Below are 350202 nucleotides of genomic sequence, written 5' to 3'. Positions count from 1 at the left end.
TATATGGTAATTATTTTATTAGTAACATTTTTTACTCTGCTTGATATTTATTCCAAACTTTTTAAATGATATAAATAATCCCACTACTTAATCCATTTCCAGTTTAAACGTAATTAAGAAACCATTTTCTTTGGATTCATCTCCCAAGAATTTTAACTTCTTGCCTCAATGGTTAAAAATGACTAATTGTACCTTCTCTTTTCTGGAATGGAATCTCAATTTTGTTGTCGGATTAAATGGATTTGGATAGTTATTTTGACAATGTAAAACCCTCAGCAATATTTGTTGAGTTTACACACTTACAATCATATTATACTTAAAAATATTTTGAGATATATTACTCCATTCTCCATTAGTCCAATTATTATATCTTTATTTATAAGATTGCCATTATTATCATACTCATAATTTATTTTGGAATTGTACTCCCAATTATTATTCCTCCAACCTTGTTCAATTTTCACTCGCTAAACTTCCATTTGGATTAAATTCATAGATATTTTGATTTCCATTAGATTAAAAATATCATCCCAATATTGAAATTTTTGAAAAACAAGATTCCCTTCCATATCATAATCAAATGAAAACTTCGAGTCTTTAATCCAAACTTCATTTTGTTTAACTTGACTATTTTCCTTCAATTAACAAATTAAAATCATTGTAATTATAAAAATGCTTTCTTAGAGTGTCCCATTCTGTATTCTTCCCATAATAGTTGAATGTACTCATTTTTTTCCGTCATCATAAATGAAATTATAACTTTCAAAATTTTCCCAATTATTATCTCCCCAGTGTTGTACTAATCTTTGCGTTAGATTATTATCTTTATCAAAGTTGTACTCTGTACGCTCTGTATTTATCAACACATTACTCAAAAATTGTTGCGATATTCTCTCAATTATATTATCTGATCATCAAATTGATATATTATTTTTCCTTCCGATAAGTACTATCATTATAATCCCAATATTTATAAATTTCTTCTTTGATTCTATTAATTTGATGATAAATATAATATATGACATTTGAAGTGTCACAATCAATAAAAGAATCTATAATAAAAAAGTTAATTAGGTGTGAAGAATTGTTGTAATTGTATAATTCTTGTTTATTTTCAATCCAATTTGTTCCATCCCTACCATATTTTCGCCAAGTAGGATACCAGATGCCAAAATAAATAAAAAGAGCTGTTTCTATTTTTCACCCACATTTTTTTTCCTATAACATCGTTGCCAATAACCCGCAGCTCCAAAGAGCAATGCCAATTAAGCAACGCAAAGATTTATATTTAGCCGTGCTTAACTTTCAAAGAAAGCGCGGCGGAACTAAACTTAAATTATTCAGAACCATTTTAACAGAATTAAGAACATACTTTCAAAGACAATATTTACTATTTAATCCAACATAGTTCTGCTGCGGGTTGATTGGCTAGTTAGATTAAGCCAGTATTAATGTATAAGCTCTCAACCTCAGCCATAACCGTTAACCAGAACTGTATGGTTACATCTGGGACAAAAACATTTAACTTCTTCTTCAAAATCATGAAGTAAGTTTTCAGTATTCTCAATTAGTTTTTTCAGTTCATCTTTAATGCAGTTCATAATTATTCTTATTGCATCACTTTTTTGATTTGAAGAAAATATTCCACCGTATCTTATCTTTCTAAAACCTTCCGGCAATATATGCAGCACGTATCTTCTGATAAATTCAATATCTGTTATTTTTATAACTTTTCTTTTTGCTATCCCTTTTTCATCTTCTTCATTATAGTCGTTATACACAAAACTTACTTTACCTTCATTATAACTTTTTATTCTGCCATTCGATATTGCTACTTTGTGTGAATATCTTGAAATGTACTCCAATGTTCTTTCACTGTTCGGCAATGGTGCCTTTGTATAAATCACCCAACTCTTCTTGCTAAGTTCAAATAAATATTTATTAAAATCTTTTTCTTTCTCTATTGGTTCTAACTTTCCTGGAAAGTTTAGTTTGCCTTCATTATACTTCTCTTTCAGCAATTCAATAAATTTGCCCATCATTACCTTGGACATTGCAAGTACCGGGAAAATAAACTTCCTCTGATATGGCAGTTTTTTATATGTGTTACCCTTTATTCCTCCAGCCATTACGATAAAATGTAAATGCGGATGATAATCTAATTTTTGTCCCCAAGTATGTAATAGTCCAATATATCCAAGCTTTCCACCAAAATATTTTTCATCTTGTGAGAACTTATTTAGTACATAAAATGAACTCTTAAAGAATATATCATACAATATTTTTTGATTACATATTGCTAAGTTATTTAACTCGGATGGTAATGTGAATACTATATGATAATATGGCAATGGCAAATGATTGCGCAAAAGATTTATAAGCCATTTTATTTTTTTATTATTGTTACATCTATTGCAATGTCTATCTCTGCATGGCTGGGGTTTATACTCATCATAATCACATTTTTCATTTGAACAAACAAAATGCATTTGCTTACTGTTTTCTGAAAAACAGTTTATTATTTTATTTATAACTTTTTTTTGTTTGTAGGATAGTTTATGGTCAATTAAATACTTATTTAAACTTCCAGAGAGTATGTCTGAAACTTTTATCATAGTATTTTTTTAATGATTTTATTTACTGCCAGCTTTGCTGGCTTAATTTAACTATAACTTATACTGAATTAGTTAATTAATTTTGCATAATATTTTTCTTTACTTTGCATAATATTGTTTATTTGTAAATAATTATATAATTTAAATTTATAAATGTCAATTGTAATATTATTCGTTATCGCGCTAAAACATAAATTTTTTACTATCTAATATTCTTGCCACTTTAAACTACCGGAATAATATTATGCACCATTGGGAAAATATTATGCTAAATAATTAGGGAATAATATTATGCATAAAAAAAGTAAACTTTTGGATGAAATCGCCGAAAAAATGACTGTTCTGCATTATAGCGTTAGAACTAAACAAGCTTATATAAAATGGATTAAAGATTTTATCATTTATAATAATAAAACTCACCCAATAGATTTATCTGCCGAAAATGTGCGTAATTATTTAAACTATCTTGCAAATCAACGGCACGTTTCAGCGCCAACGCAAAATCAAGCTTTGCAGTCAATTCTATTCCTTTACCGCCAAATTGTTAAAAAAGATATCGGTTGGATCAAGAATGTTGATCGCGCTAAACAAACAAAACATTTACCCGTTGTTTTTACTAAAGGTGAAATTGAATCTATTTTAAATAATCTTACAGGTATATATAGACTTATTGCCGAACTGCTTTATGGTTCCGGATTAAGACTTTCCGAAGGTTTATCCCTTCGTTTACTTGATATTGATATAGGTTACAAGCAATTGGTAATCCGTAATGGAAAAGGCGCTAAGGATAGAATTACACTTTTACCGGAATCCATTATTCAAAAAATTAATGAGCAAACAGCTTTTGTTGAAAACTTACATAATCAAGATTTGGCTAAAGGTTTTGGATTAACAACTCTGCCCTTTGCCCTGGATGTTAAATATCCTAATGCCTCGCGTGAATTAAAATGGCAGTATCTTTTTCCTTCCAATGATTTTACAAAAGACATAAAATCAGGCTATATCTACAGACGTCATATTCATGCTTCTACTTTTCAACGGATGTTTAAATCTGCCCTCGTTAAATCTAAAATTGCAAAGTTGGGCGGACCACATTCCCTTCGGCATAGCTTTGCGACTCATCTCCTTTTGGCTGGTTATGATATTAGAACCGTTCAGGAACTGCTTGGACATTCTTCAGTTAAAACTACCATGATTTATACGCACGTTTTGAATAAAGGCGGAATGGGTGTTAAAAGTCCTTTGGATCTTTAGTAAATGTTTTTTATAATTTTTTATTTATTCAGTTTCGAATTTTATATTTAAATTACTTAGTTTCATTCCTTATTTGATTTTAATTTTGAATTATGCGTTCCAAGTAAAATGAAATATATTCACATTATTCAAATATTTTTAATGTTGTTTTTGCAATCAATTATTCTTGAAAAGCACTTAAAGATAAATCAATTTCATATAGAGCTCTATTGGCATCCCAAGTGCCAATAATAAATTTATTTCCTTCCATATTAATGTCAGCTTCACCGTACATATGATCTGCTAAATTTAACTCATCGAATCGCATATAATAAATTTGTTTCTTGCTAAGTGAATAAAATGCCAATTTACCGTCAAAGTAAATAAGATCACTGTTTTTAATAATGCGGAATGGAGCAGCCAAAGGAATATCGCTGTACTGGGTTTCAATGCTATTTGTTTTAAGATTATAAATTATCAATTTATGCTTGCCTGAATCATCTTTTTCAAGTATTGCCAATTTATCATTTTGATCAGGAATTACACAAATATAATTTCCTTTACTATATATGTTCTTTACTTCTTTTGTCTCAATATTGTAAGAAGTAATTCCGCTGTTACCATCAGATGTATTTCTTAATATTCCATAAATATTTTTGCTATCAAGACTCCACGTTAATTTACCAACAGGATATTGCACCAAATCAATCGGAACATCAATTGAAGTTGTATCTTTTGCGGCTATATCTGTATAACAAAAATCATGACTAACTCCATTATCAAATAACAACTTTGATCCGTCAAAACTTGGTATAGTTACGTGCATTTCCGAAAATTTATCTAAGTTTAAATCACACAAATAACAATTTATTTCATAGGTATCTATGTTTATTAATTGGGCTTGATGTGTTGTTCCATGTGTAACCGAAATCATTTTTCCATTATAAATATTTGGCTCAAAAAACGGTCTGCCATCCTTTAATATTATTTTAGGTTGCGAAACCCATACTTTAATCGAACTCGATAAAGTTGAATTATCCGTAAAAACAATCGTAGACTTAACTTCATTTAATCCAAGATTTTTCAATTTTGTTTTTAGAGTATCGTCTGATATTTGTACCGTATCAACAACATTATCTCCATTTAGGTCAAATCTAATTTCTTTAAGATGATTTGCGTTCGGCTCAATTTTTACATAAAATTCGAAAAATGTATTATTGCTTCCAATATTTGGATATGTACTTAAACTTACTTTTACATTTGTTAAATCAACTTCTTCCGGAGCTGTAGGTTGATCTTTGCCGCATGAAGTAAATATTAATATTATGACTAATAATACAATAATATAATTTGCTAATTTTTTTAATAACATTATATGATCCTTAAAACAATAGTTATTTAATTAACACATACATTTATAAATATTGGTTAACATAAGTACAAGTTAATTTTTGAGTACTGTTTATGTCTCAAGACTTTTTTTAGAACTTTGTAAAGGCATACTTCCCTAAGAAATGCAATCAATTAGATTGAAGAATTATGCCATATTCTTTCATCAGGAAATTAAGAGATTCTTTTATTGTTGCGGTAATCTATATGAATAAAGAAAAGTGAGTTAAGCTATTTTTGCTATGGTTTAATTTAATTTGCATTAAATAAGATATCAAATATGATTTATAAAATTTACAGCTTCGCTTAGTCAGTCACACATACAATTATTATTTATTTCAACTTAAATAATAAATAAAATATAATAGATAAATATCGTTTTGTAAACATAATTATTTCAGGATTGTAAGTATTTATACTTACAAATCAGATATATTTTTACTTTTTTTTAAAAAAATATTTAATTCGTACTGATTTTAATTGAATTTATTAAATTAAAATGATGCCGCAATGTCAAATTATTCGACCAATTTTGCTCTAATAAAACTTATAAATTTCAATTATATTTCGGCTAATTCCATTTCCATTTGAGCGGAGTTTTTATAAGGTATGCACTTCTTTAAATTTTGTTCGGATTCATCTTTCAAATATTTTACAGCTTCTTCCATATTTAATATAACCGGCATTCTGTGGTGAATTTCTTTCATAAATTCGTTAGGCTCAGTTGTAATAAGTGAAATATACTTTTTCCCTTCTTTATCTTTATTGAATAACCCCGGGACAAAAAACATTTCTTCATTTTTCAAAAATATTCTATACGGAACTTTTTTTGTTTTTATTTTCTTCCATTCATAAAATGCCGTCATTGGAACAATACATCGGTTCCTATCAAACAGCATTTTCCAGAACGGTTTTTCTTTAATTGTTTCTATGCGCGAGTTAAAAATTAAAGGAGAACTTTCCGCGAATTTAATTCCCCAAGAATTTGTTTCCGCGATCAATTTTTCTAATTCACTTTGAACGTTAATTATAATATTTGTAGGCGCAATGTTCTCTTTTTTAATTTTGCTTAAATCTGAACTTAAAATAAAGTTTACGTTAAATTCCGCAAACTTTTCCTGCATCCAGTCTTCTCTTATATTATTCTCAAATCTGCCGCACATTAGTTTCGTCTTTCTTTAATTTATTTTTCTAAATTGTTTATCCAATCAATTACGCGATCTGTCCATGTTGATAAATAACCTTTTCCAATTGCCAACGAAAAGCCGTGTCCGCCGTAAGGATAAATATGTATTTCAGATTTTACGTTGTTATCGCAAAGCGCTTTGTAAAAAACCAAACTATTTTCAACCGGAACACTTTTATCATCTTGTGAATGTATTAAAATTGTCGGCGGCGTATTTTTTGTAACATGAAGTTCATTGGAAAAATTCTTTAATAATTCTTGGGATGGGTTTTCGCCAAGTAAATATTTAGCTGAACCTGAATGTGAAAATTTTTCTATGAATGAAATTACAGGATACATTAAAATCATAAAATCCGGTCTTGAGCTTAATCTTTCAATTGGATCCGAAGACACGGAATCTCCAAGATCATAATGAGTTCCTGCTATTGAAGCTAAATGTCCTCCCGCTGAAAATCCCATAATGCCTACTCTGTTCGGATCAATGTTCCATTCCTGCGCGTGAGCTCTCGTAAATTTTACTGCGCGGTTTGCGTCTAACAAAGGAGATTTATAAGGAACTATGTTGCTCTTTGCGCCGGGAAGTCTGTATTTTAACACAACAGCCGCAATTCCTTTTGAATTGAAAAATTTTGCTATATCGCTTCCTTCCCAATCATACGCTAAAATTCTATATCCGCCTCCTGGACAAATAACAACGGCGTCTTTTGTAGCGTTTGCCTTTGATGGAAGATAAACTTCAATTTCGGGTGTTTGTACTAAACTGATAACTTTAATATTCCCGTTCTCTACTACTTCCTTTTCGTCGGTTTTTTGATAATTGGGAATATCTTTTTCCCAAAGATTAAATTTGAATTCCTGCGCAAATAAAGTCACAGCGGAAAACATAAATAGTATTGCCAAGTTTGATAATTTCATATTTGTATTCACTCATAAAAATTACTGTAAATTTTTAATTATTTTGCTTCTTCAAATAAACGAATGCTGCCGAATAATCCGTAATCCAACATTTGATATTCACTTCCTGAAGGATATTTATCCATACCGCGCCAATGCCACGGACTAACCAAACCAGGAACGGGATTTTTATGATGCGGTCCAAGTAAATTTTTCAAACTTCCTATTATTTTAACATTAACTTTATTTTTACCTTCATTTATAAATTTGGAAACATCCAAAGGTTCTGAATCAAGGAAAATTATTCCGGCATCTTTATCGTTTACGCTAACCGAAGCAACTGTTCCTTTCCAATCTTCAATTTTAACGCAATATTTTTTTGCTTTATTATTAACGTTAAATTCTTTTTCATAATTAACATCCCAAGAATAAAATGGCATACCCTGGTTTTTCCAGCTTTCCAATTTTAAAACAGAATTCGGCTTTTTGATTTTCCAGCCTTTTTCATTTGGCTCTACTGAAAAATCACCTAATAAATAAATCGGCTCAATCTCCGCGTGGATTTTCATTGGATAACATTTCAAATCAATTTTATTTAATCCTATTTTTACAAATCGTCCGATTTTATAAACTCCAAAATCTTTATCAAGCCACCATTCGTTTTTTTCATTTTCAATTTTATTATTGTTGATGAACAATTCCCAATTTTCAGGTCTTTCAACTACGGCGGTTAAGTTCTCAAAATTAAAATCATCTTCAATAGTAAAATTATATGAAGCCGTAAATCCTGTTTCATTTCCAAAATTTCTTCTGTCTAAAATTGAAGTTTTATATTGTACTGAAGTATTCCATGGATTACCTTCCTTAAATCCGTGAGCTTTAAAAACATTCGCGGCGGTATTATAAACATTCAGGTCTTTATATTCATTTTCTCCGACTTGTAGATCACAAAAGTCAATATTTAAAACGTTTTGCTTTTCAGAGGTAATTTTAATTTCCGGGCTTGAATTAACTTCGGTCATTTTATCCATTTCAATTTTATCAAATTGAGGAAATTCATTTATTTCTGAATCGGAAATATAAAATAAAGCGCTTCCGGCGGGTTCAATTTCAACATTAAATTTTATTTTATCGTTTAATTTCGTTTCACTGTAATCGAATATTTCTCCGTTGAACAAGTTCATCAATTTTGCGTCTTTGCCTTTAATTGTAATTTCACAATTTGATCTGTCATCCAAACTTGAATTTACCAAAAACAATATCTGCCCGTCAGTCAATAATCTTCTGTGATGATAAATATTGCCGCCATTTATTTTAATATCCAAATCATTATTATTAAAATAATTTTTAATTATTTCATCACTCAAGTTTTTAAATTGATAAATATTTTTTTTCTTCGCGCTGAACAAAGAGCTTACTTCTTTATTCAATTCTCCGTTTACCAATTTAGGATTGGCAAATGTAATTACTTTACCGCCGGATAAAATATATTCTTTCAATAATTTTACGGTGCTTAAATTTAAGTTTTCAGTAAAAGGGGAAATTACAACAGTTGAGTATTCCCTTTCTCCGACAATAAATTTTTTGTCTTTTACCGATCCGAGATTTTTAATTATATCTTCAGAGCCGAGATCATACTCAGTTTGATTTTTTTCCAAAGCGGTAACAAATTTTTGGAATGTTAATCCAAGTGTATCGATCTTTTTATTTTTTGACGCGCTGATGTAGGAATCATAAAGCCACGCTGAAGTTGTCGGTTCTATTATTAAAATATCATTTCTTTGTTCGCCTGCTGATATTACAAATGACAATCTTTTGTAATAATCATTAAGATTTTTATAATATTTGAAATAAGGAGTATGATACGAAAATGAAGGAGGATAATCATATTTTCTGGCTCCGGTTAAAGTATAATGAATAAGATGCTGATTCATAAAATTTACTCCCAGCGCGAATTCCCAATCACCTAATCTTTTTAAATCTTTAAATGTCACTTCCCAACCGCCGCCGCCGTATGTTTCGGAAAGTGTTCTTCTTCTTCCCAATTGATTTGCGACGCTTGCCAATTCCTTAACCGAACGGATGTTGCCGAACTGCGCTCTGTTTGATACTTCATCAAACTGATTAAACAGCATATCAATTGCGGGCATTTGATGATAAGCGTACATCGCCATATTATCGCCGCCGAGTTTCATACTTGGCCATCCGTGTTCCCAGTAATGACCGGTAAATATTAAATTATTTTCTTCACAAAATTTATTCTGCGGTATTGACCATCTATCAATAAATAACTGAAGTAATGTTTGTGTATAATTATGCCTTACTTTTTTCCAATCACCCGTTTCTTTGTAAAGTAATGGTAAATAATCTCTCAAATCATAGTTCCACATTTTTTGAAATAATCAAACAAATCCGGAGTCCATTTAATTCCGCCGTGAGTATTTATTTCAGGTTCGTCTGTAAATACGCCTTTAATAGATTTTCCAAATTCATCACCCGCGATTTTTTTGTAACCTGTCATCGTAATATCAATAAATTTTTCGGTTACTCCTTTATATAAAAGATCAACATAAGACCAACCGCCGAACCACCCGGATTTTTCAAAATAATCTTTTTTAAATAAAATGTACTCTCCGTTTTTTCCAACTTTATCTTTGGCTTCTTCTGTAATGTTTTTATATCCTTTTTTCGTTTTTTCATATAAAAGGAAATAATCTTTATAATTAAGAGGAATTGTGTTTGTGTCAACGGGACTTAATGCCTGACCGTTATTATATGATTCCGGCATTTGCGCGGGAACGTGTCCGCCGGCAAATCCGCTTGGATATGAATTTTCGTCATATATCCAAATATTTAAGTTTAGCTCTTTAGCTTTTTGCAGTGTAAAATTAAAAAGATCAAACCATTCGTCAGATATATATTCGGTAATCAATCCGGGGCGCGGATGAATAAAAACTCCGCCGTAACCAACCGCTTTAAAATCTTTGAGATCATTTTCAATTCTTTCCTTTGACATTTTTCCATTCCAGACGTAGAATGGAACTGTTCCATAATCCTGACTCGGTGATTTGAAATCTTTTAATATTTCTTTAAATGAAGTCTTTTCGCTGCCGTTTAATTTTTTTGATTCACCTGAATTGCCCATTAAAATAAACGCAATCAGTAATATTACGGAATATGTTATACCAAATTTTTGTGCAGTTTTAACGATTTGAATTTTCACTTTGATCCCGCAGTTAATTGAAAGAATTTATAATTTAGATACGTTAAACGAATTTCAATTATTATAAAAATAATAATTTTTTAGTTAATGAAAACTGCCTCTTTTGTCTATAAACCTCAGTCACTGTATAATCAACATTTAAATTTATTTCATCATTTTCTGATAATTAAATTATGTTCTTGATCATAAACTTCTTTAACATTTATCTTTTTTCTTAGTGAATTTACCAAGTAAATTTCATCGGCATTTTTTAATTCATGTAACGTAATATTTTTTTCAACACAGATTTTATTTTGAATTAGGTATTCTCTAAAACATCCGTTCAATATTTTCTTATCTAAGGGCGGAGTAAATAATTTTTCCTCTAATTTTACAACAATGTTTGTAAATGTGCCTTCAAGCAGTTCATTATTTTTATTTATAAAAATAACTTCATCATATCCGTTATTTTTTTGCTTTAACAGTTGCGCGTCCCAAGGTCTAAACGTAGTTTTGTTATATAAAAATTTATTTTCAGAACACATTCTTTTTTTACTAAGAATGACTTTAACATTAGATTTTAATTTCTCAACTATTTGATATTCGGTCTTAATTAAGCCCCATTTGTTAAGCGTCAATCTAACTTTATATGATTTGTCTTTGTTAAAAACGGATTTAAGTTTTTCCAATTCACTAAATATTATTGTTTCGTCAAAATTAAAAATTAAATTTTGTGCCGATTTTTTTAATCTGGCAATATGATAATCCAACAAAAAGTATTTTCCGTTTTCAAATAAAATTGTTTCCAGAAGTTCAAAATATTTTGTCTGCTTTATAAACTTTCCCTTTAGAAGAACTTCTTTGTATTCATTATCGGGATTACTATCCCAAACAATCCCGCTGCCTAAACCAAGTAAGCCGGAATTATTTTTTTTATTAACAACAATAGTTCTAATTGGAATATTGAAAACAGCATTTTTATTTGAGAATATTCCGATTGAACCTGTATATATATTTCTAGGTGATTTTTCCAAATCAGAAATAATTTGCATAGATCGGATTTTCGGCGCGCCGGTTATTGAGCCGCTTGGGAAAAGGTTCTTAATAATTTCGCTAAGTTTATTTTCCTTTAATTTTCCGCTTATTGTTGAAGTCAATTGATAAAGTGTTTCATACTTTTCTAAATCGTACAATTTTTCAACTTTAACGGAATTTACTTTTGATATTTTTCCAATATCATTTCTAAGTAGATCGACGATCATAACATTTTCAGCTAAATTTTTTTCGTCAGATAAAATTTGTTTTTCTGATTTTTCATCATTCTGCGGATCGCCGTTTCGCTTCATTGTTCCCTTCATGGGTTTGCTGATTATGGTTTTATAATCAGTTTCAAAAAATAATTCGGGCGAAAAAGAAATAACAAACTCATTTTCCGAATTTATAAATGCCGAGTATTTTGCGGATTGGTTAAATATCCCCTGAAGAAAAATTGAAATCGGTTTACGCGCTAATTCAAATGAGGCACTGGTTGTAAAATTGATTTGATAAGTATCGCCTTTTGATATGAGTTTTTTTATTTTATTTATTTTTTTTACGTAATCATCCTTTTCAATATTGATTTTAAAATTCTTAATATTTTTTAATCCCAAAAATTTATCAACTTTATCATAATGTATTTCATCGGAATTTAAAATTTGAACTTCTTTCCTTTCATAAAAGTAAAAGGTTATTTCCGCGTTGTTGTTTTTTTTGCTAATTACTTTTGGCTGAAAATGATAGCCGGACTCATAAGGAATTTTTGCAAATCCCATTATTTTATTTTTCAGAATGTAATCGACACTATTTAATGTTTCTAATATTTCTTTTTTACCGCTTGCTTTTAATATTTGTATCGGTTTTTTAAATAGATATGACTTTTCGTTTTTAAAAATATTTGGCGTGTAAAAAAATGCCGAGTTTTCATTGTTCTGAACATAATTTAATATATCTAATATTTGCATTGGTCAGCTTTTTACTTTATGAATTTAGACAAAGTGAATGAAAATTAAATTAATTGTAATATTTCATTAGATTTATTGCTTGAGATAAATATCCCATTCCAAATAAATTTAAGTGATTGAAAACGTGATATAGCTTATAAATATTTTCACGGTATTTCCAATTTTCGGCAAGTGGAAATTCATCGTTATACGCGGCATAAAAGTCATGATCAAATCCGCCGAATAATTTTGTCATCGCAAGATCAGCTTCACGGTTACCGTAATAAACCGCCGGATCAATTAAGCACGGATTTCCGCATTCGTCTGAAATATAATTTCCGCTCCATAAATCACCGTGCAATAGCGCGGGAACACCTTCACTTCCTTCCAAAATTTTATTTATATTCTTCTCAATTTTTGAGAACTCATTTCTTAATTCTGAATTCGCGTATCCGTTCTTTTCCGCGAGATTGAATTGAAACAGTAAACGGTTTTCGAAATAAAATTCTGTCCAATTTTCACATTGGTGTGTATTTTTCTGCGGTGTTGATCCACAGAAATTATCTTCGTAAAAACCAAATTTATCTGATTCGTATTTATGCATTCTCGCAAACTGAATTCCAAACATTTGACTAAAATTTTTAGTCTTGGATTTCTGCTCAATGAATTCTAGAATCAAAAATTCATCATTTACAAAAATAATTTTAGGAACTCTTATAGTTTTAGAATTTCCTATTTCCTTCAATCCATTTGCTTCGGTTTTATTTACTTTTGGATTTGAATATTGTTTTACAAAATACTTTGTTCCATTTTCGGTTGTAACAATTTGAGCATCGGCAATACATCCGCCGCCGGCAAAATTTTTAGATATAATTTTACCGTTTAATATTTCTTCTAACTTATCCGGCATTTTCCGTTTCTTTGCTTTTTCTTGTAAGTCCGTGGTCAATTATAATTTTCTCCAACAATCCGGCGCATGAAACTTCTAATATATCCAGAACCAATTCAAAACCTTCTGGACCGCTGTAATATGGATCGGGAACTTCATTATATTTTTTCTCAGCGGCAAAATCCGTCATTTTAAATATTTTATTTGAATAACTTTTCTCACGGTCGAACGACTGCAGATCCCTTAAATTATTGTTATCCATCGCAATTATATAATCAAATTTTTCAAAATCAATTTCTCTGAATTTTCTGGCTACGCTTGTTAATCTGTAACCGCGTTTTATCGCGTGGCGTTTCATTCTTGCGTCAGCTTGCTCCCCTTCGTGATACGCTATTGTTCCGGCGGAATCGCATTCAATTTCATTTTCAAGTCCCGCTTTTTTAACAAATTTATTCATTACTGCTTCTCCGCTTGGAGATCTGCAAATATTTCCCATACATACAAAAATTACTTTTATCATAAATTTTTCTATATTCCCTTCAGTTATTATATTTTTGTTAATAAAAATATCAAATATTGAAAAACTTTGTTCAACTAAATTTAAGAGACAAATGGCAAAAGAATATCATCCGCAAATGCATACGGCAGAACATATTTTAAATCAAACAATGGTTAGAATGTTCAACAAAGGCAGATCTTTTTCGGCTCACTTGGAAAAGAAAAAATCAAAATGCGATTATCATTTTGAAAGAGATCTAACAGAAACTGAAGTTATTGAATTGGAAAAAAAAGTAAATGATATAATAAGTCAAAATTTAAACGTTACCGAAGAAATAATAGATTTTGAAATCGCGCAAAAGTTATACAATCTTCAAAAGCTGCCCGAGGGTGTTACGGAAAATGTTAGAATAATAAAAGTCGGAGAGTACGATGCTTGTCCATGTATTGGTCAGCACGTGGCAAACACAAATGAAATCGGAAGATTTAAAGTTATTTCAACCGGATTTGAAAACGGAATTTTAAGGTTAAGATTCAAATTAGAACAAACAAATTAAAGGAAGTTTATGAATATCAAAATAAATATATGCCTGCTTTTAGTACTTGTTACATCATTAACTTTTTCACAAACAAATACTGAAGTTAAATATGACAGCGTAAAAGCGCAAAAATACGGCGCTGACGAATATGGAATGAAAAAATACGTGATGGCATTTTTGAAACGAGGACCTAATAAAGACATTGATTCTACAAAAAGAGCCGAACTTATGAACGCGCATCTAACAAATATATTTCGTTTAGCAGATGAAGGTAAATTGGTTTTGGCAGGACCATTTTTAAATGATGGCGAACTTCGAGGAATTTATATTTTTGACGTGGAAAATTTGGATGAAGCAAAGAAATTGACTGAAACCGATCCTGCAATTCAGCAAGAAACATTATCAATGGAATTAATTCCTTGGTACGGAACCGCGGCGTTAATGGAAGTTAACGAATTAAGTAAAACTCTTGTAAAAAAATCAATACTTGGAAACTAAAAGATGCAAAATCTTAAAAAAATAATAATATTAATTGTTTTTTCTCTTTATTTAATTTCATGTTCATCCTCAAAAGAATTTTCAGAATATGAAAATGTTGAAGGTGTTTTAATTGAAGACGGAATAGCGAGCTGGTACGGAAGCGATTTTCACGGAAAATCAACCGCAAGCGGTGAAACTTACAATAAAAATGAAATGACTGCCGCGCACAGAACGTTGCCTTTTAACAGCATTGTTCGCGTAATAAATAAAGAAAACAATAAATCTGTAATTGTAAGGATAAACGACCGCGGTCCTTACATGAAAGACCGAATTATTGATCTTTCCCAAAAGGCCGCTCAAAATATTGATATGATAAGCGCCGGCTCTGCGCAAGTTGAGTTAAGACTTTTAAGCAAAACAACCTCATCAAATATGCCAAGAGATATTAAAGTTCCGCATTATTCTGTTCAGGTCGGTTCATTTAAAAATAAGAATGACGCAATTAATGTCAGTTCAGGAATAATTGATTCAAGAGTTGTAGGTGTAATGGTTAACGGGGAAAAATATTACCGTATTTATGTTGGGTTATTTACGGATAAGAACGAAGCCGCCGAACTTATGAATGAATTAAAATCAAAAGGGATTGATGGCTTTGTTAAACAAATTGAAAATTAATTTTGATGCGTAAATATTAAAAACCCACAAATTTTATAACTTTTTGAGGGCTTAAATAAATTCATTTAAATAAATAATTTCTTTATATGGGCGTTTGAATTATAGCTTAATAAAATTTTCTTATTATCTATTTAACTTTTAATTCGCCTGATTTAATTTTCTCATAATTATCAACAAATTCAGATTTTGAAGCATAGCATGAATGAGGTCCGCCGTCGGTTGAACAATGTCCGCCTCCGCAGCATCCCGCGTTTTCTCTCTTTTTATATTTACTGAAATGAAGACCTATTGCAAAAATTAAAATTGCGGCGCTGAAAAATCCTATCATTACAAAAAGCTGAGTCATTTAATTACCCTTTTTAATAAATTCCTCAAATTGAGGAGTTTGTTTTTCAATAAATTTATCTTTCTCTCTTACAATCATAAAGACTGGAAGTTTATATTTCAATGCAAATTCATATCCTGCGTCTGGACCCATAACATCAATTGTTGTGGCATAAGCGTCTGCTTCCTCGCAATCCTTGTCAATTACAGTTACGCTTGCTAACTTATGCGTTATCGGCTTTCCGGTTTTCGGTTCAATTGTATGGGAATATCTGACACCGTCTTTTTCAAAATAATTATAATAATCGCCCGAAGTCGCAATTGAATGATCGGAGATTTCTAGAATTTTTTGCAGTCCTTCCGAAGATGGAGATGAAATTCCGATATGCCATAATTCATTATTTACGTTTTTGCCTTTTGTTCTAACTTCGCCGCCTATTTCAACCATGTAATCTTTAATTCCCAAACTTTCTATAAAAAGAGAAACTTTATCTACGCCGAAACCTTTTGCTATTGCTGAAAGATCACAGTAAACATTCGGATTGATTTTTCTTATTCGTTTACCGGAATAATCCAATTCTATTTTATCAATACCAACATACTTTAATGTTTCATCTATCAGTTTTTGATCCGGAATTTCATCGTCTTTTTTAATTGGACCAAAACCCCAAAGATTAACTAATGGACCTACTGTAATATCAAAACTTCCGCCGCTTTCTTCGGAAATTCGTTTTGATGTATTAAGAACATGTGCCAAATCTTCAGTGAGATTTATCCAATCATTGGATTTCGTTGAGTTTAATACTGAAAGTTCCGAAGTTGGAATGTATGTCGACATTTTATTATTTACATCGACTAAAACGCTGTCTATTCTTTTACCAAGATTAAAAATCTTTTTGGAATCTTCGTTATCAAGAACCTTGATTGAATAAGAAGTTCCCATCGTAGTTCCCTCAAAAGAAAATTCAAATCTTTTTTGTTGGGAACTACAACTCGAAAGAAAAACTGTTAGAAGTAATAATTTTAATACAATGGAATCAATATTAAAGATTCTTATTCCATTTCCAATTTTCATAATAATCCCAATCGGCCATTTTATTCAGTTCTTCCAAATCTCTGGATTTTTCTATCAAATTTGCTCTGGTTAAATCTCCTGCTGAAAGCAAACCAATAAATTGACCTTCTTTTTCAATCAGCAAATGTCTTAACCTCATACCCAAACATTTATCCATAAGCTGATAAAGTGAATCATTGTAAGATGAAAAAACCAAATTTGTCGACATTACATCTTTAATTTTTGTCGTTTTTGAGTAAAATCCTTCGGTGATAACATTTTTCATTAAATCTCGTTCAGTCCAAATACCTTTTATTTCTCCGCCATCTTGCACTAAAATTGCACCGATTTTATTTTCTATCATTACGTGCAGTGCGTCCGCAACTGTTGAATCGATATTAACTGAGATTAATTTTCCACCTTTATTTTCTAGTATATCAGCGGCAGTAATCATAATTTTACTCCTTTCTAATTAAATGCTAAAATTAAAGTTTCGGGTTTATTTAATTAATCTAAATGTTAAAGGATATCTGTATGCTTTACCGTCATAAGAATTTATTGAGGCAATAATAACAAATACCAAAATGAAAATTCCCAACGCGATTAAGATTGGAATACCGATTAAAATAAATATTAAAATAATTGAAATAAACGCGTATATAGTTACACTAATTTGAAAATTTAAAGCTTCTTTTCCTTGATCGTTAATAAACGCCGATTCGTCTTTTTTCAGAATCCAAATTAAAAGAGGAGCAATAATATTTCCGAATGGAATAATAAAACCTACAACTGCGCTTAAATGCGCGAGCATTGCCCACATTCTTTCATCTTTAGTGTAACCAGAATTTTGCTGAACATTATTATTTTCAGTACCTAAATTATCCATAAAACCCCCGTTTATTTATAAATGATGTTTAATTCGAAAAATTCCAAACAAAAACTTTTTTAAGATTTTATGTCAATCCGTGTAATTTAATAAATATTTTTAAATTTCACTATAATTAGATTTCTTTAGCTTGAACAATTATCAAGCAAAGATTATACTCTTTTACAAAAGAGCTTTATTCAGAGATAAATTTACAATTCTCCGTTCTTATAATATTCTGTATTTTTTGGAGGAGATTGAATATTAAAATGATTTCTTAAAATAAAAAAACCGGATCGGTAATTTGGAAATACCTATTCCGGTTTATTATAATTTTGAGTAGATTTTTAATTATCCGCCAAAATCATCTAACATAATATTTTCTCTTTCAACGCCAAGGTTTTCAAGCATTTGAATTACGGCATTGTTCATCATTGGCGGACCGCACATGTAAAATTCACAGTCTTCCGGAGCTTTATGATTTTTAAGGTAATTATCATATAGAACTTGATGAATAAATCCCGTATAACCTTTCCAATTATCTTCAGGTAAAGGCTCAGATAAAGCCAAATGCCATTTAAAGTTAGGATGCTCTTGGGCAAGTTTGTCAAATTCTTCATTATAAAAAGCTTCTCGCATACTTCTTGCGCCATACCAGAAAGATACTTTTCTATTTGTATTTATTCTCTTTAACTGATCGAAAATATGCGAACGCATCGGAGCCATTCCGGCACCGCCGCCAATAAATACCATTTCTGCATCTGTTTCTTTTGCGAAAAATTCACCGTAAGGACCAGAAATTGTTACGTGATCACCGGGTTTTAAGTTAAAAATAAAAGACGACATTTTTCCGGGCGGAACGTCGGGCATTCTCGGTGGAGGTGAAGCAATTCTAACGTTAAGCATAATTATGCCTTTTTCATCGGGATAATTAGCCATCGAATAAGCTCTCATAACAGATTCATCAACTTTGGAAACAAATTTCCACATATTGAATTTATCCCAATCTCCTCTGTATTCATCTTCAATTTTAAAATCAGAGTATTTTACAACGTGAGATGGAGCTTCAATTTGAATATAACCGCCGGCTCTAAAATCTACGCTTTCCCCATCTGGTAATTTCAGCTTCAATTCCTTAATGAAAGTTGCCACATTATAGTTAGAAATAACGGTACAATCCCATTTCTTAATTTCAAAAACTTCGTCCGGAACAAGAATTTTCAAATTATTTTTAACTGGAACTTGGCATGATAATCTGTAATGATCTCTAATCTGCTTTCTATTTAATTTTGAAGTTTCGGTTGGAAGTACGTCGCCGCCTCCATCCAATACTCTGCACTTACATTCGCCGCAAGTTCCGCCGCCTCCGCATGCAGAAGGAAGAAAAATGTGGTTTGAAGCAAGAACATTCAATAATTTTCCACCAATGGGAACCGTAATAGAATGTTCCTTGCTGTCGTTAATATTTATATTTACCGAACCGCTGGCAACTAATTTCGATTTGGCAAATAAAATAATAACAACTAAAAGTAATACAATAAGCGTAAACATTACTACGCCTAATATTATCAAGTTTATTCCGCTCATCTAAAAAACCTCTATAATTGAATTCCAGAAAACAACATGAATGCAATAGCCATCAATCCGGCAGTTAAAAACGTAATTCCCAAACCTCTTAATCCCTTTGGTACATTGCTGTATTTCATTTTTTCTCTAATTCCGGCTAAAGCAATAATTGCTAAAGCCCAACCGGTTCCTGATCCAACTCCATACACAACGCTTTCTGTAAAATTGTAATTTCTTTCAACCATAAAAAGAGAACCCGCCAAAATAACACAGTTTACTGTAATTAAGGGTAAGAAAATTCCCAATGAATTATATAATTTTGGAACATATTTATCTAAAGTCATTTCAAGAATTTGAACTATTGCTGCAATAACTCCAATGTACGTAATTAGTCCAAGAAAGGTCAAATCAACATTTTCCAAACCAGCCCAGCTTAAAGCGCCTTCTTTTAATACATGCTGATAAAGAAAATTGTTAGCAGGAACGGTTATTGCCTGAACTCCAATTACCGCAATTCCTAAGCCGACCGCGGTTTCAACTTTTTTAGATACGGCAAGAAATGTACACATACCCAAGAAAAAAGCTAAAGCCATATTTTCAATAAAAACTGATTTTATAAATAAACTCAAATAATGTTCAAACATATAAATTAACCCTCCTCAACTTGATCCGGCTTCCAAGTTCTAACAGCCCAAATTATTAATCCGATTAAGAAAAATGCGCTTGGAGACAGTAAAAATAAACCGTTTGGTATATACCATCCGCCATCTGTGTTAAGTGAAAAAATTGTAAATCCTAAAAGTTTTCCAGATCCAACCAATTCTCTAATTGTTCCTACAGTTAATAAAATAAAAGAATAACCCATACCGTTTCCTATTCCATCTAAGAAACTGGCTACAGGAGGATTTTGAAGAGCATAAGCTTCTGCTCTTCCCATCAAAATGCAATTGGTTATTATAAGCCCAACATATACTGAAAGCTGTTTACTTACATCAAAAGCGTAAGCTTTAATCAGCTGATCTGCAACAATTACAAGAGAGGCAATAATTGTCATTTCAACAATAATTCTAATACTGCTTGGGATAAAATTTCTGATTAAGCTTATGGCATAATTTGAGAATGCTGTAACCAAAGTAACGGATAAAGCCATTACAATTGCGGTTTCAAGTTTTGACGTAACAGCCAAAGCCGAACAAATTCCAAGAACCTGCAACGTAATTGGATTATTCTTAAAAATAGGATCTAATAAAATTTCTTTATATTTATTCATTTTAAATATCCTTCCTTATATTTCCCAAGAATTTAGCATAGCCGTCCTCACCCATCCAATATTTTATCAAATTGCCAACTCCGCGCGTTGTTAACGTTGCTCCGGAAAGTCCGTCGATTTGTTTGTTCTTATTTGGATCGTTTGGATCAACTTTCCCCTTCAGCACAGTTAAAACTTCGTTGCCTTTTTCATCAAACATTTCTTTACCTTTCCAGCTGGCTTTCCAGTTTTGATTATCAACTTCACCACCCAAACCCGGTGTTTCGCCATGCTCGTAAAAGGTAATTCCTTCGACCGTTCTTAAATCTTTATTAAGAGCTATAAAACCATACATTGTTGACCATAAACCTTTACCGAATATTGGGAATATGTATTTTTCAATTTGTTTATCGGAATTTAAAACTTCATAGCTTAGCATATATTTTGGTCTTTTCTTTATATTACCCAAATCTTCCTCGGGCAAAATATCTTTACCGTAATTTTTGCTTTCGCTTAAAGATTTTATATTGAATGATTCTGGATTTAAATCAGCTGTATATTTTGATTTGTCCAATACTGAGCCGTTTTCTAAATCAACTATAACAGGCACAATTTTTTCCTTAAAAATTTCTTCAGCATTATTTATGTTAAAAGTTAAATTTCCGGCTTGAAGAATATTCTTTATTTTATCTAACTTTTTATTCTGCCTTTGAACAGAATCCAATGCAACTGTTGCAGAAGAAACAAAAACTGAGCAAACTAAACAAACTCCTAACGCAACTGAAATTGTTTTTTTTGTACTATCGGATGACATTTCTTGCAATCCTCCTCTTTATATTTGCATTGATAAATATTTTATCAATGGTTGGAGCCAACATATTTGAAAATAATATTGAAAGCATCATTCCTTCCGGGAATGCGGGATTCACTACTCTAACCATAACCACTAATATGCCAATCAAAAGTCCATAGACAATTTTACCGTTTTCAGTCATTGCCGAGCTAACAGGATCCGTAGCCATGAATACAGTACCAAATGCAAAACCTCCCACAACAAAATGCCAATAAGGAGAAACACTGAACATTGGATTTGTCGAACTTCCAATCAAATTAAATATAGATGACATTATAACCATGCCCAAAACAACGTTAAGCATAATTCTCCAAGAACCAATTCCGGTTGATATTAAAACAACCGCGCCAATTAAACAAGCTAATGTTGAAGTTTCTCCCATCGAACCTGGAATCAAACCAATAAAAGAATTCCACCAGCTTGCGGTAACGTGCAATGCAGGATCTTTCAATTGTGCTAATGGTGTTGCTTGGCTTATTCCATCAACGGCAATCCAAACTTTATCTCCTGAAATTTGAGCCGGATAAGCAAAGAATAAAAACGCTCTTGCGACCAAAGCGGGATTTAGTACATTCATACCAACGCCGCCGAAAACCTCTTTGCCAATTACAACTCCAAATGAAATTCCAACAGCAACCTGCCAATATGGAATATCAGGAGGAAGAATTAATGGAAACAATAAACTCGTTACTAAAAATCCTTCCGCAATTTCGTGTTTTCTAACTGAAGCAAAAATCGCTTCCCAAGTTCCGCCAACCGCCAAAGTAATTATATAAACCGGGAAAAAATATAACGCGCCGTGAATAATATTTGCAAAAATACTGTGCGGGTTAAATCCAATTCCAAGTGCGCTTAGTACAAACTGCTGCCAGTTCGTCATCTCAAAATTGCTGAGTTTTGAAATTGCAAGATTTGCCTGATAACCAGTATTATATAAAGCCATCATTACTGCCGGAATCAAAGCAAATACAACAGTTACCATCATTCTTTTTAAGTCAAGCGCGTCTCTTACATGAGAACCTTGTTTGGTTCTTGCCAATGGAGTGAACAGAAAAGTATCGCCTGCTTCATATAGAGGGAAAAGTTTTTCAAGCTTTCCGCCTTTATGAAAATACTTTTCAGAACTGTCTAAAATTTTTCTAAGAAATTTCACTATCCTTCCTTATCTATTAAATTTAAATTCCTTCTTAAGTTTTGTGAATGGTCAATTTTCGATGGACAAACAAATGTACAAAGCGACAAATCTTCTTCGTCCAATTCCAAACAACCCAATTTTTCAGAATCTTCAATATCGTCCACAGCCAATGATCTTAGCAAAAATGTAGCCAAAATATCAAGCGGCATAACTTTTTCATAGCTTCCGCTTGGAACAATTGCTCTTTCACCGCCGTTAAGCGAAGTTGAAAAATTATATTTTAAATGCTTACTTAAACTTGTAAATAAAACGTTTTTAACAGAAAACTGTTTAACGGCAGGATTCATCCAGCCTAAAAATGTTCTATTATTCAATTCTTCAATTACGCTAATCTGTTGATGATATCGACCCAAATAATTTTCTTCTTTTGTCGCTTCTCTGCCTGAAAATACGGAACCTGAAATTTTTCTATTTTCATTTTGATTCAATTCATTTTCACACAGTTCAGAAATTGACGCTCCAACGCGAGTTTTAATATATCTTGGATTTTTAACCGAAGGACCAGCCAAAGTAACAATTCTTTCAGTATCAATTTTTCCCGTAGTGAAAAGATTGCCAATAGCAACAACATCCTGAGCGTTTATATGCCAAACTTTTTTATTTCTGCTAACCGGATCTAAAAAATGTATATGCGTTCCAACCAATCCCTTTGGATGAAGTCCGGAAAATTCCTGTTCAACTAAATTCGGAAGCTGAATTGCAGGAATTTCACTTTTTTCTTCTTTACAGAGAAATAATTTTCCATCTGTTAATTTGCTTAAAATTCTTAATCCGTTTTTAAATGAATTTTCTTTTCCCTTTAGTATATAAGATATGTCAGGTCCTAGCGGATTGGAATCAATAGCTGTAACAAATATTGAGTGAGGAGTAATTTCCGGATTGGCGATTTTGCTCATCGGGCGCTCGCGTAAAGAAATCCACAATCCCGAATTTAGTAAATTTTCCTTTACTTCTTCTCTTGTTAAAGATGGAATTTGAGTTTCAGAATAGTTTTTGAAAACTATTTCATCAGTTCCTTCAATTTCTATAACCAATGATTGAAATACTCTTTTTTCACCTCTGTTAATTTCCAAAACCGTTCCGGAAGCCGGAGAAGTAAATTTTACAACAGTATTTTTTTTATCCGAAAACAGTACTTGACCTTGTTTCACTTTTTCGCCGACGGCAACTGCAAATGTCGGTTTCAATCCAACAAAATCATTCCCTATAATTCCAACTTTGCTAACTTTCTTGGTTGAATCGATAAAATTATTGGGTTCGCCATTTATAGGCAGATTTAATCCCTTTTTTATCTTTATAACACCCATAGTGCTTTTCTCTTAAAATTTATTGAAAGATTTGAAATGGTACGCAGATAACAAATTATTCTGTCATATTTAATTTTAATATGTTCGTTAAATTAAGACATAGTGAACTAATTTACAAACGAATTTTAATAATAATATATGCCGTAAAGCAGCTGATTGGAAAAAAACTTTCAATTATATAAATTTAGAATAATTATAAATGAGAATAATATGAGTGAGCTTGAAAAATATTTCTCGCTGTTTCGTAAAAAAATAGTTGGAATTGACCAAACATTTCAATCAGCATACGGAAATAAAAAAATTATTTATGCTGATTGGATTGCAAGCGGCAGATTGTATCAAGACATTGAAAATAGGATTGTAAATAATTTCGGAAATTTTGTTGGTAATACTCATTCTGAATCAAGTATTACCGGAACACTTATGACGCATGCTTATCATCATGCCCAATCGATAATTAAAAAACACGTTAATGCCAGTAGCAATGATGTGATTATCTCGGCAGGTTTTGGAATGACTTCTGTTGTTAATAAACTGCAAAGGTTACTTGGTTTAAGAATTTCTGAGAAATTTAGAGAATGTGTAAAACTTAATGAAGAAGAACGACCAGTTGTTTTTATTACTCATATGGAACATCATTCCAATCAAACTTCTTGGCTTGAAACAATTGCCGATGTAAAAATAATTGAACCAGATAAAGACGGAATGGTAAATTTTCAAAATTTGGAATTGTTATTAAAAAAGTACCACTACAAAAAAACAAAAATAGGTGCTTTTACCGCGGCTTCAAATGTTACTGGAATAAGAACCGATTACCATAAACTCGCGAAAATAATGCATCAAAATGACGGATTATGTTTTGTTGATTTTGCAGCGTCCGCGCCTTATGTAGAAATAAATATGCATCCTAAAGATCCCTTGGAAAAACTCGACGCAATTTATTTTTCGCCGCATAAATTTTTAGGAGGACCAGGTTCTTCCGGAGTAATGATTTTCGATAAAAAATTATATAATACAAAAGTTCCCGATCACCCTGGCGGCGGAACCGTAGATTGGACAAACCCATGGGGCGAGCATAAATATATAAATGATATTGAAACGCGTGAAGACGGCGGAACTCCTGGATTTCTGCAAACAATCAAAACCGCGCTTTGTATTGAACTTAAAGAAAAAATGGGCGTGAAGAATATTTTAAAACGAGAAGAAGAACTTTTAGAAATCGTTTTTAGTGAAATTAAAAATATTCCGCAGATCCATATCCTAGCATCCGAAGTGCAATATAGACTCGGTGTAATGTCTTTTTACATCGAAGACATCCATTATAATTTAGTTGTTAAAATTTTAAATGATAGATTCGGAATTCAAGTGAGAGGCGGATGTTCTTGCGCCGGAACGTACGGTCATTATCTGCTCCATGTTGATCCGACGCGCTCGCACAGAATTACGGAAAAAATCACGCAAGGAGATTTATCGGAAAAACCCGGCTGGGTAAGACTTTCACTTCATCCAACAATGACCGATGAAGAATTATACATTATAATTGACGCAATTAAACAAATAATAGCAAATATTGATATTTGGAAAGAAGACTATAATTATAATGCTTCGACAAATGAATTTGTGAATAAAAATGAAATTGAACAAAAAATTATTGTGAATAAATGGTTTGATTTAGATTAAAGAGATACGAAATTTGAGATTATATTTTCCGCAATTATAGGATTTTGTTCAAAATTCAATTCAAGTGAATAATAATTTTTATGTTCGCAAGTTAAAGTATAAACCTTATTTTCAAATTTAATTATAGACTTGCTGAATTCACATTCACCCATTTGCCTGTTTTTATTAAACTTTATTTCGGTATTATTTAAAGATAAACTTAACAATTCCGATCCGGATTTTACCAAAACTTTTCCCGTTTCAAACTCCGGTAAATCTGTTTCATTCATTGCATTGGAATTAACTTTTACCTCAAAAAATCCTAAACCGCATTTATACTTATCTAAAATTTCACTGCACATTAAACTGAAACCGTCATTTATTCCCAAAATAGGTTTTTTCAGCATTCTCAAATAACTGAACAAATTCATCATCTGCATTCTTTTATAAGCTGAGCTGAAATTATGCGGATGAGGCAGAATTATTTTCTCTGCAATAGTAATTTGCTTTTCCAGCAAAGAATAATTAAACGGAACATTCTTTTTTTCCAGAATTTCGTTTATATATTGTGTTTCTGAATTATTATATCCTAAAATTGTAACCATTTTACTTATATAATTTATAATTTATTTGCAAATTAATAAATTTTGCAATAATTTAATATAAATTTATTTATCTAATATGGAGATAGAAATGAGCGACCCAAAAATACCTGCAACTGTTGGCGAATACAAGGGAAATGCAATAATTTCTTTGCCGGTTTCCGGAAGCACTAAATATCCATTTACTTTCGGATTGAATAAAGCAAAGGCAATTCTTGAATATTTGGACGACATTAAAAAATTTGTTGAAGATAATGATAAAAAAGAAGAAGTAGAGAACGCTTAATTTTCAATTTCAACAAGAGTAATTTTAAAAGTTAGATTTTCACCAGCTAAAGGATGGTTTCCGTCTAATTCTATTATATTATCAGAAATATTTGTAATTCTTACAATTCTGATTTCTCCATCTTCGTATGGAATTTTATATTGTTTATTTAATTTTAATTCTAAATCTTTTGGAAATTTTTCCCGCTCAACATTAACAACCAATTCTTTTACTTTTGGTCCGTACGCGTTATCGCTGTTAATATTAATTATTTTCTCATGACCAATCTGCATACCAATTACAGCTTCATCAAAACCTTGAATAACTTGACCGGAACCGACTTTGAATCTCAATGGTTTTTTATTTTCTGAAGAATCAAAAATACTTCCATCTTCAAGACTTCCGGTATAATGCACTTTTACCGTATCGCCTTTTTTAACAAATTTTTCCAAAAGCTATTCCAAATATTTTTTCTAAAATATGAATTTTATTTTTAAGGCTCAAATCACAATTGAAAAAAGAATATAATTTATTTTACCTAGAATAAACTGCAGTTATAAAAAAATATTTCAAAAATTATTGACACAATAAAACTACAAACAAAAATTCATTAAATTCCAAAAATTGCTTTTAATTATTGTCGAAAAAAAAATCAATCATGATAATAATTTTAGTTTTCTATAAAATCTCCAAACAAACAAAACAGCCGCCGCGGTTAATCCCAAGGATAATCCGATCCAAATCCCGATAATGTCGTAATTTAATATAAACGCAAAAAAATAACCGGAAGGCAAACCTATTACCCAGTAAGAAACCAGCGTAATTATCATTGGTATTTTTACGTCGGCAATTCCTTTCAAAACGCCCATTCCGACAGCCTGAACACCGTCCGAAAGCTGAAAAAAAGCTGCAATAATTATTAGAGTTGAAGCCGCAGCAATAACTTTTTGATCGTTAATATAATATGTTGGAAGAATATTATGAAATAAGATAAATATTAATCCGGATAAACCCATAAAACTCATGCCCAATAATATTGCGGTAAATCCTGCTTTTTTTAAGTTTATATAATTTTTTCTTCCTAAAGCATTCCCTACTCTTATTGTTGCGGCAGCAGAAATTCCCAGAACAACCATATAAGAAATTGTTGCTAAATTAATTGCAATTTGATGAGCCGCTAAAGAAACACTTCCAAGCCAGCCGATAATTACCGCCGCAAAAGCAAACGCGCCGACTTCAAAAGCGTACATAATTCCACTTGGAAAACCAATACTTAGTATTTTTTTTATAATGGAAAAATCAAATGCTCGAAATTTTAGATTTGGTTCATATTCTTTATAAATCGGTTTCTTTAATACAAAAAACATCATTGCAATTGCCATAAATGTTCTTGTACTTAACGTGGCATATCCTGCACCATTTAACCCTAACGTCGGGAAACCTAAATTCCCGTATATTAAAACCCAGTTGCCGAAAAAATTTACAAAGTTTGAAATTATTGCGATATACATCGGCGGTTTTGTATGCGAAAGTCCCTCAACAAATTGACGGTAAGTCTGAAAGATCATAACAAGAACCGTTAAAATTACGGAAAAGATAATATTTACTATTAAAGAATGTCGTAAAATTCTGCCGCAAAAGGCATTATTGTTTTCACCTTTTGCAATCGCGACGAGAACTGTAATTGCATGGCTCATTCCAATACCCAAAACCATGACAAAAAAAAATAATCCGTTTGCCAAAGCCGCGGCGGCTAATGGCTCGGCTCCTAATCTGCCAACCATAAAACTATCAACAACGCCAAGCATTACGTGTCCCAATTGACCAATTGAAACCGGAATTGCTAATTTTATTGTATCAATTAAATGATATTTTATGCTGTTCTTACCTAAATTATTTTCTTTGAAAATTTTCATTCTATTTAAATTAACCGTAACTTTCCGTTCAAAATTTTTTAAAACGATCTAATATTATAAGGATTAAAAATGAAAAAAATCTTAATTTTTCCATTGTTATTGTTTTTTTCTATAACAGCATGCAGTCAAACAGAAAATTCTAAACCAAACATGAAAAATTTGACCGACTCAGTAAGCTACAGCATTGGATTTGATATCGGCTCGAATTTACAAAAGCAGGAAATTACAATAGAACCTGATATTTTTCTTGCCGGAATAAAAGATGGAATTGCTGATACATGCAAATTAACAGATGCTGAACTGCAAGCAGTTATGCAGAAATTCCAAACAGAAATGATTTTAAAACAACAAAAAAAGAGCAAGGAATTAGCAGAAAAAAATAAAGCCGAAGCGGATGCTTTTTTTGCTCAAAATAAAACGAAAGAAGGTGTTACCACCCTTCCTAATGGTTTGCAATATAAAGTTCTAAAAAGCGGAACAGGCGTCACTCCAAAATTAAGCAGCAAAGTTAAAGTTCATTACGCTGGCAGATTATTGGATGGAAGTGAATTTGACAGCTCTTACAAACGCGGCGCTCCTTATGAAACCAATTTGACAAATGTTATTAAAGGATGGACTGAGATCTTACAGCTTATGAAAGTCGGTGATAAATGGGAAGTTTATATTCCTGCTGATTTAGCTTACGGCGAAAGAGGAAGCGGTCCGGTCATTGGTCCAAATGCAGCTTTGATTTTTGAAATGGAATTAATGGAAATTGCAAATTGAATTGAATAAAATTTTAAAAATTCTTGGTCCGGTAATATTTATTGCCGGACTTTATTATTTTTTTCATACTTCGGAAATAAAACAACCGGATGGAATTTTAGCTCCAAACTCACCCACTCAAAATAAAACAAACGAATCAAAAACTTGGTTTTACAATCACTATAAATTTTTTGCCGTTGCCGAATTTGAAATTACGTGCAAAGTACTAAGTATCAAACAATACAGTACTGATAAGATGAGCGGATTTTGTCCTATTGATATCGCCGTCGGATGGGTAAAAATGTCGGACCAATTTGTTGTTGATCAACTTGAAATTAAGCAGCAGCATCGCTGGTATGTATGGCGAACAAAAAATTTTCCAATTCCAAGAAAAGAGATTGAAATAAGCAGTTCCAATATTCATATTATTCCAGCCAATGAAAATATAACTGACCAAATTGAAGAATTTGTAGTAGGCAATATTGTAAGACTTAAAGGATATCTTGTTAATGTAAAAGATAAAGATTCAAATTTTATTTGGAAAAGTTCAACTTCAAGGTACGACACAGGAAACGGCGCTTGCGAAATTCTTTGGGTTGAAGAAGCAGAAAAAGTTAAATAATTTTTTGTTCAAACTCTTTTTTTTAATATATTCTAACCAATAGCAAACTAATTTCGCAATCTTTAAATAGGAATTTAAAATGAAAAACAATTTAAGTTTTTGTTTAACAATTTTTGCCGTGTTATTTTTTAAAATTAGTATACATTCTCAAAATGATGAATTTGTTAGAATAGACAGCATTTTGGTACCGGAAATTGAAAATTGCGGATTTGGTGAAATAATAGCTGGAGTTGATTTTGATAATGATTCAAAGTTGGAAATTTATGCTGTAAATAATATGAATGATTTCGGCGGTAATGAATTAATTCCAAGAATTTACAAATATGAGCACGACGGAACACAATGGCAATTGGTCTGGGATGAATACAGCCGCGATATAGTTCAGCAGAACAGCTGGGCGCCTATTACATACGGCGATTGGGATAAAGACGGGAAAAAAGAAATAATTTGGGCACCGGCAAATAATTTTACAGAAAATAATTATAACCCGGTTAGAATTATGGTTTGGGAAGCAAACGGGAATGATAAACTTGGTAAGCTAAATTTTGGATTTGAAACACCAAGCGCAAAATGGACAATTACAGATCAGGAAAGTTTTGAAGTAAGACCATTTAGATTTTTCCTTAATGATATCGATGATGATGGAAAAGAAGAATTAATTTTTGCGGACCGCGAAGTGAATTATAGATTCGGAATAGTTTCGGTTTCAAATATTCCGGATAATGGAAACGGCAGCGAAGTTTGGGAAATGGAATTTTCCGGTTTGGGTAGTACTTTAGCTGAAAGCGCAATTTACGATATTGCAAGAATTGGGAAAACTATTTATTTATTTCACTCCGATGGAAGCGTTACTCCCGTAAAATATGAAAACGGATCATACTCAATATTGCAGAATGTAAAAAATGTAATTCCAGGCGGATCTTGGAAATCTTCAAACACCGTTGATTTAAACCAAGACGGAAAAGAAGAAATTGTTATTGGCGGATGGCAATTAGATAGCACAAATATTCAAAATAAAGTTTTGCTTATTGAAGAAAATGAATCAAGCGAATTAGAAACTCACATAATAGCGAACTTTGCAAAATTAATTTCTACGGAAGGAAGGATTAACGGCGGTCATGATGCATTTGGTGATTTAGATAACGACGGAAAATTAGATTTTATTTTCGGAACTCGTGCAACAAATCCGAGTGTGGCAATTTTAAGAATGGAATATCAAGGCGGAGAAATTACAGATTCCAATAATTATCATATTTCCGTAATAGATTCTCTTTATCCATCGGTCAATCCCGGTAGATATGATATTGTATCATTGGCAAACATAGATTCTGATCCTGAATTAGAAGTACTTTATACAAACGGCGCAACGTGTGAAAGATTCCCGATTGTGATTTTAGATCTTAAAAAAGAAAGTGTTTCTGTAAAAAATAATTTTATTAAAGATGAATTTTATTTAGAACAAAATTATCCCAATCCTTTTAATCCATCGACCAATATTTCATTTTATTTGCCTAAAGCGGGAATTGTGGATCTAAGAATATATAATTCCTTGGGTGAGGAATGCGGCGTAATTTTAAATAGAATAAATTTGCAAAATGGTTTACACAATTATAATTTTGATTCATCAAATTTAACAAGCGGAGTTTATGTTTACACAATTAAAACCGACTTTGGAATGTTATCAAAAAAAATGATGGTACTAAAATAAAACTAAATAGAATGAAAAAATGTCAAATCACTTTGATCTTATTGTAATCGGAAGCGGTCCCGGCGGCGAAGGCGCTGCGATGAAAGCAACAAAAGAAGGTAAGAAAGTCGCTATGTGCGATAAGTTCTTTAATATAGGCGGAAACTGCACTCACAAAGGCACAATACCAAGTAAAGCTTTACGTCATACAAGTCAAATAATTTCTGATACAGAATCTCTCAAAGATATTTCTTATCAGACAATTTTAAAATCAACAGAAAAAATTGTAAACCAGCAATATCAGCTTAGAAAAAGTTTTTATGAGAGAAATAGAGTAGAAATTTTAGACGGTACTGCTGAGTTTGTTGACGAACATAATATTTTGGTAATTAATGAATCCGGTTCAAAGAAAAAATATTCTGCGGATTACTTTGTTATCGCAACAGGATCTCGTCCATATCACCCGCCGGATGTTGATTTTAATCATCCCAGAATTTTAGATAGCGATTCAATATTAAATATTGAAGATAATCCTAGAAGCATAACTATTTACGGCGCCGGCGTTGTGGGCTGTGAATACGCATCGATATTCAGAGGCTTGATGATCAAAGTTAATTTGATAAATAATAGAAGTCAATTATTAACATTTTTGGATGACGAAATAATCGACGCTTTAGCCTATCATTTAAGGGAAAACGGAGTATTGATTCGGAATAACGAAGAATATGAAAAAGTTGAAGCCGACGACGAAGGAGTTACAGTTTATCTTAAATCAAATAAGCAGATTAGAACTGATTACTTATTATGGGCTCAAGGCAGAACCGGCAATTCGGATACGTTACGTTTGGAAAATATTGGTATTAAAGGAAATGTCCGCGGTTCAATTGAAGTTAACGAAAATTTTCAAACCGCACATCCTCATATATATGCTGTTGGCGATGTAATTGGATATCCAAGTTTGGCAAGCGCAGCTTACGATCAAGGCAGATTTGCGGCGACACATTTGGTAAAAGGTTTTTGCGAACATAAACTAATAGAATTTATCCCAACAGGAATTTATACAATTCCTGAAATCAGTTCAGTTGGACTTACAGAAAAGGAATTGACAGAAAAGAAAATACCGTATGAAGTTGGGCATTCATTATTTAAACATTTAGCGCGGGCACAAATAACCGGCAGAACCACCGGAATGTTAAAACTTTTATTTCATAGAGAAACTTTGGAAATTCTCGGCGTTCATTGTTTCGGTTATGGAGCCGCGGAGATAATTCATATTGGTCAAGCTATTTTAACTCAAGAAGGAAAAGCAAATACTCTAATGTATTTTATAAATACTACTTTCAATTACCCTACTATGGCAGAGGCATATAGAGTTGCGGCATTAAACGGCATAAATAGAATTAAAAAATGATTTATTAAAATGAACAAAGAAGAAAAATATTACAAAAAGCTTAGATCAAATATTTCAATTTGGCTTGATGAAAAAGCAAACTTAAATCATAAGTGGCGTGAATTTATAATGCTTGTTCCGGATATATTTTATTTAATGATAAAATTAATTCAAGACCCGGAAGTTCCGCAAAATAAAAAATTAAAATTAGTATCCGCGGTAGCTTATTTTATTTCACCAATTGATTTAATGCCTGAAATTTTCTTGGGACCGATCGGTTACTTAGATGATATTGCGATTGCCGCTTTTATCTTAAACGAAATGATTAATTCCATTGATCCGCAAATTGTAAAAAAACATTGGGCTGGGGATGTTGATATTTTGATAGTTATTAAGAAAATTTTAATAAATGTTGATAATTTAATTGGGAAAGGTATTTGGGATAAACTTAAAGGAAAATTTAATTAATTGTTGGTATTTTAATAGTAAAAGTTGTTCCAACGTTTGGCGTACTTTTAACAGTCAAATCGCCGTTCATAAGTTCTACAAATTTTTTAGAAACTGATAAACCCAAACCAATTCCTTGGTAAATTCTATTCATTCCTTCACTTACTTGTCGAAAAGCTTCAAAAATTAATGAAAGTTTATCCTCGGCAATTCCGATTCCGGTATCTTCAAAATCTATTATATAGAATTTTTTTTCACTATCCATGTCCAATGTAATTGTAATACTTCCCTTTTCCGTAAATTTAATCGCATTATTAAGCAGATTATTTGAAACTTTTGTGAACATTTTTCTATCGATTGAGCATTTTGCAAAATCCAATTTATTATTATAATTCAAAATCAAACCCTTATCTTCAGTAATAGGTTTGTACACATTATAGGTTTCTTTAAGAAAATCGCAAAGATTTTCTTCCTTCAATTCAACTTTTAACCTTTCAGAAGCGACATCCGATTGATCCAACAACAAATTCAACGCTTCGGTTAATCTATTACTGCTTTTAAGTATAATTTCAGCCATTTCTTTGAGATCAGGATCTTTAATTTCTTCATAAAGAATTCCCGCATAACCCAAAATTACGGTGATTGGCGTGCGCAGTTCATGACTCATATTATCCAAAAATATGGTTTTCAGACGCTTTGCTTCTTCCAAAATAAGCAATTTTTCTAACGAATCGTCATTATTTATATCTTTATTTTCAATCAACTTATGGCTCTTAAGTAGAATTTTATTTCTTATTATCGAAATATTATATATTCATTTAACACTATTTTTAATTTTGTTTATTAATATAATACAATTAAATTTATACATAGCAAATCTTTAGAATTTATCATTTCAGTTATTATTAAATAATTTTAGGGAAATATGAAAAAAATTGTAATTTTTATTTTATTGGCAAGTTTTTTCGGCTGCTGCAAGTTTGTAATGGAACCTGTGGATTTTGCCTGGCCAGTTGAAAGTGTTCTTGATATTTCTGACGATGGAAATGTAAGCGACGCAAGATTTTCATTTACCGCTAATGTTAAAGGGCTATTTTTAGAAGAAAAAGAAGATGCAAAATCCTATAAAAAAGAATCCGTTAGAATAATACGTGATACAAAAGGTTTTTATTATATGGTTGCCGCCGGATTTAAAAATGTTTATGTATTTAATGTTGTTGACGGAACTTTTGAGTTAGAAAACAAAATAAAGGTTTCTGATTTCGGACTAGATCTTCCCGCATTTAATCAGCGGGCACCGTTTATTGAACTTCTTGAAGGCGAGAAGCATCTTGCATTTTTAACTTCTGACGGAATAAAAGGAGAATAAAATTGGCTAAATATTTAGCTTTTTTCGTATTTGTTTTATTTTTGAGTTCAAATGTTTTCACGCAATCCGATTTTAGAATTACTCAAGAATTTAAAAGCAGACAAAGATCATTTGAAATTGCGATTGAATACGCTAAAACCCCCGACGAATTAGATCAAATTGAGAAAGAAATTGAAGAATTTAAGAGTGAATTCAAAGGAAATAAAGAACTTCTAAATCGAGCTTTATATCCAAGTAATTTTGACGCATCTTTCAAAACTCTTGAAAGCAAAATAGATTATTCGAGAAAGAAAGTTGATGAAATATCAAACTTAAATACTCAAGTAACAACTTTGCAAACGAATTTTGAACAAGTTTCCGATGAACTCGCAAAATTGACCGAAGAAATTAATGCTCTGCGAAACACAAATGTTAAATTGATGTCCGAACTTCGATCAATGAAATCAGGCTTCGGGAAAACAAAAGCAAAAATAGATTCTCTGAATAAAGTTATTTTCGGTCTTCGTCAAGGTATTGCTCAAAGAGATACTCTGATCAAAGAGATTATGGATAATATTTTTATGTCGGCGGAGCATAAATTAGAATCATTAGACGACGCTGAATTGAAAGGAATAAAAACAAAACTAAAAAGTACAGGTTTGATTGACAATATAAGCAACTTGGTTTCAGATAATATTGACTTTCTAAATGCGAGTGTACTTACGTCAGACGATTTAAATGTTTTAAAAAATGAATATGGGCAATTCCAAGATAGATGGCAGCACTTTGGTCCAAAATTGTTCAGTATTTATTCCGCTGATCCTGAAAATAAAGATAAATTGGCACAGATAGACACTCAAATAGTTAATTGGAATAAATCAATAGACAAAGCCGTTTTCAGAGCCATTCACGAAGAATTTAAAACGAACAATATCAATATGCCTTTCTTTTCCAACGGGAAAGAATTTGAGTCTACAATTATTGCTTACATTGAAAGAAAAATAGACAACGCGAATAAACTTGGCGTAAATGATGATAATGAATTTATTTTCTTTTCGGAAAATGTTTGGAATGATATAATAAAAACAAAATGGGCAACCATTTTACTAAATAATAATTTGGTTAGTAAAGAGCAACTAAATAATATTGATAAGAAAATTGATGAATGGAAACACTCTCTCGGCGGTTCAAAATCAATTTTTATTTATGGCATTATTGTTTTATTAGCATTAATAATATTGGTAACTGTTTATATAATTTATAAAAAGAATAAAAAATTAGATGAGATAAATCAGTTAAATGAGATTAAAGTTGAGATTCCGAAAAAGAATAATGATGAAAAATCCGTACAGGATGTTTACGATGATTTAGCTGATAATTTTGAAGACGATATTGACGACGAAAATAATTTGGATAAAAAATAATATTTAAATATTGTGGTCACATTAGGTTGTGACCACAACTAACTAGTACAAACGCAAAATTTATGACTGATAAACAATCTTTCTGATTGTGTCGAATTGCAGGTAAGGATATTCTTCGCGCAAAGAATCAATTGCCGCGCTTGCTTTAACTTTCAAAACTCTCATATCCTTGAATCTTTTTTTTATGATATAATCTCTGACCGATTTTTCATCTATTAATCCTCTGCTGTTCAACAAATGAAATGTTTCATCATTTATCAATTCGGGTATCGGATTGTTATTAGTATTAAAGTCTGCCATAATTCCTCCAAAAAGATTTAGAAATTCTGATTGATAAATAAAAATTTAATGAAGTTTTAACAACAGCACATTTATGCGGTTTTTAAAAGAATGGGAAAAAAATGTAAAAATTTATACCCTATTTATGCGGTTAAATTACGCCTTTACGAATTGCTTTTGCCACAGCTTCGGATTGTGAATGTACGTGAAGTTTTTTATAAATGTTTCTAATGTGATGTCTTACTGTATCAACGCTGATAAAAAGTAAATCGGCAATTTGCTGATAATTATCCCCTTCCGAAAGTTTTAACAGAACTTCTTTTTCCCGATCTGAAAGACCGTAATCTTCCGAGGCTTTTGAAGGAATTGTGTTTTGTTGAAATACGGTAATTACCTGTCTTGCAATAATACTGCTCATTGGAGAGCCGCCTTCGTAAACTTCACGGATTGCGTCTAGCAATCGTGTGGGCGGTGTATTTTTAACTAAATAACCGCAAGCTCCGGCGCACAAAGCTTCAAAAACAACTTTGCTTTCTTTATAAATTGTAAGCATTAAGATATTTAAATCCGGAATGATTTTTTTCGCTTTTTTAACGCCTTCAATACCATTTATACCCGGAAGCGCAATATCCATAAGCGCTACATCCAAATCAAGTTTTGGCAGTTCGGCAAGAAAACTTTCGCAATTGCCATAAGCGCCGACACATTTATATCCGTTAGTCCCATTTATCAAAGCGGCTAAACCGTCTCTAATTATAACATTATCTTCAATTATCGCAACACTAATCATGTTTTAAATTTTTCCTTCTAAAGTTACTTTTGTACCCAATCCAATTTCTGAATCAGTTCTTATTTTCCAATTAATTTTATCTGCTCTTTGCTGCATGTTGTATAGTCCGTTCCCGTTCCTTATTTGGTTAAGCTTAAAACCGCTTCCATCGTCGGTAATTTCAATTTTCATTTTTTTATTGATTTGCGCAATATCCAAAGTAATTGTTTTGCAGCTGCTATGCTTTACTGCGTTATTAATAGATTCTTTTAGTATAAGATATAAATTTTGTCTTACATCCATCGGAATTTTTATATTCACTAATTTTTCTAGATCGGAAGTTTGAAGCGTAATTCCCATTTCAAAAAAGAGTTCGGAATAAGAATCCTTTAATCGGACAATCAATTCATACAATGAATCTCTATTTGGATTCACGACCCAAACAATATCGCTCATAGATTCAACAAGCTGCCGCGATAGATCACTTATCTTTGTTAAATTTTTAGAAACATTCGATTCTTCAGAAACTTCCGTGGCGGTTAATTCGCTTAAAATGGAAATTTCCGTTAAACCGGCTCCCACATTATCATGAAGGTCAGCCGAAAGATTAGTTTTAAGTTTATCCATTGCTATCAAGTATTTTATTCTTTGATTTATAAAAAATACAATTATTCCTCCAATCAATAAAATAAGCAATGATATGAACCACCATTGCATCCAGAACGGTGCCAATATTTTAATATCAATTGATGCAAATTTCGAACTCCAAACACCATCGTTATTTGTACCTGTTACAATAAATTTATAATCACCCGGCGCAAGATTTGTATAATAAACTTTTCTATTTTCTGCGGAAGTGTAATTCCATTTTTTTTCTAATCCTTCCAGCATGTATTTGTAATTGTTCTTGCCGGATTTTTTATAATCTAACGAAGCAAATTCAAAAGAAAAATAATTTTGATCTCTTGTAAATATTAATTCCTTTTTTTCACCTTTAATGATTTTATCAAACAATTTAATTTTTGTAATTACAACCGGAGCATCAAACTTATCTATTTTTATATCGTTTGGGTTAAAATAATTTACTCCGTTTATTCCGCCGAAATAAATTATTCCGCTCTTTGATTTAAAATATGCTCCTCCGCTGAATTCCAAACTTTGAAGTCCGTCCAACAACCCGTATCTGACAAATGATTTCAAATCATATTCAATTTTGTAAATTCCGTTATTTGTACTCAGCCAGTAACCGCTTTTGTTATCATCTATAATTCCGTAAACATCGTTGCAGTCGAGTTTCAAAGATTTATTAATATTTGTATATATTTTTGTTTTAGGATCGAATAAAATCAATCCGCCGCCGAATGTTCCGATAAGCAGCTTGTTATCAACAGATTCGGTAATTGTCATAATTCCATTATCATTAAGCAAATTATTTTCATTTTTATAGCCCGAAAAGGTCAATGACTTTTTATCAAAAAGATTTAAACCGCTTCCATGAGTGCCAATCCAAAGTTCTCCATTTTTATCAATATGCAGAGAATAAATTCTATCATCGCTAATGCTATGATTATTCGACGGACTATGCTTATAAGTTGTAAATTCCGGAATTTGATCTTTATAAAAATTTATAAGATTGAGTTTACTCAATCCGCCGCCGAATGTTCCGATGTATAAAATCGAATCACCGTCAATTGCCAAAGCCTGTATCTGATTTGATTTCAAACTTTTTATATTTTCGCTTAATGTAAAATGCTTAAAGATATTTCGATTAACATCATAAAAAGTCAAACCGTTTGAAAAAGTTCCAATCCACATATTCCCTTTAAAATCTTCAATTATAGTTCTTATATGTGAATCACCAATTTTATCTTTTCCGTAATATTCAAATTCATTGGTTCTATAATTTATTTTATTTATTCCGCCTCTGTAAGTGCCAATCCAAATATCATTTTTTGTGCTTTCAAAAATCGTCCAAATAATATTGTCATTAAGTGATTTGTTGGGCACGGATAAAACGGGAATTGTCATAAAATTATTTTTGCTCAATTCCACTTTATTTATTCCCTTTCCAAGCTGAGTACCTATCCACACAATGCCAGATTTATCTAAATAAATTGATTGAATTTCATTTTCACTCAAAGAATTTTTATCTTTTCCCGCAAGATACTGATTGGAAGTTTTCGTAGTTGAGTTATATTTTATTAATCCATGTCCGTAAGTTCCGATCCATAAATTTTCGTTTTTGTCGCCCTCGAACGTCATAATATTTAACGGATACAATTTTTCATTTAATCCAAGATCAATAGGTGAAATTTTCCAGTGATTGGGATTAAGCTTTTTAGTCGACCGTTCAACTTTTACAATACCGTAATTATATTCGCTGATAATTAAATTTTGATCTTTATCTTCATTTATCCACGTAATTTTATCGCCTATTCTAAGAATATTGAATGGATAAATATTTTTATTGTAAATTTTTATAAGTGAATCATTTTTGACTGTAATCTTATTAATTCCGCCGCCGAAAGTTCCAATCCAAATTATATTTTCAGAATCAATAAAAACTTTTACAATTTTATTAGAACTTAAAGAGTTGATTTTATTTTTAAAATGATAGAAATATTTTTTTTGATGTGTTTTGGGATTGAATTTAATTAATCCTTTCCCCCATGTTCCAATCCATAAATTTCCAATTTTATCTTGATCTATTGAAGTTATGGAACTCAGCTGGTTTCTTGAAAGAGTTAAGGGAACATTTACAAATTTCTCTTCATCGAGCAAATACCAATCACTTGTATTTGCAATGTCAAAATGTTCAAATGTTTCAGTTTTATAATTAAATTTATTTAAAATTCCTTTTGAGGTTCCAATCCATAAATTTCCATTTTCATCTTCAAATAAAGACGTAATTTCGTTATCGGAGATTGAGGTTGTAACATCTGTCAGATTATTATAAACTACAAATTCATAACCATCATATCTGTTAAGTCCGTTACCTGTTCCAAACCATAAATATCCTCGTTTATCCTGCAGTATAGAAAGTACAGTTGATTGAGATAAACCTTCTTCAACGCCAATTTTTACAAATTTAAGATCGCTTGAAATAATGGAATTAGATTGACCTGCGATGTTTATATGAAGCATCAACAAAAAAAAAGATATATGAAAACTTATTTTTTTAATGAAATGCATATTGTGCGATAATTAAAATTTTGAATTGTAATTCTTCAAAATAATAATAAAAAAAACAACAACATATTTTGGTATAAAATTAAATTTTACTGAATCCTTTTAAGAATTGTGACATCTAACCCTCAAAAATAAGGAGAAATATGACTGAGCATTTAACAAAACAGACTTTTTTAGATAAAGTTTTCAATTACGAACAAAATAAAGAATGGAATTATGCCGGTGAACTTCCGTGTATTATAGATTTTTACGCAGATTGGTGCGGACCGTGTAAAATGGTTGCTCCAATTTTGGAAGAATTAAGCAATGAATATGCCGGACAAATAAATATATATAAAGTTGATACAGAAGCAGAGCAGGAACTTGCTGCTGTATTTGGAATTAGAAGCATTCCTTCATTATTATTTTGCCCAAAAAATGAAAGACCTCAAATGGCGCAGGGTGCTTTACCAAAACCGTCCTTAATTGAAGCAATAAACGGCGTTTTATTAAAATCGGAAACTACTTCTTAATAAATTTTATAAAGAGCCGCATATTTTGCGGCTTTTATTTTAATAATCCATCAATTTTTGCAGCAAGAATAAAATCATTTTTACTCAATCCGCCTATTGCGTGTGTATAAAGTTCAATTTCCACCAAATTATATTTTATCAGAATATTTGGATGATGCCCTTCATTTTCGGCTAAATCCGCAATTTTATTTACAAATGCCACAGCGTTTACAAAATCCGCAAAATTGTATTTTTTTATAATTCTGTGTTCACCTTTACAATTTAAAGTCCATCCATCAATATGTTTAATGTAATTTTCTTCCTCTATTTGATCAAATGGTTTTGAAAAACCTTCGCATGGAAGACATCTTTTTTGAGTTAAAGACATGATATTTCCTTTCTTAAGAAATGATAATAATGCAGAAATTGAAGAAAAAGAAAAACAAAAATAGATGCGGAAAGAGAGGGATTCGAACCCTCGGTCCGCATAACTGCGGACAACGGTTTTCGAGACCGCCGCATTCAACCGCTCTGCCATCTTTCCAATTTTACATTACAAATTTACAAAAGAATATAATTTTTTTAGATATTTATTTTTAAATTAGGGTTAAGATTAATATATTTACAGACTCAAAATGGAGAGGTGCAGGAGTGGCTGATCTGGCACGCCTGGAAAGTGTGTGTACGGGAAACTGTACCGTGGGTTCGAATCCCACCCTCTCCGCGATTAAAAAGTCTAGTGTACTTACATTGGGCTTTCTAATTTTCATGAATTTGTTTCCTTCTTTAATTTTTCCTTCCTGAATTATGAGATTTTTTATTTAGACATTGTCCAACTACTGCATTTATAAATGCTGTCAATTTATCTCCTCAGATAGAACTGATGTATACATACAGATGCCCCATTTAGTTTAGTTAATTGTTGGGATTTATCTAATATCTGGCTTAAAAAGAAAAAGCCCTTCTTTGCGGGAAGGGCTAAGATAGATCAAATATTTAGATCAGATTATTTTATTAAAAGCATTTTTTTTGATTGTATAAAGTCACCTGCTTTGATTTGATAATAATAAATACCGCTGCTTAAATTACTTGCATCAAATATAACTTCATGATTACCGGCCTCTCGAGTTTCATTTACTAATTCGACAATTTTTTTTCCTAATATATCATAGACTTTTAATGTAACAATACTTTTTTCCGGCAACTGATATGTGATTTTGGTTGTTGGATTAAAAGGATTGGGGTAATTCTGATCTAACTTATATTCAGTGGGAATTGAGTTTGTTATATTTTTTATACTCGTCGGTGAACTTATTACTCCTAATTTTATTTCTGATAAGTGTTTGAAATATATTGTGTAGTAATTTTCATCAACTACTTTTCTTATCCCTTCAAAATCCGGTTCTAATCCATTTTCTGCGAAAAATGGGAATAATAAATCTATATTATAATTTAATAGTTCCATCAAAGAATCAATATTACTTCTCGGTATTTTAAGATATCCTTCTTTGTTTTTATTAAAATAATAATATTCAAGAGGATTGTGGGATCCGGACGAATCTCCAATAACAGTAAAACTTAGATATAATACTTCAACTATTTCTTCAGTTTTTGGACTATCTATTAATCCATTTTCACACATTCCCTTCAGCATAAATTCTATTTTAATATTTTCATTTAGACTTCCTTTAGGGAAAAATAACTCAGCATTAATTAAAGAGTTATAATAAGGTTGGAAAGCTGAATATTGATTCGGAATATTATATTCAGGAAACTTCATAGTTTGGCCCTCAGAGAAATTTCCTTCTTCAATTATAAGGTGAGTTTGCGAGTTATCGCAATTTGGAAATATTATTTTATATGTAATATTTTTTGAAGTACTTATTTTTTCATTATATAATTTTAATATTTCATTTTCGCCTAAGATTCTATTATATATGCGTACATCATCTAACGATCCTTTGAGATATTCTAATTCTCCATCTGCATCAACACCAAAATATAAAGGATCTGAATTGATCATCCTTGTATTAGTTATACTAATTTGATTATCTAACTTTCCATCCAAATAAAGTAAAATTTTTGTAGGTGTATAAGTTGCAACTAAATGATGCCATTCATTTAATGGAATTGATTTCGAAGTAATTATTGTTTGTGTTTTATCTGTACTATAATGATTAAGATTAGCAGCGATTCTGCCGTGTACATTATCAGAGATACAATAATTTGAAATTGTATCACCTTTACAAATAAATCCTGCATATTGGATATGATTATCAATCGAGAACCAAAAACTATACGACAATGTATTGTTCTGCTTTAAATTAAGTTCATCAAAATGGGGAACTTCTATCCTACAATCTATTCCATTAAAATGAATAGCTGAATTTAAATTATTAAATCTATCACTTATCCATTCAAAATTGCCAAAAATTGTTCCATTGTGCTCATTCCCACTTTCATCTTTTGTATTTTTGTTTAATGGATAATATGCAATTAACCCATCATTTTCATTCATATTAACTATTGAGAAAGAGCCATCGCTAATTATATACTGACCATACTTTGGGGCACTTATTCTAATTTTACAATTATATGATGGTGTATTAGGGACATACCAGCTTTCATATTTCCCAATATTTGGTATGTTTTCAACTATGTTAATCCAATTAGCGCCCTCATCAATTGAATAATCAATATTTATATTGCCTTTGTTTGTTAAAGGAATAAATTTAATTGTTGGTATACTTCCTATGATTATTTTATCACCATCTTTAGGTGATATTATTGAAATAGACTCATTTGATCTTTCGTTAAATAGAGCAAAAACATCGTTTGGATTTAAATATCTTTTATAAATCCTAATATCATCTAATTTTCCATTAAAGTATTCCGCTTTTCCGCTTGCTTCAACTCCAAAAAATAATGGATCAGAATTGATTATTGGCGTCTTGGGAAAAGTAATTTGATTATCGAACTGCCCATCTACATAAAGCATGATTTTGGTCTGTGTATATATTGCTACTAAATGATGCCAATAAGTAAATGTTAATGATTTAGTGCTAGTTGCACTTATCCAATTATTGGAACTATTAGAACTAATATTTGCAGAAATTTTACCATCAGAATTATTTGTAATGCCATAGTTTGTTATATTATTTCCTTTAAATAATAGTCCTCCACTCTTATTTGATATGGTAAACCAAAGACTAATTGAAAGAGTATCATTTTCACTCAAATTAAAGTCTTCATTATGTGGAACTTCTATTCTACTATCAATTCCGTTAAATTTTACTGCAGAATAATAACCACCAGCTCTATCATTAACCCAGGTTATGCCACCGAATAATGTCCCATCAAGCTCGTTGCCGCTAATATCCATTCCACATTTTACAAAAGAATAGTTAGCAATTAGTCCTTTACTAATGTCAAATTCTGGCAATGTTGTAAAATCAGTTCCATCAAATTTAAATAAAGTAAATCCGCCTAACCATAGAATATCATTTTTACCAACACATATGGAATGTAGTACATCAAAGTTATAATTTGAATTATCCTTATTATAAATAGTCCATTTGATTCCGTCGAATTTTAATAATCCAACACCATCATCACACGCAGCCCATAAACAGTTTTTACTGTCAAAAACGATCTTATCTATTCCATAAGAAAAATTTGTAGGTTCATCAATTTTGTACGTGGTAAAATTACTACCATCAAAACTTATTACAGCATTTCCTTGTCCAATCCATATTATACCATAATTATCTACACCAATTGCCCCAGAACTATTATATAATAATGGTGAATTGTTAATATTGTATACTGTCCAATCATTCCCATCATAAGAAACTATTCCGTTATTTGTTCCTATCCAAATATTTCCCAAACTATCTTTTGCAATAGAATAAATTCTATTCGAAGGTAATCCTGAATTTTCCATATTAAAAAAAGTAAATTTCTTACCGTCGAATTTTATCAGACCGTTTAGCGTGCTGCCTAAATAAGATGTATCTTGAATTAATGTAAATCCACGATTTGATGTGATCCAAATATCATTATTGTTCACAACAAATTGTGATTCCTGGAAATAATTTCCAGGTAAATTGGAATTTTCTATATTATAGATTTCCCAATTTTTACCTTTGAATTTCATTAAACCTTCATTCGTTCCAATCCACTTATTCGCATCATTATCTATTATTATATTTCCAGTATTCTTAGGATAATCTCCGTTCACAATTTCAAAATTTTCATTATTCGTATTAAATTTAACCAAACCTTGAGATCCGGATGAAGTTCTTCCGCAAGTTAACCAAAGAGTGTCATTTTCGAGTACTAAATCATTAGGGAAATATTCTATTTGAGAAAATAAACTTATACTTGGTATACAATAACAAGTAAACATAAATACATAAAATAAATTTTTCATTTCGACTCTCATATCATTGAATTATGATTTAATTGAAAAAATTTTATTATTTATTCTTCGGGAGAGAAGTACTTTGAGGTTGGTTGAATTATCTTATGATTCAGCAATCTTATTTTCTTACTCTCTCGGAGTAGGAAAAATCACTTATTGTAACTAAGTATTAACTTCTATAATAGTCAATAATTATTTTAAGTTTTTTATATAAAAGATTACTCTAAATAGACTTCGAGTATTATTTAATTGTATTCGTTTTAGAAGTAAAATATCATACAAAAAAAGCACAAATTGCAGAGATATAAAATTGGAATAAATGATTCTTAGAATAACAAATTAATATTATTTCAATTCTATATTAGTTTGATAAAAACTTGATTGATTTGTTTTTAGAATTGGCTTAAATTAGATGTAAAGTGAATGAGATAATATTTGGTTGGATGAGTTTGTTTTGGTGTATAATTTTTAATTTTTAACTCAATACCTTCGAGATTTATAAATTATTCTATAAACCTCGAAGGATTAAAAATTAAAACAGATTAAGATTAAATTACTAAAGCAAGAATGGCAAAAATATCAATAACTATAAGCATAATTGATACTTCTTCTCTTTTACCGATCGCAATTTTAATTATCGTCCATGAAATAAAGCTCCAAATAATTCCTTGTGTAATTGAATATGTTAAAGGAATTAATATCATACCGAGGAACGCGGGAATCGCGTCATCAAATTTTGACCAATTGATCTTTAGAACAGGTTTCATCATAAAAACTCCGACCAAAATCAAAGCCGGTGAAGTTGCAATTGATGGAACAACGGATAGAAGCGGTGAAAAAAATATAAAAGGTAAAAACAATAATCCAGCAACAACAGCTGTCATTCCGGTTCTTCCTCCTTGTTCAACTCCAGCGGCAGATTCAATATAACTTGTACCTGAACTTGTTCCGAATAAACCAGAAATTGTAGTTGAAACAGCGTCAACAAGTAAAGATTTTTTTATATTTCTCGGTTCACCGTCTGCATCTGTAATATTTGCAGCTTCGGCAACACCAATAAATGTAGAAATTGAATCAAACATATCTGTAAATAAAAATGCAAAAATTACCGGAAACAACGCAAACTGAAGCGAGTTTACAAAATCTAGTTTTAGTATCAAACTGAAATCAGGCATTGCCATTAATCCTTTCCATGTAACTAAAGTAGGAACACCATAATTTATAGCTGAGGCATCTCCGTAAAATCTACCAATTGGTATAGATAAAATTGTTGTAATGATAATTCCAATTATTAAAGCACCCTTAACATTTTTAATTATCATTATTGAAGTAATAAATAACCCAATTAAAAATGTAACAATTATGGGATTTAATTTCGTAATTGAAACCAAAGTAGCTGGATTATCAACAATAAATTTGGCATTAACAAAACCAATGAATGTAATGAATAATCCAATTCCGGCTGCGATTGCGTATCTTATTTGTTTTGGAATTGCTTTAACTATCAATTCACGGACTTTTAGTACAGATAAAATTATAAAAACTATTCCCGACCAAAAAACGGCGCCAAGCGCAACTTCCCATTTAACGCCCATTCCCAAGACAACGGAAAAAGTAAAAAAAGCGTTTAATCCCATTCCGGGAGCTAAAACAATCGGGTTGTTTGCATAAATACCCATCATTATACTGCTGAATGCTGAAACTAAAACAGTAGCCGTTAATACACCGCTGAAAGGCATTCCGGTAGCTGAAATAATTGCCGGATTAACAACAATAATATACATAGTTGCCAAAAAAGTAGTAATTCCCGCGAGTATTTCGGTTTTTAAACTTGTATTATATTTTGAGAAATTTAAAAATTCGTTCATTTTATTCTACCTGTTAATTTAGTTAGAAATTCCATTTTACGGCTAATGTTGGGTTAATTTGTATTTTATCTTTTAAAGGAATAAAGTTATTACTAATTTCAACTTCACCTCCAACAGCAAAGTGCGAGTCAACATTAAACCAAAGTTGAGGTTCAGTCAATAAAACCAACTCTTTACCGTCGGTATACCAATAATCTCCGCTCCATAAATCTAAAAATCCGGTAAAAATAAGTTTGCCTTCAAAAAATGGTTTAAACCAAACTGTTGTTAATTGATAGTCCATACCTTCGGATAAATAATCTTTTCTTAAAAGCAGATCGGTATTTAAAGTAACAAACCCTAAATTTATAGGATAACTTGCGCCGGCAAGAACAATGTGACCTAGCGGTCCCCAGGGAGCTGTTCCATCATTATATTGGATAGTTCCTGCTAATCCTCCTGTTCCGGGAATTGTAAGATATCTGGCAATTTCAAAATATGCTAAAGCAATTGAATTATTTCCGGACGCGTTATAATCAAAATCAATAAAGAAGAATGTGGAGCCGTATTCATCGGGTTTAAACATCTCTATTGTTGAGGTAAAGTATTTTCTATCTTTTCCAAAATCATAATGAAGCTGAATGTTCTGCGCAAAAATTGAAGACGCAATAAAAAGTAAAATTGAGAATGTAAATTTCTTCATGTAATACTCCTGATATTAATTGTTTTTTGGTAAAATAATATTTAGTAAAACGCCAATAATTCCTGCCAAACCAATACCGGCAAGTTGAAAATTTCCAACTCCTAATGACATGTCCCCTATTCCAAAAACAAGAATTATGGCAACAATAACCAAGTTTCTTGAGTTTGACATATCAATTTTATTTTTAACTAAAGTTCCAATTCCAATAGCCGCGATCATTCCAAATAAAAGGACTAAAATTCCGCCCATAACGGGAATAGGAATTGTTTTTAATACTCCGCCTAACTTTCCAAAAAACGCCAAAGATATTGCAAATATTGCCGCTATTGTCATTAGTTTAGTTTCAAATCTTTTTATAAGCGCAACTGCTCCGGTAACTTCCGAATAAGTTGTATTTGGCGGACCGCCCAAAACTGAAGCAAAAATTGTAGCAACGCCGTCACCAAGTAGTGTTCTGTGCAAACCGGGATCTTCAAGAAAATCTTTATTTGAGATTTCTGAAATTGCCATAATATCGCCGACGTGTTCAATTGCCGGAGCTATAGCGACCGGAAGAATAAATAAAATTGCGGAGATATTTAGAATAGGAAATTCATATGTTCCAGCGTTTATGGCTTCTATCCACGGAATCATAAACCATTTTGCGTCGGTTATTGGCTGAAAATTTACTTTGCCCAATATTATTGATAGTAAATATCCTCCGGCAATTCCGCTAATAATAGGAATTAACTTAAAGATCCCTTTTCCTTTAAGTACAACAAAAATCGTCACAAATAATGAAAACAATGCGACTATTATAGCGGTCGAATCTAAATTTGTACTTCCATCAAAATTCTTTGTCATTCCAACAGCTACAGGAGCTAAATTTAAACCAATTATCATTATAACCGGTCCGGTAACTATGGGAGGTAAATATTTTTCAATAACTTGAACTCCTTTTGCTTTCACCAATAATGAAAGAACAACATAAATTAATCCGGCACTTGCTAATCCGCCCAAAGTTGCACCAAGTCCAAATTCTTTAATTCCAATTTGAATAGGAGCAATAAACGCAAATGAGCTTGCCAAAAAAATAGGAACTTTTCGTTGAGTAATAAACTGAAATATTAATGTTCCTCCTCCAGCTGTAAACAAAGCTAAAGAAGGGTCCATTCCTGTTAATAAAGGAACAAGTACAAGAGCGCCAAACGCCACAAAGAGCATTTGCATACCAAGTATAATATCGTTAGATGTGTTATTTTTCAATACTGCACCTTTAGAGTAGTTAATAATGATAGTTAATTATGTAATATTTTTAAGAAGTGTGAATTATATTGGGAATGAAAAATAGCAAAAAAAGGATAAAATCAAATAGGAAAAGAGCTTTTTATCTTTTTATTTTTAAATTACATAAAGTAACTACTATAATGATATACGAGTTCCGCATTCTGGAATAGGCAGGCTTTCTTCGTTTGTAATAATACTTTCATTATTTGTTGATACGCAAAAATTTATAGCTGCTTTTATCTTTGGCTCCATGCTGCCTGAACCAAATTCACCAGTATCGAGATATTTTTTAATTTCGCCCACTTTAATTTTACCGAGTTCTTTTTGATCTTTTTTGTTGAAGTTTATATATACTTTAGGAACGTCGGTAACAATGTAAAATTTATCAGCGCCAATTTCTTTTGCAAGAACAGAGGATGCCAGATCTTTATCAATTACAGCTTCAATGGCTTCCAAGTATCCGTTATCATGTTTATAAACTGGCACTCCGCCCCCGCCAACGGCAATTACAATTGTACCTTTATTTGCAATAGATCTTATAACTTCTTGATTCATTATCTTTAAGGGAACCGGAGATGCTACGACTTTTCGCCATCCCCGATTCCTCGAATCCTTCTTAAATATCCAATTGTTTTTTTTAGCAAGTAAATCCGCTTCTTCTTTTAGATAAAATGGCCCGACCGGTTTTGTAGGATTTTCAAATGCCGGATCATTCTTATCTACTAGAACTTGCGTTACTAGAGTTACAACATTTTTCTTAATTTTTTCCTCGTTAAAAACATTTCTTAACTGGCGCTCTATCATGTAGCCAATGCCGCCTTGGGAATCCGCTACGCATATATCCATAGGCATTTGAGGAATTTTATACTTTTCATAACCTGCTTCATTTCGTAAAAGTATGTTTCCAACTTGCGGTCCGTTCCCATGTGTTATAATCAAATTATAATCATTTTTTATCAATCCAACTAATTGTTTACAAGTATCGAAAGTATTTTTTTCTTGTTCGTCAATTGTACCAATTTCATTTCCACGAAGAAGCGCATTGCCGCCTAGCGCAATAACCGCAAGCTTTTTTTTCATATAATACCTTTTTCATTCATAATTGTTCTTAACGTAATCGAACCAATTTCCTGGAGTTCGTACATAACTCTTGTTGAAGGTTTATTTATTTTCAAAATCCTTCCAAGATCAATCGGTGTACCAATAACAACAGCATCGCAATCAACTTTATTTATTGTTTCTTCCAAGTCTTTAATCTGCTCTTCTCCATAACCCATAGCAGGAAGTAAAATTCCAATATTCGGATATTTTGCAAATGTTTTTGAGATTGAGTTTACGGTAAAAGGACGAGGATCAATTATTTCTATTGCTCCCAATTTTTGCGCTGCAACAGTTCCAGCTCCGTATTTCATTTCACCGTGTGTCAAAGTTGGACCATCTTCAACTACTAATACTCTTTTATTTTTTATAATCTCGGGTTTATCAACAATTAATGGTGAAGCACCTTCTATAATTACAGCGTCGGGATTAACCATTCTTGAATTGTTTATAACAGTCAAAATATCTTCAGGTCTTGCCGAATCTATTTTGTTTACAATAACCGCATCTGCCAGTCTTAATGATGTATTCCCGGGATAGTAAGTCAATTCATGCCCCGGACGATGCGGATCGACAACAGTAAAAGTTAAATCAGGTTTATAAAATGGCATGTCATTATTTCCGCCATCCCACAAAATAACATCCGCTTCTTTTTCCGCTTCACGAAGAATTGCTTCATAATCAACACCAGCATAAATTATTCCGCCAAGTGCAATATGCGGTTCATATTCTTCTATTTCCTCAATTGTACAATCGTGTTTTGATAAATCTTCCAGTGCCGCAAATCTCTGAACTTTTTGTTTTACCAAATCGCCGTAGGGCATTGGATGACGGACAGCAACAACTTTTTTTCCTTCGTCTCTAAGTATTTTAACAATTTTACGCGAAGTTTGAGATTTACCGCATCCGGTTCTGGTTGCAAGAACAGCAATTACCGGTTTTGTACTCTTTATCATTGTTTCGTCTGCGCTGAGTAATTTAAATGAAGCCCCAGCCGCATTTACTATTGAGGCTTTAGTCATTACGTAGTTAAAAGGAACGTCGGAATAAGAAAAAACCACTTCTTGAACCTTAAGTTCTTTTATTAAATTTACTAACTCACTTTCATCATAAATTTTTATTCCGTTAGGATATAATTTGCCGGCAAGTTCAGCAGGATAAATTCTTCCATCAATATTTGGGATTTGTGTAGCTGTAAAAGCGACTACATTATAATCTTCATTATCTCTAAATACTACATTAAAATTATGAAAATCTCTTCCGGCTGCACCCATAATTAGAACATTTTTTTTCAACATGGTAACTCCATTCTGTATAATATTACAATTTTTAGTATTTATTTTAATTTTTTAATATTTATTTTAATAATCAAAAATAATTTGTTTGCATTTATTATCGTAAATTACTAAAAATTTTCTGAAAAGGAAGTAAAAAATTAATGAAAAATTTAACTGTGATATTTTATGGAAGAGAAAGGAGTAGATTTAAACTTCTACTCCACTGTTACACTTTTCGCTAAGTTTCTTGGCTGGTCAACGTTTAATCCTTTTTTAACCGCAATATGATAAGCAAGTAATTGTAAAGGAATTACGTTTAAAATTGGCATAAGCAATCTTTTTGTTGTTGGAATTTTTATTGAATAATCAACTATTTTATCAATTTCTTCGTCATTTTCACTTGCAATTGCTATAATTTTACCGCCTCTGGCTTTAACTTCCTGAATATTACTTAATACCTTATCGTATACAGAATCTTTAGGAGCTAAAAATATTACAGGCATGTTTTCATCTATTAATGCAATTGGTCCATGTTTCATTTCGGCAGCGGGATAACCTTCCGCGTGAATATATGAAATTTCTTTCAATTTCAATGCACCTTCTAAAGCAACCGGAAAATTGTATCCCCTTCCTAAATAAAGGAAATTAGTCGCATTTACAAACTGTTCTGCTATTTTTTCAATTTCATTATTTAATTTTAAAATCTTTTCTACTTTATCTGGAATTGTTTTTAATTCTTTTATTATTTCAACTCCATCCTGCGGACTTGTTATTTTTCTTCTGCCTATAAGCAGTGCAACAAGCGCAAGTACAATAACTTGGGATGTAAATGCTTTTGTTGATGCAACTCCAATTTCAGGACCGGCATGTAAATAAACGCCTGTTTCTGTTTCACGGGCAATTGAACTTCCTACAGCATTTACTAATCCAACTGTTAAAGCTCCCCTTCGTTTCGTTTCTTTTAGTGCCGCCAAAGTATCAAGCGTTTCTCCGCTTTGAGAAATAAATATAACCGTGTCATCCGGAGTTAAGATAGGATTTCTATACCTAAATTCCGAGGCATATTCGACTTCTACCGGAATATTTGTATATTGTTCAAACATGTATTCGCCGACTAATGCCGCATGCCATGAAGTTCCGCAAGCTGTAATAATTATTCTTCTCGATAATGCAATTCTATCTAAGTAACCATGCAATCCGCCAAGCTTTGAAATTCCATCTTCTTCAAGCAGTCTTCCTCTTAGTGAGTTTCTTAAAGATTCAGGCTGTTCCATAATTTCTTTAAGCATAAAATGAGGATAACCGCCTTTGCTGATTTCATTTAAAGTCAATTGGACTTCTTGGATTTCCTTTTGAATTTTTTCGTCAAAAATTGTTTTTACTTTTATGCCGTCTTTGCTGATTTCAGCCATTTCGTGATCTTCTAAGTAAATAACTTTACTAGTATGTGCGATAAGCGCATTAACGTCAGAAGCAATATAATTTTCGCCAATTCCAACTCCAATTACTAACGGCGAACCATTTTTAGCAACAATAATTTTATCTGGTTGATCTTCATGAAATAAGGCAATTCCGTAAGTCCCTTCAACTTCGTTTAACGCAAATCTTACACCTTGAAAAAAATCACCTTTAAGCTTAATGTTTTTGTCTATCAAATTTACAAGTACTTCAGTATCGGTATCGCTGTAAAATTTATATCCCTCAGCAGAAAGAGCTTTTTTGATAACGGCATAATTTTTAATAATTCCATTGTGGATTATAAATAAATTGTCTTCATTGTTTGTGTGAGGATGTGAATTTCTAACATCAGGAACGTCGTGCGTTGCCTATCTTGTGTGTCCAATTCCAATTTTAGCAAAATGTCCGTTTCCATTTAAATTTTTCTCTAATTCGGTTACTTTGCCTTTAACTTTTATATTTTCAGCTATATTTTCGGAATTTATAAACCCAATACCTGCTGAGTCATATCCGCGATATTCTAAGCGTTTTAAACCTTCAACCAAAATAGGCACACAGTTTTTATCTCCAATATAACCAACTATTCCGCACATTTTTGCTCCTTTTTAAATTTTACTTAAGCAATAAAAAGAAAATTTCCAGTTTTGGAAATTTTTAATTTGCTATTTTACGGTTTAAAGTATGCCATTCTTAAAACATCATGCTCAATTCCATCAATTATCAAATCTTTTTTAAATAAACCTTCTATTTCAAATCCAATTTGCCGATTTAACGAAATGTTATTTATATTTGTTTCAATTGTGTTTATATAAATTTTATTTAAGCCCAAAAAAATAGTGCAATATTCAATCCACTTAATTGAAGCTTCTTTGGCAAATCCTTTACCTCTATATTCCAAATCGCCAATTAATTTCCTCATTTCCCCTTTTTTATTTTGGTTGTCAATATTCAAAATTGCCAGTAAACCTATCTGTAGATCATTTTTAAGCGTAATTGTTGCAAATTTATTTTTATTATCGGAGAGAATAAATTCTTTGTTAATGTTTTGGTGTGTAGTCGTGGAAAGAAGAAATTGGCGGCTCGTCTCATTCTCAAACCATTTTTCAATAATTTTTTTATCTTTCTTTTCCGAAAATTCTCTGATCTTTAAATTTTTCGTTATAAGAGGAAATTTATAGTCATCTTCAATAATTCTTATTTCCGGATGAATTTCCGAAATTTCCTTTTTCTCTATTGTCATTCCTAAAATTTCATTTGTAAGTTTTATATAATCACTTGTTTCAAATCCCATCATTAGTGTTTCATGGTAAATACTTTTTGCCAATGCCATCAAATTTACAGCTGAACTTACTTCACTGTTTTGCTTTTTCATTTTATCTCTAGTATTTAATTAGTAACAAAAATTAATTCCGAATGAAAACTTGGCGCTCAATATTATTATCGTTAAAAGAATAAATTTATTTTGAAACCAGCAAAGAGGAAATTTAAGAAACCCTATTCTGCAGCAAAAACGGATATTTATATATCAAATTTTTAGAATAACTGAATTATTGGAAAATTCACTAACTACTAAAATATAAATATTAACAAAATTTAGAAAATTTATTTAAAGAAATTTATTAACTAAAAAAAGTTAACCATTATAAATAAATATTATATCTATAATTTGACAAAAAGTATTTTTTGTAATTTTGAATAATTTCATTATTTTTAACTTGAATATTCATTTATTGTTATGGACATAACAGAACAAGATCTATTCAAATATATAATGTATCCAGAATCCCTTTCAGAGGATACATATAAATTCATATTTGCAAATGAAAGCAAGTTTGAAAAAGAATTAGATTTTCTGAAACAATTGAATGCCGACCTTAAAAAACCGACAGAGGATTCTACACTAGAAAAACTTTACAAGAGAATTGAAGAACAAAATTCTTTTGGTAAAATTATTTTAGAACTTGAAGAAAAATCCGGGAAAAACAGTAATGAAGAATGCTTTTTAGCAGCCGCTTCTATTATAAATAAAGACGAAATTAAATGCGCAACTTTTGTGGATAAAAATAAAAGCTATATTTTGAAGATGGTCACAAAAAACTCTGAAAGTAAATTTTATCTATTTACAAAAAATTTAGTTCAAAATAAAATTGTGAATATTACTTTTTTACCATCTAATAAAAAACTTTCCGCAAATATTAATGAATTTCCAATAATTTGCTCTTGGATTGAAGTTATTAATAAAGTTGAGATCAGTTTTTCTTGATGGCTTTATTAATTCACAGCATTTAGAATTGCCGCAAATCCTCCGCCTTTTGCCAAATGTAATTTCAGAGTTTCCCCTTTTGAAATTTTACCTTCTGAAAATTTTATGTCGCTCGCATATTTATTTGCATTTTTACCGTCAACAGCCAAATTGATATTATATAATTGTTTATCCACAAAATCTAATTTTATCTCTAAATTTCTTTCAGTCCAATTTGTAATACCGCCAATATACCATACATTGTCTTTTTTACGTGCGACAATCACGAATTCACCAACTTTACCGTCAATAACATGAGTGTCATCCCAAGTAGTTGGAAATTTAGAAATAAATTCAGCGGATATTGGATTTGCATAATAGTTTGAGGGACAATCAGCTAACATTTGCAGCGGACTTTCATAAATAGCGTAAAGCGCAATTTGATGGGCGCGAGTTCCTTGGCTCATCGGTTTTGAAAAAATTGATTTAAAATTTCCTTCTTCTGAATTTATCATAGCGCCCGGCGTATAATCCATTGGTCCGGCTAACATTCTGATAAAAGGAATTGTACAATCATAAGCCGGAGTAATTTCTTCACTCCACTTGCAATTTTCCAATCCTTTTACGCCTTCGTTTGAAATATAATTCGGATATTTTCTAAACAAACCGCTTGGTTTATAGGCTCCGTGAAAATCGACAAGTAAATGACGCTCGGCAGCCTCAATTAAAACCTTTTCATAATATTCAACCATTTTCTGATCAGCTCTTTGCATAAAATCTACTTTAATTCCTTTAACACCAAGTTCCTTAAAGAGATCTAAAACTTCTTCCAATTTTTCATCCAAAGGTTTCCATAAAACCCATAGTATTACACTCACATTTTTGCTTTTTCCGTATTCTATTAATTCTTTCAAATCGAGGTTATCATTACTTTCCAAAATATTTGTTGTAGTTTTCGACCAGCCTTCATCAAGAATAATATATTCCAAACCGTACTTGTTTGCAAAGTCGATATAATATTTATATGTATTTGTATTAATGCCAGATTCAAAATCAACGCCGTAAATGTTAAGAGCATTCCACCAATCCCATGCAACTTTCCCGGGTTTAATCCAACTTGTTTCTTTAATAACGCTTGAATCAGATAAAATATAAACTAATTGATTTTCTATAAGTTCTTTATCCTTTTCGCTTACCATAAAAATACGCCATGGAAAATTCCTATTTCCATTGGATGAAGAAATAAAATTATCTTCTGTAATTATTTCCGATCGGTCTGAAGATTCTTTTGGTTCTGATTTGATAACATATTTTGGAAATATTCCTTTCAATTTATTTGACAAACTTCCGGATAAAAATAAATTTGGATAGCTGTAAAGTCCCGATTCGGTTATACCGATTTTAAGTCCGTTATTGCAATCGACCAATGCCGGCAATGAACAAAATTGATTTTCTTTTATTTCATTAAGTTTAATGTATTTATATATTCTTTCATAATGTGAAATAAAACTTTCCTCTTCTGGGAAGTAAATTGAAAAATTTTGAGAAAAATTAAGGTCAACAATTTCATTAACAACTTTAATTTGTTTGTCAAAATTGCTGATTATTCTATACGCAAAACCATTATTGTAAGCTCTGAAATCAACCCAAATATTATTGGCGTAAACTAATAATAATTCATTGCACTGATTTTCAATCACGGAAGTTTTTTGGGAAACCGGAGGGAATATTTTTTCTTTTATCTCAGAATTTCTGAAATTAATTATTTTCTCATTTTTTGAAGGAAATAATTCCCCGTCTATATTTATAGCAATTTCACAGTTTTCAAGTATGTTCGTTTCGTTAAATGAAAAAGTATATCTTAACCCGTTATTATTTTCAACTTTGGCTGATAGTTTTCCATCTGGTGATTTTAAAACATAATTTTGAGAAAATACATTTACAAACAAAACCATTAAGAACACAAATAGAAATTTGATTTTCATTTTTAACTCTAAATTTATTTTATATTTTATTCTTGCTTATCCAACTCAAATAACTTTCTTGAGTATCCGTTTTTCTCAAATATTGAAAAGCATATTTCCATTTCTTCTTTACTCAATTTTGGAGTTCTGCTCAAAATCCAGCCGTATTTTTTGGAAGGCGTACCGATAGCGGCATATTTATAATTTTTGTCCAAGCCTAAAATCCAATAATCTCCCCAAAAAATATTCCAACCAAAAATACTTACAAAACTAACTTCCAATTTAGAATTTGATTTTTTATCAACGACTCTCGCAATTCCATCAGCGGAATCAAATTCGCCTTTTTCATCAATACATTTATTCACTACTTCAATATCGCCTTCGTTGTTTATTTTATATGTTGCCGTTGTATTTTTTACACATTGATCTTGAAACGAATTAGGGATTTTCGCAATTTCATACCAAGTACCAACATACTTATTCAAATCTACTGAATCTACAGTTGTTATTTTATTATAATCATCAGTTTGGGAAAAATAAAATATCGGCAGAATAAAAAGAAAAGTTAATGATTGAATTAGTTTTATTTTCATGTTATTTATTTATTAATTTTCGCAAAATCTCCTTGAGTATCAGCGTCAAAAAGAATTTCTCTGTATTTACATTCCCAAAAATATTTATTTATTTCTTCTGATGCTGAAAGATTTCTTAGGTTTGAATTAAAATCGGCGGCGATAATTTTTTTTATAACTTTTTGATTAAAAACAATCGGGTGTCCTTTTTCGCCATTGAATTTTGGCTGTATCCAATCAAACTGAGTATTATTTATTGAAATTAATTCATTATAAAATACTTCAGGTATATTCGGCTGATCGACAAAATGATAAATTACAAAGTCGGAATAACAATTTGTCAAACCGCATTGAAGTGAAGTGAACATTCCATTTTCATAATTAGAGTTGTATATGATCTCAATTTTTTCTTTAATATTTTCAGGAAGATTATTTATTTCGTCAATAATTTTTTGCGAATTAAAACCTGTAACAATGATAATCTTCCTGCAAATTAGATTAAGTTTTAAAATAATGTTCGCAAGAAAAGAAATGCCTTTATAAGTCAACAATGGTTTAAAGTCGCCCATTCGTTTAGATAAACCTGCGGTAATTATTAATCCGTTCAAATAAATTGCACCATAATTTTGAATTGCAGAACTGTTAGTAGAGTTAGAAATCATTTTATAATTAAAGTTAATTTAAAATGATTTATTAAACTATAATGTATCTATTTATATTTTTAAATTAATTCGTTAATCCAATTTTCATATGATTTAACTTCGGGGATTGAATTCCAGCTTTTGAGTGATAAAATATCTTTCAATCCGTTTCCGGTTATCATAATTATTGAATCACCGTATAATTCATTTTTGTTTGATAATTTTATATAACCCGCAAAAGAAGCCGAAGCCGCGGGTTCGGCTAGAATTCCAAATTGCCTTGATAATATTTTTTGCGCGAATATAATTTCCTCATCACTGACTTTAATTCCCTTTCCATTTGTATTTTTAATTGCTTCAACGGCTGAATATAAATTTCTCGGAGCTCCGGCATTAATGCTGTCGGCAATTGTAACAGCAGGTTTGTATTCATAATTTCCGTATTCCAGATAATCAGCAATTGCACTGCTGCCTTCAGCTTGAACTGCAATTAATTTTGGTAAATTTTCAATCCATCCAAGTTCAAATAATTCTCTTATACCTTTATAAATTCCCGAAATTATAACGCCATCACCAACAGGAATAAAAATATTTTCCGGCAAATTCCCGTTCAATGAAATAAACATATCGTAAATGGAAGATTTTTTTCCTTCAATTGTAAGCGGATTATAGGCCGTGTTTCTGTTATACCAATTTTTCTTTTTTGAAATTTCCAAACAAAGATCAAACGCCAAATCATAATCTCCGTCAACTACAAAAATATTTGCCCCAAATGATTGTATTTGTATACGCTTGCTTTCCGGAATATTTTTCGGCACAAAGATATTTGATCTTAAACCAAGTCTTGCACAAATTCCGGCAAGTGAAGAACCCGCATTTCCTGTAGACGCGGCAGAAATTTCATTTATTCCTAATTGAATTGCTTTTACTGCGACTAATATTGATGCTCTATCTTTATACGATAAAGTAGGATTTCTTGAATCGTCAAAAATCTTTATTACTTTATTTCCATAATTTATTTTGGAAATCGGATTTTCGGAAAGTACAAGTTTGTTAAGTTTTGTTTCCGATATATGATCAATTTCATTATTCTTAAATTTTATCGGCCACAAATAAGGATACTGCCAAAATTTACCGGCACTTTTTTCTAAAAACTCTTTTTTAGTGATCTTCTGACTTATATGGTTGTAGTCATAAATTATCTCCAAAACTCCAACAAGCGGTTTATTTTTTTCTAATTTTCCGCATTTTGGACATAGATAAATTTCGTTACTTTCAATTTCACTAGAATTAAATTCCGACTTACAATTAAAGCATTTATAACAATAGTTGTTCAGCATATATTTCTATTAAATAATTAAAAAAATCAGTTAAAAGTATTTCGATTATTGGATGCATTAAAATTTACTAAATTTTTTGATTTATCCGCAGATCATAAATTCTTTGTTTATGTTTAATTTTTATTGATCAAAACATTCAATATTATTAATTTTAGAACATTTTAACTTTATTTCATTTAAATCTTTTTATTATAATCCAAATTTCTTACTTTTTTATAGTAATTATTTTTCTAATATTTATAAATTTAAGAAGATAAAGATATGGCAAACAGCTTTTTCAAAACCATTAATAACTCAATTAAACATTGGTACATGCCTTTAATTGTCGGTATTATTTTCATCTTAATTGGTTTATATACATTTTTGTCTCCACTCGAATCATATGTTGCTTTATCAATTTTATTTAGTATTTCATTTCTTATTTCGGGATTTTCGGAAATCATATTCTCAATTTCAAATAAAGATGAAATTGATAGTTGGGGTTGGTCACTAACTTTCGGTATCATTACTTTTGTATTAGGTAATATGCTCATATTGAATCCAGCTATATCATTAACAACTCTACCATTTTATGTTGGATTTTTAGTTATGTTTCGCTCCATTTCTTCAATAAGTTTTTCGCTTGAATTAAAAAACTTTGGAATAAAAAATTGGAAATTTTTAATGCTTTTTGCAGTTTTGGGACTACTATTTTCATTTATACTAATTTGGAATCCGCTTTTTGCGGGAATAACAATTGTAGTTTGGACAGGTCTGGCATTTATTGCTACAGGTATATTCAGCGTTCTAATATCGTTTAGATTAAAGAGATTACACAATGTAGCAAATTCTATCCCAGAGAAGTTCAATCAAAAATACAATTCAATTAGATTGGAAATTGAAAACGAACTAAAGAAATAATAACTTATGCAATAAATAATTTCCTTATAAAAAACTCCTTAATACAAATTAACTTTAATTGGTTAACTTGTATTAAAATTTCATTTATTTATACAAAACCAGATAACTAAATCTATTACTATATTTTCATTTTATGATAACTCAAGTAAACAATGTAGAATCAATTTTAGAGAGCTGGCAAAAAGAAGCTGTTAGCTTTATTCCGGAGATAATTCTGGCAATTATAGTTTTTATCTTGTTTTATTTGCTCGCAAAGCTAATTGTTAAATTAAGTAAAAAATTTTTTTCTAGAGTGTTAAAAAGAAATTTCGAGATTACCAAAATTATTTCATCTATAATTTATTTTTTGTTTTTATTTTCAGGGACATTATTTGCTTTGCAAATATTAGGCTTAGAAAAAGTTGTAACTAAAATTTTATCAGGTGCGGGAATTATTGGAATTGTCGCTGGTTTCGCATTTAAGGATATTGCATCAAATGTTTTTGCCGGATTTTTATTAAGCATTCAGAGTCCCTTTAAAAAGGGTGATTGGGTATTAATTGACGGCGCTTATGGAACAGTAAATGAAATAGGATGGCTGACAACTACAATAAATACGGTTCCGGGTCAAGAAGTTTTTGTTCCTAACCAAATTATTTACAGCAACACTTTTACAAATTTTTCAACATTTCAGAAACGAAGAATTGTACTTGAAACAGGCGTTTCATACGGCGATGATTTAAATCATGTTAAAGATGTAGCGCTTGACGAGATGAAAAAAATACCTGAATTATTAACAGGTGAAACTATAGATTTTTACTATACTAACATTGGAAGTTCTTCATACAATTTTCAATTAAGGTTTTGGATTAAATTTAAGAATAATGACGATTATCAGAAAGCAGTAAGTGACGCAATTATATCTATTAAAAATCGATTTGCAAAAGAAAAAATTTCTATTGCATATAATGTTACAACCCTTGATTTTGGCGTTAAAGGCGGAGTTAATTTATTTGATAATGAAATTAAAATTTTAAAATAATTTTTTATTTGTAATTGTAAATTCATTTGGTGAATCCAATCATATTAAAAAATTAATTGACTATACTAAACCCAAATTATAATAAATGAAAGAATTTAGTTTAAAATCATATTTAACATCTAATTTAAATCTTAGCGATGATGAGATTTTTTCCATACAAAAAAATTGCCAAATTAGAGAATATCAGAAAGGTGAATTTTTAATTCAAAATAATGAATTTTGCAGTCATACTTTCTTTGTTGAAGACGGACTATTACGGCAATATTATTTCGATAAAAATGGCAAAGAACATATCCTGCAGTTTTTTCCCGAAAATTGGTTCGTTACCGAATACGAAACTGTTTATTTTAACGAACCTTCCAAATATTTTATTCAAACTTTGGAACCGTCTAAAATTGCATTTATTGATGATACCTTCTTAAAAAAACTTGAAGATTTATTTCCGGTTTTTAAAGATCTGAATAAACAATTATTATATAATCAAATTCGTGTTTTACAAAACAGATTAACAATGTTAATGAGTCAATCTGCCGAGGACCGTTATCTTCAATTTGTTGAAACTTATCCTGATATCCTTCTTCGAGTTCCTCAAACCATGGTTGCTTCTTATCTTTCAATAACACCAGAAAGTTTAAGCCGTATTCGCCGTGATTTAGCTTTAAGAAACAGCAAGAAATAATTTCTTAACATAAATCAATTAATAATGCTTTAACTTAAGTTAATTTTACGATATTAAAATTAACAAGGAGAAATGTTATGAAAACAAGAACAGTTGAATTAGTTTCAAAACCACCTCAACCCCACTGGGTTGGAGACGGATTTAGAGTTCACAATTTTATTCCCGGCAGTTATCATTTGGAAATGGAAAGAATGAATCCATTTATATTACTTGATTATAACTCCAAATATACTTTTCCTGCTTCAGAAACTCCGAAAGGTGTAGGTGTTCATCCGCATAGAGGATTTGAAACCGTAACAATCGCATATAAAGGAAAAGTTGAGCATCACGACAGCAGTGGCGGCGGCGGTGTAATCGGCGAAGGTGATGTTCAATGGATGACGGCAGCAGGCGGTGTCCTCCATAAAGAATATCATGAAACAGAATGGAGTAAAACAGGCGGACTATTTCAAATGGTACAATTATGGGTTAATCTTCCCTCTAAAGTCAAAATGAGTGATCCGAAATATCAAGCTATAAAAAATGAAGATATCAGTCGCCATAAACTTGATGAGAATGGAAGCGAAATTGAAGTTATTGCGGGTAATTACAAAGGTATCAACGGCAGTGCTTCTACTTTTACTCCAATACATATGTACAACGCGAAACTGAAAGAAGGAGCGGAATTTGATATTGAACTTCCTTCAAATTTTAACACAATTGTTTTAGTAATTGAAGGAAATGTTTTAATTAATGATTCCGAAAATGTACCGGTTGATAATTTAGCGCTTATGGCAAATGATGGCGAAAATTTCAAAATAAAAGCATTGAGTGATTCTGTAGTTTTAGTGTTGAGCGGTGAACCGATAGATGAACCGATAGCAGCTCATGGACCTTTTGTTATGAATACAAAAAAAGAAATTTTCCAGGCATACAGTGATTTTAATAACGGTAAATTCGGTTATTTGGAAGATTAACTTTAAAGGCTTTCGGTTATTCCGAAAGCCTTTATTATTTTTTGTAACCATGCGCGGTTCAAATTTACTTCAAGGTATAGAGAACTACATTGTTAAAGACATAATCGATTTTGCCGTATGCAGTCTATTTTCTGCTTCATCAAATACAATTGAAATATTCGGGTTATCCAAAATTTCATCCGTTACTTCATTATTTCTATCTGCCGGCAGCGCATGCATAAGTTTTACGTTTTTATCAGCTAATTTAATTCTTCGTTCATCGCAGATCCAACTTTTATACTTCGCTAAATTTTCAGCCATTTCTCTTTTACATGAAGCTTCATTTGTAAGGTAATCACTAACAGAATATTTTCCAAATCCGCCCCAGTTTTTTGGAATTACAACATGCGCACCTTCAAACGCTTCGTCCATATCATTTGTCAATTTTATACTTCCTCCTCCAGCTTCAGCATTTTTATGCGCTTTATCCAAAATATTCTGACTTAATGGGAATTCTTTTGGATTGGCAATAGTAACATCAATGCCATAACGAGGAAAAAGCAATGCTTGAGTTTGCGGTACGGAAAGCGGCTTTGAATGGGTATCAGCATAAGCCCATGCAATTGTTACTTTCAAACCTTTTGGATTTTTATCAAAATGTTCGAAAATAGTCATCAAGTCAGCCAAACCCTGAAATGGATGATAAACATCATCCTGAAGAGACATAACCGGTTTTCTTGAATACGCGGCTAATTCATCTAAATATTTTTTACCAACACCGTAAAAACAATTTCTGCACGCAATTCCGTGTCCCATTCTTGATAAAATTATAGCCGTATCCTTTGCTACTTCACCATGGGTTATTTGCATTTTGTCCGGAGTTAAATCGTGCGCGTGACCGCCAAGCTGTGTCATTCCGGCTTCCATAGAATTTCTTGTTCTTGTTGATTGCTCAAAAAACATCATAAATAATGTTTTGTGAGGCAATTCCAAATGAGGAATTTCTTTATAAAATTCATCTTTAAGTTTAAAAGCTTTATTAAATACAATATCTAATTCTTCTTTAGTCCAATCTTCACATGTTAGGAAATGTTTTCCCTTTAATTTGTTTTCCATAATTACTCCGGATAGATTTTTAATTTTTATTAATACCTTGATACAAAGTTTGCGTAAAAAGCGGTCGCTTTAACCAGATGATCAGTCGGAACTTTTTCATTCGGTGCATGCGCTAAAACTTCATTGCCAGGACCAAAACCAATTACAGGAATACCATAATAACCACGAATTGTAACCCCGTTTGTTGAAAAAGTCCATTTATCAACTTTAGGATTTGACTTAAATAAATCTTTATAAGCATCTACTCCTTTTAAAACTAAAGGATGATCTTCTTCTAATTTCCATGTAGGATAATATTTCTGCATGCCGTACTTTAATCCGGTATAAGCAATCTCTTCATAGTCCAACAGCTCTACTTTTGCATTCATATCTTTCACAATTTCTTTCACTTGATTTAAAGCTAAATCTTTATCTTCTCCCCAAGTTAATCTTCTATCCAAATGAAGTCTTGCGAAATCGGATACCGCACAAAGTGAAGGACTTTTAGATTTAAATTCTGAAATTGTAATTGTACCTTTTCCAAGGAAATCATCATTCGCTAATCTTTCATTTAATTTTTCAATTTCCAATGCTGCTCTTGATGCCATGTAAATTGCATTCTTTCCTCTTTCCGGCGCTGATCCATGTGATGATATTCCATAAAACGAAACCGCTATTTCCATTCGTCCTCTATGACCTCTATAAATATTGAGGTTTGTCGGCTCAGTAATCACTACACATTCCGGTTTTATTTTTTCTTCTTCCACAATATACTTCCAGCAAAGCCCGTCGCAGTCTTCTTCAATTACAGTTGCTGTAAAATAAATTGTTAAATCTTTTTCGAGTCCTAATTCTTTAATTATTTTTCCAGCTGTAATAAAAGCTGCCGGACCTCCTTCTTGATCAACACTTCCGCGACCGTGAACAAACCCGTCTTTTATTTCGCCGCCAAGGGGATCGAAATCCCAATTTTCTAAATTGCCCAAATCGACTGTATCTATGTGTCCATCGAAAGCAATAACTCTTGGTCCGTTTCCAATTCTGCCGATTACATTTCCTAGTCCGTCAATTCTTACCTCATCAAATCCTGCTTCTTCCATCATAGCTTTTATTTTTTCGCAGACTTCTTTTTCTTGTAAACTAAGCGATTTAACTTTTATCATTTCGGATAAATTCTTGGCAGTGTAGTCTTTATATTCTTCCGATTTTTTCAGAATTTCATCAGTAATGTTCATTATTTTTCCTCATTAAATTTTTTAAATAATCTTTCACCTTGTGAATAAATTCCGTTTAATATTTTTGATTCATTTACATTTTTAAATTTAAATTCATCCAATAATATTTCACCATTTTGCATTACTGTTTTAATTGGTCTTTCTATAATCCCATAAATGTAATGACTCCAGAAATTATTTTGGTTAAGTGGCGTTGGAGGAACATAATCCCATATTATAAAATCCGCTCTTTCAAATAATTGCAGATTCGTAAAATCCGGGAAAAACTTTTTAATAAAATTATTTTGATCAAAATATGTTTTAATCATAAAACTAAAAGAATCATCAAATGATAAGCCGGCATTACGTAATTGAAGAAATAGTTCCTTAAATGATCTTGCAACATCAGCATGCATTCCATCTGTGCCTATTAAAATTGGAATTTCTTTTGGAATCATTTTAAACTTCTGCAAACCAACTGAATTGTTCATATTGGAATCTAAATTAAAAACAAGTGAAGCTTTAGAGTTTTTAATTAACTCAAAATCTTCTTCATCCAAATGAATACCATGGGCTAAAATACTTTTATCATTTAACAAATTATACTTTTCAAATCTCAGCATCGGTTTTGCCGAATATTTTTCCTGACTTAAATGAACATCTGATTTATCTTCACAAATATGAACATGAATTCCCCAATTATTTTCAATAATTAATTTTGAAGCATTTTTTAAACTATCATTATCCAATGTGAAGGAAGCATGCAAACCCAAAAGTGATTTTGAATTTACAGTAGTATAATTTTTGAGGAAATTTATATTTTCATTAAATCCATTTTCACTTAATTCCTTTCCATTACGATCGGTAGTTTCAAAACAAAGTACATTTCTTAAATTAAAATCTTCCAGCGTTTTTGAAATTGTTCTTAAACTATCTTTGGCAAAATTAGGAGATGAATGATGATCAACAATATAAGTAACGCCATTTTGAATTGATTCAAGCGCGGCAATTTTTGCAGAAGCTTCAATCATTTCCAAATCTAAAAGTGAATCCAACTTCCACCAAAGGTTTTTTAGAATATTAGGAAAGTTTGACATGTCTCCTTTGATGTCCAAACCCTTAGCTAATCTTGAATAAATGTGATCATGAAAATTTACATTTGGGATTGTAAGGACTCTACCTTTAGCATCGATTGTTTCAGAGTTTTCTGAAGTACGTAAATTTAATAAATCAAATTGTCGAATTTCAATTTTTACAATTTTTCCTTCTTCTATTTCTAAATCACCAAAGATTGGAATAACTGAATTATCTTTAATTTTGCAAATCCAAGCATTGATAACTTTCAAGATTTTACCTCAATAAATTTACCATAACCAATTTTTTGTTCAATCTCATTTTCGCCATCCATTATTACATTTCCGCGAAGAATTGTTTTTTCTACAGTTGCGTTAAAGGACAGTCCTTCAAATGGAGTGTATTTCCCTTTGCTTTTCATATTTACTGATTTAACAATTTCAGAATCCCATAAATTTATTAATGCAAAATCAGCATCAAATCCTTCTTCTATTTTCCCCTTTTTTGCTAAATTAAAATATTCCGCAGCATTTGTTGAAAGTAAATTAACTGTTTGCTCAAATGTTAATCTGTTTCTCATAAATCCTTCACTGAACAAAAATGGCACTCGATGTTCAACTCCCGGAATTCCTCCATAAACATTCCAAAAGTTTTCATCAACTTTTTCTTCTAAAGGATCGCAGCCTGCGTGATCTGTAGTAACAAATGAAAGTGATCCATCTTTCAATCCATTCCACAATGCATTTAGATCATTATTCAATTTTACAGGAGGAGCGGTTTTTAGGAAATTTCTAATTTTGTCATTCAAAAAACTATCTTGAGTAAATTGTAAATAATGGGGACAAGTTTCTGTGGTAATTTTAACTCCTTCATTTTGCGCTTTACGAATAGCATTCAATCCTGCTTCAGAACTCAAATGAACAATATGAACTTTTTGACCAAATTCTTTTGATAAAGAAATCATATCGCGAATTGCTTTTTCTTCAGCATCTGAATTTCTGGCTAAACAATAATATTCCCATGAATTTTGGCTTGCCGCTTTAAACCTTTGCCTTTTTGATTCAATCATAAATTTGTCTTCGGCATGAACAGCTTGAGGTTTATTTATCAGTTTTAAATATTTAGCCGCATACTTCATTTGATCAAGATTAAGGTCTTTAAAAGATTCCATTCCGGAAATTAGATAAGTTTTAAAACCGGCAACTCCAAGTTCATTTAATTCATAAATTTGTTTCTGAACATCTTTTCCATTTTCAAAATCATTTCCGCAAATACCGCCCCAAAAAGCAAAATCAATCAGACTTCTATTTTTTACGGCTTCTAATTTTGCTTGAAAATTATCCGCTGAAGTAACAGGCGGAAGCGATGTACACGGCATATCAATTATAGTTGTTACTCCTCCGTAAGCAGCAGCGGTTGAAGCATGTTCAAAATCTTCCCTAAATTCAAATCCGGGAGTATCAAAATGAACGTGCGGATCAATTGTTCCGGGAATAACAATATTAAAATTTCCATCAATAATTTTTGCGTTGGCAGTTAAATTTTGTTGAGGAATTTGTTTTAATATTTCTTCTTTATTTTCTTTACCCTTTAATTCTTGCCATGTAAATTCTTTATCAAAAATTTTTTCAATTTTTTGAATTGCCTCGGTAAAGTAAATATTTACCGGAATGAAATTGTTGTCAATTGTGTTTATAAAAATGTTGGTTAATATTTTCATTTCATTAATCATGTTTACTTTCATCATTGTCATTCTCGAATTCATTTATCGCGAATCCATAGATTAAAATAATGGATTCATGATATTTGCAACGTAATTTCCGGGATGACATATTTGATAAATTTATTTCAAACACTAACTCCGGTTTTAGAGTTAAATTCTTCAATGAGTTTATCCCAAGTTGGAACAATACTGAATCTTTCATTCCAATAATTTTCATCATACCATTGAGCATTTAATTCATCAACAGTTTTTCCCTGTTGTTCAACCCAAGTAAAATATTTCAAATTATGTATTGACTTTTTATCATAATAATTAAGTTCTTTTATATGATCAATATTTTGCTTTTTAATTGATCCGTACCAATCTAAGTTAGCTTGATTTTCCGAGTATATGCCGTATTGTTCGTTCAATTCAATTAATCTGGAATTATACATTTCTTTAGAATCGGTAAAAACGGTAAATATAATATCATTTTCATTAAATTCATTATACTTAGCAAGCTTTATAGAACTCAATAAATTACTGATGGATGATATTCCCATATAACTTAATTTATCAACAACTTTCTTATCAGCGCCGAGTTTACTTAAAAATTCCTTCCCTTCCAATTCATTGAAGAGACGTAAAACTCTCATGGGATCTTCATCGTCAATAGCAGCCACAAAATCAGTGTTTCTTACATTGTGAACCCAAGGAACATGTTTATCGCCAATACCTTCGATTCTGTGTCCCCCAAATCCGTTCATTAATAAAGTCGGACATTGCAATGCTTCAGAAGCTAAAACTTTTATATGAGGATTTATATTCCTTAAGTAATCTCCAGCGGCAATTGTTCCCGCAGAACCAGTAGCGCTTACATATCCGCTTAATCTTTGATCTTTATTTTTAATTTGATTGTAAAGCTGTTCAATAGTGTATCCTGTAATTTCATAATGCCAGATTGAATTACCGAATTGATCAAATTGATTGAAGATCAAATATTCATTGCTTTTTGCCTCAAGTTCATGACATTTATCATAAATTTCCTTTACATTACTTTCGCAACCCGGAGTAGCATAAACTTCATCAGTTCGTTCACGAAGCCAGTCAAATCTTTCTTTGCTCATTTCTTCTGGCAAAATTGCAACCGAGTGAACTGAAAGCAAGTTAGAATTGAATACTCCGCCGCGGCAATAATTCCCTGTTGAAGGCCAAACCGCTTTGTGATATTCAGGGTTGAATCTTCCGGTTACTAAATACGGCGCTAAGCAGCCGTAAGTTGCACCAACCTTGTGTGCGCCAGTCGGAAAAAATTTTCCAACCAACCCAATTATTCTTGCTTTAATTCCGGTTATTTCTTTAGGTATTTCTAAATAATTAATATCTCCAATCGTTTTTGTTTCAGGATCATTTCGCCAATTTATTCTGAATAAATTTAATGGATGAAGTTCCTGTAAGTCAATGTTCTTTAATTCATTTTGAATATGCTGCGGAATTTCCGACGGATGTTTCAGCTGATAAAAAGTGGGTAAAATTATTTTTTGGTTTCTGCATCTTTCAATACTTTTGGAAAGATAATCTTCATTTTCAATATTCCATTTCCACATTCTTCCCTCATTATTTATCAATTGTCAAAATTAAATAATAAATCTATATTATTTGGAAATAAATACTTATTCGAAATTAATAAAAATTAAAATTTCAAATAAAGTAAATTTTAATACATCTAATTATTAATTCAAACAAAACTTATAAATTCATAATCTCAATTTCGTTTTCATTTAAATTAAACGATTTTAAAACCGCGTCAAGTAAATAATCCCTTATTACAAAAATTATATTCGTTTTGATAATATTTCTCAAACAATAAATAATGTATTAGAACTTTATCCATAAAAATTAATATTCTTTTTATACCTTTTATATTTTCAGATTCGCTCCACGAATATTTTATGATCGCTTTAATATTTGGGAAAATGGAAATAATGTTTTCAATTTCGGCAGCTTGATATTTTTTTCTTTTCGCTAAATATTTGTTTAAGAATTTTAACATAAGCGGCGAAATAAAATAATACCAAACAACGATAATTAAAATGGAACGAAACAACATAATAATTACTTTGGCTGTAATGGTTTGATCAACTTCTTTAAATAAATATGATAAAACAATTAGCATTACTGAAAAAATAAAAATTGAAATGTAGAACCTTTTTTTCCACCAAGTTCTTTTTTCCTTTTTGGAAATTCCGCTGTTTAGAAAATCATTTATTTCCAAGTTCATTAAATTTATGTCATCGGCATTTTGTAATGATATTCTTTTAGGCAGTTTCGACGCATATATTCCTGCTGCAAGTCCGCCTATTATATGAATGAAAGTATATGTCCCTACAATAACATAACTAACATTAATTTTTTCAATTCCAAGTGAATCCGCACCAAATGCATTAACAACAAATTTGAAAAATACGTCAATTGATTCCCAAAGCGTCATGCCAAAAATAATTGTTAATACAAAAACCTTTTGAAAGGCTGAAAACAGTAATGCAAATAATCCCAAAATAATAGGAGAGATTTTGTTAAATCCATTAAAGAATAAAATATATCCTAGCAAACATTGAAACATTACTGCAAAGTAAGCGTTAAGCGGTGTATACGGACTAACGACAAATTTCACCAAAATAACTTTTATTACAGATTCGAAAATTATTTTTCGTGAATTTGAGAAATATGCTATTAAAGAGATAAAAATTACCGCTGCACTTCCAACAAACAAACCAGTAAACGGGATTTTCAATAGATGTAAAATTCCACCTAATGCGGCTTCGCTAAAAGCCCAAATCGCGGTTATCTTATCAATATTTGATTTATTTAATATAGTAGACTGAATTTCAATATCCATTTTATTCAGACAATAATTTAACTTTTTTAAGATATTTTTGTGAGTAAATATTTTTACTGAAAAACCTTTTATCGTATAAAATATCTTTTTTGTTTTGAATAAAAAATATATTTTAACGAAAGCAGTTCTTACTTAATGTTAGATTATCCTAGAATTTTTAATATAAATTAAATAACGATTCACGCCTTCTTTAGGATGATTTTTATCAAATAACAATGGAGTTCCAATGGCAAAGGTTGTAATAATCGGAGCCGGATTTGCCGGACATACTGCTGCTCTTTATCTTGGTGATGCTTTAGGTCAAAATCATGAAATAACTGTTATTAACAGGCAAGACTATTTTGCCTATATTCCTTCATGGGTTTGGGTGGGTATTGGACATATGGCCCCAGAAAAAACTACATTTCCCTTAAAACCTGTATATGACAAATTAAATGTTAAATTCATTCACGGCAAAGCCACAGAAATTCACGCGGATTCTCAGTTTGTAATTGCAGAAGAAGAAGGTACAAATAATCAAAAAAAATTAGAATATGATTATTTAATTATTTCTACCGGTCCAAAATTAAATTTTGAAGGAACAAAAGGACTTGGTCCCAAAGGATTTACATATTCAATCTGCACATTAGATCATGCAGTTGCATCAAGAGATAAGTATCTCGAAATTGTTGAAAAAATGAAAAAAGGAGAAAAACAAAAAATTGTAGTTGGCACAGGACATCCGGGAGCTACCTGCCAAGGAGCTGCGCTTGAATATATAACAAATATTCACAAAGATTTGGTAAAAAAAGGAATTAGAGACAAAGCCGAGATGATTTATTTTTCTAACGAAAGAGCTTTAGGTGACTTTGGAGTAAGAGGCGTTCAAGCTAAATACAAAGGAAATGTTGTTTCGAGTGAGGATTTTATTGGCGCAGTCTTTAAACAAAACGGATTTGAAGTTCAAGTTCAAAGAGGAGCCAAGGAAGTAAATGAAAAATCTATCTATTGGGAAGATTACAACGGAGATTTCGGCGAAACAAATTATGACTTTGCAATGCTAGTTCCTCAATTTTTAGGTCAGCCTTTTAAATATGTTGGTAAAGACGGAGAAGATATTTCAGCCAAAATTGCTAATCCTGCCGGATTTATTTTAGTCGATGGAATTTATGGTTTAACTTGGGATGTATTATCTGAAAATCCGGATGCTTGGCCTGCGGTTTATCAAAATAAAAATTATAAAAATATTTTTGCCGGAGGAATTGCTTTTGCTCCTCCCGGACCGATTTCAAAACCGCACACAACAAAAAACGGAACCGCAATAACAGCAGCGCCGCCAAGAACTGGAATGGTTTCCGGTATTATTGGAAGAATAATTGCAAAGAACATTATTGATTTGATTGAACGCGGTCGAATGACTCACCATGAAAGAATGAGCGATATGGCTGCTGCTTGTATTGCGTCAATGGGTGATTCCCTGTGGGATGGTTCAGCTGCTACAATCATGATCTACCCTGTCGTTCCCGATGTAAGAAAATTCCCAAATGACCAGGGACGAGATCTGTTTGTTACACATATGGAAATGGGTCTTGCAGGCGCTTGGATGAAAAGAATGATACATACAACTTTTATGCACAAATTAAGAGCCAGAATTGGCTGGAAAATTATTCCCGAATAATGGAGCTGATATGGAAATAACAAAACAAGACGAAAAAATGATGAATAATAAAATAATCCAATTTTTTAGATTTATTGTTCTCAATCTTAAAATTTTAAAAGCAGTTGACAGAAGCAAACGCTCATAATTATTAAATTTCTGATCCCGCTTGAAATTTTCATTAAAAATCTTGCGGGATCATGCTAAATTTTAATCTTTTTTTTAACATTATATTATATATCCAATCTTACTTTGCCTAAAAATTATTCCGCATTTTTAGATATATTTGTCACTAACTTTTTAGAAATAATTTTTTATGAACAAACTCGCGCCCCTCTTTATTATTATTGCCGCAATGCTTTGGGGATTTGACGGAATAGTTTTAAGACCCGAATTATATACGCTGCCGGTTGTGTTGGTAGTCTTTATTGAAAGCACAATAACCGCAATATATCTTTCTCCGCTATTATTCAAAAATTTTATTACATTGAAAAAATTACAAACAGCAGATTGGCTGTCTTTTTTCGGAGTTGCTTTATTTGGCGGCGCGCTTGGCAGCTTATGCATTACTAAGGCTCTTTTTTATGTTAATTTTGTCAACCTTTCAATCGTAATATTAATCCAAAAATTACAGCCTATTTTTGCGTTAACTTTAGCTGCAGTTATTCTAAAAGAAAAACTATCGGCAAAATTCTTTTATTGGGCGACTCTAGCAATTATCGGCACATATATCATGACTTTCGGATTTAAAATTCCTGAACTCAATATGGACAATAAAAATTTGTTGGCTGCTTTGTATTCAGTATTTGCAGCATTTAGTTTTGGATTTTCTACGGTTTTAAGCAAAAGGGCTTTGAAGAATGTCAATTTTGAATTGGGTACTTATTTGCGTTTCGGAATTTCAAGCATTATTATGATCGTTTTTGTTATAACATTTGGAGAATTAAGTTCTATAAGTCTTGTATCAACTAAACAATGGTGGATATTTTTACTAATTGCGTTTTCAACCGGCGGACCGGCAATATTTTTATATTATTACGGTTTAAAAAACATTACGGCATCTTCATCAACAATTTTGGAATTGGCTTTTCCAATGACTGCCATAATTTTGGAATATATTTTGCACAATAATATTTTAAATTTTGTTCAATGGATTGGGGTTGCAATTTTAATTTTCAGTATAACGAATGTGATTAAATTAAATAATAATGCGAATAAAGTTTAAATTTGTCCAAAAGTTAAAATTCAAAATCTTGAATTAAACTAATTCATTTGATAATTTTATTTTGATTATAATTAAATATGGAGAGATGTAATGCCAGAATATGAAAAACATTTATACATGATCATTTTTCCAATTAATGCCTTAGTTGCATCACAATTGGAACCGGAAAAATTTGGAGAACATTATACGATGGGAAGCGCAAAGCATTCCAGCGGTAAAGTAATATTTGCGGAGATCGATATAAATTTTAGAAATGAATATTTCGAAATTGACAAATATTTAGCTTTAACTGTTCCGGATGAAGAAGGATTGCCTAAAAAAACCAAATTCATTTCTTCATATAATGTTTTGGAACACATTGAACTTTCGGCAATTAAAAGACTTTTTCTCTGCACAATAAACGGAAAGGTTTTGCCGATAGAACCGGCTAATTATACGGCTTATAATCAACCCGGAATGATAAGAATTTATCAGGAAATAACTCCTCTTGAAACTTTGGTTGCCTCAAATAAAGATCAAAGAGATTTTGGCAAATTTATAACTACGCAAACAAAATCCAAAGGCGCTCCGAAAATATGCTTTACTCAAATTGATTTCAATATTCAGCATTTCTTTGAATTCAATAAAAACAAAGAAATTTTTACCATTGATTTACCGGGCGTTAATCCATACAGATTTTATAACTGCGTTGATGAACTTTTAAAGAAGCCGGAAAAGACTACAAAAACTATAAGTTTAGGAAGTTTATTAAAGGAAATTTCATATAAATTTTTACGACACGGATTTTGGTTTGCAAAAGGTGAAGAATTAAAATTTTTCCCAATGCCTTCTGAAACCGAACTTGAAAATAAATACTATTATTGGTGGAAACACGTTTTGTAAGACTAAAAAGCGAATCGAAAGATTCGCTTTTTTTTATAATATATTTTCTTTCGGTTTTGGAATTACAAACATTTTTACCAAATTTATTTTAATTTTGGTAGAATGCAGAATTACAAAATCAAAATTTTCGATTTTAATTTTTTCACCTTTCACCGGAATTCTACCTATATGTGAAGTGATAAATCCGGCAATTGTTTCATAATCACCTTCCGGAATATCCAATTCGTATTCTTCATTCAATCCGTCAATTTCAATTCTTCCGCTCAATACAAAAGTCTTATCGTCAATCTTTTTACAAACATCGGGATCTTCATCATACTCATCGCGGATTTCACCAAACATTTCCTCAATAAGATCTTCAACAGTTAATATTCCGGCTGTTCCGCCAAATTCATCAACAACAACGGTAAATGATATTCTTTTTTCCAAAAATTCGCTCAGCATATCCAGACTTTTTTTGGTCTCAGGTACAAATAAAACTTCCCTTAAAATCGATTCGAGATTTTTTGGATTATTGAACATATCAAATACATTTATTACGCCTTTAATATTATCCAAATTATCTTCATATACTTGAAGTTTAGAATAACCGGATTCTATAAAAACTTCTATAACTTCATTAATCGGAAGATCAATGCTTACACCGACTATTTCAGTTCTGGGCGTCATTGCTTCATAAACTTTTTGTTCGGCTAAATCAATTATATTTTTAATTATATCCGAATCTTCTTCATCAACCTTACCAACTTCAGAACCTTCAACTATTAATGAATGAATTTCATCTTTGTGAATAATTTCAGCAACTTCTCCTGAGACATCATTGTTTCTTGTAAGCAATAAAGAAATTGAATCTGTTAATTTCACAAATGGATAAAGAACTATTGATATTATCTTTAGCGGAATTGAGGCCATTAAAAGTAAAAAATCAGAAAGTTCGCGACCAATATATTTTGGAATCATTTCACCAAAAATTAAAAGAAGTAATGTTGAAATTAAAAGAACACTCGCTTCGCTGAAATTGATTTTTGTAAGGAAAATTGTAATGAGTGACGCAAAGGCAATATTAACAACATTGTTTGAAATTAAAATTGTTGAGAAAAATGTCTGCGGATTGTTTATAAAATTAAAAGCATATTTTGCGGCGATATTTTTTTTACGAGCCAATAATTCAATTTTAAGTTTATTAGATACAATAAACGCAAGTTCAGCAGATGAAAAAAATCCGCTTAACACAAGCAGGAAAATTAATCCTAAAAATTCGTATGTCATTTCTAAAGCGCCTCTTCAATAATTACGTTCTGTATAAAATATTTATATTCATTATCATTTAAACTAAATATCAACTCAACGGTTAATTTATTTTTTTTATTCAATTCTCTTTTTACCAATAATCCTTGAATTGTAGAATAAGTTATTTCAAGAGAATTATTTGCTAAGTTCTGAATAATTTTCGGTTGAATATAGTAAATTTCCTTCGAATCTTGAAAAACTTTGACATACATTAATTTTATATCTGCTATATCTGCATTGTCACTTTTAGGAATGGCAAACTTTCCGCTGATATGAAATTTCGGCTGAGAACCGGGCATTGAATTTATCCAGCAATATGTTTTCTCAACATTCAATTCCAAATCATTTTTAATTTTGGATATTTCTTCTATCTCTGATTTTGTTACTTCATTAGTTGAACACTTTAAAACAAATAAACTCATAATGATAAGTAATATGTTAAATCTGAAATTCATAAATTAAAATACAATTGCTTCTTCGTAAATTCCAAAAGGAACCTTTAACACTTCAATCATTTCTCCCAAAGTTACATAATTTTCAGCGGATTTAACGAGAACTGGCATAAGATTTATATTATTCCTTGCGGCATGATCAAGTTCATTTAAGCATTCTTCTACTTTAATCTTATTTCGTTGTTCTTTTAATTTTATTAGTCTTTCTTTTTGCTTCTGCTCAACTTCTTCTGAAATTTGTAAAATTGGAATATCAATTTTTTCATCTTTCTCAACAAATTCATTTACCCCAACAATTACTTTTTCTTTTTTATCCAATTCAATTTGATACTTATAAGCGCTTTGCGAAATTTCTTTTTGAAAATAACCGGCGTCAATTGCGTTAATTACTCCGCCCAAAGATTCAATTTCTTTAAATATTTTTTCCGCGTCTTCTTCCATTTTATCCGTCAAAGATTCAATAAAATAACTTCCGCCTAAAGGATCAACGGTATTTATAACTCCGGTTTCATAAGCCAAAATTTGTTGAGTTCTTAAGGCAATTTTAACGGCTTTTTCACTCGGCAGCGCAAGAGTTTCATCCATAGAATTTGTGTGAAGAGATTGTGTACCGCCTAAAACAGCAGACAATGCTTGAAGTGCGGTTCGCACTATATTATTTTCCGGCTGCTGTGCGGTTAAAGTACAGCCCGCAGTTTGTGTGTGGAATCTTAACCACCAAGAGCGAGGATTTTTAGCTTTATACTTTTCCTTCATGTGTCTTGCATAAATTCTTCTTGCCGCTCTATATTTTGCAATTTCTTCAAAAAAATCCAAATGCGAATTAAAGAAAAAAGAAATTCGCGGCGCGAATTCATCAATGTCCATGCCTCTTTCAAGAGCGTCTTCAATATACGCAAATCCATCAGCTAAAGTATAAGCTAATTCTTGCGCCGCAGTTGCTCCGGCTTCTCTAATATGATATCCGCTGACTGAAACCGGATTGAATTGCGGTACTTCTTTTGCTGAAAATTCTATCATGTCCGTAATAATTCTCATGGAAGGTTTTGGCGGAAAAATAAATTCCTTTTGCGCAATATATTCTTTTAGAATATCGTTTTGAAGTGTGCCTCTTAATTGATCGAATTTTAGTCCCTGCTGCTTTGCAACTGCAAGATAAAAAGCGTAAATAATTGCCGCGGGCGAATTTATTGTCATTGATGTAGAAACTTTTTCCAATGGAATTCCATCAAATAAAATTTCCATATCTTTTAGCGAAGAAACGGCAACTCCGCAAATACCAACTTCGCCAATGCTCATTTCATGATCTGAGTCATAACCCATTAAAGTTGGTAAATCGAACGCAACTGACAATCCGGTTTGACCATGGGAAAGTAAATACTTGAATCTTTCGTTCGTGTCTTCCGGCGAGCCAAATCCAGCAAACTGCCTCATTGTCCATAATTTACCTCTGTATCCGGTCGAATGAATTCCTCGTGTATAAGGATATTGCCCGGGAAAACCTATACTATCAATAAAATTATGATTTTCAATATCTTCCGGAGTATAAAGCGGATTTATTTTTTCTCCCGAAACGGTTGTGTATTTATAATTGACTTTTTTAGCTTCGTTAAAATTATTTTCAAATTTTAACTTTGCGTCTGAAAAATTTTTATCCAAAGTAATTTCCTTTCAGCTTTTGTATAAAAAATAATAAATTATGGAATTAATTGAAGCAGTAAAATTTTGACTGTTTAAGTTCTTCCGAATCTTTTGTCAAATTCAGTTAATGGAATTTTAACAATAACTGGTCTGCCATGAGGACATACATACGGCATTGAAGTTGCAAAAAGCTGATCTATTAAAATCCTCATTTCCCTTTCATTAAGTTTATCACCGGCTTTAATTGCAGCTTTGCAAGAAAATGATTTTGCTAAGTTATCTTTCTGTTCTAAATGTTTTTCAATTTCGTTTGTTTTATATTCGTTCAGAATATCTAAAAATGTTTCAACCTCCGAACCTACATTTATATCCGAAGGAACTCCTTCAATTACAATAACATTTTTTGAAAAGAATTTTAACGCAAAACCTAATTTTATTAAATGAGGTTCAAGTTCCTTAACCAATAAATAATCTGCCGGATCAAGCTGAATTGTTTGAGCAAAAAGAAGCTGCTGCGTAAAAGGTAAGTTCGCTTCAAATGAGTTTATTGCCTTTTCATACAAAATTCTTTCATGCGCAACGTGAGCGTCAATTATCATTAGTCCGGTTTTTATTGGTGTTAAAATATATTTATTATGAAGAGCTACAATAAAAGTCGTATCTCCTTTCGGAAGATCATCTGTGTTTGAACTTGATGGAGAATGATAAACCTGCTGAATTTTTTCTTCAAACGGATGATCGGAATTTTCAATGATAACTGAATTTTTTATATTTGTGTTTAGTGAGTTAAACAATAAATCAATTTCCGAATCGCTGTATGTCTTTGGTTTTTCATTTTTAAATCCCGTTTGTGTAATAAATGCCGGTCGATCGCTAAAATCATTTTTATTGCTCGGATTTTCATAATTATTTTTAATAAAAGTACCGCTGTTTTTTTCTCCCAATTCAATGTTTGGAATTAAATCATATTGTCCTAATCCTTTTTTTACAACGGCTCTAATGAAATTATAAATATCCTTTTCATTTTCAAATTTTACTTCCAGCTTTGAAGGATGGACATTTACGTCAATTTTCTTCGGATCCAAATCAATAAAAAGAACGAAAAACGGATAATCTCCTTTTTCCAAAAGATCATCATAAGCATTAAAAACGGCGTGATTTATCGATTTATTAACAACAAATCTTTTATTTATATAAAGATATTGGTCGCTTTTACTTTTGGTTAAATAAGTCGGTTTTGAAACATAACCTTTTACTGTTATGAATTCAGTAATCTCTTCCACTTTAATTACGCCGTCTAAAATATTATCAGCAAAAACCGCAGACATTCTTTCATCCAAATCTGATATTTTAAAATCAAAAATCATTTCGTCATCATTCCATAACTTAAAACCAATAGAAGGGTTACTGAGAGATATCTTTTTAAATGTATCTAATAAATGTTTCAGTTCCGTTGCGTATGATTTTAAAAAATTTCTTCTGGCGGGTGTATTATAAAATAAATTTTTTACGGAAATTGAAGTGCCTTTTGGAAAACTTCCTTTTTCAATTTTCAACTCATCGTTTTCAACTTTTACGAAAACTCCGATTTCATTTTCCTTCATTTCGGTTTTTAGTTCAAAAATACTAACGGCGGCAATTGAACTTAAAGCTTCGCCTCGAAAACCAAATGTGTTGATATTATTAAGATCTTCAATCGAATTTATTTTACTGGTCGCGTGTCTTTTTATACTTAATACAGCGTCCTTTTCATTCATACCAATTCCGTCATCAATTACCTGCACAAGAACAGAACCGGCTCTTTTAATAAATACTTCAATATTTTTAGCGCCGGCATCAATGGAGTTTTCCATTAATTCTTTTAAAACGGATTCGGGTCTTTGAACAACTTCGCCGGCGGCAATTTTATTTGCGATGAAATCCGGCAATATATTTATGACGTTATTTTTCATAGATCTTTTTTTTACAGTATAAAAATACCAAATTATTGAATCTTTTTTCGTTGATAAAATTTTACGTCAAATTCTTTGTATTTATTTACTTTTACCAAATTCCAATTTGAATAGTTAAGTTTGGGAAATTTTGTATCGCCTTCGATTGTTAATTTCATTTCAGTAATTATCATTTCGTCTAAACTTTTTAAAGATGATCTGTATAATTGATAACCTCCGCAAATAAATACTTTATCAGTTTCTTTTTTTATTAAATAACGGTAAGCGTTTTTAAGGCTTGGAAAAACCAATATATCTTTTGTTGAATTTAGTTTATGTGTTCTTGAAATTATAATATTGGTTCTATTTTTCAATGGTCTCTTAAGACTTAAAAAAGTTTTTCTGCCGAAAATTACTGTAGAATTTAATGTAGTATTTTTAAAATGATTTAATTCTTCTTTGGAATGCCATGGAATTTTCCCTTCGTTTCCAATAATTCCATTCTTAGATACCGCTGCAATTAATATTTTTTTTAATCTTTTTTTTGAATCTACCACGGCGCTTTTAATTCAAGCTTTTTCAATTTCTCTTCAAATTCCCAACGTTCCATATTGCTTATAATTTTTCCGTTTTTCACATTCAGCCATCCGGCTTCTTTAGCTTTCAAAACTGCCTGCTCATTTTTATTATTTGAGATCAATCCAAGCAATTCAAGTTCAATTCCCGAAAAAGATTGCGAATTTAAACGGTAATCTTCAAACGCTTCCCAAGCAAGCGGAACCCATTTTTTTACAATTTCATTGCCAATTGTTTCGGCATATCTTCTAATTTCTAATTGAGCGTGCTTATCCATTCTTAAGCGGAGGAAATGCAATAAATTATGTAGGTCAATTTTCCAGTAAGCTTCTGTGTAAGTTGAAAGAGGCAAATCCTTTCGGGCTTGTTCCCTGGCAATTCCTTTTTCAATTCGGCTATTATAAATATTCCAAATTTCGCTGTGAAGTTTATTCTCTTCTAAAGAAAGTTCTCTTCCATCTTCAGCAGATAAAAATCCTTCGCTTCCTTGTTTGTTTGATGTTGATTGGAGTCTCCAATCATTTTCATTTGTTTTAGAAAATTGATCGATTGCAATTGAGTATCTGGTTGAATATTCATTAACGTTTGCGGTTCTGTGTCTTATCCATTGACGCCAAGTATCCATTGGAACGCGTACATGAAATTTAATTTCACACATTTCAAATGGAGTTGAATGATAATGACGCATCAAATATCGTATCAATCCTCTATCCTGACTAACTTGTTTAGTTCCCGCGCCATAAGAAACTCGCGCAGCTTGAACAATAGATTGATCCGAACCCATATAGTCAACAACTCTTACAAATCCATCATCTAAAACTTTAAATGGTTTTCCTAAAATATCGTTTAAGGCATTTACCATTTTAGGCTGCAGATTTTCAAATTCTTTTTCGATGCTCATCATTCCCTTTAGTAAATTTCTATAATTTTTTTTTAAATTCTTTGATCAAATTATTTTTAAGTTCAAGTAAATCTTGACTAATAATCTTTACTTCGCCGAGCACAGGCATAAAATTAGTATCTCCATTCCACCTAGGCACAAGATGAAAATGTAGATGTGTATGAATTCCCGCGCCGGCGGCTTTCCCAATATTTGCACCAAAATTAAAACCCTGGGGTGAAATTAAATTTCTTAGAGAAATTATTGAAATTTTATTCAGATAGGTAATTTCTTTTAGTTCTTCTTCTGTAAGTTCGGTATAATCAGACAAATGTCTGTAGGGGATTATCATTAAGTGACCGTTGTTATACGGATAAAGATTCAGCATAACAAAGCACAATTTTCCTTTATGAACGAGTAAGCAGTCATCACTTTCCAAATTATGATTTTCAACTCCGCAAAAAACACAGCCGTCATCATCTTTAGCATTTTTAAAAGAGTTAATATAATTTGAACGCCAAGGCGACCACAATTTTTCCAAAATAATTCTCACTTAATAAAAGAGGCTGTTCTTTGATCAAAAACAACCTCTTGAAATTAAAATAAAGATTTAACTATTCTTCTTGTTTAGATTTATTATATTCTTCAATAATTTTTGCTTCAACATCTTTCGGAACAGGTTCATAATGAGAAAATTCCCTACTGTGAATGCCTCTGCCTGAAGTCAAACTTCTTAATTGGGTAGAATATTTGTACAGATCAGCTAAAGGAACTTTAGCCTTAATTATTTGGAAAGGACCTTCAGAATCCATACCTATTATTTTTCCTCTTCTACTTGAAATATCGCCCATAACATCGCCCATAAATTCTTCAGGTACTTTAATCATCAAATCGTAAATCGGTTCAAGAATAACGGGATTTGCCGCCAAAAATCCCTTTTTGAACGCTTGGGATCCTGCAATTTTAAACGAAACTTCATCTGAATCTACGTTATGGAAATTACCATCAAATAAAGTTACTTTAACATCAACAACCTTACTGCCTGTTAAAATTCCTTTATCCAATATTTCTCTAATTCCTTTTTCAACACCAGGAATAAATCTTCCAGGAATAACACCGCCAACAATTGCGTCTACAAATTCAAATCCGCCGCCTTGAGGTAAAGGTTCAACTTTAAGGAATACGTGACCGAACTGCCCTCTTCCGCCTGATTGTTTTTTATGTTTATATTCTGAGCTTTCACAAACTCCGCGTACAGTTTCTCTGTAAGGAATTCTTGGTTCTACAAGGTCAACTTCAACTTTGTATCTATCCTTTAAAAGTTTTGTTGCAAGATTTAACTGCAGTTCTCCTTGACCGGAAATAATAGTCTGTGATAATTCGGGATCAAATTTAACCTGCAATGTAGGATCTTCTTCATGTACTGTATGCAGACCGGATGAAATTTTATCTTCGTCACCTTTTGCTTTTGGAATTACCGCGCCGCGTATTACAGGTGAAGGAAATTCAATATGAGGAAGAATTATTCCCAATTCTTTGCTGCATAAAGTATTATTTGTGTGTGTATCTTTTAATTTTACAACGGCGCCAATATCTCCGGCGAGCAATTCGTTTACTTCCGTTCTATTGTGTCCATTTAAAATAAAAAGCTGTCCTAATCTTTCCGGTTTATTTCTTTCTTCATTAAAAAGGTCCAAACCAGGAGATAATTTTCCGGAGTAAACTTTAAATACCGAAAGTTCACCAACATGAGCTTCAGAAAGAGATTTAAAAACCAATAAGGCAGGTTCTCCATTAGGATCACACTTAATTTCAACTGTTTTATCTGAATCTACTTTTTTAGCGTGAACAGGTTTTCTATCACATGGAGCAGGTAAAAATTCAACTACAAAATCAGTAAAGTCAGAAAGTCCAACTCCTTTTTCAGATGAAACCGCAAATAATGGGATTAAACTTCTTGAAATAATTGCACTCTTTAAACCTTTTGAAAAATCTTCATCACTTAAAGTACCTTCTTCAAAAAATTTATTCATCAATTCTTCGGTTGATTCTGCAACTTTTTCTAATAATTCTTCTCTTAATTTTTCGGCTTTTTCTTTAAAATTTGCGGGTATTTCTTCTTCGGTTACTTTTTTAGATTTTGCATCACCGAACGTTAATTTCTTCATTTTAATTATGTCAATTATTGAATTGAAATTAACTCCTTCATTTGCCGGAAAGCTAACCACCGTAATATCGTGACTTAATCTGTCTTTGGCTATTTGAACAGTTCTTTCAAAGTTTGAATGTTCATTATCCAATTTGTTAACCATTACAGCAGCAGGCAATTCCAATTTTTGAATATATTCCCATGCTGATTCAGTTCCAACTTCAACACCTTCCATTCCTTTTAAAACAACGATTGCGGTATCAACGACGTGCAGACTTGCTTTTACAGCTCCAATAAAATCCGAATAACCAGGAGCATCTAATAAATTAATTTTTGTGTTTTTCCAAATAAAATGTAATGCAGAAGCGGCTATGGAAATTTGTCTTTCAATTTCATTTTGATTAAAATCTGATGTTGTGTTACCCTCAGCAATTGTACCAATTCTGTTAATTTCACCGGCAGTATAAAGTAAAAATTCTGATAGGGAAGTTTTTCCGCTTCCGCCATGACCAACGAATGCAATATTTCTAATTGCATCAGGAGTAAAAGCACCCAAAATGCCTCCAAATTTTGTATTTAATTGTTCAGCAAGTTAATTATTAAGTTTTTTCCAAAATGCAGAAAACCCTCTTGAAAAAGCACGTAAATTTCTAAATAAATCTTTTGCGGGATTTATTTCAAAACTGTTAATGCCTTTAAAAGAAAATTTCGAAAATGTATTTCTAACATTTTGAATTGTATTACTAATATCTGATATTCCTTTTTCCGTTTCCTCGCTAATATTTACAATTTTATCTGTAATTATTGTAAGGTTATTCAAAATTGGCTCAAGCCTATCGTTTAAGTTACTAAGATCTTTTTGTACCTGAAATAAAGTATTAATAACTTTTCTTAATGCAAATATTAAATAGATCCCAACTATTATTGCAATAACGATTAGAATACTTAGTAAAACATCTACGACTGACATACTTTATGATTCTCTTTCAGTCTTATAAGTTTCAACTCCGGCTTTAATAGCGCTTTTTAATTTATCGCTTTCTTTTTCCAATTTATCTTTACTCGAGTCTACCATATCTTTTGTTTTTAATTTTGCATCATTAACTATTTTTTCAGCTTCTGCCAATAAATTATCTACTTTTTCTTTAGCGTCAGAAATAAGTTTTTCTGATTTTTTTTTTCCATCGTTGATCAAAGAATTTGCTTTTCCTTTTGCTTGTTCAAGGTAATCTTCAGCTCCATTTAAAAAATCTTCTGATTTTTCTTTTAAATCACCTCTTAATTCACGACCGGATTTTGGAGCAAATAACAAACCTAAAACAGAGCCGATTATTGTACCGGTTAACAATCCTAAAATAAGCCCTTTGCTCATTCCATTTTCATCACTCATTTTATCCTCCAATTTAATTATTTATTAAATTTATAATATACCGTAATATTTCAAAAATCAAGTTAATTAAAATTTTATAAATGAATTTTATTTTTTTTCCAATAAATGGTTAAACTTGCGAATCCAATTAGCACAGGAATCCATAATGTTAAAATTCTTATAAATATTGTGGTTACAACCGAATAGTTCAAATTTAAGCCGTTGTTGACCAATAAATATGCTAACGAACTTTCTGTTGTTCCAATACCTCCCGGCAGCATTGTAATTGATCCGAAAATAATAGCAATTGCGTATGAAGAAACTGCCTCAAGGACAAAAATATCTGTTATAAAATTACTTAGAATTATGTAAAAACAAAAGAATTCTAATAACCACGAAAAAAAACTATACGCAATAACTGTAGGATTAAATAATAATTTACGAGAATCAATTATTGCATCTGACTTACTTTTGTCAATCTTAAGAAACTTTATTTGTGAGAACAATAAAACAATTTTCGAGAAAAAAGTGCGGTTTGCAGCTAATATTAAAACAATAATTGCGGCTATTAAAATTAACAAGATCATTGAAAAATTTTTAAATATTAAAATTAAGATCAATGATTCCAAAATCAACAGTGTAAAAAATTCGCTGAATCTTTCAGCAATAATCACCGGAACAGATAAACTATATTCAATATTGAATTTATCTTTAAGGAAATACGATTTTATTAATTCTCCAAATTTACCAGGCGATACGCTCATTATTAGTCCGGTACAAAATATTTGAACAGAACTTATTAAGTCAATTTTAATACTTTTCAATTTCAGTAAATAATTCCATCTAAAAAATTTAAAAATTAAAATGCCAATCGCAATTAATAATGCCGTAATAATTTTTGATATTGGGAAATTTATAAATTCTTTATAAACAAGATCGACGTCGGAATAAATTGCAAGAATGATATAAACAAAAAGTGATATTGATAAAACGAGAATAATATTTTTGAAATGTTTACGCAATCAAATTATATTTTTCTAGTGATTGAAAGATTTTTGCTATTGGAAATCCCATAACGTTATTATAACATCCGTCAATTTTTTTTACAAATAATGACCCAAAATCATCTTGAATGCCGTAAGCTCCGGCTTTGTCCATTGGACTTCCGGTTTTAATATAATCATCTATTTTTTGTTCAGTAAGCTTATAAAAAATAACTTTTGTTTTTTCATAATCGACATAAATTTTATTTGACTCGACATTGAAAATTGCAAAGCCGGTATAAACAAAGTGGGTTTTTCCGCTTAATTTTCGCAAAATTCTTTTGGCGTCTTTTTGATCAATTGGTTTTCCAATAATTTTATCATCTAAAACAACAATTGTATCGGCAGAAATTACTAATCCATTTTTTATATTTTCAGCGGCTTTAATACATTTTTCTTCAGCCAGTCGTTTTACGTTTTTAAGTGGAGAATCTTTTTCATTAATTTTTTCTTCATGATCAACATTTAATTGAATGAAATCAATTCCCAAAGAATGCAGCATTTTTTTTCTTCTTGGCGATGTAGAAGCTAAATAAAGTGGAGCTTTGAAATTAAACATAGAAATGAAAAATTTGCGGATTAACGGAATAGAGCTTTAATACTTCCCCAAGTTCTTTTTACGCTTGAAACATTGTCATGAATAACTTGTGTATTCATTACAACTTCAGATCTGTTGCCTGAATAATCAACCAAGACCAATCCGTAAGCATAAAATGCTCCGGAACTTTTGTATGCATTTTCATCAACATAAGAATAAATTGAGTTGTTTCCTTTTGCATTTATAACAGCAATTGGAGAAAGATTATCTTTATCTTTTCCTCTTAGAATTTCAAATTCCTTAACATTTTCCTCTACAATTGTCTGCCATGTTAAAGTGATTGTGTCACCATTGCTTTTAGCAACGAATGAATCGATTAAGGTTCCGCCTATAGTAGTTGAAATGATAAAAAGAATTGCAATAAATATTTTTGATGAAATTTTCATAAATCTAAAATAAGTCACTTATCCATTTAATGCAAGAAAATAATCGAATAAAAATGTTTTTTTTTTATAAAGAAATAGAAAAATGTAGAAATTTCAAGCAAAATTAATAAAAAATATTTTTATCCCACAATAATTTTAGTATCTTTAAAAATCTTACATGGTTGTTCATTTTATCTTGATTTTCTTTATTACATTTTTTTATCTTAAATTTTGAATTTCTGAACACAACAAGGAGAAAAAATGATAAAAAAAGCTACGCTTTTATTGTCTTATCTTTTATTATTGTCCAATCTTGTAATTTCACAAACTTTTGATGGTGACTGGTCTGTTGAATATGTTACTTCAGATAGTCCTGATTCTTCAAACAGCATAGGTTATAATGTAATTTCTGTTGCTGCTGTTGAAGAAGATGCTTTTGTAGCTTTAGTAAACAGAGGAAGTGCAAACGCACATTACTTAGTTGGTTTTAGAAATGCAGGTAAAAATACAGGCAGGTTGGGAAATGTTCCTTATCAATTAGTAGATAATAAAACAAAATGGATAAGCGGTTTTGATCAGGAATATCTTTTTGATGCAAATGATATTGCGTCAAAAGGAAATTTAATTTATGTTCCAAACAATGATTCAATAAGCAATAGTATTCTTGTTTTTGAACTCAAAACCGACAGCATCTATACCTATCCACAACGATATAAAGTAAACGCATATATTTGGGCAATTGACGTTGATGATAACGGAAGGATTTATGTAACCAAAACCGGTGATTCAACAAAAGCCGGATCGGTATTAATACTTGAAAACCCTGACGCAACACCGAAATGGGTGACAAATGGTAAACAAGGAAAAATTTTACAAGAATTTTCACTTCCCGATATTGGCTCACCAAGAGGAATTACTGCAAATAGTGATGGTACAGTACTCTATGTAGGTAATTGGGATGAAAATAAAATATATTGTTATGTTGGGGATCCTATTAGTGGATATACTTTATTAGATGATTTCAAATTTGAAGTTGCCGGTGAGGTAATTACTGCTGATACGACAAGCGGACCTTTAAAAGTCGGTCCATTCGGTATACAATACATGCGAGAAAAGAATTTATTGTTTGTTGCACACGATGCAAGTTTTGTTTCCGGCGATAACAGAGGTTATTCATATGGAAGAATTTACATCGCAAACCCAAACACAGGCGAAGTACTTGACACAATTGACGCGGCAAAATGGAATTTCCAAATTGAAGGAAGATATAATAACCATAACCCGGGCAACTTGGCTTCGGGATATACATCCAATTATGCCGTTGATTTTGATGAGAATTTAAATGTTTATACACAATCATGGTATGGCTGGACAGTTGATAAATGGGTATATAGCGGTACTTTACCGACAATTGAGCTTACAATAACAGATATTAAAGTAAATGAACAACTAATTCCTGAACAAATTGAATTGAAACAAAATTATCCAAATCCATTCAATCCAACAACAACCGTTGAATTTTCATTGAATAAACAGTCAGACATTTCTTTAAAAATTTATAACATTACCGGAGAATTAGTTACAAATTTAATAAAAAATAAAAATTTGAATAAAGGCAGCTACAAAATTACATTTGATGCATCTAACTTGGTTTCAGGAACTTACATTTATCAGCTACAGGTTGGTGAAAAAACATTATCAAATAAAATGATACTTATAAAATAACCTATACATTCACAAAAAAAGGAGGCAAAATGAGAAAATTAAGAAATACATTTCTCATTATTTCAACTTTATTATTCACTTCTGTACAATTTGCGCAAACAGATATTTTTGTTAGAAGTGCTATAATTCCCAACGATACTCTTGATGTCGGTGGTTGGGGCGGCGCAATTTCAGGAGTTGATTTCGACAGCGATGGTTTAAAAGAAATTTATGCAGTCAATAATGACTGGTCTGATCTTGCAGGCTTAGATTGGATTCCAAGAATTTATAAATATGAAAATAGCGGTTCAGGATGGGAAGTAGTCTGGTCGACAAGATTACCTTTGGAAGCACAAAATACTTGGCCGGCATTTACATATGGAGATTGGGATTCTGATGGTAATATGGAAATAATCTGGGGACCAGTAAATAATTCTGGAGCCGGTGATTCAATTTATCCAAGAATAATTGTATTTGAATCAAAAGGTGACGGTTCCGATGTTATGGGAATTGATAATGGAGACGGCACATACAAACCAAATGCAATGTGGACAATAAACGACGAACCTAATTACAACTTGAGACCGTTCAGATGGCATCTTTATGATATCGATAGCGACGGACAGCAAGAATTGATTTTTGCCGGTAGAGCCGGTAATGAAAAATTTGGTGTTGTTTCTGTCGATAATATTCCAAATGATGGAGACGGATCGGAAACTTTTACATTAGAAGAATCTGCATTGGATACAAATCTTACAGTTGGCGGTTCCATTTTTTATGATATAGCAGTTCTTGATAGTGTAATTCTTTTAATTCAAGACGGCGGTAATGTAGTTCCTGTAGTTTATTCTAATGGAAAATATACTTCGTTACCTGCGGTTGCAGCTGGCGTTCCAACCGGTTCATGGAAATCATCAGTTACAGTTGACATTGATAAAGATGGTACAAATGAAGTAATTGTAAACGGATATGGTTCATCTGCACCAAAAACATTTTTATTACAATTTGCTAATGGTGTTTTAACAACAACTGAAATTGCTAATCTTACTCCATATGTTGGTGCCGGCGGCAGATTATACGGCGGAGATGCCGGAGATTTAGATTCCGACGGGAATTTAGATTATGTGTTTGGAACAAGAGGCGGATCACCTAACGCAGCTATTTACAGACTTGAATATCAAGGCGGAAGTATAACCGACCCAGCAAGTTATTACGTTTCAAGAATTGACGAACTTCTTTTTCAAAGCGGTGGCCGATATGACGTTGTTAGTTTAGGTAACTTAGACGATGATTCAGATTTGGAAATTGTTTATTCAGGTATTCCGGCTACAGATGTTGTTCCATTAGTTGTTTTGGATAGAATGGATGTAGATAATCTTTACGCAATTGGTGAAGCAAAAGGAGACGAAAGCGGAGATGATATTCCTGATATGCTTGGACAAACTGTTACAGTTTCCGGTGTTGTACGTAATAAATCATTGGACGCAAACAGCATGCAAATTTTCATTCAAGATCCAACAGGTGGAATTCAATTATTTTCAAGCGGAAACCCTGCTCCTGCGGATTTAAAAGTTGGAGATAGAGTTTTAGCAACTGGAAAAGTTGCCCAATATAGAGGATTGAATGAAATTGAAGTTACGAGTCCTGCTCTTGATGTTGTAAAAGTCGATTCAGGAAGAATTGTTATTCCAAAAGTAGTTACAATTGATCAGTATCTTGCAAATGCAGAAGCATTGGAAGGAACTTTAATTAAAATAGAAGGTATTGCAAAAACCGGCGATTCGCCTGCTTGGCCTGCTGCCGGAAGTAACGCAAATTTAACATTATGGACTGGTCACGGTACAACAATTATCGGAAGAGTTGATAAGGATACCGATGTTGACGAAGGTGCTGAACCCGTTTGGCCAATTAGTGCAGTTGGTGTTTCTACTCAGTTTACATCAGCCGCCGCAGTTTATAACGACGGATATCAGATAACTTTCTTAAACTATGCAGATATTACTGCAAACGTTCAGGTTGGTCCACTTCCCTATTTTGCATTGTTAACACCTGCGAACAACTCAACAATATCCATTACAGATTCAGCAGAAACATTTAACGTTGGCTGGGAAGCCGCAACAGACTTAAATAATGATGTTATCGGATATCAATTTGTTGTATTGCCTGAAGTTTTTTCAGCTCAATCAGTAGAACCGCATTTAACAGTCAGCGCAACCGATATATTAGGTTTAATGGCTGGTGCAGATTCTATAACTTTTAGTTGGACAGTATTGGTTCTAGATGCAAATTCAAAGTCAGCTTCTAGCATGGATACATTTACCGTTACTTTTGTTAATGATATTCTTGTTGGTGTTGAAAATGTAATTCCATCAAAATTCTTTGTTGACCAAAACTATCCAAATCCATTTAACCCAACAACAACAATTAAATTTGGTTTACCGGAACAAGCTGTTGTTGATTTAAAAATTTATGATATTTTGGGTAGAGAAGTTGCAACAATTATCAATAACAAAACTTTAAAAGCCGGTTCTTTTGAATATAGTTTTGATGCTTCAAAATTGGCAAGCGGTACATATATTTATAGATTAACTTCAAATAATAACGTTGTAACAAAGAAAATGTTATTGCTCAAATAATTGTATTTATCTCAAATTAAGCCAGACTTTCGAGTCTGGCTTTTTTTATTCCCCAAATATGAATTACTAATGATATTATTAAACCTACGATCATTGGTTCAATTTCATATAAAAATGTTCCCTCAAATAAATTTCTGATAAAAATCCAAACAAAACTTGAAAAAACTCCAAAAATAATTTCAATTAACGCATAAATCTTTGCGGTTTTTAAGTTTTGATAATATGCAGAAATGACTATTAGAATCAATCCGGGTATGCATATACTTCCAATTAAATACCAAAGTTCAACAACAGATTTAAAGTAATACGCAAGTATGATTGAAAATATTACGGTAAAAAAAATGCCAAATTGTGTTAAAAGAATAAGTGACTTGCTATCATCTAATTCATTTTTTATTAAAAAGTATCTTAAAAATTTTATCTTTGATAAATATTTAAAATCAGATATTGAAGAATATTTTTGAATTCTTTGTATAAAATCAATACTAAATGTCGTTGCGCTTAAAAAGATAAAGCTGTTTAATGTTGATAAAACTGTAGCGATCATTGCGGCAAAGAATATTCCTTTTAGTCCAGAATTCAGAATTTTATCCGCCAAGTAAGGGAAAGTTAAAACCGGATTAGTTAGATTAGGTAAAATTGCTTTTGCGTATAAACCGGTAGTGTTTGTTAAAAAATCAAAAAATATCCAGAATAAAATTGAAAATAAAATTCCGTATTTCGCAATTTTTCCGCTTTTAGCAGCATAGCATCTTTGATGAAATCCGGGATCGGTGAATGTCCATAACGCAATTAAAAACCATACAAAAATAAATGTGTATGAATTTCCTCCGGTTAATGTTAAATGCTGCTTTGGTAAATTATTTTCAAGAAAATATAATCCGCCATAACTATTTGCGGCCACTATAACTATAATAATAAAACCTAAGAACATAATTATAAAAGAAAAAGCATCCACCCAAATATTTGATTTAAAGCCGCCCTTAAACATATAAATACTTACTAATGCCGCACTTATTATTAATGCAAGGAAAAAATTTATATTAAAAATTAAAGCTACTATTTGAGCCATCATCAATAAATATGGAGCCGGTGAAACTAAGATGAATACTAACACTGCGGAAATTAAACTTACATTTTTTCCATAAACAATTTCTAATTTATCCGGAATCGTATAAAGCTTTGCCGATCTGATCTTTTCCGCGAAAGTCAATGCAAATATAAACGCGAAAATATAGTATGGAAATCCTTGAGTAAACCAGCTTACTAATCCAAACCTGTATGAAAATTCGCCAACACCAAGAATTCCGCCATACCAAGCTGCAACATTATTCAAAATGAATAATACCAATCCAACATTTCTGCCGGAAAGTAAATACTCTTCACTGTTATTTTGTGATGATCTAAATGAAGATATAAAACCGATTGAAATAAGTATTATAAAGAAAATGACAATGATGAAAATATCTAAATAACTAAATGAAACCATGCTTTACCATTGTATGATAATCTCTTATAATTAAAATTATTCCGCCTTCAATTTTTAATTTTATATTTTGCGAAACCGCTAAGTTGCTAGTACTTTCTTTTTTACCAAACGGCAATGAAATATTTTTTAAGGGGTATTTTAATCCTGATGATGAAATTTTTGTTTTATCATCAATTCCATATAGCGATATGGTTTCGCCCTCTTGAGCAGTTAAAATTATTTTCCCCGAATAAGCCCGCAGTAGTGAATTTTTATGAAGTAAAGTTATTTTTATTTTATGATAAAATTTAATTACTATTCCAATATTGCAAAATGAATGATCAAGTCTGTCTCCCGTTCCACCTAATAAAATGACTTCCGAGAATTTTTTCTTTATCAAATATTTTAATGCTTTCTCAACATCAGTATCATTTTGTCGGGATATTTTTATTATTAAACATTTATCTTTATAAAAATTTAATGCCTTTTCGGAAATTGAATCTAAGTCACCGACTATAATATCCGGAATTAAATTTATTTTTTTTGCGGAGTTAGCGCCTCCGTCCGCACAAACAATTGTGCCGTATCCAATAGACTTAAAATAATTTATTATTTTTTTCGATGGACTTTCGCCATTGGCGATTAAAATTGCTTTTTTCATAAAATCAATTCTTCAAACATTATAAATTCAATTTAAGACCAACTAGATAATTTCTTTCCGCCCCAGGAAAAAAGTCACCTCCGGTTGCGTATGCCGCATATAATTTATTCAATACATTGTTCAATTGAAAAAACAATTTTGCGGATTTAGCGAAAGAGTTAATTTCAAATTCATAACTTCCGAAAATATTCATTAAAAAATACGGATCGACAACGTTGTCAAAATAATTTACAAATCCCGGATTTTCAAATAACATTTTTTGAAAATCATCTCCATAATTATCAGAATAGTATTTTCCGACATATTTAGAACTCAGATTTAAATTTAAGCTTTTGTATTCATATTTTAATACAGCATTAAATAAAAAGTTTGGGAACCCGGAAATTAAATTATCAGATAGATTAATTTCCTTTGTTAGTTCATTTCCTAAATTATCATAAGAATTTATGAATGTGATCCCTTGGTTAATATAATTTTTACTATAAGATGTATTTAAAATTAATTCGAAATTTTCTAAAAATCGGTACGATCCTTCTACTTCAATACCCATATGAATTGAGCCATCGACGTTTCCGGTTATCGGCTGACCGAATCTATCAAGCTGACCTTGCTTAACAATTTCATCCTTAAAAGACATATAAAACAAATTAAAATTCAAAGTATGTCCGGGAGCTAAATATCGCGCCCCTAGTTCGATGTCGGTCATTCTTTCGGGATTTACTAGCGGCTTATTAAAATTATAATTACCAGATCCGTAAATTTCAAATTGAGGAATTTCGCCGGCGCTTGATTCCGCCGCGTCATAATAATTTTTTAATCTTGGTTCGCGCGACACTTTGGCGACTGAAACGTAAGTATTTACGTAATTATTGAATTTGTAATTTACTCCAAATCTTGGATTTGTAAATAAATTGCTAACGGTAAAATCGTTGTTCAAATATTTTTCATTGAATAATTTGTAACTATGATAAGATAGTTGAATTTCTCCCATTATATTTAAATTAGGAAGTAAACTATAGTTTTCATTTACATAAAAATTAAAAATATCGTTACCTCCTTCGTAATAATAATATTGATAATCTTGAGAAACATTTAATGGAATATTTTCCGCATATCTTAAATTTCCCCAATGTTTTGATCTGTGATTTCTATATTCCAAACCTGTAACTAAAGTACCATTATTATGATCCCAAGTCAATCTTGGAATAATTCCCCACTGCTTATTTTTAACCACCGCGTGAATAATTGAGTTTTGCGGAATAAAATTGCTATCAAAACCGTTTTGTTTTAATCTGAAATAATCATCATAATAAATTGACCACGAACCGTCGTAATCAAAAAACCCTTCGCCTAAAACAAGAAACAACGCATTGTTTAACGTAAGGTTTTTGGCAATCTTAATTTCATTTAATAATTCGAAATGCGGTTGAGAAAAATTTTCAATCTCCGATTTTTTTCGCTCAACATTATAAGTATAAGAATCTTGATCAGCTTCCCAATATGAAAAATTTTCCTTTCGTAAATTTTTATCGCTTATTGCAAATTTAGGTAAGCCGGTATAAGCCAATCCGTCTGAAATTGGTCCGCCGAAAAAATTGATTTGCGTTGTAACGTTTTTGTCATATCTTGCCGCGGAAATATGATAGGAATTAAAATTGGCCCAGCTTCTGTCTCTATATCCGCTGCTAATAATTTTAGAAAGTTTTGCATAAATCGAATATTTATTATCAATCAATCCGCTAGCAAATTTTGCGCTGTACTTTTTGATATTAAAACTTCCGGTAGTGATAGCCAGATCAAAATTGGGTTTATCTGAAAATGGAGATGTAATAATATTTATCGATCCGCCAATTGATGGATAACCAATAGCTCCAGCGCCCGCTCCTCGCTGAACTTGAATCAGTTCAGTGCTTTCAAGCAGATCGGGAAGATCAAGCCAATAAATATTATGATCTTCAGGATCGTTTTGGGGAATTCCATTAACGGAAATTGAGAGCCTTCTTTGATCAAATCCTCGAATGCTCAAATAATTATAACCAATTCCATTTCCATTTTCGGAATATGAGGTCGCCGATGGTAAGTTAGCTAAATACTCAGGAACATCTTGAACAGAATAATTTTTTTCAATTTCTTTTTTTTCAATCGTTGAAAATGAAGTCGGCGACTTTTTTACATCCGATATTATTGCGTTAACAATCACGGACTGAAGTTTATAATCAATCCATTCGAGTTTAATGATTCTGTCAGATCTTAAAAATTCTTCCAGCGCAATTCTTTGCGATTTGTAACCTATATAGCTGACTATTAAGCTGTCATTTTTAATTGAATTTGCAGCTAAATTAAATTTACCATCAAGATTTGCCGAAGTACCGATATTATGGTTGGATAAATAAACATTAGCTGAAGCCAATGGCAGATTTGTTTTGCCGTCAATTACTACTCCGTTAATCTCATAATTTTGAGCAAAAATAATTTTAGCAAATAAACAGATAATTATTAAAAAATATTTCATTGTGAATTCCTTTCAAAAAAAATAAAAAATTTTCAAAAGGGATTTTAATGAGAATGGTTTAAAACAAAAAAACCAATTCCCATAGAGAAAAGGTTTTATAATAGATCTGAAACTCATTTCCCTACGCCAGCATTACCCGGATCAGGTTCAAGGGTTTGTTCTCAGTCACTATTGTGACACCCCTAATGAAAATATAATACAAACTTACTAAGAAATTGCTTTATGTCAAAAAAAAATAAAACTCAATAAATTAATTTTTTCCGAATTTAAAAATATTTTTCATTTTCTTTTTGGCTTCTTCTTCAAGCTTTTTCTTTAATTCTTCTTCCTTTTTCTTTGCTTCCTCTTTAATTTTATTTTCAGCTTGTGTTTTCAAGGAATCAACTTTTTGTTTTGCCTCTTCAACAACTTTGTCTTTCACTTCTTCAACAGCATCCTTTACAATATCTTTTGCAATGTCTGTTGCGGAAGTAGTAATTTTAGGCGAATCAATTGTTCCACCAATCAATGCTTTAACTTTTACTTTATCACTTTTAATAATATTCAGATCTTTTTTTAGTAGTCCGCTAATTGCTGAATTTGCTGATTTTTGTAAATTGCCAGCTGGAATATCGATATCCATTGTATAGTCAATTGATTGATCAATACTGTTCGAACCTGATAATGTAACGTCATAATCAGCAATTTTATAGGAAACAGGTGAAATAAAAAATTTACCGTTTTCAATTTTAAAAGAAGGATTAACATTTTTAATACTCGGATTTGATAGTTCGGATATTTTCAAAATATTTCCCAAAGTTGTAAAAGGTTTGAAACCTTTAATCTCAATTGATGTCAAACTAAGTTTCCCGTTGCTGTTAAAACTGTTCCAATCAGGCACTAATTCGTTATTCAGATTAGTTGTAAACGAAAGAGTTGAACTGAAATTACCTTGAATATATTTCGCAATCGGAGCAAACTGTTTAACAGTGATAAAAGAATTATAAGTTTTGTTTATATCGAAATTGGAAATATTCATTGAGAAATTTACTTCAGGATTTTCCGTTAATTCGTCTTTAAAGTAATAACCATTGCCTGCCAATGAACCGTTTAGTAAGTTCATAAATAAGTTTTCCATTATAACTTTGCTGTTTTTAACAATTAGTTTTCCCTTAAAATCTTTGATATCAAGGTTATCGAAAATTAAATTTTTTATTGTAGATGATAAAACAAAATCAACATTTTTAGGAATATTAATTGCGGAAATTTTTACGGAATCTGACTTTTTCGGAGTAGTGCTTTCATCTTCGGACATAAAAGGATTCATGTTAAAATAGTTTGATGTAACATTTAATTTTCCAACTAAAATTCCATCGGCAAGAAAAAATGAAATCAAATTGTTCAATTCCCCGGAAGCGCTCAAATCGCTCTCACCTATTTTTGTACTAAATGATTTCAACTCAACCTTTTTTGGCGTAAAACTAAGCTCCGCATTAGGAATACTAACTTCTTCTTTTAAATCAATAGATTTATACTTAAAATTCTGCAATTTCATTTTTCCGTTTGCATTTATATTTTCATAATTTTGCTGCTCAGTCTGCAAATTTCCCGTAAAACTTACATCGGAATTTATAATTCCGCTCAGTGTAGTTATATTTTCAAATTTAATCGCATTTTTCAAATTATCTAAATTGATTACTCCTTTCATCATTGCATCAACAAAAGGCGATTCTTTAATATTTGTAACTTTTAATTTTCCATCAAAAGGATCTTTTCCAAGTTCAAAATGAATTTTGCTCAAGTCAATTATTGTGTTATTAATTATACCGTCGTTATTTGCTATTGTTAAATCTACGTTAACGTTTTTAACAGGAACTGGTAATTGCGGATAACTGAAATCAGCATTAGCAACATTTATTTTTAAATTGAAAGCTGGAATTAAATCATCCGTAGATTTACCTTTTAAATTACCGGATAAATTAGCAGTTCCATTTGCTTTTAAGTCAGCAAAATTATTTTTATAAATTGCAGGTACTAATGAAAGAATATCCTTAAAGCTTGCGGAGGGAGCGTTAAATTTAAAATCAACGAAAAGTTCATCATTCGGAAATTCAACTCCTCCATCCAAATTAAGAACTAAGTTATTCATTTTCAGCTGATTATTTTTCAAAATAAATTTCATATCCTTTAGATTAACATCTAAGTCCATTGTCAATTCAGCGCTTACTCTATTTAAGAATTTTATATTGTTCATTTCAAATGTTAATTCTTTAACATCAGTTTTTGTTCTTAAAATAAAATTATCTTGACTAAAATCACCATCGCCGGTATGATTTAATCCATTAATAGCGGCAACCATATTTGAAGTTTGATCGATATACGCAATTTTACCATTAACAATTTCATAAGATTCTAGATCAACCGATATTTTACCATCAGATTCATTTTCAGTAGTCTCATTTTTATTCTCTTCGGGAAATATTTTATAATTAGCTGTACTGTCTTTTAAAATAAAAACCAAAACTTTTGGATTTATCATCTTGAAGGAATTTATTTTAATTTTATCGCCGGAAATAACACTCATTAAATTTATTGACAAGCTAAGATTTGAACTGCTGAAAACCGTATCTCCTTCAAACGGCGCTTTATTTACTATTGAAAGATCGTTCATCGATAAAGATAGATTGGGGAAACTGGAAAATAAATTTAATCCGACATCACTAAAATTTAAAGTTGCATTTAAATTTTTATTTGCTTCATTTTTAATAAGGTCTGTTATCTGAGATTTGAAAAAGAAAGGAATTATTAAAATAAATAAAATTAATGCGACAAATATTATTCCCGTTATTTTCAATATTTTCTTCATAAAAATTACTCCGATATTTTACACAAGCCTAATTATTAATAAATATTAAATATTTTTTTTATATGTTTGAAAAAATAAGCTTAAAATTTACTATTACAAATAACGTTTTTTTTTGAATAATAAACAATCTACAAAACTTTGACATGAACAATATTGCCATACTGCTCTTAAGCTGTAAAGATCAAAAAGGTTTAGTTTATAAGATTACTAAACTGATTTACGAACTAAATGGAAATATTATTGATTTGGACGAACACGTAGATCAAATTGAAAAAATGTTTTTTGTAAGAGTCGCTTGGAACTTTGACGAAAGTAAAAATAGCAAATCTGAAATTACTGAATCCTTTTCATTACTCGCAGGTGAATTTAATTCAAAATGGGAAGTTAAATTTGAAGATGAAAAACAAAATGCAGCAATTTTTGTTTCAAAATATGATCATTGTCTGCAGGAAATTTTATGGAGAAACAGTTTATCTGAGTTAAACATAAATCTTAAACTCATTATTTCCAATCATCCTGATCTAAAAGGTTTAGCAGAACATTATAAAATTCCGTTTTACGTGTTTGAAATTAATAAATTAAATAAACCTGAAATTGAGTTAAAAGAATTAGAATTACTAAAACACAACAATGTTGAATTAATAGTTCTAGCAAGATATATGCAAATTCTTTCTCCAGAATTTGTAAAAAATTTTCCTAACAAAATTATCAACATACACCATTCATTTTTACCCGCATTTATCGGCGGAAATCCATATAAACAAGCATTCGAAAGAGGCGTAAAAATTATTGGAGCTACAAGTCACTATGTTACAAGCCAATTAGACGAAGGCCCGATTATTGAACAGGATATAATTAAAATTACCCACAATGATTCCTTGGAAGATCTTATTACGAAGGGCAGAGATCTGGAAAGACTCGTTCTCGCGAGAGCGCTTCTGCTGCAAAGCCAAAACAGAATTTTGGTATATGGGAAAAAGACGATTGTATTTTGATTTATTTTAATCCAACCGACTTATTCGCCTTAACTTTAATTTCATATTTTTTTGAAAAATTATTTTCAAATAATGAAACATTGATCTTTATTCCGGGAATATTCATATTGTATTCAGATATGTTTAACGTATCAATTTCATAACCTTCATTTTTACAGCCTTTGATCAGTGAAATCAATTCGTTATCCGCTGCTGATTTTGAATCAAATGTTTTTGAACACTCTGCTTGAAAAACTTCAGCCTTGTTAGCAACAAAAACCGATTGAGAATTATCAGTTTTGTAAAATACACATTGCATTTCTTTGTTACTACGGTCTTGATGCGCCGGTTTTCCAAAGTGAGAAACAACGTAATCCATTTTTTTACCAATGATTTGATAGATCTTTAAATTTTGAGAATTGTTTGGGAATGGTAAAATAGGATTTAACACAAACACACTTAACAACAACCACGAAGTTTTCATTTTTCCTCCTCGCAAATTGTCAATTCAGTATAAAGTGAATCTGTAAATAATAAATAATTTTGAGAATAATACAATAAAATCGTATTTAAAATTATCCAATTAAGAACAAAAAACGCAATTAAAATTTTACATTATTTTCGATTCAACATAATTTAAAACTTCTTCTAATGCTAACTGTGCGTCTTTTTTTAAATTGCCGCATTTGTCTTTCATAGAATTACAAAATTCCACGTCTTTTATTTCTTTAAGATTTATAAGAACATTATAAATCCCACCAATTACACCTGAGTAAGCCATTTGTGCACCCACGCCAACATCGGTTATTGAATTCGGATTTCCGTTTTTCGCGACAATTAATGAAATATCAATTACTTCTTTAGATAATTCAGCAGTTTTATGCGGTACAAGTACCGCTTTTTTTAATCCGTTCTGCATTGCTTGTTTTCTTATTTCTTTTTCACTTGCGGAATTGTTCGGCAATCTTTTCGCGTTCATAAAATCATTAAACGCGTGTGTGTCTTCATCTATCGCCTTCATTAATTCGTTTTTTATTTGCTGAGATTTTTCAGCAGTGGAATTTAGAAGTTCATCAATATTTTCAGAAGCTTTTTTAAATGATGATAAATTGCTTACCATTGAAGATAAAGCCGCTCCTAAAGCTCCTGCAAGCGCCGCAATTGAACCGCCGCCGGGAGCCGGAGTTTCCCTTGAAACTTCGTCGACAAAATCATATAAGGTCATCTCAACCAAAGCGTCGTCAGAATTTTTAGGTAATCCTAACACTCTTTCCGAAATTCTAAAATCATTTACGTCATTTAATCCCAATGATTGAACCGCTGAGTTTAAAATATCTTTTACCGGAATTCCGGTTGATCTTTGCTGTTTTTGTAAGTAATACTTGCCCGATTGATAAAGCGCATTAAACGGAACTAATCCGACAATTTCACTTCCGGTTACAACAATTCCTCTTTCTTCGGCTAATTTACGCGCCGCTTCCAAAACATCGTGCATTGATGTAACGTTATAATCAGTTAAATTAATAGAAATTTGAGATCTGTCGAATTCATTTACTATCCAGCCAATTGCTTTGCAATTTTTGAATAGTCCTTTTTTCTTTACAGATTCACCTTCAGGCGAATCGGGGTTAATATCATTTAACTTTAATAATTCGGTAAGATCATAACCATGAACTTCGCTGCAATGCTTAATTGTTTCACTTATTGTTTTTCCGTTAAAATCGCACTCACCGCAAGGATAAATATCTTTTTCATACTTAATAACATTTTCACTTTTATAGTAATACGGAAATGATGCAGGTCTCCTCGCCGATCTTCCCTTTTCTCTTAACTCATAAGCTATATCAATTGCATGAAGTTTTTCTCTAGTATTTAAATTTATGTTATAAGCAATTAAAAATTCTCTCACACCAATTACTGTCGCGCCGCTTCTTTTATTAAACTCAACTGGACCAAAATCGGGTCTCCAATTTTCATCTTTTAATTTTTCAGATAAACCTTCGTATTCACCTTTACGAATTACTGCAAGATTTTTTCTATCTGTTTTTCGCGCGGATTTTTCATATAAGTAAACCGGAATTTTTAATTCCTCACCAACTCTTTTTGCAACATCCTTTGATAATTGTACGCATTCTTCAATTGTAATTCCGTTTACCGGAATAAACGGAAAAACATCGGTTGCGCCCATTCGGGGATGAGTGCCGGAATGCTTTGACATATCTATAAGTTCAGAAGCTTTTTTAATTGCCTGGAATGCCGCTTCGGCAACTCCATTTTTATCACCAATAAAAGTAACAACAGTTCTGTTCATATCGGCACCGCGATCTACATCGAGGAGTTTTACATTGCCGACCTTTTCAATTTCATCTGTAATTTGTTTAATAATATTTAAATCTCTGCCTTCGGAAAAATTAGGTACGCATTCTATTAATTGTTCATTCATATCATTCTCATAATAGTTTAATAATTTATTTCGATATCACCGACCGGCCAGCGCGCTCTTAAGTTCAAAGTATCAGGATAAAAATAAAATTCCTCGGAATACTTTAGTGAATCAAAATTACCAAATGAATATTTATTATTCGAATCGGCGTCACTGTAAAACCAGAGTAAATATTTTGCCGGATTCAGTCGTTCAAAATTAAAAATACCGTCTTTAGAAACATCTTTTTGAATCTGCATTTTTTTATTTTCAAGGTTCTTAAGAACAGCTTTTGTATTTTTCTTTTTGGTAACAACTTTTCCACTTGCACCTGAAAAATCCAAATTATTTATTGTTGTTAATTTATTTGTAACAATTGTATCAACTTTATTTCCGACTAAATCCGTAATGTTCTTAAAGTTAATTTTAACTTTATAATTTGTTTTTGGCTTCAAATCATTTAGCGGAATTATTTTTACAGAGGCATCATTTATTTTTTCGAAATTAAATTTTATTGAATTGCTGTCAGGATCAAGAATTACCAATGCCGTGTTAAGTATTTTTGTATCAAATCCATCTGAAAAATTAATGGTAAATTTCGGCTGATGATAATCAATTGTATTCTTTGCTAAGTCAGTTACTAATTGTGTAATCTTTATATAATTCGTATCAACTTTGTTGCTTGGAGTAAAATTAATACTTTGACTCAAAATTTTGTTTTTATTCAAATCAAAAATATCATGCGCAGATAAATAAATATTGTTTTCATCATTCAAAGAATCATTGATACAAAGGACATATTCACTTTTATTAACATTGCCTTTAAAATAATTCTTTACGTTAAAAGTTTTATTTTGTGTTGAGTCGACTATTGAAAAATTATCTGCGCTCATTTTAGAGCTATCTATTGGTTCACTGAATTCAACTACAATATGATTTTTATCCGTCATAGTCGCGGATAATATATTAGGCGGAAGTGTATCTTCTTTTGTCATAAAAAAATTTACATCATAAACCTTATTAGCAGAATCTTGAATTACTACGCTTCCGGAGGCAAATCCAATTTGATCTTCACCTTTGTCGTAAACCAAGTTTTTAAATTCATCTTTAACCGCAAACAATTCATACTCACCATTGCCCAAACCATTAATTTTATATTCACCGGTTTTGTTAACCTGCGAAACATAATCCGGTTTATTTTTATAAATGTTTAATGAATCCACATTTTTTTTATAAGCAAAGATCATTATTTCATCTACTTTATCTGCATAAACTTTACCGCTAATGTTTCCGCTGTCTATTTTACTTCCGGTTGAAAACGTAAGGATAAATGGTTCTGTCATTTTGTTATTATTGTTTACATCCGTAATTTCTGTACCAATAACAATTGAATAAGTTGTGTTTTCTTTGAGCTTTTCTTTGAAAGTTATCTCCACAGATTTATTAGTCCATGAAAATTCCGGCGTGCTTTCCAAAATTGGTGAGATGAAAAAAGCGTCATTAACAGTTCGTTTAGTTACATATTCGGAAAAAGTAAGTTCAATAAAATCTTTATCAAAATTTGTCGTTCCGTTTTCGGGAAATGATTCCAATATTTTTGGCGGAATAATATCCTTTTCTCCGCCGGGAGGTGAAAGTTGATTTGCGCAGCCTATCATTAACAAAATTGTAACTGCAAATAAAATAGGAAATATTACTTGTTGTTTTCTCGCCAAATTCTGTACCTGTTTACTTGTCGTTCATGTTCGGTTGATGATTCTGAAAATACGTGTCCGCCTTTTCCATCAGCAACAAAATAAAAATAATTATTTTCTTCCGGAAATATTGCGGCCATAATTGCTTCTTTTCCGGGATTGTTAATTGGAGCCGGCGGTAAACCATAGTACATATATGTGTTAAACTTGGAATCTATCTCTAAATCTTTATAAAGAATTTGATTTACCTTAGCGTTGTTTTTTCTTAAAATATATTGAATTGTTGGATCAGCCTGCAGTTTCCAATTTTTTCTAAGTCTATTATAATAAACTCCTGCAATTCTGCCAAACTCTTTAAAATCATTTGATTCACCATCAATTATTGAAGCCATAGTTAAAATCTGATTTTGATTCATATTCATTAGTTTCAATTGATCAATAACATCTTTTTGCTCAAATATTTTTTTTACTTCATTTGATAACTTTTTAATTATATCTTCTTCACTTATTCCTTTATAAAAATAATAAGTTTCGGGAAGCAAATAACCTTCTAAAGATTTTGTGTTTAGGTTTAAACTTTTAATAAATTTCTCATCATTGGATAATTTCATAAATTTTTTTGCTGATATTCCCAATTCATCTTGAAGAAGCGCCGCTAATTTCTCATGCCAAATTCCTTCCTGAATTGTTACTAATTTTTGACCTTTTGGTTTACCCTGAATTAAAATTTTTAATAATTCTTTGTAATTAGTTCCATCGGGAATTTCATAATTTCCCGCTTTAATGTTTCTATCAGCGCTGTAAATATGTGACGCGGCCTTAAAATAAAATTTATTATGAATTATGTTCTTTTCATAGAGTGAATCAACAATTGAATTGAATGTTTCACCAGAAGCAATGTTTAAAATTACGGACTTTGAAGTTCCGTTGTAATTTGGTTTATAAAACATAAAGATGAAATTACCTGTTATAAAAACCAATAACCCAATTCCAAAAAATATTTTTGACTTTGTAGGTTTTAGAAAACTTTTTCTATTTTTTTTTGCCATAATTTTTAAATATAATTTACAGTATTTTATTCTCAAAATAATCTTTAGTAAGATTTGGAAAAGCATTAGAATTTAATGAAAATCTATAGCCTCCTTTAAAATATTGATATCCGCGTAACGCTATCATTGCTGCGTTATCTCCGCAATATTCCATATCAGGAATTATTATTCTTTTACTAAATTTTTTCCCAAGAAGTTTTAATTCATTTCTTAATTTTAAATTTGCGGCAACTCCGCCAACAAGCGAAATACATTTTACATCAAATTCATTTATTGCGTGAATTATGTTTTTTAAAATAGCGTTAACCGCGGCATTTTGAAAAGAAGCCGAAATATTTTTTTTATCTTCGTCATTTATTGGTCTATCTTTTTCAATATTTTCAATTGATCTAAGTACCGAAGTTTTAATACCGCTGAACGAAAAATCATATTTATTCTTTGTTCTAGCAATTGGATATTTTATGAAATTTTCATCTCCTGTTTCAGCATATTTTTGAATTAACGGTCCGCCGGGATAACCCAGTTTAAGCATTTTTGATACTTTGTCAAAAGCTTCTCCTATCGCATCGTCAATTGTGGAACCGAGTTTAATAATTTCAAATTCGCTTTTAACCAAAAGCAGTAAAGTATGTCCGCCGCTAACTGCCGAACAAAGAAACGGATACTGGGGTTTTTCGTTCATTAAAAATCCCGAAAAAATATGTCCTTCGATATGATTTACTGGAACAAACGGCTTGTTTAAAGCAAGCGATAAACTTTTACCGAATGTTAAACCGACCAATAAAGCGCCAATTAAACCTGGTCCTGCTGTAGCCGCAATTAAATCAATATCGTTAAGTTTCAAACCACTATTATCTAACGCATTTCTAACCAACGGTATAATTTGTTGTAGATGTGCCCTGCTTGATAATTCGGGAATTACACCGCCAAATTTATTATGGAAATGCTGAGATGAAATTAAATTTACAATTACATTTTCATCTTTTAATAGTGATACTGAAGTTTCATCACACGAGCTTTCAATTCCAAGAACTATCATTAATTGAACTTAAAAATACTTTTTGCAATATGTCCTGCTATCTCGGGATTTTCCTGCATTCTTCTTATTGAATACGCATACCATTTTTTACCGTAAGGCACATAGATTCTTATTTTATGTCCATCGGAATTAATTTTGTCTCTTAATTTTTCAGTAACTCCGTAAAGCATTTGAAATTCATATTTATCTTTGGACAATTTCATATCATCAATAATTCTATATGCGCCGTTTACCAAATAATCGTCATGTGTCGCAATACCTACATAACTTCCATTCTTCAGCATCATTTCTAAAAGTTTTAAGTAATTATCTCTAATTGACTGCTTATTTTTATACGCAATTTCATCCGGCTCAATGTAAATACCTTTGCATAATCTGTAGTTTGTTTTGGTCGAATTAAGATCCTTTACATCATTTTCAGTACGCTTCAGATAAGCCTGAACAACAATACCAACATTATCAAACTCACTTTGCAATTTTTTAAATATCCTTATTGTTGAAGAAGTGTAAGGAGAATCTTCCATATCTACCCTAACGAAGTTATTTAGTTTTTTTGCATGCGTTAACACTTCTCTAAGCTGATTATAGAAAAAATTTTCATCAATGCTTAAACCTAAAGAAGTCGGTTTAACTGAAAGATTTGCTTTTAAATTATTTTGATCAATTGCGTTTAGAACTTTGAAACATTCTTCTTTTTCATCAATTGCTTCATCTTTGGTTTTTATCGCTTCACCTAAAACATCTAAAGTTGCAAAAATACCTTTTGCGTTTAACAATTTTACTACATTTACGGCATCTTGTAAATCAACTCCGGCAATATATTTTTTCGCAAAAATATGCACTATTGACTTAGGAAGCAGTTTAACAAAATTTACAATAGATTTGTTTAATAATTCCACATTTACCTCAATTTTAATACATGAAAAATAAATGTTCAAAGATTGCTAATCAAGAAATGTATGAAGGAAATGTGATTTTATAACGAATTAAAAAGTCTCAAGAAAAACTCTGTCTTTGTTTTTAGGTCTTCTAAATTGCCATTATTGATTATAATAAAGTCGGATTTAGATTTCTTTATGTTTTCAGGGATTTGATTTTCAATAATTTTTAATATTTCACTATCTGAATAATTGTTTCTAATTTTTATTCGTTCAATTCTCTTATCATCATCAGCTGTTACTAACAAAACGTGATCGAAAAGTTCTTCCATTTTTGCTTCAAATACCAACGCTGATTCAACAAAAATAAGATTTTCAGTTTTTTGTCTTTCCGTAATTTCTTCAGAGATATTTTTAATTGTGGCAGGATGAACGATTGAATTTAATAGTTTTAATTTATTTTTATCGTTAAAAACAATATTGGAAATAAATTTTGAATTTAATTTGTTATCAATAAAAACTTCGCTGCCGAATTTTTCAATCAGTTTTCTGCGAATTTCTTTATCGGTCTGCATTAATTTTCGCGCAGTATCATCGGCATTTAAAACAGTAAAACCATTCGCTTCAATTATTTTTGCGACAGTTGTTTTACCAGTGCCAATTCCGCCTGTTATACCGATTTTTAATTTGTTCATATTAAAAAAAATACCGGATACATCCGGTATTTAATAAAATTTATTTTGCGTAAGCTATTTTTCTGACTTCACGTATAACCGTAACTTTTATTTGTCCGGGATATTCCATTTCTTCTTGGATTTTATGAGCGATATCTTCCGCCAATTTTTCTGAAAACTGGTCATCGGCTTTATCCGGTTCAACAACAACTCTTACTTCTCTTCCTGCCTGAATTGCGTAAGTTTTAGCAACACCTTCAAATGTGCTGGCAATTCCTTCAAGGTTTTCTAATCTTTTTACATATCCTTCCAATGGTTCTCTCCTAGCGCCCGGACGTGCGCCGCTAATTGCATCGGCAGATTGAACCAAAGCCGAAATTGCGTGTGTCATTTCTACGTCTTCGTGGTGACTTGCCGCTGCATTTATAACAATTGGATGTTCTTTATATTTTTTAAGTAATTCACCTCCAATTAAAGCGTGAGGTCCTTCTATACTTTTGTCAACAGTTTTACCAATATCGTGAAATAATCCGGCACGTTTGGCAATTTGCTGATCCAAACCAAGTTCAGCTGCCATAAATCCCGTTATATAAGCTACTTCAATGCTATGTTGAAGCAGATTCTGACCGTAACTAGAACGGTATTTCATTCTTCCAATAAATTTAACTAGATCTCTATTAACTCCGTGAATTCCAAGTTGAATAAGAATATTTTCTCCCTCTTTTTGAATTTCTTCTTCAAGTTCCTGCTCAACTTTTTTAACTACTTCCTCAATTCTTGAAGGATGAATTCTTCCGTCAGCAATTAATCTTTCTAAGGCAATTCTTGCAATTTCTCTTCTGTACTGATCAAATGCCGAAAGAATAACGGCTTCGGGTGTATCATCAACAATTACATCAACACCGGTTGCGGCTTCAAATGCTCTAATATTTCTGCCTTCTCTTCCAATAATTCTACCTTTCATCTCATCGTTTTGAATTTGTAAAACTGAAACGGTTGTTTCAACAGAATGATCAACAGCTGTTCTTTGAATTGCTTGAACAACAATTTTTTGAGCTTCTTTTTTTGCTTCAGATTTTGCTTTTTCTTTAATCTCATTAACAAATTGCGAAGCGTCAGATTTTGCCATGTCAATTACATTTTCCATCAACATCTTCTTTGCTTCATCTTTTGTTAATCCTGCTGTTTTTTCCAATCTAATATTTTGTTCCGCAATCAGTTTTTCAACTTCTTCAAATTTTTTCTCAAGAATTTCTTGATGTTTTTTATTTTGTTTTTCAGATTCTTTATTTTCTTTTTCCTTTTCTAAAACAAGTTCATACTTTTTTTCTAAACTTTGCTCTCTTTGTTCAATCTTCTTTTCATAAGCCAACATTTTCTGCTGTTTTGTATTTTTTTCAATATCAAATTCTTGTTTCTTTTTTAGCCATTCATCCTTAACTTCCAACAATTTTTCACGTTTGATGTTTTTGGCTTCTTTTTCAGCTTCGGAAATTATATTTGCGGCACGTTCGTTAGCGACACTGATCTTATTTGCGGCAATTTTCGAATGTATCAGCCAGCCTAGATAAAAAGCTACTGCGGAAAAAACGATGACCAATAAAAGTATAATAAACGGGTTACTTAAATCCATTTCCCCTCCGGAAATAAACCCGCAACTGCCAACTAAGGATGGAAAAACTCATCCTTATTAGTGTGGGTAACTGCCCAATGCTTTTTACTTCCACTAGTCCGTTTCCGGAATCCGACGAATCGGATTGAGGCCTGTAATACACATTGTGAGTCAGAAACCCTAAATGAACTCTGTTAGTTTTTCATGTATTAATTGGCAGTGCGGAAATTTTATGATGGAATGGACTCAATATCAGATTTATCTAAAAGAAGCTTTATTTTTTTTATTTTGTCAGTTGCTTGTATACTAAATTCCCTAAACCTATTTTTTTCAACGGATAGATCATATGCAATATTTAATGCTGCAATTATGGCTATTGTTTCCGACGGTTGATCTTTTAACTCAGTTTTCGTTTCATCCATAATTTTATTTACATAATTTGCCAATTCTGTTGCAATTTCTTCATTTTCTACGAGCAATGAAAATTCTTTATCAAATATTTTTACTTTAAGCTTCTTTTTTTCTGACATTTTGTCTATTCTGTACCTAAAAATATCCTACACAATTTGTTAATTAAAACTACGACCTTATATGATAATCAATTCTCGCAATTAGATCATCAATCTGACTTTTTAAGTTTTGTCTTTCTTGTAAATCTAATGTTGATTTTTTAATTCCTACCGTTGAAGATTTATCTTCAGCAGTGTTTAATTTTTTTTCCAATTCTTTAATTTTTAAAATCAGTACATCGTTTTCTTTTGTTAAACTGTCTACTTTTTGCTTTAATGCATTTTTTTCGTTTGTTACATTTTCGGTTTCTGAAACATGACTTTGAATCACTGATTCCAATGATTCAATCTCTTTCATGAATAAATCATATTTAGTTGATTCACTCACATTAACCTCTTAATTCTGCGTTAAATTTAGTTTTAACAGCCTCAATCGTTTTCCAAAATTCCACATCTATTTCATCTTCGCGCAGAGTTTTGGTTTCATCAAAATATTCTAACTGAAACGCAAGGCTTATTTTATCCGAACCTAATGTTTCACTTTCAAAGATATCAAATAAATTTACATTTTTCAATAGCTTTGAGCTAGAATCTTTTATTGTATTTAAAACTTCGGAATAGGTAATTTTCTTATCTAAAATAAAGCTGAAATCTCTAAAAACCTTTGGATATTTTAACAAAGGCTGACTTTTCCTGACTAATTTATCTAATTTTCTTAATTGAGATAAATTATATTCGGCAAAATAAACATCTTTGGAAATTTCAAATTTTTCCAAAATTTCTTTTTTTAACTTTCCGCCGGTACCAATAACATTACTACCAATTCTCTGTTCAAATCCAAATTCACAAACATTGCTTTCTAAATTATATTTTTTTTCAATTTTAGCATTAATATTTAATTGTTCTATAATGTTGTCATTTATCCCAATCAAATCATATATGTCAAAATTTTGACTTTTCTGGTACCATGTTGAATTTATTCTTTCGCCGCAAACCGCAAATGTTAAATTTTGATTCTCTTCAAAATCTTCAAATGATTTAATTTCATAATTTTTTTTTGAAAAAACTTGTCCAATTTCAAAAAACATTAAATCGTTTTCTTTTACTTTAAGATTTCTTGAAATGTTCATTAAAATTCCAGGCAGTAAGGAAGTTCTTAAAGTAGACATTTCCGTACTTTGCGGATTTAATACTTTAATAGGATTTTTTCCATCAATAATTTTTTCTTCGCTCAGCAAAGAATTACATATAACTTCATTGAATTCTAATGCGGTAAATTTATTTCGTATTGAATTTTCAAAATCCGTTTCGTCAACTTTTTTATCTAACGATAAAGAAATTTTTTGAACGGGCGGAATTTCGTCAAGTCCGTAAATTCTTATAATTTCTTCCACTAGATCTATTTCTCGTTCTATATCATTTCTGAATGTTGGAACTTTAACTTCGAGAAGATCATCGGATTCTTTGGTTATATCAAACTTTAATCCCATAAAAATTGATTTAACATTTTCATTGGAAATTTTAAATCCCAAAATTCTCTCAATACGGGAAAATCGAACGCTAAGTAATTTCGGCTCAATTTTATTTGGATAAATATCAATTATTTCATTTATAATTTCGCCGCCGGCTATTTCTTTTATCAATTCTGCGGTTCTTAATCCAGCCGCTAATGTTCCATTTGGATCGATACCTCTTTCAAATCTGTAAGAAGCATCGGAAGATAATCCCAAGCGTTTAGCCGTTTTCCTGATAGATGAAGGATTGAAATAAGCGCTTTCAATTAAAATATTCTTTGTTGTAGAAGTTACTTCTGAATTTTCTCCACCCATCACACCGGCAATTGCCACGGGTTTTTCAGCGTCGCAAATCATTAAATCCGATGAACGCATATTTCTTTCTTTTGAATCTAAAGTTGTAAACTTTCCTTCACCGGAAAAATTTTTTACAACAATTTCACTTCCAGAAATTTTATCCAAATCAAATGCGTGCAAAGGCTGACCAACTTCATGAAGTACAAAATTGGTTATATCAACAATATTATTTATTGGACGAAGTCCAATGCCTGTAAGTCTATCTCTTAACCATTTAGGCGATTCATCGACTTTAACATTTTTAACAACAATGCCGCAATATCGGGGACAAGCACTTAGATTTTCAATTTTTATTTCGGCAAATTTATTTTTATCAACTAACGAATAACTTGTTTTTATTTTTGGAATTGTTAATGATCTATTAAAAATAGCGGAAAGATCCCTGGCCAAACCAATGTGACTTAATTCATCTGAACGGTTTGGCGTTATAGCAACTTCTAGTATAACATCATCCATATTCAGCGCTTTTGCAAGCGGTTCACCAATTTTTAAATTTTCATCTAATATCATTATTCCTGAATGATCATCCGACAAGCCAAGTTCATCTTCGGCACAAATCATTCCCGAAGATTTTTCGCCTCTAATTTTTGCTTCTTTAATTTCAAATTTTCCGTTTGGAATTACTGCCCCAACTTTGGCGAAGGCAACGGTTTGTCCGGCTTTTACATTTGGCGCACCGCATACAACATCGTAAATCTTTGTACCGTCATTAACCTTGCATACCGAAAGCTTATCGGCATTAGGATGTTTTTTAACATCTTCAACTTTGGCAATTGTAATATTTTCAAACTCGCTTGATCTGTCAATTACTTCTTCAACTTCTGATCCGGAAGTAGTTAATTTATCAACGATGTCTTTAACGGAAATCCCGTTGAGATCAACATATTCTTTCAGCCAATTTAGTGAAACTATCAAAACAAATTCCTCAACTTATTTAAATTGATTTAAAAATCTTTTATCATTATCAAAGAAAAGCCTAATATCGTCAATGCCGTATTTAAGCATAGCCATTCTTTCAATACCCATTCCAAAGGCGTAACCGATATATTTTTCCGAGTCAATATTTAAATTATTCAAAACATTAGGATCAACCATTCCGCATCCGAGAATTTCGAGCCATTTGCCTTCTTTCCCTTTTGGCTGCCACCAAATATCTACTTCGGCGCTAGGTTCTGTAAACGGGAAAAAGCTTGCTCTAAATCTATATTTTACATTTTCTCCAAAAAGTTGTTTGGCAAAATAAACCAATGTTCCTTTAAGTTCGGCAAACGTAATATCAGTATCAATTACTAATCCTTCAACTTGGTGAAACAAGCAGTAACTTTTGGCGCTAATTGCCTCATTACGGTAAACTCTACCCGGCATTATTGCTCTAAATGGAGGTTTATTGTTTTTCATCAATCTTACCTGAACCGGTGAAGTATGTGTCCTAAGTAAAAACGACTCATTAATAAAATAAGTATCCTGCATATCTCTTGCAGGATGATCATCGGGAAAGTTAAGCAATTCAAAATTATTTTCATCAGATTCAATTTCAGGACCCGTATAAACAGAAAACCCGAGACCTTTAAAAATTGCTTTAATTTCGTTTAAAGTCTGCGTCAATACATGAAGCGCGCCAATCTTATTTACTCTACCGGGAAGTGTAATGTCAAAATATTCTTTGTGAGTCTTGTTATTCGCTTCAATTTTATTTTTCAAATCGTCAAAGATATTTTGTGCTAAATTTTTTTCATCATTAAGAACTTTACCGAACTTTGGTTTTTCATCTTTTGGAAGAATTTTAAATTCTTCAAAAAGCTGGGCGTAAATTCCATTACGTGAAAAATATTTAATACGCAGATTTTCTAAGGAAGACGGATCAGAAATATTGCTTGAATCAAAAAGAAATTCTTGTTTTATTTTTTCTATTTTATCTTTCATAGCAATTCTAGAATTTAAAAAAATACCCCTAAAATTAATCTGCCATATTTTGGAAGATTTTTAGGGGTAAAAATTATGCAGCAACAAATTTTACAATATCTGAAAAAGCATTAGGATTTTCAACAGCTAAGTTGGCAAGAACTTTTCTATTGATCTCAACACCTTTTTTATTCATTGCGTCAATTAATTTTGAATAGGTTGTACCGTTTAATCTTGCAGCAGCATTTATTCTAACAATCCATAAATTTCTATAAGTTCTCTTTTTGAATTTTCTATCTCTGTAAGCAAACTGTAAACCTTTTTCTACAGAATGTTTTGCAACGGTATAAACTTTACTTCTTGAACCCCAGTAACCTTTTGCAAGTTTTAATAGTTTTCTCCTACGTGCACGTGATGCAACATTATTTTTTGCTTTAGGCATTTTTCACAAACTCCTTTTATTGTAACATTGTTTTTACGCGTTTTAAATCAGCATCAGAAACAAGTGTAGCTTTTCTCAAACCTCGTTTAGTTTTTGTACTTTTTTTTGTAAGAATATGAGATTTAAATGCTTTATTTCTTTTAACTTTACCGGAACCGGTTTTTCTAAAAGTTTTTGAAGCACCTCTATTACTTTTCATTTTTGGCATAATTTACCTACTTAGTTATCTTTTTACTTTTAATTTTTTTTGGTTGAAGGATTGCGTGCATGGCTTTTCCTTCAAATTTAATTTCATGTTCTATTAATGAAACTTCGTCCAAATTTTCAAGAAACTTAACTAATAATTCTTTGCCGTGTTCTTTGTATGCAAGTTCCCGGCCTTTAAAAATTACAGAAACTTTAACTTTGTTTCCTTCGCTAAGAAATTTTTCAGCGTGTCTGGATTTGAAATCAAAATCATGTTTATCCGTATTCGGATGCAGCCTAATTTCCTTTAAAACGGTAACATGCTGCTTTTTCTTTTGAATTTTCTCCTTTTTTTGTTGTTCATATTGAAATTTACCAAAGTCAATAATTTTACAAACAGGCGGTTTAGCTTGAGGAGCTATTTCAATTAAATCCAAACCTAGTTCTTGTGCTTTTTTTAATGCATTGAATGAAGTATAAATTCCTAGCTGCTGACCATCTGCGTCAAGTACTCTAACCTCAGGATGTCTTATTTCTTCATTTACTCGCAGTTTTTCTTGAGCGATGAAAACCTCCAAATTAGTTAATGGATAATTTATTTATTTCTGCTTTAAGATTCACTAAAAATTCTTCTAAATTTGAAGAACCTTTGTCGCCTTCTTTATGCTTTCTCACAGAAATTGTATTTGATTCTTTTTCTTTTTCGCCTAAAATTAACATATAAGGCACTTTTTGAACTTCCCATTCTCTTATTTTATAGCCGATCTTTTCGTTTCTCGAATCCAATTCAACTCGAATATCATTTTCAAATAACCTCTTTTTAACGGTCTCGGCATAATCTAAATAATTTTGAGATACGGGAATTACCGCAACTTGAACCGGAGCGAGCCAAGTTGGAAAAGCTCCGCCGAAATGTTCAATTAAAACTCCTATAAATCTTTCAATCGATCCAAACAAGGCTCTGTGAACCATGAATGGACGATGTTCTTTTCCGTCTTCGCCGATATACTTCATATCAAAGCGTTCCGGCAAATTAAAATCAAACTGAATCGTACTCATCTGCCATTCTCGATGAAGCGCGTCTTTTACTTTAATATCTATTTTAGGACCATAAAAAGCACCGCCGCCTTCATCCATTTCAAATTCTAAATTTTCTGAATCTAATGCTTTCTTGAGTAAATTAGTCGCCTTTTCCCAAAGTTCATCGCTGCCGACGGCTTTTTCGGGTTTAGTAGCAACATAATATTTTAATTTCTCGAAACCAAAAGTCTTCCACATATAATTTGAAAAACGGATTACTTCTATGATTTCATTTTCAATCTGTTCTTGCGCACAAAATATATGCGCGTCATCTTGCGTAAAACCTCTAACTCTTAAAAGTCCGTGAAGAACTCCGCTTTTTTCAAAACGGTAAACAGTTCCTAATTCTGCCCATCTAAACGGCAAATCTCTATATGAATGAAGATTTGCTTTGTACATCATTATATGAAAAGGACAGTTCATTGGTTTGATGTAATAATCCTGTTCATCTATCTTCATTGGCGCGAACATACTTTCTTTATAATTTACAAGATGTCCGCTTGTTTCCCAAAGCCAGCTTTTTCCAATATGCGGAGAATAAACTAATTCGTAACCATTCTTTAAGTGTGCGGCACGCCAAAAAGTTTCAACTGTATTTCTAATTCTTGCGCCTTTTGGATGCCAATATATTAAACCCGGACCTGCTTCTTCTTCAATACTGAAAAGCCCGAGCTGTTTTCCTAATTTTCGATGATCGCGTTTTTTTGCCTCTTCCAACAATTCCAAATGTTCATCGAGCATTTTCTTTTTTGGAAATGAAACGCCGTAAATTCTTTGTAAACTTTGACGTTTCTCATCACCACGCCAATATGATCCTGAAATATTGATCAGTTTAATATATTTTATTTTTCCCGTTGATGGTACATGAGGACCGGTACATAAATCGGTAAAATTCCCTTCATGATAAAGACTTATTGTTTGTGTTTCACCATCAAGTTCGCTTATAATTTCTTGTTTATATTGGTCACCAGTATTTGTGAAAAAATCCAAAGCTTCTTTCTTCGATAATTCTTGACGCTTGAATGCATTATCTTGCTTTGCGATTTCCAACATTTTGTTTTCAATTTTAACTAAATCAGCTTCAGTAATTTTTGTATTAATATCAAAATCATAATAAAATCCACCTTCAATTGCAGGACCAACGCCGAATTTTGCTTCAGGATAAATTGACTGAATAGCGTGAGCCATTAAATGCGAAGTAGAATGCCAGTATGTTTCTCTTCCCAATTCATCATTGAATGTAAAAAGTTGAATAGACGCATCCGAAATGATTGGACTTTTTAGATCAACCATTTTGGAATTGACTTTGGCAACCAGAACATCTTCAGCTAATCTTGAAGAAATCGATTCGGCAATTTGCAAAGGTGTAATACCATTCTCAAATTCTTTTTCCGAACCATCCAGAAATTTTATTTTAACTTTTTCATTCATATTTCTAATAAAAAAAAACGGAGTAAACTCCGAAAAAAATGTGGGTTCTAAAGGATTCGAACCTTTGACCTTCTGCACGTCAAGCAGACGCTCTAACCAACTGAGCTAAGAACCCAGTCTGATAAAAGCTTATTATTTACTAAAAACAAACTTTTCATTTTTAACAGCTAGTACCGAGGATCGGACTCGAACCGATACGGGAGATACCTCCCACAGGATTTTAAGTCCTGTGCGTCTACCTATTCCGCCACCCCGGCATTAGATATTAAATATTTTTTAAGAACTTACATTAAAAAATAGACCGTAAATATAAACTTTTAATGATTTTTATGCAATTAAATTTATTTTATATATAAATTTAATAAAATTTCTAAAAATCAAGTTTTCTCATTCCAATATGGCAAATCGCAAAATCATATTTAACCGGATCATTTTGGTCAAATTTCTTTAGATTTTCGGTTATTTCTTCAGCCATTTGCCATGATACATTTTTATGATTTGTCAATCCCAAGTTTTTGCTCAATTTTGCTATATGAGTATCAACTGGAATTACTAACTGCTTTTTATTAACGGCATTCCAAATTCCAAAATCAATATCATCTTTTCTAACCATCCATCTTAAAAATAAATTCATTCTTTTACAAGCACTGCCTGAAAATGGATCAGGGAACATAAATTTGACACTTTTCGAAGTAGGCGAAATTCTTTCCGAAATCTCAATTAAATTTTTTGAAAAAAATGACAGTGTATTTTTAATATTTTTATCCTGATCAAAATAGTACAAAAGAAAAAGATGTTTTATTGATTCGTATTCATTCAAAATATATTTAATAATAAGAAATAGTTTATTAACATCTTCGCCCGTATAAAATCTGTGTTTGAAGGAATTAAAAAATTTATTGTGCTGTTTTACATTAAAGTTGAAGAAATAATCTGTAGGTGAATTCCCTATCAAATTATGCAACTTCTCCAAAGAATTATTGATCTGAGAAACATTGCCATATGCAAATATGCTTGATATAAAAGCCGAGATCTCAATATCGGATTCAATTTTATATTTTCGCGGAAAAATTATTGGATCGGCATAAATTTGAGTTGAATCAAATTCCTTATAATGGTATTCTAACCTGCGCTTCAGCGAATTCAATTTATTTTCGATCAATTAAAGTCAACATTTCTTTTACGGCTTTCTCTAAACCAACAAAAACCGACCTCGCAATAACAGCCTGTCCAATACTTACTTCATCAATATTTTCGATAGCAATAAATTCTTTGATATTGTTGTAATTTAAACCATGTCCTGCGTTAACGCCAAGACCCAATTTTTTTGCGTGTTTGGCGGCTTGTCTAATTCTTTCCAATTCATCAAAAACATCTTCTTCTAGAATTGCGTTTGCGTAAACACCTGTATGAATTTCAATTACGTCAGCATTTATTTCGGCAGCCGCGTCAATTTGATTTAAATCAGGTTCTACAAATAATGAGACCGGAATATCAAATTCATGCAGTCTATCAATAGCACTTCTGATCAGATCGATATTATCAATTACATTCAATCCGCCTTCAGTTGTAAGCTCTTGTCTTTTTTCCGGAACGAGCGTAACCAGATCGGGAACAACATCACACGCAATATCAATAATTTCCTTAACCGCAGCCATTTCAAGATCGAGTTTTGTTTTAAGCTGTTCACGCATTAACCTTAAGTCTCGTTCGTTAATATGTCTTCTGTCCTCTCTAAGATGAACGACAATTCCATCAACACCGAAAAGTTCAGCCATTAATGCAAATGTTACAGGATCGGGATTATCTTCGCCTCTTGCGTTTCTTAAAAAAGCGACATGATCAACATTCAATGAAAATTTCATAATAACTGCCTTTCAATTTAGATATGTAAAATTACAATTTATTTATAAATTCTTTATGAACGAAATTAAATCCAAAATAACCAAAATTGAGCTATGAATTAAAAATCCGTAAATTATTGTTCTATATCTTAAAGCCAAATATCCTAAAAATATCCCGCCGAAAATTGAAGCAAAAGTTTCTAAAAAAGGTTTTCCGTTATGCAAAATTACAAACGGAATCATTTGGATAAAAATAGAATAAACCCCGAACTTTTCTTCTAATCCAAAAAGCAAAAATCCTCTAAAAATAAATTCCCATGAAAAAATAAATAATATAAAAAGCAATTCATAAATAACGAAAGTAGATAGATCATTTTTTGCGCTTTGCATCAAAGGAAAATATTGAACAAAATTTTCGGAAGAAGAAATTAAAATGATTACCGGAAGAAAAATTATTAGCGTAAATAAAACAACTACAATTCCATTTAGCTTAATATTAAATTTTAATCCGTAACTTTTAGCCGGTTCATAAAAAATAAATTTTATTAATAAAATTGGAATTACCAAAAACAACACTGTATCAAATAAGAACCAAAATCCATAAGCATATATATCTGTATTAACCTGTGTAAAATAATCTTCTAAATTTTGTCTGAAAAATTTTGGCGTGGAAAAATACCAGCTGACCGTAAATAAAATTATTGAGCTAAAAAAAATTATGCTGATCTTAGAATCAAGTTTCTTAAATTCATTTATGAGATGTTCAAGTTCATTTTGAAAAACTTTCAGCATGATATTTTAATAATGAATTAATGAATTGATTTTATAATTTTCCAAAAGTTTTCTTCCGTTTAAAAAATCCAATTCGATAATAAACGAAATTTGATTAATTGTAGCGCCGAGTTTCTCAACCAAATTGCACGCGGCTTTCATCGTTCCACCCGTAGCAAGCAGATCGTCGTGTAAAAGTACTACATCATTTTCATTCAGCGCGTCTTTATGAATCTCAATGGAGTCAACGCCGTATTCAAGAGAATATTCTTCTTTAATTTTTTCCGCGGGAAGTTTTCCGGGTTTTCTTATCGGGATAAATCCGCAGTTTAATTTTTGCGCCAACGCCCCGCCAAAAATAAATCCGCGTGATTCAATGCCTACTACTTTTGTTATTCCTTTATCTTTTGCAAACAAAAACAGGTTTTCGAGCGTGAACTCAAACGCTGCTTTATCTTTTAATAATGTTGTAATATCTTTAAATATTATTCCCTCTTTGGGAAAATTTGGAATGTCGCGAATAAAATTTTTAATTTCCATTGAACACCTATAAATTTTAAAAAATCAATTACAATATCTTAAAACCAAAAATGATGAAATAAATCCTAAAAAACCGCCCGCAAGAATTTGTATAGTTGTGTGAACCTTCAAAATATATCTTGATGAACCGACTAAAATTAAAATTATTAGAAATATCCAAAATTGATTAATAAATAATGAAGCGCCTAATGGTATTCCAGCACCCATTGCGTGAGCGCTGATTTTCCAAAATCTATTTATGTTTATAATCAGAATACTGCTAATCAAATATATAAGCCAAAGTTTTAAAATTACTTCATTAATATTAAATAACGATGAAATTACTAATCCCAAAAGCGTGTATAAAATTGCGTAAATATAAGGAATTGTTCTCTCTTCTTTTATCGTCGCGTCATCGTTTACAATTTTGCCTTTTTTACGAAAATTAATAAAAGTAAAAACCGGTATTACCAATCCCAATGCAAACGAAATGAAAATTGAAATCCATTTTTTTTGCTGTTCAAAATAGATTGAAAAATATATAAATATCAGAAAGTTTAAAACCGGAGGAACAAATAAATAAGAAATGATTTTAGCAATTTTTTTTAAGTGCATATTCGGTTAGGCATACCTAAATTTTATTTGCGCATAAGAGATTCATTTTTTAAATAATTTCCATTTGATCATTTTTTATATTTGAATAAAATTAAATGAAAAATTCGAAAAAAAATTATTCTTCAAATTCCTGATGCTTTAATAACTCCTCTTTATAACTGAATAAAAGATCTTCAATAGGCTGATATTCTTCCAAGAGCATAATTTTTTGCTTTATCTTTGAGGCTCCATACAAACCTCTTAAATAACCCGAATAATATTTTCTAAAAGGAATTATAGCTCTTTTACCTTCTTTAAATTCAAGTTCATATTTTAAATGACGCAGTGCGGTTGAAATTCTTTCCTCTACATCTACGAAATGTGAAACAAAACCTTTTTCGAAAATTTCTTTTATTTCTCTAAATATCCAAGGATGATAAATTGCGCCGCGAGCAACCATAAAACCATCCGCGTTAGTTATTTCTTTTGCTTTCAGCGCGTCTTGCGCGGATAATATTCCGCCGTTAACAACAACCGGAATGCTAACCGCTTCTTTAATTTTTGGAATCCAATGCCAAGCCGGTTCGCCGTCATGTCCCTGAACTCTTGTTCTGCAATGAATAGTAAGAGCTTTTACTCCAACGTCTTCAAGCCGTTTTGCAACTTCAATAATTTCAATAGAATTTTCATCCCATCCCAATCTTGTTTTTACGGTTACTGGAATTTTAACTGACTCAACAATTTCTTTTGCCATTTTCTGCATATATGGCGGATCTTTTAACAATCCCGCGCCGGCTCCTCTATTCGCGACTTTTTTTACCCAGCATCCAGCGTTTATGTCAATAATCTCCGGATTTTCTTGCTCGGCAATTTTTGCGGCTTCACGCATCGCATTAATTTCACCGCCGTATATTTGAATTCCGACCGGTCTTTCATCATTAGTGATCTTCAATTTATCATGAGTTTTTTTATTATCTCTTATCAATCCATCAGAGTTCACGAATTCCGTATAGACAATATCGGCACCGAGTTCCTTGCATAATTTTCTAAATGCAATACTTGTTACGTCTTCCATTGGCGCAAGAAGTATTGGATTTTGAAATTCTATTTTCCCGACTTTAAACATTAGAAACTTCGTTATATTTTTTATTCTGCAAAAAATGAATTGAAATAAAAAGTGTTATCAATGTAAACACGCAGCCCGTTAAAAAGGGAAATTCAAATCCTAAATAATCAAAAGCAAATCCGCCCCATATTGGTCCAAGCACTCTTGCCAAAGCTGCAATTGATTGGTTCAATCCTAAAATACTTCCTTGATTTTCATGACTTATTTCTTTAGAAATCAATCCCAAAATCAGCGGCTGCAAACTGCCCGTACCCATAGAAGATATTGCGGAAATAATAGCAACACCAAGGAAAGTTTGACCATACGGCATTCCGCCAATACCAATAATCATAAAAACCATACTTATCAATAATAACTTTTCATCTTTGAAATAATTTAGTGCCGTTCTTAAAACCCCGCCTTGAATAAAAGCGCTTGCTAAACCCATAATTGTATATAAAATTCCAATCTGTCTATCACTTAAATTATAAACTTTATATCCTAAAAGCGCAAATGTTCCATAGATATTTGCCATTGAAAAAACAATTATGAAGTAAACAAACACAAAAAAAGTTAAACGCTTTTGCTGCAATAAATCTTTAAATGTAGATGTGGAAAACAAACTTTGTCTTTTTTTGATTTCTAGCTTTTTATCTAATGATTCATTCAAAAAGAAAAGCGCGAATGTGAATGCGGAGAATGAAAATCCCGCGGCTACATAACCTACAAATTCGTATCCGTAACCTGATAAAATTCCGCCTAGCATCGGACCAAATACAAAACCTAAAGCAAACGCGGTTCCAATTATTCCCATTCCTTTTGTTCTGTCTTTTGCTTCGGTAATATCTGCGATATAAGCTTGAGCCGCGGATATATTGCTTCCGCCAAGTCCGGCTATAATTCTTGATATTAACAAAAGAAAAAATGAATGAGCAAAGCTGAAAATCAAATAAGAAATACCTGTTAAAAGTAAAGAAGCTAAAATTATCGGTCGTCTTCCAATTTTATCTGAATAATTTCAAACAATGGGATTAAAAATAAATTGCATAAAAGAAAATGCGGCGACTAAAATTCCTATTTGAAAATCTGAAATAAACAGTACCTTGCTCGCAAATGTTGGCAGAATCGGGATTAATAATCCAAATCCTAAAAGATCAATAAAAACTGTTATAAAAATAATTGTTAGTGAAGTTTTTTTGTTCATAATTAAAATTTCATTGTATCGATTTTTGCAGAATTATTTGCTGATGTAAAGATTTTTATGTTATCATAATATGATCTTTTCATACTATCAATATCTGCGGTTTTTAAAAAATTATATTTCAATGTGTCATTAAAATTTTGTGACGGTAAAATTCTGTATTCTTTTTTACCGTTTATTTTTCCCTTAAAAATCCAAATTGGCAAAAAGCTAATATCGGAAACATAAACTGAATCGGTGAAAATATTTTTTGTTACATCGAAATTGAAAATTATACTGCCGTCTGAAAAACGCCATCTTTGATTAGAAATAAAATTACCAAGTGAAAATGTAACAATTCCAGTGTCAATATTTGCATTAACGCTTTTAAATTTTTCGAATTGCTGCAGAACATGCGGATGACTTGCCAAAATAATATCTGCACCGTAGCTTATCACTTTATTTACAATCTGTTTTTGATATTTACTTACTTTCTTATCATATTCATTTCCAAAATGGAAATAAATTATTATCACATCAGCATTTTTCTTTTTTAATTCTTGTATTTCATTTTTGATTTTGAGCGTATCAATAAAACTAATATTCTTTTGAGGATTTTTATTTTTATTCTGCGGATTTGTTCCGTAAGTATATGCCAAAAGACTAAAACGTAATCCTTTTCTCACAAAAAGATTGTAAATTTCCGAAGTGTCAACGGATGATTTGGTCCCGATTGGGATGATGTTTACATTTTTCAATTCTGCAAGAGTTCTTTCAATTCCTTCCAATCCATGATCATTTGCGTGATTATTTGCGGTAAACAAAAAATCAAATCCCGCGTCTTTCAATGCTTCTGCAAATTGGTTTGGCGTATTAAAATACGGATAACCTGAATAATTTTTTGTTTTACCCGCAAGAACGGTTTCTAAATTTCCAAGTAAGATATCTTTTTCAACAAGATAATCTTTTATAAATTCAAACATTGGTTTGAAATCAAAACTGTCTTTATCCACTTTTGCCGAATTATATTGAGTCGAGTGACACATAATATCACCAACGCAAGAAAACGAAACAGTTACCGTTGAATCAATTTTTTCTTCAGTTATCAAATTCTGATGTTCTTTGAAGCTTGGATTAAAAGCCCAATATACTAAACTGAGAATAAAAGTAGATAATAAGATAATTTTCATTTTCATATACAAAAAATAAGGCTGCTTAAGTTAATAAACAGCCTTAAAATAATTTTAAAAAAGAAAAAATAATTAAGCTTTCTTTTCTAATTTTTTTTCTTGAACTTCATTTCTCATATCTTGAGACATTTTTTTTAATTCGCTAAGAGCTTTACGAACTCTTGTTCCAGCCGCTGATTGTCCTTTTACGTAGAATTTTTCAACGTCTGCTTGCATGTTTTTTACAAATTCGACTATTTGTGTGTACTTATCGCTCATTTTTTCTCCTTTTTGTTGGTTATTAATTATTAAATTGAATTTTCTAATATTATTTCAGCAATATCTTTCACCGACACATCCTCTTGTTTTTCAAATGATTTAACTCCATCAGTCAGCATTGTCATACAAAACGGACAAGCAGAAGCAATTGTATCTGCATTAGTCGATAATGCCTCTTCCGTTCTGTTAATATTTATTTTTGTTCCTTCTGTTTCTTCCAAAAACATTCTTCCGCCGCCCGCTCCGCAGCAAAATCCTTTATCTTTATTCCTATCCATCTCAAGTAAATCTAATCCAACAACGGAATTTAAGGAATTTCTGGGAGAATTGTAAATTTGATTATATCTTCCCAAATAACATGAATCATGATAAGTTACTTTAGATTTCTGCGAATTTTCCTTTAATTTTATCATTCCATCGTCAATTAACTTCTCCAAAACCTCGGAATGATGGTATACTTCAAAGTTTCCTCCAAACTGCGGATATTCAATTTTAAGAGAATTATAACAATGCGGACATCCTGTAACAATTTTTTTAACTTTATATGAATTAAGAGTTTCTACATTTTCCTGCATCATCATCTGTGCTAAATATTCGTTACCCAATCTTCTGGCGGTATCCCCGTTACATTTTTCTTCAGTGCCTAATATTCTAAAATTCACTCCGGCTTTATTAAATAATTCGGCAATTGCCTTTGATACTTTCTGATATCTTGAATCATAACTTCCGGCACATCCAACCCAGAACAAATATTCGCAATTCGGATCTTCAGCCATTGTTTTTACATTTAAACCTTCTGCCCAATTTGCTCTATCTTGATGATTAAATGCCCAAGGTGTAAAATTAGTTTCCAAATTTTTAAATACCGGATTCAGTTCATTTGGAAATTCGGATTCCATTAAAACTAAATTTCTTCTCATATCAACAATTGTATCGAGATGCTCAATTGTTACGGGACATTCCTGCATACAAGCGCCGCAAGTTGTGCATGCCCAAAGTTCTTCGGGAGTTATATAATTATGGATTAATGTTTTTTCCAATAATTCCGTATTTTCGGATTTTTCCAAAATCAAAGGAGCTTTTTCAACAGTACGTTTTCTTACGTTAATAATTATTTCTCTCGGCGAAAGAAGTTTACCGGTTTTATTTGCCGGACAAGCATCAGAACATCTTCCGCATTCCGTGCAAGTATATCCGTCAAACATTTGTTTCCACGTAAGATGGTCAACATCTGCCGCTCCATATTGCTCAATGGTTTCATCTTCTAAATTTATCTTTTTTAACTCAAATTTTTTGTTACCCAGTTTTTCAAAATAAACATTAGGAATTGAAGCAAAAACGTGAAGATGTTTTGAATAAGGTAAAAAATTCATAAATCCGAAAATTGTTAAAATATGAATCCACCAAAATATTTCATACCAGATTGAAGCATTTTCTCCTGTTGAATAAAATACATGTGCCAAAGTAAAACTAATAGGACGAACTTCCCAATTTGCGAGAGTAAAATTATTTTTTGCGATATGCGATATATTTTGACCGAACATTGAAATTACAACAACAAGAATTAAAGAAAGTACAATTGTAGCGTCAATTAAACTTTCCTTTCCATGCTCTAATCTTTTTACTTTTTGAATATATCTTCTATACAATGCAAACAAAACTGCAGCGAAAACCAAAATTCCAAAAATATCTTGCGTTAAAGTTATTAAAGAAAAAATTGGACCTAAAAAAATGAGTGAAAAATTTGAATAAAATCCTTGGATTATTGATTCTAAAACCGCGGTTAAGAAAAGTAAAAATCCCCAGAAAATTAAGGCGTGAACAGTTCCTCCAACTGGATCGCGAAGTATTTTTGATTGTCCGATACCAACAGTGAGAACGTTTTTAATTCTTTCGCCAATATTGTCAAATCTATTTTCCCTTTTGCCAATACTTAGATATGAAATCAATCTTTTTAAATTAAAGTACAAAAAAGCAAACGCAGAAATAAAAACTAAAATAAATACGATATTTTTAATTCCCATAATTAATTTCCGTAAAATGATGAATTGAAGAATTCCAATGTTTTATTTATAACTAAATCGAATGCTTTTGTACTTCCATCAAAAGGATGTTTAACGTCAAAAGTATGTCCCGTTCCCTTAATTTTTTCAAATTTCGTAAAATCTTTATCCGCGTAATTAAAAAGTATTTCCGCTTCTTCAACAGGAACAGCTAAATCCTGATCGCCGTGAATTATTAAGTAAGGTTTATGAAATTTATTTAATGCTTTTTCCAAATCAAGTAAATCAGCGTTATTTTCGATATCATTTAATAACGCTAAATTTAACCTCATTTTTTGCTTTGTGCGAGTATTTAGAATCTCAATAAATCCCCTTTTTTTCCAATCTGACTTTTGTCTTTCTTTATATCTGTCAAAATTTGAAATTGTTGCCCAAGTAGCCAAAGCGCCAACATTTTCATTATTCGAGCTTTCAATAATAGAAATGGCTCCGCCTCTGCTGTGACCGATTACTCCAAGTTTACCAAAAGGATTCGTTTTACCAAAAAATCCATTTTTATAAATTGAGATAATTTGACCTAATTCACTAATTTCACGAGAATATGTATTGTTCGCAAATTTATCCAACTCTGTAAATTCGGTTGGATTTTCACCAATACCATTATGAGAAAAATTAAACGTGATTACAAAATATTTATTCTTTGCAAAATAATCCGCAATGTACGGACCAAAACCCCAATCTTTAAATCCTTTAAAACCGTGAACTAAAATAACGCAATTACCTTTTTCCAAATTTTCATTGCCAAAAGTTGTTATTGAGATTTTAAATCCATCAGTCGTTTGGTAAGAATAGTTCTGACTCATAGATTGAAATATGCTTATTATAAGCTGAAAAGTCAAGATTTGATTAAAAAACAAATATTTTTCTTAAATAATTAGGAAATGATTTAACATGTAAAATTAAATTTTACAAAAAGTGAAAAGATTACATATCGCATTTATACTTTTAATATAAAAATATTTTCATTCCAAAATATATTATATGATTTAAATTGTTTATTTTATTAATATAAAGTAGCTGAATTATTTTTTTTAATCATCATAGAAATTAAACTGAAAATTAATTAACAATTTTTAATTTGTTGAAATTAACCTATAAGGTTAAAATGAAAGGCAATATTAAAAATGTAAATATTTTTCTTTTATTCGATTTCCTGATTTTCATCTTGTTTTTACTTGGCTTATATAACTTTTCAGTTAAAGCCGATCTCCCGTTCTCAATAACTTCATTAGATGACAAATTAATAATTACAAGATCCAGCTCAATTAATTATGATTCATTTGTCGGCGGTATTATTAAATCTATTGATGGTTTCGAGTTTGAGAACCGCGAAGAAATTGAAATTTACTTAGACAGCAAATCTCTTGATGAATTGGTGATTGTTCAGCTTCAAAAAGATCATTCAAATCAAAATTTAACAATTCCATTAAAACCTTTTTACTCAATGCTGTATGATATTATTGCGGTAATTATTGGATTAACATTTTTTATCACTGGATTTATTGTTCTTATAAAAAGTAAAAGTAATGAAGTTGGAATTATTTTTCATTGGTGCATGGTAACAACAGCTTCAATTATATTTATGACGTGGGGAAATTTTACTGATCTTGGCAGTACAATTGGAATAATTACAAGATCAGGTTTTCATTTGGGTTATGCGTTAGTTCCAACTTTTTTTCTTCATTTCGCGTTTATATTTCCAACAGAAATAAAAATCAATTTTAGAAAGTATCTATCATTTTTATATTTAACTTCCGTTCTTTTTGCAGTCAGTTTAAGTTATGTTTTTATTAAATATACTTATTCAGTAACATTAGAAAACATAAACCTATATATAGATGCTTTTAATATTTGCAGCATATATGTAATTGTTCTTGTATTAACTTCAATTTTCGTTCAGTTTAGAATTTACTTTTCTACAAACAATATTGAAACCAGAAAAAAACTGCGATGGATCTTATTAGGATATATTTTAGGTCCGATGAGTTATTTATTCCTTTGGGTTATTCCTCAGCGATTAACAACAAACGGCTTAATTCCTGAAGAAATTGTTTTGCTGCTGGTGGCGGCGGTACCAATTACTTTTGGAATCGCGATTATTAAACATCAACTTATGGATGTAGAAATTATAATTAGACGAACGATTGTATATCCAATTGCACTTTCTATTCTTTTAATAATTTATTTCGGATTTTTCACAATACTGGTAAATTCAATTCATATTCCCAATCCGGAAGTTTCATCTATAATTGCCGCAATTTTTATCGCTTTGGTTTTTCATCCAATTAAAGAATTTGTAAAGAGATTTGTTAATAAAAAAATATTCAAAGTTGAATATGATTACCGCGAAACCGTAAGATCTTTTCTTGAAGAAATTAAAGAATTAACTGTAGAACAAATATTACTTGAAAAAGTGATTTCATTTATTGAAAAAGTTATTCCGGTAAATAATTTAGGCTACTTTAATTCAGATCAAAATAAGAATCTTAAATTAATCGCAAATAAAAATTTACGGGAATTTGAAAATAAGATCATTGAATTTAATCTTGATGAAATAAAAAACAATGACTTTAATCCATACTTTTCAAAAAACTCCGTTGCAAACGAATTACGGAAAAATTCAAAATCTTTTACAGAATTTAGTCAATTAAAATTTGAGATAATATATCCAATTAAATCTTCCATGAATAATTTTTATGGACTTTTGGTTTTAGGTGGGAAAAAAAGCAGTGCAAAATTTTCGGTCGAAGATATAGATTTATTGAATACAATTGCTACAGAATTAGGCAACGGAATTGAAAGAATAAAATTGCACGAACAATTGTTTTTTGAAAAAGTTGAAAAGCAAAAATTAGCCGAATTGAATGAACAAAAATCTTTCTTTGTTTCAAGCGTTTCACATGATCTTAAAACTCCTCTTACTTCAATTAAAATGTTTGCTGAATTAATTAAGAACAAAGAAAATATTTCCGATCAAAAAATCAATCAGTATTTGGAAATAATTGAAGGAGAAAGCAACAGATTAACAAGATTGATAGATAATGTGTTAAATTTTTCAAAAATTGAACGAGGCGTAAAAGATTATAATTTTGAAAATATTGACCTTAACTCAATAATGAAAGATGTTATTTTAACTACGGAATATCTTTTCAAAATCCAAAAATTTGACTCTGCTATAAATTTAGGAATTGAAGAACTAATTATTTATGCCGATAAAGATGCCGTAACTGAAGCAGTAATTAACATTATTTCTAACGGAATAAAATTCTCCAAAGATAACAGATTTATAAAGATGTCAACATATAAAGAAGATAAATTTGCCGTAGCTGAAATTGAAGATCAAGGTATTGGCATAGATGAATATGAAATTGAAAACTTATTTACACCGTATTTTCAATCAAAACAACTTTCAAATGAACATCTTACTGGAGCCGGTTTAGGATTAGCAATTGTAAAACACATAATAGATGCGCATAACGGAAAAATTATTGTAAAAAGTAAAATTGGGAATGGAGCAAAATTCAAATTGTATTTCCCGTTAATGGGGGTTACTAATGAAACGAATATTGATAATTGAAGATGATCCGGCAATAATAATTGGATTGAAAGATTCTTTAGAAAATGAACATTTTGAAGTTACGACTGAAAACGATGGATATTTGGGATTTAAAAAAGCGAGAAAAGAAAATTTTGATCTAATAATTCTGGATTTAATGCTTCCTGCAAAAAACGGAATCGAAATTTGTAAGGATTTGCGCAAAGAAGATAACGACACTCCAATTCTAATGCTCACAAGCAAAAAAGAAGAAATGGATAAAATACTCGGACTTGAAATCGGCGCCGACGATTATATGACAAAACCTTTCAGCGTTAAAGAACTTATCGCAAGAGTTAAAGCGCTCTTAAGAAGAAATCATTTGAATAAAAAAAACATTGATATAATTACTTTTGGAAATGTTCAAATAGATTTTGTTAAACTTGAAGCCAAGAATAATTCAATTCCCATTGACCTCTCTTCAACGGAATTTAAGATTTTAAAATACCTAATTGAAAGAGAAGGACAAGTAATATCCCGCGATCAATTGTTAGACGATGTATGGGGCTATGATAATTTCCCTACGACAAGAACAGTGGATAATTATATTTTATCATTGCGCAAAAAAATTGAAAGTAATCCTTCAAATCCCCAGCATCTTATTACATTTCACAAAGTCGGGTATAAATTTATTTGTTAGATGTAAATTTTACTTTCTTATGACATTTTTATGACAATTCAAATTTTGTCCGAGCTTATTATGCTAATGTAAATTAAATATTTATTAGCGGGTACAATATGAAAATGTCAAAAGTTTTTTTAGCAATCATTCTTTCGGCTTATTTTCAACATGCCTTAATCGGACAAGATTCCACAAAAATAATTATTATCAATGAAAAGATTGGACCGATTGTTGACCTAAATGAAAAAGTGGAATATAATTTATTGCCCAATTTTGGCAATGAATTTGTCAGCGCAAAATTTTATTTAAGTCAAGATTCTCTTTACAAATGTGATATTGTTACAAATAACGGGATAATAGTTAAAGATACAACTATTGTGTTAAGTTTTAATGCTATAAGAAATATTGCGATAAAAATTAAATATACTGATAATGTAAAAAAAGGAATAACTGACTATAATTATACAAATTTAAAATTAAAGTATGCAGATAATACCCTTGTGGAAAAAATCGAAAAAACTATTGATAAAGAAATTGAAAATACGAAATCTACATATGAACAGAATTCTCGAAATTTTTATAGGTTGCCGACAAACAGACTGAATTTGAATTATGAAAAAATAATTGAAAGAAAATTTACTTTAGGTCTATCACTCGGAATGGGCTTCAGTACAAACGATTATTCTGGGATTGATATCCTTTACAAAAAAGTTGAAGAAAAACTTAATTTACCAAGCAGACTAACTGAATTCACAAACGGCGTGAAATTCAATATATCTTCCTTCCTTGTAACACATACAAATATAGTATTTAACATTAATTATTCATTTAATTTTGTTAATGAAACGGCTGATGAATGTGATGTTAGTATAGCAAATTTTTCAATCGGCTATCTTTATCCAATTATTGAAAAAACTAATTTATACACTTCATTGGGATTATCATCATTAGCTTTCCGAACAAGAGTGCATTATAATTTCTCAACTGAAAATGGTTATTTAGAATACATTGATATGAACGGAAACAATAAAGGTTTACGGATTGAAATTGGCGTATTGAGCAGATTAACATCCATTATAAACCTAAACTTAAGTGTAGCATATTATATGTACCCGCAATTAAGACTTACCAATACTCAAGATGTGCAATTGCAAAATAAACCTAATATTTATACTAATAATTTTGAATTCGGTTTGAATTTTTATTTTTATTAATAATGAGGTAATGTTATGAAAACGACTATTATATTTACGTTCTTTTGCCTAATATTTTATAGCTGCACTAATGTTTCGGAAATTTCTACTTATTATGATTTGCAGGAAAACCTAAATAAAAACATTCAAATTGTCGGAACTGATACATCTATTTATTATGTAAATAATTTTACTTTTTCTGATTCAACTATTTCTATAAATGCGGTAAAAGTTAAAAATAATGTGAAATGTAATTTTGAAGGTGAATTAATGTTTCAAAATATTTCTTACATTCAAACATATGAAACAAGCACTTGGTCAACGCTTGCTTATGCCGGTATAAATGTTTTCCTTATTTCAAATGCATTAGGTTCTTTTTCAACTGCGATAAAATTGGAACCTAATTTACACTTTTCTTACGGTGAAGGTTCGTGTCCATACATTTATTCATGGAACGGAAGTGATTTTAAATTAGAAGGCGAAGCATTTGGAATTTCTCTTGGCAAATCTTTAGAAACAGAAACGAATATTATTCTTAGTGGCATTAAACCCGAAGAAAACAAAATAAAAATTAAAATTGCAAATGAAAGACCGGAAACACATTTTATTAATAATATTACAGTTTCCGCTGTTGAAATAAATGAAAACGAAAAATTATTTTCTGACAATCATCAAAATTTACAATCAGCTAAAAATTTGAAATCAATTTTGAATGCGGAAGACTTGAATAAAAGAAACATTTCCGGGCTGATAAAATTTGCGGATAACATTTATTGGAATTCCGATTTGAGCTCGGCAAATCCGAAAAATAATTTTGAAGATATAATTTATCTCTCACTAAATAATTTGCAGAAAACAGATTCAGTCTCACTAATCATAACAGCTATAAATTCTGAAATATCTAATATTTGTTTCGGTTATCTGCAAAAAATATTGGGAGATGAATTTGTTAATTTCACAAAGGCGATTGAAATCGATCCGGAATTAACTTCCACTATGAAAGATATACTTTTAAAAAGCGCTCTTAAGGTTGATATCTGGGACGGCAGTAATTGGAAATACGTTGATTTGATTTATCCTGAAGCAAATTATGTAAAATTTGAAAAACTAATTCGAATTCCCAATTTACCCGACAATTATAATAAAATGAAAATTAGATTAAGATGTTTAAGCGACGTTTGGAAAATAGATGCCATTCAATTTGACGACAGCAGAAAAACAGATCTCAAATTATTTTCTCCAGAATTTATTTCATATAAAACAAATACTCAATTCAAATTCGAGCAGATTTCAAATAAAGATAGTAACTATGCAAAGCTTCTGCCCGGGCAAAATATTGAACTTCAGTTTTCAGAAATTAAACCTGCAAAGGGTAAAAAGATAATGTACAATACAATCGTCGGCGGTTATTTATATGAATGGATAATTGAAGACAATTCAATATCAAGCAGTAACAAATTTTTCAACTTAAATACGCCAAAAATAATTTTAGCTAAACAATTATTAAAAAACATTGAATTTATATTACCGACAGTCTATAAAGATTGGGAAGAACACAAGATAAAATTAGCGCAAAATCGTTAGTATTAATATTATATTTTATTTTACATTTAAAGAACATTTGAGTTTACAAAATGAATTTTTCGAAAATCACGTCAGGAATTTTATTTTGCTGGTCATTGTTTTTGGGTAATAGCATTGGACAAACAATTTCAAATGCGGATAAAAGCGAATGGGAAATTTTCCCAATTATAAATTATGATACTGATGTTGGCTTTGGATTTGGAGCAAAAGGTTATTTATACAATTTTGCGGACTTTAATGAAAGCTTTGATATTACGATTTATAACAGTACAAAAGGTGAAAGATGGTATCAGTTATATTTTTCCTATCCGGATATTCAAAGACGGCAGGGCAGAAAATATAATTTTGCGGTTGATCTTGTCGCCGATTATGATAAATACATAAATTACTTATATTATCCGACAAAGCATGAACTTTCATTTAGCCAAAACTCATCTAAAATTAAGAACGAAAAATATATCCGAGAACCCATTGAAATTAAAGCTATTATTAGCCGCGCATTTACCGAAAAATTAATTGCCGAAGCCGGAATACAGTTGCGCAGTATCACCTGTTATAATTTTGAAAAAGCTGGAATACTACAGTTAAAACATCCAACTTCAGTTGAGCATATTTCATATTTAGCAAGTTTCAGATTCGACAGTAGGGAGAATTTTATTAATCCAAAACAAGGTATTCTTCTGCAATTGAATAATGAATACGCCGAAGTTATCAATAATTTGGGAAATAATTTTTTTAAAACCGAATTCTTATTTCAAACTTATTTCAGTTTTTTTGATCCGGAAATTATTTCCGCAACAAGACTGCGTGTACAAAAAATATTCGGACTTAAAAATGAAGATTATCAAAACCTAATTTTCCTCGGCGGAAACAATTCACTACGCGGTTTGCCGCAAAGCAGATATCTTTCACTATCATCAATTTTAATTAATCAAGAAATTCGCTTCCACATTTGGAAAAGAATCAGCGGAATTGCGGGCATAGATGTTGGGAACAGTCCTTCAACACCACATTGGATCATCAATCCGGTAACTGGTTTGCGATTTAATATGGATAATTTCATTGTTAGATTTGATGTTGGTTTTTCAAAAGACAATATTGGGATATATTTTAATTTCGGTCAATTGTTTTAATTGCTAGTTTCTTGAATTTTCTACCATCCATTTTTTGATAAATCGTCTTAAACTACAATAACATTATTTTACATCTTTATGACAATTTTATGACAACACGCCTCTGTTTCAAAACTAATTTACAGATGTAAAAAAAACGGAGGTTATATGAAAAATTTTCAATGGTTTATCGGAATGGCAATATTTTTTGTTCTTACAAGTTTCTCTTACTCGCAAAAGGATACTTTAACAATTCTGCATGTTAATGATACTCATTCTTGTTTAACAGCTACAGCGCCAAGAGACGAATCTTTAAAAGGTAAAATTGGCGGAATAGCAAGAGCCGCGTCCGTAATTGGTTATAATAAAATGACTGAGCCGAATGTTTTAACACTTCATGCCGGTGACGTATTTATAGGTGACATTTTCTTTAACGTTTTTTACGGAGCCGCTGAATTTCAAATTATGAATTCATTAGGATTTGACGTGATGACACTTGGCAATCATGAATTTGATTTGATGCCTTCAACTTTAGAATCAGCTCTTCAAAATTCTTTCGCGCCTGAAGATGGTTTTCCACTGCTTTCAGCAAATTTTGTCTTAGAGGAAGATACACTGCAAAGTTTGAAAAGTTATGTTAAGCCGTATATAATTAAGGAAATAGGACATTTAAAAGTTGGTATTTTCGGATTAACGACACCTGAAACAAACTTATTATCCTTCCCTGCTCCAGTTGTTTTTGATACTAACATTGTACCAATTGCGGCTGAAATTGTTGAAACTCTTATGACAAATGAATGCGATATAATAATTTGCTTATCACATTTAGGATTTGAATTAGATAAAGTTTTATCTTCATATATTCCATATATTGACATTATTGTTGGCGGACACGATCATTATAAAACTGAACAGCCGTTTATGATTCAACAGGAAACGGGAAAGACAACTTATATTGTTCAAGCTGATGCTTTTTATTCAAATTTAGGAAAGATGAAATTGGAAATTTCAGAAGGAGTAGTTTCATTATTAAATTATGAATTAATTCCGCTTGATGAAAATGTGCCGGAAGATGAAACTGTTTCTTCAATAATCTCAGATTTAACATCTCAGGTTGAAGCAGTTTACGGCAATGTATTCACACAGCAAATTGGCAGCGCGGAAGCAAAATTTGAAGAAATAGCAGAACCAATTAAAAACGGCTATTCGGATACTCCAGTTGGTAATTTAGTAACAGACGCATTTAGAGAAAAAACCGAGACAGATATTGCGATTGAACCTGGAGGATCTACCGCACAACCTTTAAATGAAGGTCCCATTGTAGCGGCAGATATTTTCAGAATGGTTGGATATGGTTTTAATACAGTTAATGGATTGGGATATAGATTGGTCACTTTTAAAATGAGCGGACTTGATATCGTAACCGGTCTTGAATTCGGATTATCTAATATAGAATTGAATGATGAATTTTTAATTCAGGTTTCCGGAATGAGTTACGGTTTTGATTTAAACAAAAACCCTTATGAAAGAATTACTTATGTTTTAGTCGGAAACGACCCAATTGATTTGGCGAAACAATATTCGGTTACAACAAACGAATTTGTCTTAGGATTTCTGCAGATATTTTTAGGAATAAATGTATCTGATATTTTCTTATATGAAGATTTATCAGAATTCCAAGTTTTGACGGATTACGTAATTTCAAAAGGTTCAATTTCTCCAACAAATGGAAATAGAATAACCGATTTAAATGAAAATGCGGATAGAATATTAAAGGACGAATTTGAACTAATTCAAAATTATCCTAATCCGTTCAATCCAGCGACAACAATTGAATACAGCGTACCGGTTTCAAGTAATAATTCTTTAGTACAGTTAAAGGTTTATGATATTTTGGGCAATGAAATAACAACCTTGGTAAATGAATCACAAAAGCCAGGAAATTATAAAGCAGTATTTAACGCGGCAAATCTTGCAAGCGGAATTTATTTTTATAAACTTTCGTGCGGCAATTTTACCGAAATTAAAAAGGCGGTTCTTCTTAAATAAATATATTATAACTGGTGAGTAACAATAACTCACCAGTTTTTTTTCAATTTTTAAAGTAAATATTATCAAACATATTTTTTAATAATTTCAACAAGTTTTGTAATGTCATCGGATTTATCAAAGAATTCTTCAACCCCAAATTTTCTAGCCATTGCTTTATATTCCTTCGCAAGGAAATTAGAATATAAAATAATCAACGGTCGTATATTCTTTAAATTTATATCTTTCAAAAGATCCAAGCCGGTACCGGATTTTAGCATCAAATCCAATATAATTAGGTCAGGTTTTTCACTTTCTATTTTGGTTATTGCGTCTTTGATATCATCACTTTCAAGATAGACTTCGATTTCGGGTATAAATGACTGTAATGTTTTTTTTAATGCTTTCCGAATATTAGGAGAATCGTCTATTATCAATATATTCATTTTGATTTTTTTTTGAATTATAAAATTGTTTTAATTTTTAATAATGAGCTTATTAACACCACTACTTTAACTGCAATAATTTAATTAAGACAAAATACCTTAATAGTTTTTAAACAGATTATAAAATAAAAATTCTTCACTATTTTAACAATTTAATTCAAATATATTTTTTATTGTATCTATTATAATTATTGGATCGGCATCTTTGGTAATATAGCCTTTTGCGCCCAATTTCATTGCATTTGACGCATATTTTTCTTCCAAGTGCATGCTTAAAATTATAACATTCAAATCAGGATTTACAGATTTGACTTCTTTTAGAATTTCCATTCCGTTTTTATTCGGGAATTGAAAATCCAATAATAAAATATCAGCATCAACCGTTTTAATAAGTTCAACTATCTCATCCGGACTATCTGATTCCGCAACTATATTAAAATCTTTTTCCGATTGCAAAAATTTTTTAAGGCTGTCCCTAATTAATTTATTGTCATCGGCAATTATAATTTTTATCATTAACAATCTTGCTTAAATTTTTAATTAATTAGTCTTGAATTTAAATAAAAATTTCAAAATTTAATATTGTACCGGTCTCATTAGAATCTATTTTCAATTCGCTGCCAATCTGAGAAAGTCTTTCTTTAATTCCAATTATACCAAATGAATTGATTTTTTTTAATTCATTACCTTGAAATCCGATTCCGTTATCACTAATTGTAACATTTATTTTATTATCATTCATCAAAATAATTATTTGGGATTTTGATGCTTTAGAATGCTTAGAAATATTTGTCAATGATTCTTGAATTACTCTGTATATAGTATTTTCCTTTTGCGCATCTATTTTAAGTTCTTCAAAATTGTGCTTAAAATCCATGGTTATTTTTGTTGCTTTTCTAAATTCATCTATTAAGTAATTTAATGCTGGAATCAAACCCAAATTGTCAAGGCATTCTGGTCGAAGTGAACGAATTAAATTTTTAACATTGGTTTTAGACAAATCAATTATATTTGTCATCTCTTCCAATTCAAGAAGAATTTTTACGTCGTCGTAAGATTTTTGTTCAATTTTAGATTTAAGGAAACTTATGTTCATTTTTAACGATGTCAAAACTTGTCCTAATTCATCATGGAGATCTCTTGCTAAAGTTTTTCTTTCTTCTTCTGTAATTCTATCTATGTTTGCAAATAAAGCCTTCAACTGATTCCTCGCATTTACAAGCTCAATTTCCGCCTCTTTTTTTGCGGTAATATCTAAATGTGTTCCAGCTAATATTAATGGCTGTCCTTTTTGATCCCTTTCAATTATTTTACCCTTGTCTAAAATCCAAATCCATTTACCATTTTTGTGTTTCAGTCTATGTTCCGATTCATAAAATTTCGTTTTGCCAAGTAAATGATTATCCAATAATATTTTTACAAACGGTAAATCATCCGGATGAATTCGACTTTCCCAATTGTAAAAATTTTCACTTATCTCGGACTTTAGATATCCCAACATTTCAGCCCATCTGTTGTTAAAAACTGTTTCATCTGTTTTTACATTCCATAGCCAAGTTCCCAATTCCGCGCCTTCCAAGGCGACATTTAACCTTTGTTCACTTAATTTTAAATCATTTTCAGTTTGTTTCTGTTTGGTAATTAATTCAGAAAAAATAATTATTCCGCCTATGCTATTATCTGCTTCATACCAAGGTCTTACTTCCCAGCGAAGCCAATCAATTTTACCGTCAAGTCTTTGAAAAGCGTCTTCATTACTTCTTTCAATACTTCCGGCAAGACATCTTCTGTGTATTTGTTTCCAGTTCTCATTAATTTCAGGGAATATATCGTAATGGCATTTACCGATAATATTGCTTTGTTTCAAATTAAAATCAACACAGTATCTTTTACTTGCGGAAATATATCTCATTTCATTATCAAACATTGCTATTGCGGCGGGCGCGTTATCAATAAAAATCTTTAAGATATTTTTTTCCCTCATTAATTTTAAAGCCGCTGTTTTTTGTTCGGTAATGTCCTTTACAAAAGCAAAAACATATAATTTCTCATTATAACTGAAATAACTTAGAGCAACTTCTACAGGCAGAGTTGTTCCATCTTTTTTTGTATGTAAAGTTTCAATTGGGTTAAATTGATTTTTAATCCAGCTATTTTTGTTTTTAATAACATTCTGCATATTCAGATTTTTATCAATATCAAAAGCGTATAACGATAATATTTCATCTTTGGTATAACCTAAATAATTGCACGTATGTCTATTAGCAAAAATAATTTTCCCGTTATCATCAAATCTGGTAACGCCAATATTTACATTTTCAACAGCATGAAGTAAAATATTTAACTGTTCGTTAGAATTTTTCTTTTCGGTAATGTCTAGAAAAGTTCCAATTCCCCAATTAAGTCGTTGAAGACCATTTTCTTCCTTTGGAATAATAATCATTGAAGCTTCAATCCATTTTATAGTTCCATCTCTTAAAATAATTCTATAGTCTTCCAAAAATTTTGTTTCGGGATCTGAGCTTAATATTTCAATTAAAGTTTTATTAACATTTTCAATATCGTTTGGATGAATTAGATTTGTTAATTCTAATATGGAAATAACTTCTTTATCAAAACCAAAGATCTTTTTTGATCTATCATCTAAATAAATATGCCCTTCATCAAAATCGTACTTATACGTTCCCATTTCAGCGGCATCAAATGCCATTTGCATTTGGATTTTCTGCGAATTTAATTCGGAATTCTTTTGTTTTATTGTTCTATAATCTTTCCTGATTAGGAAAAAAATAATTATAGACGTCGAAATAATAAAAAATATGCCTTTTAGTGATTGTATATATTTATATGATTCCATTGTGTTAAATAAATCGTATGCAATTCTGTCGGAATAAATGATCCAAACAAATGAAATAATTAAATAAATGATTGCGGTTTTATAGTGCGGTTTTTTAAATAATACGAGTAAACTTTTAAATAGACTCATAAAAGTACTTAATTTTAGATTCACTCAATTTGAGTGCCGGTTAATTTATCAAATTATAATTATAATTCATAATTAAGTATCGTTATAAAACGAAATTTTTAAAAACCAACTCTTAAAAGTCATACCGATTTTATGCTTAAAAAAATAAAAAATTCTTTTAACCATAATTTCTTTAAAAACATTTTTTGTCAATGACCAAAAGAGAACAGTGATGTTTGCAATAATTATTAAAACAAAGCGAATTCTGCCGATATAAATAGTCGATAATTTTAAAATATTTATTTTAATTTTTTTTTGAAAAATTTTTAAATATTCGCAAAAATTATAAAAGAAATATTCGATTATGATTTTGGGGGAAATTTATGATCGTCATAAGTTTATTATATTTTTTTGCATTTTTAATCACATTATGCTTCTTATCTAAACAAATAGATTTACATTTTAAAAGAAGTGAAATCAAAGTAAAAATTTTCCGGGGATTACTTTTCGGAACTTTTGCAATTATAACCTTAAATGATCAAATAATTCCAATTCATTACCTCTCTATTAATAAAGCTATTATCATAACAAGTTTTAGTGCTTTGTTCTTTGGCACGCTTTCCGGATTAATTTCGGTATCAGCTGCAGTTATTTTTGAAATATTAAACAGAGATAGTAATTATATTTTAACGTCAGCGGTTTTGCTGTTTTCATTCACGATTAGTATCTTTTTTAACAGAAAATGGAAAAAGGTTTCCAAGGATAATTTCACTCCAAATAATTTTTTATTATTTGGATTTATTCTTCAATTTACCGCTGTTTTATTAGAAACGGTATTTTCAATTATTAAAGCCACCTACTATGAATTAAACGCGGAATTAATAATTTATCCATTAATCACTTTCCTTATCGGTAAAATATTTTCTACGCAGGAACAGCACAATAATGTTTTTATAAAAATAAAAGAAAGCGAAGAAAAATTTAGAAAGGCTTTTGCTACAAATCCTGATTCAATAAATATAAATAGATTAAAAGACGGTTTGTATATTTCCGTAAATGAAGGATTTTTAAATTTAACCGGGTATAATGAATCTGAAATAATCGGCAAAACTTCGGATGAAATTAATATCTGGAAAAATTATGAAGATAGAAAAAAATTAGTAAAGGAATTGCAAGAAAAGGGTACGGTAATAAATCTTGAAGCACAATTTATAATTAAAAATGGTGATGTTAGATATGGCAGCATGTCTGCTTCATTAATTGAACTAAATAATATTACACACATAATAAGCATAACAAGAGATATAACCACACGAAGAGAAATAGAACATAAATTAATAGAAAGTGAAAAGAATTACCGCCAAATAATTAATGGCATGCATGATATGGTCTTTGTTATTGATATGAAAGGTAAATTTATTGATGTAAATAGTGCCGCAGTAAATACATTAGGTTATTCACGAGAAGAATTGCTTCAACTGTCGCCATTTGATATTGATATGTCATTAAGTCAACAGGAAATTGAAGATTTAATTCTCAATATGGCAAATCTAGAAAGTCAATCATTTGAAACCGAACACCTTACAAAAGATAAAAGAACAATACCTGTTGAAATAAAATCGACTTCAATCTTTTATCATGGGGAAAAAATGATATTAAGTATTTCAAGAGATATTTCACAGCGTAAAAAAGCCGAAGAATCATTGCAGAAACGAGAAACTTTACTTAATGAAACGCAAAGATTGGCAAAAGTCGGCGGCTGGGAATGGGATATTGTAAATAATTCAATGTATTGGACAAATGAATGTTATAGAATTCATGGTTTAAATTTTCAAGAAAATATACCCGACTTCTTAATAAAACAAAGTATTAACTGTTATAATCCTGAAGATGTAGATAAAGTAATGTCTTCTTTTAATAAATGCGTTCGCGAAGGTGTGCCCTATGATCTGGAATTTCAATTTAATTCTTATGATGGGAAGGTCAAATGGATAAGAACCAATGCTCAAGCCGTTTACAATAACAATAAAATTGTAAAGGTAGTGGGAAATATAATTGATATTACCGAAAAAAAGATTACAGAAATGAAGATTACGCAATTGTCAATAGCTGTTGAACAAAGTCCGGCTATGGTTATTATAACAAATATTTCAGGTGAAATTGAATATGTAAACTTAAAATTTTCGGAAATTTCACTTTATTCATTCGAAGACGTTTTAAATAAAAATATTTCAATTCTTAATTCAGAGAGTTCGGCTAATGTTGATTATAGTTCCATTTGGCGACAAATTGTATCCGGAGAAACTTGGAAAGGAACTTCATTAAGTAAAAAAAGAACGGCGAAATATTTTGGATTTCTGCTAATATTAGTCCATTAAAAAATTCCGAAGGAAAAATCACTCAATTTGTAGCCATTCTGGAAGACATAACAAAGCGCATTGAATATGAACTTCAATTGGAACAATACAGGGAAAATTTGGAAATTTTGGTTAAAAAAAGAACCAAAGAAATTGAAGATATAAATAAAGAATTAATTTCCGAAATTGAAAAAAAACAGCAGACCGAATTACTTTTGAAACAATCACTACAAAAAGCTAAAGAATCAAGTCAGCTAAAAAGCAGATTTATTTCAACGGCGTCTCATGAATTTAAAACACCGCTAACAAAAATTTTATCATCTGCAGAACTGATGCAAAGATACGGTAAAAACTGGAGCACTGATAAATACAACGAACACTTTGGTAGAATTTCAAATAGTGTGGAATATTTATCAAGCTTGATAGACGATGTTCTAACGATCAGTAAAGTTGATTCAAACAAAATTGAATTTTCTCCGAAAGAATTAAATATAAAAAAAGAATGTGAAGGTATAATTTCAGATTTCGAATATTCGGGTGAACTGAAATCAAATTTAATTTTCAAATTTATACCGGAAAGAACAAATTTCTTGGTCGATCCAAAACAGTTTCACTTAATAATTCAAAACTTAATTTCCAACTCAATAAAATATACCAGTGAAAATAAGATTATTGAAGTTATAATAAATTACGTAAATGATAATATTCAAATTATAATTAAAGATTCCGGAATTGGAATTTCGGAGACCGACCTTCCTCACATATTTGAGCCGTTTTACAGATCTGCAAATAATGAAACAATTAAAGGAAACGGTTTGGGTTTATCAATTGTAAAAAATGCGGTTGATCTGCACGGTGGAATGATTCAAGTAAATTCTAAATTAGGAATCGGTACAACCTTCGTTGTGCAATTACCGCAATAATTAGAAAAGTTACACTTATTTAATTAATTGGTTTGTAATTTATTTTATGTGAATTTGTTATTAATGGGAATGGCGAGGTGATTGATTTATACGGTCCCTTATTTTTATGAGCCGACATTGGAATATTTGTAATATTTAATTTTTCCAAAACTTCATTATTTATTTTAATTTGATTATCATATTTTATTTTTAACGAATCAAAAATCGGATTTAAGATTTCATTAAATGCTTTCATAAAATCTATTGTGATTTCACCGCTGAATTTTTTTTCTTTTAAAATACTTCCACGTTCATTTGTAAACTCAAAATATGTCTGCCATTTTTTAGTTTCTCTTATTACTATATTAGATTTATCAAATCCTTTTTGAGTTGCGGTTTTTGTTAAAAAATAATCTGTGATCAGTCCCGCAATTCCAGATTGTATTTTATTTCGAAAATTATCTTCGTTTATTTTTTCATCATTAAATTCGAGAGGATGTTTTTTTATTTCGGAAACAATTCTTCCAATATTCCATATTTCATCGTCAATTTTCAGAAAAGGTTTTTCAGTATTTTCATTTAATAATTCCGAATACTCTTTTGCCTCGTTATTTGATAATTTCAAACTATCATCAATGTAAATGTGTTTAAATATTTTTGAAAAAATTTCCCAGCCTTCTTTATTAAAATCAATTCTCTTACCTTTCATTATATTTTTAGCATATTGCCGATAATTTTTCTGCAAATAAAAATCTTTCAGTTTATCTTTAATAGTTTCCTTTTGCTGGTTTACATTTTGCGGACTAAGCTCAATATCCTCACTCCAGCCGGTAACTTTAATTAATCTATAACCGCCTTCCGTTTTTATCGGTTTAATTATACTTCCCTTTTTTACGTTTTGATTAAATATTTCATTTTGCGCAACGTCGTCAATATTTCCCCATTTAACATCTTTAGAAATTTTTTCACTAACTCCGGGAAATTTAATTTTAAGTTCATCAAAATTCATCCCGTTTAAGGTGCTGTCGTATATAATTTTTGGATCATAACTTTCCGGTATAAACACGGCTTCTGTATGCACAATCTTTTTTGAATTAATATACTCCTGCTCAATTTCATTTTTATCAATTTCTATCTTCATGTAAATTTCGTCATTGATTAATTTTTCTCTCATTAATTGCTCCTTGATTCCCTGAAGTTTATATGAGTAAAATTGATCTTTTTGTATATCGTATTTTGATTTCCACTCAAAAGCGAAAAGCAATTCTGCGATTAAGGAATTTAAAATTATTTTTTTATCAATAATTGTTTTATCTGAGCAGTACGGCGGTCTTACGTTATATTCGCATCTGTATAAAAAATCTTTTACGAATATTGTATCTGAGGCTACAACAGCTAGAATTTGATCTTTAAAATTTGTTTGAGAAAAAGTTAATAGATTAAACGAGAAATAAAATATCGCAAATATTATTAAATAATTAGGTCTTAAACGCATTTTTATTTTACTTTAGAAGTTTAGCGATAAAGTAAAATTATTTGTATTTCCCAATTCGGTCATTTCACTGTAAGCATAATCAAATTTAAATCTTGAAACGCCTACATCACAAAGGATTCCAAAACCCAAAGTTAGTCCTTGGGTATTATCTTCAACAAATAAAGTTTTGTAACCAGCTCTTAGATCAATACGAACTTTTTCAAATAATGATATTTGATATTGTGTACCAATATTAACGTATTCAGAAAAATTATTCGGATGAACAGCATCAGCCGCTAGCGTTAATCTGTGATCATCAATTTTCAATAAATCGTAACCAATTCCAATTCTAAATGATAAAGGCAGATTATATTCTCCCATTCTGTAATCCGCGGGAATATTTTCATTGTTGCCGCTATTTATTTTATCAGGATCAACAGCGATAAAAGTATCGTCTCCGGCAAGTTTCATTTTACTTCCGTAATTGGAAATTGCCATTCCAATCTGAATTCCGTCAATTTTTTCATCAGGTCTTTCGAAAAACGGAGTAATTACATAAACACCGAGATCAACCGCAAAAGCCGAAGCATTCATTGTAGAAATTTTCTGCGACACATATTTTCCGGAAAATCCAAATGAAAAAAAGTCTGTTACTTTTCTGGCATAAGTTAATTGAATTGAAAGATCTGTAGCGCTAAATAAAGTTCCTGTTCCTTCTTGATAAAGCATATTTGTTTCTTCCATATCACCGGAATTTAAAATTGTAAAGCTTAGACCAAAAACACCAATTCCGTCAACCGGTAAAGCAATTCCCAAATAATTAAAAGTAATTCCCGCAACCCATGGCTGATACATAAACATGGCTTCATAATTTTGCAGATACGCAGCTTTAGCTGAATTCCAATATAATGAACTTACATCTTCAGATAAAGCGGTATATGCGCTTCCCATTCCTATGCCTGAACTGCCAACTCCAATTTCCAAAAAACTTGCGGCGGTAGTACCAACTTTGGTTATTTGAGAAAAATTTGAATTGCAGAATAAAATCAATGTGATAATAACACGTATAAAATTTTTCATTTTATTAGCTCATATTTCAATTCAGTTAAGAATTAAACTTTATTTAATTACCGCAAATTTTCCGATCTTTTCGCCAAGCTGTTTATTTTCAACTTTATAGATATAAAGCCCGTATGATATTTCCAGTCCTTCCTTGCTCTGCATATCCCAAATTACTTTTCCGTCCGAAGGCGGATTATCAACAAAGATTTCATCAACAACAAAACCGTTAAGAGTGAATATTGTTATTTTGCAATCTGCCGGAATATGCGTAAACATTAATCTTCTTCTCTGATGCAATCCTTGTCTTACATTCGGCTCCATTTCATTTGTAGCTTTGTATGGATTGGGCACGACTTTAATTAAATTCAAATCAACTTTTGATTTATCCAACTCAACAGATTTTGTTATTTCAAAATTATATTTGTCAGTTCCTCTAAACGGTCTATTTGTTTTAATATGAAAAACGTCTCCGGCTTTTGGCCATTCATCCAAAAAACGAAGACTGTACGCATATACACAATTATCAACGTCAAAAAAATCACCGTTCGCAATTCTTTTCTTTGAATCGAATTCACCAATCATTAAATAATCTGAAAAAGGATCATTCGCGTTCCAATCCATTACACCATTTTTATTGGCATCGACAATTGAAATTGCGGCAGTATCAGGAACTTCAATGGAATCAGTGCCGTTATAAATTTTATGATTAAAATTATGATTGACTGCGTAGAAATTTAATTTTTGTCCGGGTAAAAAATTTAATCCGGTTATAACTCCAAATCGCTGCAATGTTGCTTTGTAATTTGAGTCAGCCGTAAAATGAACAGAATAATCCCACGGCGCATTCGGCAAAGTTGAGGCAAATCCATTGCCTTCCGGCTTTTTGGCTTCTTCAACAAATACGGTTATTTTTGTCTGCGGATCTTCCCAATAATATTGATCCATTACTGGAGTAGCGAAATTTGTAACGCCAAGTGTTAATCCATCAAATCTTTCAGTATTAAATTCGCTTCCGCTGCTTTCCATAGAATGAACATAAACCGTATCGGTTAATGTCGAATCGTTTGTTACATCAAATACTATTAGAGAATCATTTTCAATTTGGAAAATTTTATCATCGGTTAATCCGTAACTTTGTGCTTTCTTTAAATCATAATCTTTCCTCAGTTCTGTAAATTTAACCGTATATTTTTTACCTTCAACAATTTCGCCTTCATTTATTCTTTTAACGGTTATTTCTCCAGCACCGTCTTTAGAAATCCAATTAGAATCAATTTCGCTTTCAACATATCCATTTGCGAGTACATGAGGAACCGCAACCACGCAATTTTTATCGACAAAAGTAATTGAATCAACTTCATTTAATGTAATAGTTGCGGTATTTTCAGAAGGCGACAATCCAAATTCTTTTTTGCCAAAATCATAAGCTACAAGCGCATAATAATATGTTCTGCCGTTTATTACATCCTTATCGACATAGAAATGTTCTAGTCCGCTGTCATCTCCCAAATAATATGAAACGCCGTTATAAACATTCCAATCGGCAAAATCTTTAATTCCATCTTTAAGATCGTATTGGGCGATAGGTTTTAAAAATGTTTCCGTACCAAATCCATCCGTAATTGATCTAGAGTCTTCAAAAAACGGCTCTGTAGATTTCACCAATTTATAACCTTCAAAATCTTCAATATAATCAAAGTAAGGTTCTTTAGATTTTTCGGAAAGATCATCCCAAAGTAAAATTACTTTGCCGTCTCCGGGTATTGCCGTTAGTTTTGGTTTTAACGGCGGTTTGGCAAATTGATAATTTGAATTATAAACCTGCTGAACAGTTTTCTTAAGAACAAATAATAACGGCGCCGCAAAATTCGGTTCTTGAAATGGAGTGTCCCAAGTATGCAGCTCTGCAATTGAAAATCTTTCTTTTCGCCAACTGTCAATCGGTACAGGCCCGGAGGCAAATAATTCAATTGGATTTATTTTACCGTCAAGTAAATTCGGATTGAATTCACCCTTTGAAGTCAATCCCCAAAAAAGTTCGTCATATCTAAAATGTCGGTCTTTATTTGGATCAAAACCTTTATAAATATTTCTGTTCCAAGCTTGATATGAAGTTAAACCAATTTGATCTGATTCGTCTTTATCAGTTCTATTATAATTTGGTTCACCGTCATCAGGTCTTCCGTTTGCTTCAGTTCCGTCGGGATCCGGTCCAAAATAATTAAGGTCTGAAGGCTGAACTCCATCGGAGCCGACGTCGTCATTTATATTATCCGTAGTAACGTCAAAATTTCCACCCGAGCTGTCTACATCTTCCCAAGTACGCCAATTTTGATTTTCATCACCAATCCAATGAGCCTTTGGTTTTCTTGGGTAATAAAACTCTTCAAACTTAGCTATATCGGTTATTCCTTCATTTGGGTCATCAGTCCATCTTTCTAAATTTCCCAAAGGAACTCGGCTTTCATCGGTTAAACCGTCATCGTCATTGTCAGTATTGTCATTCTCAATTCCCGGACTTTCCAAAAACGCAAATGCCATAATTCCCAATTTTTGATTGCCGCCGCCAAGTCCATTATCATCAAAAATCCAGCACATATTTAGCGTTTTATCCATTGTACTGAGATCGTCACCGATTCCGGAATCGATATAAAATGATAAAATTATTTTATCGTAATTGTAGTCTGAAATATTTGAAATATCATAATGTATAAAAACAACGTCTTGAACTTGAGGATGAGCCCATTGAAATAATCTGGCGCCAATTCTAATTCCCAAACCGCCCCATTTATATTTGCCGCCTGGTAAAAATAAATTCGGCCGAGGATAAAATGGCGGAAGCGAAGTATTTTCCTGCTGAAATTCAAGATCCCAAGCATCGTTAGTAATAAAATAACCTTCCAAATCCGCGTTTGTTTTCCCTCTTCCAAAATAACCGTTCCATTCAGTAATTCCTTTATCATCAATAAAATCCGGAGCATCTGCCCAACCTCCAATTGGCCATGAATTTGGATCATTGCTGATAGCAGGTTTATCTTGATCAAGATTAAGATATCCTGTAACCGGGTAAAATCCCCAGTTGAAAGCACCACTTGGATCAACATCCATATCTTCTCTAAAATATGTCTGGCAGAAATAAAGCGTACCTTCACCTTTTGATGTATCAGGAATGTAATCCGATGGAAGCGGAACTCCATCTGGGGAAACATTAAGTTTAGATTGAACAACTACCGCCAAACCGTCATTCATATTTATTCCGGAGCCTTTTGGCCAAATTGAACTAAGAGGATCGGGCCAATTGCCAAGCATTCCATCGTTGAAAAATTTCAGCCAAACCCTATTTCCGTCCATAAACCACCAACGACGAGCTGTAGTTTCGGCGGAAGGATCATCCGGAATTTTCTGGGGTCCAATTAAATTTACACTTTGCCCAAAACAAATGTTTACAAAATTCAGTAAAAGAATTATGAAAAAAATCCGTTTTGATAAATTGATTTTCTTGATCGACATAATCTATTTCTATGTTAAAATAATAAACTTAATTCAAATTTAATTGAGCGCGGCGCGCTGTAATAATCCGGTCTACTGTAATAATCATAAATATTTGTGAAAGTGCTTACATAATTTTCTTTGTTTCTTTCTATATCAGTTGTTGAATTTGCTGTTCCGCTGTCATCATAAACTTGTATTTCATTTCTGATATCAAAAATATTGTAAATATAAATACCAAGTCTTAAGTCAATTTTCACGGCTTTCAAATAGTCGAAATCATAATAACCTTTCAGATCCGCATAATATTTTGAAGGCTTTGTCCATCCATTTTCAGGAATATTTGCTAAAGATAAACTGCTTTCAATTGGCGGACTGTAGGTATATTTTGTTCCGGAACCATAACTGCTTATAAGTGAAATTCCCCAATTATCAACGTTGTATCCCACAGTAAGATTTAATGTGTGTCTTTGGTCCCAATCCAATGGAATAAAAGTTGAAATCGGGTCAACACTTTGTGCGGCTTTTGTAAAATTGCTGAAAGGCTCACTTGCATTACCTTCGGCAAATTGCAATGTATAATTTACGTCAATACTTAATTCGGCGGTTCTGTAATCGAACTCAGCAGTTAAACCGCGCGCACTCGCATAATCCAAATTTGTATAATAACCGTACATAATGGCGTCATAGGTTTCTATAGGAACGACTGTTTCCAAATTATAAATATCGTTATAGAATAATGTTGTTTTAAAAAGCAAATTATTCACCAATTTAAGCTGCAGTCCTAATTCATATTTAACCGTTTTTTCGGCTTCAATATTTGGATTGCCAATTGTTGAGGCATAGTTTGTTGAGGCAATTTCATAATTTGGATTTGTAAAGATGTGATCATAATTTGGAATTTGGAAAAAATGACCGTAACTAAAATGAAGCGCGGCCGCGTCGCCCATCATATATGATAGACCAATTCTCGGACTAATTTGATATTGCGGATCGGCATTCAAATATTCTGATTTTCTTACGGTGTTAATTTTATTGGCCGGGTTTCTTAAATCCGTTGGATAAATAGTTTCAGGATCAAAGTAATCGTAACGTAAACCAAAGTTTATTACTAAATCGTTGAACTCTGCTTTATCCTGAATATAAGCGGAAAATTCTCTCGGCTTTTTAACGAACGAATTAGCATATGTAGTTGTGTCATTCGGGATATAAGGTTTATAATTATCAATCTCTTTGCTCGGATCAAAAATAGAATACCAATTTTGAAGTACAAATTGATATCTGTCCAATTTTATATTTACATAATCTGCGCCAACTTTCAGCTCATGATTTTTATTTACCTGCCAAACCAAATCGTATTTAGCTTCAATTCTTTCATCGTTGGTAAAAGCAAATCCTTTATCATTTCCTCCGCTTGAAAATCCGCCGTTATTTGTATTGTATAAATCATTGACGAATCTCGAATCATACGGATCTTTAAAACTTGACGATTGATTATCAGTATTGAAATACAATAGTTTCAAAACATGAAATGCGTTGTTCTCTAAAGTATTGGTAAATGACAAAGTCGCGGCGTGCTTAGTTGACCAATTCCATCCTTGTTTATCTGGAATATATTTATATCCATGGTTATACCCGTTTTGACCTTCACCATTTTCAAATTGATAAAGTAACCCAATTTTAAAATTTGTAAAAGTCTGCCAAGCAATATTCGACATAAAACTTCGAGATTCCCCTTGAGTCATTGGGACTTCAGCGTTATCTCCATTGTGGATATCAATCCATTCTCTAATTGGAATTCCTGCACCGACAAATGAATGATCTGTGCTTGTATATCGTCTTATTCCATAAAATAATCCATTGCTAGAAGCTAAATCACCCAAAATAAAAAATGAAAGATCTTTAAAAAGTAATGGTCCGCCAAAACTAAAACTTACTTCTTTGTCATGAAAGAAATCTGAAGCGGATAAACCAATATAATTATGTGAAGTATAATAATTGCTTGAATATAATCTAATCATTCCGGAATATTTTTCCCCGCCTTCCTTTGGCGCAGTGTTAACAATTCCGCTCATTACCTTGCCATATTCAGCGTTAAAGGTTCCGCTGATTACTTCAATTTCTTGTACCGCGTCTTTGTTAAGAGAAATTCCCGATTGAATTCCATCAACCAAATATGAAACTTCGCCCGAGCGGCCGCCTCTAAAATGACCTTCAACAACTCCAGTTGTTAAACTTACTGCTTGTCCGATTGATTCGATATTAAATACTTTCAGATCATTAGCGGAAATTGTCTGTACCGATGAAGTTAAATCTTTCTTAATTACTTCTTTTTTCGCTTGAACAACAACTTCTTCAACCGATACTGTTTCCGGAATCAATTCCTCATTTAAAACGGTTGTTCGATTTATAGAAACTTTCACTCTTTGAATTATTTTTGTAGAATAGCCGACCATGCTTATCTTAACTGAATATTCTCCGGGATTTAAATTTAACAATACATAATTTCCTTCAACATCTGTAGCAGCACCAATTGATTGAGTCAACGGAACCGGAGAATCATTCTGCCAGACATCTGTTATAATTATGTTAACGCCAATCAGTTCGTCTTTGGTTTGTGAGTCAACAATTTTACCCGAAATTTTACCAACAGCGGATGCAGATATGTATTGTGCAGAAATAAAACATAAGGTCGTGAGGAAAGTAATAAATGTAATTGATCTTAAACGGCTAAAATTCTTAAATAAGAATTTCATAATAAACCTTAAATTAAAAATAAAAAATTTATTTAATCATTAACTAAAAACCTTTCTTAAATACTTTTTTTTATAGTTGTAGAATTTCATAATTAAACACTTTTTATACGAGCGAAATCGATTGTTTAACTTATAAATTACTTTTTTATTTTCTCAAAATCAATTATTAAACATTTGTAAAATGAATTTTTTATGCCGTAATTCTATTTAATTATGTGTTTTTGATATGAAATGTGAAAACCGCCAAGTAAAATTTACTTAGCGGCATAAAATTTTGAAGTGTAAAAAATAATAATTAAACTTTTGGATTTATTCTCCAGCTGATAAAATAAAGAAGACTTATTATCAACATCGGCAGACATATTATTAAGTAAACTGAAAATGGGAACTTTCCCCAAGACATTAAAATGTAGAAAACAGAAAATAAAATAAAAATTAATCCGCCAAATATTTCATGTTTCCACGCAATTAACAAAGAAATCAAAATCAGAAATGACGGAATTAAATGAACAGCTAATTTTAAAATAGTTTCAAAAAAATCCGACCCTTCGTTAAATACATCCAAAGCAAAAATACTTAAGAATAACGCGAACAAAATTGTAAGTATTCGCGGACTCCAAATTAAATACTTTCTTAGGCTGTTATTCATACTAATGTTATCTATTTATATAATAAATAAAGTTAAAATCCTAAACTTACTAAACCTCTTACAATGTATCCATTTCCTTTAACTATTGGAATTGGTCTTTGCGCTTGACTAATAAGTTCGCTGTTTGTAGCTCTTATTATCGCGCCGCCTCCAAGAGTTATATTCAAAATTGATTCCGGAATTGCAAAGCTTAGACTTGGACCAATATAAAATTGAGCGCCGCCTTCTGCTTCTTCAATTTCCCAAAATCCTTCAAGATCTTGTCCGACAGCTTCAAATCCTAATTTAATATTATTGGCAATATTGTACGCAAATCCAATGCTAGTTGTTAAATCAACCGCGTCTCTATTTTCGGCAAACGCGTGTTCAAGCAATACGTTTGAATAAAGCTGCCAATTTTCAAATTGTTTACCCAGCATAAATCTGCTTATCATAACATTTACTTCGCTAAATTCATAAACATATCCTAATCCGGCGGATAAATCCAAAATATCATTATTACTTGTACTTAAGAAATTTCTTAAAAGTTCTATCTGCTGAGAAAATTTTGTAGATCCGTTTGTAAACGCAATGCCGGTTCTGTCTAACAAATGAAAGTTTTCAAAAATATTTGTGTGGAAGCCGATATTTTGTTCTAAATCATCAACACCCATCGGTAAAAATGTTTTTTGCCCATATGCCGACTCAAAATTTACGTTAAAATTATTGTTGGCAAATTTTTCTGGTGTCATCGTGAATATAAATGGTGAGCTTTGCGCTGCAAGATTCGCAAAAGTTATTAAAGCTGCAAAAACAATTAAGTAAATTTTTTTCATTTTATTCCCTTTGAGTTGATGATTACAAAGATAGTAAATTTCTTAAAATTGTATAATAAATATTTTCATTCGCAAAATTTTACAAAATCTATAAACGGCAGCAAATGCCATTGTGTTCCAAATGGATATGTACCGTATAATAATTTTGTTCCTAATCCAAGTTTAAAAGTATTTGTTAAATTTAAAAATGCGATTCCGGAAAATTCCCAGAAAAAATTGTTATCCGTCAATTGATATTCATAATCGTATTCATTATCATTAAATGGGAATAAGAATATTTCACTCTTTAAATAATAATCAAGATCCTTGAATAATTTTCCTTCAGATAAAACTTTAAAATTGAATTCAACATTTTTATAATAAACCATTGATCGTGCAAGTATCAGCGGCATATCGACAGATGTACCGGGTTTCAGTTTTGAGTTATTTAACGCAAATTCAATCCCTAATCCGCTTGATATAAAATTATTTTCGCTTAACTGCAATGTCGCTATAACAGAATTGGCAATTGAAAATAACTGCGGTATATTAAATTCAGGTGAAATAAATCCGCCCGTCCCTTCATTCTTTATTAAATTCATAAGCTGTGTTGGATAATTTATTCCATGCAAACTTGATACAGTTATTTTTTCCTTATTGTAAAAATTATACTTCAATGTAATTGATGGCGAAATAAAAATCATTATAGGATGCGCGGTAATACTTAATTTATTATTTATGCCGTATTCCGCATTTTCAAATAAAGAATATTTAAATGTTTTATGTGTTGCCAGCATCGAGGATTCACCATATAATCTGAACTTCAAAGAATCATTTTGGGAGAATATAAACCCTGATGCAAGAATAAAAGCAAATATTATTTTTTTCATATTTCCTCCTACTTTCCAACAACGAGTTTAGCGGTAACTGAAGCATGATCTGAATATTTCCTATATTCATGATGTGAAATGTGCGAGTCAATTATCCACTGCGTATTTGAAAACAAATAATCCAATGTTCTGTCATAAGGAATATCAGGATAAGTGGCATGCGAAAAATATAATTGCTGGTCAGCAATATATTTATCCATTGGCAGCGAAGGATAATATTTTTCATATAGAGGAATTAGCCAGCTTATCTCCGGTGTATAATTGCTTCCTTCCTTATGAAACGGATCGTCTCCTTTTGAATGAAAATGTTCATCAATGCATTTATCCTCGTCACAGTAATCCGTAGAATCTGAATTTGGAGGAAGCAGATTATAATCACCGCCGGTTACAAGCTGAATTCCGGTTTCCTTAAGATCATCACAAATACTTATGTATTTCTCCAATTGTCTCTTTTTTGTATCATCAGTAGAGAATGCAGATAAATGCGTATTGACAATATTAATTTCATTTCCGTTTGGCATTATTGTTTTTCCTGACATTACAATTTCGCGCACATAAAAGTATTTTGTCAACGCGTCAAGATCATTTCTAAGCGGGAGCGGATGTAATTTTACATTTGTCAATTTCCATCTTGATAATATTGCGTTGCCTTCATCAATTCTTCCAATTCCATCGCTAGGAATAAATTGAATATTCCAGTTTGTAGCATAATATCCGAAATCAAAATAAGTTCTATCCATTATGTACTTCATTTGATCGATATATGCCGTACGTTTGCATTTAACGTCAACTTCCTGGAGCATTAAAATATCAGGTTTAATTGTGTTTATCGCGGATACAATTCTATCTAGATTTTTAGTGACTTCATCTCTTGTTAAAACCGTTCTATCGCCGCAAGCATCACCAAACCAAAGGATTTCGGTTCCGCAGCCAAATCTTATATTCCAAGTCATTACCAATATTGTATCTTTTGCTAATTGCAAATTTTTATTCGTCTTGCTGTAATCAACGCAGTCGCGAACATCGTCTATTGTATCAACCAGCGGATCACATTTTTGAAAAGTCAAAACGGTAATTAAAATAAAAAAGATTGGGACTATGTAAGAAGTGTATTTTTTCATTAGACCTCCAAACTAAATGAGTAATTTAAAAGGCCTTTAAATAAACATAACATTTTTTTTGTGTTAAGGTAATGTAAACACAAGATATATATTAGTCAATAGCTTTAGTTGAAGTAAACAATCATAAACTAAACAAATGAATATTTTTATTTAATTATATCAGCTTTTGGAAATTTTATTAAATAATATTTTTTATAATCATCAGGCATATCAGTATTAACAAAGTCGATTTTCATATTATTGGAAAAATCCCAAAACTTATCATTATCGGGCGTTCCCCAAAATCGCACTAACTTATTTTCTTCATGAACTTTATTTATAAATTCCTTTAGATCGTGAATGTCCGATTCTTTACCTAAATATTTACTTAATTTATCACTTACAGCTAACCAATCTTCACTTATTATAGGAAAAAGATTTTCGGATTCACCCTTACCAACATCTTCAAATCTGCCGTCTAAAAAAATAAATCTGTTCATCTCGTTTCTTACCGTTTCTATAGGTCTGTTACCCGAAATAATTACCCTTATATTTTTTATTTTAAGTTGACCGTCATTTATTGATGTTAAATAATTTTTATATTTATTTAAGCATGATCTTAATTTTTTGTAGGTATTTTCGGCATCCAATTTTATATCAATAAAAAGAAACAGCTCATAATTAAAGTGATATTCTGAATTAGTATTTTCAATTATATCTTTCAGCGGAGCCAAATACATTTTTTCAAGCGTATTATTTTGATTTGTATCTTCAACGTTGTGGGCAACGAACAATTTATCATTAAGATAAATTATATCCGCTTCAATACTTTTTGAGCCGGAAGATAAAGCTGTTAATAATGGCTTTGGATTTGCGTAATCGTTATGCGAATGAGAATTAAAAGAAATATTATTTTGTGAATAACATATAGAATTGAAAATAATATAAAGATATAATAACTGCAGTTTCATATTTGCCAAGAAAATTATATTCTTACATAATATATCAAAATAACAATTTACATGATAATTATTCTGCCAATTCAAGAGCTTTCGTTGTTGTATAATATTTAGAAATCATATTCGGAACTTCCCAAACGGGTAATTTTCCATCATTTAGATAATCTAAATATCTTTCCATTACCTGCGCAAAATGTGCTTCGTGTCCAACTCTAAATTTATTTGGAATATTTATATGCCATTTATCATTTGATTTTTCTAATGAAATTCCCGAATATTTTGTATTTAATTTTTCGATCGTCGATCTGACCATTTTTTCAAATTCGTTATCAGAAATTTTTGCGGTTTTTTCAATATAAAGTTCAGGTATAAAATTTTGTTCTTTGCCTTGTTCAATTATCACATTTGCCTTAGTTCCACGAACGATTGAATAATGAGTGTCGCCTCCTCCTTCCGGAGCTTTATATTTCCATTCAACAATGACTTTTGCGAAAACATTTTTGATTTTATAATTTATTTCACCGTTGCTGAAAACATTCAAAATAGTATCATTAACAAATTTGTTAAGAAATTCAGGATAAGAACTTAATTCAGTAATATTGGAAAACTGACTTAACGTTAACTTTGTCGGCCAATGTTTAGCGGCAATAATTTCAATTTCATTTTTATAATTAATAATTTGTTCCGGGAACAATTCCCATTGAACGAGATCAACTAAATGAGTCGTTACATCTATCAATCCATCGCCTTGCTGCGATGCGTCGAAAAACCAAGCCGGTCTTTTCAAAGGATTTCCAGAAACATACTTAAAGAAATGATGTATACTTGATTTTACCACAACAGGATTATCAACACTGCCTTCAGCAAATTTACCGAACAACTCTTGATCGTTAATTAATTCTTTTTGTAATATGGTTGTAATTTCACTTCTTTCGGTCATTATATCATAGAGCAAAACATTATTTTTTTCGGCAGTTTTAAATGTTATGACCAATTGCTCAAAATCTTTGGAGCTGATGCACATTGGTTTATCCGCAAGTACGTTAAATCCCGCTGAAATTGAATTGTTTATATAATCCATTTTTTTTTGATTGTTGCCTGAAATTACAACTACATTTCCCGCTTTATCATCAATCATTTTTCTTAAATAATCATTCCCGGTGTAAATATTCAATTTCCAGTTGGTTGGATTTTCAGTTCTGTTGTTATAATTGTTAATTCTATTAATATGCTCATTTACATCATCTCCTTCGGGCGCATAAATAAAAACTTCGGGTGATATTTGTGCGTAATTATTTTTTTGCACCAGCGCCGCATGAAAATGTCCCGGATCCAATGTAATTAGTTTGATTTGCATTTTATTACTCTGACTTATAGCGGAATTTGAGAAAATAATTAGAATTACATTTATTAATATTAATCTATCAAAGAATTTCATTTTTAACTCAATTTAAATTTGCACCATTTTTTTTTAATTCAATTGCTAATCCAATCGGAAAATAATTGTTTGATCTTCGCGTGATTTGTATTTCCTGAATGAACAATAACCCTATATTGAAAACCTACAGTTGTTCCATTTTCAATACTGATCGGTTCATTGACCCAATTTAAATTTGTTGGTGAAAAAAAACCGTAATCTCTTGTAAACCATTTACTGGGATACCAAGTATTTTTGGGTGAATCAAATATTGCAAGACCTTCAACAATCCCGAATCTATCGCCGAAATAATCGCACCAAGCCGACTGAATTCCGGCCGTATTTTTTTCACCAAAACCGCCGTCTGAATTTATCAATGTTCCGCCTTCCTTTACGGAAAGCCTTGAATCCATTCTTGCTGCAAATAGAGAATGATTTGTTTTTAAAATTGTCAATTCGGTAAGCGCGGTTAATTTTATATTAAAATCTATAATACGTATTGAATCATTTGGAGCCGAAATGTAAATATTTCTTTCATCTTTAATAATAGGTTCTCGTCCAGGCTGTTTCCAAAAACATTCGTCCTTAATTTGAATTTTATTTGAATCATTAAGTATGATATTTGCGCCTTGTGAAATTATTTGTCCTCTTTCATTTCCTTCCTGCCAATAATTTCCGCCATTAACTTGATCGCATCCAAACCATAATGATCTGTGATGCGGATAAGGAAGGCTGGATTCGGTTGTAACAGATAAACCTGAAGACGGTCCGTTAACCGGATAAAAGTAAGGATATTTTTGTCCATCGCCGAATCTATAACACGTAAATGTAACATCATTAATTCTTACAATGATCATTTTATCCTGCAACTCAGCGGTCAGCTTATTGGACTGTGAAAATAAAATTGCAGTAGGAATAATAAATAGTAACGTTATATAATATTTTATTGAATGAAATTTCGCCACGGCATCCTCATTGTTCTTGATATCATTGAGTTAGCTTCATCATCATTTTTGAATCTTTCTTTAATTGGATCCCAATATAATTTTCTTTGCAGTTTCATGCCTATGTGACTAACCAAGCAAGCTGAACATGAACGATGACCAATTTCCGCGGGTGCAATCGGCTGTTGCCGAGTTCTAATGCAATCCAACCAATTTAAATGCTGTTCGCTGCTTTTATATAAATGAATTTCATCTTCACCAATAACTGAATCAAGAATTTTGGGATCACTCGCTTCTATGGCTTGAAGTGTTATATCAGGATTACCTGGATCTGTAGACGTAACTTGCACAGCTCCTCTTGAAACAAAAATCCAGCCTTCACTTCCTTCAAATTTTACACCATTAGGATTCGTCCCGTTAATAAACATCGTTACGCCATTTTCATATTTTGCTTTTACGTTAAAATCACCGTGAACATTCCATAATCCGCTTTTGGGAAATTCCGCAGTTGCTTCAATTTCTATAGGTCCGGTATATTCAGTTCCCATTCCCCAATGAGCGGTATCAACATGATGAGCACCCCAGCCAGTAATCATTCCTGCTCCAAACTGTTCACATCTAAGCCAGCCGGGTCTAGAAAAATCTTTTTGAGGATGTACTCTATTTTCAGTGTAATAGACATAAGGAGTAGAACCAAGCCACATATCATAATTTAAATTAGAAGGTATTTGCATTTCCGGTTCTTCCGGTCCCGCCGGATCTCCCGGTAAACCAATATTTATTGTATGAATTTCACCAATTCTTCCGTTTCGTACAAGTTCGCAGGCTTTATGAAACTGAGGCCAAGGATCTAAAGATCTTTGCTGGCTTCCAATTTGTAAAATTCTTCCGGTGCGATTTATTATATCGCTTAACGCGCGTCCTTCCTGTATAGTTAGTGAAGCGGGTTTTTGCAGGTAAATATCTTTACCGGAATTTGCTGCCGCGATTGCCGGAATAGAATGCCAATGATCGGGCGTACTTACAATTACTGCATCAATATCTTTATCCGCGCATAAATCACGAAAGTCATCAAACATTTTTACATCAACAAAATTATCTTTTCCGGTTTTTTCTTTATACAATTTCAGCACATAATCTTTCCCTTCTCTCAGTCGTTTTTTATCTAAATCACAAACGGCAACAATTCTAGCTGAATCGTTTTTGAGAGTTAATGGAATATCATGATCGCGCGCAATTCTACCGCAGCCAATAACACCTATATTTATCTTATTGTTGGGTGTATATTTTGATTTTAGAACTGATGGAGAAAGAATTGTTGGTGCGGAAAATAATCCAATAGAAATTAAACTGCTGTTTTTTATAAAATCTCTTCGATTTAACTTTTTCATACCGGCGGCTCTATTTAGTTTTCAGTTTGTTTAATAAAGATACGGTTTATTAGGTTAAATAAGAACACAACATTTTATTACAATTAAATGATAATAAAAATAATATGAAGTTAGGCAAAATAATTCATATTTAATTTTATGAATCTGAAATTGATATTCCAAAATTATAAATTATTAATTCAAGAATTAAATAACCGTTTCTTTAGAATTCAGTTTTTTAAAATATTTTTTTCACTAAAAATAAGTTTTCAGAATAATATTAAATCACAACTAATCGTTTTCTACAAAACTATTAATTACATCCATAAGTAATTTTTCATTTTGTTTAAATTTGGATTTTAATGACCACGCTAAAACTTGGTTAAAATTCGTTTCGGTCTCAATAACAACGTGGAAATAAACTATATTAATATCTTCTGAAGTTCCTTCTAATTTAAATTTTATGGCTTTATTTCCGGCAACTGTTAATTCGGTTGGTCCTTCAATTTTGGGAAAATAAAGTCCTGACAAAATATTTGCAAAAGTGCTGTAAGAATGCTTCTGCAAATTCCATCCGAACAAATCATCTTTTGAATCAACTAGCAATATCATATAAGCTTCGTCTTGTTCACTGCCAACCTGAATATCAGCATTTTCATTTAAGTCTAATTCAGTCCAAGTTTCAGGTATGGTAAATTGATGTTTATTGTCGGCGCTATAATATACCGCCATTCCATTTTCACTTTGCGCTTTTGAAAATATTGTAATAATAAAAAATAATAATATAGTTTTTTTCATTTTTTGATTCTCACATTAAGTATAGAAATTATTTCTTACAATTTATTAAACAAAATTATTCTTATCGAAATTGAGTTACTTACAATTTCCAACCTTGCCTGTACTCGGTTTTAATAAGATTATTTGCGGCATCATTATTTTCAAATTTCATTTCTTTTGCATTCCAAATTAGATTTTGGTTCTTAACTTGAATCGCGATCATTCCCAACAATGCCATTTCAGTTAAAGGACCGCCGTAATCAAAATTTGAACATGCCGGTGTGCCATTTTTCCCTTCTTTGCACGCGCGAACCCAATCATCTTCATGACTACCTTCAATTCTGGGAATTGTTTTGGCAGGAAGTTTATATTCTTTCATCTTTGTTTCTGGAATAATTCTTACATTATCGGCGCCATGACTTCCATGCATAATAACACCTTTTTCACCAATGATAAAAGCGCCGCTTGCGGGAATTGTTCGTCCCGGTTCTAATTCCTCAGGAATCGGCGGCTGAAGTCTTCCATCATACCAGGTCAGTTTAATACTATTTCTTTTTTCATTTGCAGGAAAATTATACCTTACAATTGATGCTCTTGGAAATGTTTGAGATTCTATTTCCGGTTCCCAATGCGTTGATGTTGCTTCGATTGATATCGGCGCTCCCAAGTCCAATGCCCAAAACGCAGGATCAATTATATGACATCCCATATCGCCTAAAGAGCCGGTTCCGAAATCAAGCCATGATCTCCATTTGGTCGGATGATAATCGGGATGATAATCTCTGTATCTTGCGGGTCCGATCCATAAATCCCAATCCATTCCATCTGGTTTTTCTACTTTTTCAGTTGGTAATGCTTTAATTAAAAATGTTGACCACGGATCACCTCCGACAGGTCTATCCGTCCATGCGTGTACTTCCTTAACTTCACCAATCGCGCCGTCATTTATCCATTCCTTTAGTACTCGGATGTGTTCCCATGAATGCCCTTGATTTCCCATTTGTGTTTGGACGCCATAGTATTTTGCTTTTTCTGTAATTGTTCTTGCTTCATAAATATTATGCGTTAAAGGTTTTTGGCAATAAACATGTTTCCCTTCCTGCATTGCCGCCATCGTAATAACCGCGTGCGTATGATCTGGAGTCGCGATTAGCACGGCATCAACATTTTTTTCCTTTTCGAGCATTACTCTAAAATCTTTATATAATTTTGCGTTAGGATATCTCTTAATCGTATTTGCCGCATAATTAAAATCAACATCGCATAAAGCAACAATGTTTTCATTTTCAAGCATTCGCAAATTTGCGCCGCCCATTCCGCCTATTCCAACCGCGGCTATATTTAATTTATTACTTGGCACATTTGACCCTCTAACCGAAAAAGGGATATAATTAATTGCTAATGCTCCTATTCCCATATTTTTAACAAAATTTCTGCGCGTAATTTTTTTCATAATTTGTCCCCGCCAATAAATTATTGATATAAATCTATTGTGATTAAATTAATAAATTTAAAATATGATATAAAATATTTTAATATATGTGAAAATCAAAATTGAATAAAAAGTCCTAATTTGTATCCGCCTGAATTTAATTGCGGATAAATTCCAAGTCTTAACGATCTATTAATTTCTCTATGTTTTTCGTGAAGTGAGGTAATTTTAAGACCAATAAAAGTTCCTAAAACTGCACCTAGAAAGGTATCGGAAAACCAATGTGCATCGGCGTATACTCTTTGATAAGCTGTTAACGAGGCTAATGAATACAGCGCAATTGAAGCATACGTATTATCAATCTGTTCGGATAAAACGGTCGCAATTGTAAACGCGGTTGAAGTATGTCCGGAAGGCAGCGAGTTTTCATTTGCATCAAGCTCAAATTCAAATGGTTCCATTCTTAAATTTTCATTTCCGGTATATGGACGATATCTGACAAAAGTAATTTTTAATAATTCGGTAAAAATTCCATTCCAAAGCATTGCCTCAGCAATCATTTGTCCTGTTTCTCTTAAATCATTATGGTCGAATATTAAACCGGAAGTATAAAGTAAAGCGCTTAGTGCGGTTCCATATTTTGCATTTCCAAAAGCTTCTCCCACATAAGTAACATTATCCATTAAATTACTTTTTGTGCTTAAAATACTTTCTCGAATTTCATTGTCAACTGTAAAAGACGCGCCGGTAAGCGCAATTGTAGCTCCTACTATTGCGTAATCATTCCAATTAAAATAATATGGACTTTTAATAACTTTCAAAGAGTTATCGAAAGAAATAACTAAATCGGATTTGATTGTATTGAGGATTGTGAGCTCGCACGTATTATTCTGAATTGAGTCAATTTGTGCAAAGCTTAAGTTTGTAACATTAAACAATATTAGAAACAAAATTAAATAAATTATTAAAATATTTTTTCTCAAAGTAAACAAGGTGTAATTCAATTTTTATTTATCTCATTTTACAAAAAATTATAAAATACTAGTTTGTTATATACGTTTAATATTGCAAAATTATAAATATAAAATTCAATTATATCTAATTTCTCCTCAATTTGTAAGTAACAAAAATTCTATTAAACATTTTATTGTTGTTTAATGACTTCGCGTTTTTGAAATTTCTATTTTTGTTTTTGATCTACTCAAATTCTGCCATAGAAATCCGTATATTGAAACGACCAAAAAACAACACATAGGCATAAGAAAGCTAACTGACATATTATATACATCACCTAAATGACCCATAAGTTTAGGCATTATTGCGCCTCCCATTATAGCCATTACAATGAAGCCCGATGCTTTTTTGGCTTCAATTCCTAATCCGTGAATTCCAAGTGCAAAAATTGTTGGGAACATTATAGACATAAAAAAGAATGTTATAAACACCGCAGCAACAGAAATCCATCCAATTTTAAATACCACAATTAAACAAACAAAAACGTTTACCAAAGCATATATTCCGAGCAGTTTATGCGCAGTTATCTTTCTTAAAATTGCGGTACCTGTAATTCGTCCCAGCAGGAAAAGCGGGAACCCAATTGAACCGAGTAAAAAAGTAGCTCCTTTTTCATTTATAAAATATTCGCTCCCTTTTAGAACTGATCTGTCATTGAATAACCAACTGCCGGCTAATGAGCTGGATATTGAAGGTATCTCCTCAACAATATAATTAATGAAAAAACTAAAAATCCCCGCTTGTGCCGCTACATACAAAAACTGAGACAGTACCGCTCCAACAAAATGCGGATGAAGCCAAATTGATTTTTTAATTGCAGTATTTGATTCTACATCTAAGTTATAATCGTCCTCGGTATTTAGTTCAGGTATATTTGCAAAGTAAAATATTACAGCCATTATCAATACAATAATTGCAACGGTTAAATATGGAATATATAATTGAGCTTGCGCCGCCTCAGCTCCTTCAGATGAATAAAAAAATATTCCGCCTATTATTGGTCCGAATATCCAACCGATTCCGTTAAAAGATTGCGCAAAATTTATTCTTGCCGCCGAATATTGTTTACTGCCGAGTACAGTTGTATATGGGTTTGCTACAGTTTCTAAAACTGTAAGTCCCATTGCAACAATACAAACACCAAGTAAGAATGACCAAAATGTTGAAATATATGTAGCAGGAATAAACCAAAATCCCCCAAATGATACCAATAATAAGCCGGCAATAATTCCGCCTTTATAACCCAATTTTCTAGCTAAAAAACTTGCCGGCAATGCCATTAGAAAATATCCCAAATAATGAGCAAATTGAACCCATGCCGATTGCGATTTTGTTAGATGTAAATAATCTTGAAAATGCTTGTCCATAACATCAATCATTCCGTTGCACAAGCCCCATAATAAAAACAATGTACTTACCAAACCAAATGTAAATGCATAATTTTTACCATCTTCTGTTCTAAACATTTTTGTTAAATTAAACATAGTATCCTTTTAATCATTCATTATTAAAATTTAGCAGCGCACTTTAATTTTTATGGAATTAGGTACAGGTTTATCTGAAGCTACAACAACATATCCTCCTCCGCTGCCAGAAGTTATTGCTCCGGAATATTTTGTTATATATTCGGTTTTCAACTCTTTAAATATTTGATCTGAAACTGTATATGGCAGCATTTTTTTCCAAGCTAACAATGTTTTCGTCATTGATTCGCCGAGTCCAATCACATCTTTCTTTAATATACTATTCCAGCATTTTTCACCGGCTTCACCTAAGCTTTTAACAAATTCCATTTTTAGATTTTTTTCTTTAAGAGGATCATAATTATTTGGACGCGGAGTTAAAGGAACTAAATGAAGTACGTTAGATAACCATTCGCAAGTTTCTTTATCGACTGTTGAGTCTATTTCTTCAGGCCAATATTTTCCATTGTAAAAAAGTCTGCTGATACCAGGATTTAAAAGGCCAATATGATCTTGTGAACCTGAAATATATTCAGAACCTGGAGGGTTTTCAGCTCCAAACAATAATTTAGCATTATTTAGCGGATTACCTTTTGGATATTGGTTTCCCCATAATTCCAACGCGACCTTTCTAGAACTTGTAGCCATTCCAGAACGATCATTGAAGTCTATTGTCGGCAGAAGTTGTGCAACAACAACACTTCCTACATAAATTTCCGATACCCACGGCTGATCCATCCAACCGCCGGCTAGACATAATCTATAAGGAAACTTTAATTCATTTTTTGTAGTCGAACTCGCTCTGGCAGGCAAGCCCTCTTCAGGCACTCTTTCTAAAATAAGGTATTCAATTCCATAATTTTTACAAAGCTTTTCTTTTTCCGCAGTATGACCATCAGTATTAACAACAAAAATGTCGGGTTTAATTCTTTCTAAATCCGGTTTGAAGTCAAGCATACCGGATCCGGAAGCAACAAACGCTTCCTCAACAAAACGGATAGAGTTTACCATATAAACTCTTTCTGCTTGAGAAAAATATGGTGCTTTTCTTTTTAACAAAACAAGATTTGCATCGGAACCAACCGCAACATAAAGTTTGCCAAATTTTGATGCTAACTTAAAAAATGCGATATGTCCACTATGTAGAAGATCGAAACAACCGCTGACCATAACTTTTTTTTCAGTCATTTAATTTTCCAAGTTTTAAAATTCGTTGAATACAATTTTTTTTGAATCTTTACCTTTATTTTCAACCATTTGAAGTTTTATCCAATCATAAGTTTTTTGTAATCCAGTTTTAAGCGGAATTGAAGGTTCCCATTTCAAATACTGCTTGATTAAAGTGTTGTCGCTATTTCTGCCTCTAACACCTTTAGGTGCATTTAGATCGTACTTTCTGTTCAATTTGAAATTCGCGATTTCCTCTACATAATCAACTAGTTGATTTATTGAAACCATTTCAGAACTTCCAAGGTTAATTGGCTCTTCAATATTACTGTACATTATATCAAGTATACCTTTAACGCAGTCATCTATATACATAAAACTTCTTGTTTGATGTCCATCTCCCCAAATTACAATTTCCTTTTTATCATACAATTCACCGTCAATAACTTTTCTGCAAATAGCTGCAGGAGCTTTTTCTCTGCCGCCGTCATAAGTTCCAAATGGACCGTACACATTATGAAATCTGGCGACTCGAGTTGTTAAATTAAAATCTTCAGAAAAATGTCTGCACATTCTTTCGCTAAATAATTTTTCCCAGCCATAACCGTCTTCAGCTAATGCCGGATATGCATCTGATTCTTTTAGTCCGGGATTATTAGGATCCGTTTGTTTTTCTCCATTATAAACACACGCGGATGAAGCGTAAAAAAATCTTTGTATTCCTAAATCGCGTGCGGCCATAAGTAAATGCGTATTGATGAGAACACTTAGCATACAATCAGCTTTATGATTTTCGATAAAACCCATTCCGCCCATATCTGCGGCAAGGTTAAAAACTTCTTCAAAACCATTTAAAGCCTGATAACAATTATCTTTTACTTTCAAATCCAATACAAAATTTTCAACTCCGGGTATAATTTGGTACCAACGGTTTAGCGGCTTTATATCAACTGCTCTGACATCATAATTCATTTCTTTTAACTTTTTTGTAAGATGGCCGCCAATAAATCCGCCAGCACCGGCAACAACTACTTTTTTCATTTTATACTCCTTGCTATTTATTTCTTCTAATTGAATCATTCCAAAGAAATTCTTCATTTATTATTATATTTTGTTCTCTATTTGTTTCCGTACCATTTATCAAGCTAATTAACAATTCAGTTGCCCTGTTTCCTAAATTTCTAGGATCTTGATTAATTATTGCAAGTGATGGTGAAAAGCTTTGAGCGGTTTCATTAAATCCGAATCCAACTATTCCAATATCATCTGGTATACGAAGTCCGCACTCAGCGGCTGCTTTATACGCGCCTAACGCAACACGGTCATTAACTGTAAAAATAATTTCCGGCATGTTCTGTGAATTGAAAAGTTTTAAAAAAGAATTATATCCGTCCTTTACTTCAAACCCACCTTCAATTACCCAATCATTTTTCAACTCAATACCGTTGTTTGAGAGTGCCGAGGTGTATCCCGTTTTTCTAGCTTTTGCCACACTTACATTTGAATATCCGGCAAAGTGAGCAATTTTTGTAAATCCGTTTTTAATGATTTGATCTAACGCGGTTAAAGCTCCGTTAACGTCATCAAATATTACGCTTGGAAAACCAAGTCCGTCTATTTGTCTGTCAAAGAAAACTAAAGGCACATTTATATTTTTAATGTGTTCAAAAATTCTAATATCGTACGTTTGCTGAGAAACGCAAATCAAAAGTCCATCGACTCTCATCCCGAGTAAATTTTTAATATTTTTTATTTCGCTTTGATGATTTTCTCTTGAGACGGTAACAAATACATTGTAATTTTTTTCGGCAGAAGCATCAATCAAACTATCTGCGGCATACGCAAAAAAACTGTTTTCCAAATCGGGAATAACTACTCCGATAGTATTTGTTTTTTGAGTGATTAAATTTTTTGCTATAAGATTAGGAGTGTAGTTTAGCTCCTCTGCAACTTTAAGAATTTTCGCTTTGGTTTCCTTGGAAATATCCGGATGATTACGAAGTGCCTTGGAAACTGTTATTCTTGTAACATTAAGTTTTTTTGCTATTTCAGATTGTGTAATATGGCTCATAATTTTACTTACTCGAGAACTTACTCGAGAACTTAGATGTATAATTAACATTATTTTTTCATTATTCCAATAAAATTTTTAAACTTGGAATATAATTTTTATTCAAAAATTTCTCACAAACCGTAGAATTTTCATCTGTTCTTACGATTTTATTCAAAAATAATTAAGCCATAATTAAACAATTAAGTTCATTTAATCGTAAAAATTTATATTATTGCTTAAATAATTTGTTATTGGAAATTTATAATGAACAATATTGACCTTGATAAAAAAGAAACATTGCAAGGTATACCACTTTTCTCCGAGCTTTCAATTGATCAGCTTAGAAAGTTTTCATCGATTTGCCAAGTTGTAAAATATAATAAAGGCGAAAATTTATTTAGAGACGGAGACAGTTACCGTGGTTTCTATATTTTACTGCGCGGAGGAATTAAAGTTTTTAGAATAAACAAAGACGGAAAAGAAACAATAATCCATCTTATAAGACCAATAAATACTTTTGGCGATATTCCATTATTTGAAGGAAAAGATTATCCGGTAAGCGCCGAAGCATTAAACGAAAGTGTTACTTTATTTGTGCCCAAAGATAAATTTATTTTACTGATTAAAGAACATCATGAAATTTCTTTAAAGATGCTTGCTGGATTTGCAAAAAGGATGAAATCACTTGTTAAACAAATTGAAGATCTTTCTACAAAAGAAGTTATAAACAGACTTGCACAATATTTCTTAAATGAAGTAAAGAAAAATGGTACAGAAAATTTACCCGAACCATTTTTTAGATTATCCGTGCCAAAATCAGTAATTGCCACTTACATTGGAACAATTACGGAAACTTTTTCAAGAACGTTAAACAAACTTCAAACAGAAAATATTATTAGGGTAAGCGGTAAAAATATTTTTCTGACAAATCCCATCAAAATAAAAGTACTTGCCGGAGAATAACTATTAAAATGTAATAAGTTGACTTAAGTCAATAAATCCGATCACTTCTCTTTTTATCTTACTGTCGCAATTCAAAAATATAAGGAATAAAAAATGTTAAAAGAGCTTGATATACGACCAATACAACCACGAGAAAAACACCCTACAATTTTTCAAACATTTGACGAATTAACGGCGGGCGAATCTTTTCAATTGATAAACGATCATGATCCAATGCCGCTTTATTATCAATTCCAGAATGAAAGACCTTCACAATTCGGCTGGGAATATGTCGAAAAAGGTCCGGAAGTCTGGCGGGTAAATATTTCTAAAATTTAATTGATTGCCTAAATTTTAAGTTTTCAGTTTTACCATCAGGTAACAATTTGATGAACATCGCGTTTGCGGTAAAAAGTAAAATCAAAAAAAATAATCAACTGATGAAAATTAATTTTATCGGTGAACAAATGAATGATTCTATAATAACAAAAGATATGAAAGTTTCTAAAACGCTGAACCTTTATCCTCAAACTTTAGAAGTTTTTATCAGCGCAAGTCCACATTTCTCCAAATTGAAAAATCCTATTCTTAGAAAAGCATTGGCAGGGAGAGTAACAATTGAACAAGCTGCAAAAATCGGGAATGTGGACTTAAATAAATTTTTATATGAGCTTAATAAAAGCATTAACAAATTGCAGGAAAATTCCAAAGTGACAATTAATGAATCTTCACAAATTGAAAGTAAAAAAGACGAAAAGCCAGAGTTTTTAAATGATTTAAGCAGTCTAAAAATTAAAGAGCTTGATGTTAGACCAATAATAAATGAGGGCAAAGATCCACTATCTGCAATTATGAGTTTTGCAAAAACCATTAATGATGATGAAACATTTTTGCTTATAAATTCATTTGAACCGATTCCACTATATACTGTTCTTGGTAAAAAAGGCTTTAATCACTTCACGGAAAATTTAGCCGATGTATACAAAGTTTACTTTTATAAAACTAATAAAGCAGAATTCTCCGATGCTGATAAAAATAATAATGAGGAAACTTTTAGTATAAATTTGAATGATTATAAAAATGTAATTGAAATTGATGTAAGGGAATTGCCTCCGCCTGAACCAATGATGAAAGTATTTGAAAATCTTAATCAAATTGATGAAAATACTCTTCTTCTGGTTCATCATCATCGTGAGCCTTTAATGCTTTATCCAAAACTTTCAGAAAGAGGATTCAAAGCACAGTCTAATAAAATTAATGATAATTACTACAAAGTCTTTATTGTAAAGAGTAAATAAATAATGAGTTCCAATTCTATAGCTTCTGCATATTCTCCGCCATTTAGGATTGTGATTAAATATCTGTCGACTTCTGTTATATCATTTTTCCTACTGACGCTTTTACAGCTTTTGGAATTCAATTCAATTGGAGGACATCATTTTCAGCCAAAAATTCTTGCACTCACGCACATTGCTACACTTGGCTGGATAACAATGGTAATTTTCGGCGCACTGTTTCAGCTTGTTCCGGTGGTATTGGAGGTTAAACTTTACAGTGAACGTCTCGCGGAAATTCAATATTGGATATTTTTAATAGGTGTAATCGGATTAGTTTACGGCTTTTGGAATTTCAACCCGGAAAGTTTCATATTCCCTTCCGCAATAATCTTAAATGCCGCAATGCTATTGTTTTCCTTTAATTTAATAATGACTTTTAGACGAGTCAAGTTGTGGAATATAGCGGGATATTATTTAGCAGCGGCAATATTTTATTTAGTAGTAACCGCGATAGCCGGTTTACTGTTAAGTATAAATTTGGTTAAACCATATATTAAAATTGATCATTTTCAATATTTAAATCTTCACGCACATTTAGCTTTTATCGGTTGGGTTTCATTTATTGTAATGGGAGTTTCATTTAAACTTATTCCAATGTTTACACTTTCTCATGAATATTCTCTTAAGCCGGCATTTGCGTCTTTTATATTGCTAAATTTCGGCTTACTTGGAATTTCTACGGTTATGCATTACCAAGATACAACAATATTTTTTTATGTTTTTGTAATTTCAATCGGCACTGGAATTTTCGTTTATCTTTTTCAAATGTATTCAATATTTAAAAAACGCGTTAGGAGAAAACTCGATATCGGATTAAAATTTTCAGTAATTGCGTTTGTATTTCTTGGAATTTGTGTAATTCTCGGATTTATTATTGCATTGATAAATCCATCCGGAATTAAAAATTTTAGTTTGATTTACGGATACTTAATAATATTTGGTTATTTATCAATGTTAATAATTGGACAACTTCATAAAATACTTCCGTTTTTACGTTGGTATCATAAATACAGCAGTTTAGCCGGTAAAGAAAGCGTACCGATGCTTAAAGATATGTACAGTGAAAAGATTGGATACGCGATATTTTATTTAATGATAACCGGAATAATTTTTTTGTCTTTTTCATTTGGTTTAAATTTTCAAATTGGGGTAATAATTTCATTTCTACTTTTTTTTATTGCTTCAATTCTTTTATTATATAATATGATGTTGGTATTAAAAAGATAGGAAGTGAATATGCTATCGGAAGAACAAATTCGAACTGCTTTAACAAAAGTAATTGATCCCGAAATAGGATTTAACATTGTTGATATGGGATTAGTTTATAAAATAGACATACATGAAAATAACATAATAATTACAATGACGCTCACTACACCGGGATGCCCGATGCACAACAGCATTACTGATTGGGCTGAAAAAGAAATAAAAAATCTCGATCCGTTATTGGATGTAAAAATCAATTTAGTTTGGCAGCCGCCTTGGACGCCGAATATGATGAACAGCAATCTGAGGAAATCATTAGGATATTAATATGTTTACAACTGTAAGATATTTTGTAAAAACTAGTATTACATTTTTAGCACTTGGTATTTTAACAGGACTGTATATGTCAATTTCTAAAAATATTTTCGAAATTGGTTACGGTTCTGAAATGTTATCCGCGCATACCCACGTAATTTTAGTTGGATCGGTAATGATGATGATAATGGGAGTCGCATTGTGGTTTTTTCCCCGAGCGGAAAAAACAGATAAAAAGTATAACCCGGATTTAATTTTAGTTGTTTATTGGTTAATGACAATTTCCACAGCGCTTAGATATTTTTCGCAAGTCGCTCTTTCATTTTATTTTGAACGATGGCTTAGTATAGTTATTACTATTACATCTTTTCTTCAAGTTGCTGCAATGCTTATTTTCTTTTACTCAATCTGGGGAAGAATTAGACCTGTTGGCAGTCAGCAAAGAGAAGCGAAAGGGGAAAAATTCTAATGATGAAAATAACCGAAAATTGCATCAATTGTTCGGCTTGTATGACCGAATGTCCGAGAGATGCGGTTTTTGAATCAGGAGAATATTATATTTATAATAATGTTGAAATGAAGCCTTTGTCTTATGATCATTTTTTTATTTCTACCGAGATATGTGACGGATGCGCAATGCTAAACAGAAAAAAATGTGTCGATGTATGTCCGATGGATACGATTAAAGAAATTTAATTCTATATTTCACTAAAATTCTTCTAAGCAAGTTATTTAAGCGTATTTTACATTTTTATTTGATCATTATAAAAATAAATCACTCACTGCATCCTCTTAAATCAATATCCCATAATCCGGCAACTTTATCACCTCTTGTTAAAATATATTTATTATAAAGATTTACTGTTGGATCACAATGCGAGGTAATAAGTTCAACAATCTCACCAATTTTCAGCAGCGTTGATTCTTCAATTGCAGTTAATTTACCATATTCATCACCGAACCAATCATAAATCAAATTACTATTACGCGGAAAAATAATTTTGGGAATTCCGCCGTCTTTATAAATTGATTTTAATCCCGCGTCAATAGTACCAATTTTTTCTTGGTTTGAACTGACAACCGTTGAAAGTACCGTAAGTGAAGGTTTAAATAATATATTGCTTTCAGAAAATTGTGATTCAATTCCTAAATATTCCATATCCATAAATATATACGATCCAGCTTGCAATTCGGTAATTTCGGGTATTGCAATATCAATATCAAACGTACCTGTGCCGGATGTGCTGAAAATTTTGCACGTAGGTATTTCTGTTTTCAATTTGCTGAATATTTCCGCAATCTTTGATAGACTATTAATTGATAATTTTTTCCGTTCTGCATAGGATTGAATATGCTGCAAATTTCCCGCATAAGCTTGAATTCCACACAAAATTAAATTTGAGCATTTGTTTATCAATTCAGCTAATTTTATTGTATCTTTTGCGTCAACGCCGGTTCTATTTAGACCAATGTTAATATCAATAAGCACGTTCAATTTTAAATCATTTTTTTTCTCAGCCAATAATTCATTCAAATGAAGTATATTTTCTTGATTATCAACCACGATAATAATTGAAGCATCTTTTTGAAGTAATTTGATCAGCCGTTCAATTTTATTTTTTGTAACTACCGGTCCGGTTATTAAAATATTTCTTAATCCGGCGTTAGCTAATTTTTCAGCTTCAGATATTTTTGCGACACAAATTCCTTTGGCTCCCATTTCAATTTGCTTTTTTGCCAAAGCGGAACATTTGTGTGTCTTTGCGTGCGGACGAAGAGATTTTCCATTTGCGTTAAGATATGAAATCATTTTTTCAATATTCTGTTCCAATATTTCCAGATCCAAAAGCAAACAAGGCGTATCTAATTCGTATTTGTTTGTATTATTATAATTTTCCATAGTTAATCGTTTTCATAAATTTTTATTTAAGCTAATTTATTTAAAATAAGCTAATCGTAATTCTGTGCCTCTTCATCAATAAACAGATAAGAATTTTTATGCACCTTAATTATTGAGGCAGGGAAATTGTTCGTAATTTTTGATTCTAATATTATTTTTACAATTTTTGATTTTTGTTTACCGCTTAACTGAAGTATTACAATTGATGAATCCATAATGTTCTTGATTCCCAATGTAATTCCTAGACTAAGTTCCACATGTTGCGTAAAATACTTTTGTCCTATTTTTTTTGTAACCTCGTCCAAATCCACAACGTGAGAATAATTATCCAATGAAGTTCCTGGTTCATTTAATCCTACATGACCATTCATGCCAACACCAAGCAGCATCAAGTCAATGCCATTATTTTCTTTAATAAATGTTTCTGTTTTTTCACATTCATAATTCAGATTATTAGCTTCGCCGTTAAAGAAGCATAAATTATTTTTATGAATTCCTGCTTTATCAAAAAATCGCATCCTCAAAAAATTATAGCAATTTTCATATTCCATATTTCCAAGATTTACCCATTCGTCCAAACCAACAAATTTACATTTACTGAAATCGAATAATCCTTTATCTCGCAATTTTATTAGTTCATCAAATGTGCCAATAGAAGTTTCGCCCGCCGGAAAACATAATAATGAATTTGGTTTTTCAATAATTCTTTCCGCAATAAATTTCGCCGTTTGTTTTGACAGTTCGTTGTAGTCTTTAAAAACTATTTTTTCCAAAAGACAAATTCCTTTAATATTTAGACTCAACTAACATTTAAATTTAGTTAGCATAATAAGCTAGTGTAGATAAAATATAAACTCCAGCTCCATATCCAATCATTGGAATCGCGCCAATATATTCTTCACCGTTATCTCTAACACAATTACACCAAACGTCAATTTCTCTGAATTCATCTTTCATTTTTTCCAATTGAATTTTATTGCTGATCATTTCAGGAATTGTGTTATTGTTCGCGTTAGCTTGTTCGGTAATATAATTAAGTATATTTCCGGATTCTTCTTTTTTACCAAAGTTCAAATCAGCCAGCGCAATTCTAAGATCAATAAAAACCCATTCTTGATTTTCGTAAGGATCATAACTGTTCAGTCTGATATAACCTGGTCTGCTTCCGCTTATTCTTAAATATTTATCATATTCATTCATATGACTAAGAAATAATTCTTTGTCGTCAATCAATCCATTTGCGAATATTTCATAAACGCCGGCATCATAATACTCATGGTCATTCTTACTAACATCGCTTAAATTTCCTTTGATGTATGTATTCTCGCAGAGCATATTCCGCATTATTCCGCTTTTCAATTTTAGATATGCGTCGCTGTATTTCCTCGAATTCAAATTATATTTTAACTGAAGTTTCGCAAATTCTTTTAAACCTAACGCGCATACTCCGGAAGTAAAAGTGTACTGTTTTGTTAACTGCAAATAATGTTCCCAAGGTCCTGAATCTTCTCTTATAAGAGAATTAATATCAATTAAATTCACAATAACATCCGCGATTTTTTCAGTAACCAAATCATTATATTTTTTATAAAATATTGAATCATCGCTTTCTTTTACATAGTCGCAAAACGCGATTAAAAATAACCCGAAATTGTCAAATTCAATATTAGGTCCAAAGACATATGTACTTTCTTCTTTTCCGTTTCCAAAATATCTGCAAACGGAAATTTTATAGTCATTGCCAACGCCGTAATCTTTTCCATTATAAATATAGTGCTTAAAGTATCCGGCGTCCGCGTTCAGCATAAACTCCAAACCTCTCTTTGCCTCATCATATAAACCTAAATGCGATAGCGCCTGAATTGCATAACTTCCGTCTCGAACCCAAGACACATGCCACAAACCGGGTCGCAATGATGCCAATATTTGTCCTCTTGATAATGGAAATACTTCATTTTGCGCAACTTGACTCATCTTTAAAAACGCGATTGACTGCTCAATTACATTTTTCACATTTGCTGAAATATTATTGGGAATTAATGCTTTAGAAAAATATTTTTCAAATAATTTATTTCTTCATCGATCAAAGAATTTTTTGAGTTACGAAGTCTTTCAATTTCATTAATTATTATTTTTCTATCATTGTGGAAACAATCCACCAGTGAAAACATAAAATATTTCACAAAGTTTTTATTTCCATTATCACATAAAACATTACCGCTTAAAAGAGTGCCGGAAGTTCTAACGGAAAGATCAGAATGGGAATTGGTAAGTAGATTTATACCGGATAATAATTTACCCTCACCGCTTTCATATTCAAGGGAAATATTATTAATAATTTCTTTATCACCCTTTATTGCTATATAAAAGATTTTATAACAGTTTACAAATGAAGCAAAATAATAAACCGAAAATCCTTTATATTCCGCGCAAATGACGTGAGTATTTTCAGTATATTCTGTTGTTAACGGATGTTGATCGGTATTTAATTTAATATTTCCTATAAAAGGTTTTACAAATAATGATGAATCATAATTTTCAAAAATATGCGGAAATACATATTCAACCGTTTCTTTTTTTGAATTATAAACAGCGGTTATCAATCCGTTCGAGGTCGTTAATTTAAAGTATGATTGTTTAATATTCTGGGTGACAACATTATTATTGAAGCAAACAATTAAAACAAAAATAAATATTATTTTATTTCTCAATTAATTCCCATTGATTTAATTCAATAATTCGAATCTATCTTTTAATCTAATATCTCTTGAAGAAGCGCCGATCATTAAGTCAAAATCACCGGGCTCTGAAATCCATTCCAGTTCTGTATTAAAAAATGACAACTTGTTTTTATCTAAAATGAATTTTATGTTTTTGGTTTCTCCGGCATTCAAATTAACTTTTATAAAATCTTTCAATTCTATTATTGGTCTTGCGATAGAGCTTACTTCGTCTTTAATATAAAGCTGAACAATTTCTTCGCCGGGATATTTTCCGGAATTTGTTATATCAATCGAAACGACGATAGAATCATTTTGCTGCATTTCATGACTGCTTAAATTTAGATTATCATATTTAAATTCTGAATAGCTCAATCCAAAACCAAATTCATATTTAGGATAAATTGAAAGATCAATATACGCGCTTCTATAAAACCGATCTTTATCGTTTAGTGCGGGTCTACCCGTATTGTAATGATTATAATAAATTGGAATTTGACCAACGCTTAACGGGAATGTCATTGTTAATTTTGCGGAAGGGTTATAATCACCAAACAGGACATCCGCAATTGCGTTTCCGGCTTCACTTCCAAGCCACCACGTATATAAGATTGCGTCGGCATTATCAGCAATATAATTAAAAACCAAAGGTCTTCCGGCATTTATTAATACAATAATCGGTTTACCTGATTTCTGCAATTCTTTGAAAAGTTCTTCTTGAACTCCTGGAATAGTAATGTCGCTTCTGCTTTTTGCTTCACCTGATAAATCTCGTTTTTCACCAATACTTAAAATTATTACATCTGCTTTACGAGCAGTTTCGAGTGCTTCTGCAAAACCATTTTTACTTGTTCCAATAACTTCACAGCCTTTTGCGTATAACAATTTTGTATTCGGAGTAATTTTATTTTCTAATCCTTCCCACTGCGAAACAATGAAATTTGAATCAACTCCTTGAACTTCTACATCCCAAAATCCTTTATTTTGTTTAACCTCTTTTACCAATGGACCAATAAACGCGATTGTTTTTACATTTTTGGATAATGGCAAAGTATTTTTAGTATTCTTTAATAAAACAATACTTTTTCTGGCAACATCTCTCGCTACTTCAGTATGTTCGGGATTTTCAAGCGCTTTTTTCTGCCTTTCCAAATCACAATATTTAAATGGGTCATCAAACAAACCCAACTCAAATTTTTTGGTTAAAATTCTTTTTACGGAATTATCAATATCGATAATTGAAACTTTACCATCTTCTACTAATTTTTGAAGATTATTTATATAACATCTGCTTTCCATATCCATATCGCAGCCAGCGTTAAAAGCCGATAACGCTGCTTCATAATCATTCTTAACCGTACCATGGTTTATCATTTCACCAACTGAGCCCCAGTCACTTACCACAAAGCCGTTAAACTGCCATTTGTTTTTCAAAATATCCGTAAGCAAATGTCTGTTGCCTGTTGAAGGAATTCCATTAATGTCATTAAATGATGTCATGAATGTTCCAATACCGGCATCTACGCATGCTTTAAAAGAAGGCAGATAAATTTCCCAAAGCTGCTTTTCACTCATATCAACAGAATTATAATCTCTACCGCCAACCGCCGCGCTGTAAGCGGCAAAATGTTTTGCGCATGCCATTACGGAATTTGTGTTTCCTAATTTATCTTTTTGAAAACCTTTAACCTTTGCGTAAGCAATTTTGGAAGCAAGATAGGTGTCTTCGCCGGCACCTTCCATTACCCTTCCCCAGCGCGGATCACGGGCAATATCAACCATAGGCGCAAATGTCCAATGAATTCCTCCGGAGCTTGCTTCAGTTGCGGCGACACTTGCCGCCTTTTCTATTGCGGCTAAATCCCAGCTGCAAGATTCCGCTAGTGGAATAGGAAATGTTGTTTTGTAACCGTGCACAACATCCTGTCCGAAAAGTAATGGAATTTTCAATCTGGATTTCAATGCGGTTTTCTGCCAAGCTTTTGTTCTTTCAACTCCCATGCAATTTAGTATTGAACCTACTTGCCCGTTCTCAACCTGAAAAACTTTATTATTGTCGGAGGTTTCCGGACCTGTCGCAACAAGATCATCATTATATTGATTTAATTGACCAATTTTTTCTTCCAATGTCATAAGACTCAATACAGAATCCACTTTTTGACTGATACTTTTTGTAACATTAAAATCATTTTGCGAATAATTAATTATCAATGGAAATAACATAATTATTATCTGCAGCGGTAAATATTTTATTCTCATATTTGTACTTTTAATTTTTAATGAAATATTTTACAATTTATTTTTTTTTATAAACGTTCGGTTTAATTTTTATTTTCAATTTTCTTATAACTAATTAGTAATGATCCAGGCGCAATAGGAATTTTAATTTCAAATCCATTCATTAATTCTTTACCTGAATAATTTACAATTATTCCGTAATCCTCATATAATATTTCATACTGCGAATTTTCTTCCAAACCTTTCAAATTTATTCTAATTGATTCATCATTGCTTTTATCTCTGCGAAAAGCTACAATAATTCCATCTCCTTGCTCTGGTCTATTTAATTGATACGATAACCAAACATTATCATCAGCGTAATGTTTAATCGCCATTGTTAAAGGATAGTAATCACCATAATAATAAGGTCGTAATTTTTTATATTCTTTAATGCGTTTTTGAATATCATAAATTGACTCGCTATTTTTTCCCGTAATTTCCCAATTTGTAACTGCTGTAGCTCCTAGTCCGCTCCTAAATGTGTATGGATCGGTTTTGTATATCGCCGTGCCGTGAAGGGGAAGATAAAAATTAAGTCCATAAGTATGACATTGATAACCGTTTGGTTCTCCATATTGATAATCGGTTCTCCAAAATGGAGAACTGCGTGAAATTGTTTCCAGATCTAATCTTCTGCCGCCTGAAGCACAATTATCTATAATTAAGTTTGGAAAACGAACCAACAGACTGTCCCAATAATCATACAATCCTTCAATATGTTTTGCTTCAGAAATTCCTACACGGTCTGGCGAATCATTATTTTTCCAAAAGGTTAAAGGATCGAAGTTAAAATCTTGTCTGTAATAATCTATGCCTTGTTTTTTAATAAAATCCGAAATATAGTCAGTAAGCCAAATGCGGGCTTCTTTATCGCCAAGATTAAATAAATAATCATCCGAGCCTGGTTTAGTTAATAACCAATTTAAATGTTTATTGTATAATTCTGTTCCTTTACGAACTCTTTCCGGCTCAAACCATAGCATAAACTTTGCGCCGACCGAATGCACAACATCCGAAATTGATTTTAAGCCATTTGGAAACCGTTCTTCATCAACAGTCCAATTGCCCACATTCTGATCCCACCTTCCATTTTCATGATCAATTCCGCAGCCTTTGTACCAGCCGGCATCAAGCCAAAATACTTCCGGAACAATATTGAACTGATTATATCTTTTTACCAGTGCAATTGCCATATCTTCGGTCAGGCATTCATACTCACCGCATGGTTTTGGATCCCCGTAATCAAAGCTGCCGGATAATGGAAGTTCTGCCATTTTACCATTTATTTTTCTTGTGTGATGAGCGAGCACAAATCGCCTAAATTGATTATGTCCGGTCATTCTGTCTTTTCCTTCCCAAAAAAGCAAACAAATTTTCGGCGTTCTGATATCTTCATTTGGGTATAAAGTTAAATGCACATTCTCCATACCGGAATTTAATGAAAACGACTTTGCGTCTTTTTGTACAATATTTGCGAACCATTTACCGGACCAGCCGATAGCGGCAACTATTCCTTGATTGGCGGGCGTTTCAATATTGAAAAAAGGAAACGCGGTTTCATCAGAAGATCTTCCGCGCGACGGTGTTAAATATATATTCTTCCCTATTTGCATTGTTTCATCAAATGGCTGAAAATCATTTTTACCTGCGTTGCTTCCAATCGAATGATACAGAATAAATTTCCCTTCGGCACTAAACTCGAAGTTATTGTTTATTACGTTAACATTTTCAATTATGGGTGTGTTTTTTGTTGAAGTATTAATAAATCTTATAAAATATTCGGCTGAGTTAAAATCATTATAACTTGTTACGAAGCATTTAACCGTCAGTCCACTGCTTTTATCTGAATAAGTATAACGATATTGATTTACATTGGGATATTTTGATTTTAGCGACTCATACTTATAATCCCAATTTAGAATAAATGAATCGGATATTTTTCCATCATAAATAAATGAAAAAGGCGGAATATTTCCCTTTTGAAATTTTTCCTTTATCCATTGATTTGCCGTTATTACATTTGATGAATTTTTACAGTATAGAAATGAATTGAATATAAAATAAAATGTTAAAATCCACAAACAGCTGATCTTAATAGATTTGACCATTTTAATTCTCCGAAGAAAATTTATTGAGGTTATGAACTTGATGCCGAGAATTATTTTTTTTATTCTAATCAAAAAATATATTTTTTCTTAATTATAAATTAGAATTTTATTGCTAAATATTTTTTATTAATTAGAATATTTTTTTAATCATGGATGCGTTAAGGATAAAGTTATCTTGTAAAGACATTTTTTGGCAATATCTAAATGTATTTTCTTATTTTCTCGGAAACTCTTTTAAAGTTTTTTCAATTGTTTATTGCGGCTGAAGGATAAAAAATATACTTCTTAATGATAAGTAAAGTTAAAGAAAATCCAATAATTAATGATAACACTATGAATATTAGGATATTTAAATTCCCGACAATTTTTCCGGCTAAAACAAAATCAGAATGATTGAAAAAATACCCAATGTAATTATCCAATAAATCGTAATTGGATCTTAAAACAAAGAATAAAAAAGTTAATCCAAATAAAAAGGAATTTTTTACTTTAAATTTATTTTTATAAACTACAATGAAACCAATTATCAAAAAGAAAAAGTCAATTAAATACGGCATAATTAAAACAATGAAAGATTCGATATTTTCTCCGTAGCCTTCTTTAATATCAACAAATGCAAATCCAAAACTGCCTTCCCAAAATCGTGTAAATAATTGATAATCATTAATTTCCAAACCGACAATTTTACATCCGATAACATGACCTAATTCATGAATCGGCGCATAAGTTATATACCAAATCAAAGGCAGAACAATTGCATTAAAAATTATTTCCTTTGTCGACCATTTACTTTTTGTATATAAAATTAATAAAGGTAAAATAATGAGAATAGTTATTTCTAAAATCCTATGGAATGGATTCAATTTTTATTTTCCACGAAAATTTATATTTCAAAATTATTAATTATCGGTAATATATTCACTTAAAATTTTTTTGCTTTTATTCAGCAATTAAAATTTGTTTTAGTAGATGGCTTAATAATATTGTTAGGCAGTACATGGTAGGCACTACTTGTTAGTAAACATTTAATTATAAGTTTCTTAATTTATTCATCTTACTAATATTTTTTTGATAATATTGTTTTCGATATTATCAATATAAATGAGTTAATTTATTAAAATATTTTTTACTCGTTGTTTACTTTTTCTTTTTTAAGAAATAATAAAATAATCAAATAAATCCTCCGCAAATTACACTATTCAAAAAGATAAATAATGTTTGAGCCCATTGATTTTCAAAGCTGATATTTTGGAATAAAATATTCGACGGAAACAAAAACATTTTCATGATATCTGACCAGATTAACTCGCTGTTTGTGCTTGGTTCTTTGAAAATTGTCATTCCGTTGATTATTGATATTATGGATAATATAAAATGAATAATGCTAAAAACTATGATAAAAACTGTTACTTTTTTGAGCATTTGAATAATTTCCGTTTTTAATTAAACCAATTCTATAAAACATTAGTTTGAATAGAGGTTAAATAATTTTTAATCATAGAAAAAGCATACTTGTCTTTTTATTCAAAGCATTGGACAATTTACCAAGTTTAATTTTACTGGTAAAAATTTTTAAATTCATCGGCGAGTGGTTTATTCATATTTGATGGATAAACTTCATTTATTAATTTAGATATATCGCTTTCCTTAATTTTCCATTCGCCATTTATATTATAATCTTTCCACATCTTTGCAATAATAATTTGATTGTATAATATTCTATTATCGCTTTTTATTCTTACTGCTTTGTAATAATCTTCAATTGATGAGTCATAATCTTTCATTATAAATTTTATATTCCCTCTTCCATAATACAATTCATAAATATCCTTTTCATCATCCTCAATTAATTTTGTAATTAAAAAAAGAGCGCTGTCGTTTTTTCCATTGCTTGAATATAAAGAAGCCAATTGTTTTGCCGCCATTTTCGATTCAGGATTATTCTTATATTCGGTTTTTAGCAATTGAATAGCATCGTTAATTTTTGTTTTATCGTTTTTTGATTCTTTTAACAATCGTCCATATTCACTTAAGTAATTTTTTTTACAATCTGAACAGCTGCTTATCAATAAAATTGAAAGAAATATAATGAATACTTTAACCATAATATTATCTCCTTTTTCCAAATTATTTAACAATTTTATACACGTACCTATTTTTGGCGTAAAACATGGAATATTATCGACAAATTTTACGTACATAATAATGTGAACCATAAATATTAAAATATAATATTTATCATAATTTTATATTAAAATTATCATATCAATTCTGTTTTCTGGAATTCTATGATATATTTCAGTTCGGATATACTCACAAAAATATTTATTAAATATTTTTTAAGGTCATTGCTGATTTACATTTACATTTTTAATTACATATAATTTGATTGATTTATAATTTTATTTACAATATGCATTGAAATAATCCGGTAGCTTGGTAAAAATAAATTTGTTTAAATAAAATGTTGTATTCAAAATTAATTTAATGTCTTTGTAAGATAATTTACTTTTTATCAAAACTTTTCGTTGCGATCTTAATAATTCTTTTCGGTTCCTTAGGACAAAAGTTATGAGCGGTATTACAAATGGAATTACCAATTGATTTGTAATTGAAAATTCAGAATTGACTGGAACTGTAATTAATTTCTTCATTCTTATTATAACTTTTATAATCGCGCTTTTGCAATTAAAAATAGAGACCAATATTTTAACAAATATTCTTCTCATTCTGATTGCTTCGCTGAGTTTAGCCTTGGCAATTTTCTTCGGCTTGGGTTCTAAAGAAATTATTAAGAATATTTTAGCGGGTGTTTATCTTAATAAAACACTTCAAGAAGGCGAATCAATTAAAATTCAAAACACCGAAGGTAAGATCTTGCAAATTAGAACAATTTTGACAAATATTGAAACTACTAAACATACCCTTGCAAATTCATTAATTTATCTTAATTGTTTTATTTAGTTAAAATGTAATGGTTCTTTTATTTATACAAATATAAATTTTGTGTCATATTTTTACACTTCTTCATAAGAATAATTATGAATAATGGGATTAGATTTGTCTTCAAATTTATAATTATTCGCAAATTCATTTTCATTAGGCTTAAGATGAAATTCGCTAACCAAAAGAGAAAGTGTTTTTGTCAATAAATTTAAACTTTCCGCCGCAGCCGTAATTTCATTCAAATTATCGTGAGATTCAATCGCGACGTTTTTAATCATTTCAACATTTTCTCTCACCAATTCGCTTACCTGACTCTGTTCTTTGCTTTCCTTGGCAACTTGAGAAATAATACTTACAACATTTTCCGTACTGTTTATTATTCGTTTAAGTGAGTTTTCCGCTTGGTCTGAAAGTGATTTACTGTTTTCGGCTTCAATTTTACCAAGTTCAATTGCCTCAACCGCTGATTTTGTTTCGGATTGTATCTGTGTTACAATTTGGGAAATTTCCTTTGTCGCACTGGTTGTTTTTTCAGCTAGTTTTTTTACTTCATCCGCAACAACCGCAAAACCACGCCCGTGTTCTCCGGCTCTTGCAGCTTCAATTGCGGCATTTAATGCTAAAAGATTTGTCTGATTCGCAATATCGTTTATAACTTGAACAATTGATCCGATTTTTTCACTTGTTTTTCCAAGATTTACAACCTTATCAGAACTTGACTTTACAATTTCCGAAATTACATCCATTCCTTTTATAGTAAGTTTTACAATTTTTTCTCCTTCTTGTGCAATAGTGCCAGAACTTTGTGAAACTTCCATGGCATGAAATGAATTCTGATGCATTGTATTTACCTTCGAGGTCATTTCATCAATAATGTTTGATACTTCGGTTGTTTGAATAGTTTGACCCTTTGCGTCATTTGCAATTTTTTCTGTCGCCGCTAAAATTTGATTTGACGCGCTTGCTGTTGAATGTACTGCTTCGGTTATACTTAAAATTAAATTTCTAATTTTAACAACGGTTGAATTAAAACTACTGTATAATTTACTAATATGATCATCATTTTTAATTTTCAAAGAAACGGTTAAATCTCCATTTGCAAATTTTTCCATTTCTTCCATTATCGATTCAACGCTTTTCTTTAGATAATTTTCTTTCGATTCAATTTCACAAACAGCATCAATAACCTTTTGCTCAACACTGTCTTTTTCATTTTCAAGTTTGTGACGGCTTTCGCTCAAGTTGTCCATCATTTTAATAATTGCGTCTGAAAGAATTTTAATCTCATCATTTGAATTCACTTCCCACCTTAGATCAATATTGCCTTCAGAAATTAATTTTGCTTTTTCAACAAGAAAATAAATCGGATTTGTAATTTTTTTTATTAAGAACGCTGTAAGCATAATAAAAAACAACAAAACAATTGTACCTATCATAATATTTCGGATTATGGTTTTGGCAAGTTTTGCATTAATTTCATCAATCGGAATATCGGCGCCAATCAAATAAATTTTATTACCTGATGTTTTATATGGGACAATTATTGATCTGAATGTTCCCCACTGGTCGGATGCTTCTTGAAAAAATGATTTCTGTTCTGCAAACGCGGTATATAATTCGGGACTAGCATCAGAATAGGAATCATTAAATTTGCTGAATGAGTCATCATTTAACTCTTCTTCAGTTGCGCTGCTTAAAGTAAAATGAATCGTGTCATTTATCAAAATCATGGAATACAAATATTGTGTCCCAATACTTTTTGATATTGAAGTCAGTTTAACTACGTTTTCAAGATCTTCTTTCTCAGTTGGTGTTTTACCTCTAAATATTTTCTCATGATAGCTGTACCCAAACATTTCATTTGTAATATGCGCACCAGCGGTAAGTTTTTCATCAATAGTTTTTAAATAACTGTTCTTTTCACTTTGGTAAGTAATAATTGAATAGATAAATATTAATGAAACACCAAACAATGTTATTAAAACAATTATTTTGTGCTTGATTAATAATTTTTTGGTGTTTAAAATCGGGGGAAATTTTAACATTAAAATTACTCAAATAAATTTTAGGATATATTTTATAGTTTGCTTACTTTTTTCATAAATGCGTAATGGCTAATTTAATAACACTGATAATCGGATTATAAAATGCTAAGTTTAATTTTTAAGCAAAACTGACATTTCTTATCTAATATTAATTAAATTTAATAATTATTAATACAATATTGTTTATTCTATTTCGTAAGTTTTATCGATATAAAATTGAAGAAAATGAAAAATTGGATATTATATACTTTTATAATTGGATTTTCCGCTTATTGGGCTTCAAATCTTTTATTATGGTTTCCTTGGAGTTACAGTTCAATATTAGGAATTACGTTAATGCTTACAATTTCCCCGTTGTTATGGACTTACGCAACTTTCTTAACTCTAAGAACTTATCCAAATTCAAAATTATATAAAGGAGCATTTATTGTTTCAATAATATTTCTTTTATCTGCAGTTATAATGGATTATATATTTTTCGGGATTATTAGAAATACGATGGAAGATTTATACCAGCCAACTACATTTTATGGATATGGTTTTTTATTAGCTTTACCTTTTATTTTGATTACGGCATTTAGAAATAAATTTCAGGATATTAAAAGAAACTTAATTAAATCTGATTTCAGTAAATCAATACTTATTGGATTTTTTTGTTTTTGTGTTTTGGCGCTAATAATTATTCTTGGAATTAAAATTTAGTTAACTAAACTTATAATAATTTTAAAATGCATTTTCCCGATTATATATTTTATAATATTCAATAAATCATTTAACAATAAACACATATTCTTAATTCTTTTTTTCCTTAAAGAATTCACAATTTTTGATAATTCCTTATTTTTTTTAATTGGTATCATACTCATCGATTCATTTTTTTTATTAACACTTCAGATAATACCAGTATGCACAAATCTAAATCATTATTTACGCGCTTGTTTATTTGAATTGTTTTAAATTAAAGCCCTTCTTTTTACGAAGGGCTAACAAATATTCTAAATATTAAAATATTCTTTATTTCATGAATATCATTTTCTTTGTATCAAAATAATTTCCGGCTTGGATTTTATAAAAATAAATTCCACTGCTTAAATAATTCGCGTTAAAATCTACTTCATAATTACCGGGACTTTGTTTTTGATTCACTATTATCTGAACCTCCCTTCCAAGAATATCATAAACAATCAATTTTACATTTGGCGCTTCATTTTTAACGTTTGACGGAATACTGTATTTTATTTTAGTTATCGGATTAAACGGATTCGGGTAATTTTGATATAGAGTAATTTCATTTGGTATCTCCGTTTTTTCATTATCATCGACTCGTGTTTGTACGCTGCCTATTAGAAGAAATAAATTACTAGAAGTATAATCAGAAATTGCAATATCTACATTTCCATCATTATTGATATCCGATGCGTCAATTCCCCATATTTGTTCCGCTTGAGTTGATATCTGCTTAATTTCAGTTGAAGAATTATTATTCATAATAAATCTCAAAGGAGGAATGCCGAAATTAACGCTACCTAAAATTAAATCTAAATCATTGTCCTTATCAATATCTTTAAGTAAAATAGATGAAGTTCTTTCTTCAAGCACAGCAATTGTTGAATCTTTATAATTATCTTGACCATCATTTGTAAATAGTGCGACGTCTCGTTTCGGATTACCCGGATCGCCTTCATCAAAACTAACGAAAATATCATCACTGCCGTTTCCATCCCAATCACCAATTTCAATATCCGAAGCAATTTGTCCGGAATAAACAATTGTGCGCGAAAATAATTGGTTCCCGTCATTGGAATAAAAAGCAACTGTATTACTTGTATCTGCTGAAGCTACAATAATATCATTGTCGCCATCTGAATTTAAATCTTTTACGGAGACTGCCTTTGGTTTTTTCAAATTTGGATCAACAACTCTGCGGCTGAATGTTCCAGCGCCATTGTTCATATACCAATATACTTTATTATCACCGGAAGAACACAGAACAATATCCAAATCTCCATCAGAATCAATATCTGCAATTTTGCAGCCTAATGGCTGGTTGCCATTTGCCTCAATAGTATTTCGTACCCAAGTTATGCCAACTTTTTTATACCAATATAAAGAATTATCGTCGTGAGCTGTTGAAACAATATCTAAATTGTTATCACCATCAATATCGGCAAGTTCAATATTATACGGAAAACCGATGTTGTCATCAACTCGGTGCTCAATATAATTATCATTACCTTGATTTTCATAAAGTACAATTTCATTTTCACTAAAAGCTGAATTTATTGCTCCATCTCCCGCTGATACAACAATATCTAAATCGCCATCCTGATCAATATCTCCGATTTTTGGATCGCGCACGGCTAAAATTTCATTATATAAATAATGGCGATAAAGTTTTCCATCAATATTCTCAAACCAAGAGAGATCACCATCTACATTTCCATTTTCCGGAAAAACTAAATCAATATCTTCGTCGCCATCTAAATCACCGACAGATAATTGACTTCGTCCGTAATTATCCCAATTAAGTTCAAGATATTCTTTTCTAAATGACATTAAAGAATCTTGATAAAGAATTGATAAATATCTCCCGTTAATATGCTGGCGAATAATATCTTTGAGACCATTGCCATCAATATCTGAAATTAAAATATCTCCACCAATATCTACCCCGTCAGATTCAATAATAGACTGATCAAAGTTTTTTGAACCATCGAGAAAATATAAGCCTCCGGTTCCGGCACCGCTAAAGGTGAGAATATCTTTTAGTCCGTCGTTATTTAAATCGGTAACTTCAATGCATGAATTAGCGGATGAATGTAAATCACTCCAAGTATATAAAGTTTGAGAAGATGTAAAATTTGCATTACCGTCGTTGAACAAAATGACAAAACCGTCCAAAGCGTCTCCACCAATTATTATATCATAATCTCCATCATTATCAATATCATCTGTTTCAATTATGTCAACTTGAAAAACATTATCTGCAATTACTTGCTCGTTAAAATTTAGGAAACCGTCGTTAAGGTAAATATTAATCTTCGTAAGATAAAACCCGACTGCTATAACATCCATATTTCCGTCATTATTGAAATCAGCAACAACGGATTGGTCAATTCGTTCGCCGGCTTTAATTGTCCATTTTATAAAAGAATTATCAGCTTGTCTTTGAAACCAAACTACTTGACCGGCGTTTGCTAAAGTTCCAATGTCAGAAATCAAATAATCCTGATCTCCGTCGTTGTCAAAATCCGCTATATCTAAATCCATTGGAACAACTAAATCATGAAAAAGCGAATGACGTGGAAATTGTCCCGTACCATCATTTTCCAGCCATTCCACTGATGCCGGTTCCTGATCGCTGAAAGCCGGGCGGCGAGTTATAATAATATCCAAATCATTATCATTATCATAATCTTGAGTCGCGGAAGCAGTTGCAAAAATCCGTCCCTTATTAATTATTTTCGATTCATATTCTTGCGCATTTATTTGAATAGGAATAAAAAGTAATGAAGATATTATTAGATTAAACATTATTTGTATGAATGATTTCATAATTTTCTCCCAAAATATTTATTCATTTGTGTTTATCGCATTCAATTAATTATTGATATTAACTAAGGATTTTGCTTTAAGATAATTCTCTATTTTACTCAATCTGGCATCAAATTCTGAATTTTCAACCTTCATATTTTCAATTATTTTTTGCTGATCTTTAATTGCTTCAACCAATAAAGCTGTAATTGGAGCATACTGCATTGAATAGTATTCACCACTATCGTCTACAACTTCGGGGATTACTTCATTTGCCTCTTGTGCAATAAATCCCATTTGCAAGCCATTCTCATATTTTTTCGGATCTTTCCATTCATAATTTACGCCACGCAAATTTTTAACTTTATCCAATGCATTTGGAATTGTAGAAATATTTTTCTTAAGCCTTTCATCGCTTAAGTTATTCCATGAAGTACTTCCACCGGATTTACCATTTACGTAAAAAGTAAAAGTAGTATTTCCGTCATCACCATTTCCATTAATTACTACTCTTCTATTATTAAAATTCCCCCAAATTAATGCAGAATCTGCACTTGAATTTTCAATGTATAATCTATTATCATTTGTTTCGCTATAACCTGCTCGATAACCTATAAATACATTTCCGCTTTTATTATGAGTACTTGTGCCCTTACCTGCTTCATATCCTATTATTGTATTGTAAGAACCTTCCAAGTTATTAGAATTAGCGTGCATTCCAACTCCAACATTATTAGTACCAATAGTATTTCTATTAAGAGCGCCAACACCTATTGCTGTATTACTATTTCCGATTGTATTAAACTGAAGAGCTATTGAACCTATTGCTGTATTACTGTTGCCTGCTGCGTTGGAATAAAGTGCATCCGAACCATTTGCAGTATTATAATCACCATTAATATTTAGTAAAAGTGCATTATAGCCATTTGCTGTATTTGCGAATCCCGTTTCATTTGTATAAAGTGAACTATAACCATTTGCAGTATTAAAATTTCCAGAAGTGTTTGAATAAAGCGCTCCGGCTCCGTTTGCTGTGTTATTATCTCCTGTAGTATTATTTGAAAGAGCTGAGTATCCAATTGATGTATTATTGTCTCCAGAAGTGTTATTTGTTAGAGATTGATAGCCACTTGCTGTATTATAATTACCACTAACATTTGAAAATAATGATTGGTAACCAATTGTTGTATTATAATTACCAGTATTAGAAAAAAAATTTGGACCGCCATATAAACTCTGATAACCAACACTTGTATTATAATTAATAAAAGCAGTTGAAGTTTTATTAGAATTTCTCTGTGATTCATAACCAATTGCAACTCCATTACTTCCGGCAATGTTATTCATTAATGATGACAATCCAACCGCAGTGTTATAATTACCGATAGTGTTAGAATACATCACATTAGTGCCTATTGCAGTGTTATGCTTACCATCAACATTTAAATGAAGTGAGACATGACCAATAGCGGTATTATCAAATCCAATTGTATTAAAGCTAAGTACTTCCCAGCCAACAGCAGTATTGGCTGTACCGACTGTATTTTGATTTAACGCACTTTTCCCAATTGCTGTATTTGCGTTTGTTCCATCATCATTTATCCCGGCATCAAAGCCTAAGAATATACTTGAACCATCATATTTAGCATCCGATAAGCTATTAATATCACTTGCTCCGGTACCAATTGCACTACTTCCCCAAAATAAACCACCGCCATTGTTATACAATTTATTTCCTGATAGTATACTTCCAACATTTGGTAATTCAATTGATCCCGCATTTCCTTCATCTGTAATTTTGATAAGCGAATTATTTGATTCATCCTTAAAATTAATTACATCCCCGGTTACAGCCGTCGAATTTATTTTATCCGATATTGATTTATCATTTATTTTGTTTCGATTTCCATCTTGAGCTGATATTTGGATATATGAAAATATTAGAATTACTAACATTATTACCGAAAAGGTAATGTGATGATCATATTGAACAACTTTATTTTCTTGATTAAATAAACTATTTTGGATTTTTTGTCTCATTTTAACCTCTGATAATTTTGGTTATTTTCTGTGTAAATTTATGATTGAGAATGGCACGACTCAACTACACAAAGGTGTAATGAAATTGATGGTAAATTCAAAAGTGAACGGAGAACCGTAAAAAGAGATATTGGGAAAAAGTAAGTTTAGTAAACTGAGTATTGGAAAAAGAAGTGACCTTAATATTTATTCAGTGGGAACTCCGTTGCAAAAAACCAGTTGAAAAATGTTGAAATTCAATTGTAATTCAGTTAGGGAAGACAATATTAAAAAGTTATAAGTAATTATAATTATAGATTGTCAAATTGTTACTAATTTATAATTAGTGTTTTGATTTTTGATAATTCTACATTCTAATTGCAACAAACTTCATTATTTCAGATTTCTCCTCGAAATGATTTTGAGATTAGCTCACCTTTGGAGTTTATTTGAAGTTTTTTGTAAATGTTTTTGCAATGATACTTTATTGTATCAACCGTTACATTTAAATTTGCCGCAATCATTTTCATACTTAGACCATCCACAATAAAATCAACGACTTGTTTTTCACGCTCTGAAAGAAAGTTTTCGTTTTGCGATGATCTTGATTCATCAAAATATTTAACAACTTTTCTGGCAATAAGCGGAGACATTGGAGCGCCGCCTTTGGAAACTTCTATTACTGCGTTTTTAATTTCAGAAAGTTTTGTACTTTTCAACAAATACCCTGAGGCACCCGATTTTAAAGCCCTAAAAATAATTTCGGCTTCCTCGTGAACTGTCAACATTATTATTTCTGTTTTTGGTAATTTTTCTTTAATAATTTGAATAGCGGTAAGACCGGAAATTCCGGGAAGTCCAATATCTAATAGTAAAACGTCCGGCGGAATTTCTTTATCATAATTTTCAAAAAACTCCTCTACTGATCCGGCGGAAGTATTGCATAATATCTCCTCTTGGTCACATAGGAATTCTTTAATAGGAATTCTAATTTCTTTTATGTCTTCAATTATTGCTGTACTTATCATAGCTAAATTTACTTTTACTTCACTTTATAAAAAACTACACAAACGGGTAAATATCATTATAACGATAGATGTAAAACGAATTCATTTTTTTCTTGATTAAAGTTTAGATTTAATTAAATGAATTTTAAGTCCGTTTTCATTTTTAAGTTCAATTTCGGCGCCGATTGACTTTGCGCGCATTTTCATATTTTTCAATCCATTTCCGCTTTTAGGATTATCAAAATTTATTCCTTTACCATTATCAGCAATTATCATTTCAAATATTTCATTTTTATATTTTAAATGAATCATTATAGTTGTACATAGCGAATACTTTACAGCATTATTCACGGCTTCTTTCGCAATCATCATTACATTTTGTCTAAAATCAATTTTTAATGTTTGTTGTAAATCCATAATTTCATTAGTGAAATTCAATTGGATTTCATTTTGCTCCAAAAATTTCATTGCAAAATTGTGTATTCTATCAACCAAGCTTTCCATTGTATCATTTCTTGAATCAATCGACCAAATTACATCACTCATCATACTAATAACTTCGCCGGCTTTTGTATTTATAAAGTTTGTTTTTTCCTTAATCTTTTCCGGATCTCTTGTATAAGATAGCGAATCAGCGTTAACGGATATTTGAGTCAATAATGAACCGACCTCATCGTGTAAGTCACTGGCAATTTTTGTTCTTAATCTTTCCAGCTTTAATAGATAATTTAATCGATATTGAAATGCCAGCCAAAGAATAAATCCAAAGGTTGAAATAATTATTAATCTAAACCACCATGTTTCCCACCAAGCAGGATTTATGACAAATGCCAAAGAAATTGGTTCACTCCAATATCCCCACTCATTTTGAGCTTTAACTTCAAAATTATAATTACCTTCATCAAGATTTGTATATTGAACACTGTTACTTTTACTGGAAATCCAACTTTTATCTACACCTACTAATTTATATTTGTACTGAATTTTTTTGGGTGCTGTTAAATTAATTCCCGTATAAAAAAACTTAAGATAATTTTGATTGTAGTTTAATTCATTCGTCTTTTTCAATTCTTCAATTGGATAATCATTACCGAATATTTCTAAACCAGTTATATATAATTTTGGCGGAGTATTATTTTTAATATCTTTGTCCGGATTATAAACAGATAATCCCCTTGAAGTGCCGACTAACAAATTTCCTCTATCATTAATATACATTGAACTTTTTAGACAATTATCATAAACTAATCCATCCTTTTGAGTTAAATTTTTAATAAACCGATTCGATGAATTTAAATTATAAATAATATTTAATCCTCTATTTGTAGCAATGAAAACCCTTCCTTTTTGATCTTCTGAAATTGCAACAACAGCGTTATTACTTAATCCGTCATTCATTGAAATTGTATCAATTACAATATTATTTCTTAAGATGTTCAAGCCATTTTGTGTCCCTACCAAAATTGAGCCATCACTTCTTCTATGCAGACAATTTATAACGTTTTCACTTAAGCCGTTTTTCTTTGTTAGATTACTAAATTCATTTCCGTTTTGATAGAAAATTCCTTTATCAAAACTTCCATAATAAATTTTATTTGAATCGATTGGCAGGATGGAAATTATAAAATTGCTTTCGATATTATCGAAGTAAGAAATTTTTTCAACTTTATTTTCCATTATTGAATAAACACCTGAGAAAGTTCCTATTAGAATTTTCTTACCAATTTCTGATATTGTATATATTTCGTTATTTATTATCAGCGGGTTATCAATATAATTTGTAAGTGAATTATTTTTAAGTGTTTTAAGTCCATGATACGTCCCAACAATAATTTCTCCATTATTTCTTTTAAAAAGAGAATTTATCAGACTTCCTCTTTCGTCTTCCGATTTTATGAATGATTGAATTTTAAAATTGTTTAGTTTATATAACCCGGTTTTTGTACCTAAAAATTGATTGTTAAAATTATCTTGTGTCACTGATAATATCTTATCATCTTCTAAACCATAAGAAGAATTATAATTTACCAAATATTCATTCGGATTATAAATACTAACTCCGCTGCCGTTTGTTCCAAAATAAAGCAATCCATTTTTATCTTCCGTTAATGTCCAATTATCATTACTTAGTAAACCGTTTTTAGTATTTATTTCTTCAAGTTTATCATTATGTTCAAGTAATATCCCATTATTTGTGGCAAAGTAAATTTTTTTATTTTTTGTAATATGAATTTTATAAGCAGCAATATTTTTTTTTATTGTAAATATTTTTCCATTAATAATTTTATGCGCGGCTAAGTTTGTTCCAACATAAATTACGCTGTCACCTAAAGTATTAACACTCCAAAGAAGACTGGATGAAAAGCCATTTTTCTCATCCATAATTTCACAATTATTATTTTTAATTTTGACTAAACCGTTTGAAGTCGCACAATATATAATTCCGGAATTGGAAATATGAGCGTCCCAAATATCATATTTAGGAAAATTAATTTGAGAACCGAAATCCGATATTTTACCATTTTCAAGTTTTGATATTTTACCGCTGTTTCCAAAAAATAATATCTTATTTTCAGATAAAATCAAAATTCTTGTAACATTATTATCTAATAATCCATTTTCAGCATTTAAGGTATCAAATTTATTCCCGTTGATTTTTAATATTCCGCCGCCGTATGCCGCTAAATAAATTATACCTTTGGGTGATTCTTTGATATCCATAATTTGAGATGCAGGAAGACCATTATAAACATTTAAGTATTTAAATTTATTGCCATCCCAAATACTTAAACCGCCGAGTGTTCCAATCCATATGTAACCTCTGCTGTCTTGAAAAAGTGACGTAACTTCGCCGTGAATTAAACCATCCTCAAGAGTGATTGATTTGTGGATTTTAATCTGCGCTGATATTATATCAATAAATAAAATTGAAAAAAGGATAAACCTGTATTTCATTATTTTTTTGGACAAATTATCTGAATTAAACTAAATAAATTTTTTATAATTTGCTGTGATTAGTTTAGTATTTTTTATAGGAAACTTTGCCGTTTCATAGAGAAGCAAAATCTTCAAAATAATTTATTGGAGTTCCAAAAGAATAATGATTGAATGAAAAATTACTATACGATAAATATCTATCAAATCAGCATATCTTATTTTATCGTCAATTGATTTTAAAAATTATTTATTTTTTGACTAATTATTTTTTAGTGATTTAGTGGCTAGTTTAAAATTAAAGCCCTTCTTTTTACGAAGGGCTAACAAATATTCTAAATATTAAAATATTCTTTATTTCATGAATATCATTTTCTTTGTATCAAAATAATTTCCAGCTTGGATTTTATAAAAATAAATTCCACTGCTTAAATAATTCGCGTTAAAATCTACTTCATAATTACCGGGACTTTGTTTTTGATTCACTATTATCTGAACCTCCCTTCCAAGAATATCATAAACAATCAATTTTACATTTGGCGCTTCATTTTTAACGTTTGACGGAATACTGTATTTTATTTTAGTTGTCGGGTTAAACGGATTCGGGTAATTTTGATACAGTTGGAATTTATCCTGAATAGAATGGGATTCGCTGACATTCGTCAATTTATTAAAGTATAATTTAAATTTTGTTCCGTAAATTTGGTAACTTTTATCGGTTGGACCAAGTATATAAAAACCTGTATCTCCATAATATTCTGAACCTTCGCTATTATATTTACTTTCGATGCTGTCTAACGTACTGTTACTAAATTTATATAATTCAAAACCGCTTTTAATCCAATTGCCGTTTGTATAATAATAACTTTCTTTACTTGTTTTATTATTAAATATGTCATATAAGTATGTTGTTTTTAAAGAAACATTCCAAGTGGAATCCCACCAATTATCCATTGCGACTTGAACAAGATTATCTTTGTCATAAACAAACGAGTATTTAGTATCATTTCCCCAATTATCATTTTGCCATATTTGAGATATTTTAGTCAGTAATCTGCCATTGGAGTCATAATTAAATGACATATTCGATGAATTTATCATTTCACCTTCGGGTGATATTATTTTAAATAACTCATATATTATTTTATCGTCATTGTCATACATTAATGTTGTTTCTTCAGTCGTTATATAATTAACTGTATCATCAATAAAATATTGATGTTCTTTTTTTACAAGTTTATTGCGATCGTTATAAGTGTATAAATATTTGCTTTTATCCTCCGAAGATATTTCAGTTTCTAAATTCCCGTTTTCATCATAAGTATAATAATATTTTCTCCAAAAATAATATTGTCCTTCTTCTTCAATATCTTTTTGCTGATTGATAACTTTTCCTTTATCTGAATAAGTAAATACATCTCTAAATTCAATATCCCAATTCCCATTAATAAACCATAGAGAAAATACAGAATCTAACTGATTTTCATTATTATAATTAAATATCAACTTTAGTTCCATTCCATTTGTACGTTCATAAGTTACACTATCCAGATAATTTATTTCATTACCGATTTCGTTTTTATAGAATATTTTTGTGTATTCTTGAGCCATAATTACATTTGAGATTATAAGTATAATGATTAATATTCGTATAAACATTTTAGTTACCTTAATATTTTTTATAGTATTAACTTAAATTATCAATATAATATAAGAGATTCTTATCTTTTTGTAAATATGGTTCAACTATTTTTTTTTATAACAATATCAAAGAATTGAATTAGGAGAGATATTTCATTACATCCATTTTAATCGTATTTACATTTGAGGATTCGCTTAAGGACAGAAGTTATTTTATTACATAATAAACTTATTTGGCTATTTTTAATTCAAAACTTACTTTCGTTCCCTTATCAATATTTTCTTCAATTTTAATTTTACTATTAAATTGTTCCAATAGACTATTTGCTATTGCCAATCCAAGTCCGTTGCCAAGCTGCTGATTATTTTCACGGTTAAATTGCACAAACGGTCCAATTTTATGAATGAATTCTTTAGGAAATCCAATACCTTTATCAATTATTTCAAATAAATATTTATCATTATTTATTTTCCCAATTATAGTTACTTGTTCCCCTTCCTCGGAAAATTTAAATGCGTTTTCTAAAAGCTGTTTTATTATTGTTGAAAGGTGAACACAATTAATCTCCAATATACTTTCTTCAATCAATTTGCAAAAATTATTTTTTCGCTCATTTGTCAAAATAATCTGTTCAAATACGTTTGCTACAAGGTTCTCTAAATTGTTTGTTAATGAGTCTTCATGATGTTCTTCACTAATTTTATTTGATGTAATATCGGAATAGATTATAAATTTCTCTAAAGTATTCAAAAGCCTTTTACTGCCATGATAAATATTATCAAGCATCTCAAATATTTGCGGTTTGTCATACTCATCAAAATTTTCTTTTATCAACTGCGGATAACCTAAAATAGCTACTAAAGGAGTTCTCAATTCGTGAGGAACATATTTAGTTATGCCTTTTAACGTCAAGTCTATTTTTTCATCTAAAAAAGTTTTCTTTTCAAGTCGAAGTTTTACTGATCTCAAAAGATCATTAACTTTAAATGGTTTTGTTATAAAATCATCGGCTCCTAAATTCATCCCTTCTCTAATCTTGTTACTTTCTGATTGAGCAGTCAAGAAAATAAAAGGTATGTTAAATAAAACGGGAATAGTCCTAATTTTTTCAAGAAATTCCAAACCGGATAATTCGGGCATAACTATGTCAGATAATATTAAGTCGGGTTTAACTTTTTCAAGTGTTGACAATGCTTCTTTAACATTTTCGGCAACCATAACTTGATAGTTATTCAGCTGTAATATTTCTTTAAGCGAATCTCTTACATCCTTATCGTCTTCAAGGATTAGAATACAATATTTTTTATTTTCCATTAAAATGAGCTTTCATATTTAACTGTTAACAATCTTATAAAATTATGGGAATAATTACTTTGAAACATACTCCGCCGTTATTATTTGGTTCAACTTTAATTTCACCTTTGTGTATTTCAACAAAAGTTTTAACTATGCTTAAGCCTAATCCCGTACCCTCAATGTTTGATGCATTTTCACCTCTGTAAAACGGCTCAAAAATTAAATTCCAATCGTTCTTATCAATTCCTTTTCCGTTATCGCATACATAGAAAAATATTTTTTCATCCTTATCAATTACAGTTAAAATAATGGTTGAATTATTATTTGAATACTTTATTGAATTCATTAATAGATTTGTAAGTATATGATTTATAATTTTTGCATCAACATTAAATTCATTTTTCGAAAGATTATTTTCCAAAATAATATTTTGATTGCTTCTCTTTTTATATTCCGCTTCGACAGCAATATTTTTTAATAAATCACTTAGGTCAGTTAAAGACGTATTTAGTTCTATTTTATTTTTTTCATTTTTGCTTAACATTAATATTTCACCAAGCAAATCAACCATTTTGTCAACAGATTCTTGAATTTTTTTTGTGTGCTTTACTACATTTTCTTTATCATCTTGGTTAGTATATGTTTCAATTAGCTCAGAAGCGCTGTATATTGTGGTTAAAGGTGTTCTGAATTCATGTGAAGCCATTGACATAAATTGTGATTTTAATTTGCTCAGTTCCTTTTCCTTTTCCAAAGCGTCCAAAACAATTTTTTCCGCTTGTTTAGTTTTTTTAATTTCATTTTCCAACTTGAAATTCGCGTCTTTTAACTGTTCCGTTCTTTCATTAACCATATTTTCCAAGTTATTTTTATATTGATCCAATTCATTTTCGGCTTTAATTTTATCGGTTATATCTTCGGCTAAAGTCAAGAATAAATCTTTACCGGCAATTGTTATAATCTCAATAATATAATTACATATAAACGAAGTTCCGTCCTTCCTGTATAAGTTCAATCTAAAATTTCGTACATTGCCTTTTTCATCAAGTTCCTTAAATATTTTTTTTCTGTCTTCAATTTTTATTAAACCGATTTCCAAAGCGGTTTTTCCGATTGATTCCTTTTTTGAAAACCCGGTAATTTTTTCAAAACTTTTATTAACGTCAATAAACTTATCGGTTTTGATATCAATTATTGTTTTTATTAACGGGCTATTGAAAAACACTTTGGAAAATTTCTCTTCCGATTCAATAATTAATTCTTTAGCAATTTGCTTTTCAGTAATGTCTCTCATAAAACATAAAACAGAATTCTGCGTAAATTTTACCATTCTAACTGCAAAATACTGGTAAACATTTTCAACAAAGTTAGAATATTCAAAGCTAATCATCTCCTCAGAATTGAACGCATCATTAATTTTATTCTGCAAAAGAAAAGCAATTTCTTTCGGTAGAACTTCATTAATATTTTTATTCATAAATTTTTCAGGAGGAAGAAATAACTTTGAATAATCACTGCAATTGTAATTTAAGAATATCCCGGTTTTACTAAATTCAAATAGTAGGTCAGGTAATACACCAACAATAGCTTTATTTTTTTGTTCGCTTTTTATTAATGTTTCCTTGGCAAATTGTTTTTCATATATTGTCCAAATTACATTCCCAAATAATTCCAGTGTTGTAATATCAGGATCAATATAGTTTGTAGGTTTGTTTCCAACACCAATTATTGCCACAATTTTTTCTTCCTTAAAAACAGGTACAATTAATTGTCTAATTAAATCAGTATGTCCCTCGGGCAAAGCATTTTTTTGAGTTGACTTATCGTAATCATTAACAACAATTGTTTTTCTGTTCCTTACGCAATCAGCCCAAAATCCTGCTTTACTTAAACTTGAATTATGATATTTTTCATTAACCAAACAATTTTGTTCTTTTGTTTTTGTTGACCACTGCTGTAGAATAACATTTTCTTCTTTATCATCAATGTGATGCCAAAATGATACTTTGCTATTTGTAAGTTCCTCCGAAAAATCAAGTGCTTTCCGCATAACTTCATCAATGTTATTATAAGCCGCGAATTCATAAAGTTCTAATCTTTTCTTAAATATATTTTTATTAATTACTTCAATAGTTATATCACGCAGAAAAGCTACAAAAACTTTTACATCTCCGTTTTTTATTGATGAAATACTAATTTCAACGTTTACCAAATTTTCATCTTTTCTTTTAAGAAATATTTGATATTTATTTTCATCGGTTTTGTTGGTTTGCGAATTGATAATTTTATTAAAATCTTTTTCATCAAGTATTGATTTTATGTCGAGTCCAATAATTTCCGAATTCGAATAACCCAGCATTTCACATGCGGCATTGTTAACGTCTTGAATTTTATCATCAACATCAAATATGAGAAAACCTTCAAGCGCAGTATGAATAATTGAACTGTATAATGCAGCGTCCTTTTCAATTTGCTTTATCATTTTCTCATGCTCTGTCATATTTCTCGCTATTGATAAAACAAATTCATGTTGATCAATTTTGACTAATGAAGCGCTAATTTCCAAAGGAATACCGTTGCCGTTTTTGGTAATTACTTTGCAGCGCTGATTTGAAAATCTATTTAGAATTAGTATTTCTTTATATTTTTTAATTATTTGATTTTTATCTTCACCGGCGAAAAAATTGGTAAGATTTATATTGTTAAACTCTTCTTCCGTAAAATCACACATTTTGCACGCGTTGTCATTGCACTCAATAATTTGGTACGTTTTAGGATCACTAATGAAAATTGCGTCATTTGCATTGTTGAAAATTTCGTGATATTTAAGTTCGCTCGCGGCAATTTTTGAATGAGCTTTTTCCAATTCCGTTATATCAACCACATTTACAAAAAGTACTTTCTGATTTTTATTATCATGTATTATTTCGTGATGCTTTCCAAAAATTTGAATCTGCCTATCTTTTGCGCGAAACCTAAATACTTTATTATCCGGTTTCTTAAAAAAGGCGTTATAAATACTCAAAAATTTATTTGAATCTCCTGCCGATAAAAATAAATTAAAAGGTTTATTTTTTATTTCCGATAAATTCAAATTTAATATATTCTGCATTTCTAAATTTGCGTTTAGAATTGTGCCCGTAGAATCAAGAAGTATGTAGCCGATAGGCGCGTTGTTAAATAAATGATAATAATTTTGTTTGCTTTCCTCTAATTTTTCCTGAGCAATTCTCAATTCTTCATTTTGAATTTCAAGCTCAATCTGATGAACTTTTAATTCGTGAATAATTTCCTTAAATTCTTTTTGACTCAGCAATTCAAATTCATATTCTTTTTCACTTAGTTTGTTTAATGCTGTTTTCCTTAATTCAGAATTATCGGTATTGGACATTATCTTATCCTTTTATTTTTCTTGTTGGAAGTATAATTGTAAAAATTGTACCTTTATTCTTTTCGCTTGAAACCGCTATTTTACCCGTCATTTTTTCTATGTATTCTTTACAAATTCTTAATCCAAAACCGGAACCGTTTTCATTATTCGTTCCTTCTGTCGATTCAATTATTCCGTTATCATCAATACTTTTAATAATGTCTTCATTCATTCCAATTCCATTATCCGATATTGTTATTGCCGCAAGATTATCTTTGTATTCGCAATGAATATCAATTTTACCGCCGTTATTTGTGAATTTAATTGAATTGGAAATTACATTACGATAAACAGTTGAAATCATGAATTTATCGCAGAGACAGTAAAAATTATCCTTGCGATGAAAATTTATCGTAATATTCTTTATTGCTGCCGCTTTGCTCGTCAGATTTAGAACTTCATCAAGAATTAAATTTTGATTGAGATTTGTGAGTGATATATTTTCCAAATCAAAATTAATTTTTGATAAATCAAGAAAATTATCGATAAAATGATATAAATTTTTACTAACCGAATTAATTGAAATAAGACAATCTTGAATTTCGTTAGTATCCAATTTATCCTTTTCATCCAACAGAAATTTTGCATATCCCAAAATAGAGTTAAGCGGATTTCTGATATCATGAGCAATACTTGAAATAAATTTAGATTTATTTAAAACAAATTCTTGCATTTTGTTTTCAAACACTTTTTGAATTGTAATATCATTTACAATAACCAGTATTTTCTTAACATTATTTTTTATAAAAACGGAATTATTAAAATCGCTGGCAATAATTCTCCCGTAAAATGTTTTGTTAGAAGCGCCAGAAAATTGGTAATCAAACATTTTATTCTTCGGATGATTGAAGAAGGAATGATATACACTAAGAAAGTCTTCCTTCTCAACTATAAAATTATTCAAAGGTTTATTCAGAATTTCCGAAGCAGATAAACCGAGATAATTTTGGAAAGATATATTACTTTTGTGTATTATCGCTTTATCATCCAATACCAAATAACCGACCGGCGCATTATTATATAAATCAAAGTACTCATTTTTTATTATTTCAATTTCACTTTGAATATTTCTTAATTCTTCATTTTGATTTTCTAATTCAATCTGCTGAACATATAATTCGTTAATAAGTTTACGAATACTTTCACCTGTTTTTGAGTCAATGTTTTTTAGGCTTTTTTCAATTTCAGCATAATCATTAAATATAGAATTTTTCGCTGAATCAACAATCCTTTCCATTACTACTTCTTTTTTCTCCTTTCGCTTTTAGAATTTATCGATCTAATTCTTTGTTTAAATTTTTCGTCCAAATTATTGCTTTCTTCTTTTATAATATCAGAAATTTGTGTGGCATAAATTTCAGCGTCCGCAATTTGCTTTTTGAAATTTACTAGCTCGCTGATATCCTGAATAACTCCATAAACTCTATTTACTTTTTCTTCGTTTTTATCAGCTTTGCCAATAACGCGTATGTGCTTTTCTACTTCCTTCGCGGAAAGAATTTTTACGTTCAGATCAAAATCTTTTCCGGCGTTCATACAATCAGAAAAAGCACTTTCGATTGTTTGCTTATCTGAATTGACAAAATATTTTAAGCTGTTTTCCAAATTTATTTTTAATTCTTTTTTCAATTCAAAGATGTCATAAACTGCATTTGTCCAAAACAATGACTGATTTTTTAAATCAATTTCCCAACCGCCAATCTTAGCAAGTTCCGAAGTTTGCAATAGCCATTTTTCATTCTTTAAAAATCTGTCTTCAATGCCATGCAGTTCGGTAATTTCAACTAAAGTTACAATTACTCCCGATTGAGAATCTTTTGATATTAAGTAAGGTCTTACGCTAACAATATAATAATGACTGTTGAATGAAAATTCTTTAGTCAGAATTTCTCCGGTAAATTGAACTTGCTCAATTAAACCGCATAAGTTTGGTTTTTCCCAACGGTGAAGAATATCTTCAAAACTTTTACCCAAATCATTTTCATTTATTTTTAATATTTCTTGCGCTTTGGGCGTAAATTTTCTCAGTTCCAAATTATCATCAAAAAATACAACTGCAAGCTGAAGTCCGTTAATCAAATTTTCAATATCATTATTCAGCTCGGTAAGTTCTAATATTTTTGTTTGGTGCTCGGAATTTACAGTGTGTAATTCTTCATTAACTGATTGGAGTTCTTCATTAGTACTCTGCAGTTCTTCATTGCTTGCCAAAAGTTCTTCATTAGCCGCTTGCAGTTCCTCATTTGAGGTTTCCAATTCCTCAATAGTTGCCTGCAGGTTTTCTTTGGTAAATTGAAGTTCCTGTTCTAAATCCGAAATTCTTTGTAAAGCTTGTTCGCCAATATCTAAATTATCTAAAACATTTAAATTTTCCTCTTCTTTGGTTTCGGCAAATTTTTCGAAGAATATTGCTCCTAGTTGTTCCTGATGTTTTTTTCCTTCAACCAAAATAAATTTAAGAGAATATGTTTCAATGTTATTTCCGGCTTTAATTTTGATATTGTTATAAATAATTTCTTCCGCTTTTATAAACAATTTTTGAATTGCCGTTGATATCGGCACTTCTAGGTCTTTAATAATTAATTTTGTAATATTGTTTGTAAGTTTTCCGGTTGGAAATTTCAAAAACTTAGACGCATCGCCGATTATGTGTAAAATTTCGCTGTGTTCGTTAATTAAAATTGTTAGCGGTAAAAATCTACCATAAGCGCTTTCTAAGAATCTATTTAAAATTCTTTCCTCATCATGATGATTCAAATTATTATTTCTTCTTGGTCTATCGCTCAACCCAACTTTATTTGTTTGAAGAGGTATGTTTAATTTATGTAAATCAATTATTGATGGCTTTCCTTTTGATTTATAAATTTTCCATTTATGATTTATTGTGTCAAAATATTCTGTATAATCACCAATTGATTCGCTTGAACCCAAAAAGAGATAACCGCCTTCGTTTAATGAAAAATTGAAAAAATCAAAAACCTTATTTTGTAATGATGGCTGTAAATAAATTAAAAGATTTCTGCAAGTTATAAAGTCAATATTTGGGAAAGGCGGATCTTTAATTAAGTTGTGTTTTGCAAAAACAACCATTTCCCTAATTTTTCTGGATATTTTAAAACCGACATCATGCTTAATAAAATATTTGCCAATCCTGTTTTCATCAATTTCGTTAACTATGCTGTCTACAAATAATCCGTTACTGGCTTTTATTATTGCTTCTTGATCAACATCGGTAGCAAAAATTTTAATTGAAATTTTACTGCCAATTTTTTCCAAAAATTCATAACATAGTATAGCAATTGAATAAGCTTCTTCACCGGTTGAACATCCCGCGACCCAAATTCTAATTTCTTTCTTTAAGTTTTTCTGAATTAATTGCGGAATAATATCTTTCTGCAGAATTGTAAAAGCTTCTTCATCTCTGAAAAAGCTAGTTACACCAATTAAAAGATCTCTGGATAGTGTGCTGACTTCTCGGGCGTTTCCGTCCAAATATTTTATATAATCTTGAAGATCATTTATTTGATTTAAATACATACGCCGTTCTATTCTTCTTACCATTGTACTGATCTTATAATTAGAATAGTCAATTTTGTGCGTATCTCTGATAATTGAAAATATTCTTAAAATTCCATCTTGCTTAGAAGTGAAAAGCTTAGATTTTTCTTCTAATCCAAACGATAAACCATTTGCATAACTATTTAGTTTTTCCGCAATCGCGTTTGGCGGAAGAACAAAATCTACCAGTTCAGAATTAATTGCGCTTCTTGGCATACCGTCAAACTGAGCGGTTTCCGGTTCTTGAACAATTACCAATCCGCCGTTTTCTTTAATATCCTTTAATCCGCTGGTCCCGTCGCTTCCGGTTCCGGAAAGTACAACACCAACCGCCATTTCACCGGCATCCTTTGCCAATGATTTGAAGAAAATATCAATCGGCAAGTTTAAACCGTGCTGATGGTTTTGTTCAAATAACATTAATTGGTTATGATAAATTGTCATGTTCATTTTGGGCGGAATGAGATAAACGTAATTTTGTTTAATGGTCATTTCATTTTCAGCTCTTACTACCTTCATTTGAGTTTTCTTAGAAAGCAGCTCAACCATTAAACTTTTATAATCGGGTGATAAATGCTGAATTACTATAAATGCCATTCCGGTATTAGCTGGTAAACTGGAAAATAATTCTTCAATTGCTTTTAGTCCACCAGCAGATGCGCCTATAGCTACAATAAAAAACTTTTCGTTTTCCGACATGTTTGCTCTTAAATGATGAAATAAATTTTAAAATCACTTTACAATTAAAAATTTTGGGGTAATTTTTAAAAAAAATGTATTGTGAAATTATGACAGATAAAAATTTATATAAAAAATAAATCGTTAAAATCGATACTGTGTTGAGTTGCACACAAAACTACTTTAATAGGACTATAAGTCTTGTGATAGAAAATTAATAAAATATTTTATAAATGTCTAAGGTTATTTATTTTTTTTAAATTAGAGCTAGCACTCTTATAATTGAACTGAACAATTCCTCTTAAAATATTTTAACAATTGTAAATTTTACAAATCTTTTTCAGTCGAATATAAGTTTCAGCGAGTTATAATAATTTTCCAAAAAAGTCTTAGATCTGTAATCTTCTTCAATTATTAGCTTCATCTTTGTTATAAGGTTTTTTTTGTGTTATTGAACTTTATTCAACTTTCAAATAAAGCTGAAATGTTTATTAAATTAAAATACGACCATAATATCCTACAATTTTTGAATTAGTCTTTATGTTAAATTTTTCCATTTAGAATATTACCTTCAGAAATGTTCAGTTTGAATTTCTTTCTTTATTTTGAAAATATTATTGAGATTTTAAATGAGTACAGATTCTAAATAATTTTTAGATTGTTTTAAATTAGAGTATAAAAAAATATCTTTGGATTTGTAATTGAATTGAATAAATACTAATAGCAGTCAGTAAATATAATATTGTTAAAATTCTAAAAACAAATATCTAAAAAAGCTCTTCTTTTCGGATGGGCTAAAAAAATATTAAATAAATATTCAAAATTACCAAACTTTGATTTTTTGTCTTCCCTCATTAATAATTTCAAATGGTCCGGGTGATGGATATTTTTTATTACGCTTATTACTTAAATAATCATCATCTATTTCTAATGATGAAGCATCCGGGTTTTCAAATAATAAGTCCGGAATAATTGCCCTTCTTAACATTTTTGATGAAATAATTTTACGAATATGATTTGATATCCATTTTTTATTAAAATTAAATAATAAAAAAATATCTTTTCCATCTTTAATAATATCAATATTTGAATCAAAATCTTGCGCATCTACTGTATTACTTTCAATAGCTGATATAGATATGGAATTTTTAAGTTTCTCTTTTCCAGTTTCACTTAATTCACCGTATTTTTTAACAATAGAATCAGAGTTTGGTCGCTTACTACCTTTTGTAAAGACGTTTCCTTCAAATATTACCGGCAATAAAGCTTTGCTGTATTGACTTACATCGCTTCCATTAAAAAAAAGATTATTATAAAACTGCATGTCTCCACTTGAATTATCCGATAAGGATTCTATAAATGTTGAATGAGGTTTTAGATAAGGCGTTAATCTCGAATCATAAAATAACGCATCAACTTTTCCAATAAATAAATTATGCGAAACCGCAATACCATTTGAGTTTAAAACAAGGTTATCGGGTGAAAGTAATATATTATTACTAACTACAGTTGGACCATGATTAACTTCAAGAAAAATATCAGTAAGATTATCATACATTAGATTCTTATTAATTTGTGCACCTTGAGCCATCCAGTCCAACCATATTCCGATATTTGTCGAATAAATTTGATTTTTTTCAATAATTACATCTACGGCTCCATGAAATTTAATTCCTGCCATTTCAGCGCCTGTGAACAATCTTCTTTCATATATGTTATGAATAGTGTTGCCGGATATTGTACTAAATGCACATCCCATGCTTCCAACAATTCCTGATTGCTCACAATATGCAATTGTATTGTTTTTAACAATATGACCTCCAACTGTCCCTTTGTTCCAACCAAATTCAAGCGCACGATTTATTGTTCCAACGTATCCTTCAGCCGATTCTGTATCTTTATTGTCAAATTCATCACCATATTTACCTAATGCTATTCCAACACATTTCGAATATTGAATTGTATTATTTTCAATAATCCATCCTCTGCTCCAATGAGTTCCAATTAGACCCATTTGTTCTGCAGTTGGCGGTGCCCAATTCGTTGCCGCATGTTGCATAATAAAACCATTTACCGTTATATAATTGATAAATGGTCTATCTGGATAGAAAATTTTCTGCCTTACATTTATTTCTACAGTTTCAATATTAGGATCTACGTTATAGAATTGTGCCCAAATTATTGTCGTATCGGCATTTATTTCAGAAAACCAAAGTTGGTTTTCTTCTTTGGTTCTTCCCATTACTTCTTCTTTTTTATAAGCTTCCATTAACCAATCGCCATTTAAATAAACAGCGCCTGTATGATAAATTCGGTCTTCAGGTGTGGGAGTAAACCAATCGCCTTTTATTATATCAATATATGGATTGAAATTGCTGAAAAAAATATTTGGAACTTTGACTTCCCAAGTATTATTAATAATCTTTCTCCAGCCTTTTATTATTTCTGATCCTCTAATTTCAACTTTTTCTCCTTTTGCTGCCTGATAAATGATTCTTTCTTGATCAGAATTTCCACCTCGAGTCGGTGTGATTTGTTCTCGATAAATACCTTCATGCACAATAATTACATCTCCAGGCATCGCCTTCTTTGCGGCTTGGCTAATTGATTTTAATGGACTTAAAATTGTTCCTTCATTCAAATCATTCCCAGTTATTGAAACATGAATTTCATTTTTCTGTGCGTATATATTTAAAATCAATATACTGAAGAATATAAGTAGTATTTTTCTTAACATATTTTAATTTTGTATATTGCTTTTTATAATGACTTTTTTTTTCCGCATATCTTATGGTTTAATCAATAAATTAATTCAGTTTATTTAGAATATGGAAATTTTCTTTCAATATGAATTTATTAAATAATTCTCTGTTCTACAAATGATGTAAATTCATCAAATATAAATATTAGATGATCTAAATCCTATATGTCTAATATTTTTCATGCCAATTAGATTTCTAATTTATTGTTACGAATTCTCTTAATAGATTCGGATTGCCGGATTGATGATTGTGGACTATTATAGTACTTGAACAAGTTGCGACTTAAGCTCCTCGAAATACTTTCTTGGGATGAACTAAACTGCTATTTAATAATCCTTCGGATATAATCTCAAATCCTATAACATGATTAATTAAGCTTACCAAAAATACAAGCTTATTTTTAACTTCTCATATAAATTGAGAATTGAAGTTTTTAAATATATCAATTAGCAAAAATGAATTTTATGTTTTCAAAAATATTTATTATAGTTATCTAATTTCTCCAAACACCGGAACATAATAATTACGAAAAGTTGTTACTTAGATATGAGTTTTCTAAATGGCTAAACAACACAGCAAAACCAAGAAGAAAATAAATTCAATTATATAACTTGTCTTTATCGTCAAAATTTATTGTTGTTTTCCAAATTTGCAAGGTGTACGATTTTATTAGTTAATAATATTTTAAAGATTTTACTAGGTAAATCAAAATTAAAAGCTTAACTTTACAGATAGGCAGTTTCTTTGAAAGCAATTCTGTAATTTTGTTATCGATCTATTAGAAGTAAATTCTATTTTTTCTTAGCCCGCAGTATTTTTAGAGCCCTGTCAAAATCACATTTTTTAATTATTCAAATAGGAGCATCTGTTATGGCAGAGCGTTTAGAAGGATCTGTTAAATGGTTTAACAGTTCAAAAGGATTCGGTTTTATTCAACAATCAAATGGTGAAGATGTATTTGTTCATTTTCAAGAAATCATTAGTAATGGTTTTAAAACTTTAAATGAAAATGACAAAGTAGAATTTTCTCTTGGTAAAAGCTCAAAAGGCTTACATGCAGTAGAAGTTAAGGTGTTGAAATAAAAATACTTTTAAATCCCGGTTTATAGCCGGGATTATTTTTAACAAAGTTCATAATTTATTTCATGCAAATTTATTTTGATAATTAGGGTTTATGTGTAATTAATTATCTAAAGGAAAATGTCAATTGAGTAAAAATTATACTATTGATTATTTAATCGATGAAAAAATTATTTGTATTAGTGTTTTTGGAAGATTAGATTTTCAGAGCGCTATGAACTATTCAAAAAAAGCAATAGTTCTAGGGAAAAAGAAAGGTTGCTGTAGCTTTATATTTGATCATAGATATTCAATTTCCCCTGGAAAAGCATTGAATTTTCATACATCAGAAGATGAACTTCAGCAATTTGGATTTATAAGTTCTGATAAAATTGCTATTGTTGTTCAGGAACAAAGAGACGGTTATAAAATAGATGAACAGAAGTATAGAAATATGAGTTGGTCTATTTTAAAATATTTTTACAGTAATAATATTTCTACCGCAATAACTTGGTTAACTAAGCTTAAATAACTCAAATGGTTGATTAAATTTTATATTCTAAATAATAAAGAATTTAATTTCAAACTATTATGAAGTAAGAAAATTCTATTGAACTATTTTTAGATGAATTATATTAATTCCACATTCTTTAGATTAGTTTTGCAATTCTAAATCCAAAACCATCATTTCTCGTGTTTATTGGCAATTGAAATCTAACATCCGGAATATGTATTTAAAATTCCAATGGGTTTCCGTTTGTTTCTAATTCTTCGTAAAACCAACTTAATCCTTTTAAAATTTTAAATATTCTTTCAGATGGACTTTGTGAATTTTTCAAATATTAGCGATTTCTCAATATTAAATAATAAACAACTCGAATAAAACGAATTAGAAAACTGCAAACTGTTTAATAATTGGTTCATCCGTATTTTCAAGGATTTTAAGCCTTATTTTTGTTGTAATTAAATTATCAATTTTATGTATTCGTTTATGACCTATTGAAATACCCTCAGCAATAGTAACCCAACTTTCATTTATGAATGCCTCTACAGAATATTTAGATACTCTTTCACCTTTCGAAATATCTTCTTGAATAATAATATTCTTTATTATTTCCGGATATTCAGAAATTTTTAATTCACATATTTTTCCTATAAAATTCGCATTTGCCTTTGGATTTTTAAAACGTTTGTTTATTTCAGCTCCAAATTCATTAAATATATTTGCCGCCGTTTGAGGAAATTGGCCGGATGTATCAATTGCCATTCCAATTAACATATTTGCATTCCTGCCAACACTCGTATAATATCTATCAATTAACTCATCAGCTGAAAACAAAAGACTATCTTGATCAGCTTTCCAAAGCCATCCTCCATTCCATGCCTTCTGTTTCATATTTGGAAAATCTGCTTCAGCAGGACACCAAATTTTACCGTTCGGATCACCGTGAAGATCCGATATGTTAACCAAGCCAAGCGATGAGGTTACAGCATCCGCACGGCTCCAATGCGGATAAGGCGCTCTTCCGTCTTCATTTCCAACCCATCTAATTAAATTACGGGATTCCATCGGTCCCTGGAAAAGTACCGCGTTCGATTGATGCCGATTTAACAATTCAATGACTTCATTCGCAATACCGCCATTTTCATTTGATTTAACACCACCGTCAAACCAAATTTCAAATAATTCGCCGTATTGCGTCCATAATTCCTCAAGCTGCTTAAGTATAATGTCATTGAAATTTTCATGTTGCTCTTCATCTAACGATTGATTAAATCCCCTTCCTAAATAAGTATTTATATTTGTGTTATAATATAAACCTGGTTTAATATTGTACTTTCTGCATGATTCAATAAAATCTCGAACAATGTCTCCTTCGCCTTTTTTCCACGGAGTATTACCGATATTATAACTATGCGCTTTGGAAGGCCAAAGAGTAAATCCCGTACCGTGCTTTGCGGTGAGAACGGCATATTTGGCGCCTGCATCTTTTGCGGATTTAATCCATTGATCCGTATTCAGTTTAGAAGGATTGAATTTACATAAAGCCGGCAGAGTTTCTTTCCGGCTGTAATCAAAAGTCTCCGGTTCGAAAATATTAATATCAAGGTGTATAATTACACCTATTTCGCAATCCGCCCATTCAAGTTGAGATTTTGTCGGTAAAATGTTGTCAGTAGTTTGACTGAATAAATTTGCAGCAATTAATAATATGCTTATAATAATTATTTGCAATTGTACCTCAATAAGTATTGAATCTTAATTTATTATTTTTATCTGCTTTGATCGATATTCCGGAATAACTTTATTAATAATTAACTTTCCATTAGTATATTGTCCGTCAATAACCGTATTAAAGGGTGCATGCAATTTAAATTTTACATTCCAATCTTTAGGCCACGAAGGTAATAAATAAATACTATCTTCATCGCACTGAATAATCATTGACTGCAGCGTTTTCATAAGAACCGCGCCATGTGTTTGATCAGGAGTCCAATCATAATTTGGTCCCCAAAATGCAGGAAATCTTGATTCGGCATTTTTATTTTTTGAACGCTCAATTAAATAACTTTTAACTGTATCGGTCAAGCCCAGATAAGCAGCAAATATATCATCCTGACGCCAGCCCATATTTCCCTTATCCAATCTTTTATTATACGCATTGACTGCCAGATGTTTATTTTCACTTTGGAAATTTATAAGCTGAAACGGAAATACGGCGTAAAGTTCAGGATTTTCAATATTCATTTTCTCTTCAAATTTTTCTGCCGGCGCCAGCATTTGGATTTCATTTATTTTAAGAGTCGGCAAATCAGGTAATTTGTGTTTAACACTTTGCCAGAAATTTATCATTTCATTTCCGGCTAAGTTTTCATTTAAATTTAACAGCCTGTTGATAACTGAATGCAATCCGGCAATTTCAGGCATCGGATTGGTACATTTCCACCACGTTTCAGCTGACTGTGAAGGTTCCATTTTCAATTTACCGTTTTCTGTTTTATAATGTCTCTCAAAAAAAGTGATTACTTGATTTGCAAATGGAAGAACATATTCTTTCAAAAATTTTTCATCCATTAAATATTCATAATAGTCTAACATTAAATAAACAAGTTCAAGTCCCGATACCCATTCGTATTTATGCCACCTGCTTTCTTGAAGTTTATCGATTCTGTTCTTAAATGGGGTTGTTCCATATGACTCGGTAAATACATCTCCCCAGAAGTAAATACATTCAGGAACAAAAATACCTTCAGTATTAAAATAAAGTTTGGTTCTATACTTAAACAATTCGGAAAGATCCTTTACATACATTTTGAATAATGACATCATTAAATCATAATCACCCGAAGTACACATTGTGTAATAAGGCAATCTGGTATTCTGCCACCAATAACCCGGTCCCCACTTTCTATAGTCAGCGTCGCCAGGTGAATCTTTGAAAGGCACATTAAATATTGAGCCATTAAATTTTATGGGATAATCTCCCCTTCCGTTGCACGCATTAATATATCTTTGTAAAATATATGCCTGCGTAATTCCAAATGTTTCCGATTTACTTTTTTCAGTATTTGTAGTGACAAATATCCAGCTTCTATTCCAAAATTCTTTCCACCATGAACAGTGATTTTGAAATCTTTGTTTGATTTCAATTTCTTCTATTAACTTTATCTTTTCTTTGAGATTATTAAGCCAAATTTTTGACGAGGAAGGATGTTCGGTAGATATGTAAATATTAAAAAGATGATTTTTTGATGAACCGGAAATTATTTTAGTATCACTTATTTTTTGAAAATTATTTGCGGTAATTATTACTCCGAATATTCTATGCTCTAATGGATCAACTCTATCAAAATTTTCCAATCCCTGCTGTTTTGCGGTAAAACTTGGACCGATAGATTTTTTATTAGAATGAAACCAGCCGATGCCATTTTCCAAATCACTTAAAACAGAATCCGGCTCAACTATTGTCGGAGCAATCTGCTTGTTTTCAATATTGTGACTGAACATAACATCGCTAACTTCAATACTGGGTAGTTTTGCCGGTTCAGTTCGCCAAAGTTCAATTTCGGCACTTACGTCAATTTCAGTATTAGCGGTAATTTCCAGATTTACAACCGGGTTATTCGCATCAACCCATAATTTAAACTCTTGTCCGGCATATTTAACTACTATTGTCGAATTTTCTAAATTTAGCGTTTGATAAAAATTCTGCAGTGGAATTTGAGGCGCGGGAGACAGTTTAAACCTGACTTTGCCTACTTTTAATAGCCTACCATTTTCGTCCCATGAGTCGGTTTTTCCAATATAAAAAATTAAATCACCATTTTCTTCTGTCCAAACATTTAATCCAATATCTCCATTACCGGTTGGCATTGACCCATTGTAGTCTTTGCTTGGACTATCCCACGAAACGCTATAATTATTTAGATTACTTAATACATTTGATGATATAGAATTATTATTTTGCCCAATTAATGCATGAGAAAAAAATAAAATTATTATTAGAAAAAGATTTCGTTCTTGCATAATATTAATATAATTTAAGTTTTTGCTAAAAACAAATCTGCAAATTAAAAATTCAATTCAACTGAATTCTAAATTTTATAATTGCTTACTTTGTTAATTTTCAAATTGAGCAAACCAACAAAGAAACCATTACGAAAATCAATTTGAAGATTTTAAATACCCCTTTGATACAGTCAAAAAGAGTCCCAAATGCAGAATTTTTGGTTATCTAGGGACTAACCGATAGATAATATTCCTAAATTATCTTAATCAGAAATTAATTTTTTAAGCTGCTTTTTGAATTTTAACAGGAAAGATTAATTTAAATGTTGTTCCTTTTCCAAACTCGCTTTCAACTTTTATCTCACCACCAAGAAGGTCTATATATTTTTTAGTTATTGCCAATCCTAAACCGCTTCCCTGAAAATCTTTTGTGAATCCTTCACTTAATTGTTTAAACTCCTTAAAAATAAGTGGAATATCATTTTGCTTAATGCCAATTCCACTATCAATAACTTTAATAATTAGTTTAGGTTTATCTTCCATGTATTCAACATTAGAAGTAACAATAATTTCTCCTTCTTTTGTAAATTTTATAGCATTATTTATTAAGTTTTCAATAATAACATTAAACATACCTTCATCAATCGAATAGATATATTTGTCAGCGTGGAGGTTTAAATTTAGTCTTAATTTTTTTCTTTCCGCCAGTCCTTTGAAATTTTTATAAGTATCTGTTATTCTTTCAATCAAATCAATTTCCTTTATATTTACCTCAACCATATCCGATTCAACCCTTGCTAAATCAAGTACTAGACTTAACGTATTAAGCAGTCTTTTTCCTGTTCGATTTATTCCTTCAGCCATTTCCTGTGCTTCTTCATCTTCCAATATTGATTGCAGCAAATCAGAATAACCCAAAATTCCCACCAATGGTGTCCTTAATTCATGACTCATATTTGCTAGAAAAACTGATTTTGCTTTGTTTGCAATTTCTGCATTATCTAATGCGACTGATAATGCCTCTTCAGTTTTCTTATGTTCTGTTATTTCTTTTTCAAGTTTAATTGTTCGATCACTGACTAATTTTTCAAGATTTACTTTATGATTAGTTAACTCAATTTCATTAGACCTAAGTATTTTTTCAATTTCCTCCTTTTGTAATATTGTATCTTTTAGAATAAAATTATCCTTTCGCTTTTTTCTATAAAAATAAAGAATTAAGAAAGCAATAATTACAACCAAAAACGAAAATATTGATATAGCTGTTTTCATCATGATTTCAAATTCTTTTTCCTTATTTAATATTACAATTTCGTTTTCTTTATTTTCAAGCTCTTGTTTTATTTCTAAACCTGCGGTTACTTTTAAGTTTTCTTTTGATTGAATCAAATCTTTCAATTTTATAACATTATTTAGTTCATTATATGCTTCTTGGTAGTTACGAAATTTATTATTTGCTTTAGCTAATATTTCTAAATAATCTTTTTGATCTTCTATTGCTCCAACTAACTCAAATTCCTTAACAGATCTTTTTAAGTAGTCTATTGCTTTGTGTAAATAATTAACTGTATCTTTTATGTTTTTATCTTCATTCATCGCTAAATATAGTTCGCCAATATTTCCATATTGATGAGCAACTCCGTATTCGTCATCCAATTTTTTCGCAAATTTTAAGGATTCGTAAAAAGCTGATTTTGCTTCTGAATATCTTTTAAGTTTTGTATATGGGATTCCAATATTTCCCAATGCAATTGAGTAATTAAATTCATCATTTTCCTGATTAAAAAAATCTATTGCCTTGTTATAATAGAAAATTGACTCAGAATATTTCCTTAATTCGTTATATTCGATACCCAGATTATTGTATTGTGTCGCCATCTTACTTTTATTGTTTAGTTTTACAGCTATTTCAAGAGCTTTTTTATAATAGTCAATGGCTTTATCGTGCTGATTAAAATTACTGAACAAAACTCCCATATATCCATATGAATTTAAGACACCATCCGGTTTATTTAACTCTTTAAATAAGTCCAGCGCATTATCAAAATGACTAAAAGATTTTGAGAAATCTGAAAGGCTGAAATAAGTAATACCCAAATAGCTTTCAGTTTTAGCTTGACCGTCCAAATCATTTAGTTCAATAAATAATTGTAGTGAAGATTTATGTTGTTTCAGCGCTTCTTCAAACGATCCTTTATTTCTTAGAGCTTCACCTTTATTGTTTAGCGCTTTGGCTTTTCCAATTTTCCAATCAATTTTTTCTGAAAGTTTTATTGATGAATCGGCAAAAATTATGCTTTTTTCAATGTCAATCGGTGCTAAATTCCATGAAATTTTATTAAGGAGGTTAACTTTTGAAGTGTCATTTTTTTCTTTATTAAGTTTGTATATAAGGCTGTCAACTAATTTATTATTTGTTTCCGATGCTAAGTCAACGGTTAATAATAATGTTTTAGCATTAATGGCAGCACTACACAATGCGCAATATGATATTGCAACAATGGCATAAAAATTCATTAAAAATCTAAAATATTTTAATTTGCCTTTCACTTAATAGCTTTAATAGTTAAAAATTATCACTCTATTATCGAAAAATTCTTTTCTGTAATTAATAAAATTGATTTGTTTTATACCATTTTGATCATTTTAATAAACACTAATTTGTTTGTAATAATTGTTGTTTTAACCGCTTTTTTTTGATTAAAAACATAATTTTAGGGTGTGCTCCACATCACTAAAGTTAAAACTTAAAGTACCGAAAGTAAAGGCAATTAAAAAAAAAATTAACAAATCAAATGGAGCAGTTTATGAAGAAATTCTTAGGTCTAATTATTCTATCACTTTTTTTTGTAATCGGATGTCAAGAAAACGACGGAATTTTAGAATCATCAAACAACGTTGATAACTTATCTTTAAGCAAAAGCAGACCTATATTCCCGGACACACAAAAATTGGTTACTACTTCAGATGTAACAGATGCTAAATTAAAATATACAAAAACATTTACGGTTGATGGAATAAAAGGGGGTAAACTTTTCGTTGATTATAACGGGACAAATTCACTTGGGCAAAAAGTAAATTTATCGGCAAGTTTAACCATTCCTAGAAATGCTTTCCAAGGAACACTTACATTTGATATTATATTTGATCTGGAAAACTATGGAGTTGAATTATATCCTTCTCCATTTACATTTGATATTCCTGTTACTCTTAATTTATTGTACTCAGGTATGGATTTAACCGGAATTGATCCAAATTCATTTAAATTTGATTATTTAGATGGCGAACCATCAGTATTGAAATATGATTATATAAAAATAGATATTGCAAATAAATTCTTAGAAGTTTCCGGCGCTCAAATTCCTCACTTTTCTCGTTACGGCTGGACAAGAACAACTAATTAAATGCCAAACTAAATTTAATCCCACTATAATACTAACTTATAGTGGGGTTTTTATTTAAAGCCTATCAAATATATTCATTCGTAAAAAAATTATTATAAAATAAAGTCATTCATCTAATAGATTAAAAATCTTTTAAGCTGACAACCAAATAATTAAACACCGGCTGCTTGCATTAAATTTAGAAAAGGATTGTTATGTACTTATTGGAATACTGAAAGTTGGGCTTAGCGTTGTAGCTTAGAGTAGATGAATATATTAGAATTTAACTACTTATTAATAACGCAAAATTGCTAAATTAAATTATTACAATTCACAAATACTTATCTATCCAATGATTTTATAAATTAAGTGTAGTAAATGAATTAACAAATAACCCGTTAAAACGACAAAATGTATTTTGAATAAATAGGTTATATTCTTAAATTTGACATATTATCTGATATTTTTCAATACTCCAATAAAATGTTAAAAAAAATCACAATATCCATTTTCATATTACAGATTTTTGTTTACATTCAAAGTACAACAATAACTTGGGGATTATATTTCATTTTTAAGGATTATATAACTGAAAAATATTGTGAGAATAAAAACAATCCCATGTGTGGCGGGAAATGCCAAATAGCAAAATTTGAAGGCGGAACATCCAAAGAAAAAGCACTTCCTAAATTTGAGCCTCGTTTGCCGGAAATAAATCCATTTTTAGTAAATAAGCTTATATCAAGTCAAAATTTACAAGTAATAATTAAATCATTTCCTCCTGTTATGGTAGAAGAGGAAACAGATGGTTACTCTTTAATATTATATAAACCTCCTAAAAATAATATCCTTTCTTAAATATTATAAAATAAATAATTATACAATTTCTGTAAAATTTAATTTATCAATAATTAAATAACCATTGCATTTATTTTTTGTATAATTTTTTTGAAATTTAATTAAAAATTTAATAAAAGGATATTTTATGCTATTTCATAGAATACTTAAAGGAATTTTATCTGATAAGGAATTTTCATTTTATTTTGTAAGTAAATAATTTTGAAGAATGTATTTTTTTTGAGTCTATTAAATTCTAATTTATTTTTTTATGCACAAATTATACCATTTTCTGTATCTAATGCAAAATATTACTTAATATTAATAATGAACATTTTAATTTAAGATATAATCCAATAGCCTCCCTTACTTGAATATTTAGTCATATCCGGTTGTGCATGTCGATATCATATAATTAAAAATACTTTTAAAATTATTTATGCCCGCCGGCGAACAAGATTATTCTTAAAATTCTTTGATTCCATATTTCAACAATCTCCAAATCTAAAATTATCTCCCGGATATTTAGCTCCTCAGATAGAGCCGGTGTGTTTAAACGGCAACCTCTCCTATAGTTGAGTTATTTTTAAATTGTGTTGATTTGGATTGCATTAAAAAGAAAATACTAATCTAAAATGTCATAAATTTATAATTTTGGAGAGGGTTTTATTCTAGTACGCAATTAGCATTCCGACTGCCCATAACCACTTCAGAGCGAAAATATATTATTGAAATTACGTACAAAAAGTTGACACTAATTCGACTTTCCCAAATGATGCGAAGAAATGTAAGTAACTTATGTAAAAGTTTCAAACCCAACTTAAATAAAAACTTTTGTGGTAAGTTCGCATATTTAGCTTACCATTTCTTTTGTTACCCATTATAACTTTTTGTGAAATTCAAATAACTCATACAGAAAATTACTATAAAATAAAAAATACTAACGATATGATAATCTTCTAAAAAATAGGATGGATTTGATGAGTAATTCAACATTTTTATTGGGTAGGAATAAGGTAGTAGAACTGTCAGTCCACCTCTGCCATTCAAGAGTATCGCAAAAGCAATTCCTGTGAGTCCAATTCCAAAATTGACAATTAAATTTTTAAGCCTGAAACTCAACCAAAAATGAATTGCTATAATAGACAAAACACCAATAAAAAACTTAGTAAGAAAAATAACTATTTCAATCCAACAGGGATTAAGCTCTAAAAAATTTAATTGTTGTTTGTAAACACCTAACAAGCATCCATTGGCTAATGTGAATAAAACAAAAAGTATGAAATAAATGCTAATCAAAGAAAATACAAATAGGTATTTGCTAAGAAAGAAACTGCTCTTTGAAATGGGTAAAACGAATATGTGTTTCCATGAATTTGACTTATGCTCGACATCGAAAAGTAAGCCGATAATAAGAATGATAAAAAGTGGCGTAAATAAGGTTATGCCATTAAATGATCTGATGAAAATCTCTTTCCATGGGTTTTCACCCGTTTTCGGGATAAATAATTCCCAGTTGTAGGCATAAGTGATAAAAATGGTAAACGGTATAATTGCAGCCCCAATAAAAGTCAGCCATAAAGCATAAGTGTTTTTTGATTTAATTATTTCAGCAGAAAATGCCTTACTTATTGATGACATGTTAATTATTAGTGATTGTTAAAAATATTTCTTCTAAGTTGTTGGTGGTTACATGAAAATGATAAATATCTAATCCTTCATAGACAAGTGCTTTGCATATCTTAGATACCTGCTCTCTGCTTTGAAATACTATTTGTATACCTTTTCCATTATTATAATTTATCTTATAATCATTATTTAAAAGAGAAAAGGCTCTTTCATTATCATTTGTTTCAATTTGAATTAATGAATTCTCATTTGGCAGATTGTGCAGTTCATTAATTGTTCCCTGAAATATCAATCTGCCTTTATTGATAATTCCTAAGTGTGTTACAATTTTTTCAATTTCAGAAAGTAAATGGCTTGAGATTAATATTGTTGTTCCATATTCTTTGTTTAATTTAACAAGTAGTTCTCTTGTTTCTATCATTCCCTGAGGATCAAGTCCGTTTGTAGGTTCGTCTAAAATAAGTAATTTAGGTTCTGATAAAAGTGCTAAAGCTAAACCCAAACGTTGCTTCATACCCAATGAATATTCTTTAACTTTTTTCATCGAAGAATTTGATAGTTTAACAATTTCCAAAACTTCATTAATCCTTTTATAAGAAACATTTTTGATTTTTGTTGTTATTTGCAGGTTGTCAAATCCCGTTAAATGTTCATATAAGGAAGGCATTTCAATCATTGCACCAATATTTTGAAAAATCCACAGAGATTCAGTCGTAATTGATTTGCCAAAGAGTTGTATGTTACCAATATTTGGTTTAAGCAATCCAAGTAATAATCTGATTGTCGTTGTTTTCCCTGCTCCATTTGGACCTATAAAACCATAAATATTTCCTTCTTCAATCTTTAAGTTTATGTCATCCACTACTAATTGATTTTTTATAAATCCGAAATTAAGATTTTGAGTTTGGATTATTGCCATTTCATTTTTTTTGTAGATTTTTTAAAAAAATTTCAGTTAAAGTACAACTTATTGTTTAATAATATAGTAATATTTTTTTTAATATAAATATTGCATGTAGTTAAATAATTGTTGAGTACAAAACTCAAATTATTTTTACTATGTAACTTTATTGGCAAGTCCAATTATATAAAAATTCTTAAAATTTATTTTTGTTATAATCTTTTTATAGATAAAAATAAAATATTCTTCACTTTATAAAATATTCATAAGGATTAATTTAATTTTTCTCTTCAAATGAAGTAAATCCATTATCTGTAAATATTATATAATCCAACACTGATATATCAATATTTTTACCTGCCTCAGCTAATTTCTTAATTATTGAAATATCTTCTCACGATGGTTCAATATTGCCGGATGGATGATTGTGGGCAATTATAATACTTGAACAAGTTGCGACTATCGCTCCTCGAAATACTTCCCTGGGATGGACTAAACTGCTATTTAACAACCCTTCTGATATTATCTCAAAGCCTATTACCTGATTGCTTGAGCTTAACCAAAAACTACAAACTTTTCTTTAACCTCACATGTAAATAGAAAATTGAAATTCTCATAGATTGTTGAAGGTGATGTAATTTTAACTTGACGATCTTTAAGTTCGGGATAAGTTTCGCTGGTATCTTTAAATTTCCAATTGATTGTTTTAATGCATTGTTTCAATGGATGCACATTTGATTGTTGATAAGGTAGTTTAATTAGAAATCTTATATTAATAATTCAGTTTTATTTAGTAACACTGTAATATTCCTCATCTGTAACAGGCTGCAACCAGATTACATTTCCTTCATCAATATTCAAACTGACCGCTATATGTGAAAATTCACTATCTGGTGTCGCTCCATGCCAATGAATCATATTTGGCAAAATCTCAACATAATCGCCTTTTTTTAATAATTGTATTTGCTGACCTTTTGCTTGGTAGTATCCTTGCCCGCTAGTTATAAAAAGAAGTTGTCCCCCCGGATGAGAGTGCCAATAAGTCCTTGATTTAGGTTCAAAGGTTACAAGTCCATATCTAGTATTAATACTACTATTATTAGTTCCCATCATATTAAGCCAAATTGAACCCGTAAAATTTGGGCTTTCAACTTTTTCACCTTTAGGAAATATTGTATCGGATACTTGTTCTGAAAGTTTATTCTGTTGAGTAGCTGCACAACCAATTATTAAAAACATTATCAACATTGTGATAAATTTTATTTTCATATTTACCTTTTTCATTTTTTATAATTACTTAATAAATCATTTAAGACTTCTTCTGCAGCTTGTATTTCATTATTACCTATCACTGAGCTAATTATTTGCAAAAATTCATTCAATTGATGCGGTGTAAATCCTTGAACTAAACAAATTTGAAAATGTGAACGAAGCATTGGCTCAACACCACCAATACTGGCTAAAACAGATATTGTTATCAATTCTCTTTCTGCAAATGTTAGAACATCTCGTTCAAAAATATCAGCGAATAAATGTTCTTTTAAAAATATTTCTATTATTGGCGCAAATTCAGCATATCCGTTTTTCAACTCAGATTGTGGTTTTCCGGTTAATTTTTCTAATATCGCTTTACCTCTCTCATATTTACTTTCTGTTTCATCAATTGGTGAAGCCTCTATCCCAATATTATCAATTATCCCTTTAGATCTTCTCTCATCAAGCACTTCCATAAAAGTTTGTAATCCTCTTATACTTCTGGGGAAGCCGCAATATGCATAAAGATGTACCAATAATTCTTTAATTTCATTTATTGTAAGGCCATCATCTAATCCGTTGTTTAATACCAATTTTGCATTTTCTAGATCACCCTTGGCGGTATAAGCCGAAATTTGAATGATTCTTTGCTGTCTTGCTGATAATTGCATACTGGTTTCATTTTTGTTTTGGCCAATAATATTGTTACAAAAGCTAATTAAAAATATTATCCATATAACTATTTTGAATGATACTCTATTTATCATTTTTTATAAAGTCTAATTAGTAATATTTTTCTATTGAAAAGTATTTCAAAACTTTTCATTTGCTTCAACTGCTTTTTCAATTACATCCAATCTATCTTTTTTAGGATCGGGTTTACTAATAGATTTTCCATCTCGTTGAAATTCCATAATTTCATTTTTTGATATATCATAAATTGGCCAATACGGTACTCCTTCACTGTTGGGGTTGCCGGTTTTAGCAAAATTTACCCAATATGAATTCATTATCTGAGATACTTCCTTGTCTTTATCCGATATTGTGTCAATTCCCCATCGTGCATTTAAATTGTTAAAAACATAGGCAATTTCTGAACCATGCGGAGCACCAAAAAGTAGTCTTTCATGTATTGATTCCGGGACGTAAGAAAAAAGATAAACATACGCTGAATCACCCGCTCTTGCCCAAGTTTTAGCTGTAAATCTTGCAGGTTCAGCCCACACCTTATCTGTATTGACCATTGTAAGCATTTCCGCTAATTCAACTTTACCGTTTGGATCATACACTGCATTCATTTCGTCTCGCAAATTGCCAAATAAATTTTTCAGTTCCTCCTTTGTATTTGCATTTATAAATCCGGCTGAAACTTCGGCACTATTTGATCCTATTATTATAGGTACACGTTTTTGTCTTCCATTTTCATAACAAACTTCAGCAGTTTCAACAACCATTTTTCCATCTAGGATTGGTCCTGAGTAAATGGCAACGCTACCCTGATCATTACTTTCTTGACCACCGTCTACAATTTCTTCCACACTTAGTGCTCGTAATTTAGCAAGTGCAACCGCATCTGAACCATCAATACCATGTTTAAGTGCAAAGTTAATTCCTATTGTTTCAGCTGAAACCGGATAATAAGGGTCTGCATTTTCTTTATTAATTGGGCGCCCGGTAAGCACACCATCTCGTCCCCACCAGATTCTATAATCGCTTTATGAAATAATCCATTTGCCGATGGTATTGAAAGAAGCGAATGAACAGCAACACCGCCTGCTGATTCTCCAAATATTGTAATATTGTTCGGATCACCTCCAAATGTAGAGATATTTTCATTCACCCATTTGAGAGCCGCAATCATATCCATATACGCATAGCTTCCTTTTGGTTCTTCTGGATTTTCTATACTTAAAGCCGGAAATGCAAAATGTCCTAATCGACCAAGACGATAATTAAATGTTATTAAAATAATACCTTGTTTAGCAAATGCACTACCATCTGTAAGTTGACCAGAGCCACTACCACCTACAAAACCACCACCATGTATCCAAACCATTACCGGAAGATTTGATCCTTTTTTAGTTTCTTTGGGAATCCACAAATTTAGATAAAGACAATCTTCGGATGAGCCTTCAGCTATAGTTCCAGACCCTCTAGGCCAACCAGCTTGTGCACAATTCGATCCATATTCGGTTGCATCAAATATTCCTTCCCAAGGAACTACAGACTGCGGAGGACGCCAGCGATATTCGCCTACTGGCGGAGCTGCATAGCGAATTCCTTTAAAAATTGAGACTTCTCCTTCATTAATACCACGTAAAATTCCAGAAGTTGTTTTAATATTTGGCGTATAAACCAGTACAGCACTTTTTTCTATTGTTTGTGCATTTAGAGAAAATGCTATTAAAAATAAAATAAATTCGAATATTATTTTCTTCATCGTAAATTTTTTTTGTTACTGATTTTATTTATTTATGAATACAACGTAATAGAAAACTTGAAATAATATTTAAAGTAACTTCCCAAATTCACAGCATTGTTCGTTTAATACTTGTTACCTAACCCAACTATCAAGCTGATCTATCGTTATATTGAAAAAACGTTTGTCTTTGTTCAAGGAACGCATAGCTGACATTTCATTATCACTTAACTCAAAGTCGAAAATATTTATGTTTTCATTTATATGTACTGGATTTTTAGAACATGGAATTGCAGAAAAACCTTCTTGCATATGCCAACGAAGTATAGTCTGTACGATACTTTTTCCATGTGCATCAGCTATTTTTTTTATCACCGGGTCGGATAGTAATCCTTTGTCGCCATGTCCTAAAGGGTACCAACATTCAATAATTATATTGTAAGGTTTAACCCACTCTCGTATGTCATTTCGCTGCGCATATGGATGACATTCGATTTGCAACGCAACTGGTTTAATTTTCATACTATCAACAATTGAATGGAAGCGTTCTTTGCTTGCATCAAAATTACTGATTCCTAACGAGCGTACTTTGCCCAACGCAACCGCTTTTTCCATATCTTTCCATGCATTGATATAATCACCAATGGGCTGATGAATATAAAGCAAATCGATGTAATCTATCTGAAAGCGTTTTAATATAGTATCGATGGATGCAATCGTTTTGCCATTTGCATAATCAGAAACCCATAATTTGCTTGAAATAAAAAATTCTTCACGGCCAATGCCGCTTTCTCGCATTGCTTCACCAACAGCTCCTTCAACCCGATAAGCAGTCGCACAATCAACATGACGAAAACCATTTTTAAAAGCTTCAAGGCATGCTGTCTTTGCGTCTTGATATGAGATTGCAAAAGTACCAATTCCTATTTGGGGCATTTCCATTCCATTGTTCAATTTTAAAGTTGGTACATTTTTTATATCTTGTGAATTAATATTAATCGTACTGACGAAAAACAAAACTACAATAAATAGACTAAAATAATTTTTTGCTGTTTTCATTTTTTCCCTTATAATTTTTTGGAACTATTGCACTCCTCATTCTCAAAATCACTTTATTATCGTTTTGAATACCGATTCTTATTGAACATTTGGGGTAAGCAGCTTAGTAAATGATAGTGAACCTAATTTCCAATTGTCACTGTGTTTTATGTAAACTTCAGTAACCTCAAAGTGATTTGTTACTTCATTTCCACCTACAATTGCCAGTAACGTAATTTTATTTAGTAGTATAGCAGTATTATCAATAATATTTACGGATACTTCATGTATATCGGCATGCTTATACCAAATTCCGCCGCTTTTAATAATATTAAGTTCTTGTACTTTGCCCCAAGCTCCACCCATATGCACGAACATGGACTTTTCATGGAAGAGTGAATCGAGCTTATCTACATTTTTGTCTGACATCCACTGCCATTTATCCTTGGAAAGTTTAATAATATTCTGCTCTTCATGAGAATTTTGTGCGATTAATAAATTTACTGTTATGAGTGTCATAAATAGTAATATAGTTTTTGTTTTCATTGTATTATCCTATTTGATTATTGAATAATCATAAATATTTATCAAAGAATTCTTTGAGTTTATTCATCGCCTGATCTACATACTCCGGGATATAATATGTTTGAATGTGAGTCGCTCCATCAATCAAAAATAATTCTTTTTCGTTTGTGCCAGTTGCAAGTTTAAATGCGCTTTCAGTCATGTAATATGTATCGGCTTTATTTCCGGCTATCATTAACAATGGTTGATTAATTAAATTCATATTGGTAGTTGCATCAAAAGCCATAAGATCAAGCAGACTGCTTGCGGTATATCTAAACGTCGAATTTGGGTGTGCATGAGTTCTGTTATAATAATAATGACCTTCGCGGTATAAATCAAAAGGCATTTTATCAGCCATCTCATCTGTTGTTTTTATATTTGCAATATAACTTACTTCTCCTCCTGCCGCCTCCAGCGAACGAGCTTCCGAAGCTTGTTTTAAGCGTTCTTGAATTGTTGCAATCTGTGAATCTCTAAATCCATTTCGTCTAACCAATCCGGAATTAAACATGCTTAAGGTAGCAATAGCTTTAAATCGTTTATCTGTTTGAGCAGCTGCCAAAGAATAACCGCCTCCGCCACAGATTCCTAATAATCCAATCTTCTCTTTATCTACACCTTTATAAAGTGATATAAAATCAGCCATCCCTCGTATATCTTCAATTCTATTTGCCGGTTTATCCACATTCCGAGGTTCACCTCCACTTGCGCCTTGGAATGAAGCGTCTGCAACAATTGCGATATAACCTATTTCTGCTAATCGTTGTGCATATAATCCAGCTACTTGTTCTTTAACACCTCCATTTGGATGTGCCACAACAATGGACGGATATTTTTTCAATAAATCATAATTTGGAGGTGTATAAACATTTGCAGAAATTTCATTGTTATTCAATATATATTTTACTTGATGGATATTTACTTTCCCAGGAATATTTTCAATTATTGCACCATCATAAACAAGAGTAAATGGATTTTCTATTTTATTTTGTCCTGAGACATTTACACAAAGTGTCATTAGAATACCTATTAATACTTTATTTAAAAAAACTTTTTTCACAACTTATTCCTAGAATATTTTTTGTTAATACATTTTATTTATTAATATTTTTATAAGTCAACTTTTCTGCTTCCAAGCCACTTAACCATTACAGGATCACGATGATCAAAAAAACTGCTTGTCTTCGTATCAAGTCTTGTTATTGCTTCCATATCTTCTGATGTCAGTTCAAAATCAAGACATCTAAAATTTTGCTCTATTCTATCTTGATTAACTGATTTTGGTATTGCTACTATTCCTCTCTGCGTTAACCATCTAAGTACAACTTGAGCCACAGATTTATTATTTTTATTTCCAATTTCTGATAATAATTCATTAGTAAATAAATTATTCTTGCCTTCAGCAAACGGTCCCCATGATTCTAATTGAACTCCATTTTCTACCAAGAACTTCTGCGCTTCAATTTGTTGATTAAAAGGATGTGTTTCAATTTGATTTACTGCCGGTACAATTTCATTGAACATAATAATATCCATTACACGATCCGGATGAAAATTACTAACACCTATTGCTTTTACTTTACCATCTTTATAAAGTTCTTCCATCGCTCTCCATGAACCATGAACATCCCCATAAGGCTGGTGAATTAAGTACAAATCCAAATATTCAAGCTGTAGTTTTTCCAATGATTTCTCGAACGCTTTTTTTGTTTTTTCATAACCAGTATCTTGAACCCAAAGTTTTGTAGTTATAAAAAATTCTTCTCTTGTAATTCCACTTAATTTAATCGCATTTCCAACAGCAGTTTCATTCATATAAATTGCTGCTGTATCTATTAGTCTATATCCCGTTTCAATTGCTTGAAGTACACTATTTTCACATTCATTTAGATCGGTTACTTGAAAGACTCCAAATCCAAGTATTGGCATTTCAATGCCGTTATTTAATTTACTGAATTCATTTTTTTTCCTATTTATTTTAATCTAATTTCTTTTTCGCAAACCAATCTGATAATAAATCTGCAATATCTAAATTGTTCAAATCTGAAAATGGGAAATGCGTATTTCCCTTAATTCCAATATCCGGCAAATGAACAACAGTTACATCTCCTCCATATTTGTTTACGGCATCTCTCCATAACATTGCCATTTCTAATCTCACTCTCCATCCATCCTGACCAGGATTACTATTTGGTTTTTCTGGTATAAAGTCACCATAATAAATTACAATTGGAATTTTTGTAAGTTTAAGAAATTCATTCATTGGAATGCCAATTGCTTCAAGTGTTCCTCCTGAACTGGACATTGGTTTAGACATTTCATTTTCCGGAAAGAGAAAACCACTTCCGGGTTCATAAGAAACAATTGCTTTTACATTTTGATTCTTCAAAGCAGTAAGCCAACCCATTCCACCGGAATGTGAATGCGTTATCAGAATTGCGTTTCCAATTTTATTGAATAATGCAGAAACCGCATCAGCATTTACATTTACATCAATCTGTCCAATACTTGGAGTCATAGCACGGAAATATTGGTCAAGGGTAGAAGAGTCGCGTGCAAATTGTACACCGTCAAAATAATTTGGCCACACTCCAATTCGGAACGTACCAAACCATTGCTGTTCATCGGGAATCGGTTCTATTTTTGCAGAAACTGTGCTGCGTCCGGCGTTTCCTCTGCGCGGCTGATCAATTATATAAACTGGGAAGTTTCTTCGTAGAAATATATTTTGAAATCCTTCGCGTCCATCCGGAGTTGTTTCCCACGTTTTCGAAAACTGTCCGAAACCATGCCACATAACTAAAGGATATTTTTTTGCATTTATTGGGATTTGATAATAAACATACGCATGATCGCCATGGAAAGTTTGACCTTCCGGAGTTGGTTTGTATGGATCGAAATTACCGGAATTTTTAATTACTTTTCCGCCAACTGTAAAACTTCCTTGCTGCTGAATTATTAAAAAGTCTTGATTCATTGAACTGCAAGCGGATATAAAAAGTATTGTCACAAATAAAATCTTATTTTTCATAAAACTATTTTCCTTAAATATTCATAATTCTTACTTATTGTAATATCCATAAATCTGTAGTGGTAATAACAATATTTTTCATCTTAAATATAATATCTTGTTTTTGCGAAAACGGTATATGAATTACAGTATTATCTACCATTTTTACTTATTATCTTATGGTTTATTGCAAAAATCAGTTATAAATAATTAAGTTTGATTAAAAATAAATTGAGATTTATGCAAAAAATATTTAAATATAATACTGTTAAAGATTATAATGATTTAAATAATCATAAAACCCTTCATCCATTGGTAAGTGTTATTGATTTTTCAAAAGCACCTCCACGTTCTTGGGGCGGTAAGAAATCCGTAAAATTATATTTTGGTTTCTATTGTATTTTTTTAAAAGAAATTAAATGCGGCAACTTAAAATATGGTTGTAATTATTACGACTATCAAGAAGGTACATTAGTATTTCTAGCGCCTGGTCAAGTATTGCAAATTGAAAACGATGGGAAAGTCTATCAGCCAAAAGGCTATGCTCTTGTTTTTCACCCAGACTTAATCTATGGAACTAATTTAGCAAAAAGCATTAATGATTATAATTTTTTTAACTATAGTGTTAATGAAGCTTTACACTTGTCAGATCGTGAGAGACAAATTATAATGGATTGTTTTTTAAAGATAGATTTTGAATTAAATAACAGCATCGATAAACACAGCAAAAAATTAATAAGCTCAAATGTTGAACTTTTTCTAAATTATTGTGAACGATTTTATGATCGTCAGTTTATAACAAGAGTTAATGCAAACAAAGGTGTTTTGGAAAAATTTGAGGAGCTTTTAAATAATTATTTTAATTCAGAAAAACCTTTACAAATTGGCTTACCAACAGTTACTTACTTTGCAGATCAACTTCATTTATCTTCAAATTATTTCGGCGATTTAATAAAAAAAGAAACCGGAAAATCAGCAAAAGAATATATCCAAAATAAAATAATAGATATTGCTAAATCTAATATCTTCAATTCTGATAAAACTGTAAACGAAATTGCATACCAATTAGGTTTTAAATATCCTCAACATTTTTCTAGACTCTTTAAAAATTTATCTGGTTTTACACCCAGTGAGTATAGGTCGCAAAATTAGATTTAATCAGTTAATTATAAATTATTTTTCAATCAGCGGAGCTTAACAAACCATTGCATAGAAGCTGTTATTGAGGATGGAGTTTTTAGACTGGCTGAACTGCGATGCAAAATTTAGTAGTTAATAAATCCCTTCTCTGAGACTGCATTCATCACCAAGATCTAGAAGTGTTTTTCCATTGAGGACTTGATTATTTTCAACAAAAGCCTCAGAACCGGAGCTAATCTTTTTAAGGTCTATTTTTGAATTTTACAATGAAAATTATCAGATATTTGATGCAACCTTTTTAGATCGCAACAATAGAAATTTTAATATTTATTTCGCTAAAATCATTTTCTTGCTTTCTAAGAAATTGTTTACTTTCATTGTATAAAAGTAAACACCGCTTGCAAAATTTGATCCGCTAAATTCTACATCATAACTTCCCGGAGTTTTTATTTCGTTCACTAATTCCTTTACTTTTCTTCCCAACGCATCATATATCGTAATATTTACATTTCCCATTTCTTCTATTGTATAATTTATTATTGATGTAGGATTAAACGGATTCGGGTAATTTTGAAATAATGCAAATTCATTAGGTAAATAATTTATATGGTCTGTTAGATCAGTAAGAATCCATTGTTCTTCATATTCAAAACCAATTTTTAGAATATAATTATTGTTTTTTGATGTGCCTATCACAGTTTGACCAATTATATTTTTAATTTTTCGATTTTCACTGGTTAAATTGCCTGCTCCATTAAAAAATACACTTTGCTTAATTTTGTATTGTGCTTCCAAATTTCCATTTTGCAAAAACGTAAAAATTATACCGAGAACAATTTTAATGCCGATTTGTTTATTCATTTACAACTCCACTATATATAGTATTCTTTGGTAAGATTTAATTCATTAATTTAATCCATAACTTTTGTTCCATTTTTTCTGAAAATTTTATTACTGAATCTTATTTCCAGGTAAATTTGGACTTTTAATAACGACATTACTACTACCTTCAATTAAAATATTTGTTCCTTTTATTGTAATATCTCCATTCTTCAATAATGTTATTGATGCATTCCCACATTTTATAGATATTTCATCTACCGCTTCAAGGGTAATTTTATTTCCTGCACTTATTCCAGTATTCAAATTACTTTGTATATTCAAGTCTTTGCTAGATGCTAATCCGGCATTGCCTTGGCTTTGAATATTGAAATCTTTTCCCGACGTCAATCCTAAAAAATATTGACTTTGTATATTCAAATCTTGACCGGATATGAGTTGCATATTATTTTGACTTTGCATATCTAAAGTATTACCAGATAACAAAACTATATAGCTTCCACCTACCAAATTCAAATTATTTCCAGATTCAAAAGACATACTGCTGCCGCTTTTTACATTTAAATTAACCTCATTTAAGATATTGCCGTTTGTTAAATTATATCCATTCATGTTTATATCCTGTGTAGCAGTGTGGTTGCCAAGATTATCTCCTAATCCACTATTTAGCGCGGCTGTTGTTTGAATACTGCCATCGGGAAATTTAAATCCACCATTTGTAGAAAGTATCGTTCCATTCACTTCCAATTTTTCATGTGGATCTGTTGTGCCAATTCCAGTATTACCATTTCCAGGGAAAAAATTAGTTTCACCTTTTACCTGCTTGGAATTAAGACTATATGATGTTGAAGTTAATTCAATACGCGGCTTCATCTCGGACTCGTTTGATATAGTAATACCAAGCCAATAAGGATCGTCAAAAGAAAGGTTTAGCGGACTTACGCTACCTAGAATAGCATTTATAATACCATCAGTTACGGATAGATTTTGTGTTTCCTCCCAAATTGCTGTGTCCCCTAATAAATCGTCATAGACTTTAAATGTTATTAAGTAATCACCATTTGAAACGAGTTGCCCATTATTATTTAGCAAAATACCTTGGTAGCTCAGAGTCTTCGGTATTTGCGCTTGCAGAGAACTTGTATGTATTAAATTACATATAAAAAAAAGAATCAAAAATGATTTCATATTTTCTCCAGTTGCTTAATGCCTAATTAACATTAATCTTCAGGATATTATTAAAAGTGAGATTCAATGGAGGATTTTAAAAGGGCAAATAAAAACAGAATTTATCCTCATATCAACCTCAAGAAAAATAATAAGTAATTGTATTTGGAATGCAATGAGAATTTAATACTATTTATCTTATTTTACAATATTCGCTTTTTGACCAATACTCAAATTGATTTAAGTCAATTTGCTAATCTTTAATGAAAATAAATAACAGAGTGTTATGGTGTTCAAGCAATAGGCTTGAAAATAGGATTTGAAATAAATGTTCTATTGAAATATTTGAAATTATCTAAATTTTATTTTGTACAAAACTTAAATTAATCAGAACGGTAAAATAATTTTATTGGTTATAAACATCTACCAGTGGATAAATAAAAAGCCCAATCTTCTCTTCCTCTTTTCCTTGCTTCTTCAACTGCTTTTTCAAATTTGTACGGTATCTTTTTATTTGTTATTTCCCAGTTATCTTTTTGTTTTTCTATAATTGCATATGACGCATAAGGAATATTATTTTCCATTTTATGAACTGTTGGTTCATCATCTTTATATGCTTGCAATCCTACACTGCCAGGATTTATCACTAATTGTTTTGTACTTAACATCACATTACGAAATATATGTGTATGACCACATAAAATAATTTTTGATGTCTCTTTATATAAGAATTTTATAATTTCATCATCTTTTTTTAAAATGGGATAACCAGATTCAATATTTTCAAGAAGATACTCTAAATCACTTTTAGGTGTTCCATGACATAAATAAATTTCTGATGAAATTCTTTTCTCGAATGGCAATTCTTTTAACCAATTTAAGACTTCTGTTCCTAAAACATCTAAATTATACTGTAAAGTAGGGTATAGTTTAATTTCTGATTCTGATGCTTCATAAATTTGTCTATCTTGATTTCCACAAATTGAAATAATACTTTCGGTTGAAAGTAATTCATATGTCTCTTTTGGAGCAATTGGTCCATATAGAGTATCACCCAAATTTAAAATTAAGTCAACATTCTGTTTTTTAATATTTTGCAAAACTGCTTCTAAAGCAAAAACATTTCCATGTATGTCTGAAATTACTGCAATTCTCATTAATCTCCTTTGGTTTATAACAGCGGCACAGATTTCTCGACGGCCTATATTTTATTTAATTGCAAGTGATTTATTTTACAAAGCAGTCTTAATTTCAATTTGACAAAAACTGTAATTCACTTTTTCTTTGAAAGTTAATGATGTTCATGCAAATATAATTACTTTTTTTCTTTATTAGGCACCCCGAAAAGCTCGCAACGGAAATTGAAAAGAGTCCACGAATACAGAATAACAGGATACCTAGTGATATGCTTGGTGATGAGCTATGCTGTAAAGGATTCTTAAGGTGCTATTTAAAAAAGCTATGTGGTAAGGTACTTTGAATTTTTTCATAAAATATTTATATATTAACAACATTATAACGAGATTTTAAATGGCAGAAAAATCAAAACTTTGGTATTTAGAAAATTTCAACCTTTTTTCAAATCTCGATCAGAGCAAAATGATGGAACTTAATCAAATGATAAGCGATCATAATATAAAAAGTGATGAACCAATTTATTTTGCTAATGAGCCATCAAAAACAATTTACTTTCTGAAAACTGGCAGAGTAAAAATCAATAAATACCTTAGCGACGGAAGCGAAAAAATTATAGCAATTATAAATCCTGGTGAAATATTCGGTGAAATGGCATATCTTGATGAGGATCAAAGAACCGATTATGCTGTAACCGTTGAATCGTCTTTAATTTGCGCAATAAATAAAAATGATCTGGCCTCGTTTATTGAAAAAAATCCCGAACTTAATTTACGCTTAACAAAATTATTAGGGTTAAAGCTACGCAGCTTTTCGGAACGAATTGAAGATCTTATTTTCAAGGATGCAAATCAAAGAGTAGCATCCTTTATTTTACGTTATGCTGAAAAAACGGCAAAAAGGTCGGGGATCAAATATTTGTTAAACCTTTCCTTAAACATCAAAATATCGGCGAACTTACCGCTTGTTCACGTCAAACAGTAAATTACATTCTGACTGATTTACGAAATCGCGGTATAATCGACTTTGACAGAAGCAAGCTAATTATTAATAATATTTCCGAATTAAAAAATATTGTAATATAAAGTTTGTCACATTATTGGCAGATGAATTCCTCACAATAGTATAAATTTATGCTAAAAAAAAGAAAGTGATTTTAACGTTAATTATATCGGATAATTGTGAAGCTTGTAATAGAGCAATTAAATCGGTTAATATAATTTGGTTTAACAATCCCAAAATTACAGCTAAATTTGTAGATTGAAGGAGTTAGGATAAACTCAAAATTCAAATTATACCCGCGCTGTTTATAAATGAGGAATGGTTTTCATACGGTGATGTTGATGAAGAAAAGTCGTTGAATTAAATTAGTTTTTTTTTACTTTTCTATATCTTTAACTATATTTTTATTTCTTTAAATGATAAAATTTCTAATTCTCGATCTTCAAAAGGTTCTCTGAAATTAGTGTCTACATAATTTTTTATCATCAAGTCTCTATCGTCAAATAGATTTTCTATTTCATTTGTGTAAGCTTTAAAAATATTATTTATAAACTCAATTACTCTTTTGTCAATGTACAAATTGGGATCAATTGAAAAATTTTTTGCTAGCGTTTTAAGAATATTCGCTTTAACATATTTATCGCCGGTAACCCACCGATTAACAGTTGAAATACCAATAGGTTTTCCATCCTCGCTCATTGAAATTAGAACAAGATGCAACAGTTCACCATTTTCATCTGTTGCAAAAGTATGGAAATGTCCATATTCATTTTCTCTGTGAATATGAAAAAATACTTGATAACCAGTTTCCTCATCTTTTATACCACCATCATAGGGATAGTGTGTATAAGGATTATACTCATATTTCTTACCACTCATTATTTTCTTGACTAGATTTGACCCTTCATTTTTAAGATCAATAATAATTGAAATGATTTTTTTTACAAACTCATTACTATAAGTAGATAGAACATTTACATTATTTGCTATTACCATTTTACTAGTTACTAAAAAACTGCCAATTATTAAACCGCTTATTCTTATAAATTCTCTTCTTTCCATATTATTCTCATTAGGAAAGTGGAAGTAAATTACTTACTCCCACAATTTTTGATAACTTTTTTATTTCTTTGGTGCGCAAGGATTACATGGATTTGCTTTTTTTTCACTCGATTTTACAGCACATGGATTGGATTTATATTCACTTTTCTTTGTTCCGCAAACTGCACAAGGATTCATTCCTGTATTTGCATCGCTAGCTACAAAATTTGTACTAATTTTTACAACTTCATTCAATTTACTTACTACCATTGATGGAATTTGAATTCCGTAATCAGAAAGTTTTATATCAAATTCTGCATTTGCAATTAATAAATTACCTGCAATTCTCGCTTTAGTTTTTTCGCTTTCTTTGTAGTATGTTAAATTTGCCTGAACTTCAATATCTTTTGTGATTCCATGAACACTAAATTTGCCAACCAAAGTTGCATTAACTTTTTTACCATCAGTTAATTTATTTGAGGAAGCATTTTTAATTCCGGTTAATTGAAATTCTGCATTTGGAAATTTTTCGGCATTAAGCCACATTTCACTTCTAAGATGCTCATCTCTTAAATCAATTCCTGTTTTTATATTATTGATTGCCACTTTAATTTTTCCATTTGTATTATTTGTTATATCATTTGGATTTATCATAACCGTTGCATCAAGTCCGCTTGATAAACCGACAATCTTTTCAAATGGTGCGTCAGATATAAACTGTGCTTGGTTTCTTCCATCTTTAGAATCTACGGTAAATGCTTGAGCAAAAAGATTTATTCCAAATAAAAGAAATACAAATAATGATTTTAATGAATTTTGTTTCATTTTAATTTTCTCCTTTAATTTATAATTTAAGCTGCTTTTGTTTCTGATAATGGTTCTGCTTTTGGAAAATCAATTTCCGGTTTCGCTAATCTTCCCATATAATTTGAAAATGTTTTTTCTGCTAAAATTGCCACTAATTTGACTAATGAGGCTTTTTTGCAATTCCTTTGACTGTTACAAAAATTTTATTTTGTTGACGATAATTTATGTACTAGTACATTTATAGTCTGTCAAGATTTTGACAGTTTGCAAAATTGATTTCTATCAAATATTTAAACTGCTATTATTTCCTTTGCTTCCATAAAATTGTGATGATAATTGCTGATAATATTCCAATAAATCCGGTTGTATAATCTAATCCCAACACAAATTGATTTTTCCAATCTTTAATTGACGTTCCCATTAGTTCGTCTTGTTTTTCAATCATTATTTGTGTTTTTGTAAAAATTTCACCGCCGAAACCAATCCATATAATTAAGGCTGCTGTTGTAATTATCAGCCAAACAATTAGCGTTTTCTTTTGATTATTATTTATTTTCATTTCAACTCCACTTAAGCGGTTACATTAACAACAACACTTTCAGGTTTGTAAATTTTTCCTAACACTCCTCCATAAATTATATGTCCAATTAAACTTGCCATTGCAACCATTATTGATTCGGAAAATAATCCATCAGAATAACTTCCACCGCTCATTAAACTCATCATTGGCATTACCATTATTTGAGCAATAAACCAAGGTATTAAGCCGAATAATGCACCGGTTTTAAATTTGGTTTTTTATTTAATGCACTAATAAATATTGCGCCGAAATTTATTGCAAGAATTTCGCCTACCATAAAATGTGCAATCCATCCAAAAATAATTGGCGTGCCCATAGTCTTTGCCAACATTTGGGGAATATTCATTTCAAAGCCCATTAGCGGTGCCATATAAGTAAATATTGTCATAGCAGTTGTTGCAAATGCGCCGGCTATTAAAGCAGATTTGATTGAGAATTGTTTTTCATGTCTTTACTCCTTATTTGGTTAATTAAATTTCTTAATCAAAATTAAGGAGTTAAACTAGGCTAGACTGTCAAGAATTTGACAAACTTTAATATTGCAAATTTTTCAAATAAAAAATATTATAAGAAACTACAATATGTTAAATCTCTATCTTAATTTATTTTATTTAATAAAATTAAATGAAGAATTACACTGATTCTGATTAGTATTTAGTTATTATCTTATTGCTTACGCTGGAACAGAAGTGGTTAGTCAATTTATTAACACTTTTTTCAAATTATTTCTTCAAGATAATTAATAACAGTTGACATACATTGTTTGCATACTTTATTCTTTAAATCTAGTTCTTTGAATTTATTCTTTCCAACTTCCGTATTTAAATCATTATCATCTAATAATTTTCTACAAAGATATGTACCATGAATTTTTGTAAAGTTATCCATTAGCTCTCTAGTCTTTAAACGCGTAAGTTCAATTTTTTCAATTCCTCCATTTGAATCATTTCCATACTTCAATCCCATAGCCATTATGCCTCCTGTAACCGTTCCGCAAACTTCCCCTTTTCTTCCCATTCCCCCGCCAAAACCGCATGCTATTTTTAAGGCTATATCTTTTTCAATTTTCAATTCTTCACAAAACGAAAACAAAACAGATTGCGAACAATTAAACCCATTATCAAATTTTTCTATTGCTGTTTCAAGATGATTTTTCATTATCTATCTCCTGTATTTTCTTTTAATCTTTTACCCTATCCACTTAATACCTTTGACTTTGTTACAGTGTAATCTTTCAACTAGTTGTCCAGTATGATGTTGGATATGTCTAATGTTATATAAATGACGATTTAACTCATTCCCGGAATCCAATTAAATTCACTTATTTTATTTTCTTCCATTTCGCTGATTGATATTTCAACCTTTTCTAATATTGCTTTTAGATATTCAGTCAAAATTTCTTTTGAATAAATTTCATTAATGACAATCGGTTTATTATCATAAGTAAAATTTCCCAAGCAATTATAGTTTTCTTTATGCTTTGACCATGTTGTAAAACTTTGAGGATTTTTTGATAAATATAAAGAAGTATAAAAAAGCGTATGATAAACAATCCGCCAAAATGAATTTTCATATTCTTCGTCTATCCATAATTTATCAGGACACAATTCTATTGTACTAAAAAGCATTTTTAATGCAGCGTTGTATTGAGAGACAATTTCAGATTTCATACAGTAATATTGATAAAAAGTATTATAAAAAATTACTAACCAAATTAGTAAAATTATCAATTAAATCTAAACAAGCTCAATCTCTATATTTTATATCCTAATATCCAATACAACGTTCAATATTTTCGTCTAAATCCCAGGATAAAAAATATTTCTTCATTTTTTAAATTAATTCAATAAGATACTTTTTTGGAATTTTCTTTTTTCCATTCATGATTGCAGACATTGGAATTATGCATAAATTTTAAATAAATAAAATTTCAAGAATGGCTTATTTGTGATTATTTGTATTCTTGAATAAAGAACTAGCAGTAAATCACTTAAACTAAAATAAAAGTAATTTGTAACAAGTAGATTAAGGCGAAGAAAATTAAGAGTTTTGTTATTGCTTTAATAATGCCTGTATCTGTTTATTAATTTCAACACATTGAGTATTAGCTTCAGTTATAGGTAATCCAACTTCCATACCTGGTCTTTTGTGACCAATAAAGGTAAGCCAAGCGTCTTTAACTATCTTTTGCCGTTTCTCGATTAGATTTAAAATAGCATCACCATTTTCATAATTTGATAAGGCATTTTTGATGTCCTTTGCATTTGCAAATTCTGTCTCTCCTAAATATAAAAGAATTTGTTTGGTTATGATAAAATGACCAATTTCATTTGGATGGATTCCATCATCAGCAAATAAGAATAATGAATCTGTAAGGCGTTGCTCTTCTAAATATTTTTTCATTGGCCAATGAATATCTATAACTTCCCAGTGTGAAGTATAACGGCAACTTATAAGCCAATCTGAATAAATATCAAGAACGTTTGAATATGCTTTTCCTTTTCGCTCATCAAATACAGGGGGAGTTATAAGCAATAAAGATGTACCCGATTTTAATATTTGATCATGTAACCAACCCATCCCTTCTTTATATTTATGAAAACGATCTTCATCAAATGGCATATAAATACCATCATTCATTCCATAACAAGCTAAAACCAAATCGGGTTTTATTTTTACTAGAAGCCTTTCTAATCGTTCATGTAAATCTGGACGCGCAAATTTTCCATCAGCATGATTAGGTTCCGATAATCCTGAGACAGTTTCACTTGGTAATCCAAGATTGATAAATTCAAAATGTTTTTCAGGATAAAGAATTGAAAAGTAAGCATCTATATATGAAATATATTTTCCCGAATATGTTATACTATTTCCTAAAAAAACAATTCGTTTAACGTCATTAGATAATGAATAAGGCTGCGCGGTACAAGGAATTTGTAATCCAAGTAAAACAAATATTATAAATCGCATAAAATATTCTAAAAAAATATTACTTTAATAAAAAAGTTAATGGTTGATTTGCTTTTATATTAAAACTAAACTCATTTTCAACAATATCTATACCAAAATCGTCAATAACTTCTTCACGTAAATTACATAAATACGCTTTATCAAATTTTGAATTTTTGGGTAATGTAACTGTACACAATCCATCTTTACCAGCTTGTTCCCATAATCTAATCAACATGTTTTTCTTATCGGTATCTTGTTTTAATGAAGTTAATAAAATGCCTTTTCTATTTAACTCAATTCCGTTCTGAATTATCGGTTTTGAGCCTTCTTCTCCATCAAAATATACGCCTTTTAAAGGAACCCGGGTTTCTTCAGAAAATGAAATAAAATTATTTTCCGGATCATATTCGTTATAGCTCCATATATAGAGTTTGGAAGAAAACGATCCCTCAATCCACTCAGTGAAATTAGTTCCCCATTGGTTATTGTACAAATTCACAAAAACATTTCCATTAGTCAATTCTTTTTTCTTTGAAAACTTGAAAAGTCCTTTACTATCAATACTGATACCTGGAGAAGATGGACTATTTAAGACAACGCCGAATTTAGATTTATCAAACATTGTCATAGAAGTATTTATGAAATAATAATCTTGATTTGATTGTTCAATAAGTTCTCTTTGAGGATCAACAATACCCCTGTTCTATAAAGTCTATATTCAGGTTTTCAATATTAAATGGAAAAGATAACCAACCGGCTTCAGGCAACGGATTTGGTTTCTTTCCATCAACTCCCCAATTTATCTCAACGTAAGGCTGGTTTTCATATAGAGTATAAGTCACATAATATTTTTGTAATTCAGAATTATTAACTTTGCCAATAACTGTTGCACGAATAGCATTTCCCATATTTTTATAAACTACTTTTTCGCATTCACCTTTATAAATTATATCTTCATTAAACGGAACATTTGATCTTATCATCTCATCATTTGCCCAATTTTCTGCTCCTGGTTTTACATAAGCTTTATTATATTTATCAATAGTATTTTTACCCGGAATTTCAATTATGTACTGCCCAAATCCTTCGGGGTAATTTTGATTAACTAATTCTTTATTATTCGTTTTATCATAAACTGAAATAAGTGCACCATTTATAATATTTATTTTTATGGAATAATACCGATTTTCTAATGAATTATTTTTTTCATCAAGTTTAAGCTTAGAATTAAAAGTGAGGGGTTCTAAAATTGGTATATAAGTTTTGTACCCCATTGGCGGTATTGAATCGGCGTCAAATGAAATTAAATTATAATCTTCATAAACAGGAATAATTTTATCATTTGATAAGTCCTTTAAACCATAAACACTAAAAGACTTTTTATAAACTCCAGCAAAAAATTCAACTCGTCCACTTCTTTTCCAAGGTAAAGGATTATACACAACAACTCTTTTCCCGTTAGTTTTAACTGAAGCCGCAAGACAATTAAGTTGATGTTTCATAATAAGTGAAATAATTTTTCTGTAGTTTTTATGCGGTTCGCTTTTTTCCGTCCATGTTCCTTCAATGTAGTCATAATTTCCCAGCGATTTATTAATTTTGAATTCTTCATTAAATGCCCAATTTTGTTGGTTCCCATGCGACATTGCGGCACCAAAAGTATGTTCATCATATAAAATCATATTTTCAACCGCATCATCAATATATTTTGTTATATCGGTATTTTCAATATCCCATAATTTCAATTGAGAATTTAATATTTCTGTGTTATAGGTTTCACGCTGAAAAAATTTACTTAATTTGGTTTCTCTTGGTAAGGACAAATATCCATGAATCCATGTATCCGGCATATCTTCAGTTATAACCGGGAGATTCGGTTTCTCTTTCATCAATAGGTCGTAGAAATCTGAAAGTCTGCCTATTTTAATATTTACATTCGGCATTTTCTCTTTTGCAAATCGCAATAATTCTCCAACTTCTTTTGGATTAGGAGCTCCAGTATTTTCATGAGTATGAATCATTGCGAGCCATGTTTTATACGGCCAATTAGGTGGTGGTAAAATTCCCGAGCCATAATATTCAGCCCAATATAACGTTAATAATTTTGAGCTGTCTGGTCCTTGCCACCAAAATAAAGTTGGAACTTTTGGCGAAGCAGAACCTGGATTACATCCGATATGCAGAAAATCAATTCCTGCATTTTTAAGCAATGTTGGTAATACTCTTGAATGACTGGGCACATCAGTTAGTTTAGCATCTCGTGCTTCTGGTAATCCGAACGATTTATTAATTTTTGAAGAGAATGAAAGACCTCTTACAAGCGTCTCCAAGTCACTGGCTTCCGTTTCAATTGTTGCTGGCAAAGCATGTGGAATTATGCGCAATTCTTTAATTGCTTTTTCAAGTCGTTCTTTTCTGTCTGTGGTGCTGTTTTCCAACATATATTTAAGCGGCCAACTTGGAATTGTCCAAACAAACTGTTCTGATTTTGGTAATCTTGAAGTCTCTTCAATTGATTTTATAGTTTTATCTAAAAGTTCATTGGTATATTTTTGTAAAACTCCTTCAGCCCAATTTGTATATCCAATATCAACGTGCATTTTGAAAACAACAACAATATCTGTTACATTATTTTTTGAACTACCATCGCTTAATTTTACACTGCTGATTTGTCCAGTAAGGGTTGATACAACAAACATAATTGAAAATAAGTATTTCTTCATAATTTTAATTCGCATTTATAATTAAATAAATTACATCGAAAAATATTCAATCAAAATTCAATATTTTTTCTACCAATAACAAGTCTTTAAGAACTTTATTGCTGTTAAGTCGGTAAAGAGAATCTCCAAATCTTTAAAGTTAATAAGGATGATATTTTGTTGGTAAGTGCTTCTTCAAGTAGACCAAATGTTTTATCCACAAGATGGTGTTTGTTTACTTTTTTGCAATTACACTCAGCATTAACATTATTGCTAACAATATTGCCATTAACATAGTAATGCTCCTTTTTTGTTTTTGATAGTGATTAGTTGGTTAATAGTTCGATTTGAAATGAACGTTGAAATAATTGTGTATATAATATTTTCATGATATGATGACTTTAAAAATTTCAGGAATATATTTTCGAAGAAGGATAATAGATTTAGTGGTGGAAATACAAATTTTATCCGGCGCGCCGGAAACATGAAAGATTTTCTCTTTATCTCAATTTTTTTAATTCTAACTAAGGAAATCTGGAAAGCCATTATTTACTATATTTACATTTTCTTAAATTAACCACTATTCTTTTTTACCCAGAAAGAATATTAGCTGCAGAGGAAAAATATTCTTTTCTTCATCGGTTTGTTTATTATAAAATTACTCCACAAGAGAAATAAGATCATTAAAATCTAGTAACTTTCATGCAAATGAGAATCTTTTGCGGTTTTATCAGCAGGTTTAGAAAAATAATAAATTATAGTCTTTTGTTCTGTTGGGAAATGGTTTTAAAATGAAAAAGACCAGCTCCAAAGAGAAATTATTCCCTTCAGAACTGGTCTTTATGAATTAGTTATTTATTTTTTTAAATATTCGATTTGAGATTTTAAGAGACTAGGGTGCCTTGCCATGATATTTAGAAAAGGATTGTTTGAGGATACCTACTGTTAGGCTTAGCGATGAGACTTATTGTAAAGGTTTTTTAGAAAATACAGATATATTGAAATTTATATTTTGTTCAAATCCCAATCTTAGAATTGCAACTTGTACCGATTTAAAGGCCGCGTATGAGTAGATTTATTGTTTATCTTTATACTTATTTTAATAAAATCATTTTTTTAATTAAAATAGAATTCTCTATTTGTAACTTATAAAAATAAATTCCGCTCGAAAAGTTTGAAGCATCAAATTCAACTTTATAATTACCACTGTTTTTTATTTCATTTACTAAAGTTTGCATTTCTCTACCCAATACGTCAAATATTTTTAGTGTTACAATCCCACGTTTTGGAATTGAATAATTTATTGAAGTAGTTGGATTAAACGGATTAGGATAGTTCTGTGATAGATTAAATCTATTTCCTAAATTATGTTCTTGATGTACACTAGAAATTAAATCACTTAAAGTTACATACCATAGTTTCCCTTCACTTGCTGCATACAATTTTTCACTATTGACTAAAATTGAAGTTACATTACCGATTTCTTCACTATCTTCAATATAATCCCAATTTATTCCCTTATCGCTGGATTTAAATATACCAGTTGGAGATCCCAAAAAATAATAAGTGTTATAATTCGTTATCGTATTTATTGCACCACCAAAGAAATCTAAATCGGTTTTTTCCCAATTTAATCCCATATCGGTCGAAACAAATGCTCCGCCATATGTTATATTATAAATTGTTGAATCCACGGTTAATAGTTTTATTACTGATCTTGAATTCTCATTTAAGCCTTTGTTTCTAATTGTTAGGGAGCCATCATTAATAACATAAATTCCAGCGGTGTACGACGCCATAAAAATAGTACTCCCAATGGAGGCCATTGTATGAATGCCATATGTAAAATTATAATAATCCGTTTTCCATGTTAGTCCATTATCAGTTGAGAAAAGACAACCTTCCCATCCACCAGCAAATATCTTATCTTCAACAACAATAAATGAATTGGCTTTAAATTCGTTGACATATTGCCACTCATTTCCTTCATCCTCACTTAAATATATTCCATTTTCGGTACCAATTAAAACATCAGTTCCATTTGTAATTAAAGCATATATCCATTGATCGGTTATACTATGATCATATTTATTCCATGTTTCACCTCTATCAATTGAAGTAAATATTCCATGATTATATGAGTAAGCCCAAAGAATATTTTGAGTTACATTAAATGATTCAATTATAATTGCGTTTAAACCATAATTTGAAGATTGCCAATCATCGCTGAATTTATTCCTTTTATAAATGCCGTAGTTCGTAGCAAGAAAAACAGTTGAATCATTAACTGCCGCAGAGTGAGTATAGTCCAATGAAATATTTGAAGACACATCGACTATAGTATCATTTTCTGAAGAATATAAGTAAATACCGTTCTCACCAGTTAGGTAAATATCCTTGACATCTAGTGCGATACTTAATATGTTTGAAGTCAAATAATCCATATTGATCGGAAACCAGGTACTACCGGTATCTTTAGATACTATTAGATGATTATTAAAATATAAACATGCAACTATTGAATCATTCACTTCAATTCTGTAGCAACCATCAAAATTTATATTTATATAACATTTAATCCAAGTTAACCCATAATCTGCAGATTTAAAAATTTCATTTGCTGCGACTACAAAAAGTAACGAATCATTTCCTGCAACCGAACTAAATTGATGATCATCAAATATGGTATCTATTTTTATCCAAGTTTTCCCATTATCACTTGATTTTAATAAGCCACCTTCGTAATCAGAAACAAATATATAATTATTTAATATTTCAATAGCTGGGTAAATTGAAGTAAATGAAGAATCAACTAATTTCCATGAATCTTCAATTATTCTCTTTCTAAACAAACCATGAGTACTTGCCGCATAAACAACTGAATCATTTTTGGCAAAATCTAAAACCTCAAACATTGGTTCTTTTAACCCGGTAAACCTCCAGTTCTCACCATTGTCAAATGATTCATAAACACCTTCTTCGGATGCACTCGCTAATAAGTAATTCCCATTGGCAAATACAAAATTTATATAACCCCCTGAAGGTGAATTAAAATCATAACTTTTCCATTGCGCAATTAAATTCACTGAATTAAATAACATAAGTATAATTATAATTGAAATATTATTTTTCATTTTCCTTCTCTTTTCTGAATAGCACTACACTTTAACAAGTAACTAAAATTAACTTTCAAACTTTATTTTTACAAATTCCTATGATATGTTTCTGCAGATTGTCCCGATTCATCGGGAGTCGGGTAGATTTGCTGGTTATACAACTTTTTTATTTTAAAAGCATAAGTTTCTTAGTCTCTGTAAACTCACTTGTTTGTATTTTATAATAATATATTCCACTTCCCAAGTTAGAACCATCAAATTTAACTTTGTAGTTGCCAGATAATTGAATTTTGTTAACTAAAGTTTTTATTTCTCTACCAAGCATATCATATACTTTTAATGTTACTTGTAATTGTTTTGGTATTGTATAACTTATTGTTGTATTTTGATTAAACGGATTTGGATAGTTTTGAAAAAGCATGAATACATAATCATAATCATTATTATTTACTACATTGGTATCAGACAATAAATTTCTCTCTAAAATACAAATGCCTGTATTATATAAAGCACTAAAAATTTTATTATCGTAAACTTGCACACACATTGATAAATCATTGTGAGAATATGAACAATTAATCTTAGGATTTTCTGGTATAGTTAGATCAATGATTTTTATACCTCCAAATAAATCAGCAACAACTGCATAATTATTAAATAAATCAACACCATAAGCGGGACCATAATAAATACTTTTAAATTTGGGATTAGCTAAATCAGCAATATTAAAAATAACTCCGTTTTCCTCGTTTGCAATACAAGCTAAATCGTCTAATACTTTAATATCATGTCCTGAATATATGCCACCAATATTTGATATTTGTGTTATGTTATTTTGGTGATTGATTTCTAATATTTGGAAATTTTTTCTTCCGCCGGTAAAAATATTATTATTATATATATCTAAACAATTTATATTTATTCCATTGTTAAACTGACTTACTAATTTAGGATCCAGGATATCCGATATATTAAATATTTTTATTCCATAATCTCCATCAGCAATATATGCCAATGAATCAACAATAATAGACTCATAACCGTCTTGTAATTTAGTAGAACTAATTAACAGCGGATTTTCAATGTCAGATAAATCTAAAATTTCAAATATTTTTTTAGATGTAACAAATGCATATTTATCTTTAACAAATACGTTTTTCATTTTATCAATATTTTTATAATGACTAATTAATTTTAAGCTATCATAATTCGCATTTTCAAAAATAGCTAGGCCAGTAACTTCTGAAGTTGCAAGGATAAAATTTTCATTAACAGCTATAGATGTAAAAAGACTCCCTGGATTATATAAATCTAGAATTTTTGGAGAATTTATATTATTTGTGCTGATAATTGATAAACCATTGCTACCAACTAAATATATATTATTTAATTGTTGCCCTTTTGAGATTATTTTCGAATCAACAACTGATAGAGATGAAATTTCTTTTGGTGAATTCAATGACTCTATGCTATAAATTAGAACCTTTGATCGATCATCTCTATTAACAGTAATAATAGCTTTATTCTGATCAACAACAATATTTCTAAATTCAACAATATATTTATTCTTACTTATATCGCTTAATAAAATTGGTGTGGAATGGCTTGAATTATCAAAAATGGAAAAATGGGAAAGAGAAGAATCATAATTAGTATGAATTATATAATAAATATCCTTTGCAACGTAAAAACTAGTAATTTTATCATTAATCGTAAAAGCATTTAGTAATTTAGGTACTTTTTTATTTTCAACATCAATTTCTAAAATACTATATGAAATACCTACATAACAAATTTTACCCAATTTTATAATTTTTGGTTGATCAATAAAATCAAAATAACTTTCAAAATTAATATTGCCAATTTCAGTTAGATTATATGGGTCAGTATAATCTAAAATAAATAGTGAATTATAAGTTGTACAATATATAATATTTTCTTCAACAGAAATTGAAGTTATTGTTGTACCTCTTTCAAAATAAGATGATATTTTCCTAGGATTTTTTATATCACTTATATCAATCAGTTCTAATCCTCTTGTATCTAACCCAGCTAAAAGAATGTTATTATGTACAGCAAGTGCAAACACGGTATTTTGCATTATTGTTTGGCTAACGTATTTTATATCTGTTGGATCAGATACATCAATAACATTTATAGGGCCATAAGTACTTCCTACAAAAACGTAGTTATCCTTGTAACAAAAACTTACTGCCTCACCAATTGGTGCAAGTCTTTTTATTAAATTAAGATCGCATTCTTGAGTATTTTGTCCCAAGGTATATGTAAAATAAAATACAAGAAATAAGAAAAATATTTTTTTAATAGCATTGCTATCCCGAATAATATAATTGTATAACGGCGTCTATAGTAAAGAAAGTCAAGAAAAAACAGAAGTACCTTACCCATTATTTTGGGTTCTTGACTTTGGTCTCACTATAATAATTCTATTTCACTCGTTATTAGTTTTTATTTATTTTTTTAGTTTCTTCTTTCTTAGCTCGCTCTACTTATTTTAGCTTGTACTACTATGCGTCTATCTGAGCTCTCTTTGGGCTACGGCAAATTTTAGTATAAACTGGGAGTGGTTAACCGTGGCAAATAACTTGCCGCCCTAAACAACAATTTTATAAAATTACTATTGGTTAAAATTACCAAAGCAGTTTTTATTTTGTCTTTAGCAAAAACTGCGACTTACCTTTCCTTGAACTGTACAACACTTTAACAAAAAACTTAAATTAAACTTACGAAGCCAAATTTTACAATTTAACCCGAAGGAGAACGGCGGTCAAGTTGTCCGAAGGACTCCCTTGGAGATTTGTTGGTTAGGTTTTTGTCATTTACTTCAATTTCTTCTCTTATATTCATATCCACTTGCTGCACCTCCTAGTGTATAAGTTGATAAATAACTTATACCATATCCTTTCGTGAGTGTATAATCTGCCCAATTACCCTTAAAAGTAAGATTTAAGTCTTTTGAATTCTTCCGATAAATTGTAATTGGGTTACTTCCATTTATGCAATCTTGAATACAACGACATATATAAGATTTATCACTCGGACATATTTGTACACTTAGGAATCCTTCTTTAGAAATATCTATTGTATACTCATTTTGATAAGTTTCGTCTAAATATGTTGTGTCTAGCGATGGATGAATATAAGTGATTTTCATATAATAATGACTTGTGACTAATAAATTAAAAAATGAATAATTTGAGTCAACCTTTTTTATTTCCCAATCTTCTGTACTAACGATAGACCAACCATCATAAACATCGCTATAGTATTTTCTAGCAATATATTTTGTTTTATGTCCTACTTCTAATGGGAAATAATAACTTTTTATAGTGTAAAGTTAAATTACAGTCAATAATATTTGAAATCATTAATTCATCTGAAGTTATATTGATTGTAGTGTCAACTGTAAAATACGTTTTCTTATCGACATTTATTTTCACCTTAATAGTATCAAAAGAATCCAGCTTGAAGTTACAAATTAATTGTGCACTACCAGATTGATCCGTATGAATTGTATAATTTGCATCTAAAATATTAACTAATATTTCCGTATTTACAGATTGGAATATTAAATCATTATTCTCCTCACTTAGATTCAGATTGAAACGGATTGATTGAGTAATATTTTGTAGTATAAATTTAAATTATACTTAAATAATTTAGAATTAGAGGAGAACGAAACAACAATCGAAGTATCAATTGATTTATAATTTTGTTTATCAACTTTAATATTTGCTATAAATTCTTCTGACGGTATTGAATCAACAATAACAATTAAATTTGCGATGCCAGAATCAGACGTAAAAATTGTATAGTTTGAGTCTAAAAATGTAATTGATATTTCTGTCCCAATTGAGGCAGATTTAGAATCATTATTTATTTCATTAAGATAAATACTAAAAATTAATGAATCTTTTTTTTCTGGATTTGTCGGAATGGTTGGAGAATTATTTTTAGAACAATTTGTTAGACTTATTACAATTATTATTGGAATAACTAGTATAAATATTTTCATTTTTCACAAAACCTATTTAAAACCTAAAACGTCGTTGCCAATAACCCGCAGCCCCAAAGAGCAATGCCAATTAAGCAACGCAAAGATTTATATTTAGCCGTGCTTAACTTTCAAAGAAAGCGCGGCGGAACTAAACTTAAATTATTCAGAACCATTTTAACAGAATTAAGAACATACTTTCAAAGACAATATTTACTTATTGGTTAAAGAATATTATTGTGCATTTTGGAGATATTATTATGCATAATTCCGATGGAATATTATTATGCACTTATTTTCACCTAAATTAAACTTTTTATCATAAATTAAAATATCATTTATTGAAATTATCATAAGCCAATATTTTACATAGCTTCGCCATTAAACTTACATTTATTTTTATTTTATTGTATTAACTTAAATAATAAATACAATATAAGAGAATTTTATCTCTTTGTAAATAAGTATAAGTACTTACTGTAAGTATAAATACTTACAAAATTTCAATATTTATCTATTAATTTCTTTGGCGCTCATATATTTTGCCTTATGATTTGAGAATACAATAGGAGAAACATGGGGGTGGCTCGCAATGAAATTCTATTACCTCCCCTATCTGTATATTTAGTCCTACTAGGATATACGTGTCGATATGATATTATTAGAAATGCTTTTTAATATTTTACCTGCCCGCCGGCGGACAAGATTATTCTTTTACTTCTTTGATTCCTTATTTAAACAATCTCCACATATAAAATTACCTTCCGGATATTTAGCTCCTTTAGACTTCCTGACTTCGATAGAATCATAATCCCTGAGCCTGTTACTCCATAAACCTGATCCTAGTTTAACATATCTCCCGCATCGATTGCATCTTGAATTGGGATCTTCAAACAGATCAATTGTCCTATCCACAAGATTATGTTTGTTTACACTTTTTGCAATTACACTCAGCATTAAGATTATTGCTAACAATATTGCCATTGACATAGTTTTGCTCCTTTTTTGTTTTTGATATTGATTAGTTGGTTATTTGTTAGTTTTAAAATGAACATTGAAATAATTATGTATATAATATTTTCAGGATATGATGGCTTTAGATTACAGGAATATATTTTCGGGGAAGAATGATAGATTTAGGGTTGTAAATACAAATTTTATCCGGCGCGCTTTAAAATTTATTCGCCTATTTACTTCTTCACGGATAAATTCATTTTTTAAATACTTGGTCAGCTAATTATAATGATGTTTATTAAGATAGAGAGATTTATCGCATTGAAGACCTTTGATGTATGTAGATTTGGAGAGAACGGGTTTAGAAAACATAACGATATTAATCCTTTATCAAAAAAATAACACCCCCGTTACGTTTTGAATTAAATGATTATAGGATGGGGAAAGATATAAAATTATTTTTAGAAATGTAATATTCTATAAAGACTAACGCACTAAGCCATTAAACTTTTAGAAATTATTTTAGGATTGTACTTCAACATGTACTTCTGTACATATTTCTTTAAAACAGAAAACCCTCATAAGTTATTGTCTTATAAGGGTTTATGTTGTGGGAACTATAGGATTCGAACCTATGACCCCCTGCTTGTAAGGCAGGTGCTCTGAACCAGCTGAGCTAAGTTCCCATTAAAATTGAGCTGTAAATTTAAGCTAATTAAAATAAAGTTGCAAATATTATTTTATTATTTAGAGCGAGCGACGGGATTCGAACCCGCGGCATTCAGCTTGGGAAGCTGACACTCTACCAACTGAGTTACGCTCGCAAATTTTTTATTAAATTATTAATCAAAAATAATAAATTGCGTTTTTATTTCTAATAGTCAAATAATTATTTTATTCATATAATTTTTTCATTAATATTTCCATTATAATTACGCTTTAATTATTTATTCATAATAGTCATAAATTGGGCAAAACCACACAAAATAATTCTTTAGAATTTTCTTTATTGCTTTTTGCCGTAATAATTAGTTTGATTTTTTTTGATTCCAAACTTTTATTCCCTATCAAAATTTTTATAATAATTTTTCACGAAATAAATCACGTTTTTGCCGGCATTATTTCCGGCGGTGAACCTAAATATTTAACTTTTGATTTGAATCTTTCTGGTAAGACTTTAATCGAAGGCGGCAGTCAAATTTTTATCGCGTCAGCCGGTTATTTGGGAAGTATCGTTATCGGCTCTCTGCTTTTTGTTTCATCTTTTTCAAATCGATTTAGAAAATGGTATTTGAATATTTTGGCAATTATTATTTTTTTAACAACGGTCAATTTAGTTAAAGGTGAATTACAAATCATTATAGGTCTTCTTGTTTCTGTTACATTATTTTTAATTTCAAAATATTTACCGGAAAATATTTTGAAGTTTTTTTTGCAATATGTAGGTTTAATAAGCTGTCTGTATGTTATAACAGATATTAAAGAAGATCTTTTAATTAAAAACATTCGAGTAACCGACACTCAAATTTTGGAATATCTAACAGGAGTTTCCGCGCAAATTTGGGGAATTATTTGGCTGTTTATTGCCTTAGGTGTTTTTGGTTTCTTATTAAAATTTTATTTCGGCAAAATCAAAAACTAATTATTGGTTTCCTCGTCTTTCACAAAGTTCAAAATAAACAAACCGATGATAAAGAAAACTCCAACGGATAAAATTGCCAATCTCTGACTGCCTGAATTGAAACTTACCAAACCAAAAACCAATGGACCCACAACGGCGGAACTTTTTCCGAATAAAGAATAAAATCCAAAAAATTCCGTTTTTTTACTTTGCGGAGTAAGTTTGGTCATTAAGCTTCTGCTCGTTGATTGCGTTGCGCCCATAACACTTCCGGCTAAAAGTCCGACAAAATAAAAACATTTAACCATTATTTGGTTCGGAGTATAGTTTGTAAATTCACTTAAATATTGAACTAAAAACGAATTGATGTCGCTAGTTAAATACGCTATTAAAATTGTAAATATCCATATTGCCAATGAAATAATAATTGATCTTTTTTGCCCGATCGAATCAGAAATTATACCGAACAATATTGATCCGAAAATTGCAGTCGTCTGCACAATTATAAAAAAAAGTATCAGCTCAAGCATTGTGAATTTTAACGTTGTTGAAGCATAATTGCCGGCAAAGAAAATAACCGTGTTAACACCTTCAATGTAAAAGAAGAAAGCTAAAAGAAACAAGGCAAGATTTTTATATCCTTTTAAATGTTCAATTGTATTCCAAACCCTGCTCAATCCAATTTTAATAAATGATATATCGTCATTTGTTTTTCTTCTTGTATCGTTTAGCAGAAAGAAAATCGGTATTGCAAAAATCAAAAAGAAAAATGCCGCGAGCGGAAATGTTTCTTTAATCTTCCCCGATTCAATAAACGGAAAAGCTAAAGCTAATACAGCCAATGAACCAAGATAACCCATCGCGAATCCGTATCCGCTTACTCTTCCGTATGTCTTTGGCGAAGTTATTTCCGGAAGAAATGAATCATAAAAAACTAAAGATGCTTCAAAGCCGATATTAGCAAAAATAAATAGTATAAGCGCTAAAACTACATCGCCTTCATTTGTAAAGTAAAGCAGTGAAGTTGGAATTATACACAATAAAGTAAAGAATAATAAAAATCTTTTTTTACCTGCAGAATAATCCGCTATTGCGCCAAGTACGGGCGAGATAATTCCGGTCAATATCATTGAAATACTGATTCCTAAACTCCAGAATAGATCGCCGATTGGCATTTTTTGGGCAACAACTTCCTTAAAGTAAACCGCAAAAATAAATGTAACAACTACAATTGAGTATGAAGTATTGGCAAAATCGTATAATGTCCATACAAAAATTTTAAATTTATTTGAACCGAAAACAGAATTAGAATTGTTTTGGAAGGGAATTTTCAATTAGTCCTCTGCCGGCTTTCTTTAAATGTCCTTCTGTTTTAATGTCATCAAGTATCGCGTCAAGAATTCCATTTATAAATTTGCCGCTCTTAGCCGTACTGAATTCTTTCGCAATTTCTATAATTTCATTAATTGTAACTTTAGGCGGAATATCCTCGACAAATAAAATTTCGCATACGCCGATTCTTAAAAGTATAAGGTCAATAACAGCAATTCTCGAAACATCCCAATTCACCAATCTTTTTTCAATTCTGCTTTCAATCTCCTTTCGATTAGCTACAGCGAGGTTAATAATTTTTATACAAAATTCTTTATCTTCGGGTAAAGAAATTTCTGCAAGCTGGCTGCTTATAATATCTGAAAGACTTGCTCCATGCATATCGTATGCATATAAAACTTGTAATATTTTTTCGCGTAATTTTCTTCTTTTTGATTTCATATCAAAAAAATAATCCTAATTTGTTGAATAAATTTTCTTTATTCCCCCTATTTGTTTTAATCTTTCTTCTGCAAGTTGATTTGAAGCTAAGTGCGTCGGAATATTTTGTTCTTGCGAAATTTTTATCACTTTTGTTAAAACATCGTAAATTCCATCTGCCTGCTTTAATGCTCTATCTTGACGATATCCTTTTAATTCATTCGCGACATTTATTAATCCGCCCGCATTTATTACATAATCCGGCGCGTAAAGAATTCCTTTATCTTTTAACATTGCTCCGTGTTTATTTTCATCTTCCAATTGATTATTTGCTGACCCGGCAATTATCTCGCATTTGAATTGGGGAATTGTTGTGTCATTTATAACCGCGCCCAAAGCGCATGGTGAAAATATATCACATTCTTCACTATAAACTTTATTAGGTTCAATAAATTCGGCATCAATGGATTCTAAAATAGTTTTTATTTTAGATTCAACAATATCCGTGACAGTTATTTTGGCTCCTTCATTATACAAATGTTCACACAAATATTTTGCGACTCTTCCGGCTCCTTGAATTACAATTTTTTTCCCATGCAAGGAATCGCTTCCCCACTTTGATTTTGCGCAGGCTTTCATACCCACGTAAATTCCGTATGCGGAAACCGGTGCCGGATCGCCCGAACCGCCTAAAGATTTGGAGATTCCGGTTACAAATGAAGTTTCCATTAAAACGTATTCCATATCTTTTACTGTTGTTCCAACGTCTTCCGCGGTAATATATCTTCCTGCCAAACCTTCAATAAATTTGCCAAAAGTTCTAAATAATCTTTCCGATTTTAGTTTTTCCGGATCGCCGATTATTACAGCATTTCCGCCGCCAAAATTCAAACCCGAAACAGAAGCTTTATACGTCATTCCTCTGGATAATCTTAAAACATCGTTCAATGCTTCATCGAAGCTGGAATAATTAAACATTCTTGTGCCGCCAATTGCCGGACCTAAAGTTGTATCATGGATTGAAATAATTGCTTTTAAGCCGGATTCTTTATCCGAACAAAAAATAACTTGTTCATGACCAAATTTTTCCATTATATCAAAATTTTTCATTAGTACTCCATTAAAATGTTAGATTGCAAAAAACCAAAACATAACAATACTAATACAATCTCTAAATCTATAATAAAATGATTTTTGAATATTTAATTTATAATTTGAGCTGATCACTTCAGCATTGAGATTATAAAAATATACCATTTCCAATATTCGTTTAAGGTGAAATTTATCCGATATAATTATAACTTTTTTTTCATCAATATTATTTTGAATAATATTTTTAATATATCTTATTTGCTCGTTTGTAGTTGATGTCTGTTCTTCAATAATTATTTTGGAGCTTGGAATATTATAATTATCATTTAAAAAATTAAAAGCGGCTTTGGCTTCGCTCAATTCTCCAGGGGCGTTTCCGCCGGTTAATTGAATTTTATCAATAATACCTTTCTTATATAATTCAGCGCCTTTCTCAATTCTTCCGGAAAATATTGGACTTGGTTTATTTTTGCTCCAAACCGCGGCTCCTAAAATTAATCCGTAATCAAATTTATTTTTTTTATCGACTTTATATTCATTTATAAAAAATGTGCATATAAATGAAATTGCCAATAGAATTACAATTGTAAATCCAACCGCAATACTTGAAAAAAAATAAGATAATAAAGGATAACCGAGATAAGTGAACCATATAAGAAAAAGTACAAATAGAAAAAAAGCCTGATTGAAAACAAATAAAATAGCCGGAATTATTTTCTTCAAGGGATATCCGAAAAGAAATTCATCGGCAAATTTGAAATCAGCAAAATTAATAATTAATATCACCAGAATTGGCAGTAAATATATAAATGAAAATGTGATTAATATCCTCGTTTTGATCAAAGTGAAACTATCCTTTTCCTGAAGCATCAATAATGCGCCGATTATAAAAACGATAAGTAAAATTAAACTGATCAAATTACCTGTTTTTAAGAAACTGAATTCCGTAAGCGAAAGTCCGTTTTGATAATATTTAACAAAGTACAATAAAAAAGTATTTACAATGGCAATGGCAATAATTAACAATATGTTTTTTACCGGTGCTGACATTAATTTTTACATTGGTAATATTTTGATAAAAAGTTCTTCATTATTATTTAGATTAACCGATGTATTAATATTAAAAACAGACTTAATATTTTGTTCGGTCAAAACATCTTTCGGCACTGAATCAAATTCAATTTTCCCTTTGTTCATCAGAATAATTCTTTTACTGAAGAAGCTTGCCAAATTCAATTCGTGTGAAATTAAAATAACGGTTAAATTATCTTCCGTATTTAATTTATGCAATATTTTAAAAATAGCAAGCTGATGTTTAATATCTAAATGCGCGTTAGGTTCATCAAGCAAAATTATTTTGGGTTCCTGCACAATTGCTCTGGCAATAAACGCGCGCTGAGCTTCACCGCTGGATACTTCGTTTATACCTTTGTGTTTTAAATTATCAATTTCCAGCAGAGACATTACTTCATTAACTTTCTCTTCGTCATTTTTATTTTCAATTCCCAATATATTTTGATAAGGCGTTCTACCCATCATTATAATTTCATGAATTGAATATTGAAAAAAAGTTCTGTTTACTTGCGGAACAAATGAAACAATCTTTGCAAATTCCTTTCTTTCAAAATTTTTATAATTTTTCTGGTTTAAAAAAACTTCTCCTTTATGAGGAACAATAAGATTTCCTATTAGTTTTAGTAAAGTCGATTTTCCCGAACCATTTGGTCCCATAATTGAGATAAAGTCACCCGAATTAATGGTTAAGTTCAAATTTGAAATTGTAAAAAAGGAAGGGAGAGAATTTTTCTCGTAGCGAAAATCAATATTTAAAAGTTCAAGAAAATTCATTTTGGTAAATTATTATTGTAAAGATATGAATTTTTAGATAAGGATAGGTAAAATAAAATGTGTATCATAAGAAATTTTTAGAAAAAATATAAAAATATTATATAAGATTATCTCTAATGATACACTTAATTTATAAATTAGTTTAGGTTTAGCTTAAATTCAATAGGTAAAGTCAGCATAACTTTTACCGGTTTACCTCGTTGTTCTCCGGGTAAAAATTTTGTTGCTTTAACCGCTTCGATCGCTGCTTCGTCGCAGCCGAAACCTATGCCCTTTACAACCGTAATTTCAGATGGATTTCCATTTTTATCGATAATTAAATTAAGAACAACTTTGCCCTGAATTCCGGATCTTTGAGCTAAAGCAGGATAAACAACTTTGCTTTTCAAAGCCGGTAATCCACCCACAATTTCGGGCATTTTTTCAACCCATTTAAATGGAGGCAGTTCATTATCTTCTTCTTTTACTTCAGTTATCATTTTTGGTTTGTCAATTTCTTCTGCTGGAGTTAAATCCGTATTTGGCAATTCAATATTCGGCAATTCTTCATCAGCCGGTGTCTCAAGCTTAATTTCCGGCATTGGAGGAGGAGGTGTTGAATATGTTTTGGTAATTTCCACGTCGACTAAATTAATTACTTCATCATCCGTTATGAGAATTCCATTCTGCTTTTCAATTCTGGGAAAAACCTTAAATGCCGCAATTGTAAGGAGTATTGAAAAAATTACTCCTAATTCAAAAACTCTTTTGTACTTTAGCTTAAGATCAAACTTTGGATTCTTGGCAGGCATATTGTTATCTCCTTAGGTAAGTGATAACAATTTAACATTTAATAATAAGATTTTGTTTCACAGCAAAAAAAAAGCGTCTCGAAAGACGCTTTAAATTTTTTAATTAAGCTTAAACAGAATTGGAATGGATACCTGCACTCTAACAGGCTTACCTCTTTGTTTTCCAGGTTTGAATTTTGTTTTCATTACCGCGTCAACAGCAGCTTCATCACAACCTGCACCAATTCCTTTAATAACTTCTGCTTTATGAACTACTCCGGCTTCGTCAACAAAAGCTTTAATATAAACTCTACCTTGAACTCCAGCTCTTTTTGCAATTTCCGGATAGACAATTTTTTCTTGAATTCCTTGAATTCCGCCAATCGGTTCGGGCATTTCTTCAACAGCTACGAAGAATTCAACCGGAACTTCTTCAGCTTCTTCTTTAACCGGTGGAGGCGGAGCGGCAACTTCGTCAGTTATATCAATTTCCGTATCCTCAATTTCTATATCTTCAAGATCATTATCCGAAGGAGCTTCAATTGGAATAGGAGGTTTTGGCGGAGGAGGAGGAGCTGTTTCCTGTTTTGTAATATCAACATCTTCAACTTCAACCAATTCCTGCGGTGCTTCAACCGCTAAAGATTTGCCTTCAAATCTTGGAAAGTACTTAAAAGATAAAATTAAAAGTAAAAGTGCTGCAATCAAACTGATTTCAAACACTCTTCTGTACTTTAATTTTAAATCTACTTTTGGATTTTTCTTTAATGCCACAGCTTAACTCCTTAAAAGAAAAAATTGATTTATTTGTGTTAAAACATAAAAAAACATTCGCTGATTGTCAAATAGTAGACAAATAATTATACAAAATTTTTATTTGATTGTTTCATTAATATTCTTGCTTTTTAATAAAATTTTTACGGTAAACCTTAATAAAAGAACTGCAAGAAGCGAGCCCGATAAATCTGCCAGCCAATCATAAAATTCGCACGTTCTGTTTGGTACAAATATTTGATGAATTTCATCAAGTAAACCATATGTTACGCAGATTATAAAAGTATAGCTTAAAAAATATTTTGATAAAGCTTTCCATTTTTCCTGAAAATATAAGTTCATACCTAATAAAAATGATAAAATAAAATAAGCCGTAAAATGTTTAATTTTATCGGAAATCTCAAAAACATCAACATATTGCGGAGATGGCATAGTTGTTCCGATAAATAAAATTATCCAATAAATAAATAACGGAATTACCAAGACTTTAAATCTGTTTTCTTTTATAAAATTATACAAATGATTTTCTCAAAAATTTGATTGTTTTAGGTATCTGTTTAATTAATTTTTCCGGCGTTATACCAAATTCCGACTCATTTCTTGAAATAATATCAGCCGCAAGTCCGTGTAAATAAACGGCGGAAATTGCCGAATTTTCCAAATTTCCACTTTGAGCAATGAACGAAGCTGCAATTCCGCTTAAAACATCACCGCTACCAAATTTTGCCAATCCGGCATTGCCTGAAGTATTAATAAATACTTCACCGTTTTTGTTAAAAATTAGTGTCGGCGCACCTTTTAATACTAAAACTGATTTGGTTTCTTCTACAAATTTTCTTCCGAATTTTATTAAATTCAATTTTAATTCTTCAAGTTCAACACCGGTTAAATCGGCAAATTCTTTATGATGGGGAGTTAATACGGAATTGTTCAATTTCAATTTTTTATATTTCCCTTTTCCTAAACTGAATATAGCGTCGGCATCAATAAGAAATTTTTTAGACGGATTTTTTCTAATAATTTCAAATACTGAATTTTGCGTATTTTCATCCCTTCCCAAACCCGGTCCTATTAGAATTGCATCTGCCCAATTAATTTTCGATTGCAGTTCATCTATATTTTCTGAATTTAAAATTTCTTTTTTTTCATCATTATAATTAAGTACAATCGCGGCGTTCATTTTGGGCTGAACTAAACTTCTTACAGATTTTGGGAAAGCCAAATATCCAGCTCCGCAGCCTGAGATCATTGCCGAATTTATCGCAAAAATTGCCGCACCAGGCATTTTCCCCGATCCAGCAACTGCTAAAAGTTTTCCAGCGGAATATTTATTTAGGTTGCCTGTTTTTACCGGAAGTCCTGCAAGCGCGTCTTCGGGTTCAATTAAATATTCATTTATACTGAGTTTATCAAAATAATTTTGACCGATTCCGATAGAACCTTTAACTATTTTTCCTGAAGAATGTTTCCCCGATTCATAAAACAATCCGGTTTTTAATTCAGCCAAAGTTACGGTTAAATCCGCTTTGAAAATTATATTGCCGCTTGCAGTTTCAAGATTCAGTCCGGTTGGTGTATCAATAGAAATTTTTACAGCAGTACTTTTATTTAACTCTTCAACAATATTATTAATTGGAAATTTTAATTCACCCGACGAACCAGTCCCTAAAATAGCATCGATAATAAAATTTGAGTTTTTAACAAAGTTTATATCTTGATGTTTTTTATAAAATTTTAAGCTAAGATTTCCGTATTCCTTTGAAATTTTTTTAAGTATTTCAAAATTTATTTTTGCGTCTCCGGAAATTTCATTTTCCTTGGGAATAATTAAAACGTTTACAAAATAATTTTCAATTGCTAACTTCCTTGCCAATGCAAATCCGTCGCCGCCGTTATTTCCTTTGCCGCAAATTATTGCAAATTTTTTGTGTTTGTCAATTTCCGAAAATTCGGATAGAATTGCCGCTTTAATGCTTTCTGCCGCATTTTCCATAAGTAGAATTGATGGAAATGAATAATTTTCAACGGCAAATTTATCAGCGGATTTTATTTGAGATATACTAAATAGCGGAATCATTTATTATTCTATAAAAATTATGTCATCACCAATTTCAAATATTTCAAGAATATGATTTTCATTTGGATTAAGCGCGATTTTTCTATGATTCTTGAAATCGAAAATATCTTTCCCTTCTTCAACAACGACTAATTTAATTACTTCATATTTTGAAACATCGGTTAAAATATCTTCATGATCGAAAAAGTAAATTTCGGTATAATCATCAAATTTTTCATAATACGCTCCTTCCGAAGCCGAACTGAAATCATAAATTATTTCTTCATTTATAACGGCTTTCAATATATCACCTACAAACGGAAGTAATACTCTTGATCCGTAAAAAAGTCCGTTAACTTTATTTTTAAGTACATTATCTAAAGTTCTCATTTTAAACTCCATAATAAAATAATAACCAAATTAACGTGAAAACGGGCAGCAACACAGGAATGGAATATTTTAAAATATAGGCAAAAAAGCTCGGCATTTTTATTCCTGATCTTTCGCAAATTGATTTAACCATAAAATTCGGTCCGTTTCCAATATAGGACATTGCCCCGAAAAATACAGCGGCAACTGAAATCGCGGATAAATAAATTGAATAGTCGATTGAAAGTTGATGTACCTGCTCAATATTATTAACATCCAAACCAAATTTCCCCATTGCGGCGCTGAGAAAATTCAAGAAAGTTGGCGCGTTATCTAAAAACGCTGATAATATTCCGGTTGCCCAATAGAATATTCCCGGGACTAATTGATCACCAAGAACATTAGCTTCATGCGCAATTAGTTGAAGTGCGGGAATCATTGTCGCAAAAATTCCGATGAATAAAAACGCAACTTCCTTTATTGGTTCAAAATCAAATTCATTTGCTCTTAAAATATCTTTATCAGCAGTTTTATAAGCCACATAAACTATGGTGAACATAATTATTTCTCTAATTCCGAACGGCAATGGATATAAACTGGGAACCCAAGACATTACAGCCGGATCAATAAAAACCGAAATTAAAATTATCACCAAATATATTACGTTTTTAAATCCCTTGAATTCAATTTTACCTGAATAATCGCTTTCATCATTATGCGCAATATTTTTAGAATCTATCACATAAAAAATTGTTAAAATTAATATTAAAGCTAAAAGCCAGATATACCAAACATGACCAAAGAACCAAAAGAAATTCACGCCGCGTAAAAATCCCAAAAACAATGGCGGATCACCTATTGGAGTTAGAGCGCCTCCGACATTACTTACTGTAAATATGAAAAAAATAAATTGATACGGTTTAATTCGCTTTTTGTTAATCTTTATAAATGGTCTTATTAAAAGCATTGAAGCTCCCGTTGTACCAATAATATTCGCGATTACAGCTCCAAATAATAAGATAAATGTATTAAGCAGCGGAGTAGATTTTTTATCAATTTTAATAAGAATGCCTCCGGATGCAACAAACAGCGAAGCAAGCAAAGCAATAAATGCCAAATATTCGGTCAAGGTATGCAGCAAACTAAGTGTATCTCCAAGCACCGCGATATAATAAACAACAGTAATTAAACCTAAAACGATTGAAACCTTCGGATAATGATGTTCCCAAAAATGATGATAGAACAATGGTCCGGTAGCAATCATTAATAATAAAATAACAAAAGGAATTACCATATATGTTGAAGGCAATGTATGAGTTCCTTCGGCACCGAATAAAAATTCAGGAGCGTAAAGCAACAATGCCAATAAAAGTTTTGTTTTCATCTTTTTCCTAATTTTATTTAGGGTGTATTTCTATAGATCATCCTTGGGAAAGGAATAGTTTCCCTCAAATGTTCGATGCCGCATATCCAAGTTACTGTTCTTTCCAATCCCAAACCAAAACCCGCGTGCGGTACGGAACCGAATCTTCTTAAATCCAAATACCATTCAAAATAATGCTGAGGCAATTTGTGTTCATTAATTCTTTCCAAAAGCAAATCTAAATTATCTTCTCTTTGACTTCCGCCGATTATTTCGCCGTATCCTTCAGGAGCCAAAACATCAACGGCTAAAGCAACCTTTGGATTTTCAGGATCGCGTTTCATGTAAAACGCTTTTATTTCCGCCGGGTATCTATGAACCATTACAGGTTTATCATATTGTTCTGAAATTACAGTTTCATCTGGAGCTCCAAGATCATCACCCCATTTAAAATCTTGTCCTTTTGATCTTAGAATTTCAACGGCTTCGGTATATGAAACTCTTGGAAAAGGTCTCACAACTTTTTCCAATTTGGAAATATCTCTTTCCAAAATTTCCAATTCCGGTCTGCAGTCTTTTAAAACTGTTTGAACAATATTTTCTAAAAATTCTTCCGCTAAATCCATATCATCATCAAGATTATAAAAAGCCATTTCAGGTTCAACCATCCAAAACTCGGTTAAATGTCTTCTTGTTTTTGATTTTTCCGCCCTGAATGTTGGACCGAAAGTATAAACTTTGCCCAATGCCATAGCGCCGGCTTCAGCGTACAATTGTCCCGATTGAGTTAAATAAGCTTTACCCAAATCAAAGTATTCCATTTCAAAAAGTGTGGAAGTTCCTTCAGACGCATTCGGAGTAATTATTGGCGGATCAAAAAGCGTAAAATCTCTTTCATCAAAAAAGTCTCTTATTGCTTTAACAATTCTATGACGTATTTTTAAAATTGCGGCTTGTCTTTTAGAACGAATCCACAAATGTCTTTTATCAATTAAAAATTCAATGCCGTGATCTTTTGGAGTAATAGGATAATCTATGGAATCTCCAATTAACTTTAAGTCAGTTACATCAAGTTCAAAACCGCCTACCGCTCTTGGCTCCGATTTTACAATTCCCGTTATTTCAAAAGAACTTTCCTGCGTAATCGAATCGGCTAATTGAAAAATTTCTTCCGATACATTGCCTTTGAAAACTATACATTGAAGATAACCGCTGCCGTCTCGTAAAATCAAAAATTTTACCTTTCCGCTAGATCGTTTGTTAAACAGCCAGCCCTTAAGTGTAACGGTTTGACCAATATAATTACCTAAATTTTTAATATAAACTTGCGAGATCATTTTTAATCCGAATTATTTATAAATAGTAATTACGAAAAATAATATTTTTATGTATAGATTCACAGATTTAAGTTGGATCAATTTTATAATATTAAAATATAATATTATTAATATGAAATGATTTATTTTTTCAACGAATCAAAAATAATCCCTTCACGCATTGCGTATTCAGAAATTATCATTTCCTTAATTTTCAACCGCTCAAATATTTTTGATAGTAATATAATTCCTGCGGGAAATACATCAGCTCTTTTGGGGTCTAATCCAATAATTTTCTCTCGCTCTTTAAAAGTTTTTGCTGCCAATATTTTATTACGAATTTTATAAAGATCATCCCGTGAAAATTTAAGATTATTTAAGTTATCAATGTTGACATTCTTTTCTGATAAAAGCATGCTTCCAACCGATAAAATCGTTCCGGACGTTCCAACATAGTAATCAATTTCTTCGTTGATAATTTTATTTTTCACTTTTTGTAAATTTTCATCAATCCAATTTTCACAATCTAAAATACTCTTATCATTCAATACAAAATCTTGAAAAAATCTTTGCGTTAAACGCACCGCTCCAAGTTTTAAGCTTTCCGAGTAGATAATATTATTATTTTTTCCATAAATGAATTCTGTACTTCCTCCGCCAATATCTATGCATATACATTTTTTATTCCGCAGCTCCAGCGCATTTATAATTCCTGAATAGATTAACCTAGATTCTTCATTCCCGTTTATTACATTAATTTTGATTCCGGTTTTATCAAATATTTTACTTGTAAATTCATTTTGATTTGACGATTCTCTTACTGAACTTGTAGCCGCGGTAATAATTTGGGCATTATGCTGTTCGGCAATTGATTTAAATCTCTTTAAAACAATTACGGCTTTATCTATAAGAGTATCCGAAATAAATTTTGTTTTGTCCGTAAAATTTTCACTAAGTCTAAGTACTTCTCTATCGCGGAATATTATTTCCAGTTTTCCATTTTGCAAAATTTGGGCAATTATTAAATGAAATGAATTCGAACCTATATCAACAGCGGCTATTTTTTTCATTCTTGAAATTTTCAATTAACCATGTAAAAGGATAATACTTAATTTTTTCCTATTCGCAAACAACTCGAATGGAATAAATTCCGCATCGTAAAATCGCAGCTTGAATACAAAATTATAAATTTATTTTTCAGTAGGCCGGTTTTCTTTATCGCTTATATCTTCAAACTCCGCGTCAATTACCTCTTTTTTGTTAATTTTGGATTTTACATTTTCTCTTTCAAAAATGTCTTGTCCCGAATTCCTGTTTGAAGTACTGCGAAATGAATTTACAATTACCTTATAACTTTTATAAAATATGTAGCCAATTATAATATAAAATATGAGTTTAACTAATCCTGCCATTGTTATACTTTTATTTTTGGATTAAAATATTCTATAAAGCCTCTATCTTTTCTGAAAATTTGCTTATAAAGTTCGTCAAAATCATCTTCCCTGTTTACAAAATCTATATCGGTAGTGTTTACAATAAGAAGCGGAGTTGAACTATACTTAAAGAAAAAATTATTATAGGCTTCACTTAATTCTCTAATATATGATCTTGATAAATTTTTCTCAATTGACCTTCCGCGTTTTTTAATATTGTAAATCAATCTATCAACGCTGGCTTGTAGAAAAATCACCAAATCTATTTGTCTTAAATTTCTTTTCAAAAGAGGAAAAATACTTTCATAAAGTTTCAGTTCTTCGCCGGAAAGATTCAGATAAGCAAAAATTTGATCTTTATCGAAAAAATAATCCGAAACGATATATTCAGAAAAAAGATCTTCCTGGTTGAATTGTTCCTGCTGTTTAAATCTATTAATTAAAAAGAACATTTGCGCCTGAAAAGCATATCTCTTTCTGTCGTCATAAAATTTTTCGAGAAAAGGATTATTCTCAAATTCTTCCAAAACTAATTTTGCCGATAATTTTTCGGCTAATTTTTTTGTTAACGCCGTTTTACCGGCGCCAATTACGCCTTCAATTGCTATGTATTTGGGCTGCTCTAAAAAATTTTCCATATTTTAAATATTTATTCCCTGAAATAACTGTAAATTACAAATAACTTATCGAATGTTCTGTTCAAATTTACTAATAATATATTTATCTGCTAAATTTAATAAATATGAATTTAGTTTAATTTTTGATTCAGGATGCTTAAGATTTTTATTCAATTCCAATAACGGAACAAGAACAAAATCTCTGTTTACCAAATCTTTATGAGGAATTGAAATGCTCTTATTCGAATAAACCAAATCGTTATACATTAGAATATCTAAATCAATTTCTCGCGGTCCCCAATTCTGTCTTTTTTTTCTTCCGACTTTCTTTTCAATTTCTTTTGTAAAGTCGAATAATTCGGTAAGTGATAAACTCGTTAAAAAGTAAAGTACGGCATTATAAAAATTATTTTGTTCAGTATTTCCGTAAGGTAAAGTCTCGTAAATTGATGAAATTTTCAGACCATTTATTTTTTCATTTTCGACTAATAATTCAACGGCATTTTTAAAGTTCAATAATCTGTCACCTACATTAGAACCAATTCCAATATATACTTTATTCATTTCTGCTTTTTTCAACTTCCGCTTCCACGTGTTCAATTATTCCGCCAACCGGAACATTATTTTTTCTTACTTTAACTATTACTTTATCCAAAATAGAATAAGTTGATAATAAATTATCTGCAATTTTCGCGGCTAATGTTTCTATTAGATAATATTTTTTTTCATGAATTACTTTGTTTATAAATTTATAAACTTCGTCATAATTTATCGTTTTTGAAAGATCATCATTTGCCGCTGCTTCCGTAAAATTGAAATACATATCAACATCGGCTTCAAATTTTCCGCCGATATGCTGTTCCTCTTTTAAGGCTCCGTGATAAGCATAAAATACAGCATTTTTTATTCTAACTACATTTTGCATACTTAACCTTTTTACTTCGTAATTGATTTCTAAGTTGTTTAAAATTACCAAATAAAATTCCAATTAGTACAAACAATGCTCCAAACAAAACTTGTGCTGAAAGTTTTTCATTAAGAACGAGCCAGCCTAATATTATTGCAATAATTGGAGTTATAAAAGATGAAAGCGCTAAAATTACGGCGTTTATTTGTTTTAAAAGCCAATAATAAATAGTAAAAGCGGCAATTGTTCCAACTATTGACAAATAAATTATTGACAAAACAGCATTAAACGAAAACTCCCAGGATGAAGTTTTTTCAAGTAAAAAACTGAGTGTTACCATACTGATTCCAGCAATAAAAAGAGGTACGGCATTAATTGATAACGGATGTAAATGAGTTCCCCATTTTTTAATGGTTACAGCGGTAGAACCTTGTAATATGGCGCTCAATAAGACGGCTAATAATCCTAATGAATAATTTTCGATATCAACTTGCAAGCTATCCCAAAAAATAATTAGAATTCCGATAAAGCCAAAAATTACGCTGATAAATTTATAGAAATCCGCCGATTCACCTTTTAAGATAAACCATGAAAATACAAATACCGAAAAAGGGTACATACCGAACATAACAGATGTTAAACCGCTGGGAACAAACTGTTCAGCCCAATACACTAACCAAAAAGGGACAGCAAATGAGAAGAATGCCAAGAAAATATATAATTTTATGGAAAGGCTATCTAAATGAAATTCAATTTTTTTGATCTTTACTATTGTAAATATTATAATTGATGCAAGTAAAAACCTTAAACCCGCGGAAATTAGTGGAGTTAAAGATTCCAATCCAAATTTAATTGCCAGCCAGGTAGAGCCCCAAATCAAACAAATGACAACATAACCGAGAACAATTTTTGCCGAATTATTCATTAATTTCTCATTGCAATTATGCCTAATGCTCTTCCGGAATTTTGTTTATCTCTTCTGTAGGATTGAAATATCGGATTTCCATAACTGCAATTTTCGTCAATTTCAATTTGATCTTCAGGAACTCCAAAATTCAGCAGCATATCTTTATTGGCAGTTTTAAGGTCAAGAAGATATTTTTCTTTATTTGGCATTAAATATTTTTTATCAAATTTATTTTCAAATTCTTTTCCAACTTCATAATTTTTTTGCGAAATTGAAGGTCCAAAATAAACAATAAAATCTTTCGGGTTACACGCAAAATCACCAAATAACTTATTGACTGTTTTTTCTAAAATCTTTTTTTCGGTTCCTTCCCATCCGGAATGAACCGCAGCAATAATTTTAACTTTCGGATCGTAAATATAAATATTTGTACAATCTGCAGTTGAAACCGCTAAACCAAACTCAACTTTTTTTGTAATTAAGGCATCACCAGTTAAAGTATTACTGAACTGTTCGATATAGTTTATAATATCGCTATGAGTTTGTTTCTGAACAATTACTTTATCGGTTGATAAATTCATATTCTTAAAGAATTCATTTCTATTTTCTTCAACAATTTCTTCATTCTCTCCAATGGATTTAGAAAGGTTGAATCCAAATTTACCGTTATTTCCATTTCCAATTTTTGTGGAAAATCCAAAAATAATTTCCGGGAAATTTTCAAATATTTTTGATCTGTGTATTATCATTTATCTAATTTTTAAATTAAGATGAAATTTACAAACGAAGTTTTATAATTAAAAGTTGATTGTTTAGATAAAGTTGATTTAGGGCTGTTTTACACAAATCTTGGTACATTCAAACTTTGTTTGAATTACTCTATGACCGCATCTCTTTCTTGCGTGTCTCTCGGTGACTGAGTAGATCACATAGTTGATCGTATCGAAGTCACTGTAAAGCATTTTTTATTTCTTTCTTGAAAGCGAATCAAATAAATTGATGCCGTAATCTGTTAGAATATATTCATTCGATTTATTCAATTGAATTAATATTCCCAAATTTTTTGGTTCATCGAAATTGGTTACATTATCATTTTGTGAAGGCATTAAATAAGGAATAAAATTAACCGAGTATTCGCTTTTAATCTCAGTATTGGGATTTGTAATTGTTGAATCTTTGTATATTTCACGGTAATATTCTATATAGTCGTCATTGCTTTTTAAAAGCAAATATCCATCTTGCAAAACAAAGTAAGTCTTGCCGTTAGATTCTAAAAAACCAAAAACTTTTTGATCTATATTTTTTATCTCTTGTGAAAATAAATTAGCGCAAAAAACGATAAAAGAAAAAATGATAAATTTCAATTTTAACTCAAGATATTTACTTAATTATCGATATAATTTCAGGAAAAATTATGGGAACGAAAAATTCATTCGCATAAATTAATTATTAAATCTAAGTTACGAAGTGTAATTCTAATAAGGAATTTTATCATTAATAATCAAATATATCAATGAAGAATAAGTTTAAATTATTTTTAAAGATTCTTTCAAATCCATTAAAACGTCGTTTACATTTTCAATACCGATTGCTAACCTTACACCGCCGGCGTCAATTCCTCGTTCTTCCAATTTATCAGCGGGAATTACAGAGTGAGTCATGGAAGCCGGGTGCTCGATTAAAGTTCGTGTATGACCCAAGCTTACCGCTAGAGTCATTGTGTAAGCATTTTGAGCGATGTTATCCATTAATTTCTTACCGTTTTCTTTTGTTTCTTTGGGTGTTTTTCCCTTTAGCACAAAATAGATCAAACTGCCTGGAGCAAAATTTCCATAAAAATCTATCATTTGTTTCTTAGCGATTTTGTACTGAGGATGAGATTTTAATCCCGGATATCTTACAAATTCCACCTTTGGATGATTCTCCAAAAATTCAGCAATTTTAATAGAAGATTGAATTTGATGTTTTTGACGTAATGCTAAACTCGGTAATCCGTAAGTTAATATTGCCCATGCGCTTTTTGTATTCAAAACAGCTCCGTAGTCTTTTCTATAAAGCAGCAGCGCGTCTCTATACTTATTTTTTCCAATTACTGCGCCGCCCATATCGGTTCCAAAACCGCCCATACCTTTTGTTAAAGAATGAACGGAAAAATCTGCGCCGCATTCAATTGGTCTTTGACTAAAAGATGTCGCGAAAGTATTATCTACAACAATTGTAATTTTGTCTTGTTCGTTTCTTGTTTTATTAATTTTATCGACAATTTTTCTTAATTCATTAATATCAACAATATCCAGATTCGGATTTGCCGGTGACTCAAAATAAATGACTTTTGTATTTTCATTCAGTACTGAATAAATATTCTTTAGATTAGTAAGATCAATTGGGTTCACTTTAATATTCAGCCTTGGGTACCAATTATTAAATAACGAAATTGTGCATCCATATAATGTTGTGTGAGTAATTATTTCGTCACCGGATTTTGTAAGAATTCCAAGCACACCTGAAATTGCGCCCATACCACTCGAAAATGTTACAGCCATTTCTCCTTTTTCAATATAAGCTAAGTTTTCCTCAAGCATATCTTTATTTGGTTCTCCAAGTCTATCGTATATAAAAATCGGTTCATCATTTCCGTGAGTTTCAGTTTGCGCAAACTGCATAAAACCTTCTGCTCCGCGTTCAACGGAATCTAATCTGAAGGTTGTTGAAGAAGAAATAGGCGCCGTAACGTGATGACTGTAATCCCATTTATTGGAAACGTTTTTTCCATAAATCAAATGTGTATCCATCGAATATTTTAAATCATTATTTTTTTTATTTGCTTTCATGTTTACCTCAATTTTAATGTTTAAAATTAATTAAACTTATTTTGTAAGTCCATTGAAAGAAATTAAAATAAATTTGTGTGTTAATTTAAAGGAGTGAATATCCGCGAAGAAATTCATCGGTTTTCATTCTTTTTCTTCCTTCGGGCTGAATTTCCAATATTTGTATCGAATTTTGAGAAGTGCCAACAATAATTTCATTTTTAGTTTGCTGGATCTCGCCAATTTTTAATTCCGAAATGCTTACTACTTTTGTTGAAAATACTTTATATGATTTATTCTTGAGATAAAAAAAAGCCCCCGGAAATGGAGATAATCCTTTAACTAAATTATGAATTTCATTTGCAGATTTAGTCCAATTTATCTCACATATTTCTTTGGTTATTTTCGGTGCGGGTGTAGCAATTGAATCATCCTGTTTATGTAATATTACTTTATTATGCTGAATAAGATTAACCGTTTTTAAAACTAAATCGGCTCCAATAATTCTCATTCTGTCATGTAATGACTCAAAGTTGTCATTATCTTCAATTTTAACTTTTTCCTTTAGAATTATGTTTCCTGTATCGACTTTATCTTCCAAAAAAAATGTTGTTAAACCGGTTTCAGTATCGCCGTTTATCAATGCCCATTGTATCGGCGCGGCTCCTCTGTACTTAGGAAGAAGCGAGCCGTGTAAATTGAATGAACCGTACTTCGGAATTGTGAAAATATTTCTTGGCAAAATTCTAAACGCGACAATCACAAACAAATCTGGGTTTAATTCTTTTAATTGAAACTCAAGTTCATTGTCTTTCAATTTATCCGGAGTAAAGATCTTTATGCTATTTTCGGCGGCAAATTGTTTGATTGGAGTCGGCGATAAATTTTGACCTCTGCCTCTTGGTTTATCAGGAGCCGTAACTACCGCTAAAATTTCATGACCATTTTTAAAAAGAATATCTAATGATGGAATCGCAAAATCCGGTGTTCCGAAAAATATAATTTTCATTAACTAAGCTTCATTTTCTGTTATTGGGTAATCGCAATCTATTTCTCTGTTTTGAATTTTCTTTAAGAGACTTAACATTTTCGTTCTCTTGCTTTCCGCGACTCTGTCAGGAATCATTTTTCCAATAAGATGATCATATTCATGAAGGATTACACGGGCGAAAAATTCTGAGGCTTCAGTTTCAACTTCTTCTCCAGAAGTGTTTAAATATTTAACTTTTATATCTCGTGCTCTCTCAACATCATCTCTTAATGTAGGCAGACTTAAACATCCTTCTTCCAAAATAATTTTTTCATCCGATTGTAAAATAATTTGCGGATTTATCATTGCGACGGGTTTTATATCATTATAATCTTCAACTTCGGACACATCAACAACAAAAATTTGTTTATCCAAACCGACTTGGTTAGCGGCTAAACCAACGCCGTTTGCGTTACGCATTGTTTCGAACATTTTTCTAACAATCAATAAAATATCATCATTTATTTCTTTAACGGGTTTTACGACTTTTCTTAAAATTTTATCACCGTATTGAGTGATTGGGTATACAATCATGAATATCTCTCTCTAATATTTTATTATGCAAAAATAATTAAGTTTGTCAGAAGATAAAAGTTTACTAAATAAAAAAACCTCAGATCGCTCTGAGGTTTTAATGAAATTTAGTTTATTTCAATTGTGCGGGGTTTAACTCTTTCCAATTTTGGAAGATTAATTTGCAGTCTTCCATTCTCTAGAGTCGCGACTATTTTTTCTTCATTAATACTATCGGAAAGTTTGAATTTTCTATAATAGTTGCTTGGATCAATTTCCTTCAGCAAATATTTTTTATTCAAAACATCAGAGAAATTGATTCTTCCCATAATTACTAAATCGCCGTCCTCTACCTTTATCTTTACATCTTCTTTACTTACTCCCGGCATATTCGCAACTATGAAATAATCATCGTTAGTTTCATAAATATCTATTAAAGGCGCAACCCACGATTCTTTTTCAAGAGCTTCTTCCCAGCTTCTTTTTTCTTCAACATTTGTTAATAAATTTGTTTCTTCCATTTTAATACTCCTTTACTTTCATTTTTTATTTCTATAAAAGTTTCTATTTATCGTCATCAACAACTTCATAAGAAGCATCTTCAACATTTTTACTGTCATCCTTTGGCGCATCAGAATTTGTTTGCGACTGCTGCTGAGCATTCGGATCAAAACCTTGTCCGGGTTGACCTTGAGCGCCCGGCTGCTGATATAAGTTTTGCGCGGCTTCGCTCCAAACTTTACTCAATTTATCCGATGCGGATTTTATTGTATCAGAATTATTTGTTTTAATTGCTTCTTCAACATTTACAATTTCAGATTCCAGTTTAGATTTTACATCTGCCGGTAATTTATCTTTAAGTTCTTCAATTTGTTTCTTCGTTTGAAAAACTAAATTATCAGCGGTGTTTTTTATATCAACACCCTCTTTTTTCTTTTTATCTTCGGCAGCATGTTCTTTAGCCTGATTTTTCATTTTATCAATTTCATCTTTTGATAAACCGCTTGAAGATGTAATTCTGATGCTTTGCTCCTTTCCTGTCGCTTTATCTTTTGCTGATACATGCATAATTCCGTTAGCGTCAATGTCAAAAGCTACTTCAATCTGCGGAATTCCTCTTGGTGACGGCGGTAAACCTTCTAAGTGAAATCTGCCTAAAGTTCTATTATCAGCCGCCATTGATCTTTCACCTTGAAGAATATGTATTTCTACGCTTGGCTGATTATCCGCGGCAGTTGAAAATACTTCACTTTTCTTCGTTGGAATAGTGGTATTTGATTCAATTAATTTTGTCATTACGCCGCCCAATGTTTCAATTCCAAGTGAAAGCGGAGTAACATCAAGCAAAAGAACATCTTTAACATCTCCGGCTAAAACTCCACCTTGAATTGCCGCTCCGACAGCAACAACTTCATCCGGATTTACACCTTTATGAGGTTCTTTTCCGAATATCTTTCTAACTAAATCTTGAACTTTAGGAACTCTTGTTGATCCGCCTACTAATATAACTTCATCTATCTGCGAAGGTGAAACTCCCGCGTCTTTAATAGCCTGTTCACAAGGTCCTGCTGATCTTTCAATAAGATCATCAATTAATTGTTCAAACTTCGCGCGCGAAATTGTTATGTTAAGGTGCTTTGGTCCATCTTGCGTTGCAGTAATAAAAGGCAGATTAACGTCAGTTTGAGTCGTTGACGATAATTCAATTTTAGCTTTTTCAGCGCCTTCTTTCAATCTCTGCAAAGCCATTGGATCTTTTCTAAGATCAATACCTTCCTGTTTTTGAAATTCACTCGCTAAAAAGTCAATTAATCTTTGATCAAAATCATCACCGCCTAAATGTGTATCGCCGTTTGTAGATTTAACTTCAAAAACTCCGTCGCCTAATTGTAATATTGAAATATCAAAAGTACCGCCACCAAGATCATAAACTGCTACCAATTCTTCCTTGTTCTTCTTATCCAAACCGTACGCTAACGCGGCGGCTGTTGGTTCATTAATAATTCTTCTTACGGTTAAACCCGCAATTTCACCGGCATCTTTTGTAGCTTGTCGTTGAGCGTCATTAAAATATGCTGGAACAGTAATAACCGCTTCGTTTACTTCTTGACCTAAATAATCTTCAGCAGTTTTTTTCATTTTCTGAAGAACCATCGCGCTAATTTCCGGTGGTGAATATAATCTGTCATCAATTTTAATTCTTGCCGAACCGTTATCGCCGGCTACAACTTTATATGGTACTTCTTTAATTTCAATTCCAACTTCATCAAATCTTCTTCCCATAAATCTTTTTACGGAAAAGATAGTATTATTTGGATTAGTTACGGCTTGCCTTTTTGCCGGCTGTCCGACTAATCTTTCTCCGCTTTTGGTAAAACCTATAACAGATGGAGTTGTTCTTCCACCCTCAGAATTTGGTATAACAACCGGATCATTTCCTTCCATCACCGCAACGCACGAGTTAGTAGTTCCAAGATCAATTCCTATTATTTTACCCATTTCATTTCTCCTTAGTTTAAAATTAAGCGACTCAAATGAGCCGCTTTTGTATTTTATTTAGTTAAGCTCTATTATTCTTTCTTTTGCCGTTTTTGGCTCAAGCTTATTTAATTTAATTTCCAACATTCCATTTTCAAATTTCGCTTCAACTTTATCAGAATCAACCTCAACCGGAAAAGTAAAACTTCTTTTGAATTTTCCGTAGGATCTTTCCTCACGATAATAATTTTTTTCTTTTTCTTCCGCTACTTTTTTCTTTTCACCTTCAATTGTTAAAATGTTATCTTGCAATGTTATTTTTAAATTTTCTTTTTTAACACCCGGAATTTCGGCATCGATAATTATATTTTTTTCATTTTCTGAAATATCTATTCTTGGTGAAAAATTATCTTTTTCTACTGCAGAAAAACCTGGGAATTCATCAAAGAATCTTTGAAAACGGTTTGCTAAATGATCAAAATCTCTCATTGGTTCAAATCTTAAAAGTGTCATGTTATTTTCTCCTTTTTAATTTTTGAATATATTTGTCCTTTAGTAAACATAAAATGTGCCAAGAAATATTGTTTGACTTAACTTATTGTAATTAAACCATTTACGGCATTTTTATATTAAAAGTAAATTTTGCCATTTTGACACCAAAAAGTAATTTTGGCATTTTTATTTTGTTTTTGTCTTATTGCGTGTCAATTTGTCGTATAACTTTGGAGGTAATAAATGTTTAACATTGAAGATTTTGATTTAAAGTTAGATACAAACTTTATTGGACGAAACTTCATTTATGTTGAAGAAATTGACTCAACAAATTCTTATTTAATGTCGGAAAGTGAAAATCTGCCGAATGGAACGGTTTTGCTCAGCGAATTTCAAATTGACGGAAAAGGAAGATTAAATAGAAAATGGTATAGTATAAAAGGAAATAATCTTACTTTTTCAATATTGTTTAACAAGAAGATTGAAAAATTAAATATTAACCATGTCAATTTGGCTGCCTCACTTGCCGTTGCTCAATCAATTGAAAATTTATTTCAGCTGAAAACAGAATTAAAATGGCCCAACGACATTTTGGTTAAGAATAAAAAACTTAGCGGAATATTACTTGAATCCAGCTATAAAAATTCCAAACTTGAAAAGTTTGTAATTGGTATTGGAATTAATGTAAATCAAACAAAATTTGAGGGCGAGTATAAAGTTCGACCGACATCAGTAAAGTATGAAGCAAAAAAAGAAATTGCACGCGAAAGATTATTGAATGAAATTTTAAACAATTTAGAAAACAATATCAACGAATTAAACACAAACGCTAAAAGCATTTTGGATGAATGGCGCGATAAATGCAGAATGATCGGCGAACATATAACAATTGATTCCAATAATAATTTGTTGCACGGAATATTTTATGATATTGACGCAAACGGATTCATGATACTTAAAATTGGCGATAAGCTTGAGAAAATTACAAACGGGGATATTTCTTTAAAATAATTATGAACGTTTATTTTGATAATGCCGCGACCACAAAACTGCATCAGCAAGTTTTAGAAAAAATGCTTCCGTATTTAAAAGAAGATTATGGAAACGCATCGGCGATTCATTCTTTTGGAAGAAAAGCCCGAGTCGCAGTAGAAGATTCACGAGAAATTATAGCAGATCTTATAAATGCGGAACCGAGTGAAATATACTTTACAAGCGGCGGAACCGAATCTAATAATTTTATTATAAATGGGATCGCAAAAACTGAATACATAGAGAGCGGTAAAAATAAAATTATTACTTCCACTGTTGAGCATCATTCCGTTTTGCATACATTTGATAAATTGGCAAATGAAGGATTTGAATCAAAGTTAGTGCCGGTAGATGAAAAATTTAAACCTTTGGAAAATAAAATTAAAAACGAGATTGATGAAAAAACTTCGTTAGTCTCAATAATACATGTAAATAACGAAACTGGAAGCATTTTCGATTTCGACATACTTCCAAATAAAGATTATTATATTCATACAGACGCCGTTCAAAGTTTTGGAAAAATTAATATTGACGTAAAAAAAATACATATTCACGCGCTTTCCGCTTCCGCTCATAAAATAAACGGACCAAAAGGAATTGGATTGGCTTATATAAAAAGCGGCACTCCTATGGAGTCATTTATACTTGGCGGCGGACAAGAACGAAATCGAAGAGCCGGAACGGAAAATGTAGCAAGTATTGTCGGATTTGCCGAAGCTGTAAAAATTGCGAAACAAGAACTTGATAACAATTATGAAAAAGTGAGCAAATTAAAAAAATACTTTACACAACAGCTGCATAAATATTTTGCAGATAAAGTTTTAATAAACAGTTATGAAAATTTTTCTCCGTATATTTTAAGTATAACATTTGATCCACAATATTTCAAAAATGATTCCGAAGCGATTTTAATGAATTTGGATATAAACAGAATTGCTGCGTCCTCAGGTTCCGCGTGTACTTCAGGAACTTTAAAACCATCGCATGTTATTTTGGCAAGCGGCAAATCAATTGATTACGCTAAAGGGACTTTAAGATTTTCTTTTTCGGCAAATAATTCTTTTGAAGAAATAGATTTTGCAATTTCCAAATTGAAAAAAATTGCAGAATTAAATAAAAATCGTTAAAAACTTTTTTAACTCATATAACCAATCAGCTTAGTTAATTTTTCTTTTAAGTCTTTTCTATGAACTATTGAATCGACAAATCCGTTTTCAAGCAAAAATTCAGATCGCTGAAATCCTTTCGGTAAATCTTTTCCAATTGTTTGTTTTATAACTCGTGGTCCGGCAAATCCAATCAATGCTTTTGGTTCGGCAATTATTACATCACCAAGCATCGCGTAACTCGCTGTTGTTCCGCCCGTTGTAGGATCGGCTAAAATTGAAATATAAGGCAACCCGGCATCAGCCAATCTAGCTAAACGACTGCTTGTTTTTGCCATTTGCATAAGCGATAAAGCGCCTTCCATCATTCTCGCTCCGCCGCTTTGGGAAATTATGATCATCGGGATTTTATTTTCATAAGCTTTATCTATCGCTCTGGCAATTTTTTCTCCAACAACAGAACCCATGCTACCGCCAATAAATTTAAAATCCATACACGCAAAACTTACTTTTTGTCCGTTTATTGTACCAATTCCTGTTCTTACGGCGTCATTTAATCCGGTTTTCTTAATCGTTTCAGAAATTCTATCCTTATATGATTTAGTATCCTCAAATTTTAACGGGTCAGCCGATTTCATCTTTTTATCTAGCTCTTTAAATGAACCGCTGTCAAAAATAATAGAAATATAATCAGTACTGTTTATTCTAAAGTGGTGGTCGCACTTAAAGCAAACCCAAGCGTTCATTTCCAATTGTCTCGCGTAAATAATTTCTCCGCACTTTTCACATTTTATCCATTGTCCGTCCGGTACGTCAAGTTTTTTACTTTCCGGAGAAATATTTTGTTTTGATCTTTTAAACCACGCCATTTAAATTATTCCTTTTCGATATTAGCAATTAGTGTTACTACGCGCGACGGAAACTGAGGATCATTAGAAATTAAAGTAACAGTTCGTACAATTGGTCCCTTTAAATCTTTTGTATTGAAATCAATATTCAAATTTGATTTTTCGTTCGGCTTAAGCGATCTGTCTTTCATAAAAGTTGCCGTACATCCGCAAGATGATTTTATTTCACTTATTTCCAACACGCTTTTTCCGATATTGGAAATTTCAACTGTAGTTTTAAGAATTTGTCCCTCTTTAACGTTTCCAAAATTTTGAGAGTATTTTGAAAGTTTTATTTCCGGATCTCCGTTGGAAATCCCAACATTCGATGATATTATGTTTGCCTTAAATGATAATCTATATTGTGGATTTTCGGAATCGTTACTGAATATATAAACATACTTTTGCTGTTGTCCCATTCTTCTGCTTGTATCAAAAGAAACATTAATTGAAGTTGTATCATTCGGCTTAATTTCATTTCTAGAAGGTTTTGCCGCGGTACAGCCGCATGAAGCCTTCACTTTTGAAATTTGTAAAACTTGTCCGCCTGTATTGGAAATAACAAAATTATGCTTAAGTACTATCCCTTCTTTTACATCGCCAAAATCAAATTCCGGACTAAGAGCGGAAATCTTCGGACCGGTGATTTGCGCAAATAGTGAAAAGTTAAAAACTAAAAATGTTAAAAAATAATTTATTTTTTTCATTGTAATCTCTTTATCTTAAATTCCTTTAAATAATTTGGCTCAAGAAAATCATAGTCAAAAGTTAATAAATCTTCGCCAAAAAAATAAGCCCATTTTCCAATATTGACGGCTCTAGGCGAAGTAACGTTTTTTACGGTTTTTATATTTTTTACACTTCCGAAAATTAAAGATTCATAACATATATATTTGTCCAGCTCTTTTTTATTTATTAAGCTTAACGGTATTTTTTCCTCAATTTTGTTTTCAAGCAATTTATACTTAGCAAAGTAACATTCTTCAATATTAGCGTTGTTAATGATAAAAAATTCTTCGTTTAATTTTATATATTCGGAAATTTCAAATGCCAATGCCGAAAATGTAGGAACAGGAATTATAGCCAAATTCGCCGCAAAAGCTATGGCTTTAGCAGAGGTTAAACCTATTCTTAATCCGGTAAAAGAACCCGGTCCAATAGAAACGGCAACGGCGGATAAATCATTTGCCGAAATTTTATTTGCCTTAAATAATTCATCAATTACGGGAATCAATCTTTCAGAGTGCACGTGTTTAAGTGAAATAATTCTTTCATCAAAATTGTTTTCGCTAAATAAAATTGCGGCTCCGCACAATTCATTTGAAGTTTCAATGGCAAGTATTATTTTATTTTTTTCCATTAATTAATTTTGATCACTTCAATATTTCGTTCTTCTTTATCATTAAATTGAATTGTAATTTTAATATATTCCTTGGGTAAAATTTGGGGAAACAGCTCAGCCCATTCAATGAAAATAACCGCTTCGGAATTATTTAAATATTCTTCAATACCAATATCATACAATTCTTCAATTTTTTTAATTCTGTAAAAATCAAAATGAAATATCGTAAATTTAGAATAATATTCGTTTACAATAGCAAAAGTAGGACTTACAACATTTTCAATGCCATAATTTAAACAAATAGATTTAACAAAGGTAGTTTTTCCGCTGCCTAAGTTTCCCTCAAGAACTATGATATCGCCTTTCTTAATTATTTGAGAAATTTCGGATGAAAACTTATCCAATTCCGACAGAGAATTAATTTTTCTTTGGCGCAAAATCTCCAATTACTTTTTGCTCTCCATGGTAATAACGGGAAGAATCATTTCTTCCATTGAAATTCCTCCGTGCTGAAATGTATCTTTATAATAATTTAGGTACTTGTGGTAATCAGTGGGATAAATGAAATAAAAATCTTCTTTCGCGATTATGTAGCTTCCGGTAACTCCTCTTTTAGGAAGTTTGAACTTGTGAGGATTATTTATTTGAAACGCGAATTTGGAATCAACGTTAAGATTTCTGCCGAATTTAAATCTTAAATTCTTTGACGTTTCTTTATCCGCCATAACTTTGGCGGCTCTTCTTGTAATTATGCTTCCGTGATCAGTTGTTATAATAACTTTCGCTTTATTCATCAGCGCTATATTTCTAAATGTTCCGAACAATGACGAATGCTGAAACCAGCTATTTGTAAGCGATCTGAATGCCGCTTCATTCGGCGCAATTTCCTTTATCAATTCGGAATCCGATCTTCCGTGTACTAGCATATCCAAAAAATTAACTACAACCGCCATAAAATGAGTTCGTTTGTGCGAAACAATATTTTGTTCAAATGATCTGCCGACATCGGGATCAATAATTTTCATATATTTTAATTCATTATCAAGCTTCACTCTTTTTCTATCGAGCAGAAATTGAAGAAGATCTTTTTCATATTTATTCTGACTTCGCTCATCGTCGTTTCCCTGCCAAAGATCGGGATAATAATTTTCAATTTCGGAGGGATACAATCCGCTGAACAAAGCATTTCTTGAATATGGAGTTGCCGTTGGTAAAATTGAGTAGTAATAATCTTTTGAAATTGTAAAATAATCCAAAAGATGTTTTTCCATCAATAGCCATTGATCTAAACGAAGGCAATCCAGCACAAAAAAGAAAACGGGACCTTCGGCGCTTGACAAATGCGGGATCACAAATTTTTCAACAATATCCGTTGTTAAAACCGGAACATCATTATTATTTTTATTATTAACCCAATACTCATAATTCTTTTCAACAAATTTAGAGAATTCCTGATTGCATTCTTTTTTTTGTTCCAATAAAGTCTGCTGCAAACCTACTTCTCTATGGCTGTCGATTTCAAGATCCCAATTAACCATTTTTGTGTTGATGTCAATCCAATCGTTTGAATTTAAATTATCTGTCAATCTAACAGAGATTTTATTAAAATCCTCCAAATAATCTTTAGTTACATATTCGCCGGAAATTTTTTTGCCGTCCAATATTTTTTTACAAACCATTAATATTTGCGAAGGAACTACAGATTTTATGAGATAATCGGTTATCTTGCTTCCTATTGCGTCATTCATCAAAGATTCTTCTTCGCTCTTTGTAACCATTACAACAGGTATATTCGGATTCATTTCTTTAATTATTGAAAGAGTTTCTAAGCCTCCCATACCCGGCATCATTTCATCTAAAAAAATTAAATCATATTCGGATTCTTTCAATTCAGCAATCGCGTCTTTTCCGTTAGTAAACGTTGTTACATCATATCCTTTTTCCTTTAAAAATATAATATGAGAGCGAAGCATCTCGATCTCATCATCGATCCAAAGTATTTTATAGTTTTTCATAATAATTCTTTTTATGGTTGAATAGCTATATGAACATCCAAACCGGCTTCGTTTGTCGTTGTTGGAGGAATTCTTGAAGCGCCTTGCGGTTCTACCGATGTCCGTTTGTAAAAAATTGCCAAGGTAACTTTTGAGCTTAATGTATATTTTACTCTTGGTTCAATAATTGTCCTCGTTGTTCCGTCTTGAGGTTTTCCTTTTTCATTAAATTTTGATTTTTCCATTTCAAAAATAACTACAGAATTTTGAGCGCTTGTGTAAGAAAGCGACATTTCAATGTCGTTTTTAAGATCCAGACCAAACATCGGTAATGAAAATCCCGATTTAGTAAAACTTGCCGTAACATTTATATCTCTTGAAAATGATTCGGTAATATTGCGCGTCGTAATACCAAGATCAAAACTTGATTTGGTTGAATATTTAACTGCGCCCGTTAAATTTCCGTCCCATATATTATCGAACGTTAGGTTCAAGCCTAATAAAGGCATGAATCCGTAGTTTACTTTTTGAGTTTGAATTTGTTTTTTACCGTCAGGATCAATTTTCCATCCTTCCGTATAGCCGGAACTATAAGCGTGGTTTAATGAAATAGATTTTGCAAAACCTTTTAAGAATTCTATTTTCTCTAAACCTTTCCAATCAAATCTCCAATTTGCCCTTGGAATAAACTTGGAAAATTCTTTAAGTATTGGGATGTTTTGTAAAAACGGCATACTTTCAAATCCGTTTTCAAATGCTTGAGCTAGATTATTATTTTCCTGGTACAATTTGTAAACTTCTGCAATACCGGCGTTTGAAAAGAAAATCGGCAGAAAAATATAAGATTTATCCAATGTTCCGGTTGATGTAATATCATTTATTTCAACATTTCCAAATTCATCAGTGGTAATTCGAGTGGTTTTATTCATTCCCCATCCCACATTCCAATTCAAACTTACCGTCGCGCCTTCCCACAACGGGCGTGAAGTTTTAAAATCCAGAGTATTTTTTTCAGAAAAATTATCGGACAAATTTCCATTTGGCGCTCTTGGTCCAATATTTCTATTTAGTCCAAGCATAAAAGAACGGGAAGGACCATTTTCGTCAATTGACTGCAATCCCCAGAAATTTGTAAATCCAGTACCTTTAGCACTAATTCCGCTTCCGCTTGAAGAAATGGATTGTGAAAAATCCATATTAATATTTTCATATTCAAAAAACAACCATTGCGACGCAAGTTTCAGATAATTAAGTGCAATTGAAAAAATAGGTTCTTTCGGCGTAATATTTAAAGTGTCGTTTTGAATCTCATTGTCATCGTGCAGAGTTTCTTTCGGCTGATCCGGTTTTTCATTATCATCAGAATCATCATCTTCATTTGAATTTTCATTAGTAACCACATTTGCGGGTTTTCTCGGGCCGCCTCTCTGCTGTGTATTACGGACATTTTGAGTTGTTGATTTAGCGGTTTTATCTTCCATAAACAATGGAGCTGAAAGTGATTTAAGTTTTATACTTAATCCGGCTCTTAAATTGTTTGAAAATCCCGCGCTTCTGCCCAAAGTATCTTGTTTGAAATTATTTTGCCAATTGTATGAATTGGTAAACGAAAAATTTACATTTATATATTTATTGAGATCCCAAAGCTGTGGAAGTTTAGGTTCCGTTTTTAAATTGAAGCTCTGCGCGTAGCTGTAATCCTTTCCGAAATATTGACCATTTAAAATGTCTCTCCAAACATCGCTTTCCGATCTTCCAATATTGTCAAATGCCAATAAATGAGCATAAGATGAAGCTACGTTTACATTATACGCTACGCCCAAATTTAGGAATCCGCCTTCCGTAATTTTCCAGTTAAAACCAAAATCTCTTTTTGCGGTAAAATCTCTTTGTGTATTTATTTCAGCGCTTTCCTGCCGACTTAAACTTGCGGCATTTCTTCTATTTGCAGATAAACCTGTTGAAAAGGTTTGAGGTGAAAAATAAATCTTCACATTTTTATAATCTTTGAACATTTCAATAAAACTTCCCAATAGCGGAATATCTGCGGCAAAGATATAATTTTCTTTGCTGAAGTTAAGTGAGTATTTTCCGCTTCCGTTCCACTGCCATCCATTAGAAAATATCATTTGCGGATTTCTGTTAAAAGTTTTATTAAAGCTGAAAGAAAATTGAAGGTTATTGATAATGTCTTCAATATACCAGCTTTTATTCGGAATTTTAAATTTAATACTTGATAGCGACCAAGTATCCGAAATGTTTAATGTCTGCGAAGTTTTTCTTATTGTTTCGTTGGCATAATTTTCGGCTTGCTGTTCCGTTAAACCTGAGGCGACTTGTTTTTTTGTTTCGAGTTTTACGGCTTCATCTACATTAATATCAGTCCCCGGAACATAAAGAGGTTTTGTTACCGATTCTGATCTTGAATAACTTACACCGAGACTGCTTCCTGTTAAATTCAACGGAATAAATTTAAACACATTCAAATTAACAGATCCGCTCCAGCTTGAGTTATCTACTCTTGAGCCGAATCTCTGGTTTAATTTGTGAAAATAAGGATCTGTTTTGCTCGCGTTTAAGTTTACTGTTAACAAATCGGCAATTTTAAATTGAGTTGAACCGCTGTAAGCCAATCCGGGCGTATCGTCGGCGCCAAGTACTCTTAATTCATTTATCCAAATTTCCCCAGATACAGAGCCTATTGTTTCTTGTTCGGATTTTGGATTTTTAATACCAAAAGAGAAGAAATTAATTTTTGTTAAAGAAGGATTCCCTTTCACGGCATAATAATGCCCGATTTGTCCCGCGACAGAATCCGCATAGTATTCTTTATCATCGGTCCTCACTTGTTTAATTGCGGTTAATTTATCAAATGATATTGAAATTTCACTCCATCCATTTTTATTAAATTCTCCTTTAGTTACAGGCATGTGATATTCATAAAAGTTTGAGGTGTCAGTTCCAAATCTAAAATAAACTTCGGAGCCGTGATTTTTTGCGCTTTCATAAAATGAAATTGAACCCGGCGCGTCATTTTGATCACCTCGGATAAATAATTTCATTTCTTTATAATCAAAAACATCAAGAGGTTTATACAAATACTTTACAATTTCTCTGGAATCATTATCTTGTAATTTATTTACGGTAAGTTTCAACGCTTGTTCATTTTTATAAACAACCTCTTCAGTTTGTGTTCTGTCTCTTTCTCTTTGAACTCCCGGTGGACTGACGTAACTAGGATCATCTTCAAAATTTATTGTAGCTATTACCAATGTAGTATCATTTTCTGTTACTTTTCCCGGAACAGTAACTTTCTGCCATTGATTTCCAACTAAGTTCATTTCGGCAAATCGCAATCTTACAGGCTCGTCGGAACCATTAATACAAATTCTAATGGCTTCTACCAAAGTTAATGTCGGATTACCAATTTTACTTGTTTCCTGTCTCAAAGGAATTCTGAATTGTCTCCAATTTTTCTCACCGATACCGCTTATATATGGGTTTTTATTTTGAGAAGTATCCAAAGGAATTTCATAACGGAAATAACTGTTTATTTTATCAACACCGTAATTTTTATTTTTCAAATCTTCGGAATCAGGCAGTCTGCCTGCATCACTCAACTTTCCATTTCCCTGGGTTCCGTTTATAGTTGAGTAATCTCTTGAGCCAAGAGAAAAATTAAAGTTATCGTTGCTGGGATCTCCGCTTCCGTCTACATCGCCATATAGAGCAATTTCTTCGGCATCTGTCATGCCGTCGAGTCCAACGTCTTCATCTTCATCAAGAATATCGTTGTATGGTTGTTTATCTTCGGTATTAAATTCATTATTTGGAATTACGTCTTCACTTATTTGCCCAAGGTCGACAATCATTTTAGATCCGGCTGGAGCGTTCGCGATATTAATCCAAAATTCTATGAACTCGATATTTTCTTCAACCAAGTTGCCCGCCGATGAAGAAAGTCCGCGCATCATTCCACCCCAAAGTTTGGATTTATCATCTAACTTCGGATTATAGTTATACGTACCTCTTTTGTTCGGATTATACACATAGTCCAATACCGTTACTTGATTATCTTTACGTCCAACGTCACGTCTTCCACCCCAAATAGAATCAACTGTTACGCTGGAAGGATAAATATTAAACCAATAACTTTGAGCTTTATAGTCCATTATTTTCAATCTTTCCAAACTTGAAATTCCCTCGAGCGAATCTGGAATACTTAAATCTTTCCATCCTGTATAATTAACACCAACGGGAATAATTCTTTTTGCGCCTTCAAAATCATCTATATAAGCAATACTCTGACTATTATCACTTTTGATCGTACTCTTTTTGGTATTAGGATCCGGACTCATATAAGCAAATTCGCCTTTAACATTAAAGGAGGACATTTCTTTAGTTGAAATTAAATAATCCAAACCTTTGGTTAAAAACGGCAGATCAACTCCAGTTTGAAAATCCATACCGAATATTGAGTTGTTAAGCGGCTCTTCACCGATTCTAACTTTATCACTTAAAGTAGTTTGATTTAGGTTCAAATATGAAAAACCAAGTTTTGTTTTTTCACTTACGTCGTAAATTCCCCTAAACCCAAGTAGTGTTTTTGATGCGAGCTGAAACAAATCATTTTTTTCAAATGTAATTTTTAAATTGGCTCCGGGAACGAGCGCGTCTGCATTTCTAATAATTACTTGACCGATGTTATAATCAACACTGTAATCCGTCCCGTTCTCCAATGTTCTTCCGTCTAATGTAACTTTAACTGAATTTTCAACAACGTTGAAGCCAATGTTGTAAACTGATGAAGCCGCCGCCGAATATTCGCCAACAATTATAAATTTGTCTTGAGCTTTATCGTTTTTCGCAAAGGTAACGGTTGTATCATAAATTGCCTGATAAGCTTTATCGGGACTAAAAGGAAAATCTTTGCCGAATGGCTGAAGTCTTGGGAAAATTATTTCCCCGGTTTTTGTAAAAATCGTCCTTCCCTGTTCAAAATCAAAAGCGCCGTCGGGATCACCGCCGCCGCTCTCATCGCTCAAATCAAGGCCAAACGTTTCGAGAATATTCTTACCTTCGAGTTCCCTAACCGCTTCCTGACCCGGAATTTGATAATTGATATCAAGTTTAAAACCTTCTTTGTTTACATCCCTTCCGCCGATAGGATAAATATTTTTCAACTGCAGTTTCCAAGCATCAGCAAAAGTTCCGCCGGGTTGAAGTTTCTCTGGTTTAACTAATTTTAAAACCATTATTGATGAGGTATCGGAACTTTCCTTTAAAAATTCTCCGTAATATTTATCAACAATACCTTCGGGCCCTTCTGTTCTAAATGAAACAGCAATCGCGTCTTCAGGATTAACTTGTGTTCTGAAACTTATAAAGCCTGCATAAATATTTACATCATAATCCTGTCCTTCAATCATTCTGACAAATCTGCCATTGATAACGCTTCTTCCGGGAATTGAGTTACTTGTAATTTGTTTGTATGCTTCGTCATAAGGAACTAACGAAGTATCAGATATTCTTGCAGGCAGATCAATAAAAGCATTTGCTTTTCTTTCGTTGCTTATGTCAATTCTTTGAGATGTGGTTTTCCAAACTTCTATTTCTTTGATTTTATATTCTTTTAACACAACAGGATTAGCGTTAGCAAAATATTTTTCAAAAAGATTTAAATTCGGTTCTGTCGAGGCGTAATCTAAATCAACAAAATAATGGTTCTGCGAATAATCGTAGGCATGAATTTCAAATTCATTTTTCTGGGTTCCGCCGGAAACCGAAACTTCTTCTACCTCGCTTTTTTTCTGTGATGCTAAAGCAGTTAAACTAAATGGACCGAATTGGAATAGGGCTTTAATTCCAAATAAAGCTTCACCGCCGCCTACTAATGGCGAAGTTTGAAGCGAAACGTTACCTGCTTCAACATTTTGAACAATTTCATCTTCGTAACCTTTGTACTGAAGTTTCAATTGGTTTTCGTATTCAAAAGTTCTTTCAGTGTTCCAGTCGGCGCCAATTGTAAGTTTATCCCCAATTAAACCGCTTACGTTAATTTGAACCTGCTGTTTAAAGTCTGGTTCATTTCTTGTGTTTCCCAAAAGCGACGCAGTAACACCTTCGGTAGTTTCATTTCTCCAAGCTCCATGTATATCAACAGCTCCGCTTATTTTTAAACTAATTTTAGGCGGACCGAAAATACTTAGAATACCGACACTTGGGAGAGGAATTTCAATATTTGTAATATCTTTGATAAGCTGTCCAAGATCATCCGCGCCTTCTTTAAGCTGATACTTATAACCCAGCGCTTGCCATGATCCACGCTCAACATTTTCCAAACGTAATTTTATATATTCTTCAAGAGGCATTTTAATAGGTTGTCTAATTTCATTATTGGCAATTAATTCTCTAATAATTACAAAGCTACCCGTCGAATCCAATTCAACGGTTCTTCTAATATATTTTTCAGAAGGATAAACATATAAGCTTAATTTTCTATCCGGAAATAATTGAAGGAATTGATTATCAGTCCGTACATATTTAAAGTTTTTTAACCTATAAGTAGAATCGAGCTTCATCGAATCGAATTTTGTAGAATCATATTCCATCTGCATTAGCTGAAGAGAATCCATGTTTGTAGTATCAGTCTGAAATAAATCGGTAGAGTCGGGAAATTGATTATCCGTTAAATGCCTATTAGAATTGATGTTATCAAAATTAAAATTTACTGCAGAAGGCAAATCATTATTTATGCGTGCTTTATTTCCAGCAGGCAGAATTAGAGCATATGCTGATAATACTGAAAATACCAGGAATGCGATGTAGAAATTTCGATTGTTTTGTTTCTTTAATTTCAAATTTAAAAAATAACCTAAGTAATTTGAGATTCTAAATAAAGTAAAGTTTTTCTATAAAACCTCCTTTTAATAGGAACGAAAAATTATCTATTTCAATATTAATTATCAATAAATGAATTTTACAGTCAAAAATATATGCCTATATTTTATGAATATCCTTCAAATAAGTATCTACAGATAAAATTTCAATAATTTTACTATGCTCAACAATTGCGGCACTCAATTTATTTCCTCTAAATGCTCCGGTATCAATATAGAGCGTATGAGAAGATTTATCGAACTTGGGCTCGGCATTATGCGTATGACCAACAATTTGCAATTTACCCAAATCGAGTAATTTATCTCTATTCCACATAACTCCATGATCAGATTCAATTTCACTATCGATTATTTTACCTAATACATTTAAATTTTTCTTATATCCTGAAGGTACAATTTTTTTATAAAATGATGAAAAGCCTGCGTGCGTAATGAAAGCATCATCATGATTATACCAAAAGGGCTGCTGATTTATGTATTCAATATGGTCCCAAATTTTTTCGGGTTCAAATTCATATGCGGCTAAAGTTTCGCCGTTATCATTATGAATCCAAGTTCTCGCAAAAACACTTCCCGGCAGCTGGAAAAAATGCACAAACATTAGGTCATGATTTCCCGGAGTAAATTTAATTTCTTTTTCTTTTAAAAATTCAACCGTCTCTAAACAATAATGCCCGCGGTCCAATAAATCGCCAACGGAGAAAATTTCTGCCGAAGGATAGGAATTTTTTATTTTATAATACAATTCCTTTAGGGTGTAATAACATCCATGAATATCGCCAATTACTGCAATCATTTTACCTAAATATAATAAGTCTCTTTAGCAAATTTAATTAGTTCATCTCTGAATTTTGGATGAGCAATTTTTATAAGCGCTCTTGCTCTTTCTTGAATACTTTTACCGAAAAGATTTGCGATGCCATATTCAGTAACAACATAATGAACATCACCTCTTGATGTAACTACCCCTGCCCCTGGTTTTAGAATTGGCACAATTCTACTTATCTTTTCATCCTTAGTAGCAGAAGGCAACGCAATAATAGGTTTGCCTCCTTCCGAGTGCGCCGCTCCTCTTATAAAATCTACTTGTCCGCCAATTCCGCTGTAAAACCGAGTGCCAATTGAATCCGAACAAACCTGACCTGTAAGATCAATTTCCAACGCTGAATTAATTGCAACCATTTTATTGTTTTGCGCAATTATAAACGGATTATTTATATACTCCTGAGGATGAAATTCAAATATAGGATTGTTATCAATAAAATTAAATGATTTTTTGGTTCCAAGTACAAACCCGGCTATTATTTTTCCGGGATGTAAAGTTTTACGTTCGCCATTAATTACACCGGATTCAACCAGATCAATAATTCCATCACTGAACATTTCGGTATGTATTCCCAAATCTTTATGGTTTTTTAAATTTTTCATAACCGAGTCGGGAATTGCGCCAATTCCCATTTGAAGAGTCGAACCGTCCTCAATCATTCCTGCTATATATTGGCCGATTTTATCATAACTGGCAAGCATGTTAGGCGCGGTATCCGGATCAACTTGAGGAAGTTCCATCAAATCTTCATTGTGTTCAACAATAAAATCAATTTTATTAAGATGTATAAAACTATTGCCTAAACCCCGCGGCATCTGATCATTTATTTGAGCAATTACAATTCTGGCTTTTTCGGCAGGAGTTTTAATGTTTCCTACATCAATACCATAACTGCAAAATCCGTGTTCATCCGGAGGTGAAACATTTATTAATGCAACATCCGGAACAATTACTCCTCGTTTAAATAACATAGTTACTTCAGAAAGAAAAATAGGGACATATTCACTTCTTCCTTCATTAACTGATTTTCTGGCGTTGCCTCCAATAAAAAATGCTTTATGGGTAAAATGTTTTTCCATACCAGGAGCCAAATACGGAAGATCACCGACAATTAAAATATGATAGAGCAAAATATCTGAAAGTTCGTCTTTTTTTCTTACCAAGGCTCTAATAAGTTCCATCGGTGCCGCGCATCCCGGCTGAACAACAATTTTATCGCCGGACTTTACAACTTTAAGCGCGTCGTCTGAATTAAATACTTTTGACCGGTATTTTTCGCGCCAAGTTGATTTTGATATTTTGCCAACTAATTCTGATGTCATTTCTTATTCAAGCTCATTTAATTCGTTGAAAAAACATGAAGTCTTCTATATTCAAGTTCAAAAGTTTCCGCCACAATTTCATTTGTGCAATTGCCTAAATAAGTGCAGACTCCTTTTGATAAACCAACATCTCCAAGCAATGCGTTGGATAAACCATTATCGGCAATATTCATAATGTATTCAAGAGAAGCGTTTGTTAAGCCATAACTCGCGGTTCTTGCGACTAACGCGGGAATATTTGGAACGCAGTAATGAATTACGTCATGTTTTACAAATATCGGATCGGATAAAGTAGTAGGATAGCTTGTCTCAACACATCCGCCTTGGTCAATTGAAACATCAACAATAACCGAACCGCGCTTCATCGTTTTTACCATATCTTCCGTAATTATAAAAGGAAGTTTTTCACCTTTAATTTGAACCGCGCCGATAAGTAAATCAGCAAATTTTACTCCGCGAGCAATTGTTAAAGGATTTGCCACAACCGTTGTAATATTATTTGATATCGTATTTCCAATTCTTCTCAATCTTCGCAAATCCTTATCAAGAACTATTACTTGCGCGCCTAACGCATATGCGGTTCTTGCGGCGTTGTAACCTACAACACCGGCTCCTAAAATTACAACCGCGGCAGGAGCAACGCCGGGAATTCCGCCTAAAAGAATTCCTCTTCCCGAAGGCACATCGCTCTTCAAATATTTACTTCCTATTTGTATAGCCAATTGTCCGGCTATTTCACTTATTGTTTGAAGCACCGGAAGCTGGTCATTTTTTTCTATCAACTCATAACTGATTGCGACGGCTTTTTTTTCAATTAATTTTTCAATTATATTTTTTTTACCTACAGAAAGATGCAGAAACGAAAATATGATTTGATTTTCCTGAATTAAATTTGCAGTTTCTTCAGTCAATGGAGTTACTTTTGCAATTAATTCGGCTCTTTGAAAAACTTCTTCCACGCTATACACAATTGTCGCGCCAACATTAATATAATCTTGATCCGTGAAATGACTTCCCAATCCGGCTTGAGTTTCTATAAAAATTGAATGTCCGGATTTTACCAAAGCGTCAACGCCCGCCGGGGCAATAGCAACCCTTTTTTCTTCTCTTAATGTTTCTTTTGGTATTCCAATTCTCATAATTAAAGTATTAATTTATTTATGTATCAAAATAAACAGAAATTACAGTCAAAACAAAAAAATTTTTACGCTTTGGTATTTATAAATAGTTTGCAATAAATGATTTAGACAACGGGAGTTAATGCATCTTTTCCATTTAAGATATTAAGTATGTTTTTTGCCGCAAGTTCCGCCATTTTGTTTCTTGTCTCGAAAGTTGCGCTTCCAATATGAGGGAGTAAAACCACATTTTTCAATTTGAACAAAGCTTTGTTCAGTTTCGGTTCATTTTCATAAACGTCAAAACCGGCTGAAAATATTTTTTTGTTTTTTAGAAGTTCTATTAAATACTTTTCTTCTATAATTTCACCGCGTGCTGTGTTTACAATAATAGCAGTAGGTTTTAACAAATCTAATTTTTCTTTATTAAGAAGATTTTTTGTTTCAGAATTTAAAGGCAAGTGGATTGAAATAAAATCACTGCTTTTCATTAAAATATTCAAATCAACTTTTTCTGCATTTGTTTCTTTTTCAAAATTAGGTTTTTTGGATTTACCGTAATATAAAATTTCACAGCCAAATGCTTTTAATCTTTTTGCTGTAGCTTGACCTATTCTGCCGGCGCCTATTATACCGGCTTTTTTACCGCTGAGTTGAATGCCCAAAAACAACTCTGGCTCCCATCCTTTGAATTTCAATTGCCGCATATAATTTTCCGATTCGACAATTCTTCTTGAGCAAGCAAGAATTAGTGAAACAGCTATTTCTGCAGTAGCGTCGGTTAAAACATCAGGAGTATTTGTTATAATAATTCCTCGTTTTTTTGCATAACTAATATCGATATTGTTAAATCCCACTGCATAATTTGCAATTACTTTGCACTTTGGCAATTGGTCAATAACTTCTTTATCAAATTTATCCGATAAAAGAGATAATATGCCGTCAGCGTCTTTAGCGAATTTAATTAATTCAATTTTTGTCAAAGGTCTTTTAAGAGAAGATTCTTTTACCTCAATTCCTTTCTGAATTAAAAGCTCTTTAGCAATTGAGGGAATTTTTCTTGTAATTAATACTTTCATATTTATCCGAATAATAATCTTACAATAAAAATTGCGCCAAGAACTCCGGCAATATCCGCGATAAGTCCGGCGGCAAGCGCATGACGGATTTTTCTAATATTTACCGCTCCAAAATAAACGGCAATTACATAAAAAGTTGTTTCAGAACTGCCGAAAAATGTAGAAACCAAAATTCCAATCATTGAATCGGGACCATGAGTAGCAATTATTTCTGCCATAACGCCAAGAGAGCCCGAACCGGAAAGAGGACGCATTAAAGCCATTGGTAAGGCTTCCGCCGGCATTCCAATTAAATTTGTAATTGGAGTTAAAATATAAATTAAAATTTCCATAGCCCCGCCGGCTCTAAAAATTCCTATTGCCACAAGCATCGCCACTAAATAAGGAATAATTCTAATAGCAACATTAAATCCTTCTTTAGCTCCTTCAATAAACATCTCATAAACTTTAACTTTTTTTATCGCACCGTAACCAATAAAAATTAATATCAACATCGGAATTGCAAGAATTGAAATTACTTGAATTATTGTTTTAAAAAATTCAGGATTTAAAAAACTCAGACTTTTAGAAACAGCAGATAAAATACCTGTAACACTTAAAATAAAAAGCGAAGCAATAATTGAAAAAAATATTATAAATCCTTTTACATTTGATTTAATCAAACTTGAAATTCCGCCTTCCTTAAGCGGAAATTTTTCTAAAATTTTTGCGGAAGCAATTCCCGCAATAGTAGCGCAAGAAGCCCCGAATACGGAGGTACCGATAATTATTGCCGGATCACTGCTTCCAGAAGCGGCCCTAACCGCTATTGCCGTTGCTGGTATAAATGTTAATCCCGCTGTATTTACGGCTAAGAATGTACACATTGCGTTTGTGGCTACTCCTTTGTTCGGGTTTAATTTATCTAATTCTTCCATTGCCTTTAAACCAAAAGGAGTCGCTGCATTTCCAAGTCCGAGCATATTTGCCGCCATATTCATTATCATAGCGCCCATTGCCGGATGATCTTGAGGAACGGAAGGATATAAAAATTTTGTGATAGGTTTCATTATATTCGCAATTATTTTAATCAATCCGGCTTCTTCAGCAACTTTCATAACTCCAAGCCATAAAGTCATTATGCCAATTAATCCAAGCGCAATATCAACAGCGGTTCCCGCGTAATCCAAAGCCGAGTTTGTAACATCTTTCATTTTTGCGAATGAAATATTTTCCAAAGTTATTTGAGCTTCATACTTTGCCGAACTCAGTTTATTTTGAATATATATATTACCCGTAAGATCATCTTCCTTGCCGGAAATTTTTGCCATTTTTTTCCAAAATTCGGGACTATTTTCATCAACAACAAAAAATAAAACTCCTGAATTTTTATCTCGTGATATTGTAAGTAATGCCATTTGTTCAATATCCGTCTGATTTTTTTCACTATAAAACGAATTGAATTTTTCCTTTTCTATCTTCAGCAAAACCGGGACTTTACCGTCATAAACGCTTTTTGAAGAATCTTCCAAAATTATTTCTGCGGCTAATTTTTCATTATTCTTATACTTGTTTTCCGATTTTTCAATTATATCCGTGGTTAATGCTACGCCAATTCCAAGCACTAATAAAGTAAGCCATACATAATTTAACATCGCCGCTCCTTGATTTTAGAGAAGAAAAATAGAAATTTGCGATACAAGTTATAAATTATTATAATAATTTAACTCAACTTTTTTTAAAAAGAGAATAAAATGAAAATTGCCATTTGTCAATTTGCGCCAGTATGGAATAATAAAGAAGAAAGCATTTTATCTATTGAAAATATAATCTCAAAAATTGAGAAAGGAACAAATTGCCTAATATTCCCGGAGATGACGCTTACCGGATTTACAATGAACGCAAAAGATTTTGCAGAAGAGATTGACGGATTGGGCATTAGTTATTTTCTTTCGCTTGCGAGAAGAAAAAAATTAGAAATTTTTGCCGGGATTATTGAAAAGGATGGAAACAAATATTACAATTCACTTTTTCATTTTAATTCTTGGGGAATAATACAAGCTGTTTACAGAAAAATTCACCCATTTTCACTAGCAAAGGAAAATGAAAATTATTCGGCAGGAAATGAAGCATTAGTATCAACAATTGATTTGAATAATATTGGACTTTCAATTTGTTACGATCTCAGGTTTCCCGAATTGTACAGAATGCAGACCAAAAACGGAGCCGAAGTTTTAATAAATATCGCGAATTGGCCAACCAAAAGAATTGATCACTGGAAAACTTTGTTGAAAGCAAGAGCGATTGAAAATCAATGCTACGTAATTGGAGCCAATAGAATCGGTAATGATCCTTACTATGAATATAATGGATGTTCTGCTGTTTTCAATCCAATGGGCGAAGAACTTATTCTTGCGGCGAATGAAGAAAAATTATTTTATTGCGAAATTGATTTCAATATTGTAAAAACAGTTAGAGAGAAACTGCCATTTTTAAATGATATGAAATTGATTTGAAGTTTATTCACTTAGTCCAAACATTTTTTTTATTTCATTATCCGAAATTGATTTTTGAATATTTTCTTCTGAAATGTTTTTTTTATACCGGATAATTTTCGCAAAGTCTTCACTCTTTATTGCCTCGCAGCTGTTCACTTTGGCGTAATCAAAAATTTTTGAATCGGAACTTACAATTGTTAATAATTTCGGATTTTTTGAAGAATCTATTTCCTTAATTATTTTTGAATCGGCGGAATGATTCTGTGAATAATAAATTTTTATTTTAGATGAAACGACAGGCTCGTTTTCATATCCATCGAAGTGAAGTGAAATTTTATAATTTTTATCACTAAAATATTTATCAAGAATTTTTACTAAATTTTTTCTCGATTGATCTTTTAACTTTTGTTGAAGATTTTGAAGGGATTTTACTTTTCCTATTAAATTATTTCCGTCAATTATATAAGTTTTCATTTTTATAATAAAATTAAAACCCGGAATATAATCCTTTGTTTTTTGTAACCTTTACGTCGCGTAATTCCGGCGCTTTCATTCTTATTTCAAATCTATATCCGGTATAATTTCCAATTGGGTTCCAGCTGAAATTCATTTCCCAACATTCCAAATCTCTATAAACAGTAATTCTTGGCGCCGCTATTTTATCTTCTTGAAAATCATAATTTCCCATTACTCCGAATTTCCAATTTTTTGTCAGATTAAATCCTAAGTTAATTCCCAAATTAGAATTTATTTCACCTTTAGCCGCAGTAGGTTTTGAAAAATTGTAAGAATAATTTAAAGATAAATTCCACGGAATTGAAAAATCCGCCTCTTGTTCGTCATAAAGTTCCATTCTGTCTTTTCGTTTGAATGACGAATATTCCTGATTATTATCATTTGCCTCTTTACCCGTTCTTTTCTCACCGGAAAGTTTATCACCGGAAATATTTGCAGAAACTGCAAACTGCAAATTAGTAATTCTCAACAAACCTTTTCCATTTTCCGCAAGGTATTGATTTAATCTTGTATTATCCGCAAAATCATAAAATGTATATCTTGAAGATCCGGAGAAGTTAAGCATGCTTCCGATATTTGTTCTGTAGCTTAATGACAAATCCGAAAGATTATTACTATCGGCGGCAAAATTATAACCAGTAGTAACGTCAAAATTCAGTAAAGTAATTTTCTTTGCCTCAGAGGTTGTGTCTGTGGGATCTTTCATAGTCTTCATTTCAAAAACATTACCCAAAGAAAAAGATATACTTTGTGATTCGCCTCTTGAAACTCCGCCGAAAACTTCTTTGGCATAAGGATCATATTTAACTACAGTTCCGTCTGATTTTGAATAAGATTCGTAATAACCCCACTTTTCATCGGAAAAATCCGGCGTGTAATTGTATGAAATACTTGGAATTAAAGTATGTCGAAAAGCGTCGATCCCCAACATTTGCGGCTGGAACATTCCGTATAATTTGGTAGATGTTCCCAAACTAAAACGGAATGTGCGAAGCATATTAATTTCATGTTTATCAACTGTATCAATTGCGTTTGTTTGATTATAGGTCTTTAAAAAACTTGTTGAATTGGAAATATTCTGAGTGGTTTCAACAACATAATTAGTTTTTTTGTTATACCATTTTTCAACGTAACTTAAATTTGGTGTTATATTAAAATAACCCAGTTTCGGTGAGGCGCTGAATCCAAGATTATGCTGAATACCTCCTCTGATTTTAAGTTCATTGCCTATTTTATTTCTGTCGTTTCTAAATTGACCTGAATAATTCATACCAATATATTCATACCATTCTTGATTGCTTGGCGTACTTGTTTCGCTTTTAAATGGATAACTTTGCGATTTATTGAATGTTAAATTCGGTAAAATTTCTCTTATATCGCCCGATTTTAAATTTTGCGTCCGGCTATAATTGATGTTTATACTATTGCCTGATTCTTCCCATCTTTTAGATAATGTCGCGTTTGACGTAACATTTTGTCTCAAAAGATCGTCGTAACTTGTACTGTTATTTGATAAATATGTGCTGGACTGAAAATTCAAATTAGCTGATAAATTTAAAGTCGGCGTAAACGTTTGATTATGCGATAATGAAATATTCCAATCTGAGCTTCTTTGTTTATCTGGATCTTCATTTTCACCAATTAATATTTTAGAATAACCGGCATTAAGATTTCCGTTAAAATTGTATCTATCCGCGTATCTAACTCTGCTTCTTAAACCGTAACCGCCGCGCATATAATAATCGGCGTTCAAAGTTAAATCCAAATAATCACTAATCGCAAAAAAGTATCCGAAATTTTTAAAATACTGTCCTTTTTGATTTTGATAGCCGTAATTCGGCGCAATCAATCCAGATCGTCTGCCCTTTTCATCAGGAAATACTGCAAACGGAATTGGAATTGGAATTGGAACTCCGCCGATATACATAAATATCCATTTGGCAAATATTTTATCTTTTTGAATTACCTTCATTTCCGCCGCGGTAAAATGCGTGTGCGGAGTGTCGCTTGTACAAGTAGTGTACATTCCGTCTTCAATAAAAAAAGTATTTTTATCGACTTTGTTTACATTTTTTCCTTCATATCTTGAATCTTCTTTTTTGTTCTTTGCCGCTGAAATGAATCCCTTTTTGGTTTTGAAATTATATCTTAGTTTAGTTCCTTCGTAATTTTCATCACCTTCTTTTAAAACGGGAGTTTGTGCAAGACCGTTCACCGCATTTGTATCAGCAGAATCAATTATACCTTCGGCTTCCAAATCGCTGGTTTCAAAATTGACATTTATCATTCCTCCAGTCAATGTCGTTTCTTTATATTTGATTTCACCTTTGCCGAATATTTTCATTCTTTTATTTGGAATGTTGAACATTAAAGAATCGGAAGCGCTGCTGTAAACAACGTCATTAATTTCATTTTTTTTTGACTTAGCAGAATCCGGCTGAGCAAATTGATTTAAAGTTTGAGAAGTATCGGCTTTTGATATGGAAGAAAGGGAATCACTTACCTGCGCAATTAAATTGCTGAAAGCAATTCCTAAAATAAATACTATTAAGACTTTCTTCATTTTCAGATTTGTTTACTAATAAATTTTATTTATCGAAAATTATTTGACAATATTCAAAATATTGAAAATAATTTAATCATAAAATACCAATGAAGAAGCGCCTTTTATTCCGGCATTATTTTTCAGTTCAGCGGGATAAATTTCTATTCTTGGTTTTAATGAAGTTAAAACTCTGGATTTCAACGATTCTTTGGCAGCGCTGAATAATGGCTTGCCAAATCCGGAAACTCCGCCTCCGATAATAATATTGCATATATCAAGAATATTAACAATAGAAGCTAAACCGTGTCCTAATGTAACACCTAAATAATTTATATAATCAATAGAAAATTTATCGCCGAGTAAAGAAGCTTCATGTATTGTTTGTGGTGAAAGTTTATTCAGGTCATTATTTATTAATTCAAATATTTTTGAGTCATTGTGACCATTTAACTTTTCTTTTACATCTCTAATGAAATAATTATTTCCTAAATATGCTTCCAAACATCCAATTGAACCGCAATTGCATTTTGCGCCATTGTGGTCAATAGTTACATGACCAATTTCTCCGGCACCGCCGGTATCACCTCTAAATAATTTTTTGTTGAAAATTATTCCACCGCCAACTCCGGTTCCGAGAGTAATCATTATAAAACTTTTTAAGTCTTTTCCGGCTCCGTAAATTAATTCACCTATCGCCGCGGCATTCGCGTCATTTTCTACAAATGTTGGAATTGAAAATTCCTTGCTGATAATTTTACCCAAATGAACTTTTCCCCAACCCGGTAAATTGGGCGGATTTTCAACAGTTCCTTTTTTCAATGAAACAACACCGGGGGAACCGATACCAATTCCCTCAATTAAATTCTTATTACCTTTAAGCAATGTTGAAATACCTTTTTTAATTTGTCCTAAAGATTTTTCAACACCTTCATCGGCAAGAGTTGGAATTGAAATTTTTTTAACGATTTTTCCTTCGTGTGTTACAATTCCAATTTTAATTTTTGTCCCGCCTAAATCAACGCCAACAGCATATTTAATTTTCATAAAGATTCTCTTAATTAAATGATTTATCTATAATTGTTAATGGACTTGGATAAGTTAAATCACCAATTTGAGTTCCCAAAACTGGTTCAGCAATAATCTTGACGTTTGAAGTATTTCCTTTTGCTCCGCCTAAATTCAACGCCAAATTAATTAAATTGTTAAGACCTTCCCCTTGAAAAAATTCGAGCATATCCAATTTCATTTCTAAGGGAATTACGGTTGTATTTTCAACCGCGGGAACCGCGACCGGATTAGATATATTTCCGGAAATTGTTTTTTTATCATTTATATAAAGTGTCCACGGAAATGACTTAAGAGAAATATCAGCGATGGAATTTGCTGAAGATTTATTTGGATTTTGTACTAATACATTTACTGTAAAACTAACGGGGAAATTTCCCGATACGACTTGCGAAGTTAATTTTAAAATATCAGTTGCCGCAAAATCCGTAAGTTTTGTCTTATCGGTAATAAGCATGTTGCCAACCTTAAAATTATTCACCGCGCCTAATTTAAATTTCAATTTTGATAAATTCATTACAGAATTAAAAATACTGCACGATGAAAATAAAGCCGTCAATAAAACAAATATTATAAATCTTTTATTTATCATTTTAATTTTGTCTCCTCAATTTTTTCTAAAATAATTTGCGCAACTTTCAACGCTTCTAATCCGTCATCACCGCTAACAACAGGTCGTTTATCATCCAATATCGAATCAACAAATAAATGAAGTTCATGTTTTAACGCATTCACTTCTTTTATTTCCGGCTGTTCGTAAACAACCGATTTTCTATGTTCGCCAATTCCTATTTCTCCAAATGAAAGAAAATGTTCAAGATTAAGATCGCTAGGCGAAATCAGCCTATAGACTTCTGAAACACCCGAATTAAAATCTACTGAAATGTAAGAATCTTTTTGGAACATTCTCATCTTTCTCATTTTTTTCTGAGATATTCTGCTCGCGGTAACATTTGCGACTGCGCCATTTTCAAATTCGATTCTCGCGTTCGCGATATCCACATTTTCGGAAACCACGGCAATTCCGCTTGCTCTAACTTCCTTTACTTTACTTTTTACCAGACTTAAAATTATATCAATGTCATGAATCATAAGATCGAGTACAACAGCTACATCCGTTCCGCGGGGATTGAATTGAGCCAATCTGTCTGTTTGAATAAACTTAGGTTCCAACTGATATTTTTCTAAACTCAGCAAAGCGGAATTAAATCTTTCAATATGACCAACCTGCAGTTTAAGATTTTTTTCATGCGAGATCTTTACAACTTCTTCCGCTTGAGGGATTGTACTTGTAATTGGTTTTTCCACAAAAACATGAACATTTTTTTCAAACGCGTTTTTAATCAATTCATAATGTGCGCTTGTTGTCGCAACAATTGAAACAGCATCAATAGATGAAAGAAATTCATTCAAATTATTAAAACAGTTTGTTTTATTATCATTTGCGACAGCTTTTGCTGTTTCATAATTTAAATCATAAACGCCAATCAGTTCAGCTCTCGGAACTTCTTTAATTAATTTTGTGTGTATTTTTCCTAGGTGGCCGGTGCCAAGAATTCCAACTTTAAGGGATTTCATTTTTATCTCAATATTTGCTCAAAACCTATGATCTGATCGTATTCACCTAAAAGCGGTGATTGATAGTACAAAAATATGGAATATTTATTATTTGTTTCCCAAAAATTTCCTTCAAAAACTATCCAATCGATATTTTTTACAATTTCACCCTCAATATTTCCTGAAACATATTGATAATCATAAGTCCCTCGTTTAAGTTCTAAAGCAATTTTATAATTATTTCCATCGTAATTCATTTTGTACCATGGCTGAACTTCCCAATTGGTAAATGATCCTACGATAAAAATATCTTCATTTACTGGGTTTGCCGGACTAAATTCAAAAGTGGTTACTAAATATTCCGCGTATTGATTATTTTTCTGAATTAAATTGAAACCTCCATTTAAATCCCTCTTGCCGAAATCATAAAACCGAGAATATTCAATTCCATCAAAGTGCGCGCGTGTTTTCGGATATTGATACTTATTATGATCTATCAAATCTATTTGTCTATATTCATTGCCGGGTTCCAAATCAAGAGTGCTAAAAGTAAAATTCCGTGAACCGTCCCATTCAAAATTTTTATTTTGCTGAAACGAACTTTTATCGATCTTTTGCGGATAATTAATTTCATAATTTTTAATAATATTCACATAATCAATTCTAAAAGGATCAAGTGAATCGGGAATTGAAAATGAAGTCTTTAAATTTAAGACTCTGTCGTATTCCGTATTAGACGAAATTTTTCCTTCCCTTCTCCAATTCTGAACGTCAATTTTAAGTTTAACAATATCTTCCACAATAAAAAATCTTCCGAACTCGTAGACCATTTCTTCATCGTATGAATCTGTTATATAAAATTTCCAATTGCCGCTTACATTAAATTGTACGTCATTATTTGGAAACGATTCGCTTACAAAGTAGCTCGCGCCATTAGTGGTAGAAGGAAGTCTTTCGGTGCTAATATTATAAATTGCGTTGTCTCTAGTTCCTTGTACCAAAAGATTGTCATAAGGCTCCCAATTTTTATCGCACGCTTTAAAGTGAATTGCAAATGATGGATTTTCATCAGATTCAGCTTCAAAATAAATATTTAACTTATCATTGCTTCCAAGTTTATAAACCGGCAGTGAATTAACATTTTTGTTAACATAATATTGAAGACTTTTAACTTTTGTTTCTGAGGCAAATGAACTTAATGAGAATATTATTAAAATAATTGAAGTAAAAATTTTGTGCGAAAAAAGATTTTTAACCGAATACACAAGATTTAATTTTGTCATTTAGCATTAAAGATTATGAATAATTAATAGTTAAAAATAGCAAATTTTAAGCGGTAAACAATGGAAAGGATTTTGACCTTAAATATATTACATAGTTACCAAGAGGCATCAATTAACCCGTAATGACGGCCAAACCAGTAATTTCTGATCATTGCCGAAGCAATGCCTTCTTCTTCGGATTCGACCATTTTAAAATTATTTCCGGTCGGTATTTTATAAGTATTCTTTGTTCTTTGAAAACCCTGCATATCTTTAATCGCATTTTCATATTTTGAATTTATTATATTTTCTCCGGTCAAGATTTGATAAACCATGATAAACCAAATATCATCTTCAAAACTGAAATCATAATTTTTCCAGCTGTACCAATTACGATTTAAGTTCATTTTATATTTTATCAATAAATTTGGATCGTCTTCATAACGCATTAGCATATATAATGATCTTGCCGCATGATAATCATCGCCCTTGTTCTGCCATTCTTCCGGCCAAATTATTTTAGATAATATTTGATGATCATCGTATTTATATTTTTCGATAAGAAGCTTATAGGCATTGTTAAATTTTTCTTTTTTTGTCATTACGTACGCGACCTTCAATCCGGCGAGCATTTCTAATGAATTTAGAGCCTGTCGCGGAAAATCCGGACAAAAATTTCCCCACAATGTCATTTTCCCGTCGAGATCTGTAAGTTTGAAATTATTATCTATTACCCTGCTTACGAATCTATCAATTAAGCCTTGTGCTTTTATTTTATAATTGTCGTCGGCGCAAAATTCCCAATAGGTTCCAACGCCATAAAAAATTGAAACAAACTTATCCGAACTTAAATCCCCTAACCATCTATAACCGGGAAGTGAAGTCGACCAATGCCATTCATGATACCACATTACTTCTTCATGCCAAAGCGGTTTATCGGTTTTATTGAAACTTCGCGCAACCAAACCGGGAACTCCAGTAACGTTTTCGAGTTTTAATATTCCTTCAAATATTTGATTCGCGATTTTTCTGTCATTTTCATTCTTCGTTAAAAAATATTTATGCGAATAAGCCGCGAGCATTTCGGAAGTCGGGTCAAGACAGTCAGCCTGCGGACCGATCAGAGGTTTATCTAAACCTGCAGGAGGAAAAATTACGCGCTGCATAATTGTTCCTTCATTCCAATGATTACCTAAAATTAATTTATTGTATTTATCAACTCTAACAAACAGTGGATCTTCAGGCGAAGGAAAATCATTTACTTTTTGCGGAAAAATATTTTCTATAAAAATAAATACTATTACAAGAATTGTTTTGAAGTTCATTTTACTCTAAAGTTTGTAAAATTTATTTAATGTCTTTAACACATCTAAATCCGACAAAGTATTTACTAATTTTATCAGGAAGCAAATAATATCTTTGCGATGTGCGCATAAATGAAAAATTGTTAAAATTCGAACCGCCTCTCATTACTTTGTATTTTTCGCCGTACTCTTCCATTGGAATAATATTTCCGGAATATGGCTTATACCAATCGGAAGTCCATTCCCAAACACTGCCGGACATATCGTAACAGCCGTATGGACTTTGCGGTTTTGCGATTGCGCTGCCCCGTTCATCTTTATGATCCCATGCTACAAAAGTTTCGTCAAACGAATTTCCCCATGGAAACATTCTGCCGTCAGTTCCTCTTGCCGCTTTTTCCCATTCTTTTTCTGTCGGCAATCTTTTGCCAATTGATTTTGCGTAAGCGTCTGCCATAAACCAATTCACAACAGCGGGACTATTTTCCAAACCCTTCGGAAATTTAAATGTAGAATCAAATTCCGCAAATTCCGCGTTGCTCACTTCATATATGTCAATAAAAAATGCTTCTGTAAATTCAATGTGCCGGGGTTTTTCATCAGGATCGCCAATTTCGCTTCCCATTACAAAATTGCCGCCAGGAACAAGAACCATTTTTTGCGGAGGCGAATTATTTTCGGAATTCTGCGCGGTTAGTAAAGTTGAAAATAATAGTAAAAAAAGTACACTTACCTTCAAATGAAGTTTTTTCCTTTTGTAATGTTTTTACTAAAGTTAATATTTTTTTTGGAAAGTGGGTAATTATTATTTAAAATAAAAAATGCCGCAAATTACGCGGCATCATTTTGTTTACTTAAAAAATTTATTTCTGTGTAATTCTAATATCACCACCGGATGTTCTGCAGACTAATTTTTTTCCACCCTTATTAAAATTACCTTCTATCTTGGATTTGGTAATAGTTGAATTGTTAATATTTTGAAAATTGTTGTAAATTCTTCCGCCCGATGTTTTAATTTCCGCATTGGCGTTTAAGTTACTCGGAATGTTAACGTCAATATCACCGCCGGAAGTTGAAAGACTTATATCCGCGTCTTTACCCGAATAATCCAATGAAATATCTCCGCCTGATGTTTTTGCTTCAATTTCCCCTTCGGATGATTTTATTACAACATCGCCGCCGGAAGTCGCGGCATAAACATTGCCGAAAGTCTTGGTTATTTCTATATCACCGCCGGAAGTTTCAGTTTTAGTATTTCCGGTAAATTCATTTACAACAACGTCTCCTCCGGATGTTGTTGCGTTGATTTTACCTTTAGAATTTTCGATAAAAATATCACCGCCCGATGTTTTAAATTCAAAATTTCCCTCAACAACTTTAGCCATCATATCACCGCCGGAAGTCTTAAGGTCTAAATTAAATTTCTTCGGGACTTTTATTTCATATTTCAGTTCAATTTTATTGAACCAGCCGAAAATTTTTCCGCCTTCTTTTTCACCAATAACTTCAACGGTATTTTCATTTTGGTTAAAACTAAATTCCATTTTGGATTCCGCGTTTTTATTTCCATAGATTTGAATTTCTACTTCATTTTTATCCCATGATTTAATAATTATATCGCCTAAATCGGTTTTAACTTTTAGGTTCTGTCCAATATTCACTTTATAATTTTTCTGCTGGATCAACTCAAGTTCTTTTGTATCCATTTTTTTTGCAGATAAAATATTTAAAAACATGATAAATAATAAAAGAATAAATTTAATTGAAATTTTAGCTTTCATAACATCTCCGTTAAGTAAATTTTCTTCAAATAATTAGACTGATAACACGCTAAAAAGTTAGTATATTTAAAAAAATAATTTTGATAAGATCATACAATTTATTTTATGAAATTTCTTTTTGTATTTATTGGCGCCGGAATTGGTGGAAGTTTAAGATATTTAGTATCAGATTTGGTTTCAAAATATTTCCCAATTTATTTTCCATTCGGAACTCTAATCGTAAATTTTTTAGGAAGCCTTCTTATTGGATTTTTTATATTCGGTTTAGATGATAAGGAACTTTTATCCAATAGTTTAAAGCTTCTGCTAACTGTAGGGTTTTGCGGAGGGTTTACAACATTTTCTACTTTTTCGTTTGAAACATTTAATCTTTTAAGAAATTCCCAATATCTATTTGCCGCGTTAAATATATTTTTGAGTGTAGCTGTTACAATTCTAGGAATTTATTTCGCTTACATAATATCTAAATAAAGGTTTATATGAATTATTTAAAAGGACAATTATTAAGAATATTTATCGGGGAAAATGATAAAATTGGTCCTATTCCCGTTTATGAAAAAATTGTTGTTTCGGCAAAACAAGCAAACCTTGCGGGAAGCACCGTTTACAAAGGTATAATGGGATTTGGGAAAAACAGCAAAATTCATACAAGCAAGGTTTTAAGACTTTCTGAAGATTTACCGCTGGTAATTGAAATTGTAGATTCAGAAGAAAATATTCAAAAGTTTCTTCCAATTATTGATGATATTTTAGAAAAATCAAACTCGGGCGGACTCATTACTGTTGAACAAGCAAATATTATAAGGCATTTTTCTTCTAAATAATTTGATTAAATAAAATGAGCGAACTATGAAATTCAGAAAACTAATTCAACTTGCCGCGCTATTATTTTTTTCCTCAACTCAATTTCTATTTCCACAGGATACAACAAAGTACAGAAATTTTGAAATAGGTGAAATAAGAGAAGTGAAATCAAAAATCAATAATGTTGAGTATGAATTGATTATAAACTATCCTTATTCATATTATGAGGATACAACAAAATACTTTCCTGTAATTTATTTTACGGATGGATTCTATGATTTTCCACTGTTATTCAGTATTTACGGCGGCTTATATTATGATAAAAGAATTCCGGAATTTTTCATAGTTAGTTTTTCATACAAAGGTAATGTTGACTATGGCAGTTTAAGAATGCATGATTATCTGCCTTCAACATTCGGTGAAGCGAATGTCGGCGGAGGCGCTTCCGAATTTTTAAATGTTGTAGAAAAAGATTTTATTCCTTATATGGAAAATAATTTTAGAATTAAGAAAACGTGGCGAGCATTAGGAGGAAGTTCTGCTGGAGGAGTTTTCGCGTTGTTTACTATGTTTACAAATCCTAAGTTGTTCAACGCTTATATTGCAATTAGTCCGGCTGTGGAATTAAACAATGACTGGATGTTTAATTTTGAAAATGAATTTTTCAAAAAGAATAAAGAGCTAAACGTTTCGCTATTCATGACGGGAGCTGAAAAGGAATTACCCGAAAGACCAAATTTTATAAAATCAATAGTTAAATTTGATGAAGTGTTAAAAAGCAGAAATTATGAAAATTTTATGTATAAATTCCGGATGCTGGATGATGCTTATCATGCTGGTTCAAAAGCGGAAGGATTTACAAGAGGCTTTCAATATATTTTCGAACCGCTGCTTAATCCGAAGAAAAATTAGCGAAAATAAAAAGGCAATAAGCAAATTGAATTAGTTTCAAAGTGCTTACTGCCAAAATTTATTTTAAGTTACGGAATATAATAACCGCGCTTACTAATGCTAAAACTCCATAAATTAAAAAGTTTGTCCAAAACCCAAACAGCAAACTGCCGAGTCCGAATAAAAATGAATAAATTAAAACTACGCCCGCAATCCAATTGACAAAGGCCTTACCAAAATTCATATCGCTTTTTACATCACTTAATTTTGACGCGATATTTTTCCACCCAATGCCGCCTGGGAAAGTTCTTTTATAAAATTCAACTAACTTTTTCTCGTCCACTGGTTTTGTTATATAAGTAACTATCAGCCAAACAATTGTTGTTCCGAAAACAATCGGGTAAAGAGTTATTGGCGATTCCAAACCATAGCCATATTTTGCTATTGGATAAATTATCAACGGTGCCAGCATAGCTGAAATTTCTGACCATGCGTTTATTCTCCACCAATACCAGCGTAAAATAAGCACCGCACCCATTCCCGCACTTGCATTTATTATAAATTCCCATGCGCCGGAAATGGAAGAAAGAAAATACTTAGTAACAATAAGAGAAAAAACCGTCATTAAAATTATTCCAAATCTAGAAACTTTTATATAATGTTTTTCATCAGCAGTTTGTTTGATAAATCTTCTGTAAAAATCATTGATTAAATATGAAGTTCCCCAGTTTAATTGCGAAGCAATAGTCGACATATACGCTGCTAAGAATACGGCTATCAGCATTCCCAATAACCCCGATGGTAAATATTTAAGCATTAATTTCGGATACAGTAAACCCGGATCGACAGTGTTTTCATATTTTTCATAATACGTTTTAAATTCGGCATTATTCACAACATCTTTTTCTTCAGCGGATAAATTTACTTTTGAATGAACTTTTTCGGCACTTTGATAATAGCTCATATTTTCTTTTTTAAGATCATCAACCGTGCTTCTTGGCAGCAAAACTAAAGAAGCTAACGCAACAATTATCCAAGGCCATGGACGCACCGTGTAATGTGCAATTGTAAACCAAAGAGTTGCAAGTACGCTGTTTTTTTCATCTTTTGCAGACATCATTCTTTGGGCAATATAACCTCCGCCGCCGGGATCAGCGCCGGGATACCAACTGCTCCACCATTGAAGCGCAACGTGTGCAAAAAAAGCACCGACTGAAATTGCAAAAATTCCATTTGCCGCATCCCCTAATCCAATACTGCCAATTGAGGGGAAAAATTCCAATGTAGATTTGGGCAAACTATTTTTTAAATTTTCAAGACTACCGATTTCAGGTTCTTGGACAATTATTACGGCAAGTACTATGCAGCCAATCATAGCAAAAACAAATTGGAAACTATCGGTTCTAGCTGTTCCCAATAATCCCGATGCAGTTGAATAAACCGCAATTATTAAAGCCGTAATTACTACAAGTGTAAATGGATCAAAATTAGGAATAACAACCGAAAATATTTTTTCCATTGCTTTATTTACCCAGCCCATCACAATCGCATTCATAAATAAGCCGAGATAAATTGCTCTAAATCCTCTTAGCCAAGCGGCGGATTTTCCGGAGTATCTTAGTTCTACAAATTCAACATCGGTTAAAATATTTGCTCTTCGCCATAGTTTTGCAAAAAAGAAAACGGTGAGCATTCCGCCAATAGCAAGATTCCACCAAAGCCAGTTTCCCGCAATTCCGTTTTTAGCGACAAGTTCGGTAACCGCCAAAGGAGTATCGGCAGCGAATGTTGTTGCAACCATTGCGGTTCCCGCAATATACCACGGCATATTTCTTCCGGAAAGAAAAAATTCGCCTGTATCTTTTCCGCCCTTTTTGGAATAATAAATTGCAATTCCAAAAACAATAACGAAAAATGATATAATTACAAGAATATCAATCCAGTTTAAAGCACCCATAATTTTTTCCCGAATATATTAGAATTTTAAAAGTATTATAAGATATAATGTTAAAAACTATTTCAAAACTACCATTTTTTTTACATCTATAAAATTACTTGTTTGTAGTCTGTAAAAATAAATTCCGCTTGAATAAAAACTTTTCGAATTAATATTTAATTCTATTGAATAATTTCCAGGATTTTGTTTTTCGTTAACCAATGTTTCAATTTCTCTGCCTAGAATATCAAAGACGATTATTTTTACCGGAATTTCATTATCCCAACCAATAGAACTGATCGAATAATTTATTGTGGTAATAGGATTAAATGGATTCGGGTAATTTTGATAAAGGTAATAATTATACGGCAATTTTTCACTTACAGATGAAATATTATTTTCACCGTATATTTCAAATTCTTTTAATTCATATCCCATTTCCGGCAGATTTTTCTGTGTACAAAGTAATCTTAAATATCGTGAACTTCCTGTTAAATTATCGATATCTTCATTTCCGCCGGCACCATTTGATTGTGTAAAAATAGTGCTTACCAATCCTTTATCGTTGATTGTCTGCAGCTGATAACCAACGGCAAATATTCTTCCCCAAGTTAATTTCACTTTTTTGAGATTTATAATTTTATTAAAATCTACATAAAGCCAAGGAGTTGCTTCGTTTTTACTTTTCCAAAATGTTGTTGTATCACCATCGTTTGCGTACTCTACGGGAAAATTTTTTGCGGCGGAAGACGATTTAATGTTATTGTCCAACGATCTATTAATTTGTTCAGCCGGAAGAACTTGAACCATTATTTCTTTGTAATCTAAAGTATCACCCGCTGCGGTAAGAATAAATTTTGAGGTAATTTTTGGTACTACAGTTTTATTACCATTCGCTTCAACCGCGGTATTATCAAGAAATACTGAAGAACCGGAAGCAGTTGACCAATATATTTTTGCGGAATCTGACGCATCCAATTCTAACATTCTTGGTTTCACATAAAATGATTTTATTTTCCCCGGCTGATCGTATACTAAATTTATCATTATGGTATCAGCGCGATCTTCACCTTTTGCTATTAATGTAAATGTTTTCGATTCACTTAAGTTTACCATAATAGAATCGATTTCATTTACAGCACTTCCATTTAAAGTCACTTCAGAACCTATAGTAGTTTCCCAAAAAAGTCTGCACGGCTCACCTTTGTTAAAATTCATTTTATCCGACTTAAAAAATCTAATTATTCCTGCTGGACTATTTAAAATCGCATCTTTAGCAATTTCTGCCATAATAAAATATCCGTCTGCGTTTGGATGTACGCCGTCGGGGAATAAATTTGCGCTGTCAAGCAGAGGTGTATTAAAATCAATTAAATCAGTTTTTGACTCAAATCTAACAGAGTCAATTATTGGTATTATTATTTTAACTATTGAATCTCTAATACCCCATTCAGTATGAAATACAGGACACGGATAAGAAATAAATATCTGAGGTTTAACATTACTTTTTCTAAACTCAGCAATAAAATCTAAGTAGTCTTTATAAAATTCATTGGCATATTTCCAATTCTGCGGTTTAGTATCATTCGTTCCCAATTTAATAATTATTATTTGGGGATTATAATCTTTAGCTTCCTGAAAAGTATATTCATTCCAATATGGAAAATCACTTTTACGTAGCAATGCCCTTCCCGAAATTCCAAAATTTTTAACTTCGTAATGCGGTCCCAATAATTTTCCCAATTGCTGAGGATATGATTTATCGCCGAGTCCGCCCCAAGTAATGCTATTTCCAACGCAGGCAACTCTTATCGGTTCATGCTGTGAAAATAATTTAGCGCTTAAAACAATAAATAAAATAAATGAAATTTTTCCTTTCATCATTTCCCGCCTAAATAAATAAAAAAGGGCAAATTATTCATTCGCCCTTAGTAACTTTTATTTCATTAAGATCATTTTTTTTGTACTAATAAAATTTTCTGTTTCAAGTTTATACATATAAACACCCGAAGCCAGTTTACTTGCATCAAATGTTACTGTATAATTACCCGCAGTTTGATTTTCACTAATTAAATTTTCAACTTCACTTCCTAAAATATTATATATTTTTAGTGAAACAAATCCTTGTTTTGATATTGAATAGTTAATCTGAGTGACCGGATTAAACGGGTTGGGATAATTTTGTTCTAAATTAAATTTTGCGGTCAGCATTTTGCCATCTTCAACTCCAACAACATTTTTATCTCCATACCAAGTATATGACCAAGCAGAAACATTTGCATACGAATCATCGTTATTAAGCGGAGATAAAGAAAGCATTCCTTCTCTTGATCCGGTAGCATCAGCATCATTAAGAGTAATATCAAGAGGAATTTTCATTCCAACTTTCGGAGTAAATAGCTGATCTCCAGCGATTGTTGTAAATAAAGTCCAAGGAATTTTTGCCTCTACAACATAACCGCTTGGAAAAACTCTTTCATCCCAATAATAATTTTCACCTGGAAGAATTAAAGAATCAAGCCACGGTCGTCCGCACAGCAATCTATATCTATCAAACATTAACCTATAATCAGGTTCATCATCACGCTGATATGAAGCGTGAGGAACTCCGGTCTGATTATAAAGTCCTATGAAGAGATCCGGAATATCATTTTCCCATTCGCCAATTGTTCTATCTACGGATACTAAATCATCCGTAACGTTAAAAGCTACGAATAAATTTTCCGCATCGGCTGCTAAATAAACATCAGCCGACAAGTCTGATTCATTATCAATTACATAATTTGTAGCAATATGTCCTGAACCATCAGTTGGATTTAACTTAAAAGGCTTGATTCCGTTCCATTCATCTAAACTTCCGTCAGCGGCAAAATTAATGGGAACTATGTGACTAATGACCGAAATACCTTTTGCTAAGTTAGTGATAGCACCTGAAAGACCGGGAGCGCTTTGATTTCCTGAATTATCGATGCAAACAACGGCATAATAATTTGTAACATCTTGATCAACTAATGGAAATTTTAATGCGTGTTCGGTAGCTTGAACACCTTCTGAAATGCCAAATTGAACTACTTCAACGCCTTCAGCCGTTAGATCAGATAATGGAGAAGTACTTGAAAAAACTCTATAGATCTCTTGTTTTTCTCCTGGAACATCTTCCCAGGCTATAATATTTACATAATCTCCGCCCGAAAAAACTTCAATTTGAGGTGCGGCTGGAGCTATTATATCTAATTCATATTGGCCGGTCCAAATATTATCAAAATACACAACTTTACCCTCAACATTTTGTCCATTTCCTTCAACTCTAAACTGTATTACACGATTTGAATCAACCGATCCTGGCAAATGATCTGAATCCCATGAACCGAATCCTTCAAATGCTGTAAGCGGAATTTTTATTAATTGCCAATCCCCGGTAAAACCGCCAATTGATGCTTCTTCCAAAAAATAAACACTTTGGTACATTCTGTCCGGACCATCATCACCATCAGCATCATCATCAGCAAATGCCAGCCAAAGATCACCAAAACCTGTAGGTGCTTTTATGGCAATTTGGAAAGTATCCGTATTCATTAATTCGCCTAATTTATGTGGTTTATCAAGTTGAAACCAAATTCCATCCCAACCCGCGCCATCAGCATCAGGCCCGCAAGTCCATTTAATTGAACCTGTATTTGCATTATCAAAATCTGCTTCGTTGGTAATTTCGGCATTGCCGGTCCAGCCGACGGAAAATGAAACATTATTCGGATTAACTTTACCATTGTATAGAACGAGAGGTGTTGCTCTGCTTCCGGTCAATTTCATATTATCTAAATAAATTATTCCATCATCTTGATGATTAGCACTGTCGGTATTTATTTCTAGATAAAAACCTCTAATAAAATCCCAATCAAGTTTATTATTGTGATGTCTGCTGCCCTGCATATTAAAACCTGCCATCCAATCTTCTGAAGTAGGCGCCAGCGGATTACCGACTGTTTTCAAAGGGATATTCAATGTTTGCCATCCGGGGGTATTATCTTCCAATACACCATGGATTTGGTGTCGCCAAAGTTCAACATTTGCCTGATCGGCATCATACGTCGATGAAACGGGATTATCTCTTAAAATTAAAGCAATATAACAATTTCCGTTTGTAGCCGGTTTCTCTACATAATATGATAACTGCAAAGTATCATAAGTTGACATATCAATAAATTCGCCAGGTCCCAAAGCCCGGGCAATACTAATTCCTCCGCCCCAATCTTCGGCTTTCATAACCCACTCCAATTTAAGTGAAGCGTCCCCTTCAATTTTATTATCGGTAACATAAGTTCTGGTAAGCGAATTACCGTCATTCATCCATTCGTCATACCAAGTTGTCCAGCCACCATCAAAATCTTCAACCATCTGTGCTGAAACGCTTTGATAAAGCAGAATGAGAATTAAGAAAAAAGCATTTTTCATATATTGCCTCCAGTTGTTCATTACGTTTATTTTACTATAACGCATTTTTTTGTTATTGTTGTGTTATTTATGTGAAATTGATAATAATATATCCCAGAGGTTAGAAATGAACTTTCCAATATGAAAGTATGCTCGCCTGAACTTAAATATCCGAACTCATAGCCTTTTACTAATTCACCGACCGAATTAATAATATCAATTTTAACATTTCCGCTTTGCGGAATATAAAAGTTTACTCTTGAAGAAGAATTAAATGGATTAGGATAATTTTGATCTAAAATAATATCTGGTTTCTTAATTTTCGATTGTTCTATCGAAGTAACAACGCTGAATGGAGAATAACAAACTCCAAGTTCATGCAGATTTGAATTCACTCCAAAAATTGAAAGCGTCCATGATGAACCTGTTTTTGAATTACCTAAAAATAAATCCCATCCGCCTTTTGTGCCTAAACGATTGCTTGAAAAGAAAACATATTGAGAATCAACCGGAAATGAATCAGAATCATCAGCAGTTTCTGAATTAAAACCTAGTGAATATGATGTTCCGTTATAATCTGCCAGATAAAGTTCATCAGCATTATTCGAGGCAGAAAATCCTCTGGTAAAAATATACGTTGAATCATCTTTAACCATTGGATAATAACTATGAACGCCATTTGTATTTTCAATTACTTTTTTATCGCTTCCGTCAATATTCACAGAATAAATATGCGTATCGTCCCCTTCTCCCGAAGAATAAATTATTTTCTTGCCGTCCGCAGTTGGATACGGCATTGATTCTTCAACGGACCATCCATCGTTTGTAACTTTTTTACTTGTTAAAGTTTGTGTATTTAGTATCCTTAAATCACCGTCGCTTTTGTAACAAATATTAATCCCGTCTTTAAAAAATTTCGGATCTTGATCTAAAACGCTGTTTGGAGTAAGGTTTATTACTACTTCAGGATTGGTAAAATCGTATAAATAAATATTCCAACTGTTAGATGATCTTTTGTTCTTGGGAACTGCCATAAAAACTATTTTCGTTCCATCCGGAGAAAAATGCGCGTTGCACGTATGTTCAATTTCCGTCCATTGCTTACTCAATTCAGTAAGTTTTTTTGTCGAAAACTCATATAAAAAAAGTTTACCGTCCCAATTCTCCCAAGCGCTGTATCTATGGAAAACCAGACTTCCAGTTGTTATGGGGAATGAAATTTGTGATTTTAAATTTAATACCAGCAAAAAAAATATTATTACGGTTCTAAACATTTATTTAGTGATTTAAGTTAAAATTTAATCGAATATTTTTTTCTATTATTGTAATAAAACCATTTTTATAGTTTGCAAATAATTATCACATTTCAGTTGAATGAAATAAACACCGCTGCTTAATAAATATTCATCACTGTTAAAATGAATGCTATGATTTCCTTCAAGTTCAATTTTATTAACCAAAATAATTGATGAACGGCCTAAAACGTCATAAATTTTTAATTGAACATTACTTTTAGATGGAAGAAAATATGAGATTGTTGTAAATGAATTAAAAGGGTTTGGATAATTTTGCCGTAAATAAAAATTATTAGGTTTAGAATGGTTTTCAGAAACACCAAGCGGAATATAAAAAGCTTCTCGTTTAATATTTTCAAACAAATTTAAAATTTCAATATCGGTTAAAGCTTTGCTGAATATTTGAACCTGGTCAATTTTTCCTTTGAAATAAGAAGGGGTTCCGGTCGTTCCGCTTTTACCAAGCATTGCCGTTTGTCCGGTTTTTAACATGCCCGTTAAATTGTGCGTATCCTTCAGAATTCCATTTAAATATATTTTGGCGTTCGAACCGTTATAAACGCCTGTAACATTTATCCATTCATTTTTTGTTAACGCCGAGCCTGGTATTCCGGGTCTTTCAGCTGAAACCGAAGTGCTGACTTTAAACCTAAGTTCGTTATTATTTTTATCTTCATACAAAACGTATTGGTCAGATTCCGAGTCGAACAACGGGCCAAAATTAGCGGTCATTTCATTTGGTAAATACTCCAATTTTGTCCAAACTGAAATTGTTACTTCTGAACCATTAATATCAAATGTAGGTGAGGCTGAAAACTGAACAAAATCATCTACACCATCAAATTCCAATCCATTTCCTAAAATTCCGTTTGAAATTTTAACACCATTTTTTACGTTTCCATTATTTTCATTACCGGAATTATCAAAAATAATTGAATCATTATCATTTGGTTCAAACGAATCCAATGTATATGCAGCAACTAAATTTTTTGTTTTTGTTTCATTGCGTAAAGTGGTTATCAAATTAACAATTGTGTTTGGATTTGAAGCATTATCGGAAATATTATTAATATTCAATTCGTATAATGAATCTGTCAATCCTTGTGTATTAAGAATTATAGTTTTTAAATCTTTGCTTAATTCAGCTCCAAGTACTTCAATATTATTTATTGAAAAATTTGATGCGTTCTCAGCTGATTCTTTTTTTATAGGCTCGCTAAATTCCAAATAGATTTTTGAAGTATCTATGTTTGAAGTACAATAAAGCAATCGCGGTTTAGTTATATCAAAATCCGTCTTTGCATAAATTTCATTGCTAAAATTTTGACTTTCAATTCCGGCATTATTCACTGCTTTTATTTTGTAATAAAAAGTTTTATTTTCAATTAAAGTTTGATCTTCAAAATTAGAAATTGTATCAACCTGCGTTAAATATTTTTCCGAATCTGAAGTTTCGCTTCTAAAAATTTTATATCCCATAATTCCGCTTTGTTCATCCGTTGCCGGCTGCCATGAAAATTTAATCGATGTTTCAATAACTTCTGCATTATTTAATACTACGTCTGATGGCGGAGTTGTATCACCAATTGCAATTAATGTTTTGGGAAAATCAGTAGTGATGGCATCGACGCCTAAACCTATTAGGCTTTTCATAACATCTGATGAGTTTATGGTCCAACTGTTGAAGCTGATATTTTTTTCGTGCGCATAGTTAAGAATAAATGAGGTTGGTGTTCCGTCACTTCCGATCCATTCACCGCCGATCGCATCAATTTGATCTAAATATGAAGTCGATGCTGTAGCAAAAAGCTGGACTTGAATAGTTGAATCAAGACTTTTTACTTCTGTCAATTGGTAAAAATTAAAACTAGAAATTATGACTTTACTTTGCATTTCGAAATCTTGAATCATTTTTACAACTTTGGAAACGGCTTTACTGTTTGATGTTTTTATTTCGGCTACAATGCCGATTTTATTTTCACTTTCTTTCGCGGTTTTCAATGCTTCGGAAAAAGTAGGAATTTTCTCACCGACAAATTCACTTCCGAACCACGAGCCCGCGTCAAATTCGCGTAATTGATGATAAGTAAAACTTGAAAGCAAACCTGAGCCGTTTGTTGTCCTGTTAATTGTATCATCATGCATTATCATCAACGAATCATCGCTTGAAAGTTGAATATCAAGCTCAATATAATCGGCTTTAACTTCAATTGCTTTCTGCCAAGCTGACCGCGTATTTTCAGGCGCCATTGAAGCTCCGCCTCTATGAGCAATAACTATTGTTCCGGCAAAGTTTAAAGTTGATGATAAAATTAACCAAAGCACAAAATAGATAAAATTAATTTTCATTTTTCCAATGCTCATAGATTCACAAGTATTTATTATCAAATAGTAATTTTATAATCATCAAAAACTTCTTTAATAACTAATGCCGCTGCCCCAAGCAAATTAGGAAGCAGAGTTAAAGATGTCGGCAAAATCGGAACCGGTTCAGATTTTCCGTAAAACATCATTTTTTTCACAACTTTATTTATTTCGGGAAATATTATATCCCATGCTTGAATAATTCCACCGCCGATAATAATCAACTGAGGATCGATTATCTTTATAATATTTGAAATACCCAAACCTAAATAATGACCCGTTTGTTTAAGTGTTTCAACAGATTTTTTTTCTCCATTTTCAGATAGTTTAATTATATCGTCTAATTTCAAATTAACTGAATCCGGTATTTTTTTTTTCGATTCTAAAAATCTTTTTATTGTTGATTTATCAGACGCATAACTTTCCCAACATCCATTATTACCGCAAATACATTTTTCTCCATCGCCGAAAAGCATCATATGTCCTACTTCTCCGGCGGCATGGAATTCGCCATCCAGAATTTTATTGTCAACAACTATTCCGGAGCCAATTCCTGTTCCAACTTGAAGAAAAAGAAAATTTGAAAGATTTATCTTATAAGAACCAAACCATAACTCAGCTAAAGCAGCGCTTTTTGCGTCATTATTAACAACTAAAATTTCAACATCCGGCCATAATTTTTTTATACTCTTCCCAATGTTAAATTCAATCCAGCCCAAATTGGAAGCAAAATTTACAATTTGACTTTTTGCATCCACAATTCCGGCTATGCTGAATCCTATTCCCTTTAGTTTTAGAATTTTATTTTTTTTACAAAGTTTATTTAAACTTTGTTTACATATTTTAAGTAAGTCTTCGCCTTGTGTTTTATCAATTTCTACAAAACTCGAGTCAATAACGGTTCCATCAATATCTGTAACGGCAAATCGTAAAATGGAAGTTTCAATGGCGACCGCGCCGATAAAATATTTGCCCAATTTCAGAAAAAGATCAAAGGGATTTCTACCAACATTTGGATCTGATGTTTTTTGTTCAACTATAATTTCTTCATCCAGCAATTCGGAAACAACGCTCGAAACTGTACTTTTATTAAGCTTGGTTATTTTAGAAATTTTAACTCGAGAAATCGGCTGCTGAGTTCGTATTATATTTAAAATCATTGAACGGTTTATGCTTCTTAATAATTTTGCATTTCCGCCAATTACATTTTTCATAAAGTTTGATATTTAGTTTGTTGTTCATACCAACTAATTCAAATTAGCTAAAATATCCGTTTATGTCAAGACGCAATTCAAAATTAAATTTTTTATAATATGACTGAATAAATAAATTTAATTAAGAATTTATTTATTCAGTCTAAAGAAGTTTTTTAGAAAATATTATAATCCGGCTTTGACTAATTTCTCAATTCCGCTTATAATCATCAGTTCAGTTTGTGCGACGGGTTTTTTGTAATAGTCAATTTTATCTAAAATTGATTTTTCCTCCAACTTTTTTTCGCCGTTTATCACTTCAACCGCATCTAATCCAATTTGAGAAATTTCCATAATATTTTCCGACATTGGAATTATCTCAAGCAAAATTGGTGATTCTTTTGCGGTTTCAAGGAATTTCGTGTGATTATTTTTCCATAAATTTAACTGTGTTACAATCTCGTCCTTCAGATTTGTATCTTTTGTATCAGATAAATATTTATCAACCGATTGATTAAATTCACGAGCCGCTTTCGCATCTGCTGTTGCGGCGTCTATTACTCTTGTTAACGGTGTTTGCTGAGTTTGTTCGCGGAGATCATTTCTTTGATAGATCTTTACCGGCTCTATGATTGAAATTAAAGTTCGCAATGCGCTTGTTTCATTATTATTTGTTAAGCGTCTTAGCATTCTTTCAAAATTTTTAATATGCTGCAAATCATGTTCTTCCAATAAATAACTTATATACTCAAGACGTTTATACATATTTTCAACATTATTTATATTTGACGGCGACCAATATCTTTCGGCGATTGCCGCCGTTCTTGGCCATATTCGGGAATCGATTGTTTCCGCGGTTATCATCTCAGCCCACATGGTTGCTTCTCCGCCGAGAATAAATTTTTTCTGTTCTTCTGTCAATTCCGCTTGCGCCGGAATCGGATCGTTTAAATAATGGAAATCTGTCGGCTGCATTAAATCAATATAATAATCATTGGAAAGAAATGTTTGATATCCTTTTTTTGCCGATTCAACCAAAGCTTCTTTACCGCGCCAGCTTTGAATTACAATATTCGTAGGCATGGATGGATGAAATATTTCATCCCATCCTACTAATTTTTTTTCATACTTCGTAAGTATTTTAAGAAGTTTATTGTTGAAAAAAACTTGCAACGCGTGGTTATCAGAAATATTATTTTGCTTCATAAATTTTTGAATTTCCGGATTCGCGTTCCATTGGTTTCCATTGTTTTCATCTCCGCCTATGTGAAAATATTCGTCGATAAAAAGATCTGACATTTCCTTAAATAATTTATCTAAAAATTCATATGTTTCTTTTATCGCGGGATTCAAAGTGGGATCCATTACTCCCCATTTTCTTTCTATTTTATAATCTATCGGCAAACTTCCAAGTTCCGGATATGCCGTTAGAATTGCGGTAGTATGACTCGGCACATCAATCTCAGGCATAACTCTAATGCCAAGATCATCAGCATATTTAATTATTTCTTTAACTTGCTCTTGTGTATAAAAATCACCGTCCGAACCTAATTCGGTTAACTTAGGAAATACTTTGCTTTCTACTCTAAATCCTTGATCATCTGATAAATGAAAATGAAGAACATTTAATTTTACAGCTGCCATTCCGTCCAAATTTCTTAACAAAACTTCAATGGGCATAAAATGCCGACTTACATCAATCATTAATCCCCGCCATGGAAATCTTGGAGAATCGATAATTTTACAAGCCGGAAAATAATATCCGTTCTCATCCGTTTGAAGTAATTGGTTTAACGTTTCAATTGCTCTAAACGCGCCGATATCAGTATTCGATGTAATTTTTACTTTGTTGTGATTAATTAAAATTTCATAAGATTCATCTTCGTTTAATTTTACAGTACCAATTCTCTGAATTTCAATAATGGCGTTTGGTTCTGAAGTGGGATCAATTTCATTAACAAAAGGATTATTTAAAAACAAACCGGTTCTGTTTGCTAATCTCATTAAAAATTTGTTTGAATATTTTTTCAAACGTTCCGAGTTTTTTGTTATTCGCAAATCGAAATTTTCATCAAGTCTAAATTTCCCATCTAAAAGATTAATGCTTTTAGGATAAGGCATTAGATTTAAGTCTTCAAGTTCTATGGCAAAAAGAGAGTTTATAAATAAAAATATGATGAATAAATATTTAATTTTGTGTTTCATTTTTCTTCCTTTCTAATGACTCTTGAATTTGTACCGTATTACTTTAAGAAAAAGGGTTTACCGACTTTCAATCCTTCTACCATCGGCGGATAATTTATAAGTTCATCCCCTTTGGCTGAAGACCAAATTGTAAATAAATGTCCCAACATTTTAGGATTTTCCAACGTCAAGCTGTAATATAATAGATTTTTCATTGTATCTACTTTACGCCAGCTGGTAGGTAAAACACTAAAACCTTTTTCAATGAACATCGGTACCGAAGGATATATGTCCGCATTTAAATTTACATAATCACTGAAAGATTCGTAATGCCAATCGCAAATAATTATATCTTTTGGAATTAAATCAATTGCTCCGCTTGTACCGTTAACTGATGATTCCCATTCACCATAGTTAATTTTATTTGCATCAATTAATCTATCTCCCCACATCAGCATTTTTAGACCTTTTTTCCTTACAACATAATCATAAATATCATTTACGGCTTTAGCATAAAGTTTTGCAGGATCCTTTCCTTTGGTTGATGGTGAAAATTCAGAGCCAAGCAAAAAGATTTCGTCCATTCCAACGTGTAAAGCCTTTGCGTCAAACGCTTCAATTATTTCATCCAAAAGAGAAAAAACAACTTTGTAAACTTTAGGATTTTCGATATCCCATTCTCTGCAGTAAAGTCCTTTATTTCCGGGGAATGCATTAGGTGTTAAATCGAATTCCGGATAAACTTCCAACAGCTTATAAGTTTCTTCAGCCCAAGATTGATGTCCTACGCATTGAAACTGCGGAATTATCTCAATACCATATGATTTGCAAATTTTAGTAAATTCTTTAGCGCCTTCTATTGTAATAACGCTGTCAGACTGACGAAGTTCCGGATGCGATTTAAATTTAAAATTGTAATCAATTTCAAAAATAATTTTATTGATGCCCATAGCGGAAAGTTTGGGAATGTTTTTAGATAAAGCTTTTAATTGATTATCCGTATCGTAATGTAGAAGATGAACCGCACGCCATTCTAATTTTGAATTTTCAGAAAGATTGTTCCACCTTTCCGAATTTTCATAATCAATTTTAGTAATTGTTGAGCAAGATGACAAAGTCATAATAATAACAATTGAAAGTAATAAATATATTTTAGTCATAATTCTATCATTCCGTAATTATCTGTAAAAATTCTACATTAAAACTTCAACATTTACCGTTGAACCTTTTGGATAAATCGGCACTAATCCGTCAATTACATTTCCATCAACTTTAATTGCCTTAACTCCTTTTTCTGATCCATTAGGATTTAGAACTTTAATGTTATAAACAACACCGCGCCATTCTCTTTTTACTTCAAATTCTTTCCAATCCGATGGAATACATGGATCAATTCTTAATCCTTTATATGTAGGCTGAATACCCAAAATATATTTTGTAGCCGCGGTATAAAACCAAGATGCGGTGCCGGTTAACCACGGATGACGAGCTCTGCCGTGCGCCGTGTGATCTTTTCCCATAATGAATTGACAATAAGAATATGGCTCTGATTGTCTTATCTCAATTATATCGTTTTGATTATAAGGAAGAATGGAATCATAATATTTCATCGCGCGATTTCCGTTGCCAAGTTTACATTCGGCAATTACTGCCCAAGGATTCGGGTGACTAAAAATTGCCGCGTTTTCTTTTATTCCTTTATATACTCTAGTTACATATCCAATTTCATCATTTGGTTTTCCATATGCGGGCCAAAGCAAATGGAGTCCGTATTTTGAATACAAATACTTATCAACTGCATTCATGGCTTTTTCAGCGCGTTCTCCGTTGGCAACACCTGACATAACCGACCAAGACTGCGCATTTAAAAATACTTTTCCTTCTTCTGTTTCATTTGATCCAATTTTCTTTCCCGATTTTGTAAATCCTCTAATGTACCAATCACCGTCCCATAATTCATTTTCGCATGACTGTTTTACTTTTTCCGCCATTGCCGAATATTTCTGAATGTCATCTTCTTTATTCAATATAATTGCCGATTCAATAAAAATATTTATTGCCCAAAAATGCATGAAAGAAACCATAGAACTTTCACCGCCGCCTAGATTTAAACAGTCGTTCCAATCCGCGCGCAGTCCTTGACAAATTCCGTTACTGCCGACGTACTTTGCCGAAAAATCCAAAATTTTTGTCAAATGTTCATAAACTGTTCCTTCTCCTCCGTTTGCGTAACGAACAACTTGATCGAAAAATTCCAAATCGCCGTTTTCAACAATCCATTCACAAATTGACGCGACAAGCCAAATGGCGTCATCCGAGCAAACGTCTTCCATTCCATGAACAATATCTTCCGGATTTTTTGTCGGTACAACTGTCGGAAGTTTTACTCCGGGTAATTTATTTTCTTTTGGTTTGAAAACATCAGGATCAAAGAGATGAAGTCCGTAACCATAACTCGTATGTCCTTGAAGAAGTTCAATAATTCTTTGTTTGGTTTTTTCCGGATTGGTATGAACAACTCCCATAATATCCTGTGAAGTATCGCGGTATCCTAAACCAACTCTTCCGCCTGTTTCAATAAATGAAGCAAATCTTGACCAAATAACGCAAACTTCCGCTTGGTAAAGTGTCCAAATATTTATCATTGTATTCAAACCTTCATTCGGAGTTTTGCAAACAAATTTGGAAGTTTTTTCATCCCAAAATCTTTTTAATCTGATAAATTCATTATCAACATTCGAAAGATTTGAATATTTGTCTTTAATTGATCTGCCTTTTTCTTCTCTTGATCCGACACCGAGCATAAAAACTAATCTTGATTCTTCACCGCTTGCCAATTCCAATTTTTTATGAATTGAACCGCAATGATTGCCTCCTAATTCCGTACTATTTGAGCAGCTTCCATTTTCTACGGCAATTGGGTTAGATTCAGAACGGTAACTTCCAATAAATGTATCTCTAACACAATCATAACTATCGGGTTTAAAATTTGAAGCAAAGAAATGAAATGTCCATGGTTCGTAAAAAAAATCATATTCAATAATATCGTCTTTATAATTTGATCCGCTTGCGTATAAGCTCATTTGAAAATTTTGATTATCTATTTCTATATGATGGAATGAAAACTCCAAATAAGAAAAAACACTTAGTTTTCTTGGTTTGCTGCTGTTGTTCTTTAATTTTATATCCCAAAGTTCAACATCATCGTCAAGAGGTATAAACAATAATTGTTCCGCCTCAATTTCATTGTAATCGCATTGAAATTTTGAATATGACATTCCATGACGGCAAGTATATTTTGCTTTATTAAAATCTTTACCGACAGGCTGCCAGGAAATTGACCAATATTCACCGGTTTCGTCGTCTCTTATATAAACATAATGTCCCGGGCGATCCAATGGAACTCCATTTGGTCTAAATCTTGTAACTCTATGATGCTCGGTAGATTTATAAAAAGAATAACCTCCTGCATTGTGGGAAATAACCGTGCATAGATCTTTAACACCTAAGTAATTTGTCCATGAAACCGGAACATCCGGTCTTTCAATTACATATTCTCTGTTTAGATTATCAAAATAACCGTATTTCATATTTATCCTATTTTATTTTATATATAAATTTTACTTTAATTTTCTTCTTCAACTTCTCTAAACGGCACAAGCCAGGCAACTAAAAATGAAGGGATGGTTGCTATCATTGTCCACACAAAGAAATACTTATAGCCAAGGTAATCGCTAATGAAACCACTCATCATTGAAGGAAGCATAAAACCGAGATTCATTAGTGCTGTTGCAAAAGCATAATGCGCCATTTTATAAGGACCGGGCGCAATTTGCTGCATCATAAATAAAATTACCGCAACAAATCCAAAACCATACCCAAACCATTCTAGTGTAATTGCTCCGCAGACTATAGCAAATTCTTTAGGAACGGTAAAAGCTAAATATGTATAAACAATATTCGGAATGTTAAAGAAAGCCGCTAAAATCAATATTGAATTTTTCAACTTTCTTTTTGCGACAAAATATCCTCCCGCAATTGAACCAAGAACAAAAGCTGAAGCTCCAAAAATGCCATATGCAATTCCAATATCCGAAGTCAATAATCCAAGTCCGCCGTTTACTCTTTCAGCACGCATGAATAAAGGTACTATCTTTGTTAATTGTCCTTCCGACATTCTGTATAAAACAATAAACGCGATTCCCCAATAAATATATTTTTTAGCAAAAAAAGTTTTTAAGACTTCTATAAAAGTTTTATATGCTTCCGATACGGAATTGACTTTAGTTGATGCACCGCCGGTAGGAAGCATCTTCAGGTGATAGAATCCCATAATGATCAGTATTATTCCAATAATTCCCATTACTACCATCCATGCTTCAACAATGCCAAGAGCCAATTCAAGTTTACCGGCAATATAAACCAAAGCTCCTTGAGAGAGTACTTTGGCAACGTTGTAAAAAGCACCTTGCCAGCCGACATACTTTGCTTGTTCCTTACTTTCTAAGGAATTTACGTAAACGCCGTCTGCGGCAATATCATGCGTAGCAGAATTGAATGCAATAATTACAAATAGCGATAATGAATATTTGAAAAATCCTTCTAACGGAAGTGAAAGTGATAAAAGCCCAAATGTTATACCACCGATAAACTGCGTGGCAACTACAAAATATTTTTTCGTTTTGAACATTTCAAGAAATGGACCCCATAATGGTTTTAACGTCCAAGGCCACATGATTAAAGTAGTAAAAAAGGCAATATCTGAATCGGATAAGCCTAAGCTTTTATACATTAAAACCGAAACAACAGAAGTCGCAACGAAAGGCAAACCTTCAGAAAAGTATAATGTTGGGACCCAAAAAGCCGGATTGATTTTTTTTTGATTTTCAGTCATTTATTTTTCCAGGGAAATTGGAATGTGAATTATTAAAAATGTTCAATAATATTTTTTAAATCAAACATCAATTTATATAAAAAAAAAGCTGAAATATAATTTCAGCTTTTAAATTTGGGATATATTTTTATAATTCTTTAAGCTCATTTACAAGTTTACTAATAGCTTCTTTAGCACTTCCGAAAAACATTAGTGCATTTGGGTAGAAAAATAACTCATTTTGAATTCCGGCATAACCAGCATTCATGGATCTTTTATTTATAATAACAGTTTTAGCATAATCCACATTTAAAATAGGCATACCGTAAATAGGTGAATTTTTATCATGGCGCGCAGCCGGATTTACGACATCGTTTGCGCCAACAATTAATGCTATATCAACATTAGGGAAATCATCATTTATATCTTCCAAAGCAAAAAGTTTATCATAAGAAACTTGAGCTTCGGCTAAAAGAACATTCATATGTCCCGGCATTCTTCCTGCTACAGGATGTATCGCAAATCTAACGTTGATACCTTTCTTTTCCAATAAATTTGTTAAATCTCTAACCGCGTGCTGAGCTTGCGCTACGGCCATTCCATAACCAGGAACGATTACAACATTTTGTGCGGAATCCAATAACATTGCCAATTCTTCCGCGTCGATAGATTTTGCCTCACCTTGCGGACCTTGTTCAGAAGAACCTCCGCTACCCGCGTCTGCCCATCCGCCAAGAACTACATTCATCAATGATCTGTTCATACCTTTACACATTATAATTGTTAATATTATTCCAGATGCGCCGACTAACGCTCCGGCAATTATCAACATATTGTTGTTCAATACAAAGCCTGTCATTGATGCAGCCAAACCTGAATATGAATTCAACAGTGAAATTGCGACGGGCATATCTGCACCGCCAATTGGCAACACAAGAAGTATTCCAAGGACTAAAGAAATTATCCCGATAATCATTAAATATAATGCAGTTTCAGCCGGATTGATAACAACCAAAACCCCTAATACAATTACCGAAAGCAGAAGCAATACATTAATGGGATTTTGCATCGGATACTTAATTACTTTTCCCGAGATTATTTCCTGAAGTTTGCCGAAAGCAACTAATGAACCGGTAAATGTAACTCCGCCGATTAATATTGACAGTACAATCGTACTTCCTATTGCTATATCAATATTTGCGTTATTACGAACCAGGTGATAATATTCTGCATAGCCGACTAAAAGCGATGCGCCGCCGCCGAATCCGTTTAGTAATCCAACCATTTGCGGCATTCCGGTCATTGGAACTTTATATGCCATTAAAGCTCCGGCTAATGATCCAATAACAATTCCAAATATAATGTATTCAAAGGTCAAAACGCGCTGGTCAAATAAAGTTATAACTATTGCAAGAAACATTCCCAGAGCTGAAAGAAAATTACCTTGACGTGCTGTTTTAGGCGATCCAAGCTGCTTAATTCCAAAAATAAAAAGAATTGATGCAATCAGATAAATTGCATATGATAAAACTTCCATTAAGTCCTCACTTTTTCTTAAACATTTTTAACATTCTATCTGTAACTAAATATCCTCCTACAACATTTATTGTTGCAAAAATAAGTGCGATAACTCCCAAAATTGTGCTTAAGCCTAATTCATTGTAACCGGCACTTAACAAAGCTCCCACAATGGTAATTCCAGAAATCGCATTTGAACCGGACATTAGCGGAGTATGCAAAGTTGGCGGGACTTTAGTGATTAGTTCAAATCCGATAAATATTGCCAAAACAAACACGTATATAAGCATTAAAAGCTCGTGTAATTCCATTTTAATTTCCTAAAATTATTTTAATAAATTCTTTGTTCTTTCTTGTACTACTTCCTTATTGTAGGTAATCAATGATCCCTTTACAATTTCATCATCAAGATTTAGTTCAATTTTGCCTTCTTTGGAAATATGTTCAAGTAAAGCCAACAAATTTTTACTGTAAACTTCGCTTGAGTTTGTAGCAACCAAGCTTGGCAGATTTGGTTCACCAATTATTGTTACACCGTGTTTTTTAACTGTTCTGCCTTTTTCACTAATTTCACAATTTCCTCCGAATTCAACAGCCATATCTAAGACAACCGAACCAGGTCGCATACCTTTAACCATTTCTTCAGTTACTAAAATTGGTGCTTTTTTACCGGGAACTAAAGCAGTAGTTATTACAATATCCGCGTTGGTTACGTGTTTAAAAATTAATTCTTTTTGTTTCTTTAAGAATTCTTCTGAAGCTTCTTTTGCATAACCTCCAGAATCCTGCATATTTTCATCGGTATCAACTTCAATAAATCTTCCACCCAAAGATTGCACTTCTTCTTTTACAGAAGGGCGAATATCAGAAACTTCTACAATTGCGCCAAGTCTTTTTGCCGTACCCAATGCTTGAAGTCCCGCTACACCCGCGCCCATAATCACAACTTTAGCGGGTTGAATTGTTCCGGCGGCGGTCATCATTAATGGGAATATTTTACCAAGTTCATTAGCCGCCAAAAGAACTGATTTATATCCGGCAATATTTGCTTGAGAACTTAGAGAATCCATTTTCTGAGCTAATGTTGTTCTTGGAATAGCATCCATAGAAATTACATTAATTCCTTTATCGGCACATTTTTTTGCCAATTCGGGATAATGTAATGGATAAAGCGTGGTTATCAAAAATGAACCTTCCTTTATAAAATCCAATTCATTTTTTCCATCGGAAAATTCAATTGGTCTTTGAACTTTTAGAATTATATCCGCTAAGTAAAGTTCTTCTAAAGAACTAATTACTGACGCGCCAGCATCTTCATACTGCTTATCTGTAAATCCAGCATTAATTCCTGCGTCTTTTTCAACTTTTATTGAAAAGCCTTTTTTAATTAATTTTGAAACCACATCCGGAACTACCGATACTCGATTTTCCCCAGGAAAAATTTCTTTAGGAATTGCAATAATCACTTGTAGTCTCCTTTTTATTTTAAATTATTCATAAGTAATAATACTAAAATAAACTATACTTAAGTAAATTCAAAAATGTTTGTTATCCGAGAGATAATTTGCATTTCCCGTTCGATAATTATAAAAAGATTTTATAATTTGGGATGTGAATATCTTTTATAATGTAAAATAAAATTGAATTTAAACAAGGAATTTCAATGGCTAAAATTTTATTAAAAGAAAAACTTTCCGAAAGTGTTTACAAAATGAAACTTGAAGCAAAATTAATTGCCGAGGAAAGAAAAGCAGGTCAATTTATTATTTTACAAATTGATGAAGATTTAGGAGAAAGAATTCCATTAACAATTGCGGACGCAAATAAAGAAGAAGGAACAATTACTATTATTTTTCAAGTTGTTGGACTGACTACCGATGAATTGTCCAAATTGAATGTAGGTGATGATATTCCGGTTTTGGTAGGACCATTGGGAACACCGACTCATATAAAAAAACACGGAACAGTAGTTTGTGTGGGTGGAGGAATCGGTGTCGCGCCTCTTCATCCAATAGCTGAAGCGCTTAAGAATGCCGGGAATAAAGTTATTACGATAATCGGCGCAAGAAATAAAGATTTGATAATTATGGAAAATGAAATGAAAAAAATTGCCGATGAACTTATTGTCTGCACCGATGACGGCAGTTACGGAAGAAAAGCATTAGTTACACAGCCGTTAAAAGAAATTTGCGAAAGAGAAGAAAAGCCGGATTTTGTAATTGCAATCGGTCCTCCCGTTATGATGAAATTCTGCTCGGAAACTACCAGACCATTTGGTGTTTATACTGAAGTTTCATTGAACACAATTATGGTAGACGGTACAGGAATGTGCGGCGGATGCCGAGTAAATGTGGGCGGCGAAGTTAAATTTGTTTGTGTCGACGGACCTGAATTTGACGGACATAAAGTTGATTTTGACAATATGATGGCAAGATTGAATTCTTACAAAGAAATTGAACACGATAAACATTCGTGCTACATTGAATCAATGATACAAGAAAAAAGTCTATAATTGGGAGTTTGAAAATGAGTTATGAATCACCTGATATTTTAAGTGCAAACGCTAAAAAAATTTTGAATGACTATATAAATGACATAGATCATCTTAAAGCAAAAGACAGATTAAAAATTCCCGCACAGGAAATGCCTGCTCAAGATCCGATTGTTAGAGGAAAAAATTTGGAAGAAGTGGCAATTGGCTATACGATGGAAGAAGCAAGAGTTGAAGCGCTTCGATGTCTTGAATGCGTTAAGCAGACATGCATAGACGGTTGTCCCGTAAAAATTGATATTCCAAAATTCATAAAACACATCGCATTCGGAGAATTTCAGCAATCAGTTGACGTAATAAAAGAAGCAAGTTTACTTCCGGCTATTTGCGGAAGAGTTTGTCCTCAAGAAACGCAATGCCAGGAAAATTGTAAAGTCGGTATTGCGATGAAAGACGTCGATAAATCAGTAGCAATAGGCAGATTGGAAAGATTTGTAGCTGATTGGGAAAGAAAACAAGGAAATGTAAAAATTCCAAAGGTAAAACCCGAAACCGGAAAAAAAGTCGCAATAGTAGGCAGCGGTCCGGCAGGATTAGTAGTTGCCGCGGATGTTAGGCGTGAAGGTCACGACGTTACAATTTTTGAAGCTTTTCATAAACTTGGCGGCGTAATGCGTTATGGAATTCCCGAATTCCGTTTGCCGAATAACATTGTAGATGAAGAAATTGAAATATTATTAAAAATGGGTGTGAAGATACAAAAAAACTACGTTGTTGGAAGAACGAGAAAATTAACAGATTTAATTGATAAAGATGGATTTGACGCAGTATTTGTTGGCACAGGAGCGGGCTTGCCTTTGTTTATGGGAATTGAAGGCGAAAATTTAGTCGGAGTTTTTTCCGCAAATGAATATTTAACTCGCGCAAATTTGATGAGAGCATTTGACAAAAAAGAAGCCGATACGCCTATTTATCCATCTAAAATAGTTGCGGTTCTTGGCGGTGGAAATGTTGCTATGGACGCAGCCCGCATGGCTCTAAGACTTGGAGCGGAAAAAGTTTATGTAATTTACCGAAGAACCGAAGTGGAAATGCCGGCAAGAAAAGAAGAAGTTCAGCACGCAAAAGAAGAAGGAATTGAATTTCACTTTTTGCAAAACGCTAAAAGAATTTTGGGCGATGAAAAAGGCAGAGTAAAAGGAATGGAATGTCTGCGTTATGAGCTCGGCGAACCGGATAACTCAGGAAGAAGACGACCCGTAGTGATTAACAACAGTGAATTTATTATTGATTTGGATACCGTAATTGTAGCGATTGGTAACGGCAGCAATCCGTTAATCCATCAAACTACGCCGGAACTTCAGACAAATAAATGGGGAAATATTATTGTTGATGAAAATCAAAAATCATCAATGGATAAAGTATTTGCCGGCGGGGATATTGTACTTGGAGCAGCGACGGTTATTCTCGCAATGGGCGAAGGCAGAAAAGCCGCTGCCGCTATTAATGAGATGCTCGCAAAGGAATTGAAAAATTAATTTACTCTTTAGATTTTTTCTGTAAACTTAAATTTTCAAGAAAATCATTGTAGATGAATTTTGATTCCAAAGCTAAATTATGTATATGATTTTGAATATTTACAATTTTATTTACCAGTCTGGATATATTTACTTTCGTTAAATATTTCTTATTGTTTTCTTTATCGGAAATAATTTGAAGGAAAGTAAATAAAACGGAAAATTCACAAAATGTTTCAAGTCTTTCTTTGCTAAAATATTTTACGCTTTCATAATCATTAACATCAATAAAGGTTTGCGTAAATTCATTTTCCATAATACTTCTAAATAATTCTTGATTGCTATCTAACAGCAAATCATAAATTTTACCAACGCTTCTTAATTTTATAAACTTATCAAAATCAATTTCAAAATTTGCAAAATTATCTTTTTCATTTAACATCAAGTTCAGCAGAATTGTATATCTAAATCCTTCATTTTGGTTAACTGTTTCCAATATATTTTGGATGGATTTTGTAATGCGTATATTCTCAGGAAATTCATCACTTACTTTTTCATTTAAAATAAGTTCCTTTGTACATTGAATTAGTTCATAGATTACTAATACAGCAAAACTTAATTTATTCCTTTGTGAAATAATTTCTTCAAATTGCAGTTCGGCTTTTGTCTTCTTTGTTTTTCCGGTTTTTTTAATATGGCCCATTCCAGCCAGCATTGCTAAATTCAATAATCTATCATTTAATTTCGAGTCAATCACATCATGTTTTATATCTGTGTTAAAATGATTTTTAAATTTGAAAATGAAATTCGAAAATTCATCAATTATCTTTTCATTTATACCTTCAATTTTTTTCTGATCAAATTTAACGTCGAATATCTCGTCTAAAAACAAATTTAGTTTTTCAGATAATAATATATTCTCAAATGAATGCTGCAAAGGTATAAGTTTATTTTCTTCCAATTTTTCTTTTACATTCCAAATTGGCTTACCGTAATTCTCCTTATAAAAATTATAAACAAATCCGGATTGGTCATAAATTTCTTCAAAATGCAGAAAGATTCTGTATTCAAATCCATTTAATGATAAAAAGAGTCCGTTTTGGTGAATATCTTTTCCGTTAAAAATATAATCGTTTTGGTGTGTAAAATCCTTAAATATATAAAAATGGAAATCACTGTTCTTAATGTTGAAATTTTCCGCAACATTAATATTCGTCAAATATTTATGTGAATTTGATGATTTTAATTTTTGCCTGGAAAAATTAATATATCCGGAAGTAGATTCAAATTTATTATTGTAGATCACCAAAGCCTTTTCGTTTTGAAATGAATTACTGAAAGCATAAACATTTTCATTTACTTTTCTGTGATCTAAAAAGTCATAAAACCAAAAATTATCTACTTCGGCAAATAAATACCTTTTTCCCAAAACCGGAAAAATTTCTTTCGCGTGTCTTTCCACTAACCAATCTTTTGGATTTTCATTGTAATATGCGCGCTGATATTCCATGCCGTATTTTTCAGTATATCCTTCAATTTGTCCGTGAGCCAGCATCGGCAAACCGGGAAGAGTGCACATTAATAACAATACCCCAAAATATTTATCATCCGTGCCGAATTGATTTATTGCCGTTTCTTCGTCAGGATTGCTCATAAAATTTACATATCGTTTTAAAATTTCCGGTTCAAACTCTAATGTGTTTGTAATCAATTCTCTATACTTTGAATTTTCTTCTTTCATCATCATGTGCATAAAAGCGCTGTTGTATACTCTATGCATTCCAAGTGTTCTCACAAAATAACCTTCCATCAGCCAAAATGCTTCTGCAAGCAAAAGCGTTTCGGGCATTTCATCATTAATTCTGTCAACAACTTCACGCCAAAATTCCTTTGGGAAAAGTTCGTCGAATTCTTCTCTAGTCAACGCAAAATCGGATCGTGATGGAATGTCTCCTCCCTTCCCCGGTTCAGGATACCATAATCTTGAAAAGTGTTTTTTTGCCAGCGTCATCGCCGCGTCAAATCTTATAACTGAAAATTTTCTAGCAACGTCAAATATTTTTTGGATAACTGCTTCTCTGACTTCAGCCTTAAGCATATTCAATTGAGCAGTATCATTCCACGGCATATTGGTTCCGTCATTACCGTGATAAATATATTTTACTTCACCGGTATTTATATTCTTTCTTTGAAATACAACTGCCGCGTCTTTCATCTGCCAATATTGATCTTCAATTTTAATTTCAATTCCCGGCTGCTCTGATAAATTTGTGCCTGTAAAATTATAATTTGGGAATGGCGGATAATCCAGCTGTATAAAATATTCGGGATGTTCAATAACCCAACGCGAATAAATTCCCGTATGATTCGGAACCATATCGCTTGCAAGTCTAATTCCGACAGATTTCGCGTTTTGATTAAAAACATTATATGCTGCTTCACCTCCGATATCATGCGCAATTTCATAATCGTAAAGAGAATAAGCCGACGCGACCGCGTCAATATTTCCCATCAAATGTTTTATTCTTTTTGACGCGTTGCTTCTTTCCCAAATGCCAATTAACCAAAGTGAATTTATATTCCATTTTTTCAATTGTTCCAATTCTTCAATTGGAATTCTGTCTAATGTTCTTATTTCTCTTTGGTATTTTTTGGAAAGCTGATCCAGCCAAACGTAAATGTTTTTTGCAATCAAAACTAATTTGGGCATCCAATTCGTGTCAGGTGTAAATTGTTCAAACTCTTCATAATCTTTTGTTGATTCTTCCGCGTAATTGAATTTTGATTTACCGAGTACAAAACTTGTTGCGTCAATTTGTTTTCCTTTGTATTGCGGGACTATCGTTGGGGCTCCGCCTCCTCCGTCAAATCCGCCGAACTGCTGGTCAAATTTTAAACTTTCTATAAATAGATCTTTGCCGCTTTCAATTTTTCTCATCAATTCAGTATCAATAGAAATTCCCCATTCATTCTTAATAAATTCCAATTGGTCCCAAATACTATTGGAGTGTTTTAAGATGGGCATTTTTAAAAACGTAAACAAATCTAAATTCTTTTTCCCAACCTTAAATTCTTCTTTCTTAAAAAAACTTTCCAAATTTTGAAGCGTGGATTTATAAGATTTCTTTTCATCGATATATTCTTCGTTAAATAATTCCTTAAGTTTTGTGAACGCGGGATTTAAATTCGCCAAATGCAGCAATATCATTTCTTCAATTAGAAGTTCTCTGTTTTGTACATTTCCTGAAAACTGATTTAGGTATTCTTCGGGTTTTAATTCATTCTTATAAACTTTCTGCGGAGGAAACACTTTAATAAAATTCAGCAAAAGATCGTCAAAATTATTTTCTCCTAAATTTTCCTTTGTACTTTTTATTGCCTCAGTGAACGCGTTTGGAAAGTTTTCTTTAAAATATTTTCTAATAGCAAAATGAAATATTTCGTCAATTAATCCTGCGGCGTTAACTTCGCCGGGAGAAAGATGCTCATATAAATTTCTCTTAGAATTAATTTTTTGGGTAAAAACTCTGACTTGATAAAAATTCGCAAAAATTACATTCCCGGTAATTGAAAAAAATAACTCATCTAACTCATATTTTTCACGCAAATGTTTAGCAACATGAAATTCAAAGGAAATTAGGCCGGATAAAGAAGAGTTTTTCATTTTTGCACCTAAAATTGAAGTATTTTTAATCGTTTAAAATATAGTTAATTATATTCTATTCTTCAGATTTAATTATTCAAAAAATATTATGATTATTAATAATTTTGTTAAATACATTACTTAACTTCTTCAATAAATTGATAAATAATTGCTATTAAAGTATATTTTACGTTTGGATTACAAAATAAAATAAGAAATTCAATGTCAGCCACGCCTTTAATGGCTCAATATCATAAAATTAAAAATCAGCATCCGGATACAATTTTATTATTCAGGGTGGGCGATTTTTTTGAAACATTTGAAGATGACGCAAAAACCGCTTCAAAAGTTTTAGGTATTACATTGACTAAAAGAGCAAACGGGAAAGCTGGCGAAGTTCCGCTTGCGGGTTTTCCGCATCACGCCATTGATGCTTATCTGCCGAAGTTGGTAAAAGCGGGTTACAGAGTTGCCGTTTGCGAGCAGACTGAAAATCCTAAATTCGCAAAAGGAATTGTAAAAAGAGACGTTGTAGAAGTCGTTACTCCCGGAGTAGTTTTTTCGGATAAATTACTTGAACATAAAAAAAGCAATTACTTGGCTTCAATTTTTCTTTCAGATAATTTTGCCGGAATTTCATATTGCGATATTTCAACTGGCGAATTTTACACTTTCGAATCACCCATTTTAAAAATATCTGAACAGATAGAAATAATTCAGCCGGCTGAAATTATTACGGCAAAAAAACAATTTGCCGAGATTAATGATATTGTAAACCAGACAAAATATCATTGTAAAATTACGAGAGTAGATGATTGGGTTTTTACAAGCGATTACGCAAATGACCTGCTGAAGGAACAATTTAAAACTCAAACTTTAAAGGGATTTGGAATTGAAAATTTATTTTCAGGAATTATTTCCGCCGGATCGATTTTATATTATTTAAAGGATACTCAAAAATCAAATTTAAGCCATATTACAAAAATCTCTTTGTATAATTCATCTGAATATATGTATTTGGATTTGTCGACAAAAAGAAATTTAGAAATTCTTTATACAATGCAGGATGGACAAAGAGAAGGTTCTCTTATCTCGGTTTTAGATAAAACAAAAACGGCAATGGGCGCTAGATTACTGAAGAAATGGATTAACGCTCCATTGAGAAATAAAGATCAGATTGATAATCGATTGGAATGCGTTGAAGATTTTTATAAAAATAAAAGCCTTAGAAAAAATCTTCAAAATGAATTTAAAGAGATTGGCGATTTGGAACGACTGATCTCAAAGGTCTGCACAAACAGAGCAAACCCTCGTGAATTGGTTTATTTAAAAAATTCAATAAAAAAAATTCCAATCTTAAAACAATTATTGGATCAGTCAAAATCTGAAATTGTAGGATTAATAAATTCAAAACTATTTGATTTAGAAGAAATATTTGAAAAAGTTGAACTTGCGATTGTTGATGATCCGCCGATTTCAATTACAGACGGCGGTATTATAAGAAATGGTTTTAATGAAGAATTGGACGAACTGAGAGACCTCTCAATAAATGCAAAAAGCTGGATCGCAAATCTTCAGAAGACTGAAAGAGAAAGATCGAATATTCCTTCTTTAAAAGTTAGTTATAATAAAGTTTTCGGTTATTACATTGAAATAAGCAATGCGCATAAAAATAAAATTCCGGAAAATTATGTAAGAAAACAAACTTTGGTTAACGGCGAAAGATACATTACTCCCGAATTAAAGGAATATGAAGATAAAATTTTAAATGCCGAAGAAAATATCGGTAATCTTGAGTATCAATTATTTAACGAAGTCAGATTGGTTGTCGCTAATGAAGCCGAAAAAATTCAAAAAAATGCGCAACTTATTGCAATGCTTGATTGTTACTTGTCCTTTGCCGAATGCGCAGATGAATTTAATTACGTTAAGCCTGAAATTACAAACAGCGATGAATTATCGGTTAAAAACGGACGTCATCCCGTTGTAGAAAGAATTTTACCGGCAGGCGATAAATTTACTCCAAACGATTATTTCCTTAAAAATTCTGATACACAAATAATAATTTTAACCGGACCGAATATGGCGGGAAAATCTGTTTATCTTCGTCAAATTGGTCTAATTGTTCTCCTTGCGCAAATTGGATCTTTTGTACCCGCTGAAACCGCAAAGATTGGCATAGTAGATAGAATCTATACAAGAGTTGGCGCGAGTGATAATATTTCGGCGGGTGAAAGTACGTTCCTTGTGGAGATGCAGGAAGCCGCAAATATTTTAAATAACGCTACATCTAAAAGTTTAATTCTTCTTGATGAAATTGGAAGAGGTACAAGCACTTTCGATGGACTTTCAATCGCATGGGCTATTACAGAATATTTGCATGAGAATCCTAATATGAACGCAAAGACTTTGTTTGCGACACACTACCACGAATTGAATGAAATGTCGGAAATTTTTCCAAGAATTAAAAATTTCAAAGTTGAAGTTAGAGAATACGACGATAAAGTAATTTTTCTGCACAAAGTTTCTTCGGGTGGCGCGGATCACAGTTATGGAATTCAAGTAGCGCAAATGGCTGGACTGCCGGATTTTGTTACAAAAAGAGCTAAGCAAATTTTACTAAATTTGGAAGATAAAGAATTAACTCCCTATGAAATTAAAAAACAGAAAATTCAAAAATTCAAACAAAATGAATTACAAATAAATCTCTTTGAAATGAAGGACGAAGAATTAAGAAATGAAATTGCTAACATTTCTGTGGATAATATGACTCCGATTGAAGCTCTGAACGCTTTGAATGAATTGAAGAAAAAAATAAATAAGGAACCTTAATGAAAAAAATACTTTTTAGCTTATTGGCATTTCTTGGTTTAATAAGCTTTAACAGCTGTAATAATTATACTCCTGAAGAAAAGGAATATATTAATTCGATAGAAGAAAATAGAAATGTAGTAGACGAATGGATGAAAGATAATCAAAATTCACCTTTTAATTACAAAGGGAAAGTTGAATATAGCGGACTAAAATATTTTGACGTTGATCCTGATTTTGTATTTAAAAGCAAGTTTATCGAATACGATGAAAAAGTCGATATTCCAATTTTAGGAACAAAAGGCGAAAAAAGAGCGGCATTGAGAATCGGATATTTATCTTTCAACAAAGACAATAAAGATTATAAACTTAACGTATATGCAAATATGGGTCAAGACAGTTCAGTTTATTACAGTATTTGGTTTACAGATAAGACAACTAGCAGACAAACCTACGGCGTCGGACGTTATTTATCATTTGAACTTGATCCAAACAAAGATCATATTTACACAATTGATTTTAATTTAGCTTTTAATCCGTATTGTGCATACAATGCAAACTATTCTTGTGCAATACCTTCGCAAGACGATTACTTGGATTTGGCAGTTACTGCCGGTGAAAAAATTTATCATGATTAAAGAAAAGGATAATTAAAATGGTTATTATTTTAGAAAACAACGCAACCACAGAGCAAATAAATAATATCAAAAAACACTTAGAAGATTTCGGTTTTAAAATCCATGAATCTGCAGGAGTGCAAAGAACCATTCTTGGCGCAATTGGAGTTAAACCCGATTTTGACACCAGAATAATTAGAATATTGGAAGGCGTTGCCGACGTTTACCGCGTCACTTCCCCTTTTAAATTAGCCAGCCGTAATTTCAAAGAAGAAAAAACCGTGGTTAGAATAAAAGACGTTGAAATTGGAGGAAGTAAAATTGCGGTTATGGCAGGTCCATGTTCGGTTGAAAGTGAAGAACAAATATTTAAACTTGCGGAAGTTGTTGCAAGATCAGGCGCAAAAATTCTTCGCGGCGGAGCGTTCAAACCTAGATCATCACCTTACTCATTTCAAGGAATGGGAGAAGAAGGCTTAAAATTAATGCGACAAGCAGCCGATAAATACGGCTTGTTAGTTATAACTGAAGTGATGCAGATGGACCAAATTGACCTAATTGGGAAATACACTGATATTTTTCAATTGGGCGCAAGAAATATGCAGAATTTTTCATTGCTGAAAGAACTTTCTTTAAATAATATTCCTGTAATGATAAAGAGAGGTTTAGCCGCAACTATTGAGGAATGGTTAATGTCAGCAGAATATGTTTTGGCAGGTGGAAATAAAAATGTAATTCTTTGCGAAAGAGGCATTAGAACATTTGAAACATATACGAGAAATACATTTGACCTTTCGGCAATTCCAATTGTTCATAAGAAAAGTCATTTACCTGTTGTTGCGGATCCATCACACGCAACCGGATTTAGAGACCAAGTTCCGCCAATGGCAAGGGCGGCAGTTGCCGCGGGAGCCGACGCGTTGATGATTGAAATTCATCACGATCCGGAAAATGCCTTATCCGATGGTCCCCAGGCATTATTGCCGGATACTTTTATTAATTTAATGGATGAACTAAGAGCAATTGCCAATGCTATAGGAAAAACTATTTAACTTTTGGAATAATGACTACGAAGATTGAAAATGTTGCTATTATCGGTTTAGGTTTAATCGGCGGTTCTATTGCTAAGGCATTAAAAAACAGCGACCGCCGTTTTTTTATTTCCGCTTTTGATGAACAAAATGTTTTGCAAAAAGCATTACTGCAAAATGTTATTGATAAGTCATTAACTTTACCCGAAGATGCAGTTAAATCAGATCTTATATTTTTATGTCTTCCCTTAGATACAAATATTGATTTCTTTAAAACAATTGCGCCTCTTTTAAATGAAAATTCAATTTTAACCGATGTATCCGGTGTTAAATATGTTTTTCAAAAAGAATGGGATAATTTAAAAAGTAAAGGAATTTATATCGGCGGACATCCAATGACCGGAAAGGAAGTCGGCGGATATGATAATTCCGATCCGTTACTATTTGAAAATACGGTTTATATTATCACAGAAGATCTTACCAAAAATGATAAACTGAATGATTTTAAAAATATAATTGAATTGCTTGGCGCTAATATTCTGCATATTCCGTCAAAACAGCATGACGTTATAGCCGCCAGCGTTAGCCACCTTCCACAATTGCTTGCTGTTTCATTGGTTAATACCGCAAGCGTAAAAACTGAAGACTATAATTTTTTAGATTTAGCAGCCGGCGGTTTTAGAGATATGACAAGAATTGCTTCAAGCGATTTTAAGATCTGGGAATCAGTAATTGTTAAAAATAAAAATCAAATTTTAAATGCTATAGACGGATTTGAAATTGAATTAATGAAATTAAAAAAATGGATTAAAAATAATGAATTGAATTATATTGAAAATTATTTTAATTCAGCCAGAAAGCATAGAGATGAGATTCCAAAAAACAGCAAAGGATTTTTAACACCAATTTACGATATTTTCATTTTCGTAAAAGATGAGCCGGGTGTAATAAGTAAAATTTCCACCAAACTTTTTGAAAACAATATAAACATTAAAGATATTGAGCTACTGAAAATTAGAGAAGGTAACGGCGGTACTTTTAGAATTTCATTTGAATCAAAAGATGTTGCCGAAAAAGCGAAGATATTGATAACCGAATTAGGATTTAAATTTAGAGAACACTAATTGTTTTAATGAAATAAATCATTAAGTGAAGTATCCAAAAATAAATTGTTATGTTTTATTATATTCTAATTATTTAAAATTATAAATGCTTTATTTCACTAAAAATATTTAAACGTTTTTTTGATTTTTATAACTTTCTCTTTGTTGAATTTCTAATTTGAAATGATTAATAATAATCGAATTCTGATAGTTGATGCTCTGCGCGGTTTTGCTCTTTTAGGAATTGTGCTGATCCATTCTGTGGAACATTTTGATTTTTTCTATCCTCCACAAATTAATTTATTATTTTCCGCTGAATTCGACGCAAAAATTATGGATTTGGTTTTTCTTTTGATTAGCGGAAAAGCATATTCGATTTTTGCACTTATGTTCGGCATTAGTTTTTTCATTCAAATGGAAAGAAACAAACAAAGAGGAATTGATTTTTCCAAACGGTTTTTATGGAGACTCACTATTTTATTTATTTTTGGTTTTATCCACTCTCTTTTTTACGAAGGAGATATTCTGCATATTTACGCTTTGTTAGGTTTTCCTCTAATTATTTTTAATAAATTCAGTAATAAAACTTTACTAATTACCGCATTACTGCTTTTTGTCCAAATCCCTTTATTTTACCATTTGGTAAATTCTCTTATTTATCAAAATTATGTTTATACAGAATCATTAGGTTCCGGACTGTGGGAAATAGGAGCAAAGACTTACGCTACTGGAAATTTAATAGATGTAATCAAATATAATAATTGGAATGGACGAATTGCAGTTTGGGGTTGGACAATTTACAACGGAAGAATTCTTCAATTGATCGGTTTATTTTTAGTCGGATTGATTCTGGGCAGAAGAAAATTCTTTAATAATCTTGAAACAAACAAAGGATTCTTAATAAAATCATTAATTTTCGGACTTATTGCCGCAATGTTATTAGGTTTTATTTCAACTTCGGGAGTAGCTGAAAATTTAACAGAAACCTCCAAAAATATTTTTGGTAAGGTTTTGCAATCATATACAAATTTAGTTTATACGGGATTGATAATAATTGCTTTTTGCCTTATCAACTTAAAATTTAAAGATGCAACAGTATTTCGTCTGCTGTCCAATTTTGGAAGAATGAGTTTATCAAACTATTTATTTCAATCATTAATTGGCGTAACATTATTTTATAATTTTGGATTTGGTTTATACAGATATTTGGGTTCGACTTGGAGTTTAATTTATGGAATAATTTTCGTCAGCCTTCAAATTGCGATATCTAATTTTTGGTTTAAACATTTTCACTACGGTCCTTTTGAATGGCTTTGGAGAGCAATTACATATTTTGATTTCAATCTTAAATTTAGAAAATAAAAAACGGAGTGTAAAAATGAAATTAGTAAAAATTTTATTCATAACAATTTTAGGCATTATGATTACAGACAATATTTACTCGCAGGATTGGGCAAATTTAAATAGATTTAAGAGTGAAAATGAAAATTTAACTTTGCCAAAACCGGACGAAAATAGAGTTGTGTTCATGGGGAATTCAATAACACAAGGATGGATTGAACAATGTCCGGAATTCTTTGAAGGTAAACCATATGTTAACCGAGGAATTAGCGGACAAACAACGCCGCAGATGGTGTTAAGATTTAGGCAAGATGTTGTTGATTTAAAACCAAAGGTTGTTGTTATTCTTGCCGGAACAAATGACATAGCTGGAAATACCGGTCCCTCAACTTTGGAAATGATTTTGGATAATTTGAAATCAATGACAGATATTGCTAAGGCCAATGGAATTAAAGTTATTCTATCTTCCATACTTCCGGCTTTTGATTATCCTTGGAAACCGGGTGTAAATCCAAATGAAAAAATACCAGCATTAAATAAAATGATCAAAGATTATGCGGATCAAAATGACGTAATTTATTTGGATTATTTTTCCGCAATGACTGACGAAAGAAATGGTCTTCCAATAGAATTATCTGAAGACGGAGTTCATCCAAATGTTGATGGATATAAAATTATGGAACCATTGGTTGAAGAAGCAATTGAAAAAGCATTAGAAAAATAGAAACTTGCTTTTAAATTTTAGATCGAAGAAATAGGTATCTAAATAAATTGAGAAATTAATGAAGAGAATGAATTTTATTTTCTCTTCATTTTTGTGTTAAATATGATGCGGATTTTTCCGCACATCTTTCACCATCAACAGCGGCAGAAACTATTCCGCCCGCATATCCGGCTCCTTCCCCTGCCGGAAATAATCCTTCAATTTCAACATGCATTAGTGTTTCAGAGTTTCTCGGGATTCTAATGGGAGAGCTTGTTCTCGATTCAATCGCTAAAATTTGCGCTTCTTCCGTATAAAATCCTTTCATTTTTTTGTTGAATTCCATTAATGATTTTTTCAAACTATCGGAGATTTGTTTTGGAAAAAGTTCATTTAAATTAGCTGACTTTAAACCCGGAATATATGATGATTTTGGTAAACTTTTTGAATTTTTGTTATTTGTAAAATCAGTCAATCTTTGAGCCGGCGCTGATTGTTTTCCTCCACCAAATTGATAAGCAGAAATTTCCAATTCCTGCTGAAATTTTAATCCGGCGAATTCCTTAAAATGAGTCAAATGTTGCCAATCTTTTTCGTTTACCTCAACAACAATTCCGCTGTTCGCATATGGTGAATTTCTTTTGGAAACAGACATTCCGTTCAAAACCAATTCATTTTGATTTGTAGAAGCCGGAATTATTATTCCCCCTGGACACATACAAAATGAGTAAACGCCTTTATTATTTACTTGGCAAGCTAAACTGTAATTGGCGGCCGGTAAATTTTCATGTCTAATTTTTGAATGATATTGAATTGAATCGATAAGTTCTTGCGGATGTTCAATCCTTACACCAACCGCAAAAGGCTTTGCGTCCAATTTCAAATTATGCTTTTTAAATATTTCATAAATATCTCGTGCCGAATGTCCGGTTGCTACTATTACAGAATCTGCATAGTATTCTTCTGAATTATTTACAACTACACCTATGATTTTTTTTTCCGCTAAAATGAAATCCGTAACTTTAGAATTAAAATGAATTTCTCCGTTACAGTTTAAAATTGTTTCTCTAATATTTTGAATTATTTTAGGTAATTTGTTTGAACCGATATGCGGATGTGCGTCAACAGCGATTTCTTTATTTGCTCCATGATAGATCAGTAAATCCAATATTCTGTTTACATTCCCTCTTTTGTTTGATCTGGTATATAATTTTCCGTCGCTGTAAGTGCCCGCGCCGCCTTCACCAAAACAGTAATTTGAATCTTCATTTACAATTCCATTCTTCATTACGGATTTTAAATCAAATCTGCGATCTCTAACATTTTTTCCACGCTCGAAAATTATTGGTTTTACGCCTGACTCAATAAATTTTAGAGCAGAAAATAAACCAGCCGGACCGCTTCCAATAATTATAACTTTTTTATTTTTGTTTACCGGATTGAATTGAAAATTTGAATTAATTTCTTTGGGCGTTTCATTTATAAAGACATTTATTTTTATTCTGAATACAGTTCGTCTTCTGGAATCAATTGATTTCTTTAGAATCAAAATTGAATCAATTTCATTAGTATTTAATTTTAGATTTTCCGCGGAAAGTTTTTTAAGATAATCGTAATCGTTAATAAAATCCGGAAGGACGGAAAGCTCAAGCTCTTTTATCATTTTAATGTCCTCTACTTATGAGGAAAATTTTTAATTATTTAGATTTACTGGGAAAGCAATTTACAATAATTTAAATCAAGAAAAAAACAGAACAAACTGAGCAAAATCAATAAGTCGATTTATTAAGTCCGCCATCAACAACAATGGTTTGACCATTAACATAACCGCCGATTTCGGAAGCCAAATAAACAACCGCGGAAGCAATTTCTTCCGGCTTAGCCAGTCTTTTCAAAGGAATATCATTTGCCATTTTAATTATCATTTCATCTTTAGAAATTTTAGCTTCATTTGCTCTTACTTTTGCAAGTTCTTCCAATCTTCCCGTTAATGTTAAACCAGGCGCAACATTATTTACCGTTATATTAAATTGTCCAACTTGATTTGATAACGTTTTTGCAAACGCGGTAACCGCGCTTCTAAACGCGTTTGAAAGAAGTAAATTATCGATTGGCTGTTTTACTGAAATTGATGTGATATTAATTATTCTTCCCCAATTATTCTCTTTCATTTTAGGAAGCGCTAATTTTGTAAATCTAACGGCGCTTTTTAATACTTGATCAAAAGCAAAATTCCAATTTTCTTCAGAAAGTGTTTCAAAGTAACCGGGAACGGGTCCGCCGCAATTATTTACCAAAATATCCAATCTGCCAAATTTCTCAATTACAAATGAAACAGTATTTTCAATTTCTTCTTTTTTATTTATATCGCATTTAATGTATAAAACCTCGCGGTTAAATTTTTCCTTAATTTCCGCGGCGGTATGCTTTAATTTTTCCGTATTGCTTGAGCAGATTACTACACTGCAATTTTCTTGAAGAAAAAGTTCGGCAACTGCTCTGCCAATTCCGGTACTTGCGGCAGTAACTAGAACAACTTTATTTTGTAAACTTAAATTCAAACTCAATTCCCTTGTTAATTTCTATTAACAATTTGCTCTGTATCAAGAGCAATAACCAATTCCTCGTTTGTAGGAATTCTTAAAACCTTAACCGGTGAATTTGGTTTCGTCACTATACATTCACCTTTTGCGTTTTTATTTAGTTCATCATCCAATTGAATTCCAAGAAAATCTAAATTACTGCAAACATCTTTTCTTACTTTTACGGAATTTTCGCCAATTCCGCCGGTAAATACCAAAGCATCCAAACCGCCTAAAGCAGCTGCATTCGATGCAACGTATTTTTTGAGTCTGTATGTAAATACATCGAAAGCATAAGTCGCTTTTTTATCGCCTTCGGCAACAGCTTGTTCAATTTCTCGCATATCGCTGCTCTCACCGCTAATTCCTACAAGTCCGCTGTGCTTATTAAGCATTGTATTCGCTTCAGAAATTGAGAGTTCTTCTTTTCCCATAATGTATGTAATAATTGAAGGATCAAGATCACCGCTTCTTGTTCCCATCAGCAAACCTTCCAACGGTGTAAATCCCATCGATGTATCAATGGACTTTCCATTTTTTATTGCGGCCATACTTGCGCCGTTTCCAAGATGAGCAGTAATTATTTTTAATTCCTCGTAAGGTTTTCCCAATATATCAGCGGCTCTTTGTGAAACATAACGATGAGACGTTCCGTGAAATCCATATCTTCTTATTTTATACCTTTTGTAAAGTTTAAATGGAATTCCGTATAAGTAAGCATGAGGCGGCATTGACATATGAAAAGCCGTATCGAATACACCGCACTGCGGAATATTTGGAAGATGCTCTTTTGCGGCTGCAATTCCCTTTAAATTCGGCGGATTATGCAGAGGTGCTAATTCAATATTTTCGCGCAATGCTTTCAGTACATCATCGGTAATTAATACAGATCCGCTGAAATCTTCACCGCCGTGCACAACTCTATGACCAACGGCGTCAATTTCATTCTTGTTAGAAATTACTCCATGGTTTGGACTCAATAAAACCGCAATTACATATTCCATAGCAATTGAGTGATCCAAAATTTCACCAACAATTCTAATTTTTTCTTTGCCTTTAGGCTCATGTGTAAGAACAGCGCTGCTCATTCCAATTCTTTCAATCATTCCTTTTGCAAGCGCATCTTTTGTATTCGTTTCAATCAATTGGTATTTGATAGACGAACTTCCGCAATTTAATACTAAAATTTTCAACTAAAATTTCCTTAATTTATTCTATAATATTTCCATCGTCGTCATACTTGAAAAATCCTTCTTTCGATTTTTTTCCAAGTTTTCGTTCTCTTACCAATTTTCTTAGCAGCGGACATGGTCTATATCTCGGTTCGCCCAATTTTTTCCATAACTGCTCCATCCAAGTTAAAACTTCGTCTAATCCCATTGAATCTGCTAATTCCAAGGGACCCATTTTAAAATTGTAACCAAGTTTCATGGCAATATCAATATCTTTCGCCGAAGCAATTCCTTCAAGTAAAATGTGCATGGCTTCATTTAGTAAAGGAACAATTGCTCTTGTTGTAACAAATCCCGGATATTCATAAACTTCAATTGCGGTTTTACCAATTTTGCGGGCAAATTTTTTCGATTTCAAAACGGTATCATCAGAAGTATCCATTCCTTTTACAAGCTCAACCAAAGGAACTTTTGGAACCGGATTCAAGAAATGCATGCCGATAATTTTATCTCTTCTGTTTGTAACTTCCGCAATTTCAGTTAAGCTTAAAGTTGATGTATTGGAAACAAAAATTGTCTCCGGATTGGCAATTTCATCTAACTTTTTGAATAAAATTCTTTTCAGCTGATAATTTTCAACAATAGCTTCAATTATCAAGTCGCATTCAGCAACTTCCTCAAGATCCAAACTCCATCTAATTCTACTCAATATAGATTTCATTTCACTTTCGGTCATTGCCCATCTTTCAATTTCGTACCTCATTGAATTTTGGATTTTTTCTTTGGCTAATTCTAGATTTTTTTGATCTTTTTCAATAATTATTACATCTAAACCTGAAGAAGCAATGGTTTGAGCAATTCCTTGTCCCATTACGCCGGCGCCAATAATTGCCACATATTCAATTTGATCTTTATTTTCGGTTGCCGGAGTTTCACCAAGCAAATCTTCTAATTTTAATTTTTTTTCTTCCATAATTCTTTTTTTATTAATGAGATTAATTCAATTGAATTATCAAGATTTGTACCACAAAATTATTTATGAATTATTAAATATTCGATGAATTAATAATCTTTTTTACTAAAAATGATAATACTGAAGTATAGAACGAGAATTAAAAATGCCAATGAGGTTAAAATCGGTTGAAAATCTTCAATTCCATATCCAAGCGCCAATTCAGTAGTCATTGATCCAAGTTCTGATGTTTTAGGAATAATGTAATAAAGAAAATCCATTATATAATTTAAAACGGTGTTATTTAAAAAATAACCTATGGATTCTCTTGCGTTTAATATTGGAGAAAAAATAAAGAAAATAAGATAGGATATCATCATTGCCAAAACAGAACTTTGTGTTAAAATTCCCATAAGAATTATTAACGAATATAATGAGGCAAAAGCAAATGTTATTGTAAAAATGCTAAGTAAAAAACTTGGGTCCCAAATTGAAAATTTAATTCCAATCAAAATCCAAATAGAAATAATTAAATAAGCAATATTCAGCAGAACAATTAATACTCCGCCGAGAAATTTGCCTAAAATTAATTGAGCGCGTGAAACCGGTTTGGAAAGCAGTAAATCAATATTACCTTTTTCCAGCATATTGGGAATGAAACTTGAAGCCGAAAAAATTGACAAAAACAATCCCCCGCCAAAAAGCGGAGCGACTATAAATAATTTCAAACCTTTTACTAATTCCTCTGAAACATCGCCAATGTTTACACCTTTTGAATTATACTGTAAAAAATTTTCCGCAGAAACGAATCCGAATAAAAGAGCAAAAACAATTATTGTAAACGTTGAAATCGCAAAAAATGCTACGATAATTTTTCTCGATATTGCTTCTCTGATTGTAAAGTTCGATATGGTTAATATATTATTCATTCGGTTTTTTCTCTGTAATTGATTTAATAAACATATCTTCTAGCGATATCTTTTTCTGACTGAAACTTTTGATATTGATATTTGATCTTCTCAATTCATCCATAAATAAATTCGAAATTTTATTATCAGAAATTTCCAATTCAATTATGCTTCCGTTTATGTTAAACTTATAAGTTTTGCTTAAGTTTTCGATCAAATTATTATTTAAGATTTCTTCCGTTTCAATTATGCAAATTTCTTTTGTAACGGTTAGTTCTTCTACGCTTCCTACTCTAACTAATTTACCTTCATTTAATATTGCGACTTTATCTGATACCAACTCAACTTCGGAAAGCAAATGACTGTTTAAGAAAAGTGTTTTTCCTTGATTCTTTAAATCCTTTAAAATATCTCTAATTTCTTTTCTTCCAACGGGATCGATTCCATCTGTTGGTTCATCTAAAAATATTATTTCCGGATCGTGAATTATTGCCTGCGCTAATCCTAATCTCTGCATCATTCCTTTTGAATATTTTTTTATTTTTGTTTTCCGCCATTTTTCCATTTTTACTAGATTAAGCACTTCGGTAATTTTTGGCGAATTCTTATCAATCTCAAATCCGTTTAATTTGGAATAATACAAAATTACTTCTTCACCATTTAGATAATTCGGGAATTTGTGGTTTTCAGGCAAATATCCAATTTTTTTTCTTATTTCATAGTTCGAAACATTCTCATCAAGAATCGACGCGCTTCCGCTCGTTGGAAAAATAATTCCCAATAAGATTTTAATTAGTGTTGTTTTACCTGCACCATTTGGTCCAAGCAGACTAAAAATTATACCCTTTTCAACATTAAGCGAAACGTTATCTAAGGCAACAATTCCATTTTTATTTAACGTTTTAGTCTTAAATATTTTAGTTAGATTTTTAACTTCAATCGAATTCATTATTTCTTTAAATTTGTAATAAGTTATTGTAAAGATAGAATTATTCTTTGTTTTTCCGAAATTATTATTATTGAATATGCTTTTAAATAAATTACAAGAATTTTTTGGCTTTGATAAATTTCGTTCCGGACAGGAACAAATTATAATTGACATTTTAAATAAAAAAAATGTCCTCGCGATTATGCCTACCGGAGCCGGAAAATCAGTTTGTTATCAGCTGCCCTCATTAATTTCCGATTCATATTCAATAATTATTTCACCGCTTATTTCTTTGATGCAGGATCAAGTCAATTCCTTAAATCAAAATAATAAAACTGCGGCTTTCATTAACAGCTCTTTAGACTTTCATGAGTCGGAAAAAGTTCTAAATGAATTACAAAATAGTAAAATAAAAATGCTATTTGTCTCTCCGGAAAGACTTAACAATTTAAACTTTGTACAAAGAATAAAAATGTTCAAGCCGGAATATCTTTTTATAGATGAAGCTCACTGCATAAGTGAATGGGGACATAATTTTAGACCAAGCTACAGAAATATCATAAATTTTGCTGAAGCAATTGAAGTAAAAAATATTTCAGCTTTTACTGCAACGGCAACCCCCGAAGTTAGAAAAGATATAATTGATCAGCTAAAATTTGTTAATCCTTCTATTCATATCACAGGATTTGAGCGAGAAAATATTTCTTTAAATGTTTTATTCGATAAAAGTAAAAAAGAAAAGATAATTGATATTTTATCTAAAGATAAAAAACCTACAATAATTTATGCGTCGACACGGAAACATGCCGAGCAGTTATCTGAATTTTTAAACCTTAATAAAATCGTAAATGAATTTTATCATGCTGGTTTAACAAATGAGTTAAGAAGAATTATTCAAGATAATTTTATAACAGGAAGAACAAAAATAATTGTTGCTACAAATGCTTTTGGAATGGGAATAGATAAAAAGGATATCGGCAATGTTATTCATTATAATATACCAAGTTCAATAGAAAATCTTTATCAAGAATTTGGAAGAGCGGGAAGAGATGGAACTGAATCTAAAGCTTATTTATTTTATACACACCGCGATAAAGAAATACAGGAATTTTTCATTCAGATCAGTAATCCAAATGTAGAGCAAATTAAAAAGTGCTATGACGCGATTTTGGATTATTATAAAATTGCGGTAAACAGTAAAACCGAGAAATTTTTGGAGATCAATAATGATCTGATTAAGTTAATTGAAAGCAAAGATATTAATAAAGGATTGATACCTTCTATAATTTCAATTCTGGAAGAAAGCAATTATTTAAAACTTCACGCTCAAAATTCATTTGCTCATTATATTCAAATAAAACTTTCGCAGAATGATCTGAAAAAATATTTAAAAGGAATGTATAATTCCGAACTTCAGGATTTTCTAATTCAATTAGTTAAAATTTTCGGCGGAACAATTTTTAATTCCAAAGTAGAGCTTAATTTTGATTTCCTTTATCAAAATTTTGGGTATAACAAAAAAGCAGTGGATCAATTTTTATTCACTCTTAATAACATTGGAATTATTGAATACGAGAAGCCTAAGTTCGTTCAAAAAATTTCAATGTTAACGGAACGCGTTTCAAGTAAAAATTTAAAGCTGAACAAAACAGAAATAAATAAAAAAATTCAGCTTGCCGAATATAAGCTCGATCAAGTTTTGGAATATGTAAATACGGATGAATGCAGATTTAAATTTATTCTGCAGTATTTTGGAGAAAGTCTGCAGAATTATAAATGCGGTAAATGTGATAATTGCACCGGAAATAAAAACTCGAAAAGTAATGATTTCATAAATGAAATAATTATAAGAACATTTAAAGAATTTAAAGGAGCGCTGACCGAAAACAGATTGCTTGGAATTCTGAAAGGAAGCTCACAGTCAAATATTGCAAAAAAAATTTCCACCTATGAAAATTGTAAATTTTATTCCATTAACGAGATCGAATCTTCCATACAAT

General features: G+C 31.4%; 291 protein-coding genes, 6 tRNA genes, 5 pseudogenes and 1 riboswitch (1 of these 303 running past the window's edge). Of the genes and pseudogenes, 69 read left to right on the top strand and 233 right to left on the bottom strand.

Features of this window, described 5'->3' with window-relative positions; translation table 11 throughout:
• Positions 1-1258: 1258 nt before the first annotated feature.
• A complete protein-coding gene (locus tag IPK06_18730; GenBank protein ID MBK7982002.1) occupies positions 1259-1408 on the top strand; it encodes a hypothetical protein in 150 nt (49 codons plus the stop codon).
• Positions 1409-1469: 61 nt separating this feature from the next.
• On the opposite strand, the gene IPK06_18725 is transcribed toward IPK06_18730, so the two are convergent.
• Complete coding sequence (locus IPK06_18725) at positions 1470-2615, bottom strand: transposase (GenBank protein MBK7982001.1); 1146 nt, start codon at positions 2613-2615, stop codon at positions 1470-1472.
• A gap of 291 nt (positions 2616-2906) precedes the next feature.
• Here IPK06_18725 and IPK06_18720 point away from each other — a divergent pair, with 291 nt between their 5' ends.
• Positions 2907-3869, top strand: a complete 963-nt coding sequence (locus IPK06_18720) for an integron integrase (protein MBK7982000.1) — start codon at positions 2907-2909, stop codon at positions 3867-3869.
• A gap of 160 nt (positions 3870-4029) precedes the next feature.
• On the opposite strand, the gene IPK06_18715 is transcribed toward IPK06_18720, so the two are convergent.
• The 8 genes from IPK06_18715 to IPK06_18680 all read right to left on the bottom strand — a co-directional run bounded on the left by IPK06_18715 (position 4030) and on the right by IPK06_18680 (position 13907).
• Positions 4030-5220 carry a hypothetical protein gene (locus IPK06_18715; GenBank protein ID MBK7981999.1) on the bottom strand — a complete coding sequence of 397 codons (1191 nt, stop codon included), beginning with the start codon at positions 5218-5220 and terminating at the stop codon, positions 4030-4032.
• A 577-nt stretch (positions 5221-5797) separates the two neighbouring features.
• Positions 5798-6400 (bottom strand): SOS response-associated peptidase, encoded by a 603-nt coding sequence (locus IPK06_18710; GenBank protein ID MBK7981998.1) that lies wholly within the window; start codon positions 6398-6400, stop codon positions 5798-5800.
• 20 nt (positions 6401-6420) lie between these two features.
• Complete coding sequence (locus IPK06_18705) at positions 6421-7338, bottom strand: alpha/beta hydrolase (protein ID MBK7981997.1); 918 nt, start codon at positions 7336-7338, stop codon at positions 6421-6423.
• A 38-nt stretch (positions 7339-7376) separates the two neighbouring features.
• Positions 7377-9707: a hypothetical protein gene (locus IPK06_18700; GenBank protein MBK7981996.1), complete on the bottom strand. Its 2331-nt coding sequence runs from the start codon at positions 9705-9707 to the stop codon at positions 7377-7379.
• Positions 9689-10540, bottom strand: coding sequence for a hypothetical protein (locus IPK06_18695; GenBank protein ID MBK7981995.1), 852 nt, complete (start codon positions 10538-10540; stop codon positions 9689-9691). The genes IPK06_18700 and IPK06_18695 overlap by 19 nt, the downstream gene beginning before the upstream one ends.
• Before the next feature lie 152 nt (positions 10541-10692).
• Positions 10693-12519, bottom strand: a complete 1827-nt coding sequence (gene pabB, locus IPK06_18690) for an aminodeoxychorismate synthase component I (GenBank protein ID MBK7981994.1) — start codon at positions 12517-12519, stop codon at positions 10693-10695.
• A 49-nt stretch (positions 12520-12568) separates the two neighbouring features.
• Positions 12569-13408, bottom strand: coding sequence for a fructosamine kinase family protein (locus IPK06_18685; protein ID MBK7981993.1), 840 nt, complete (start codon positions 13406-13408; stop codon positions 12569-12571).
• The gene (locus IPK06_18680) at positions 13398-13907 is read right to left on the bottom strand and encodes a low molecular weight phosphotyrosine protein phosphatase (protein MBK7981992.1); all 510 of its coding nucleotides are present in this window, start codon (positions 13905-13907) and stop codon (positions 13398-13400) included. The genes IPK06_18685 and IPK06_18680 overlap by 11 nt, the downstream gene beginning before the upstream one ends.
• Positions 13908-13998: 91 nt before the next feature.
• On the opposite strand from IPK06_18680, the gene IPK06_18675 reads away from it, so the two are divergent.
• The 3 genes from IPK06_18675 to IPK06_18665 are packed head-to-tail and all read left to right on the top strand — an operon-like array spanning position 13999 to position 15579.
• Positions 13999-14442 (top strand): hypothetical protein, encoded by a 444-nt coding sequence (locus IPK06_18675; GenBank protein ID MBK7981991.1) that lies wholly within the window; start codon positions 13999-14001, stop codon positions 14440-14442.
• A gap of 9 nt (positions 14443-14451) precedes the next feature.
• Positions 14452-14922, top strand: a complete 471-nt coding sequence (locus IPK06_18670) for a hypothetical protein (GenBank protein ID MBK7981990.1) — start codon at positions 14452-14454, stop codon at positions 14920-14922.
• 3 nt (positions 14923-14925) lie between these two features.
• Positions 14926-15579, top strand: coding sequence for a septal ring lytic transglycosylase RlpA family protein (locus IPK06_18665; protein MBK7981989.1), 654 nt, complete (start codon positions 14926-14928; stop codon positions 15577-15579).
• A gap of 127 nt (positions 15580-15706) precedes the next feature.
• Here IPK06_18665 and IPK06_18660 read toward each other — a convergent pair whose 3' ends face one another.
• The 10 genes from IPK06_18660 to IPK06_18615 form a co-directional block, all read right to left on the bottom strand.
• The gene (locus IPK06_18660) at positions 15707-15925 is read right to left on the bottom strand and encodes a hypothetical protein (GenBank protein MBK7981988.1); all 219 of its coding nucleotides are present in this window, start codon (positions 15923-15925) and stop codon (positions 15707-15709) included.
• Positions 15926-16978, bottom strand: a complete 1053-nt coding sequence (locus IPK06_18655) for an FAD:protein FMN transferase (protein MBK7981987.1) — start codon at positions 16976-16978, stop codon at positions 15926-15928.
• Positions 16947-17411 carry a CBS domain-containing protein gene (locus IPK06_18650; protein ID MBK7981986.1) on the bottom strand — a complete coding sequence of 155 codons (465 nt, stop codon included), beginning with the start codon at positions 17409-17411 and terminating at the stop codon, positions 16947-16949. The genes IPK06_18655 and IPK06_18650 overlap by 32 nt, the downstream gene beginning before the upstream one ends.
• Before the next feature lie 45 nt (positions 17412-17456).
• Entirely contained in the window at positions 17457-17843 is a 387-nt protein-coding gene (locus IPK06_18645; GenBank protein ID MBK7981985.1) for a DUF4870 domain-containing protein, read from the bottom strand.
• Between the two features lie 330 nt (positions 17844-18173).
• Positions 18174-19409, bottom strand: coding sequence for an NADH:ubiquinone reductase (Na(+)-transporting) subunit F (nqrF, locus tag IPK06_18640; protein ID MBK7981984.1), 1236 nt, complete (start codon positions 19407-19409; stop codon positions 18174-18176).
• A gap of 11 nt (positions 19410-19420) precedes the next feature.
• Complete coding sequence (nqrE, locus tag IPK06_18635; protein MBK7981983.1) at positions 19421-20032, bottom strand: NADH:ubiquinone reductase (Na(+)-transporting) subunit E; 612 nt, start codon at positions 20030-20032, stop codon at positions 19421-19423.
• A 5-nt stretch (positions 20033-20037) separates the two neighbouring features.
• Positions 20038-20658, bottom strand: a complete 621-nt coding sequence (locus IPK06_18630) for an NADH:ubiquinone reductase (Na(+)-transporting) subunit D (GenBank protein ID MBK7981982.1) — start codon at positions 20656-20658, stop codon at positions 20038-20040.
• Between the two features lies 1 nt (position 20659).
• Entirely contained in the window at positions 20660-21451 is a 792-nt protein-coding gene (locus IPK06_18625; GenBank protein ID MBK7981981.1) for a Na(+)-translocating NADH-quinone reductase subunit C, read from the bottom strand.
• A complete protein-coding gene (locus IPK06_18620) occupies positions 21438-22643 on the bottom strand; it encodes an NADH:ubiquinone reductase (Na(+)-transporting) subunit B (GenBank protein MBK7981980.1) in 1206 nt (401 codons plus the stop codon). The genes IPK06_18625 and IPK06_18620 overlap by 14 nt, the downstream gene beginning before the upstream one ends.
• Entirely contained in the window at positions 22643-23992 is a 1350-nt protein-coding gene (locus tag IPK06_18615; protein MBK7981979.1) for a Na(+)-translocating NADH-quinone reductase subunit A, read from the bottom strand. The genes IPK06_18620 and IPK06_18615 overlap by 1 nt, the downstream gene beginning before the upstream one ends.
• Positions 23993-24202: 210 nt before the next feature.
• On the opposite strand from IPK06_18615, the gene IPK06_18610 reads away from it, so the two are divergent.
• The gene (locus IPK06_18610; GenBank protein ID MBK7981978.1) at positions 24203-25672 is read left to right on the top strand and encodes an aminotransferase class V-fold PLP-dependent enzyme; all 1470 of its coding nucleotides are present in this window, start codon (positions 24203-24205) and stop codon (positions 25670-25672) included.
• On the opposite strand, the gene IPK06_18605 is transcribed toward IPK06_18610, so the two are convergent.
• Positions 25669-26256 carry a hypothetical protein gene (locus IPK06_18605; protein ID MBK7981977.1) on the bottom strand — a complete coding sequence of 196 codons (588 nt, stop codon included), beginning with the start codon at positions 26254-26256 and terminating at the stop codon, positions 25669-25671. The two genes, IPK06_18610 and IPK06_18605, sit on opposite strands and share 4 nt — an antisense overlap.
• A gap of 88 nt (positions 26257-26344) precedes the next feature.
• Between IPK06_18605 and IPK06_18600 the strand changes: the two genes are divergently transcribed.
• On the top strand, positions 26345-26539 hold the full coding sequence (locus IPK06_18600; GenBank protein ID MBK7981976.1) for a hypothetical protein: 195 nt from the start codon (positions 26345-26347) through the stop codon (positions 26537-26539).
• On the opposite strand, the gene IPK06_18595 is transcribed toward IPK06_18600, so the two are convergent.
• Both IPK06_18595 and IPK06_18590 read right to left on the bottom strand, forming a co-directional pair.
• A complete protein-coding gene (locus IPK06_18595; GenBank protein MBK7981975.1) occupies positions 26536-26970 on the bottom strand; it encodes an FKBP-type peptidyl-prolyl cis-trans isomerase in 435 nt (144 codons plus the stop codon). The genes IPK06_18600 and IPK06_18595 overlap by 4 nt on opposite strands.
• 204 nt (positions 26971-27174) lie before the next feature.
• On the bottom strand, positions 27175-28434 hold the full coding sequence (locus tag IPK06_18590) for an MATE family efflux transporter (GenBank protein MBK7981974.1): 1260 nt from the start codon (positions 28432-28434) through the stop codon (positions 27175-27177).
• Positions 28435-28503: 69 nt separating this feature from the next.
• Between IPK06_18590 and IPK06_18585 the strand changes: the two genes are divergently transcribed.
• The 5 genes from IPK06_18585 (at position 28504) to IPK06_18565 (ending at position 33345) form a co-directional block, all read left to right on the top strand.
• Entirely contained in the window at positions 28504-29199 is a 696-nt protein-coding gene (locus tag IPK06_18585; protein ID MBK7981973.1) for an FKBP-type peptidyl-prolyl cis-trans isomerase, read from the top strand.
• A 1-nt stretch (position 29200) separates the two neighbouring features.
• Positions 29201-29800 (top strand): hypothetical protein, encoded by a 600-nt coding sequence (locus tag IPK06_18580; protein MBK7981972.1) that lies wholly within the window; start codon positions 29201-29203, stop codon positions 29798-29800.
• 79 nt (positions 29801-29879) lie between these two features.
• Positions 29880-31508, top strand: a complete 1629-nt coding sequence (locus IPK06_18575) for a T9SS type A sorting domain-containing protein (GenBank protein ID MBK7981971.1) — start codon at positions 29880-29882, stop codon at positions 31506-31508.
• A gap of 19 nt (positions 31509-31527) precedes the next feature.
• Positions 31528-32898 (top strand): Si-specific NAD(P)(+) transhydrogenase, encoded by a 1371-nt coding sequence (sthA, locus tag IPK06_18570; protein MBK7981970.1) that lies wholly within the window; start codon positions 31528-31530, stop codon positions 32896-32898.
• 9 nt (positions 32899-32907) lie between these two features.
• The gene (locus tag IPK06_18565; protein ID MBK7981969.1) at positions 32908-33345 is read left to right on the top strand and encodes a DUF1232 domain-containing protein; all 438 of its coding nucleotides are present in this window, start codon (positions 32908-32910) and stop codon (positions 33343-33345) included.
• Here IPK06_18565 and IPK06_18560 read toward each other — a convergent pair.
• The gene (locus IPK06_18560) at positions 33338-34087 is read right to left on the bottom strand and encodes a HAMP domain-containing histidine kinase (GenBank protein MBK7981968.1); all 750 of its coding nucleotides are present in this window, start codon (positions 34085-34087) and stop codon (positions 33338-33340) included. The two genes, IPK06_18565 and IPK06_18560, sit on opposite strands and share 8 nt — an antisense overlap.
• A 162-nt stretch (positions 34088-34249) precedes the next feature.
• Between IPK06_18560 and IPK06_18555 the strand changes: the two genes are divergently transcribed.
• Together IPK06_18555 and IPK06_18550 are read left to right on the top strand one after the other, a co-directional pair.
• A complete protein-coding gene (locus IPK06_18555; GenBank protein MBK7981967.1) occupies positions 34250-34693 on the top strand; it encodes a hypothetical protein in 444 nt (147 codons plus the stop codon).
• A 2-nt stretch (positions 34694-34695) separates the two neighbouring features.
• Positions 34696-36096 (top strand): hypothetical protein, encoded by a 1401-nt coding sequence (locus IPK06_18550; GenBank protein ID MBK7981966.1) that lies wholly within the window; start codon positions 34696-34698, stop codon positions 36094-36096.
• Positions 36097-36156: 60 nt separating this feature from the next.
• Here the strand turns inward: IPK06_18550 and IPK06_18545 are convergent, their stop codons facing one another.
• The 3 genes from IPK06_18545 to IPK06_18535 all read right to left on the bottom strand — a co-directional run bounded on the left by IPK06_18545 (position 36157) and on the right by IPK06_18535 (position 40288).
• On the bottom strand, positions 36157-36396 hold the full coding sequence (locus tag IPK06_18545; GenBank protein ID MBK7981965.1) for a hypothetical protein: 240 nt from the start codon (positions 36394-36396) through the stop codon (positions 36157-36159).
• A 130-nt stretch (positions 36397-36526) separates the two neighbouring features.
• Positions 36527-37165: a response regulator transcription factor gene (locus tag IPK06_18540; protein MBK7981964.1), complete on the bottom strand. Its 639-nt coding sequence runs from the start codon at positions 37163-37165 to the stop codon at positions 36527-36529.
• Positions 37166-37168: 3 nt separating this feature from the next.
• Entirely contained in the window at positions 37169-40288 is a 3120-nt protein-coding gene (locus tag IPK06_18535; GenBank protein ID MBK7981963.1) for a hypothetical protein, read from the bottom strand.
• 188 nt (positions 40289-40476) lie between these two features.
• On the opposite strand from IPK06_18535, the gene trxA reads away from it, so the two are divergent.
• Entirely contained in the window at positions 40477-40845 is a 369-nt protein-coding gene (trxA, locus tag IPK06_18530; protein MBK7981962.1) for a thioredoxin, read from the top strand.
• 34 nt (positions 40846-40879) lie between these two features.
• Here the strand turns inward: trxA and IPK06_18525 are convergent, their stop codons facing one another.
• Positions 40880-41212: a 4a-hydroxytetrahydrobiopterin dehydratase gene (locus IPK06_18525; protein ID MBK7981961.1), complete on the bottom strand. Its 333-nt coding sequence runs from the start codon at positions 41210-41212 to the stop codon at positions 40880-40882.
• 67 nt (positions 41213-41279) lie between these two features.
• Positions 41280-41368: transfer RNA gene (locus tag IPK06_18520), tRNA-Ser, on the bottom strand.
• Between the two features lie 93 nt (positions 41369-41461).
• Between IPK06_18520 and IPK06_18515 the strand changes: the two genes are divergently transcribed.
• A tRNA-Ser gene (locus IPK06_18515) sits at positions 41462-41548 on the top strand.
• A gap of 282 nt (positions 41549-41830) precedes the next feature.
• Here the strand turns inward: IPK06_18515 and IPK06_18510 are convergent.
• From IPK06_18510 to IPK06_18475, 8 genes and pseudogenes are all read right to left on the bottom strand, one after another.
• Positions 41831-45256, bottom strand: a complete 3426-nt coding sequence (locus IPK06_18510) for a T9SS type A sorting domain-containing protein (protein MBK7981960.1) — start codon at positions 45254-45256, stop codon at positions 41831-41833.
• 539 nt (positions 45257-45795) lie between these two features.
• Positions 45796-47115: an NCS2 family permease gene (locus IPK06_18505; GenBank protein MBK7981959.1), complete on the bottom strand. Its 1320-nt coding sequence runs from the start codon at positions 47113-47115 to the stop codon at positions 45796-45798.
• A 22-nt stretch (positions 47116-47137) separates the two neighbouring features.
• A complete protein-coding gene (locus IPK06_18500) occupies positions 47138-47797 on the bottom strand; it encodes a DUF5020 family protein (protein ID MBK7981958.1) in 660 nt (219 codons plus the stop codon).
• A 15-nt stretch (positions 47798-47812) separates the two neighbouring features.
• On the bottom strand, positions 47813-49042 hold the full coding sequence (locus IPK06_18495; GenBank protein MBK7981957.1) for a uracil-xanthine permease: 1230 nt from the start codon (positions 49040-49042) through the stop codon (positions 47813-47815).
• Between the two features lie 156 nt (positions 49043-49198).
• The gene (gene arcC, locus IPK06_18490) at positions 49199-50143 is read right to left on the bottom strand and encodes a carbamate kinase (protein ID MBK7981956.1); all 945 of its coding nucleotides are present in this window, start codon (positions 50141-50143) and stop codon (positions 49199-49201) included.
• Positions 50140-51459, bottom strand: a complete 1320-nt coding sequence (locus tag IPK06_18485; GenBank protein ID MBK7981955.1) for a GTPase — start codon at positions 51457-51459, stop codon at positions 50140-50142. Before IPK06_18485 ends, arcC begins: the two co-directional genes overlap by 4 nt.
• Before the next feature lie 194 nt (positions 51460-51653).
• Positions 51654-53489 (bottom strand): annotated as a pseudogene (gene glmS / locus IPK06_18480) (glutamine--fructose-6-phosphate transaminase (isomerizing)).
• Between the two features lie 74 nt (positions 53490-53563).
• The gene (locus IPK06_18475; protein MBK7981954.1) at positions 53564-54268 is read right to left on the bottom strand and encodes a GNAT family N-acetyltransferase; all 705 of its coding nucleotides are present in this window, start codon (positions 54266-54268) and stop codon (positions 53564-53566) included.
• Positions 54269-54631: 363 nt separating this feature from the next.
• On the opposite strand from IPK06_18475, the gene IPK06_18470 reads away from it, so the two are divergent.
• Positions 54632-55159: a hypothetical protein gene (locus IPK06_18470; GenBank protein MBK7981953.1), complete on the top strand. Its 528-nt coding sequence runs from the start codon at positions 54632-54634 to the stop codon at positions 55157-55159.
• 8 nt (positions 55160-55167) lie between these two features.
• On the opposite strand, the gene IPK06_18465 is transcribed toward IPK06_18470, so the two are convergent.
• The 4 genes from IPK06_18465 to IPK06_18450 are packed head-to-tail and all read right to left on the bottom strand — an operon-like array spanning position 55168 to position 59655.
• Complete coding sequence (locus IPK06_18465; GenBank protein MBK7981952.1) at positions 55168-57123, bottom strand: glycoside hydrolase family 97 protein; 1956 nt, start codon at positions 57121-57123, stop codon at positions 55168-55170.
• A 26-nt stretch (positions 57124-57149) separates the two neighbouring features.
• Positions 57150-57695, bottom strand: a complete 546-nt coding sequence (locus tag IPK06_18460; GenBank protein MBK7981951.1) for a lipocalin family protein — start codon at positions 57693-57695, stop codon at positions 57150-57152.
• A 5-nt stretch (positions 57696-57700) separates the two neighbouring features.
• Complete coding sequence (locus IPK06_18455) at positions 57701-58336, bottom strand: NTP transferase domain-containing protein (protein ID MBK7981950.1); 636 nt, start codon at positions 58334-58336, stop codon at positions 57701-57703.
• A 59-nt stretch (positions 58337-58395) separates the two neighbouring features.
• Entirely contained in the window at positions 58396-59655 is a 1260-nt protein-coding gene (locus IPK06_18450) for a pyridoxal-phosphate dependent enzyme (protein ID MBK7981949.1), read from the bottom strand.
• A 261-nt stretch (positions 59656-59916) separates the two neighbouring features.
• Between IPK06_18450 and IPK06_18445 the strand changes: the two genes are divergently transcribed.
• The 4 genes from IPK06_18445 to IPK06_18430 all read left to right on the top strand — a co-directional run bounded on the left by IPK06_18445 (position 59917) and on the right by IPK06_18430 (position 63211).
• Entirely contained in the window at positions 59917-60555 is a 639-nt protein-coding gene (locus IPK06_18445; protein MBK7981948.1) for a DUF308 domain-containing protein, read from the top strand.
• Positions 60556-60688: 133 nt separating this feature from the next.
• Positions 60689-61576 carry a mechanosensitive ion channel family protein gene (locus tag IPK06_18440; GenBank protein ID MBK7981947.1) on the top strand — a complete coding sequence of 296 codons (888 nt, stop codon included), beginning with the start codon at positions 60689-60691 and terminating at the stop codon, positions 61574-61576.
• A gap of 85 nt (positions 61577-61661) precedes the next feature.
• On the top strand, positions 61662-62255 hold the full coding sequence (locus IPK06_18435) for a Crp/Fnr family transcriptional regulator (GenBank protein ID MBK7981946.1): 594 nt from the start codon (positions 61662-61664) through the stop codon (positions 62253-62255).
• Positions 62256-62332: 77 nt separating this feature from the next.
• The gene (locus IPK06_18430; GenBank protein ID MBK7981945.1) at positions 62333-63211 is read left to right on the top strand and encodes a pirin family protein; all 879 of its coding nucleotides are present in this window, start codon (positions 62333-62335) and stop codon (positions 63209-63211) included.
• A gap of 84 nt (positions 63212-63295) precedes the next feature.
• Here the strand turns inward: IPK06_18430 and IPK06_18425 are convergent, their stop codons facing one another.
• From IPK06_18425 to IPK06_18400, 6 genes are all read right to left on the bottom strand, one after another.
• Entirely contained in the window at positions 63296-64306 is a 1011-nt protein-coding gene (locus IPK06_18425) for an ornithine carbamoyltransferase (GenBank protein ID MBK7981944.1), read from the bottom strand.
• A gap of 29 nt (positions 64307-64335) precedes the next feature.
• Positions 64336-65523 (bottom strand): YgeY family selenium metabolism-linked hydrolase, encoded by a 1188-nt coding sequence (locus IPK06_18420; GenBank protein MBK7981943.1) that lies wholly within the window; start codon positions 65521-65523, stop codon positions 64336-64338.
• Positions 65520-66845 (bottom strand): amidohydrolase family protein, encoded by a 1326-nt coding sequence (locus IPK06_18415; GenBank protein ID MBK7981942.1) that lies wholly within the window; start codon positions 66843-66845, stop codon positions 65520-65522. Before IPK06_18415 ends, IPK06_18420 begins: the two co-directional genes overlap by 4 nt.
• Positions 66842-68302: an allantoinase AllB gene (gene allB, locus IPK06_18410; protein ID MBK7981941.1), complete on the bottom strand. Its 1461-nt coding sequence runs from the start codon at positions 68300-68302 to the stop codon at positions 66842-66844. The genes IPK06_18415 and allB overlap by 4 nt, the downstream gene beginning before the upstream one ends.
• Positions 68303-68421: 119 nt before the next feature.
• The gene (locus IPK06_18405) at positions 68422-69882 is read right to left on the bottom strand and encodes a pyridoxal-phosphate dependent enzyme (GenBank protein ID MBK7981940.1); all 1461 of its coding nucleotides are present in this window, start codon (positions 69880-69882) and stop codon (positions 68422-68424) included.
• Between the two features lie 200 nt (positions 69883-70082).
• Entirely contained in the window at positions 70083-71174 is a 1092-nt protein-coding gene (locus tag IPK06_18400) for a hypothetical protein (protein MBK7981939.1), read from the bottom strand.
• 226 nt (positions 71175-71400) lie between these two features.
• On the opposite strand from IPK06_18400, the gene IPK06_18395 reads away from it, so the two are divergent.
• The 3 genes from IPK06_18395 to IPK06_18385 all read left to right on the top strand — a co-directional run bounded on the left by IPK06_18395 (position 71401) and on the right by IPK06_18385 (position 74917).
• Complete coding sequence (locus tag IPK06_18395) at positions 71401-72831, top strand: FAD-dependent oxidoreductase (protein ID MBK7981938.1); 1431 nt, start codon at positions 71401-71403, stop codon at positions 72829-72831.
• Between the two features lie 295 nt (positions 72832-73126).
• Positions 73127-74035, top strand: coding sequence for a DMT family transporter (locus tag IPK06_18390; protein ID MBK7981937.1), 909 nt, complete (start codon positions 73127-73129; stop codon positions 74033-74035).
• A gap of 90 nt (positions 74036-74125) precedes the next feature.
• On the top strand, positions 74126-74917 hold the full coding sequence (locus tag IPK06_18385; GenBank protein ID MBK7981936.1) for a hypothetical protein: 792 nt from the start codon (positions 74126-74128) through the stop codon (positions 74915-74917).
• Positions 74918-74950: 33 nt separating this feature from the next.
• Here IPK06_18385 and IPK06_18380 read toward each other — a convergent pair whose 3' ends face one another.
• The 13 genes from IPK06_18380 to IPK06_18320 all read right to left on the bottom strand — a co-directional run bounded on the left by IPK06_18380 (position 74951) and on the right by IPK06_18320 (position 87232).
• Complete coding sequence (locus tag IPK06_18380) at positions 74951-76186, bottom strand: HlyC/CorC family transporter (GenBank protein ID MBK7981935.1); 1236 nt, start codon at positions 76184-76186, stop codon at positions 74951-74953.
• 2 nt (positions 76187-76188) lie between these two features.
• A complete protein-coding gene (locus IPK06_18375) occupies positions 76189-76629 on the bottom strand; it encodes a hypothetical protein (GenBank protein MBK7981934.1) in 441 nt (146 codons plus the stop codon).
• A 36-nt stretch (positions 76630-76665) separates the two neighbouring features.
• A complete protein-coding gene (locus tag IPK06_18370) occupies positions 76666-78318 on the bottom strand; it encodes a methylmalonyl-CoA mutase family protein (GenBank protein ID MBK7981933.1) in 1653 nt (550 codons plus the stop codon).
• A 74-nt stretch (positions 78319-78392) separates the two neighbouring features.
• On the bottom strand, positions 78393-80252 hold the full coding sequence (gene mutL / locus IPK06_18365) for a DNA mismatch repair endonuclease MutL (GenBank protein ID MBK7981932.1): 1860 nt from the start codon (positions 80250-80252) through the stop codon (positions 78393-78395).
• Positions 80253-80284: 32 nt separating this feature from the next.
• Positions 80285-80788, bottom strand: coding sequence for a dihydrofolate reductase (locus IPK06_18360; GenBank protein MBK7981931.1), 504 nt, complete (start codon positions 80786-80788; stop codon positions 80285-80287).
• A complete protein-coding gene (locus tag IPK06_18355; GenBank protein MBK7981930.1) occupies positions 80782-81708 on the bottom strand; it encodes an FAD-dependent thymidylate synthase in 927 nt (308 codons plus the stop codon). The genes IPK06_18360 and IPK06_18355 overlap by 7 nt, the downstream gene beginning before the upstream one ends.
• A 19-nt stretch (positions 81709-81727) precedes the next feature.
• Positions 81728-82228 (bottom strand): HIT domain-containing protein, encoded by a 501-nt coding sequence (locus tag IPK06_18350; GenBank protein MBK7981929.1) that lies wholly within the window; start codon positions 82226-82228, stop codon positions 81728-81730.
• 73 nt (positions 82229-82301) lie between these two features.
• Positions 82302-84392 carry an elongation factor G gene (gene fusA, locus IPK06_18345; protein ID MBK7981928.1) on the bottom strand — a complete coding sequence of 697 codons (2091 nt, stop codon included), beginning with the start codon at positions 84390-84392 and terminating at the stop codon, positions 82302-82304.
• A gap of 36 nt (positions 84393-84428) precedes the next feature.
• Positions 84429-84806 carry a hypothetical protein gene (locus IPK06_18340; GenBank protein MBK7981927.1) on the bottom strand — a complete coding sequence of 126 codons (378 nt, stop codon included), beginning with the start codon at positions 84804-84806 and terminating at the stop codon, positions 84429-84431.
• 3 nt (positions 84807-84809) lie between these two features.
• Positions 84810-85226, bottom strand: a complete 417-nt coding sequence (locus IPK06_18335; GenBank protein MBK7981926.1) for a YtxH domain-containing protein — start codon at positions 85224-85226, stop codon at positions 84810-84812.
• A gap of 74 nt (positions 85227-85300) precedes the next feature.
• The gene (locus IPK06_18330; protein MBK7981925.1) at positions 85301-86227 is read right to left on the bottom strand and encodes a flippase-like domain-containing protein; all 927 of its coding nucleotides are present in this window, start codon (positions 86225-86227) and stop codon (positions 85301-85303) included.
• A complete protein-coding gene (gene maf, locus IPK06_18325; GenBank protein MBK7981924.1) occupies positions 86220-86807 on the bottom strand; it encodes a septum formation protein Maf in 588 nt (195 codons plus the stop codon). The genes IPK06_18330 and maf overlap by 8 nt, the downstream gene beginning before the upstream one ends.
• Before the next feature lie 20 nt (positions 86808-86827).
• A complete protein-coding gene (locus tag IPK06_18320) occupies positions 86828-87232 on the bottom strand; it encodes a hypothetical protein (protein MBK7981923.1) in 405 nt (134 codons plus the stop codon).
• A 240-nt stretch (positions 87233-87472) separates the two neighbouring features.
• Here IPK06_18320 and IPK06_18315 point away from each other — a divergent pair, with 240 nt between their 5' ends.
• Both IPK06_18315 and IPK06_18310 read left to right on the top strand, forming a co-directional pair.
• On the top strand, positions 87473-88936 hold the full coding sequence (locus IPK06_18315) for a T9SS type A sorting domain-containing protein (GenBank protein MBK7981922.1): 1464 nt from the start codon (positions 87473-87475) through the stop codon (positions 88934-88936).
• Positions 88937-88965: 29 nt separating this feature from the next.
• Positions 88966-91551 carry a T9SS type A sorting domain-containing protein gene (locus tag IPK06_18310; protein ID MBK7981921.1) on the top strand — a complete coding sequence of 862 codons (2586 nt, stop codon included), beginning with the start codon at positions 88966-88968 and terminating at the stop codon, positions 91549-91551.
• Between the two features lie 16 nt (positions 91552-91567).
• On the opposite strand, the gene IPK06_18305 is transcribed toward IPK06_18310, so the two are convergent.
• From IPK06_18305 to IPK06_18290, 4 genes are all read right to left on the bottom strand, one after another.
• The gene (locus tag IPK06_18305) at positions 91568-93040 is read right to left on the bottom strand and encodes a sodium:solute symporter family protein (GenBank protein ID MBK7981920.1); all 1473 of its coding nucleotides are present in this window, start codon (positions 93038-93040) and stop codon (positions 91568-91570) included.
• The gene (locus tag IPK06_18300; GenBank protein ID MBK7981919.1) at positions 93027-93680 is read right to left on the bottom strand and encodes a thiamine diphosphokinase; all 654 of its coding nucleotides are present in this window, start codon (positions 93678-93680) and stop codon (positions 93027-93029) included. The genes IPK06_18305 and IPK06_18300 overlap by 14 nt, the downstream gene beginning before the upstream one ends.
• Positions 93681-93699: 19 nt before the next feature.
• Positions 93700-96192 (bottom strand): TonB-dependent receptor, encoded by a 2493-nt coding sequence (locus IPK06_18295; protein MBK7981918.1) that lies wholly within the window; start codon positions 96190-96192, stop codon positions 93700-93702.
• Between the two features lie 101 nt (positions 96193-96293).
• Positions 96294-96386: riboswitch (TPP riboswitch) on the bottom strand.
• A gap of 56 nt (positions 96387-96442) precedes the next feature.
• Positions 96443-99037: an AsmA family protein gene (locus tag IPK06_18290; GenBank protein ID MBK7981917.1), complete on the bottom strand. Its 2595-nt coding sequence runs from the start codon at positions 99035-99037 to the stop codon at positions 96443-96445.
• A gap of 143 nt (positions 99038-99180) precedes the next feature.
• On the opposite strand from IPK06_18290, the gene purU reads away from it, so the two are divergent.
• Positions 99181-100032, top strand: coding sequence for a formyltetrahydrofolate deformylase (gene purU, locus IPK06_18285; protein MBK7981916.1), 852 nt, complete (start codon positions 99181-99183; stop codon positions 100030-100032).
• Position 100033: 1 nt separating this feature from the next.
• Here purU and IPK06_18280 read toward each other — a convergent pair whose 3' ends face one another.
• The 29 genes and pseudogenes from IPK06_18280 to IPK06_18140 form a co-directional block, all read right to left on the bottom strand.
• Positions 100034-100495: a hypothetical protein gene (locus IPK06_18280; protein ID MBK7981915.1), complete on the bottom strand. Its 462-nt coding sequence runs from the start codon at positions 100493-100495 to the stop codon at positions 100034-100036.
• A 126-nt stretch (positions 100496-100621) separates the two neighbouring features.
• A complete protein-coding gene (gene ftcD, locus IPK06_18275; GenBank protein ID MBK7981914.1) occupies positions 100622-102454 on the bottom strand; it encodes a glutamate formimidoyltransferase in 1833 nt (610 codons plus the stop codon).
• A gap of 17 nt (positions 102455-102471) precedes the next feature.
• Complete coding sequence (locus IPK06_18270) at positions 102472-104148, bottom strand: Ig-like domain-containing protein (GenBank protein MBK7981913.1); 1677 nt, start codon at positions 104146-104148, stop codon at positions 102472-102474.
• Complete coding sequence (mltG, locus tag IPK06_18265; protein MBK7981912.1) at positions 104127-105176, bottom strand: endolytic transglycosylase MltG; 1050 nt, start codon at positions 105174-105176, stop codon at positions 104127-104129. The genes IPK06_18270 and mltG overlap by 22 nt, the downstream gene beginning before the upstream one ends.
• A gap of 16 nt (positions 105177-105192) precedes the next feature.
• Positions 105193-106215 carry a tRNA (adenosine(37)-N6)-threonylcarbamoyltransferase complex transferase subunit TsaD gene (gene tsaD, locus IPK06_18260; GenBank protein ID MBK7981911.1) on the bottom strand — a complete coding sequence of 341 codons (1023 nt, stop codon included), beginning with the start codon at positions 106213-106215 and terminating at the stop codon, positions 105193-105195.
• Positions 106215-107114 (bottom strand): proline dehydrogenase family protein, encoded by a 900-nt coding sequence (locus IPK06_18255; protein ID MBK7981910.1) that lies wholly within the window; start codon positions 107112-107114, stop codon positions 106215-106217. The genes tsaD and IPK06_18255 overlap by 1 nt, the downstream gene beginning before the upstream one ends.
• A gap of 77 nt (positions 107115-107191) precedes the next feature.
• On the bottom strand, positions 107192-107788 hold the full coding sequence (locus IPK06_18250) for a dephospho-CoA kinase (GenBank protein ID MBK7981909.1): 597 nt from the start codon (positions 107786-107788) through the stop codon (positions 107192-107194).
• A 40-nt stretch (positions 107789-107828) separates the two neighbouring features.
• Positions 107829-109400: a ribonuclease Y gene (gene rny / locus IPK06_18245; GenBank protein ID MBK7981908.1), complete on the bottom strand. Its 1572-nt coding sequence runs from the start codon at positions 109398-109400 to the stop codon at positions 107829-107831.
• Positions 109401-109609: 209 nt separating this feature from the next.
• Positions 109610-109909: a cell division protein ZapA gene (gene zapA / locus IPK06_18240; GenBank protein ID MBK7981907.1), complete on the bottom strand. Its 300-nt coding sequence runs from the start codon at positions 109907-109909 to the stop codon at positions 109610-109612.
• A 49-nt stretch (positions 109910-109958) separates the two neighbouring features.
• Positions 109959-110276, bottom strand: coding sequence for a hypothetical protein (locus IPK06_18235; GenBank protein MBK7981906.1), 318 nt, complete (start codon positions 110274-110276; stop codon positions 109959-109961).
• 1 nt (position 110277) lies between these two features.
• On the bottom strand, positions 110278-112674 hold the full coding sequence (locus IPK06_18230; protein ID MBK7981905.1) for a phenylalanine--tRNA ligase subunit beta: 2397 nt from the start codon (positions 112672-112674) through the stop codon (positions 110278-110280).
• A gap of 15 nt (positions 112675-112689) precedes the next feature.
• Positions 112690-113682: a phenylalanine--tRNA ligase subunit alpha gene (gene pheS / locus IPK06_18225; GenBank protein ID MBK7981904.1), complete on the bottom strand. Its 993-nt coding sequence runs from the start codon at positions 113680-113682 to the stop codon at positions 112690-112692.
• Between the two features lie 73 nt (positions 113683-113755).
• Positions 113756-114103: a 50S ribosomal protein L20 gene (gene rplT / locus IPK06_18220; protein MBK7981903.1), complete on the bottom strand. Its 348-nt coding sequence runs from the start codon at positions 114101-114103 to the stop codon at positions 113756-113758.
• 16 nt (positions 114104-114119) lie between these two features.
• Entirely contained in the window at positions 114120-114311 is a 192-nt protein-coding gene (rpmI, locus tag IPK06_18215) for a 50S ribosomal protein L35 (GenBank protein ID MBK7981902.1), read from the bottom strand.
• Between the two features lie 7 nt (positions 114312-114318).
• The gene (locus IPK06_18210; protein ID MBK7981901.1) at positions 114319-114840 is read right to left on the bottom strand and encodes a translation initiation factor IF-3; all 522 of its coding nucleotides are present in this window, start codon (positions 114838-114840) and stop codon (positions 114319-114321) included.
• 28 nt (positions 114841-114868) lie between these two features.
• A complete protein-coding gene (gene thrS / locus IPK06_18205) occupies positions 114869-116800 on the bottom strand; it encodes a threonine--tRNA ligase (GenBank protein ID MBK7981900.1) in 1932 nt (643 codons plus the stop codon).
• Between the two features lie 41 nt (positions 116801-116841).
• Positions 116842-116915 (bottom strand) — tRNA-Val (locus IPK06_18200).
• A gap of 56 nt (positions 116916-116971) precedes the next feature.
• Positions 116972-117057: transfer RNA gene (locus IPK06_18195), tRNA-Leu, on the bottom strand.
• 113 nt (positions 117058-117170) lie between these two features.
• Positions 117171-117947, bottom strand: a complete 777-nt coding sequence (locus IPK06_18190; GenBank protein MBK7981899.1) for a TIGR02757 family protein — start codon at positions 117945-117947, stop codon at positions 117171-117173.
• A 1-nt stretch (position 117948) separates the two neighbouring features.
• Complete coding sequence (locus IPK06_18185; protein MBK7981898.1) at positions 117949-118668, bottom strand: pyridoxine 5'-phosphate synthase; 720 nt, start codon at positions 118666-118668, stop codon at positions 117949-117951.
• A 39-nt stretch (positions 118669-118707) separates the two neighbouring features.
• Entirely contained in the window at positions 118708-119436 is a 729-nt protein-coding gene (locus tag IPK06_18180; GenBank protein ID MBK7981897.1) for a CPBP family intramembrane metalloprotease, read from the bottom strand.
• Positions 119437-119442: 6 nt separating this feature from the next.
• Positions 119443-119955, bottom strand: coding sequence for an adenine phosphoribosyltransferase (locus IPK06_18175; protein ID MBK7981896.1), 513 nt, complete (start codon positions 119953-119955; stop codon positions 119443-119445).
• Positions 119956-119979: 24 nt separating this feature from the next.
• Complete coding sequence (locus tag IPK06_18170) at positions 119980-120549, bottom strand: hypothetical protein (GenBank protein ID MBK7981895.1); 570 nt, start codon at positions 120547-120549, stop codon at positions 119980-119982.
• A 115-nt stretch (positions 120550-120664) separates the two neighbouring features.
• The gene (gene dusB, locus IPK06_18165) at positions 120665-121654 is read right to left on the bottom strand and encodes a tRNA dihydrouridine synthase DusB (protein ID MBK7981894.1); all 990 of its coding nucleotides are present in this window, start codon (positions 121652-121654) and stop codon (positions 120665-120667) included.
• Positions 121647-122837 (bottom strand): annotated as a pseudogene (locus tag IPK06_18160) (MFS transporter). The gene dusB and the pseudogene IPK06_18160 overlap by 8 nt, the downstream one beginning before the upstream one ends.
• A gap of 2 nt (positions 122838-122839) precedes the next feature.
• Positions 122840-124003 carry a CapA family protein gene (locus IPK06_18155; protein ID MBK7981893.1) on the bottom strand — a complete coding sequence of 388 codons (1164 nt, stop codon included), beginning with the start codon at positions 124001-124003 and terminating at the stop codon, positions 122840-122842.
• 72 nt (positions 124004-124075) lie between these two features.
• Entirely contained in the window at positions 124076-124261 is a 186-nt protein-coding gene (locus IPK06_18150) for a histone H1 (protein MBK7981892.1), read from the bottom strand.
• Between the two features lie 29 nt (positions 124262-124290).
• Positions 124291-126285 carry a 4Fe-4S dicluster domain-containing protein gene (locus IPK06_18145; protein MBK7981891.1) on the bottom strand — a complete coding sequence of 665 codons (1995 nt, stop codon included), beginning with the start codon at positions 126283-126285 and terminating at the stop codon, positions 124291-124293.
• Positions 126286-126287: 2 nt separating this feature from the next.
• Positions 126288-127127 carry an alpha/beta hydrolase gene (locus IPK06_18140; GenBank protein MBK7981890.1) on the bottom strand — a complete coding sequence of 280 codons (840 nt, stop codon included), beginning with the start codon at positions 127125-127127 and terminating at the stop codon, positions 126288-126290.
• Positions 127128-127429: 302 nt separating this feature from the next.
• On the opposite strand from IPK06_18140, the gene IPK06_18135 reads away from it, so the two are divergent.
• The 6 genes from IPK06_18135 to IPK06_18110 all read left to right on the top strand — a co-directional run bounded on the left by IPK06_18135 (position 127430) and on the right by IPK06_18110 (position 136479).
• Positions 127430-129901: a hypothetical protein gene (locus IPK06_18135; protein ID MBK7981889.1), complete on the top strand. Its 2472-nt coding sequence runs from the start codon at positions 127430-127432 to the stop codon at positions 129899-129901.
• Positions 129879-130559 carry a response regulator transcription factor gene (locus IPK06_18130; GenBank protein ID MBK7981888.1) on the top strand — a complete coding sequence of 227 codons (681 nt, stop codon included), beginning with the start codon at positions 129879-129881 and terminating at the stop codon, positions 130557-130559. Before IPK06_18135 ends, IPK06_18130 begins: the two co-directional genes overlap by 23 nt.
• Positions 130560-130657: 98 nt before the next feature.
• Positions 130658-131755, top strand: a complete 1098-nt coding sequence (locus tag IPK06_18125; GenBank protein MBK7981887.1) for a hypothetical protein — start codon at positions 130658-130660, stop codon at positions 131753-131755.
• 15 nt (positions 131756-131770) lie between these two features.
• Complete coding sequence (locus IPK06_18120; GenBank protein MBK7981886.1) at positions 131771-133318, top strand: hypothetical protein; 1548 nt, start codon at positions 131771-131773, stop codon at positions 133316-133318.
• A 50-nt stretch (positions 133319-133368) separates the two neighbouring features.
• Entirely contained in the window at positions 133369-134451 is a 1083-nt protein-coding gene (locus IPK06_18115; protein ID MBK7981885.1) for a BamA/TamA family outer membrane protein, read from the top strand.
• A 147-nt stretch (positions 134452-134598) separates the two neighbouring features.
• Positions 134599-136479 carry a 5'-nucleotidase C-terminal domain-containing protein gene (locus IPK06_18110; GenBank protein ID MBK7981884.1) on the top strand — a complete coding sequence of 627 codons (1881 nt, stop codon included), beginning with the start codon at positions 134599-134601 and terminating at the stop codon, positions 136477-136479.
• A gap of 65 nt (positions 136480-136544) precedes the next feature.
• Here IPK06_18110 and IPK06_18105 read toward each other — a convergent pair whose 3' ends face one another.
• From IPK06_18105 to IPK06_18095, 3 genes are all read right to left on the bottom strand, one after another.
• On the bottom strand, positions 136545-136904 hold the full coding sequence (locus IPK06_18105; protein ID MBK7981883.1) for a response regulator transcription factor: 360 nt from the start codon (positions 136902-136904) through the stop codon (positions 136545-136547).
• A gap of 144 nt (positions 136905-137048) precedes the next feature.
• Complete coding sequence (locus tag IPK06_18100) at positions 137049-137420, bottom strand: response regulator transcription factor (protein MBK7981882.1); 372 nt, start codon at positions 137418-137420, stop codon at positions 137049-137051.
• Positions 137421-137460: 40 nt separating this feature from the next.
• Positions 137461-139890: a PAS domain S-box protein gene (locus IPK06_18095; protein ID MBK7981881.1), complete on the bottom strand. Its 2430-nt coding sequence runs from the start codon at positions 139888-139890 to the stop codon at positions 137461-137463.
• 362 nt (positions 139891-140252) lie between these two features.
• On the opposite strand from IPK06_18095, the gene IPK06_18090 reads away from it, so the two are divergent.
• From IPK06_18090 to IPK06_18080, 3 genes and pseudogenes are all read left to right on the top strand, one after another.
• Positions 140253-142247 (top strand): PAS domain S-box protein, encoded by a 1995-nt coding sequence (locus tag IPK06_18090; GenBank protein MBK7981880.1) that lies wholly within the window; start codon positions 140253-140255, stop codon positions 142245-142247.
• Positions 142214-142324: pseudogene (locus IPK06_18085) on the top strand (PAS domain S-box protein). Before IPK06_18090 ends, IPK06_18085 begins: the two are co-directional and overlap by 34 nt.
• A complete protein-coding gene (locus tag IPK06_18080; protein ID MBK7981879.1) occupies positions 142325-143149 on the top strand; it encodes a HAMP domain-containing histidine kinase in 825 nt (274 codons plus the stop codon).
• Between the two features lie 19 nt (positions 143150-143168).
• On the opposite strand, the gene IPK06_18075 is transcribed toward IPK06_18080, so the two are convergent.
• From IPK06_18075 to IPK06_17985, 19 genes are all read right to left on the bottom strand, one after another.
• Positions 143169-144623, bottom strand: coding sequence for a hypothetical protein (locus tag IPK06_18075; GenBank protein ID MBK7981878.1), 1455 nt, complete (start codon positions 144621-144623; stop codon positions 143169-143171).
• A 12-nt stretch (positions 144624-144635) separates the two neighbouring features.
• Positions 144636-145682, bottom strand: coding sequence for a PorV/PorQ family protein (locus IPK06_18070; protein MBK7981877.1), 1047 nt, complete (start codon positions 145680-145682; stop codon positions 144636-144638).
• A 39-nt stretch (positions 145683-145721) separates the two neighbouring features.
• The gene (locus tag IPK06_18065) at positions 145722-149174 is read right to left on the bottom strand and encodes a hypothetical protein (GenBank protein ID MBK7981876.1); all 3453 of its coding nucleotides are present in this window, start codon (positions 149172-149174) and stop codon (positions 145722-145724) included.
• 14 nt (positions 149175-149188) lie between these two features.
• Positions 149189-151909, bottom strand: coding sequence for a TonB-dependent receptor (locus tag IPK06_18060; protein MBK7981875.1), 2721 nt, complete (start codon positions 151907-151909; stop codon positions 149189-149191).
• A 295-nt stretch (positions 151910-152204) separates the two neighbouring features.
• Positions 152205-152558 (bottom strand): hypothetical protein, encoded by a 354-nt coding sequence (locus IPK06_18055; GenBank protein ID MBK7981874.1) that lies wholly within the window; start codon positions 152556-152558, stop codon positions 152205-152207.
• Positions 152559-152590: 32 nt separating this feature from the next.
• Positions 152591-153373, bottom strand: coding sequence for a hypothetical protein (locus tag IPK06_18050; protein ID MBK7981873.1), 783 nt, complete (start codon positions 153371-153373; stop codon positions 152591-152593).
• Between the two features lie 65 nt (positions 153374-153438).
• Positions 153439-154242 (bottom strand): hypothetical protein, encoded by an 804-nt coding sequence (locus IPK06_18045; GenBank protein ID MBK7981872.1) that lies wholly within the window; start codon positions 154240-154242, stop codon positions 153439-153441.
• A gap of 8 nt (positions 154243-154250) precedes the next feature.
• Positions 154251-155363: an endonuclease/exonuclease/phosphatase family protein gene (locus IPK06_18040; GenBank protein ID MBK7981871.1), complete on the bottom strand. Its 1113-nt coding sequence runs from the start codon at positions 155361-155363 to the stop codon at positions 154251-154253.
• 146 nt (positions 155364-155509) lie between these two features.
• Positions 155510-156313, bottom strand: coding sequence for a hypothetical protein (locus tag IPK06_18035; protein MBK7981870.1), 804 nt, complete (start codon positions 156311-156313; stop codon positions 155510-155512).
• Between the two features lie 58 nt (positions 156314-156371).
• Positions 156372-157739, bottom strand: a complete 1368-nt coding sequence (locus tag IPK06_18030; GenBank protein ID MBK7981869.1) for a Gfo/Idh/MocA family oxidoreductase — start codon at positions 157737-157739, stop codon at positions 156372-156374.
• Positions 157740-157777: 38 nt separating this feature from the next.
• Positions 157778-158575, bottom strand: coding sequence for a PmoA family protein (locus IPK06_18025; protein ID MBK7981868.1), 798 nt, complete (start codon positions 158573-158575; stop codon positions 157778-157780).
• 86 nt (positions 158576-158661) lie between these two features.
• Positions 158662-160053 carry a Gfo/Idh/MocA family oxidoreductase gene (locus tag IPK06_18020; GenBank protein ID MBK7981867.1) on the bottom strand — a complete coding sequence of 464 codons (1392 nt, stop codon included), beginning with the start codon at positions 160051-160053 and terminating at the stop codon, positions 158662-158664.
• A gap of 270 nt (positions 160054-160323) precedes the next feature.
• Positions 160324-160830: a hypothetical protein gene (locus IPK06_18015; protein MBK7981866.1), complete on the bottom strand. Its 507-nt coding sequence runs from the start codon at positions 160828-160830 to the stop codon at positions 160324-160326.
• Positions 160831-160909: 79 nt separating this feature from the next.
• Positions 160910-162262 carry a Gfo/Idh/MocA family oxidoreductase gene (locus tag IPK06_18010; GenBank protein ID MBK7981865.1) on the bottom strand — a complete coding sequence of 451 codons (1353 nt, stop codon included), beginning with the start codon at positions 162260-162262 and terminating at the stop codon, positions 160910-160912.
• A gap of 95 nt (positions 162263-162357) precedes the next feature.
• Positions 162358-163062 carry a phosphatase PAP2 family protein gene (locus IPK06_18005; GenBank protein MBK7981864.1) on the bottom strand — a complete coding sequence of 235 codons (705 nt, stop codon included), beginning with the start codon at positions 163060-163062 and terminating at the stop codon, positions 162358-162360.
• A gap of 333 nt (positions 163063-163395) precedes the next feature.
• Positions 163396-164739 (bottom strand): sugar MFS transporter, encoded by a 1344-nt coding sequence (locus IPK06_18000; protein ID MBK7981863.1) that lies wholly within the window; start codon positions 164737-164739, stop codon positions 163396-163398.
• A 30-nt stretch (positions 164740-164769) separates the two neighbouring features.
• Positions 164770-165906: an adenylyltransferase/cytidyltransferase family protein gene (locus tag IPK06_17995; protein MBK7981862.1), complete on the bottom strand. Its 1137-nt coding sequence runs from the start codon at positions 165904-165906 to the stop codon at positions 164770-164772.
• A 15-nt stretch (positions 165907-165921) separates the two neighbouring features.
• Positions 165922-166926: an NAD-dependent epimerase/dehydratase family protein gene (locus tag IPK06_17990; protein MBK7981861.1), complete on the bottom strand. Its 1005-nt coding sequence runs from the start codon at positions 166924-166926 to the stop codon at positions 165922-165924.
• Between the two features lie 13 nt (positions 166927-166939).
• Positions 166940-167956, bottom strand: a complete 1017-nt coding sequence (locus IPK06_17985; GenBank protein MBK7981860.1) for a LacI family DNA-binding transcriptional regulator — start codon at positions 167954-167956, stop codon at positions 166940-166942.
• A gap of 246 nt (positions 167957-168202) precedes the next feature.
• On the opposite strand from IPK06_17985, the gene IPK06_17980 reads away from it, so the two are divergent.
• The 7 genes from IPK06_17980 to IPK06_17950 all read left to right on the top strand — a co-directional run bounded on the left by IPK06_17980 (position 168203) and on the right by IPK06_17950 (position 172434).
• Positions 168203-168901: a Crp/Fnr family transcriptional regulator gene (locus IPK06_17980; GenBank protein MBK7981859.1), complete on the top strand. Its 699-nt coding sequence runs from the start codon at positions 168203-168205 to the stop codon at positions 168899-168901.
• Positions 168902-168994: 93 nt separating this feature from the next.
• Positions 168995-169219: a DUF2249 domain-containing protein gene (locus IPK06_17975; protein MBK7981858.1), complete on the top strand. Its 225-nt coding sequence runs from the start codon at positions 168995-168997 to the stop codon at positions 169217-169219.
• Positions 169220-169269: 50 nt separating this feature from the next.
• The gene (locus IPK06_17970) at positions 169270-170178 is read left to right on the top strand and encodes a DUF2249 domain-containing protein (GenBank protein ID MBK7981857.1); all 909 of its coding nucleotides are present in this window, start codon (positions 169270-169272) and stop codon (positions 170176-170178) included.
• A 3-nt stretch (positions 170179-170181) separates the two neighbouring features.
• A complete protein-coding gene (locus IPK06_17965; protein MBK7981856.1) occupies positions 170182-171444 on the top strand; it encodes a hypothetical protein in 1263 nt (420 codons plus the stop codon).
• Between the two features lie 9 nt (positions 171445-171453).
• Positions 171454-171750, top strand: coding sequence for a metal-sulfur cluster assembly factor (locus IPK06_17960; protein MBK7981855.1), 297 nt, complete (start codon positions 171454-171456; stop codon positions 171748-171750).
• Position 171751: 1 nt separating this feature from the next.
• Entirely contained in the window at positions 171752-172207 is a 456-nt protein-coding gene (locus IPK06_17955) for a cbb3-type cytochrome c oxidase subunit I (protein MBK7981854.1), read from the top strand.
• Positions 172207-172434, top strand: a complete 228-nt coding sequence (locus IPK06_17950; protein ID MBK7981853.1) for a 4Fe-4S binding protein — start codon at positions 172207-172209, stop codon at positions 172432-172434. Before IPK06_17955 ends, IPK06_17950 begins: the two co-directional genes overlap by 1 nt.
• A gap of 79 nt (positions 172435-172513) precedes the next feature.
• On the opposite strand, the gene IPK06_17945 is transcribed toward IPK06_17950, so the two are convergent.
• From IPK06_17945 to IPK06_17910, 8 genes are all read right to left on the bottom strand, one after another.
• Positions 172514-173638 (bottom strand): DSD1 family PLP-dependent enzyme, encoded by a 1125-nt coding sequence (locus IPK06_17945; protein ID MBK7981852.1) that lies wholly within the window; start codon positions 173636-173638, stop codon positions 172514-172516.
• Positions 173639-173688: 50 nt separating this feature from the next.
• Positions 173689-174411 (bottom strand): glucosamine-6-phosphate deaminase, encoded by a 723-nt coding sequence (locus IPK06_17940; protein MBK7981851.1) that lies wholly within the window; start codon positions 174409-174411, stop codon positions 173689-173691.
• A gap of 43 nt (positions 174412-174454) precedes the next feature.
• On the bottom strand, positions 174455-175651 hold the full coding sequence (locus IPK06_17935; GenBank protein MBK7981850.1) for a hypothetical protein: 1197 nt from the start codon (positions 175649-175651) through the stop codon (positions 174455-174457).
• A gap of 23 nt (positions 175652-175674) precedes the next feature.
• Positions 175675-176349: a hypothetical protein gene (locus IPK06_17930; protein MBK7981849.1), complete on the bottom strand. Its 675-nt coding sequence runs from the start codon at positions 176347-176349 to the stop codon at positions 175675-175677.
• A gap of 15 nt (positions 176350-176364) precedes the next feature.
• Positions 176365-178581, bottom strand: a complete 2217-nt coding sequence (locus IPK06_17925; GenBank protein ID MBK7981848.1) for a glycoside hydrolase family 3 C-terminal domain-containing protein — start codon at positions 178579-178581, stop codon at positions 176365-176367.
• Between the two features lie 98 nt (positions 178582-178679).
• On the bottom strand, positions 178680-180746 hold the full coding sequence (locus tag IPK06_17920; GenBank protein MBK7981847.1) for an alpha-galactosidase: 2067 nt from the start codon (positions 180744-180746) through the stop codon (positions 178680-178682).
• 245 nt (positions 180747-180991) lie between these two features.
• Positions 180992-181609: a hypothetical protein gene (locus IPK06_17915; protein MBK7981846.1), complete on the bottom strand. Its 618-nt coding sequence runs from the start codon at positions 181607-181609 to the stop codon at positions 180992-180994.
• Positions 181610-182302: 693 nt separating this feature from the next.
• Positions 182303-182962, bottom strand: a complete 660-nt coding sequence (locus IPK06_17910; GenBank protein ID MBK7981845.1) for a hypothetical protein — start codon at positions 182960-182962, stop codon at positions 182303-182305.
• A 409-nt stretch (positions 182963-183371) separates the two neighbouring features.
• On the opposite strand from IPK06_17910, the gene IPK06_17905 reads away from it, so the two are divergent.
• A complete protein-coding gene (locus tag IPK06_17905; GenBank protein MBK7981844.1) occupies positions 183372-183710 on the top strand; it encodes a mechanosensitive ion channel in 339 nt (112 codons plus the stop codon).
• A gap of 53 nt (positions 183711-183763) precedes the next feature.
• On the opposite strand, the gene IPK06_17900 is transcribed toward IPK06_17905, so the two are convergent.
• Positions 183764-185737 (bottom strand): HAMP domain-containing protein, encoded by a 1974-nt coding sequence (locus IPK06_17900; protein MBK7981843.1) that lies wholly within the window; start codon positions 185735-185737, stop codon positions 183764-183766.
• 225 nt (positions 185738-185962) lie between these two features.
• Between IPK06_17900 and IPK06_17895 the strand changes: the two genes are divergently transcribed.
• Positions 185963-186439 carry a hypothetical protein gene (locus IPK06_17895; GenBank protein MBK7981842.1) on the top strand — a complete coding sequence of 159 codons (477 nt, stop codon included), beginning with the start codon at positions 185963-185965 and terminating at the stop codon, positions 186437-186439.
• A 312-nt stretch (positions 186440-186751) separates the two neighbouring features.
• Here IPK06_17895 and IPK06_17890 read toward each other — a convergent pair whose 3' ends face one another.
• The 10 genes from IPK06_17890 to IPK06_17845 form a co-directional block, all read right to left on the bottom strand.
• Positions 186752-189292, bottom strand: coding sequence for a T9SS type A sorting domain-containing protein (locus IPK06_17890; protein ID MBK7981841.1), 2541 nt, complete (start codon positions 189290-189292; stop codon positions 186752-186754).
• Between the two features lie 45 nt (positions 189293-189337).
• Positions 189338-191311, bottom strand: a complete 1974-nt coding sequence (locus IPK06_17885) for a tail fiber domain-containing protein (protein ID MBK7981840.1) — start codon at positions 191309-191311, stop codon at positions 189338-189340.
• Between the two features lie 377 nt (positions 191312-191688).
• Positions 191689-192318, bottom strand: a complete 630-nt coding sequence (locus IPK06_17880; protein MBK7981839.1) for a response regulator transcription factor — start codon at positions 192316-192318, stop codon at positions 191689-191691.
• Between the two features lie 96 nt (positions 192319-192414).
• Positions 192415-195252 carry a hypothetical protein gene (locus tag IPK06_17875; GenBank protein MBK7981838.1) on the bottom strand — a complete coding sequence of 946 codons (2838 nt, stop codon included), beginning with the start codon at positions 195250-195252 and terminating at the stop codon, positions 192415-192417.
• Positions 195253-195585: 333 nt separating this feature from the next.
• Positions 195586-196890, bottom strand: a complete 1305-nt coding sequence (locus tag IPK06_17870) for a T9SS type A sorting domain-containing protein (GenBank protein MBK7981837.1) — start codon at positions 196888-196890, stop codon at positions 195586-195588.
• A gap of 211 nt (positions 196891-197101) precedes the next feature.
• Complete coding sequence (locus tag IPK06_17865) at positions 197102-198187, bottom strand: response regulator (GenBank protein MBK7981836.1); 1086 nt, start codon at positions 198185-198187, stop codon at positions 197102-197104.
• 34 nt (positions 198188-198221) lie between these two features.
• Positions 198222-201560: a PAS domain S-box protein gene (locus IPK06_17860; GenBank protein ID MBK7981835.1), complete on the bottom strand. Its 3339-nt coding sequence runs from the start codon at positions 201558-201560 to the stop codon at positions 198222-198224.
• Positions 201561-201564: 4 nt separating this feature from the next.
• Positions 201565-202836 (bottom strand): PAS domain-containing sensor histidine kinase, encoded by a 1272-nt coding sequence (locus IPK06_17855; GenBank protein ID MBK7981834.1) that lies wholly within the window; start codon positions 202834-202836, stop codon positions 201565-201567.
• A gap of 2 nt (positions 202837-202838) precedes the next feature.
• Positions 202839-205856, bottom strand: a complete 3018-nt coding sequence (locus tag IPK06_17850) for a PAS domain-containing protein (protein ID MBK7981833.1) — start codon at positions 205854-205856, stop codon at positions 202839-202841.
• An 802-nt stretch (positions 205857-206658) separates the two neighbouring features.
• On the bottom strand, positions 206659-208572 hold the full coding sequence (locus IPK06_17845) for a right-handed parallel beta-helix repeat-containing protein (protein ID MBK7981832.1): 1914 nt from the start codon (positions 208570-208572) through the stop codon (positions 206659-206661).
• A gap of 895 nt (positions 208573-209467) precedes the next feature.
• On the opposite strand from IPK06_17845, the gene IPK06_17840 reads away from it, so the two are divergent.
• Positions 209468-209680, top strand: a complete 213-nt coding sequence (locus tag IPK06_17840; GenBank protein ID MBK7981831.1) for a cold-shock protein — start codon at positions 209468-209470, stop codon at positions 209678-209680.
• Positions 209681-209804: 124 nt separating this feature from the next.
• Positions 209805-210188 (top strand): hypothetical protein, encoded by a 384-nt coding sequence (locus tag IPK06_17835; GenBank protein ID MBK7981830.1) that lies wholly within the window; start codon positions 209805-209807, stop codon positions 210186-210188.
• A gap of 357 nt (positions 210189-210545) precedes the next feature.
• Here the strand turns inward: IPK06_17835 and IPK06_17830 are convergent, their stop codons facing one another.
• The 3 genes from IPK06_17830 to IPK06_17820 all read right to left on the bottom strand — a co-directional run bounded on the left by IPK06_17830 (position 210546) and on the right by IPK06_17820 (position 216683).
• On the bottom strand, positions 210546-211892 hold the full coding sequence (locus tag IPK06_17830) for an alpha-L-fucosidase (protein ID MBK7981829.1): 1347 nt from the start codon (positions 211890-211892) through the stop codon (positions 210546-210548).
• Positions 211893-211916: 24 nt separating this feature from the next.
• Positions 211917-214184, bottom strand: coding sequence for a hypothetical protein (locus tag IPK06_17825; GenBank protein MBK7981828.1), 2268 nt, complete (start codon positions 214182-214184; stop codon positions 211917-211919).
• A gap of 264 nt (positions 214185-214448) precedes the next feature.
• Positions 214449-216683: a tetratricopeptide repeat protein gene (locus IPK06_17820; GenBank protein ID MBK7981827.1), complete on the bottom strand. Its 2235-nt coding sequence runs from the start codon at positions 216681-216683 to the stop codon at positions 214449-214451.
• Positions 216684-216973: 290 nt separating this feature from the next.
• Between IPK06_17820 and IPK06_17815 the strand changes: the two genes are divergently transcribed.
• Together IPK06_17815 and IPK06_17810 are read left to right on the top strand one after the other, a co-directional pair.
• Positions 216974-217570, top strand: a complete 597-nt coding sequence (locus IPK06_17815; protein ID MBK7981826.1) for a hypothetical protein — start codon at positions 216974-216976, stop codon at positions 217568-217570.
• Between the two features lie 462 nt (positions 217571-218032).
• Complete coding sequence (locus tag IPK06_17810) at positions 218033-218407, top strand: hypothetical protein (GenBank protein MBK7981825.1); 375 nt, start codon at positions 218033-218035, stop codon at positions 218405-218407.
• An 852-nt stretch (positions 218408-219259) separates the two neighbouring features.
• On the opposite strand, the gene IPK06_17805 is transcribed toward IPK06_17810, so the two are convergent.
• The 13 genes and pseudogenes from IPK06_17805 to IPK06_17745 form a co-directional block, all read right to left on the bottom strand.
• Positions 219260-220027 (bottom strand): ABC transporter permease, encoded by a 768-nt coding sequence (locus IPK06_17805; GenBank protein MBK7981824.1) that lies wholly within the window; start codon positions 220025-220027, stop codon positions 219260-219262.
• Position 220028: 1 nt separating this feature from the next.
• Complete coding sequence (locus IPK06_17800; protein ID MBK7981823.1) at positions 220029-220934, bottom strand: ABC transporter ATP-binding protein; 906 nt, start codon at positions 220932-220934, stop codon at positions 220029-220031.
• Positions 220935-221193: 259 nt separating this feature from the next.
• Complete coding sequence (locus IPK06_17795; protein ID MBK7981822.1) at positions 221194-221304, bottom strand: hypothetical protein; 111 nt, start codon at positions 221302-221304, stop codon at positions 221194-221196.
• Between the two features lie 6 nt (positions 221305-221310).
• Positions 221311-221454: a hypothetical protein gene (locus IPK06_17790; protein ID MBK7981821.1), complete on the bottom strand. Its 144-nt coding sequence runs from the start codon at positions 221452-221454 to the stop codon at positions 221311-221313.
• A 17-nt stretch (positions 221455-221471) separates the two neighbouring features.
• The gene (locus IPK06_17785) at positions 221472-221639 is read right to left on the bottom strand and encodes a hypothetical protein (GenBank protein ID MBK7981820.1); all 168 of its coding nucleotides are present in this window, start codon (positions 221637-221639) and stop codon (positions 221472-221474) included.
• Between the two features lie 63 nt (positions 221640-221702).
• Positions 221703-222155 (bottom strand): cupin domain-containing protein, encoded by a 453-nt coding sequence (locus IPK06_17780; protein ID MBK7981819.1) that lies wholly within the window; start codon positions 222153-222155, stop codon positions 221703-221705.
• A gap of 41 nt (positions 222156-222196) precedes the next feature.
• Entirely contained in the window at positions 222197-222937 is a 741-nt protein-coding gene (locus IPK06_17775; protein MBK7981818.1) for a carboxymuconolactone decarboxylase family protein, read from the bottom strand.
• Between the two features lie 45 nt (positions 222938-222982).
• Positions 222983-224610: pseudogene (locus IPK06_17770) on the bottom strand (carboxylesterase family protein).
• Between the two features lie 114 nt (positions 224611-224724).
• A complete protein-coding gene (locus IPK06_17765) occupies positions 224725-225648 on the bottom strand; it encodes an aldo/keto reductase (GenBank protein MBK7981817.1) in 924 nt (307 codons plus the stop codon).
• Positions 225649-225726: 78 nt separating this feature from the next.
• Positions 225727-226173 carry a nuclear transport factor 2 family protein gene (locus IPK06_17760; protein ID MBK7981816.1) on the bottom strand — a complete coding sequence of 149 codons (447 nt, stop codon included), beginning with the start codon at positions 226171-226173 and terminating at the stop codon, positions 225727-225729.
• 28 nt (positions 226174-226201) lie between these two features.
• Positions 226202-227212, bottom strand: a complete 1011-nt coding sequence (locus IPK06_17755) for an alpha/beta hydrolase (GenBank protein MBK7981815.1) — start codon at positions 227210-227212, stop codon at positions 226202-226204.
• Positions 227213-227304: 92 nt separating this feature from the next.
• Positions 227305-228123 carry an aldo/keto reductase gene (locus IPK06_17750; GenBank protein MBK7981814.1) on the bottom strand — a complete coding sequence of 273 codons (819 nt, stop codon included), beginning with the start codon at positions 228121-228123 and terminating at the stop codon, positions 227305-227307.
• Between the two features lie 49 nt (positions 228124-228172).
• Entirely contained in the window at positions 228173-229225 is a 1053-nt protein-coding gene (locus IPK06_17745) for an alpha/beta fold hydrolase (GenBank protein ID MBK7981813.1), read from the bottom strand.
• 219 nt (positions 229226-229444) lie between these two features.
• Here IPK06_17745 and IPK06_17740 point away from each other — a divergent pair, with 219 nt between their 5' ends.
• The gene (locus IPK06_17740; GenBank protein ID MBK7981812.1) at positions 229445-230356 is read left to right on the top strand and encodes a helix-turn-helix transcriptional regulator; all 912 of its coding nucleotides are present in this window, start codon (positions 229445-229447) and stop codon (positions 230354-230356) included.
• Between the two features lie 315 nt (positions 230357-230671).
• Here the strand turns inward: IPK06_17740 and IPK06_17735 are convergent, their stop codons facing one another.
• The 3 genes from IPK06_17735 to IPK06_17725 form a co-directional block, all read right to left on the bottom strand.
• A complete protein-coding gene (locus tag IPK06_17735; protein ID MBK7981811.1) occupies positions 230672-231205 on the bottom strand; it encodes a T9SS type A sorting domain-containing protein in 534 nt (177 codons plus the stop codon).
• Between the two features lie 90 nt (positions 231206-231295).
• Positions 231296-232372: a DUF2345 domain-containing protein gene (locus IPK06_17730; protein MBK7981810.1), complete on the bottom strand. Its 1077-nt coding sequence runs from the start codon at positions 232370-232372 to the stop codon at positions 231296-231298.
• Between the two features lie 392 nt (positions 232373-232764).
• A complete protein-coding gene (locus tag IPK06_17725) occupies positions 232765-233508 on the bottom strand; it encodes a metallophosphoesterase family protein (protein MBK7981809.1) in 744 nt (247 codons plus the stop codon).
• 373 nt (positions 233509-233881) lie between these two features.
• Between IPK06_17725 and IPK06_17720 the strand changes: the two genes are divergently transcribed.
• Together IPK06_17720 and IPK06_17715 are read left to right on the top strand one after the other, a co-directional pair.
• A complete protein-coding gene (locus IPK06_17720; protein ID MBK7981808.1) occupies positions 233882-234469 on the top strand; it encodes a Crp/Fnr family transcriptional regulator in 588 nt (195 codons plus the stop codon).
• Positions 234400-234570, top strand: a complete 171-nt coding sequence (locus tag IPK06_17715; GenBank protein MBK7981807.1) for a winged helix-turn-helix domain-containing protein — start codon at positions 234400-234402, stop codon at positions 234568-234570. The genes IPK06_17720 and IPK06_17715 overlap by 70 nt, the downstream gene beginning before the upstream one ends.
• A gap of 313 nt (positions 234571-234883) precedes the next feature.
• On the opposite strand, the gene IPK06_17710 is transcribed toward IPK06_17715, so the two are convergent.
• The 12 genes and pseudogenes from IPK06_17710 to IPK06_17655 all read right to left on the bottom strand — a co-directional run bounded on the left by IPK06_17710 (position 234884) and on the right by IPK06_17655 (position 249721).
• Positions 234884-235549, bottom strand: a complete 666-nt coding sequence (locus IPK06_17710) for a hypothetical protein (GenBank protein MBK7981806.1) — start codon at positions 235547-235549, stop codon at positions 234884-234886.
• A 60-nt stretch (positions 235550-235609) separates the two neighbouring features.
• The gene (locus tag IPK06_17705) at positions 235610-236353 is read right to left on the bottom strand and encodes a YceI family protein (GenBank protein ID MBK7981805.1); all 744 of its coding nucleotides are present in this window, start codon (positions 236351-236353) and stop codon (positions 235610-235612) included.
• 283 nt (positions 236354-236636) lie between these two features.
• The gene (locus tag IPK06_17700; protein MBK7981804.1) at positions 236637-236894 is read right to left on the bottom strand and encodes a hypothetical protein; all 258 of its coding nucleotides are present in this window, start codon (positions 236892-236894) and stop codon (positions 236637-236639) included.
• A gap of 11 nt (positions 236895-236905) precedes the next feature.
• Positions 236906-237061: a hypothetical protein gene (locus IPK06_17695; GenBank protein MBK7981803.1), complete on the bottom strand. Its 156-nt coding sequence runs from the start codon at positions 237059-237061 to the stop codon at positions 236906-236908.
• Positions 237062-237096: 35 nt separating this feature from the next.
• Positions 237097-237303 carry a hypothetical protein gene (locus tag IPK06_17690; protein MBK7981802.1) on the bottom strand — a complete coding sequence of 69 codons (207 nt, stop codon included), beginning with the start codon at positions 237301-237303 and terminating at the stop codon, positions 237097-237099.
• A 329-nt stretch (positions 237304-237632) separates the two neighbouring features.
• Entirely contained in the window at positions 237633-238073 is a 441-nt protein-coding gene (locus IPK06_17685) for a C_GCAxxG_C_C family protein (GenBank protein MBK7981801.1), read from the bottom strand.
• A 131-nt stretch (positions 238074-238204) separates the two neighbouring features.
• Positions 238205-238585: a hypothetical protein gene (locus IPK06_17680; protein MBK7981800.1), complete on the bottom strand. Its 381-nt coding sequence runs from the start codon at positions 238583-238585 to the stop codon at positions 238205-238207.
• Positions 238586-238967: 382 nt separating this feature from the next.
• On the bottom strand, positions 238968-239885 hold the full coding sequence (locus IPK06_17675) for an SGNH/GDSL hydrolase family protein (GenBank protein ID MBK7981799.1): 918 nt from the start codon (positions 239883-239885) through the stop codon (positions 238968-238970).
• Positions 239886-239904: 19 nt separating this feature from the next.
• Positions 239905-242593: pseudogene (locus IPK06_17670) on the bottom strand (hypothetical protein).
• Positions 242594-243663: 1070 nt separating this feature from the next.
• Complete coding sequence (locus tag IPK06_17665) at positions 243664-245484, bottom strand: T9SS type A sorting domain-containing protein (protein MBK7981798.1); 1821 nt, start codon at positions 245482-245484, stop codon at positions 243664-243666.
• A 367-nt stretch (positions 245485-245851) separates the two neighbouring features.
• Positions 245852-247963 (bottom strand): T9SS type A sorting domain-containing protein, encoded by a 2112-nt coding sequence (locus tag IPK06_17660; protein MBK7981797.1) that lies wholly within the window; start codon positions 247961-247963, stop codon positions 245852-245854.
• Positions 247964-249301: 1338 nt separating this feature from the next.
• Positions 249302-249721: a hypothetical protein gene (locus tag IPK06_17655; GenBank protein MBK7981796.1), complete on the bottom strand. Its 420-nt coding sequence runs from the start codon at positions 249719-249721 to the stop codon at positions 249302-249304.
• A 63-nt stretch (positions 249722-249784) separates the two neighbouring features.
• Here IPK06_17655 and IPK06_17650 point away from each other — a divergent pair, with 63 nt between their 5' ends.
• Positions 249785-249928 (top strand): hypothetical protein, encoded by a 144-nt coding sequence (locus tag IPK06_17650; GenBank protein MBK7981795.1) that lies wholly within the window; start codon positions 249785-249787, stop codon positions 249926-249928.
• 486 nt (positions 249929-250414) lie between these two features.
• Here IPK06_17650 and IPK06_17645 read toward each other — a convergent pair whose 3' ends face one another.
• The 3 genes from IPK06_17645 to IPK06_17635 all read right to left on the bottom strand — a co-directional run bounded on the left by IPK06_17645 (position 250415) and on the right by IPK06_17635 (position 251478).
• Complete coding sequence (locus IPK06_17645) at positions 250415-250690, bottom strand: hypothetical protein (GenBank protein ID MBK7981794.1); 276 nt, start codon at positions 250688-250690, stop codon at positions 250415-250417.
• A gap of 575 nt (positions 250691-251265) precedes the next feature.
• Positions 251266-251340: transfer RNA gene (locus tag IPK06_17640), tRNA-Val, on the bottom strand.
• A gap of 65 nt (positions 251341-251405) precedes the next feature.
• Positions 251406-251478: transfer RNA gene (locus IPK06_17635), tRNA-Gly, on the bottom strand.
• A 143-nt stretch (positions 251479-251621) separates the two neighbouring features.
• Between IPK06_17635 and IPK06_17630 the strand changes: the two genes are divergently transcribed.
• Positions 251622-252296 (top strand): M50 family metallopeptidase, encoded by a 675-nt coding sequence (locus IPK06_17630; GenBank protein ID MBK7981793.1) that lies wholly within the window; start codon positions 251622-251624, stop codon positions 252294-252296.
• On the opposite strand, the gene IPK06_17625 is transcribed toward IPK06_17630, so the two are convergent.
• The 26 genes from IPK06_17625 to IPK06_17500 all read right to left on the bottom strand — a co-directional run bounded on the left by IPK06_17625 (position 252293) and on the right by IPK06_17500 (position 274823).
• Positions 252293-253603, bottom strand: a complete 1311-nt coding sequence (locus tag IPK06_17625) for an MFS transporter (GenBank protein ID MBK7981792.1) — start codon at positions 253601-253603, stop codon at positions 252293-252295. The genes IPK06_17630 and IPK06_17625 overlap by 4 nt on opposite strands.
• The gene (nusB, locus tag IPK06_17620) at positions 253581-254048 is read right to left on the bottom strand and encodes a transcription antitermination factor NusB (GenBank protein ID MBK7981791.1); all 468 of its coding nucleotides are present in this window, start codon (positions 254046-254048) and stop codon (positions 253581-253583) included. The genes IPK06_17625 and nusB overlap by 23 nt, the downstream gene beginning before the upstream one ends.
• A 15-nt stretch (positions 254049-254063) precedes the next feature.
• Positions 254064-255137, bottom strand: a complete 1074-nt coding sequence (locus IPK06_17615; protein MBK7981790.1) for a Glu/Leu/Phe/Val dehydrogenase — start codon at positions 255135-255137, stop codon at positions 254064-254066.
• 18 nt (positions 255138-255155) lie between these two features.
• Entirely contained in the window at positions 255156-256169 is a 1014-nt protein-coding gene (locus tag IPK06_17610) for a YdcF family protein (protein MBK7981789.1), read from the bottom strand.
• A 6-nt stretch (positions 256170-256175) separates the two neighbouring features.
• The gene (locus IPK06_17605) at positions 256176-256967 is read right to left on the bottom strand and encodes an ABC transporter ATP-binding protein (protein ID MBK7981788.1); all 792 of its coding nucleotides are present in this window, start codon (positions 256965-256967) and stop codon (positions 256176-256178) included.
• 137 nt (positions 256968-257104) lie between these two features.
• A complete protein-coding gene (locus IPK06_17600) occupies positions 257105-257758 on the bottom strand; it encodes a TonB family protein (protein MBK7981787.1) in 654 nt (217 codons plus the stop codon).
• Positions 257759-257857: 99 nt separating this feature from the next.
• Positions 257858-258511, bottom strand: coding sequence for an energy transducer TonB (locus IPK06_17595; GenBank protein MBK7981786.1), 654 nt, complete (start codon positions 258509-258511; stop codon positions 257858-257860).
• 99 nt (positions 258512-258610) lie between these two features.
• Complete coding sequence (gene vanZ / locus IPK06_17590) at positions 258611-259030, bottom strand: VanZ family protein (protein ID MBK7981785.1); 420 nt, start codon at positions 259028-259030, stop codon at positions 258611-258613.
• Positions 259023-260588, bottom strand: coding sequence for an NAD(P)H-hydrate dehydratase (locus IPK06_17585; protein ID MBK7981784.1), 1566 nt, complete (start codon positions 260586-260588; stop codon positions 259023-259025). Before IPK06_17585 ends, vanZ begins: the two co-directional genes overlap by 8 nt.
• Before the next feature lie 3 nt (positions 260589-260591).
• A complete protein-coding gene (locus IPK06_17580) occupies positions 260592-260957 on the bottom strand; it encodes a hypothetical protein (protein ID MBK7981783.1) in 366 nt (121 codons plus the stop codon).
• Between the two features lies 1 nt (position 260958).
• Positions 260959-262320 carry a sodium:proton antiporter gene (locus IPK06_17575; GenBank protein MBK7981782.1) on the bottom strand — a complete coding sequence of 454 codons (1362 nt, stop codon included), beginning with the start codon at positions 262318-262320 and terminating at the stop codon, positions 260959-260961.
• A 17-nt stretch (positions 262321-262337) separates the two neighbouring features.
• Entirely contained in the window at positions 262338-263636 is a 1299-nt protein-coding gene (gene asnS, locus IPK06_17570) for an asparagine--tRNA ligase (GenBank protein ID MBK7981781.1), read from the bottom strand.
• A gap of 122 nt (positions 263637-263758) precedes the next feature.
• Positions 263759-264685 carry a Ppx/GppA family phosphatase gene (locus IPK06_17565; GenBank protein MBK7981780.1) on the bottom strand — a complete coding sequence of 309 codons (927 nt, stop codon included), beginning with the start codon at positions 264683-264685 and terminating at the stop codon, positions 263759-263761.
• A 120-nt stretch (positions 264686-264805) separates the two neighbouring features.
• A complete protein-coding gene (locus tag IPK06_17560; GenBank protein MBK7981779.1) occupies positions 264806-265027 on the bottom strand; it encodes a hypothetical protein in 222 nt (73 codons plus the stop codon).
• 2 nt (positions 265028-265029) lie between these two features.
• Entirely contained in the window at positions 265030-265686 is a 657-nt protein-coding gene (locus IPK06_17555) for a deoxynucleoside kinase (protein ID MBK7981778.1), read from the bottom strand.
• Between the two features lie 45 nt (positions 265687-265731).
• The gene (gene folK, locus IPK06_17550; GenBank protein MBK7981777.1) at positions 265732-266229 is read right to left on the bottom strand and encodes a 2-amino-4-hydroxy-6-hydroxymethyldihydropteridine diphosphokinase; all 498 of its coding nucleotides are present in this window, start codon (positions 266227-266229) and stop codon (positions 265732-265734) included.
• A complete protein-coding gene (gene folB, locus IPK06_17545; protein MBK7981776.1) occupies positions 266222-266590 on the bottom strand; it encodes a dihydroneopterin aldolase in 369 nt (122 codons plus the stop codon). The genes folK and folB overlap by 8 nt, the downstream gene beginning before the upstream one ends.
• Positions 266574-267497 (bottom strand): DMT family transporter, encoded by a 924-nt coding sequence (locus tag IPK06_17540; GenBank protein MBK7981775.1) that lies wholly within the window; start codon positions 267495-267497, stop codon positions 266574-266576. The genes folB and IPK06_17540 overlap by 17 nt, the downstream gene beginning before the upstream one ends.
• Entirely contained in the window at positions 267497-268228 is a 732-nt protein-coding gene (gene pgeF, locus IPK06_17535; GenBank protein MBK7981774.1) for a peptidoglycan editing factor PgeF, read from the bottom strand. Before pgeF ends, IPK06_17540 begins: the two co-directional genes overlap by 1 nt.
• A 216-nt stretch (positions 268229-268444) precedes the next feature.
• The gene (locus IPK06_17530; protein MBK7981773.1) at positions 268445-268843 is read right to left on the bottom strand and encodes a hypothetical protein; all 399 of its coding nucleotides are present in this window, start codon (positions 268841-268843) and stop codon (positions 268445-268447) included.
• 162 nt (positions 268844-269005) lie between these two features.
• Complete coding sequence (locus IPK06_17525; protein ID MBK7981772.1) at positions 269006-270310, bottom strand: aminotransferase class I/II-fold pyridoxal phosphate-dependent enzyme; 1305 nt, start codon at positions 270308-270310, stop codon at positions 269006-269008.
• Positions 270311-270395: 85 nt separating this feature from the next.
• Positions 270396-271298 (bottom strand): methionyl-tRNA formyltransferase, encoded by a 903-nt coding sequence (locus IPK06_17520; GenBank protein ID MBK7981771.1) that lies wholly within the window; start codon positions 271296-271298, stop codon positions 270396-270398.
• Between the two features lie 3 nt (positions 271299-271301).
• Complete coding sequence (gene def, locus IPK06_17515) at positions 271302-271853, bottom strand: peptide deformylase (GenBank protein MBK7981770.1); 552 nt, start codon at positions 271851-271853, stop codon at positions 271302-271304.
• 107 nt (positions 271854-271960) lie between these two features.
• The gene (locus IPK06_17510) at positions 271961-272353 is read right to left on the bottom strand and encodes an Hsp20/alpha crystallin family protein (protein MBK7981769.1); all 393 of its coding nucleotides are present in this window, start codon (positions 272351-272353) and stop codon (positions 271961-271963) included.
• A gap of 43 nt (positions 272354-272396) precedes the next feature.
• On the bottom strand, positions 272397-274331 hold the full coding sequence (dnaK, locus tag IPK06_17505) for a molecular chaperone DnaK (GenBank protein ID MBK7981768.1): 1935 nt from the start codon (positions 274329-274331) through the stop codon (positions 272397-272399).
• 57 nt (positions 274332-274388) lie between these two features.
• Positions 274389-274823, bottom strand: a complete 435-nt coding sequence (locus IPK06_17500; GenBank protein MBK7981767.1) for an Hsp20/alpha crystallin family protein — start codon at positions 274821-274823, stop codon at positions 274389-274391.
• Between the two features lie 222 nt (positions 274824-275045).
• Here IPK06_17500 and IPK06_17495 point away from each other — a divergent pair, with 222 nt between their 5' ends.
• The gene (locus tag IPK06_17495; protein MBK7981766.1) at positions 275046-275813 is read left to right on the top strand and encodes a biotin--[acetyl-CoA-carboxylase] ligase; all 768 of its coding nucleotides are present in this window, start codon (positions 275046-275048) and stop codon (positions 275811-275813) included.
• Between the two features lie 2 nt (positions 275814-275815).
• Positions 275816-276961 (top strand): cysteine desulfurase, encoded by a 1146-nt coding sequence (locus IPK06_17490; GenBank protein ID MBK7981765.1) that lies wholly within the window; start codon positions 275816-275818, stop codon positions 276959-276961.
• 8 nt (positions 276962-276969) lie between these two features.
• Here IPK06_17490 and IPK06_17485 read toward each other — a convergent pair whose 3' ends face one another.
• From IPK06_17485 to IPK06_17435, 11 genes are all read right to left on the bottom strand, one after another.
• Positions 276970-277809: an acetyl-CoA carboxylase carboxyltransferase subunit beta gene (locus IPK06_17485; GenBank protein MBK7981764.1), complete on the bottom strand. Its 840-nt coding sequence runs from the start codon at positions 277807-277809 to the stop codon at positions 276970-276972.
• Between the two features lie 5 nt (positions 277810-277814).
• Positions 277815-278534, bottom strand: coding sequence for a DUF1573 domain-containing protein (locus IPK06_17480; GenBank protein MBK7981763.1), 720 nt, complete (start codon positions 278532-278534; stop codon positions 277815-277817).
• Positions 278531-279187 (bottom strand): tRNA (adenosine(37)-N6)-threonylcarbamoyltransferase complex dimerization subunit type 1 TsaB, encoded by a 657-nt coding sequence (gene tsaB / locus IPK06_17475; GenBank protein MBK7981762.1) that lies wholly within the window; start codon positions 279185-279187, stop codon positions 278531-278533. The genes IPK06_17480 and tsaB overlap by 4 nt, the downstream gene beginning before the upstream one ends.
• The gene (gene tsaE, locus IPK06_17470; protein ID MBK7981761.1) at positions 279187-279615 is read right to left on the bottom strand and encodes a tRNA (adenosine(37)-N6)-threonylcarbamoyltransferase complex ATPase subunit type 1 TsaE; all 429 of its coding nucleotides are present in this window, start codon (positions 279613-279615) and stop codon (positions 279187-279189) included. The genes tsaB and tsaE overlap by 1 nt, the downstream gene beginning before the upstream one ends.
• The gene (locus IPK06_17465) at positions 279616-281184 is read right to left on the bottom strand and encodes a bifunctional response regulator/alkaline phosphatase family protein (GenBank protein MBK7981760.1); all 1569 of its coding nucleotides are present in this window, start codon (positions 281182-281184) and stop codon (positions 279616-279618) included.
• 11 nt (positions 281185-281195) lie between these two features.
• The gene (gene sprA, locus IPK06_17460) at positions 281196-288023 is read right to left on the bottom strand and encodes a cell surface protein SprA (protein ID MBK7981759.1); all 6828 of its coding nucleotides are present in this window, start codon (positions 288021-288023) and stop codon (positions 281196-281198) included.
• Between the two features lie 139 nt (positions 288024-288162).
• Positions 288163-288858: a metallophosphoesterase gene (locus tag IPK06_17455; GenBank protein ID MBK7981758.1), complete on the bottom strand. Its 696-nt coding sequence runs from the start codon at positions 288856-288858 to the stop codon at positions 288163-288165.
• A 5-nt stretch (positions 288859-288863) separates the two neighbouring features.
• A complete protein-coding gene (locus IPK06_17450) occupies positions 288864-290210 on the bottom strand; it encodes an acetyl-CoA hydrolase/transferase family protein (GenBank protein MBK7981757.1) in 1347 nt (448 codons plus the stop codon).
• 17 nt (positions 290211-290227) lie between these two features.
• Positions 290228-291349, bottom strand: coding sequence for an alanine dehydrogenase (locus IPK06_17445; protein MBK7981756.1), 1122 nt, complete (start codon positions 291347-291349; stop codon positions 290228-290230).
• A gap of 104 nt (positions 291350-291453) precedes the next feature.
• Entirely contained in the window at positions 291454-292407 is a 954-nt protein-coding gene (locus tag IPK06_17440; GenBank protein ID MBK7981755.1) for a D-glycerate dehydrogenase, read from the bottom strand.
• A 2-nt stretch (positions 292408-292409) separates the two neighbouring features.
• Positions 292410-294041: a spore maturation protein gene (locus IPK06_17435; protein ID MBK7981754.1), complete on the bottom strand. Its 1632-nt coding sequence runs from the start codon at positions 294039-294041 to the stop codon at positions 292410-292412.
• A gap of 99 nt (positions 294042-294140) precedes the next feature.
• Here IPK06_17435 and IPK06_17430 point away from each other — a divergent pair, with 99 nt between their 5' ends.
• The gene (locus IPK06_17430; GenBank protein MBK7981753.1) at positions 294141-294902 is read left to right on the top strand and encodes a hypothetical protein; all 762 of its coding nucleotides are present in this window, start codon (positions 294141-294143) and stop codon (positions 294900-294902) included.
• A 3-nt stretch (positions 294903-294905) separates the two neighbouring features.
• On the opposite strand, the gene IPK06_17425 is transcribed toward IPK06_17430, so the two are convergent.
• From IPK06_17425 to IPK06_17385, 9 genes are all read right to left on the bottom strand, one after another.
• Positions 294906-295358, bottom strand: a complete 453-nt coding sequence (locus IPK06_17425) for an NYN domain-containing protein (GenBank protein ID MBK7981752.1) — start codon at positions 295356-295358, stop codon at positions 294906-294908.
• Between the two features lie 13 nt (positions 295359-295371).
• Entirely contained in the window at positions 295372-297963 is a 2592-nt protein-coding gene (locus IPK06_17420) for an LPS-assembly protein LptD (protein ID MBK7981751.1), read from the bottom strand.
• 72 nt (positions 297964-298035) lie between these two features.
• A complete protein-coding gene (locus tag IPK06_17415; protein ID MBK7981750.1) occupies positions 298036-298989 on the bottom strand; it encodes an ROK family protein in 954 nt (317 codons plus the stop codon).
• A gap of 10 nt (positions 298990-298999) precedes the next feature.
• Positions 299000-299602 carry a hypothetical protein gene (locus IPK06_17410; protein ID MBK7981749.1) on the bottom strand — a complete coding sequence of 201 codons (603 nt, stop codon included), beginning with the start codon at positions 299600-299602 and terminating at the stop codon, positions 299000-299002.
• A complete protein-coding gene (locus tag IPK06_17405; GenBank protein MBK7981748.1) occupies positions 299599-300588 on the bottom strand; it encodes a Gfo/Idh/MocA family oxidoreductase in 990 nt (329 codons plus the stop codon). Before IPK06_17405 ends, IPK06_17410 begins: the two co-directional genes overlap by 4 nt.
• A gap of 2 nt (positions 300589-300590) precedes the next feature.
• The gene (locus tag IPK06_17400) at positions 300591-301850 is read right to left on the bottom strand and encodes a DUF5103 domain-containing protein (protein MBK7981747.1); all 1260 of its coding nucleotides are present in this window, start codon (positions 301848-301850) and stop codon (positions 300591-300593) included.
• A gap of 95 nt (positions 301851-301945) precedes the next feature.
• The gene (locus IPK06_17395) at positions 301946-303154 is read right to left on the bottom strand and encodes a hypothetical protein (GenBank protein ID MBK7981746.1); all 1209 of its coding nucleotides are present in this window, start codon (positions 303152-303154) and stop codon (positions 301946-301948) included.
• A 22-nt stretch (positions 303155-303176) separates the two neighbouring features.
• Positions 303177-303872: an SUMF1/EgtB/PvdO family nonheme iron enzyme gene (locus IPK06_17390; protein MBK7981745.1), complete on the bottom strand. Its 696-nt coding sequence runs from the start codon at positions 303870-303872 to the stop codon at positions 303177-303179.
• Positions 303873-303996: 124 nt separating this feature from the next.
• Entirely contained in the window at positions 303997-304914 is a 918-nt protein-coding gene (locus IPK06_17385; protein ID MBK7981744.1) for a DUF4097 family beta strand repeat protein, read from the bottom strand.
• 105 nt (positions 304915-305019) lie between these two features.
• Between IPK06_17385 and crcB the strand changes: the two genes are divergently transcribed.
• From crcB to IPK06_17370, 3 genes are read left to right on the top strand one after another with little or no spacing between them, the layout of a single operon-like run.
• Positions 305020-305385 carry a fluoride efflux transporter CrcB gene (crcB, locus tag IPK06_17380; GenBank protein ID MBK7981743.1) on the top strand — a complete coding sequence of 122 codons (366 nt, stop codon included), beginning with the start codon at positions 305020-305022 and terminating at the stop codon, positions 305383-305385.
• Between the two features lie 8 nt (positions 305386-305393).
• A complete protein-coding gene (locus IPK06_17375) occupies positions 305394-305738 on the top strand; it encodes a DUF190 domain-containing protein (protein MBK7981742.1) in 345 nt (114 codons plus the stop codon).
• Between the two features lie 25 nt (positions 305739-305763).
• A complete protein-coding gene (locus IPK06_17370; GenBank protein ID MBK7981741.1) occupies positions 305764-306630 on the top strand; it encodes an alpha/beta hydrolase in 867 nt (288 codons plus the stop codon).
• A 58-nt stretch (positions 306631-306688) separates the two neighbouring features.
• Here IPK06_17370 and IPK06_17365 read toward each other — a convergent pair whose 3' ends face one another.
• From IPK06_17365 to IPK06_17305, 13 genes are all read right to left on the bottom strand, one after another.
• Positions 306689-308566 carry a Na+:solute symporter gene (locus tag IPK06_17365; GenBank protein ID MBK7981740.1) on the bottom strand — a complete coding sequence of 626 codons (1878 nt, stop codon included), beginning with the start codon at positions 308564-308566 and terminating at the stop codon, positions 306689-306691.
• Positions 308567-308623: 57 nt separating this feature from the next.
• A complete protein-coding gene (locus IPK06_17360; protein MBK7981739.1) occupies positions 308624-310426 on the bottom strand; it encodes a discoidin domain-containing protein in 1803 nt (600 codons plus the stop codon).
• Positions 310427-310483: 57 nt separating this feature from the next.
• Complete coding sequence (locus IPK06_17355) at positions 310484-310924, bottom strand: T9SS type A sorting domain-containing protein (protein MBK7981738.1); 441 nt, start codon at positions 310922-310924, stop codon at positions 310484-310486.
• Between the two features lie 2099 nt (positions 310925-313023).
• A complete protein-coding gene (locus IPK06_17350) occupies positions 313024-314250 on the bottom strand; it encodes a T9SS type A sorting domain-containing protein (protein MBK7981737.1) in 1227 nt (408 codons plus the stop codon).
• A 45-nt stretch (positions 314251-314295) separates the two neighbouring features.
• Positions 314296-316635: a T9SS type A sorting domain-containing protein gene (locus tag IPK06_17345; protein ID MBK7981736.1), complete on the bottom strand. Its 2340-nt coding sequence runs from the start codon at positions 316633-316635 to the stop codon at positions 314296-314298.
• A 20-nt stretch (positions 316636-316655) separates the two neighbouring features.
• Positions 316656-317849 carry an ROK family transcriptional regulator gene (locus IPK06_17340; GenBank protein MBK7981735.1) on the bottom strand — a complete coding sequence of 398 codons (1194 nt, stop codon included), beginning with the start codon at positions 317847-317849 and terminating at the stop codon, positions 316656-316658.
• Between the two features lie 165 nt (positions 317850-318014).
• On the bottom strand, positions 318015-319991 hold the full coding sequence (locus IPK06_17335) for a family 20 glycosylhydrolase (GenBank protein ID MBK7981734.1): 1977 nt from the start codon (positions 319989-319991) through the stop codon (positions 318015-318017).
• A gap of 80 nt (positions 319992-320071) precedes the next feature.
• Positions 320072-321172: a family 20 glycosylhydrolase gene (locus IPK06_17330; GenBank protein MBK7981733.1), complete on the bottom strand. Its 1101-nt coding sequence runs from the start codon at positions 321170-321172 to the stop codon at positions 320072-320074.
• Positions 321173-321205: 33 nt separating this feature from the next.
• Positions 321206-323602 carry a N,N'-diacetylchitobiose phosphorylase gene (locus IPK06_17325; protein ID MBK7981732.1) on the bottom strand — a complete coding sequence of 799 codons (2397 nt, stop codon included), beginning with the start codon at positions 323600-323602 and terminating at the stop codon, positions 321206-321208.
• A 35-nt stretch (positions 323603-323637) separates the two neighbouring features.
• On the bottom strand, positions 323638-324906 hold the full coding sequence (locus IPK06_17320) for an MFS transporter (GenBank protein MBK7981731.1): 1269 nt from the start codon (positions 324904-324906) through the stop codon (positions 323638-323640).
• Positions 324907-325033: 127 nt separating this feature from the next.
• On the bottom strand, positions 325034-326422 hold the full coding sequence (locus IPK06_17315; protein MBK7981730.1) for an NAD(P)(+) transhydrogenase (Re/Si-specific) subunit beta: 1389 nt from the start codon (positions 326420-326422) through the stop codon (positions 325034-325036).
• A gap of 7 nt (positions 326423-326429) precedes the next feature.
• Positions 326430-326714 carry an NAD(P) transhydrogenase subunit alpha gene (locus tag IPK06_17310; GenBank protein MBK7981729.1) on the bottom strand — a complete coding sequence of 95 codons (285 nt, stop codon included), beginning with the start codon at positions 326712-326714 and terminating at the stop codon, positions 326430-326432.
• 15 nt (positions 326715-326729) lie between these two features.
• A complete protein-coding gene (locus IPK06_17305) occupies positions 326730-327869 on the bottom strand; it encodes a Re/Si-specific NAD(P)(+) transhydrogenase subunit alpha (protein MBK7981728.1) in 1140 nt (379 codons plus the stop codon).
• A 197-nt stretch (positions 327870-328066) separates the two neighbouring features.
• On the opposite strand from IPK06_17305, the gene IPK06_17300 reads away from it, so the two are divergent.
• Complete coding sequence (locus IPK06_17300) at positions 328067-328915, top strand: sulfide/dihydroorotate dehydrogenase-like FAD/NAD-binding protein (GenBank protein ID MBK7981727.1); 849 nt, start codon at positions 328067-328069, stop codon at positions 328913-328915.
• Between the two features lie 14 nt (positions 328916-328929).
• Positions 328930-330432: an NADPH-dependent glutamate synthase gene (gltA, locus tag IPK06_17295; GenBank protein MBK7981726.1), complete on the top strand. Its 1503-nt coding sequence runs from the start codon at positions 328930-328932 to the stop codon at positions 330430-330432.
• A 1-nt stretch (position 330433) separates the two neighbouring features.
• Here gltA and IPK06_17290 read toward each other — a convergent pair whose 3' ends face one another.
• Positions 330434-334075 (bottom strand): alpha-amylase, encoded by a 3642-nt coding sequence (locus IPK06_17290; protein ID MBK7981725.1) that lies wholly within the window; start codon positions 334073-334075, stop codon positions 330434-330436.
• Between the two features lie 219 nt (positions 334076-334294).
• Here IPK06_17290 and mutS point away from each other — a divergent pair, with 219 nt between their 5' ends.
• From mutS to IPK06_17260, 6 genes are all read left to right on the top strand, one after another.
• The gene (mutS, locus tag IPK06_17285; protein ID MBK7981724.1) at positions 334295-336886 is read left to right on the top strand and encodes a DNA mismatch repair protein MutS; all 2592 of its coding nucleotides are present in this window, start codon (positions 334295-334297) and stop codon (positions 336884-336886) included.
• The gene (locus IPK06_17280; GenBank protein MBK7981723.1) at positions 336886-337503 is read left to right on the top strand and encodes a DUF1684 domain-containing protein; all 618 of its coding nucleotides are present in this window, start codon (positions 336886-336888) and stop codon (positions 337501-337503) included. Before mutS ends, IPK06_17280 begins: the two co-directional genes overlap by 1 nt.
• 17 nt (positions 337504-337520) lie before the next feature.
• Positions 337521-338534 carry a 3-deoxy-7-phosphoheptulonate synthase gene (gene aroF / locus IPK06_17275; GenBank protein ID MBK7981722.1) on the top strand — a complete coding sequence of 338 codons (1014 nt, stop codon included), beginning with the start codon at positions 337521-337523 and terminating at the stop codon, positions 338532-338534.
• Between the two features lie 11 nt (positions 338535-338545).
• Positions 338546-339637, top strand: coding sequence for a prephenate dehydrogenase/arogenate dehydrogenase family protein (locus IPK06_17270; protein ID MBK7981721.1), 1092 nt, complete (start codon positions 338546-338548; stop codon positions 339635-339637).
• Positions 339638-339799: 162 nt separating this feature from the next.
• A complete protein-coding gene (locus IPK06_17265) occupies positions 339800-340978 on the top strand; it encodes a DUF418 domain-containing protein (protein ID MBK7981720.1) in 1179 nt (392 codons plus the stop codon).
• A 16-nt stretch (positions 340979-340994) separates the two neighbouring features.
• Entirely contained in the window at positions 340995-341681 is a 687-nt protein-coding gene (locus IPK06_17260) for an SGNH/GDSL hydrolase family protein (GenBank protein ID MBK7981719.1), read from the top strand.
• A gap of 85 nt (positions 341682-341766) precedes the next feature.
• On the opposite strand, the gene IPK06_17255 is transcribed toward IPK06_17260, so the two are convergent.
• From IPK06_17255 to IPK06_17230, 6 genes are all read right to left on the bottom strand, one after another.
• Positions 341767-343323: an FAD-dependent oxidoreductase gene (locus IPK06_17255; GenBank protein MBK7981718.1), complete on the bottom strand. Its 1557-nt coding sequence runs from the start codon at positions 343321-343323 to the stop codon at positions 341767-341769.
• 106 nt (positions 343324-343429) lie between these two features.
• Complete coding sequence (locus IPK06_17250; GenBank protein ID MBK7981717.1) at positions 343430-344221, bottom strand: SDR family oxidoreductase; 792 nt, start codon at positions 344219-344221, stop codon at positions 343430-343432.
• A 14-nt stretch (positions 344222-344235) separates the two neighbouring features.
• On the bottom strand, positions 344236-345435 hold the full coding sequence (locus IPK06_17245; GenBank protein ID MBK7981716.1) for an acetate kinase: 1200 nt from the start codon (positions 345433-345435) through the stop codon (positions 344236-344238).
• Between the two features lie 16 nt (positions 345436-345451).
• Positions 345452-346387, bottom strand: a complete 936-nt coding sequence (locus tag IPK06_17240; GenBank protein ID MBK7981715.1) for an NAD(P)-binding domain-containing protein — start codon at positions 346385-346387, stop codon at positions 345452-345454.
• An 89-nt stretch (positions 346388-346476) separates the two neighbouring features.
• The gene (locus tag IPK06_17235) at positions 346477-347295 is read right to left on the bottom strand and encodes an ABC transporter permease subunit (GenBank protein MBK7981714.1); all 819 of its coding nucleotides are present in this window, start codon (positions 347293-347295) and stop codon (positions 346477-346479) included.
• Complete coding sequence (locus IPK06_17230; GenBank protein ID MBK7981713.1) at positions 347288-348223, bottom strand: ABC transporter ATP-binding protein; 936 nt, start codon at positions 348221-348223, stop codon at positions 347288-347290. The genes IPK06_17235 and IPK06_17230 overlap by 8 nt, the downstream gene beginning before the upstream one ends.
• 76 nt (positions 348224-348299) lie before the next feature.
• Between IPK06_17230 and IPK06_17225 the strand changes: the two genes are divergently transcribed.
• On the top strand, positions 348300-350202 hold the 5' portion of the coding sequence (locus IPK06_17225; GenBank protein ID MBK7981712.1) for a RecQ family ATP-dependent DNA helicase. The gene runs 686 nt beyond the window's last position; only the first 1903 of its 2589 coding nucleotides appear in the window; the start codon lies at positions 348300-348302; the stop codon falls past the right edge of the window.

It is taken from the genome of Ignavibacteriota bacterium (assembly GCA_016713565.1).
GTDB lineage: Bacteria > Bacteroidota > Ignavibacteria > Ignavibacteriales > Melioribacteraceae.
This window is presented reverse-complemented; position numbering and strand designations above follow the sequence as displayed.

Excerpts from the sequence above, each read along its gene's own strand:
- IPK06_18720 (MBK7982000.1), top strand. The coding sequence starts at position 2,907 with ATGCATAAAAAAAGTAAACTTTTGGATGAAATCGCCGAAAAAATGACT.
- IPK06_18510 (MBK7981960.1), bottom strand. The coding sequence starts at position 45,256 with ATGAAAAATTTATTTTATGTATTTATGTTTACTTGTTATTGTATACCA.
- thrS (MBK7981900.1), bottom strand. The coding sequence starts at position 116,800 with ATGAATGAAAAAGTTAAAATAAAATTTCTGGATGGTTCGGAAAAAGAA.
- IPK06_18315 (MBK7981922.1), top strand. The coding sequence starts at position 87,473 with ATGATAAAAAAAGCTACGCTTTTATTGTCTTATCTTTTATTATTGTCC.
- IPK06_17990 (MBK7981861.1), bottom strand. The coding sequence starts at position 166,926 with ATGAAAAAAGTAGTTGTTGCCGGTGCTGGCGGATTTATTGGCGGCCAT.
- IPK06_18645 (MBK7981985.1), bottom strand. The coding sequence starts at position 17,843 with ATGGATAATTTAGGTACTGAAAATAATAATGTTCAGCAAAATTCTGGT.
- IPK06_17985 (MBK7981860.1), bottom strand. The coding sequence starts at position 167,956 with ATGAGCCATATTACACAATCTGAAATAGCAAAAAAACTTAATGTTACA.
- IPK06_17725 (MBK7981809.1), bottom strand. The coding sequence starts at position 233,508 with ATGAGAATTGCAGTAATTTCAGACATACATGGAAATGTTTTTGCTTTA.
- IPK06_17270 (MBK7981721.1), top strand. The coding sequence starts at position 338,546 with ATGACTACGAAGATTGAAAATGTTGCTATTATCGGTTTAGGTTTAATC.
- IPK06_18475 (MBK7981954.1), bottom strand. The coding sequence starts at position 54,268 with ATGAAAAAGCAAAACAGTGAAGTAAGTTCAGCTGTAAATTTGATGGCA.
- IPK06_17775 (MBK7981818.1), bottom strand. The coding sequence starts at position 222,937 with ATGATAAATAGAGTATCATTCAAAATAGTTATATGGATAATATTTTTA.
- IPK06_18120 (MBK7981886.1), top strand. The coding sequence starts at position 131,771 with ATGAAAACGACTATTATATTTACGTTCTTTTGCCTAATATTTTATAGC.
- IPK06_18590 (MBK7981974.1), bottom strand. The coding sequence starts at position 28,434 with ATGAAAATTTTCAAAGAAAATAATTTAGGTAAGAACAGCATAAAATAT.
- IPK06_18660 (MBK7981988.1), bottom strand. The coding sequence starts at position 15,925 with ATGACTCAGCTTTTTGTAATGATAGGATTTTTCAGCGCCGCAATTTTA.
- IPK06_17330 (MBK7981733.1), bottom strand. The coding sequence starts at position 321,172 with ATGACTAAAATATATTTATTACTTTCAATTGTTATTATTATGACTTTG.
- IPK06_18700 (MBK7981996.1), bottom strand. The coding sequence starts at position 9,707 with ATGTGGAACTATGATTTGAGAGATTATTTACCATTACTTTACAAAGAA.
- IPK06_17520 (MBK7981771.1), bottom strand. The coding sequence starts at position 271,298 with ATGAAAATTATATTTTTCGGAACACCGGATTTTGCGATTCCATCATTA.
- IPK06_17750 (MBK7981814.1), bottom strand. The coding sequence starts at position 228,123 with ATGCCAATACTTGGATTTGGAGTCTTTCAAGTAACCGATCTAAATGAA.
- IPK06_18485 (MBK7981955.1), bottom strand. The coding sequence starts at position 51,459 with ATGTTGAAAAAAAATGTTCTAATTATGGGTGCAGCCGGAAGAGATTTT.
- IPK06_18180 (MBK7981897.1), bottom strand. The coding sequence starts at position 119,436 with ATGCTGAAAGTTTTTCAAAATGAACTTGAACATCTCATAAATGAATTT.
- mutL (MBK7981932.1), bottom strand. The coding sequence starts at position 80,252 with ATGAAAAATAACGTCATAAATATATTGCCGGATTTCATCGCAAATAAA.
- IPK06_18140 (MBK7981890.1), bottom strand. The coding sequence starts at position 127,127 with ATGAGTCAGAACTATTCTTACCAAACGACTGATGGATTTAAAATCTCA.
- IPK06_18295 (MBK7981918.1), bottom strand. The coding sequence starts at position 96,192 with ATGAAATATTTTTTAATAATTATCTGTTTATTTGCTAAAATTATTTTT.
- IPK06_18650 (MBK7981986.1), bottom strand. The coding sequence starts at position 17,411 with ATGATTACTGCCGCTGATATACTAGAAAATAAAGGTGGAAAATTAATC.
- IPK06_18030 (MBK7981869.1), bottom strand. The coding sequence starts at position 157,739 with ATGAAATTCTTTGATAGATTAATATTAATAAATGTAATTCTAATTATT.
- IPK06_17885 (MBK7981840.1), bottom strand. The coding sequence starts at position 191,311 with ATGAGACAAAAAATCCAAAATAGTTTATTTAATCAAGAAAATAAAGTT.
- IPK06_18710 (MBK7981998.1), bottom strand. The coding sequence starts at position 6,400 with ATGTGCGGCAGATTTGAGAATAATATAAGAGAAGACTGGATGCAGGAA.
- nqrE (MBK7981983.1), bottom strand. The coding sequence starts at position 20,032 with ATGTTTGAACATTATTTGAGTTTATTTATAAAATCAGTTTTTATTGAA.
- IPK06_18615 (MBK7981979.1), bottom strand. The coding sequence starts at position 23,992 with ATGGGTGTTATAAAGATAAAAAAGGGATTAAATCTGCCTATAAATGGC.
- IPK06_18585 (MBK7981973.1), top strand. The coding sequence starts at position 28,504 with ATGAAAAAAATCTTAATTTTTCCATTGTTATTGTTTTTTTCTATAACA.
- IPK06_18730 (MBK7982002.1), top strand. The coding sequence starts at position 1,259 with ATGCCAATTAAGCAACGCAAAGATTTATATTTAGCCGTGCTTAACTTT.
- IPK06_17345 (MBK7981736.1), bottom strand. The coding sequence starts at position 316,635 with ATGAGCATTGGAAAAATGAAAATTAATTTTATCTATTTTGTGCTTTGG.
- IPK06_17665 (MBK7981798.1), bottom strand. The coding sequence starts at position 245,484 with ATGTTTGAGGTTTTAGATTTTGCCAAAAATGATTCAGTTGTTTATGCG.
- arcC (MBK7981956.1), bottom strand. The coding sequence starts at position 50,143 with ATGAAAAAAAAGCTTGCGGTTATTGCGCTAGGCGGCAATGCGCTTCTT.
- IPK06_18555 (MBK7981967.1), top strand. The coding sequence starts at position 34,250 with ATGAAAAAAATTGTAATTTTTATTTTATTGGCAAGTTTTTTCGGCTGC.
- IPK06_17350 (MBK7981737.1), bottom strand. The coding sequence starts at position 314,250 with ATGTTTAGAACCGTAATAATATTTTTTTTGCTGGTATTAAATTTAAAA.
- IPK06_17890 (MBK7981841.1), bottom strand. The coding sequence starts at position 189,292 with ATGAAATCATTCATACAAATAATGTTTAATCTAATAATATCTTCATTA.
- IPK06_18155 (MBK7981893.1), bottom strand. The coding sequence starts at position 124,003 with ATGAAAATTATCTTATTATCTACTTTTATTCTCAGTTTAGTATATTGG.
- IPK06_17820 (MBK7981827.1), bottom strand. The coding sequence starts at position 216,683 with ATGAATTTTTATGCCATTGTTGCAATATCATATTGCGCATTGTGTAGT.
- IPK06_17610 (MBK7981789.1), bottom strand. The coding sequence starts at position 256,169 with ATGTCAGCACCGGTAAAAAACATATTGTTAATTATTGCCATTGCCATT.
- rplT (MBK7981903.1), bottom strand. The coding sequence starts at position 114,103 with ATGCCTAAAGCAAAAAATAATGTTGCATCACGTGCACGTAGGAGAAAA.
- IPK06_17975 (MBK7981858.1), top strand. The coding sequence starts at position 168,995 with ATGTTAAAAGAGCTTGATATACGACCAATACAACCACGAGAAAAACAC.
- IPK06_17555 (MBK7981778.1), bottom strand. The coding sequence starts at position 265,686 with ATGGAAAATTTTTTAGAGCAGCCCAAATACATAGCAATTGAAGGCGTA.
- IPK06_18405 (MBK7981940.1), bottom strand. The coding sequence starts at position 69,882 with ATGTGGAAATGGAATATTGAAAATGAAGATTATCTTTCCAAAAGTATT.
- IPK06_18170 (MBK7981895.1), bottom strand. The coding sequence starts at position 120,549 with ATGCACTTAAAAAAAATTGCTAAAATCATTTCTTATTTATTTGTTCCT.
- IPK06_18385 (MBK7981936.1), top strand. The coding sequence starts at position 74,126 with ATGCCAGAATATGAAAAACATTTATACATGATCATTTTTCCAATTAAT.
- IPK06_17430 (MBK7981753.1), top strand. The coding sequence starts at position 294,141 with ATGAAAATTGCCATTTGTCAATTTGCGCCAGTATGGAATAATAAAGAA.
- IPK06_17425 (MBK7981752.1), bottom strand. The coding sequence starts at position 295,358 with ATGAAAACTTATATAATTGACGGAAATAATTTAATAGGAAAAGTAAAA.
- IPK06_17375 (MBK7981742.1), top strand. The coding sequence starts at position 305,394 with ATGAATTATTTAAAAGGACAATTATTAAGAATATTTATCGGGGAAAAT.
- IPK06_17490 (MBK7981765.1), top strand. The coding sequence starts at position 275,816 with ATGAACGTTTATTTTGATAATGCCGCGACCACAAAACTGCATCAGCAA.
- IPK06_17265 (MBK7981720.1), top strand. The coding sequence starts at position 339,800 with ATGATTAATAATAATCGAATTCTGATAGTTGATGCTCTGCGCGGTTTT.
- IPK06_17395 (MBK7981746.1), bottom strand. The coding sequence starts at position 303,154 with ATGAACTTCAAAACAATTCTTGTAATAGTATTTATTTTTATAGAAAAT.
- IPK06_17965 (MBK7981856.1), top strand. The coding sequence starts at position 170,182 with ATGAGTTCCAATTCTATAGCTTCTGCATATTCTCCGCCATTTAGGATT.
- IPK06_17860 (MBK7981835.1), bottom strand. The coding sequence starts at position 201,560 with ATGTCCAATACCGATAATTCTGAATTAAGGAAAACAGCATTAAACAAA.
- IPK06_17360 (MBK7981739.1), bottom strand. The coding sequence starts at position 310,426 with ATGAAAGGAAAAATTTCATTTATTTTATTTATTGTTTTAAGCGCTAAA.
- IPK06_17755 (MBK7981815.1), bottom strand. The coding sequence starts at position 227,212 with ATGACACTTTGTGTAAATGTCTCAGGACAAAATAAAATAGAAAATCCA.
- IPK06_17400 (MBK7981747.1), bottom strand. The coding sequence starts at position 301,850 with ATGACAAAATTAAATCTTGTGTATTCGGTTAAAAATCTTTTTTCGCAC.
- IPK06_18075 (MBK7981878.1), bottom strand. The coding sequence starts at position 144,623 with ATGCGTTTAAGACCTAATTATTTAATAATATTTGCGATATTTTATTTC.
- IPK06_17300 (MBK7981727.1), top strand. The coding sequence starts at position 328,067 with ATGGCTAAAATTTTATTAAAAGAAAAACTTTCCGAAAGTGTTTACAAA.
- IPK06_18250 (MBK7981909.1), bottom strand. The coding sequence starts at position 107,788 with ATGAACAAATTAAAAATCGGTATAACAGGCGGAATTGGCACTGGTAAA.
- IPK06_17405 (MBK7981748.1), bottom strand. The coding sequence starts at position 300,588 with ATGAAATCCCTTAAAGTTGGAATTCTTGGCACCGGCCACCTAGGAAAA.
- IPK06_17500 (MBK7981767.1), bottom strand. The coding sequence starts at position 274,823 with ATGACACTTTTAAGATTTGAACCAATGAGAGATTTTGATCATTTAGCA.
- pheS (MBK7981904.1), bottom strand. The coding sequence starts at position 113,682 with ATGAAAGATAAAATAGAAAAAATAAAACAAGAATTTCTTTTTGATTCA.
- IPK06_17650 (MBK7981795.1), top strand. The coding sequence starts at position 249,785 with ATGCCAATTAAGCAACGCAAAGATTTATATTTAGCCGTGCTTAACTTT.
- IPK06_18335 (MBK7981926.1), bottom strand. The coding sequence starts at position 85,226 with ATGAGTGATGAAAATGGAATGAGCAAAGGGCTTATTTTAGGATTGTTA.
- trxA (MBK7981962.1), top strand. The coding sequence starts at position 40,477 with ATGACTGAGCATTTAACAAAACAGACTTTTTTAGATAAAGTTTTCAAT.
- tsaB (MBK7981762.1), bottom strand. The coding sequence starts at position 279,187 with ATGGAAAAAAATAAAATAATACTTGCCATTGAAACTTCAAATGAATTG.
- IPK06_17950 (MBK7981853.1), top strand. The coding sequence starts at position 172,207 with ATGATGAAAATAACCGAAAATTGCATCAATTGTTCGGCTTGTATGACC.
- IPK06_17710 (MBK7981806.1), bottom strand. The coding sequence starts at position 235,549 with ATGGAAAGAAGAGAATTTATAAGAATAAGCGGTTTAATAATTGGCAGT.
- IPK06_17280 (MBK7981723.1), top strand. The coding sequence starts at position 336,886 with ATGAAAAAAATACTTTTTAGCTTATTGGCATTTCTTGGTTTAATAAGC.
- IPK06_18290 (MBK7981917.1), bottom strand. The coding sequence starts at position 99,037 with ATGAAGAAAATATTGAAAATAACGGGAATAATATTTGTCGCATTAATT.
- IPK06_18060 (MBK7981875.1), bottom strand. The coding sequence starts at position 151,909 with ATGAAATTCTTATTTAAGAATTTTAGCCGTTTAAGATCAATTACATTT.
- IPK06_18175 (MBK7981896.1), bottom strand. The coding sequence starts at position 119,955 with ATGGAAATTAAAAATTTTATTCGCGACATTCCAAATTTTCCCAAAGAG.
- IPK06_17920 (MBK7981847.1), bottom strand. The coding sequence starts at position 180,746 with ATGGTCAAATCTATTAAGATCAGCTGTTTGTGGATTTTAACATTTTAT.
- IPK06_18545 (MBK7981965.1), bottom strand. The coding sequence starts at position 36,396 with ATGGCAGACTTTAATACTAATAACAATCCGATACCCGAATTGATAAAT.
- IPK06_17615 (MBK7981790.1), bottom strand. The coding sequence starts at position 255,137 with ATGAAAAATTTTGATATAATGGAAAAATTTGGTCATGAACAAGTTATT.
- folB (MBK7981776.1), bottom strand. The coding sequence starts at position 266,590 with ATGCAAAATGTAGTTAGAATAAAAAATGCTGTATTTTATGCTTATCAC.
- IPK06_18600 (MBK7981976.1), top strand. The coding sequence starts at position 26,345 with ATGAGCGACCCAAAAATACCTGCAACTGTTGGCGAATACAAGGGAAAT.
- dnaK (MBK7981768.1), bottom strand. The coding sequence starts at position 274,331 with ATGGGTAAAATAATAGGAATTGATCTTGGAACTACTAACTCGTGCGTT.
- IPK06_18605 (MBK7981977.1), bottom strand. The coding sequence starts at position 26,256 with ATGGTTACAATTTTAGGATATAATAATTCAGAAACACAATATATAAAC.
- IPK06_17540 (MBK7981775.1), bottom strand. The coding sequence starts at position 267,497 with ATGAATAATTCGGCAAAAATTGTTCTCGGTTATGTTGTCATTTGTTTG.
- IPK06_18020 (MBK7981867.1), bottom strand. The coding sequence starts at position 160,053 with ATGAAAAAGTTAAATCGAAGAGATTTTATAAAAAACAGCAGTTTAATT.
- IPK06_17875 (MBK7981838.1), bottom strand. The coding sequence starts at position 195,252 with ATGAAATACAGGTTTATCCTTTTTTCAATTTTATTTATTGATATAATA.
- IPK06_17480 (MBK7981763.1), bottom strand. The coding sequence starts at position 278,534 with ATGAAAAAAATAAATTATTTTTTAACATTTTTAGTTTTTAACTTTTCA.
- IPK06_17680 (MBK7981800.1), bottom strand. The coding sequence starts at position 238,585 with ATGAAATCTGAAATTGTCTCTCAATACAACGCTGCATTAAAAATGCTT.
- IPK06_18040 (MBK7981871.1), bottom strand. The coding sequence starts at position 155,363 with ATGAAAAAATACACTTCTTACATAGTCCCAATCTTTTTTATTTTAATT.
- IPK06_17465 (MBK7981760.1), bottom strand. The coding sequence starts at position 281,184 with ATGAAAAACTATAAAATACTTTGGATCGATGATGAGATCGAGATGCTT.
- IPK06_18310 (MBK7981921.1), top strand. The coding sequence starts at position 88,966 with ATGAGAAAATTAAGAAATACATTTCTCATTATTTCAACTTTATTATTC.
- gltA (MBK7981726.1), top strand. The coding sequence starts at position 328,930 with ATGAGTTATGAATCACCTGATATTTTAAGTGCAAACGCTAAAAAAATT.
- IPK06_17745 (MBK7981813.1), bottom strand. The coding sequence starts at position 229,225 with ATGAAAAATAAGATTTTATTTGTGACAATACTTTTTATATCCGCTTGC.
- IPK06_17340 (MBK7981735.1), bottom strand. The coding sequence starts at position 317,849 with ATGAAAAATGTAATTGGCGGAAATGCAAAATTATTAAGAAGCATAAAC.
- IPK06_17925 (MBK7981848.1), bottom strand. The coding sequence starts at position 178,581 with ATGTTATTTCCATTGATAATTAATTATTCGCAAAATGATTTTAATGTT.
- IPK06_17845 (MBK7981832.1), bottom strand. The coding sequence starts at position 208,572 with ATGTTAAGAAAAATACTACTTATATTCTTCAGTATATTGATTTTAAAT.
- rny (MBK7981908.1), bottom strand. The coding sequence starts at position 109,400 with ATGGATTTAAGTAACCCGTTTATTATACTTTTATTGGTCATCGTTTTT.
- aroF (MBK7981722.1), top strand. The coding sequence starts at position 337,521 with ATGGTTATTATTTTAGAAAACAACGCAACCACAGAGCAAATAAATAAT.
- IPK06_18610 (MBK7981978.1), top strand. The coding sequence starts at position 24,203 with ATGAGTGAGCTTGAAAAATATTTCTCGCTGTTTCGTAAAAAAATAGTT.
- maf (MBK7981924.1), bottom strand. The coding sequence starts at position 86,807 with ATGTTTAATTTCAAAGCTCCACTTTATTTAGCTTCTACATCGCCAAGA.
- asnS (MBK7981781.1), bottom strand. The coding sequence starts at position 263,636 with ATGATCTCGCAAGTTTATATTAAAAATTTAGGTAATTATATTGGTCAA.
- IPK06_17700 (MBK7981804.1), bottom strand. The coding sequence starts at position 236,894 with ATGAAAATAAATAATAATCAAAAGAAAACGCTAATTGTTTGGCTGATA.
- IPK06_17455 (MBK7981758.1), bottom strand. The coding sequence starts at position 288,858 with ATGATTGCAGTAATTGGCGATATTCATGGATGTTATTACACCCTAAAG.
- IPK06_18045 (MBK7981872.1), bottom strand. The coding sequence starts at position 154,242 with ATGAAAAAAATAATATTTGCTTTTATTCTTGCATCAGGGTTTATATTC.
- IPK06_18380 (MBK7981935.1), bottom strand. The coding sequence starts at position 76,186 with ATGACATACGAATTTTTAGGATTAATTTTCCTGCTTGTGTTAAGCGGA.
- IPK06_17235 (MBK7981714.1), bottom strand. The coding sequence starts at position 347,295 with ATGAATAATATATTAACCATATCGAACTTTACAATCAGAGAAGCAATA.
- IPK06_18280 (MBK7981915.1), bottom strand. The coding sequence starts at position 100,495 with ATGAAAACTTCGTGGTTGTTGTTAAGTGTGTTTGTGTTAAATCCTATT.
- IPK06_17705 (MBK7981805.1), bottom strand. The coding sequence starts at position 236,353 with ATGAAACAAAATTCATTAAAATCATTATTTGTATTTCTTTTATTTGGA.
- IPK06_18565 (MBK7981969.1), top strand. The coding sequence starts at position 32,908 with ATGAACAAAGAAGAAAAATATTACAAAAAGCTTAGATCAAATATTTCA.
- IPK06_18305 (MBK7981920.1), bottom strand. The coding sequence starts at position 93,040 with ATGGTTTCATTTAGTTATTTAGATATTTTCATCATTGTCATTTTCTTT.
- IPK06_18105 (MBK7981883.1), bottom strand. The coding sequence starts at position 136,904 with ATGAATATATTGATAATAGACGATTCTCCTAATATTCGGAAAGCATTA.
- IPK06_17955 (MBK7981854.1), top strand. The coding sequence starts at position 171,752 with ATGTTTACAACTGTAAGATATTTTGTAAAAACTAGTATTACATTTTTA.
- IPK06_17850 (MBK7981833.1), bottom strand. The coding sequence starts at position 205,856 with ATGTCGGAAAACGAAAAGTTTTTTATTGTAGCTATAGGCGCATCTGCT.
- IPK06_18630 (MBK7981982.1), bottom strand. The coding sequence starts at position 20,658 with ATGAATAAATATAAAGAAATTTTATTAGATCCTATTTTTAAGAATAAT.
- IPK06_17240 (MBK7981715.1), bottom strand. The coding sequence starts at position 346,387 with ATGGAAGAAAAAAAATTAAAATTAGAAGATTTGCTTGGTGAAACTCCG.
- IPK06_18715 (MBK7981999.1), bottom strand. The coding sequence starts at position 5,220 with ATGTTATTAAAAAAATTAGCAAATTATATTATTGTATTATTAGTCATA.
- IPK06_17910 (MBK7981845.1), bottom strand. The coding sequence starts at position 182,962 with ATGGTTCACATTATTATGTACGTAAAATTTGTCGATAATATTCCATGT.
- IPK06_17810 (MBK7981825.1), top strand. The coding sequence starts at position 218,033 with ATGTTAAAAAAAATCACAATATCCATTTTCATATTACAGATTTTTGTT.
- IPK06_18705 (MBK7981997.1), bottom strand. The coding sequence starts at position 7,338 with ATGAAATTATCAAACTTGGCAATACTATTTATGTTTTCCGCTGTGACT.
- IPK06_18355 (MBK7981930.1), bottom strand. The coding sequence starts at position 81,708 with ATGAGCATCGAAAAAGAATTTGAAAATCTGCAGCCTAAAATGGTAAAT.
- IPK06_17800 (MBK7981823.1), bottom strand. The coding sequence starts at position 220,934 with ATGGCAATAATCCAAACTCAAAATCTTAATTTCGGATTTATAAAAAAT.
- rpmI (MBK7981902.1), bottom strand. The coding sequence starts at position 114,311 with ATGCCAAAAATGAAAAGTAATAGAGGTGCTTCAAAAACTTTTAGAAAA.
- IPK06_18130 (MBK7981888.1), top strand. The coding sequence starts at position 129,879 with ATGAAACGAATATTGATAATTGAAGATGATCCGGCAATAATAATTGGA.
- IPK06_18625 (MBK7981981.1), bottom strand. The coding sequence starts at position 21,451 with ATGTCATCCGATAGTACAAAAAAAACAATTTCAGTTGCGTTAGGAGTT.
- IPK06_18100 (MBK7981882.1), bottom strand. The coding sequence starts at position 137,420 with ATGATAAAAATTATAATTGCCGATGACAATAAATTAATTAGGGACAGC.
- pabB (MBK7981994.1), bottom strand. The coding sequence starts at position 12,519 with ATGCAAATATTAGATATATTAAATTATGTTCAGAACAATGAAAACTCG.
- IPK06_17445 (MBK7981756.1), bottom strand. The coding sequence starts at position 291,349 with ATGAGAATTGGAATACCAAAAGAAACATTAAGAGAAGAAAAAAGGGTT.
- IPK06_18340 (MBK7981927.1), bottom strand. The coding sequence starts at position 84,806 with ATGTCAGTCGTAGATGTTTTACTAAGTATTCTAATCGTTATTGCAATA.
- IPK06_18145 (MBK7981891.1), bottom strand. The coding sequence starts at position 126,285 with ATGGGAATTAAAAATATCGTATTTATTTTAGTTTTTATTTCTGCGTTT.
- IPK06_18685 (MBK7981993.1), bottom strand. The coding sequence starts at position 13,408 with ATGCCGGATAAGTTAGAAGAAATATTAAACGGTAAAATTATATCTAAA.
- IPK06_17575 (MBK7981782.1), bottom strand. The coding sequence starts at position 262,320 with ATGAAAACAAAACTTTTATTGGCATTGTTGCTTTACGCTCCTGAATTT.
- IPK06_17435 (MBK7981754.1), bottom strand. The coding sequence starts at position 294,041 with ATGTTAAATTATGTATGGCTTACTTTATTAGTGCTTGGAATTGGCGTA.
- IPK06_18110 (MBK7981884.1), top strand. The coding sequence starts at position 134,599 with ATGAAAAATTTTCAATGGTTTATCGGAATGGCAATATTTTTTGTTCTT.
- IPK06_18390 (MBK7981937.1), top strand. The coding sequence starts at position 73,127 with ATGAACAAACTCGCGCCCCTCTTTATTATTATTGCCGCAATGCTTTGG.
- IPK06_17565 (MBK7981780.1), bottom strand. The coding sequence starts at position 264,685 with ATGAAAAAAATAGCCGCTGTTGATATAGGTTCGAATTCATTTCATTTA.
- IPK06_17880 (MBK7981839.1), bottom strand. The coding sequence starts at position 192,318 with ATGATAAGTACAGCAATAATTGAAGACATAAAAGAAATTAGAATTCCT.
- pgeF (MBK7981774.1), bottom strand. The coding sequence starts at position 268,228 with ATGATAATACACAGATCAAAAATATTTGAAAATTTCCCGGAAATTATT.
- IPK06_18540 (MBK7981964.1), bottom strand. The coding sequence starts at position 37,165 with ATGATTAGTGTTGCGATAATTGAAGATAATGTTATAATTAGAGACGGT.
- IPK06_18035 (MBK7981870.1), bottom strand. The coding sequence starts at position 156,313 with ATGAAACTGCAGTTATTATATCTTTATATTATTTTCAATTCTATATGT.
- ftcD (MBK7981914.1), bottom strand. The coding sequence starts at position 102,454 with ATGAATGAACAATTAATAGAATGCGTACCTAATTTTTCCGAAGGCAGA.
- IPK06_17870 (MBK7981837.1), bottom strand. The coding sequence starts at position 196,890 with ATGTTTATACGAATATTAATCATTATACTTATAATCTCAAATGTAATT.
- IPK06_17230 (MBK7981713.1), bottom strand. The coding sequence starts at position 348,223 with ATGAATTCGATTGAAGTTAAAAATCTAACTAAAATATTTAAGACTAAA.
- nusB (MBK7981791.1), bottom strand. The coding sequence starts at position 254,048 with ATGAAATCAAAAAGAAGAAAATTACGCGAAAAAATATTACAAGTTTTA.
- IPK06_17825 (MBK7981828.1), bottom strand. The coding sequence starts at position 214,184 with ATGCAAGAACGAAATCTTTTTCTAATAATAATTTTATTTTTTTCTCAT.
- nqrF (MBK7981984.1), bottom strand. The coding sequence starts at position 19,409 with ATGAGCGGAATAAACTTGATAATATTAGGCGTAGTAATGTTTACGCTT.
- IPK06_17370 (MBK7981741.1), top strand. The coding sequence starts at position 305,764 with ATGAAATTCAGAAAACTAATTCAACTTGCCGCGCTATTATTTTTTTCC.
- IPK06_17365 (MBK7981740.1), bottom strand. The coding sequence starts at position 308,566 with ATGGGTGCTTTAAACTGGATTGATATTCTTGTAATTATATCATTTTTC.
- IPK06_18435 (MBK7981946.1), top strand. The coding sequence starts at position 61,662 with ATGAAAGAATTTAGTTTAAAATCATATTTAACATCTAATTTAAATCTT.
- IPK06_18675 (MBK7981991.1), top strand. The coding sequence starts at position 13,999 with ATGGCAAAAGAATATCATCCGCAAATGCATACGGCAGAACATATTTTA.
- IPK06_17765 (MBK7981817.1), bottom strand. The coding sequence starts at position 225,648 with ATGAAAACAGCAAAAAATTATTTTAGTCTATTTATTGTAGTTTTGTTT.
- IPK06_18395 (MBK7981938.1), top strand. The coding sequence starts at position 71,401 with ATGGCAAAGGTTGTAATAATCGGAGCCGGATTTGCCGGACATACTGCT.
- IPK06_18400 (MBK7981939.1), bottom strand. The coding sequence starts at position 71,174 with ATGGATATTGAAATTCAGTCTACTATATTAAATAAATCAAATATTGAT.
- IPK06_17580 (MBK7981783.1), bottom strand. The coding sequence starts at position 260,957 with ATGAGAACTTTAGATAATGTACTTAAAAATAAAGTTAACGGACTTTTT.
- IPK06_18135 (MBK7981889.1), top strand. The coding sequence starts at position 127,430 with ATGAAAGGCAATATTAAAAATGTAAATATTTTTCTTTTATTCGATTTC.
- IPK06_17315 (MBK7981730.1), bottom strand. The coding sequence starts at position 326,422 with ATGGAAGTTTTATCATATGCAATTTATCTGATTGCATCAATTCTTTTT.
- IPK06_18115 (MBK7981885.1), top strand. The coding sequence starts at position 133,369 with ATGAATTTTTCGAAAATCACGTCAGGAATTTTATTTTGCTGGTCATTG.
- IPK06_17495 (MBK7981766.1), top strand. The coding sequence starts at position 275,046 with ATGTTTAACATTGAAGATTTTGATTTAAAGTTAGATACAAACTTTATT.
- dusB (MBK7981894.1), bottom strand. The coding sequence starts at position 121,654 with ATGTTTAAAGTCGGGAAAATAGAATTTCAAAATCCAATACTTCTTGCG.
- IPK06_18065 (MBK7981876.1), bottom strand. The coding sequence starts at position 149,174 with ATGTCGATCAAGAAAATCAATTTATCAAAACGGATTTTTTTCATAATT.
- mltG (MBK7981912.1), bottom strand. The coding sequence starts at position 105,176 with ATGGCAAAAAAAAATAGAAAAAGTTTTCTAAAACCTACAAAGTCAAAA.
- IPK06_17560 (MBK7981779.1), bottom strand. The coding sequence starts at position 265,027 with ATGGCAGGATTAGTTAAACTCATATTTTATATTATAATTGGCTACATA.
- IPK06_17760 (MBK7981816.1), bottom strand. The coding sequence starts at position 226,173 with ATGAAAACAAAAACTATATTACTATTTATGACACTCATAACAGTAAAT.
- IPK06_18460 (MBK7981951.1), bottom strand. The coding sequence starts at position 57,695 with ATGAAAATAAAACTAATTCAATCATTAACTTTTCTTTTTATTCTGCCG.
- IPK06_17815 (MBK7981826.1), top strand. The coding sequence starts at position 216,974 with ATGAAGAAATTCTTAGGTCTAATTATTCTATCACTTTTTTTTGTAATC.
- IPK06_17980 (MBK7981859.1), top strand. The coding sequence starts at position 168,203 with ATGAACAATATTGACCTTGATAAAAAAGAAACATTGCAAGGTATACCA.
- IPK06_17685 (MBK7981801.1), bottom strand. The coding sequence starts at position 238,073 with ATGAAAAATCATCTTGAAACAGCAATAGAAAAATTTGATAATGGGTTT.
- IPK06_17945 (MBK7981852.1), bottom strand. The coding sequence starts at position 173,638 with ATGGAAAATTATAATAATACAAACAAATACGAATTAGATACGCCTTGT.
- IPK06_17735 (MBK7981811.1), bottom strand. The coding sequence starts at position 231,205 with ATGAATAAACAAATCGGCATTAAAATTGTTCTCGGTATAATTTTTACG.
- IPK06_18655 (MBK7981987.1), bottom strand. The coding sequence starts at position 16,978 with ATGAAAATTGGAAATGGAATAAGAATCTTTAATATTGATTCCATTGTA.
- IPK06_18505 (MBK7981959.1), bottom strand. The coding sequence starts at position 47,115 with ATGAACGAATTTTTAAATTTCTCAAAATATAATACAAGTTTAAAAACC.
- IPK06_17385 (MBK7981744.1), bottom strand. The coding sequence starts at position 304,914 with ATGAAAGCTAAAATTTCAATTAAATTTATTCTTTTATTATTTATCATG.
- IPK06_17415 (MBK7981750.1), bottom strand. The coding sequence starts at position 298,989 with ATGAAAATTAAATATGCTGTTGGCGTTGATTTAGGCGGGACAAAAATT.
- zapA (MBK7981907.1), bottom strand. The coding sequence starts at position 109,909 with ATGTCAGAAAAAAAGAAGCTTAAAGTAAAAATATTTGATAAAGAATTT.
- IPK06_18725 (MBK7982001.1), bottom strand. The coding sequence starts at position 2,615 with ATGATAAAAGTTTCAGACATACTCTCTGGAAGTTTAAATAAGTATTTA.
- IPK06_17585 (MBK7981784.1), bottom strand. The coding sequence starts at position 260,588 with ATGATTCCGCTATTTAGTATATCTCAAATAAAATCCGCTGATAAATTT.
- IPK06_18575 (MBK7981971.1), top strand. The coding sequence starts at position 29,880 with ATGAAAAACAATTTAAGTTTTTGTTTAACAATTTTTGCCGTGTTATTT.
- IPK06_18050 (MBK7981873.1), bottom strand. The coding sequence starts at position 153,373 with ATGAAAAAAATTTACTTAATTGTTTTTGCAGCTTTAATAACTTTTGCG.
- IPK06_17510 (MBK7981769.1), bottom strand. The coding sequence starts at position 272,353 with ATGGAAGAAACAAATTTATTAACAAATGTTGAAGAAAAAAGAAGCTGG.
- IPK06_17740 (MBK7981812.1), top strand. The coding sequence starts at position 229,445 with ATGCAAAAAATATTTAAATATAATACTGTTAAAGATTATAATGATTTA.
- def (MBK7981770.1), bottom strand. The coding sequence starts at position 271,853 with ATGATTGTATACCCAATCACTCAATACGGTGATAAAATTTTAAGAAAA.
- sthA (MBK7981970.1), top strand. The coding sequence starts at position 31,528 with ATGTCAAATCACTTTGATCTTATTGTAATCGGAAGCGGTCCCGGCGGC.
- IPK06_18300 (MBK7981919.1), bottom strand. The coding sequence starts at position 93,680 with ATGAAAAAAGCAATTTTAATCGCCAATGGCGAAAGTCCATCGAAAAAA.
- IPK06_17260 (MBK7981719.1), top strand. The coding sequence starts at position 340,995 with ATGAAATTAGTAAAAATTTTATTCATAACAATTTTAGGCATTATGATT.
- IPK06_18000 (MBK7981863.1), bottom strand. The coding sequence starts at position 164,739 with ATGTTTAATTTAACAAAAATGTTTAGAACAGAAGATGGTAAAAATTAT.
- IPK06_17865 (MBK7981836.1), bottom strand. The coding sequence starts at position 198,187 with ATGGAAAATAAAAAATATTGTATTCTAATCCTTGAAGACGATAAGGAT.
- IPK06_17690 (MBK7981802.1), bottom strand. The coding sequence starts at position 237,303 with ATGACAATATTTACTTATATGGCACCGCTAATGGGCTTTGAAATGAAT.
- IPK06_17440 (MBK7981755.1), bottom strand. The coding sequence starts at position 292,407 with ATGAAAGTATTAATTACAAGAAAAATTCCCTCAATTGCTAAAGAGCTT.
- IPK06_17645 (MBK7981794.1), bottom strand. The coding sequence starts at position 250,690 with ATGTCAATGGCAATATTGTTAGCAATAATCTTAATGCTGAGTGTAATT.
- IPK06_17320 (MBK7981731.1), bottom strand. The coding sequence starts at position 324,906 with ATGACTGAAAATCAAAAAAAAATCAATCCGGCTTTTTGGGTCCCAACA.
- IPK06_17895 (MBK7981842.1), top strand. The coding sequence starts at position 185,963 with ATGAAAAATTGGATATTATATACTTTTATAATTGGATTTTCCGCTTAT.
- IPK06_18680 (MBK7981992.1), bottom strand. The coding sequence starts at position 13,907 with ATGATAAAAGTAATTTTTGTATGTATGGGAAATATTTGCAGATCTCCA.
- IPK06_17255 (MBK7981718.1), bottom strand. The coding sequence starts at position 343,323 with ATGATAAAAGAGCTTGAGCTTTCCGTCCTTCCGGATTTTATTAACGAT.
- IPK06_17855 (MBK7981834.1), bottom strand. The coding sequence starts at position 202,836 with ATGGAAAGGATTGTTGATTCAGCGAAAAATTCTATATTTAATGATTAT.
- IPK06_18445 (MBK7981948.1), top strand. The coding sequence starts at position 59,917 with ATGGCAAACAGCTTTTTCAAAACCATTAATAACTCAATTAAACATTGG.
- IPK06_18095 (MBK7981881.1), bottom strand. The coding sequence starts at position 139,890 with ATGAGTCTATTTAAAAGTTTACTCGTATTATTTAAAAAACCGCACTAT.
- IPK06_18375 (MBK7981934.1), bottom strand. The coding sequence starts at position 76,629 with ATGAGTTTATTTGTTTTAAAGTGTTCAACTAATGAAGTAACAAAATCA.
- IPK06_17600 (MBK7981787.1), bottom strand. The coding sequence starts at position 257,758 with ATGCCTGCCAAGAATCCAAAGTTTGATCTTAAGCTAAAGTACAAAAGA.
- IPK06_18425 (MBK7981944.1), bottom strand. The coding sequence starts at position 64,306 with ATGGAAAACAAATTAAAGGGAAAACATTTCCTAACATGTGAAGATTGG.
- IPK06_17970 (MBK7981857.1), top strand. The coding sequence starts at position 169,270 with ATGAACATCGCGTTTGCGGTAAAAAGTAAAATCAAAAAAAATAATCAA.
- IPK06_18665 (MBK7981989.1), top strand. The coding sequence starts at position 14,926 with ATGCAAAATCTTAAAAAAATAATAATATTAATTGTTTTTTCTCTTTAT.
- IPK06_18670 (MBK7981990.1), top strand. The coding sequence starts at position 14,452 with ATGAATATCAAAATAAATATATGCCTGCTTTTAGTACTTGTTACATCA.
- IPK06_18015 (MBK7981866.1), bottom strand. The coding sequence starts at position 160,830 with ATGAAAAAAACTATATTATTATTTTTTATTATTACAATATTTTCAAAA.
- IPK06_17805 (MBK7981824.1), bottom strand. The coding sequence starts at position 220,027 with ATGTCATCAATAAGTAAGGCATTTTCTGCTGAAATAATTAAATCAAAA.
- IPK06_18535 (MBK7981963.1), bottom strand. The coding sequence starts at position 40,288 with ATGCTTCATATAAACATCGCAGGTCAATCTAATTCCATTATTTCAAGC.
- IPK06_17485 (MBK7981764.1), bottom strand. The coding sequence starts at position 277,809 with ATGGCGTGGTTTAAAAGATCAAAACAAAATATTTCTCCGGAAAGTAAA.
- mutS (MBK7981724.1), top strand. The coding sequence starts at position 334,295 with ATGGCTCAATATCATAAAATTAAAAATCAGCATCCGGATACAATTTTA.
- IPK06_18450 (MBK7981949.1), bottom strand. The coding sequence starts at position 59,655 with ATGCTGAACAACTATTGTTATAAATGCTTTAATTGTAAGTCGGAATTT.
- IPK06_17325 (MBK7981732.1), bottom strand. The coding sequence starts at position 323,602 with ATGAAATACGGTTATTTTGATAATCTAAACAGAGAATATGTAATTGAA.
- IPK06_18500 (MBK7981958.1), bottom strand. The coding sequence starts at position 47,797 with ATGAAGAAATTTACATTCTCAATTTTACTTTTTATTGCGTCTTCAATT.
- folK (MBK7981777.1), bottom strand. The coding sequence starts at position 266,229 with ATGAATAAAGTATATATTGGAATTGGTTCTAATGTAGGTGACAGATTA.
- IPK06_17420 (MBK7981751.1), bottom strand. The coding sequence starts at position 297,963 with ATGAAGAAAGTCTTAATAGTATTTATTTTAGGAATTGCTTTCAGCAAT.
- IPK06_17605 (MBK7981788.1), bottom strand. The coding sequence starts at position 256,967 with ATGAATTTTCTTGAACTTTTAAATATTGATTTTCGCTACGAGAAAAAT.
- IPK06_18150 (MBK7981892.1), bottom strand. The coding sequence starts at position 124,261 with ATGAGCGATAAGTACACACAAATAGTCGAATTTGTAAAAAACATGCAA.
- IPK06_18025 (MBK7981868.1), bottom strand. The coding sequence starts at position 158,575 with ATGATCATTGTAAGAATTAATGATGTTACATTTACGTGTTATAGATTC.
- IPK06_18430 (MBK7981945.1), top strand. The coding sequence starts at position 62,333 with ATGAAAACAAGAACAGTTGAATTAGTTTCAAAACCACCTCAACCCCAC.
- IPK06_17995 (MBK7981862.1), bottom strand. The coding sequence starts at position 165,906 with ATGACTGAAAAAAAAGTTATGGTCAGCGGTTGTTTCGATCTTCTACAT.
- IPK06_17355 (MBK7981738.1), bottom strand. The coding sequence starts at position 310,924 with ATGAAAATTCCTCTTGATATTACTCTTAATGATGCTGATGCTACCGGA.
- IPK06_18125 (MBK7981887.1), top strand. The coding sequence starts at position 130,658 with ATGAAAATGTCAAAAGTTTTTTTAGCAATCATTCTTTCGGCTTATTTT.
- IPK06_17675 (MBK7981799.1), bottom strand. The coding sequence starts at position 239,885 with ATGCGATTTATAATATTTGTTTTACTTGGATTACAAATTCCTTGTACC.
- IPK06_18320 (MBK7981923.1), bottom strand. The coding sequence starts at position 87,232 with ATGAAAATTTCATCAAAAATATTTATTGCAATTCTTTTTATCATTTCA.
- IPK06_17410 (MBK7981749.1), bottom strand. The coding sequence starts at position 299,602 with ATGATAAATAAAAGATTTATAATATTTGTTTTATTGACGGCTTTATTT.
- IPK06_17525 (MBK7981772.1), bottom strand. The coding sequence starts at position 270,310 with ATGAAAGCAAATAAAAAAAATAATGATTTAAAATATTCGATGGATACA.
- IPK06_17290 (MBK7981725.1), bottom strand. The coding sequence starts at position 334,075 with ATGAAAAACTCTTCTTTATCCGGCCTAATTTCCTTTGAATTTCATGTT.
- IPK06_17730 (MBK7981810.1), bottom strand. The coding sequence starts at position 232,372 with ATGAAATCATTTTTGATTCTTTTTTTTATATGTAATTTAATACATACA.
- IPK06_18010 (MBK7981865.1), bottom strand. The coding sequence starts at position 162,262 with ATGAAAAAAATTACGCGCAGAAATTTTGTTAAAAATATGGGAATAGGA.
- purU (MBK7981916.1), top strand. The coding sequence starts at position 99,181 with ATGAACAATATTGCCATACTGCTCTTAAGCTGTAAAGATCAAAAAGGT.
- IPK06_18465 (MBK7981952.1), bottom strand. The coding sequence starts at position 57,123 with ATGAAAATCAAATTTCTATTTGTGTTCTTAATGGTTTTGTTTGTAAAT.
- IPK06_17655 (MBK7981796.1), bottom strand. The coding sequence starts at position 249,721 with ATGAAAATATTTATACTAGTTATTCCAATAATAATTGTAATAAGTCTA.
- IPK06_18525 (MBK7981961.1), bottom strand. The coding sequence starts at position 41,212 with ATGTCTTTAACTCAAAAAAGATGTCTTCCATGCGAAGGTTTTTCAAAA.
- IPK06_17780 (MBK7981819.1), bottom strand. The coding sequence starts at position 222,155 with ATGTTTTTAATAATTGGTTGTGCAGCTACTCAACAGAATAAACTTTCA.
- IPK06_17960 (MBK7981855.1), top strand. The coding sequence starts at position 171,454 with ATGCTATCGGAAGAACAAATTCGAACTGCTTTAACAAAAGTAATTGAT.
- crcB (MBK7981743.1), top strand. The coding sequence starts at position 305,020 with ATGAAATTTCTTTTTGTATTTATTGGCGCCGGAATTGGTGGAAGTTTA.
- tsaD (MBK7981911.1), bottom strand. The coding sequence starts at position 106,215 with ATGATAGTTCTTGGAATTGAAAGCTCGTGTGATGAAACTTCAGTATCA.
- IPK06_18055 (MBK7981874.1), bottom strand. The coding sequence starts at position 152,558 with ATGAATAACAGCCTAAGAAAGTATTTAATTTGGAGTCCGCGAATACTT.
- IPK06_17900 (MBK7981843.1), bottom strand. The coding sequence starts at position 185,737 with ATGTTAAAATTTCCCCCGATTTTAAACACCAAAAAATTATTAATCAAG.
- IPK06_17450 (MBK7981757.1), bottom strand. The coding sequence starts at position 290,210 with ATGACATCAGAATTAGTTGGCAAAATATCAAAATCAACTTGGCGCGAA.
- IPK06_18070 (MBK7981877.1), bottom strand. The coding sequence starts at position 145,682 with ATGAAAAATTTTATACGTGTTATTATCACATTGATTTTATTCTGCAAT.
- IPK06_17310 (MBK7981729.1), bottom strand. The coding sequence starts at position 326,714 with ATGGAATTACACGAGCTTTTAATGCTTATATACGTGTTTGTTTTGGCA.
- IPK06_18470 (MBK7981953.1), top strand. The coding sequence starts at position 54,632 with ATGGACATAACAGAACAAGATCTATTCAAATATATAATGTATCCAGAA.
- IPK06_18455 (MBK7981950.1), bottom strand. The coding sequence starts at position 58,336 with ATGATTTCTAACTCTACTAACAGTTCTGCAATTCAAAATTATGGTGCA.
- IPK06_18440 (MBK7981947.1), top strand. The coding sequence starts at position 60,689 with ATGATAACTCAAGTAAACAATGTAGAATCAATTTTAGAGAGCTGGCAA.
- IPK06_17695 (MBK7981803.1), bottom strand. The coding sequence starts at position 237,061 with ATGATGAGTTTAATGAGCGGTGGAAGTTATTCTGATGGATTATTTTCC.
- IPK06_17720 (MBK7981808.1), top strand. The coding sequence starts at position 233,882 with ATGGCAGAAAAATCAAAACTTTGGTATTTAGAAAATTTCAACCTTTTT.
- IPK06_17840 (MBK7981831.1), top strand. The coding sequence starts at position 209,468 with ATGGCAGAGCGTTTAGAAGGATCTGTTAAATGGTTTAACAGTTCAAAA.
- IPK06_18090 (MBK7981880.1), top strand. The coding sequence starts at position 140,253 with ATGATCGTCATAAGTTTATTATATTTTTTTGCATTTTTAATCACATTA.